The organism is Bacillus sp. NP157 (assembly GCA_018889975.1).
Classification (GTDB): Bacteria; Pseudomonadota; Gammaproteobacteria; order Xanthomonadales; family Rhodanobacteraceae; genus Luteibacter.
On the sequence record CP076546.1, the window covers coordinates 1722114 to 2183486 of the forward strand.

Annotated in this window: 430 protein-coding genes, 2 tRNA genes and 1 other RNA gene (2 of these 433 running past the window's edge); 174 read left to right on the plus strand and 259 right to left on the minus strand. The window is 64.8% G+C overall.

The genetic code is table 11. The features are described from left to right. On the minus strand, window positions 1-425 hold the start of the coding sequence (locus KPL74_07750) for a DUF4105 domain-containing protein (protein QWT21889.1). Its footprint begins 637 nt before the window's first position; 425 of the gene's 1062 nt are visible here — the first part of the coding sequence; it begins with the start codon at window positions 423-425; the stop codon falls past the left edge of the window. 157 nt (window positions 426-582) lie between these two features. Between KPL74_07750 and KPL74_07755 the strand changes: the two genes are divergently transcribed. Beyond that, the gene (locus KPL74_07755; protein ID QWT21890.1) at window positions 583-1269 is read left to right on the plus strand and encodes an HAD family phosphatase; all 687 of its coding nucleotides are present in this window, start codon (window positions 583-585) and stop codon (window positions 1267-1269) included. 12 nt (window positions 1270-1281) lie between these two features. Here KPL74_07755 and KPL74_07760 read toward each other — a convergent pair whose 3' ends face one another. From KPL74_07760 to KPL74_07775, 4 genes are all read right to left on the minus strand, one after another. After that, window positions 1282-1656, minus strand: a complete 375-nt coding sequence (locus KPL74_07760) for a response regulator (GenBank protein QWT21891.1) — start codon at window positions 1654-1656, stop codon at window positions 1282-1284. Between the two features lie 172 nt (window positions 1657-1828). Then, window positions 1829-2254: a tetratricopeptide repeat protein gene (locus KPL74_07765; protein QWT21892.1), complete on the minus strand. Its 426-nt coding sequence runs from the start codon at window positions 2252-2254 to the stop codon at window positions 1829-1831. Window positions 2255-2419: 165 nt separating this feature from the next. Then, window positions 2420-4129: a patatin-like phospholipase family protein gene (locus KPL74_07770; protein ID QWT21893.1), complete on the minus strand. Its 1710-nt coding sequence runs from the start codon at window positions 4127-4129 to the stop codon at window positions 2420-2422. A gap of 71 nt (window positions 4130-4200) precedes the next feature. Continuing rightward, entirely contained in the window at window positions 4201-4560 is a 360-nt protein-coding gene (locus KPL74_07775; GenBank protein ID QWT21894.1) for a DUF1304 domain-containing protein, read from the minus strand. 124 nt (window positions 4561-4684) lie between these two features. On the opposite strand from KPL74_07775, the gene KPL74_07780 reads away from it, so the two are divergent. From KPL74_07780 to KPL74_07790, 3 genes are read left to right on the plus strand one after another with little or no spacing between them, the layout of a single operon-like run. Then, a complete protein-coding gene (locus KPL74_07780; GenBank protein ID QWT21895.1) occupies window positions 4685-4960 on the plus strand; it encodes a hypothetical protein in 276 nt (91 codons plus the stop codon). A gap of 47 nt (window positions 4961-5007) precedes the next feature. Further along, window positions 5008-5358: a UBP-type zinc finger domain-containing protein gene (locus KPL74_07785; protein ID QWT21896.1), complete on the plus strand. Its 351-nt coding sequence runs from the start codon at window positions 5008-5010 to the stop codon at window positions 5356-5358. A gap of 2 nt (window positions 5359-5360) precedes the next feature. Then, the gene (locus KPL74_07790; protein QWT21897.1) at window positions 5361-5696 is read left to right on the plus strand and encodes a tRNA-binding protein; all 336 of its coding nucleotides are present in this window, start codon (window positions 5361-5363) and stop codon (window positions 5694-5696) included. A gap of 38 nt (window positions 5697-5734) precedes the next feature. On the opposite strand, the gene KPL74_07795 is transcribed toward KPL74_07790, so the two are convergent. Beyond that, the gene (locus KPL74_07795) at window positions 5735-7801 is read right to left on the minus strand and encodes an EAL domain-containing protein (GenBank protein QWT21898.1); all 2067 of its coding nucleotides are present in this window, start codon (window positions 7799-7801) and stop codon (window positions 5735-5737) included. Window positions 7802-7976: 175 nt separating this feature from the next. On the opposite strand from KPL74_07795, the gene KPL74_07800 reads away from it, so the two are divergent. Continuing rightward, complete coding sequence (locus KPL74_07800; protein ID QWT21899.1) at window positions 7977-8726, plus strand: SDR family oxidoreductase; 750 nt, start codon at window positions 7977-7979, stop codon at window positions 8724-8726. Between the two features lie 40 nt (window positions 8727-8766). On the opposite strand, the gene KPL74_07805 is transcribed toward KPL74_07800, so the two are convergent. From KPL74_07805 to KPL74_07815, 3 genes are all read right to left on the minus strand, one after another. Next, window positions 8767-9573, minus strand: coding sequence for an SPFH domain-containing protein (locus KPL74_07805; protein ID QWT21900.1), 807 nt, complete (start codon window positions 9571-9573; stop codon window positions 8767-8769). 170 nt (window positions 9574-9743) lie between these two features. After that, complete coding sequence (locus tag KPL74_07810) at window positions 9744-10205, minus strand: hypothetical protein (protein ID QWT21901.1); 462 nt, start codon at window positions 10203-10205, stop codon at window positions 9744-9746. A gap of 152 nt (window positions 10206-10357) precedes the next feature. After that, on the minus strand, window positions 10358-11431 hold the full coding sequence (locus tag KPL74_07815) for a ParA family protein (protein QWT21902.1): 1074 nt from the start codon (window positions 11429-11431) through the stop codon (window positions 10358-10360). Window positions 11432-12181: 750 nt separating this feature from the next. Here KPL74_07815 and KPL74_07820 point away from each other — a divergent pair. Further along, entirely contained in the window at window positions 12182-12985 is an 804-nt protein-coding gene (locus KPL74_07820) for a DUF4145 domain-containing protein (GenBank protein QWT21903.1), read from the plus strand. Here the strand turns inward: KPL74_07820 and KPL74_07825 are convergent. Further along, window positions 12982-13119 (minus strand): hypothetical protein, encoded by a 138-nt coding sequence (locus KPL74_07825; protein QWT21904.1) that lies wholly within the window; start codon window positions 13117-13119, stop codon window positions 12982-12984. The genes KPL74_07820 and KPL74_07825 overlap by 4 nt on opposite strands. A gap of 255 nt (window positions 13120-13374) precedes the next feature. Here KPL74_07825 and KPL74_07830 point away from each other — a divergent pair, with 255 nt between their 5' ends. Then, window positions 13375-13743 carry a hypothetical protein gene (locus KPL74_07830; protein ID QWT21905.1) on the plus strand — a complete coding sequence of 123 codons (369 nt, stop codon included), beginning with the start codon at window positions 13375-13377 and terminating at the stop codon, window positions 13741-13743. A 738-nt stretch (window positions 13744-14481) separates the two neighbouring features. Beyond that, a complete protein-coding gene (locus KPL74_07835) occupies window positions 14482-15411 on the plus strand; it encodes a RelA/SpoT domain-containing protein (protein QWT21906.1) in 930 nt (309 codons plus the stop codon). 798 nt (window positions 15412-16209) lie between these two features. On the opposite strand, the gene KPL74_07840 is transcribed toward KPL74_07835, so the two are convergent. From KPL74_07840 to tpiA, 4 genes are all read right to left on the minus strand, one after another. Further along, window positions 16210-16371 (minus strand): hypothetical protein, encoded by a 162-nt coding sequence (locus KPL74_07840; GenBank protein ID QWT21907.1) that lies wholly within the window; start codon window positions 16369-16371, stop codon window positions 16210-16212. Window positions 16372-16895: 524 nt separating this feature from the next. After that, window positions 16896-16980: transfer RNA gene (locus KPL74_07845), tRNA-Leu, on the minus strand. Window positions 16981-17005: 25 nt separating this feature from the next. After that, window positions 17006-17449, minus strand: a complete 444-nt coding sequence (gene secG / locus KPL74_07850; protein QWT21908.1) for a preprotein translocase subunit SecG — start codon at window positions 17447-17449, stop codon at window positions 17006-17008. Window positions 17450-17474: 25 nt separating this feature from the next. Beyond that, a complete protein-coding gene (tpiA, locus tag KPL74_07855; protein ID QWT21909.1) occupies window positions 17475-18227 on the minus strand; it encodes a triose-phosphate isomerase in 753 nt (250 codons plus the stop codon). Between the two features lie 160 nt (window positions 18228-18387). Here tpiA and KPL74_07860 point away from each other — a divergent pair, with 160 nt between their 5' ends. Beyond that, complete coding sequence (locus KPL74_07860) at window positions 18388-20802, plus strand: DUF3772 domain-containing protein (GenBank protein QWT21910.1); 2415 nt, start codon at window positions 18388-18390, stop codon at window positions 20800-20802. Between the two features lie 75 nt (window positions 20803-20877). Here KPL74_07860 and KPL74_07865 read toward each other — a convergent pair whose 3' ends face one another. Continuing rightward, window positions 20878-22506: a serine hydrolase gene (locus tag KPL74_07865; protein QWT21911.1), complete on the minus strand. Its 1629-nt coding sequence runs from the start codon at window positions 22504-22506 to the stop codon at window positions 20878-20880. A 148-nt stretch (window positions 22507-22654) separates the two neighbouring features. Between KPL74_07865 and KPL74_07870 the strand changes: the two genes are divergently transcribed. Then, window positions 22655-22867: a ParD-like family protein gene (locus KPL74_07870; protein ID QWT21912.1), complete on the plus strand. Its 213-nt coding sequence runs from the start codon at window positions 22655-22657 to the stop codon at window positions 22865-22867. After that, complete coding sequence (gene map / locus KPL74_07875) at window positions 22864-23646, plus strand: type I methionyl aminopeptidase (protein QWT21913.1); 783 nt, start codon at window positions 22864-22866, stop codon at window positions 23644-23646. The genes KPL74_07870 and map overlap by 4 nt, the downstream gene beginning before the upstream one ends. 3 nt (window positions 23647-23649) lie before the next feature. On the opposite strand, the gene KPL74_07880 is transcribed toward map, so the two are convergent. The 4 genes from KPL74_07880 to KPL74_07895 form a co-directional block, all read right to left on the minus strand. After that, window positions 23650-24552, minus strand: a complete 903-nt coding sequence (locus KPL74_07880; protein ID QWT21914.1) for a DMT family transporter — start codon at window positions 24550-24552, stop codon at window positions 23650-23652. A gap of 100 nt (window positions 24553-24652) precedes the next feature. Next, window positions 24653-26482, minus strand: coding sequence for an ABC transporter ATP-binding protein/permease (locus KPL74_07885; GenBank protein QWT22591.1), 1830 nt, complete (start codon window positions 26480-26482; stop codon window positions 24653-24655). 88 nt (window positions 26483-26570) lie between these two features. Then, on the minus strand, window positions 26571-27194 hold the full coding sequence (locus tag KPL74_07890; GenBank protein ID QWT21915.1) for a Pr6Pr family membrane protein: 624 nt from the start codon (window positions 27192-27194) through the stop codon (window positions 26571-26573). Between the two features lie 11 nt (window positions 27195-27205). Beyond that, a complete protein-coding gene (locus tag KPL74_07895; protein ID QWT21916.1) occupies window positions 27206-29137 on the minus strand; it encodes a M1 family metallopeptidase in 1932 nt (643 codons plus the stop codon). Between the two features lie 148 nt (window positions 29138-29285). Between KPL74_07895 and KPL74_07900 the strand changes: the two genes are divergently transcribed. After that, window positions 29286-30248, plus strand: a complete 963-nt coding sequence (locus tag KPL74_07900; GenBank protein ID QWT22592.1) for a glutathione S-transferase family protein — start codon at window positions 29286-29288, stop codon at window positions 30246-30248. Window positions 30249-30331: 83 nt separating this feature from the next. Continuing rightward, window positions 30332-31336, plus strand: a complete 1005-nt coding sequence (gnd, locus tag KPL74_07905; GenBank protein QWT21917.1) for a decarboxylating 6-phosphogluconate dehydrogenase — start codon at window positions 30332-30334, stop codon at window positions 31334-31336. A 296-nt stretch (window positions 31337-31632) separates the two neighbouring features. Here the strand turns inward: gnd and KPL74_07910 are convergent, their stop codons facing one another. The 5 genes from KPL74_07910 to KPL74_07930 form a co-directional block, all read right to left on the minus strand. Beyond that, window positions 31633-32595 (minus strand): cation diffusion facilitator family transporter, encoded by a 963-nt coding sequence (locus tag KPL74_07910; GenBank protein QWT21918.1) that lies wholly within the window; start codon window positions 32593-32595, stop codon window positions 31633-31635. A gap of 275 nt (window positions 32596-32870) precedes the next feature. Next, complete coding sequence (locus KPL74_07915; GenBank protein QWT21919.1) at window positions 32871-33854, minus strand: malate dehydrogenase; 984 nt, start codon at window positions 33852-33854, stop codon at window positions 32871-32873. A 37-nt stretch (window positions 33855-33891) separates the two neighbouring features. Then, window positions 33892-35091: an aminotransferase class I/II-fold pyridoxal phosphate-dependent enzyme gene (locus KPL74_07920; GenBank protein QWT21920.1), complete on the minus strand. Its 1200-nt coding sequence runs from the start codon at window positions 35089-35091 to the stop codon at window positions 33892-33894. 222 nt (window positions 35092-35313) lie between these two features. Beyond that, complete coding sequence (locus KPL74_07925) at window positions 35314-35820, minus strand: peptidylprolyl isomerase (GenBank protein QWT21921.1); 507 nt, start codon at window positions 35818-35820, stop codon at window positions 35314-35316. Between the two features lie 126 nt (window positions 35821-35946). Continuing rightward, entirely contained in the window at window positions 35947-37701 is a 1755-nt protein-coding gene (locus KPL74_07930; GenBank protein ID QWT21922.1) for a D-(-)-3-hydroxybutyrate oligomer hydrolase, read from the minus strand. An 83-nt stretch (window positions 37702-37784) separates the two neighbouring features. Between KPL74_07930 and KPL74_07935 the strand changes: the two genes are divergently transcribed. Then, window positions 37785-38540 (plus strand): response regulator transcription factor, encoded by a 756-nt coding sequence (locus tag KPL74_07935; protein QWT21923.1) that lies wholly within the window; start codon window positions 37785-37787, stop codon window positions 38538-38540. Between the two features lie 69 nt (window positions 38541-38609). Here KPL74_07935 and KPL74_07940 read toward each other — a convergent pair whose 3' ends face one another. The 3 genes from KPL74_07940 to KPL74_07950 are packed head-to-tail and all read right to left on the minus strand — an operon-like array spanning window position 38610 to window position 45233. Then, complete coding sequence (locus KPL74_07940; protein ID QWT21924.1) at window positions 38610-41891, minus strand: PAS domain-containing hybrid sensor histidine kinase/response regulator; 3282 nt, start codon at window positions 41889-41891, stop codon at window positions 38610-38612. Window positions 41892-41910: 19 nt separating this feature from the next. Beyond that, window positions 41911-42921 (minus strand): hypothetical protein, encoded by a 1011-nt coding sequence (locus KPL74_07945; protein ID QWT21925.1) that lies wholly within the window; start codon window positions 42919-42921, stop codon window positions 41911-41913. 14 nt (window positions 42922-42935) lie between these two features. Beyond that, window positions 42936-45233, minus strand: a complete 2298-nt coding sequence (locus KPL74_07950; protein ID QWT21926.1) for a TonB-dependent receptor — start codon at window positions 45231-45233, stop codon at window positions 42936-42938. A gap of 178 nt (window positions 45234-45411) precedes the next feature. Between KPL74_07950 and KPL74_07955 the strand changes: the two genes are divergently transcribed. The 8 genes from KPL74_07955 (at window position 45412) to KPL74_07990 (ending at window position 59633) form a co-directional block, all read left to right on the plus strand. Beyond that, window positions 45412-46809, plus strand: a complete 1398-nt coding sequence (locus tag KPL74_07955) for a GntP family permease (protein QWT21927.1) — start codon at window positions 45412-45414, stop codon at window positions 46807-46809. A gap of 26 nt (window positions 46810-46835) precedes the next feature. After that, a complete protein-coding gene (locus KPL74_07960; protein QWT21928.1) occupies window positions 46836-47519 on the plus strand; it encodes an alpha/beta fold hydrolase in 684 nt (227 codons plus the stop codon). Window positions 47520-47904: 385 nt separating this feature from the next. After that, the gene (locus KPL74_07965; protein ID QWT21929.1) at window positions 47905-50064 is read left to right on the plus strand and encodes a type I secretion system permease/ATPase; all 2160 of its coding nucleotides are present in this window, start codon (window positions 47905-47907) and stop codon (window positions 50062-50064) included. Then, window positions 50061-51398: an HlyD family type I secretion periplasmic adaptor subunit gene (locus KPL74_07970; GenBank protein ID QWT21930.1), complete on the plus strand. Its 1338-nt coding sequence runs from the start codon at window positions 50061-50063 to the stop codon at window positions 51396-51398. Before KPL74_07965 ends, KPL74_07970 begins: the two co-directional genes overlap by 4 nt. Window positions 51399-51987: 589 nt before the next feature. Beyond that, window positions 51988-52500: a hypothetical protein gene (locus KPL74_07975; GenBank protein ID QWT21931.1), complete on the plus strand. Its 513-nt coding sequence runs from the start codon at window positions 51988-51990 to the stop codon at window positions 52498-52500. A gap of 214 nt (window positions 52501-52714) precedes the next feature. After that, on the plus strand, window positions 52715-53245 hold the full coding sequence (locus tag KPL74_07980; protein ID QWT21932.1) for a hypothetical protein: 531 nt from the start codon (window positions 52715-52717) through the stop codon (window positions 53243-53245). Between the two features lie 23 nt (window positions 53246-53268). Beyond that, window positions 53269-58026 carry a hypothetical protein gene (locus KPL74_07985; protein ID QWT21933.1) on the plus strand — a complete coding sequence of 1586 codons (4758 nt, stop codon included), beginning with the start codon at window positions 53269-53271 and terminating at the stop codon, window positions 58024-58026. Between the two features lie 302 nt (window positions 58027-58328). After that, the gene (locus tag KPL74_07990) at window positions 58329-59633 is read left to right on the plus strand and encodes a hypothetical protein (GenBank protein ID QWT21934.1); all 1305 of its coding nucleotides are present in this window, start codon (window positions 58329-58331) and stop codon (window positions 59631-59633) included. A gap of 3 nt (window positions 59634-59636) precedes the next feature. Here the strand turns inward: KPL74_07990 and KPL74_07995 are convergent, their stop codons facing one another. Both KPL74_07995 and KPL74_08000 read right to left on the minus strand, forming a co-directional pair. After that, window positions 59637-60623 carry a hypothetical protein gene (locus tag KPL74_07995; protein ID QWT21935.1) on the minus strand — a complete coding sequence of 329 codons (987 nt, stop codon included), beginning with the start codon at window positions 60621-60623 and terminating at the stop codon, window positions 59637-59639. Between the two features lie 33 nt (window positions 60624-60656). Further along, entirely contained in the window at window positions 60657-61421 is a 765-nt protein-coding gene (locus KPL74_08000) for a hypothetical protein (protein ID QWT21936.1), read from the minus strand. Between the two features lie 131 nt (window positions 61422-61552). On the opposite strand from KPL74_08000, the gene KPL74_08005 reads away from it, so the two are divergent. Together KPL74_08005 and typA are read left to right on the plus strand one after the other, a co-directional pair. Then, a complete protein-coding gene (locus KPL74_08005) occupies window positions 61553-63766 on the plus strand; it encodes a pilin (GenBank protein QWT21937.1) in 2214 nt (737 codons plus the stop codon). A 173-nt stretch (window positions 63767-63939) separates the two neighbouring features. Further along, complete coding sequence (gene typA, locus KPL74_08010) at window positions 63940-65784, plus strand: translational GTPase TypA (protein QWT21938.1); 1845 nt, start codon at window positions 63940-63942, stop codon at window positions 65782-65784. A 1010-nt stretch (window positions 65785-66794) separates the two neighbouring features. Here typA and KPL74_08015 read toward each other — a convergent pair. Then, window positions 66795-67349 (minus strand): DUF1003 domain-containing protein, encoded by a 555-nt coding sequence (locus tag KPL74_08015; protein QWT21939.1) that lies wholly within the window; start codon window positions 67347-67349, stop codon window positions 66795-66797. Between the two features lie 205 nt (window positions 67350-67554). On the opposite strand from KPL74_08015, the gene KPL74_08020 reads away from it, so the two are divergent. Beyond that, the gene (locus KPL74_08020; protein QWT21940.1) at window positions 67555-67824 is read left to right on the plus strand and encodes a transposase; all 270 of its coding nucleotides are present in this window, start codon (window positions 67555-67557) and stop codon (window positions 67822-67824) included. Between the two features lie 50 nt (window positions 67825-67874). Then, window positions 67875-68651 (plus strand): IS3 family transposase, encoded by a 777-nt coding sequence (locus KPL74_08025; GenBank protein QWT22654.1) that lies wholly within the window; start codon window positions 67875-67877, stop codon window positions 68649-68651. A 97-nt stretch (window positions 68652-68748) separates the two neighbouring features. On the opposite strand, the gene KPL74_08030 is transcribed toward KPL74_08025, so the two are convergent. Further along, complete coding sequence (locus KPL74_08030) at window positions 68749-69828, minus strand: mechanosensitive ion channel family protein (GenBank protein ID QWT21941.1); 1080 nt, start codon at window positions 69826-69828, stop codon at window positions 68749-68751. 72 nt (window positions 69829-69900) lie between these two features. Here KPL74_08030 and KPL74_08035 point away from each other — a divergent pair, with 72 nt between their 5' ends. After that, window positions 69901-70434 (plus strand): mismatch-specific DNA-glycosylase, encoded by a 534-nt coding sequence (locus KPL74_08035; GenBank protein ID QWT21942.1) that lies wholly within the window; start codon window positions 69901-69903, stop codon window positions 70432-70434. Here KPL74_08035 and KPL74_08040 read toward each other — a convergent pair. Then, on the minus strand, window positions 70407-71630 hold the full coding sequence (locus KPL74_08040; protein QWT21943.1) for a cytochrome c: 1224 nt from the start codon (window positions 71628-71630) through the stop codon (window positions 70407-70409). The genes KPL74_08035 and KPL74_08040 overlap by 28 nt on opposite strands. Before the next feature lie 3 nt (window positions 71631-71633). Beyond that, the gene (locus KPL74_08045) at window positions 71634-72329 is read right to left on the minus strand and encodes a c-type cytochrome (GenBank protein ID QWT21944.1); all 696 of its coding nucleotides are present in this window, start codon (window positions 72327-72329) and stop codon (window positions 71634-71636) included. Window positions 72330-72429: 100 nt separating this feature from the next. Here KPL74_08045 and KPL74_08050 point away from each other — a divergent pair, with 100 nt between their 5' ends. Beyond that, window positions 72430-74004: an amidase gene (locus KPL74_08050; protein ID QWT21945.1), complete on the plus strand. Its 1575-nt coding sequence runs from the start codon at window positions 72430-72432 to the stop codon at window positions 74002-74004. Window positions 74005-74119: 115 nt separating this feature from the next. Here the strand turns inward: KPL74_08050 and galU are convergent, their stop codons facing one another. From galU to KPL74_08140, 18 genes are all read right to left on the minus strand, one after another. After that, window positions 74120-74995, minus strand: a complete 876-nt coding sequence (gene galU / locus KPL74_08055; GenBank protein ID QWT21946.1) for a UTP--glucose-1-phosphate uridylyltransferase GalU — start codon at window positions 74993-74995, stop codon at window positions 74120-74122. Beyond that, entirely contained in the window at window positions 74992-76890 is a 1899-nt protein-coding gene (locus KPL74_08060; protein QWT21947.1) for a polysaccharide biosynthesis protein, read from the minus strand. The genes galU and KPL74_08060 overlap by 4 nt, the downstream gene beginning before the upstream one ends. Next, on the minus strand, window positions 76877-77641 hold the full coding sequence (locus KPL74_08065) for a hypothetical protein (protein ID QWT22593.1): 765 nt from the start codon (window positions 77639-77641) through the stop codon (window positions 76877-76879). The genes KPL74_08060 and KPL74_08065 overlap by 14 nt, the downstream gene beginning before the upstream one ends. Before the next feature lie 23 nt (window positions 77642-77664). Continuing rightward, complete coding sequence (locus KPL74_08070) at window positions 77665-77916, minus strand: hypothetical protein (GenBank protein QWT21948.1); 252 nt, start codon at window positions 77914-77916, stop codon at window positions 77665-77667. Continuing rightward, window positions 77913-79085: a lipopolysaccharide assembly protein LapB gene (gene lapB / locus KPL74_08075; GenBank protein ID QWT21949.1), complete on the minus strand. Its 1173-nt coding sequence runs from the start codon at window positions 79083-79085 to the stop codon at window positions 77913-77915. The genes KPL74_08070 and lapB overlap by 4 nt, the downstream gene beginning before the upstream one ends. Then, complete coding sequence (locus tag KPL74_08080; GenBank protein QWT21950.1) at window positions 79082-79342, minus strand: LapA family protein; 261 nt, start codon at window positions 79340-79342, stop codon at window positions 79082-79084. The genes lapB and KPL74_08080 overlap by 4 nt, the downstream gene beginning before the upstream one ends. Window positions 79343-79998: 656 nt before the next feature. Further along, window positions 79999-80889: a tetraacyldisaccharide 4'-kinase gene (gene lpxK / locus KPL74_08085; protein QWT21951.1), complete on the minus strand. Its 891-nt coding sequence runs from the start codon at window positions 80887-80889 to the stop codon at window positions 79999-80001. Window positions 80890-80981: 92 nt separating this feature from the next. Continuing rightward, complete coding sequence (gene msbA, locus KPL74_08090; protein QWT21952.1) at window positions 80982-82763, minus strand: lipid A export permease/ATP-binding protein MsbA; 1782 nt, start codon at window positions 82761-82763, stop codon at window positions 80982-80984. Next, window positions 82760-83188, minus strand: coding sequence for a biopolymer transporter ExbD (locus KPL74_08095; protein ID QWT21953.1), 429 nt, complete (start codon window positions 83186-83188; stop codon window positions 82760-82762). Before KPL74_08095 ends, msbA begins: the two co-directional genes overlap by 4 nt. A 3-nt stretch (window positions 83189-83191) precedes the next feature. Beyond that, complete coding sequence (locus KPL74_08100; protein QWT21954.1) at window positions 83192-83851, minus strand: MotA/TolQ/ExbB proton channel family protein; 660 nt, start codon at window positions 83849-83851, stop codon at window positions 83192-83194. Between the two features lie 162 nt (window positions 83852-84013). Next, entirely contained in the window at window positions 84014-86863 is a 2850-nt protein-coding gene (locus KPL74_08105; protein QWT21955.1) for a TonB-dependent receptor, read from the minus strand. Between the two features lie 143 nt (window positions 86864-87006). After that, window positions 87007-90360: a GH92 family glycosyl hydrolase gene (locus tag KPL74_08110; GenBank protein ID QWT21956.1), complete on the minus strand. Its 3354-nt coding sequence runs from the start codon at window positions 90358-90360 to the stop codon at window positions 87007-87009. Window positions 90361-90462: 102 nt separating this feature from the next. Beyond that, window positions 90463-90942, minus strand: a complete 480-nt coding sequence (locus tag KPL74_08115; protein ID QWT21957.1) for an RES domain-containing protein — start codon at window positions 90940-90942, stop codon at window positions 90463-90465. Further along, a complete protein-coding gene (locus KPL74_08120) occupies window positions 90939-91394 on the minus strand; it encodes an MbcA/ParS/Xre antitoxin family protein (protein ID QWT21958.1) in 456 nt (151 codons plus the stop codon). Before KPL74_08120 ends, KPL74_08115 begins: the two co-directional genes overlap by 4 nt. A gap of 132 nt (window positions 91395-91526) precedes the next feature. Further along, entirely contained in the window at window positions 91527-93836 is a 2310-nt protein-coding gene (locus KPL74_08125) for a DNA internalization-related competence protein ComEC/Rec2 (GenBank protein ID QWT21959.1), read from the minus strand. A gap of 148 nt (window positions 93837-93984) precedes the next feature. Further along, complete coding sequence (locus KPL74_08130) at window positions 93985-94626, minus strand: hypothetical protein (protein ID QWT21960.1); 642 nt, start codon at window positions 94624-94626, stop codon at window positions 93985-93987. A gap of 107 nt (window positions 94627-94733) precedes the next feature. Beyond that, the gene (locus KPL74_08135; protein QWT21961.1) at window positions 94734-95663 is read right to left on the minus strand and encodes a histone H1-like repetitive region-containing protein; all 930 of its coding nucleotides are present in this window, start codon (window positions 95661-95663) and stop codon (window positions 94734-94736) included. A gap of 163 nt (window positions 95664-95826) precedes the next feature. Then, the gene (locus KPL74_08140; protein QWT21962.1) at window positions 95827-96435 is read right to left on the minus strand and encodes a rhomboid family intramembrane serine protease; all 609 of its coding nucleotides are present in this window, start codon (window positions 96433-96435) and stop codon (window positions 95827-95829) included. A 128-nt stretch (window positions 96436-96563) separates the two neighbouring features. Here KPL74_08140 and KPL74_08145 point away from each other — a divergent pair, with 128 nt between their 5' ends. Then, window positions 96564-97439: a PhzF family phenazine biosynthesis protein gene (locus KPL74_08145; protein ID QWT21963.1), complete on the plus strand. Its 876-nt coding sequence runs from the start codon at window positions 96564-96566 to the stop codon at window positions 97437-97439. Window positions 97440-97454: 15 nt separating this feature from the next. On the opposite strand, the gene KPL74_08150 is transcribed toward KPL74_08145, so the two are convergent. From KPL74_08150 to KPL74_08170, 5 genes are all read right to left on the minus strand, one after another. Beyond that, window positions 97455-98309: a hypothetical protein gene (locus KPL74_08150; protein QWT21964.1), complete on the minus strand. Its 855-nt coding sequence runs from the start codon at window positions 98307-98309 to the stop codon at window positions 97455-97457. Between the two features lie 62 nt (window positions 98310-98371). Further along, window positions 98372-98653 carry a hypothetical protein gene (locus KPL74_08155; protein QWT21965.1) on the minus strand — a complete coding sequence of 94 codons (282 nt, stop codon included), beginning with the start codon at window positions 98651-98653 and terminating at the stop codon, window positions 98372-98374. Window positions 98654-99221: 568 nt separating this feature from the next. Continuing rightward, window positions 99222-100091 carry a transposase gene (locus tag KPL74_08160; GenBank protein ID QWT21966.1) on the minus strand — a complete coding sequence of 290 codons (870 nt, stop codon included), beginning with the start codon at window positions 100089-100091 and terminating at the stop codon, window positions 99222-99224. 610 nt (window positions 100092-100701) lie between these two features. Then, window positions 100702-101580: an NAD(P)-dependent oxidoreductase gene (locus KPL74_08165; GenBank protein QWT21967.1), complete on the minus strand. Its 879-nt coding sequence runs from the start codon at window positions 101578-101580 to the stop codon at window positions 100702-100704. Window positions 101581-101593: 13 nt separating this feature from the next. Further along, window positions 101594-102769, minus strand: a complete 1176-nt coding sequence (locus KPL74_08170; GenBank protein ID QWT21968.1) for an NAD(P)/FAD-dependent oxidoreductase — start codon at window positions 102767-102769, stop codon at window positions 101594-101596. 84 nt (window positions 102770-102853) lie between these two features. On the opposite strand from KPL74_08170, the gene KPL74_08175 reads away from it, so the two are divergent. Further along, entirely contained in the window at window positions 102854-103336 is a 483-nt protein-coding gene (locus tag KPL74_08175; protein ID QWT21969.1) for a YajQ family cyclic di-GMP-binding protein, read from the plus strand. 407 nt (window positions 103337-103743) lie between these two features. Here KPL74_08175 and KPL74_08180 read toward each other — a convergent pair whose 3' ends face one another. The 4 genes from KPL74_08180 to KPL74_08195 form a co-directional block, all read right to left on the minus strand. Next, window positions 103744-106869, minus strand: coding sequence for a diguanylate cyclase (locus tag KPL74_08180; protein QWT21970.1), 3126 nt, complete (start codon window positions 106867-106869; stop codon window positions 103744-103746). Continuing rightward, the gene (locus tag KPL74_08185; GenBank protein ID QWT21971.1) at window positions 106823-108367 is read right to left on the minus strand and encodes an EAL domain-containing protein; all 1545 of its coding nucleotides are present in this window, start codon (window positions 108365-108367) and stop codon (window positions 106823-106825) included. The genes KPL74_08180 and KPL74_08185 overlap by 47 nt, the downstream gene beginning before the upstream one ends. Window positions 108368-108649: 282 nt before the next feature. Then, entirely contained in the window at window positions 108650-110707 is a 2058-nt protein-coding gene (locus KPL74_08190) for a S9 family peptidase (GenBank protein ID QWT21972.1), read from the minus strand. Between the two features lie 58 nt (window positions 110708-110765). Beyond that, entirely contained in the window at window positions 110766-111056 is a 291-nt protein-coding gene (locus KPL74_08195) for an N-acetyltransferase (GenBank protein ID QWT21973.1), read from the minus strand. Window positions 111057-111136: 80 nt separating this feature from the next. On the opposite strand from KPL74_08195, the gene KPL74_08200 reads away from it, so the two are divergent. The 4 genes from KPL74_08200 to KPL74_08215 all read left to right on the plus strand — a co-directional run bounded on the left by KPL74_08200 (window position 111137) and on the right by KPL74_08215 (window position 114870). Next, window positions 111137-111607, plus strand: coding sequence for an OsmC family protein (locus KPL74_08200; protein ID QWT21974.1), 471 nt, complete (start codon window positions 111137-111139; stop codon window positions 111605-111607). A gap of 60 nt (window positions 111608-111667) precedes the next feature. Continuing rightward, complete coding sequence (locus KPL74_08205; GenBank protein QWT21975.1) at window positions 111668-112627, plus strand: hypothetical protein; 960 nt, start codon at window positions 111668-111670, stop codon at window positions 112625-112627. A 3-nt stretch (window positions 112628-112630) separates the two neighbouring features. Further along, window positions 112631-113578: a DUF2236 domain-containing protein gene (locus KPL74_08210; GenBank protein QWT21976.1), complete on the plus strand. Its 948-nt coding sequence runs from the start codon at window positions 112631-112633 to the stop codon at window positions 113576-113578. A 224-nt stretch (window positions 113579-113802) separates the two neighbouring features. Continuing rightward, window positions 113803-114870, plus strand: coding sequence for a GGDEF domain-containing protein (locus KPL74_08215; GenBank protein QWT21977.1), 1068 nt, complete (start codon window positions 113803-113805; stop codon window positions 114868-114870). A gap of 103 nt (window positions 114871-114973) precedes the next feature. On the opposite strand, the gene KPL74_08220 is transcribed toward KPL74_08215, so the two are convergent. From KPL74_08220 to KPL74_08230, 3 genes are all read right to left on the minus strand, one after another. Further along, window positions 114974-115504: a superoxide dismutase family protein gene (locus tag KPL74_08220; GenBank protein ID QWT21978.1), complete on the minus strand. Its 531-nt coding sequence runs from the start codon at window positions 115502-115504 to the stop codon at window positions 114974-114976. Between the two features lie 199 nt (window positions 115505-115703). Beyond that, the gene (locus KPL74_08225) at window positions 115704-116402 is read right to left on the minus strand and encodes a pseudouridine synthase (protein ID QWT21979.1); all 699 of its coding nucleotides are present in this window, start codon (window positions 116400-116402) and stop codon (window positions 115704-115706) included. Beyond that, the gene (locus tag KPL74_08230) at window positions 116402-117550 is read right to left on the minus strand and encodes a methyltransferase (protein ID QWT21980.1); all 1149 of its coding nucleotides are present in this window, start codon (window positions 117548-117550) and stop codon (window positions 116402-116404) included. Before KPL74_08230 ends, KPL74_08225 begins: the two co-directional genes overlap by 1 nt. A gap of 130 nt (window positions 117551-117680) precedes the next feature. Here KPL74_08230 and KPL74_08235 point away from each other — a divergent pair, with 130 nt between their 5' ends. Beyond that, a complete protein-coding gene (locus KPL74_08235; protein QWT21981.1) occupies window positions 117681-118502 on the plus strand; it encodes an alpha/beta hydrolase in 822 nt (273 codons plus the stop codon). Between the two features lie 194 nt (window positions 118503-118696). Here KPL74_08235 and KPL74_08240 read toward each other — a convergent pair whose 3' ends face one another. Then, complete coding sequence (locus tag KPL74_08240) at window positions 118697-120250, minus strand: YdiU family protein (GenBank protein ID QWT21982.1); 1554 nt, start codon at window positions 120248-120250, stop codon at window positions 118697-118699. A 105-nt stretch (window positions 120251-120355) separates the two neighbouring features. Between KPL74_08240 and KPL74_08245 the strand changes: the two genes are divergently transcribed. Then, entirely contained in the window at window positions 120356-120991 is a 636-nt protein-coding gene (locus tag KPL74_08245) for a hypothetical protein (GenBank protein ID QWT21983.1), read from the plus strand. On the opposite strand, the gene KPL74_08250 is transcribed toward KPL74_08245, so the two are convergent. From KPL74_08250 to gndA, 3 genes are all read right to left on the minus strand, one after another. Beyond that, window positions 120976-122649, minus strand: coding sequence for an EAL domain-containing protein (locus KPL74_08250; GenBank protein QWT21984.1), 1674 nt, complete (start codon window positions 122647-122649; stop codon window positions 120976-120978). The two genes, KPL74_08245 and KPL74_08250, sit on opposite strands and share 16 nt — an antisense overlap. 118 nt (window positions 122650-122767) lie before the next feature. Continuing rightward, window positions 122768-125104: a type II secretion system secretin GspD gene (gspD, locus tag KPL74_08255; protein ID QWT21985.1), complete on the minus strand. Its 2337-nt coding sequence runs from the start codon at window positions 125102-125104 to the stop codon at window positions 122768-122770. A gap of 157 nt (window positions 125105-125261) precedes the next feature. Next, window positions 125262-126683: an NADP-dependent phosphogluconate dehydrogenase gene (gene gndA, locus KPL74_08260; protein ID QWT21986.1), complete on the minus strand. Its 1422-nt coding sequence runs from the start codon at window positions 126681-126683 to the stop codon at window positions 125262-125264. Window positions 126684-126922: 239 nt separating this feature from the next. Here gndA and KPL74_08265 point away from each other — a divergent pair, with 239 nt between their 5' ends. The 4 genes from KPL74_08265 (at window position 126923) to ykgO (ending at window position 129761) form a co-directional block, all read left to right on the plus strand. Then, entirely contained in the window at window positions 126923-127621 is a 699-nt protein-coding gene (locus KPL74_08265; GenBank protein ID QWT21987.1) for a CoA transferase subunit A, read from the plus strand. Window positions 127622-127631: 10 nt separating this feature from the next. After that, the gene (locus tag KPL74_08270) at window positions 127632-128267 is read left to right on the plus strand and encodes a 3-oxoacid CoA-transferase subunit B (protein QWT21988.1); all 636 of its coding nucleotides are present in this window, start codon (window positions 127632-127634) and stop codon (window positions 128265-128267) included. Window positions 128268-128631: 364 nt separating this feature from the next. After that, window positions 128632-129546 carry a LysR family transcriptional regulator gene (locus tag KPL74_08275; protein QWT21989.1) on the plus strand — a complete coding sequence of 305 codons (915 nt, stop codon included), beginning with the start codon at window positions 128632-128634 and terminating at the stop codon, window positions 129544-129546. 89 nt (window positions 129547-129635) lie between these two features. Beyond that, window positions 129636-129761 carry a type B 50S ribosomal protein L36 gene (gene ykgO / locus KPL74_08280; GenBank protein ID QWT21990.1) on the plus strand — a complete coding sequence of 42 codons (126 nt, stop codon included), beginning with the start codon at window positions 129636-129638 and terminating at the stop codon, window positions 129759-129761. A gap of 68 nt (window positions 129762-129829) precedes the next feature. On the opposite strand, the gene KPL74_08285 is transcribed toward ykgO, so the two are convergent. The 5 genes from KPL74_08285 to carA form a co-directional block, all read right to left on the minus strand. Then, entirely contained in the window at window positions 129830-131647 is a 1818-nt protein-coding gene (locus KPL74_08285; GenBank protein ID QWT21991.1) for a GGDEF domain-containing protein, read from the minus strand. A gap of 5 nt (window positions 131648-131652) precedes the next feature. Beyond that, window positions 131653-131970 carry a hypothetical protein gene (locus tag KPL74_08290; GenBank protein ID QWT21992.1) on the minus strand — a complete coding sequence of 106 codons (318 nt, stop codon included), beginning with the start codon at window positions 131968-131970 and terminating at the stop codon, window positions 131653-131655. 417 nt (window positions 131971-132387) lie between these two features. After that, window positions 132388-132870: a transcription elongation factor GreA gene (gene greA / locus KPL74_08295; protein ID QWT21993.1), complete on the minus strand. Its 483-nt coding sequence runs from the start codon at window positions 132868-132870 to the stop codon at window positions 132388-132390. Next, window positions 132867-136094: a carbamoyl-phosphate synthase large subunit gene (carB, locus tag KPL74_08300; protein QWT21994.1), complete on the minus strand. Its 3228-nt coding sequence runs from the start codon at window positions 136092-136094 to the stop codon at window positions 132867-132869. Before carB ends, greA begins: the two co-directional genes overlap by 4 nt. Window positions 136095-136143: 49 nt before the next feature. Continuing rightward, window positions 136144-137286: a glutamine-hydrolyzing carbamoyl-phosphate synthase small subunit gene (carA, locus tag KPL74_08305; GenBank protein ID QWT21995.1), complete on the minus strand. Its 1143-nt coding sequence runs from the start codon at window positions 137284-137286 to the stop codon at window positions 136144-136146. Window positions 137287-137505: 219 nt separating this feature from the next. Here carA and KPL74_08310 point away from each other — a divergent pair, with 219 nt between their 5' ends. Then, window positions 137506-138189 (plus strand): 2OG-Fe(II) oxygenase, encoded by a 684-nt coding sequence (locus KPL74_08310; GenBank protein QWT21996.1) that lies wholly within the window; start codon window positions 137506-137508, stop codon window positions 138187-138189. A 103-nt stretch (window positions 138190-138292) separates the two neighbouring features. Here KPL74_08310 and KPL74_08315 read toward each other — a convergent pair whose 3' ends face one another. The 6 genes from KPL74_08315 to hrcA all read right to left on the minus strand — a co-directional run bounded on the left by KPL74_08315 (window position 138293) and on the right by hrcA (window position 145913). Next, window positions 138293-139300, minus strand: a complete 1008-nt coding sequence (locus tag KPL74_08315) for a hypothetical protein (GenBank protein QWT21997.1) — start codon at window positions 139298-139300, stop codon at window positions 138293-138295. Window positions 139301-139628: 328 nt separating this feature from the next. Next, the gene (gene dapB, locus KPL74_08320; GenBank protein ID QWT21998.1) at window positions 139629-140423 is read right to left on the minus strand and encodes a 4-hydroxy-tetrahydrodipicolinate reductase; all 795 of its coding nucleotides are present in this window, start codon (window positions 140421-140423) and stop codon (window positions 139629-139631) included. A 116-nt stretch (window positions 140424-140539) separates the two neighbouring features. After that, window positions 140540-141670 (minus strand): molecular chaperone DnaJ, encoded by a 1131-nt coding sequence (gene dnaJ, locus KPL74_08325; GenBank protein ID QWT21999.1) that lies wholly within the window; start codon window positions 141668-141670, stop codon window positions 140540-140542. A gap of 445 nt (window positions 141671-142115) precedes the next feature. Continuing rightward, window positions 142116-144041, minus strand: coding sequence for a molecular chaperone DnaK (gene dnaK, locus KPL74_08330; GenBank protein QWT22000.1), 1926 nt, complete (start codon window positions 144039-144041; stop codon window positions 142116-142118). A gap of 131 nt (window positions 144042-144172) precedes the next feature. Beyond that, window positions 144173-144706, minus strand: coding sequence for a nucleotide exchange factor GrpE (grpE, locus tag KPL74_08335; protein QWT22001.1), 534 nt, complete (start codon window positions 144704-144706; stop codon window positions 144173-144175). An 82-nt stretch (window positions 144707-144788) separates the two neighbouring features. Next, window positions 144789-145913 (minus strand): heat-inducible transcriptional repressor HrcA, encoded by a 1125-nt coding sequence (hrcA, locus tag KPL74_08340; GenBank protein ID QWT22002.1) that lies wholly within the window; start codon window positions 145911-145913, stop codon window positions 144789-144791. A gap of 64 nt (window positions 145914-145977) precedes the next feature. Here hrcA and recN point away from each other — a divergent pair, with 64 nt between their 5' ends. After that, window positions 145978-147648 (plus strand): DNA repair protein RecN, encoded by a 1671-nt coding sequence (recN, locus tag KPL74_08345; GenBank protein ID QWT22003.1) that lies wholly within the window; start codon window positions 145978-145980, stop codon window positions 147646-147648. Between the two features lie 73 nt (window positions 147649-147721). On the opposite strand, the gene KPL74_08350 is transcribed toward recN, so the two are convergent. Further along, a complete protein-coding gene (locus tag KPL74_08350) occupies window positions 147722-148351 on the minus strand; it encodes a response regulator transcription factor (protein ID QWT22004.1) in 630 nt (209 codons plus the stop codon). A gap of 87 nt (window positions 148352-148438) precedes the next feature. Here KPL74_08350 and KPL74_08355 point away from each other — a divergent pair, with 87 nt between their 5' ends. Next, window positions 148439-150025: an MASE1 domain-containing protein gene (locus KPL74_08355; GenBank protein ID QWT22005.1), complete on the plus strand. Its 1587-nt coding sequence runs from the start codon at window positions 148439-148441 to the stop codon at window positions 150023-150025. Between the two features lie 355 nt (window positions 150026-150380). Here the strand turns inward: KPL74_08355 and fur are convergent, their stop codons facing one another. Then, window positions 150381-150797: a ferric iron uptake transcriptional regulator gene (gene fur, locus KPL74_08360; protein ID QWT22006.1), complete on the minus strand. Its 417-nt coding sequence runs from the start codon at window positions 150795-150797 to the stop codon at window positions 150381-150383. A gap of 75 nt (window positions 150798-150872) precedes the next feature. Between fur and bamE the strand changes: the two genes are divergently transcribed. Further along, window positions 150873-151343 carry an outer membrane protein assembly factor BamE gene (bamE, locus tag KPL74_08365; protein ID QWT22007.1) on the plus strand — a complete coding sequence of 157 codons (471 nt, stop codon included), beginning with the start codon at window positions 150873-150875 and terminating at the stop codon, window positions 151341-151343. 104 nt (window positions 151344-151447) lie between these two features. Here bamE and KPL74_08370 read toward each other — a convergent pair whose 3' ends face one another. Together KPL74_08370 and KPL74_08375 are read right to left on the minus strand one after the other, a co-directional pair. Then, complete coding sequence (locus tag KPL74_08370) at window positions 151448-151720, minus strand: RnfH family protein (GenBank protein ID QWT22008.1); 273 nt, start codon at window positions 151718-151720, stop codon at window positions 151448-151450. Next, a complete protein-coding gene (locus tag KPL74_08375) occupies window positions 151713-152114 on the minus strand; it encodes a type II toxin-antitoxin system RatA family toxin (GenBank protein QWT22009.1) in 402 nt (133 codons plus the stop codon). The genes KPL74_08370 and KPL74_08375 overlap by 8 nt, the downstream gene beginning before the upstream one ends. Window positions 152115-152221: 107 nt before the next feature. Here KPL74_08375 and smpB point away from each other — a divergent pair, with 107 nt between their 5' ends. From smpB to KPL74_08400, 5 genes are all read left to right on the plus strand, one after another. Further along, window positions 152222-152722, plus strand: coding sequence for an SsrA-binding protein SmpB (gene smpB, locus KPL74_08380; protein ID QWT22010.1), 501 nt, complete (start codon window positions 152222-152224; stop codon window positions 152720-152722). Between the two features lie 139 nt (window positions 152723-152861). Beyond that, window positions 152862-153254: a transfer-messenger RNA gene (ssrA, locus tag KPL74_08385) on the plus strand. Window positions 153255-153332: 78 nt separating this feature from the next. Further along, window positions 153333-154871: a site-specific integrase gene (locus KPL74_08390; GenBank protein ID QWT22011.1), complete on the plus strand. Its 1539-nt coding sequence runs from the start codon at window positions 153333-153335 to the stop codon at window positions 154869-154871. A gap of 642 nt (window positions 154872-155513) precedes the next feature. Continuing rightward, on the plus strand, window positions 155514-155834 hold the full coding sequence (locus tag KPL74_08395) for a hypothetical protein (protein ID QWT22012.1): 321 nt from the start codon (window positions 155514-155516) through the stop codon (window positions 155832-155834). A 104-nt stretch (window positions 155835-155938) separates the two neighbouring features. Next, complete coding sequence (locus KPL74_08400; protein ID QWT22013.1) at window positions 155939-157222, plus strand: divalent metal cation transporter; 1284 nt, start codon at window positions 155939-155941, stop codon at window positions 157220-157222. 243 nt (window positions 157223-157465) lie between these two features. Here KPL74_08400 and KPL74_08405 read toward each other — a convergent pair whose 3' ends face one another. Then, window positions 157466-157963, minus strand: a complete 498-nt coding sequence (locus KPL74_08405) for a ferritin-like domain-containing protein (GenBank protein QWT22014.1) — start codon at window positions 157961-157963, stop codon at window positions 157466-157468. 1053 nt (window positions 157964-159016) lie between these two features. On the opposite strand from KPL74_08405, the gene KPL74_08410 reads away from it, so the two are divergent. The 6 genes from KPL74_08410 to KPL74_08435 all read left to right on the plus strand — a co-directional run bounded on the left by KPL74_08410 (window position 159017) and on the right by KPL74_08435 (window position 164200). Beyond that, window positions 159017-159532 carry a hypothetical protein gene (locus KPL74_08410; GenBank protein ID QWT22015.1) on the plus strand — a complete coding sequence of 172 codons (516 nt, stop codon included), beginning with the start codon at window positions 159017-159019 and terminating at the stop codon, window positions 159530-159532. A gap of 781 nt (window positions 159533-160313) precedes the next feature. Beyond that, complete coding sequence (locus tag KPL74_08415; GenBank protein ID QWT22016.1) at window positions 160314-160562, plus strand: hypothetical protein; 249 nt, start codon at window positions 160314-160316, stop codon at window positions 160560-160562. After that, a complete protein-coding gene (locus KPL74_08420; protein QWT22017.1) occupies window positions 160559-161740 on the plus strand; it encodes a glycosyltransferase in 1182 nt (393 codons plus the stop codon). Before KPL74_08415 ends, KPL74_08420 begins: the two co-directional genes overlap by 4 nt. Then, window positions 161737-162882, plus strand: coding sequence for an acyl-CoA dehydrogenase family protein (locus KPL74_08425; GenBank protein ID QWT22018.1), 1146 nt, complete (start codon window positions 161737-161739; stop codon window positions 162880-162882). The genes KPL74_08420 and KPL74_08425 overlap by 4 nt, the downstream gene beginning before the upstream one ends. After that, window positions 162882-163631: a PIG-L family deacetylase gene (locus tag KPL74_08430; GenBank protein QWT22019.1), complete on the plus strand. Its 750-nt coding sequence runs from the start codon at window positions 162882-162884 to the stop codon at window positions 163629-163631. Before KPL74_08425 ends, KPL74_08430 begins: the two co-directional genes overlap by 1 nt. Beyond that, window positions 163619-164200, plus strand: coding sequence for a nodulation S family protein (locus KPL74_08435; GenBank protein QWT22020.1), 582 nt, complete (start codon window positions 163619-163621; stop codon window positions 164198-164200). Before KPL74_08430 ends, KPL74_08435 begins: the two co-directional genes overlap by 13 nt. Window positions 164201-164418: 218 nt before the next feature. Here the strand turns inward: KPL74_08435 and KPL74_08440 are convergent, their stop codons facing one another. Continuing rightward, window positions 164419-164631: a hypothetical protein gene (locus tag KPL74_08440; GenBank protein ID QWT22021.1), complete on the minus strand. Its 213-nt coding sequence runs from the start codon at window positions 164629-164631 to the stop codon at window positions 164419-164421. Between the two features lie 178 nt (window positions 164632-164809). Beyond that, window positions 164810-165484 (minus strand): DUF1275 domain-containing protein, encoded by a 675-nt coding sequence (locus KPL74_08445; GenBank protein ID QWT22022.1) that lies wholly within the window; start codon window positions 165482-165484, stop codon window positions 164810-164812. A 408-nt stretch (window positions 165485-165892) separates the two neighbouring features. Here KPL74_08445 and KPL74_08450 point away from each other — a divergent pair, with 408 nt between their 5' ends. Further along, window positions 165893-166069, plus strand: coding sequence for a CsbD family protein (locus tag KPL74_08450; protein ID QWT22023.1), 177 nt, complete (start codon window positions 165893-165895; stop codon window positions 166067-166069). A 686-nt stretch (window positions 166070-166755) separates the two neighbouring features. On the opposite strand, the gene KPL74_08455 is transcribed toward KPL74_08450, so the two are convergent. Both KPL74_08455 and KPL74_08460 read right to left on the minus strand, forming a co-directional pair. Next, window positions 166756-166959 (minus strand): hypothetical protein, encoded by a 204-nt coding sequence (locus KPL74_08455; protein QWT22024.1) that lies wholly within the window; start codon window positions 166957-166959, stop codon window positions 166756-166758. Window positions 166960-167299: 340 nt separating this feature from the next. Then, window positions 167300-168046, minus strand: a complete 747-nt coding sequence (locus tag KPL74_08460) for an EAL domain-containing protein (protein ID QWT22025.1) — start codon at window positions 168044-168046, stop codon at window positions 167300-167302. Window positions 168047-168259: 213 nt separating this feature from the next. Here KPL74_08460 and KPL74_08465 point away from each other — a divergent pair, with 213 nt between their 5' ends. After that, window positions 168260-168637 carry a hypothetical protein gene (locus tag KPL74_08465; GenBank protein ID QWT22026.1) on the plus strand — a complete coding sequence of 126 codons (378 nt, stop codon included), beginning with the start codon at window positions 168260-168262 and terminating at the stop codon, window positions 168635-168637. A gap of 103 nt (window positions 168638-168740) precedes the next feature. Next, the gene (locus tag KPL74_08470) at window positions 168741-169172 is read left to right on the plus strand and encodes a response regulator (protein QWT22027.1); all 432 of its coding nucleotides are present in this window, start codon (window positions 168741-168743) and stop codon (window positions 169170-169172) included. A gap of 435 nt (window positions 169173-169607) precedes the next feature. Here KPL74_08470 and KPL74_08475 read toward each other — a convergent pair whose 3' ends face one another. Both KPL74_08475 and KPL74_08480 read right to left on the minus strand, forming a co-directional pair. Further along, window positions 169608-170561 (minus strand): hypothetical protein, encoded by a 954-nt coding sequence (locus tag KPL74_08475; protein ID QWT22028.1) that lies wholly within the window; start codon window positions 170559-170561, stop codon window positions 169608-169610. 53 nt (window positions 170562-170614) lie between these two features. Beyond that, window positions 170615-171574: a GlxA family transcriptional regulator gene (locus tag KPL74_08480; GenBank protein ID QWT22029.1), complete on the minus strand. Its 960-nt coding sequence runs from the start codon at window positions 171572-171574 to the stop codon at window positions 170615-170617. Between the two features lie 252 nt (window positions 171575-171826). On the opposite strand from KPL74_08480, the gene KPL74_08485 reads away from it, so the two are divergent. From KPL74_08485 to KPL74_08495, 3 genes are read left to right on the plus strand one after another with little or no spacing between them, the layout of a single operon-like run. Next, window positions 171827-172843 carry an alpha/beta hydrolase gene (locus KPL74_08485; protein ID QWT22030.1) on the plus strand — a complete coding sequence of 339 codons (1017 nt, stop codon included), beginning with the start codon at window positions 171827-171829 and terminating at the stop codon, window positions 172841-172843. Further along, window positions 172843-173754 (plus strand): aldo/keto reductase, encoded by a 912-nt coding sequence (locus KPL74_08490; protein ID QWT22031.1) that lies wholly within the window; start codon window positions 172843-172845, stop codon window positions 173752-173754. The genes KPL74_08485 and KPL74_08490 overlap by 1 nt, the downstream gene beginning before the upstream one ends. A gap of 12 nt (window positions 173755-173766) precedes the next feature. Continuing rightward, complete coding sequence (locus tag KPL74_08495) at window positions 173767-174882, plus strand: alpha/beta hydrolase (GenBank protein QWT22032.1); 1116 nt, start codon at window positions 173767-173769, stop codon at window positions 174880-174882. A 226-nt stretch (window positions 174883-175108) separates the two neighbouring features. Here the strand turns inward: KPL74_08495 and KPL74_08500 are convergent, their stop codons facing one another. Beyond that, window positions 175109-175243 carry a DUF3606 domain-containing protein gene (locus KPL74_08500; protein ID QWT22594.1) on the minus strand — a complete coding sequence of 45 codons (135 nt, stop codon included), beginning with the start codon at window positions 175241-175243 and terminating at the stop codon, window positions 175109-175111. Between the two features lie 344 nt (window positions 175244-175587). On the opposite strand from KPL74_08500, the gene KPL74_08505 reads away from it, so the two are divergent. Together KPL74_08505 and KPL74_08510 are read left to right on the plus strand one after the other, a co-directional pair. Then, window positions 175588-176091, plus strand: a complete 504-nt coding sequence (locus KPL74_08505; protein ID QWT22033.1) for a hypothetical protein — start codon at window positions 175588-175590, stop codon at window positions 176089-176091. A gap of 488 nt (window positions 176092-176579) precedes the next feature. Continuing rightward, the gene (locus tag KPL74_08510; protein QWT22034.1) at window positions 176580-177179 is read left to right on the plus strand and encodes a beta-ketoacyl synthase chain length factor; all 600 of its coding nucleotides are present in this window, start codon (window positions 176580-176582) and stop codon (window positions 177177-177179) included. 117 nt (window positions 177180-177296) lie between these two features. On the opposite strand, the gene KPL74_08515 is transcribed toward KPL74_08510, so the two are convergent. Further along, window positions 177297-178127, minus strand: a complete 831-nt coding sequence (locus tag KPL74_08515; GenBank protein ID QWT22035.1) for a DUF72 domain-containing protein — start codon at window positions 178125-178127, stop codon at window positions 177297-177299. 200 nt (window positions 178128-178327) lie between these two features. Here KPL74_08515 and KPL74_08520 point away from each other — a divergent pair, with 200 nt between their 5' ends. Together KPL74_08520 and KPL74_08525 are read left to right on the plus strand one after the other, a co-directional pair. Continuing rightward, a complete protein-coding gene (locus KPL74_08520) occupies window positions 178328-178579 on the plus strand; it encodes a hypothetical protein (GenBank protein QWT22036.1) in 252 nt (83 codons plus the stop codon). 64 nt (window positions 178580-178643) lie between these two features. Beyond that, window positions 178644-178856, plus strand: a complete 213-nt coding sequence (locus tag KPL74_08525; protein ID QWT22037.1) for a KTSC domain-containing protein — start codon at window positions 178644-178646, stop codon at window positions 178854-178856. Between the two features lie 473 nt (window positions 178857-179329). Here the strand turns inward: KPL74_08525 and KPL74_08530 are convergent, their stop codons facing one another. Both KPL74_08530 and KPL74_08535 read right to left on the minus strand, forming a co-directional pair. Further along, window positions 179330-180139: an AraC family transcriptional regulator gene (locus KPL74_08530; GenBank protein QWT22038.1), complete on the minus strand. Its 810-nt coding sequence runs from the start codon at window positions 180137-180139 to the stop codon at window positions 179330-179332. A 72-nt stretch (window positions 180140-180211) separates the two neighbouring features. Next, window positions 180212-181357, minus strand: coding sequence for a DJ-1/PfpI family protein (locus tag KPL74_08535; GenBank protein QWT22039.1), 1146 nt, complete (start codon window positions 181355-181357; stop codon window positions 180212-180214). A gap of 548 nt (window positions 181358-181905) precedes the next feature. Between KPL74_08535 and KPL74_08540 the strand changes: the two genes are divergently transcribed. After that, window positions 181906-182142 (plus strand): hypothetical protein, encoded by a 237-nt coding sequence (locus KPL74_08540; GenBank protein QWT22040.1) that lies wholly within the window; start codon window positions 181906-181908, stop codon window positions 182140-182142. A 107-nt stretch (window positions 182143-182249) separates the two neighbouring features. Here KPL74_08540 and KPL74_08545 read toward each other — a convergent pair whose 3' ends face one another. Continuing rightward, window positions 182250-182507, minus strand: a complete 258-nt coding sequence (locus tag KPL74_08545; protein ID QWT22041.1) for a hypothetical protein — start codon at window positions 182505-182507, stop codon at window positions 182250-182252. A 523-nt stretch (window positions 182508-183030) separates the two neighbouring features. Here KPL74_08545 and KPL74_08550 point away from each other — a divergent pair. Next, window positions 183031-183288, plus strand: coding sequence for a hypothetical protein (locus KPL74_08550; GenBank protein ID QWT22042.1), 258 nt, complete (start codon window positions 183031-183033; stop codon window positions 183286-183288). A 546-nt stretch (window positions 183289-183834) separates the two neighbouring features. Here KPL74_08550 and KPL74_08555 read toward each other — a convergent pair. Then, complete coding sequence (locus KPL74_08555) at window positions 183835-184134, minus strand: hypothetical protein (GenBank protein ID QWT22043.1); 300 nt, start codon at window positions 184132-184134, stop codon at window positions 183835-183837. 815 nt (window positions 184135-184949) lie between these two features. Here KPL74_08555 and KPL74_08560 point away from each other — a divergent pair. Further along, complete coding sequence (locus KPL74_08560) at window positions 184950-185231, plus strand: hypothetical protein (protein ID QWT22044.1); 282 nt, start codon at window positions 184950-184952, stop codon at window positions 185229-185231. A 416-nt stretch (window positions 185232-185647) separates the two neighbouring features. On the opposite strand, the gene KPL74_08565 is transcribed toward KPL74_08560, so the two are convergent. Next, window positions 185648-186118: a hypothetical protein gene (locus KPL74_08565; GenBank protein ID QWT22045.1), complete on the minus strand. Its 471-nt coding sequence runs from the start codon at window positions 186116-186118 to the stop codon at window positions 185648-185650. A 192-nt stretch (window positions 186119-186310) separates the two neighbouring features. On the opposite strand from KPL74_08565, the gene KPL74_08570 reads away from it, so the two are divergent. Together KPL74_08570 and KPL74_08575 are read left to right on the plus strand one after the other, a co-directional pair. After that, window positions 186311-187849, plus strand: a complete 1539-nt coding sequence (locus KPL74_08570) for a cryptochrome/photolyase family protein (protein QWT22046.1) — start codon at window positions 186311-186313, stop codon at window positions 187847-187849. A 1934-nt stretch (window positions 187850-189783) separates the two neighbouring features. Further along, entirely contained in the window at window positions 189784-190161 is a 378-nt protein-coding gene (locus KPL74_08575; GenBank protein QWT22047.1) for a hypothetical protein, read from the plus strand. Window positions 190162-190292: 131 nt separating this feature from the next. Here KPL74_08575 and KPL74_08580 read toward each other — a convergent pair whose 3' ends face one another. Then, window positions 190293-191018 carry a hypothetical protein gene (locus tag KPL74_08580; GenBank protein QWT22048.1) on the minus strand — a complete coding sequence of 242 codons (726 nt, stop codon included), beginning with the start codon at window positions 191016-191018 and terminating at the stop codon, window positions 190293-190295. A 555-nt stretch (window positions 191019-191573) separates the two neighbouring features. After that, window positions 191574-191798: a hypothetical protein gene (locus KPL74_08585; GenBank protein ID QWT22049.1), complete on the minus strand. Its 225-nt coding sequence runs from the start codon at window positions 191796-191798 to the stop codon at window positions 191574-191576. Here KPL74_08585 and KPL74_08590 point away from each other — a divergent pair. Together KPL74_08590 and KPL74_08595 are read left to right on the plus strand one after the other, a co-directional pair. Beyond that, window positions 191797-192204, plus strand: coding sequence for a DUF2188 domain-containing protein (locus tag KPL74_08590; protein ID QWT22050.1), 408 nt, complete (start codon window positions 191797-191799; stop codon window positions 192202-192204). The two genes, KPL74_08585 and KPL74_08590, sit on opposite strands and share 2 nt — an antisense overlap. Window positions 192205-193471: 1267 nt before the next feature. Continuing rightward, on the plus strand, window positions 193472-194236 hold the full coding sequence (locus tag KPL74_08595; protein ID QWT22051.1) for an alpha/beta hydrolase: 765 nt from the start codon (window positions 193472-193474) through the stop codon (window positions 194234-194236). A gap of 1346 nt (window positions 194237-195582) precedes the next feature. Here KPL74_08595 and KPL74_08600 read toward each other — a convergent pair. After that, entirely contained in the window at window positions 195583-195879 is a 297-nt protein-coding gene (locus KPL74_08600; protein ID QWT22052.1) for a helix-turn-helix transcriptional regulator, read from the minus strand. A gap of 215 nt (window positions 195880-196094) precedes the next feature. Between KPL74_08600 and KPL74_08605 the strand changes: the two genes are divergently transcribed. Next, the gene (locus KPL74_08605) at window positions 196095-197087 is read left to right on the plus strand and encodes a zinc-dependent alcohol dehydrogenase family protein (GenBank protein QWT22053.1); all 993 of its coding nucleotides are present in this window, start codon (window positions 196095-196097) and stop codon (window positions 197085-197087) included. Between the two features lie 163 nt (window positions 197088-197250). Here the strand turns inward: KPL74_08605 and KPL74_08610 are convergent, their stop codons facing one another. After that, the gene (locus KPL74_08610) at window positions 197251-199119 is read right to left on the minus strand and encodes a cytochrome c/FTR1 family iron permease (GenBank protein QWT22054.1); all 1869 of its coding nucleotides are present in this window, start codon (window positions 199117-199119) and stop codon (window positions 197251-197253) included. Window positions 199120-199427: 308 nt separating this feature from the next. Between KPL74_08610 and KPL74_08615 the strand changes: the two genes are divergently transcribed. After that, complete coding sequence (locus tag KPL74_08615; protein ID QWT22055.1) at window positions 199428-199943, plus strand: nuclear transport factor 2 family protein; 516 nt, start codon at window positions 199428-199430, stop codon at window positions 199941-199943. Between the two features lie 342 nt (window positions 199944-200285). On the opposite strand, the gene KPL74_08620 is transcribed toward KPL74_08615, so the two are convergent. Genes KPL74_08620 through KPL74_08630 form a run of 3 tightly spaced genes read right to left on the minus strand, consistent with a single transcriptional unit; the run spans window position 200286 to window position 206210 of the window. Then, window positions 200286-201740, minus strand: coding sequence for a TolC family protein (locus tag KPL74_08620; GenBank protein QWT22056.1), 1455 nt, complete (start codon window positions 201738-201740; stop codon window positions 200286-200288). Between the two features lie 26 nt (window positions 201741-201766). Continuing rightward, window positions 201767-204937: an efflux RND transporter permease subunit gene (locus KPL74_08625; GenBank protein QWT22057.1), complete on the minus strand. Its 3171-nt coding sequence runs from the start codon at window positions 204935-204937 to the stop codon at window positions 201767-201769. Window positions 204938-204974: 37 nt separating this feature from the next. Continuing rightward, entirely contained in the window at window positions 204975-206210 is a 1236-nt protein-coding gene (locus KPL74_08630) for an efflux RND transporter periplasmic adaptor subunit (protein QWT22058.1), read from the minus strand. 371 nt (window positions 206211-206581) lie between these two features. On the opposite strand from KPL74_08630, the gene KPL74_08635 reads away from it, so the two are divergent. The 3 genes from KPL74_08635 to KPL74_08645 are packed head-to-tail and all read left to right on the plus strand — an operon-like array spanning window position 206582 to window position 210094. After that, complete coding sequence (locus tag KPL74_08635; protein ID QWT22059.1) at window positions 206582-206992, plus strand: DUF2946 domain-containing protein; 411 nt, start codon at window positions 206582-206584, stop codon at window positions 206990-206992. Between the two features lie 51 nt (window positions 206993-207043). Continuing rightward, window positions 207044-209206 (plus strand): TonB-dependent siderophore receptor, encoded by a 2163-nt coding sequence (locus KPL74_08640; protein QWT22060.1) that lies wholly within the window; start codon window positions 207044-207046, stop codon window positions 209204-209206. A 15-nt stretch (window positions 209207-209221) separates the two neighbouring features. Next, complete coding sequence (locus KPL74_08645) at window positions 209222-210094, plus strand: DJ-1/PfpI family protein (protein ID QWT22061.1); 873 nt, start codon at window positions 209222-209224, stop codon at window positions 210092-210094. Window positions 210095-210146: 52 nt separating this feature from the next. Here the strand turns inward: KPL74_08645 and KPL74_08650 are convergent, their stop codons facing one another. From KPL74_08650 to KPL74_08675, 6 genes are all read right to left on the minus strand, one after another. After that, on the minus strand, window positions 210147-210569 hold the full coding sequence (locus tag KPL74_08650) for a CopD family protein (GenBank protein QWT22062.1): 423 nt from the start codon (window positions 210567-210569) through the stop codon (window positions 210147-210149). Between the two features lies 1 nt (window position 210570). After that, on the minus strand, window positions 210571-210915 hold the full coding sequence (locus KPL74_08655) for a DUF3817 domain-containing protein (GenBank protein ID QWT22063.1): 345 nt from the start codon (window positions 210913-210915) through the stop codon (window positions 210571-210573). Window positions 210916-210924: 9 nt separating this feature from the next. After that, window positions 210925-211677: an SDR family oxidoreductase gene (locus tag KPL74_08660; protein QWT22064.1), complete on the minus strand. Its 753-nt coding sequence runs from the start codon at window positions 211675-211677 to the stop codon at window positions 210925-210927. An 81-nt stretch (window positions 211678-211758) separates the two neighbouring features. Continuing rightward, on the minus strand, window positions 211759-212430 hold the full coding sequence (locus KPL74_08665; GenBank protein QWT22595.1) for a UbiA family prenyltransferase: 672 nt from the start codon (window positions 212428-212430) through the stop codon (window positions 211759-211761). Window positions 212431-212436: 6 nt separating this feature from the next. After that, window positions 212437-212715: a UbiA family prenyltransferase gene (locus KPL74_08670; GenBank protein QWT22065.1), complete on the minus strand. Its 279-nt coding sequence runs from the start codon at window positions 212713-212715 to the stop codon at window positions 212437-212439. A gap of 92 nt (window positions 212716-212807) precedes the next feature. Continuing rightward, window positions 212808-213764, minus strand: coding sequence for a GlxA family transcriptional regulator (locus KPL74_08675; GenBank protein ID QWT22066.1), 957 nt, complete (start codon window positions 213762-213764; stop codon window positions 212808-212810). Between the two features lie 240 nt (window positions 213765-214004). Between KPL74_08675 and KPL74_08680 the strand changes: the two genes are divergently transcribed. Continuing rightward, window positions 214005-214190, plus strand: a complete 186-nt coding sequence (locus KPL74_08680; protein ID QWT22067.1) for a hypothetical protein — start codon at window positions 214005-214007, stop codon at window positions 214188-214190. 85 nt (window positions 214191-214275) lie between these two features. Here the strand turns inward: KPL74_08680 and KPL74_08685 are convergent, their stop codons facing one another. Next, window positions 214276-215430: an alkene reductase gene (locus tag KPL74_08685; GenBank protein QWT22068.1), complete on the minus strand. Its 1155-nt coding sequence runs from the start codon at window positions 215428-215430 to the stop codon at window positions 214276-214278. 372 nt (window positions 215431-215802) lie between these two features. Here KPL74_08685 and cyoC point away from each other — a divergent pair, with 372 nt between their 5' ends. From cyoC to KPL74_08700, 3 genes are all read left to right on the plus strand, one after another. After that, window positions 215803-216435 (plus strand): cytochrome o ubiquinol oxidase subunit III, encoded by a 633-nt coding sequence (gene cyoC / locus KPL74_08690; protein ID QWT22069.1) that lies wholly within the window; start codon window positions 215803-215805, stop codon window positions 216433-216435. Beyond that, entirely contained in the window at window positions 216432-216830 is a 399-nt protein-coding gene (cyoD, locus tag KPL74_08695) for a cytochrome o ubiquinol oxidase subunit IV (GenBank protein ID QWT22070.1), read from the plus strand. The genes cyoC and cyoD overlap by 4 nt, the downstream gene beginning before the upstream one ends. A 123-nt stretch (window positions 216831-216953) precedes the next feature. Continuing rightward, window positions 216954-217562 carry a hypothetical protein gene (locus KPL74_08700; protein QWT22071.1) on the plus strand — a complete coding sequence of 203 codons (609 nt, stop codon included), beginning with the start codon at window positions 216954-216956 and terminating at the stop codon, window positions 217560-217562. A 78-nt stretch (window positions 217563-217640) separates the two neighbouring features. Here the strand turns inward: KPL74_08700 and KPL74_08705 are convergent, their stop codons facing one another. Then, window positions 217641-218612 (minus strand): GlxA family transcriptional regulator, encoded by a 972-nt coding sequence (locus KPL74_08705; protein ID QWT22072.1) that lies wholly within the window; start codon window positions 218610-218612, stop codon window positions 217641-217643. A 383-nt stretch (window positions 218613-218995) separates the two neighbouring features. On the opposite strand from KPL74_08705, the gene KPL74_08710 reads away from it, so the two are divergent. Further along, window positions 218996-220153 carry a thiolase family protein gene (locus KPL74_08710; GenBank protein ID QWT22073.1) on the plus strand — a complete coding sequence of 386 codons (1158 nt, stop codon included), beginning with the start codon at window positions 218996-218998 and terminating at the stop codon, window positions 220151-220153. A gap of 311 nt (window positions 220154-220464) precedes the next feature. Here the strand turns inward: KPL74_08710 and KPL74_08715 are convergent, their stop codons facing one another. The 3 genes from KPL74_08715 to KPL74_08725 form a co-directional block, all read right to left on the minus strand. Beyond that, window positions 220465-221091: a FecR domain-containing protein gene (locus KPL74_08715; protein ID QWT22074.1), complete on the minus strand. Its 627-nt coding sequence runs from the start codon at window positions 221089-221091 to the stop codon at window positions 220465-220467. Between the two features lie 380 nt (window positions 221092-221471). Then, the gene (locus KPL74_08720; protein ID QWT22075.1) at window positions 221472-222068 is read right to left on the minus strand and encodes a sigma-70 family RNA polymerase sigma factor; all 597 of its coding nucleotides are present in this window, start codon (window positions 222066-222068) and stop codon (window positions 221472-221474) included. Window positions 222069-222298: 230 nt separating this feature from the next. After that, entirely contained in the window at window positions 222299-223426 is a 1128-nt protein-coding gene (locus KPL74_08725) for an MFS transporter (protein ID QWT22076.1), read from the minus strand. A 344-nt stretch (window positions 223427-223770) separates the two neighbouring features. Here KPL74_08725 and KPL74_08730 point away from each other — a divergent pair, with 344 nt between their 5' ends. The 3 genes from KPL74_08730 to KPL74_08740 are packed head-to-tail and all read left to right on the plus strand — an operon-like array spanning window position 223771 to window position 225333. Then, window positions 223771-224184: a DUF2946 domain-containing protein gene (locus tag KPL74_08730; protein ID QWT22077.1), complete on the plus strand. Its 414-nt coding sequence runs from the start codon at window positions 223771-223773 to the stop codon at window positions 224182-224184. A 52-nt stretch (window positions 224185-224236) separates the two neighbouring features. Further along, window positions 224237-224893 carry an SCO family protein gene (locus KPL74_08735; protein ID QWT22078.1) on the plus strand — a complete coding sequence of 219 codons (657 nt, stop codon included), beginning with the start codon at window positions 224237-224239 and terminating at the stop codon, window positions 224891-224893. Between the two features lie 8 nt (window positions 224894-224901). After that, the gene (locus KPL74_08740; protein ID QWT22079.1) at window positions 224902-225333 is read left to right on the plus strand and encodes a copper chaperone PCu(A)C; all 432 of its coding nucleotides are present in this window, start codon (window positions 224902-224904) and stop codon (window positions 225331-225333) included. 114 nt (window positions 225334-225447) lie between these two features. Here the strand turns inward: KPL74_08740 and KPL74_08745 are convergent, their stop codons facing one another. Further along, on the minus strand, window positions 225448-226425 hold the full coding sequence (locus KPL74_08745; GenBank protein QWT22080.1) for a DUF2971 domain-containing protein: 978 nt from the start codon (window positions 226423-226425) through the stop codon (window positions 225448-225450). 124 nt (window positions 226426-226549) lie between these two features. On the opposite strand from KPL74_08745, the gene KPL74_08750 reads away from it, so the two are divergent. Then, the gene (locus KPL74_08750) at window positions 226550-227176 is read left to right on the plus strand and encodes a hypothetical protein (GenBank protein QWT22081.1); all 627 of its coding nucleotides are present in this window, start codon (window positions 226550-226552) and stop codon (window positions 227174-227176) included. Between the two features lie 58 nt (window positions 227177-227234). Here KPL74_08750 and KPL74_08755 read toward each other — a convergent pair whose 3' ends face one another. The 7 genes from KPL74_08755 to KPL74_08785 all read right to left on the minus strand — a co-directional run bounded on the left by KPL74_08755 (window position 227235) and on the right by KPL74_08785 (window position 234621). Further along, a complete protein-coding gene (locus KPL74_08755) occupies window positions 227235-228095 on the minus strand; it encodes a hypothetical protein (protein ID QWT22082.1) in 861 nt (286 codons plus the stop codon). Between the two features lie 136 nt (window positions 228096-228231). After that, a complete protein-coding gene (locus tag KPL74_08760; protein QWT22083.1) occupies window positions 228232-229020 on the minus strand; it encodes a hypothetical protein in 789 nt (262 codons plus the stop codon). A 186-nt stretch (window positions 229021-229206) separates the two neighbouring features. Then, complete coding sequence (locus tag KPL74_08765; GenBank protein ID QWT22084.1) at window positions 229207-230073, minus strand: hypothetical protein; 867 nt, start codon at window positions 230071-230073, stop codon at window positions 229207-229209. A gap of 23 nt (window positions 230074-230096) precedes the next feature. After that, entirely contained in the window at window positions 230097-231500 is a 1404-nt protein-coding gene (locus KPL74_08770; protein QWT22085.1) for an SAVED domain-containing protein, read from the minus strand. Then, on the minus strand, window positions 231493-231957 hold the full coding sequence (locus KPL74_08775) for a Mov34/MPN/PAD-1 family protein (protein QWT22086.1): 465 nt from the start codon (window positions 231955-231957) through the stop codon (window positions 231493-231495). The genes KPL74_08770 and KPL74_08775 overlap by 8 nt, the downstream gene beginning before the upstream one ends. After that, the gene (locus KPL74_08780; GenBank protein ID QWT22087.1) at window positions 231941-233620 is read right to left on the minus strand and encodes a ThiF family adenylyltransferase; all 1680 of its coding nucleotides are present in this window, start codon (window positions 233618-233620) and stop codon (window positions 231941-231943) included. Before KPL74_08780 ends, KPL74_08775 begins: the two co-directional genes overlap by 17 nt. Further along, complete coding sequence (locus KPL74_08785) at window positions 233617-234621, minus strand: hypothetical protein (protein QWT22088.1); 1005 nt, start codon at window positions 234619-234621, stop codon at window positions 233617-233619. Before KPL74_08785 ends, KPL74_08780 begins: the two co-directional genes overlap by 4 nt. Window positions 234622-234762: 141 nt before the next feature. Here KPL74_08785 and KPL74_08790 point away from each other — a divergent pair, with 141 nt between their 5' ends. From KPL74_08790 to KPL74_08800, 3 genes are all read left to right on the plus strand, one after another. After that, entirely contained in the window at window positions 234763-235647 is an 885-nt protein-coding gene (locus tag KPL74_08790) for a WYL domain-containing protein (GenBank protein QWT22089.1), read from the plus strand. After that, window positions 235644-236435 (plus strand): abortive infection family protein, encoded by a 792-nt coding sequence (locus tag KPL74_08795; GenBank protein ID QWT22090.1) that lies wholly within the window; start codon window positions 235644-235646, stop codon window positions 236433-236435. Before KPL74_08790 ends, KPL74_08795 begins: the two co-directional genes overlap by 4 nt. Window positions 236436-236930: 495 nt before the next feature. Next, the gene (locus KPL74_08800; GenBank protein ID QWT22091.1) at window positions 236931-237779 is read left to right on the plus strand and encodes a DUF4263 domain-containing protein; all 849 of its coding nucleotides are present in this window, start codon (window positions 236931-236933) and stop codon (window positions 237777-237779) included. 58 nt (window positions 237780-237837) lie between these two features. On the opposite strand, the gene KPL74_08805 is transcribed toward KPL74_08800, so the two are convergent. From KPL74_08805 to KPL74_08825, 5 genes are all read right to left on the minus strand, one after another. Beyond that, window positions 237838-239103: a hypothetical protein gene (locus tag KPL74_08805; protein ID QWT22092.1), complete on the minus strand. Its 1266-nt coding sequence runs from the start codon at window positions 239101-239103 to the stop codon at window positions 237838-237840. A gap of 99 nt (window positions 239104-239202) precedes the next feature. Then, complete coding sequence (locus KPL74_08810; protein ID QWT22093.1) at window positions 239203-240000, minus strand: hypothetical protein; 798 nt, start codon at window positions 239998-240000, stop codon at window positions 239203-239205. A 65-nt stretch (window positions 240001-240065) separates the two neighbouring features. Continuing rightward, window positions 240066-241397 carry a hypothetical protein gene (locus tag KPL74_08815; protein QWT22094.1) on the minus strand — a complete coding sequence of 444 codons (1332 nt, stop codon included), beginning with the start codon at window positions 241395-241397 and terminating at the stop codon, window positions 240066-240068. A gap of 173 nt (window positions 241398-241570) precedes the next feature. Beyond that, a complete protein-coding gene (locus KPL74_08820) occupies window positions 241571-242566 on the minus strand; it encodes a hypothetical protein (GenBank protein QWT22095.1) in 996 nt (331 codons plus the stop codon). 11 nt (window positions 242567-242577) lie between these two features. After that, entirely contained in the window at window positions 242578-242934 is a 357-nt protein-coding gene (locus KPL74_08825; protein ID QWT22096.1) for an ankyrin repeat domain-containing protein, read from the minus strand. 1183 nt (window positions 242935-244117) lie between these two features. On the opposite strand from KPL74_08825, the gene KPL74_08830 reads away from it, so the two are divergent. Then, window positions 244118-244813: a hypothetical protein gene (locus tag KPL74_08830; GenBank protein QWT22097.1), complete on the plus strand. Its 696-nt coding sequence runs from the start codon at window positions 244118-244120 to the stop codon at window positions 244811-244813. A 73-nt stretch (window positions 244814-244886) separates the two neighbouring features. Next, window positions 244887-246023, plus strand: coding sequence for a hypothetical protein (locus KPL74_08835; protein ID QWT22098.1), 1137 nt, complete (start codon window positions 244887-244889; stop codon window positions 246021-246023). Window positions 246024-246034: 11 nt separating this feature from the next. Here KPL74_08835 and KPL74_08840 read toward each other — a convergent pair whose 3' ends face one another. Both KPL74_08840 and KPL74_08845 read right to left on the minus strand, forming a co-directional pair. Then, the gene (locus KPL74_08840) at window positions 246035-246805 is read right to left on the minus strand and encodes a hypothetical protein (GenBank protein ID QWT22099.1); all 771 of its coding nucleotides are present in this window, start codon (window positions 246803-246805) and stop codon (window positions 246035-246037) included. 122 nt (window positions 246806-246927) lie between these two features. Further along, window positions 246928-247731 (minus strand): hypothetical protein, encoded by an 804-nt coding sequence (locus tag KPL74_08845; GenBank protein ID QWT22100.1) that lies wholly within the window; start codon window positions 247729-247731, stop codon window positions 246928-246930. A gap of 11 nt (window positions 247732-247742) precedes the next feature. Here KPL74_08845 and KPL74_08850 point away from each other — a divergent pair, with 11 nt between their 5' ends. Further along, window positions 247743-248780: a hypothetical protein gene (locus tag KPL74_08850; GenBank protein ID QWT22101.1), complete on the plus strand. Its 1038-nt coding sequence runs from the start codon at window positions 247743-247745 to the stop codon at window positions 248778-248780. A gap of 248 nt (window positions 248781-249028) precedes the next feature. Here the strand turns inward: KPL74_08850 and KPL74_08855 are convergent, their stop codons facing one another. From KPL74_08855 to KPL74_08900, 10 genes are all read right to left on the minus strand, one after another. Further along, on the minus strand, window positions 249029-249619 hold the full coding sequence (locus KPL74_08855; GenBank protein QWT22102.1) for a phage N-6-adenine-methyltransferase: 591 nt from the start codon (window positions 249617-249619) through the stop codon (window positions 249029-249031). A 130-nt stretch (window positions 249620-249749) separates the two neighbouring features. Continuing rightward, the gene (locus KPL74_08860; protein ID QWT22103.1) at window positions 249750-250943 is read right to left on the minus strand and encodes a hypothetical protein; all 1194 of its coding nucleotides are present in this window, start codon (window positions 250941-250943) and stop codon (window positions 249750-249752) included. A 135-nt stretch (window positions 250944-251078) separates the two neighbouring features. Then, window positions 251079-251627 carry a hypothetical protein gene (locus KPL74_08865; protein QWT22104.1) on the minus strand — a complete coding sequence of 183 codons (549 nt, stop codon included), beginning with the start codon at window positions 251625-251627 and terminating at the stop codon, window positions 251079-251081. Then, entirely contained in the window at window positions 251624-252094 is a 471-nt protein-coding gene (locus KPL74_08870) for a hypothetical protein (protein QWT22105.1), read from the minus strand. Before KPL74_08870 ends, KPL74_08865 begins: the two co-directional genes overlap by 4 nt. 147 nt (window positions 252095-252241) lie before the next feature. Next, window positions 252242-252907, minus strand: coding sequence for a hypothetical protein (locus KPL74_08875; GenBank protein QWT22106.1), 666 nt, complete (start codon window positions 252905-252907; stop codon window positions 252242-252244). A gap of 186 nt (window positions 252908-253093) precedes the next feature. Next, entirely contained in the window at window positions 253094-253861 is a 768-nt protein-coding gene (locus tag KPL74_08880) for a hypothetical protein (GenBank protein ID QWT22107.1), read from the minus strand. A 718-nt stretch (window positions 253862-254579) separates the two neighbouring features. Further along, complete coding sequence (locus tag KPL74_08885; GenBank protein ID QWT22108.1) at window positions 254580-255770, minus strand: hypothetical protein; 1191 nt, start codon at window positions 255768-255770, stop codon at window positions 254580-254582. 257 nt (window positions 255771-256027) lie between these two features. Beyond that, complete coding sequence (locus KPL74_08890) at window positions 256028-256678, minus strand: hypothetical protein (GenBank protein ID QWT22109.1); 651 nt, start codon at window positions 256676-256678, stop codon at window positions 256028-256030. 103 nt (window positions 256679-256781) lie between these two features. Further along, complete coding sequence (locus KPL74_08895) at window positions 256782-257534, minus strand: hypothetical protein (protein ID QWT22110.1); 753 nt, start codon at window positions 257532-257534, stop codon at window positions 256782-256784. Window positions 257535-258061: 527 nt separating this feature from the next. Then, on the minus strand, window positions 258062-258430 hold the full coding sequence (locus tag KPL74_08900) for a DUF2513 domain-containing protein (GenBank protein QWT22111.1): 369 nt from the start codon (window positions 258428-258430) through the stop codon (window positions 258062-258064). A 167-nt stretch (window positions 258431-258597) separates the two neighbouring features. Between KPL74_08900 and KPL74_08905 the strand changes: the two genes are divergently transcribed. After that, window positions 258598-258990 (plus strand): hypothetical protein, encoded by a 393-nt coding sequence (locus KPL74_08905; GenBank protein ID QWT22112.1) that lies wholly within the window; start codon window positions 258598-258600, stop codon window positions 258988-258990. Window positions 258991-258994: 4 nt separating this feature from the next. On the opposite strand, the gene KPL74_08910 is transcribed toward KPL74_08905, so the two are convergent. After that, complete coding sequence (locus tag KPL74_08910) at window positions 258995-259549, minus strand: hypothetical protein (GenBank protein QWT22113.1); 555 nt, start codon at window positions 259547-259549, stop codon at window positions 258995-258997. Between the two features lie 296 nt (window positions 259550-259845). Next, complete coding sequence (locus KPL74_08915) at window positions 259846-260277, minus strand: hypothetical protein (GenBank protein QWT22114.1); 432 nt, start codon at window positions 260275-260277, stop codon at window positions 259846-259848. 97 nt (window positions 260278-260374) lie between these two features. Here KPL74_08915 and KPL74_08920 point away from each other — a divergent pair, with 97 nt between their 5' ends. From KPL74_08920 to KPL74_08930, 3 genes are all read left to right on the plus strand, one after another. Then, the gene (locus tag KPL74_08920) at window positions 260375-260569 is read left to right on the plus strand and encodes an SAM-dependent methyltransferase (GenBank protein ID QWT22115.1); all 195 of its coding nucleotides are present in this window, start codon (window positions 260375-260377) and stop codon (window positions 260567-260569) included. A gap of 291 nt (window positions 260570-260860) precedes the next feature. Continuing rightward, entirely contained in the window at window positions 260861-265243 is a 4383-nt protein-coding gene (locus KPL74_08925; protein QWT22116.1) for an ATP-binding protein, read from the plus strand. Window positions 265244-265501: 258 nt separating this feature from the next. Next, window positions 265502-266305 (plus strand): hypothetical protein, encoded by an 804-nt coding sequence (locus KPL74_08930; protein QWT22117.1) that lies wholly within the window; start codon window positions 265502-265504, stop codon window positions 266303-266305. Between the two features lie 37 nt (window positions 266306-266342). Here KPL74_08930 and KPL74_08935 read toward each other — a convergent pair whose 3' ends face one another. Together KPL74_08935 and KPL74_08940 are read right to left on the minus strand one after the other, a co-directional pair. Continuing rightward, a complete protein-coding gene (locus KPL74_08935) occupies window positions 266343-266573 on the minus strand; it encodes a hypothetical protein (protein QWT22118.1) in 231 nt (76 codons plus the stop codon). Beyond that, window positions 266570-267133 (minus strand): hypothetical protein, encoded by a 564-nt coding sequence (locus KPL74_08940; GenBank protein QWT22119.1) that lies wholly within the window; start codon window positions 267131-267133, stop codon window positions 266570-266572. The genes KPL74_08935 and KPL74_08940 overlap by 4 nt, the downstream gene beginning before the upstream one ends. Window positions 267134-267346: 213 nt before the next feature. Between KPL74_08940 and KPL74_08945 the strand changes: the two genes are divergently transcribed. Continuing rightward, window positions 267347-267946 (plus strand): hypothetical protein, encoded by a 600-nt coding sequence (locus KPL74_08945; protein ID QWT22120.1) that lies wholly within the window; start codon window positions 267347-267349, stop codon window positions 267944-267946. A gap of 241 nt (window positions 267947-268187) precedes the next feature. Further along, the gene (locus KPL74_08950; GenBank protein ID QWT22121.1) at window positions 268188-269846 is read left to right on the plus strand and encodes a site-specific integrase; all 1659 of its coding nucleotides are present in this window, start codon (window positions 268188-268190) and stop codon (window positions 269844-269846) included. A 49-nt stretch (window positions 269847-269895) separates the two neighbouring features. On the opposite strand, the gene KPL74_08955 is transcribed toward KPL74_08950, so the two are convergent. Then, window positions 269896-271155, minus strand: a complete 1260-nt coding sequence (locus tag KPL74_08955) for a glycosyltransferase (GenBank protein ID QWT22122.1) — start codon at window positions 271153-271155, stop codon at window positions 269896-269898. Between the two features lie 581 nt (window positions 271156-271736). On the opposite strand from KPL74_08955, the gene KPL74_08960 reads away from it, so the two are divergent. The 4 genes from KPL74_08960 to KPL74_08975 all read left to right on the plus strand — a co-directional run bounded on the left by KPL74_08960 (window position 271737) and on the right by KPL74_08975 (window position 275517). Continuing rightward, window positions 271737-272336 (plus strand): hypothetical protein, encoded by a 600-nt coding sequence (locus tag KPL74_08960; GenBank protein QWT22123.1) that lies wholly within the window; start codon window positions 271737-271739, stop codon window positions 272334-272336. Between the two features lie 69 nt (window positions 272337-272405). Continuing rightward, window positions 272406-273311, plus strand: coding sequence for a hypothetical protein (locus KPL74_08965; GenBank protein QWT22124.1), 906 nt, complete (start codon window positions 272406-272408; stop codon window positions 273309-273311). 41 nt (window positions 273312-273352) lie between these two features. After that, window positions 273353-273766: a toxin-activating lysine-acyltransferase gene (locus KPL74_08970; GenBank protein QWT22125.1), complete on the plus strand. Its 414-nt coding sequence runs from the start codon at window positions 273353-273355 to the stop codon at window positions 273764-273766. A 2-nt stretch (window positions 273767-273768) separates the two neighbouring features. Continuing rightward, window positions 273769-275517, plus strand: coding sequence for a hypothetical protein (locus KPL74_08975; protein QWT22126.1), 1749 nt, complete (start codon window positions 273769-273771; stop codon window positions 275515-275517). A gap of 64 nt (window positions 275518-275581) precedes the next feature. On the opposite strand, the gene KPL74_08980 is transcribed toward KPL74_08975, so the two are convergent. Then, window positions 275582-275836: a helix-turn-helix domain-containing protein gene (locus tag KPL74_08980; protein QWT22127.1), complete on the minus strand. Its 255-nt coding sequence runs from the start codon at window positions 275834-275836 to the stop codon at window positions 275582-275584. 149 nt (window positions 275837-275985) lie between these two features. Next, window positions 275986-276252, minus strand: coding sequence for a helix-turn-helix domain-containing protein (locus tag KPL74_08985; protein ID QWT22128.1), 267 nt, complete (start codon window positions 276250-276252; stop codon window positions 275986-275988). Window positions 276253-276417: 165 nt separating this feature from the next. Between KPL74_08985 and KPL74_08990 the strand changes: the two genes are divergently transcribed. The 3 genes from KPL74_08990 (at window position 276418) to KPL74_09000 (ending at window position 278324) form a co-directional block, all read left to right on the plus strand. Next, on the plus strand, window positions 276418-277119 hold the full coding sequence (locus tag KPL74_08990) for a hypothetical protein (protein ID QWT22129.1): 702 nt from the start codon (window positions 276418-276420) through the stop codon (window positions 277117-277119). Window positions 277120-277218: 99 nt separating this feature from the next. Beyond that, entirely contained in the window at window positions 277219-277992 is a 774-nt protein-coding gene (locus KPL74_08995) for a hypothetical protein (protein ID QWT22130.1), read from the plus strand. A gap of 59 nt (window positions 277993-278051) precedes the next feature. Beyond that, window positions 278052-278324, plus strand: coding sequence for a hypothetical protein (locus tag KPL74_09000; GenBank protein ID QWT22131.1), 273 nt, complete (start codon window positions 278052-278054; stop codon window positions 278322-278324). A gap of 306 nt (window positions 278325-278630) precedes the next feature. On the opposite strand, the gene KPL74_09005 is transcribed toward KPL74_09000, so the two are convergent. Continuing rightward, window positions 278631-278849 carry a hypothetical protein gene (locus KPL74_09005; GenBank protein QWT22132.1) on the minus strand — a complete coding sequence of 73 codons (219 nt, stop codon included), beginning with the start codon at window positions 278847-278849 and terminating at the stop codon, window positions 278631-278633. Window positions 278850-279024: 175 nt separating this feature from the next. Here KPL74_09005 and KPL74_09010 point away from each other — a divergent pair, with 175 nt between their 5' ends. Continuing rightward, window positions 279025-279429, plus strand: coding sequence for a hypothetical protein (locus KPL74_09010; protein QWT22133.1), 405 nt, complete (start codon window positions 279025-279027; stop codon window positions 279427-279429). 3 nt (window positions 279430-279432) lie between these two features. On the opposite strand, the gene KPL74_09015 is transcribed toward KPL74_09010, so the two are convergent. The 5 genes from KPL74_09015 to KPL74_09035 form a co-directional block, all read right to left on the minus strand. Beyond that, window positions 279433-280848, minus strand: coding sequence for a hypothetical protein (locus tag KPL74_09015; protein QWT22134.1), 1416 nt, complete (start codon window positions 280846-280848; stop codon window positions 279433-279435). Between the two features lie 26 nt (window positions 280849-280874). Then, on the minus strand, window positions 280875-282464 hold the full coding sequence (locus KPL74_09020) for a MobA/MobL family protein (GenBank protein QWT22135.1): 1590 nt from the start codon (window positions 282462-282464) through the stop codon (window positions 280875-280877). A 417-nt stretch (window positions 282465-282881) separates the two neighbouring features. After that, entirely contained in the window at window positions 282882-284177 is a 1296-nt protein-coding gene (locus KPL74_09025) for a hypothetical protein (protein QWT22136.1), read from the minus strand. 57 nt (window positions 284178-284234) lie between these two features. Continuing rightward, on the minus strand, window positions 284235-284600 hold the full coding sequence (locus tag KPL74_09030) for a hypothetical protein (GenBank protein QWT22137.1): 366 nt from the start codon (window positions 284598-284600) through the stop codon (window positions 284235-284237). Then, the gene (locus tag KPL74_09035) at window positions 284591-286129 is read right to left on the minus strand and encodes a recombinase family protein (protein QWT22138.1); all 1539 of its coding nucleotides are present in this window, start codon (window positions 286127-286129) and stop codon (window positions 284591-284593) included. Before KPL74_09035 ends, KPL74_09030 begins: the two co-directional genes overlap by 10 nt. Window positions 286130-286576: 447 nt before the next feature. Between KPL74_09035 and KPL74_09040 the strand changes: the two genes are divergently transcribed. After that, window positions 286577-286753 (plus strand): CsbD family protein, encoded by a 177-nt coding sequence (locus KPL74_09040; GenBank protein ID QWT22139.1) that lies wholly within the window; start codon window positions 286577-286579, stop codon window positions 286751-286753. A 53-nt stretch (window positions 286754-286806) separates the two neighbouring features. Here the strand turns inward: KPL74_09040 and KPL74_09045 are convergent, their stop codons facing one another. Together KPL74_09045 and KPL74_09050 are read right to left on the minus strand one after the other, a co-directional pair. Next, a complete protein-coding gene (locus tag KPL74_09045) occupies window positions 286807-287094 on the minus strand; it encodes a hypothetical protein (protein ID QWT22140.1) in 288 nt (95 codons plus the stop codon). Window positions 287095-287785: 691 nt separating this feature from the next. Then, window positions 287786-288115 carry a hypothetical protein gene (locus tag KPL74_09050; protein QWT22141.1) on the minus strand — a complete coding sequence of 110 codons (330 nt, stop codon included), beginning with the start codon at window positions 288113-288115 and terminating at the stop codon, window positions 287786-287788. A gap of 375 nt (window positions 288116-288490) precedes the next feature. Here KPL74_09050 and KPL74_09055 point away from each other — a divergent pair, with 375 nt between their 5' ends. After that, the gene (locus KPL74_09055) at window positions 288491-288679 is read left to right on the plus strand and encodes a DUF3606 domain-containing protein (GenBank protein ID QWT22142.1); all 189 of its coding nucleotides are present in this window, start codon (window positions 288491-288493) and stop codon (window positions 288677-288679) included. Window positions 288680-288751: 72 nt separating this feature from the next. On the opposite strand, the gene KPL74_09060 is transcribed toward KPL74_09055, so the two are convergent. From KPL74_09060 to KPL74_09090, 7 genes are all read right to left on the minus strand, one after another. Next, entirely contained in the window at window positions 288752-288928 is a 177-nt protein-coding gene (locus tag KPL74_09060; GenBank protein ID QWT22143.1) for a hypothetical protein, read from the minus strand. 416 nt (window positions 288929-289344) lie between these two features. Then, a complete protein-coding gene (locus tag KPL74_09065; protein QWT22144.1) occupies window positions 289345-289926 on the minus strand; it encodes an ankyrin repeat domain-containing protein in 582 nt (193 codons plus the stop codon). Window positions 289927-290898: 972 nt separating this feature from the next. Further along, window positions 290899-291597: a hypothetical protein gene (locus KPL74_09070; GenBank protein ID QWT22145.1), complete on the minus strand. Its 699-nt coding sequence runs from the start codon at window positions 291595-291597 to the stop codon at window positions 290899-290901. An 844-nt stretch (window positions 291598-292441) separates the two neighbouring features. Beyond that, window positions 292442-292618 carry a hypothetical protein gene (locus KPL74_09075; protein QWT22146.1) on the minus strand — a complete coding sequence of 59 codons (177 nt, stop codon included), beginning with the start codon at window positions 292616-292618 and terminating at the stop codon, window positions 292442-292444. 253 nt (window positions 292619-292871) lie between these two features. Beyond that, window positions 292872-293201, minus strand: a complete 330-nt coding sequence (locus KPL74_09080) for a hypothetical protein (GenBank protein QWT22147.1) — start codon at window positions 293199-293201, stop codon at window positions 292872-292874. A gap of 8 nt (window positions 293202-293209) precedes the next feature. Continuing rightward, entirely contained in the window at window positions 293210-295336 is a 2127-nt protein-coding gene (locus tag KPL74_09085; GenBank protein QWT22148.1) for a hypothetical protein, read from the minus strand. A 377-nt stretch (window positions 295337-295713) separates the two neighbouring features. Further along, window positions 295714-295989 (minus strand): hypothetical protein, encoded by a 276-nt coding sequence (locus KPL74_09090; protein QWT22149.1) that lies wholly within the window; start codon window positions 295987-295989, stop codon window positions 295714-295716. A 768-nt stretch (window positions 295990-296757) separates the two neighbouring features. On the opposite strand from KPL74_09090, the gene KPL74_09095 reads away from it, so the two are divergent. Then, window positions 296758-297297 (plus strand): hypothetical protein, encoded by a 540-nt coding sequence (locus KPL74_09095; protein ID QWT22150.1) that lies wholly within the window; start codon window positions 296758-296760, stop codon window positions 297295-297297. A 42-nt stretch (window positions 297298-297339) separates the two neighbouring features. Then, on the plus strand, window positions 297340-298164 hold the full coding sequence (locus KPL74_09100; GenBank protein ID QWT22151.1) for an isocitrate lyase/phosphoenolpyruvate mutase family protein: 825 nt from the start codon (window positions 297340-297342) through the stop codon (window positions 298162-298164). Between the two features lie 8 nt (window positions 298165-298172). Here KPL74_09100 and KPL74_09105 read toward each other — a convergent pair whose 3' ends face one another. The 4 genes from KPL74_09105 to KPL74_09120 all read right to left on the minus strand — a co-directional run bounded on the left by KPL74_09105 (window position 298173) and on the right by KPL74_09120 (window position 300328). Then, window positions 298173-298523: a hypothetical protein gene (locus KPL74_09105; GenBank protein ID QWT22152.1), complete on the minus strand. Its 351-nt coding sequence runs from the start codon at window positions 298521-298523 to the stop codon at window positions 298173-298175. Between the two features lie 512 nt (window positions 298524-299035). Then, entirely contained in the window at window positions 299036-299200 is a 165-nt protein-coding gene (locus KPL74_09110; protein ID QWT22153.1) for a hypothetical protein, read from the minus strand. Window positions 299201-299278: 78 nt separating this feature from the next. Next, the gene (locus tag KPL74_09115) at window positions 299279-299848 is read right to left on the minus strand and encodes a hypothetical protein (GenBank protein QWT22154.1); all 570 of its coding nucleotides are present in this window, start codon (window positions 299846-299848) and stop codon (window positions 299279-299281) included. Window positions 299849-299884: 36 nt separating this feature from the next. Then, complete coding sequence (locus KPL74_09120; protein ID QWT22155.1) at window positions 299885-300328, minus strand: hypothetical protein; 444 nt, start codon at window positions 300326-300328, stop codon at window positions 299885-299887. Window positions 300329-300695: 367 nt separating this feature from the next. On the opposite strand from KPL74_09120, the gene KPL74_09125 reads away from it, so the two are divergent. Next, the gene (locus KPL74_09125) at window positions 300696-301442 is read left to right on the plus strand and encodes a glucose 1-dehydrogenase (protein QWT22156.1); all 747 of its coding nucleotides are present in this window, start codon (window positions 300696-300698) and stop codon (window positions 301440-301442) included. Between the two features lie 2 nt (window positions 301443-301444). Here the strand turns inward: KPL74_09125 and KPL74_09130 are convergent, their stop codons facing one another. Together KPL74_09130 and KPL74_09135 are read right to left on the minus strand one after the other, a co-directional pair. Next, window positions 301445-302341 carry a LysR family transcriptional regulator gene (locus tag KPL74_09130; GenBank protein ID QWT22157.1) on the minus strand — a complete coding sequence of 299 codons (897 nt, stop codon included), beginning with the start codon at window positions 302339-302341 and terminating at the stop codon, window positions 301445-301447. Window positions 302342-302442: 101 nt separating this feature from the next. Next, complete coding sequence (locus KPL74_09135; protein QWT22158.1) at window positions 302443-305565, minus strand: hypothetical protein; 3123 nt, start codon at window positions 305563-305565, stop codon at window positions 302443-302445. 196 nt (window positions 305566-305761) lie between these two features. On the opposite strand from KPL74_09135, the gene KPL74_09140 reads away from it, so the two are divergent. Further along, window positions 305762-306667 carry an AraC family transcriptional regulator gene (locus KPL74_09140; GenBank protein ID QWT22159.1) on the plus strand — a complete coding sequence of 302 codons (906 nt, stop codon included), beginning with the start codon at window positions 305762-305764 and terminating at the stop codon, window positions 306665-306667. Here the strand turns inward: KPL74_09140 and KPL74_09145 are convergent. The 3 genes from KPL74_09145 to KPL74_09155 form a co-directional block, all read right to left on the minus strand. Beyond that, entirely contained in the window at window positions 306664-307278 is a 615-nt protein-coding gene (locus KPL74_09145) for a response regulator transcription factor (protein ID QWT22160.1), read from the minus strand. The genes KPL74_09140 and KPL74_09145 overlap by 4 nt on opposite strands. A gap of 91 nt (window positions 307279-307369) precedes the next feature. Beyond that, complete coding sequence (locus KPL74_09150) at window positions 307370-307759, minus strand: tautomerase family protein (protein ID QWT22161.1); 390 nt, start codon at window positions 307757-307759, stop codon at window positions 307370-307372. A 15-nt stretch (window positions 307760-307774) separates the two neighbouring features. Beyond that, window positions 307775-308893 (minus strand): alkene reductase, encoded by a 1119-nt coding sequence (locus KPL74_09155; protein ID QWT22162.1) that lies wholly within the window; start codon window positions 308891-308893, stop codon window positions 307775-307777. Between the two features lie 239 nt (window positions 308894-309132). Between KPL74_09155 and KPL74_09160 the strand changes: the two genes are divergently transcribed. Then, window positions 309133-309537, plus strand: coding sequence for an ester cyclase (locus tag KPL74_09160; GenBank protein ID QWT22163.1), 405 nt, complete (start codon window positions 309133-309135; stop codon window positions 309535-309537). Here the strand turns inward: KPL74_09160 and KPL74_09165 are convergent. The 3 genes from KPL74_09165 to KPL74_09175 all read right to left on the minus strand — a co-directional run bounded on the left by KPL74_09165 (window position 309534) and on the right by KPL74_09175 (window position 312211). Next, a complete protein-coding gene (locus tag KPL74_09165; GenBank protein QWT22164.1) occupies window positions 309534-310280 on the minus strand; it encodes an SDR family oxidoreductase in 747 nt (248 codons plus the stop codon). The two genes, KPL74_09160 and KPL74_09165, sit on opposite strands and share 4 nt — an antisense overlap. A gap of 60 nt (window positions 310281-310340) precedes the next feature. Next, on the minus strand, window positions 310341-311192 hold the full coding sequence (locus KPL74_09170; protein QWT22165.1) for an alpha/beta hydrolase: 852 nt from the start codon (window positions 311190-311192) through the stop codon (window positions 310341-310343). Window positions 311193-311275: 83 nt separating this feature from the next. After that, a complete protein-coding gene (locus tag KPL74_09175; protein QWT22166.1) occupies window positions 311276-312211 on the minus strand; it encodes a LysR family transcriptional regulator in 936 nt (311 codons plus the stop codon). Window positions 312212-312439: 228 nt separating this feature from the next. Here KPL74_09175 and KPL74_09180 point away from each other — a divergent pair, with 228 nt between their 5' ends. After that, window positions 312440-313081 carry a glutathione S-transferase gene (locus KPL74_09180; protein ID QWT22167.1) on the plus strand — a complete coding sequence of 214 codons (642 nt, stop codon included), beginning with the start codon at window positions 312440-312442 and terminating at the stop codon, window positions 313079-313081. Between the two features lie 17 nt (window positions 313082-313098). Beyond that, window positions 313099-313524, plus strand: coding sequence for a hypothetical protein (locus KPL74_09185; GenBank protein QWT22168.1), 426 nt, complete (start codon window positions 313099-313101; stop codon window positions 313522-313524). 13 nt (window positions 313525-313537) lie between these two features. Here the strand turns inward: KPL74_09185 and KPL74_09190 are convergent, their stop codons facing one another. Together KPL74_09190 and KPL74_09195 are read right to left on the minus strand one after the other, a co-directional pair. Beyond that, window positions 313538-314419 (minus strand): LysR family transcriptional regulator, encoded by an 882-nt coding sequence (locus tag KPL74_09190; protein QWT22169.1) that lies wholly within the window; start codon window positions 314417-314419, stop codon window positions 313538-313540. A gap of 75 nt (window positions 314420-314494) precedes the next feature. Next, complete coding sequence (locus KPL74_09195) at window positions 314495-315607, minus strand: alkene reductase (GenBank protein QWT22170.1); 1113 nt, start codon at window positions 315605-315607, stop codon at window positions 314495-314497. Window positions 315608-315623: 16 nt separating this feature from the next. Here KPL74_09195 and KPL74_09200 point away from each other — a divergent pair, with 16 nt between their 5' ends. After that, window positions 315624-316076: an isocitrate lyase/phosphoenolpyruvate mutase family protein gene (locus tag KPL74_09200; GenBank protein ID QWT22171.1), complete on the plus strand. Its 453-nt coding sequence runs from the start codon at window positions 315624-315626 to the stop codon at window positions 316074-316076. A gap of 42 nt (window positions 316077-316118) precedes the next feature. Here KPL74_09200 and KPL74_09205 read toward each other — a convergent pair whose 3' ends face one another. The 5 genes from KPL74_09205 to KPL74_09225 all read right to left on the minus strand — a co-directional run bounded on the left by KPL74_09205 (window position 316119) and on the right by KPL74_09225 (window position 319245). Continuing rightward, on the minus strand, window positions 316119-316487 hold the full coding sequence (locus tag KPL74_09205) for a hypothetical protein (protein QWT22172.1): 369 nt from the start codon (window positions 316485-316487) through the stop codon (window positions 316119-316121). A 187-nt stretch (window positions 316488-316674) separates the two neighbouring features. Further along, a complete protein-coding gene (locus KPL74_09210) occupies window positions 316675-317094 on the minus strand; it encodes a hypothetical protein (GenBank protein QWT22173.1) in 420 nt (139 codons plus the stop codon). Between the two features lie 205 nt (window positions 317095-317299). Further along, window positions 317300-317674: a hypothetical protein gene (locus tag KPL74_09215; protein QWT22174.1), complete on the minus strand. Its 375-nt coding sequence runs from the start codon at window positions 317672-317674 to the stop codon at window positions 317300-317302. A gap of 163 nt (window positions 317675-317837) precedes the next feature. After that, window positions 317838-318572: an RES family NAD+ phosphorylase gene (locus KPL74_09220; GenBank protein QWT22175.1), complete on the minus strand. Its 735-nt coding sequence runs from the start codon at window positions 318570-318572 to the stop codon at window positions 317838-317840. Beyond that, complete coding sequence (locus KPL74_09225) at window positions 318565-319245, minus strand: hypothetical protein (protein QWT22176.1); 681 nt, start codon at window positions 319243-319245, stop codon at window positions 318565-318567. Before KPL74_09225 ends, KPL74_09220 begins: the two co-directional genes overlap by 8 nt. A 268-nt stretch (window positions 319246-319513) precedes the next feature. Here KPL74_09225 and KPL74_09230 point away from each other — a divergent pair, with 268 nt between their 5' ends. Next, on the plus strand, window positions 319514-319738 hold the full coding sequence (locus KPL74_09230; GenBank protein ID QWT22177.1) for a hypothetical protein: 225 nt from the start codon (window positions 319514-319516) through the stop codon (window positions 319736-319738). A gap of 45 nt (window positions 319739-319783) precedes the next feature. On the opposite strand, the gene KPL74_09235 is transcribed toward KPL74_09230, so the two are convergent. From KPL74_09235 to KPL74_09250, 4 genes are all read right to left on the minus strand, one after another. Continuing rightward, window positions 319784-320710: an ADP-ribosylglycohydrolase family protein gene (locus KPL74_09235; protein ID QWT22178.1), complete on the minus strand. Its 927-nt coding sequence runs from the start codon at window positions 320708-320710 to the stop codon at window positions 319784-319786. Continuing rightward, window positions 320707-321171: a hypothetical protein gene (locus KPL74_09240; GenBank protein ID QWT22179.1), complete on the minus strand. Its 465-nt coding sequence runs from the start codon at window positions 321169-321171 to the stop codon at window positions 320707-320709. Before KPL74_09240 ends, KPL74_09235 begins: the two co-directional genes overlap by 4 nt. A gap of 160 nt (window positions 321172-321331) precedes the next feature. Continuing rightward, window positions 321332-322105 carry a hypothetical protein gene (locus KPL74_09245; protein ID QWT22180.1) on the minus strand — a complete coding sequence of 258 codons (774 nt, stop codon included), beginning with the start codon at window positions 322103-322105 and terminating at the stop codon, window positions 321332-321334. Between the two features lie 491 nt (window positions 322106-322596). Beyond that, window positions 322597-323061: a nuclear transport factor 2 family protein gene (locus KPL74_09250; GenBank protein ID QWT22181.1), complete on the minus strand. Its 465-nt coding sequence runs from the start codon at window positions 323059-323061 to the stop codon at window positions 322597-322599. Window positions 323062-323281: 220 nt separating this feature from the next. Between KPL74_09250 and KPL74_09255 the strand changes: the two genes are divergently transcribed. Continuing rightward, window positions 323282-324448 (plus strand): hypothetical protein, encoded by a 1167-nt coding sequence (locus KPL74_09255; GenBank protein QWT22182.1) that lies wholly within the window; start codon window positions 323282-323284, stop codon window positions 324446-324448. Between the two features lie 57 nt (window positions 324449-324505). Here KPL74_09255 and KPL74_09260 read toward each other — a convergent pair whose 3' ends face one another. Further along, the gene (locus KPL74_09260) at window positions 324506-325636 is read right to left on the minus strand and encodes an FAD-dependent monooxygenase (GenBank protein QWT22183.1); all 1131 of its coding nucleotides are present in this window, start codon (window positions 325634-325636) and stop codon (window positions 324506-324508) included. A gap of 514 nt (window positions 325637-326150) precedes the next feature. On the opposite strand from KPL74_09260, the gene KPL74_09265 reads away from it, so the two are divergent. The 3 genes from KPL74_09265 to KPL74_09275 all read left to right on the plus strand — a co-directional run bounded on the left by KPL74_09265 (window position 326151) and on the right by KPL74_09275 (window position 329102). Beyond that, a complete protein-coding gene (locus KPL74_09265) occupies window positions 326151-327212 on the plus strand; it encodes a hypothetical protein (GenBank protein ID QWT22184.1) in 1062 nt (353 codons plus the stop codon). A 167-nt stretch (window positions 327213-327379) separates the two neighbouring features. Next, on the plus strand, window positions 327380-328057 hold the full coding sequence (locus tag KPL74_09270) for an HD domain-containing protein (protein QWT22185.1): 678 nt from the start codon (window positions 327380-327382) through the stop codon (window positions 328055-328057). Between the two features lie 31 nt (window positions 328058-328088). Continuing rightward, the gene (locus tag KPL74_09275) at window positions 328089-329102 is read left to right on the plus strand and encodes a helix-turn-helix domain-containing protein (protein ID QWT22186.1); all 1014 of its coding nucleotides are present in this window, start codon (window positions 328089-328091) and stop codon (window positions 329100-329102) included. 57 nt (window positions 329103-329159) lie between these two features. On the opposite strand, the gene KPL74_09280 is transcribed toward KPL74_09275, so the two are convergent. Then, on the minus strand, window positions 329160-329510 hold the full coding sequence (locus tag KPL74_09280; GenBank protein ID QWT22187.1) for a hypothetical protein: 351 nt from the start codon (window positions 329508-329510) through the stop codon (window positions 329160-329162). A gap of 159 nt (window positions 329511-329669) precedes the next feature. Between KPL74_09280 and kdsA the strand changes: the two genes are divergently transcribed. Then, the gene (gene kdsA / locus KPL74_09285; protein ID QWT22188.1) at window positions 329670-330515 is read left to right on the plus strand and encodes a 3-deoxy-8-phosphooctulonate synthase; all 846 of its coding nucleotides are present in this window, start codon (window positions 329670-329672) and stop codon (window positions 330513-330515) included. A gap of 86 nt (window positions 330516-330601) precedes the next feature. Here kdsA and KPL74_09290 read toward each other — a convergent pair whose 3' ends face one another. Further along, window positions 330602-331378: a MipA/OmpV family protein gene (locus KPL74_09290; GenBank protein QWT22189.1), complete on the minus strand. Its 777-nt coding sequence runs from the start codon at window positions 331376-331378 to the stop codon at window positions 330602-330604. Between the two features lie 183 nt (window positions 331379-331561). Here KPL74_09290 and KPL74_09295 point away from each other — a divergent pair, with 183 nt between their 5' ends. Then, entirely contained in the window at window positions 331562-332299 is a 738-nt protein-coding gene (locus KPL74_09295) for an SDR family oxidoreductase (protein QWT22190.1), read from the plus strand. Window position 332300: 1 nt separating this feature from the next. On the opposite strand, the gene KPL74_09300 is transcribed toward KPL74_09295, so the two are convergent. Next, window positions 332301-333203 (minus strand): LysR family transcriptional regulator, encoded by a 903-nt coding sequence (locus tag KPL74_09300; protein QWT22191.1) that lies wholly within the window; start codon window positions 333201-333203, stop codon window positions 332301-332303. Window positions 333204-333354: 151 nt separating this feature from the next. Here KPL74_09300 and KPL74_09305 point away from each other — a divergent pair, with 151 nt between their 5' ends. Next, a complete protein-coding gene (locus KPL74_09305; GenBank protein ID QWT22192.1) occupies window positions 333355-333684 on the plus strand; it encodes a YciI family protein in 330 nt (109 codons plus the stop codon). Window positions 333685-333706: 22 nt separating this feature from the next. On the opposite strand, the gene KPL74_09310 is transcribed toward KPL74_09305, so the two are convergent. Next, entirely contained in the window at window positions 333707-334663 is a 957-nt protein-coding gene (locus KPL74_09310) for a quinone oxidoreductase (GenBank protein ID QWT22193.1), read from the minus strand. Between the two features lie 48 nt (window positions 334664-334711). Beyond that, on the minus strand, window positions 334712-335602 hold the full coding sequence (locus KPL74_09315) for a LysR family transcriptional regulator (GenBank protein QWT22194.1): 891 nt from the start codon (window positions 335600-335602) through the stop codon (window positions 334712-334714). Between the two features lie 105 nt (window positions 335603-335707). On the opposite strand from KPL74_09315, the gene KPL74_09320 reads away from it, so the two are divergent. Further along, entirely contained in the window at window positions 335708-336679 is a 972-nt protein-coding gene (locus tag KPL74_09320) for an NAD-dependent epimerase/dehydratase family protein (GenBank protein QWT22195.1), read from the plus strand. Here the strand turns inward: KPL74_09320 and KPL74_09325 are convergent. Then, window positions 336662-337609 (minus strand): LysR family transcriptional regulator, encoded by a 948-nt coding sequence (locus KPL74_09325; GenBank protein ID QWT22196.1) that lies wholly within the window; start codon window positions 337607-337609, stop codon window positions 336662-336664. The genes KPL74_09320 and KPL74_09325 overlap by 18 nt on opposite strands. 117 nt (window positions 337610-337726) lie before the next feature. On the opposite strand from KPL74_09325, the gene KPL74_09330 reads away from it, so the two are divergent. Continuing rightward, complete coding sequence (locus KPL74_09330; protein ID QWT22197.1) at window positions 337727-338425, plus strand: SDR family NAD(P)-dependent oxidoreductase; 699 nt, start codon at window positions 337727-337729, stop codon at window positions 338423-338425. Between the two features lie 106 nt (window positions 338426-338531). Next, window positions 338532-339140 (plus strand): hypothetical protein, encoded by a 609-nt coding sequence (locus KPL74_09335; protein QWT22198.1) that lies wholly within the window; start codon window positions 338532-338534, stop codon window positions 339138-339140. Between the two features lie 3 nt (window positions 339141-339143). Here the strand turns inward: KPL74_09335 and KPL74_09340 are convergent, their stop codons facing one another. Continuing rightward, window positions 339144-340049 (minus strand): AraC family transcriptional regulator, encoded by a 906-nt coding sequence (locus tag KPL74_09340; protein ID QWT22199.1) that lies wholly within the window; start codon window positions 340047-340049, stop codon window positions 339144-339146. A 164-nt stretch (window positions 340050-340213) separates the two neighbouring features. On the opposite strand from KPL74_09340, the gene KPL74_09345 reads away from it, so the two are divergent. The 4 genes from KPL74_09345 to KPL74_09360 all read left to right on the plus strand — a co-directional run bounded on the left by KPL74_09345 (window position 340214) and on the right by KPL74_09360 (window position 342390). Further along, entirely contained in the window at window positions 340214-340987 is a 774-nt protein-coding gene (locus KPL74_09345; GenBank protein ID QWT22200.1) for an SDR family oxidoreductase, read from the plus strand. Between the two features lie 161 nt (window positions 340988-341148). After that, the gene (locus KPL74_09350; GenBank protein QWT22201.1) at window positions 341149-341478 is read left to right on the plus strand and encodes a hypothetical protein; all 330 of its coding nucleotides are present in this window, start codon (window positions 341149-341151) and stop codon (window positions 341476-341478) included. Window positions 341479-341502: 24 nt separating this feature from the next. Then, window positions 341503-341865 carry a hypothetical protein gene (locus KPL74_09355; protein ID QWT22202.1) on the plus strand — a complete coding sequence of 121 codons (363 nt, stop codon included), beginning with the start codon at window positions 341503-341505 and terminating at the stop codon, window positions 341863-341865. A gap of 120 nt (window positions 341866-341985) precedes the next feature. Then, window positions 341986-342390 carry a hypothetical protein gene (locus KPL74_09360; GenBank protein ID QWT22203.1) on the plus strand — a complete coding sequence of 135 codons (405 nt, stop codon included), beginning with the start codon at window positions 341986-341988 and terminating at the stop codon, window positions 342388-342390. A 10-nt stretch (window positions 342391-342400) separates the two neighbouring features. Here the strand turns inward: KPL74_09360 and yjjJ are convergent, their stop codons facing one another. Next, the gene (gene yjjJ, locus KPL74_09365; GenBank protein ID QWT22204.1) at window positions 342401-343771 is read right to left on the minus strand and encodes a type II toxin-antitoxin system HipA family toxin YjjJ; all 1371 of its coding nucleotides are present in this window, start codon (window positions 343769-343771) and stop codon (window positions 342401-342403) included. Between the two features lie 275 nt (window positions 343772-344046). Here yjjJ and KPL74_09370 point away from each other — a divergent pair, with 275 nt between their 5' ends. Next, a complete protein-coding gene (locus tag KPL74_09370; protein ID QWT22205.1) occupies window positions 344047-346932 on the plus strand; it encodes a beta-galactosidase in 2886 nt (961 codons plus the stop codon). A gap of 23 nt (window positions 346933-346955) precedes the next feature. Here the strand turns inward: KPL74_09370 and KPL74_09375 are convergent, their stop codons facing one another. Then, entirely contained in the window at window positions 346956-347993 is a 1038-nt protein-coding gene (locus KPL74_09375) for an alpha/beta hydrolase (GenBank protein ID QWT22206.1), read from the minus strand. 134 nt (window positions 347994-348127) lie between these two features. Between KPL74_09375 and KPL74_09380 the strand changes: the two genes are divergently transcribed. From KPL74_09380 to KPL74_09390, 3 genes are all read left to right on the plus strand, one after another. Then, complete coding sequence (locus tag KPL74_09380) at window positions 348128-348310, plus strand: hypothetical protein (GenBank protein QWT22207.1); 183 nt, start codon at window positions 348128-348130, stop codon at window positions 348308-348310. A gap of 90 nt (window positions 348311-348400) precedes the next feature. Then, window positions 348401-349522, plus strand: a complete 1122-nt coding sequence (locus KPL74_09385; protein ID QWT22208.1) for a Fic family protein — start codon at window positions 348401-348403, stop codon at window positions 349520-349522. A 106-nt stretch (window positions 349523-349628) separates the two neighbouring features. Further along, window positions 349629-349985 (plus strand): hypothetical protein, encoded by a 357-nt coding sequence (locus KPL74_09390; GenBank protein ID QWT22209.1) that lies wholly within the window; start codon window positions 349629-349631, stop codon window positions 349983-349985. A gap of 13 nt (window positions 349986-349998) precedes the next feature. Here the strand turns inward: KPL74_09390 and KPL74_09395 are convergent, their stop codons facing one another. Further along, window positions 349999-351564: a Na+/H+ antiporter gene (locus KPL74_09395; GenBank protein QWT22210.1), complete on the minus strand. Its 1566-nt coding sequence runs from the start codon at window positions 351562-351564 to the stop codon at window positions 349999-350001. Between the two features lie 88 nt (window positions 351565-351652). Between KPL74_09395 and KPL74_09400 the strand changes: the two genes are divergently transcribed. Continuing rightward, on the plus strand, window positions 351653-352123 hold the full coding sequence (locus tag KPL74_09400) for a heme-degrading domain-containing protein (GenBank protein ID QWT22211.1): 471 nt from the start codon (window positions 351653-351655) through the stop codon (window positions 352121-352123). Here KPL74_09400 and KPL74_09405 read toward each other — a convergent pair. Next, a complete protein-coding gene (locus KPL74_09405) occupies window positions 352083-352838 on the minus strand; it encodes a VOC family protein (protein QWT22212.1) in 756 nt (251 codons plus the stop codon). The two genes, KPL74_09400 and KPL74_09405, sit on opposite strands and share 41 nt — an antisense overlap. A 536-nt stretch (window positions 352839-353374) precedes the next feature. On the opposite strand from KPL74_09405, the gene KPL74_09410 reads away from it, so the two are divergent. Next, window positions 353375-353593: a hypothetical protein gene (locus KPL74_09410; protein ID QWT22213.1), complete on the plus strand. Its 219-nt coding sequence runs from the start codon at window positions 353375-353377 to the stop codon at window positions 353591-353593. 79 nt (window positions 353594-353672) lie between these two features. Continuing rightward, the gene (locus KPL74_09415) at window positions 353673-355655 is read left to right on the plus strand and encodes a CocE/NonD family hydrolase (protein QWT22214.1); all 1983 of its coding nucleotides are present in this window, start codon (window positions 353673-353675) and stop codon (window positions 355653-355655) included. Here the strand turns inward: KPL74_09415 and KPL74_09420 are convergent. From KPL74_09420 to KPL74_09430, 3 genes are read right to left on the minus strand one after another with little or no spacing between them, the layout of a single operon-like run. Next, on the minus strand, window positions 355562-355849 hold the full coding sequence (locus KPL74_09420; GenBank protein ID QWT22215.1) for a hypothetical protein: 288 nt from the start codon (window positions 355847-355849) through the stop codon (window positions 355562-355564). The two genes, KPL74_09415 and KPL74_09420, sit on opposite strands and share 94 nt — an antisense overlap. A gap of 14 nt (window positions 355850-355863) precedes the next feature. Next, window positions 355864-356631, minus strand: coding sequence for a LytTR family DNA-binding domain-containing protein (locus tag KPL74_09425; protein QWT22216.1), 768 nt, complete (start codon window positions 356629-356631; stop codon window positions 355864-355866). Next, window positions 356624-357868 carry a histidine kinase gene (locus KPL74_09430; protein QWT22217.1) on the minus strand — a complete coding sequence of 415 codons (1245 nt, stop codon included), beginning with the start codon at window positions 357866-357868 and terminating at the stop codon, window positions 356624-356626. Before KPL74_09430 ends, KPL74_09425 begins: the two co-directional genes overlap by 8 nt. Before the next feature lie 214 nt (window positions 357869-358082). Between KPL74_09430 and KPL74_09435 the strand changes: the two genes are divergently transcribed. Continuing rightward, window positions 358083-358418, plus strand: coding sequence for a hypothetical protein (locus KPL74_09435; protein ID QWT22218.1), 336 nt, complete (start codon window positions 358083-358085; stop codon window positions 358416-358418). A 70-nt stretch (window positions 358419-358488) separates the two neighbouring features. On the opposite strand, the gene KPL74_09440 is transcribed toward KPL74_09435, so the two are convergent. The 3 genes from KPL74_09440 to KPL74_09450 form a co-directional block, all read right to left on the minus strand. Beyond that, window positions 358489-359418: an LD-carboxypeptidase gene (locus tag KPL74_09440; protein QWT22219.1), complete on the minus strand. Its 930-nt coding sequence runs from the start codon at window positions 359416-359418 to the stop codon at window positions 358489-358491. Window positions 359419-359561: 143 nt separating this feature from the next. Beyond that, window positions 359562-360536 (minus strand): helix-turn-helix domain-containing protein, encoded by a 975-nt coding sequence (locus tag KPL74_09445; GenBank protein QWT22220.1) that lies wholly within the window; start codon window positions 360534-360536, stop codon window positions 359562-359564. A gap of 234 nt (window positions 360537-360770) precedes the next feature. Beyond that, the gene (locus tag KPL74_09450; protein ID QWT22221.1) at window positions 360771-362162 is read right to left on the minus strand and encodes an Hsp70 family protein; all 1392 of its coding nucleotides are present in this window, start codon (window positions 362160-362162) and stop codon (window positions 360771-360773) included. A gap of 120 nt (window positions 362163-362282) precedes the next feature. On the opposite strand from KPL74_09450, the gene KPL74_09455 reads away from it, so the two are divergent. Continuing rightward, window positions 362283-364019 (plus strand): M28 family peptidase, encoded by a 1737-nt coding sequence (locus KPL74_09455; protein ID QWT22222.1) that lies wholly within the window; start codon window positions 362283-362285, stop codon window positions 364017-364019. A 95-nt stretch (window positions 364020-364114) separates the two neighbouring features. Here KPL74_09455 and KPL74_09460 read toward each other — a convergent pair whose 3' ends face one another. Next, complete coding sequence (locus KPL74_09460; protein ID QWT22223.1) at window positions 364115-365569, minus strand: OprO/OprP family phosphate-selective porin; 1455 nt, start codon at window positions 365567-365569, stop codon at window positions 364115-364117. Window positions 365570-365891: 322 nt separating this feature from the next. On the opposite strand from KPL74_09460, the gene KPL74_09465 reads away from it, so the two are divergent. The 8 genes from KPL74_09465 to KPL74_09500 all read left to right on the plus strand — a co-directional run bounded on the left by KPL74_09465 (window position 365892) and on the right by KPL74_09500 (window position 376254). Continuing rightward, window positions 365892-368159 carry a TonB-dependent receptor gene (locus KPL74_09465; GenBank protein ID QWT22224.1) on the plus strand — a complete coding sequence of 756 codons (2268 nt, stop codon included), beginning with the start codon at window positions 365892-365894 and terminating at the stop codon, window positions 368157-368159. Window positions 368160-368614: 455 nt separating this feature from the next. Continuing rightward, complete coding sequence (locus KPL74_09470) at window positions 368615-368806, plus strand: hypothetical protein (GenBank protein QWT22225.1); 192 nt, start codon at window positions 368615-368617, stop codon at window positions 368804-368806. 39 nt (window positions 368807-368845) lie between these two features. Continuing rightward, window positions 368846-369181 (plus strand): hypothetical protein, encoded by a 336-nt coding sequence (locus KPL74_09475; protein ID QWT22226.1) that lies wholly within the window; start codon window positions 368846-368848, stop codon window positions 369179-369181. A 5-nt stretch (window positions 369182-369186) separates the two neighbouring features. After that, window positions 369187-369561, plus strand: a complete 375-nt coding sequence (locus tag KPL74_09480; GenBank protein ID QWT22227.1) for a GntR family transcriptional regulator — start codon at window positions 369187-369189, stop codon at window positions 369559-369561. Continuing rightward, window positions 369558-370415: an ABC transporter ATP-binding protein gene (locus KPL74_09485; protein ID QWT22228.1), complete on the plus strand. Its 858-nt coding sequence runs from the start codon at window positions 369558-369560 to the stop codon at window positions 370413-370415. The genes KPL74_09480 and KPL74_09485 overlap by 4 nt, the downstream gene beginning before the upstream one ends. Further along, window positions 370412-371377: a hypothetical protein gene (locus KPL74_09490; protein QWT22229.1), complete on the plus strand. Its 966-nt coding sequence runs from the start codon at window positions 370412-370414 to the stop codon at window positions 371375-371377. Before KPL74_09485 ends, KPL74_09490 begins: the two co-directional genes overlap by 4 nt. Before the next feature lie 57 nt (window positions 371378-371434). Next, the gene (locus KPL74_09495; protein ID QWT22230.1) at window positions 371435-372616 is read left to right on the plus strand and encodes a beta-lactamase family protein; all 1182 of its coding nucleotides are present in this window, start codon (window positions 371435-371437) and stop codon (window positions 372614-372616) included. 83 nt (window positions 372617-372699) lie between these two features. Beyond that, complete coding sequence (locus KPL74_09500) at window positions 372700-376254, plus strand: patatin-like phospholipase family protein (GenBank protein QWT22231.1); 3555 nt, start codon at window positions 372700-372702, stop codon at window positions 376252-376254. Here KPL74_09500 and KPL74_09505 read toward each other — a convergent pair. Then, window positions 376251-377648, minus strand: coding sequence for a class II fumarate hydratase (locus KPL74_09505; GenBank protein QWT22232.1), 1398 nt, complete (start codon window positions 377646-377648; stop codon window positions 376251-376253). The two genes, KPL74_09500 and KPL74_09505, sit on opposite strands and share 4 nt — an antisense overlap. A gap of 191 nt (window positions 377649-377839) precedes the next feature. Between KPL74_09505 and purB the strand changes: the two genes are divergently transcribed. From purB to pilH, 10 genes are all read left to right on the plus strand, one after another. Further along, window positions 377840-379207, plus strand: coding sequence for an adenylosuccinate lyase (purB, locus tag KPL74_09510; protein ID QWT22233.1), 1368 nt, complete (start codon window positions 377840-377842; stop codon window positions 379205-379207). A 152-nt stretch (window positions 379208-379359) separates the two neighbouring features. Further along, on the plus strand, window positions 379360-379800 hold the full coding sequence (locus KPL74_09515; GenBank protein QWT22234.1) for a DUF1311 domain-containing protein: 441 nt from the start codon (window positions 379360-379362) through the stop codon (window positions 379798-379800). 346 nt (window positions 379801-380146) lie between these two features. After that, a complete protein-coding gene (locus KPL74_09520) occupies window positions 380147-381349 on the plus strand; it encodes a cupin domain-containing protein (protein QWT22235.1) in 1203 nt (400 codons plus the stop codon). Between the two features lie 14 nt (window positions 381350-381363). Continuing rightward, complete coding sequence (locus KPL74_09525; GenBank protein ID QWT22236.1) at window positions 381364-381840, plus strand: hypothetical protein; 477 nt, start codon at window positions 381364-381366, stop codon at window positions 381838-381840. A gap of 132 nt (window positions 381841-381972) precedes the next feature. Then, window positions 381973-384825, plus strand: a complete 2853-nt coding sequence (locus KPL74_09530) for a 2-oxoglutarate dehydrogenase E1 component (GenBank protein ID QWT22237.1) — start codon at window positions 381973-381975, stop codon at window positions 384823-384825. Window positions 384826-384832: 7 nt separating this feature from the next. Further along, complete coding sequence (gene odhB / locus KPL74_09535) at window positions 384833-386044, plus strand: 2-oxoglutarate dehydrogenase complex dihydrolipoyllysine-residue succinyltransferase (GenBank protein QWT22238.1); 1212 nt, start codon at window positions 384833-384835, stop codon at window positions 386042-386044. Between the two features lie 113 nt (window positions 386045-386157). After that, on the plus strand, window positions 386158-387585 hold the full coding sequence (lpdA, locus tag KPL74_09540) for a dihydrolipoyl dehydrogenase (protein QWT22239.1): 1428 nt from the start codon (window positions 386158-386160) through the stop codon (window positions 387583-387585). Between the two features lie 274 nt (window positions 387586-387859). After that, window positions 387860-388441, plus strand: a complete 582-nt coding sequence (locus KPL74_09545; protein ID QWT22596.1) for a TIGR00730 family Rossman fold protein — start codon at window positions 387860-387862, stop codon at window positions 388439-388441. A gap of 11 nt (window positions 388442-388452) precedes the next feature. Then, the gene (locus KPL74_09550; protein ID QWT22240.1) at window positions 388453-389445 is read left to right on the plus strand and encodes an acryloyl-CoA reductase; all 993 of its coding nucleotides are present in this window, start codon (window positions 388453-388455) and stop codon (window positions 389443-389445) included. A 179-nt stretch (window positions 389446-389624) separates the two neighbouring features. Further along, entirely contained in the window at window positions 389625-389990 is a 366-nt protein-coding gene (gene pilH, locus KPL74_09555; protein ID QWT22241.1) for a twitching motility response regulator PilH, read from the plus strand. 259 nt (window positions 389991-390249) lie between these two features. Here the strand turns inward: pilH and KPL74_09560 are convergent, their stop codons facing one another. Both KPL74_09560 and KPL74_09565 read right to left on the minus strand, forming a co-directional pair. Then, window positions 390250-391173 (minus strand): DnaJ domain-containing protein, encoded by a 924-nt coding sequence (locus tag KPL74_09560; GenBank protein QWT22242.1) that lies wholly within the window; start codon window positions 391171-391173, stop codon window positions 390250-390252. 91 nt (window positions 391174-391264) lie between these two features. Then, complete coding sequence (locus tag KPL74_09565; GenBank protein ID QWT22243.1) at window positions 391265-391717, minus strand: Hsp20/alpha crystallin family protein; 453 nt, start codon at window positions 391715-391717, stop codon at window positions 391265-391267. A gap of 206 nt (window positions 391718-391923) precedes the next feature. On the opposite strand from KPL74_09565, the gene KPL74_09570 reads away from it, so the two are divergent. Next, window positions 391924-392406, plus strand: a complete 483-nt coding sequence (locus tag KPL74_09570) for a peroxiredoxin (protein ID QWT22244.1) — start codon at window positions 391924-391926, stop codon at window positions 392404-392406. A gap of 16 nt (window positions 392407-392422) precedes the next feature. Here KPL74_09570 and KPL74_09575 read toward each other — a convergent pair whose 3' ends face one another. Continuing rightward, window positions 392423-393277 (minus strand): LysR family transcriptional regulator, encoded by an 855-nt coding sequence (locus KPL74_09575; protein QWT22245.1) that lies wholly within the window; start codon window positions 393275-393277, stop codon window positions 392423-392425. Window positions 393278-393375: 98 nt separating this feature from the next. On the opposite strand from KPL74_09575, the gene KPL74_09580 reads away from it, so the two are divergent. Together KPL74_09580 and KPL74_09585 are read left to right on the plus strand one after the other, a co-directional pair. Continuing rightward, the gene (locus tag KPL74_09580) at window positions 393376-393981 is read left to right on the plus strand and encodes a DUF4865 family protein (protein QWT22246.1); all 606 of its coding nucleotides are present in this window, start codon (window positions 393376-393378) and stop codon (window positions 393979-393981) included. Window positions 393982-394272: 291 nt separating this feature from the next. Next, window positions 394273-395142, plus strand: a complete 870-nt coding sequence (locus tag KPL74_09585) for a transposase (GenBank protein QWT22247.1) — start codon at window positions 394273-394275, stop codon at window positions 395140-395142. A gap of 94 nt (window positions 395143-395236) precedes the next feature. Here KPL74_09585 and gyrA read toward each other — a convergent pair whose 3' ends face one another. From gyrA to KPL74_09615, 6 genes are all read right to left on the minus strand, one after another. Next, on the minus strand, window positions 395237-397885 hold the full coding sequence (gene gyrA, locus KPL74_09590; GenBank protein ID QWT22248.1) for a DNA gyrase subunit A: 2649 nt from the start codon (window positions 397883-397885) through the stop codon (window positions 395237-395239). Window positions 397886-398045: 160 nt separating this feature from the next. Next, window positions 398046-399032 carry an S-methyl-5-thioribose-1-phosphate isomerase gene (mtnA, locus tag KPL74_09595; protein ID QWT22597.1) on the minus strand — a complete coding sequence of 329 codons (987 nt, stop codon included), beginning with the start codon at window positions 399030-399032 and terminating at the stop codon, window positions 398046-398048. Window positions 399033-399176: 144 nt separating this feature from the next. Next, the gene (gene phaC / locus KPL74_09600; protein QWT22249.1) at window positions 399177-400250 is read right to left on the minus strand and encodes a class III poly(R)-hydroxyalkanoic acid synthase subunit PhaC; all 1074 of its coding nucleotides are present in this window, start codon (window positions 400248-400250) and stop codon (window positions 399177-399179) included. Then, window positions 400247-401143: a hypothetical protein gene (locus tag KPL74_09605; protein ID QWT22250.1), complete on the minus strand. Its 897-nt coding sequence runs from the start codon at window positions 401141-401143 to the stop codon at window positions 400247-400249. The genes phaC and KPL74_09605 overlap by 4 nt, the downstream gene beginning before the upstream one ends. A gap of 42 nt (window positions 401144-401185) precedes the next feature. Beyond that, window positions 401186-403525, minus strand: coding sequence for a beta-glucosidase BglX (gene bglX, locus KPL74_09610; protein QWT22251.1), 2340 nt, complete (start codon window positions 403523-403525; stop codon window positions 401186-401188). Between the two features lie 96 nt (window positions 403526-403621). After that, window positions 403622-404227 (minus strand): TetR/AcrR family transcriptional regulator, encoded by a 606-nt coding sequence (locus KPL74_09615; GenBank protein ID QWT22252.1) that lies wholly within the window; start codon window positions 404225-404227, stop codon window positions 403622-403624. 78 nt (window positions 404228-404305) lie between these two features. Between KPL74_09615 and KPL74_09620 the strand changes: the two genes are divergently transcribed. Beyond that, window positions 404306-405055, plus strand: coding sequence for a glucose 1-dehydrogenase (locus KPL74_09620; GenBank protein QWT22253.1), 750 nt, complete (start codon window positions 404306-404308; stop codon window positions 405053-405055). Window positions 405056-405122: 67 nt separating this feature from the next. Here KPL74_09620 and pnp read toward each other — a convergent pair whose 3' ends face one another. The 7 genes from pnp to KPL74_09655 form a co-directional block, all read right to left on the minus strand. Further along, window positions 405123-407228: a polyribonucleotide nucleotidyltransferase gene (gene pnp, locus KPL74_09625; GenBank protein QWT22254.1), complete on the minus strand. Its 2106-nt coding sequence runs from the start codon at window positions 407226-407228 to the stop codon at window positions 405123-405125. A 30-nt stretch (window positions 407229-407258) separates the two neighbouring features. After that, on the minus strand, window positions 407259-407528 hold the full coding sequence (rpsO, locus tag KPL74_09630; GenBank protein ID QWT22255.1) for a 30S ribosomal protein S15: 270 nt from the start codon (window positions 407526-407528) through the stop codon (window positions 407259-407261). 143 nt (window positions 407529-407671) lie between these two features. Continuing rightward, window positions 407672-408589, minus strand: a complete 918-nt coding sequence (truB, locus tag KPL74_09635; GenBank protein ID QWT22256.1) for a tRNA pseudouridine(55) synthase TruB — start codon at window positions 408587-408589, stop codon at window positions 407672-407674. Window positions 408590-408597: 8 nt separating this feature from the next. Next, the gene (rbfA, locus tag KPL74_09640) at window positions 408598-408969 is read right to left on the minus strand and encodes a 30S ribosome-binding factor RbfA (GenBank protein QWT22257.1); all 372 of its coding nucleotides are present in this window, start codon (window positions 408967-408969) and stop codon (window positions 408598-408600) included. Between the two features lie 60 nt (window positions 408970-409029). Next, the gene (infB, locus tag KPL74_09645) at window positions 409030-411966 is read right to left on the minus strand and encodes a translation initiation factor IF-2 (GenBank protein ID QWT22258.1); all 2937 of its coding nucleotides are present in this window, start codon (window positions 411964-411966) and stop codon (window positions 409030-409032) included. A gap of 130 nt (window positions 411967-412096) precedes the next feature. Then, window positions 412097-413596: a transcription termination factor NusA gene (gene nusA / locus KPL74_09650; GenBank protein ID QWT22259.1), complete on the minus strand. Its 1500-nt coding sequence runs from the start codon at window positions 413594-413596 to the stop codon at window positions 412097-412099. A gap of 45 nt (window positions 413597-413641) precedes the next feature. After that, window positions 413642-414181: a ribosome maturation factor RimP gene (locus KPL74_09655; protein QWT22260.1), complete on the minus strand. Its 540-nt coding sequence runs from the start codon at window positions 414179-414181 to the stop codon at window positions 413642-413644. 382 nt (window positions 414182-414563) lie between these two features. On the opposite strand from KPL74_09655, the gene KPL74_09660 reads away from it, so the two are divergent. Continuing rightward, on the plus strand, window positions 414564-415775 hold the full coding sequence (locus KPL74_09660; GenBank protein QWT22261.1) for a GGDEF domain-containing protein: 1212 nt from the start codon (window positions 414564-414566) through the stop codon (window positions 415773-415775). Window positions 415776-415781: 6 nt separating this feature from the next. Here the strand turns inward: KPL74_09660 and KPL74_09665 are convergent, their stop codons facing one another. From KPL74_09665 to KPL74_09685, 5 genes are all read right to left on the minus strand, one after another. Then, window positions 415782-416078: a HigA family addiction module antidote protein gene (locus tag KPL74_09665; GenBank protein ID QWT22262.1), complete on the minus strand. Its 297-nt coding sequence runs from the start codon at window positions 416076-416078 to the stop codon at window positions 415782-415784. 9 nt (window positions 416079-416087) lie between these two features. Then, a complete protein-coding gene (locus KPL74_09670) occupies window positions 416088-416366 on the minus strand; it encodes a type II toxin-antitoxin system RelE/ParE family toxin (GenBank protein QWT22263.1) in 279 nt (92 codons plus the stop codon). 137 nt (window positions 416367-416503) lie between these two features. Beyond that, entirely contained in the window at window positions 416504-417283 is a 780-nt protein-coding gene (locus KPL74_09675) for a prolyl oligopeptidase family serine peptidase (GenBank protein QWT22264.1), read from the minus strand. Between the two features lie 134 nt (window positions 417284-417417). After that, window positions 417418-417834, minus strand: coding sequence for a hypothetical protein (locus KPL74_09680; protein QWT22265.1), 417 nt, complete (start codon window positions 417832-417834; stop codon window positions 417418-417420). 41 nt (window positions 417835-417875) lie between these two features. Then, window positions 417876-419039, minus strand: a complete 1164-nt coding sequence (locus KPL74_09685) for an AAA family ATPase (GenBank protein QWT22266.1) — start codon at window positions 419037-419039, stop codon at window positions 417876-417878. Window positions 419040-419195: 156 nt separating this feature from the next. On the opposite strand from KPL74_09685, the gene KPL74_09690 reads away from it, so the two are divergent. After that, a complete protein-coding gene (locus tag KPL74_09690; GenBank protein ID QWT22267.1) occupies window positions 419196-419516 on the plus strand; it encodes a metalloregulator ArsR/SmtB family transcription factor in 321 nt (106 codons plus the stop codon). Between the two features lie 29 nt (window positions 419517-419545). Continuing rightward, entirely contained in the window at window positions 419546-420982 is a 1437-nt protein-coding gene (locus tag KPL74_09695; protein ID QWT22268.1) for a DUF2867 domain-containing protein, read from the plus strand. Between the two features lie 9 nt (window positions 420983-420991). Here KPL74_09695 and KPL74_09700 read toward each other — a convergent pair whose 3' ends face one another. Both KPL74_09700 and KPL74_09705 read right to left on the minus strand, forming a co-directional pair. Then, window positions 420992-421984 carry a helix-turn-helix domain-containing protein gene (locus KPL74_09700; GenBank protein QWT22269.1) on the minus strand — a complete coding sequence of 331 codons (993 nt, stop codon included), beginning with the start codon at window positions 421982-421984 and terminating at the stop codon, window positions 420992-420994. Further along, window positions 421984-422544 (minus strand): isochorismatase family protein, encoded by a 561-nt coding sequence (locus KPL74_09705; protein QWT22270.1) that lies wholly within the window; start codon window positions 422542-422544, stop codon window positions 421984-421986. The genes KPL74_09700 and KPL74_09705 overlap by 1 nt, the downstream gene beginning before the upstream one ends. Before the next feature lie 148 nt (window positions 422545-422692). On the opposite strand from KPL74_09705, the gene KPL74_09710 reads away from it, so the two are divergent. Next, entirely contained in the window at window positions 422693-423058 is a 366-nt protein-coding gene (locus KPL74_09710) for a hypothetical protein (protein ID QWT22271.1), read from the plus strand. Window positions 423059-423117: 59 nt separating this feature from the next. On the opposite strand, the gene KPL74_09715 is transcribed toward KPL74_09710, so the two are convergent. Continuing rightward, window positions 423118-425619, minus strand: coding sequence for a pre-peptidase C-terminal domain-containing protein (locus KPL74_09715; protein ID QWT22272.1), 2502 nt, complete (start codon window positions 425617-425619; stop codon window positions 423118-423120). Between the two features lie 295 nt (window positions 425620-425914). Continuing rightward, window positions 425915-426775, minus strand: coding sequence for an AraC family transcriptional regulator (locus KPL74_09720; GenBank protein ID QWT22273.1), 861 nt, complete (start codon window positions 426773-426775; stop codon window positions 425915-425917). Window positions 426776-426913: 138 nt separating this feature from the next. On the opposite strand from KPL74_09720, the gene KPL74_09725 reads away from it, so the two are divergent. The 3 genes from KPL74_09725 to KPL74_09735 are packed head-to-tail and all read left to right on the plus strand — an operon-like array spanning window position 426914 to window position 428837. Further along, complete coding sequence (locus tag KPL74_09725) at window positions 426914-428194, plus strand: M56 family metallopeptidase (protein ID QWT22274.1); 1281 nt, start codon at window positions 426914-426916, stop codon at window positions 428192-428194. Continuing rightward, entirely contained in the window at window positions 428191-428556 is a 366-nt protein-coding gene (locus tag KPL74_09730) for a BlaI/MecI/CopY family transcriptional regulator (GenBank protein ID QWT22275.1), read from the plus strand. The genes KPL74_09725 and KPL74_09730 overlap by 4 nt, the downstream gene beginning before the upstream one ends. Before the next feature lie 32 nt (window positions 428557-428588). Then, window positions 428589-428837, plus strand: coding sequence for a hypothetical protein (locus KPL74_09735; GenBank protein QWT22276.1), 249 nt, complete (start codon window positions 428589-428591; stop codon window positions 428835-428837). Window positions 428838-429145: 308 nt separating this feature from the next. Here the strand turns inward: KPL74_09735 and KPL74_09740 are convergent. From KPL74_09740 to KPL74_09880, 29 genes are all read right to left on the minus strand, one after another. After that, window positions 429146-429222 (minus strand) — tRNA-Met (locus KPL74_09740). A 125-nt stretch (window positions 429223-429347) separates the two neighbouring features. Then, entirely contained in the window at window positions 429348-430808 is a 1461-nt protein-coding gene (gene nuoN, locus KPL74_09745) for an NADH-quinone oxidoreductase subunit NuoN (GenBank protein ID QWT22277.1), read from the minus strand. Between the two features lie 14 nt (window positions 430809-430822). Further along, window positions 430823-432334: an NADH-quinone oxidoreductase subunit M gene (locus KPL74_09750; GenBank protein QWT22278.1), complete on the minus strand. Its 1512-nt coding sequence runs from the start codon at window positions 432332-432334 to the stop codon at window positions 430823-430825. Window positions 432335-432348: 14 nt separating this feature from the next. Then, window positions 432349-434394 (minus strand): NADH-quinone oxidoreductase subunit L, encoded by a 2046-nt coding sequence (gene nuoL / locus KPL74_09755; GenBank protein QWT22598.1) that lies wholly within the window; start codon window positions 434392-434394, stop codon window positions 432349-432351. Window positions 434395-434416: 22 nt separating this feature from the next. Next, the gene (gene nuoK / locus KPL74_09760) at window positions 434417-434722 is read right to left on the minus strand and encodes an NADH-quinone oxidoreductase subunit NuoK (GenBank protein ID QWT22279.1); all 306 of its coding nucleotides are present in this window, start codon (window positions 434720-434722) and stop codon (window positions 434417-434419) included. Continuing rightward, window positions 434719-435381 carry an NADH-quinone oxidoreductase subunit J gene (locus KPL74_09765; GenBank protein ID QWT22280.1) on the minus strand — a complete coding sequence of 221 codons (663 nt, stop codon included), beginning with the start codon at window positions 435379-435381 and terminating at the stop codon, window positions 434719-434721. Before KPL74_09765 ends, nuoK begins: the two co-directional genes overlap by 4 nt. 17 nt (window positions 435382-435398) lie before the next feature. Next, window positions 435399-435890, minus strand: a complete 492-nt coding sequence (gene nuoI / locus KPL74_09770; protein QWT22281.1) for an NADH-quinone oxidoreductase subunit NuoI — start codon at window positions 435888-435890, stop codon at window positions 435399-435401. A 6-nt stretch (window positions 435891-435896) separates the two neighbouring features. After that, window positions 435897-436919 carry an NADH-quinone oxidoreductase subunit NuoH gene (nuoH, locus tag KPL74_09775; protein ID QWT22282.1) on the minus strand — a complete coding sequence of 341 codons (1023 nt, stop codon included), beginning with the start codon at window positions 436917-436919 and terminating at the stop codon, window positions 435897-435899. A gap of 3 nt (window positions 436920-436922) precedes the next feature. Then, window positions 436923-439238, minus strand: a complete 2316-nt coding sequence (gene nuoG, locus KPL74_09780; GenBank protein ID QWT22283.1) for an NADH-quinone oxidoreductase subunit NuoG — start codon at window positions 439236-439238, stop codon at window positions 436923-436925. Beyond that, the gene (gene nuoF / locus KPL74_09785) at window positions 439235-440578 is read right to left on the minus strand and encodes an NADH-quinone oxidoreductase subunit NuoF (GenBank protein QWT22284.1); all 1344 of its coding nucleotides are present in this window, start codon (window positions 440576-440578) and stop codon (window positions 439235-439237) included. Before nuoF ends, nuoG begins: the two co-directional genes overlap by 4 nt. A 10-nt stretch (window positions 440579-440588) precedes the next feature. Further along, complete coding sequence (gene nuoE / locus KPL74_09790) at window positions 440589-441116, minus strand: NADH-quinone oxidoreductase subunit NuoE (protein QWT22285.1); 528 nt, start codon at window positions 441114-441116, stop codon at window positions 440589-440591. A gap of 21 nt (window positions 441117-441137) precedes the next feature. Then, a complete protein-coding gene (locus tag KPL74_09795) occupies window positions 441138-442391 on the minus strand; it encodes an NADH-quinone oxidoreductase subunit D (protein QWT22286.1) in 1254 nt (417 codons plus the stop codon). A gap of 3 nt (window positions 442392-442394) precedes the next feature. Next, window positions 442395-443123, minus strand: a complete 729-nt coding sequence (locus KPL74_09800; protein QWT22287.1) for an NADH-quinone oxidoreductase subunit C — start codon at window positions 443121-443123, stop codon at window positions 442395-442397. A gap of 12 nt (window positions 443124-443135) precedes the next feature. After that, window positions 443136-443660, minus strand: a complete 525-nt coding sequence (locus KPL74_09805) for an NADH-quinone oxidoreductase subunit B (GenBank protein ID QWT22599.1) — start codon at window positions 443658-443660, stop codon at window positions 443136-443138. 20 nt (window positions 443661-443680) lie between these two features. Further along, entirely contained in the window at window positions 443681-443971 is a 291-nt protein-coding gene (gene ndhC / locus KPL74_09810; GenBank protein QWT22600.1) for an NADH-quinone oxidoreductase subunit A, read from the minus strand. Between the two features lie 377 nt (window positions 443972-444348). Then, window positions 444349-444708: a PilZ domain-containing protein gene (locus tag KPL74_09815; protein QWT22288.1), complete on the minus strand. Its 360-nt coding sequence runs from the start codon at window positions 444706-444708 to the stop codon at window positions 444349-444351. 37 nt (window positions 444709-444745) lie between these two features. Beyond that, a complete protein-coding gene (locus KPL74_09820) occupies window positions 444746-445708 on the minus strand; it encodes a PIG-L family deacetylase (protein QWT22289.1) in 963 nt (320 codons plus the stop codon). A 58-nt stretch (window positions 445709-445766) separates the two neighbouring features. Next, window positions 445767-446702 (minus strand): DNA polymerase III subunit delta', encoded by a 936-nt coding sequence (gene holB / locus KPL74_09825; protein QWT22290.1) that lies wholly within the window; start codon window positions 446700-446702, stop codon window positions 445767-445769. After that, entirely contained in the window at window positions 446699-447343 is a 645-nt protein-coding gene (gene tmk, locus KPL74_09830) for a dTMP kinase (protein ID QWT22291.1), read from the minus strand. Before tmk ends, holB begins: the two co-directional genes overlap by 4 nt. Next, window positions 447334-448362: an endolytic transglycosylase MltG gene (mltG, locus tag KPL74_09835; GenBank protein ID QWT22292.1), complete on the minus strand. Its 1029-nt coding sequence runs from the start codon at window positions 448360-448362 to the stop codon at window positions 447334-447336. The genes tmk and mltG overlap by 10 nt, the downstream gene beginning before the upstream one ends. Next, window positions 448359-449195 (minus strand): aminodeoxychorismate lyase, encoded by an 837-nt coding sequence (gene pabC / locus KPL74_09840; protein QWT22293.1) that lies wholly within the window; start codon window positions 449193-449195, stop codon window positions 448359-448361. The genes mltG and pabC overlap by 4 nt, the downstream gene beginning before the upstream one ends. Continuing rightward, entirely contained in the window at window positions 449192-450538 is a 1347-nt protein-coding gene (locus tag KPL74_09845; GenBank protein ID QWT22294.1) for an aminodeoxychorismate synthase component I, read from the minus strand. Before KPL74_09845 ends, pabC begins: the two co-directional genes overlap by 4 nt. Before the next feature lie 8 nt (window positions 450539-450546). Further along, window positions 450547-451836 (minus strand): beta-ketoacyl-ACP synthase II, encoded by a 1290-nt coding sequence (fabF, locus tag KPL74_09850; GenBank protein ID QWT22295.1) that lies wholly within the window; start codon window positions 451834-451836, stop codon window positions 450547-450549. Window positions 451837-451982: 146 nt separating this feature from the next. Continuing rightward, window positions 451983-452222, minus strand: coding sequence for an acyl carrier protein (acpP, locus tag KPL74_09855; GenBank protein QWT22296.1), 240 nt, complete (start codon window positions 452220-452222; stop codon window positions 451983-451985). A gap of 165 nt (window positions 452223-452387) precedes the next feature. After that, complete coding sequence (gene fabG / locus KPL74_09860) at window positions 452388-453131, minus strand: 3-oxoacyl-ACP reductase FabG (GenBank protein QWT22297.1); 744 nt, start codon at window positions 453129-453131, stop codon at window positions 452388-452390. A gap of 26 nt (window positions 453132-453157) precedes the next feature. Beyond that, entirely contained in the window at window positions 453158-454099 is a 942-nt protein-coding gene (gene fabD / locus KPL74_09865) for an ACP S-malonyltransferase (GenBank protein QWT22298.1), read from the minus strand. A gap of 90 nt (window positions 454100-454189) precedes the next feature. Continuing rightward, complete coding sequence (locus tag KPL74_09870; GenBank protein QWT22601.1) at window positions 454190-455158, minus strand: ketoacyl-ACP synthase III; 969 nt, start codon at window positions 455156-455158, stop codon at window positions 454190-454192. A gap of 85 nt (window positions 455159-455243) precedes the next feature. Then, window positions 455244-455438 (minus strand): 50S ribosomal protein L32, encoded by a 195-nt coding sequence (gene rpmF / locus KPL74_09875; GenBank protein QWT22299.1) that lies wholly within the window; start codon window positions 455436-455438, stop codon window positions 455244-455246. A 16-nt stretch (window positions 455439-455454) separates the two neighbouring features. Continuing rightward, window positions 455455-455970 (minus strand): DUF177 domain-containing protein, encoded by a 516-nt coding sequence (locus tag KPL74_09880; GenBank protein ID QWT22300.1) that lies wholly within the window; start codon window positions 455968-455970, stop codon window positions 455455-455457. A 162-nt stretch (window positions 455971-456132) separates the two neighbouring features. Here KPL74_09880 and KPL74_09885 point away from each other — a divergent pair, with 162 nt between their 5' ends. Together KPL74_09885 and maf are read left to right on the plus strand one after the other, a co-directional pair. Continuing rightward, window positions 456133-456579, plus strand: a complete 447-nt coding sequence (locus KPL74_09885) for a hypothetical protein (GenBank protein ID QWT22301.1) — start codon at window positions 456133-456135, stop codon at window positions 456577-456579. A gap of 3 nt (window positions 456580-456582) precedes the next feature. Beyond that, on the plus strand, window positions 456583-457164 hold the full coding sequence (gene maf / locus KPL74_09890) for a septum formation protein Maf (protein QWT22302.1): 582 nt from the start codon (window positions 456583-456585) through the stop codon (window positions 457162-457164). Window positions 457165-457194: 30 nt separating this feature from the next. On the opposite strand, the gene KPL74_09895 is transcribed toward maf, so the two are convergent. Beyond that, complete coding sequence (locus tag KPL74_09895; protein QWT22303.1) at window positions 457195-458790, minus strand: glycosyltransferase family 39 protein; 1596 nt, start codon at window positions 458788-458790, stop codon at window positions 457195-457197. 29 nt (window positions 458791-458819) lie between these two features. Here KPL74_09895 and KPL74_09900 point away from each other — a divergent pair, with 29 nt between their 5' ends. The 3 genes in view from KPL74_09900 to KPL74_09910 are tightly spaced (at most 11 nt apart) and all read left to right on the plus strand, a layout consistent with a single transcriptional unit that may run on beyond the window. Next, on the plus strand, window positions 458820-459761 hold the full coding sequence (locus tag KPL74_09900; protein ID QWT22304.1) for a MoxR family ATPase: 942 nt from the start codon (window positions 458820-458822) through the stop codon (window positions 459759-459761). Window positions 459762-459772: 11 nt separating this feature from the next. Continuing rightward, the gene (locus KPL74_09905) at window positions 459773-460717 is read left to right on the plus strand and encodes a DUF58 domain-containing protein (protein QWT22305.1); all 945 of its coding nucleotides are present in this window, start codon (window positions 459773-459775) and stop codon (window positions 460715-460717) included. Then, window positions 460714-461373, plus strand: the beginning of a protein-coding gene (locus KPL74_09910; GenBank protein QWT22306.1) for a DUF3488 and transglutaminase-like domain-containing protein. The gene runs 1338 nt beyond the window's last position; 660 of the gene's 1998 nt are visible here — the first part of the coding sequence; its start codon is at window positions 460714-460716; its stop codon lies beyond the right edge, outside the window. Before KPL74_09905 ends, KPL74_09910 begins: the two co-directional genes overlap by 4 nt.

The following is a 461373-nucleotide window of genomic DNA, read 5'->3' on the forward strand; positions in this document are numbered from 1 at the left end:
ATGGCGTCGGCGGAGACCAGGTGGGCGAGATCGTAGCGGCGGGTTTCCCAGCGCACGTCGTAATCGTCGTCGGCGCGCCAGTTGAAGTCGCGCACGTTATGCAAGGTGACGATGTCGCCGTCGGCCTCGCCCGAAAGCAGGTGGGCGACGTCGTCGGACCAGACGCGGTCGTTGCGTGGCTGGATCGTGGTCCACCACGCCACCAGCAGGCCCAGCATGGCCACCAGGCAAAGGGGCGCCCACGCCACGCGCCAGCCGAACATCGCGACCAGCAGGCCGAGGTAGACCACCGACCAGGCGATCGCCCCGGCCAGCCGCAGTGGAGGCGGCCCCGGCAACTGGTAGCGCAGCGCCAGGGTGCCCCAGGCCCCGGAGACGAACAGCAGCACGCCGGCGAGGGCGCCGACGAGACTGCGGGCGAGCATGCGGCGTTTTCTCATGATCCACGAAGCGTGGCCTGCGCCGTCGTCCAGCGCAACCCGCCGCTTCATACCCAACAGGAATATGGCGTTACGGCAGCAGGCGCGGTATGTTCGCGAAAAACCGGGCATTCGGCCGCCGTGGCGGCCATCGGGGGCAGGCATGGTGCGTTTTCCCGCGACACCCCAGGCCATCGTTTTTGACCTGGACGGCGTACTGTTCGACACCGAAGCGCTCTACCGGGACGCCTTGCTACAGGCGGCGACGGAGTTCGGCATCGAACTCCCCCTGGCCCTGTGCCAGCGCATGGTCGGTCTGCACGGACATGCCGCGCGCGTGCTCCTTCGCGAATACGTGGGCGACGAAGTCGACCTGGATGCGGTCTGGGCCAGCGCCTCGGAGCGTTACCACGCCATGTTCGAGACCGACCTGCGGCTGAAGCCGGGGGTCATGTCGCTGCTGGACACGCTGGATGAATTCGCCATGCCACGGGCGATCGCGACCTCGTCGCCGCACAACATCGCCATCCATCACCTCGAGGCGTTCGGGCTGCGCGATCGCTTCGACGCGCTGGTCGCCGCCGGCGACTGCGAGCGGTGCAAGCCCTGGCCGGACCCTTACCTGCGTGCCGCACGCATCCTCAACAAGCCGGCGAACTGCTGCCTGGCCCTGGAGGATTCGCATGCCGGCGTCCGCTCGGCCGTATCCGCCGGCCTGCCCACGATCATGGTGCCGGACCTGCAACAGCCATCGGCCGAGCTGCGGCGCATCTGCGCCAGCGTGGTGACCGGCCTCGACGAGGTCAACGGCTGGCTGCGCAAGGCACGCGGTGCCGTCGAATCGTCCTGACGCCCGGCGCGCTCAGCAGGCCCGGGCGGCACTCGCTTCGCGGATGGCCTGCTCCAGTTGCTGGGCGCTGTAAGGCTTGCGCACCATCGGCGCGCGATAACGGATCGGAATGTCGACCGGCATCGTCCCGGTGGCCAGCACGTAGGGAATGCCGCGTCGCTTGAGTTCGTCCAGGGCGGGATACGCCATGATTCCCTGCAGGTCGAGGTCGACCACGGCCACGTCGCAACGCTCGACATGCGCGACGCGGATCGCCTCCTCGATGCAGCCGGCACACGCGGCCACGTCGTAACCCAGCCGCGCCTGCAGCAGGTCCGTCAATGCGGATGCCAGGCCGGTGTGGTCTTCGAAAACAATGGCGCGTGGCGCAGCGGAGATTGTGGTCATAGCGACCCTCTCGTCGAGGCTGATGGACTCCCCGAGGCCCACGCTACTACCGAATTTGCATGCCCGCCATAGCCCAACAGGCCGATGACAGGCTCTTGCGACAACGTACTTTCACGTATGCCAACGGACTGTCCGCTTCGCACGATCCAGTCGCCGGGCTGTCATCGAAAACTCAGTGACTGTCTGCCGGTTCGACAATGAACGGCGGTGCCCCACCCTCGCCCTCGCCCTTGCCGCGCGTGCCGACATCGTCCGCCACCCGCGCCAGCCGCTGGGCGATGCGCGAGCTGTCGCGGCGCAAGGTGTCGCCGGGCTTGCCGGCCTGGGCGCTGGCGATCATCGCGGCCTGGGCCTGTTTCAGGCGGACCACGCCAAGGTTGTACTGCGCCTCGGCGAACTCCGGACGCAGGTGGATCGCGCGGTCGTAAGCCTGTACCGCATCATCCTGCTGCTGCAGGCGGAAGCGAGCGTTGCCGAGGCGGAACCATGCATCGGCATCGCCGGGCTGGGCGTCGACCACCGCCTGGTAGAGGTCCGCGGCATGGCGGATGTCACCCGCCGCGTAGGCCTGGCCGGCGTCGTGTGCTTGCGTTGCCACGTCCTCGCCCGACGGTTGGGGAGCCCGCGTGCCGTGGCCTGCACAACCTGCCAGCAACACCGCCGCAACACCGACGGACCAACCAGAACGAACACGTAGCATCGAAGCACTCCTGTGGCGCATGTCCTGCTGACAGTGCCCGCCCAGGCAAGGGTTCGTCAAATATCACAAAAGGCCGAAGGCACGCAGCGCAGCGTCCAGGCGGCGGCGAACGATGCCGAGCAGCAGGCGCCGGACGTACAGATGCCAGGCCAGCCAGGTGGCGATCCGCGCGCCGATGCCCGCGGTCGCGACGCCATACAGGGCCTGCATCCGGCCTTCGACCAGCGGCATCAGCGTGTCGGGCTGGAAGGCACCACGTGGCCACGGCGGCAACGGCTCGCGCTGGGCCATGCACTTGCCCACCAGGGGAATGACCGGTGCATGCACTTCCCCGTCGACGTCGCGCAGGAACCCGGCAAGCGCCGGGTCATCCACCCAGCCAGCGAAGATCGGGTTGCGCGCCGGCACCAGCAGTCGTTCGGAAAGGAACTGCTGGCAGTTGCGGCGGCCCAACAGGAAGTCGTGGTGCCGGTAGGCCTGGCTGAGGAAGCCGGAGAAGCCGCCCAGTGCGCCTGCGGCGAGGGCGCGCCCACCGATCCAGCGGGGGCCCTCCGGCGTCGCGGGACGGCTGGGCGCGATCATGAAGCGGCTGAAGACTGTCGTGTCGAGGGCCAGCGCCACCTCTTCGGGTTTGAAGCGCGCCTGCTGCTTCCAGGCGCCGAACAGCGCAGCCATCGATTCGACGATGTTGATCGACGCCGCATCGACCGGACCGGGATCCTCCGCCTCGGGAAACGGGTCCAGCATGATGACGATGCGATTGACCCGGTCGCCTTCGCGCGGGTTGCGGCCGAGCGTGCCGGCGAGCTCCGTGCGGGCCAGCTCGAAGGGTTCGTTGTCCATTGCACCGCCGTCGACCGCGACGAAGCGGTACTCGCCCGTGGCCGTGTCGGTATCCGCCCACGCGGGGGGAATCGGCACCGCTTTCGCCTTGCCGTCGTTGCCGGGCACGATGACGACCCGCCCGTCGTAGTCGGTCCAGGGGCGGATGACCTCGCGGTAGCGCAAACCGGCGGGGAACGCCGCCGAGGCCAGTGCCCCGTTCATGAAGGCCTGCCATTCGCGTGCGTAGGGATGGTTGGGGCCACTGACCACCGCCTCGTCGGCGTATTTCCAGGCACGCTCGTACGTGGCGGCGCCGGTGTTCACCGCGTAGCCGAGGTAATCCGCGTGGGCGAGCATGCCGTGGCCGGGGATCTCGGGGTTGCCGCGGAAGCGCACCATGTAGGGCACGCCGCGCAGGTTGGTCACGGTGAAGACGCACTTCAGCGGATTGGCGATGTACGGGCGCGCGAGCGCCTCGCCGGTGAAGGCCAGCACCTGGGCCGCGATGGCATCCAGGCAGGTCGAGTCGAGCAACGACGCCAGCGGCTTCGCGGGGTCGGCAAGATCGGCCTTGCCAAGCAGGGCACGCGCATCGATCCGCGTCACCCATGCGTCGTAGAACGGATTACCCGCGGCGGCTGCGGGCGGGGTGTCGGCGCGGACGTGGGCGAAGCGGTACGGCAGGGCCACGGCGGAAATCACGCCATTGAGGCTGCCCGCCGAGGCTCCGGAAATGATCCGCAGCAGGACATCGTGGCGCGGTACCGCCAGGCCCTGCGCCTTCGCCTCGTACCAGTGCTCCAGCGCTTCGTAGAGGAAGTCGAGCACGCCAGCGGCATACGCGCCGCCGGACACGGCACCGGCCAGGGCCAGGCCCAGCTCGAACGTCGCCGGGCGGCAGTCGGGGGTCTTGCCCGGGCGGGCAAGCGGCAATTCGGTCTCTGCCATGGATCACTCCGTGGGGGAAACGGGGACGCCCCGCCCCCTCGGCGGCGTCCATGCATGTCGAGGCTATCGTCCTAGCGCGCGATCCACTGGGCGGCCAGCGCCAGGATGGCGGGCAGCGCCTGCACGTAGAGGATGCGGCGGCTGGCGGTGATCGCGCCCCAGAGGCCGGCCACCACCACGCAGCCCAGCCCGTAGAACACGAAGGCGGTGGCGAACGGCTCGCGCAAGGCCAGCCCAAGCACCAGCGCCACGACGAGGAAGCCGTTGTACAGGCCCTGGTTCGAGGCCAGCGCGGCACTGTCGTTGGCGAATGCCGGGGTGATCCCGAACACCTTCGGGCCACGCGAGCGCCACAACGCCATTTCGAGGATCACGATGTAGACGTGGATCAGGATCACCAGCACGGTGAGCACGGTTGCAACAAGCGACATGACGTTCCTTCGATCGGTCGGTTCTCCGCCGAGAGCATACCGCCCGGACCGTGACTTTACGTAGACCCTTCGGCGGATTGCGCCACCGCGCCCGCACGGGTTTCATGTCGGGATGCGCAACGTCATGGCAGCACAGGAGATCTCGCTGGAGGCCCTCGGGCTACTCCAGGCGTTGCTGCATCGTGACTACGACGAGGCGCATTTCCGTGCGGGCCACGTGGCCCGGCACGCGCTGATCCACGAACACCTGCCGGTCGCCGACGCGGCCTGCCGGATCGAGGGCCTGCTCCAGGAAGGCTCGCCCGACACCAACGAGCTCGGCCGCGCCTTGCAGCGGCTTGCCGCCTCGGTCAAGCGGATGCAAATCGTTGCTTTGCATCGCGCCGGACGGCTGTTCTGAACGATCGGCTCGGGTAGGATCGAGGGAACCGTTCCCGGAGTTCCCCCATGAGCCACGAGCGTTCCGGCATCGATACCCAGGTTCCCCCCAGCGGCACGGGCTGCGTCGAGTGCCTCGCTACGGAAAGCTGGTGGCTGCACCTGCGGCGATGCGCGCAATGCGGCCACGTCGGCTGCTGCGACGATTCGTTGAACAAGCACGCGACCCAGCATGCGCATGCCAGCGGCCATCCGGTGATCCAGAGTTTCGAACCGGGCGAAGACTGGTTCTACGATTACCGCAACGACGAGATGTTCGACGGCCCTGCCCTGGCGGCGCCTACCTCCCACCCCGACGACCAGCCCGTGCCCGGCCCCGAAGGCGCCGTGCCGCGTCGCTGGCAACGCCTGCTTGGCTGACCATGACTGACCTGATCGATTGGAACGACTTTACGAAAGTGTTGATGGTGGCCGGTACGGTCACCCGTGCCGAAGCCTTTCCCGAGGCACGCCGCCCGGCCTACCTGATCTGGGTCGACTTCGGCGAGCATGGCGAGCGCAAGACCAGCGCGCAGGTAACCGGCGTCTATGCGGCCGACGAGCTGGTCGGCAAGCAAATCATCGGCGTCATCAACTTCCCGGAAAAACAGATCGGCCCGGTGCGTTCGCAGTTCCTGCTCACCGGCTTCCACACCGACGACGGCGTGGTGATCGCCACGACGGAGCGCCGCGTGCCGAACGGAACCCGTCTGGCCTGAGGCCGTCGCGGGCTCTAGGCCTGCCGCCCTACGCCACCCTACGCCACCGTAGGCCGCGGCGGCAACGTGGCCGGCAGGTCGGCTGCCGCCACCGGCACGCCGAGCAGGTAACCCTGGAGGGCGTTACAGCCCAGCCGCGTGAGCAGCTCCTGCTGTTCGACGGTCTCCACGCCCTCGGCCACGATCTTCAGGCCGAGCGTCTTGCCCAGCGCGATGATCGCCGAGACGATGGCTTCGTCGTCGTTGCCGCGCGCCAGTTCGGTGACGAAGCCGCGGTCGATCTTCAGTTCGTTCGCCGGCAGCTGCTTCAGGTACAGCAGGCTGGAATAGCCGGTGCCGAAGTCGTCGATCGAAATGCCGATGCCGAGCGTGGCCACCTGGTTGAGGATCGCGAGGCTGGTCTCCGCGTCGCGCATCGCCGTGGATTCGGTCACCTCGATGGTCAGGTGCCGGGGTTCGATGGCGTGGCGCACCAGCGCGTTGCGCAGCGTTTCAACGAGGCCGACGTGGTTGAGCTGCGCCGTCGACACGTTCACGGCGACGGTCCAGTTCGCGTGGCCCGCGTCCAGCCAGAGGCGCATCTGCCGACATGCTTCGTCGATCACCCAGTTGCCGATCGGCACGATCAGGCCTGTGCGTTCGGCCACGGGCAGGAAGCGATCGGGCGGCACCAGGCCTTCGCCGGGCTTGTTCCAGCGCAGCAGGGCCTCGACGCCGACCACCGGCCCGCTGGGCGAGACCAGTTTCGGCTGGTAATGGAGGGTGAACTCGTCACGGTCCAGTGCGCGGCGCAGGTCCTGCTGCAGCTTCAGCTGTTGGTGCACGTTGGCGTTCATCGCCACTTCGAAGAAGCGGAAGCCGCGCCGGCCGTGCTCCTTGGCGTGATACATGGCCGCGTCCGCGTTGATCATCAGCTCGTGGCGGTTGCGGCCGTTTTCCGGATACAGCGCGATGCCGACGCTCGCCGACACGTGCGCGGTCACGCCGTGCACCTGGTAGGGCTCGCTGATCAGGTCGACCAGTTCTTCGGCAAGCACCGCGGCTTCTTCCGGCCCGCCGATGTCGACGACCACCACGAATTCGTCGCCGCCAAGGCGTGCGACGGTTTCTTCGTCGCGCTTGCAGGCCAGGATGCGGCGCGAGACTTCCCTGAGCAGGGCGTCGCCGACATGGTGGCCATAAACATCGTTGACGGCCTTGAAGCCGTCCAGGTCGAGGAACAGCACGGCGAAGCGCCGGCCGCTGCGCGAGGCGTTATGGATCGCCTGGTCAAGGCGGTCTTCCAGCAACACGCGGTTCGGCAAGCGGGTCAGGTTGTCGTGCATGGCCAGCTGCAGCAGTTCGCTGTTGGCGCGATCCAGCGAGGTGGCGAGCAGGTTGGCCCGCACGTCCAGCATCGATACGACCAGTGCGATGGCAAACACCGACAGCGTGACGACGATGACGACCACGGCGAGCCACTTCACGTCGATGCCACCGGCCACGGCCGCGCCGCACCAGCTGTCGGCCGGGAAGTTGGCGGCCGCCATGCCGGTGTAGTGCATGCCGACGATGGCGCAACCCATCACGAGCGAGGCACCGAGGCGGGCCCACAGCACGCGCTCGGTATCCCTGCGCAGGCGGAACGCGATCCACAGCGCGGCGCCGGATGCCAGCACGGCGAACACGACCGAGAGGGTGAACAGCAGCGGGTCGTAGACGACGCCGGGCATCATCCGCATCGCGGCCATGCCGGTGTAGTGCATCGCCGCGATGCCGAAGCCCATCAGCAGCGCGCCCACCGCCAGCCTGCGTCGCGGCAGTTCGTTCTGGCAGACCAGCCACAGCGCGAAGGCCGACGAGCACACCGCGATGACCAGCGAGAACACGGTCAGCTCGACGTCGTAGCCCAGCGTGATCGGCAGGCTGAAGGCCAGCATGCCCACGAAGTGCATGGCCCAGATGCCCAGGCCCATGGCGAACGAGCCGCCGGCCAGCCAGAGCATCGACGCACGCCCGCTCGAGTTCGCCACGCGCGCGGCCATGTTCAGCGCCGTGTACGAGGCCAGGATGGCCACCACGAACGAGAACAGGACCAGTACGCCGCTGTAGCTGCTGTCGAGCATCAAACTTCCCGGTAGAAACAAGTTGCCACGACAGCTATTAATGGCTGCGCCGAATCGGCAAAGCCCATTGTCGGGTGCATGTTATCAATTTCGGTAGTTTTCACGTTTTCTTGAGCGAATCGCCGAAAACGGGCCGATAAAAAGCCGAATGGCTCCTCTCCCCAAAGGAATTTCCATGGAATTGCTCAACCACGTCCTGATCGTCACCGGCGGCGCCAGTGGCATCGGACGCGAAGCCTGCCTCGCCCTTGCGCTCAAGGGCGCCGACCTGGTGGTCGCTGATTTCAACCTGGCCGGCGCAGAAGCCGTCGCCGCGGAAGTGCGTGGCCTGGGCCGCCGTGCCGTGGCGTTCAAGGTCGACGTGTCGAAGGCCGAAGACGTCGAGGCGATGGTCGAGTTCGCCGTCGACCAGCTCGGCACCTTGAACGGCATCTTCAATAACGCGGGCATCTCGAAGGTGCAGAGCCTGCTGGACATGACGCCGGCGGATTACCACCGGGTGATCGACGTGGACCAGCACGGCGTCTACTACGGCCTGCATTACGGCGCGCGGAAGATGGTGGCGATCGGTGCCAGGGGTACCTTCGTCAATACGGCCTCGATCTTCGGCTACGTCGCCGCGCGCGGCAGCTTCAACTACAACGCGGCGAAGTCGGCCGTCGTGGCCATGACCCGCACGGCCGCGCTGGAGCTGGCGGAGCACGGCATCCGTGTCGTCGCCGTCGCGCCGGGTTTCATCGACACGCCAATGATGGGCGACGATCCGCGCGTCAAGCCGCCGCTGGCGGCGCAACACATGCACAACGCGCTGATCCAGCCCGAGCAGGTCGCGAGCGTCGTCGCGTTCCTGTTCACCGACGCCGCGCAGGCGGTGAATGGCTCGACGGTGCCGGTCGACGACGGCTTCCTGGCCTTCAAGGTCTGACGGGAACGGGCGCGGCCACCCGCTGGCCGCGCCCTGCCCTTTAGCGTCCGCCCACCAGCACGTTGGCGCCGGCCGGAGTGATGTAGCACTCCTTCGCCGCCTTGCAGGCGTCGGCGTTGATCGTCGCGATGGTCACGGCCGAATACTGCTCGATGCTCATGCCGAGCTTGTTGCGGTAGGCGTTGTCGGCCACGGCGCGGGCTTCCTGCTCCTTCGCACGCTGTTCTTCCGCCGCGGTCGCCGCCACCAGGGTTTTCTGGCGCTGCTGCTGCGCCGCCGTTTCGTTCATCTGCTGCAGCACGTTCTCGTTCGGCCGCGCACGGCCGAGGGTGACGTCGAGGATCTCGATCGGCAAGCCGCGATCCTTCACCAGGCCGCGGATGGCCGTGGTCACTTCCTTGTCCACCTCGGCCGCCGTGGTCGGGCTCGACATCATGTCGCTCATCGTCTGGCCCTTCACCGCCTCGCGCACGATGCTGGCGTACTGGCTCTGGATGTTGTTCTTGAACCAGCCCATCGCACCGTACTGCTCGACGAGTTTCACCGAGTCGGTCACCCGGAACTGCAGCGCGGTGTCGAAGTCGAGCAGGATGTTGTCCTTCGAGCTGAAGTCGTCGAACACGACGTGCACGGTCTGCGGGGTCATGACGACGTTGATGTCCGACGTGCTTGCCCAGGTGATGATGCGCCCCTCTTTCACCGGCTCGGGGCGAACGCCGCCGTGGCCGAAGAGGTAGGGCTTGTCGACCAGCACGGACTCGGTGCCCGGGTCGACGGAAACGGAATGGCACGCCGTGAGCGAGCCGAGGATCAGGAGGGAGAACGGGATGAGCTTGCGCGGATGCACGGCATGTTCCTTATGGGTTGACGGCCCGCCCTTCCGGCGGACCAGGTTAGGGTAACGTGCCAATCGGCGCGTTGGACGTAGTCCATTTCCCTAAAGTCGTGATGTTTTGTAGGACTTGAGACCGCCACCAACAACTAAGCGGCCGAGGGCCAGATGGCCGTTCTGCCGCGCTATTCAATGACGTCGCCATCAAGCCCATACTGCTCGCCCTCATCCCCGACGACCTGCGCACCCAAGGCTTGCGCTACGGCAAACATCTTCTGAAGAATCTGCACATCGGGATTCTTGACCACTATCCCGCCAGCTGCAGGGGAAAACCAAGCCATATTGCCGTTTACCCCGTGCCCGGCAAACCCTGTCCAAACGGCAAGCCCGTCTTGCTCCACACGTAGTACGTGTCCGCCGCCTACCGTCGCCTCGGCGACTCCATCCAGGCGCATCTCCGGATCCGACGCCACGTAATCCTTCCACTCATCCAACGAAATCTCTGGCCCCTGCTCGTCGAACCAGTCTTTCTTGCGCGTGATGTGGACGTCATAACCCATGGTAAGTCCCCTAAGGCTGTCGAACGGACGCAAAAAAAGCGCTCCAGCGGCCTCTCTTGCGATCCGATTGAGGGTGTCCGTATTCATGAAAGCCAAACCTCCCAAAGCATGCCGACTCATTATGCGTAACGTCGGCCGAATCTTTGTGAGTCTCCAAGGGGGCATCCAAAATCACCTAAATATAACGCCTCTTTCCGACTAGACGAACGGATGCCCCCGGGACCACTTTCAAAGCAAAGCTAGGGCAAGACGCGCAGGATCCCATCCACAGCGGCCCTGCACTCTGCGATCCGATGCTGGTTTAGTTGGACCTGCTGGCCGTGGACGGCGTGATGGCCGCCGTTGAGGCGTGATAGGGGCACACCAAGGTGCGCGGCGACGATGCCAGCAGTGTTGAAATCGCGAAGAGACAGAGCATATTGATTTTCAAAGGCCCCCACACTCTGCGCCATATGCAGCCTGGGTGTGAAGTAACCCGGGTGCTGTTGGAACGCCGCGAATAAGGTAGCCGCGCTCGCCGCAGAGAGGGCTCCAAAAGCCGCAGCGTCCCCGCGGTTCTGCGTAAGACGGTTTCCAATGATCGCGTGAATCTTTGGCACCGGCATGCCATGCAGCTGAGCCTGTGCCGCGAATGTCCAAGATCCGTAAATCGGGTGCGGAGGCACTTGCCCGTGAAGCAGGATGAACATCGCGTTGACTGCTACCCTCGAAGAGTCGTCGGCGTTAACCGGCGTCAGCAGCATATCGGCGGCTGAAATCGCTAGTTCGGTGTAGATTGAAAAGCTTGGATTGGTGTCGATCAAAACGACCACGTCGTCGTCACCTTGGGCCTCGAGGCTCACAACAAGACGTCTGAAAATTGTATGGACCCACAACCAAGGGACGATCTGAGGAGTGAGTGATGGGGCCGACGCGGCCCCGGTAATGGCTGGCGCCATGGGCTCTAGGTTGCCATCGCCGCACAAGATCCAAAGGTTGTTCGGCATGTTCGGATTGACCGAGTGAACATGCGTGAGAAAGTCGTTAGGGTCCGGGAGGGGTGCCGCGGCGCCTCGAGCGATTACGGTACTCAGATACCCTACTACTGTGCGCGGCGTAGCCTGCGTACATAAATTCAGGACGGCGTTCTCACCGGCAAGGCCACCGCCCAGCAACATCATGCTGACGTTCGCTTGGGGGCAAAGGTCGATCACTAGCACCTTTTTCTCCGGATGGAGCTCGGCGTACCTAGAGGCCAAATGGTAGGTGATCGTGCTTTTTCCAACGCCGCCCTTATTATTCCAAATCGCAAAGCTTTTCAATTCCTTCCCCATCTAGCGCAGCCTCATGCTGCCCGCCAATCGTCGCATGCCAGCAGCTCACCCGTCACACGGGAAGACAAATTTCTCGTTGACTGAAAATCATTAAAAGCGCTTGTTCCCCGAAGGCGTCAGATTGACGGTTCGCGTAATTGCGAAGTCAAGGAGATGAACTTTTCCGTGCACTAGAGGACAACCGGCTTCGGTTCACGTCACAGCCTGCACATTTAGGACTACCATCCCTGAGGAATGATCCCGATGACGCCCCGTCGTGGTCCGGGGTTGCTAAGGTCACGAGGCGAATCTTCACGAAGGTGCTTCGCGGGCTAGCTGCAACGGTTATTGCATGACGCGGGCAGATGTGGCTTGTCCGATGCGTGAATCCGTAAGCATGACGGGAAGCATTCGTCAAATACTCTGTCTGGCGGTCAGGGCTGGATGAAATGGCGGGCACACTGCGATGCCGGGCTGCGGCGTGGCCGCCCCGCCTCTATGATTTAGGCGTTCCTCCTATGCTGGCGGCTTTACGGCTGTCCCGGGGCCCTTCGGGAAGTAAGCGTCTGAACTTTCGCCTTACTTATGTGCTTCCGTGCTCAAGGGTCGTGACGTAGTGGCGCATCATTTTCTCAGAGCAGTCGTGCGGGCCATGAGGGGCTTCTAGGTGACGTACGGGGATAAAAAGTTGCCATGCGGGCGGTTGGTGAGAGATCACTGGTCGAGACAGGCGTCTGCTACTAGACTCAGTCCGGAATTGGAGGGGAACAAATGAGCGGAAAAGCGGCCTCGGTCTACGAGGAGGCATTCAACTGCCCGTATTGCGGAGCGTTCACTGCGCAAACCTGGCACGGGGTGTACTTGCGTCCACCGAGTACAGGCCGGTTGCCAACTCTAATCACGCCACAGGAAGCCTTTAGCTACCGAATTGTGATCGACTCAGAAACCAATCAGTCAGAAGATCAGCGTCAGAAAAGGCATGCGATTCTCGATCGGCTCGCCCAGGGACTGTTGACGTCCGAGCGAGTCAACGAGAATGTCTCTCGGAAATTATCCAACCTCTTTATCAGCGAATGCTACATCTGCCATGAGTTCGCAATTTGGCGATACGACCGCCTGATTTACCCGGCTGAGCAAGTGGGCGAAGTGGCAAATTCGGACATGCCATCTGACGTGCGTGCAGATTTCGATGAGGCTGGTGCGATCTTGAATTTGTCGCCTCGCGGCGCCGCCGCGCTGTTGAGATTGGCGTTGCAAAAACTCTGCGTCCACTTGGGTGAGGCGGGCCGGAACATCAACGACGATATTGCCGCGCTCGTGCGGAAAGGTCTCCCGGTTGAGCTTCAACAAGCGCTAGACGCCGTACGCGTAATTGGCAATGAGGCGGTACATCCCGGTGTTATTGATCTTCGGGACGACGCCGCTACCGTTGCCGGCCTAATGCGCGTACTGAATGTCGTCGTGGAAAATCGGATATCGCAGCCGCGTCAAATTCGGGAGCTGTACTCAATGCTTCCTGCCGACAAAATCGCAGGTATTGAGGCTAGAGATAGTAGGACGCGTAGCGAGAATTAGCGTAAAAACTCGTAGAAGGTACCGTCGAACTCGACCAGTGGTACGTTGCCGCCCAGCTTCATGTCGCGCAAGTGCGCTTCGCTGTCGAGGTGGCACCGTATGTTCTCCGGGACTTCGAAGAGGGCAACTGTCACCTTTTCATCAGACTCGGCACCCGACAGTTGGGTGTTGAAGCTTCCCTTCTATGCTTGTGGTTTTATCCAGCTTGTCAGTATGGCGCCGTCCGCCTGCTTTTTTTGAGCTTGCGCCTGCATATCGTTGCGGGTCGCCCATTGGTACCGCACAGTCCATCCCTGCAGAAGCCTTTCAGGTGTTTGACACAGGCACGGTCCGATCCCACGCACGATTTTGAGGTCTAGAATCGGGCTATCCCTCCACGGCCCACATGCATGCCAGCATCGAAATCAGCCCCCGAGACGCTCCCACCGAGTGAGGAAATCACTGTTGAATGGCTTCGCCGCCATATTCCGATCATCTGGTGGTATTGGGTTGCGGGGGGCACCGTAGCCGCGCTCGCGGCGGTCACTGGTTCTGCCTTCTACCTTGGAAAGACGGTGGCCGTTGCCGATGGGGCTTACCAGTTGCGTCAGATAAACGATGACAAGGCACGGGTGGCGAGCGAGGTGCAGGGCCTCGAAATCAGAAAGGCCGAGCTTGAGGGCGCGGTGGCACGCCTGGAAGCCGAGAAGTATGTGAGCGGTTTGAGTAGAGAGCAGGTGCTTGATGAAATGCGCAAACGGGGAGCGCTGAGAGACTAAGAGCCGTCCGGAGAACAACTTTCAGGGGCGAGACGTTCGCACCGGTGAAGGACTGCAGCCGCGATGTAAGCTAGGGGTGCTTAGTCTGAAATTTCATTGGGGAGATAGCACATGGGCAAGCGTGTAGAGCCAGCGGAGCATCCGTGCGGCCTACTCAGGATGAAAATCGCCGCGCTCTGGACCGAGGCGCTCGCTGTCGAAGCAATTCATGGCCCTACTCGGGAACTAAGCCTCGCAGGCACAATTCCTGACGACATCGGCGGGGGGGGGATGCCAGTTGAATACCTCACCTCTCTTGCTTACGTCATGATCGCTGGCTTCACATCCGTTCCCCCTACTTGCCGGAATGCTGCTGGGCGCCAGGGCTACTTCCGGTATTGCCGTCATCTGGCTCACGATGTCCGTCGTGACCGTAATTGTCGGCTTTTTGGTGCCCCTTAATGGCCGTAGTAAGCCAGACGTTGACGACGGGAGCATGGACAACTTCGACGACTGAGGCCGCCTGATGCGCGTCGGCCAAAACTACAGATAAGCGGGGACCGGCGCAGACACAGCGGCTACAATCCGTAACAGGGCTGAGACAGGGGGAAAGGAATGCAATACGCCATACCGGGATATTCGAGAAAGGAAGTGTCGCGAGCGGGCGACCGGCTCCGAGAGGGATATCGAACCATCGCCGAGACCCCCGGTCCAGGCCCCATCTCCCTGCCCGCAGACTTCTTCAGAGCAGTGGACGTGATGAGCAACTGGCGATCATCGCATGCCTTCCCGTTGAACACTCTCACTGTCAGCCTTCGTACCCACGGGCGACTGGTCGCAGGTGACGTTCTGGTAGCACAGCGTCTGAAGCGCGCATCTTCGATCATTGACAAGCTTCGTCGTGAAACCGGGATGTCGTTGGACAGGATGCAGGACATCGGCGGCTGCCGTGCGGTTATGCCCACGCTTCAAGATGTATATCTTCTTCAGGATCGCCTACTCCGCTCGTCGATGCGCCACGAACTCCGCAGACAGACCGACTACATCAAGGCTCCTAAAGCGTCTGGCTATCGTGGCATTCATCTTATTTACCTTTACAAGAGCGACCGTAGCAAGGTCTACGACAAGCTCAGCATCGAGGTTCAGATACGTTCGCGTTTGCAGCACGCATGGGCGACTGCCGTAGAGACGGTTGGAACCTTCCTCGATCAATCATTGAAGGCCAGTCAAGGTTCGGCGGATTGGCTGGAGTTCTTTCAGGTCGTATCGCGCGCGCTGGCGTTCACTGAGGACGCCGCGCCTAGTGAAGATGTGCCCCAAATTCACGCCATTCTTGACCGTGCGCGCGAGTTGAGCCGCAAGTTAAACGTCCAACAAGTTCTCGGTCAGTATGGCACCGCACTTCACAGCACGACGGAGAACGCTCCGCAGGACGCCGCGTACTACCTGATGACGCTTCTGCCCGAGAAACATACTCTTACTATCGCCAGCTTTACGCGCGCGCAGCTCGCAGAAGCCAACGAAAGATATACCGCGTCAGAGCAGGCCTTGTCTGGAATCCCCGGCGCGCAGGTGGTTCTCGTGAGTGCCGAATCGCTGGTTGCGCTGAGGAAAGCGTACCCGAACTACTTTCTCGACACTGATTTGTTCATTGAGGCCCTTCGAAATTTGGACGCGAACGAATTCTAAAGACGTAGTGATACGAGCGAGAGAATCCCTTTCCGTCGCGTGCTGTGAGTAACGCCCGTCACGTCCTTAGGCAACCTTGCCTTAAAGGCAACCACGCTGGCTCCGTTCCGCAGCCCCTCAAGGTAGTCGACCCACGCCTGCATCATCCGTGTACGCTCATCAAGGTACTTAGCGGTGTGCGTGTAGGCTTCGCGGACCTTGTTGGTCTCCGCGTGGCCAGTTGGCGCTCGAAAGCATCGGAGTGCCAGCCCATCTCATTGAGCCGCGTTGCCGCCATACTTAGGTACCCATGGCCGGTCATCTCGGCGCCTGAATATCCTAGACGCCTCAGAACGGCGTTAACGGTGTTCTCGCTCGTCTGCTGGCTCGTACCGACTAGGCCAAGGGAAACGAACCGTCTGACGCCCGTAAGTTCGCGTAGCTTAGCCACCAATGTAAGCGCTTGGATCGACAGGGGTACTGGGTGAGCAGCCTTCATCTCCATACGCACTGCCGGAATTCGCCAAAGAGCAGCGTCAAAGTCGAATTAAGCCAACTCAACGCACCGAAGCTCCCCGGGACGAACGAAGACTACCGGGGCCAACTGAAGTTAAGGGTCACGAACTGTCCCGAGAACCCGTCGATGGTCCGCTGCAGCTCGCCGATTCGCTGGGGATCGGTCGCAGCGGCACGATAAAACACCCTAGCGGGTGTCTAGAAAGACTTGACCACGACACTCCTCCTTGGGCGCCTTCAGCGCGCCTCGGAGTGCAGGCGTCGGATCGCTCCTTCCAGTACCGAGTACCGGAATACCTGTCCCTATCTCACTTTAGCCCGCTTGGCGGTTTCGAGCTTCCTCGTTGCCTCGACCTTGCGGAGTGCATCAAGCAGCACCCGAGAAGTGATCGAAGCGACCGGCAGGGAGCCGATCTCCGGAAGGACGAACGTTTCCAGGATCCATCGGTTCTTGCTCGCGGTCACCTCGGTGACCTCCTGGCAAACATCCAGTCTCGCGCGACGAACGCGATCGTTGACGCGGGAGCACGGTTGGCAGCGGCCACTGCCCGCTTTGCCTCTTTACGGTCGGCGCCGGGGTAGAAGCCGTTGTTTATCCGCCTCTTGGCTACGTCACGCCCTCGGCCATCGTGATTCGTGGGCTAGACCCCGAGAGCCAGCGTCTTGTGCTTATCTGCGAACCGGTAGCCATACCTGCCAATAGCGACTGCCGTCCGGCTTGAGCAACAGGTCCATGCCACCGCCGTCCGTGAGCTTCGGTGGCTTCGCGGCGGGCTTGGCTTTGCGACTGGCGGTCGGTGAGCATGACGGTGTCTCGAAGGCGCGCGGGCGGCATCCTAATCACATACCGTCAAAAATGCCGCCAGAGACCGCCAGCCTCCATGCGACACGATGAGACCGCTTGGAACCTTACAGGCACAAAAAAACCCGCTAAGTAGCGGGTTCCTCTGCGGTTTCGATACGGAGTGATCCCCGCTGAAACCTTCCTATGGTGCCCAAGGGGGGACTCGAACCCCCACGACCTAAGCCGCTACCACCTCAAGGTAGTGCGTCTACCAATTCCGCCACCTGGGCATAACTTTAAAAACGGGTGTTGCTATTACTTCTTGGCCGTCGAAGCGGACGCCGGGTTGGCTGCCTGCTGCGGGGCCGGAACATCGTTGTTCGCCGCCGGGGCCGTGGCCGCCGGGACGTCGCCGGCGGCAGGCGCCTTCGGCACGTCGGACGCCGGAGCGACCGCGTTGTTGGCGGGAGCCGCAGGCACCGAAGCGCCGGACATCACACCAAGATCCGCAGCCGGCTGGGGGTTACCCGTGCGGCTCAGGTAGATACCCATGCCGAGGCTGAGGATGAAAAACAGCGTGGCCAGCACACCGGTCGCACGAGTCATGAAGCTCGACGAACCACGCGCACCGAACACGGTAGCGGACGCGCCGCCACCAAAACCGGAACCTGCATCCGCACCGGCACCGCGCTGCATGAGAATCAGCACGATCATCGCCGCGGCGATCAGGATATAGAAAACGCTGAAGAGGATGAACATATCTTCTTGTTTGCCGTGTCGCGAGTTATCGACGCGCCGCGGCGCATATATCCAGGAAATCGGAGGCTACCAAAGCGGCACCGCCGATCAGTCCCCCGTCTACGTCCGGCTGGGCGAAAAGTTCGGCCGCGTTGGCCGGCTTGACGCTTCCGCCGTAAAGCACCCGGGTCAGGAGCGAGATATTAACATCCTTTTTTGCCAGTTGGCTACGGATGAACGCATGAATTTTTTGCGCCTTCTCCGGGGTCGCCGTCAGGCCGGTGCCGATGGCCCAGACCGGCTCATAGGCGATGACCGCCTCGCGGAAGGCCTCGATCCCGTTGTGCTCGAGCACCGCGGATAGCTGGCGTGCGATGACCGCTTCGGCCTGCCCGGCTTCGTGCTCCTCCTTCGTCTCGCCCACGCAGAGGATCGGGGTCAGCCCGGCCTGGCGCGCGGCTTCGAACTTCTTCGCCAGAAGCGCGTCGGACTCGTGCTGGTACTGGCGGCGTTCGGAATGCCCCACCAGCACCCAGCTGGCGCCCACGTCGCCGAGCATCGCCCCGGAGACCTCGCCGGTGAAGGCGCCCTGGACGTGGTGCTCGGAGAGATCCTGCGCGCCGAAGCCCAGGCCGCGGTCGCCGTAGCGGTCGGCCAGCTCCCACAGATAGACGTCGGGCGGGAAGACCAGCACGTCGGTGCCGTCGGGCAGGTTTTCGACGATCTCGCGGACGAGCTTGTCGGCCATGGCGCGGGAGCCATGCATCTTCCAGTTTCCGGCGACCAGCTTCTTGCGCATGGCGTGGCTTCCAGACGGTGACAAAGGGGCGGCAGGATAGCTGCCAGTCCGTGACGGGCAAAGCTGCAACGCCGCATCGGCGACGTGGCATGCACCGTTCACCGAGGGTACCGCATGCTTGGGGCCTTTGAGATTGTCGGTTCCGGCCTATCATTCCCCCATGCGCATCCTGAGAATTATCTTCCTCGCCCTCCTCCTGGCCGGCCCGGCCCTGGCCTTTGCCCAGGCCGACGACGCCAGCCCGGCCCAGCAGCTGTCCAACCTGCGCGACCAGCTGGACGACGTCGAGAAATCGATGAAGGCGACCGACCTGGTCGACAGCAAGCTCGACGAGCTGCGGGCCAGCGCCAACGACATCAATGGCAATGCCCAGAAGCTGTCCAGCTCCCTGCAGGCCGGGCGCCAGGCGGCGAAGGACCGACTCGACCAGCTTGGCCCGGTCCCGACCGGCGGGGCCAAGGAGGCACCCGAGCTCGTCCAGACCCGCAAGGACGCGCAGAAAGCTTTCGATGCCGTGGACGGCCAGATCAAGCAGGCCGACGCCATGGCGCTGGAGGCGACCCAGACCGCCACCGCGCTGTCCGACCTGCGCCGTACCCGCTTCCAGGAGCGCATCTCGCGCCAGAGCTACTCGCCGCTGTCGCGCCCGTTCTGGTCGGAGCCGGCCAAGGCCTTCCCGCGTGACTCGGCCAACCTGCGCGACTTCGCCAGCCAGGCCAAGGCCGACATCGTCACCAGCTGGACCGACGGCAATCGCACGGCGCTGATCAGCTGCGTCGTGGTCGGCCTGCTGCTGATGACCGCGGTTCGCTGGTACATCGAAAAGCGCGTCCGCCACCTCACCGCCAACCGGATGCCGCCGGGCCGCCTGCGCCGCTCCGCCCTGATCGTCGGCATCACGCTGACCTCGGCGTTGACCACCGGCATCGGTACCCAGCTCCTGTATGTCGGCCTGAACTGGCGCGACACCTTCAGCGACGACACCAATACGGTCGCGAAGGGCATCGTCAACCTCGTGTTCTTCGGCGCTTTCGTCGCCGGCCTCGGTCGCGCACTGATCTCGGCCAAGCGGCCGTCGTGGCGCCTGCCGACCATCTCCGACGAAACCGCGTTGAGCCTGCGTCGCTTCCCGATGCTGTTCTCGCTGGCGGTGGTGCTGTTCTACTTCCTGCGCATCCTCAACCGCACGATCGGCACCAGCCTCGCCGCGGAAGTGCTCACCAGCAGCCTGCAGGCGGTGGTGCTGACCGTGCTCACCGGGCTTGCACTGTTGCGCCTGAGCCGCACCCACCATGTCGACGACGAAGAAACGCCGACCGCGCCGCGTGCGATCTGGGCTAGCCTGTTCATCGCCGCCGCGTGGGTCGCCATCGTCGCGTCCTGGATCGGCCTGTTGCTCGGCTTCATCGCGTTCGCTTCGTGGATGGCCGGCCAGGTGGTGTGGACGCTGATCGTCATCTCGGCGATCTACCTCGCGATGCGCCTGGTCGACGACCTGTTCGAAACCCTGCTCTCCGAGAAGGGTCCGATGAGCGCGCGCGCCCAGGCCATCTTCGGCACGCATCCCAAGCTGCTCGACCAGGCCGGCGTGCTGCTTTCGGGCGTCACCCGGCTGGCCCTGTTCCTGTTCGGCCTGACCGCGGTGATGTCCGGCTTCGGCGCTGGCACGTCGGACATCCTCGCCCTGGGCAGCAAGCTGCAGCAGTTGAAGGTCGCCAACGTCACCGTCCAGCCGGCGCAGATCCTGGCCGGCATCGGCGTGTTCTTCACCGGCCTGCTCGCCGTCCGCGTCGTGAAGAAGTGGATGACCGACAGCTACCTGCCGCGCACCAACCTCGACCCCGGCATGCGCACGTCGCTGACCACCCTGCTGGGCTATGTCGGCGTCGTGCTGGTGGTGTCGTTCGCCCTGCTCCAGCTCGGCCTGTCCTTGCAGAGCATCGCCTGGGTGGCGTCCGCACTGTCGGTGGGCATCGGCTTCGGCCTGCAGGCGATCGTGCAGAACTTCATCTCGGGCCTGATCCTGCTGGCCGAGCGTCCGGTGAAGGTGGGCGACTGGGTGGTGCTCGACGATGCCGAAGGCGATATCCGCCGGATCAACGTGCGCGCCACGGAAATCCAGGTCGCCGACCGCTCGACCATCATCGTGCCGAACTCGTCGTTCATCACCAAGCCGGTGCGCAACATGACGATGGCCAACCCGCAGGGCCGCGTCCTGATCAAGCTGCCGATGCCGCTGGATTCGGACCCCGTGGCGGTGCGCGACCACGTGCTCGAAGCGATGAGCGGCAACCAGGCCGTTTCCGACGCGCCGGCACCGTCGGTCACGCTGGACAGCATCGACCGCGCCGCCATGACATTCTCGATCACCTGCTACGTCGGCAGCCCGCGCGACGTGGGCGGGGTGAAGAGCGACCTGCTGTTCGACATCATCGCGCGCCTGCGCGGCGCCGACATCCCGCTGCTGCGTCCGCAGGACCTGGTGCTGCGCTCCGGCGGCAACATGGGCGACCTGATCGGGCCGACGGCCGATAGTGCCCCGAAGGCCTCCACCGATCCCGACGCCGGAACATAACGGCTACCTGTAGGAGCGCGCCTGCGCGCGATGGGTGTTTCGATACGCCCCATCGCGCGCAGGCGCGCTCCTACGTCAGTTCTTGACCGGCGCCAGGCGCAGGTCCTGGAAGTCGAAGCTGAAGTCGGTGAGCGGCGAGACGGGTTCCATGCGGACTTCGCGGACCTTGCCGTCGGGATCGAGCTCGAAGTTGACGAAGGCGTCGCCGTTGAGCGAACGGTCCTTCCAGTGGGCGATGAACGTGTCGTGCTGCCACGGCTCGAGCGTGCCGCTGAGCTGGGCCGTCTTGCTGAAGCTCATCACCAGCTTGCCGCCGTCCTTCGCCACCCTGACGTCGCCGTACCAGGGATCGCGATACGTGCCGACGTAGCCGTCCAGCGGCAGCGAGGGCTTCGCGCCCTTCATCCGCGAGGCCTCGTGCTTCTTCATGCTGTCGTCGGCGTTGCCTTCCATCTTCTTCACCGACGCCGCGTAGGCACCGATCCAATCCGTCTTCGGCGCATCCATGAAGGCATCCAGCGCGCGCATCGTCACCGCCTGGAACGCGGCGCCGCTTTCCTGGTTGGTCAGCACCACGATGCCGAGGTTCAGGTCGGGCACCATGGTCAGGCGCGAGACCATGCCGGGCCAGCCACCGGTGTGCCACACCAGCTTGTGCCCGCGGTAATCGGAAACGAACCAGCCCTCGCCATAGCCGGAGAAGTTCGGCACGGCCGCCTTCAGTTCCGGCACGCTCGGTTCGGGGATGCGGATCGGCGTGATCAGCGACCACATCTCCTTCTGTCGCGCCGCGGAGAACAGGCGCTGCTGCTTGCCGCTCGCATCGGTGTACACGCCGCCGGCCAGCTGCATGTTCATCCACTTGGACAGGTCATGCACGCTGGAATAGATGCCGCCGGCGGACGGATTGTTGTTCCACGACATCGGCTCGACCGGCTTCAGGTCCTTGAAGTCGAACTTCGCGTGTCCGATCGCGGTGTCGTCGCCCGGGTTGATGTGCTCGGGCGCACTGGTGATCGATTCGCTCATGCCCAGCGGCTGGAAGATGCGATCACGGACGAAGTCGGCCCACGGCTTGCCCGAGACCTGCTCGATGACGAGGCCGGCCACGGCGAAGAGGATGTTGTCGTAGGCGTATTCGGCGCGGAAGCTGTTGGTCAGCGGTACGTAGCGCAGGCGCTCGACCACTTCCTTCGTGGTGTACGACGTCGCCGGCCAGTACAGCAGGTCGCCCGCGCCAAGACTCAGGCCGCTGCGGTGCGCAAGCAGGTCGCGCACGCGCATTTCGCGCGTGACGTACGGATCGGACATCTGGAACCACGGCAGGCGATCGACCACGCGATCGTTCAAGTCGAGCTTCTTCTCGTCGGCGAGGATCGCCAGCGATGCCGCGGTGAAGGCCTTGGTGTTCGACGCGATGGCGAAGCGCGTGTGCGCATCGACCTTGGCCGGATCGCCCAGCTTGCGTACGCCCGAACCCATCTCGAGCACGATCTTGCCGTCCTTCACGATCGCCACGGCGATGCCGGGCACGTCGAACTGCTTGCGGGTGGCGTCGACGTAGGCGTCGAAGTCGGCCAGCGCGGCCGGGCGCGCATCGGCGGACATCGCGCCGGTGGCGGGCGGCGCGTCCTGGGCCTGGGCGGCCAGGCCGAAGACGAACGAAGTGACCCCGAAGGCGAGGACGTGGCGGAGACGCGACATGGGACAACCCCTGTTGGACAAAAAGCGATAGCGCGACTATGCCGCGCCCGGGGCCGCAAGGGGAAGCGACGCATTGGCACATGCGCTGGCATCGGATATACGATTCATATATGCTTCGTATATACCACGACACCGCAGCGAGAACGCCATGGGCATCGTCAACATCGATGAAGACACACACGACCAGCTCCGCCGGGCCTGCACGGTCACCGGCCGCTCGATCAATGCCCAGGCCAATTTCTGGATCCGCATCGGCATGCTTTGCGAGCTCAACCCTTCCATGAGTTTCCAGGAACTGGTGGCACGCGAGCTACGCGATGCGGGGCTGGAGGCATTGCCCTTGCGGGCCTCACGGGGATGATCAAGGACGCCGCCGAACTCGCCGTGATGGCCGAGGCCGGGCGCCTGCTCGCCGAGGTGTTCCATCGGCTCGACCAATTGCCCCTGGAAGGCCGCAGCACGCTCGAACTCAACGACCTGGTCGAGCGAATGATCGTCGACGACCTGCACTCGCGGCCCGCCAGCAAGGGCCAGTACGGTTTCCCCTTCGTGTTGAACGCGTCGATCGACAACGTCGTCTGCCATGGCGTGCCCGCCGCCGGCGACGTGTTGCGCAACGGGCAAATCGTCAACCTCGACATCACCCTGGAAAAGAACGGCTACATCGCCGACTCGAGCACGACCTACATGGTCGGCGACGTGTCCTATGCGGCACGCCGGCTGGTCCGCACGACCTACGAGGCCATGTGGAAAGGCATCGCCGCGGTACGCCCGGGTGCGCGGATGGGCGACATCGGCCATGCCATCGCACGGCACGCGCGAGCGAACGGCTACAGCGTCGTGAAGGAGTATTGCGGCCATGGCATCGGACGCGAGATGCACGAGGATCCGCAGGTCCTGCACTACGGCCACCGCGGCACGGGCATCGAACTGCGCGAAGGCATGGTCTTCACCATCGAACCCATGCTCAACGAGGGCCGTGCGGCGATCGTCGCCGAGGATGGCGAGTGGCCGGTGTATACCCGCGACGGCAGCCTGTCGGCGCAGTTCGAACACACCATCGCGGTCACCCGGCACGGCGTTCGCGTGCTGACATTACGCCCGGATGAAGCGCCGCTGTGCGTGCTCGACGACGCCTAGGCGTCAGCCTTTGCTCTTCTGGCTGAAGAGCACACTGCCGAGGATGATGGCCCCCGCCAGCGCCATGGTCGGGGTCAGCGCTTCGCCGAGGAACATCCACGCCCATGCCACGCCGAACAGCGGCACGAGGTAGGTCGACGTGGCCGCGCGCGGCGCACCGATCTTCTGGATCAGCCGGAAATAGAACGCATAGGCCAGGCCGGTCGACAGCACGCCCAGGGCCACCACGCATGCCCACGACTTCGCCGGGATCGGCGCATCCGGCCAGGTCAGCCACGCCAACGGTGCCGTCAACAGCGTCGCACCGAGCAGGCAGCCCGCGGCAACGGCGGTGGGCGCGATGTCCGAGAGGAATTTCCTGATCAGGTTCGCGGCCAGGCCGTAGCAGAACGAGGCCGCTGCGCCGGCGAGCGCCGCCGGTGCCACGTTCTCCCCGGCGGTCTTGCCGCTGGCGAGGATCACCACGCCGACGAAGCCCGCGACCAGCGCGATCGCCTTGCGCGTGCCGATCTTTTCGCCGAAGCCGACGAACGCCACCAGCGCGGCGAACAGCACGGTCATGCTGTTGGCGATGGCGCCGATGCCGGCCGGCGCGCGCTCGGCACCCCAGGCGAACAGGGTGAACGGGATCGCGGCGCTGAGGCCGCCAAGCAGCAACATCTTCCACAGATGCGCCGGCCGGATCGTGGCGCGGGCCCGCCACAGCAGCGGCAGCAGGATCACCGAGCCGAACGCGAGCCGCGTCGCCACCATCGGGAACGGCCCGAAATCCTTCGCGGCGATGCGCATGAACAGGAACGAGCCGCCCCAGATGGCACCGAGGGCGACCAGTTCGGCACCCGTACGCCAGTCACGCGTCTCGACGGGGGCAAGCGGTTCGGCAGGAGTCTGGGCAGCGGCGGACATGCGAACCTCACGGGAATCTGAAGCCCTATTGTGGCGGCTCCATCGCGGCGGGCAAGCGGAATGTTTGCACGGCAGGGTTTAAAACGGCTCAACCCGCGCGTTATTCCACGCCGACGAAACCGCCCGTCTGGTGTGCCCACAGCCGCGCATACAGGCCGCCGTGGGCAATCAGCTCGGCATGAGTGCCGGTCTCGACGATTGCGCCTTTCTCCATCACCACCAACCGGTCCATCCGCGCGATGGTCGACAACCGATGCGCGATCGCGATCACCGTCTTGCCCTGCATCAGCGTCTCCAGGCTTTCCTGGATCGCGGCTTCGGCCTCGGAATCCAGCGCCGAGGTCGCCTCGTCCATGACCAGGATCGGCGCATCCTTGAGCAGGACGCGGGCGATCGCGATGCGCTGGCGCTGGCCACCGGAGAGCTTCACGCCGCGCTCGCCCGCATGGGCGTCGTAGCCCGTGCGTCCTTCGCCGTCGGAAAGCAGCGGGACGAATTCGTCCGCCCTCGCCTTGCGCACCGCCTCGTCGAGTTCGGCGTCGGTGGCGTCGGGGCGGCCGTAGAGCAGGTTGTCGCGGATCGAACGATGCAGCAGCGAGGTGTCCTGGGTGACCACGCCGATCTGTGAGCGCAGCGATTCCTGGTTCACCCGGGAGATGTCCTGGCCATCGATGAAGATGTGGCCTTCCTCCAGGTCGTACAGGCGCAGCAGCACGTTGACCAGCGTGGACTTGCCCGCACCGGACGGACCGACGAGGCCGATCTTTTCGCCCGGACGCACGATCAGGTCGAGTCCACTGATGACGCCGCCGGCCTTGCCGTAATGGAAGTGGATGTCGTCGAAGCGCACTTCGCCCTTGCTCACGCGCAGCGGCAACGCGTCCGGGCGATCGACCACGGTGCGCTCCTGCGAGATGGTGGTGATGCCATCCTGCACGGTGCCGATGTTGTCGAAGATGCCGTTCACCACCCACATGATCCAGCCGGACATGTTGTTGATGCGGATGACCAGGCCCACCGCGAGGGCGACCTGGCCCGTGGACACCGTGCCCCGCACCCACAGCCACAGGGCCAGCGCACTGGTGCCGGCGATCAGCAGGCCATTGAGCGAGGTGATGGAGAAATCCATCGCCGTGATGATGCGGTTCTGCGCGCGCAGCCGGTCCGTCTGCTCGCTGATCGCTTCCTTCGCATAGCCCTCTTCGCGGTTGGTATGCGCGAAGAGCTTCAGCGTCATGATGTTGCTGTAACCATCGACGATGCGGCCCATCAGCTTCGAGCGGGCCTCGGAGGCATGCCACGAACGCTCCTTCACCCGCGGCACGAAGAACACCAGCATGCCGACGTAGCCACCGATCCAGAGCACCAGCGGCAAGGCCAGCCAGACGTCGGCCTTGGCGAACAGGTAGATCGACGTGCCTGCATACACCGAGACGTACCACATGGCGTCGACGACCTGCACCGCGGACTCACGCAGCGACGGGCCCGTCTGCATGATGCGGTTGGCCAGGCGGCCGGCGAAATCGTTCTGGAAAAACGCCAGGCTCTGCTTCAGCACGTAACGATGCTGCTGCCAGCGGATCATCGCCGTGAGGCCGGGGTTGATCGCCTGGTTCACTAGCAGGTCGTGCACGCCGATCGCCACCGGCCGCAGGATCACCACGACGAACGCCATCCACAGCAGCGTGTGCAGGTGGGTCTGGAAGAACACGGCGGCGGGGGTCTTCTGCGCCATGTCGACCACGCGGCCGAGGAAGTCGAACAGCGCGACCTCGATCAGCGCCACGCCGAGGCCGAAGACCAGCGCGACGACGAAGAGCCTCCAGACCTGGCGCAGGTAGTAAGCGTAGAAACGCACGACGGTCTTGGGCGGCGCCTTGTCGGGGGCATCGCGGAAGATGTCGATCAGGGATTCGAACCAACGGAAGATCATTCGCCTATTGTAGGCCGGCGGGGTGTCGGCTGCATGTCGGCGACTGTTTTTCGTCCGGGCCATCCGGTCGCGCGCAGGCGCGCTCCTACAGGGGGAGTTTGCGGTCGGCCGCGACGAGGGTGAGACCGAGCAGCAGGAAAAGCAGGCCCACGCCGGCGGCATTCAGCATTACCTGCAGGTAGCCAAGCTGGCCCACGTCCATGAACGGATAGGGATATTGGCCGGTGACGGCGCCGCGGGCGAAGGTCCAGGCAGCGAACAAGGCCGGGAACAGGAGCCAGCGCAGCGCATCGCCCCAGCGCAAGGCGCGATGGCCGGGCGACAGCGCCCACCACGCGACGTACAGCACCGGCACCACGTAGTGCAGCGCCCGGTCAGCCCACAGCTGCGGCCCTTGCGGCTGCCACAGGTGCTGCAGCAGCGTGGCGTAGACCAGGCAGGTGACCGTGATCGACAGCGCCGCCAGCCCGCGCATGCGCGGGCCACGCCACCAGCGCAGTACCGCCCAGCCACCCCCGGTCGCCGCGCTACCGGCGACGAAGGCCACCAGCAGGTTCGACAGGATGGTGAAGAAGCTGAGGAAGGCGACCGTGGTGGCGAGCGTCGGCGACGGCCAGGCCATCAGCCAGTACTGCAGGAGCAGCGCCGACCAGGCCATGGCCGCGACGACCACGGCGAACAGGTTGGAGAAAGCGGCACGTCGAGACATGCCGCCAAGTATCAGCGAGGCCAGCCGTTATTGGAACGGTCGCGATCGGGCACCTTGTGGTCCGGATCGATCACCGCCGCCACGATCTTGCGATCGCCGGGCACGCTCACGTCGAAGCTCTTGTGCTGCTGCCAGGTTTCGACCGGGATGCGGATGTCGCGGGTGGTCTTGTCGTCGAAGGTCACCCGCAGCGTCGCCGGCATCACCAGCTGGTCGCGATTCTCGATCGTCACGACCGCGCCCTGCACCTTGGTCACGGCAAGGTCGAGCTGCCAGTTGTTGGCATACCAGCCGCGCCAGAACCAGCCGAGGTCCTCGCCCGCCTCGCTCTCCATCAGGCGGAAGAAGTCCGACGGCGTGGGGTGCCTGTACGCCCAGGTGGCGATGTACTTGCGGAACGCCGGGTCGAAACGCTCCGGACCGATGATCTCTTCGCGCAGCAACACCAACCCGAGCGCCGCCTTGTAATAGGTCGCCGGGTGGCGGTACTTCTCCTTGACCATGTCCGCACCCATCAGCAGGCTCGGCGCATCCTGGTCGGCCAGCAGCGGCAGGATGCCGTCCACCGGGTTGCCACCCTTGGGCGCGTACTCGCCGTCGCGCTTGGGGCCGAACTCGCCGTGGTTGAAGGCGTCCATCTCGTAGACGTCGATGAAGGTGTTGAAGCCTTCGTCCATCCACGCGTTACGCCGCTCGTCGCTGCCGACGATCATCGGGAACCACGTATGGCCGATCTCGTGCGCGGTCACCATGTGCAGGGGCTTGGCCGGCGCCTTGCTGGGATCGAATACGATGCCCGGGTATTCCATGCCGCTGGCCGCCGAGCCGCCTTCGTTGATCGCGACCGGATAGGGATACGGGTACCACTTCTGCGAGAAGTGCTCGACCGACGCCTTCATGAATTCGGTCGAACGACCCCACAGCGCGGGCGTCGCGCTCTCCACCGGATACACCGACATCGCCAGCGCTTTCTTGCCCTCGGGCAGGTTGATCCGCGCGGCGTCCCACACGTAGGCCGTGGACGCGCCGAAGGCGACGTCACGGGTGTCGTGCATGCGGAACTTCCACGTCAGCGTGCCGCCCTGCTTCGGCCGGCTCACCGGCTTCGCCACCTCGTCGGGGGCCAGGATCATGACGGTCGCATCGCTGTCGCGCGCCTTGGCCAGACGCTGCTGCTGCGTCTTCGTCAGCACGTCTTCGGGGTTCACCAGTTCGCCCGAACCGGCGACGATCATGTCCGACGGCACGGTGATGGCGTAATTGAAGTCGCCGTATTCGAGGTAAAACTCGCTGTTGAGATAGGGCGCGGTATCCCAGCCGCGCTGGTCGTCATAGACGCACAGCCGCGGGTACCACTGGGCCATCTCATAGATGTTGCCGTTCTTCGACGGATCGAAGCCGGTGCGGCCGCCGAAGTTGCCCGGCAGGTCGTAAGAATATTCGATCGTGACGTCGACCCTGCCGCCCTTCGCCTTCAGCGTTTCCGGCAAGCGCACCTGCATGCGCGTGTCGGAGACCACGTAGGTGGCCTTGAGCGCCTTGCTGCCCTCGCCCACCGTGACCGACGCGATGCGATAGCCATCGGTGTGGCGCGTTTCGCCACGGTCGCCGGTGAAGTTTCCGCGCGCATCCGCGGTGAAGCGGTTCTCGTCCAGCTGCAGCCAGAGCACGTCCAGCGCGTCCGGGCTGTTGTTCGTGTAATGGATCGTGGCCTTGCCGACGAGGGTGTTCTTCACCGGATCCAGCGTCGCCGCCAGGTCGTAATCCGCGCGGTTCTGCCAGAACAGCGGCCCGGGCATGCCGCTGCCGGAACGGTAGGCGTTGACCGTCTGCGGGTAGGTGAACGGGGCGAAGGTCTCGCGCGGATCAAACGTTCCGGCGGTGGCGGCGACCGACGTCGCGAGGGCCAGGCCAGCCAGGGTGAAGCGGACGGTGCGATTCATGGGGACGCTCGTGGGACGACTTCGGCAGACTACCTGCGCCACGGCCGACACCCCAACCGTGCCGGAAGTAACGGACCCCGCCCTGGCGTGACGAAATCTTGCCAACCGGGGCGGCATCATCGGCGGATCGCCACGAGAGGACATGCCGATGGGATTGCTGGTCGATGGCCGCTGGACCGACGCGGGCTACGACACCGCCGGGTCCGGTGGGCGCTTCGAGCGTGAGCCCACGCGCTTCCGCCACTGGATCACGCCCGACGGCGCCCCCGGCCCCACGGGGGCAGGCGGCTTTCGCGCCGAGCCAGGGCGCTACCATCTCTACGTCGCCCGCGCCTGCCCATGGGCGCATCGCACGACGATCTTCCGCGCGCTCAAGGGCCTGGACGAAATGATCGGCCTGTCGGTGACGCACTGGCTGATGGGCGACGAGGGCTGGACTTTCGAACCCGCCGAAGGCGTGGTGCCTGACGAGGTCAACGGCGCGGCGACCGTCCACGCGCTTTACCAGCTCGCCGATCCGGCGGTTTCGGGACGCGCCTCGGTGCCCGTGCTGTGGGACACGCAGCGCAGGACCATCGTGAGCAACGAATCGGCGGACATCATCCGCATGTTCAACAGCGCTTTCGACGAGGTCGGCGCACGACGCGGCGACTTCTATCCCGAGGCGCTGCGCAACGAGATCGACGGCTACAACGAACGCATTTACGACACGCTCAACAATGGCGTGTACAAGGCCGGGTTCGCCAGCACGCAGGAAGCCCACGACGAAGCGATCGCACCGCTGTTCGCCACGCTGGACTGGCTGGAGATGCACCTGGCCAGCCGACGCTACCTGTGTGGCGACCACCCGACCGAAGCGGACTGGCGCCTGTTCACCACCCTGCTCCGTTTCGATGTCGTGTACCACGGCCACTTCAAGTGCAACGTGCGCCGGATCATCGACTATCCCGCCCTCTGGGCATACACACGGGCGCTCTACCAGGAGCCCGGCGTGCGCGAAACGGTCGACTTCGGGCACATCAAGAAGCACTATTACCTGAGCCATCCGTGGCTGGACCCCACGCGGATCGTTCCCGTGGGGCCGGATATCGACTTCGAGGCCCCGCCCTAGGTCGATCTCATCCGTTGGTATGACTTGCATCCGGCGCGGACAGCCGCATATTCCCCAAGATGATTCCCACGAGGACCCCACGCATGAAAATCGGTTTGATTGGTCTGGGCCGCATGGGCGGTAACATCGCCCGCCGGCTCATGAGGGATGGTCACCAGACCGTCGTCTATGACACCAGCGCCGATGCGCGCGCCGCCCTGGCGAAGGACGGCGGCGAAGCCGTCGATTCGATCGAAGCCATGGTCCAGGCCCTGCCCTCGCCGAAGGCGATCTGGGTGATGCTGCCGGCCGGTGAAATCACCGAGGCGACGATCCAGAAGCTGTCCGGCCTGCTCGGCAAGGACGACATCATCATTGACGGCGGCAACACCTTCTACAAGGACGACGCCCGCCGCGGCAAGGAGCTCGCGCAGAAGGGCATCCACTACGTCGACGTCGGCACGTCCGGCGGCGTGTGGGGCCTGGATCGCGGCTACTGCATGATGATCGGCGGCGACAAGCCGACCGTCGACCACCTCGACCCGATCTTCAAGACGCTTGCCCCGGGCGCCGGTGACATCCCGCGCACCGAGAGCCGCGACGGCCGCGACCCGCGCGTCGAGAATGGCTATATGCACGCTGGCCCTGCCGGCGCCGGCCACTTCGTCAAGATGATCCACAACGGCATCGAGTACGGCATGATGCAGTCGTTCGCGGAAGGCTTCGATATCCTGAAGAACCGCAACGCCGACTTCCTCCCGGAGCACGAGCGTTACGACCTGGACATGGCCGACATCGCCGAAGTCTGGCGCCGTGGCAGCGTCGTCTCGTCGTGGCTGCTCGACCTCACCGCCAGCGCGCTGGCGAAGGGTTCGGAGCTGGATAACTACTCCGGCTACGTCAACGACTCGGGCGAAGGCCGCTGGACGGTCAACGCCGCCATCGAAGAAGCCGTGCCGGCCGAGGTGCTCACCAGCGCCCTGTTCGCCCGCTTCCGCTCGCGCCAGGACCACACCTACGCCGAGCGCCTGCTCTCGGCCATGCGCATGGGCTTCGGCGGCCACGTCGAAGGCCGCGGCAAGCCGCCGGCCGAAGGCGAACACTCGTAAAGCAACACCTGTAGGAGCGCGCCTGCGCGCGAATGGGGCTAGGGAAAAGCTCCCATTCGTGCGCAGGCGTGCTCCTAAATTGTTTTTTTGGGGTGTTTCGCTTACCCCATTCGCGCGCAGGCGCGCTCCTACATTGTTCTTATGGGGCGTTTCGTATTTGCCCCATTCGCGCGCAGGCGCGCTCCTACATTGTTCTTATGGGGCGTTTCGTATTTGCCCCATTCGCGCGCAGGCGCGCTCCTACATTGTTCTTATGGGGCGTTTCGTATTTGCCCCATTCGCGCGCAGGCGCGCTCCTACAGGGTGTGCCAGTCGCCGTCGCCGTCGTCGAGGCGTTGCAGGCGGCGTTTCCATTGCTCGGGCGTCTGTGGCTTGACGAATAGCGCGACGATCGGCAGTTTCGCATCGCGCGTCACGATCTCCATCCGCCGCACGCATTCCTCGATGGCCGGCGTCGTCAGGCTGTCGTCGAACTCGGTGGACAGCGCCACCATCACCTGGTCCGGTCCCATCTGCACGGTGAGCATGCCGTTGACCCGGCGCACGCCCGGCACCGTCGAGGTGATCGCGCAGACCTTCGCCAGCAGGTTCGGCGTTGCCGACTCACCGATCAGCAAGGCCTTGCTTTCCCGTGCCAGCAACGCCGAGGCGAGCGTAAGCACGAGCGCGATACCGATCGATGCCCAGCCGTCGAGGCGTGGCTCGTTGAGCGCATGCGAGAGATACACGCCGAGCGCCGCGATGCCCAGGCCCAGCAGGGCCGCGGTGTCCTCGAACAACACGGTGAACGTGGTCGGATCCTTCGTGCCGCGGAACGCTTCGAAGTAGCCGAGCTTGCCCTTGCGCCGCTGCACGCTGCGCAGCGACAGCCACCACGAGCTGCCTTCGAACAACGCGGCGACGCCGAGCACGATGTAGTTGGTGGTGGGATCGCGCAGCGGCTCGGGGGCGAGGACGTGGTTGACGCCTTCATACAACGAGAAACCCGCGCCGAGCGATAACACCAGCAGCGCGACGATGAAGCTCCAGAAATACAGTTCGCGGCCATGCCCAAGCGGGTGTTCGCGGTCCGGTGGCTTGCGCGAGCGATGCAGGCCGTAGAGCAGCAGGATTTCGTTGACGCTGTCGACGAGGGAGTGGACGCCTTCGGACAGCATCGCCGCGCTGCCGGTGAGCGTGGCCGCGACGAACTTCGCCACGGCGATGCCGACGTTGGCGGCAAGCGCCGCGTAGATGATGAGCTTGCTCTCGGATGCCATGCCGCCACCATACCTTACGCGCCGCGCCGCCGCGCCCCACCCTCGCGGAAACGTCGAAAACGCCGGCAATACTCCTGTAGGAGCGCGCCTGCGCGCGAACGCCATCCCACCCCACCCCGGCATGAATCTAAAAGGCCATGACAAACAAAAGGTCATGACAAACAAAAGGCCACACCCCGAGGGGCATGGCCTTTGTTTTCTGCCTGCGGTTATCAGCTGGCCTTGAGCGGGCTGGTTTCGCGCGCAGGCGCGCTCCTACATATGCAGGGGGCGTGTTACCTGGCGAAGAGGTGCTCGACGCCGGCGCGCTCTTCGCGCAGTTCCTTCTCGGTGGCGTCGATGCGTGCCTGCGAGAACGCGTTGATCGCCAGGCCCTGGACGATGGCGTACTTGCCGTCCTTCACCGTGACCGGGTAGCCGAAGATCACGCCCGGCTCGACGCCGTAGGAACCGTCGGACGGGATCGCCATCGAGACCCAGTCGCCTTCGGCGGTGCCGAGGGTCCAGTCACGCATGTGGTCGATCGCCGCCGAGGCCGCCGAGGCGGCCGACGAGGCACCGCGTGCCTTGATGATAGCCGCGCCGCGCTGCTGCACGGTCGGGATGAAGTCGGACTCGTACCAGGCCTGGTCGACCTGCTCCAGCGCCGGCTTGCCCTTGACCGTGGTCGTGTGCAGGTCCGGGTACTGGGTGGAGCTGTGGTTGCCCCAGATGGTCAGCTTCTTGATGTCGGTCGAGTGCGAGCCGGTCTTCTCGGCCAGCTGCGACAGCGCGCGGTTGTGGTCGAGGCGGACCATCGCGGTGAAGCACTTCGGATCGAGGTCCGGTGCGTTCTGCTGGGCGATCAGCGCGTTGGTGTTGGCCGGGTTGCCGACGACCAGCACGCGCACGTCGCGCTTGGCGTGGTCGTTCAGCGCCTTGCCCTGCGGGCCGAAGATGGCGCCATTGGCCTCGAGGAGGTCCTTGCGCTCCATGCCCGGGCCGCGCGGACGCGCGCCGACGAGCAGGGCGTAGTCGACGTCCTTGAAGGCGACGTTGAGGTCATCGGTGGCGACCACGCCAGCCAGGGTCGGGAACGCGCAGTCATTGAGCTCCATGACCACGCCCTGCAGCGCGGGAAGCGCCGGGGTGATCTCGAGCAGGTGCAGGATCACCGGCTGGTCCGGGCCGAGCATGTCGCCGGCAGCGATACGGAACAGGAGGGCATAGCCGATCTGGCCGGCAGCGCCGGTGACGGCAACGCGAACGGGTGCTTTCATCTTTCGACTCCTCAGGGATATCGCGTGGGACAAACGATCAGTTGAGCTCGGCGAAGAACTCGACGATGCGGGCCATGCCCTTGTCGAGTGCGTCGTCCGGGCAGGAATAGGAAATGCGCAGCGCGCGCGGCTCGCCGAACGCCGAACCCGGCACGCAGGCCACGCCCTTGGCTTCGAGCAGCACGGCGCAGAAGCTCACGTCGTCGGTGATCGCGACGCCGTTGTGCGACTTGCCGAAGGCCACCGAGATGTCCGGGAAGGCATAGAACGCACCCTGCGGACGCGGGCAAACCACGCCGGGGATCGAGACCAGCGCGTCGTACACGCGGTCGCGCTTGGCGGCGAACTCGACGCACTTCTGCGCGGGCACGTCCTGCGGACCGGCCAGCGCGGCCACGGCGGCGGCGGTGACAACTTCCGGCAGGCTGGTGATGTGGTTCGAGTTGAGCGTGGTGACGGCCTTGGCGACGATCGCCGGCGCGGCGATGAAGCCGACGCGCCAGCCCGGCATGCCGTAGGTCTTCGACAGCGAGTCGACGAAGATGGTGCGGTCCTTCAGCTCCGGGCGGATGTGCACGAAGTTGTGGTAACCGACGCCGTCGAACACCATCGTGTTGTAGATGTCGTCGGTGATGACCCAGGTGTCCGGGTACTTCACCAGGACGTCGGCCAGCGCGGCGATTTCATCGCGCGTGTAGACCATGCCGGTGGGGTTGGACGGGTTGTTGAAGAGGAACACCCGGGGCTTGCGCTTGAGTGCCTCTTCCAGCTGTGCCGGGGTGAGCTTGTAGTGCTGCTCGGGCGGGCACGGCAGGATGTTGATCTTCGCCCCGACGATCTCGGCGATGTCGAGGTAGCTGGTCCAGTACGGTGCCGGGAACGCGATCTCGTCGCCTTCGTCCAGCAGGGCTTCGGCCAGGTTGTACAGGATCTGCTTGGCACCGACGCCCGTGCTGACGTTCTCCGCCGCATAGCCGGTGAGGCCGAGGGCTTCGATGTGCTTGAGGAAGGCGTTGACCAGCGCGTCGGCGCCACGGTTGCTGCCGTACTGGCCGGAATCCTTCGCCAGTGCCTCGCGGGCCGCGGCGTAAACGTGCTCGCCGGGGAGGAAATTGGGGACGCCGATCGAGAAGCTGACGATGTCACGCCCCTCGGACTTCAGGCGCTTGGCCTTCTCGGCAATGACCATGATCGCACTGGGCTTGGCGCGACCCATACGCGTGGCGAGCTGCGGCATCGTTTCCTCGTCGGGGGACGGAACAAAGGCCGCTACTTTACCACGCCCCGCCGGCCCGGGCGCCCTCCCGCCCCTGTAGGAGCGCGCCTGCGCGCGATGGGGATAAACGCAGGCCCCATCGCAGCCGTTTTCATCACCGGGCCCCATCGCGCGCAGGCGCGCCCCCACAAAAGGAAACGGCCGCCCCGGGGGCGGCCGTTCATGGGCAAGCCCTCGCGGCGATCAGCGCGCGTCGAGCACCGTGTTCCACTCGGCGACCTTGGCGGCCTGCTTTTCCAGCAGGGCGTCCACGTCACCGCTGACTTCCACCTTCTCGATGGTGTCTTCCTGGCGGATGGCGTCAACCACCTTCTGGTCTTCCGCGCCGACGATTTCGCCGAACACGCTGTGCTTGCCGTCCAGCCACGGGGTCGGGCCGTGGGTGATGAAGAACTGCGAGCCGTTGGTGCCCGGGCCGGCATTGGCCATGGACAGGATGCCCGGCTTGTCGTGCTTGAGGCTGCTGTCGAATTCGTCGCCAAAACGGTAGCCCGGGCCACCGCGGCCGGAACCCTCGGGGCAACCGCCCTGGACCATGAAGTCGGCGATCACGCGGTGGAAGGACAGACCGTCGTAGTAACCACGCTTGGCCAGGTTCACGAAGTTGGCGACCGTCATCGGGGTCTTGTCGTCGTGCAGGCGCAGGTGGATGTCGCCCTTGTTGGTCTTCATGGTGACGTTGATGGTCATTTCGATTCCTGTAACTCGTTGATATTCAGGCCAGCGGCAACACGCGCACCGGCCAGGGGGCCGCAAAGGCTACCGAAGATGGCGGCCCGGGACCAAGAGTTCAAGCTGCAGTGCGTGACGGCTAAGTCAGTTCGGCGGCAAGGACAGCGTGGCCGGGGTCAGGGCGCCCGCGCCCCGGGGCCGGGTCTCGCGGACGGCGGCATCCTCGGGGAGCGCACGCCCACCGGCGAGGTAGGCCCAGGCCCGGTCCAGCGCCGCGTAGGCGAACGGCAGCAGCGGCGCATGGCGGTCGCCGAAGTCGGGAAAGGCCAGGAAGGCATCGAAATGCTGGGCATACGGGACCTTCCAGTACACCGGCGTGCGCCCCGAGGCCCGCAGCCAGGCCACGTAGGCGTCGGAACTGAACGCCACCGGGATCAGCCCGTCCTGGGCACCGTGGACGACGAAGACCGGCAGGCCCTCCCGCGGCAGCGTCGCGGCGGTGGCCGCCACGCCTTCCTTCAGCTTCGCCGCATCGGCACCATGCCCGGTCCACAGCTCGCGCAGGCAAAGGCTGCCGGGAAGCGTCGGGTCGAGCGACACGTCGGTGCCGCCTGCCAGCACGATGGCGGCACCCGGCGGCACGCCCGATCCGTCGGCCCACCATGCCGCGCGCAGCACGCCGTCGACGGGGCTGGCGACACCGGCGGCGTGCTGCAAGCGATACGAAAAGCCGCAAGGCATGTCCCCCGCCTCGCGGCGCAGGTAAGCGGACGCGTACGCCGCGGTGACCGCGCGCCACAGGTCCAGCGAGGTGGACGACGCCCCCACGCGCAGGGCGTCGTCCTGCCAGCCCGAGGCGCGCAGCATCGCCAGCGCCTCGGCGGCCTGTGCTGCAGGCGTGTTCGCCTGCAGCACGCCATGCGCGCGCAAGGAGGCACAACGCAGCGCCCACGCCGGTGGCGACGCCTGGCCGACGCGGGCGAACGGCACGCCGTTGAATTCGGGCGCGGCCATCGCGCAGGGCAACAGCACCGCCGCCTCGGTGGCGTAGTCGTAGAACGCGCGCCCGTGGCCGGCCACATGGATGTTCGGCTCCATCGCGACCACCGCGGCGAGGATGCCGTCGGTGTCGTCACCGGCCGCGCGCAACACCGCGCCACCGCCGTTGGAAAGGCCGGTGGCGATGATCCGCGTGTTCTTCGCGGTGAACGGCGCCTCGTCCGGATACGCGCGATCGAGCATGGCCAGGCCGAAGCGTGCGGCCTGCAACACGTGCCGACCCCAGTCGGCTTCGGGGTTATCGCCCGAGTGCGCATGCTTCACCGCGATGCCGGCATCCACGCGGATGCCTTTGGGTTCGAACTCCAGCGTCGCTTCGCCGGCTTTCGCGCGGGTGCCATCCAGGGCCACGCCACTGTGATCGGCGGCGTCGAAATAGCCCGCGCCCGTGCCCTTGTCGGTGTAAGCGACCGCACAACCATGCGCGAGGCCCCAGCCACCGGCGAGTGCAATGGCGCCATAGACGCCGCGCGAGCCCGACGAGGCGGTGACGACCAGGCAGCGCTTCGCCTTGTCGAAGTCATCCGGCACCTGGACCAGCACCCGATGCGGTACCCGCGCGCCGGGCAGGAAGGCGAACGTCGTGAACTCACGTCCGGGCACGTCCGGCACGCCGCCGTACACGCTGCCGAAACCACCCAGCGGGCCAAGGTCGGCGATGCCCTTCCAGCTCGACTGGATGGCGCGGCGACGCAATTCGGCCGGCGTGGGAGCCGCAGGGTTCACGAACGCCGCCGGCGCGCCAGCCAGGCCACGCAAGCCCAGGCCGGCGCTGAGCAGGTCATCGCCGTCGCGGTGGGTGGTGACGCGAACGTCGCCGAAGGTGTCGGGGTTGGGCATGGAACCTTTCCTCGTGGCGGGCGCCGTCGTGCAGGAGAGGATGCCGAACGATGCGGCAGCGATGACGACCAGGGGAAAGATGCGTGACATCCCTGCACGATAGCAAGCACGCCGGCCGTCGCCATCGTACGAAAGTGCAACACGACACTCGACGCCGCCGCGTTACGCCGCTACCGTCGCTGGCGATGAACCGCATCCTCGTCGCCGACGACCACCCCCTGTTCCGCGCCGCGCTCCGCCAGGCGGCGGCGACCGCCGTGCCGGATGCCGAGGTAGGTGTTGCCGCGGATCTCGAAGCCCTGCTCGATGCGTTGGGCGCGGCACCCGAGACGGATCTCGTCCTGCTCGACCTGCGCATGCCCGGCAGCCGCGGGCTTTCCGGGCTGGCCGCGTTACGCGGGCAATTCCCCGGTGTCGCCGTGCTGGTGGTCTCCGCGCATGACGAAGCCCGCGTGGTGAAGCGCGTGCTCGACCACGGTGCCGCGGGCTTCGTGCCGAAAAGCGCGGACCCCGACACCATCGCACTGGCCGTGCGCAGCGTGCTCGACGAAGGCCACTGGCTACCACCGGCGCTCGCCCGCGAGGTTGCCGCCTTGCCCGCGCGCCATGACGACACCGCGCTGGCATCGAAGTTGTCGCGACTTACCGAGCAACAGTTCCGCGTGCTCGCGATGCTGTCCGAAGGCCTGCTCAACAAACAGATCGCCGACCGGCTCAGCGTGCAGGAACGCACGGTGAAAGCCCACGTCACCGCCATCTTCGAAAAGCTCGAAGTGCGCAACCGCACCCAGGCCGGCGTCCTGCTGCGCACCCTGGACCTCTCCGACACCCCCCTGTAGGAGCGCGCCCGCGCGCGACCCCAGCAAGCCCAACCCAACCCGATCCAATCCGATCCAATCCCCCCAGCCTCAAACCCGAACCAGCCGCGCCACCACCTGCCGCAGCGCCACCGGCTTCAGCGGCTTGTACAACACGCTCCCCCCCGCCTCCTGCAGGCGCAGCCGCAGGTCCGCATCCCGGTCCGCGGTCACGAACACTGCCGGCACCTCGCCAAACCGCCCTTGCAACACCCGCAGCGCGTCCAGTCCGGTACGCCCGTCGTCCAGGTGGTAATCCAGCACGAGCAGGTCCGGCTCCGCCGTCACCGCGGCGGAAGGCTCGCGCAACGCATCGACGCCCCAGCCCCAGCCACGCAGCAAGGTCGCCGTCGCCGCCAGGGCCGCCGGGTCGTTGTCGACGACCAGCGCGTGGCCGCACGCCGACGGGGCCAGCGGCGCGAGCGGTGCCACGGGTAGTTCGACCTCGCCACGCACGGCCACCGGCACGCTCACCGCGAACACACTGCCACGACCCGGCCAGCTGCGAAGCGCCAGCGGATGGCCGAGCAGCGAGGCCGTGCGCTCGGCGATCGCCAGGCCGAGGCCCAGGCCTTGCCCCGCGGCGGCTTCGCCACGGCGGAAGGCATCGAAGATCAGCGTGCGATCGGCCTCCGCGATGCCCGGCCCGGTATCCCAGACCTCGACGCGCAGCTGGTCGCCCGCGCGGCGACAGCCCAACACCACGCGACCGCCCTCCGCGTAACGCAGGGCGTTGGAGAGGAAGTTCTGCACGACGCGGCGCAATAGCGACGGATCGGTGCGCACGCATGCCATCGTCGGCACGACGTGGAAGCGAATATCGCGCTCGGCGGCTATCGCCCGGCACTCGGCGGCAAGCGGGCCCAGCACCTCGGCCAGCGCCACGTCGGCCATGCGCGGCGAGAGCCTGCCACCCTCCAGCCGGGCGATGTCGAGCAAGCCACCGAGCAGGTTTTCGGTGGCGCCCAGCGCGCCTTCGAGATGGCGCGAGGTGTCGGCATCGCCATGCCCCGCACGCAACGCATGCGCGAACAGCTGCGCCGCATGCAGGGGCTGCATCAGGTCGTGGCTCACGGCGGTGAGGAAGTGGCTCTTCGCTTCGTTGGCCTGCTCCAGCGCCGCCGTGCGCTCGGCCACGCGAAGCTCGAGCGTTTCGTTGGTCCGCTTCAATTCGTCCTCGGTCTCGCGGAACGACGTGACGTCGGTGAACGTGGCGACATAGCCGCCACCGGGCATCGGGTTGCCGCGGATTTCCACCACCGTGCCATCCGGGAACCGACGCTCGGCCAGGTGCGGCGAACCCGCGCGCATGAAGGCCATGCGCCGTTCGACCCGCGAGGCCAAGTTGCCTTCGCCAACGAGCCCCGCGGCAACGTTGTGGGCGATCAGTTCGGCCACCGGCAAGCCGACCCGGAGCAGCGCGGGCGGATAGCCGAACAGGTCCGCATAGGGCTGGTTCCACGCCACCAGGCGCAGTTCGGCGTCGACCACACAGATACCCTGGCTCATCGTTTCCAGCGCCGCCTCGAGCACGCGCTGGTTGAAACGCAGGTCTTCGGTGGCCTCGTCGACGATCGCCGCGACGGTGTCGAGCTCTTCCTGGCGCTGGCGATGCACGACCTGCACCAGCAATCGCGCGGAGCCCGCACCGATCACCGCGGCCAGCTCATGCTCGACGACGCCGGCCAACGCGCCACCCGCCGCGCCATGCACGGGCGCACTGGCGAACAGGCTGTCGACGCGCTCCACGGGCAGGAAGCGCGTGGCCAGCGCGCGCAGGTCGCCGACATCGACGCCGCCCAGTTCGGCCGACGGCAAGGTGCGCCGCCCGTAACGCGACGGCGCCACGAGCAGCATCGTCGCCAGGTTGGCACCGAGGCCGAGCACGACGGCACGCCCCAACCGGCTCCAGTCGTCGAGTCCGAACAGCTTGTCGGGCGACAGCCACTCCACGCCGAACGGGCCCGCGAGCACCCACGACGGCTCGGGCGAGACCAGCGCGGGCGCGACGACGTACAGCCACACCAGCGTACCGACGACGAGGCCCGCCGCGACCGCGCGCGCTCCCGTGCGTGGCCGGTAGACCGCCACGAGCAAGGCGGGCGCCAGTCCCGCCAGCGCGGAGAACGAGATGCCGCCGATATCGGCCAGGACGTCGTTGCCGGCCAGCATGCGGCTATACGCCCACGCGAGCAGGATCACCGCGACGATCACGCCACGGCGCTGGTTGATGACTTCGCCACGCAGGTCGGCGCGCTCGTCGCTACCCCAGCCGGCCAGCACGCGCACGGGCGCGATGAAGTGGTTCACCACCATCAGGCTGAGCGCGAGCGTGGCGACCACGACCATGCTCGTTGCCGCGGACAGGCCGCCGAGGAAGGCGAACAAGGCCAGGCCACCCTGCTGCCGGGACAGCGGCAGCGCCAGCACGTACAGGTCCGAGGGCACGCCCAGCGGTGCGAGCGTCGCGTCGCCGAGCTTCGCCAGCGGCAGGATCGGCAACGAGACCAGCAACATGTAAACCGGGAAAAGCCAGCGTGCCGTACGCACGTGGCCCACGTCCCGGCATTCGACCATCCCCGCGTGGAACTGGTGCGGCAGGGTGAACATCGCCAGCGCGCCGAGCAGGATCAGCGCGGGGAAGCCGCCGGTGTCGTGCGGCATCGCCGCGGCGCGTGCAACGGCGGCGGGATCGGGCGTCGCACCGATCAGCAGCGTGCCCAGCGCAAGCATCGCGCCGAGCTTGAACAACGACTCGAAGGCCATCGCGAGGACCAGGCCCCGGTTGTGCGCCATGGCCGATGCCCGCCGGGTGCCGAACAGCATCGCGAAGGCGGCCATCAACAGGGCGATGTACAGCGCGCTGTCCTGCCATGCCGGCGCCTCGGCGTTGCGGCCCTGCGCCAGCAGGCTGTAACTCATCGCCACGGCCTTCAGCTGCAGGGCGATGTAGGGAATGATGCCGATCAGCATCACGACCGTGACCAGGGCGGCCAGGCCGCGATGGCGACCCAGCCGTGCCGAGACCAGGTCGGCGACCGAACCCGCGTTGTAGTCGCGGGCCAGCACCACCATCCGGCGCAGCACGCCCACCGCGAACGCATACATCAGGATCGCGCCGATGAAGGTCGGCGGCAGCCACCAACCCGAACGCGAGGCCTGGGTCACCGTGCCGTAGAACGTCCACGACGTGCAATGGATCGCGAGCGACAGCGCGTAGACGATCGCCCAGCGCCGCTCGAACAGGCGTGGCCGGCGTTCGCCGAACAGCGCCACGCCGAACAGCACGAACAGCCACAGCGCCGCGGCAAGCGTGACGGTCCAGGTGGTCATGGCGCCGCCGCGTTAGCGCCTAGCGCAGGCCGAGCGCGTGCACGGCATCGACGACCCAGCGCATCTGCACGCCGGCACGGGTGTCGTAATTGTCCCCGGAGTAGCCCCACCAGTCCCAGCATGCCTGCGGATTCAGAGGCGCGAAAACCGCGCGGGTCTGAGGATACAGGACGGCCACGTCGTACACGTCGGCCCAGCGATTGAAGCCGGCGTCGTCGACGAAGTCCTTGCCGATCATGTCGGCGGTCTGCTTGCATCCATGCAGGGCGACCATCACGCCACACGGTTTGCCGGCAAGGCAGTCCGGCGGCAGGTAGACGTAGCCGGTGCCCGAGAGGAACGCGTCCTTGCCGTCCACCTTGTAGGCATCCTGGTCGAAGGCGCGCAACTCGCCCTTCGCCACCGTGGCCGCATGCGCGGGCTTGCCGTACATCTGCGTAAAGATCTCGCCCGCCGCGTCGAAGCCGCAATGGCCGAGGAACGGCGACATCGACTTGTCGCAGTCGTCGCCCTTCGCGAGCACCGGCAGGTTATGCGCGAACGCCCGCCCGCCGTCGTCGACCACGGTCAGCCCGCCCAGGGCCGGGTCGAGCTTCTTCAGGGCATCGTAGAAGCCCGCCGACGCATGGCCCACCACCGGCGACACCAGCGCGTCCTGCGCCCCGTGCAATGCATAGACCTTCGCCTTCGCCAGCCCGGCGAGCGGGGCGATCGCGCCCTTGCCCGCCTTGTCCCTGGCCGCAGCGGCCAGCGCGGCGACGTCCGGTGCAGGCGTGCCCTTCATGCAGCTACCCAGGGCGACGTCGAGCTTGCCCGCGGCGCATCCATAAGGCCCACCCGCGACCAGCGCCGAGGCGTGGAACACGTCCGAGTACGCCACCTGCAGCTGGGTCGCCATGTACGCGCCCGACGACAGCCCGGCCACGGTGACCCGCGCGGCATCGATCTTCAGCGAGGGGAGTTTCGCCGGGGCGTCCGCGGCGGATGCACCGCCGGCGACCAGGGCCAGGCCAAGCAACAGGCGTTTCATCACGATGTCCCCCGTCAGAAGTTGTAGCGCACCGACGCATAGTAGTTGCGCGGCATGCCGTAGTACGCAGTGCGGATGTTGGCCACGGAGGAGAACTCCTGGCCGTCGGTCTTATAGGTCTTGTTGGTCGCGTTACGCACGCCCGTGCGCAGCTGCCAGTGGCCGTCACCCGAATCGAACACCCCGAACGCGCCGACCAGCGTATACGCTTTCTGGCTGAGCGCGGCGTAGTTGTCGACGCTGAGCCAGGTCTCGGTGCGGTAGGAGGCGTCGGCGCCGACGGTGAGTGCACCACCGGCCAGGTTGAAGGTCTGCGAGGCGGCGATGCGCGCGGTCCACTTCGGCGAGAACGGCACGTGGTCGTGCAGGGTCGGGTTGTACTGCGGGTTGGACGGATCCGACCGCGCATCGTCGAAGCGGTCGTACTTCGCCTTAAGGTAGCCCACCTGGCTGCTCAGCCGCGTGCCTTCACCCAGCAACGCCACGCCTTCGGCCTCGAAGCCATCCATCTTCAGCTTCGCGGCGTTGATCACCGGGAAGGCGAAGGTCGGGGTGATCGAACCCGGGTTCTGGATCTCCGACACGCGTGCCTGGAAGTCCTTGTAGTCGCTGTGGAACGCGGCGAGGTTGGCCTGCAGGCGGTTATCCACGCTGCGCAGCTTCAACCCGGTTTCGTAGGTCCACACGTATTCCGGGTCGAACTTCGCCGTGGCCGCTTCCGCGGTGGAGTTCGCGCGGCCGTTGAAGCCGCCGGACTTGAAGCCACGGCTCGCCGACACGTACCACATGGCCTGCGGGCTGAACTGCTTCTGCAGGCTTACCGTCGGCGTCCACGCCGCCCAGTCCTTGTTCCCGTGGAAGGCGACCGTTTCGTCCAGCGCGGCGAACGGCACGCCCCAGAAGGTGCTGGTGGTGCGGTCGTAGTCCTTGCTTTCCTTGCTGTAGCGGATGCCGGCGGCAAGCGTCCAGCTCGGCACGAATTCCCAGTTCACGTGGGCGAAGCCGGCGTAGCTCTTGGTGGTGAGGTCATCGCCGATGCTGCGCAGGAAATCGATCGGGCGTCCGGCCAGCGCGAACAGGTCGTCGGCGTACGCGTACTGCGTGGACGGCACGTTCTCGCGCAGGAAGTACGCACCGAAGGTACCCTGCACGTTGCTGCCGTTGTCGAAGCCCAGTTGCAGCTCCTGGCTGAACTGCTTCTGGCGGAAGCCGACGAACACGTCGCCGAGCTGGTACTGCGAGGCATCGATGTCGATGTACGAATCGCTGTCCAGCTTGCGGTAGGCCGTGATGCTCTTCAGGTTCCACTGGTCGGACAGCTTCCAGTTCATGTTCAGCGCCACGCCCTTGTGCGTGAGCTCCTGGCCCTTGCCTGGCGGGAACGAGGTCTGGCTGTGGAAGTTGTACTTCTCGTCCAGGTTCGGCTGCAGCAGGGTCACCGTGCCGAAGGCGAGGTCCGTGCGGGTCAGCGCCGAGACCGGCTGGCCCAGGGTCAGGGCCGTATCCATCTTCGTGTAGTCGAGGGTCAGCACGCCGTCGAACGCGTCCGACGGATGGAAGCGCAGCTTGCCGCGCACCGATTTGGTGTCGTCGTCGTTGAAGTCTCGACCCGCGTAATCGTGTACGTAGCCGTCGTTGCGGGTGACCGCGCCCGCCAGCGAGGCCGACCACACGCCATCCTTGTCCAGCGGGGTGGAACCATAGAAGCGGCCTTCGCGCCGGCCGTAATTGCCGAACGTCGCCTCGACCGAGCCTTCCGGCGTGCTCGACGGGTTCTTCGTCACCACCTTGACCGCGCCACCCGTGGAATTCTTTCCGTACAGGGTGCCCTGCGGGCCACGCAACACTTCCACCTGCTCGACGTCGAACAGGCTGATCAGCGCCCCCTGGATGCGCGAGTAGTACACGTCGTCGACGTACATGCCGACGCCCGGATCGAACGTCTGCAGGGCGTCGGGCTGGCCGATGCCGCGGATGAAGATGTTCACCGAGGACGACGAACCACGGCCCTGGACGATGTTCATGTTGGGCACCGCACCCTGCAGGCCGTCGATGCTGGTCGCCTGCAGGTCCTTCATGTCGTCCTCGCTGAAGGCGCTGACGGCGACCGGCACTTTCTCCAGCGACTCGTCTCGGCGACGCGCGCTCACGGTCACTTCCTGCAACTGCGTCGCGTCCTGCTTCTTCTTGCCAGCCTCGGTCTGCTGCGTGGCCGCCGTGGCGGAAGACCCGGCATCCTGTGCCATCGCGGGCAGCGTGGCGGCGAAACCGAGTGCAAGGCCGATCGCCAGCGTCAGCGGTGCGTGCTTCATGGACATCCCCCGTGTGAACCCCAGTACGGCACCGCCTCGGCGCCGAATGACACGAAGCATAGGAAGGGTGCGCAGGGACAGGCACTTGTACCTTGGTACAGTGCCCCGCGCCAGCAAGCCTGCGGATACTCGCCCCCCACGACGGCGGCATGCGCCGTATCCGGGGACGACCGCTCCAATGGCATTGCTTATCGTGCTGGCCGCGCTGGCCTTCCTCATGTTCGTGGCCTATCGCGGCTACAGCGTGATCCTGTTCGCCCCGGTGGCCGCGCTGGGCGCGGTGCTGCTGACCGACCCGGGCCTGGTCGCGCCGATGTTCACCGGCCTGTTCATGGACAAGATGGTCGGCTTCCTCAAGCTGTACTTTCCGGTCTTCATGCTGGGCGCGGTGTTCGGCAAGCTGATCGAACTGTCCGGGTTCTCCCGCGCCATCGTCGCCGGGACCATCGGCCTGCTCGGCGAGAAGCGGGCGATCCTGTCGATCGTGCTGGTCTGCGCCCTGCTCACCTACGGCGGCGTCTCGCTGTTCGTCGTGGTCTTCGCCGTCTACCCGTTCGCCGCCGAGCTGTTCCGCCAGGCGCGCATCCCGAAGCGGCTGATCCCGGGCACCATCGCGCTGGGTGCGTTTACCTTCACCATGGACTCGCTGCCGGGTACGCCGCAGATCCAGAACATCATCCCGACGGCCTTTTTCGGCACCGACACCTGGGCGGCGCCCTGGCTCGGCACGCTGGGATCGGTATTCATCCTCGTCGTCGGCCTGCTCTACCTGGAGCGCCGTCGTCGCGCGGCGCAGGTCGCCGGCGAGGGCTACGGCGACGACCTGGCCAACGAACCGGCGCCGTTCACCGGCGAACGACTCGCCCATCCGCTGGTGGCGCTGCTGCCGCTGGTGCTCGTCGGCGTGGCCAACAAGCTGCTGACCGTGCTGATCCCGCGCGTCTACGGCACCACGCAGGCCTTTGCCCCCACCGTGGTGGGCGATGCACCGCCCGTGGTCCAGGAGGTGGCGAAGGTGGCGGCGATCTGGGCGGTCGAAGGCGCGCTGCTGGTCGGCATCCTCTGCGTGCTGGCCTTCGCCTGGCGCCCGGTACGCCAGCGCTTCGCCGAGGGCAGCAAGGCGGCCGTGGGCGGTGCGTTGCTGGCGTCGATGAACACGGCGTCGGAGTACGGCTTCGGCGCGGTGATCGCCGCCCTGCCCGGCTTCCGCAGCGTGGCCGACGCGCTGCACGCCATTCCCAACACGCTGGTGAACGAGGCGGTGTCGGTCACGGCGCTGGCCGGCATCACCGGCTCGGCGTCGGGCGGGCTGAGCATCGCGCTGGCGGCGATGGGGCACGACTTCATCCAGAACGCGCAGGCGGTCGGCATCCCGATGGAGGTGCTGCACCGGATCGCCGCGATGGCGTCCGGCGGCATGGACACCCTGCCGCACAACGGCGCGGTGATCACCCTGCTCGCGGTCACCGGCCTGACCCACCGCCAGTCGTACCGCGACATTTTCGCGATCACCGTCATCAAGACCCTCGCGGTCTTCGTGGCGATCGTCGCTTACTACGCGCTCGGGGTGGTCTGACCGGGCGTACACCACGGAGGCAAGCCATGCGTTTCGTCACGTCGCTGTTCGCCCTGCTGTTGCTCCTGTGCGGTACCGCCCACGCCGCCTGCGTGGATTCCGTCGTGCTGGTGCACGGCAATACGGGAAGTCCGTCCGACTTCCAGGCCACCCACGACCTGCTCATCCAGCGTGGTTACACCGAGGGGCAGATCTTCGCGCCCAGCTGGGGTAACGGTCTGTGCGCCGCGTGCAACGACCACCAGGGCAGCGAGGAGACGCCGGTGCAGAACGCCATCGTCGATGCGCTGGCCTCGTCGTGCACCGGCAAGATCGACGTCATCGGCCATTCGATGGGCGCCACGCTCGCCGCGCGCGTGATCGACCGGATCGGCGCGTCGACCTCGGTGAACACCTTCATCGGCATCGCCGGTGCCTTCCACGGCCTGTACGCCTGCGGCCTCTACCCGGCCAACGTGGCGACCACCACCTGCGGCGCCTGGGGCCTGTCGATCGGCAGCCCGTTCCTCAACGGCATCCAGGGACATCGCTTCGGCGCGAAGATGTATTCGTTCAAATCCTACTCGGACGAGATCAACTGCTACTACTCGTGCTACGTCTACGGCGTGCACACCTCGCAGATCCAGGGCGAAACGGCCAGCTACACCTTCCCCTACGCGCACTACGGCCTGCTCTGGTACACCGCGACCCAACAGGTCAACCTGCTCTAAGCCCCCGCCCCCCTGTAGGAGCGCGCCCGCGCGCGACCGATGATGCGGTCCCACTGAAAACCACCGCACCCAGGTCGCAAACGCACCGCACATCGCCCGTTGAATGCACGATCGATCCCGGATAGCGGATTTGCCAACCCGGACCAGGTGCATCGCGCGCAGGCGCGCTCCTACACAAGCTGTCGCGCGACGCCTAACACGCACACACACTGCGAACAATAGAAGTAACGCTCATCGCGAAAAAATTGATCACACCATCACAAACCAATCGAATTGAGATTTCTTCTATATACGGCGCCACATCTGCCTGACACCATTTCCAGCTCTCCGATCACGGGGAGCGCTAGCCACGAGCTGGCGGTACGGGCAGATCGGGAGCATCACATTGCAGGAAGCAGCCAAGGCATCAAAGCCGGAACAGGCGCGCGTTGACGCGCTCAGCGTCGACTACCTACTCGCAGGACTCGTCCTCCTCGCCCGCTACCATGGTGTAGCAGCCAACCCCGCTGAACTCGCGCACACCTACGGCCACGGCGAGCGCCTCGACGAGACCGCCACCCTGCTCGCCGCCAGGAAACTGGGGTTGAAAGCTCGATTCGTCGACCAGCCGGCCGGGCGACTGGAAAAAGCGCCGCTGCCCGCAATTGCACTCATGGCGAACGGTGCGCACGTGATCCTGTCAAAGCTGGAAGGCGACACGGTTGTCGCTTATGACCTGGCCGAGCAGCGCGCACGCACCCTGCCGCGCGACGTGTTCCTCGACCAGTACGTTGGCCGAATCCTGTTGGTTGCCTCCCGGCAGCGCGTGACTGGCAAGGGTGCCCGATTCGACCTGCGCTGGTTCGTTCCAGCCGTGATGAAATATCGCCGCCTGTTCGCGGAGGTGATCGTGGCGTCGCTGTTCGTGCAGGCATTTGCCCTGATGACGCCCTTGCTTTTCCAGGTCGTGATGGACAAGGTGCTGGTCCATCGCACGGTCAGCACGCTCGACGTCGTGGCTCTGGGTATCGGCGCGATCGCGTTGTTCGAAGTGATGTTATCGGGCCTGCGCGCCTACATCCTCGCCCATACGACCAGCAAGATCGATGTTGAGCTCGGCGCCCGGCTGTTCAGGCACGTGCTCGCCCTACCCCTCGCCTATTTCGAATCGCGCCGTGTCGGTGAGACGGTCGCTCGCGTCCGTGAGCTGGAGAACATCCGCAACTTTCTGACGGGACAGGCACTGACGGCTCTGCTCGACCTGTTCTTCACCGTGGTCTTTCTCGCGGTCATGGTCACCTACAGCGGCTGGCTGACGCTGATCGTGGTCATTTCGATGATGCTCTACGGCGGGTGGTCGGCCGTGATCACACCAGGCCTGCGTCGCGGCCTTGACGAAAAGTTCGCCAGGGGAGCCGAGAATCAGTCGTTCCTGGTCGAAGCCATGACCGGCATTGGCACAATCAAGGCTACGGCGACCGCACCTCGCATGACCCGTACGTGGGACATGCAACTGGCGGCTTACGTCAGCGCCTCCCTGACCGTTGTCCGTCGCGCCAATCTCGGGCAACAGGGTATTCAGCTGATCCAGAAGACCGTGGCCGTCACCCTGCTCTACGTGGGCGCACGGTTGGTTATCGAGGGCGACCTGACGGTTGGCCAGTTGATCGCCTTCAACATGCTGTCCGGCCAGGTCGCCGCGCCTGTCGTCAGGCTCGCCCAGCTGTGGCAAGACTTCCAACAGGTGGGTATTTCGGTCAAACGTCTCGGCGACGTGCTCAACATGCCAACCGAACAGGCAGGCAGCAGCGTTGTCCCGGCCGCCATCAAGGGCAAGATCACCTTCGAACGGACGAGCTTTCGCTATCGACCCGACGGACCCGAAATCCTGGCTGGCGTCGACCTGAGGGTCGCCCCGGGCGAGGTCATCGGCATCGTGGGCCGCTCGGGCTCCGGGAAGAGCACCCTGACCAAGCTCGTCCAGCGCCTCTATGTACCCGAGCGCGGGCGGGTGCTCATTGACGGACAGGACATCGCGATGGTCGATCCGACCTGGCTGCGCCGCCAGATCGGTGTCGTGCTCCAGGAGAACTTTCTCTTCGGCCGTAGCGTTCGCGAGAACATCGCCCTAGGCGACCCGGGCGCGTCGCTCGAGCGTGTGATGGCCGCCGCGCGCCTGGCGGGTGCGCACGACTTTATCCTTGAACTACCCGAAGGTTATGACACCCATGTGGGCGAACGCGGGGGGTCTCTATCGGGCGGCCAGCGGCAGCGCGTAGCCATCGCGCGCGCCCTGATGGCCGACCCACGCATCCTTATCTTCGACGAAGCCACGAGCGCGCTCGACTACGAGTCGGAGCACGCCGTCATGGCCAACATGCGCTCCATCTGCCGTGGCCGAACTGTGTTGATCATCGCCCACAGGCTATCTACTGTCCGGCGGGCCGACAGGATCGTGGTCATGGAACGTGGGCAGATCGTCGAGGATGGAACCCACGACATTTTGCTTAAGCACGCTGGCGGTGTATATGCACGATTGCACGCGCTCCAGGGGGGTGCCGCGTGACCGTACCCGTGCGAATCTCCCGCCCCTCGGCCCGCAGGGCTGCCGAGATCGAATTCCTTCCTGCCCACCTCGAGTTGATCGAGCGGCCGGTATCCGTTACCGCACGCACTCTCGCCGCTACTTTGGCTGCGATTTTCTGTGTCGCCCTCGGCTGGAGCTATCTCGGAAAGATGGACATCGTCGCGAGCGCCCCTGGCCGCATCGTCGCCACGACGCGCAGCAAAACCATCCAGCCCATGGAAACGGCGTCAGTCCGCCATGTCTACGTAGCCGACGGTGACACCGTGCGCATGGGTCAGCCACTCATCGACCTCGATGACACAAGCGCGACTACGGAACGAACAAAGGCTTCAGAGGCCCTCGTGGCCGCGGGGCACATGGCCGAACGAAAGGCGCTTCTTCTTTCAGGGCTGGATGGGACCACGATCCAGCCTGGCCCCTATCGGGACGAAGTCGCCGCCGACCTGGCCCAGCTGGACTACGCGCAGTACGTCGCCAACAAGCAGGTACTGGAAGCTGTCCTGAAGCAGCGACGCAGGGAAGCAGCGAGTGCCAAGGGCCAGATCCACGCACTCGCGACCAGTGCGGACATCAGCCGCCAGCGGTCGGAGGACACTGGCAAGCTGGTCACGAAGGGCCACGTGTCACGGCATGAATTCCTGCAACGGGAACAGGAACGCGTGGACGCCGCGCGCATTGCGGAGGCTCAGATGAGCCGCCACAAGGAACTGAAGGCGGCAGAGGATGCCGCTTACCGCGATCTGCAGGCCCACATCAGCACGACCCGTCAGGAGGCTGCGGACCAGCTCCGCCAGGCGCAGGAAAGCGCCGCGCAGTACGCGCAAGACCTGGCAAACGCGGAGCAGCGCATTCGCCAGCTTCACCTGACTTCGCCCGTCGACGGAACGGTGCAACAGCTCGCCGTACACACGGTGGGTGGCGTCGTTACCCCTGGCCAGGCCCTGATGACCGTGGTTCCCCAGGATGACCCCTTGGAGGTCGAAGCCACTGTGCTCAATCAGGACATCGGTTTCCTGAGGCCCGGGCAACCGGTGACGGTGAAAATCGAGACCTTTCCTTACACGCGCTACGGATTTGTGCTCGGAAGCGTCGCGTCTGTCTCGCACGACGCCGTACAGGACGAGAAGCTAGGACTCGTTTTTCCGGCGCGTATCCGGATCGACTCCGCACTCCTGGACATTGATGGCGTTGCCGTTTCGCTTACGCCAGGGATGACAGTTACAGCCGAAGTGAAAACCGGGCGACGACGTGTGCTCGACTACCTGCTGAGTCCGCTGCAGGAACATATCCACGATTCTGCACGAGAGCGATGAGCGATCACACGCGACCGCATCTCGGCGGGACTCCAAGGACGCCGCAAACGGGACACCGAGTGCAATCAATAGATCAACCCACTCCTTGGTCTCGGCGGATCGGACCTGCGAGTGCCGTCCTCCTCGGGCCACTGCTACTAGCCAGGGCCTATGTAGCGACTCTAACTATCGGAACGCCCATCGCCTATCTCAAATCTCATTTGGTTCATACGCAAGCTCTTCCCACGGGTGATTACATCACGCCATCTGCCATCGCCGTTGCTTACGCAATAGCGGCGCCCCTGCAGCTCGCCTGGACGATCAACATTTTTCAGACTAGGCCTCAGAAGCACCGAGTCGGATTTCTCCCGTGGCTCATCGTCGCGATGTACTCGGCGGCGATGGTGCACGCCGCCTACATTCCATCCTCCAAACCAGAAAAGCCGATCGATAGCTACTCCACAAACTCTCGAATCGTGATGAGTAGTGACGTCATCTTCTCCCTCCTATTTTGTTCCGCGAACATAGGATCATCAGCAATTCTCATCGTTGTTGTGCGCCAATTATCGGCACCGTTCCGTAGGACCAAAATGCCAAGGAAGAATGAGTTATGACTAAGCACGAAACTAATTGCATTCCTGACACAAATCGGCTGACTTGGGCGAGACTGTTGATCCTGCCTCTTGCGGCGTTCGCTATCGTTGAGTTCTGCATAAGCTGCGGCGTTACTTTCGATTTCCTTTCCGGCCTACAACCCTACGGACTAATCAACGCATTCGAAGCGAAGCCCCTACGGCGCGCGGAGCTCGCAGCACATTTCGCGACTCAGCTTGCGCTCCTTCCTTTTGCACTACTGCAGTTGGTTAAGGCGATCGGCTCAAGCAACAAGCCTCTGACCATAAAAAACGCAGCGCAGGGAGCGTTTCTAGCATCACTCATGTCCGCATTTCTCTTCATTCCACGCTACGGGCAGCCGAATGCGCCAGCGAAGAGACGACTCTTCATCACACCGCTGATTGAACAATTCAACCTCGCATATGTACTACTCGCTGGTTCTTTCATGTTCATTCTCGCACTCGGAATCGCCGTGGTCGCGGCATGGATACTCAAGTCCATCGATTAAGCGCCGCGTCAAGGCCCCAAGCAACGGCCAACATTGCGTGCGTCAAAAGCGAGTCACCCAACTAGCTACCGAAGCGCCCCACCGCCACGCTCGCATGCATTCTGCACGGTACACGGTGCACGACAGCATAAACGACTAGTCGGCAACCAACATCGTAGGAACTGAGCAAGATGTGAGCACGACTAGTGACTTCATAATCACGAGGCAAAGGCTTATGCCAAATCAACCAGCACCGGAAAAGATTCGAAGCAATGCACTTCTATTGTTTTTGTTCGCCGCGCCAAGCATTGCTGCCCGAGTCTACTCTTTCTTCGGCGACCCGCTCGGACTGATCGACATTTTCGGAAGCTGTTTCTCGGTACGCATCCGATCTGACCTCACGCGCGCTTCTTTGAGGCCTTCAGCATCACTGGCCTTTTATACGCTGGCGATACCCATCTACATCCGATATGCAATCGGTTTACGCAAGTTGAAGGACAAAGAAGATCCACCATTCTCCTGGCTCATTGTCGCCGGCACTACGCCGCTACTGGTGCTAGCACTCTACATACGAACCGGTGCATCGGACGACCCCGGACAAACTCAACTCCGTTTCCGGGGACTAATGGAGCTCGCGGAGCAATATCAAGCGGCTCATGACGCATTCGTGTTCTCGCTCGTTCTGTCACTGAGCCTATGCATCACACTCGTCGTCTCTAAGCCTGTAGAGATCCTAAAAGAACGGCGAAGAAAAACGGCCAAATAAGGCCAAAACTAGGAAGGAAAGATATGGACGATACAATCAAGATGGACGACGATCTCTGGACCGCGATCAAGGATTCCGGCACAGCATACGTAACTGGGTACAGTGAATACATCAAGGAGTTTGAGAAACAAACGTCGTTAGGCGTCGACACGCAGTCTGCGCGCGTAGAGGCCCTGAAAGCCATGCATGCGTACGAGATAAAGAGGTTGGAATGGCTGGCCGAACAGTATAGAGCCGCCGGAGACCTCAAGTCGGCAACATACTTCGCGGCCGAGGCAGGCGCCAGCAAAGAGCTGATAGGAACCTTGTCAGCGTCGCATGCTAGCGCAGCATCAACGCTTAAGACCTATGCGAGCGAACGTACGCGCATGCTTGCTGCGCAAGTCGGCGATAGCGGTGCCGTTCGATTTCTCGCAAAGAACGCTGGCTCATTGTTTGACGCAGCTGAACTTGGTGCGGCGCTCGCATATGGCGAGGACAAGGACGTCGCAAAGGCCTTAGGCAGCATAGTCGTCGGACGCGTCGCTACGTCCGTCGGAGGGATCGTGGCGATGATGGCCCAAGCCTCTCCTCCTGGGAGAGCTTTGACGATCATCGGATTCGCGCTAGCAGGATCCAAGGGCCTCGATGCCCTTGTCGACGAGAAGCAATGGGAAGCTCTGGGGAAACTCGGGCGGGATGCAATCGACTCAGTAACGTCCGAACTGAGCGGGGTATGGGCCGAGTTCCTGAAAGCATTTGGCGCAAACATTGAGTTTAATGCTGTTTCGAACGACCGCTTCCTGGCGGCACTCAATCTCATCCGCCGCATCGACCCCCTGACTCTCGACCTCGACGGCGACGGCATCGAGACCCTCGGCGTGGACGAAGGCGTCCTCTTCGACTTCGACGGCGACGGCGTCAAGACCGGCACTGGCTGGATCAAACGTGACGACGGCTTCCTTGTGCTAGACCGCAATGGCAATGGCCAGATCGACAACGGCTCAGAACTGTTTGGCGTCGATACGGTCAAGCGCGACGGCAGCAAGGCGCGCAATGGCTTCGACGCACTGGCAGACCTCGATAGCAACGGCGATGGCATGTTTGACGAGAAGGATGACATGTTCTCGAGCGTGCGCGTGTGGCAAGACTTGAATCACGATGGCATTGCCCAGGCGAATGAGCTGAAGACGCTATCGGAACATCACATCGCCGCCATCGTCCTGAAATCCAAGGAAGCCAACCAGGACAGCAACGGAAACCTCATCAGTGCCACCGGCTCATTCATCCGGGACGACGGCAGCGAGGGCGAGGTGAATGGCAACCAGAGCACCGCCGCGGACGTGGATCTTGAAAGCAATCCGTTCTATAGCGAGCACAACAACAAGATCGAGCTCGACGACGGTGCGCGGGGCCTCCCCACGCTCCAGGGATCGGGGCTTGTTCGTGAGCTGCGGGAGGCCGCCATGCTCAGTCAAGAGCTGCGAACGCTCCTTCAATCGTACGTAGCGACGAAGAGCCCCCGGGAGCAGCATGAACTCGTGGGGCGGATCATCGCAGCGTGGGCGGCCACGGGTGAGGGCTTCAAGCCATTCGAGCAGCGAATTGATGAGCTGGATCGCGATGGCATAAATTTCCACTTTGCCTTCAGCTGGGAGACCGCAAGCAAGGCGCCAACGCCTGCCCAGGCGTTGCTACGCGACCGACTGGCAAAGCTGAACCTGCTGGAATCGTTCAACGGGCAAGCCTTCCTGGAATTCACGGTGCAATCGATGACGTCGAGCACCGCGAAAGTTCTGGTGCGCATTGGCGCGAATACCGTCCTGTGCACTGTGGCGGTACGCAATGGCGAGGCAGTGATCAGCGAGGCTGATCTTCCCATTCCCGCAGATCCCCTCGCCTTGCTTGACGCATCCTACGCAGAGCTAGCGAAATCCATCGAGTCGAGCCTGCTCCTGCAGACGCGGCTGAAGGCCTACGCGGATGTCGTGGACATTTCGCTTTCGGGAGACGTTGTCGCTGCAGACTACCGCCGGGTGATCGCGCGCCTCGCGGATGTCGCGGCCGTCGACCCATCCACGGCGATTTTGGACGCTGTGGAGTTCACGCGGTCGTTGAAGACCTTCGATGTCGGCAATCTGGTTCCGCTCCTTGAGGACTGGATCAAGAGACTCACTCCGGCGCAAGCATCGCTCCTGAACTCGGAGCTGACCGGGCTCGGGCGTCTCGTCGTGGATGGCAGCTCCGCCTCCAACCTCAGCACCGGCTCCGGTCACGACCTCATTCTTGGCATGGGCGGCAACGACAAACTCTACGGCGAGGACGGTGATGACTTCATCTGGGGCCAGGACGGCAACGACTCGCTTTATGGAGGAAACGGAAACGACGTCCTGATTGGCGGCGCAGGCAACGACCATCTGGAAGGTGGCGATGGTGCTGATACCTACATCTTCGGTCGCGGTGACGGCGAGGACACTATCGTCAATAGCGACGCCAGTGGAAATTTACACGATACCCTGCAGTTTCGCGACGATATCCAGCCTTCAGACATTTTTGTTCGTCGCGGCCCGAGCTGGACCGAGAATCTGTATCTTTACGTCCGCGATACGAAAGACTCTATTGAGATCACGAACTATTTCTCGCGAGAAGGTAATCGCATCGCCATTCGCTTCGCGGACGGATCCGTTTGGACCTACGACGACGTAAAGTCCATGGTGCTTGCCCCCACCGACGGCAACGACACGCTCCTCGGCTACGACTCGGATGACCATCTGATGGGTGGCGAAGGCGACGATAAGCTTTACGGCAATGCCGGCAATGATTACCTCGAAGGCGGCACCGGCATCGACGAGCTACATGGCGGCGACGGTGACGACGTGCTCTATGGCGGCCCGGGAGGCGCAATCCTCTATGGCGATGCAGGCTCGGACACCTACATCTTCGGACTGGGCGATGGAAACACCACTATCAACAACGACGATTCCAATGTCGGTCGCCGCGATATTATCCGGTTCCGCGACAGTGTTAATCCTGGAGAGGTCACTGTGAAGCGCGTGGGCACGGATCTGGAGATCTACATGCCAGGTGGGAAAGAGCGTCTGCGCGTCCTCGATTACTTTTACGGCTCACGTTATCGCGTGGACGAGATCCACTTTGCAGACGGTTCCGTTTGGACCTATGACGACGTCAAGCCCATGGTCCTCAAGTCAACCGACGGCAACGACACGCTCCTCGGCTACGACTCGGATGACCATCTGATGGGTGGCGCAGGCGACGATAAGCTTTACGGCAATGCCGGCAACGATTACCTCGAAGGCGGCACCGGCATCGACGAACTACATGGCGGCGACGGTGACGACGTGCTCTATGGTGGCCCGGAAGGCGCAATCCTCTATGGCGATGCGGGCTCGGACACCTACATCTTCGGACTGGGCGATGGAAACACCACTATCAACAACGACGATTCCAGTGTCGGTCGCCACGATATCATCCAATTCCGCGAAGGTGTTGCTCCCGGAGAGGTCACTGTGAAGCGCGTGGGCACGGACCTGGAGATCTACATGCCAGGTGGGAAAGAGCGTCTACGCGTCCTCGATTACTTTTACAGCTCACGTTATCGCGTGGACGAGATCCACTTTGCAGACGGCTCTGTTTGGACCTATGACGACGTAAAGTCCATGGTGCTTGCCCCCACCGACGGCAACGACACGCTCCTCGGCTACGACTCGGATGACCATCTGATGGGTGGCGAAGGCGACGATAAGCTTTACGGCAATGCCGGCAATGATTACCTCGAAGGCGGCACCGGCATCGACGAGCTACATGGCGGCGACGGTGACGACGTGCTCTATGGTGGCCCGGGAGGCGCAATCCTCTATGGCGATGCGGGCTCGGACACTTACATCTTCGGACTGGGCGATGGAAACACCACTATCAACAACGACGATTCCAGTGTCGGTCGCCACGATATTATTCGGTTCCGCGAAGGTGTTAATCCCGGAGAGGTCACTGCGAAGCGCGTGGGCACGGACCTGGAGATCTACATGCCAGGTGGGAAAGAGCGTCTACGCGTCCTCGATTACTTTTACAGCTCACGTTATCGCGTGGACGAGATCCACTTTGCAGACGGTTCCGTTTGGACCTATGACGACATCAAGCCCATGGTCCTCAAGTCAACCGACGGCAACGACACGCTCCTCGGCTACGACTCGGATGACCATCTGATGGGTGGCGCAGGCGACGATAAGCTTTACGGCAATGCCGGCAACGATTACCTCGAAGGCGGCACCGGCATCGACGAACTACATGGCGGCGACGGTGACGACGTGCTCTATGGTGGCCCGGAAGGCGCAATCCTCTATGGCGATGCGGGCTCGGACACCTACATCTTCGGACTGGGCGATGGAAACACCACTATCAACAACGACGATTCCAGTGTCGGTCGCCACGATGTCATCCAATTCCGCGAAGGTGTTGCTCCCGGAGAGGTCACTGTGAAGCGCGTGGGCACGGACCTGGAGATCTACATGCCAGATGGGAAAGAGCGTCTACGCGTCCTCGATTACTTTTACGGTTCCCGATATCGTGTGGACGAGATCCGCTTTGCTGACGGCACAGCGTGGTCCGCGGATGACGTCAACGCCATGATGGAGTCGCCGAAAGCGTTCGGCAGCCTGTCGACTGATCTCGACCGCCTCGTAGCGAGCATGGCGTTTTCGAGCGCGGCGAATGATGGGTTCATTTCCAGCCCAATTCCGCCCAGCCTACAAGGTGATGTGCACTGGGCCTCCATGGCAACCTGACGCCATCGTTGATCAAAGGCGCTTGCGATAGCTGGACCTCGCTTTGTCCGTCTATCGCACGTCGATTATGACACTTGGGGCGTCGGACGGCGTGTTGCTACACGCCGTCCTTTTCGACGCTGGAACCGGTTGCGATGCAAGCTGGAGTGGGTCCCGGGCTAGCCGTCGTGCATCGCGCGCAGGCGCGCTCCTACACAAGCTGTCGGTTTTGGCTGACGGCGCTTTTCGCGATGCCTTCGTAGACTGTCCGCCGGACATCACGCCACGCCATGCCGGCCGTGGCGGTAACACGGAGGTTTCCCTTGAAAGTCATCCTTACTTCGGTCCCCTTGCTGGGCCATCTCAACGCCGTGCTTGCGATCGGGCGCATGCTGGTCGACGAGGGCCACGAAGTCGTCGCCCTGTCGGCGAGTCACTTTCGCGATCGCATCGAGCGCATCGGTGCCCGCTTTGTCCCCTTCCCGTCCGAGATCGACATCGACGCCAGCGACATGGCGCGTGCCTATCCGGAGTTCGACCGGCTCGAGCCCGGCCCGGCGATGACACTGTTCTACTTCCAGCGGGTCTTCGCCGATCCGCTCGCCCCGCAGCACCGTGCGCTTACCGCGCTGCTGAAGCATTTCGACGCGGACCTGATCGTCGCCGACAACCTGTGCATGGGCATCCTGCCGATGCTGCTGAACGACCATCCGCGACGGCCGGCGGTCGTCGCCTGCGGGACGACCTACCTGATGTGGCGCCGCGACGATCGCGGCCCCTGCAACCTGGGTTTCCCGCCCGCGCGCAACGACGCCGACCGCTGCGCCTACGGCGTGGTGGCGGATGAGCTGGACGAGGTGTTTACGCGCCCGTTCGCCGCGCACCTCGACGCCTGCCTGCATGCCGCCGGTGCGCCGTCACTGCCGATGGACGTGCTGGATGCCGTGACCTGCCTGCCCGACGCCCACCTGCAGCTGAGCGTGCCCGCTTTCGAATACCCACGCAGCGACCTGCCGCCGCAGCTCCACTTCATCGGTGCCCTGCCGATCACCCCGGGCCAGGCACCCCTGCCCGTGTGGGCCGATGACCTCCATGGCGCGCGCAAGGTCGTGCTGGTCACGCAGGGCACGCTGTCCAATGCCGACTTCGGCGCGCTCGTCCAGCCGACGCTCGCGGCACTGGCCAACGCGCCCGACCTGCTCGTCGTAGTGACCACGGGTGGCCGGCGCGTGGAGTCGCTGGGCTCGCACCTGCCGGCGAATGCCCGCGTCGCCAGTTACCTGCCCTTCGAATGGCTGCTGCCGAAAGTCGACGTGCTGGTGACCAACGGCGGCTACAACAGCGTGAACCAGGCCCTGTCGTTCGGCATCCCGATCGTCGTCGCCGGCCTTACCGAGGACAAGGCGGACGTGGCCGCGCGGATTGCCTGGTCGGGCGCGGGGATCGACCTGCGCACCAACCGCCCGGGCGTGGCCAACCTGCTCGGTGCCGTGCGCCGCGTACTGGACGACCCCGCCTACCGCGAACGCGCAGCCATGCTGGCCGCGGACTTCGCTCGCATCGATACCCGCGCCGAGGCGCTGCGCATCATCGGGGACGTGGTGGCGCGGCGACATGCCACGTGCTGAGCGCTATGTTCCAGATCCCGGCGTCGACGCATGGGCGCGCCGCTTGCTGATGCGCCCCACGTGCGCGGCGTTCCATCGCGCCTCCCACGCCTGGTACGTCTCACGCTTCGCATTCGCCGCTGCCACCATGCGTCGCGAAGGCCGCGGTATGTCCCGGCGTCGGCCCGCATGGCTGTTGGCGTAGTCAGCCCGCTGCGCGAGCAAGCGTTGGTGCAACGCTTCGATCACGGCCATCTCGTCGGGCGTGTACCGGCGCCAAAGGATGTCGGCCATCGAGATGCCCATGCGGCACGCGTGCTCGCGACGACAGGTTTCGAACGCGAGCACCCCGTTGATGCCGCAGCCGCCGACCAGGTCGCATTCGAGCAACTGCAGGGCTGCGCGCTGGTAGTCCCCCAGCCTGGCATGCCTAGCCGGGCCCACGGCGAGGTCGCGGCCGAACGACCACGGCGCACGATGTTTCAGGTCGTTGGCCAGAACCATCTGGGCCAGGCGGATATCGGGCGGCGGCGCATCCCGCGGCAATGCGTCGTAGAAATCGGGCGGCACGTTCCCGGCGCCGACCACCACCGACCAGCGGGGGTGGCGGACCTTGAGGTCGATCCACTCGCCGGTCTCATACATTCTGGCCCACCCGTCCTGTGGGCGGCTGTTGCAATACGACGCCTGCCAGCGACGAAAGGCCTTTTCGCTCGGCGAGAAGCTGCGCCGGCGCATCCAGTCCAACCACACGTTGCCTGTACAGGCAGCCGCCGCGTGGCGCACCGCGTGCAGGGCGGCCGGATCCTTGTCGACGCGCTGGCCGAGCCGGTGGTAGACGCTGCCGAACGTGTCGCTCGACCACAGGTAAGGTCCGTCGCCCGGCGCGTCGTGCGTCGCTGGCGCGAGCGGTACGCGTGCTATGAGGAGGCACGCTGCGCTGGCGGCGGCGATGAGGCTTCCTGCGATGAGGACGGCCCAGCGGCCGGTCGGGCGAGCACGTGCGTTCATTCGGCGAAGTCCCTGTGCCAAAGTTCCGTGATGTCAGTGACCGTACGTGCAAAACCCCGTACAGGTAGAGTCACCGAATGCCTGCGCGATCCTGGCGAAGGTTACGCGCTCTTCCGGCGGCCCGCGGCGCGCCGCGTCGTCGGCGACTGCGAACACGTCCTTTCGCTCGGCCAGCGTAAGCCCCGCCGACACGGTCGGCGCTTCGTCAACGACCGCTTCGAGGATGATGGCCCGGTTGGCCGGGGATACCCCGGTGCGCGCCGACGGGGTATGGACGAGCCGGGCGAACAGGTGGGCAATGCCGAGGCGGATCCGCCCCAACGTCGCCATGTCGGCCGCACGTCCGGATGCGCTTTCCGAGGCCACCCGCATCGTCATCGCCTTGATCCCACGTCCGCCATCGTGGGCGGCAAGGGCCAGTAACGCAGCCAGCAGGTCCTGGTATTTTTCGTTGGTCGCTATCACCTCGTCCACGGAAGGAGGTTGGCTGCGGCCATCTTGCATATAGAGGTCCATCACCTCGGAGCCCTTCGCGGTGACATTCAGGACCTTCTGGAGATCGGCGCCGGTGACTGGCGCATCGCCGTAGACGGCCTGGTCCGTCGTGGCAGCAAGCAAGGCCACCACCCTGGCATCCGATGTGGGTAACGGCGCGCCCGCCGCCTTGCTCGCGGCCAGCACGACATCGGCGCGCTGGATGAACCCATCCGCACCCGGTGCGGCGGACGCATGGGACAGGCAAGGCAAGCAACCAAGCACGAACAGGCCCAGGGCCTGCCCGATGTTCGACATTCGCATCTAAACCCCCCTCTTCCGCGGAACGACCATGCCAGCCCGGTGCGGTGGCTCGCAGTATCCTGAATTCCCCATGCCACTGCTATCCTCCGGCTTCCCGGCAGGAGCCGGATGAACCCAGGGGATACCGAGCAATGATTGCCCGTCGTACCGTGCTGCTTTCCGCAGCCATTTCCGCCGCGTTGGGCCTGGTGGCCTGCCACAAGAAAGACGAGGCGCCCGCCGCCGACCCGAAGGCCATCGCCGCGGCCCAGGCCACGCTGTCGACGCCCGCATGGCTCCGCCAGCACCTCCCGGCGCAAACGGTCGCCTACCTGCGCATTCCTTCGCCGTGGGGCATGCTGCACGGCGTACCGAATGGCCGGCCGCTCGATGCCGCGCTGTCGACCAAGGCGCACCTGGATGCGATCGACAACGTGCGCCATGCCCTGGCCAGCGACAAGCTGCTCGCCGACCTCAAGCTGGCACCGGCGCTCAACCTGCTGTTCGGCGACCTGCGCTCGCCCGTTGAAATCGCGCTGATCGATCCGCTGGGCATCCCGTCGCCTTCGTCGCGAGCGGTGGCCACGGCGGTGCTGGATTTCCCGAACGTCGCCGCCCTGAATGCGCGCCTCGCCGGCCTCGGCGGCGAGCAGCCGTTGCTGCAGGCGCCGCTGGATGCACAGGGTAACGGCATGCTCGCCAGCGGTGCCGCCGCGGTCCACTACGATGCCACCCAGCATCGGCTGTGGGTCGCGAGCGCGGTGCCGATGCCGAACGGCAAGCCGATGGATAACGCCGCACTCACCGCCCTCAGCGCGGACATCGGCAAGGCCGACGCGTCGACCGCACCGCCGCTGCTGGGCGCGCTGGAAGCCCGCATCGACACCTCGGGTGAAGGCTTCTTCGGCTGGGTGACCGTGCGCGGGATCGGTGCCGTCGCGGCCGCGCAGGCCGGCGACTCGCCGCTGGGCAAGCTCCCGTCCGATTTCGCCGCCAAGGCCGATGCGATCGCCTTCGGTGCCGGCACGGTCAACGGGCGCGGCCAGCTGCAGTTCCTCGTGCACTCGCCGCAGGCCCGCCTGCTGCAGTACTTCGCCCCGACCTCGTTCTCGCCGACGTTCAAGAGCGTGGGCGAGGCCCGCTGGGCCTTCACCGTGGCCGCGCCGACCGCGGAGGCCTGGAAGACCATGGCGGGTAACGTGAACCTCGACTTCGGGCCGGACGGCGCGAAGAAGATCCACGACTTCGGCGACACCCTGCAAAAGCGCCTGCACATGGCGCCGACCGACTACTTCAGCTGGTTCGGCCCGGAGTACGTGTTCTTCGCCGACGATGTCGGCACCTACACGGCCGTCCGCGTGCGCGACTGGAAGGCCTGGCACGATCGCCTGGCCCAGAACGCCCAGTTCGGCTGGAAGACCGGCACGGTCAAGGTCGACGGTGCCGAGGTGCACTGGCTGGCTGCGCCCAACGCCGCCGACGACGTGGCCCAGCCGAACCTGCCACCCGAGTTCCGCAACATGATGCGCGTGCTGGGCCGTTCGAACGGCCGCGCGTGGTGGACCGAGGAAGGCGACTGGGCGATCTTCGCCAAAGTCCCGCAAGCCTTGTCCGATCGCGTGGCGGCGGGCCCGGACAGCTCGATGGAAGACTGGTTCAAGGCGCATGCCTTCCAGGGCCAGCGCACCGTGGCCGGCTTCGCGGCGACCAGCCACGGCGCCCAGCGCGATGCCTACTACACCTACCTGGCGATCCTCCAGGTGGTGACCGGCATGTTCGGCGCCGACGGCGACATCTCGGCCCTGCCCTCGGCCCATACGCTTGGCCTGCCCGACAAGGGCGTGGTCGGCGGCGGGCTCGAGGTCGACAAGGAAACCGTGGCCCTGTCGCTCACCTACGAGCAGTCGCCGGTCGAGCTCGCCGGCGCCGGCGGTGGTGCCAGCGGCATGGCGGCGATCGGCACGGTGGCGATCATCGCGGCCATCGCCGTCCCGCAATACCAGGTCTACACCATCCGCTCGGAAATCGACCATGGCGTGCTCGCCCTGGAGCCGGTGAAGAAGGCCGTGGCCGAGCGCCGCCTGGCGACCGGCAAGTTCCCGGCCAGCAACGCCGCCGCTGGCCTGGGCAAGCCGGAAACCCTCGCCGACGACTACCTGGGCAGCGTGGAAGTGGGCCCGGGCGGGGAAATCGTCGCGACCTTCGACGCCACCCCGCCGCACAAGGCCAACGCCAAGCTGGCAAGCGGCCAGCTGGTGCTGACCCCCGTGGTCGAGGGCAAGGCGATTTCCTGGCGCTGCGCCGCCGAGGGGATCGAGGCGAAATACCTGCCGGCGACCTGCCAGGCCGAGGCGATCGAGCCTTGAGGGGCGTTCGCGGAGGGGGCGTGGGGGCCTCCTCCGCGGGCGGCCTGGCGTGGGTCGCGGGCGGTGTCCGGAGGGGGTCCGGGCGACGTCATGCGAAAGTTTGAAAAACTCTTTATAATCGGCGGCTTCCCATCCCAAAGAGGCCGCCCGGCTGTGAAGCCGGTGCACGACGCATGTCCATCGAATTCCTGCGCAACATCGCCATCGTCGCCCACGTCGACCATGGCAAGACCACCCTCGTCGATCAGCTGCTGAAGCAGTCGGGCACGCTCAACGAGCGTACCGTCCTCGCCGAGCGAGTGATGGATTCGAACGACCAGGAAAAGGAGCGTGGCATCACGATCCTGGCCAAGAACACGGCCATCACCTGGGAAGACAAGAAGACCGGCGCGAAGAACCGCATCAACATCGTCGACACCCCGGGACATGCTGACTTCGGCGGCGAAGTCGAGCGCGTGCTCTCGATGGTCGACACCGTGCTGATCCTGGTCGACGCGATGGACGGCCCGATGCCGCAGACCCGCTTCGTGACCCAGAAGGCGTTCGCGATGGGCTTCAAGCCGGTCGTCGTCGTCAACAAGGTCGACCGTCCGGGCGCGCGTCCTGAGTGGGTCGTCGAGCAGGTGTGGGACCTCTTTGCAAAGCTCGGCGCCACCGACGAGCAGATGGATTTCCCGATCGTCTACGCCTCGGCCCTGAACGGCTACGCCTCGCTTGACGAGAACGTGCGCGAAGGCGACATGACCCCGCTTTACGAAGCGATCATGAAGCACGCGCCGAAGCCGGACGTGGATCCGGAAGGTGCCTTCCAGATGCGCATCAGCCAGCTGGACTACAACAACTTCGTCGGCGTCATCGGCATCGGCCGCATCCAGCGCGGCACCCTGAAGAAGGGCATGCCGGTCGCCGTGATCGACCGCCACGGCAAGAAGCGCCAGGGCAAGATCGTCCAGGTGCTGGGCTTCCTCGGCCTCGAGCGCATCGAGCAGGACACCGCCGAAGCGGGCGACATCGTCGCCATCTCGGGCATCCCCGACCTGACCATCTCGGACACCGTCACCGCTCTGGACAACCCGGAAGCGCTGCCGCCGCTGAGCGTCGACGAGCCGATGATCAGCATGACCTTCCAGGTCAACAACTCGCCGTTCGTCGGCAACAAGGATCTCTCGGGTGGCAAGTTCCTGACCAGCCGCCAGCTGCGCGAGCGCCTTGACCGCGAGAAGGTCCACAACGTGGCCCTGCGCGTGGAAGACGGTTCGGACGCCGACAAGTTCCTGGTCTCGGGCCGCGGCGAACTGCATCTTTCGGTGCTGATCGAAAACATGCGTCGCGAAGGCTACGAGCTGGCCGTGTCGCGTCCGGAAGTCATCCTTAAGGAAATCGACGGCCAGAAGATGGAGCCGATCGAAGAGCTGGTGATCGACATCGAAGAGATCCACCAGGGTGGCGTGATGGAGCGCCTGGGCATCCGCAAGGGTGACCTGAAGAACATGGTCTCGGATGGCCAGGGTCGCGTGCGCCTTGAGTATGAAATCCCGGCGCGTGGCCTGATCGGCTTCCAGAACCAGTTCAAGACCCTGACCCAGGGTTCGGGCCTGCTGTTCCACGTGTTCAAGCACTACGGTCCGTACACCCCGGCGCCGATCGCGAAGCGCCAGAACGGCGTGATGATCGCCAACGCCCCGGGTAACACGCCGGCTTACTCGCTTGGACCGCTGCAGGAGCGTGGCAAGCTGTTCGCCGCTGAAGGCGATTCGGTGTACGAAGGCCAGCTGATCGGTATCCACGCGAAGGACAACGACCTGACCGTGAATGCGATCAAGCCGAAGCCGCTGACGAACATGCGTGCCTCGGGTAAGGACGATGCGATCCAGCTGACGCCGGCGACGAAGTTCACGCTTGAGCAGGCGCTGGACTTCATCGACGACGACGAGCTGGTCGAAGTCACCCCGAAGGAAATCCGCATGCGCAAGAAGCACCTGACGGAGCAGGACCGCAAGAAGGCGTCGCGCGGCTAAGCCACGCGATCCACGCGGTACGAAAAAAGCCCGGCACTGCCGGGCTTTTTTTATGCAGCGGTTCGCCACTTCGCGGCGCATGCCCTCACGGCCTCCGGCCGAACCACCGCCCTGTAGGAGCGCGCCTGCGCGCGATGTCGTCCGCGCGGCGCTCTGGCGTGGCCGCAGGACAGCCCTCGGTGCCTACCCTCGCTGCTCAGACAGGTCCTCCGCGCTCGATAAGGTTGGCCGCGGCCGCGGCCCATGTATTTGATTGCCCTACGGGCGCTCGCTTGTGCGGAACTCGCCTCGAGGGTAGGCACCGAGGGCTCTCTTCATCCTTGCCGCGAGCTGGATGGGACAGCCACGGCAACGGCCGGCGCCTTATGTAGGAGCGCGTCTGCGCGCGAACAGCCAACAGCGCGATGATGCAGGGACATGGCTCACCGACCCGCGCGAGGGTCCTCGAATCGCGTCGTAGACGTGCCCTGGCTTGTTCGCCAGATGGTCGAGTGGTTTCGATTAGTGCCGAGGGTGCTGGCCGTTGGCCCATGAACAACGATGTCGTCGGGTGAACCGCTGGGCTGCATCAATGCATCGACTCATTCGCCTGATGCCATGCTGAGGGTTCGCGCGCGGGCGCGCTCCTACAAGAGCCGGCGTGGCGCCAGGGGTGCCATTACCGTGCCGTCCACCCCAGTTCGCGACACGGATGAAGACAGCCCTCGGTGCCTACCCTCGAGGCGAGTTCGTGGCGGCGAGGGGGGCGGGCGGGAAAAGCCCGCAGGGGGCCGGCCACGATGGCCGGCCGTTTCTGCCGAGACAGGAGTCGAGTCAGAAACCTCCGCCCGGCGCCCGGTGCGCGGCCGTAGGCCGATAAGGAAACGGGCTGCGGAGCAGCCCCTCCTTTTCGCACGCCAGAACGCTGTCTGAGCAGCGAGGGTAGGCACCGAGGGCTGTCCTGCGACCACGCCCGAGCGCTGCGGTGAGGTTGGAGATAGAGGACACCCCAATCGCGCGCAGGCGCGCTCCTACTCTCCTCGCTCGCGGACCAGCTTCAGCAGCAGGTCGATCTGCTCCTGCTGCTTCATCAGCATCTGCTGTAGCTGGTCGTTGCGCATCTGGTCCAGCTTCTCGTGCAAGCCCATGATCTCGATCTCCGCCTTCAGGTTCACCTTGTAATCGTTGGTCGCATCGAGCCGGTCCTTCGCCGCCTGGCGGTTCTGGCTCATCATGATCACCGGGGCCTGGATCGCCGCGAGCATCGACAGCAGCAGGTTGAGGAAGATGTAGGGATACGGATCGAACGGCTTGTGCAACACGTAGGAATTCAGGCCCGTCCACGCGGCGAGGATGAACGCGAACACCAGGATGAAGGTCCAGGAACCGCCGAAGCGCGAGACCTTGTCGGCGAGGCGTTCGCCGAAGCTCATGTCGTCGACGAATGACTCATTGATGTTTTCCGTGACCAGCTTGCGTTGCACCAGGTGGCCGAGCAGGTGGCGTTCGGCGTGGCCGAGGTCGTCGAGGCTTTTGGCGAACCAGCGGCGCGCTGCCTGTTCGGGGGTGTGGTCGGTGAAGGACATGGCGGGCTCCGGTTGCCTGGTGGCGTTGGCCGGACGCTAGCATGGGTGGGTTTTTGGAATCTTTCGTGGGGGTGCTGTTGGGATGGATTGGGGCATGGAAGAGCTTTCGCGCGCAGGCTGTAGTGGCCTAATTCCCATGGACCACGAGGTAGGAGCACACTTTCTACCGAGGTGATCCATGGGATATCGAGTTGTAGACCCTTCTGTGCAGAAGGAAGCCGTACGCCTGGTGGTGGACCAGGGGCAGCCGGTGTTGGCTGTGTGCAAGATGTTTGGGCTGGGTCCCACTGCGCTCAGGCGCTGGGTCGCTGCCGAGCGCGAGCGTCGGAGCCATCCCCCTGGCAAGGCCGAGCAGGACAAGGAAATGGCCGCGCTTCGCAAACGCGTTGCCCAGTTGGAGGGCGAGGTCGAATTCCTAAAAAAATTCGATGCCCTTCTCCAAAATCCGCCGTCTGGCTGGTCACGCAAGCGGTAGATGCGGCGAGGGGCACGATCCCGGTAAGACGGGCTTGCGCGGTGGCGGGCGTGTCCCGCAGCAGCTACTACGCCGGGCGGCGCGAGCAACGCGAGCGGACGATCGAGCCGGTGCTAGCCAAGGCTGCGCGGACGTTACACGAGCAGGGGCGATGCAGTCTGGGGTCGCGCCGGCTGTCGGCGAGCTTGCGTAATCAGGGCCATGACGTTGGTCGCTACAGGGCCCGGACCCTGATCAAACAGCTGGGCCTGAAGCGTCGGCGCCGCCCGTACGCCCACTATCGACGAGCGACCAAGCCAGCCATCGTGGCCGACAACGACCTCAATCGCGAGTTTGATCCTGCCGCGCCGGATGTGGCCTGGGCCGGTGACATCACGCAGGTTCGGGTTAGGCGGCGATGGCTGTATATCGCCATCGTGATGGACCTGTTTTCCCGGCGCATCGTGGGCTGGGCAACCGGCTCGATGGCCGATGCCTACCTGGCCGAGCAGGCTCTGGAGCTGGCACTGGCGCACCGGCAACCGCAGGAGCCACTGCTGTTCCACTCCGACCAGGGCTGCCAGTACAGCGCGCAACGATTCGTCGACTTCCTCGCCCGGCGATCCATCCGGCAGAGCATGAGTCGCCGCGGAAACTGCTGGGATAACGCTGTCGTCGAACGCTTCTTCCACACCCTGAAACACGAATGGATGCCGACCAGTGGCTACGCGACGTTCGACGAGGCCACGAAGGACTTCTCTAGCTTCCTGATCTATTACGACCAGCAGCGGCCGCACTCGCGGCTAAACGACGTGCCGCCAGCCACCTTCGAGTGGCTGGCGGCATAAAACGCCTACGGCGTGGTCCATGGGGACTTGACCACTACAGGCGCGCTCCTACACGGGGAGCGGCAACGTGCAGGCGGGGGGAGCGTCGGCTTGGGGGTCAGGCGTTGGCGGGTTCGCGGATGTCGTTTTCGATGTCGCCGCGGAAGCGTGGGAGGTAGGCGGGAAACTCGCGCCGGACGAAGGCGATGAGGCCTTCGCGGACCTTGCAGCGCAGGTCGAACGACTTGCCGGAGTTGGCTGAGCTCATCAGGGCGCGGACCTGCATGGACTTGTCGTTGCTGTCGACCACTTGCATCACCATGACCCGGCCGTCCCACTCGGGGGCGGACTTGCACAGGCGTTCCATCTCGGCGCGCAGCGGTTCCAGCGGCAGGCCGTAGTCGAACCAGAGCAGCACCGAGCCGAGGATCTGCGACGAGGTCCGCGTCCAGTTCTGGAACGGGGTTTCGATGAAGTATTGCAGGGGCACGATCATCCGGCGTTCGTCCCAGATCTTCACCACGACGTAGGTGCTGGTGATTTCCTCGACCTTGCCCCATTCGCCTTCGACGATCACTACGTCGTCGATGCGGATCGGCTGGGTCAGGGCGATCTGGATGCCGGCGATGAGGTTGCCCAGCACCGGCTTCGCCGCCAAGCCCACCGCAAGCCCGGCGATGCCGGCCGATGCAAGCAGGCTTGCGCCGAACTGGCGAACGCTGGGGAACGTCATCAGCGCGACGCCGATGCCGAGCACGACCAGCACCACCATCGCCGTGCGGCTTAGCACGCGGACCTGGGTCTGCAGGCGCCGGGCACGCAGGTTGTCCTCCAGGTCGATCGGGTTGAAGCGCGATACCGTGGCTTCCAGCGCGCCCACGCAGCGGACCAGGAACCATGTGCAGGCACCGACCAGGGCGATCGCGACGACATGCTCGAGCCCGTCGATGACCCGCGCCGGTTCGTCGGGTGATGCGCGGAACGCGACCAGCACCATGGCCAGCGGCACGATCGCCTCCAGCGGTGCGTTCGCCCGGGCGACGATGCTCGCGCCCATGGGATGGCGTCTCGCGAGCCGACGCAACAATACGTCGACCACGCGGTGGACAAGGCCCGCGACGGCAAGCGCGATGGCGACCACCAGCGCAAAACGCGTCCACGGATGCGTTATATCGGGCATCCAGTCGGAAGGGTTCATGGGCACCTACCCTAAGACCCCGGATGTCGAGAATTTGTTGTGGTGCATCAAACGCAGGTTAAAGTAGCCCGCATGAGTGACGTCGATTCCTCACGGCACGTGCTTCCCGATGTCCTGCAGCCCGGCCTGCGCCTCGTGTTCTGCGGGACGGCGGCCGGTACGCGCTCAGCCCGTGACGGCGCGTATTACGCCCATCCCGGCAACATGTTCTGGCGTGCCGTGCATGCGGTGGGACTGACGCCGCGGCTTCTCGCCCCTGCCGAATATCCACTGATGATCGGTTTCGGCATCGGCTTCACCGACCTGGCCAAGTTCCATCACGGCAACGACAACCAGTTGCCGTCCGACGCGTTCGACGTCGACGCGCTACGCCGGAAGATCGAACGGTTCGCGCCGCGGGCCATCGCGTTCACCAGCAAGCATGCGGGCATCGCCGCGCTGGGCAAACGCACCGCGATCGGCGCGCAGCCCGCGACGTTCGGTGGCGCCCGCGCATGGGTCTTGCCGTCACCGTCAGGCCAGGCGCGAGGGTCGTGGAACCTCGCGACATGGCAGGCGATGGCCGACGAGGTCACGCGTCAGGGTGCACCCGGCGTCGAGCGATAGGCGCGCACGTCACCCGGCGACACGGACGGTGCACGGTTCGACCAGGCCTGGCGGATATACGTCACCACCGCGGCCGCATCGTCATCGCCCAGCACCTGAGAGAACGGCGGCATGGAATACGGTCGTTGTTGAGCTGCCGTCGCGGGCGCGAAGCCGCCGGATAGCACCACGCGTATCGCATTGATGCCGGTCGGCTCGACCACCGAGACGTTCCCGTCCAACGGCGGATACGCATCGCCCTTCCCTCGGCCGTCCGCACCGTGGCAATCCGCGCAACGCTGCGCGTAGATTTTCTGGCCCGACTTCGCGAGGACGTCGGCATCCGCGGCCGATTCGCGTTGCGCTTGCGGATCGCGTGCCGGCAGTGACTTCATGTAGGTCGCCATCGCCGCCAGGTCGGCGTCGGTCAGGTACTGCGTGCTCTTCAGCACGACTTCGGCCATCGGCCCCAGTGCCGTACCCTTCGGCGAACGGCCGGTCTTCAGCAAGGCCACCACGTCGGCTTCGCTCCATCCGGCTAGCCCTCCGCCCTTGCCCATGGAGAGGTCCGGCGCGTACCAGTTCTGCACGGGGACGACGCCACCGGCGAGGAAGGGGTCGGTCACCATCGCGCCGAAGCTGTTGCGCTTCGCGTGGCACTCGTTGCAATGGCCGAGGCCCTGGACGAGGTAGGCGCCACGATTCCACGCGGCGGATTGCTTCGGGTCCGGCTGGTACTCGCCTTCGTCGAAATACATCAGTCGCCACGTCGCCATCAGCGTGCGCACGCGGTATGGCCAGCGCAGCGTGTTGTCGGTTGCCGGGTTCTTCACCGCGGGCAGCGAGTGCAGGTAGGCGAACATGGCGTCGCTGTCGGCGCGCGTCACCTTCGTGTACGAGGTGAACGGGAATGCCGGGTACAACGACGTGCCGTCGTGGGCCTTGCCGCTGTGCAGGGCCTGGTAGAAATCGTCGGCGCTCCACGCGCCCAGGCCGGTCTCGCGATCGGGGGTGAGGTTGGGCGATGGGATCGCACCGAATGGGGTCGGCACCACGCGGCCGCCGGCCATCGGCGTGCCGTTGCGGGCGGTGTGGCAGGAGGCGCAGTCGCCGGCGGTTATCAGGTAGCGGCCTTCAGTGATGGGGTCGCGCGCGGGCGCGCTCCTACAGACGAGCGACGCGATGAGGAAGATAGCGAGGGAGAGGCTCGTTTTCATGGGTCAGCCTCCCAGCACGCCGCAGTGCAGTGGCGGCTTCACGCTGCCGGGTGGTTCCGCGTGCGCGTCGGGTGGGACCGGGCGCGAGGCCAGCCATGCGGAAACGGCGCTGATGTCGGCATCGGTGAGGTGGCTGACCACGGTTGCCATGCAGTCCGGCGCGGTGGTGCTTCGGGTGTCGGTACGCCATGCGCCCAGTTGCGCGCTGATGTAGTCGTACGGCAGGCCGACCAGCCCCGGGATGTCCGGTTGCACGCCGGTGAGGTTCGGGCCGTGGCAGGCCATGCAGGCAGGCACGCCCTTCGCGGCATCGCCCCGGGTCACCAGCTGTTCGCCCCGGGCCACGGCGGCGGCGGTCATCCGCGGCGTCGGGTGCGTCGCGTAGGGAACATCCTGGGCCGCGAAGTACGCGGCGATCTCGTGGATGTAGGCCTCGTCCAGCGGGGCGACCATGTATTCCATGATCTCGTAGTGGCGCAGGCCCTTCTGGAAATCCTGCATCTGTCGCGCGAGATACCCAGCGGGCTTGCCGGCCAAGCGCGGATTGAAACCGTTGTCGCCACCCTCGCCATGCGCGCCGTGGCAGCTGGTACACGCGGCGATGCGCTGCTGGAGCGTGTCCGGCACCGGCGCCGCATCCTGCGCGCGTGCCGCGAACGACAGCGCGGCCAGCACGATCCATCCCCAACAACGTCGCATCGCCAGCTCCCTGGGTCTCACCTTGGGTGACGACCGGAGTATAGCCACACGCTGCCGGTTGGCTTGGATATTATCGGAGCGTCCACCGGGGAGAGACGTTATGCCGCATCGCCACCACCGCACGCTTGCCATCGCCCTGGCACTCGCCCTGCCCTTCGCCGCGCATGCGCGCGATGCCGGCAAGGACGATGCCTATGCGTCCATCGCCACGCTGAAGCAGGCCTACGCACGCGGCGAGCTCACCCCCACGGGCGTCACCTCGCTGTTCCTCGATCGGATCGCGCGCCTCGACAAGGCCGGCCCGCGCATCAACGCCGTGCTCGAGACCAATCCCGATGCGCTGGCCATCGCCGGCAAGGCACGTGGCAAGGGTGCCCTCGCGGGTATCCCGATCCTGCTCAAGGACAACATCGACACCGGCGACAGGATGCAGACCACGGCGGGCTCACTTGCCCTCGCCGGCTCGACGGCGCCGAAGGATTCGGCGGTCGCCGCACGGCTGCGCAAGGCCGGGGCGATCATCCTGGGCAAGACCAACCTCAGCGAGTGGGCGAACATGCGCTCCAGCCACGCCACCAGCGGCTGGACGGGACGCGGCGGGCTCACCGTCAATCCTTACGTGCTCGATCGCAACGCCTGCGGTTCCAGCGCCGGTTCCGGCAGCGCGGTGGCCGCTGGCCTGGCCACGGTCGCGATCGGCAGCGAAACCGACGGCTCGATCATCTGCCCCGCGTCGATGACCGGCCTGGTCGGGATCAAACCCACCGTCGGCCTGGTCAGCCGCACCGGCATCATCCCCATCTCGCACAGCCAGGACACGGCGGGGCCGATGGCACGCAGCGTGGCCGATGCCGCCGCGGTGCTTGGCGCCATCGCCGGCAGCGACCCATCCGATCCGGCGACGAAGGACGCCGACAAGCATGCCACCGACTACACGAAGTTCCTCGACCCGAACGCGCTGCGCGGCAAGCGCATCGGCGTGGTCCGCCAGCTGGCCGGCATCGAGCCCAATGCCGACGCCGCGCTGGAAAAGACGATCGCCTTGCTCAAGGCGCAGGGCGCGGTGGTCGTCGATAACGTCGAGATCCCGCACCTGAAGGAGCTGAGCGAGCACGAGCTCGACGTGTTGCTCTACGAGTTCAGGCACGACATCGCGGCCTACCTCGCCACGCGCCCCAACCAGCCGATGAAGACGCTGGCGGACCTGATCGCCTTCAACGAGGCGCACAAGGACCAGGAGATGCCGTGGTTCGGCCAGGAGCTGTTCCTGCAGGCGCAGGCGAAGAAGGACCTGGACGATCCGGAATACAAGACGATCGTCGAGAAGAACAAGCGCCTCGCCGGCCCGGAAGGTATCGATGCGGCGTTGGCGAAGGACCACCTGGACGCACTGCTCGCGCCGAGCTGGGGCCCGGCCTTCGTCAACGACCTGGTGCTGGGCGACCACGTGGTCAGCGGCGACCCGACGGTCGGCGGCGTGTCCGCACCGGCGGCGATCGCGGGCTATCCGTCGATCACCCTGCCCGTGGCGTTCGCGCATGAGCTGCCGGTGGGCGTGGTGTTTTTCGGTTCGAAGTGGAGCGAGCCGACGTTGATCGGGATCGCTTATGGGGTGGAGCAGAAGGTCGAGGCGTTCCAGCGGCCTAAGTTTCTGGCGACGCTGCCGATTCGCTGAGGAAGCCTGATGCATGTAGGAGCGCGCCTGCGCGCGATGGGGGGCCACGCCGGGGTCGACGATCGGGTCGACGATGGCCCCTTTCGCGCGCAGGCGCGCTCCTACAGGACAGTCTTTATTTGGCGGCGTATTCGCGGACGATCGGGGCGAGCTTGGGATCTTCCAGCGCCATCGCGAGGGTGGCGCGGACGAGGCCGGCCTTGTTGCCGCAGTCGAAGCGGGTGCCTTCGAACTTGTACGACAGCACCTTGCCGTTGTCCTTGAGCAGGTTTTCGATCGCGTCGGTGAGCTGGATTTCGCCACCGGCGCCCGGCGTCGTCTTCTCCAGGTACTCGAAGATCTCGCACGGCAGCACGTAACGGCCCACCACGGCGAGGTTCGACGGTGCGTCGGCCGGCTTCGGCTTCTCCACCATGTGCTCGATCCGGCCGGTGCGCTCGTTGATCTGCTCGCTGACCTTCACCACGCCGTACTTGTCGGTGTCCTTCTCCGGCACCTCTTCCACCGCGATGACACCGGCCTCTTCCTTGCGGGCGAGGTCGGCCATCTGACCCAGGGCGCCGCGGCCGTTTTTCGTCCAGATCAGGTCGTCGGGCAGCATGACGCCGAACCGTTCTTCGTTCACAACGGCCTTGGCACGCAGTACCGCATCGCCCAGGCCCAGGGCCTCGGGCTGGGTCACGAACACGCAGCGCACGTGGCGCGGGAGGATGCCGCGCAGGATGGCGAGCAGCTCATCCTTGTTCTTTTCCGCCAGCTTCTCTTCCAGCTCGTACGCCTTGTCGAAGTAATCGGCGATGGCGTGCTTGTAGCGGTTGGTCACGAAGACCAGCGTGTCCGCACCGGCGTCGACGGCTTCGTCCACGGCGTACTGGATCAACGGTCGGTCGAGCACCGGGAGCATTTCCTTGGCCACGACCTTGGTCGCGGGAAGGAAGCGAGTACCAAGGCCAGCCACGGGAAAGACTACCGTGCGCAGGGGTTGGGTCATGCGATGTCTCCACTTTCGTTGCGGCGGAGCGGCAGTACGTTGCCCGACTGCGACTCGCTCCAGCGGAACGAGGGCAACAGTTGCGACACGCACCGGCGCAGGGTTTCTTCGTCGAACGCCAGCACCGCCTCCTCGGCGCGTGCCAGCTGCGTCTGTAGCAGGTCCCACGACACCTGGCGGTGCTGGGCCTGGAAAATCTTCGCGTGAGTCGTACTGGTGTAGTTCTCAAGCGGGTGGAACAATTCTTCGAACAACTTCTCGCCCGAACGCAGGCCGGTGTAGACGATCTGCACGTCCGAGCCCGGGCGCTTGCCGGCCAGGCGGATCATCTGCTCGGCGAGGTCGCGGATCTTCACCGGGTCGCCCATGTCCAGCGCGAAGATCTCGCCACCCTTGCCCAGCGTCGCCGCCTGCAGGATCAGCTGGCAGGCTTCCGGGATGGTCATGAAGTAACGCGAGATTTCCGGATGGGTGATGGTCACCGGACCGCCCTGTCGGATCTGCCGACGGAACAACGGCACCACCGACCCGGCCGAATCCAGCACGTTACCGAAGCGAACGGTGATGAAACGTGTAGACGTGTGCGCGGCGAGGTTCTGGCACCAGATCTCGGCCATGCGCTTGCAGGCACCCATCACCGAGGTCGGGTTGACCGCCTTGTCGGTGGAGATCAGCACGAAGGTCTCGGCACCGCAGCGGACGGCGGCGTCGGCCACCACACGGGTGCCCTGGACGTTGTTGCGGAACGCTTCGCGGAGCTGGCCCTGCAGCATGGGGACATGCTTGTAGGCAGCGGCATGGAACACGATCTGCGGCTGGGTCTCTTCGAACAGGCGCTGGATCGCGACGGTCTCACGCGCGTCGGTGAGCACGCCGTTGAAGATCAGCTCGGGGTACGCGGAGGTCAGCTCCTGGCCAATCCGGTACAGGTTGTACTCGGACATCTCCACCACGGTGAGCGACGCGGCGCCGAGGCGCGCGACCTGTCGGCACAGTTCCGAACCGATCGAGCCACCGCCACCGGTGACCAGCACGCGGCGGCCGCTGATGTTCTCGCGGATCGCCGTCCAGTCCAGCTCCACCGCATCGCGGCCGAGCAGGTCCTCGATGGCGACCTCCTTGATCTCGTTGAACTGCGCGCGGCCCGCGACCACGTCTTCCAGGCGCGGCACGGTACGGAACGGCAGGCCGGTGCTTTCGCAGAACGCCACGATGCGGCGCATCTGCGCCGTGGTGGCACCCGGCACGGCGATCAGCAGCATCTGCACGGCGACGGCCTTGGACAACTCGGCCAGCTGGTCGATCGTGCCCAGCACCGGGGTGCCGCCGATCTGTGCACCGCGCAGGGCCATGTTGTCGTCGACGAAGCCGATTACGCTGTAGCGGCTGTCACGGCGCAGGTCGCGGGCCAGCGCGTCGCCGGCCCGGTCAGCGCCGACGATCAGCACGCGCTTGGTCGGCGCGGACTGGAACAGGTCGATCCGGCTGTCTTTCCAGAAGCGATAGCTCAGTCGCGGCAGGCCGAGCAGCACCACCAGCACCACCGGGTAGACCAGCAGCACCGAGCGCGGCACGCCGTCCAGGCGCGCGTACATGACCATGGCCAGGCCGATGATCAGCGAGCCGATCACGGTGGCCTTGATGATGTTCCAGAGGTCGGGGAGGCTGGCGAAGCGCCAGACGCCCTTGTACAGGCCGGTCCAGTTGAACACCGCGCCCTGCACCAGCAGGACCAGCGGGAATTCCATCGGCAGGTAGGTCACCGCGGCCGTGTCAGGCATCAGTGCATAGCGCAACGACTTGGCGATCCACCACGCGAGGGCCGCCATCGCAAGGTCGTGCGCGACGACCGCGGTGCGGGGGTGGATGATGCCTATGAACTTACGCAGAAACATGTCGCTCCCTTCGGCGCAAGCATCGACGCTTGCCAGTACACCAGGCCGCTGCCCCCAGCACGTAAACCGCTACACAGCATACGGGCGCGGCCGCCGGGTGGCGGAGCGCGATCCATGCGCCGGGCGAACAGACGAGGAGGTTCCACACCAGGTACCAGCCGGATACCGTCGTGTGGGTCTCTCCCCGCCTTACAAGCCATTGATACAGGTGCTCGCGATGCGGAGTGTACCAGCGTGCACCGCGCAGCATTCGCACGAGCAGCGTCAATGTTGCGTCGATGACGAATGCCGACGACAGGATGAGTTCAGGCCAGAGCAGGTCCGTCCGCCAGGCCCAGAGCACGGCGGTCAGGGCGAAGACGATGAAGCCCAGCGTGGCGCTGCCCACGTCGCCCATGAAAATGCGGGCCGGCGAGCGGTTGAACCACCAGAAGCCGAGCGCCGCCATGGCCATGGCGGAGGCGGCCACCGCGATGCCCAGGGGGGCCCCGGCGCTGTCGGCGACCCGGCTGGTGGCCAGCCCGAAGAAGACCGCCTGCAGGGCGGCGATGCCGTCGATGCCGTCCATGAAGTTGTGCAGGTTGATGCACCAGACCCCGGCCAGCAGCAGCGGCAGGGCCCACCACAGGCTGGCGGTCTGCCAGGCCACCGCCACGCAGAACAGCAGGGTCGCGGCGAGCTGGATGAACAGGCGGGGCTTGATCGGCAAGGATCCGTGGTCGTCCAGCCAGCCGATCGCCGCGACGGCTATGACCCCGACGGTGAAGGCGGCAACTACCCCGGCCCCGGGAACGGGGAAAACAGCAGGAACGCCGCCGGCATGCTGACCAGCACGGCCAGTACGATGCCGATGCCACCGCCGCGCGGGGTGGGCAGGGAATGCGAGCGTCGGCGCCCGGGTTCGTCAAGCAGACCCCTGCGCTGGGCGTAGGCGATGGCCGCCCGGACCGTCCCGAGCGACACCAGCAACGCGATGACGAGGCAGCCGGCGGCAAACGATCCGGCGCTGGCGGGCGTGGGGATCATTCGTTGGCGACGCCATGGATCGGCCGGACCGTGCCCCAGCTCTTGCAACTCGGACACTGCCAGTGATGTGCCTTTGCACCGAAGCCACAGCGGCTGCAGCGGTACATCGCCTGCCCTTCCAGCAACTTGCGGGTCAGGTCACGCAGGATCAGGTAGTTTTCGCGCGCTTCGCCAGAGACCTTGTCCATGGTCGCGTCGATCAGCGCCATCAGGCCACGCACCGACGGCCGCTTGCGCAGCTGGCCGGTAAGGAAATCGATCGCCGTGCGCTCGCCGTCGCGACCTTCGTACAAACGGGTCAGCGCGAGCACCGGCGAGATGCCGTGATAGCGGGTCATGATCTCGCGCAGGAAGTTTTCCGCGCGATCCATCTGTTGCGAACGCGCGTAGCAGTTCAGCAGCGGCGGCAGGATCTCGGGCACGAAAGCGATGTCGGCGGAAATGGCCGCTTCGTACGAGCGGATCGCCGCGTGCATGTCGTCGTCTTCGGACGACAGCCGGCCCGCGATCATGTGCGCGCGCACGCAATCCTTCTGGCAGGCGAACGCTTCGCCGATGTAGTCGCGCGCTTCGTTGCGCGCCCCATGCTGGCGGGACTGTTCGGCGAGCTCGCAGTAGAACTGCGCGATCATCGCCGACTCGTCTTCGCTGGTCATGGCCTCGAGACGGCGGGCGTGGTCGATCGCCTTGTGCCACTCGCGCTCGTGCTGGTAGATCGCGATGAGATGACGCAGCGCCGAAGGTGCCAGGGCATCCATGGCCACCAGGTCGGAGAACAACGTCTCCGCACGGTCCAGCAGCCCGGCGCGCATGTAGTCCTCGCCCAGCTCGAGCAAGGCCACCGTCTTCATTTCGTCGGACAGGCCCTGGCGGGAGACCAGGTGCTGGTGCAGGCGAATGGCCCGGTCGACCTCACCGCGCTTGCGGAACAGGTTGCCCAGCGCGAGGTGGGTCTCGACCGTGTCGCGGTTGTATTCGGCCAGGCGCAGGAATACCTCGAGGGCCTTGTCCTGTTCTTCGTTGAGCAGGTAGTTCAGGCCACGGAAGTAGTCCGAGGAGAGTTCGTTGACCCGCGCACCCGAGCGACTGGCGTCGGTGCGGCGGGCAAGCCACCAACCGCAGGCGAAGGCCAGCGGGGGGACGAGCGCCAGCAACCAGATCGGGTTCATGCGGTCTTCGCGCTGGCTACCTTGCGCTCACCGAGGGCTCGGCGGCGCTTGCGCTGGTGGGCGAACGAGGTGCCGACCCAGGCGGTGATCCCGCCGAGCACCCAGCCGACCAGAAGGAAGCCGAGCATGGCGCCGCCCTTGGGTAGTGCCCCCCGGGCGAAGCCGAAGTCGAACGGGACGAGGTCGGCGTTCAGTGCGCCGAATACGATGCCGGCGGCGGCGAACAGGAGCAGGAATAGTATGGCGATCAGACGCATCCGGCGACTGTACCCGAATCGTGATTGGCTTGGGATGGCAAGGTTCGGATTTCGTACAGGTTGATGGCCGTTAGTGCCCTGCCCGGCGTCTCGCGTTGCCCTGGCCTTAGCGCTCGGGCGTTCTGGCAGGACCAGCCCTTGGCGCCGCACAGCTCGTGTAGGAGCGCGCCTGCGCGCGAAAATCCTACGTAGCGGGGATGATGGGACCTAGTACACCGATTCATGCGGACGCCGTCGAATCAGATTGGAATGATGATCCTGGGCGCTGGGACCTGCCGTGTTCAGGCAATCCCCCATCGCGCGCAGGCGCGCTCCTACACAACCTTGCCGCCATGGTGAGGAAGAGCCCTCGGCGCCTACCCTCGAGGCGAGTTCGTGGCGGCGAGGGGGCCGGGCGGAAGAAGCCCGAAGGGGGCCGGCCACGATGGCCGGCCGTTCTTGTTGAGGCAGGATGCCGAATCAAGAACCTCCGCCCGGCACCCGGTGCGCGGCCGCAGGCCAATAGATAAACGGGCTGCGGAGCAGCCCCTCCCTGTCGCACGCCAGAACGCTGTCTGAGCAGCGAGGGTAGGCGCCGAGGGATCTTCGTGCGACCAAGTTCGAGCGCTGCGGGGAAATTGGGGATAGAGGGGACCCAATCGCGCGCAGGCGCGCTCCTACGGGGGGTGGGGGAGTCTGGTGGCGATGGCGTCCCAGAAGGCCTCGGGGAGCACGGCGCGGACGGGTACGCGCCACCAGTTCGGGCGGGCGAACGGCAGGCATTTCACGGCGTCCTTGTCGGTCATCAGCACCGGACAGCCATCCGCAAACGTCAGGTCGTCGCGGGTAAACGCATGATGGTCCGCAAACGGGTGCCCATCGACGGCGATGCCGTGCGCGCCAAGGCTGGCGAAGAAACGCGAGGGATTGCCGATGCCCGCCACCGCATGGGCTGGCCGGCCGGCGAAGTCAGCCAGCGGCGCACTCAGCGTCGGATCCTTCAGATTCACCGCCACGCCGCCTTCGAGCCGCATCGGCACCTCATCGCCGCGCGGCGTGCCGCCGTTGACCACGATGAAGTCGACCGTGCCAAGCCGTGCCGCCGGCTCACGCAACGGCCCCGCCGGCAGCAGATGACCGTTGCCGAGGCGGCGGTCGCCGTCGATGACGCAGATTTCCACGTCGCGGCCGAGCCGGTGATGCTGCAGGCCGTCGTCGGCCAGGATCAGGTCGCATCCCGCGTCGATCAGCAGCTGCGCCGCTTCGGGACGTTCGCGACCGATGGCGACGGGAATCTCGTAGGCACAGATGAGCGACGGCTCGTCGCCGACCTTCACCGGATCATCGTTCTCTTCGAGCAGGTACGGGCCACGTTCGGTGCCGCCGTAGCCACGGCTGACCACGCCGGGCCGGAAGCCGCGCTCGGTCATGGCCTGCGCCAGGGCGACGATCAGGGGCGTCTTGCCGGTGCCACCGATGGTGATGTTGCCGACCACCACCACGGGTACCGACAGGCGCACCACGCTCGAGGGATCGGCGCGGAACCGGTCCGCACGGCGACGTACCACGCTCGCATAGAGCGCCTCCAGCGGACGCGCCCAAAGCGGTGGCTGCCCAGGGGCATACCACCGTCGCTGCAACGACGCGCCGAGGGCCACGCTTAGCCCGCCGTGGCCTGCTCGTGGAACTGCATGCGATGCAGGGCCGCGTACTGGCCACCCTTGTCGAGCAGTTCACGATGGGTGCCGAGCTCGACCACCCTGCCCTGGTCCATCACCGCGATCTGGTCGGCGTGTTCGATGGTCGACAGGCGGTGCGCGATGACCAGGGTAGTGCGGTCACGCATCAGCCGGGTCAGCGCATCCTGGATAAGCCGTTCCGACTCGGTGTCGAGCGCACTGGTCGCTTCGTCGAGGACCAGGATCGGCGCGTTCTTCAGGATGGCACGGGCGATCGCGATGCGCTGGCGCTGGCCACCCGAGAGGGAATTGCCGCCCTGCCCGATCCGCGTCTGCAAGCCTTCGGGCAGGCGCTCGATGAATTCCATGGCATTGGCCGCCTGCGCCGCCGCCGTGATGTCGGCCTCGCTGGCACCCGCCATCTCGCCATAGGCGATGTTCGCGGCGACGGTGTCGTCGAACAGCACCACGTGCTGGCCCACCCACGCGATCTGCTTGCGCAGCGACGGCAGGGTGTACTGGGTGTAGTCGCGGCCGTCGACCAGGATGCTGCCCTGGGTCGGTTCGTAGAACCGCGGCAGCAGGCTGACCAGGCTCGACTTGCCGCTACCCGAACGGCCAACCAGCGCCGTGACCGTGCCCGGTGCGCAGGCCAGGGTTACCCCACGCAGCGCGACGTGGTCGTTCCGCTCATATACGAGGTGGATGTCCTCGAAGCGGATGTCACCCTTCGTGCGTTCCAGCACGACGGTGCCACGATCCACTTCCGGCGGCTGGTCCATGATCTCGAACAGGTCTTCGGCCGCGGTCACGCCCTTCTGCAGGCTGGCCTGGATGCCGGCCAGGCGCTTGAGCGAAGGCAACATACCGCCCATGGCGGTCAGGACCGAGGTGAAGATACCCGGGCTGATCGTGTAGAGGATGCTCGGGCGCGTGGCCAGGAACACCAGGGTCGCCAGCGCGATCGCGCCGGTGGTCTGGATGGTGGCGCTGGAGGCGGCACTGGTCGCGGAGACCTTCAGGTTGAGGCGCCGCTGGCGCTCGGCGATCTCGCCGAAACGCAGCGCTTCGCGATCCTGCCCGCCGTAGATGCGCACTTCGCGGTTCGCGGCGACGGCTTCTTCCACCGCGCTGGTCACCGTACCCATGTTGCCCTGGATGCGCTTGCTGATCTTGCGGTAGCGACGGCTGATCACGGTGACGATCGCGACCACGCAAGGCACCAGCACCAGCAGCGCCATCGCGAGGTAAGCACTCTGGTAAAGCATCACGCAGAGCATGCCGACGACGGTCAGGCCCTCGGTGAGCGCGACCTTCAGCGAATCCGCCGACGCGGCCGCCACCTGCTCACTGGTGTAGGTGATGCGCGAGATCTGCTGCCCGGATGGTTCGCGGGCGAAGAAGGTCGCCGGCAAGCGCAGGTACGCCGCGAACACATCGATGCGCATCGCCTGCACGACGTTGCGACCGACATAGGCGATGCCGTAGTCGGTGGCGTATGAAGCCACGCCGCGCACGGCGAAGATCGCGATGATCCAGATCGGCATCCAGAAAATCGTTTCCGGATTCTTCTCGACGAACAGGCCGTCGATCATCGGCTTGAGCGAACCGGTGAACACCGACAGGCAGATGGGATCGACGATCATGCCGATGATCGCGATGTAGCCCATGCTGCGGAAACGCCGGGTATAGCCGAGCAGGCGCTTGTAGGTGCCCCAGGTCTGGGCATTCCAGACCGACACCTTCTTTTGCCGGTCGCTCACTTCGCTGCCGCCGTCTCGGTGGGCGTGGTGGCGATCGACAGGCGGGTGAAGCCTTCCTGGCCCAGCGCGTCCATCGCGCGGACCACGTTCTGGTGCGGGGTCATGGCATCGGCGCGGATCACCACCAGGCGCTCGCGATCGGTGCCGGCGACGCGCTCGATCGCGGCCTTCAGCGGCTCGATGCCCTCGCCCATCACTTCGTCGCTGCCGACCGAGTAATGGCCCTCGCGGTCGACCACCAGGGTCAGCGCGTTGTCGGTGGAATCGCGCGCTTCGCTGTCAGCCTTGGGCAGGTTGACCTTGAGGCGCGAGTGCTCGACGAACGTCGTGCTGAGCACGAAGAACATCAGCAGGGTAAGCAGGACGTCGATCAGCGAGATCACGTTGATCTCGAAGTCGTCCTCGCGGCGGGCACCGATGCGCATGGTTCAGCCGGCCTGCTGCTGCGCGGCGGCTTCCGCCGCCGGACGGCGACGCGGGACCGGTGCGCGGGCCGAGAGATCGTCCAGCAACGCGGTGGCTTCCTTTTCCATCTGGACGACGTAACCGCCGACCTTCGAGCGGAAATAGCGGTGCAGCACATAGGCCGGGATCGAAACGACCAGGCCGAAGGCGGTGCAGATCAGCGCCTCGCCGATGCCGCCGGCCATCTTGGTCGGATCGCCGATGCCGCCGGCCATGACGCTCATGAACATGCGGATCAGGCCGATGACCGTGCCGAGCAGGCCGAGCAGCGGGCCGATCAGGGCGATGGTGCCCAGGGTGTTGAGGTAACGCTCCATCCGGTGCACCACGTGGCGGCCGGTGTCCTCGATGCGTTCCTTGATGATCTCGCGCGGGCGGTCGCGCACGGCCAGCGCGCCGGCGAACAGCTCACCCAGCGGCGAACCCTTTTCCAGGGCGGCCAGGTGCGAGGCGTCCAGCTGGGACGCGCGCGCCCATTCACGCACTTCCGCGCCCAGGCCCGGCGGCAACACGGCCGCACGGCGCAAGGCCCAGAAGCGTTCCAGCACGATCGCCAGGGCGACCAGCGAGCAGATCAGGATGGGCAGCAACGCCCAGCCGCCGGCAAGAAGGATCTCGAGCACGTCAACCCCAGGGGTACCTAAGTCAGGGCCGCATGATAGCAGGGCCCGGCCGACGGACTGAGGCGGCCTTCACATTGCCTGTAGGAGCGCGCCTGCGCGCGACAGGGGACCAGCCATGGGTCCCGGTCGCGCGCAGGTGCGCCCCGACAGTTTGGGGTGGGGTTAATTGCCGAAGTCGAGGTTCATCTGGACCCAGAGCTCGCGGCCGAGTGCGTTGTAGTCACCCACGTCGTAGTACGGCCAGTTGCCATTGGTGATGTCCTTCGGCGGGCGCTTGTTGAACATGTTGTTGACCGTGAAGGTCAGCGACGCCATCGGGTTGAAGCGGTAGGTCGCCGAACCGTTCCAGCGGATCCACGGGCCGAGGTTCTTCGCCGTGCCGGCGTTGTTCCACGTATGGCCGTCGCGCTGCCCGTACAGGGTGGCGCTCCAGTCGTTCTTCGTCCACGTGATATTGCCGTTGACCCGGCTCTTGAACTCGTCGGAGTTGGCGCAGCACAGGTAGTCGTAGGTCGGATCGCCCGCCTTCTCCTTGAAGGTGTGGGTCAGCGCGTCGTAGTAGCTCAGCCCGGCGACGAAATCGCCGAACCGCCCTGCCCGCCAGCGGTAATCGAGCTGGGACTGGATGCCGGTCTGGCGCTCCTTCGCGATGTTGATCGGGTAGGTGTCGACGCTGAGCACGGCGTTCGGATTCACCGCGTCGGTGGCCGAGCGACGCTGCACCTCGCCAAGCACTTCCTGGCAGGTCGGCGAGTTGACGTCGTAGTTGGTCTCGCCGTTCTCCGACACGCCCAGGCGGCAGTTGGCTTCCGTCTCCAGGATCTCGTCGTTGCCGAGGGTCTGCACTTCGTTCTTGATCAACACCGCGTTGTAATCGACCGACCAGCTCAGCGCGTTGTCCGAGGTGGACCAGACAAAGCCGTAGGTGAACGACTTGGCCGTGATGTCCTTCAGCTTGGTGTTGCCGTTGGACGAGGCCAGCACGCTCAGGCCCGACTGCGGGCATTCGTCGTAGTTGCTCGAGTTGAAGCCACCCAGGCGGCACAGGTAGTAGTCGGTCGCCTGCGAGTAGCCACTGGAGTGGGTCGAGAACAGGTTGAACATGTTCGGCGCGCGGAACGCCGTGGCGTAGCTGCCACGGAACAGCAGCGTGTCCAGCGGACGGTATTCCAGGCCCAGCTTGTAGGTGAGCTTGCCGTCGCCCTCGCCCGCGTAGCTGTAGCTGTCGTAGCGGCCGGAGATGTTGGCGGTGAGGCTCTGCAGCAGCGGGATGCGGAACTCCATGCCCGCCGCCTTCGAGTCGCGGCTACCCTTGGCCACCGTCGAACCGGCCTGGCCGCGGAAGTAGCCTTCGTCGGACAGCTCGCTGGACGAGCGATTCTGGAAATGCTCGTGGCCGCGCTGGGCGATGAAGGCCATGCCCACGTCACCGGCCGGCAGCGTGAACAGCGTCGGGTTGGTCAGGGTCAGGCTGAGGTTCTGGTTCCACGAGCGCGACGCCGCGCGGTTGGTATCGGTGAACTGGTTGAACAGCGTGCGGTCGATCGGCTGGTACAGGCGATCCAGGTTGGGCGCGTAGATCGGATAACCGTCCGGGTCCGTGCCCAGCTGCGAGCCGAGGTAGTAGTCGTCGACGCCATTCTGGGCCAGGAAGTCGGTGGACTTGCGGACCAGGGTCGTGTCGGAGCGGTTGAAGTAGAGGTCGTAGTCGAAACCGGTATCGAACAGCGGGCCCTTGCCACCCAGGGTGAAGTTATAGCTGTGGGTGAACACGTGCTGGTCCTGCGAATCCAGGCCCACTTCTTCCGGTCCGAAGATGCGCTGCCAGGTCTCGTACTGGTTGGTGTTCTGGTTGAGGAAGGTCTGGTTCCAGAACGGGCTGCCACCGGAATACGTCGGGTTGCTGTAGCTGTAGAGGATGTCCGAATACAGCTCGGTTTCCGGGGTGAGGTGGTAACGCGTGAACAGGCCGCCGTTGACGTCGGTTTCCTTGTTGCTCAGCGTCGTGTAGCTCACGTTGTTCGGCGTGCCGCAGTAATGGCCCAGCGTGCTGCCCGCGCGGTAGGCGTACTGGGTGCTGCCACCGTAGAGGTACGACAGCGGTGCGCAGGTGTCCGCGCCCGGATCGATGTAATGCGCATTGGCACCCACGACCGAACGCAGGAAGGTACGCGACGGCACCGCGCCCTTGCCGGTCGGATCGTCGTAATACGAATCGATGTAGTGGCGTTGGTAGGCCCACACCGGGGTCTGCTTCTCGACCTGGATGGCGCCGGAGACGTCGAGGTCACCCCAACGGTGGCCACTGCTCAGCTGCAGGCGCTGGTTCTCGCCGCCACCGTCGGAATAGCCACCCATGCGGAAGTTGAGGTGGGTGCCTTCGATATGGTCCTTCAGGACGATGTTGACCACGCCGGCGATCGCGGAGGAACCATACACCGACGACTGGCCGCCGGTGAGTACGTCGATGCGGTCGATCAGGCCGACCGGGATGTTGGCGATGTCGGTGATGTTGGTGCCGCCGTTATAGGCGAGCGGATAGCTGTTCATCGGCCGGCCGTTGAGCAGCGTCAACGTGTATTCCGGCGACAGGCCGAGCAGGCTGACCGTCTTCGCACCGGGCGTGAAACCGCCGGTGAACTGCCCGTCCTGCACCGAGCCATTGGCGACGGGTAGCGCGCGCAGCGCTTCGAACGTGCTGCCGAAGCCCTTCTGCTCGATGTCCTTCGCCGTGATGGTAATCGTCGGCGAGGGGCCTTCGATCTCGGCGCGCGGGATCAGCGAACCGGTGACGGTCACCGCCTGCATGCGCGTAGCCTTGTCCGGATCGGACGATGCCGCCTTGCCCTTCACCTTCACCGTCGCGCTGTCCTGGGCAGCCTGCGGGTCCGTGGACTTGCCGGTGGCGTCAGCCTGTTGCTGTCCCTCCTGCGTCGCGGCGGCCTGCCAGGCCTGTGCCGCGGGCGCCGCCAACAGCGACGCGAATACCAGGCTCAACGTCTTCAACTTCATCCTGCCTTCCTCCCAAAAAGTGGATACATCCGGTGTTTTTGAAGACAAACGCACCCTGCCGGCGCATCGCTGCGCCGGCGGTGGTTTCGCCTGTTGAGTGGCGCGCCTACTCCCCAGTAGCGCGCCGCCCCTTGTTGCCGCGATTACTTCGCGAGCAATTCCAGCTCAGCGACGGCGGCAGGGCCGTTGCTGTCGAGCGTGATGCGGTAGTGCGCGTAGGCGCCCGGCTTCGCGATGGCGAAGGCACGGGTCTGGCGGTGCCAGAGGAAGGCCTCGCCCTGGCGCTGGTCGAGGACCTGCCAGTGCTTGCCGTCAGCGGAGCCTTCCACGGTCCAGCCGGTGGGCGCCGTCGCGGTGGCGCCGGAGCTCAGCGTGTACATCGATACGGTGGCGGACTTCGCGAGGCGGTCGACGATCACCGACTTACCGGCCGGCAGCGCCAGTTCGGTACCGGAATCGTTGTCCACGGCGGCCGCCAGTGTGTCGCTCTTCTTGCCGGCGAGGGTGAGGTCGGCGGCCTGCATCACGTCATGCAACGGTGCCGGCTTGCTGCCTTCGGGCGTGATCGATGCCGGCAGCGCGTCGGCGCCCGCACCCCAGTTGGACGGCGCCGGGCCCATGGTGAATTCCAGCGTCGCGCCCTTGGCCAGCAGCTCGTGCGGCAGGGTCAGCTTCGTCCACGGCTGGCCGTTGACCTTCAGCGACTGCACGTAGCGATTGGTATCGCTGACGCCCGGCGCCTTGATGTCCAGCGTGGCGCCGTTCTCCAGCTTGATGGTCATGTGCGGGAAGTACGGCGCGCCGATCACGTATTCCGGCGTGCCCATGCGCAGCGGGTAGAAGCCCGTCGCACCGAACAGCCACCACGCCGACATCTCGCCGTTGTCTTCATCGCCCGGGTAACCCTGGCCGATTTCGCTGCCGACGTAGAGGCGCGACATCGCATCGCGCAGCTTGTCCTGGGTCTTCCACGGCTGGCCGGCTTCGTCATACATCCAGATGATGTGGTGCGAAGGCTGGTTCGAATGGCCGTACTGGCCCATCCGCACATCGCGTGCCTCGAGCATTTCGTGGATCACGTCGCCGTAGTCACCCACGTCGAAGTTGCCCGGCGCGTTGAAGAACGCATCGAGCTTCGCACCGAGCTGCTCGCGGCCGCCGTACAGGCCGGCCAGGCCGGCGCCGTCCTGCGGTGCGTCGAAGGCCATGTTCCACGCATTGGTTTCGGTGTAATCGCCGCCCCAGCGGATCGGGCTGAAATCCTTCGCCGTCCAGCGCCACTTGCCCGCGGCGTCGCGGGCGACGAAGAAGCCCGTGTCGGTGCTGAACAGGTTGGCGTAGCCGACCGCGCGGGCGCGGTACCACTGGGCGTCGTCGGCGTAGTTCTTGTAGCTGCCCGCGTTCGCGCTGTCGGTGGAGAGCGCCTGGGCAAGGTTGGCGATGCCGAAGTCGTTGATGTAGCCGGCGGTCGACCAGGACAGGCCCTCGTGCACCTTGTCGTCGGTGTAGCCGTTGAACAGCGAGCGCTCGATGCCCTTGCGGCCAGCGCCCTTGATGTCGCTGACGGCCGACGCGTTGCGAATCGCCGACAGGTAGAAGTTCGCCACGTCGAAGTTACGCACGCCCTTCAGCCAGGCATCGGCGAAGGCGACATCCGAGCTGGTGCCGACCATCAGGTCGGCGTAGCCCGGCGAGGTCCAGCGGGCGATGTAGCCGCCGTCGCGGTACTGCTGCACGAAGCCGTCGATCATCTGGCCCGCTTCGGTCGGCGTGAACAGCGTGTACGCCGGCCATGCGGTGCGATAGGTGTCCCACAGGCCGTTGTTGACGTAGGGCTTGCCGTCGACGATGCGCGCACCGGTGTGGGTATCCGTGTTCTCGCCGGTCGCGGCCGAGAACGGGCTGGCGTACTGCCACTTCGGCGCGTCCTTCGTGCCGGTGTTCTCGTAGGCCTGGTTCGGGTAGAGGAACAGGCGGTACAGGTTCGAGTAGAGGATGGTGCGCTCGTCGCGGCTCGCGCCTTCCACCTCGAAACGACCCAGGCGATCGTCCCAGGCCTTGCGGGCACGCTCGCGCACGCTGTCGAAGGTATCGGTGGCGGCGATTTCCTGGCCGAGGTTGGCCTTGGCCTGGTCGATACCGATCAGCGACGTCGCGATCCGCATCGTCACCTGCTTGCCACCCTTCTTCGCCGTGTCGAAGCCGAACCACGCCGAAGCCGCGTCACGCTTCTCGCCGGTGAGACGGCCGCTCTCGGACACCGGATGGTCGAACTCGGCGTAGAAGAACAGGCGCGTTGCGCCGGTGGACAGGCCACTCTTCACGTCGGACCAGCCGTGGATCGAACGACCCGACGGATCGATCTCCACCGACGCCTTGTCGTTGAGGTTGTCGAACACCAGCTGGGCGCGCTTGCCGGTGAAGGTGAAGCGAAACATCGCCGCGTGGTCGGTCGGGGTAATTTCGGTGCGAATGCCATTGTCGAAGCGCACGCCGTAGTAATCCGGGTGTGCGGTCTCGTTGTCGTGGCCAAAGGCCAGCGCGCGGGTCTCACGCTTGAGCGCAGGCGCGCCGCTCTCCGCCTGTGCCGGCATCACCTGGAAGGTCTGCCGTTCACCCATCCACGGGCTGGGCTCGTGCGACAGGCTGAAGGCTTCGATGCGCGGACGGTTATCCGCACCGTTGCGTTCCTGGTACTGGTACAGCCAGTTCGAACCGGAGTTGGTGACCGGCGTCCAGAAGTTGAAACCGTGCGGCATCGCCACGGCCGGGAAATTGTTGCCGCGTGAGAAATTCGGGTTAGCGTTGGAACCGCGCCGGGTGTCAACGAAGTCGGTGGGATGGTTGCCGGGCAGCGGCGCGGCCGCGCCGATGCGAACGTCGTCGATCCAGCCTTCGAAGGCCTTGCCTGACGGTGCATCGGCGGACAGTTCGATCGCCTTGACCTTGCGGCCCTTCGCGACGGCGCCCAGATCGACGCTCACGTAGTTCCACTGGTCCGGATAAAGCACGCGGCCGAGGCCCTGGCCCTTGGCCGTGGCTGGCACGCGATGCTGGTCGACCGCACCGAGGGTCGACAGCTTCGAGCCGTCGTCGAAGACGACATCGACGCTCACGTAGTTGGACGGGTTGGCCAGGTCGTTGCCGTTCGATCGCGGGAACACCAGCCACGACAGCACGGTGTCCTGGGCGACCGGCACCGCGGCATCAAACAGGCGCGCGGTGAGCGGCGTGCCAGTGGATGTGCCGGCGTAGTGCAACGAATGGGTGCCGGTGAAGCCGACGTCGGCCTTCGCGGTGAGGATCGCCTCAGCGGGCGGGCCGCCTGCGATTCGGACGTCCAGGCCGCCAAACGGCGCCGCGGCAAGGGCGGGATCCCCCGCTTCGAACGAGCTGTGGAAGCCCTGCGTCGCTGCCAGCGCGCCCGTCGGCGCAACGATTGATGCCACCGCGAGGGCAAGCGCCGCCCTGCTCCATGCCAGCTTCGGTTCGCCCACGCGCTGTTCCCCTACGTTAATGGATTCCCGATTTAAATCGTTCTAAATCCAGATTGTCAAATCGCAGTGCAACAAGTCGGGGCCGTATGGGCCGACGCCGGGTCAGGGTCGGATACGCGCGTCGAAGGTGAACTTGCCGAGGTTTTCGGCCTTCAACGCGTGGCTTTGCGGATGCGCGGGGTTGAGCAGGACGTTCTGCTCGAGCGGCACGACGATGGAAGGAACGGCGTGCAGGCAGCTGTCGCTGCGCTTGACCCAGTCTTCGCCGAACTGCCGCGAGCTGAGGCCAGCAGGCTCGGCATCCCAACCCGGGGGCGCCGAGGCTTGGTCGATCGAATGCCGCCCCTCCCACATCGCGTCCGGCACGGCGATACGGATGATGTAGCGATTGAGCGGCGCGGGGGCGCGCGGCAAGTGCACGACGACTTCCAGCGCGGCCAGGGCGAGCGACGTGGAGGCATAGATCATCGGCGTGCCTTTCTGGTTCCAGCGCCCGCCCGTGGTCTCGGCGCCCTTGCCGGTCATGTCATCCGCCCTGTACTGCGCCGCCTCCGTAGCGATGCGCCACAGGAACACCGTCATGCGAACGCGCCGGACTGCATCTGCCCAACCAGCTGCAGGACGGTTTCCTGCCCGTAGGGATTGTCCATGTAGGCCAAGGGCGGCAGGCCGCCCAGCGCCGCCACCGGTTCGCGCAACCAGGCGCCGACCCATTCGGTGAGGTCGAAGGTCTTCAACTGCTCCGGATCGCCACTCTCGGTCAGGATCCGCTCGATCTCACCGACGATCCTTGCCAGGCCGAGCACCACGGCGCTCTCTCCACTGGAAAGCACTTCCTGTTTCCGCGCCTTGCGCGTGAAGGTGCTGCGGGCAATGCCCATCGAGTCGGTGAGCACGGATTGGTCGATCATGAGGTCGGTAGCCATCTGCTTCACGAATGCGGTCGAAAGGCCGTCCCGGACGATGTTGGATTTTTCGCTGGGTGAACTGGCGGCTATCGAGAGGTAAGGAATGGTGGAATCGCGGGCGACCATGGTCCTGGGCGCCGAACCCGGCAGCGCGCCTCGCCCCGTCTGTCGTGTCATGCCTGAAACCTCCTGAACCATATGAGCCTCGACCATAGCTCATATGAGCTTAACGGCGTCCATCCGGGGGCCACAGCTGGGCTACTCACGCCAGTAACGGGTCCGTGGGCGCCGCCATTCGCGCGTTACGCGGGGAATGTCGTCGGCCGGGAAATCGATGCGGAGCGCACCGCTGCGCGGCGTGGCGTACACGGCCGCGCCGATCGCCGCATGCCGATCGACGACATCGGGATGAGGGTGCCCGAAGCGGTTGCGCCACCCGGCCGACACGACGGCGATCGTTGGCCGGACCCGGCGCAGCCACGGTGTCGACGAAGCGTGGCGGCTGCCGTGATGGGCGACGGTCGTGACGGTCGGCAGGCCCGACTCGAGTTGTGCAGGATCGATTCGCTGGTCCAGCGTGCTGCCGATGTCGCCGGTGAGCAGGAGCCGCCCCGATGCGCCTTCCACCGCGAGCACGCAGGAACGGTCATTGGCCTTCACCTTGCCACCGGCAGGCAGCGGAACTTCGATGAATCTGAAGCGGATCCCATCCCACTGCCATGCTTGCGTTGCCATGCAAGCGGCCGCCGGGAAGCGCAGGCGCTCCGGCTCGCCCGACAACGCCGCGGCGTCTGGGTAGCGTCTTAATACGGATGCCGCGCCACCGGCATGGTCGGCGTCGCCATGGCTCACCACGAGCCGGTCAACGGGGCCGATGCCCAGCGCGGAGATCGCCGGCAGCACGACGCCGGCGCCTGCATCGCCACCGTGGGCGTAGTCAGGCCCTGCGTCGTAGACAAGCGTGTGCGTGCGCGTCCGCAACACGACGGAAAGCCCCTGCCCCACGTCGAGCACCCATGCCTGGAACCCGCCGTGTTCCGGGGAATCGCGCGCGGGCAGCGCGATGGGCAGGAAACACAGTAGTGCGAAGCCACGCAACGGCACGCCGCGCGGGGCGAACAACCACGCGGCCGCGATCGTCGCCAGGAGCACCGGCAGCGGGCCACCCTCCGGAACCGACCAGCGCGCATCCGGAAGGCTCGAGAGCGGGACCAGCCCCTGCCACAGCAGATCCATGAGCGCTGCGGCGACCGAAAGCAGTGGCGTGGACATGGCCGGCCACGCAAGCAGCAAACTACCGAGCAACGTCAACGGGATGATCGCAAAGCTGACCAAAGGGGCCGCGACAAGATTGGCCGGCAGCGACGACAGCGACGCACTTCCGAAGAGCCACAACGACAGCGGCAGCAGGGCGACGCTCATCACCAGCTGGGTGCGCAGGAGTGCCAGCAGCGCACCTCGCCAGCCCGGGCGTCCCGGCGCCACGCAGGTCATCAGGAAGGCGACGCCACCGAATGATAGCCAGAATCCCGCCGACAACACGGCCAGGGGATCCACCACCAGCACGGCCAGCAACGCGACGGCCAGGAGCGGGATACCGCCCGCGCGCTTGCGGCGCAGGGCAGCCACGACCAGCACCGCCACCATGAGCAGCGTGCGCACCGTCGGCAGGCCCATGCCAGCGAGCAACCCATAGGCAAACGCCACGCCCAGCCCCAGCGCGGCCTGGGCCATGCGTTGCGGAAGCCAGGTCGCGAGCCATGGCAGCAGGAAATAGAGTCCACGCCCTGCAAGGACACCGCCACCCGCAGCCACACCGACGTGGAATCCGGAAATAGCGATGAGGTGGGACACACCCGTCGAACGGGCGACGTCCCAGTCGGCCGCATCCAGTCCGCGCGTATCGCCCACGGCCAGCGCCTTCAGCAGGCGGGATGGCCCCGCACCGAGCATGCCGTCCATGCCCCGGCCGATTGCATCGCGCCATCCATCCACGCATGGCCCGCTGCCGAGCCTTGCGTTCACCGTCGAGGTACGCACGTAGCCAACGGCCGCCACGTTCCGTAACAGGGCCCCGCGTTCCGCGTCATTGCCTCCGGGATTCACAAGCCCACGGGGACGGCGCAAGCGCACGGCAAGCCGCCATGTTTCGCACGCACCGGGAAGTTGTGGCGCGCGATACCAGGTGACGCGTGCCACGCCGTCTATCGTGGGTTCGCCTTCGCGGGGGATGGGCTCGAAGAGGAAACCGACATCGGCGCCGACACGCCGCGGCAGGTCGGCGATGCGTCCGGTGATGACGATGTCCCGCCCTTCCAGCGCGGGCGTGAGGCGCGCACGTAGCCGATGCGTGGCATCCATGCATGCCCACGCGGCGAACAGCATGGCGACGGCCGGCAGGCGCAGCGCAGGCCAGCGGCGCACGGCCAGCAGCCCCGTCGCCAGAAGCGCCATCGCGACGAGCACCGGAAACGACGGGAGACTGGGCAACGCCTGCACGATGGCACAGCCGGTCAGCGCGGCGAGCGCGGTGGAGCAAAGCGTCATCGATGGGGCACGGAGAGCCACGGCAACCAGCGTCGGAGGGGCGGGCGGCCAGCGTAGTGGGGCCTCGATGGTGCATGGCCCACGTCCCGCCGTCAGCCTTCTGCGCGGTTGCGTGTAGGAATAAACCTAGTCGTTCGTTCGACTCGTTGCGCTGCGCGTAACGACAGCCTCAGTCTGTGTTGCTACGGAAACGGCTGCGATCGCGCCCGGACCCATTGTTGTTGCCGCCATTGCCCGAGGAAGGGCGCGAGGGCGCGCCTGAATTCGACGGCGGCGCCGGCCGGTTGCCGTGCCAGCCACCGGACGGCGGCGAAGGGCGATCACCGCCGTGCCAGCCACCCTGGGATGGCGACGGCCGATCGCCGCCATGCCAGCCGCCCGGAGGCGGATTGCCCGGCCGGCCTGGACCGTGATCGTGGTCGCGGTCGTCGCCGCGCGACCAGCCGCCCGGCGGCCGCCCGTTGCCATCGTGCGGAGGCCCACCGTGCCATCCGCCCGGCGGTGGACGGACATGGCCATCGCGGTCGCGGTAATAACCATCCCGGCCGCGGTAGTACCCATCGCGGTAGCGAATCGTCGTCACCGGGCCGCCGTAATAGCAGCAGCCGGGGCCATAGTCGTAGTAGCGATAGCCCGGATCGTCGTAGTAACCGACGCCGCCACCCACCACGGTGGTCGTCGTCTGCTCCGTGCCGTAATAGGCGTCGGCGCCCGAGCCGTTGCGCACGTATCCGTAGTCCGGATCGTAGTAACACCCGGCAAGGGCCAGACACGCGGGCAAGGCTAGAACAGACAGCGACAGACGGCGCATGACGACCTCACGAGTTGACGATTCCTACACTGCGCTGGGTTCGTTGAACGCGCGCTAAAAAAGAAAGGGCCGCGAAAGCGGCCCTTTCCCTTCGTTCAGGCGAGATCTCAGCCCTTGTTCTTCTGCTGGTCACCACGCTCATGCGCGCTGTTGGCGTAGCTGGCTTCCGGCGACGGGACCTTGGGTGCCTCCGTCTCGTTCGCCTGCGTACCGGGGTTGCCATTGCGATCACCGGTCGGCCAGGACGGCGGCTGGCGATCGCGCTCCTTCTTGGCATCGAGCAGCGCCTGGATGTGTGCTACCGCCTCTTCCTGGGTGATGTGCTGTACCGGCTCATCGGCCGCCGGCTTGGGTGCGGGACGCGGACGCGCGGCCTTGCGGGGCGCAGCAGGCGTGGAAGCAGCGGACGTCGGCGCGGCGGCCTTGCGTGCAGGCGCCTTGGAAACCACGGTCTTCTTCGCTACGGCCGGCTTTGCCGACGGCTTCGGCGCGACCGGTTTCTGCGCTACCGGCTTCCTGGTCGCCGCGGTCTTCGCGGGTGACTTGGTTGCGACCGGTTTCGCAGCGACCTTCCGGGCCGGCGCTTTCTTCGCGGGAGCCCTGCTCGCGGCGACCTTGCGGGACGGAGCCTTCTTCGCCGTGACCTTCTTCGCCGTGACCTTCTTCGTCGCGACCTTTTTTGCCGCCGACTTCTTCACGGTCGATTTCTTCGCGGACACCTTTTTCGCAACCGACTTGCGGGCCGGCGAGGTCTTCGCGACGGCCTTGCGTGGTGCGGCAGCCTTCCGCGCCGAGGTCTTCTTCGCGGCCTTCTTGACGGCGACCTTGCGAGCCGGCGCCTTCTTGACGGCGGCCTTGCGTGCGGTCTTCTTAGCCGCCGCCTTGCGGGCCGGGGACTTCTTCACCGCCTTCTTCGTGGCGGGGCGCGCGACCTTGCTTGCCACCTTCTTGGTGGCAGCCTTTTTCACAGCGGACTTTTTGGTGGCCGTCTTCTTCGCCGTGGACTTCTTCGCGGCAGACTTACGGGTCGTTGCCATGCGCTCATTCCTCCTGCGGTAGTTGCCGACGCGAACCACCCCTACGGGGGAAACCCGCGTGCATGCCGGATGATCGGGATCGATCCACACTTCCGGTCGCTTGCATGATCTAACAGCTGTCGTCCGAAGTCACATCTATTTGTAGGGAAAGTTCAGCTACGCATCACAAACCCCGGGGCTGGGAGATGGCATTGAGGAAGTGAGGGATGACATCCGGGCGCAGCACGATGGTGAAGATCACGCCGTAAAGTGCGCCCCACAGGTGGGCGCCATGGTTCACGTTATCGCCGCCGCGACGGTCCATGTAGATCGAATAGGCGACGAACAGGATCGCGTAGACGATCGCAGGCATGGGGATCACGATGACGTAGATCTGCTGCCAGGGCGCGAGCAGGATGAAGGCGAAGAGCACCGCCGACACCGCACCGGACGCGCCGAGGCTCGTGTAACCGGCGTTTTTCCGATTCTTGATGTAGGTCGGCAGGATCGAGCACAGCAGGCCACCGATGTAGAAGGTGACGAAGCCCAGCGGCCCCATCGACGAGGTGTACAGCCCCTCGATCGAGCGCCCGAAGAAGTACAGGGTGAACATGTTGAAGAACAGGTGGCCGAAATCCGCGTGGACCAGGCCGTAGCTGACCAGGCGGTAGTACTCGCGGCTGCGGTTGATCGCGGGAGGCCACAGCACCAGGTCATCCATGAGGCGACGGTTCTGCAGGGCGATGAACGAGACCACACAGGTCACGAGGATGATGAGGATCGTGGTGATCATGCGCGGGGCAACGTTCCAGGTAACAACAGGCCAACGCGCATCTTGGCCGTATCCCCGGGCCTTGTGAACCCCGCTGCCGGCTCGGGATCGCTATCATTCATGACTCCCCCCTGCCCCAAGCCAAGCCCATGCCTGCCATTCGCTACAAGCAACTCGACGTCTTCGCCGCCCGCCACGGCGGTGGCAACCCACTCGGCGTGGTGATCGATGCCGAGGGCTGGTCGGACGAACGCATGCAGCGCTTCGCCCACTGGACCAACCTTGTCGAGACCACGTTCCTGCTGCCCGCGCGCGCCGAAGGCGCGAACTATCGGGCGCGTATCTTCACGCCCAGCAAGGAAATTCCGTTCGCCGGCCATCCCACCATCGGCAGTGCCCACGCGGCGTTGGACGCCGGCCTCATCACCCCCGATGCCGCTGGCGTGGTCTGGCAGGAATGCGGCGCCGGCGTGCTGCCGATCCTGGTCGAAGGCCAGGGCGTGGAGCGCGAGCTGTTCGTGCAATCGCCCAAGGCGCGGGTCGTCGGTGACGCCTCGAAGGGCGGCGAGCGCCTGTCCGGCGTGCTTTACGGTGTGCAGCTGGGTGCCCTTGCGCCGGCCTGCGTGGAAGGCGGCCGCCGCTGGTGGGTCGCCGAGTTCGCGCATGAAGCCGACCTGCGCGCCTGGCGCCCCGACCATGCCGCGATCCGCGCCCTGGCCGTCGGCACCGACACGCTCGGCCTGTGCATCTTCGCCCGGTCGGCGGAGGGCCTGGCCGTCCGCGCATTCCCGGCCGGCGTCGGCATCGTCGAAGACCCCGCCTCCGGCGCCGCAAACGGCCTGATCGCCGCCTACGTGGCCACGCACGACGCGGCCGGCCCGCTGGCCGGTGGCTACGTGGTGAGCCAGGGCCGCGAGGTCGGGCACGATGCGCGGATCATCATCCGCATCGATGGCGAACACGTCTGGGTCGGTGGCCGCACCAACACCATCATCGACGGCAGCGTGGACTGGCGCGACGCCTGACGCATCCGCCAGCACTCAGGCGCCGGTCGCTTCGTCCAGCCGCAGGGTGAGGCACTTCGCGGCGCCGCCGGACTTCATGTATTCGTCCAGCGCGACCTCGATGACCATGAAACCCGCACCCTCAAGGCGCGAGCGCAAACCGGCGCTCGCGCGGTTGAGGATCACCACTCGCCCCAGGTTCACCGCGTTGCAGGCGAACTCGATCGCATCATGCTCGTCCACGGCGATACGCTCGGCGGGTGCCACGTGGCGTTCGATCACGGCCAGCGACGCCGCATCGAACGCGGCCGGGAAATACAGGGTGTAACCGTTCGCCAACGGGCAGAAGCACGTGTCGAGATGGTAGAACCGCGGGTCGGCGAGCTTCAGCGACAACACCTCGACGTCCAGCTGGCGCGCCAGCGCCGGCGCGGCTTCCGCGTCGGAGCGATGGCCATGGCCCATCCACAGGCGCCGGCTGGTGCCGCGATCGAACAAGGCATCGCCGGCGCCCTCGAAATAGATGCCTTCGGGCAATTCGACGATGTCGAAGCCGTGCCGGGTGAACCACGCATGGTTATGCGGCTCTTCTCCCTTGCGCTCGTCATAGCGGAAGCGGCTGGGGACGAAGGAGTTGCCGAAAACGAGGCCGGCATTGGCGGCGAAGGTCATGTCCGGCTGGCCTTCGGCCGGCGGCTGGATCACGACGTCGGCATGGCGGGCGACCGTTTCGCGCAGCGCGTCCCACTGCCGGTGGGAACGCTCGCTGCTGGTGTCGTGGACGTGGCCGGTCATCCATGGATTGATGACGTAGCTGACCTCGAAGTAGGTCGGGGCGCACATCAGGACGCGGGGCACCGTGCGCTCGAAGGTCGGGGTCGTCTCTGCCATGGGCGCCTTTTGCCGGGATGGGGGAACGAGCCCCCATCATGGCAGAAACGGCGCGGGACCCGTCAATGCAGGCCGTTGCAGATCGTGCTGACCGATTCCGACGAGAAGTGCAGTTCTTTGAGTGCTTCGCGAAGGGCGTCGCGGGAATTGGCTTCGCTTTCGACCTGTTCGCCGACGCTGGCGGGCGAGACGTGGACGAAGGTGTGGCCGTCCTGGTAGGCGATGCCTTCGTCGTGAACGGTCTGCTTGGTGAGCACCTTGTAGGTCCCATCGTTGGATTCGCGTACGGTGACGGCACGGCCTTCGTGTTGGCCTTCGTACACAGTTTTCCAGCTTGCGGTCATGGTGTAGCCCTGGGATGCCGCACGTTATCGTGCTCTCCGATTGTGGCCTACCTCCGGGCTAACCGATTGTGAAGGCGTGCTTCGCGCGGGGCACTGCGCCTGCGCGCAGCGCAGCGCTCGGGCGTGGTCGCAGGACCAGCCCTGGGCGCCCACCCTCGCTGCTCAGACAGGTCCTCCGCGCTCGACAGGGTTGGCCGCAGCCGCGGCCCATGTATTTAATCGGCCTACGGCCGCTCGCTTGTGCGGAACTCGCCTCGAGGGTGGGCGCCCAGGGCTGTTCTTGCAGCCCGCGCGCGACATGCGGGAAATCGGCCTGGGGCCTGGCCCGACTTCTACGTGTTGTTGTAGGAGCGCGCCTGCGCGCGAATGGCCAACAGTGCGTAGATGATGGAACTCGATCCGCAGACCCGTACAAACGCCTTTGACTCATATCGACGTGGTGATTCTGGGCGCTGGTACCTGCTGTGTTTAGGCAATCCCATTCGCGCGCACGCGCGCTCCTACAAGTGCGGGAAAGCCTGCCCGCGGCCTAGCCTGACGAAGCGGCTTTCGTAGCAACTGTGTCCCGTCAGCCCATCGCAGCCAGCTCGTCCCGCATCCGGGCGTTGAGGATGACGATCAGCTTGTGCATGACGGCGATCAGGGCGACGCGCTTTAGCTTTCCGCGGGTCACCAGGCCCTCGTAATACGGCTTCAGGATCGGATCATGGCGACTCGCCGACAGGGCCGACATGTAGAGCATCGCCCGGGGCCTGGAGCGTCCGCCCCAGGTCGATTGCTTGCCACGGAAGACGCCACTGTCGCAGTTGATCGGCGCTACGCCGACGAGACTGGCGATTTGTTTACGACCGAGATGGCCCAGTTCGGGCAGGTCACAGATCATCGACGCGACCATGCCCGGCCCGACGCCTTTCATCGTGGCGGCAACCCTTGCTTGCGGCGTGTCCTTGATCAGCCGGCCGATCACCGCATCGATCCGGCGTAGCGCGTTTTCCAGGTAGTCGATGTGCGCCTCGAGATCCTCGCGCAGGGTCTTGTCGACGACCTGGCGGCGGCGCTGTTTTTCCGCCGTGAGATTCTGGACCAGATGATCGCGCCGGGCCTTGTACTGCTGCAGCGTGGCCATTTCTTCGCTCGGCGGCTGGAACGGCACCAGCTCCATCACGCTGGCCATGTGGGCCAGAACGCGGGCGTCGATCCGGTCCGTCTTGGCCAGTTGGCTCTTGGAGCGGGCGAAATAGCGGACCAGGCGCGGGTTGATCCGGCGCACTGGCAGGCCGGCGGCGTGCAGCGCCGCGAGGGCGCTTTTCTCGTATCCACCCGTCGCTTCCAATACGACCTGGGCCGGATGGTGGGGCGCCAACCACGCCGCCAGGGCTTCCCAGCCGGCAGCCCCGTTGGCGAATCGTTGGGTCTCGCGGTGGTTGAACACCGCCACGTCCAGATGGGCCTTGCTGACGTCCACACCTGCACCGATGCCGATCATGCCAATCATGGCGATCTCCGCTAGCCTAGGAGTGTCGAGAGCCCTTCTCGCGTAGCCCAGCCTTATTTCCGAGCGCTTACTCGGGCAACTGTTCGGGCGTCTAGCGAAAAGATCCGGCGTGGCGACCCTGCTACGACACGATCGTGCAGATCCGGGAGCGTAACGGTCGACCACGCCGGCTCTCGGCACCTACTTTGGACCGATCGGGACAAATAAGGAGCGCGCCTGCGCGCGAATCGAAAGCATGGCGGCGTAGCCGCAACTTGTCGTGGCGGCGAGGGTGGCAGGCGGAAGAAGCCCGCAGGGGGCCGGCCACGATGGCCGGCCGTTTCTGCCGAGACAGGAGTCGAGTCAGAAACCGCCGCCCGGCACCCGGTGCGCGGCCGCAGGCCAATAAGGAAACGGGCTGCGGAGCAGCCCCTCCCTGTCGCACGCCAGAACGCTGTCTGAGCAGCGAGGGTAGGCGCCGAGGGCTCTTCCCGCCGCAACGCCCGAGCGCCCAGGGCTGGCCCTGCGACCACGCTCGAGCGCCGCGAAGAAGCCGGATCCCACCAACAGGCGTTCAGTCGGTGAGGTGGGCTCGGGCGGCGGCGACGCGGGCCAGGCCGGCCCAGTCGATGTCGCCGTCACCGCGGCCGAGGGACTCCAGGAGCGAATCGTGCAGGACGCTGGCGACCGGCATCGGGACACGCTTGCCCTCGGCCGCCGAGCGCGCCAGGCCCACGTCCTTGAAACCCAGGCTGAGCTTGAAACCGGCAGGCTCGTAACGGTCTTCGGCGATCATGCCGCCATAGATCTTGTACACCGGTGCGGAAAACAGCGTGCCCTGCATCACCTCGAGGAAATCCTTCGCGGAGACCCCGTGGGCGCGCGTCAGCGCCGATGCCTCGGCCATGCTTTCGATCGCGGCACCGATCAGGAAATTGCCGCCGATCTTCACGATGGTCGCGCGGATCGGGTCGTCGCCCATCGGCCAGACCTTCGCCGCAAGCAGTTCCAGCAGCGGCTGCACCTTCGCCACCGATTCGGGCTTGCCCGACACCAGCATGTTCAGATTGCCGGCGGCGGCGACTTCCGGTCGACCAAAAACCGGCGCCGCCACGAAGCCGATGCCACGCGCCTCATGTGCACGGGCCAGGTCCTCGGCCAGGGCGACGGAGATCGTCGCGTGGTTCACGTGGATCGCGCCCTTCGGCAACGCCTCGAGCACCTCGCCCAGGATCACCTCGCGTACCGCGGCGTCGTTCGCCAGCATGTTGTGGACGACTTCCGCGTTCGCCACCGCCTCGGCGGCCGTCGCCGCGACACGCGCGCCCTGCCCCTCCAGCGGCTTCGCCACCGACGCGGTGCGATTCCACACCGTGACCTCGTGGCCACCCTTCAGCAGATTCGCGGCCATGCCGCTGCCCATGCTGCCCAGACCGATGAAAGCGATACGCATCGCGATGCTCCTGTCAGACGGCCTGGCCGGCGGCATGTCCCGACGCCCAGGCCCATTGGAAGTTGTAGCCACCGAGGTGGCCGGTCACGTCGAGCACTTCGCCGACGAAGTACAGCCCGGGCTGGCGTTTGGACATCATCGTGGCCGACGACACCTCGTCGGTATCCACGCCACCCAGGGTCACCTCAGCCGTGCGATAGCCCTCGGTACCGCTCGCCACCACCGGCCAATCGGCCAACTGTGCCGCGATGTCCTTCAATTCCGCGTCACGGTACTGGCGCATCGGCTTGCTCGGGAACCACACCTCGCAGAACCGCTCGGCCAGCCGCCGCGGCAACAGCGTGGACAGCACGGTCCGGAACTCCGCGGCCGGCCGCTCCTCGCGTGCGGCGCGCAACGCCTCCGCGCCGTCGATCCCGGGCAGCAGGTCCAGGCGCAGGTCCACGCCCGGCTCCCAGTACGACGAAACCTGCAGGATCGACGGACCGCTGAGGCCACGATGGGTCACCAGCATCGCGTCACGGAAAGTCGCTCCGTTCGCCCGCGCCTCCACCGGCAACGCCACCCCGGCCAGGCCGTCGTAACGCTCCTGGTGCTTACCGCTCAGGGTCAGCGGCACCAGCCCCGCCCGCACGGGCAACACAGCATGGCCAAACTGCTTCGCCACCTCGTAACCAAAGCCCGAGGCGCCCAGGCTGGGGATCGACAGGCCACCGGTCGCAACCACCAGCGAGGGCGCACGCACGTGGCCCAGCGGCGTATCGCAGCCAAACCCCGCCTCCCCTGCCCTGATCCGGGTCACCGGCGTATCCAGCGCCACCCGCACGCCCGCTGCGGCACACTCATCCAACAGCATCCGCACGACCAGCTTGGACGACTCGTCGCAAAACAGCTGGCCGGGACTCTTCTCGTGGTACTTGATCCGGTGCTTCTCGACCATGTCGATGAAGTGCCACGGCGTGTAACGCGCCAGCGCGGACTTACAGAAATGCGGGTTCCGCGACAGGAAATTGGCCGGGGTGGTGTTCGTATTGGTGAAATTGCACCGCCCACCGCCAGACATAAGGATCTTCTTGCCGGCCTTGTTGGCATGGTCCACCACCAGCACCCGCCGCCCACGCTGGCCGGCGACGATCGCCGTCATCAGGCCCGCAGCACCTGCGCCGATGACGATGGCATCGTATTCCATGGGGGTCGTCCAGCCTTGCAAACGCACATGGTACCGCCGTCGCGTAAACTTGTCGGCCATAGCCCCCCACCCGAGGACGAACCCATGCCTTCCTTCGACATCATTTCGGAAGTCGACAAGCACGAACTGAGCAACGCCGTCGACCAGGCCAACCGCGAAGTCTCGAACCGCTTCGACCTCAAGGGCACGGGCGCCAAATTCGAACTGGAAGAAAACGTCATCACGCAAAAAGCCGAGAACGAATTCCAGGTCAAGCAGATGCACGACATCCTCCGGGCACGCCTCGCCGCCCGCCAGATCGACCTGCGCGCCCTCGACATCGGCAAGGTCGAAACCAACCTCGCCGAAGCCCGCCAGAAAGTCACCGTCAAGCAAGGCATCGAACAGCCGATCGCGAAGAAAATCATCGCGAAAATCAAGGAAGCCAAGCTCAAGGTCGAAGCCCAGATCAACGGCGAAAAAATCCGCGTCACCGGCAAAAAGCGCGACGACCTCCAGGACGCCATCGCCCTGCTCCGCAAAGCCGACTTCGAACTACCGCTCCAGTTCGAAAACTTCCGCGACTGAAATAGTCGGGCTGCTGCAGCGCGAAACGTCTACCCAGGGCTGGCCTGGCATGTTGCGACCGCGCCGCAGGTTTCGTTCGCGCGCAGGCGCGCTCCTACAGGAGCCTACGTAGCGGCGTTGTAGGAGCGCGCCTGCGCGCGAATGGAAAGCATGGCGGCGAAGCCGCGGCATCTCCCGCACAAGCGAGCGGCCGTAGGCCAATAAGTACATGGGCCGCGGCTGCGGCCAACCTTGTCGAGCGCGGAGGACCTGTCTGAGCAGCGAGGGTAGGCACCGAGGGCTGTCCTGCGGCCACGCATGAGCGCCGCGCGGACGGCCATCGCGCGCAGGCGCGCTCCTACAACAGCCATGCCAGCGCCGAGGTTCGGCCGGAGGCCGTCAGGCATGGCCGCGAAGCGGCAACCGCTTCACAAGCTCGCGATGCGGCTGCGGTTGCGGCCGTCGTTCTTCGCCTCGTACAACGCCTCGTCCGCACGACCCAGCAACGAATTCAACGACTCCGGCGCACGCCACATCGCCACGCCCGCACTCACCGTAATCCGGATACGGTAATCCCCGTGCACGATCACCAGCGACGCCAGCGCATGCCGCACCCGCTCGGTGATATCCAGCGCATGCTCAGCCAGCGAGCCCGGCAGGCACAGGATGAACTCCTCGCCACCGAAACGCCCGGCCAGGTCATCAGCACGACACATCGACGAAATCACCCGCATCGTCTCGCGAATCACCGTGTCACCCGCCAGGTGGCCAAACGTATCGTTGACCGTCTTGAAGTCATCGATATCCAGCAACACCATGCTGAACGGAATGCCGTCCTTCGCCGCCCCCTGGCGCACGCGCTCCGCCTGCTCCAGGAAACGCCGGCGATTGAGCGAACCGGTCAACTCATCCGTACCCGCCAGGTGATCCAGCCGCTCGTTCGCCGCCTTCAGGTCACGCGTACGCGCCTCCACCTGGGCCTGCAACAGCTCCGCGCGACGGCGCAGGTAAAGCGTGCGCAGGTAAACCAGCGCAAAGAACATCGCCACCGCCGCCGCCACGCCCGCCAGCAGCGTCCATGGGCTCTCATACCAGCGCGGCACGACCTCGACGCGTACCGAGGTCTCGACCGTGCGCGCATCCAGGCCACGCATCGACGCACGCAGGCGCAGCGTGTACGTACCGCTGGCAAGGTTCGTATAGATCGCGCTCGGCGGGATGCCGCGCGCTACTTCGTTCCAACCGTTGTCCGCGCCATCCATGCGATACCCATAGTGGGTTTCCTGCGGCGCACGGAAATCCAGCAGCGCGAACTCGACACGCAGGTTGCGACCGTCACCGTCCAGCTTGATCCGGCCCGCTTCGCCCGGTAGCTCGGCCAGCGGCAGCGAGCGATCGTTCAGGGCGACGTGGGTCACCGCCAGCCGTGCCGACGCGGTCTGCGGCGCCACCCAGTAGGGCCGTACCACGGTCAGGCCACCGAGGCCGCCGAACATCAGCTCGCCGCCCGGCGCCTCCGCCGCGGCACGATGGATGTAGCTGGGGATGCGCAGGCCATCGCGAATGCCCAGGTCGAACACGCGGTGGCTTGCCGCGTCGACCATGGCCACGCCGTTGGCCATCGAGGCCCAGACGCGATCGTCGTGGTCGACCAGCAACGCGTTGATCTTCGTGTTGACCATGCCTTCGCGCGCGCCGATCAGGCCGAAATGGAACGGCCCGCGCTCGTTGAAATCGTCCAGGTAGGCAATGCCGCCGAACGTACCCAGCCACAGCCGGTGATGCGAATCGAACGCCATCGAACCGGTGTAGTCCTGCGGCAGGCTGGCCGGATCCGCCGGGTCATGGCGGATGTTGGTAAAGCCCGGTTCGCCGTCGTACGAAATGCTGATGCCGCTGATCGTCGCGAACCACCACGAATGCGCCATCCGCACGATGTGCCGCACCTGGTCGCCGACCAGGCTGTGCGGATCCTTCTCGTCGTGGCGCATCTGCTGCAAGGCATGCGTCGCGCCGTCGTAGCGGAACAGGCCGTCATAGGTGCCGATCAACAGGTCGTTGCCGTCGCGCTGCATCGACAGGATCAGCCGGCCGTCCAGGCTCGGGATGACCGAGCTTTCCAGCGCGAAGGTGTCCGGGTTGATCCGCGACACGCCCTGTGCGCCGGCCCAGATCGACCCGTCCGGCGCGACCACGAAGGCCTGCACGTCGCGCTCGGCCTGCTCGCCGCCGAGCTGGAGATGGCGCATGCCGCCACTGCCGAGGTCGAGCACGTCGATACGTCCCATGCCCAGGCCCAGCCAGACGCGTCCGCGTGGGTCGACGAACACGGAGTGCACGTTGGCGTTGGACAACGTGTGCGCTTCCAACGGCGAAGGCAGTACGGAAAACACCTTGCGCCCGTTCGGATCGTAGTGCGCGGCGCCGAGTTCGGTGGCGACCCAGATGTTGCCGGCGTGGTCCTGGAAGATGTCGCGGGTGATGTCGCCAGGCAGCGACGACGGCATCGCCGCATCGTGGGCGAGCGCGCGCAGCTGGCCCGTCGTGAAGTCGTACGTGACCACGCCGGCGCCATCGGTGGCGGCCCAGAGCACGTGGGTGGGTGTTTCGCGGAACGCGCGGATGGTCCGTCGCCGGGCCATGCCGGTCTTGCCGGAGAACCCGGCGACGACGTGGCCATGGCCCTCGGCACCGATGTAGATCGCGCCCGACTGGCCGGTGCCGATCCACAGGCGATCCTGGCTGTCTTCGTAAATCGCCCAGACCTGGTCGCGCAGGATCGCTTCGATCTCCGGATCGTTCGATACCACCCGCTCGAAGTGCTTGCCCGGGTGGCGCACGAACAGGCCTTTGTCCAGGCCGACCCACAGGTTGCCCTTGCGATCCTCGCTGACGGTGAACGTGCGCGACACCATCTCCGGGTCGTCGCCCGGCAGCCGCGACACGCGGGTGATCTGGCCGGTGGAAAGCTGCAGGCGGTCCAGCCCACCCTCGGTGGCGATCCAGAACACATCCGGATCGCGCGAGCGCGCGATGGCGAAGATCTTGTTGTTCGAGGTGCCGCCCTTGCCCACCGGATACGCGTGGAATCGGGTGGTCTTCGGATCGAAGCGCAGCAGCCCGCCCGCATTGGTGCCGACCAGCAAGCCGCCATCGTCCAGCGGCATCAGCGTGCGCACGTAGGCATCAGGAAGCACCGCGCCGCCGTAGGAATCCGGCTCCTGGCCGAACACCTGCATGCGGTAACCGTCGTAGCGGGCCAGGCCACCGAACGTGCCGATCCAGACCAGGCCCGCCTTGTCCTGCACGATCGAGGTCGTGGTGGAATGCGGCAGGCCGTCGGCTACGCCCACCGTGTCGAACCATGCCGTTTCGTACGGCGCCCATGGATCCACGCCGACCTTCGGCGCCACCTGCCCCACGGCCGTGCCCGCGGCGAACAGGCCGAGGACGAAGACGCAGAGGACGGCACGCAGCAGCAGGAAGCAGGACGGCCGGTGGAAGCGCTCAGCCCGCATAGGCCAACGACGGATCGAGGTAGCGACTGAACGCATCCGCCGTCATGGGGCGGGCGAAGAAATAGCCCTGGCCGATGTCGCAGCCCAGGCCGCGCAACCAGTCGGCCTGGGCCTCGGTCTCCACGCCCTCGGCGATCGTGCGCATGTTGAGCTTCTTGGCCAGGCCGACGATCGCCTCGGTGATCTCGCGGTCGGCCAGGTTGGTATCGCTGCCGCGGACGAAGCTCTGGTCGATCTTGATCGTGCCGACCGGCAGTTCGCGCAGGTGGCTGAGGTTCCAGTAGCCCGCGCCGAAATCGTCGATCAGCAGGTCGAACCCGTGCGAACGCAGCTTCACCAGCTGGCGCAGGGTTTCCTCCGGCTCGCGCATCGCCGTGGACTCGGTGAGCTCGAAGCGGATCCGGGTCGGGTCGACGCCGAACGAGCGGACCACCCGATGCAGCGTTTCGACGAAGGCGGGGCGGCTCAGTTCATGCATCGAGAGGTTGATCGCCACGTAGTCGACGTGGCATTTCGCCTTGTCCCACGCCAGCACCTGGGTGAGCACCACGCGCAGCACGTACTCGCCCAGCGCATGGATCAGGCCGGAGCGTTCCGCGATGGCGACGAACACGCCCGGCGGCACGTCACCGCGCTGCGGATGGTGCCAGCGCGCCAGCGCTTCCACGCCGGCCAGCGTGCCGTCGCGCAGGTTGCGCTTGGGCTGGTATTCCACGTCGAGCTCGCCACGCTGCAGCGCCTCGCGCAGTTCGACGGTGAGTGCGAGGCGTTCGCGCGCCTGCTCCAGCATGCCTTCTTCATAGAAACGGAAGTCGGCCTTGCCGGTCTCCTTCACCGCATACATGGCCGCATCGGCATTGCGGATCAGCGCGACGGCTTCGCGACCATCCTGCGGGGCGATGGCCACGCCGATGCTCGGGCTCACCGCGACCAGCTGGCCGCTGACGTTCACCGGCTGCGACACCAGGTCAAGCACCTTGCGGCACACCCGGACCAGGTTCTCCATGCCGCCATAGCCCTTGACCACGACGACGAACTCGTCGCCGCCGAAACGCGACACCGTGTCGCGCTCGCGCACGCTGCTACGCAGCGAGGTGGCCACGGCACGCAGAAAGGTATCGCCGGCTTCGTGGCCGAGCGTGTCGTTGATCGACTTGAAGCCGTCGAGGTCGATGAACATCACCGCCAGCGTCGCATCACCCGGCGCGGCGAGCGCGGCTTCCAGCTCGTGCATCAGGAAGGCGCGGTTGGGCAGGCCGGTGAGGGTGTCGTGGTAGGCGTGGAAGGCCAGTGCGCGACGGGCTTCCTCGCGCGGATCCTTCAGGCGGGCGCTGAGCTTGCGGCGCTGCGTGACCAGCAGCCCGATCACCACCGAGGCCACCAGGCAGACCACCACCAGCGAGACCAGCCAGCCAAATCCGGCACCATGCGTGCTGAATCCCGAGCAGCTGACATCGGCCGGCCCCATGAGGGACCAGCGCGCGCACTTCGACACGGCGACATGCATGCCGTTTTCGATGCTAATTGTCAGCACGCCTCGCTCCGGCCCGGCACCCGGGACACGTCGCTACCCTGCTAGGGCAGCCAACGGAAACATCAAAATTCATCAACGGCCATGCCCGGAACCCAGGATGGCCCCATGGCGTGACTCGACTCGTCCGTAGTCTATCGGCCATGGACCCGAACAACTTTAACGCCCCCCGTGAAGGCTGCACGCCCCGTCTTCCCCTACCGTGAGACGGACCCGACAGGCAAGCATGATGCGGCCTCGGAAAAAAAACGCAATCCGTGCCGCTGGTCACGCCCCCAGCCGCCCTCAGCGCCCGCTCGCCGGGGCGCCCAGGTAACGGTCGAACCAGGCCAGCGCCCGGGCCAGCACGTCGCGCCGGCTGGCGTCGCGGGCGAAGCCGTGGCCCTCGCCCGGGTAGACCACCAGCGAGGTGGGCACGCCCTGCGCGCGCAACGCGTGCCAGAACTCGAACGACTGCGGCGCCGGCGTCTCGGCGTCGCGCTCGCCGACCACGACCAGGGTCGGCGTCTTCACCTGCTTGATGAAGTTGATCGCCGAGCTGCGCGCATAGACGCCCGGGTCGTCATACACCGACGCACCGAAGTACGGCTTCATCCACTGGTCGATCAGGTTCTGGCCGTAATAGCTCTGCCAGTTGGAGATGCCCGCGCCGGCGACGGCCGCCTGGAAGCGCGACGTCTGGGTCACGGCGAACATGGTCATGAAGCCGCCGTAGCTCCAGCCGGTGAGGCCAAGCCGCTTGTCGTCCACGGGATGGGTCTTCTCGATCGCATCGACGCCGGCCAGCGCATCGCGCAGGTCGCCGTAGCCGAAGTCCTTGCGGTTGGCCTGGACGAAGGCTTCGCCCTGGCCGTAGCTGCCGCGCGGGTTGGGCATGAACACGAAGTAGCCCAATGCGGACAGCGGCGCCGCGCCATAGCCCGGCCCCGGCCAGCGCGGCAAGACGGCGGCGGCGGGGCCACCGTGGATCGATACGATCATGCCGTAGCGCTTCGCCGGATCGTAGTTGGCCGGGTACAGCAGCCAGCCCTGCACGTCCTGGCCTTCGTTGGTCCAGCGGATCGATTCGGCCTTGCCCCACGATGGCTTCAACGCGGCGTTGAACGTCGTCACGGCGCGCGGCGCGGCATTGCCGGCGAGGTCGGCGACGTGCACCTCGTAGGGCTTGTCGAACGAGCTGGCGATGAACGCGGCGTGCTGCTGGTCGGCGCTGAGCGAGACCGACATGGACAGGCGACCGTCGCCCAGGGTCATCGGCAGGTCGAACAGCGGGGTGGCAACGGCGGCGCCGCTTGCCGGAATTTCATAGCGGGACATCCGGCTGGCACCGGCCACCTGTTCGGTCACCAGCAGGCGGTCGTTCGCCGCCCAGGCCAGCCACACCGGCGTCGTGGTGACTCCCGGGGTGAGGTCGACCGGCGTGCCACCCGTGCTCGACACCGCCCAGATGTCGCCACCGGTGGAGCCCTGGTCGCTCATCAGGCCGCCGATGAAGGCGATCCGCGAACCGTCCGGGGAGAAACGCGGCACGGCCACCTGCAGGTTCTTCAGCGGACCCTTCAGCGCCGTGGTGTCGACCAGCACGTCGGTCTTCGCGCCGGCGTTCGCCGGCTGCACGTAAAGCTTCGCCACCCACCAGTTGTTGTCGCCGGGCGGCGGTGCCGCGACGAAGGCGATCCGGCTGCCGTCGGGCGAACGGGTGAACTCGTAGACATGCAGGCCCGCCGGGGTGAGCGTGTGCACGGCACCGCCGGCCACGTCGACGCTGGCCACCTGCTGCACTTCCATCCCTTCCACGCCGACCTCGCCCAGCTGCGGCTTCGCGGCCGCGGTGGCACTGGCACGCCGGGTGGCGTTCGGCACGTAGAGGAAGTCCAGCTGCTTGCCGTTGGCCGACCATTCCAGCCCGCTGACGTAACCGGTCAGGTGGGTCAGGCGCTTCGGCGCCCCACCCTTGGCGGCGATGTCCACGAGGTTGATGTCGTTCTGCTTGCCTTCTTCCACGCCCGGGCCTTTGCCCGCGCAATCGGAGAGGAAGGCCAGGTGGCGCGAATCCGGGGACCAGGCCACGCTGGTTTCGCTGCAGCCCTTCGTCGCGGTGACGCGGTGGGCACTGCGGCCATCGGCATCGGCCACTTCCAGCACCGGCTTGCCGTCGGTCTTCACCGCCCAGGCCAGGTGCTTGCCGTCGGGCGACAGCGCCACCGACTCGATGGTGCGGACTTTCGCGAGGCCGTCGAGGATGGCCGCGATGCGCGGATCGTCGGCCCTGGCGGCGGGTTCGGCGTAGGCGCTGGTGGCGCAGGCAAGCGCCACGGCGGTGGCGATCCACTTCGTTCGCATCGAGTTCGGCTCGGGGGTGTATAGGAGACGTGAAACCTAGCACACCCCCAACCGCGCTTCACGCCAGCAGGTTGCCGTATTCCGGGTTGCGTCGGAACCACGTCGCCGCGTAGGAACATGCGGGGCGGATTTTCCAGCCCTGGTTCTCCGCCACCTTCACCGCCTGGCGGGTCAGGAGGTTGGCGATGCCGCGGCCACCGACGGGCTCGGGCACGCCGGTGTGGGTGATCACCATGGTCTTGCCTTCCAGCCGGTAATCCAGCTCGCACTCGTGCCCGTCCACATGCGCCAGGAACACCTGGTTGGCCCGGTCGTGGGTGATTTCCAGAGGTTTCGGGGTCTCGCTCATCGTCGTTCTCTCCAAGCCTTCCTCGGCGCCCTTTCGCATTCTGTCCATGGACGGGGCGCTAGCGTCGTCGATGACGAAGCATGCGCGCCTTCACGAGCACAATCCATAACCAACAGGAGAAGACCATGCAGAAGTGGGGAAAGGCAGTCTGGACCGGCAACATTAAAGAGGGCAAAGGGCTCATTTCCACGCAGACCGGGGTGCTGAAGGACGCACCGTACGGTTTCGCATCGCGCTTCGAAGATGGCCCCGGCAGCAACCCGGAGGAACTGCTGGGCGCCGCGCACGCGTCGTGCTTCACCATGGCGCTGTCGCTGATGCTCGGTAACAACGGCCTGACCGCCGACCGCATCGAAACCCGCGCTGACGTCACCCTGGCCAAGGACGGGGAAGGCTTCTCGATCACCAAGATCCACCTCACCACCAAGGCGAAGATCCCCGGTGCCGACCAGGCGAAGTTCACCGAGATCGCCACGCAGGCGAAGGAAGGCTGCCCGGTGTCGAAGGTGTTGAAGGCGGAGATCACGCTGGACGCGTCGCTGGAGGCGTAACATGCCCGCGCCGCCGGCCCGACCGGCGGCGCAACCCAGGCAGACAGGACTCCCCGCCACGTGCTGATCATCCACGAACACGGCCATCACGAACGCCCCATCGTCTGGAACCCCGGCATGGGCCGGCCCAAGGCACCGATCTGGATCGACCTGGTCGAGCCCAGTGAGGAAGAGCGCCACTGCGCCGCCGAGATCACTGGCCTGCGCGTGCCCGAGCGCTCCGACGTCGTGAACCTTGCGCTGTCCAGCCGCATCCGCACCGACGACGACGCGCAATACCTTTCGATCCCCTATTTCGCCGATACCAGCGCGCATGCGGCGCAGCCGGTCGGCATCGTGGTGACCAACCACGTATTGATGACGCTGCGCTTCGCCGAGTCGCCCGCGTTCGACCTGGCCAACGAGAGCTGCGACCGCCAGCACTGGGAGTCCAGCGGCGACGTGCTGGCGACGTTGATCGAGGCGATCGTTAACCTCGGTGCGCAGCGCATGGAGGATGTGTCGGCCGAGCTGAAGAAGCTTTCCGACCGCGTGTTCACGCCCGAGCGCCTCGGCACCCCGGTGCTGCGCGACTGCATGCTCGAAGTTGGCCGCCTCGAAGGGCTACAGGCGCGCAATCGCTCCTCGATGCTGGGCGTGCAGCGGATCGTGTCGTTCGTCCGCGCGAAGAAGCCCGACTGGATGTCGGACAACGTGGAAGTGCGCCTGCGCGTGATCGACCATGACCTGCGCACGCTCGACGAATTCGACGACCAGCTGACCAACAAGCTGCAGTTCCTGCTCGATGCCACGCTGGGCTTCATCAGCACCGACCAGAACCACGTGATGAAGGTGCTGACCGTGACCTCGGTGGCGACCATCCCGCCGGTGATCCTCGCGGGCATCTGGGGCATGAACTTCAAGTACATGCCCGAGCTCGACTGGCACTGGGGTTATCCGATGGCGATCGTCGTGATCATCGTCAGCATGATCCTGCCGGTGTGGTTCTTTAAGTGGCGCGGCTGGTGGTCGGGGGACTGAGCCATGTTGCGCCACCTGCTCCGCCCCGCCACCGCGCCGATCCGGCGCTGGGTGATGACCGCCTTCCCGAAACCGCCCACGGGCGGCATCGACTACGAACACCCGGCCGGTGATCCCGGCCTGTTCGGCCCGGAGTCGGTAACCTGGCGAGTCCACAACGACTTCTGCGGCATGCTCGCCGGCGGCCTGTGCGCCCTTTACCTGCAGACCTTGCATCCGCGTGCGCTGGCGGGCGTGTGGGACCACTCCAACTTCCGTACCGACCTGGTCGGCCGGCTGCGTCGCACGACGGCCTTCGTCGGCGGGACGACTTATGCGCCGACCGCGGCGGCGCACGCGATGATCGAACGGGTGCGCAGCATCCATGGCCAGGTCCGCGGCGTCGACGAAGCGGGCCAGCCGTATGCCGCGGATGACCCCGACCTGCTGACCTGGGTGCACGTGAGCGAGATGGCCAGCTTCCTCGCCGGCTTCCGCGTGTATGGGCCGATGGATGTACCGGACGCTGCAGCCGATGCGTACTTCAACGAGACCCGGCGCATCGCCGAAGCGCTCGGCGCACGCGACGTGCCTGGCTCGGTCGCCGCGCTGGACGACTACGTGCGCGACGTGATTCCCACGCTGGCCTACACCGAGCGCACGCGGGTGGTGCTGGAGGTGTTGGCCGACCTCGACCTGCCGGTGCCGCTGGCCGGCCTCTCGCGCGACATCTTCCTGCATGCGGGCGCCGGCCTCTTGCCAGGCTGGGCCAGCGACCTGCTCCGCCGCACCCCGGCCGACCAGCTCAAGGCCCGGGTGGCGACGGCCACCCTGCGCGGCATGGCGCCGCTGTTCCGCGCGGCGCTGACCGATGGCGTGGCGACCCGCTCCTGCCGCCGGGTCGGGGTCGACCGCGGCTTGCTCATGCGCTGGCCCGCGCTGGAAGGCACTTACCCCAGAAAGGCCGGTTGACGATACCCCCGCTTTTGGGATGGTCTTCACAGTTCTCGCACATCCGCGAGATTTTGCTCTAAAGTTATCGGCTTCGTGGTCGCTAACTTTGGCAAGGGAACCCGCCAGGGTGACCTGTGGCGCGATCATCACCAGGCTCGGGACAGGGGCCTTTCTCGGGGGAGGATGGGTTCGGTGCGATTTCAACGCTTTCAGCGCGGCCACATGGCCGGAACGGTACTCGCATGAGGGCACCGTGGCATTCCCTTGCCGGCGGCATGCCGGAATCGCGCCTGCTCGCCTCGGTGGCCGAGTTCACCCATCATCGTGACATCGATGCCCTCGATCATAGCCTGGTGCTGTCGATGGCCGAGCTGGTGGCGGTAAAGAGCGTCACCCTGTGCAAGCGCGGCGAGAGCCTGCAGCAGCCGGTGGAATCACTGGTGGTCTGCACGCGCAACGCCGAAGGACGCTGCGTGGTGGAAGCGCTCGAGCCGACCCGCGACGGCGACCCGGTCGACACGATCATCGTGGCGATGGAGACGCTTGAAGTGGTCAGCGACGTCACCGATGACGGCCACTGCCGCCTGGTGGTGCCGGTGATCCGCGACCACGCGGCCATCGGTGCGCTGATGCTCGAAGCCGAAGACAGCATGGAAAGCGTGCGCACCATGGTGGAAGGCTTCGCGCGGATCTACGCGAACTACATCGCCCTGCTCAACGAAAGCGAGCGCGACAAGCTCACCGGCCTGTACAACCGCCGCAGCTTCGAACAACGCCTGCAGCGCCTGCTGAAGCTGCAGCGCCAGCGTGCGCGTGCCGTTCGCAAGGACGAGGAACGCCGCCATCCGAGCGAGGACGTGGCGCAGATCTACCTCGCCATCCTCGACATCGATCATTTCAAGCGGATCAACGACACCTGGGGCCATGTCTACGGCGACGAGGTGATCCTGATGCTCGCGCAGCAGATGCGCGCGTGCTTCCGCCAGTCCGACGTGCTGTTCCGCTTCGGTGGCGAAGAATTCGTCATGCTCATCGCGGCCCAGGACGAAGACATCGCCGCCGCCGCACTGGAGCGCTTCCGCGAACACGTCGCCACCTGGAACTTCCCCCAGGTCGGCCACGTCACCGTCAGCATCGGCTACGCCCGCATCAGCGAAAACGACTACCCCGAAATCGTGCTCGACCGCGCCGACAAGGCCCTGTACTTCGCCAAGCAGAATGGCCGCAACAGCGTGCAAGGCTTCGAGTCGCTCACAGCACGCGGCGAACTGGCCACGCCCGTCGCCATGGGCAGCATTGACCTGTTCTAGCAGCGTGAGTCGTCAGGCGTGAAGCGTGAGCTGGACAGGCCGCGGCAACCACTCATTCCGCGCGCCGTCCCAGCTCACGCTTTACGACTTACGCTTAACTCGCTTACTTCACCACACCACAGGCAATCCGATCCCCACCGCCGCCCAGCGGCTTGGGCTCATCCGAATAGTTGTCGCCACCGGCGTGGATCATCAGCGCGTGGCCCTTCAACGTGGCCAGGCTCTTCAGGTGCGGTGCGGTCACGGCCGTGGTGTCGGTGCCATCGGCGCCTACCGTGATCTTCGGCAGGTCGCCCTCGTGGCCGCCCATGGCATCGGGGCCTTCGTGCTTGCCGGTTTTCGCCGGGTCGTAATGGCCACCCGCGGCCAGCGCTGCGCCCGGCTTGCCGTCCTTCTCGCCCGGCGCGCAGCTGGGCTTCTCGTGCAGGTGGAAGCCATGCTCGCCGGCCGGCAGGCCCTTGAGGTTCGGGGTGAAGACGAGGCCACCCGCGCTCTCGGTCACGGTCACGCTGCCGACCGAGCTGCCCACGCCATCGGTCGAGACCATGGTCATCGGCACGGTGACGCTCTTGTCGGCGGCCTGGGCCGCGCCACAGATCAGCAGGCCTGCTGCCACGATTGCGATCTTCTTCATCGTCCACTCCCCGTTTTGGGTCAAAGGTGACCCGGGATACTGCACCTTGCGTGGAGGTGGCGTCCATTGGGGGGATGGGGGCGTGGCGGGGATCGGGGGTCGCGCGCAGGCGCGCTCCTACAGGGGGGCGGCGACGGCTGGTGTAGGAGCGCGCCTGCGCGCGATCCCCGACTACCCGTACCCGACTACCCGTACCCGACTAACCAAAAATCCTGCGAATATCCTCATCCCCCAGCAACCGCCACTCCCCCGCCGCCAACCCATCCAGCGTCAGCCCGCCCACGGACACCCGCGCCAGCGTCTCCACGTGGTTGCCGACGGCAGCGAACATCCGGCGCACCTGGTGGTAGCGCCCCTCGGTCAGCGACAGCCGCACGTGGCGTGGCCCGAGCACTTCGAGCCCGGCGGGCTCCAGCGGTTCCTTCTCGTTGTCGAGCATCAGCGTGCCGGCGGCGAACAGGGCGCCTTCGTCGCCACGCAGGTCTTCGGCCAGGGTCGCCTCGTACACCTTCGCCAGCGCCGACTTCGGCGAGATGATCCGGTGCAGCAGTCCGCCGTCGTCGGTAAACAGCAGGATGCCCGAGGTATCGCGATCCAGCCGGCCGACCGTGGACAGCACCGGATTGCGCACGCCGAAACGTGGCGGCAGCAGGTCGTAGACCAGTCGGCCGACGTCCTTGCGCGAGCAGGTGTAACCCTCGGGCTTGTTGAGCATCAGGATCATGCCTTGCGGCGGATCCAGCGGTTCGCCTTCGAAGCGGACGTCGGCGTGTTCGACCTTGTCGTCGGCATACAGCACGTCGCCCGAGGCGTCGGTGACCGCGCCTTCGCGGAACAGTTGGGCGACCTGTTTGCGGCTGCCGTAGCCGAGGTTGGCGAGGAGTCGTACGAGTTTCATCAGCGGGGTTCCCTGGCTTCGATCACCTTGAAGCCATCGCGTTCGAGCACGGTCCGCACGCTGCCGAAGCAGGCGTCGAGCGTGGACTCATAGGCGAGGTGGCGGTTGGCGACCATCCAGAAGCGGCCGCCCGGCGCCAGCGCGCGGGCAGCGGTAACGATGAAGGCGCGGCCGAGTTCAGGCTGGTCGGCGCGGCCCTGGTGGAAAGGCGGGTTGGAGACGATGGCGTCGTAACGGCCGTCGATGCCGAGGGTGACGTCGTGCCATTCGACGCGTGCGGCGACGTCGCGACCCGAGCGGGCAATGGCCGCGGCGATGTTTTCCCGCGCCGGCCCGATCGCCCTGCCTTCGGCCTCGAACAGGTCGACGGCATTGACCTTTGCATTGCGCGCGACGACTTCGCAGGCGAGATAGCCAAACCCCGCACCGAGGTCGGCGACGCGCCCGGCGAGGTCATCCGGCAGCACGCTGGCCATCAGCGCGGAGGCGACGTCGACCCGATCCCAGGCGAACAGGCCGCGGCGGCTGCTGAAGCGGCCGCCGGCGATGGGTTCGGCGGCGTCGAGCGCAAGCCAGGCATCGAGCAAGGCGGCATCCGGCGTCGAGCCGGGGAGCGTCCAGAACACGCGGCATTTGTGCTTGGAAAGCTGCGCGACGCCACCGGCCAGCAGGGCCAGGTCGGCTTCGGCGGTTTTCGCACCTTCGGCGTTGGGAACGCTCGCGACGACGACGCCGGTGGATCCGGCGAGCGTGACGGCCTGGGCGAACAGGGCGCGGGTTTCTTCGCGTTGTCGGGTGGGGAGGACGAGGACGTAGGGGAAGGTTTGGGTGGGGGTGGAGGTTTGGGTGGGGGTGGAGGTTTGGGCTGGAGGGACGGTTTCGGTGGGAGCTGTCGCGCGCGGGCGCGCTCCTACAGGGGCGAGGGGAGGATCGGGGATGACGGTGTAGCGGTGGCGGGCCAGGGCGTTGGCTGCCGGGGCAAAGCTTTGCTGTAGCACCCAGCCGGGACGGATGTGTTCGCGCAAGGCCACGCCTTCGCGTGCGCGCAGCAGCAGCACGCCACCCTGCGCGGGCAAGGTGAGCTCGCCCGTGTCGAACGGGACGAACAGGGCTTCGAGGGCGGCGTCGGAAGCGGTACCGGCGGACACGTCGGGCATCTCGGGAAAGGCTTGGACCTGCCATTCTATCTTTTGTACGTAGCGTGCAGGTTTGTCCAATATCGGCTTCCAGGCAGCGGCCAGACTCGGGACCTCCCCAATCCCCCTTGAGGCCCCGCCCATGCCCTACGTACGCGTCAAAGACGGCACCGAGATCTTCTACAAGGATTTGGGCAACGGCCAGCCGGTCGTGTTTTCCCATGGATGGCCGCTCAGTGCGGACGCCTGGGACACGCCGATGATGTTCATGTCGAACCACGGGTTTCGCACCATCGCGCACGACCGGCGCAGCCATGGCCGCTCGACCCAGACCTTCGACGGCAACGACATGGATACCTACGCCGACGACCTGCATGCGCTGGTCGAGGCGCTGGACCTCAAGGACATCATCCTCGTCGGCCACTCCACCGGCGGTGGCGAGGTCGCGCACTACATGGGCCGGCATGGCACCGGCCGCGTGGCCCGCGCGGTGCTGGTCGGCGCCGTGCCGCCGCAGATGATCAGGACCGAAGCCAATCCGAACGGCCTGCCCAAAGCGGTGTTCGACGGCATCCGCGACAACGTCTGGAACGACCGCTCACAGTTCTACTGGGACCTCACCCTGCCCTTCTACGGCTACAACCGCGACGGCGCCAGTGTGTCCGAGGGCGTACGCAGGCAATTCTGGCTACAGGGCATGCTCGGCGGACTGAAAGGCCAGTACGACTGCATCCGCGAGTTCTCCGAAGTCGATTACGGCCCGGACCTCGACAGGATCGACGTACCGGTGCTGCTGATCCACGGCAGCGACGACCAGATCGTGCCGATCGACGCGGCGGCACGCAGCGCGGTACGCCGCTTGAAGAACAGCACGCTGAAGGAATATCCCGGTGCACCGCATGGACTGGTGACAACGCACCAGGACCAGTTCAACGCCGATCTGCTGACATTCGCCAACGGCTGACGCAGCCCCCCCCGTCTGCTGGCATTCGCCAACGGCTGGCGCCGCCATATCCCCTGTAGGAGCGCGCCTGCGCGCGACATCTTTTCACGATGCACGGAAGGTATCCCCAAAAAAAAATGCCTGGCATAGATCCGAAAAACGTCCGCGCACAGGTTCAAAAAAAACATTCGCGCGCAGGCGCGCTCCTACAGAAGCTAACTCGAGCAGCTCAGCATCGAACATCCGACCCGATCACGTGCCCACTCCGGCCGGCGCCCGGCCAGGTGATCGCGACCGACCTGCTCGTCGTAAGGATGTCGCAGCGTCTCCAGCAGCTCCTGCACCCCGCCGTTATCGCCCTGCTCCGCGCGATCGATCGCCTGCTGCGCGAGGTAGTTGCGCAGCACGTAGCGTGGGTTGCTCGCATGCATCAGGGCCAGCCATTCCGCCGCGGTCGCCTCGTCGTTGCGCACGCGCACGGCGTAGCGAACGAGCCACGCGTCCAGCGCCTCGCCGACCTCGACGCGTTTCGCCTCTTCATAGAACGCCGCGCCCACCACGCCGGCGTGCGGTGCGTCGACGTCGAGCAGGGCCAGGTCACGATGGAAGATCGTCATGTCCATCCCACCCGCGGCAAGGATGCCGCGGAGGTCGCCGACCAGCGCGTCATCACCGTCGCGCGCATGCATCAGGCCGAGCTTCGCCGCCGCGTACGCCGCATCCGTGGCTTCGAACACGCTGACGTAGTGATCGAGCCCGGCCTGCAGCGCCACCGTGCCATCGAACAGCGGGGCGAGCGCCTGCGCCAGCCGTTGCAGGTTCCAGTAGGCGACCCGTGGCTGGTGGCCGAAACGGTAGCGGCGATGCGCGCGATCGGTGGTGTTCGGCGTCCAGTCCGGATCGAAATCATCGACCCAGCCGTACGGGCCGTAGTCGATCGTGAGCCCGAGGATCGACAGGTTGTCGGTGTTCATCACCCCATGCACGAAGCCCACGCGCATCCACTCGGCCATCAGACGCGCCGTTCGCGCGCAGACCTCGTGGAAGAACGCCGGATACCGCTCAGCTTCGGCCAGCGCGGCCACGGCGGGAAAGTGCGTGGCGATGGTGAAGTCGACCAGCTGCCGAAGTAGCGCGACATCGCCACGCGACGAGGGCAATTCATAGCTACCGAAGCGCAGGAAACTGGGCGCGACCCGGCAGACGATCGCACCCGGCTCGGGTGCCGGGTGGCCGTCGTACATCACGTCGCGGACCACGGCGTCGCCGGTGGCCACCACCGACAGGGCGCGCGTGGTGGGCACGCCCAGGTGATGCATGGCTTCGCTGCACAGGAACTCACGAATGGACGAACGCAACACGGCACGCCCGTCGGCGCCGCGCGAGTAAGGGGTGCGCCCGGCGCCCTTCAGCTGGATCTCCTGGCGCCCATCGTGCGCCGTAAGCACCTCGCCCAGCCCGATCGCCCGGCCATCGCCGAGCTGCCCGGCCCAGTGGCCGAACTGGTGGCCGCCATAGGCCATGGCGTACCCGGTCATCCCCGGCAGCGATGCGTTACCCGCGAAGATTTCGGCGAAATCCGGACGTGCCGGGTCGACCCCAAGCATCGCGGCGACCTCGGTCGACACGGCGACCGTGCGCGGCGCGGCGACGGGTGTCGGGTCAACCCACGAGAACGCCGCGCCGGCAACCTGGCGAGGCGCGACGTGGGTATCCGGGTCGGCCGGCAACTCACGGACGAAGGCATTGTCGAAGCGGGGATCGGTCATGGTGGGATAGCCCGGGGCGTTGCGTTGTATATCCGGGCGAACGCATCGCCGAACAACCCCGGAAGCCTTTAAAGTCGGGCACACTAGCGCCCCCGAACCCTCTCCATGGCCCCGATGCGATTGCTGCCCGCCACCACCGCCCTGCTCGTCGCGCTTCTCGCCGCGCCTGCCATGGCTGCGGTGCCGCCGCGTAGCGACCGCACGCTGGTGGAGCTGATCGACGGCACCATGGCCACGTTGCCCAACGCCGTGGACCAGCTTGCGGCGAAGATCCCCGGCGGCCTGCACGCCACCCCGGACGCGCCGCCACAGATCGTGCGCAGCGTGCCGTTCGTGACGAAGGACGGCTACCGCGTCTCGGCGCTCGAGGTGCGCGGTTTCAGCGAGGGCGGCGACGTGCCGATGGCGCGCTTCACGTCGATCCAGCTGGAGCAGCGCCCGTGTTTTACCCGTGCCGACGTGGCCGGGCACTTCCACATGCCGAGTTCGGAGACCGCGCTGCCCAGCGCACCGTCCATGCTGCCCAACCGCTACACGGTGATGCAGATGGGCTGGGGCCGGCTGTCGTTCGGTACGTCGAAGGAAAGCGGTGACTGCGTGATCGCGATCGTCGGCGACGCGACCGGTGGCCTGGCCGGCACCCAATTGCCCCTGCCCCTGCCGCAGCCCACCTCGATGCCGGGCATGCCCGACCTGCGCCGGACCTGGCCGATGCCCGCGGACGCCTACCCCGCGGAGTGAAGCGCCACGGTCGGGAAGATGCCGCAGACGCGCTCGATCCGGTCTTCCGGCACCGCGGCGGAGAACAAATAACCCTGTAGCTCATCGCAGCCCGCTTCGCGCAGGAACTGCCGCTGCGCTTCGGTTTCCACGCCTTCGGCCACCACCGACAACCCCAGCGCCGCCCCCAGGTTGGAGACCGCACGCACGATCGCCGCGGAATCCTCGGCCAGCGGCGCCATCTGCACGAACGAGCGATCGATCTTGACCTTGTCGACGTCGAGATCCTTCAGCAGGGTGAGGCTGGAATAGCCGGTGCCGAAGTCGTCGAGCGAGATCCGCACCCCCGCCTTGCGCAGCCGCTTGAGCAGGCGCACGGCCGCGCCGTCGGCATTGACGATCGCCGTCTCGGTGATCTCCAGTTCCAGCCGCCGCGGCGGCAAGCCGGTTTCGGCGAGGATCGCGAGCACTGTGTCGGCGAAGCGGTCGTCGCGCAGCTGCACCGCGCTGACGTTCACCGCGATGAACAGGTCATCCACGCCCTGCATCCGGGCACAGGCCGTACGCAGCACCCAGTCGCCCAGCCGGCCGATCAGACCCGTTTCCTCGGCCACCGCGACGAACTGCACGGGCGAGACCACGCCGAGCTTCGGATGTCGCCAGCGGGCCAGCGCTTCCATGCCGATGACCTTGCCATCGCGCGCCTGCACCAGCGGCTGGTAATGACAGCTGAGGCCCTCGCCGGAATCGAGCGCTTCGGCCAGCGCCATCTCGACCTCGCGGCGATGCGCAAGCGAGGCATCCAGCGCGTCGGTGTAGAGGACATAGCGGTTGCGCCGCTTCTTCGCTTCGTAGAGGGCGCTGTCGGCCTTGCGGGCCATCTCGCCGGACGCGACCGCATCCTTGCCCAGCGGCACCACGCCGATGGAGGTGCCGACGAAGGCACGCGCGGTCATGGCATCGAAGGGCGTCGCCGCCAGCGAGAGGATCTGCTCGGCCAGGCCATGGACGTCGAGGTCGCCACTGTCTTCGACCAGCACCGCGAACTCGTCGCCACCGATCCGGGCGACGACGTCGTTCGGTCCGATCGCCTGGCGCAGGCGCTGGCCGAACTGCACCAGCAGCTCGTCGCCGACCAGGTGGCCGAAGGTGTCGTTGACCTTTTTGAAGCCGTCCAGGTCCAGATAAAACAGGGCTGCGCGCGACGTGCCCTCGGCGGCGCGCGCCACAGCGGTATCCAGCCGGCTGAATAGGGCCGTGCGATTGGACAGGCCGGTCAGCGCATCGTGGCAAGCCAGCCAGCGGACGTGGGCCTCGGTCTCGCGCAGCTCGCTGATGTCGGTGACCGAAGCCAGCACATGCGGCTGGCCCTCCAGCTCGATGCAGGTCTTGCGGGTCAGCAGGGTGCGCGCCCGACCGACGAGGTCGTAAACCGATTCCTCGGTTTCGACCACCTCGTGTCCACGCAGGGCCGCGTCGTCGCCGTGGGCGAAGCGTTCGGCCTGCTCGGCCGGGAACAGCTCGGCGTCGGTCTTGCCGATCACGTCGTCCGGCTGGATGCCGAAGTACTCGCAGCCGATCCGGTTGACGAACACCCAGCGGTGTTCCGCATCGCGCACGAACATCGCCGTGGGCATCAGCTCCAGCACTTTCGACCAGCCAGCAAGGTCCTGGATCACGCGCACTCCCTACGACGGATGTGACGTCCAATCTGCGACCCGCGTCGTGACGCGGGTGTGTGTATGGACGTTTATCCTCGGGACGGCATGAGGGAGATGCACAAAGTCGGCAAGGGCGTTACTTGAGCGGCACGGTCACCGTGGGTTCGCCTACCCGTACCTTGGCCGAGCCCGGCGGGTTGTTGAGCACCGGACGCAGTGATTCGAATTTTTGCTGGTATTCGTCGGTGACCTGCTTGGCTTCTTCGCCGTTCGTGATGACCTTCGGCGTGATCAGCACGAGCAGCTCGGTGCGGTCCTTGCCACGGGTTGTCTGGCCAAACAGACGGCCGAAGATCGGAATGCGGTTGAGCCCCGGGATGCCCGTGTCGGTGACGTTGTCGGTCTGGCGGATCAGGCCGCCGAGCAGCACGGTCTGCCCACTCTGCACGGCCACCTGGGTTGCCACGTTGCGCTGGGCGATCGGGAAGTTTCCGCTAGTGTCTTTTGCACCCGGCGTGCTCACCGTCTGGTCGATATTCATGTAGACCAGGCCACCCGGATTGACGCGCGGCCGCACGTTGAGGATCACGCCGGTATCGAGGTACTGGACCTGACCGTAGGTGTTGTCGGTATTGGCGTTGGTGTTGATGTAGGTCTGCGTGACGGGCACCTGGTCGCCGACCTGGATGTGCGCCTTCTGGTTGTTCAACACCACCAGCGACGGCGCCGACAAGGTCTTGGTATTCCCGTTGGTTTCCATCGCACGGATGGCGACCGCGAGGTTGTTGTTCACGAACGAGTAGAAGAAGGTGTCGGTGGTGGGGTTGTAGGTATTGCCGCCGTAACCGAGTGCCCACTGCTGCTTGTTGCCCGGCTGGCCCACCGAACCGTTGGTGCCGCCGACCAGGCCTTCCAGGTACCACTGCACGCCGAACTGGAAGTCACCGGTGAGGCGAACTTCGAGGATGCGGGTCTCGATCTGCACCTGCAGGGGCACGGCGTCGAGGCGCTTGATCGCCGACTGAATCTCCGCCCACTGCGACGGACGTGCACGGACCATCAACTGGTTATTGGTGTCCACCGAGGTGATGCGCACGCCGTCGTCGGTGGTGACGCCACCGCTGTGCTGGCGGCGCGACGACGAATCGTCGCCGAGGGAATTGCCGCCGCCCGACATGCCATTGCTGCCGAAACTGGAGCCACTGCCGCCAAGCGAGCCCGTGCTGCCATTCGACAGCGAACTGCCACTGTTGAAGTAGCCACTGTTGGTGGTCGAACCGCTGTTACCAAACCCGCCGGTCGTACTGCCCAGCCCTGAACCGCCGCGGTTGCCGAGGTCGCTATCGCCGCCACCGAGGGTGCCGGAGCTGAGGCCGGGGCCGACGCGACCACCGCGGTCGCTGGAGCTGCCGCCACCAGAGCCGCCGCCGTAGATGTCGGAAAGGTAGTCGGCAAGGTCGGACGCCTGGACGTTGACCACGTCGTAGACGTACAGCTGCGGCTCGTTGCCGCCGCCGTGGTCGATGCGGTCGATCCAGCCCTTCACTTCCTCCAGGTACTGCGCCTGTGGGCTGATCACCACCAGCGAATTGGTCCGTTCGATCGGGATGAAACGCAGCATGCCGGCCATGGGCGTGTTGCCCTTGTCGCCGAAGATGCCGTCGAGCTTGGTGGTGAGGTCCTTGACGTCGGCACGCTGCAGGCTGAATACGCCGACGGACATGCCGCGCAGCCAGTCGACGTCGAAAGTCTTTACCGTGCGTGCGTAGTTGTCGAGCTCGCTGCTGGTGCCGGCCATGACCAGCACGTTGCGCGTCGGGTCGGCTAGCAGGGTCGCGTCAGCGCGGGCGAACGGCTTGATCAGCTTCTGCATCTCGGTGGCCGAGATGAAATGCAGCGGGAACAGGCGAGCCTGCAGGCCGCCCGGGGGGGCGACGGCGCCGATGCTGGGCACCACGTTGCCGGCGACGGCGTCCTTGGCCGGCATCACCACGTAACGGCCATTGCTGCGGACCAGGGCATTGCCCGTCCAGGACAGCAGGGTCTCGAGGATCGGCAGGGCCTGCTCGGCCGTGACCGGCTGGGAGGTGGAGAACGACACGTTGCCCTGGACGCCCGGGACGATCGAGTAGTTCTCATGCAGCAGGTCGCCCAGGATGGCTTTCACCACGGACTCGACCGGCTGGTTCTCGAAATTGAAGGTGACGCTGCCCTGGCCTTCGGCCACCGGCTTGGGCTTGGCGAGGCCGACGGCCTTGACGAACTCGCCCGTCCCCGTGGTGATCTGGGCGGGGCCCACGGCCGTGTTCTGCGGCCCGCTCGGGCCCACGATGGCGGGGCGCGGGGCTGGCTTCTCGGTACCCGCCAGGGCTTCGCGCTGCAGCACGCCGTCGTCGTCGGGCTTGGGCAGCGTCGAGCATCCGGCAAGCGCTACCGCCAGCGCCGTGGCGCCGATCAGGGAACTTCTAAGCATGGAACAACGTACTCCCTCGTTGGACTTTTCGGCTTCTGACGCCCAGGAGGCCGGCCGATTCGCCCAACTCTATAGGGAGGTTCCCATCAAACGCTAGCGTGCGGCTGTCACAATGCGACAGCCGCCCACTATTCCCTTCGTAAGAAATCGCCTCTGTTCAGCTTCCCCCGTCCACCCAGCCGGCATGGAAGCTGCCCTTCTCGTCTACGCGCTCGAAGGTGTGCGCCCCGAAGAAGTCGCGCTGGGCCTGGATGAGATTGGCGGGCAGGACGTCGGCGCGGTAGCTGTCGTAATACGCGATGGCGGCCGAGAAGCCCGGCACCGGGACGCCCACCCGCACGGCCTCGCCGACCACCTCGCGGAGCGCGGCCTGGTAGTCCTGGGCGATGTCACGGAAATACGGGTCGAGCAGGAGGTTCTTCAGGCCACCGTCGTGCTCGTAGGCATCCATGATCTTCTGCAGGAAGCGCGCGCGGATGATGCAGCCGGCACGGAAGATCTTCGCGATGGCGTCGTAGTCGAGGTCCCACTTGTTCTCGTCCGACGCGGCGCGCAGCTGGGCGAAACCCTGCGCGTAGGAAATGATCTTGCTCATGTAGAGCGCGCGGCGCACCGACTCGATGAAGGCCTTGCGGTCGCCGCTGAACTTCGCCTCCTTCGGCCCCTTCAACACCTTGCTCGCCGCGACGCGCTCGTCCTTCATCGACGACAGCACGCGGGCGAACACCGACTCGGTGATCAGCGTCAGCGGTACGCCCAGGTCCAGCGCACTCTGGCTGGTCCACTTGCCGGTGCCCTTCTGCGCGGCGCGGTCGAGGATCACATCGACCAGCATCTTGTCGCTTTTGTCATCCTTGCGGCGGAAGATCTTCGCGGTGATCTCGATCAGGAAGCTATCCAGCTCGCCCTGGTTCCATTCGTCGTAGACATCCGCCAGTTCGTCGTTGGACAGGCCAACCACGTGCTTGAGCACGGCGTAGCTTTCCGCGATCAGCTGCATGTCGCCGTATTCGATGCCGTTGTGCACCATCTTCACGTAATGGCCGGCGCCATCCGGGCCGATGTACGTGACGCAGGGTTCGCCATCCGGTGCCTTCGCGGCAATCTCGGTCAGGATCGGCGCCACCAGGTCATAGGCGTCGCGCGGGCCGCCCGGCATGATCGACGGCCCCTTCAGGGCGCCCTCTTCACCACCGGAGACGCCGGTGCCGATGAAATGCAGCCCGGCCTTCGCCAGCTCTTCGCCACGGCGAACCGTGTCCTTGTAGTAGGTGTTACCGCCATCGATGAGGATGTCGCCCTTGTCGAGCAAGGGACGCAGCTCGTCGATCACCGCATCGGTGCCCTTGCCGGCCTGCACCATCAGCAGGATCCGCCGCGGTTTCTCCAGCGAATCGACGAACTCCTGCAAACTATACGTCGGCACGAGCTTCTTGCCCTTGCTCTCGTCCATCACTTCGTCGGTCTTCGCCTTGGTGCGGTTGTAGATCGAAACCGCATGACCGCGGCTCTCGATATTCCAGGCCAGGTTACGGCCCATCACGGCCATGCCAATCACGCCGATTTTCTGCTGGGACACGGGTGCGCTCCGGTGGGGGGAATGAGGGGGATGGTAGGGCGAGGCCGGTTTGGGGGGCTTGGGGAAAAGCGTTGAGAGTCCTTCCTGCCTTTCCGCATTGCAGCAACTTCACCCTCCATCAACCGCCTTGCTACTCCGACCGCCACCCTGCCCTTTCGTACAGCGACGTTACGTGATGGCGGTCGGCTATGATGTTTGGCGAACCGGCGGCCGGTCCGCCTTGATAGAAGTGGGTACGCATGAAAGACAAGCGCGTGGCCTCCGCCCGGGAGGCGCTGGCAGGGCTCGTGGCGGACGGGCAGATCGTCGCCGTGGGTGGCTTCGGCCTCTGTGGCATTCCGGAGCTGCTGATCGAAGCGCTGCGGGATTCGGGCGTGAAGAATCTCACCGCCGTTTCCAACAATGCCGGCATCGACGGCGTGGGCCTGGGCCTGCTGCTGGCCACCCGGCAGATCCGCAAGATGGTCTCGTCCTACGTGGGTGAGAACAAGGAGTTCGAACGGCAGTACCTGGCCGGTGAACTCGAGGTGGAATTCACCCCGCAGGGCACGCTGGCGGAGAAGCTGCGCGCGGGTGGCGCGGGCATCCCGGCGTTCTACACGCGCACCGGCTATGGCACGCAGGTGGCCGAAGGCAAGGAAACGCGTGAGTTCGACGGGCAGATGTACGTGATGGAGCGCTCCATCGTCGCCGACGTGGCGCTGGTCAAGGCGTGGAAGGCCGACCCGTCGGGCAACCTGGTGTTCCGCAAGACGGCACGCAACTTCAACCCGATGGCCGCGACGGCCGGCAAGGTCTGCGTGGCCGAAGTGGAGATCATGGTCGAGGTCGGCGAGCTCGATCCGGACCAGGTCCATACGCCGGGCATCTACGTCGACCGCATCGTGCACAATCCCGCGCCGTCCAAGCGCATCGAACAGCGCACCGTGCGCGCCTGAGGAGAACACCATGGCCTGGACTCGTGAACAGATGGCGCAGCGCGCCGCCAGGGAGCTCTCCGACGGCGACTACGTCAACCTCGGCATCGGCCTGCCCACGCTGGTGGCCAACCACCTGCCGGACGGCGTCGACGTGTGGCTGCAGTCGGAAAACGGCTTGCTCGGGATCGGCCCCTTCCCCACCGAGGATGAAGTGGACGCCGACCTGATCAACGCCGGCAAGCAGACCGTCACCGCACGCCAGGGCGCGTCGTATTTCTCCAGCGCGGATTCGTTCGCGATGATCCGCGGCGGCCACATCGACATCTCCATCCTCGGCGCCATGCAGGTCACCTGCGAGGGCGACATCGCCAACTGGATGGTGCCCGGCAAGATGGTCAAGGGCATGGGCGGTGCGATGGACCTCGTCGCGGGCGTGAAGCGCGTCGTCGTGGTCATGGAACACACCGCGAAAGACGGCGGCCACAAGATCCTCGGCGAATGCACCCTGCCGCTCACCGGCAAGGGCGTGGTCGACCGGATCATCACCGAGCTGGGCGTGTTCGACGTGACCCCGGGTGGGCTGGAGCTGATCGAGCTGGCGCCGGACGTGGACGTTGCGACGGTGACCGCGGCGACGGGGTGTGGGTTTACCGCGAAGGTTTGAGTTTGGGCATGGGGTGGCCTGAGGCAGGCTGGGATCGCGCGCGGGCGCGCTCCTACAAGGGTGCCGCACCCCTGTAGGAGCGCGCCCGCGCGCGATGCTCTCCCCCAATATCCCCAACGACTCCCAACAAAAAAGCCCCGACCAACCGGCCGGGGCTTCGAAAAGAAAGTCGCTCCGCAGAGGACGCCTCGGTATGGGCCTCGGGGGGGAGGTAGGCCAAAATACCGGGATATAGCGTCGATACGGAGCGAGGGGCACTACCGACCCAGGGGGAGGGGTTGGTGGTAGGCCGAGACGAATCATAGATTTCCTAGGAAATGTTCGCCAATATATCTTTCAGCGTAAACTTATACGAAAAACGACTATGTTTGACTTGCGCCAGCTGCGCTACTTCGTGGAAGTCGCCGAGACCCTGAGCTTCACCCAGGCGGCGCAGCGACTGCATATTTCGCAGCCGCCTCTTTCCCAGCAAATCCAGGCACTTGAGGCCGATCTAGGGGTGCGCCTGCTGGACCGGAACCGGCGCCGCGTGGCGCTGACCGAACCCGGCCGGATCTTCCTCATCGAGGCCAAGGCGATCCTCGCCCGGGCCGAGAAGGCGCGCACGGTGGTCACCGAGGCCGCGGCGGGTTTCACCGGCCAGCTGCGCCTGGCCTACGCCACGTCCGTATCGTTCCACCGCGCCCTTCCCGAAACGCTGCTGCGCTTCTCCCACGCCGCCCCCGGCGTCAGCCTGCACCTGGTCGAGATGCCCACCGGCGCCCAGTACGACGCCATGCTGAGCGGCCAGATCGACGTCGGCCTGCTGCGCGCCCCGCCCGCCGGCGTGGCCAATGCGCGCCAGCTCAACATGGAAGTGATCGACCAGGAGCCGCTGGTGCTCGCCCTGCCCTCGGACCATCGGCTGGCCAAACGCGAGTCGGTCACCATGGCCGAACTGGCCCACGAGCGCTTCGTCGCCCCGCCGCGGACCCAGGCCGCGACCCTGATCGACCGGCTGAACATGCTGGCGAACAAGGCCGGCTTCCGGATGAACATCCGCCAGGAAGCCCAGCAGATCCCCTCGCTGCTCCCCTTGGTGGCGGCCGGCCTGGGCGTCGCCCTCGTGCCCGGCTCCCTGCGCGCCGTGAGCCTGGAAAAGGTCGCGTTCGTGCGCCTGGACGACCCGGAGGCCACGCTGTTGCTTGCGGTGGGCTGGCGCGTCGATAATACGAGCCCCGTGCTGGAAAGCTTCCTGCGCACGGTCCGCGAAGCCCGCGCCCGCCTGGGCCTGGGCTGAAACATCAGTCGATTCCGGCGCTTGCGTAATGCGGGCGGGATCGCTACAATTCCGTTTTTCCCGTCTGTCATTTGTATCAGGAGCTGGCCGTGAAGGTGCTTTCTTCTTTGAAGTCCGCGAAGTCGCGTCACCGTGACTGCAAAGTCGTCCGCCGTCGCGGCAAGGTGTTCGTGATCTGCAAGTCGAACCCGCGTTTCAAGGCCCGTCAGCGCTAATTGCAGCCGCGATGGGTTAAGAAAAAGGCCGCGAAAGCGGCCTTTTTATTGCCCCGGTTTTTAGTGCATCAGCCGCTTGCGGCAACGGGATACGGTGAATCGGGAATATCCCCGCTGTCGCCCATGAACACGCAATTGCGCCCCGAGCGCTTGGCCCGGTAGAGCGCGCCGTCGGCGACCACCAGCAGCCGGTGTAGCTCGAAGCCGCACTGCAGGGTCGAGGCCACGCCGAAGCTCGCCGTGATCACCAGCTCGGGACGGGTCGGCGTGGCCGACGTCGCCGAGATCGACAGGCGTAGCTGCTCTGCGCGGGCGCGGGCCTGGGCCGGGCTGCAATCGGGCAGCAACACGGCGAATTCCTCGCCGCCGAGGCGTCCGAACACGTCGCAGGCGTGCAGTGCGCGACGACATACATCGCAGGCTCGCTTCAGCACTTCGTCGCCGGCAGCATGGCCCCACGTATCGTTGACGGTCTTGAAGTGGTCCAGGTCGAACAGGATCAGGCAGGCGCCACGATCCGAGCGCGCTCCGTAGGCGAGCACGCGCTCGGACTGTTCGACGAAATGCTCGCGATTGCAGATGCCGGTAAGGCCATCGCGCCGCGCAAGCTTCATGAAGCGCAGCTGCGAGCGACGCAGGCGCAGCACAAGCCACACGATGCCGATCAGGGTCAGCGCCAACACGAAGATGTAGAGGCGGCCGGTTTCCACTTCCTTGCGATCAAGCGCGTTGGACAGGCGCAGGATCTCATTCTGTTTGTTCAGCGCCTCGACCTCGGCCTTCTTCGCCAGCACCTGCTGGTCCACCACCTGGAAGGCGAGGCTGCGGGCACTGATGTCGTCGAGGTAAGCCTTGTCGGCGGCCATGTACTGCTCGTGGTAGTCGAGCGCGGCCTGGGCATTGCCGGCGCGCTGCTCCACTTCGTACAACACCTTGAAGCCCATGCGCCGCGGGTCGGCGAACTCGTCGCGCACGGCACCGGCGACGGCCGACAGGCCGAAGCGACGTGCGTTGACCAGGTCAGCCTGCGCAAGGTACGCCGTGGCCAGCAGCGCGTCGAATTCCGCGATCAGCGCCGGGTATTCGGTCGCACGCAGCGCGTCGCGCTGGGGCAGCAACATATCGATCACCGCATGCGGCTGGCCTTGCTGCAGGTAGAGCATGGCGATGTCGGCGCGCATGGCTTCGGCGAACACCGTGTCGCCCGTGGACTCGCACGTGGTGATCGCGCGCAGGTAAGCCGGATCCACCACGGTGAGCCGGTTCGCCTCGCGGCGGGCGCGCAGCAGGTGCTGCATGCCCTTGCATTCGGTATCGCCCGGCGGCGGCGACTCGACCATTTCCCGGGCGTAGGCTTCGGCGGTATCGAACTGACCCGCCGAACTGAGCAACTGCGACGCCTCGCCCAGCGCGGCGAAGCGCGCCCGGCGATCGCGCACGGAGGGCATCAGTTCCTGCAACTGGTTGAGGCGGCGGAAGGCGTCCTCGTAGCGACGGCCCACGCCCAGCAGGTTGACCAGGGTGGCCAGCGCCCGGAAGCGGACGACCACGTCGGGCGCGGTATCCGCGACGTTATCCAGCAGCTTGCGTGCCACGTCGTGGTCGCCCAGCCACGTCGCGCGCCATCCCTGCAGGAACTGCAGGCGCGAACGCTCGACATCGTTGAGCTGTGCGGACATCGGCGCGACGTCGTCGATGATGCGGGTGAAACGCTTGAAGTCGGTGCCCTTGACCCGATCGGCTTCGTCAAGCTGCTCGGAGGCCTTCGCCGATACGGCGGCCGAGGCCGCTGGCGTGGCACCGGCCGGCGCATCCGCCGCGCAGGCGACGCCCTGACCCATCCAGGCGATGGCCAACAGGAGGATGCCGTGGCGGAGGCCGCGCATGGGGGTCAGCCGCCCTTCTTGCCGGGCGCGGGTGAAGGTGACTTGCGCCGCAGCGGGCCACCCTCCTCCTCGTCTTCGTTGTCATCCTCGTCGTCTTCCGGTGCCTCTTCCTCGCGGTCGGGGCCGGGCATCAACGTGGCGAAATAGATCTTGCCGCCGAGGAGGTCACGCACGGACGCGACATCGCCGCTGGCCAGTGCAGCACGCGTTTCCTCGTCGTCGATCCCCAGCGTGGCCAACAGCGCATCACGCTCGGCCGGCGACGCATGTCGCATCGCCGCGTCTTCTCCGACGCGGACGAGAAATTCCATGACGTTGCCCATCGCACCTCGTCCTTGGGCACGGGCGCCTTGCCCGGGGCCCCTATGGCACGCCTCCCCTCGAGGCCGCTCATGGCAGGGATCATACCCCCAACATCGCGTTGCGCAGTAGTAGGCCACCCGGCCGGGCCCAAAGGAACGAGCCCCCGGAATTCCTAGGAATTGGAGTGTAGGAGCGCGCCTGCGCGCGATGGGGGGCTGCGGGGGCGTGGAAGAGCGTTGAGAGTATTGGGTTGAGAGTACCGGGTGAGAGCGGGGATACGGCTTTTTCTCGGTACCCGATACCCGATACGCCTTTTTTCGCCCTTCGGGCGATCGCGCGCAGGCGCGCTCCTACAGGGGGTAACCCAGCGCGCGACGAGCCGGGAGGGCGCCTGCGCGCGTACCGACGCAAAAAAAGGGCCCCGAAGGGCCCTCTTTTCACTTGTAACGGACGCCTTTTATCTCGTACGTCTTCGTGCCGTTCGGGGCGACGAAATCGAACTCGTCGCCTTCGTTCTTGCCGATCAGCGCACGGGCGATCGGGGAGCTTACCGCGATCAGGTTCTTCTTGATGTCCGCTTCCAGGTCACCCACGATCTGGTAGGTCACTTCCGCCTCGGAATCCAGGTCGATCAGGTCGACGAAGGCGCCGAACACGATGCGCGGTGCAACGGTGAGGCGTTCCGTATCGATGATCTCGGAGTTCGACAGCGCGGCCTCGAGCTCGTTGATGCGGCCTTCGTTGAAGCCATGCATCTCGCGTGCGGCGTGGTACTCGGCGTTTTCCTTCAGGTCGCCATGCGCACGGGCCTCGGCCACGGCCGCGACGATCTCCGGGCGCTTGACGCGCTTCAGGTATTCCAGTTCGTCACGCAGGCGATCGGCGCCAACGGCGGTCATGGGGGGACGGGTTGCGCTCATGCTTGCAGCTCCTTGTGCAGGTCCTGCAGGCTGTTCACTTCCGGGTCGGTGTGGAAGTCGAGCGAGTGCACCAGGGCACGCGCGCCTGCGACGGTCGTGGAATACGTGACGCGCTGCTGCAGCGCTTCGCGGCGGATCGAGAACGAATCGGAGATGGCCTGCTTGCCTTCCGTCGTGTTGACGATATAGACGACTTCGCCGTTCTTGATCAGGTCGACGATGTGCGGACGGCCTTCGAGCACCTTGTTGATGCGCTCGCATGCCACGCCGTTGTCCTGAAGGAACTTCGCCGTGCCGGACGTGGCGACGACCACGTAACCACGCGCAGCGACGTCGCGGGCGATCGGCAGCAGGCGATCCTTGTCGGCATCGCGCACCGACATGAACACCTTGCCCTTCGGCGGCGCCTTGATGCCGGCGGCTTCGTGGCCACGTGCGAACGCGGCGCCGAAGGTACGGCCTACGCCCATCACTTCACCGGTGGAACGCATCTCGGGGCCGAGGATCGGATCCACGTTCTGGAACTTCAGGAACGGGAAGATCGCTTCCTTCACCGAGTAGTACGACGGGATGACTTCCTTCGTCGCGCCCTGCTCCACCAGCGAACGGCCGGCCATCGCACGCGCGGCGATCTTGGCCAGCGACACGCCCGTGGCCTTGCACACGAACGGCACGGTGCGCGACGCACGCGGGTTCACTTCGAGGATGAACACGTCGTCGCCCTGGATGGCGAACTGGGTGTTCATCAGGCCGATGACCTTCAGTTCCTGCGCCATCAGCTTCACCTGGCGACGCATTTCATCCTGCACTTCGGCCGACAGCGAATACGGCGGCAGCGAGCAGGACGAATCGCCCGAATGCACGCCGGCTTCCTCGATGTGCTCCATGATGCCGCCGACCAGCACGTTGCCTTCGGCGTCGGCCACGATGTCCACGTCCACTTCCACGGCGTGGTCGAGGAAGCGGTCGAGCAGCACCGGCGAATCGTTCGACACCTGCACGGCTTCGCGCATGTAGCGCGACAGGTCCGAGTCGGCGTGGACGATTTCCATCGCGCGGCCGCCGAGCACGTAGCTCGGGCGAACGACCAGCGGGTAGCCGATCTCGCGGGCCAGGGCCAGCGCTTCGTCGGCGTTGCGCGCGGTGCGGTTCGGCGGCTGCTTCAGCTCGAGCTTCTGGATCATCTTCTGGAAGCGCTCACGATCTTCCGCGAGGTCGATCGAGTCGGCACTGGTACCGATCACCGGCACGCCGGCGGCTTCCAGCGCACGCGCAAGCTTCAGCGGGGTCTGGCCGCCGTACTGCACGATCACGCCCTTCGGCTTCTCCAGGTCGACGATCTCGAGCACGTCTTCCAGCGTCAGCGGCTCGAAGTACAGGCGGTCGGAGGTGTCGTAGTCCGTGGAGACGGTTTCCGGGTTGCAGTTGACCATGATGGTTTCGAAACCATCCTCGCGCAGGGCGAGCGCGGCATGCACGCAGCAATAGTCGAACTCGATGCCCTGGCCGATGCGGTTCGGACCACCGCCCAGGACGATGATCTTGTCGCGGTTGGTCGGCTCGGCTTCGCACTCTTCCTCGTACGTGGAGTACATGTACGCGGTGGTGGTGGCGAACTCGGCGGCGCAGGAGTCGACGCGCTTGTAGACCGGGCGCACGCCCAGCGTCTTGCGCAGGTGGCGCAGCGCGTTTTCATCGGTGCCGACCAGTTCGGCCAGGCGTGCATCGGCGAAGCCCATGCGCTTGAGTTCGCGCATGCGCGGCTCGTCCAGCGCGGTGAGGCCCTGGCGCTGCACTTCGCCCTCGGTCATCACGATGTCTTCGAACGCGGCGAGGAACCACGGATCGATCCGGGTCAGCTCGTGCACTTCTTCCAGCGACAGGCCCGCGCGGAACGCGTCGGCCACGTGGAAGACGCGGTCCGGGCGCGGCTCGCGCAGTTCGCGCTTGAGCGTCAGGAAGCCTTCTTCGCTGCCGATGTCCAGACCGGTCGGGTTGAGGCCGGTCTTGCCGATCTCCAGGCCACGCAGCGCCTTCTGCATCGATTCGTGGAAGGTGCGGCCCATGGCCATCACTTCGCCCACCGACTTCATCTGGGTGGTGAGGCGCGCATCGGCGGCCGGGAACTTCTCGAAGGCAAAGCGCGGGATCTTGGTGACCACGTAATCGATCGACGGCTCGAACGACGCCGGGGTGAGGCCACCGGTGATGTCGTTGCGCAGTTCGTCGAGGGTGTAACCCACGGCGAGCTTGGCGGCGATCTTGGCGATCGGGAAGCCGGTGGCCTTGGAGGCCAGCGCCGAGGAACGCGACACGCGCGGGTTCATTTCGATGACCACCACGCGACCATCTTCGGCATTGATGCCGAACTGCACGTTGGAGCCACCGGTATCCACGCCGATCTTGCGCAGCACGGCGATGGAGGCGTTGCGCAGGCGCTGGTATTCCTTGTCGGTGAGCGTCTGTGCCGGCGCCACGGTGATCGAGTCACCGGTGTGCACGCCCATCGGGTCGAAGTTCTCGATCGAGCACACGATGATGCAGTTGTCCGCCTTGTCGCGGACCACTTCCATCTCGAATTCCTTCCAGCCCAGCACCGACTCTTCCACCAGCACTTCGTGCACCGGCGAGAGCTCGAGGCCGCGGCCGACGATCTCGACGAATTCTTCCTTGTTGTAGGCGATGCCGCCGCCCGAACCGCCCAGCGTGAAGCTCGGGCGGATGATGGTCGGGAATCCCACCGTCTGCTGGATTTCCAGCGCCTGCTCCATCGAGCGGGCCACTTCGGCCTTCGGGCATTCCAGGCCGATGTCGGCCATGGCGATGCGGAACAGGTTGCGGTCTTCGGCCATGCGGATGGCTTCGCGCGACGCGCCGATGAGCTCGACGTTGTAGCGCTCGAGCACGCCGTTGTCGGCGAGGTCGAGCGCGCAGTTCAGGCCGGTCTGGCCGCCCATCGTCGGCAGGATCGCGTCGGGGCGCTCCTTGGCGATGATGCGTTCCACGGTCTGCCAGTTGATCGGCTCGATGTAGACGGCGTGGGCCGTCTCCGGGTCGGTCATGATCGTCGCCGGGTTCGAATTGACCAGGACGACGCGGTAGCCCTCTTCCTTCAGGGCCTTGCAGGCCTGGGCACCGGAATAGTCGAACTCACAGGCCTGGCCGATGACAATCGGGCCGGCACCGATGACGAGGATGGTCTTGATGTCTGTGCGCTTGGGCATGGTTTCTCTCGCGAATCGAAGGCGGATGGAAGGTGGCGTGCGGCAGGCGTCAGGACGCCTGCTTCGCCTTGTGCGCTTCCATCGCGGCAATGAACGTGTCGAACAGGTAGCCGACGTCTTCCGGGCCCGGGCTCGCTTCCGGGTGGCCCTGGAAGCAGAACGCGGGGCGGTCGGTCAGGGCGAAGCCCTGCAGCGAGCCGTCGAACAGCGAGGTATGCGTGATCCGCACGTTGGCCGGCAGCGTCGCCGGATCCACCGCGAAGCCGTGGTTCTGCGAGCTGATCAGCACGCGGCCGGTGTCGTGGTCCTTCACCGGGTGGTTCGCGCCGTGGTGGCCGAACTTCATCTTCAGCGTCTTCGCACCGATGGCCAGCGCCATGATCTGGTGACCCAGGCAGATGCCGAACACCGGGATCTTCGTGTCGAGGATCTGCTTCGTCGACTCGATGGCGTAGTCGCACGCGGCCGGGTCGCCCGGGCCGTTGGCGAGGAAGATGCCGTCGGGGTTCATCGCCAGCACGTCCGCCGCCGGGGTCTGCGCGGGCACGACGGTGATGTCGACGCCGCGGCCGGCCAGCAGGCGCAGGATGTTCTGCTTCACGCCGTAGTCGTAGGCCACCACGCGGAATTTCTTCGGCGCGTTGTAGAAGCCCTGCTTGTCCAGGTCGTAGACGCCCTCGGACCACTGGTAGGCCTTCGTCGTGCTGACGACCTTGGCCAGGTCCATGCCGTTGAGGCCGGGGAAGGCCTTCGCCTTGGCCACGGCGGCGTCGGCGTCGATCGCGTCACCGGCGACGATGCAGCCGCTGAGCGCACCCTTCTCGCGCAGGATGCGCGTGAGGCGGCGGGTATCGATGCCGGCGATGGCGACCACGTTGTGGCGCTCGAGGTACTGCGGCAGCGGTTCCTGGCTACGCCAGTTACTGGCGAGGCGAGGCACGTCGCGGACGATCAGGCCGGCCGCATGGACGCGGCTGGCTTCGACGTCGACGTCGTTGGTACCGGTGTTGCCGATGTGCGGGTACGTCAGGGTGACGATCTGCTGGTTGTACGACGGGTCGGTCAGGATTTCCTGATAACCGGTCATGGCGGTGTTGAACACCACCTCACCAACGGTCTCGCCGCGGGCACCGACCGCGTGGCCGTGAAAAACGCTGCCGTCTTCGAGAGCAAGCAGAGCAGGAGTACGCATGGGATGGGCCGCCTTCAGGTGCAGCAAAGCCCGCAAGCCTGCATAAGAGCGGCTCGTGGGCCTTGGGGATGGGAACGTTTGGGCGGGTAAGAATTGTAGGCGCGAAGAGGCCTTCTGTCCACCGGCTGTGACTGAACGATTACGTAGGATTACGCCCCTGATGATACCTCCAGCGCGATACAATCGTCCCCAGTGGTACCTGACCGAGAATTGCCCGCCATGTTGCTCGACCCCGCCCGCCTGGATCGTCCCGACACCGACATCCGGCACGAGCCTTTCTCGTTCATGATTGCCCACGGCCAGTTGCCCGATGAAGCCCGCGGCGACCTGGACCGCGATTTCCCGCAGTACACCAGTGCCGGGTTCTTCCCCTACGACGCCTCCGATTGCGGCCCCTCGGTCAACGAGCTGGTCGGCCAGATGACCGCGCGCGCCTTCTCGGCCGCCGTAGGCCGCCACCTGGGCATTGACGGGCTGGAGGACTACCCCACCCTGGTCACCCTGTGCCGGCACCTCAACCGCCGCCACGGGACGATCCACACCGACAGCAAGTCCAAGGTCGCCACGGCGTTGATCTACCTCAACCCCATGTGGCCGGACACCAGCGATGGCTGCCTGCGCTTCCTCGGCTCGATCGACAACATCGACGACACCGTCGCCCCCGAGCTGAAGCCGCTGTATGGCGAGTTCGCCGTCTTCCGCCGTGCCGAGAACTCCTTCCACGGCCACCTGCCCTACGAGGGCGAACGCCGGGTGATCCAGGTCGCCTGGCTGACCTCGGAAGAGGAAAAGGCCCGCAAGACCAAGCGCGGCAAGTTCTCCCGGGCGTTCAAGAAGATCTTCGGCAAGCTCGACCGCAAGGTCGGCGCCGACCGCGACCGCAACGCCTCGCACCCGGACTAACCCCCGCACGCCCCGCTGTAGGAGCGCGCCTGCGCGCGATGGGGGCATCATCGTGCCCCAATCGCGCGCAGGCGCGCTCCTACACAGGGCGGGGCGGGGCGCGTTACCCGCGCCCGAAATACCACGCGACGAACAGCGCAAACACGCCATACAGCGCACCGATCGGCATCAGCCAGCGCGCTTCCACCGCCCCGCGGCGGAACATGGCCCACAGCGCGATCACCGCGACCATCGTGATGACGCCAGCGACGATCAGCGGCGTATCGAACAGCCACGGCGTGGCGAACAGGGCCAGCGAGCTCGGGATGGTCGCCTGGATCATCATCGCACCGGAGATATTGGCCAGCGCCAGCCGTTCCTTGCCCTGGCGGACCCAGATCAGCGCGTTGACGGTTTCCGGCAGCTCGGTCGCCACCGGGCTGAGCACGAGGGCGACGAGGTGCGGCGAGAGGTGGAAGAACTCACCGAAGGCCTCCAGCTGCCACACGAACACGCGCGAGGCGATGGCGATCACCACCAGGGCGAGGCCGGTCTGCAACAGCACCCACTTCAGCGCCGGGTCCGCGTCACGCGGACGGAACGACAAAGGCTCAAGCTCTTCCTCTTCCGGCGCGGAACTGTCGTCGCGCATCTCGCGCCACACGTACATGCCATAGGCGAGCAGGAACAGGACGCCCAGCCACGGCTTCCACGCGAAGGCGATCAGGCCAAGCCCGACCTTCACGACGAAGATGGCGAGGAACCAGGACTGGTCGCGGGCCAGCCGCTGATGGTCGACGCGAACCCGACTATCGCCGCGATTCAGGCGTTTACGGCCCGCATATAAGGCAAATCCTACGACCGCGTAGGCGATCGTCGCGAGGACCAGGGGTCCGCCGAGGGCAGCACCGACACCGATGTCCTTCGCCTCCGGCGTCTTGCCGAACATCACGGCCACGAAGGTCACCGCACTTTCCGGCAGCGCCGTGCCGAAGGCCGCCAGCACCGTACCGGTCGCCGTGGAGCCAAGGTTGAGCTTTCGCCCAAACCACTCGACGCCGTTGACGAAGTATTCGCACGTGAAATAGATAGCCCCGGCGGAAACCAGGAACAGGAAAAGAGTCAGCAGCATGTAGGTACGCAAAGGCCGGGCGAGCGAACGAAAACCATTGGCACAACGACACCGCTCGCCCGGCCGGGTGAGCATGTCGATGGCCAAAGGTCTCGCCGGGCCGGCACCGCGCTCTCCACGCGGTACAACCGTTCGCGCCATGGGGTCCGGAGACCACCAAGTCTGTTGACGCGAACTCCTCAGGGGGAACGAGGATGGCTACTCCCCAATGACATCGGCGCGGATGTTAGCACAGGGCCTGATCGGGCGCAGGGCCTGATCGGGTGCAGGCAGTAATCGCGCGCAGGGCCTGATCGCGCGCAGGGGCCAATCGCGCGCAGGCGCGCTCCTACACTTTGGCGGCGATGACGTCTTCGATGGTCCAGGCGCCCGGCGCACGCCCGGCCATCCACGCCGCCGCTTCCAGCGCGCCGCGCGCGAAGATCGAGCGGTCGGTCGCCCGGTGGCCGAGTTCGATCCGCTCGCCCTGCCCCATGATCAGCGCCTGGTGTTCGCCGACGATGTCGCCGCCGCGGACGACGGCGAAGCCGATCGTGCCGGCCTCGCGCGCGCCGGGCCGACCTTCGCGGGCATATACGGCGAGGTCTTCGAGCGCGGCGCCGCGACCGGCGGCGGCGGCATGGCCGAGCGCCAGCGCGGTACCGGAGGGCGCATCTTCCTTGCGGTTGTGATGCGCCTCGACGATGTCGATGTCCCAGCCCGGTAGCGCCGCCGCGGCCTCGCGCAGCAGGCGGGTCAGCACCGCGACACCGAGGCTGAAGTTGGCCGCACGCAGTACGGCAATCCGCTCCGCAGCGTGTGCCAGCCGCTCTTCCATGGCCGCATCCAGGCCCGTGGTGCCCGTCACCAGCGACGCGCCCGTGGCTTCGCAGGCATCCAGCGCGGCCGCCAGACCTTCCGGACCGCTGAAGTCGATCACCACGTCGATACCCGCCGGGTCATCCCAGCCGGTGAAGTGCAGTGCGGAGACATCGCCGTAGGCGGCTTTGCCGAGGCGCGTGGATTGCGCGGAAACCACGGCCCGGACCAGCTCGAAACGTTCGTCGTCGCGCACGAGGTTGAGCAACGCGAGGCCCATGCGGCCAGAGGCGCCACTGATGGCGAGGCGAACGGGGCGGGTCATGCGGCAGGCCTTCGTCGAGCGTAAAGAAGCCCATCGTAATGTAGGAGCGCGCCTGCGCGCGACGGGAAATGACGGCAATCCCCATCACACGCAGTCGTTGTCCCACACGTCCCGCCCTACGAAGTAACCTTCGACCAGAAGTCCTTGACCCCGTCCATGAAGGTATTCGACCGCGGCGTGTGCTTCGACGGCTCGTCGCCGGCAAAGGTGGCTTCGAGCTGCTGTAGCAGGTCGCGCTGTTCCTTCGTAAGGCGGACCGGGGTCTCGACCACCACGGTGCAGATCAAATCACCGGTGCGGCCACCGCGGACGGACTTGACGCCACGACCGCGCAAACGGAACTGATGGCCGGTCTGCGTCTCGGCCGGCACACTCACGGCGACTTCGCCTTCCAGCGTCGGCACCATCAGGTCCGTACCCAGCGCCGCCTGCGCGAAGCGGATCGGCATTTCGCAGTACAGGTCGGAACCGTCGCGCTGGAAGATCGCATGCTCGCGCACGCGGGTTTCTACATAGAGATCGCCCGCGGGCGAACCGGCCGGGCCTGCCTCGCCCTGCCCGGTCAAACGAATCCGATCGCCATTGTCGACACCAGCGGGAATGCGAACGGACAGCGTGCGCTCTTCTTCCAGGCGGCCCTCGCCGTGGCACTTCTTGCAGGGCTTGTCGATCTTCTGGCCCGAACCGTGGCACGTCGGGCACGCCTGCTGGATCGAGAAGATGCCGTTCTGCATGCGCACGCGGCCGTGGCCGGCGCAGGTCTGGCAGGTCGACACCTTGCCGTCTTCCGAACCCGAGCCATTGCAATGGTGGCAATTGACCTGGGTGGGAATCTCGATCTTCTTCTCGACGCCGAACACGGCCTCTTCGAGATCGAGTTCCATGATGTAACGCAGGTCGGCACCCCGGCGAGCGCGCTGGCGTCCACCGCCACCGCCGCCGAAGATGTCGCCAAAAATATCGCCGAAGATGTCGCCGACGTCGCCAAAACCGGCGCCACCGCCACGACCGAAACCACCGCCTTCGAACGCGGCATGGCCATACTGATCGTACGCCGAGCGCTTCTGCGCATCGGACAGCACCTCGTAGGCTTCCTTGGCTTCCTTGAATTTGTCGATCGCCTCCGGATCATCCGGATTGCGGTCAGGGTGGTACTTCATCGCGACGCGACGAAAAGTCTTCTTGAGATCGCCTTCGGTGACGGTACGTTCGACGCCGAGGATTTCGTAGTAGTCGCGTTTGCTCATTTTTTGCTGCGTAGGCTCGCCGCTGTGCGGCTTGTGGTGAGACGGCCGCTCTGCGGCCTCAAGTCAGACGACCGCTATCGCGGCCTCGAGTAAGGCAGCTGCTTCGCAGCTTCAAGTAACGAGTTATGGCCCATGACGCCCCGTAGCAACCCCAGCGGCCCCTTTCCTCTGCAGGTGAGCCATGAGGCCGTTCAGTAAGCCAAACAGCGATTCTACCCGGGATACCAGAGGATCGGCATTGCCGTAGCCCATGCGGTCCGCAAGACGGAGCTGGGTATCGACCTGCGTATCGGTAGACCATCTCGGCCAACTCCATCGCGCCTTGCCAAACCCGCAAATCATGGTGCGCACGAGACATCCTTGCCTCCAGTTCAAAGGGCGGCGGCCCGATTGGACCGCCGCCCCGCTGTCACTCGTTACTCTGAACTCTCAACCCGACACGCTCTTACTTTTTGTCGTCCTTGACCTCAGTGAACTCCGCATCGACCACGTCGTCCGGCTGGGCCGAGCCGCCGCCCGGGGCGGACTGCTGGGCCGTGTCGGCGGAACCGCCCGACTGGGCTGCGGCGTAGAGCGACTGCGCGACCTGCTCGAGGTTGGCGATCTTCGACTCGATGGCGGACTGGTCGTCGCCGTCCTTCGCCTTCTCGAGCTCGGACACCGCGCCGTCGATGCTGGCGAGCTGCTCGGCCGGGATCTTGCCGCCGTGCTCCTTCAGCTGCGAGCGGGTCTGGTGGACCAGCTGGTCGGCCTTGTTGCGGACCTGGACGAGGTCGTGGAACTTCTTGTCTTCCTCGCGGTTGGCTTCCGCGTCGGCGACCATCCGCTGGATCTCTTCGTCCGAGAGGCCCGAGCCGGCCTTGATCTCGATCTTCTGTTCCTTGCCGGTGTCCTTGTCCTTCGCGGACACGTGCAGGATGCCGTTGGCGTCGATGTCGAAGGTGACTTCGATCTGCGGCGTGCCGCGCGGTGCCGAGCGGATGCCGGAGAGGTCGAACTTGCCCAGCGACTTGTTCGCGTTGGCGCGCTCGCGCTCACCCTGCAGGACGTGCACGGTCACGGCGGTCTGGTTGTCGTCGGCGGTGGAGAAGACCTGCGACGCCTTGGTCGGCACCGTGGTGTTCTTCTCGATCAGCTTGGTCATCACGCCACCCATCGTCTCGATACCCAGCGACAGCGGGGTGACGTCGAGCAGCAGCACGTCCTTGACGGTACCGCCCAGCACGCCGCCCTGGATCGCGGCGCCGACGGCGACGGCTTCATCCGGGTTGACGTCCTTGCGTGCTTCCTTGCCGAAGAAGTCCTTCACGGCTTCCTGCACCTTGGGCATGCGGGTCTGGCCACCGACGAGGATCACCTCGTTGATGTCCGACACGCGCAGGCCGGCGTCGTTCAGCGCGGTGCGGCACGGCTCGATGGTGCCCTTGACCAGGTCTTCCACCAGCGACTCCAGCTTGGCGCGGGTCAGCTTGATGTTGAGGTGCTTCGGGCCCGAGGCGTCGGCCGTGACGTACGGCAGGTTCACGTCGGTCTGGTGCGCGGACGACAGTTCGATCTTCGCGCGCTCGGCGGCGTCCTTCAGGCGCTGCAGGGCGAGCTGGTCCTGGCGCAGGTCGATGCCCTGCTCCTTCTTGAACTCTTCCACGAGGTAGTCGATGACGCGGTTGTCGAAATCTTCGCCGCCGAGGAAGGTGTTGCCGTTGGTGGCGAGCACTTCGAACTGCTTCTCGCCGTCGACGTTGGCGATTTCGATGATCGACACGTCGAACGTACCGCCGCCGAGGTCATACACGGCGATCTTGCGGTCGGCGGTGCCGGCCTTGTCCAGGCCGTAGGCCAGGGCAGCGGCGGTCGGCTCGTTGATGATGCGCTTGACGTCGAGGCCCGCGATCTTGCCGGCGTCCTTGGTGGCCTGGCGCTGGCTGTCGTTGAAGTACGCCGGCACGGTGATGACCGCTTCGGTGACCGACTCGCCGAGGAAGTCTTCGGCGGTCTTCTTCATCTTCATCAGCACCTTCGAGGAGATCTCCTGCGGTGCCATCTTCTTGCCGTCAGCGGTCTGCACCCATGCGTCGCCGTTGTCATGCGCAACGATGCCGTAGGGGACCAGCTTGATGTCCTTCTGCACTTCGGCGTCGGTGAACTTGCGGCCGATGAGGCGCTTCACCGCGTAGAAGGTGTTCTTGGCGTTGGTGACGGCCTGGCGCTTGGCCGGCGCACCGACGAGGACTTCGTTGTCCTTGGTGAAGGCGATGATGGACGGCGTGGTCCGGTCGCCTTCGGAATTCTCGATAACGCGCGCCGTGGTGCCCTCCATCACAGCAACGCAGCTGTTGGTGGTACCGAGGTCGATGCCGATGATCTTGGCCATAAAAATTGCTCCGAATTTCAATGCGGCCCCCGCGGCCGCGACTGTGTCTGGAAATGGGGCCGGGCCCCATCGATTCAATGCCTGGTGAGACGCCCTTGCGGCCTGTAACCCGCACCGCTTAAGGGTTTTGTTCAGTTGTCCCTGACGACCGCGACCAGCGCCGGGCGCAGCAGTCGGTCATTGAGGACGAAGCCCTTCTGGACCACGGCGACCACGGTATTGGGCGCATGCTCGGTCGAATCGACCGCGCTGATGGCCTGGTGGTGTTCCGGGTTGAACGGCTGGTGCAGCGGGTCGACGACGGTGAGGCCGTTGGACTGGGTCACCTTCTCGAGCTGCTTGAGCGTGAGCGAAAGGCCTTCGCGCAGCGCCTTTGCGTCGGCGTTCTCGTTGGCCAGGCCCAGGGCCAGGCCGTCGTACACCGGCAGCAGGTCGCCCAGCAGCTTCTCATTGGCGAAGCGGCGGGCCTGCTCCAGGTCGCGCTGGAGGCGACGACGCTGGTTTTCGATCTCCGCCCGCTCGCGCAGCACGGTCTCGCGCGCCTGGGACAGCTCGGACTCAAGGGCCGCCAGACGGGCGGTCAGCGCGTCGAGGTCGGCATTGACGCCATCGGCGGCATTGCCTTCCTGCGCGGGATCCGTCGCGTGGGGATCGTTGTTCTGCATGATTACTCCAAATGTCAGCCATCGGCCCCCGCGAGGGGACCGAACATTCGCGGGAAATAGTAAACCCGCCTCCCGTGGCGGTTTATGAGGTCGCCACGGCGCGATTCAAGGAGTCGCTCAGCAATCCGGCGGTGGCTTGTACCACCGGGATGACCCGCTCATATGCCATACGCGTCGGTCCAATAACTCCGATCGCGCCCAGCATGCGGCCGCTGGTGCCGTAGGTGGCGGTGACGATGCTGCAGCCATCCAGGGCGGAAAACCCGGATTCTTCGCCGATGAACAGGCGTACGCCCGGCGCCTTGACGCAGTTTTCCATCAGCTGCAGCAGCTCACGCTTTTGCTGGAAGGCGTCGAACAGGTCGCGCAGGCGCTCGATGTCGGCCAGTTCCGAATACCCCATGAGGTTGGTCTGGCCGCTCACCAGCATGTCGTTGGTGTCTTCGTCGCCGAACGAGGCCGTGGCCAGCTCGACCACGCTGGCCAGCATGCGGTTCAGCTCCCCGCCCGCCTCGCGCAGCTCGGCGGCGAGGTGCGCGCGGATGTCGGCCAGGCGAAACCCGGCGAACTGCGCGTTGAGATAGTTGGCGGCCCGCTCCAGCTCGCCGCTATCCAGCGGCTTGGCCAGCTGCACCACCCGGTTCTGCACCTGGTTGTCCGAGAACACCAGGATCACCAGCACGCGGGCGTCGGGCAGGCTCACGAAGTCGATGTGGCGCAAGGGGAAATCGCCCTGGCGCGGCACCGTGACCACGCCGGCGAAGTGGGTCATCGCCGAAAGCAGGTTGGATACGTTGCCGAGCAGGTCGCGCGTGGTGGTCTGGTGCGGCGGCAGCCCGCCCTGCAGGCGCGCCATCTCGTCGCGCGGCAGCGGCTTGAGCTCGAGCAGGCTATCCACGAAAAGACGCAAGCCACGCGGAGTCGGGATCCGCCCGGCCGAGGTGTGCGGCGACGCGACCAGGCCGGCCTCTTCGAGGTCGGCCATGATGTTGCGGATGGTCGCCGGGCTGACTTCCAGGCCAGAGGACTTCGCCAGCGTGCGTGAGCCCACGGGCTCGCCGTCTGACAGGTACTGGGATATCAGGGTCCGCAGCAGCCGGCGCGCGCGTGCATCGATGTCGTGTCCAGAGAACGGGTTCATGCGCGTGGTTGGCTGCAGGGTCGGGTGGCAGGCGATATCAATAAGGTCTGCGCGGCTGGCTTGCAAGTCTCGGCCTTTGCGACGCGCCTCCCGCTACAATCGGCGTGATTCCATCCGCCGCCCGGTACCCATGCTTACTTCGCTCTACGTCCGCCAGTTCGCCGTCGTTGAAGAAGCCGAGGTCGCCTTCGGCCCCGGCCTTACCGTGGTCAGCGGTGAAACCGGCGCGGGCAAGTCCCTGCTGGTGGACGCGCTGATGCTGCTCGCCGGCGCCCGCGCCGACAGCGGCATGGTCCGTTCGGGCAGCGATCGCGCCGAGCTGGCCGCCGAATTCGACCTGGCCGGCCTGCCCGAAGCGCTGGACTGGCTGCGCGAAGAAGCCCTGGACGACGGCGAGACCTGCCAGCTGCGCCGGGTGATCCGCGCCGAGGGCAGCTCGCGTGGCTGGATCAACGGCCGTCCGGCCAGCCTCGCGCAGATGTCCGCGCTGGCGGCGCTGATCGTCGAGATCCACGGCCAGCACGAACACCAGGCCCTGCTCTCGCGCCAGCACCAGATGGGCCTGCTCGATGCCTTCGCCGGCAATGAGGAACGGCTGGGCCGCGTGCGCGAGCTGGCGAAGGCCTGGCGCGATGCCGTGGCGCATATCCGCAAACTGTCCGGTGGCGACGACCGCGGCCAGCAGATCGACCTGCTCTCGCACGAGCTGGCCGAGCTGGATCGCTGGGCGCTCGCGCCGGCCGCGCTGGACGACCTCGAAGCCCAGCACCGCCGCCTCGCCAACGCCGGCCGGCTCGCCGAAGGGGCGAACGGCGTGGTCGAACTGCTCGACGGCGAAAGTGAATTCTCGATCGGCCGCGCCCTGCTCCGTGCCCATGCCGAGCTGTCGCGCCTGGCCGAACTCGACGCCACGCTGGCTCCGACGCTGGAGCTGCTCGACAGCGCCCAGATCCAGGTGGGCGAAGCGGTGGATGGCCTCGGCCGCTACGCGCAGGATGTCGAGCTGGACCCGGAGCGCCTGGCCGAGGTCGACACCCACCTTACCCACCTGCACGACCTGTCGCGCCGCTATCGCCTGCCGATCGGCGAGCTCACCGGCAAGGCCGAGGAGCTGCGCGAGCGGCTGGCCGAACTGGAAGGTGCCGGCGACGCGCTGGAGCGGCTGGCCCGCGAGCGCGACACCCTGCGCAAGGATTACGACACCGCCGCCACCGCGCTGTCCAAGGCCCGCACCGACGCCGCCGCACGCCTGGGCTCGTCGGTCGCTGCGCTGATGTCCGAACTGGGCATGTCCGGCGGCCGCCTCGAAGTGGCGCTGGAACCCGCCGAAGGCGACGATCCGGATCCGCAGGGCCGCGAACGCTGCGAACTGCTGGTCAGCGCCAACCCCGGCCAGCCGCCGCGGCCGCTGCGCAAGGTGGCCTCGGGCGGCGAACTGGCCCGCATCAGCCTCGCCATCGAAGTGGCGACGCTGGGCAACGACAACATCGGCTGCATGATCTTCGACGAAGTCGACACCGGCATCGGCGGCGCCGTGGCCGAAGTGGTCGGCCAGAAACTCCGCGCGCTCGGTGAACGCGTGCAGGTGCTCTGCGTCACCCACCTGCCCCAGGTCGCCGCGCAGGGCCATAACCACCTGCAGGTCGCCAAGGAAAGCGACGGCGAATCCACCCGCACCCGGATCAGCAGCCTCGACGGCAACGGCCGCCGCGAAGAGATCTCGCGAATGCTAGGTGGCGTGGAGATCACCAAGGAAACCCGGGCGCACGCAAAGAAGATGCTCGACCGCGCCCAAATGTAGGAGCGCGCCTGCGCGCGATTGGGGGTATCACCCCCATCGCCAACGCAACCCCCATCGCCGCCGCCCATCCCCCTCAGGTACGAATAAGCCCGCGCTCCTGCGCCATCCGGTACAGATCCAGTTCCGACCCCGCATTGAGCTTGTTCATCACCGCGGCGCGGTGGATGTAGATCGTCTTCTGCCCGATGCCCAGCTCGGCGGCCACCTGCTTCGGTGCACGGCCCGCGGCCAGCAGCAGGAACACTTCGCGTTCGCGGGCGGTGAGGCGGCTGAAGGGATCCAGGTCCGCGGAATTGCGCGTCGAGCGGCGTTCGCGCAGGTCGGAGCTGAGGTACTGGTCGCCGGCGAGCACGGCGCGAACCGCGGCGACCAGCTCTTCCGGTGCGACACCCTTGGTCACGTAGCCGCGTGCGCCGCGGCGCATGGCTTCGGAAACGTAGGGTTCGCCGTCGTGCATGCTCAGCACGATGATCCGCATGGATGGCTCGATGCTGCCCAGGTGCTCGATCAGCGGCAGGCCGCTGCCGTCGGGCAGTGACAGGTCCACCGCCACCAGGTCGGGACGGTGCTGGGTAACGGCATCGACGGCCTCGTCGGCATTGCGCGCTTCGGCAACGACGTCCAGGTCCGGTTCCAGTTCGATGAGGCGTTTGAAACCCTCACGGACAATGGCATGGTCATCTACAAGGACGATTCTTGGCATGGGCTGAATGTAACAGCACCGGCACAACTGTGCGCGCATGCCGGATCGCCGCGTCGGAACGCCACGGCCGACGTGTAACATTCGGGTATGCGACTCCGCGCCCTATTCCGCTTTGCCGGCCCTCTCATCGCCATTGCCTACGCGCTGGCCTGGGTGATGCTCTGGCCGACCGAGCAACCGTACTGGGTGTTGCCCTTCGGCCTGCGCTTCGGCGCGCTGTTGCTGACCCGCACCCGCGACTGGTTCTGGATCCTCGGTGGTGAAATCGCTGCCAGCGCCTTCTGCGAGTGGCGTAGCGGCCTGCCGATCGGCGGCGCCGGCTTCGTCCTGGGCGATACGCCGGAACCGCTGATGGTCGCCGCGTCGCTGTGGCTGCTGCGCCGTGCGCACCTGCACGCGAGCCTGAGCACCCCCGAAGACGTCGCCCGACTGCTGCTGTCGGCGATGGTCACCGCGACGGTGGCGACCGCGGGCAACGCCGCGATGATGGCCTCGCTGCACCCGGCCGCCCCGGTGGAAATGCTCGGCACCACCTTCGGCAGCGACCTGCTCGGCAACTACCTGGGCGTGCTGCTGGTGGTGCCGGTGATGGTGCTGGCCTTCCGCGAGCGACCTACCCAGACCGCCCTGGCCGAGCTCTTGCTGGACGGCCTGCTGGTGATGCTGCCCTCGCTGGCGATCCTGATCACCCTGGCCGAGTACTCGCCGCAGCCGCAGTTCGCCCGCGTGCTGTCGCTCGCCCCGGTGCTGTTCTTCGCGTTCCGCCACGGCTGGCGTGGCGCCGGCCTGGCCATGCTGATCACCAGCGTGGGCCTGAATGTCACCGAGGACATGATCGGTCGTGGCGCGCCCACGGCGGCCGCCCACCTGTTCCTGGCCGTGGCCGGCACCGGCACCCTGATGCTCGGCGCCGCCACCGATGCCCTCCGCCGCAGCAGCGAGCGGGTCGCCCAGCAGAACACCCACCTGGCCGCCGCCAACCAGCGGCTGGACCAGCTGGCCCGCCAGCTACGCGACGCGGCCCGCGGCAACCTGCAGGCCGAAGAAAACCTGCGCCGGCACATGGCCTCGGAGCTGCACGACGAGCTGGGCCAGAACCTCACCGCCATCCAGACCCACCTGAAACTGGCCCAGGCCCGCCTCGGCGACGCCGGGATGAACGACATCGGCAGCGCGATCAACGGCATCCTCGGCCACATGCGCCGGGCCCTGCACAAGATGCTGGACAGCCTGCGCCCCTCCGTCCTGGACGAATTCGGCCTGCTCCGCGCCCTGGACGAGGGCCCGATCCGCGACATGCTCACCGCCGCCGGCATCCATTACGTGACCGACCTGCGCGGCGAGCCCCGCCTGCTCGACGACGACACCCTGACCGCGATTTATCGCGTGGTGCAGGAAAGTGCGACCAATGTGGTCCGCCATTCGGGTGCCCGCGAGATGCGCCTGCGCCTGCGGATCGGCATCCGCGACGTCGGCCCGGTGGCGGTCCTCGACATTCGTGACGACGGCACCGGCCTGCCCGCTACCCCCCGCCCCGTCCGCAGCGATGGGGGTGGGCGGGGCCTGCAGGGCATGAGCGACCGGATCACCGCCCTGGGTGGGGTGTTCCGCATCGTCCCGGAGGCCGTCGGACTGCACCTGCGCGTGCTGCTTCGCAGCACAAGTATCGGATAGGACATAGGAAATTTTCCGATACCGGGTTCGTGAACGGTTCGTTACGATTCTTCCATCGATGTGGGGGAGCCGCCGTCGAGAGACGGCGAGCCCAGTTCGATCGTGGGGACGATCGGACTGAAGAGGCGACAGGATGTCAGCCTCGCCGATGCCAGGTGGCGACACGGGATTTAGCGAGCAACTCGCGATCCACGAACCGCCAGGCAATTCGGATCAGCCGCCGGTGGACAGGAGTCCACCGGCGGCGTTTTTATTTGTGCCGCCCGCCAAACCGCCCCGCCCGCCGTGGCCACCGGGGCATGAAAAAGGCCCCGCTTGGGGGCCTTTTCGTAGAACCGTCAGCGCCTTACGCCGACTACCGATGCTTTTTCTTCGGTCGCACGTACAGCACCAGGCTATGGTCTTCGATCACATACCCATGCCGCTCGGCGATCTCGTGCTGGAGGCGCTCGATCTCTTCGCTGATGAACTCGATGACCTTCCCGCTGTCAACGTCGATCATGTGGTCATGATGCTTGCCGCGGTCCAGCTCGTAGACGGCCTGGCCGCCTTCGAAGTTATGCTTCATCACGATGCCGGCCGCCTCGAACTGGGTCAGCACGCGATAAACCGTGGCAAGCCCGATGTCCTCCTGGTGCGCAAGCAGCCGCTTGTAGATGTCTTCGGCCGTAAGGTGGCGCTCATCCGCCTCCTCGAAGACCTGCAGGATCCGCATGCGCGGATGGGTGACTTTAAGGCCCGCCTTGCGGAGCTCTTGGGTTTCCTGGTCCATCTCAGACCTCTTCTCGCGGTGCCGTCAGGCGCTTAGTGTATCATCGCTCGCTTCACGATCTGGACGTTATTACGCATGCAAAAGCTGCTCATCCGCACGCTGGGTATGGCCCTCCTGGCAACCGCTACCGCGGGCTGTGGCCTCGTCTATACCCCCGACGTGCAGCAGGGCAACCTGCTCGACAAGAAAAACGTCGACCAGCTGCAGCCCGGCATGACGAAGCGCCAGGTCCTCGTGCTCCTCGGCACCCCGTCGGTCATCTCGCCGTTCGACAACGATCGCTGGGACTACGTCTCCACGTTCTCGCATCGCGGCAAGCCGATGGTGACCCGCACGCTGACGCTCACCTTCAACAACGACACGCTGGTCCGCACCGACGGCGACTTCTTCAAGCAGGACGCCCAGCAGCTGCTGGAAGACTCGAAGAAGTACAAGTCGAACCCGATCGACGACGCCAAGGGTGACAAGAACACCAGCGCCAACGACAAGAAGGACGACACGCCCATCTTCGGCGGCGGCGCCTCCACCGACGACACCAAAAAGTAGGAGCGCGCCTGCGCGCGATGCTCTAGATAACAGGGGCCCCCAAACAATGGGGGCCCTTTGATAATGGGGGCCCTCTAACAACGGGTCCCTTCTCAACGACCCCGTTACCTGGCAGCCCTCCTCCTCCGAGCCTCCATCGGATCCAGCAAAAGCCCCCGATAGACCTCAACCCGGTCGCCATCGGCGAGCACATGCGACGCCCCGACCTTCCTGCCAAACACCCCCAGACGCTCCGGATCGGGCTGGGTGCCCACGGGAAGCGAGGGCAAGGCCAGGATGGCGGCCTCCCAGGCCGTCGTCCCCGCCGGGACCTGCAGCGCCACGACCGCCTGTCCCTCGGGGCCGGCGTAGGCGACCTCGACGCGCAGCTCAGCCATACCAGCGGCGAGCCTCGTCGCAGAAGTCGTCCACCATCTTGTTAGCGAGCTGCTGGAAACCCATCTTCAGTACCGTGCCACCGATGCCGGCGTAGTCGAAGTCCAGGGCAAGGGCGATCTTGCAGCCGACGTCACCCAGGGCCTGGAAGGTGAAGACGCCATCCAGCGAGCGGAACGGGCCTTCCACGAAGTTCATGGTCAGGCTGTCCGGGCGATGCATGGTGTTGCGGGTGGTGAAGTGTTGCTTCATCCCGGCGAACTTCAGGTCGAGCCGGGCGACCAGCACATCGCCGTCGCGCTCCACGACGGTGGCGGTGTCACACCAGTTGAAGCGCTTTGGGTATGCTTCAACGTCGTTGACCAGGTCGAACATCTGCGCGGGCGTGAAAGGCACGATCGCACTGCGGCGGATTTCAATCACTGGATAAGACCTCGTCGTATTTGCCGGCTCACGGACCCGCCGGCCTCGTATCAGGGACCGATAGACCGATTTTAGCGGACATGGCAAAAGCGAAAGCAAAGGACACGGAAAAAGAGGGCCGCGGCACGATCGCGCTGAACAAGCGTGCGCGCCACGAATACCACATCGACCAGCGGTTCGAATGCGGCATGGCGCTGCAGGGCTGGGAACTGAAGTCGCTGCGTGCCGGCCGGATCAGCTTCGGCGAAGGCTGCTACGCCATCATCGAGCACGGCGAGGTCTTCCTTGTCGGCGCCCAGATCCCGCCGCTGATCAGCGCGTCCACCCACGTGGTCGCCAACGACCGGCGCAGCCGCAAGCTGCTCCTGCACCGCGAAGAAATCGACCGCCTGGTCGGCGCCGTCGAGCGCAAGGGTTACACCCTCGTCCCCACCGCGATGTACTGGAAGAACAACAAGGTGAAGTGCGAGATCGGCCTGGCCAAGGGCAAGCAGGACCACGACAAGCGCGCCGCCGACAAGGAACGCGAATGGGCCGTGGACAAGCAGCGCGTCATGCGGTCACACAACCGCCTGGGCTAACCAGCCTCGTGTAGGAGCGCGCCCGCGCGCGACCACCCCAACCCCAGCAAAACCCCACACCCCAAATCCCCCACCGCCCATTGTGACCACCCCACCCCGCCCCTATACTGCGGGTTGTAGATTCACCACAGCTTTCCCCGGGGGTGTTCTGGTTTCGACGGGGGTAGTGCGATCTACTGGTGCATGCCGAGGGGGTAGCTTTCCTCGTTAAACCAGCTGCAAAAAACATAGTTGCCAATGACAACTACTACGGTGACAACTCGGTGGCTCTCGCCGCCTAAGCTGTCCGGCCCCTAAAAAAGGCCAAACCCCCGAACCGGTCTTGTGCTCATGCTCGCCGGTGTAGGGTCACTATCATGAGACCGCCGAAGGACCCTCCGCCTGTGGGTCCGACGCTAGAACAATCAGGTATGTCCGCCGGTGCGCTTAGCACGCCGTGCTGTCGGTGGACGAGATCTAACGGTGAGCTAAGCATGTAGATCTGGAGATTAAACGCCTTCGGACGCGGGTTCGACTCCCGCCACCTCCACCAATATGGCTCATGCCCCCGGTCCATCGGGGAACATGACCTGCCTCGGCTGATTCCTTCGGGTATCACGCGGGGTATCACGTGCCAAAGCCTTTGCTGCTGCACCGACCAAGCGGACTCCATGTCCGCTTTTTCGTGCCTGCCTTCCTGCAACCCTCCCTCGGGCGCCGGTATATCGTTTTGAGCCTGCGCGGTCAGCGGGCCGATGCGGCCCGCCTCCGGGTCGCCCAAATCGGCTATGTTCTGGGCCACCTCTTCGAGCGGCTCAGGAGCACCCCCGTGACGGACCACAAGGACCTCCTGGCCAAGGCGCTCGCCGCTGTCCGTGGTCCGCATGTCGACCTGACCATCGAGCTTCCGGGCGGGGTGCGCATCGTCACCGATGGTTCCGAGCGCGAGAACCTCGAAGCCCGGGGCCTTGCCCTGGAGCTCGAAGCGCTCCGGCTTGGCGCACCCCCATCGGCAGCTGCACCTGGCCCGGTCCCGGCTAGCAGCCCCGACGACCTCCTGTCTGTTCGCATCGGCAAGTTCGTCGCGCACATGGAAGGACAGAACCGCAGTGGCAAGAACCTCCTCGACACCGAGCACACGTTGCGGCTGTTCCTCGCCCTGGGCGGTGACAAGCCCGTCCAGCATGTCACGGCCGACGACATCGACGCGTTCATGGAGGCCATGCGCTTGTGGCCTGCCAACGCGTCAAAAAAGCCCGCCTACAAGGGGCTGACCCCGTCCGAGATTGTGGCCAAGGCCAAACGGGAAGGCTCGCCAGGCCTTGCACCCCGCACGCGGGAAAAGCACCTTGACCGCTTGCGCCTGTTCTTCGGTATCTGGGCCAAGCGTCGGCTGATTGCCTTCAATCCGTGCGACGGTTTCCAGATCACAAACAAGGCCCAGGATGAGGCACGCTCGCGGGAGCCCTTCTCACCAGACGACCTCAAAGTCATCTTCGCGCCGGACCGAATCATCAACCCACAACCGCACAAGTACTGGCCGCCCATCCTTGCGCTCTACTCCGGCGCGCGGGTCAACGAAATCGCACAACTCTTCATTGAGGACATCGAGGAGATCGCGGGCATCTGGGGTATGCACATCCGGCGGCAAACCAAGAACAAGGCTTCCCGCCGTTTCGTGCCTCTCCATCCCGAACTCATCCGGCTCGGCTTCCTCGACTACGTCAGTGACGTCCGACTGGCCCGGTTTGAGCATGTGTTTCCGGGTTTGACCTGGGGTGAGAACGGACCTGGGGATGTCATCGGGGATTGGTTCAACAGGACGTATCTTCGAAAAACCTGTGGTATCGATGACCCTTCAAAGGTGTTCCATAGCTTCCGACATGGATTTGCCACGGCAGCAGAACGCGCGGGCGTGCCCGACGGCCGCATTGCCCAGTTGACCGGTCACAGTGCGGGCGGCACGGTGCTCAGAAAGCACTACATCCAGGTCGCTGACCTTCCCCGCCGGCTCGACGACATCAGCAAGGTGGCGTTTCCGGAAGTCGACCTTTCCCCCAAGAAGCCAGGTTTTTTCGAGCCGTTTTTGCGACGTCAGCGAGCCCTCGACAGCCGTGCACGCCGGGCAGAGGAAGCGAAGATCAAACAAGCCAAAAAAACGGCCGTTTGAATCGACAGCCACGTCTGCAATGCGCCGTTTGCATCTGGCACCGACCTCACGCAGGAACTGCTCCGGGCGAGGTACCGTCTGTGCATCCTCCGGGAAGTAAAAAACGAGATGAACCGAGGGCTGGAACAAGAGCACATCCCCGAGGTTGTTGCCTGCATCAATAAGGCCAGTGGGCACCTGGCAGGGTGGAGTCAACCACCGACGTCTCGATGCCGTCGGCACGACCGCGCAGACCCCTGGCCCGCGACCCGCAATAAGCCGAAGGCAAGCAATGCGCCGATGCGTCCATCCGTTTGCGTCATTTGCAACGGCTGAGTGATGCCTCACACATGTCGAAACTGTTTTGACATCCGCCACTGTCGAACCCGGCATAGTCGGCCAGTCCTTCTTACCAAATTCCGCATGCTCATTATTGATGTTCCCTACTCAGCGCAGAGCGACGGGACGTGGAAAGTCGACCAGACCTCTGGTGCCCTCCGCGGCTTTGCCAGCCGGATGAACGCGGCGCTCCCTTCTGCGAAGAAAGCGGAAGGTGTGTCCCCTGAACAAGGGAAACCCGTGGCGCTCAAAATCGAGGGTGGAGACGATGATTGGCGGCTAATTGGACCGCACCTCAAAGAGCCCATGCAGAGGTCCCGCTAGATGATGGGCCTGGCCGCGCACCTGTCCAGTCCCGAGCCTCTTGGCTGGCTCGCCTCCCTCATCTTGCTCTCGACCATCAGCCGGCAAATCTGGCGGCAGGCGCGTGCGCCGACAGTTGAAGCTGTATCGAAATGGCTTTTCATTGGCCAGATGTCGGCGTCCCTCCTCTACCTGGTCTACAGCATTCTCGTCAAAAACCCCGTCTTCATTGCCAGCAATGCCGCCCTGCTCATCACCGGCATCGTTGGACAGGTCATCTATATCCGTCACCGGAACAGGGATGAAAAAATGACAAAATCGGTGGCCGCCGGGCGCGTTTGATTCTTCGTCGTCCGTCCGTGTTTTCCGCCGTAAAATGCTGACGGACACCATCACATCTTCATCAAAATCGACGGCCTATGTTGCGGGAAAAAGGGGATCCCGTAATGTCAGCAAAAGCGAAGGATGAAGCGAATAAACCCACCGGCATCCGGCGGTTTTTCAATGCATTGGGGCCCGGCCTGACGGCCGGTGCCGCCGATGATGACCCGTCGGGGGTGGCGACCTTTTCCATCGTCGGCGCCAAGTTCGGCACCCAGTTTTTGTGGACCGCGTTGTTGACCTGGCCGTTGATGGCCGTGGTGCAGATGATGTGCGCCCGCGTCGGCATGGTCACGGGCATGGGCCTTGGCGGTGCGCTTCGCGAACGCTTTCCCCGCTGGCTGGTCGGCATCGGCGCCGTGGCGTTACTCGGTGCCAACCTCTTGAACATTGCAGCCGACCTTGGTGGCATGGGCGACGCCATGGAGATGCTCCATGCAGGCCCCGCCCTGCTCTGGGTATGGGTGTTCGGCATCGGCATCTGCCTCTTGGCCATCCGCCTGCGCTACTACCAGCTCGCCAGCGTGTTGAAGTGGTTGGCCATGGTGTTGCTCGCCTACGTCGTCACCGCCTTTCTCGTGAAACCCCATTGGACCCAAGTTGCCCACGACACGTTCATTCCAACGCTGCCGAAGGGCAACGACGGGTGGAGTTCGGTCGTCGCCCTCTTCGGCACCACCATCAGTCCATTTTTGTTTTTCTGGCAAGCAAGCCAGGAAGTCGAAGAAGACAAGGCCAAGGGCCGGCGGCTATTGTCGTCCCGGCGAAATGCGACAAAACGGGAACTCGGGGACCGGAAGCTCGATGTGTGGACGGGGACATTCTTCTCCAACCTCGTCATGTTTTTCATCATCCTCACAGCGGCCTTTACCCTGCACACGCATGGGAAGACCGTGGAGACAGTCAAGGATGCAGCCAGCGCCCTCCAGCCACTGGCAGGTCGTCACGCGTTTCTATTATTTACCGGAGGGCTCGTCGGGGCCGGCCTTCTCGCCATCCCAACCCTCGCTGGCTCGGCCGCCTACGCCTTTGCCGAGACGTTCGATTGGGTGTGTGGCCTCGACAAGAAATTCCACAAAGCGGTGTCTTTCTATGCCGTTTTCATCATCGCGACAATCGGAGGTGCGCTCTTTGATGTCTTTGATGTCGACCCGGTCAAAACCTTGTTCTGGTCGGCGGTCGTCAACGGCATCCTCGCACCCTTCCTGCTTGTCGGGCTTCTCCTCATTACCGGTGACCGCACACTCATGCAGGGCCAACCGAGCCCGACCAGTAACCGCATCGTTGTCGGTCTTACCGCCGCCCTCATGTTTGCCGGGCTCGGGGCCATGGTCTTTCTTGGCGGATAAAAAAAGGCCCGGGAGAACCGTGCCTGCGGCGGACCGCACATCAGCCGGCACCCGGTGCATCATCAAGACGGATATCGCCTGGCCATGGAAGACGACGACTTCCATGGGCGAAATCGGTCACCGCAGGCTTTGCCGTAAAGCACGGAGCCCAAACGGGTCGTCGTTGGATGACGGGCAACCGCCCGATAGAAAACGGGCGCCCGGAGGCGCCCGCAGAAGCTTCTGGATATGCAGTTGTCAGGGTCAGGCCTTCTCGGCGGCCCTCTGCTTGCCCATCTGCTCGGCAAGCAACGTGAGCTTTTCGTCGGCGGCTTTCTCTTCTTTCAGGGTCGCTTGCAAGAGAGGAACCGCTTTCGTGTACCCGAGTTGATTGGCCAGGGCAATGAGGACGCCGTAGCCTGCAATCTCGTAGTGCTCGACCCGGTTGCCGCCACCGATGAGCGCAACGTCCCGCAACGGGCCCTTTTCGATTTCGTCGATGACTTCCTTGCCCTCTTCGACCAGACCTTCCATCGCGGCGCACTTCATGCGTTTGAGCCGGATACCAAGCAGTTCAACGATTTCGTCAATTCGCTCGACCTGACCTTGCGTCTCTTCCAGATGCGACTCGAAGGCGCTTTCAAGGTCAGGACTCGACGAAGCCCGGGCCAAACGCGGCAGGGCCCGGGTCAGCTGCTTTTCTGCACTGTAGATGTCAGACAGCTCGTGGATGAAGAGGTCTTCGAGGGTTTTGACAGCCATGGGAGCGCTCCGCAGGGTAAGAGTCCGCAGCGTACGCGCATGAGTGTTCAAGGCGACGGTCGCGGGTGTGAACGCCTCGGCGACGTGTGTGAGCAGAGCTTTCCTCTTCGACCCCGCTGGAAACAGCTTGTTGCCCGTGCGCCTGTCCAAGTTCCAGACTCGTTCGTCCGCACAAAGGCCTCTCCATCGTCGTTCCTCAATAATGTGCTTGCCGCCTGGGCCGCCCGATGAGCTTCGGCCGTCCGCTCAACGGTAAGAACGGCATCCCCACCGTACGCCTTTCGTGACGCGTCTCCCCGCCTCGTCAGCATCGATTTATGTCCCGCTTCGCTGGAGAACTGGAAGGTTGAATACCTCCGCGCGGGAGTCTGAGAACAGCTAACGGTCCGGGTATGACAAAGAAGCTCAGCCGACTCGAGGCTTAAGCTCGAGGAGCCCGATGCTGCACGCAAACGGCTTGTCTGGAAGCTTTGCTGGGCCTTTCAGTCCTCATCCTCAGCCCTGGTCCTCGTCGTCGGCTTCCTGCTGCGGTGATTCTTTCGGAGCGGGTGACTTTTCCACCCTGGTCGCTGTCGCTTCGTCACGCTTGAGGGGGGTGGTGTCGGCTTTTGTCTTGTCGTCTGACATGGTCGTGTCCTTGGGTGAGGAAAAATGAGCGTGCGCCGGTCCCTGCATACGACAAGTACAAGCCGGTGCGTTGAGGCCCTCACGCGGTCTTGAACGTCGCACCGAAAACACCCGTATCGATTCTTGCGTCTGCTCCACTTTCACCCTTGGCAACACGCTGCTGTCGGGGAAGTCCGTTCAAGTGCGGGGAAAACACCGTGCACTGTAAAAACCACTCTCAAGACGGAATTAACACCGGTCGTTCAGAAATCCGCCACGCCCAGCGCGGTGGTGTCTTCACAATTGAAATGGGAACGATGTGTGAAATACGCTTGAAACGCTGGCAGTTTGGTGCGAGGGTCGAACCAGGAAAACGGTCCTGCGCCGCACCGGTGCCGTGCCCACGGGGAATTCGCCTCGGCTTCTGAGCCCCACGAGGAATGCCCGATGAATGCATACACCCGTTGCGCCCGCCTTGCGTTCGACTGCGTGGACATCCATGGCCGCACCGCACACGCGAGCGTAGCCACGAGTTTTGAAGACGGATGTTCTGGCTGGATTTGGCACGCGCACCTCAAGCGCGGTCGCGGTCGGCCGGCTGAGATACTGGGTTTCTCGCGAGACCTGAATGCGGTGCGCCGCGATGTTTGCGAGAAAGCGCCCGGCTTTATGGGAACTTCAGACGACATGCCGCCAAGGCATGTTGAGCCCGCTCGTCCGGTCCGGAGCTGCGTGATTGAAGGCATGTTCGTCCGTTCCGATGGCGCCCCTGGTCAGTACCGGGCAGAGCGCAAGGACGATGGCGTGATATGGACGGTCGAGATCGTATCCGCGGACGGCGACTGCTTTGACAGTATTGAAATCCCGAGCGACGCCGTCCCGAGCACTACAACCGATGCGGGTGCACGGACGGTCATTGCTGACCTTTTGTTGCGACGCTTTCGCGGGGCGCGCTCCGCATGACGCGTTGGCCGGAAGCTCACCCTTCGGCGTACGGTCCGCGCCGACAAAACCTCGTGCGTGTCGTACACGAACTATATTCCGAGGGGATGCGTGTGTTTGCCGATGTCGCCATGGCACTCGACATGACGACACGGGAGCTTCGCCATGCGCTTGTCACCGGCGCGCTATGTGACTCCCTGGCGCGGCAAATCGAATGGTCCGTTCACAAGCCGCGTGGATGGCTTGACGCAGACCACAACGGTGATCCGCTCGCCTAGCCTGACACGTTTGACGGCGTTTCGCAGTTTTGCGATTGCCACGGGAGCGTCGGGTCAGATGGCCGGTTTGCTTGTCCATACAACTCACAAATGTCGGGTCTGCCGAAGAACCGTGACCTGACTGGAGACCGCCAGGAAAGTGGGGCATGCGACGCGGCTGCATCAAAGCGGCGTCGGTGAAGACACAAGGCGGTGGGAGCACGCCTGCACCTGCGGTGCCTCAGAGCAGCGAGTGCGGACCGGCCTATCGGCTTTGTGCACGAGGGGTCAATCCGCCTGAGGCCGAACGCTGGCACTCTTTGCTCGGTGACCGCGGGTTGGCAGGTTCATGGGCTGCACGCGCGGTCGCCGCCAGACGGTCCGGCCGCACCCCCGTTGGTCATCAAGGTCCGGGGCCGCCTCAGCGTGAGCGTTGCCTTGAGGTATCGACGTCGCCACACCGCAAGGAATTGACGCCGTCATATGCGCCTCTCGGTTCCTTGACGTCGCCCTGTGCAACAAGAGAATCCCGGGAGGGCAAAATCATGGGCTGGAACGATCATATAAGCGCGAATATCACCCAAGTGCTGATTGACATGCTCGCGGCTGGTTTCCTGACCCCGGAGGACGTCGGATACGACATTGCGATAAAAGTTCGCGACCGTGGGGCGGGTGCGCTCACCGGCGCCGAGCGCGAGATTTATGAAATGGACCTGCGCCCGTTGATTGAATCATTTGACCAAGGACGCAACGAGCCTGCTGCGCGACATTGGTCTGACGAAGGCGACCGATGAGACCCGGCAATCCAACCGACGCCACGCGTTTCGTCACACCGTGTCGAAGCAACCTGGGCTCGCTCACTCGCCTCAGGCTCACCGGCTCGAAGTGGCCGTCAACGGACCTCCCCCGTAGCGTTATTGCCATCCCGGTGCGCAACGAATCGGCGCGGCTTGACGCCTGCCTCGACGCCTTGGCCGCCGCGCAGCATGAGGTGCTCCGACCGCACGGGATCATCCTTTTGTTCAACGGATGCAACGATGAGAGCTGGCCTACGGCAGCACGGTGGGCACTCCGTGCACCGTTGCCCGTTCTCATGGCCGAAACCCGCCTGCCGGTTACTTGCAACCACGCCGGCGGCGCTCGCGCCGCGGTGCTGACCCTCGCGCTTCGGACGTGGGCAAGCGAGTGCGACGCCCGCATATTTACTTCCGACGCAGACACCCGGGTGGCAACGGACTGGCTCATACGTGGGCATGCTGCGCTGGATTCGGGCGCCGATGCCGTGGCGGGTGCGATCATGGTCGACACACCTGAAGAGTGGCCGAGAGCGCTCCGCCAGCGGCACATGTTGGAGTCGGCCTACGCACAGATGCTCGACGAGATTGACGTCCTTTGCGACCCACTTCCGCACAATCCCTGGCCGACACACGGCCAGTGTCCCGGAGCGAGCCTGGCCTTCCAGTCCTCCGCACTTCGGCGCTTGAGAGTCATTCCGGCCCCGGCCTCTGGTGAGGATCGCGCACTCATTGCTGCATGCACGGCGCTCGATTTACGCATCCGGCATGATCCTGATTTCAGAGTTGTCACCTCTGCCCGGATGAAGGGCCGGGCAGTGGGCGGCATGGCCGACGCGCTGTATCGCAAGGCGTATTTTCGCGACGAACCTTGTGATTCAACCCTTGAGGCGCTCCAGCAGCACATCTTGCGCGCGACGACGCGGGCGGATGCCCGCCGGCGGTTTCTCTCAGGTATGTCGGCACAGCGCATGGCGCGGCAGATTTGTCTTCCCCTCAACTCGACATCCGGCAAGCGCTTCCGGTATTTCGGTGCGCTGTGGCAGCATCTCGAAGCCGGCGCTCCTGCCCTTGCCCGCGTACCCATGAATCCTGGCCAGTTGCCTTCCCAAATGACCCAGGCTCGCCTCTGGTTACGCCGTCGCGCCTCAGCAGAGTGCGGCAGGGTGACTGTGTGACCGTGCACGCATTCCAGCCAGATGGTCAGGCCGCCCGCGAGGGGGCGTTGGCCAGCCTCGGCCGGGAGCTGCCGGGCATTGCCGCCCTGGCGTTGCATGACGATATCAACGGCCAGTTTGCTTCCCACGCCGTGGCGCGCATGCGCGACGTCGGGATACTGTCGTCGGTGTTGCCTTTGGAGGAAGGCGGTGCCGGCCTCGGCACTGACAGGCATGCCACCGTCACCTTGTTCCACGTCCTTTCCCGCCTGGGCGCGGCCCACCTGTCGGCCGCGCGCCTCTTCGAGGGCCACGTCAACGCCTTTGGTTTACTGTGGCAATACGGTACTGCAACGCAGCGCTCCCGACTGTTGCGCTACGTGCGCGAGGGTGGCCTTCTCGGCGTGTGGAACGCGCCCGAGCCCGGTGCCCCGCTTCGACTGTTGGCCGACGGCTCTCATTTCCGGCTCTCGGGGTCAAAAATACATGCCTCCGGAGCCGGCGCAATCCGGCGGCCATTGCTGACAGCCCAGACGGCAGACGACCGTCTGCTGATGGTCTGGTGCGATGTCGGTGCGGCTCAAGTGGACACCTCGGGATGGCGCATGCAAGGCATGCGCGCCACCGCTACTGGAACGGTGCACCTCGACGGCGTTGTCGTCGACGCCATCGAATTGTTCGGAGCTGATGGGGATTACCATCGCCAACCGGCGTTCTCTGGCGGCGCCTGGCGGTTCCTGGCAGCGCAACTCGGGGCTGCCGGAGCACTGGTCGACGCGGTTCGGCAATCGCTCAACATCAGCGGGCGAGGTGAAAACCAGCATCAGAGCGCACGTCTGGCCGAGGCCAGCACGCGCCTGGAAACGGGACGGTTGTGGACGCAGGCGGCGGCACGGATGGCGGACGACCCAGGCCAGGACCCCCATGACGTCGTGATCTATACCGCCATGGCTCGTCTGGTCGTCGAAGAGGCAGCGATGGCCATCGTCGCCCTCGCCCAGCGCTCCATTGGCTTGCGTAGCCTGCACGAGGACCACGCTGCTGAACGCATTGCCCGCGACCTTGCGACCTATCTGCGCCAACCGGCGCCCGATGCGCTTCGCGACGCTGTCGCTGCGGACGCCCTCAAGTCCCACGGGCCGATGCTCGACCGGTGGCACTGATGAATCGACTCCCCTCCCTGCGCCCGCCACTTGGTTACCTGCATCGCATGGAGAAGCTGCCGCTATTCTCTCCAGAAGCGGTCCTGCAAGGCCGGTCACTCCTTGTCATCGCGCCGCACCCGGACGACGAAAGCCTGGGCGTCGGAGGGCTCCTGGCCGCGGCGGCGCGGCAGGGGACCAGCATCACGGTCTGTTTCCTCACCGACGGTGAGGCGTCGCACGTCGGGTCATTGACTTACCCCGCCGTTCGCCTGGCCCAGGTGCGCCGTCAGGAGGCTCTGGCGGCACTGGCGGCTTTGGGCGTGGCGGAAGGAAATGCGCACTTCCTCGGTCTGGGCGACACGCACCTGGGCGAACTTGCCGCTTGTCAGCGTGATGAGATTTGCCTGCGTCTCGCCGAACTGACACCGTCGCCCGCCCTGGTTTGTGTCACGGCAGACACCGACCCACACGCCGACCATCAGGCGGCGAGCAGGCTGGCGCGGTCCTTTGCGTGGCCAAGCGGGTACACGGTGATGCAATACCCTGTCTGGACCTGGTGCGCCAGCCCGCCGCAGTTGCCGTCCGGGGCACCGCATGGCGTCCGGATTGACATCCGGCCTCTCATGGCGCGAAAGCACGCCGCAATTGCCGCGCATCGCTCCCAGCTCGGAGCGGTTGTCGACGACGCGCAGCAGGCGTTCGAAATCGAGCCAAATCTTCTGCGCCATTTTCTCGGTCCCACGGAGACACTGCTGTGGCCGCCCTGACCTTCGATGAAGCCCATTTCGACGCGCTTTACCGCCGTGATCCTGACCCTTGGAAGTTCCGGGGCAGTTCGTACGAGCACGAAAAATATGCCGCAACGGTGGCGGCATTGCCCGGTGCCCGGTATCGGCATGTGCTGGAACTCGGCTCCTCCATAGGCGAGCTGACAGCCCGCCTTGCTGAACGCGCGGAGCGCGTGACGGGCATTGAAACCTCATCCGTTGCAATCGCTGCGGCGCGTCACCGCTGCAGCGCCCTCCCAGGAGTGTCCTTCATCCACGCGCACCTGCCGGCCGGCGACTGGGCGCTCGAGTCGGATGCCGTCGTGCTCTCGGAGGTCCTTTACTACCTTGCTGAGGCCGGTGTGAAGTCGGTTGCCGAACGACTGCGACGCTGCGCGCCACTATCGGACCTCGTGCTCGTGCATTGGACCGGAACCACCGACTATCCGCTGGCCGGTGACCACGCGTCGGACCTCTTCATCGAAGAATACGGTGCCGACGGTTGGAGGCATACGCGCACGCCGGATTATCGGCTCGACGTGTTGAGCCGACAGCAGAACTCACGCTGACCGACTGCACGCGTTCCGGCGACCGTGAAGCGGTGATTCACACCTATTGCCGCATGTCCACAACGTCCGTTCGCGCAAGGAAGACGGCGGCATATCGTCCCACTGCGGCACCGGAAGACAGTCTGAAAATGGACGGCCGCACCGCGTTCGCGGTGCTATGGCGCAGGGCAGCCGGTTCCAGCAAGAGCTAGACCTGGCTTCTCCCGACCGCCACACCCTCACTCGCGGACGACGTGCCACGTGCCGCCCGCGTCTTCTTGCAACACCGTGACCTCGTCACCGATGGTCTCGATGACCCTCGCCCGATCGCATGCTGCATGTAGAGCGGAGAGCCCGTCGGTATACGACTCGCCGTCCTTTCCGTTTTCCGACACATGCCATGTACGGGTCCCCTGCGCGGGATACATGATGTAAATGCGCACATGCGCCATTGCGGACTCCGATAACATCGACCACCCCTCTTGCTACACCTGTCCGGCATCAAAAAGCCCCTGCTGATGGGCAGGGGCTCGGGCGACACAGGGGGGTGGGAAGGGCTGTGCCACCGAAACTGATGGTCGCCGGATTCAGGTCTTTTTTACGTGAGCGCGAATGGAAGGCCTGCAGCTTTCAGGCAGCGCGCCGTCTCCGCGCGCGCCGCAGCGCGAGACCGAGGGTTACCGCGGCCGTGGAGGCCGCAATCGCGGCCGGCATCCACAGTACGGCGAGTCCGGCGGAGCGGAACCCGGCGCCGGCCAGCACACCGCCCATCACGAACGATGATATGACAGCCATGCAAAGGACGACACGGCGGCGGTCCCAGGATGCGCCCCCGGCCGCCTGGCCAAGTGCGACAGCGGCATCGGTAAACATCCCCGTCAAATGCGAAGTGCGAACGACGGCACCGGACAATACCGTGCTCAGCCCGTTTTGCACGCCCATCGCGAGGCCAAGGCACGCCAGGCAAGACAAAGGCGGCAGCGTGCTGTCAGCTGCAACAGCAATGAGCGTGGCCTCTCCAGCCAGAAGCACGGAGGCACGAACCGTCGGCGCCCAGCGCGGCAACCGGTAGACGTATCCGCTTACTGCGCAGCCGAGGCAATACAAGAAAATGACAAGGCCGGCGCGTGCCACCAGACGGACGTCCAGAATCCCGACAGCGGCGGCCGCCTCCGAGGTTAACCCGGTCAGATGGGTAATGCCGCCGTGCTGCAGGAACAAAAGCGCCGTGACGTTGACCGCGCCTGCGACAACGGGAAGCAAGACGACCCAGAGCCAAATCCACCGCGGAAACACCGGCACCATCGAGTTCCCCTACGTCCTCGTCTTCATGGCTTCGAGCATCGTGCAACCGCAGCCGGGGTGTAAAGGCCGGCAGTGCGATGCGCAAAGCCGATGCCCCGATACGTGCTGTCCCGCGCCGCCTTGGCTCCTGACGGCCAAGCGAATTCGGGCCAGTGGAGACGGACGAGGGAGCGACGCCGACGAGCCATCACGAGCCTTCGGCCTGGCGCCCTTGAAAAACCAATATCTCTTGCGCGTTTTGCAGGCGTTTGCGTTGTCGGGGCCGGGCGGGGACAGGAAATCCGCGTCTGCCGGTCGCGTGACAATGGTCACTGGGACCTTCGGTGAACAAGCCGTCCACGTGGGCTGCACGTCCTCCCCCACCTGTCTCCGCGCACAGTCCGCGCACCAACCACCGAGGGCTGCAAGATGGACAAGAACCGTACCGAGGGCGCCAAGCACGAAGTCAAGGGAGCCGTAAAGGAAGCGGCCGGCAAGGTCACGGGTAATACCGCCAAGGAAGCCGCCGGCAACGTCGAAAAGAACGCCGGCAAGGTCCAGAAAGAAGTCGGCAAGGCCGCCGACAACGCCCGCAAAGGCAAATGACAACTTGAACCCATCACGGACGATGCGGGCGCCTCCGGGCGCCCTTTTTTGGTCAATCAGGCACTAGAATGGCGGCAATCATCAAGGCAAAGCTGCCCATGGCCACGAGCGTGTCGCGCGTCGAGGGCACCGGGTAGGTACCCCGGCGGTAGCCTTAAATCGTTTTCCGGAGGGGCTGATACACGGGCGCCCTGGGCACGCATGCTTCAGGCCATGCGATGGGCAGGAAAGCCCCCATAGCAAGGGCATGGCGGCGGCTCGGCGCCACGCACATCATGCCGGTTCCCCACATGGCCAAGCCCGCGGCCCCATGCCCTCTTCTGCCAGCTCAAACCGATCAGCAATCCCCCGGACGGGCATCCTAGTACGGACAGCCCTTCGCAATCGTATAGGCGACCTGGCCCCCGGCCATGGCTGATAATTCCGTGGTACAGCCCCGGGCCTCTCCCACACCCGGGAACCGGCAAATCGTGCTCTGCTCGGTATTGCAGTCACGGTGGGGCCATTGGCCCGCTTAGCCCAGACTTGGCTGAATGCCAGCCGGCCCCAAATGCTGCCTGCCGTGCGACGGAGGCGCTGGTGGCCCCACCCGGTCGGCAAAAGGAAGCCGAGCTAAGGACCTGCCAAGGATCAGGGCCCCTGTTTGGCCCGCCGAAAAAAGCGCCCGCATGTGCGGGCGCTCCGGTTTACCTGTTTCCCTGTCCGGGCTCTTTGCCCTTCTGTCCGCCGCCGGACTGGTCATCCCTGCCCGGTTGCGTCTGGTCGTCGTCCTTCCCGGGTTGCCCGCCCTGGCCTGGCTGCTGCGTCTTGTCGGGCTGGTTGCCCTGCCCGGACTGATTGCCTTGCTGTCCGGACTGGCCCTGCTGTTTGTCGCGCCCTTGCTCGTTCATGGCACACCTCTTCCACCGCTGTCGGGAAGGTATTTGGGCGCCGATTGCCGTGATGGCGCCGGGTGGCAAACGTTACTTGGGGGTGAGGGTCTTCACGGCTGTGAAGGTATGGCTTTGGACGCCCTGCCTCCCCTCGATGCAGTCGTCAAACGCTTGAACCAGAAGTTGTCCAACGTTCCAGATTGGACGCCATCGCCGCGTAGGCAAAAGGCAGGGCAGCACTGCGAAGGTCCGTATGCCGCCGATGCCATGGAAGCTCTTGGCGCCCCACTCATGGGCAACCGGGACCCGGTACCAGTGGACGATGTCTGCCAGCCAACAACGTGACGACCGACCAGCGTCAGCGATGGAAATCAGGAACGACGGCGGGGCCGGTCGACGGGCGGGCAAAGTAATAGCCCTGTTGGAGCACCACACCCATGTCCGACAGGGCAGATGACTCACCTGCAGTTTCTACCCCTTCGCCGATGACCCGCACGTCGAGGTCCGCGCAGAGCCGAACCATGTGGGCAACGATGCGCTGGCGAACCCGATCACCATCGATGCCCCTGATGAGTCCGATGTCGAGTTTGAGCAAGTCGGGCTGGAAATCTGCAAGGAGGTTAAGGCCCGCATACCCCGCGCCAAAATCATCGATGGCGGTCTGGAATCCACGGGCACGGTATGTGCGAAGGATGTTGAGCAGATGGGCGGGTTCAGCAACGGCCTCGTGTTCGGTCACTTCGAAGATGATGTTGGCCAAGGGCCAACCGACCCGTTCCGCAGCGGCAAGGGTCGCCCGCAGGCAATGCTCGGGGTTGTAGACCGCATTGGGCAAGAAGTTGATGGACACCAATGCCGGAAGACCGGACTCGACCGCGCATTCGAGCGCTCGCACGCGACAGGCCTGGTCGAAGGCGTACTGGTTATCAGTGCTCACAGCGCCCAGCACCTCTTGCGCCGATGCACCATCTGACCCCCGAACAAGTGCCTCATGGGCGAATACCGTCCCGGCTGTCACATCGACAATCGGCTGGAAGGCCATGGTGATTGACTTACCGAACCCCTCCCCGTCGCGGCAAGCGCCACAAGCAAACGGCTTTCCCATCGTCCCTTCCCCCTTCATCCGACCTGTAACGGCCGATGCTTCCTAGACTAAACAGAAGCGCGATTGCATCTGTGAAGACGGGTTGCTGACGAGCCAACAGGGGGACATGGCCTGCAGGAACGTTTGGAACGCCATTTCCTCCGGGCCGGAGCCTTGCGTGGCCCGGCTGCCAGAAGCATCGCCAAACGTGTTGGGCAATTGGCTTGAAGTTGCATGCGCTGCTCAATCAACATCCTCCCCAGGCAAATGTGGGGGATGGCAATGGGGCGAGTTCTGGTGGTGGCGTATCAACCCGCCGACGGCAAGCGTGAGGAAGTCCTCGAGCTTCTGGCGAGACAACACACCCATGCCCGGAAGCTTGGCGTTCTCGATGAGCGGCGGCCCATCGTCTGTGAAGCCACAAACGGGGAAATCATGGTCGTCGCGGTCCTGGCCCGAGGGGCCGGGGTCGAGGCGTTGTTCCAGGACGAGGTCTTCCAGGACATCAATGCGAAGATGGCAAGCGTTGCCGTGGTGACGCCTGTCCGTACACTCACAGAGGCAAGTGCCACCTTCATCGACATCGCCCTGCTGCCCAACCGGGGCGGTTGACGGACGGGGTTCTCTCACATTCGCGCAAACGCCCTCCGCATCGGTCACACGGCATTTTGACGGGGCGATGGCGAGTGTGGGCCAACCCCGCGAGAGACCTCCCATGACCAACCTGCCTGACGATGCACCACGCTGCCTTCTCGTTGAAGATGACCCTGCAGTTTCCGGGGTCTTTGAACTCGTCCTGGAGGGCGGCGGATTCCGGGTGTGCAGTATCGCCGCTTCCGAGCAACAAGCGGTCGAAGCCATCGTTAACAAGCGGCCAGACATTGCGCTCGTCGATATCGATATTGAGGGCGGCGATTCGCTTGGCGTGGCAACGGCCCTTCTTGCAAAGGATATTCCCGTCGCGTTCGTGTCGGGCCACCCGCGTACTGTCCTGCCCTCCCCGTTCTCGACATTCCCATTTGTGCATAAGCCGGTGACGCGGGAGTGCTGCTTGGGCTTGCCCATGTCCTCGCCAGGACCCGGGTATGACTACTCCCGGATGATCTGCCAACGGCCGTCCGCACCTTCCTGCCTGACCTGCACGTAAAACCCCCATTTCCTCGAGTGCGCAAGCCCGGTCACATGCCGCGTGCATGGCAACCAGGCCGTCCCTGCAGGAGCTCCCTTCTTTCCCGTCTTCGGAAACATGGCAGTCCGGGCCTGGCTGGAAAGGATGCATGATGCAGATGCGAATGAAAGACATCGACGCTCGGACGGCGTTCGCTGGAGGTGGCTGAGAATAACCATCCGTCGGGCATGGCCTCCACGCGGTCCGAGGAGAACCCCAGCCAGTTCTTGGCTGCCAGACACTTGCCGGAGAAGGATGTAAAGGCCCCCGATCCACTCATACCACTGGCCCCTAGCGGCAGCGACGCACAGCAGCGTGGCGCTTCCCATTGCGTGCGACCAAAAGCAGTCCCAGTCGAACTGTGCTGCCATGCCCGTTGGCCGGGCGCCGACCCACGGCGCAGTAAGACCTGGCTCATTTGGGATGACCAACCGGCAGGACGAAAGCCAGCACGGGATTTAGCGCGGTCCAGGGAACGGTGTTGTGCGTCTGTCCGTCGAAGACCCAAGTCTCCAAGACCATTCCGTGCTGGTCAAAAAATGGTTTGACCAGGGCGGTAAAGTCCCGGACATTCCCAACCATGCGGGCGTACTTCACCTCGGCAGCGAAAGCGTGCTGGTCGACCGGCCACTTTTTCATGCCTTCGGTCAGCTCCTCCTCACGGCTGCCCACACCCATAAAGAGACTGACGTGAGGGCTCCCGGCTGAGACAGTCTTTTCAAATGTTGGGACCTCCCGAAAGACGGCGCGGTCGCTCCGCCACAGGGCGGGACTGATGGCGACGTAGCACGTGAAGTAATCCGGGTGCTTCAACATCGTGTGGACTACTGCCTGACCGCCGAGCGACCAGCCCAGCAGCGTCTGGTGCTTTGCGTCTACCGGGACCATGTGCCGGACACGGGGCTTGATTTCCCGCTGGATGGTGTCGATGAATTTCTCGTAGCCACCGAACTTTGCGTCCGGCCCAAGGTCCACCACCACCTTCTTCTCATAGGCGGTCAGGTCTTCAGGGGTAAAGTCGAGTGTCCTGTCCGCGCTGTTTGGCCCAGGACCACTCTCGATGCCGACCACGACAGCCTGCTCAAGCTCCAGCGCCTTCGCCTCGTTCCACACCGCACTCGCGAACGTACCAAAGAAGACATTGCCGTCGAGCACATAAAGTGTCGGATAGCCGGAGGCCGGCGGCGTTCCCTGGGGCACATACACCTTGACCCGGTACGACTCGCCATTGAATTTCGATACAAAGTCGAAATGCCTTGTGTAATCGATTGTCGCCTCGCCCACCCGGTCGGGCGCATGACTGGCGATGACAGAAAACAGGGGGAGGACTCCAAGGAAAGCTGCGGTGATACAGAGAATGGGGTTCATGAATTGCCGAGTCGATGGTGGGAGTGTGAGTGTCCACGGAGAGGCGATGGCCGTTACCCGGATTGCGACGTTATACGGGCGTTGCGTCGGATTGCCTGTGGAGATGCGCCGAACGTGCGCACAAAGGCCCGACGCATCCGGTCGACGTCGGCAAATCCGGTCTCCCGTGCAATGACTTCGAGCGACAGACGGCCCTGTTCGACCATCAGACGCGCCTGTTCCAGACGCAGGTTCTCAATGGCCTTTGCCGGCGACTGGCCGGTCTCCTCCCGAAACGCACGCCGGAACTGCCTGACGCTCAGGTTGGCTACTTCTGCCAACCGCTCAACCGTGAGGGGAGCCTTCAGATTGCTCCGCGCAAAGACCAATGCGGTCTGGATGCGGTCGGTCTTTGTCCCGATATCGAGAAGGGTCGAGTGCTGCAACTGCCCTCCGGCCCGTCGATGGAACATCACCATGCGTTTGGCAACCGTGCGAGCCGTCTCCACGCCGAGGTCGCGCTCGACCATCGAAACGGCCAGGTCGATGCCTGCCGTCATTCCGGCGGACGTCCAGATGGGACCGTCGACGATGAAAATGCGGTCTTCCTCAACGCGGACTCCCGGATGGGCCTCTTGCAGTTTGCGCGCGTGCGCCCAATGCGTGGTCACGCGACGACCTTCGAGAACACCAGCCTTGGCGAGGTAAAAGGCACCGGTACACATCGAAGCCACACGTCGTGTGGTCTTCACCGCACTTCTGAGAAATTCAAGCAGTGCGGGCGTCGCCGTATACACGCCATCGAGCACCCCGCCGATGATGACTGTGTCGAAGCCCGCGTCAGCCGTTTGGGCGAAGCTGTCCGTCATCACGGAGTATCCAAGCGAACTACGGACCAAACCGCCTTTTTCCGAAATCAGATGAATCTCGTAGTGCGGGTTCTTGACTATCTTGTTGGTCAGCTCAAAGACAGCGAGTCCGCCAAACACGATGACGCCAAAGTTGGGCACGACGATGTAGGCGATGCGCTGCATGAGGCCTCCTCTATGGCGTTGGTCTGCGTCACCCGATGCTCCCATGGTGCGCCGCTGTACATGACGATGGGAAGGGTAAAGCGCCGCCGAAGGGGCTGGGCCGGAGAACGGCCCACCATGGCCGAAAATGTCGGATTTGCGACCTGCTGAAGCCCTTTTGCCCGCCTAGCATTGAGCGGGGAAGGCCGGCTCTTCGTCCATCCCTGCCTCACGACGCCCCCGACGTGGTGCCACGTGCTGCATGCAGGTGGCGTGTCACACCCCGATACCTCCCCCCCACGGGCTTTCGCACCCAAGGAGCGCCTCATCAAAACCTACGATATCCAGACCAACGGCATCACCTTGCACGTCACCGAGGAAGGTGAGGGCCCGACCGTGCTTTTTTGCCACGGTTTCCCGGACACGTCGCGCACCTGGCGACGCCAGATGGAAGCCGTGGCCTCTGCCGGCTACCGCGCCATCGCTCCAGACATGCGCGGCTACGGACGGAGTACCGCCCCGAGCGATGCGGCGCTTTACACGCCCCTGCATACGACCGGGGACCTGGTGGGACTGCTTGACGCCCTCGGAGTCAATGACGCGGTACTGGTCGGCCACGACTGGGGCGCGACGCACGCGTGGCAGGCGGCGCTGATGCGTCCGGACCGTTTCAGGGCGGTGTTCTCTCTGAGCGTGCCATACGTTCCGAGGTCCGATACCAGCGTCTTTGACCGCATGCGCCAGGCGGGACACGAAGAGGACTTTTACATGTTCGAGCAGGCCCAGCCCGAGGCGAATGACACCTGGGCCAACGCTGCCGTGACGATTCCGGGAATCCTCTACTGGGCTTCGGGCCGTCCTACAACCGGCACGGGGTGGAGCCCCATGAATCGAGCGCGCGCACTGTATCGCCCGTCACCAACTCCGCTCCCGGCGTGGGTGGACCCTGCCTATGTCGCCCACAACATCGCCGAGTTCGAAAGAACGGGCTTCCACGGGGGCCTCAATTATTACCGGGCGGCCGAGCCCTACTTCGCCCTGTCGGCACCGTGGAAGGGAGCACGCGTTATCCAGCCTTCCTACTTTATCTGGGGACTGGCGGACGGGTTGCGGGAACTTTATCCGATAGGGCCGGAACAGCTGCGTGTCGGCGTACCTGACCTCGTCGGCATGGTCGAACTCGAAGATGTAGGCCATTGGGTACAGCATGAGGCGTCAGACGTCGTCAATCAGCACCTCCTGGCATTCCTGCACACCGTAAGACAGCTCCCGACAAGGAAGGACTGCTGATGCCACACGCAATTGATGCAAACCACGGCTTTACTCTGAACAATGACGTTTCGATGCCGGCGCTCGGCTTTGGCGTTTTCCGCGCCGAGCCTGCGGAAACCGTTGGCGCCGTGCGAAGCGCCATCGAGCACGGCTATCGACTGATTGACACCGCCTCGGTCTACAACAACGAGCGGGAAGTGGGCGAGGCGGTGCGCTACTCCGGGATAGCCCGTCCCGATGTCTTCCTGACGACAAAGGTGTGGATCACCGACTTTGGCCGCGACGCAACCCGCCGCGCCTTCGACCGAAGCGTACAGGCGCTCGGGACGGACTACGTCGACCTGTACCTTGTCCACTGGCCGGTTCCCGATAACTTCGGGGCGACCATTGAAGCCTATCAGGCAGCACAGGCCATCATGGCAGAAGGCCGCATTCGAGCCATCGGCGTTTGCAATTTCCGCCCCCTGGACCTCGACTTGCTTGTCCGTGAAACCGGTCATGTCCCAGCTGTAAACCAGGTCGAGCTCCATCCGCTCTTCAATCAGCCGGATGTCCGTGCGGCCAATGAGCGGCTCGGCATCGTTACGCAGGCGTGGTCCCCCATTGGTGGGATCAATCGCTACGGGCAGAAGCAAACGGGCGGCGAAGCAACCGCCGACCCGCTTTCAAATCGCTCCGTTGTCGCGCTCGCCGAGAAGTACCGTAAGACCCCAGCCCAGATTGTCTTGCGATGGCAGCTGGAAATCGGGACGTCTCCAATTCCGAAGTCGGTTAGGGCGTCGCGGATTGCCGAAAACATCGATGTCTTCGACTTCAGTCTTCTGTTTGACGAGGTCGAAGTCATCAGTGCGCTTGATTCCGGCGAGCGCGGAGGACCGGACCCGGCTGTCGTCAGCCCAGAAACATTTCCGCTCACCATTGCACGCTGAAGGGATAGCCCCATGCACAATCCTCCGTGTCGCCGCTTCCTCACCACCAGCGCGACCCTTGCCGCAAGCATCATGGCCGCCCGTGTCGTTGGAGCGCGTGATAATGCGCCAGCCGCCCCTCGCCTTGTCCCGCAGCGGCTCAAAACTGCGCGTCACAGCACTTTTTACTGGGAGACCGGCCCGGCCGATGGACCGTTGATGGTCTTTATCCATGGTTGGCCCCAGATTGGTTTGATGTGGCGGGCGCAGATGGAGGCCTTCGCCTCTTCAGGATGGCGATGCATTGCACCCGACATGCGGGGATATGGCCGGTCGTCCGCGCCACGTGCGAGCAGTGCCTACGCATACCGGGAAATTGTGGCGGATATGGTTGAGCTCCACGACCACTTGGGCGGTAAAACTGCCGTATGGGTCGGGCACGACCTTGGCAGTCCCGTGGCAGGCGCGCTTGCAGCGATGCATGCGGAGCGATGCCGTGGTGTGGTGTTGCTGTCGGTCCCCTATTTTCCGGACACCTTCGCCCTCGACACGCTCCGTCCTCTTGTTGACCGAAAGCTCTACCCTGAGGATGAGTATCCGGACGGACAGTTCGACTACTACCGCTTTTACCTCACGCACTTTGACGTCGCCACCCGCGATTTCGATGCGGACATCCCATCGACACTTTCAGCCATCTACCAGCCAGGTGACCCTTCGTCTGCCGGCAAGATTTATCGGTCGGCGTCCATCAGCCGGAATGGGGGATGGTTCGGTCCCGCCCATCGTGCTCCGGCGCTTCCGCACACACCTCTATGGCCAGAGCGTGACTTTGATGTCCTCGTCGATTCCTTCCGCTCCACCGGCTTCCGGCCGGGGAACGCCTGGTACCTCAACGATGAAGCCAATCTCTCATATGTCCACATGGCCCCCAACGGAGGACACGTCGCCCAGCCCGTCCTCTTCGTCAATGGCGTCTGGGACCCTATTTGCGATGTCACCAGAAACCCGCACCTTGGCAGACCGATGGGGGAGGCTTGCAGCAAGCTGTCGGTCCGCCACGTCAACGCTGGACACTGGCTTCCGCTTGAGCGCAAAGACGAGGTCGTCCGTGTGATGAACGAATGGCTGCAGTCAAGCGGCCTGGCATAGCCGAACGTATTGCGCTGGTTCGTTGGCTACCGTACCACTCGGCTTGTCGCCGGCCCATAACCCTTGCGGTCGGGTCTTGTAGTTTGCCGGCACGTAAATCGCGCTGGCAAAAAAGAAGGCACCGCCAGCCAACGGTGTCAGGCCGTTCAACGGCAAATGCATCATCCCCTCTTCCACGCGGGGCCGGGACCCGTGCCCGGCGTCCCCGCATGACCCGGCCGACCCTTCATGAATCGTGGAAGGCAGCGCGGACATCCCTGACCATCACACCCGCGCGTTTGACCAGCGCCCGGGGCATGTCTTCGGACACGCCAGACTCCATGGTCCAGTGCTTCACTTCGTAGTCTTCGTGCTCGTTGATATGCTCGGCATCAGCGGGGAGCGGTTGCTCTTGTCATCACCCATGGCAACGTGTCTCGGTTGAGACCCAAGCATGGGTGAAATCACAACATTTGCAGTCGTCCGCATATTCGCGCGGGCAGACGGTAGCGGCACGATAATTGTGCCCATCAAATGCACCGTTTTTTCCTCAAAGATTGCAGGTGCGACGCGACGTATCCGGCTTTTCCAGCCCTTGCCTCGAAAAAGCGCTTGCAATGGCGCTTCCATGGTGGGAGGTTGGGTTCGAAAACCGCAGGCGTTATCCCTGACGCCCTGTCTCGAGGAATTCGTCCTGGGGTTCGGATTCCCAGTCCGGAAAAGCCAATGACACGACCCATGCATCCGGCGCGACTCCTTTTTCACTGCATTGACGGCGGCGGCAACGCCGTCGAGGCAAAGGTCAACGCAGCATTCGATGGGCGCGTTGCGCGTTGGGTGTGGCATGCGTCCATCCAATGCGACCAGTCCCCAACGGCTTACATGCTCGGCACTTCACCAACCCTTGATGACGTGACGATGGACGTCTGTGCCCAGGCTCGAATGGTCATTCTTGGCGAGGACCTTGCCGAGCCAATCATGCGACCAGGCCGCAGCCGGGTCCTGGAAGGGCCGTTTGTCCATGCAAACGGCAGGCCCGGGCGGTTCCGGGCCGAGCGAAAGACGGACGGCACCATCTTGACGGTTGAAATCGTCAACGAAGCGGGCGAGTGTTTTGAAAGCCTTGAATTGCCTTCTTTGACAGCCATCGACCGTGCGTCGACTGAGGCGGGTGCGATGGAAGTTATTTACGAACTTCTACACCGGCGGTATGGAGCAACAGTCGGATGACGATTTAGCCACTTGCCGCCCCCAAGGATCGTCACCGCAGAGAGAACCTCGTCCGTGTTCTCCGTGAGTCTGGCACGGAGGCAATGACGGGCTGACATCACATGCCGAAGCCCTCGGCGCGAATGGATGCGTTATCGCCCTGCCCTCGTTGATGACCGGTTTCCACCGGTTCGCACGCTTTATCGAGTAAGGTCAGCGGGCCCCGCCGATGGCTGCTCGGTAACCAAGCCGGGGATCCGTCGGGACTCGGGCTCGGTGGAGGACGGCGGCTTCTTCGCCATGCCTTGACGCACAAACCGGTTCACTATGGGCCTCATCGGGAGCCACGTTTGCGCACGTTCACAGACCTGACATCGCCAGTTTGGGTGCCTGGGCGTCTACCGGACCCGCTTCACCTTCGCGGTCTCCAGGTGTTTCTGAATGCGCTGTCCGCGCCAGTCCCGCCAGCCGGTTCATACGGACGCCGCGCGTCGGGCTTCGAACGCACGGTGCTCGAAGCTGCTGACGATGCCTGCCGGCGATGGGCTGGGCAGCCGCCAGAGCTGCTCTCTGTCTTTTCGACTCATTCTCGCGACGCCGACGCCGTCGACAGAATGATGGACACGCTGAGCACAGCCCCGCGAAACCTTTCTCCGTTGACCTTTATCCGGACACTCACCGTCAGCGTCGCCGGCTCTTGGACGCAGCGGGCAGGCAACCACAGGGCCACCACGACAGTGACCGCAGGCGAAGCCAGTTTCGGCGTAGGTCTGCTCGAAGCTGCGGTCCTGACAGTTGCCGAAGCCCGTCCGGTGCTCTACGTTTTCTGTGATATCCCGCTTCCAGCGTCACTGAGAGCGCTTCGACCGGAAAGTACGCCGCTAGCCGCCGCGATGGTCATCTCGCCGGAGAGGAAAGGTCCATGCCGACGCCTGAACCTCGAGTTCGGGCGCGGACGGGACGGGCCGGACGCGACCGCGGAAGAGGTCTTGCACGCCCTTCGTGCGCCGACGGGAACGCGGGGCCGCGGGCTGTCTGTTCCAACTGCACCTCACACCCAGTTCCTGCTGCATATTGACGCTCCCCTCCCCCAAGTGTCCCGACCATAGGCGATATCGTCCAGGGCGCACGCGCCCGACCTTTCGGGCGTTACCTAGCTGTCATGGGTAACCGGCGACCAGGACGTCCATGTTGTCAGCGAAAAGTCCGGGTGCTTGATGCGGGCATCAGGGTTCAAGCCGTCGAATCAGGTTTTGCGCATCCGGAACGGCATGTCCGGCGGCGGTGTTGTCAAAAATGCACCATGCAGGCTCGCCAAGCGTAACCGCTTTTTGCAGTTTCGCGGCCATCGCATCTAGGACCCCGTCGCCATAGGATGAGTAGTATGTTCGCGGCGATCCATGGAGGCGGCAGTACAACATGCCTGTTGGCTGAAATGGCTCTGCGTCCGCGACCGGGATGGGGTCGGCCCATACCGGCGATACTCCGGCGCCGTCCAGGACATCGCGCCCCTGTGCCGTGAACCACGACCGGTGCCGGGGTTCGCACACGATGTGTGCAGGCGTGCGATTGCGGAGTTGGGAGAAGAACCGGAGCACTGTTGGCACGGCGAGCTCAAGTCCCGGCGGCAGCTGGACGAGGATGCATCCGAGACGGTCGCCGAGACCGTCCGCTTCGTCGAGGAAGGTACCCAAGGCCCTTTCACATCCCTCAAGCCCGTGGGTGTGGGTAATCAACCTTGGCATTTTGATGCTGAAGCGGAACGATTCGGGCACGCTTTGTGCCCATCTGACATAGGTTTTCCGAAGGTGCTGACGATAGAACGACGAGTTGATTTCCACGCAGGAAAAGACTTGCGCGTAGCGTTCGAGGTGGCTCCCTTCCACCGGAAAGAGGTGAGCTGCCCGGCGCGGCAGGGACCACCCGGCGCACCCCACCCGTGGTTTGGTTTCTTGCACCGGCCATCCAACCTGTGCGGGTAAAGACCCGCGATGGGAATTGTAGGCGCCTTCGACCCGGAACACCTCCGAAAAAGTCGCGCCGCGAGAGCCGACCATGGGCGGGGCCGCCGTCCAGCAGGAGGTGGCCATCACGGCCATACAGCCGTTTGCCACCCGTCGCGCGGCAGCGGCTGCCCGGCACCGTTGGCGCCCCTTGGCGGAGGCGTCTGGTGGATTCGCTGCTCCCCTGCTCCGCACTGGTCGGATAGTCCGTTGGACGGTACGATCGGCCTGTCAGCCGCCAGGGAATGACAGTCATGAAGTCACGAATACGCGCTGCCGAATACTTTGTCGTGGTCCGGGATGACGACCAGACCATCGTTGCTTCCACGATGACGCTTGCCGGTGCGATGGCCGTCCGCGACAAGACGGTGCGTGAGTCAGGTGACGGGCACAGTTGCCTTCCCGCAAGTCAGGAACTCGCCGAGGAATTCACCAGTTGGCGATGGCGCACGGAGATTGTCGAGCGGGACGGCATTCCCACGCCCGTCGCTGTGGTGGCCCGGTAGCATGGGCCGAGGCGACGCATTGCAGCGACGACGCTGCACCAGCCGCGCATCAGAAGTCTGAGCCGTGCGCCGAGAACCGGTCGACTCGTCAGTGCTCGCCTCCGTCGGCTACGACCCGGATTGCCACATCCTTGAAATCGAGTTCCGATCGGGTTCGGTCTACGCTTACGACGATGTCACGCCGGGGCTGCATTTACGGCTGATGACGGCGCCCTCAATCGGCAGCTTCTTCGACGCCGAGATTCGGGACATCAAACCGTTCCGGCGCGTCCGCTAGACGGCACCACCCAAGGACACTGCGCAACCCAGGGACACAGGCGGGTGGAGGTGATGCCCCGGAGGCAGCCGTCCATCGACCCGGTGTTCCTGCGCAGCTGCGCGATTCACGCGAGACACCCGACCCAGCCAAACGAGGGAGCTTGTCGACTTTTGACAATGGACATTGACCCAACGGCGGAGGCGGTCTTCCCAGGGACGCGACAGCTCCGCTCCATGCAGGCAATGGCCGGCAGGAAAGCGTCCCCGACGCGCTTTGTGCGTTGTCGAGCAACCCGAAGCCCCATGCATGCCAGAGGTTGAGGCCTTGGGCTCAGCCGGACCGGCGATTGCAGCTTGTCCAAGCGAGTTCTCATCGGACCCTGCCGCTCGACGGACGCTCACGGTATTCGCCCGGCTGGAGAGCCATGTGTCGCACAAAGGCGCGGCGCAGGGCCTGCTCATCACCGAAGCCAGTCAGTGCGGCAATACGCTTTACCGGCTCCGTTGTCTCGTCCAGCATCGTCGGGCCGCATCGACCCGGAGTCCTTCCACTGCTTTGGCCGGAGTCCGGCCCATGCGTTTTTGATAGACCCGCGCAAAAGTTCGCGGCGCCATGAAGGCGCGTGCCGCGAGTTGTTCCACACGCAGGTCTTCTGTCAGGTTCGCCGCCATCCAGGCATGCAGATCGTTGAAAGTGTCGCCGCCGGTGGCCTGGGCTGCGAGCGGGGTGCTGAACTGCGACTGGCCACCCGATCGCTTGAGGAACACCACGAGTTGCCGCGCAACGTCGATCGCCACGCGGTGCCCATGGTCTTCCTCGATAAGGGCAAGGGTAAGGTCGATGCCCGCCGTGACACCGGCCGAAGTCCAGACGTTGCCATCCTTGACGAAGATGCTGTCGGCGTCGACGCGGAGCGCCGGATACGAGCTTGCCAGACGGCTGGCCCATTGCCAGTGTGTGGCGGCGCGACGGCCGTCGAGTTGCCCGGCCGCCGCGAGAAGAAACGCACCCGTGCACACCGAGCAGACCCGGCGGCATCGCGATGCATTCGCGGCGACCCACGCTGCGACAGCGTCGGAGACCTGGTACGTTTCGTCCCGGCAGCCACCGGGGGCGATGAGGGTGTCAATGTCGCGCCCCTCGAGCGATGCGAGCCCCTCGGTCATGACCTGGAGGCCTGCGCTCGTCGTCACCAGACCGCCAGATTCGGAGGCCACGACAAGCTGATAGCGTGGCGCCTGCCCGACATCCAGCCGATTGACCGTATGCAGGGCCTGCATGGGGCCGGTCAGGTCAAGCACATTCATCTCCTCGTGGGCCAGGAGGACGATGCAGCGGGGCGGAGAGGTGGACGGCACAGGCTGCCTGCTTGGTCAGGGTCGGGCGGGTTGAGGATATTCGAAGACCAGTGCAACGCCCCTGGCTGTTGCCCGGCCGTACCGCTGCATGATGCCATCCAAAGCGGTATCGAGCGCGGAGGCGGGCTTTTCGTCCGGGGCCACCACAGGAGCGGCGACCTGCTTCGCAGGGGTGGTGCCAGAAAGCAACGCGAGCCCGTGGCTCGTCGTCACGGAGGCCGCGCCGCCTGTGTCGACGAAGACCTGGCTCCGGCCGGTGGAGGCGTAGGCATCGATGGTCAGCGCGAGGCTCACCTCATCGGCGCCTGGCTTGGCGAGTACGCGGATCGTCTCGGGGCGGTGCCACCACCGGTTGCCATATGCGACCGTCGCAAGCGGCCACGCGGTGCTCAAGCGTCGCGGCTTGAATGCCTGGGTATCATGATGGGGCGACCAGTCATTGACGCCGAGTGAATGCGCGACGCGCCCGGCTTCGGCGCGACCGTGAAACGCCTCAATGAGCGCGATGGATGCCGGGACGGCCGCGCTGACGCCGGTCGTGGAAATCCAGGGGCCATCTGCCATGAACCGGCGATTGCGCGTCCAGTGAATCGCGGGGTAGGTCCTGTTGCGTTCGTCCTCGGTAGACCAGTGCGCGGTCGCGGACCGCCCGTCAAACAGGCCGGTTTGCGCAACAATCAGGCCGCCGTTGCAGATGCTGACGAGGGTGGCGCCCTTGCCTGCTTGCTCCCTGAGCCACGCCATGAGCGCTGCTCCCGACGCCTGCGCTGGCACGACAACAACATCAGCACCTTCGGGAAATGCGCCGTCGAACGCCTTGACCGTCGCTTGCAGGCGCAGACCCGGTCCCGGGGCACCCATGTCGGTGAAGGTGGACACCTCGGCGTCGTCCATGGCGATAGCCCGGACATCGAGACCGGGGTCACGCGAGAGAATCCCGAAGGGCACAAGCAAATCGCTCAGTTCCACACCTGGGTTGTTGGCGACAACCGCGATAAGGGGCCGCTGATGGCCGGGGCGTGCTTGCAATGGCGGGATGCCTGGAGCGCTGTATCCCGAAGGAGACTGCGGCCGCGGAGCCCCGGCGCTGCACGCGGTGAGGGTGAGCCAGACGAGGCCGGAAAGCCGGGGCCAGGAGCGGTCGAACCAGGAGCGTTGCATGTCATGCACACCGTGGGAGGGCAGCCGATTCTCCCGTCCGGACCTCTTGGGCGGCCATGCCTTTGTACATTCAAATCCTGCCAGGTCATGACGATCCCGGAACGCGCCAGACAAGACACCCGACGACCGCCGTCCGTGGCAGCGGGGGTTGTCTGGAAGACCGCGTTTGCGCTGGAGCCTTCGTGCGGACGGTTGCCATAGCCATCCGACCTGACGTCGTGTGACAGGGATGCAGCCGCGCTCCTCCATGCCTGACGGCCTTGGCGGCACCGACTGACCCTCCCCGGGGCACGTGGGTTGGCAGCGGTGAAACGGTCGACTACCCTAAACAGGCCATGCGTGAGCATCGCAGGCCATCCCGCCTCCTCGGCTTGGCCCCCTACTGGTCATGGATGACTCCGGCCCGCGGCGTCTGACATCGTCGCGGGCCGGTTTTCCGGCGGCTGTCGCGGACCGCAATGTCTCCCGTCACACCATGTGATTTGCCGGAAATGACCCTATCCGCCACGGGCATGCCGTGATGGGATGGGGGAAATCAGGACAAAGCCATGCGCCAGCGATACCTATTGCCTCCTGCCGATCTCATGACACTTCGTCAGCTCGATGACACCTCGTTTCTTGCCACCCGATCACTCGATCGCGGGTGCTGCCTGCATCTGTACGCACTGGCCCTGGTGTCTGAGGATCCGGATGGATGGTGGCGCATCACGGCGCTGGGACGACATGCGCTTCAGTACGCCGCCGATGATGGAGCGACCCCAGCCAAGGATGCCTTCGCGCCGTAGGCCAACCGGGCCCGACACCGCTTTGGTTTCAGAGAGCGCAGGGATTGAGATGCGCCGACATGTGCTGCGTCGCGACCTTCAACAGTCAGTGAGATGGCGCAACCGCTTTAATTGTCCAGTGCACAGCTCGGGATTCGATCCAGCCATCCACTGGGCCGCTGCATCGCCCACTCGATTTCTCTCGCTTGCCTGTCGTTGATGAGCCCGTTGGCGAGCAGGCCGACCAATTGGCTACCCGAAACGATGCCAAGGATGCGACCGAGCGTCGCCCACGCCACAATACCATCGTGGCCCAACTCGGCCATGAGGTACCGCAAGTTCGCCCTTCTCAGCGGCTGCAAGTCTGGTTCGGAATCAAACGTCACGGGTGGAGGCCCTGGTCTGCCGGTGACACCTCACGCTACGTCAGCGACAGGTGCCGTGCAACTGTCGTGCGGCTGACGCAAAAGGGCCCGCGTCGCATTTTCCAGCGATGAGACGACGGACAAATGAGGACGGAACAGCTACATCCCGCCGTTGCGGCCGGCCTCACATCCCAACGTCTTGTGGACTGTGCGACCCGGATGCGACGCGGCGGACTCGGCGTCGGTGGATTCCAAGCGAAAACCGTCCAGCACCGCTGTCGGCAAGAGGGAACAGGGGTCCGTGGACCTTGGCCGCTCGTTGTCTGTGTGGGACCTCACTTCCCCCGTCGATATTCAGGCCACCCGGCAACCATCGTCGAGCGGCAACCATCCCACCGAAAGATGAGACCGGCAGGGGTGAGTTCCGAGTGCCGGTCGGAGACGCGGCATGTCGCGCGCCGCGTCAAATCGTCGGCACCTTCACACCTGCATGTCCGAGCGCGCCTAGACTGCACCTTGGGGCCACGTCACCGGGAGAGGACCCATGGGAACACAGCGTCTCTTAGACGATGTCGGCATCCTCCATCGCTGCATCGACTCGGGCGATCTTGAAGAAGCGCTGTACCGGGTCCAGCAAATTGAGCATACGGCCGATGCAATGGGCTGTGGCGAAGTCAGCTCTGCTGCCCGAAATGCCCTGCGATGTCTTTGCACCACCAAGGCAGGAACGGTCGGACGGCTGCATGCGGCACTGATTACCCTCGTTGCCGCCATCGAGCAGCTTTCGACGCCCATTGTCTGAACCGGCAGATGGAGGCCAATGCCTAGGCAGCCAAGGCCGGTTCCGTAGCCGCCGCCAGCGTATTCTTGCCCGAAGTGCGACTCGTTGGCGGTGCGCTTCACGCCCCGTCGCCCACCGCCGGCGCATGGTGTGGGCTTCACTCGTTGTCGAGGCGCCGATGCCCGCCGTCCCCGGACACACTTGCCCTGCCGTCGCCGTGTCAGCGCGGGAACTCCCTGCGCTTCGACGCAGCAACCTGTCGACCCTGCTGGGCGCGCTGGAACGCGAGGGCTGCCAGACATTGCGCGGACAAGCCGAGCGACTGGCTCTTCCGGCGGGCGCGCTCCGAAACTTGATCGGCGGTTTCCCGATGCCTGATGACGTGGCGAGGGAACTCGAATGGACGCTGCAACTCGATGCCGGTTGGCTGGACGTCTCACACGGAAAGTCGGTGCGCCTTGGAAGCACGGAGGAGTGAGAATGTGGACGTCCTTCGCGGCGGGTCGCCCGTGTCCTGCAAGCGTGTGCGACGCTTCATGACCGCTGGCCATCCGTTGCCAGGACAACTTAGTCAGCGAGGTTTTTGCCGTGCTCCGCTTCGGCGGCCCCCGACGAGGCGTCTCGGACAAAGCCAAGGAGCTCATTTGCCTCCTCTTCCGACAGGGCCTCGGCTTCGACAAGGAAGGCGACCTCCGCTCCGTCCGGGTCGACGCGTAGCAGGGTCTTCCCCGGCTCCCGCAAATTGCCATGGACCAATGCGCCCAGCCCGAGGTTACCGCGCTCGACTGTTCCTACGGTAAAACCACCACTTCTCTCAATCAGCGCCACACACAGTTCCGGGTGAAACCAAATCACTTTGCCGAGCATTTTTCGCCTCGCTACCGCGCTTGCCATTTCCTCAACCCATGAATACTAACGGCGGCAACCGGTCACACTTGAAGCTGGTGCGTGGCGGCGGTTCAGGAAATCCGCTGTTGGGTTCACGAGCTGGCGTTTTATCCACCATCCCGCGTCCAAAACCGGAATCGCGCTTGCGCCGGCGAGCCGAGCCGGAGGTCCGGCCGGCATCCCGGCATCCCTTCCGGACCGACCGCAACAGGCGCCTGTCCGGATTGCCGCGCGTCGCCTGTGGTCTCAAGCCCTGTCTGCTGCGGCCGATAATGGAAGACTGTCGACGAGGATGCGGGCATGGGGTGTTTACAGAAGATGGCGCTGGCGATCGGACTCATGTCGCTGGGTGCGTGCTCCCGCGAGCGCCCCCTCCATCTCGTCAGCCAGCCTCCTGCATCACCGGCCGACCTCAAAATCGAAGGCCAGACCGGCGTCATCTCCTGGTCCTGGGGCTCAGGAGAGGCGAAGCGTCAGGTCCGCACTGCCGACCAGGACCATCCTGGGCATCGAAGCGCGAATGCTGACGCGGTAATCCGCCTCGAGCTTGACGATGGGACCGCGGTCCGTTTCGTAGCGAGGCATGGGTTTTACATCTGCCAGACAGGCTGTGAGCAGCAACACATGCCGATCACCTGGGTCATTGCATCGAGCGACTGAGCTGCGGCGCATGCCGTGCCGAACAGCCCGCGGACCTGGGCCCGGCCGGCCTATGGTGTGACCGGCGCCACAGAACCGTCGTCCCCGAAGTCAGCAGTTGCCTGCCCAGAAGATGGCTGGCGTATGCTCGGGTCATGGCGCAACCCACGAATAATGGTCTGCTGCGGCTCAAATGCCTGACCGTCGATGCCGTCGCGGTCGGTCACTCAGTGCTGGAGGACGATCTGGACGAAGCCCGCTTTCGCGCCCACCTCGTTTCGGTCAACGCCGGCATGTGGGGCCTGGTCTCGGTGGCTGCCGCGGCCCACGATGTGCTCATGGCCCTTGGTGAGCCGGGCGAAGTGCCAAAGCCGGGATATGGGGTGGCCGTTCTCGCGCTGGCGAAAGCGCTCAGCCCCCGCTCTGTCTTGCGGTAATCGTCCAACCGCCGACGCCAGTTTTCGCGTCTGTGAATGGAGCAATTGCAAGCAGGTCGGCGTGATGCCTTTCACGGTCGGCCGCGTTGGCGGGGCGCGGTGTTCCGCTGAGCCGGTATTCTCTGTTGATATCCATCACGGACCGGCGGAGCAGGACACATGCCTCGGCGGCCTACTCGGCGATCGGTGGGACAACAATTCCCCTGCCCTGGAACGTCGGAGCGGCGTGTTTAATCGTGGGTCGGCGCTTTGAGCATCTCCTGGAAAGCATCCCTCCAGCTCGCGCCTGGCGCGGGGTCGAGGAATGCCACCTTCGGTTCGACGCGTCGAAGGTCTGCCGCAGCGTCCAGTGGCGGAACGTTAAAATTGTTGATTCGCACATCATTGCTGCCACTCCGCTCCATTTTCGTTTGCGGTCAGACATCGCGCTCCCGCTCGTCTTCGTCCATCCACCCCGCCCGCCGGTGCATGACCCATTCGACGTCCCGGGCGAACGCATCCGGGATGTCGTCTCCTTTGAGCATGCCGTCGAGATCCCTCGGGTCGACTTGCAGAACCTGCGCAGCTGCCCTCGTCGTGACCACGCCCTCCGCAAGCAATTCACCGAGTATTGCCCGGAGGTTTGCCCGCCGGTTGAGCTGCACCAGATCGGGTATCGCGCCGACGACACCCGGTTTGGCCTTCCCCGACTCGTGCCGTTTCACCAAGACCATCACCTCCTCACAAAGGCCGGGACAATGGTCGCACGCGCCATGCCGTTGCGGGTTGTCGGTGGTCGCACTTTGCTCCTTGCGCGCTTTGAATCCTACGCTTTCTTCGGGTACCCGCACGGGCGGCAAAACGCAGTTCGTCTTGACTCCGCCCTTTCCGCTCACGCGGTCGGGCATCGCGCATGGGAGCCATTTCGGCGGCGATCTGCCCAGACACTCTTGACCCCATGCGGACACGGTTGGGTTGAGCGCGCGCATCGAACTCTCACGCCAAAAATAAGGCAGATCTTCCGACCGGGACGGACCAGGCCTTCGCCCGCGCTTGACGCGCCCCTTGCTCAACTGCCGGTCGTTTTCCGAGGGCCGCCCATGCGCCACCTCGTTGTAATCCTTGGTGACCAGCTCAATCCTGACTCTCACGCTCTCGATGATTTCGACCCATCGACGGACATGGTCTGGATGGCCGAGCGACGGGGCGAGTCCAAGCATGTCTGGTCGTCCAAGCAACGCAGCGTGCTGTTTTTGGCAGGAATGCGCCATTTCGCGGCCTCCCTACCACCGACCCATCCGCTTCGCTACACGAGGCTGACCGACGAGGGGCCCGATGACCTCGCGGCCCTTCTCGGATTGGAATTGGCGCTGAGCCGCCCAAAGCGGGTTATCATCGTCCGACCCGGGGATCATCGCCTCCGGGAAGCGTTCAAGGCCGTCGCGCTCTGCCACGGTGTCGAATACGTCGAGCGTCCCGATCGCCACTTCCTGTGTGCGGTCGAAGACTTTCGGGCGTGGGCGCGAGGCAAGTCGTACCTGCGCCTGGAATCGTTCTACCGGTGGATGCGCCAACGCCATTACGTGCTGATGGATGGCCGTACACCCGTCGGCGGGCGGTGGAACTTCGACAGTGAAAACCGGCGGTCCTTCGGCCGGGAGGGTCCGGGGTGGGTCCCGGCGGCCAGGTCGTTCCCGCCTGACGCCGTGACCCGAAGCGTCATGTGCGATGTCAATAACGCCCTGGCTGACCACCCGGGTGACCTTGCCCGATTCAATCGGCCAGTGACGCGCGCCGATGCTCTGGTCGCGTTGGCGGACTTCCTGGACCATCGGCTTGCGGGTTTTGGTCGCTGGCAAGATGCGATGTGGACGGGAGAGCCTCTGCTTTACCACGCGCACCTGTCGTCCAGCCTGAACCTTCGGCTCATTTCGCCGAGAGAAGTCATCCTCGCGGTGCTTGCCCGGTACAAGGGCGGCGAGGTGGCGCTGTCGTCGGCCGAAGGCTTCATCCGCCAGATTCTGGGGTGGCGCGAGTACGTGCGAGGCGTGTACTGGCTGGACCCGGAACGGCTGCTTCGGTCCAATGCACTCGGCGCGCATGAGCCATTGCCCGCCTTTTACTGGACGGGCGAAACGGAGATGGCATGCATGAGGGAGGTCATCGGGCAGACGCTGCGCACGGGTTATGCGCACCACATCCAGCGGCTGATGGTCACTGGCAACTTTGCGCTGCTCCTCGGCGTGTCCCCATACGAGGTGCACGAGTGGTATCTGGCGGTCTATGCTGACGCTGTGGAATGGGTCGAGGCCCCCAACACCATGGCGATGAGCCAGTTCTCGGATGGTGGGCGAATGGTATCGAAACCCTACGCGGCTTCAGGGCGGTACATCGAGCGGATGAGCGATTATTGCCGCGGGTGTCGTCTCGACCCCGGGGATGCGACGGGCGAGCGCGCGTGCCCGTTTACCACTTTGTACTGGGACTTTCTGGACCGGCATCGCGGCCGTTTCCAGAACCACCCCCGCGCCGCCATGCAATGGCGATCGCTCGAGCGTTTGCCCGAGGGGCGGCTGGAAATGATTCGGAAACGGGCCCGTCTCATCAAATCGCAAATGGCGGCCCGCTCCAGTTCCTGATTGGCGGGCGCCGACGGTAAGGGACAAATCGACACCTGGCACTCCCGGAGCCAAGCCCTGACCGTGCGCCAGTTGGCCATCACCTGTAGTCGTCGGGATTCGCGTCAATCTCCGCCTGCACAGCTCTTGCCTCAATGCCTACCTTCGACACAGCGCGGCGCACCGCCGACACGGGGGCGCCAAGAACCAGACCCCAGAGTTCGAGACCCGGGCAGTCGCCGATGCCGATGTCCCGGGATGGCCCTCTTTCCCATCAATCCCGGCGTTCATGTGCCCGCCTCCTTCCCCGTTTTGACGCTGAATCTGGCGCGGATACTGTATGGACCAAGTCAGCCCGGTGTCTGTGCCGCATCGACTACCACCGGCGCAGGAGACGGGGTCACGTAGACCCGTTGAGATGCCCGCAAGTTCCCAATTACAAGGGAAGCTGCAACCAGTGGCCGCTCCAACCAGGGTGGCATAGCGGTGCACGACACACCCGGGCGCCCGCATCAGGCGTCGCGACCAGCTGTTGGACGGGTGCAACGCGGAGGGCCGTGCGTGAGCCGGCGAGTCGCTGTGGCGCCTGGTTGCCCCGGCATGAAGCCACATTTTTGCCGGCCGATTGCTCCAATGCCAGCGCAACCGCCTTGCGCCTCCCTGCAATGCTGGCGCGAAGGCGATTGACCGTCCCACTCATCGTCATCCGCTCCGCGCTCAAGGAGGCAGGACGGACCGGTAGGTCCCGCTCAGGACAGTCTCCGTACGCGCAGCATCTTCAAGCGCCTGGGCGCGCGCATCGTCTTCAGACGAAAACGCCCGCGTCCCCCCCGACACCAGAGACAAGCTGCGCTCCGGCACGCCGACCCTGACGGCGGTGTCGCGTTCCCGATAAAGCGCCCACGCTCCTATCCACAGTCCTCCCGCGCCCACAGAGGTACTGCATGCGACGAGCGCCCAGTGCGAACCGAGCTGCAGGGGCTCTTGCATACCATGATCGTCCGAGATGCCTTGTCCGGCGTGATGTTGCGTGCAATTGCGGTTCGCCGCAAGACGTCCATACCAGCTGACCTGGTACGGTGAGCGGCCGTCCGGCGAGCCGACGCGCATCGGGTTATCTTACCGCCGGGCTGGCTGGCGCTGCCCGGCGGACCGGAAGCAAGGTCAGGCTGTCGTCGGACGGCCCGCCCCGGGGAACAGCAAGCAGACCTCGATGCCTTTCGCGACGGTCGACCCAAGCTCCACCGCTCTTCCGGCCTGACGCATGAGCCCTGTTGCCTGCGCCATCCCGACACGGCTGCTTCTTCCTTCGGCCTTGGTCTTTGAAAAAGCTCGAACAGCCTTGCCTGGGCCTCTTCGGCCATTCCCGTCTCGTGGTCGCACACCTCAACGACGATGGAGTCCGCGCAGCAACGGCCGCTGTACCCTGGGCTGGCAAGACGCGCCCCGGGAGAGCCAATGCAAACAGACCTCGGCAAGCATCCTGGGCACGCGTGCGAACGTTCATCATGCCCCTTTGGATGTAATGCCCGTCGGCCGACATGGGCATTTTGTGGGACCAACACCACCTGTCAGCCTTCATCAGAGGACGGGCGAACGAGGTTGGCCTGTTGCTCTGCCCGTGCGGTCGAAGGCGCGCCCGCAATGGTGTGCGGGCGCCTCCGGCCACGTCCTTCCATCGACGCCCCAGCAATCCGGCCCCGGCGTCACATCAAAGCAAGGCGACGCCCGCTTCGTCGATGCCGATACCGCAACGGCCAAGTTCGGGCTGGGCAGCGCGGTCCGGGAAAGGTCGAACAATCCCCGATAGCAGGCCGCTTCGTAGGTCCGGTGCTCCACCGACGGGTGGCAGACCTTCACATGGCATTTAGGCCATCGTCACTATTGTGTCCTGGATGTCTATGCGCGCGACGCAAGTACGCTCATTTGCCACTTCCAACGCCTGCAGGCACCCTATGCTCACTGGTTGTCGTGTCCTCGTCGTTGAGGACGACCCCGAAACCGCCATCCTGTGGACCTTCGTGCTCGAGAACATGCGCGCGACGGTCATCGGGCCGTTTGCCACCGCGGACACGGCGCTCACAGCGCTGGCAGGCGACGCCCCGGATCTCGCCCTGCTTGACGTGCCCCAGAACAGCGCAGACGCCTACCCCGTCGGGCACGCCCTTGTGCGACATGGAATCCCCTTTGTCCTTGTCTCCGACGGAAACCCCGACAATATCCCGGATGCCCTCCGTCGAGCGCCGTTTCTGGCAAAACCGGCGAGTGTGCGCCAGCTCATTGAGGCACTCGAATCCCTGAGCCCCACGCGGAACAATCCGCGCCAGAGCTGACCGACAACGCCGCGGGAATACCATCTTTCTTGTGCGCTGTCTGACTGTGCGCGGGCCTCGCCGTCTCCCGCCCAACCTAGGCGACGGGCTGGCGACACTTTGGCGGCGCTTTCGCAGCGGGACGGACGGCCTCAGACCGCTCTGGACATCATCAGTTCTCCCGCTGCTCGCTCGACCGCGGCAAGTACATCGGGAAGGGGCGCGTCGGCGTCGATTTCCACGACTTTAGCGAGGCCAAAGGCCAAACCGGGAAGAATCGCAATCTTTCTGGCGAGCGCTTCGCGACGGTGGTCAGGTTTTCGTGCCACGGCAACATCGAGACTGACATGCAGTCGCACGACGAGGTCGGGTGTGTGACGCACCATTCGCTGGAATGCCGCGTGCTCGAATCGGGCGAGCTGAGTGACGACCCATGACCCTTGAGCATCGAACGGAAATCCCGGTCCGTCGAACGCGTTGGGAGTGCCAATCTGCGGGAAGCGGTCAGTCACGATGGCCGTGCCACGGCGCCGCATCGACAGCATGCGGCGAAATCGGCGTAGGCGACGGAGCGAAAACGCCGTGATTATCAACGCTGGCACAAGCGTCGGCTGCCGGTGCGCCTTGATCCGCCCTTTGACCCCATCGGACTTCTTGCGCAAGAAGCGTCCCACCAATCCGCCAATGACCGGAGCCCCTGCAAGCGCGCGCCCCATATTCCCCGCCTGCTTGCCAAGATGCACTTGCTCTGCGGGGCCAAACTGGCCGAGCCAGCGGACGAGGTGCTTGGCCACGGTGGACTTTCCGGCCCCATCGGCGCCGACGAGCGCGATGAGAAGTGGAGCGCTTGGGTATCCGTAAGCCGCGTTGCTTTTCATCGCATTTTGCCCTGGCGTGGATGACCTTTCATTCGATGGGCAGTCGCGCAAACCTGCCTCGACCGCCCCCTGCGGACCATGATGGACGTTGGGAGCACGCAGGCGGTCGTGCCAATTGCGTACCACCGGCGGAGACTGCGCTGGCAAGCAGCAGCGCAATCACGCCACCGAAGCGGCGTCCTTCGCCCCCCGGCCCGGTAACTGGTCCTGCCGGATACGTTCCATGTCCTCAAACGCCTCCACGGCGGACTGCCCTGCCTCAAGCGCGCTCGCAAGTGCTTCGCTGTAGACGGCGAACCGACGGGTGAGAACCCGCCTGTGGAGAAGCCCACCGTCGTGCCCGGAAATCGAGTATGAGGCGGAATAACCACGCCCGGGAACCAGCTGAACGTCGACATCAACGGAGTACGGGGAAGAGTGCACGCGCGGGCCTTGGACGGCAAACGGAAATCATGAACAGCGCCGCGTGATCCCGAAGTGGAAAGATGCGAACCGGACCTTTCCGGTCGGCTGTCGCCTTGCGACCCGCCACTGCTGCCCGACGCCAGTGTGCGGTCATGCGTCCGGGACGACGATGGCCGCCACCATCAGGCCGAGGCTCCCCATGGCAACGAGCGTGTCCCGGGCGTTCGGGGACGGGTAGGTGCCGTCCCGAAAGCCCTGGACGGTCTTTCGCAGCGGCTGGAACAGCGGCGGCCTAGGTACGAAGGCCTCAAGCCAGGCGCTGAGGAGGAACGCTCCCATGGCCAATGCATGGCGACGGCCAGGTTCAAGCATCATGATTCCGACACCCCAGGCGGCCAAGGCGCTGGCCCAAATCCTTTTCTTCCACGTCACCCGCACGGCGCGCTCCAAAAGTTCTGGTCACCTGGCGAATGCCATTCTTCACAATGGTGTGGGCCTTCTTGACGCACCTGCCCCGCCAGACGGGCATAGTCGGCCAACCTTACCGCACCCACATGCCATGCTCGTCTTCGACATCCCGCTCAGCCCGCCAAGCGAGACCTGGCATGTGTCCCATCCGGACGGCCAGTGCCACACATTTTCCGCACGCCACGCAGCCGTCTGCTTTGCCGCGAAGCTCGCGGCGCGACTCGACCATGTCAACGGAGGAGCGTATCTGAGCATCGAAGGGGCCGACGGGAAGTGGCGGCTGTTTACGCCCGAGCTCAAAGCACCCGTTTGACCGGCGCGCCCAGGTCTGCCAGCGCGGCACCGGCCAGGAACAACACCCGTGACCAGGCAAGTTGCTGGGTCCGGTGGACACCATCGTCCTCGCCAGCGGCAACGACCCTTCCCCTTTGGTCAAACACCTCGAATCGTCCGTGGTATCCGCCAGTCGGGAGAACGGTGATGGCATATGCGCAGCTGTAGGGCCTTGTCATCGTACGATTGTACAGCAGTGGAGCGACTCTAGCCCGTCGGCCACCGCTTTGGGATGGTCACGGTGCGTTGCCCAGCCTCTTACAGATCCGTCAGCGGGGTCTTCGGCCTGCCCGCATAGGCCTTCCCAGACGTGGCTGGGGCGGAGCGCTCCGCGAGCGGTTTCCCGCAATCGTGTCCAGCAGTGCGCGCGGTCCTTACGGAAAGGCGCCCCGTACAATCGACGGGTTTGACCTCATGCGTTGGCCCAGGTCGGCATCCCGGCTGGGATGCCGCCTCCATTGTCCGTCCTCATCATCCTCGAGCCGTTTGACGCACGACAGGTTCAATTCGACGCATATGAAGAACCACAGCCCGACGCGACCAGGGCGGATCGGGTAGAGGCATGGATGATGGCCTCCCCAGCGTGGATCCCGGCAAGCGCTGAGTATCATAAGGGTGATGTCTGGGGGCATAGCCTGGCGGCCTTGCTTTTGATGTGTCCAGACCATGGGCCATCCCCGTCATTGTCCGGAATGGGGCGGCCGAGCCGCTCCACGCCAGATTGCTGCAAGACAGGGTCGCGTTGCCATCACGTTCCGGGCGCTACGGTTTTTCCCGGACGCTGAGGACATGACATGACCAGCAAGCGAGACACACCCGACGGCCCCATCGGCGACCCTACCGCCCCGCACAATGTGCCGCCGTCCCCGGACGCGCCGGAGCAACGCCCCTCGCGTCATCGTCCGGGCGAAGACCGCCCGGGGGGACGCACCGGATCCGACCAGCCAGGCCCGGGACCTCTGCCAGAGCGGAAGTGACCGCAGCCAGTCACTCCTGCAGTAGCTCGTCGGCACCCGGCGGATGTCTCCGGTCGCGACATCAAGGGCACCCAGGAAAAGTGCCCGGGGAAAGGCCGAACGGTCACTGTCCTGCCGAAAGCCGCTGTTCCACCGACGGTCGTCTTTGACAACCCCGATTGCCCGGAGCCGGAGACGAGGACGATTACGGCTGGGCAAGAATGGACAGCCGCGCCTTCCCGCCTCAAGTCCGCTACGGCGGTGCCGCTAAGGTCTTCAGGAGGAATGTCCATGCCACCTGTCGTCTATGTGCACGGTTTCATCGGGCACCTGCGATTTCCCGAGCTCCGGGAGGGCATCGCCGGCCCTGTCCTTGCGCCTGATCTCATCGGCTATGGGGCGTCGACGGAGCACCGTTCCCCGGCGTTGACTGTCTCTCGGCAGGCAAGTCACCTCCAAGGAACACTCTCGCGAGACATTGGCGACCAGCCGGTCGTCCTCGTCGGACACTCCGGCGGCGCGGCCATATGTGTTCGCCTTGCCCACACGCACCCTGAGCGGGTCGCGGCCATCATCAGCGCAGAAGGGAATCTCTCGCCCGCTGACGCCTCACTGTCTTCCCGCATTGCGCCGATGACACCCGAGCAAGTGGCGTTGTGGCTCGAAAATGCCCGGGCACATCCTGAGGCGTTTTTTGCAAGCGACCGGGTCGTTCCAACGCGACACCAGATGGACCGGATGCGCGAATGGCTATTGCACCAGCCGGCGTCCGTCATTCATGCGATGGCCCGGGCGGTACTCGTCGAAACCGTCCACCCGGCCTACGAGCGCATCGTGCGCGACGTGATGACAAACATCCCAACCTATCTCATCCGGGGCGCTAATTCGCCACGCGGACTTGGCACGTCGCGTCAAATTGAAACGTTGAGCCGGGGCGTCTTTGACATCGAGGGCGCCGGTCACATGATGGTCCTCGAAGAACCCTCACGGTTTGCAGCGTGTGTGGCAGGGATTTGCAACAGGCTTCCGACCATCAACCACCTGATGGACCCGTAGCGTCCGCATCCCTCCGTGCCGCCGCTGCTTCGAAAGCCATCGAACCATCGTCGCCGGCCGACATCGCGGCGCTTGTGTGTCCACGTCAGGAGGACCATCTGACGAGCATCAACGCTCCCGCCAAGAGCCAAGACGGCGTACCGTTTGAGTGTCGAGCTGATTTCCTTAAACCCGTTGAGTATCAACGGCGCTATCGTCAGGGGAGCAGTCCCGCTGCAGGAGACTTCGGCCGGCGTCGGCCTGGGCGGCATTGGCCCCGATCGGATGCAGGTTCGGGTTGCGGTGATGCCAACTTCGTCTGCCCGGGTGACCGTGTCCATGAGGTCGACGAGGAAATCGCCCGGCTTGACGACGGCGCCTTCAAGGTTTGGCTTGAGTGAGCAGCGGAAAGGTCAGGGCTGACCCAAGCCCGGCATGTCAGACCTTCCGTCAAGTGGCAAGACATTGCCCTCCAATCAAACACACAACACGCACCCTGTCCCGTCCGGCTAAAGGCGCGCGACCTTGCCGCTGGCGCGACCCGGCGGGAGCGAACGCTCGAGGACGGCGCGGTCGAGTTCTTCGACGGTTTTTGGAGCGGGAACGGGATGACATGGAACCTCCAATCGATGAAATGTGCTTGGACCATGCCATCGGTTGGTCCGGCAAAAAGTTGAACCAACTTTTGTAAGGACCGAAGGTTGCCCTTGATCGACGCGGCGTGTTGGCACAACACATAAGACGCGCACCTTGCTCTGATCAACCTGCCGCAAAGATTTCGAAGGTCGTCCCGTGTCGCCCTATGCGCTGCCCTATTCCAGGCTAGACTGAAGGCTCTGCTACGATCGCCCAAGGAAGACCGGTGCGTAGCCAACCGCGCAGAAAGTCCATGCCGTGATGCGCGCGGTCCGAGCCCACAACTGAGCCGAACGCATGGCGAAGCAGGTGATGCGGGAGATACATGGTTGGAGTTGACCAACCGGATTGACCAAGCGCTTTCTATCGGGGCACGTGTAAGTGACTGATGAATCGGAGAGATATTTGGCTTGGCGGAGGGAGTGGGATCCGCCTGATGCACTCTCCGCCAACGCCTACGGGCATTTCGGGGTGTACCGGGATGTGTCCCGCGATCCTATCTTTTGGGTTATATCTGTCAAGCCAGCAAAATCATTTCACCCAGCCCCCTTGACGTTCTCGCCATCCAGGGTAGGGTCAAACCAGACGCGGCATGTAAGGCCACGCTTCCAGCCCCCGTGGCAGAGCATGGTGACGTTGACGGCCATCCTTCCGGACAACGTCTGTCGCGTCGAACAAGCCGCCCTTCGGGGCGGCTTTTTTGTGCGGCGGAGCCCAACCGCCAGCCCACGCTATCCGCCGCTGTTCGTGTCTTGTTTGTTACGGTTCGCCTCGATGGCATCGAGAACCTCGGCGTTGCGCTCGGCCCATTCATAAAACTGCAGGAGCGGCTCCGCAAACCGCAGACCCAGCCCGGTAAGCGAGTATTCGACCACGGGCGGAACAACCTGGTGCACGTTGCGGACAATCACTCCATCGCGTTCGAGCTCCCTGAGTGTCTGGGTAAGCATCTTCTTGGACACGCCAGGCATTGCACGCTGGAGCTGCCCGGTACGCATCGGACCGAAGGACAACACGTAGATGGCCATCGACGTCCATTTCGGCCCGAGGAGCGCGTGGATGCGACGCGGCGGACAGTCTTCAGAGACGACGAGAGGCTGAGGCGGATGCCTGACCGAGGAAGGGGTTGTGGTCACCAAAATGTGCCTACTCCACAAAAAAGTGCCTACTGGTGCACTGGAATCCGCGGTTCACATAATGGGCAGTGCCCCCGAGGGGGTCAACCATAATCGTGAGTACCCTGATGACGACCATGCGCGCGCTCCTGTTGAACAGTTACGAAGACGGCACACTCACCGATACACAGATTACCCGCCCCGTTCCCGGTGTCGGCGAGGTGCTCGTCCGAGTGGTCGCCAGCGGTGTCAATCCCGTCGACCTGAGCATCCGGAAAGGTACTGCGCCCTACGCCATGCCGGAACTGCCGGCGGTGCTCGGATGTGACATGGCTGGCGTCGTCGCGGACGTTGGCGAGGGTGTGTCCGCATTCAAGGTCGGTGACGAAGTGTACGGCATGACCGGCGGGGTGCGCGGGCTGCAAGGTTCCTTAGCCGAGTATCAGGTCGTTGACGCCGATTTTCTGGCCATCAAGCCCTCAAAACTGAGCATGCGGCAAGCTGCCGCAATCCCGCTGGTATTTCTGACGGCCTGGGAAGGACTGGTGGATGCAGCCGCCGTGCAGCCTGGTCAGACTGTGCTGGTTCAAGGCGGAGCTGGCGGCGTTGGGCATATGGCCGTCCAGATAGCCCGCGCCAGGGGCGCAAGGGTGTTCGCAACAGCCTCCGAAGGCAAGCGCGACCTGGTCGAGACGCTCGGCGCCACCTTCATCAACTACAACACCGAGAAGGTGGCCGACTTCGTCGCCAGGCATACGGGCGGCGTGGGCTTTGACGTTGTCTACGACACCGTCGGCGGCAGCGTCCTCGATCAGTCGATGCTCGCCATAAAGCCCCATGGTCATATCGTGAGCTGCTGCGCATTCGGGCAGTACACGCTCGCGCCCGGATCGTTCCGATGCATGACCCTCTCTGGTGTCTTTGTGATCTTGCCCATGCTGAGCGGAAAGCAACGCTCGCATCAGGGCGCCATTCTTGCAGAGGCCACGCGCATGGTCGACGCGGACGCGTTGATGCCAATCCTGGATCCGCGCACATTCGACCTGTCCCAAGCCATGGCTGCGCACGCCGTCCAAGCATCCGGAAAGCTGGTTGGCAAGCTGGTCATCGACGTTCGATAACAGACGATGTCCGGCCGCCGGAAGGCATGCATCCGGTGATGCGGCTTCCGCGGCGGGCCGCGAGCAGCGGGCAAACGCACGATCCTGTCTCGGTCGTGCAAGCGGGCTCGTCGGCTCTCGCATTGGCGAAGGCTCCGGCGACGCGGACGTCCGGGATGCCATTTCAGGCGGCCGGCCGACGATCGGTCTTCCTGCGGTTCCACCAAAAGCCTGCCACGAGTGCGAGCAGAACCAGTGCTTGCGAAAGCAGGGTTTCGGCGGTCGGGAACACGCCAAGGATCACGATGCGGGGGCCGGATACGGGCAGGATACCGATGACGCCAGCCTCCTGGAGCGCCGAAACGCCCTTGCCAGCCAGGACCAGCGTAAGCAGCGCCATGAGCCACGAGCTGTAACGGAAGAAGCTTCCGATGGGCAGGGCTCGGCTGTACCGGAGCATCAGCCACGCGACAACAGCCAGAACGCCGGAAGCGCTGGCTGCGCCACCGAGCATTGCACCGCCATGTCCCTGCGTCCAAAGTGCGGTGTAAAAGAGGATGGTTTCGAACACCTCGCGATAGACAACCACGAACGCAAGCGTGAAGAGAAACCAGGCGGAACGCCCGGAGAGTGCCTGTGACATCTTTTCGCGGATATAGCGTTGCCATTGTCCTGCCTGCGCTTTTCCGTGCATCCAGATGCCGACCGACAGCAAGACAAGTGACGCGAACAGCGAACCATATCCCTCGGTCAGCTCCCGGCTTGCGCCGCTGATACCGATGACCCAAGTCGCCACGGCCCACGTCGCGACGCCGGCAACGAGCGCGCAGCCCCAGCCGGCATGCACGTAAGGCAGCACCCTGGCATGACCGGCCTTGCGCAGGAATGCGATCATGGCCACGACGATGAGGAGAGCCTCGAGTCCCTCGCGGAGCAGGATGGTCGCGGCGCCAAGGAACGTCGACAACCCGGATGACTCCTCTGACGCCAGGGCCGTCTCCGACTCGTCGAGCAACGCGTCGAGGGCTCTGGCGCGCTCCGCGACGCGTTCGACCGGCTCCCTGCGCTGGATGGAGCCGCGGAACTCACCCATCCCTCGCTCAACGCGCTCGAGCAAGCGCGGACTCCGTGCGCCCAATGTCGGCTCGACGGGCTCGAAGCCGTCGAGATAGGCAGACAGGGCAAGGTGCGCACTTCCTTCAAAATCCCCCGCCCGGTATGCCGTGACACTGTCCACCAGGCGCTTCCGCGACAATGCCAGAGCCGTGTCACCCGACGCCGTCCGCGTCAAAACCTCGGGATGCCGGCGAAGATAGGCGAGTACCGCGTCCGCCTGTTCGCGTCCCAGCTTTGCTTCGAGCGTTGCAGGCGTCACGGCGGTCAATGCCCTGAGGTCGGGGACCTCAGACGCCAATGACGGCTTACCCGTCCACAACACCTTCCCACTCGCGGCGGTGGCATCATTGAACGCAAAGTGGCCGACATAAAACGCCAACGCCCAGCGGTCGTCGTCGGGCAGCGAGGCGAAGCTCGGCATCGGCGTGCCTTCAACACCCCGGGTGATGATCTGGTGCAGCGAAAAGAGACTTCGTTGACGGGCCCTGATGATGTCGGTGAACGCGATGGGGGGCGTCGACAGCGACGCGGCCGCCACGCCATGCCCGTCGCCCGAAGGGCCATGACACACGGCGCAGGTCTGCCCGTAAAGGGCCTTTCCCCGTTCGAAACTGGGCGCGGCATTCGGTGCCAGCGCAATCGGGTAGCTCACCAAAAGGGAGTCGGCCAGAGCCCGCGCCTTGATGGTGACGACCGCGCTATCGGCTTTCGTCGCGACCGCGCGCTGGAGGTCGACTGCGGCGCTCGACAACGCGGGCTTCGCCGCACCTGGAGGGAGCTTTGCAATTCGTTCCGCGACCGTTGCGGCGAACTCGCGCTGCTCAGCGTATTCACTCTGGCTGATGACCTGCCCGTGACCAACCGCGCCGCGGTAGTCGACGGCAATGTAATCGAGAAGCCGCCACGCCGTCTCCGCATCCTTGTTTGATTCCGTCATTGCCGCTCCCGGGCCGGCGAGCACGGGCGTTGCGAGGACCATGAGTGCGACAAGGGACCATGTCAGACCAGACCGACGCGCCATAACTGCGACTCATTTGCATCAAAATCGCAGTATAGCGTCGACGTTTCCGTCCGGCTGAGCTCACGGACAAAATGTCGCGCACCCGGGCGAGCTTGACGCCCCATGCCTCCCGAAACAAAGGCCTTGTCCTGAATCGAGGTATTTGCGACCGCTCTTTCAGGAAAAACGGCGTTACCTTGCAAGCACTACGCGAACTTGAGAGGTGCGCCGTGAACGCAGAGGACATGCAGCGCTTGGTCAACGTCGAAGAACTCAAGAAATTGAAGGCCGCATATTGTCGTCTGATCGATTGCAAACAGTGGGACGAACTCACGCTCCTATTCACCCCAAACGCCCGATTCGAGGGATTCAAGATTGTTGAGGACCCCACGTCTGCATCCGACTTTGTTGATCAACTGTCTGCTCGTCTGTCGGGCAGTCTGACCGTGCATCACTGCCACACGCCCGAGATTGTCATTCGCCCAGACGGAACCGCCAAGGGCATCTGGGCCATGACGCATTGGGTCGAGTTCACGAAGCCGACTGATCTTTTTCAGCACCCCGAGGCGACCGGATTTCGCGGCTACGGATTTTACGAAGAGCAGTACCAACGCCTGGACGGGACCTGGCGCATCTCGTTGATGCGGCTTGCTAGGACTCGGGTCGACCCACTCGTTGAAGTGCGTCGTGCGTCCGGTTTCGATCCGTTTTCCTTGGCCGGCACATTTGCCCGTCCTGATGTTCGTTGGTTGGCGGATTGACGTATTCCCCCTGGCGCTGCCTATGCCTGCGCAAAGCCAGACCTTGGTATGCGCACGTCTCACTGCCCCTCAGGAAAGGCGACAGACAGACGCACTCCTTGCGGGGGTAACCGCGTAGACGAGCTTCCCCGGGACGACCGATTGATCGTCAAACGCCCTGAGTGAACGACCCAGTGTGCGTAACAAACGCGGTTGATGACCAAATCGCAGCAAGACGGTGTCAGGCCAGCACAGCTGATCGGTGGAAGTACGCTCGCTTAGCTGCGTACTTGCCCGACCTAGGCACTACATCGATAAGGGAGGGCCTAACGCGACGGACCGAGCACCTCAGTACAATGGCGATTATCTCGCCTGTCCCCGGAGCGAGAGGTCAACCCCAGCCCTCCCGTGGCCCGGTTCCCTACCTTCCGATGGCGACGTCCATCCACCACCGAGTGCCCTGAAAAGGTCAACCTGGGCATCGGCTACGCTCCCGGCAGAGGTGGCCAGGTCCGACTGTGCATCGGCGAACGTCCGCTCAGCATCGAGCAATGAGAGACTGTCCACCTGCCCCTCCCGCTGGCGGGCCCGCACGATGTTGACGGCACGCTCGGCCGCGTCACGCGCGGTAGTCAAAGCCGTCCGGCGTTCGAGCGCTCGGGAGTAACTTGACAGCGCGGTCTCGGTCTCGCCGAGCGCCTGAAGGACTGTGCCGTCGAAGCTGGCGAGAGCCTCACGCGTGCCGGCATTTGCTCGGTCGATTTGCGCGCGGACATGCTCCTGGTTGGGAAACGACCATGACAACATGGGTCCGAGCATCCAGCGCAGTGGACCCTGCCCAAAATAATCGCCAAAGCCGTATGCCGTCGAACCGACTGAAGCCCCGATGGACACTTTGGGATAGAGCTCTGCCGTGGCCACGCCGATTCGTGCGGTCGCGGCAGCCAGACGCCGTTCGGCGGCACGAACGTCAGGGCGGCGCTTGAGAAGTGCGAGCCCGTCGCCCGTCGGGATGGGCTCAGCGATGGTTGGCGCTTTCACCCTCGCCCCTGCCTCAGCTGGCAGCTCGGTTGGCGCACGGCCCGTCAGGACCGCGAGCCGGAAGAGCGCCGCCTGGCGTTCTGCGGCAATCGTCGGAATATCCGCGCTGCGCTGGTCCCTCAATGAAGCGATTCGCACCACATCAAGCGCTCCCGTCAGGCCGGCTTCCCGGCGCGCGCGCGTGACACCGAGGGTGCGATCGAGCAGAGCAACGATATGCTCCGCCACGCCGAGGCGCTCGGCAGCACTCGCAGCATCGACATAAGCCCTCGTTGTATCGGCCACAACCGTCACCCGCACCGCATCCAAATCAGCCTCCGCCGCGCCGTAGTCCCCCTTTGCCGCCTCCACGTCACGGCGTACCCTGCCAAAAAGGTCGACCTCATAAGCAACGCTAAGCCCGGCGTCCACGTACGTGTTGTCGCGCGGATAGCCGGGCATCGCCTGCACTGCAGACAGTCGCTGGCGGTTCGTGCTTACGCCAAGGTCGGTGGTCGGGAGACGGGCACCCTGCGCTTCGCGGAGACCGGCGCGCGCCCGGTCAAGCCGCGCGATCGCCACGCGAATGTCCGTGTTGGCGAGAAGCGCATCCTCGATCAGCCTGTCGAGCACGGGATCGTCATACATCATCCACCAACGGTCATTGGTCGGCACATTTCCAGTCGTTGCCCCGGCAGCCACGGTAGAAAAAGGCCGGCCAGCCGCCGCGGGAAGGGGTGGCGCCTTGTAATCCGGGCCGCTCGCACAAGCAGCGAGTGCGAGGGTGAGCAGTGACACAGTGAGCGTGCAAATCCGCATGGGTCTCAATCCGAAGTCAAAAGCGTGGACGATGATGTCCGGGCGACGCGGCGGCGTTCGAGGCGCAGGTCGAGAGCACGGCACACGACGTAGAACGTGGGCGTATACAGAAGACCGAAGCCGGTCACGCCCGCCATGCCGAAGAAAACCGCGGTACCGAGAGCTTGGCGGAGCTCGGCGCCCGCTCCGGTTGCGACCAACAACGGGACGGCGCCCAGGATGAACGCAAAGCTTGTCATCAGAATCGGGCGCAGGCGCATCTGGGCCGCGCGGGCCGCCGCCGCCGCAGGGCTGAGGCCGTCCTGTTGCTCTGCCTGGCGGGCGAACTCGATGACAAGGATGGCGTTCTTTGCAGCGAGGGCAATGAGCACGACGAGACCAATCTGGGTCAGGACGTTGTTATCCATGCCGCGGAGGTTGACGCCGATCATCGCCGCGAAGAGACACATCGGTACGATGAGGATGATGGACAACGGAAGCGTCAGGCTTTCGTACTGGGCAGCAAGAACGAGAAACACGAAGACGACGGCCAGCAGGAAGACGAGGCCTGCGGTGTTACCAGCCATCTTTTGCTGATACGCGATGCCCGTCCATTCAAAGCCGTACCCCGTTCCAAGGTTTTCTGCCGCGAGCTTTTCCATTGTGGCCATTGAATATCCACTTGAGTAGCCTGGTGCCGTATCACCATCAACCTCGACTGCGGGGAAGAGGTTGTAGCGGACGACACGAAACGGGCCCGTCTCGTCCTTGAGGGTGGCCACCGCACCAATTGGAACCATGGCGCCACCGTCTGATCGCGTCTTGAGATTTGCGATATCGTCGCGGGAGCTCCGATATGCTTGGTCAGCCTGAGCCGTGACGTGGAATGTGCGACCCAGGAGATTGAAGTCATTGACGTACGCGGAGCCGAGGTACACCTGAAGTGTCTCGAAGATGCGTCCGGGGGGAACGCCAAGCATGTCTGCCTTTCGACGATCGATGTCAGCAAAGACACGCGGAGTCATCGTATTGAAGAAGGTAAAAACCTGAGCCAACCCTGTCGTCGCATTGGCCTTCCCGATAAGCGCGTCAGCCTTTTTTCCGAGTGCGCGGTAGTCGCCCCCCGCCCTGTCCTGCACCATCATGCGGTACCCGCCCGCCGATCCGATACCGTCAATGAGTGGCGGCGGAATCACCAGCACGCGCGCGTCTGTTATGCCAGCTGTCTTTTGACGCGCCTCGGCAAGAATGTCGCTTGCATGGCGGGAGCGTTCGGCAAACGGCTTGAGCGGAATGAATGCTGTTGCCGAATTTGGTGCATTGGTATTGGAGGCGGCGTCCCATCCCGGAAGCATGATGGTGCCACGGACACCCTCGATGCCAAGAATGCGCTTTGAAACTTCCTGAACGACCGCATCGGTTCGCGCCAGCGAAGCGCCGGGTGGGAGCTGGATGATTGTAATGAGGTAACTCTGGTCCTGCGCTGGAATGAAGCCCGATGGCGTGATGTAAAACAGACCTACGGTAGCGACGATGAGCGCGATATATGAACACATCATCGCTTTCGGCCGCGCGACGAGGCGCGTTGTCATCCTTCCATAGCCCGCCGCAAAAGCGTCGAAGCGGAGATTGAATGCGTCGCCGGCACTGTGAAGTCTGGCGATGACCGGATTGCTCGTCGCCTTTGGACCGTGTGGCCGGAGCAGAAAGGCCGCAAGAGCCGGCGACAGGGTCAGCGACAGGACGAGCGAGATGACGGTCGCCCCAGAGATGGTAAGGGCGAACTGACGGTAGAACGCGCCAGAAAGGCCTTCGAGGAAGAACGTTGGAACGAAGACCGCGCAGAGGACAAGCACGATGGCCACAAGTGCGGCCGAGACCTCATCCATCGACTTGCGCGCTGCGTCAGCTGGCGAGAAGCCAAGGGCGAGATTTCTCTCGACGTTCTCGACTACGACGATCGCGTCGTCGACCACAATCCCGATCGCCAGAACCAAGCCGAAAAGTGACAGGCTGTTGAGGCTGTATCCGCTGACCGCCAGCAGGACGAACGTACCGACCAGGGAAACAGGAATCGCAACAATGGGAATGACTGCCGCGCGCCAGTTCTGCAGAAAGACGAAGATAACGAGCACGACGAGGGCGGCAGCCTCGAACAAGGTATGCATGACCGCATCAGTCGACTGCTCGATGAACTTGGTCGAGTTCCACATGATCCTGTATTCGAGGCCGTGCGGGAACGTCTTCAGCGCATCGTTCATCTCGCGCTCGACCGCCTGGCCGGTTTCAAGCGCATTGGAACCTGGGCGCTGGAAAATGCCAATCATCACGGACGGTTTTCCCGACAGATAGGCGTTGGTGCTGTAATCAGATGCCCCAAGCTCCACCCTGGCCACATCGCGAACTCGGACCTGGCGTCCGTCCGCATCTGTGCGGATGACAATGTCCGCAAACTGATCCGGCTCCTTGAGGCGACCAAGCGTGCGCACACTCAGCTGAAACGCGTTGCTCCCCGACATCGGTGGCTCGCCAACTGCACCGGACGCGACCTGCACGTTCTGTGCCCGAAGCGCTGCAACGATTTCGCCCGCCGTAAGATTGAGGGACGCAGCGCGGCCGGGGTCTATCCAGATCCGCATGGCGAATTCGCGACTGCCAAAAATGATGGCGTCGCCGACGCCCGCGATACGGCTCAAGCGGTCGCGTACCTGTGTGAGCGCGTAGTTCGAGATGTAGCTCTGGTCGAACGTGCCATCGGGTGAGACGAGATTCACCGCCATCAGGGCGCTCGGCGCTGTCTTGCGGGTCGTCACCCCGAGCCGTTGGACTTCCTCGGGGAGGCGGGGTGTGGCGGTCGCAACCCGATTTTGGACAAGCATCTGGGCGGCATCCAGGTTCGTACCGACCTTGAACGTGACTGTGATGGCAACCTTGCCGTCACCAGTCGATTGGCTGGCCATGTAGAGCATGTTGTCCACACCGTTGATTTCCTGCTCGATGGGAGCAGCAACGGTCTCTGCGACCGTCTCAGCGGTCGCTCCGGGAAACTGGGCCGAAACGACGACCTGCGGCGGAATGATGTCCGGATATTGCGAAACGGGAAGCCGGAAATATGAGATTGCGCCAACGATAGTAATGACGACGGCAAGCACGCCTGCAAAAATTGGGCGTGTGATGAAAAAGCGCGAGAGGCGCATGGAGAGGATCCTCGAAGACGGGGGCGCCGGTGGGCTGTCAGGGGACGGAATTCGCCACGCCGCTGGCGAGCGACGCTGATGCCTGGCTTGTCGATACGACAGGAACAATAGGGACAGACTTGCCCACGACTTTGGAGCCGGGTATCGCGTACTGCACACCGCTAACCACCACTTGCTCTTCGCCAGACAGGCCTGATTCGACCACCCGCAGGCCATCGACGACGGGGCCAAGGCGCACACGCTGCGCCTTGACCGTACCGTCGCTGGCGACGACCAGGACAAGCTTGTCGGCCTGGTCGGTCTGAACGGCTGTGTCAGGGATCATCAGCGAGGACGTCGCGCCGCGGTCAGCGAGGCGCATATTCCCGAACATTCCAGGCGTCAGAAAAAACTTTGGATTGGCGACGACAGCACGCATGCGCACTGTCCCAGCGCGCGGGTCAAGTCCGTTGTCGGTAAAGTCAACCTGCCCATGCCAATGGAAGTCCGTCTCATCCTGCAAGCGGATGTCAGCCACCCCGCTTTCCTTGCCAGCATCCTCGGCACGTTTGGCCTTGAGATACATGGACTCTGAAGCATCAAACACAAAATAGATGGGATCGAGCGCGTTGACGGTGGTCAGGAGCGTCCCGTTCCGGCCATCCCCTGTCGCCACGAGGTTACCGGGGTCGACACGCCGGTCCGAGACGCGGCCATCAATTGGAGATCGCACACTGGCAAATTCGAGATCGAGTGAACGGGACTGGACGCGTGCGGCAGCACTCGCCACGGCGGCCGTCGCCGCGCCGAGGTGCGAACGCAGACGGTCGATCTCGCCTTGCGACAGCGCGTCATCACCGACCAGATGCTCAGCGCGGAGAATGTCCGCCTTTGACAGTGCCAGGTCACTCTGCGCTGATGCGAGACCGCCCTTGGCTTCAGCCAGGGCCGCCTCGAACGGTCGCTTGTCGAGCGTGAAGAGCAGATCGCCTTTTTTCACCAACGCGCCATCGACAAAGTTCACTTGCGAAATCTGACCGGAGACGCGTGGCCGAATCTCTACCGAGCGGCTTGGCTCGAAGCGACCGACGTAGTCGTCCCATTGCGTGACCTCGCGGCGAAGCGGCTTTGCCACCGACACGGTTTGCAGTTGCGGAGCAGTTGCGGCCGATGTCGTTGTCGTTGGAAGTACGGCGACACCAATGGCGACGAAGACGCCCAGGGACAGCAGCGAAGCGATGGGCCGCCACCGTGGGTTTCGCGATACGTTGCGGAAGATGGATCCGGCGCTCATGCGGTCACGCTCCGCGAAGCAGGCGAGGTCATGCGGCTCATGGGAAGGTGTTCTCGTCAGGTAAGGGGCAAAAATGCGGATCGGTCCCAGGCAGGGTTCCGCCCGCAAAGGACGCGGGTGCCAAAATCGAACCCGTGGCAGGAATGACTCGTCAGATGAACGAACCGGAGCGCGCGGTTTCAATACGCCAACTTCAGCGCGACGTTGCGACCCATTGGGCAATTTTGGTCAACCATCCTGAATGACGAAAGGACGAACTTCCCTCATTTTCGCCCACGGCAGCTGGCGAAACCGCTGCCGCTGGCGACATCGCTTAACGAAACGCTTGTGCGCGGCAACTTGCCGCGCCGTTCGAGGGATGCGACAACGGCATGATTGACATTGGCATCCAGACACCAGGGAAGATGAAGCGCCCATTCCGGAGAACTCACCGCTGGTTCAAGTGGCCCGCGTTCCTTGCGATGGCGCTGGCTACGCTCGTCCCTGTCGTGATGCGCAGCGTCCCGTCTCAGCTGGGCGTCGGTCTCCCCTGGTGTGGAAGCCATGCAAGCGTCGCCGATCATGACCGCACTGGTGCTCCGGAAGGCAGCGGTCATGCGCACGACGTCTGTGGGTATTGCAGTCTCCTGTCACACGCACCGCTCGCTCCTGGCATGAGCCATGGGGTCGATACGTGGGAGCGACAGCACCGCCCCAACCCCGTATCGGGGCAGACGACCTATGCCCATTCCGTTCCACGCGATGAATCCAGGAGTCCACGGGGCCCGCCCGGGCCCGGTTGAACAGCGCTGGCTGCCGAGCTGCGCCCCGTCCTCCCACTTCAGGAACAGAACATGGCTTTCATATCCCCCCCGGCAATGGTCGGGACGGCGGGGCTGCGGGCGTGCGCGAAGAGCGCCCTTGCTTGTCCGATATTCGCCCTCTCACTGACCACTGCACTTTTGCCCGTCCCCGCCGTCGGCCAGGACGCGCCCATTGTCCACGTCACCCTTGCCCCGATCTCGGTGACCGAATCGCGGTTGCCGGAGGCGACGGTATCGAGCGCTACAAAAGCGGCGGGCTCATTCGTTGATTCCCCCCAGTCGGTGTCGGTCATCGACGGCGCGTTTATCCGCGCTTTGAATGTGCGCACCCTAGCCGAGGCACTTAACTACACACCGGGGGTACGGAGCCAGACCTTCGGGAGCGACACGCGAATCGATTACTACCAGATTCGCGGGTTTCTGACGGACAGCCTCTTCAAGGACGGCCTCAGGCTCCTCAACAGCGGCTTCTCCCAGTGGACCACGCCCGCCGATGGCATCGAACGAATCGAGGTCCTCCGTGGACCGGCTTCCGTTCTCTATGGAGGAAGTGGGCCCGGTGGGTTGGTGAACATCACGACCAAACAACCAGACGGGCGCATGGTGCAATCCGTAGGCATTGGCTACGACCAGTTCCATTCCCGCTATACCCGTGCTGACTTTGGACGGCGGCTCGACGAGCACTGGGCGTTTCGGGTGGTCGGGTCGGTGCGAAAAGGCCAGACCCAGAACACGGCGAGAGACAATCGCGCTTACGCCGCGCTTTCCGTTGGGTGGACCCCGACCAGCGATGTCTCCGTGGTTGGACGCGTCTCCCACCAACGTGATCGTGCCGAGCGCCCCACCGGCTTTCTGCCTTATGCCGGCACCGTTACCCCGTTGGGCTATGGACGAATCCCTGCCACACTTTTCGTCAGTGACCACACAGTTGACGCTTACAACCGGACCCAGCGCGAGGCGGGCTACGAGCTGACGTGGCATCTGGACGGCAACCTGGAATTTCGCCAAAACGCGCGATACGCAGACATGGACCTGTATTATGCGGGCCTCTACGGCCTTTTTTCCGGGAACCCGCTGCCGTCAAACCCGCGAATGCTTGCCAGGGGTGATGCCTCTCTCGCGAGCCACCAGCAAAACGTCACCGTCGACAATCAGCTGCGCACGTTGTTCGAGGGGCAGTCTCTGACGCATCAGGTCACCATTGGAGCAGACTTCAGCCGAAATGCGCTGAGAAGCGCCAACCGATCGGGAAGCGCGCCGCCGCTCGATGTCCTTGCCCCTGACAACCACCAGGACATCCCGCCACTGGGCAAACCTGTAGCCTCCGGCCAGACGCTCGAAGCGTTCGGTGTTTATGCGCAAGATGAAGTCCGCTTTGGGCATGGACTGATTGCGAGTCTAGCCACGCGTCGGGACTGGTTCGAAAACCGGACGGCCACGAGCGGCACGCGTACAAATGCCAGGGTTGCCAAGAGCACCAATCGCATCGGTCTGGTCCACGTCAACGACATTGGTCTTTCACCATACGTTAGCTACAGCACGTCGTTTACGCCGGTCGTAGGCACGGCGCAGGCCACGGGCGAGCCGTTCAGGCCGGAGACCGGCAACCAGACCGAGGCCGGCGTGAGGTATGCGCCGACGACGCACCCCTTTCTGGCAACCGCGGCCGTGTTCACCCTCACGCGTGACGGCATCCTGATCGCAAGTCCCGTGCAAGGATTCCCGCAGAACCAGACTCAGGGTGGGCGTGTGCGCTCACGTGGCTACGAACTTGAGCTCAAGGGCCGGGTCACCAGCGATCTTACCCTCACCGGCGCATTCACCCGCTTCCGCATCCGCACGCTCAGTGGCATCCCCGTTAGCGTCGGACATCAGCCAACAGCTACCCCGGAGAAGTTCGGGTCGCTGTTTGCCGACTACGCCGTCCCGCACGGGCCGTTTCACGGCCTCAGCTTCGGAGCGGGTCTGCGGTACACCGGCTCGAGCTTTGCCGACGCCGCCAACGCCCTACCCGTACCGTCGGCGACCGTTTGGGACACCGCCCTTCGCTACCGATGGGGCCCATGGCAAACCGCCATAAACGTCAGCAACGTGTTCAACAAACAGTACGTCGCCGCCTGTGCCGCCGCCGGCATCTGTTACTACGCCAACGTCAGACGCGCGACTTTCAGTGTCGACTACCGTTTCATGTAACCACGGAGCCCTTCCATGACCCGAAGCTACGCACCCTATCCGCACGCTGACCAAGACACTGACGATGGCCGCCGCAGGGCTCTCGTCGCCCTCGGCGCAGCCGGCCTTGGCTTGTTTGTCAGCCCCCCGCTCCTTGCGCAGGGGCGCGTACCCGCCGCACCGGGATACGATCACCCCATGCCGCCGCTCCCGGATGACGGACCGCGACCGCGCGTGGTGATGCTGGTCTACCCGAAGATGATCATGCTCGACCTCGCCGCCCCGATGACCATGCTCCAGGTCGCCGGATTCGACATCGACATCGTTGGAAAAAGCCTCACGCCGATGCCTACCGATATCGGTCTCCCTGTCACACCTGCGTTCGCCTTCGCGGACTACAAGGGCCAGCCTGACGTATTGTTTGTGCCTGGCGGCCTCATGGGCACGCTTGCCGCCATGGACGATGAGGAGACAATCGCGTTTCTGGTCAGTCAGGGCAGGCAGGTAAAGTGGGTCACAAGCGTCTGTACGGGCGGCCTTCTGCTAGGCGCCGCCGGACTGCTTCGGGGCTATCGGGCGACGGCACACTGGGGTGTGCGCGATCTTCTGCCCCGCCTTGGGGCAATCGCCACCAACGAGCGGGTGGTCGTTGACCGCAACCGGATTACTGGCGGTGGCGCGACCGCCGGGCTCGACTTCGCCCTCGTCCTCGCAGAAAAACTAAAAGGGCGCAAGGTCGCCGAGCGTGCGGAGCTCATCCTCGAGTACGCTCCTGCACCGCCCTTCAATGTGGGGAACCCTGACCTTGCGGGACCGGCCCGAATGAAAGAGGCACGCGCACGACGTGTGTACATGGATGCGATGGCAGCCAAATCGGTCGACGCTGCCCGCAAACGTCTGGCCATCTAGCGCAGCTTATCGGGGGCCTCGTCCACAGAGGCCCCAACCTGGGCGGAGGTGTTCAGAAAGGTTTGACTACAACGAGCAGCAAGATAACCAGCGTTGTCACGCCCAACGAAATGAGGACACCCCGCTGCCTGGGGAGCAGCAGGGTGGAGTCCCGCACCAGGCGACGCAACTTCCCCGAGAGCATGCCGTGTAGCGCGGACAATCCGACAACGAGCACGATTTTGACCACTATCCAGTGCTGGGCGAACCACCCTCCCTTGACTGCCATGAACAAGCCAAGGGCCCAGGCAAGAAGCATGGCGGGTGAGGTCACGTGCCTGTCCCACCACGCAATCTGCGACAAAGCCGAAGAAAAGCTCGTGTGGGACCGCTCGGTCTTTGCCAGAGCGGCGAACGTGACACTGACCAGGACCATTCCGGAAAGCCAGAGCAAGACGGCGAAGATGTGCAGGGCCTTGCAATAGAGATAATACATATCAGGCGCTATTCCGAATCAGAAGTTCAAGTGCCCGCTGGCGCCGTGCCAGCAGACGATCGTTGACGAAAGCACCGAACGGAACAATCGCCGCGATGACCATGCGCAGAACATCTGACCTTGGCCACCCGCCTGCGGAAACAGTACGAATCAGGGTCCACAGGTAAAGCACAAAGCAGAGACCGTGGATGGGGCCCATCACACGCACCGCAATGGCCAACCCTGCGATATGCTTCAACGGCACGGCGATGCAGAGCAGCGCAAGAAGCGTGCATCCCTCCAGGATTGATGCAACGCGCATCAGACGAATCTGGACAATATCTTCGTGGTACTGCACAGGTTTCACGGGCTGCTCCTAGACGTGCTGACCGCCGTTGACGTGAATCTCCGCGCCGTTGACGTAACTGGCGTCCCCGGAGCAGAGAAACAGGACAACTTGCGCCACCTCCGCTGGATCGCCCAGGCGATGCATCGGAATCTGCTGGCTCACGATATGTTCCGTGCCGGCAGAAAGGATTGAGGTGTCTATTTCACCAGGAGCGATGGCGTTGACGCGAATGCCGAATCGCCCGAAGTCGAACGCCTGTTCCCGGGTCAGAGCCGCCAGCGCAGCTTTCGAACAGGCATATGCCGTACCCGCGAACGGATGGACGCGCGAGCCTGCGATGGACGTTACATTGACGACGGCGCCTCGCGTGGCTTTGAGCTCGGGGAGGAACAACCGCGAAAGTGCCGCTGCAGCAAACAGGTTGACGTTGAAGACAGTGAGCCAATCCTCGAACACCGTGTCGGCCACTCCCATTCGCTGCCCGCCAGCGAGCTTGGGCGAAATCGCCGCGTTGTTGACAATCGCCGACAGGCCCGAGCCGCCCAACCTTTCGCGCACATTATCGGCGAGGGTCTGGTGAGACGCGGGGTCGGACAGGTCGGCCTGCACATGGCTTTCGCGCCCACCAGGCCACGGGCAGTCATCCGTAAACGGCGCGCGAGAGACCGTGAGTACCCGCCAGCCATGCTGGTAGAAAAGTTTGACGGTGGCGTGGCCAATGCCCCGGCTTGCGCCCGTGAGCAGCATGGTCCGCTGGAAGCCATTGGAATCGTGTGGCATCAGGTTCGTCCTGGGTGAGGGCGCGAGTCGACGGTGCCGCCGACACGATGTTTTCGTCCTGGTGGGGAACCGCGGGTGCCCTCAGCTTCGGGGCTGGCCGTCAATTCGGCTGGCGTCCGTCGCTTGCCCGGTGGGATGGCGTCCGTCGACGGACATTGCTGCGTAAAGGGCCGTTACGATGACGACGGACGAGAAGAACATTGCCCGCGCCCAGGCCACATCACTCCGAGCGCGAAAACCGCGCAGGGCGAGTGAAAGCCAGAATGTGCCGGCAGAAAGAACGGTCACTTCGTAGACCGCACCAGCATAGCCAAAGTAACCAAGAGAGGCGGCAGACAGGACGAACGCACCGACACTGATGACCATTTGGCGCTTGGTGGCTCGCATACCTTTGACAAGCGGAAGCACGGGAATGCCGGCGGAGCGGTAGTCTGCCTCACGACGGATGGCAATGGCATAGGCGTGGGGAAGCTGCCACAGTGCAAACGTGATGAAGAGGACCGCTGCCCCCGCATCGAACACGCCGGTCGATGCACAGTAGCCGACCACCGGAGGCATGGCGCCCGCCACGCTCCCAGCGATAGTTCCATGCACCGATTTGCGCTTGAGGTAGAGGCTGTAGGGCCCGACGTAGACAACGAACCCGACGAGCAAGAGCACGGCCGGCAACGGGCTCTGCGTCGCAACGCAAACCGCTCCAAACCCGGCAAGGGCGGATATACTGGCAAACGACAGCGCAGCTGATGCGGAAATCGTTCCTTACACCGTCGGTCGATCGCGGGTACGCACCATCAAGGCGTCGATGTCCCGGTCAACGACGTTGTTGACGGCACACGCCGACGCAATGACAAAGCACACGCCAATGGCGACAAGTGCTCCTTTCATCCACTCAACATTCGTCCACGAGCCCAGCAGGAATCCGCCGGTCACAGCAATGAGATTACCGAGCACGATGCCGGGCTTGGTGAGTTCGATATACGCCCTGATCATGGCCAAACTATCTGCTTTCCAGGATATGCCGCCGGACGGCAGGCACATGCCGGGATATTGCGTTGCTGGCAGGCCGGCGTAAACGACGTAATTGCCTCGTTTCGGGTCGCGCAGACAGCTTCCTCAAAGACGAACCCGATTCAGACGCGCACGTCGTCGATTGCCCCCTTGGCAACGCGCCGCATCGCTTGCGGTGACATCCCATGAATTTTCACGAATGCGCGCCGCATCCGTTCTGGGTCGTGGAAGCCGACCGCCGCAGCAATGCGTTCGACCGGCTCCGCTCCTTCCCTCAGCCGAGAACGCGCCGCCTCAACCCGCAGCCGTTCGACCGCCCGGGCTGGCGTCTCGCCGGTTTCATGGCGGAAGGCGCGGCCAAATTGCCGCACACTCAAATTGGCAGCTTCGGCGAGCCGTTCGATGGGCAGAGGCTGGTTCAGATGTTCACGGGCGAAGGTAAGTGCACGGCGTATCCGATCGGACGCCGGCTCCATCTGCGACATCTCCGAGAACTGCGACTGCCCTCCGGAACGCCTGTGATAGACGACGAGATTCCGGGATATGAGCCGCGCAATCTCGGGACCGTGGTCCGCCTCGATTAGCGCTAAGGCGAGGTCGATTCCAGCTGTGACACCCGCCGATGTCCATACGTGTCCATCATTGACATAAATGGCATCGGGCTCCGCGCGGACGAGCGGATAACGTTGCTGGAACTGGGTCGCCAGGCCCCAATGCGTCGTCGCGCGCCTTCCGTCGAGCAAGCCAGTCTCGGCAAGAAGGAACGCACCGGTACATACGCTTGCGACCCGTGTGGCATTCGACGCGTGTGCGCGTGCCGCCTCGATGACCACCGTCTCGAACATCGGGGCCGTATCTCCGCCGATGAAAACCACGGTATCTGCGTCGAACGCATCATGAGCAACCGTGGCAAGGGCATGACCACCGCTGCTGACGATGTCCCCTCCCGTCGCTGAGGTCAGGCGCAGGTCGTAGAGGGGGCGCCCAGGGACAAGGCAAGCAGCTTCGAACGCGCCCATCGGGCCTGCTAGGTCGAGCATCCAGAAGCCGGGGCAAATGAAAAAGGCGATGCGAGTCATGTGTCCCTTTATAAGGGATCACGGTCCTTTACGCCACCCCGCCTGCACGGCACGCTGTCTGCCAAGCCCCTGAGAAGCACCCGACAATGTCGGTCCACAGCTTTCCCTCTCCCCAACAAGGCCCTGCACGGCATGTCTCCCCGAGTCGCCCCGCCCTCCCCGGCTGCCGGTTGGCCGCCCGAACCAAGCGCGACCGGCACCGGGCCCCTCCCGGCGCCACGTGGAACCAATATTGACGCCATGCCGGCCGTTCTCTTTCGCCTTGCATCCGCCATCGAGCGCGACAGTTCACGGGTCGAATCCTGGTACACCGACGATCCGATTGATGCGCTGGGGTGCAGAACGGCACAGGCGGTCGTTGCGGGCGGGCAGCTCGTGCTTGTTCTCGACTTTCTCAAAGCGGTGCAGCAACGCGACGGCCTTTAGGGCCGGGTTGGCCTGTCGGCTGGATCATCGTCCGTGCGTTCCGCATAGGCCGCGCGACGGCACATGACCGTCGCACGGCGTCCGCTCATCGGTTGGGCGCTGGGAGGGCCTCGGGTGTATACGGGGCGTAGTCCACGTACCCCTCGGCCCCGCCCCCGTAGAACGTGTCGCGATGGGGCGTGGCCAGAGGCCAACCGTTTCGCATTCGCTCGACGAGATCCGGATTGCTGACGAAGTTCGCACCGAACGCAGCGAGGTCAACGTCGCCGCCGTCGATGAGCTCCTCTGCGGACGTTTTGGTCAGGCCGCCCGCAACAATGACCGCCGTATCCGTCAGCGATGGCCGCATCACGGACACGAGCTCGAAGAACGATTTCCCCGTGTCAGCGGTTCCACTGTCGAAGCCTTCAACCTTGAACTGCGACTGGTCGATGAGGTGAACGTAGGCCAGGCCGCGAGCGCCAATCTCTTTGGCGAGGGCGGAATACGTCTCGTCGATCGCGGGATAAAGCGGCATGTCCTGGAAAACGCTGTAGGGCGAAAGCCGGATCCCGACGCGGTGGCGCCCCACCGCACCGACGACAGCGTCAATGACTGCCAACGTGAACCTGAGGCGATCGTCTATGTTACCAGCCCCGAAGCGGTCGTCGCGGTCGTTGACCAACGGATTGAGGAACTGCTCAATCAGATAGCCGTTTGCCCCATGGATCTCGACCCCGTCAAAGCCAGCTTCCATTGCATTGCGTGCGGCCTGCGCGAAGTCACGGACGGCGTTATCGACATCGGCCTCGGTCATGCGCCGCGGAGCCGGCGTCCCGACCAGCGCGGGCTCGCCTTGTTCGTTGAACCCATAAGCCATCCCGCCCCGGGCCCGACGCGTCGATGAGCTCAACGGCTGCGTTCCCTCACCCTGGATGGACGGGTGTGAAATGCGGCCGACATGCCAAATTTGCGCAAACATCCTGCCTCCCACTGCATGAACGGAATCGGTAACCAACTTCCACCCGGCAATCTGCGCTGCTGTGTAGATACCTGGATTGAAGATGTATCCCTGTCCCTCAAGCGAAATGGGCGTGCCTTCACTGATGATGAGTCCCGCGGTCGCCCGCTGCGCGTAATAGAGCGCGACGTTGACGTTGGGAACATCTCCCGGCGCGCGGGCACGGGTCATGGGCGCCATCACGACGCGGTTTCGGAGCACCATGTCTCCAAGGCGAAATTCTTTGAATAGGTTTGACATCAATTCCGTACCAGGGGTGGGGATTAGCACGTTTTCTGCGGGGCGAACACGCTGCCATCAAAACAACCATACGGCGGCTGCAACGCGCCGATCGAAAGAGCGTACACAGCCGCCACTGCGCGGCGTGGGACGTAGTTCCCTCATAACGCGCCAGCCAAGAATGTGAAACCGCGCGCATGCGGCTTTGATGCGGAAAAGGAGGCTGCGACAGCGTGTCGCACGGCCGAAATGAAGGGAAACGCGACGTTTGTAGGCGCGAGAACGGGGATTAGATTAGCGCGCCGACCCAGCGCCCTCGCTGCGGTGCCCCTCCCCACCACCATGGCCGAGACATGCCCAAGCGCCATTCGAACCCTGTGCCCAGGTTGAACCATGACTAGCCCTGAGACGATACCCACCACAACCGTGAAACCGGATGTCCAGTTCTGGATGACGGAAGAACATCACGCAGAAAGTCCGACGCTGTTGGGTTTCTGGATTTACCTGATGAGCGACTGCCTCATCTTCGCCGTCCTCTTCGCGTGCTACTGCGTTCTCGGGCGCGGTTTCGCCGGCGGCCCGTCGGGCGCGGACCTCTTCGAACTGCCGCTGGTTGCCACCAACACCGCGATGCTGCTGCTGTCCTCGATAACATACGGCTTTGGCTTGTTGCACATGCAACAAGAGCGCAAGGCAAAAATGATGCTATGGCTCGCGATCACGGCGTTGTTTGGCATTGCCTTCGTTGCCCTCGAATGCCATGAATTCATCCAGCTCGTCGCCGAAGACGCAACGCCCCAGCGCAGTGCGTTCCTGTCATCGTTTTTCACACTGGTCGGAACCCACGGCCTTCACGTGTGCTTCGGCCTGTTGTGGCTCGTCATCCTCCTTGCCCAGGTCGCCAAGCATGGTCTGACCGCGGCGAACAAGCGTCGCATCATGTGCCTGTCGATGTTCTGGCACTTCCTCGACGTCATCTGGATCGGGGTCTTCTCCGTCGTATATCTCATGGGAGTCCTTCCTTGAACCATCCCCAAAACCCTCACCACGTTCACGACGAATCAGACGGAGCGGGCCCGCATGTCACGCTCGGCGGCTACCTCAAGGGCTTCGTACTGGCGGTGATCCTGACCGCCATACCGTTCTGGCTTGTGATGGCCAAGGTAATTCCCGATTCCCGGGTGCTGACCCTGGTCATCACCGCCTTCGCCGCCACGCAGATCGTCGTGCACATGAAGTACTTCCTTCATATGGACATGAAATCAGAAGGCGGCTGGAACATGCTCGCGCTTATTTTCACCCTCGTCCTGGTCATGATCACACTGGCCGGGTCAATCTGGGTGATGTACCACCTCAACACGAACATGATGCCCGGGATGATGCACGAAATGACCCCCGCGGAGGCCAGGAGTCTTCCGTGAGGTCGGCTTGAGGGCGACACACCTGGCGCGAACCGAGGGAACTGCGTCGTTCCCCGTTCCGGTGACGACAACTAGATTGATCGCAAGGCGTGGCGGGAGCCGTCGACGGCAGGACCGCAACGCGTGAACATCCCAACCATGGAGAATGCTATGTCCGAGAATGTGCAGGAACGCCGTACCTTTCTGAGCCAGGCCGCAGGAATCACCGCCGTCGCCGCCGCCGCGGGGCTGTCTGGCATTGCGACTGTGGAAGCAGCGGGGGTCGACAAGGTGCCCACGACGCGCAGAGCACCGGTACAAGCCGGCCACGCCAGCAAGAGCATTGTCGAAATCCCGGCTGGCAATCCGGTGTACGGCAAGAGCGTCAGCGGATTTGACGAATGGGCCTACGCCGCCGCGGTTCGCGCCAATGGATTTTTGTTCATCGCGGGTGCCGTAGGCTTCCGTGCTGATGGCACCATTCCTGAGTCGGTCGGTGAACAGTGCGAGCTTGCTTTCAAGCGCCTCGAGGAGATTCTCCGTCTGGAGGGACTGACGATGGCCGATCTCGTCGAAGTCGTCAGCTATCACGTCGAGCTCAAGGCAAATCTCGACGCCTTCATGCCCGTAAAGGCGCGCCATTTCGTCCGGCCCTTCCCCGCCTGGACGCTGATCGGCGTTGAGGCACTCGGTCTGCCCGAACTCAAAGTCGAGATTCGCGCAACAGCTGCCTACCCGGCCCCTGCCGGCTGACCCAACAAGAAATGGGTGCCCCGCCAGGGGTTCCCATTTCCTGGCTCTGGTGCAGCAAACACATGGGTCGTCGCCAGGTCAGACCGCTGAACGCAAAGGCGTCCCCGCATTGAGCGCCATCCTTCTGATGCTCTGCGGGGGATGCCCGGTGACACGGATGAAGGCGCGGCGCATGCGCTCGGGATCGACGAATCCAACGCCCGCCGCGATGCGTTCGATTGGTTCGTGCCCGGCTTCCACGAGCGGGGTTGCCGCTTCCACCCGCAGCCGCTCGACCGCCTTGGCAGGGGTGTTGCCTGTCTCGGCAAGGAAGGCGCGGCCAAACTGGCGCGCACTCAGCCCTGCGATCTTTGCAAGGCGCTCCGTCGACAGATCCTCGGAGAGGTGAGTGCCAACGTAGGCCATCACGTCACGCATCCGGACGGTCGCCGGCTCGATCTCGGCGCATGAGGAAAACTGCGACTGCCCGCCGGGACGGTGATTCCAGAAGACAAGTTGGCATGCCGTTTCGCGGGCAACCTCAGGACCGAGATCGTGGCCGATCAACGCCAGCGAAAGGTCGATGCCGGCGGAAACGCCTGCAGACGTCCAGATGCCGCGGTCGTTGACGTACATCTCATCGCTCCTGACGCGAAGCGAAGGAAAGCGCCGCTGGAGAAGCAATGCATAGCGCCAGTGCGTCGTCGCAATATGGCCGTCAAGCAGACCTGACTCGGCAAGGATGAACGCGCCAGTGCATACGCTCGCGATTCGCGTCATGCCATGAGCCGCAAGGCGTCTCAGATGCCCAGCAAGCGCGGGATGGGCACATGGCTCGTTCGCTACATCACCACCGGTGACTATGACGGTGTCGAAGGTCCTGATGTCAAACGCGGAGGTCAGCACGACAAGCCCGGAACTACTCCTGACCGGACCCCCACTCTCCGAAACAACGTGGCAACAATATCGCTCGCCGTCCGACAGGTTGCTCGCGTTCTCAAACGCTGACAGCGGACCGCCCAGGTCCTGGATCTGGAATCCCGGGAACACAACGAAGGCAACATGGTGCATGTCAGCCCCTGGCCTGGTTTGGATCAACGGGACCTCTGACCTGCCGCTCCGGCAAGTCGTTGCGTGGTCGTGACCAACAAAGGGATAAGGAAGTCATGGGACATATTGTCGCGTAGTCGCTTCCCGGGACGTCGGACGTATACCCCTCAAAGGGCGTCGCAGGGCCGTGTCTTCCCGCGGCATGTCCGGGGTCCGTTCCGCACACGTTTCACACAGGTCCCAAAGGCGAAACATGGCCGGATGCGAGGGTGAAACGTCGCTTTTGGGACGATCGTCTCCCGCATGCATCCCGTAGAGTCGTGTATCCCGTGCCCGATGGCCGACAGTCGCACCCGAAGGCGGCAGCGGCCAGGAGCCGGTTCATGCCTTGCCTCGGAGCACCCATGTCCACAGCTGTCATCGCCGGCTATGTCCGGACACCCTTCACCTTTGCCCGAAAAGGTGCGCTCGCGTCGGTCCGGCCGGACGATCTCGCAGCAACATCCATCCGCGGACTCATGCAACGCTCTGGCCTCGACCCTGCGCTCATTGAAGATGTCCTGTTTGGATGCGCGTATCCCGAAGGACCGCAGGGCGACAACATTGCACGCGTTGCCGCACTGCTTGCGGGAATGCCTGTCAGCGTCCCGGGGGTGACCATGAACCGTTTCTGCGGGTCGTCAATGTATGCTGTCCATTGTGCGGCCGGGCAGATCGCAATCGGCGCCGGCGAAGCGTTCATCGCCGGCGGCGTCGAGAGCATGTCGCTCGTCCCGCAAGGCGGACTCAACCCTTCTCCGAATCCGCTCTTTTCGGTCGCCGAGGGCGACCATCGCCCAATCCCTATCCGGGCGCACATCACCATGGGAGAGACTGCCGAGAACGTCGCGAAACGATACGGGATTTCACGACGAGAGCAGGAGCGGTTCGCGTTCGAATCGCAAGCGAAGGCCGCGATGGCGCGGGAAAGTCACCGTCTTGATGACGAATTGGTACCGGTTCGCTTGGAGGACGGGACATTCGTCATCCAGGATGGATGCTTGCGTCCCACCACATCGCTCGAGGGGCTCGCGTCCCTCAAGCCCGCATTTGGTGCCGACGGAACGGTAACCGCTGGGACAGCATCGCCACTGACGGACGGCGCCGCCGCACTTCTCGTGACCTCGGAGGCATTCGCCAACCGTCACGGGCTGACGGTCCTGGCACGCATCGTGGCAACGGCGGTGACGGGATGTGAACCCGAATACATGGGCATGGGCCCAGTGGATGCAACGCGCAAGGCTCTTGCCCGGGCGGGGCTGTTGATTCACCACATGGACGTCGTTGAGCTCAATGAGGCGTTCGGGTCCCAGGCGATTGCATGCATGCGCTTACTCGAGCTCGATCCCGGGCGTGTCAACCTCGACGGAGGGGCAATCGCGCTCGGTCATCCACTGGGGGCCACCGGCGCACGCATCACCGGCAAAGCGGCACAACTTCTGGCACGGGAAGGCGGCAACTACGCTCTGGCAACACAATGCGTGGGTGGTGGGCAAGGCATCGCAACGATTCTCGCCCGCTAGTGCCCGCCATCGGCGCTCCTGGCAACTTGCCAGCCCCACTCCGATCGCGAAAAAAGTGGACTGCAGACATGGCCGACTGCAGTCCACCCAACACCATGGCACCAGGGTCGAACCCGGAAAGAAGCGTATCGACCCGGGCCACATGGCCTCTTTGCGCGCGCATTCAGACTGCAGAGACTTGGGCGCACCTTGATACTGGCACGGGGGGGGCTTCCCGGATACCTGTCTGGCCTGGCGTTCGTACTGCGCCCCGCTTGTATAAACGTCAAACGTGGCCCTCACCCTACACCGGCCGATTGAACGCGGTGGTCTCAATGGACGCGCGTCCCCTGACGTGAGGTGGATTTGGTTGAATAGAGCGTGACCACACCTCCGGCCTCGCGCACCTCGCGTAGCCCCCAGCCAGTTACCAGCGCCCGGACAAGCGTCTCCTGATCGCCCGCGCGGAAGCTGCCGCTCACCTCGAGCTCGGCCAACGCCGAATCCCCCAGCTTCACCGACACGGGGGAGTAGCGATTCATTTTTGACAGGAGATCTGAGAGCCTCTTACGCCGGAACACCAGTTTCCCCCGTGTCCAGGCAGCCGCTTCGGTCAAATCGAAGGCGCGCGTGTCGCCCATCTGGCCGTCGCTCGAAACGTTGACCTGTTCACCGGGCCTGAGTGTCCGAGTTTCAGGTTGCGTCGGGCTCGTGATGCTTACCGAACCATCGAGCAGGCTCACCCGAACACCCGCATCGTCACGTTCGACCTGGAACGTTGTACCGATGTCATGGATGAGAGTTCCGGACGACCGCACCTCAAACGGGGCGGCTCCCTTGGCTACCGTCAATTCGATGCGACCTGATGCAAGGACCACTTCACGCTTTGTGCGACTGATACGCGCAGACGCCCTTGTCCCAGCGTCCATGAGCATTCCAGTGCCGTCTGCGAGGATCACGCGATGTATCGATGGCCCACCCGAGTACTGGCGGTCAAGGACATCTACTGCGTCGGAAAACCTCGACACGCTCATTGGCACGGCGAGCAGGAGCACAATCGCCGCGGCAGGCAGCGCACGAACGCTTTGCCTGCGGCGCCGTGCCGCCCTGGAGGTTCGCGTCCGGGCCCGGTGGCCGGCGGCCTGCAGAATCGCGCTTGCACCCAACGACCGAACGCCGAGGTGAAGGTCAAGCGCCGACCTGAACTCCCCAAAACGGTCTGTCCCTCCCGCACACCAGGCCGTGAAGGCGCGTCGGTCGCCGTCCGTCAACGAACCACGTCCGAGCAAGGCAACCCAGGCTTCCGCCGTGTCTGGATAGCGCGTGGGGCCGTTTCCCATCATGGCCGGAAGGAGAAGAAAGCGGAGCGGGTGTCGACGTAACGTCGCAGGAGGGCCAGGGCGCGGCTGATGTGCTTTTCGACCGCTTTCACAGAAATTCCGCAGTGTGCGGCGACCTCCGCGTAGCTCATGCCTTCGATGCGATTGAGGAGATAGACGTCGCGGCACCGTTCGGGCAGGCGCAACAGCGCTTTTTGAACATCCTCGAGCGCGCGCACCGTGTCAAGGAAGTGACCTTGCTCAGGGTCCGCTGACGCGAGGAAATCGGCAAAATCATCAACGCGTACGTGGTCATTGGCCCGATGCGAACGGGCGTGACGTGCCCTGTCGGTCACGGCGTTGCTGGCTATCCGGTACAAAAGGGCGCTCCATGTCTCAGGTGGCTCGCTCCGGTATTTCATGAGCCGCGTGAAGCTCTCCTGCGCAATGTCCTGGGTGTCTTCCTCCGGAACCAGCCGTTGCCGCAGGAATGCAACCAGATGGCCACGCCGCTCACGCGCGAATGCCTCGAAAGCACGGTCATCGCCGCAAGGCGAATCAATCTTCGTCGGTACAGTTCCGCTCACGGCAACCAGCCGCGGAGCGACGCCAGTCAAAACCGCGATCCTTGTTCCATGCCGTGCCCACCATTGTCGACGAATTACCCCGCCGTTGCGAAACGGTCCGGCCCTTCCCATGAAACGTGACACGGACCAAAAACCCTACCCTTCGATGGCACGGCCAGCTGGCTTGTCCGGGGAGCACAGGGTCTCCTCAACCGTCGTACTTGCACGGCGCACGAGTGACGTAGGTCGCCGTTGATCGGAAACATGACGCGGTGAGCGCTTCAGATCACCTGGGATGAAGCTCCCGGCCGGCTCCAGGCGAGCGTCAGGACAGCTGCGACGCCGAGGACGGGAATCATGGAAACGTTAAGCGTCGTCCAGCCCCAACGTTGCAAGACGGGTCCAGCCGCGAGCGTTGCCAGCGCCGTCGTCGCGTAACGGGCGAATTCAGCCGCGCCCTGCACCTTTGTCCGCTCTGCCGGGCGGTACGAAAGGGCGAGAAGCGCCGTCCCGCCGACGAACATGAAATTCCAGCCGACACCGAGACACAGCAGTGCCGCGTGAAAGGCGAAAAGGCTGTGGGAACCCGCTGCGATGGCCGGACACAACGCACTCATCGCGATGCCAGCGAACAGTACAATCGGCAAGCCGAACCGATCGATGAGGCGACCTGCGAACAATGACGGCCCATACATACCGACGAGGTGCCACTGGATCACGGACGCGCCATCGTCGACGGAATAGTGCGCACCCATGGTGGCGAGCGGAGCCGCGGTCATTATGAACATCATGACCACTCCACCGATGACATTGTTGGCGAGCGCCGCAAGCGAGATGGGCGTCAAAAGAATCCTGCCCAGCGGCAGTGTCCCGGCGTCTTCGCCGGTCTGCGCAGGGATACTCTCGGGCCGGTCGCGGTAGCTGGTGAGGAAAAGGACAGCGGAGACTGCACCAAGAATGGCTACTGCGAGGTACGAACCGGCAAAAGCAATCGAAAGCCAGTTCCTGCTCCACGCGGCCAGCAGCGGGCCGAGGACTGCGGCGATGACACCGCCGGCAAGCACTGTTGAGATGGCTCGTGCCTTCGCTCCCGTTGCGACTGAGTCAGCGGCGGCGAGCCGGTAGTACTGCGCGAAGGCCTGGAAGACGCCGACGGCCGCCGTACCGAGGCAAAAGGACCAGAAATCGGAATGGACAACCGACCACACGCTCAGGCACCCACCTCCAGTACAGACGGCCGCACCAATGACGAAGGCGCGTCTTCTCCCGACGCGACGAATCACGAGCGCAGCGAACCATGTGGCTATCGCGCCTGCAACGGTGATCATCGCAAAAGGCAGGGTTGCCAGTGCCTTGTACGGTGCAAGCTGGTATCCGGTGATCCCCGTCAGTGTCAGATCGATGGCCAATGCGGCCGTAAAAAGCGCCTGCCCCACTGCGAGGACGACAACGTCCCGCCTTGAGCCAGGGCAAATGGCGACCCACGCACCTGCCGGAGGGGACCGCGCGACCTCGTCTTTCCGTTTGTAAGCCATTCGTATCGCGACCTGACGACCGGAATTCGGTGGCCGAAATTGTCAGCGTGCGACTGCCGGGACTAAAGGACGTCCTTCCCTCGTTTCGCGCCGCGACCAGTCCTTTCATCAACGCGTCCCATGGATGCAGACCGCCTGCGCGCGGCACCGTGTCACGCGCGCGCTTTGGAAAACAAGGGCATCATGCTCCAGACCATTACCCGCACTGCAAAGGACCCATGCCGCTTCGCCGTCGGCCATCCCAACGCATCTTTACCGTGCTCGCGTTTTTGGCGATGGGGCTTTTGGTATGCGTGCCTGTCATCTCCCGCGCGGTCAGGACCAGTGCCAACGCAATGGGCGCGCCGTCCGCGGAGAATGTTGATGGCATCCCCGCGCTCAGCTTCTGGTGCCACGGCCAGGCCAACCACTCTCCTCAAGCGCGGGACACCGATGAAGTCGTGGCCCATCCGGGGGACCCTTGTGGCTATTGCAACTTCCTTGCGAACCACCCGGGACTTGCGAGCGTTCCGGCCGTCGTCATGCGACCGCCATCCGAACAACCCGTCCTGATTCCAACTCCCGTCCCTCACCGTTCCAATCGGCCCGCATGGCAGCTCGCCGTTGCCCCCCGCGGACCACCGCCAGCCTGAAGAACCGCTGCCTCGCCGCTTTGCGGCTTCCTTTTTCTGCCGAGGAACTCTGATGATTCCGCATTCCCGCGCGACCCGCGCGCGCGCGTCCATCCGCTCTTTTGCCGTGACGCGTTTCGTGCTCCTGATACTGCTCTGCGCATCAACCTGCCTGGTGTCGGCTTGCCAGAAAGAGCTCGCGCCGCAGTGGAAGATGGCCGATGTCTCGGGCCACCTGCCCGATCTCGCGTTTTCGCTGACCGATGACAATAGCAAGGCGGTGACGGCCGCCGATTACCAAGGACACATCACGCTCCTCTATTTCGGATATACCCACTGCCCCGACGTCTGTCCACTGACCTTGACGCATCTGCACGTGATTCTCGACCGGATGGGTGCTGCCGCAGATTCGATCCGCATCCTGTTCGTGTCGGTCGACCCCGCACGTGACACCCCGCAGGTCATGCACGAGTACGTGCACGCGTTCGACAAGCGTGCGGTCGGCCTGTCTGGCCCAGACAGCGAACTCGAGGCCCTCGTCAAACGCTACCGTGCGTCGTACACCCGCGACCCGCCCAAAGCGGATGGTAGCTACGAAGTCGACCACAGCCCGACGGTCTACGTGTTCGACGCGAAGGGCCGGGCCCGCCTCATCGCGACCCCGAAGTCGACCCCGGATGATGTCGTTCATGACCTGACCCTGATGACCACCCTGGAGAATGCCCGATGAAGCGACGCATGATTGCTCTCGCCTTGCTCTTGTTCACCCTCGTCGCCCATGGCGCCGAACCTGCCGTCCATGCGGAAAACGGGTGGCTGCGATTGCTGCCCGGTTCGCTTCCGGCAGGTGGGTACCTCACCCTGATCAATGCGACTCCGAAGGAGGTCAGCATCACGGGCGTCCGTAGCCCTGACTACAAGGAGGCGATGCTGCACCGTAGTTCGGAGAACAATGGAATGGCGCATATGGCAATGGTTGATTCCGTTCCCGTGCCTGCGCGAGGCAGTGTCGTGTTTTCCCCAGGCGGGTACCATGTGATGCTAAGCAAGCCTACGCGTTCGCTCAAAGTGGCTGACACGGTAGTGCTCGAACTCATGCTCTCGGACGGAGCGAGCCTTCGTGTCCCGCTTCGCGTCGTGCCTGCAAACGCCAGCGGCCCGAACGGCTGAAGTGGCTGGCCGGGAGCCTAAATCGGTGCTCCCGGCCCTCGCTCATTGGATCAACGGCACGCTGACCCCAATGGAGCTTTCGCGGTGGTGCATAGCCAACCGTAGTCGGTACTGTCATCGCGTCTTTCGGAATGGAGTCGTCGAGCCCCTCACCCGGTCCACCAGGTGTTCTTGGTTGAGCACATGCAACATGCGTTGAAAGGACGCGACCGCCAGCGGGCTCGATACCGTCGGCCCGCACAGGATGGCTTCTATGCTGGCGTCCATGTTGAACCCCTCATCGATGACGCCGCTCAAGGGTTCCAACCGAAGCTTGAGCTTGGGCTCAATGCCGAAGGCGCCGTGATGGTATCCGAACATGGCTTTGAGTCGTCCATCCGGGTCGTTCTCAGGCAAATACGCCAATCGCCATTCGTTTTCTTCCGCGAAGCCTCGATGCTTGGTAAATACCGAAAATGCCTTCAGCCGCCAAATGTAGTGATAAGCCGCCGTCGACAAGTCGGCCAAGCTGGTGGCATGCGCGGCGATGAGCGATGCCAGCTGTGTGACCTTGCCCCGCACCCATTGCTCGCGCTGTTCGTCGGTGATGTATTCCACCCGGCTAATTACCAGAGGAGAGCTGCCCGGCTCGACATCGGGAAATTGGGTCGTGTCGAAGATGAGCGCCGCACCGCTGCCTTCGGCCGAATAGGCGCGCCACATCGAAAGGCGTCCATCAGGCACCGTGTCATCGTGCAACGAAAAGCAGGCGATATAGGTATCCATCGCGTAGCTGTTGCTGAACTTCTCAAACAGTTCGGTGAACGCGCTGATGAGGAACAGATGATCTTCGGCAACTTTACAGGCCGCCTTCAACTCCGGGCTTTCGTAGAACAGCCGCGCGCCCAGGTTGAGGCCGGCGCGCATCTCTTGGTGGTCGTTCATGTAAAGCGGGTTGGACAGCCACAGTTGACGCCCCACCAGAATCGATTCCAGCGTTTGCAGGGTGGTGTAGTGAGCCAGTTTCGGCCGCATCGTGGGGTAATTGCTGGTCCGGTCAAAATCCTCCCACAACGCATCCATTGCAGTCTCGAAAGCGGTATTGTCTTCCATGGAATCACCCCGGTGTATGGATGGCGGCATCGTAGCAGCGAGTGCGGCTCGTGGCGCTTGGTCTCCCGGCGGATGCTCAGTCCAAGCAGGATCCTGGGACCCCAACCCTCAGGTCGACCGGTTCGTGGCCGTCTTGCTGGACCTCGCCGATCACCTGTCAGCGCTTACCGGGGCCGCCGGTGAAACCGTCGATGCAAAAGACATCAGCAACCTTTCCCGCGCACGGGTCCGGGCAGATGGCTGGGGGGATGACCGGATGCTCAGGCGCCTCGCCCGGGTGGCCCCCGTTGACCTGGATGAGCAGGCCTTTCTCGCTCGCTGCAAGGTCCTCCACGAGCGTGTGCAGGCCATCCCGAAAGGAGTCCTCAAACGCATCCTTCGCGCGATGGGTGTGCCGCCCGAGGCCATGAGGGACCTTGGCAGCCTGAAACTCCTCCAGGCGCTGACCAACGTCGTCAGGCAAAAGAACCGCGACCTCGAATCGGTTGCCGACGCCCTCCCCACCGAGGTCATCCCCGACGGGTGGAACGAACAAAACGACATGCTCGCTCCATTGTTCGTCCTCAATGACCTGAGGATCGCCGATGCGCACGTCACCCCCGGTGACGCCCTGGTCCATCTCCGGCGACTCGGTTTCGACCTTGCAGGCGTCAACGACGGCCATGGCGTGGCATTCGACCTCGTCCTCGACAAGACCGTGGAGTCGCTCGGTTCCATTGAAGGCGAACTCCGGCGCTTCACCCGGCGCTGAGGGTGCATTGCCCCCACCCGTCCCGGCCGCGGTGGAAGACCGCCTCCGCGCAGGACGGTCAATCGCCAGGAGGGTTCGCGTCAGGCCATTCGAGCGAGCTCTCTTCCCGAAGGAAACGCCATGCCCGGAACGGCGGGACGATCGGACCGCTCCGGACATGGTTCATCAAGTCATGGAACCACATGTGCGGTGCGCTGCCGCGGGTGAGTCCCGGCGGAAGGGCAAACGTGTAGTCCCCCTCAAAACGCGACTCCTTCCTGTATACCGTCCGGTACACAGGCTCGAGGTACCGATGGATGGCCCAACGGACGTTGTTGAGAAGCTCTGCTATCCACGTGGCGTAATAGATGAACAGGTTGCCTTCGAGGTGATCGCGAAGGTCACCCAGTGCAAAGGGCACCTTGTCAATGGCGACCTGGTGCCCTGCTGCCCCGAGGATGGCCTGGAGCTTGCCGGAGACCGCCGAGAGCCGGGAAGGATTGTGCTTGGCCTGGTTGCCCGAGATTTCCAGCAGCTGGTGACGCGTGACCGACAGGCGCGCATTGGTGCCGATGGAGGGAAGCCAGACGGTGGGCGTTATGGGGGCGTCCATCCAGGACTTCAGGGCAACGACGGCGGCAGCAAGCCCCTCCCCTCCGCACTGGTCGCCCAGGACGGGCTGGTCCGCGACCTGCTCGAGTACATCGAGACAGGAGGATTTGACACCGAGTAGTCCAGCGGACCCCTTTTCGCTGACAAAGTCGAGAAGGCGGATGAGGAAGAGGCTCCGATGGGCGCGGGCATGGAAGCGCACCTCCATCTCCCCGTCCCCGTTGATGGTCAGCTGCATGAGGTCGTGGTTGACGAGGTCATCGAGTGCAGCGGTACACACGCAGAGCCCGATTGCCTCACGCTCCGCAGGACCGATGGCGTTGCCCATGGATTGCTCCTGCATGGTTGAGTCCGTGCTGTGCATGGTACCGCGCGAACCGTCGCCCCGTGCCGCCACCGGGTGCCGCGTGCCGGTCCGTCACGCCCACGCCCCCGGAGGACGGCCGCGCCGGATTTTCCCGGCCTCAGTGCGACCAGACGCCGCGTTCGTGTATGACGCGCGTCGGGTCGTCCGGTGCAGCCGGTATTACTGCGTGGGCAAGCACCACGCCGCGCTCGACCTGAACCCAGCGGTGCGGACGTTTGGCCGCCCAGTAGACAAGCGCCTTCCAGAGCGGAAACGGTCGCTCGACCCAAGTGACCACATGCCAGTCCGGGAGACGCGCACGCAAAAAAGCGTCGACCCGGCGCACGCTGAGGGTGCCCGCACCGATTTCGGGCGACACGAGCTCGACCCTCTTCCAGCCCGCCTCCACGAGGGCCGTACCGTGTTCGACCAAAACGCCCAGGGCCACGCGCGCGCTCCGCAAGGGCTCAGGGTCCACCTGCCGGTAGGCCGACAGGCGTCCCCCTGCACGGCGCACGTGGAGGCCCGCAGTCGAGGCGTCAACACGCTCGAGCGCAATGACCCTCTTGCCGCGCAAAAGCTTTGGCATCAGGCACGTGTAAGCGATGAGGCAGGCCGGGCCGACAATGACGCATGCGGTCGCCGCGCACCACTGCGCAGGGGTCGCGTAGGCAAACCGCGGACGGGGATTGAGCAGGACGTCCGCCATCACCGACAGCACAAAGGGCGCGGGCACAAGAAGCGGATGAACACGTGCCCAGCGGGCTGCTGTGCGCACGCGCTTTTGAAATACCCGGTCGCGCATGACCTGCCTGCCGCCTTCGCGCAAGACAACACCAACCAGGAAGCACAGTAGGAGTAGTGGAATCGCTTCAAAAACCATCATGCGTCCATTGAACGGCATCATGCGGCTGCACCGCGGCGACCGAAGCGCAGCGCCGGGCGTGCCGTCCGGGCACCGACGAGCGGCTGTGCCTCGCCCACGCGCGATCGACCCGTGGTGCCACGCGTGGTCCAGCACCCCCGGCAACAGGCCCTGTTCCAACGGGAATGCTGCTGCGATTTGCTGCCCATGCACTGAATCCCGTCCATGTCAGGCGGTGACGCCCGCCGCCGTGACGAGTGCCATTCGCAGCCCCCCACCATCACCGTCACTGGGCACGGCCTCGTCACCATCGCCCTCGTCGGTGCGTCCGAGCTCGCGTTTGAGCGCGAATGCTGCCCGGAGCGACGCCCCGTAACGCCAAGCCGGCACACCGATGAGCAGGGCATAGAAGAATGCAAGGCCGCCGACGACGCGCTGTGCCCGGACAACGTCCCTGACGTGTTGTTCAAGCCGGCTGCTGCCGAGGATGTCGCATGCCACCGCCCGGTCATCGCCGAGATGGCCGAAATCGTCGGTGCCTGCGCAGCCGGCCTTGTCGAGTCCGGTCCAGCGCGCCTCGCCAAACACCCGCACGGTCGTGCCGTCGACCGACAGAAGCCGGCCGTTTGCGTTCACGGAAAAAACCGCATCGGTTGTCGATACCGCGACGAGGCCAAATCCGGTCAGCGTGGCCACGACAAGGAAGAGGGGGATGATGCGGGCGACGACACCGCCTTTGGACGGGAGTGGCCTGAGGCGCAACTTGCGACGGTCAAAGAACTCGCCGCAATCGCAGACGCTGCCGAGGTCGGTGCCTTGCGTGCGTGCCCACCGCTCCATGCGCCGGGCTTGGGCGAGCGTGTCGGCCCATCCGAAAAGAACCCTGAACTTCAAGAGTGCCCGGCGCTCGTCCATCGCCCCGGCGAGCCAGTCGACGTCGGCCGGCTCCTTGCGGTGGAACAAGGTCCAGAGGCGCAGCCAGAACGGATACATCGACTTGCCGCGCAGCATCACCCACAGCAGCGCCGCGGCCACTGCAAGCGGGGTGAGACAGGAGATCCAGGGTAGAAAGGTCTGAAGGGTGTTGATGTCCATGGGGAAGTCCGTACCGGCAGGCGTCAGAGGGTCTTGACCGTCGGCACGTAACCATCCGTGCGGTCGTGTTCGAAAAAGCAGGTGGGCGGCAGCGCGTTCCAGCGGTGACCGAGGGCAGTGGCCAGCACCGCGGGCCCGAGATAGAAGAGGTCGATTCCATCGGGCGCAAGGCGTGCGGTAGCGGCGCTGACTGCGTCCTTGATCGCACGTACACTCGACTGGACGTCTTCTGCCGAGATCACCGCACGCGGCAGGTGCAGATGCAAGACGGGCGCCGCCTGACCGAGGAAGCGTCGCACGTCCTCAACGGGGTCCCGGATGAGACCGATAACCACGGCAAGGCGCCCTCCCGTTCGTGCATCCGGCGCCGTTATCGTCCACTCGGCCACGTTACTCCCCGCCGGATGGGCGTCCGTCGACCAGACACCGCCGGGCGTCATGACGTCCAGGTCGAAGACGGTGGCCGGACGGAACGCGAGGCCAAGGCCGAAGGCAGCCGACAGGCGCATCGGTGCATCGACGGCCACGCGCCGATAACCCTGCCCGGTCGCCCAGCCCGCCGTGTTTACCAAAGCCTTCTGCAACCCGTCCGTATAGGGCACGGCGGGTGCACCGACCCTGTGTCCGCCATCCTCGGCGTCGAGCCCGAGATGCCCGGAAGGTGGCTGCGCCTGGCCACGCACGAACGCCAGACGCAGGGTTGTTGACGCGGCAAACCCGGGGTTTCCGTCACTGATGGCGTCCACCAGTGCCATGCGTCCGACCTTGCTGCCCCGCCTGTCGCGAAGCAGTGTGCACACGTTGGCGAACGCGCGGGCAACGGCGGAGGTCGGCCAGTCGAGGCCGAGCGATTCGTGGAGGTCGCGAGCGAACGCGGCGCGCGCAAACCCTTCGTCGTGAGGCACAAGCTCGATTGCAATGTCGCGAACGAGGTGGGGCCCGAGCCCTGTGCCGAACTCCCCAGACAGGTGCGCGACATAGGCCGTGTCACTGTCGGCCATGACCTCGGGATAGTGGTGGTAGAACGGACGCGCATTGGCCACGCGGAACCCGTCGCGAACGACCCATTTGAGCTCCGCTGGCAAGTCGGGCGTGATGAGGGCCTGCATGCGCACGGTGTCCGAATAGCCCTCGGCAAACGCCTTGAACCCGGCCAGCACGGACACGAGCTCGGCCCTCTTGAGCGTTGCCGACTTGGCCTGGAAGCGTTCGAGCCTGTGCAGGTTTGCCGATGGCGCATCCGGCTCGAAGAACGTGGCCTCGAAGTCCTCGAGCATCTCGAGGCCGATGGCCTCGAACGCAGGATTGGCGAGCCAGTGCGGCACCCTGGCGGCAGCGGCCCACTCCTGGTAGCCGAAGCCGGCATAGGCGATGACACCGCCCATGCCTTTGCGGTCCGTCAGCGTCTGAACGCGACTCTCAGGCATTGCACATCTCCAGTTGAACGTTGCCCATGGCACCCGTGCGATCAAACACACTGGCGCTGGCGGTGATTGTGTCTTGGTCGAGTCGGACGATGAGCAGGACGGAAAAACTGCCCCTGAACGACCCGTCGGTGACAAGCGCGCGCATGGTTTGCAGGTCCGTCCCGCTCGGCGTGACGGCGAACGACGGGTGGCTGTGCCATTCACCGATGTAGTTGTAGGTGCGGTATTGGCTACGGCGCTTGTAGAAGAAGCGGTCGGACATGCGCAGCGCCTCGGCGAGGTCCACGAGAAAGCGCGCAACGCTTCCGAGGCGGTTTTGCGTGGTGACATCCGTGACCGAGAACTTACCCGGTGCATGCATACGCCCGAAGAGCTGGCCGCCGGTCTCGCGAAGACCGCCACGGATGAGCGCGGACCGGAGCGACGAAATCGCGGAAGCGTCAAGCTGCAGCTGCATCATCGGGGTCCGCGAACAGGGAGAGGACAAAATTGGCCGTGACCGGGTCGGCAGCCGCCATGGCATCGATGTCGGGCGCTTCGGTCGCCGGGCCGACATCGAGGAGGACCGAAGAACCGAGGCCGGAAAAAACCCACCCCTGGCGAAATCCAACCAGCAACCAGGCAGGCTGCCCCCCACCCATGGCACCATCGAGGATGTCGAGCGCAACCCGCGCGCAGAGCCCCGCTGCAATCGTGACGGCAGCATCGTCGGCAACGACCGGCTCACCCTCCGCGTTGATGCCCTCATAGGCCCGGTGGCCGGGTGGCGGCGGGGGCGTCGCCTGTTGGCCACACCAGGCGTTGAACGACGCGCGGCCGTCGGCAAAGGTGGCGTCCTTTCCGGGTACGCTGCGTGCGACAAGGCAGCCGAGGCCACCTTCGAAGACCTGCACACTGACGAAGGGACGTCCAGCCGAGCTGGCGACGGCGCCGAGCAGCAACGAGGCACCCATGTCGCCCGTGGCATCGACCACGACATCCGCGCTTGCCACGAGGTCGATGGTCGCTGCGTGGTTTTTTGCGGACTGCTGCCAGTCGAGGTTGAGCACGCGACGGATGACCTTGACCGAGGGCGCGATGACACCAAGCCGGCGAGCGAGCGCATCGACCTTGCGGTAGCCGATGTCGCGCCAGTCGAGGGCGTGGCGCTCGATGTTGGGCGGCAGCATCACGTCGCCATCGACGAGGCCAACAATCCGCACCCCGGCACGGACCACAGATTCGGCCACCTTCGACCCGACCGACCCGGCGCCGACGATGACGACCGTTTTGCCGGTCACACCTGCTGCGCGGCCAGACCGCATGCCGGCATCATCGGACAGGACAACGGGACTGCATTCGAAGACCGTCTCCGAGGCAGCGAAGGCAAGATGGAACACCCGGACGCCACCGGGAATGCGCGCAACGGCAAAGAGCCCCAGTGCTTCGTCCGCGACGGCGGCGATGTCGACATGCGCGGCAAGATCCGCACGGGTGTCGACGCCCGCCGAAGGGTCGTCGAGGTCGAAGACCACAACCGGGATGCCATCGGCCACCCCTGGCGGGGGCTCGCGCCCGGCCAGCCTGTCCGCATCGTCGCAGAGATACAGGGGAACGCAGTTGTCCTGGTGGGCATAGCGGTAGCCCGTGAGCGCCACGGAGACACCCGCACCAATCCTTGCCAGACATCCCTGCCCGAGCAGCACCCGGAGGTTGCCGTTGGTGAAGGCCTGGACGGCCCCCTCGTGGTGACCATCGGGCACGTCCCCTTCCACGCCTGCAGCCTCGCCTTCAAGAAGACGGTGCGCGCTGCGGAGCATGTCGGCGCCCGTGGCCGCCGGGGACCAGTTGTCGGGACCCACCTCGAGGCAAAGCGATCCGCCACCGCCGAACTGATGACGACTCAGGCGCGTCTTGCCATCCCGCGGCTCGACCCAGCACGGCACCAGGGGATAGAGCTCGGGGTAGACGAGACGGACCTCCACGGCACGCCCGCCGGCGAAGATGGTGCCCTCTGCGGTGAGCCGCCCGTGTGCACCCGTCCAGCCGTCCGTGGCCCACCATCCCTCCCCCTCGATGCACGCGAGGGCCGCGCGCTCGTCAGCCACGCGCTTCAGGTTGCGGGTAAACCACGGCTTCATGCGAAGCCGCGCGGCGAGGTCGGCGTCGCATTGACGTCGGGAAACACGAACGCCGAGGCGGCGACCGGTGCCACGGCAACGGTGCTGCCCGCCGTCGCCTTCGCCGCGACGGCCGCCACGCCCTTCGGGAAGCGTTCGCCGAGAACGATACGCCAGAGCCGGGTCGCCTCCGCCTCGTCGGTCTCGTTCTGCGCCCTGCGGGCGAGCGCCGCGTGCGACTTGACGCGGGCCATGAACGCCTTCCAGTCGGTCATCGACACCTTCGAGAGGATGTCGTTGCCCCACAGACCCGGGTCGTTGATGAACGGCTTGATGTCCATCTCCGCTTGCGCGGCGTGGGCATCGCGGAGACCCTCGAGCATGCGTGCAAACGCTTCGCCATAGTGGGTCTCGTTGACCGGGGCGTACATCGACACGAGCACCTCGAGCACGAAGCCCTTGGGGCGCTTGCCGGTCTTGTTCTCCCGGCGCCACCACTTGAAGAGCTTGACCAGCGGCTTGAAGCGGCCGGAAAAGGCCTTGTTCCGGTCCGAGCTCCACGTGTTGTGGCCCGGCGGGTTGGTCGTCTTCCAGCGGCCGAGGTCGCGGTCGGGCAACTCAAAGACGCTGCCCGTGGGCACGACCGGGACGACGTCGATCTCGGAGTTGGCCGTCAGCACCCGGACCGAGCGCTTGTTGATGCGCTCGACATGGAACGTCTGGCGCAGGGCATCGGCGAGCTCATTGAGGACATCATCCGGCGCATCCGAGGTCGAAAACGAGGTCTCGATGATGATGTCGACGTCCGGACGATCGTGGCCGTCGGCCGTATGGCGGGGACGGATGGCGGTGTCACGTGAGTAGCTGCCGGCGAGGAAGTCCCCCTCCCAGCGGTCCTTGAACTGCGCATGCGAGCGAAGGTGGCTGCGGACCGCCGTATGGGCCGCCGAAGCGTGCCCCTTGGTGGTGGAGCTCGGCTCGATGTCGGCCAAAAGAGAAGTGAAACGGCTGTTCGGGAGCATGAAGCGATTCCTTGTGTCGGTTGGACACAGCCTGATCCCGTTCAGGCTTCCAGTCAAGTAACGTAACTCATTTTACTTTAGTGTTTTCAATTTAGTTATTTTAGTAGACTCTTCAGGCTAACCAGCCCGTCCGGAGTTGCCATGAACGACGATACCCCCTCGACCCGAAGCCGCTGGGGCCAGGATCGCCGCCTCGAATTCATCGAGTCGCGGCTGCAGTACGCCCGCCAGCTCAACCGGGCCGACCTGATGGACTTCTTCAACATCTCGGCTCCGAAGGCCTCAAAGGATCTTGCCGACTACGACGACCTCGCCCCGGGCAACATGGCCTATGACGCCCGCCTCAAGCGCTACCACCCGACGCCCGCGTTCCGGCCCCGCCTGATTGCCGGTACAGCCGAGGCGTACCTCAATGAGCTCTACGCCGTGCAGATGCACATCATCCCGGCCGATACCAGCTTCTTCGGAAAGCTTCCTCCAGCCGGTCTCGTCGACACCCCTGCCCGGCCGCTTGATGCGGAGGGGGTCGCCACCTTCGTCGACGCAATAAACCGGCGCCAGGCCCTGACCATCACGTACTACTCGATGCGTGCGCCCCAACCGACCACCCGCATCGTCTCTCCGCATGCGCTGGGCTTCGATGGCCTCAGATGGCACGTCCGCGCCTTTTGCCATCTGCGGCGGAGCTACCGCGATTTCGCCATCGGCCGGTCAAAGGACATCCAGCCTGCAGACGAGGCTTATGTTGACGCAGGCAACGACCGCCAATGGAACCTTCGGGTGCCCCTCGTCCTTGCCGCCAATCCGGGGCTAGCCGACTGGCAGCGACTCATCGTTGAGGAGGACTACAAGATTGACGACACGGGCACGCTCGAGCTCGATTGCCGCCGGGCCATGCTCTTTTACACGGTCCGCCATCTCAACCTCATGACCGACGACTGGAGGGAACATCCAGAGCGCCATCATGTGGTTTTGCTCAACAAGGACGCCGTCGAGAAGTGGATTGCCGAGGACGCACTGGCATGATGCCCGGACTGCAATCGTCACCCGACGGGTACGCTTACCTGCTCCAGGACCAGAGTGTGCGTGGTCCCCTCATCCTCGCTCTGAAGCGTGCCATCGCTGGAGCGTTCACCAAGTCGGATTGGGTCGAGTTCGGTTATTCCACGCAGACCAGTGACCTCATCTCCAGTCATCCCCGACTGCTTCGGAGCCTCGATTTCGGCGACGATGACTACGAAGCGTGCGTGTTCGGCATCCTCGAGTACGTCTTCGACCGCACGCCACAAGCACTCCCTGCGCTCCTGACCCACACGAAACTGAAGGCGGCCCTCGAGGCGACGCAACCCGACCTCCTCGAGCGCTTCGGCGTGGTCACCTCACGCATCAGTGCGCCGCCGGTTGACCAGCGTGCCAGCGAATCCGTCTGGCGCGCCTTGCGTGATGTCGACACCCTCCTGTCGACGGGAGGTCCCGTGCACGTGGTCGACCGCCTGCACACCGCCCTGCACGGCTATCTTCGACAGCTTTGCGCCGACCACCGCATTCCGTTGTCCCCGGACGCCTCACTCACGACGGCGTTCAAGGCGTATCGCCAGGCCCACGCAGGCAACCCGCCATCGCCCCACGCTGCGCCCGTGGCCGCCGTCTTGCAGTCGTTGGCATCGGCGGTTGACGCGGTCAACGCCATGCGAAACAGCGCGAGCATCGCTCATCCCAACGCACAGCTCCTCACACAGGCCGAAGCAGAGCTGGTCGTCAACACGGTCCGGACCCTGATGCACTACCTGAAGTCGACCGAACCGCCCCACTGACGAGGCGAGCGAAAGCACCCTGCCACCTCGAACGCATGGCCCACGTCTCCGCACAGGCACGGGCCGTGCGCTCGAGCCCGTGTTCCTCGTGCTCCCCGCCCGCCCCGTCGATCGCTGTGCCATGGCAGTCCCCGATGAGTATGCCTCGGTCGGACTGTGCCAAACCGTCGCAAGCCTGGTACCGGCGCCCCCTATCGTCGTCGACCACCTGCCCACACTCCCGCATCGGAACAAGGTGCCAAGCTCGAGTCGAACGAGCGCACGCGTGCAATCACCTTCTCGCTGTAGCACGGCTTGCTCAACTTCCAAGACCGATACACCGAAGCGGCGTCACTGATGCATCCTTCCCCCGGCGGCTTGGCACGCTTCATCGCTCGGCGTATCGTGACTGTCTTCACAGAGGGCGCGGCCTCGGGCCTTCGGGCTCATATATTCACCCGGCACGTGGCGGCATCCGTGGATAGCCGGCGCTCCCCGTTATCCCGGATACAATCAATGTCTGAAGAAAAGCCGCTGAATGAACGTTTTCTTGCCCTCCTCGCCAGCAAAGCACCAGACGGTCGACAGAAGGAACAGTGGGTACAGGACTTTCTCGAAGAGAACTCCGAGCTCCTCCCTACCACAACACTCCTCAACCATGGCCTTCAGTTCCAGGCTGTCGTTTCGAAGTATGCCCTTGCGAGCGAACATGTCTGCGATTATGCGTTCGTGACCAAGAGCTCCGACCGCTGGCGCGTCACCTTCGTCGAGCTCGAAAGCCCTGACAAAAAAATCTTCACCATGGACGAGCAAAACCCGCATTTCACGAAGGCCTTCAACGATGCAAAGGCGCAGGTCCAGCGTTGGCGAACGTTTGTCAAGAGGAACGAGGCCGAGGCCCTGCGGCACCTTGAACCGCTCTTCAAGCCTGACAACATGCGTCGCATGCCGTTCGAGTTTCGCTACCAGCTCATCATCGGCAGGTCGGACAACAAGAACCTTTCACCCGAGCGAATGGGTTTCATCGTGCAAGAGGAGGAGGACACGGGTATCCAGATTCTCAGTTACGACAGCCTCATCCGCTACTGGGAAAACGGGCCACGGAGAAAGAAAAATGTCCTTGCCGTCGCGGGGAACCGATTGAAGTTCAAACTGATTCATACGAGCCCGGGCCACATGTTTTCCTATGTTGGCCCTGACCAGCTCGCCCTCAGCGCTACCGATAAGACGTACTTTCGGAACCTCGGTTACGAGATTGACACTTGGACGACGGGCGAGCTTCTCACTGTCGGAATGGGGAAATACGGCGCTTCGACATCCTTTGAAGACGAAATGGAAAAACGCCGACTTCCGAAAGGCAATTGAGCAATGTCCCGTTGACCGTTCCCGACGAGCGGTCGGCAAGCCTGAATCCCACGACCCTTCAATGCTCCCCTTTCCGTTTGATGGGCGCAGGGACGTCAAAGAGCATGGCCGTTACCGTCATCAGGACGTCGCGATCCGCCGGATGGCGCATGCGATAGCGGAAAGCACCTTTGCGCGCCCATGCCTCTTTCGAGACGAAGGAGGGATGCGCCTGTATGGTTGCATCCATCTTCCCGAGTACCGAGGTGCTGTCTTTTCGCCGGTTGAACACGAGGAGGGCCGTCTTGGTGTCCCGCCATGAGACGTACCCCGACAACTGGTCAATGGCCTCGCTGAACTCTTTCTCCCCGCGCCAAATCTTGCATTCGGCAACGAAGATGTTGTCATCCCCCCTGCGGACGAGGATGTCCGTCTTTCCGTTCTGGTTGAACGCCTCGCCCAGTGCCTCACCCGCAAAGGTGCCGTTGAGCTGGACAAGGAAATGGTCGCGAATGACGTTCTCCCTCGCCTTGTGGAAGGTCGACGGGTTGCGTTCCATGACTCGCGACATCCTCGCGACGATCTTGAGGACGTCCTCATAGCTCTGGTCGGCAAGAACGGGGCCCGCGTGCCTCTTGGAGGTTTCCGCTCCAGGAATACCCGCCCGTGACACGATGGGTTTGGGGACCAGCGGCACGACGGGGGCGTCTGTGTGCCTCTTCAAGCGATAACCGACCGATTGGGCCCGGGCCTGGTTGCTTTGGTAAAGCTCAAGGCGCTCGTCTATGGCCGCCCGGAACTCCCGTTCGATGCGCGCCCTGAGCGGCAACGCCTCCCCGTCCAGGCGCTCTAGCACTCCCTCGATGGCGTCGAGTCGTTTATCGATTTCCACCCGAGCTGCGCGCCCTTCGTTGTCGTGACCCAAGGGGACGACAACGTTGATGAGCAGGACTGAGCGTGCCCTCGACACGCCCCCCTGGAGTGGACAAGAAAGCCCACCCTCGGGTGTTGCGTCGAAGTAGACCGCCGCCCCCTCGAAGGGCACCTCGAAATCGTAATGGTGTGCAGAAGACGTACGCCTGTCTCCCCGCGCGTCCTCCAAGATGAGAGGCACCGGTCTGTCCCTCATTTCATACGATACGGCGTCGCGGCGAAGGACGGGAATGTCGATGGCATAGCGACGCTTTGCGTCGGTCACACAGGCCTCGATGTCGGCAAGATGAGTGGGGACCTGCGCGTCAGCAAGGCCTTCGATCTGCCTGGTGAGATGAGCCAGGTGGATGCGGACCATGGCCTCGAGCGTCTGGCGGTCGAACAGATGTTGAAGCGGATTTTCGTTCTGCATCCGGATGTGTCTCATCAGTCGGGGAGCGGGAGTCTTCGCTGCACGCGGTGTACGGGGTCGGTGATGCCAATGGGGCGGGGTCGGATTGCCTGTCGGGCTTCAGGCGCTCCCGCCATCAGCTGCGCGTTCGAGTACCTCACGGTCCGGCTTGACCCCGATGTCCATGAGGTCCTCCAGGGCGGGGGCATGCGGGAAGCGGGCGATGCGCAGGCTGATTTCGCGGCACATGGCCATCTCGATGTCGCCGATGTGCCGGGCCATGTGCCGGAGGTTTCCGAGCACCTCATCGAGGCATGCTGAGAGGTCTGTGCGCGAGGCAGCCGCGGTGCGAATGTTCAACGCGGGTGTGCCGGCATGCGCCGCCTCGGTGTTGCGCTTGAGGTTGGCCAGAACGAGGTGGTCGATGAGACATGCATCGAGCACCCTGCACTGGTTGTAATGGCAAGCGAGCCCACCCAGGAACGAGTCGCTGTGCGGCGGCCGCCCCGCCTTCCGGCAATCGCGGCAGTCGGATTCGATGAGTTCGCCGAGGCTCGAGCGCTTCCAGAGCTTTTGTGGGATGCCTGTGCAATAGAGCATCTGCTTTATGACCGCCTCGCAAAACCGCGCGGAGGCGAGGACCAGTTCGCTCTGTAGCCGCACGCGTTGGGACTCCGCGTCGAAGGCGTCCATGTCGTCGGTCGACCCGGCAAAGTCGACCGCTGTGGAGATGGCCGAGGCAATGAGGCAGGCATGGGTGGACGCATCCACACTGTATGGGTTTGTCAGCGCGCCCGGCGTGCCCTGGTCGTCTGCGGGCACAAGCGCAATGACATGGCGTTCGCGCGCCAGCCACAGCGCCATCTCCGCTGCATGCGGAACGAGGTTGGGGCACACGGGCACGTCGCCGATGAACACCGCAGACTCCCGCCGCAAGCCCCACTCCGGATGGGCGGCGCCCTTCTGCCCCATGTGACCGGCACTCACCACTTGACGCGCCAGACGCCGCCACCCTCGCACTTGGCACAATGATGGAGTTGCTGCCAGTTCTCGATGCCTTCGAGTCGGGCGATGCCTTTTTTTGCCTTGTCGGCCTTGAACGCAGACTCCCACGTGTTGTGACCGCAATCCCCGATGGGCACCATGACATCGAAGCCCGGGGTGGCGTACTTCTTCTTGTAGAAGCGGATATCGCCTGAGGCTGGTGACGGGGTGTCTCCGGTGCTGACTTCACCGGCGTCCGCGTCTTCGGGCGCGGCATCGACCGGAGCCTCGTAACCGCCCTTCATCTGGGCGATGACCTGATGGAGCGCGCGAATCTCCTCACGGAGGGATTCGTTCTCGTTGAAGAACTCCTGGGCGAGAGCCAACTCGTCCGCAGCCTCCTGGCCTCGCGCCTCGAGCTCGCGCAGGCGGACGCGGGCGCGGTAGCTGCGGATTTCCCGAATCTCGAAGGGCGGCTCGACACCGAGTGCGGCCGCACTCATGACGGTCATGCGCAACTGGCTGCGCAGCCGCTCCATCCCCTCGCCGTTCCAATCCATACTGTCGAGCTGGTCGGGCGTCCAGACCCGTCCTGAAACGCGCCCGTCGCCCGTGCCCTTGAGCGCCGGCCAGTACAGGCGCACGGCGCCTCCGTAACAGGAGAACTTGCGACCGAGCTCCTCGGTCAACGTCCAACCGGCCTCCTCCGATACACGGACCACGGTGGCCAACGCCGACAGGTCGCGCGCGAGCAGCTTGGAGAGGCCCGCCCACTGCTCGTTGCCGTCAATGAGGGACACGGCGACGAGGGGAATGCTGCGGCGCTGGGAGATGATGCGTTCGGCCAGCGCGATGCCGTCGGCCTCCTCATCGACCTCGACGACGCCTGCCGGCCCGAGCTTTGTATCGCCAAGGCGCCAGTCGTCCCGGAGGTCGCGGATCTTGTGGATGATTTCCGGACAGCGCGGAACCACAAAGCCAGGCCGGATGATGCTGTCGACGTTGCGGGCCGCCAGGGTCAGGTAGACCACCACACGGAGTGCGGAACGCACCACACGCAGCGCGGTGCGAAAAACATGCCCGTCATGGGTCGGTTCCTCAAGCATGATTTCCCGCAGTTCCCCCTGTTCGTTGGCGAAGAACGACTGGCGCACCGTGCCCTCGCGCCCCTGGTTTTTCGAGACGAACATCGATTCCCCGGCCGTCAGGTCACCCACGCCCTTGCGCGTCAGCCACTCGTCAACAGCTTCGATGACGCGGCTGTGCAGTGCACGGGCTTCCAGGTCGGGCAAGTCGGGAATTTCGAGCAGGTAGGCGGATAGATGTTGCATGGGCGTGTCCTTGCGGTCGGGCTGGCCGTGTTGGCCGGTGGTGGATGGATGGTTTGAATACGAGCGATGGAGAGCCAGAGGAAATGGAGCGGATCTGGCCGGAAAGGTCTTTGCTGGCTTGCGCCAGAAGTCACGCGACATGCCTTGCCGGCCGTTTCCATCACGGCGCGCGGTCAGCCGTCCGGTTCAGGGTCGAGGACGGACAGGCGCTGCGACACATAGGCCAGAAGCGAGACAGCCCGGAGGGCATTGGCATGCGTTCCGTACCCGGTCGATTCGCCGTGCAGGACCTGATGGCGATTGAGGCCCGAAAATCCCTCCGCACGTTTTTTCTCGTTGAGGGAGACAGGGGATTCGAGCCCGAATGGCATCAGCAACACTTCCTCGAGCCGTGACAGGGCGTGATCCTTGAGCGCATTCGACAGGGCCTCCTTGGCCTTCTGGAGAAAAAAGGCAAAGGCCTTCCCGCGGTCATGGCACACGCCATCGACCTGGGCGAAAAGCACGGGGATGGCGAGCACGTCCTCGCCCCGGCGGTGCGCATTGAACGCGGGCTGGAGGAGATGGGCACGGTGCGGATGGCGCTCGCAGAGTTCGAGCTCGACGTCATCGAGGCGCCGTTCGAAATGGCCCACCATCATCGTCTCGGCCCGTGTAACGTCGCCCTTTCCGACGGCCTCGGCAAAGCGGGTTGGAAGCGCGGCCGGCATGTTCGCATCGAGGTACCACCCCTCCTCCGCCATCACCGGCAACGCGACCTCCATCCGGTCGGGATAGCGACCCAGCCACTCGCCCAAGGGGCCGAGCAGACCAAGGCCACCGAGCAAGGGGGTCCGCCGGAGAATGTCGAGCGCCGGGAGCGCCGGCCGGGTGCCCCGGGGGATACGCAGCGATGCCATCGTGGCGCCCGTTGCGTTGAAGGTCGCTCCGTGTGCGCGAGCGCTTTCCCAGATGCGATTTCCGTCCAGGGCCCTGCCCAGACGGACCGCAGGATGGTGGCTCACTGCGGCCAGGAGCGGTGGCAGGCGTCCGCCCGGGCGGTTTGTCGGTCCGGACACTGCCTGCACAGGCGTGTCGGTCCCATCATCGTCTGTGGTCATGCTTCGGTTCCCCCTGTCATCGTTCTGCTGCTGGCGGCTTGTCTTTTCACCGCTGTTGTCCTTGCCCATGCCCTTCCCGCTCACGTCCGGCCCGTGGGCGAGTGGCGCCGGACCAACGCCTGCATGGCCTCTGGCAACTCGGCCCACTGCCAGGACTCCCATCCCGTTGTGTCGGACACCGGCGCGAGGAGTCGCACACACGACGCCCGCCGGTAGCGCGCGGCTCGCCAGAGCGGCTCGGCGTTGCGTGCATTGGGATTGCTCACCGGCAAAAGCAAGTGCACGCAATGTCGTTTCCCACGATGGGCGCCATGCATCAATGCGGTCGAGTGATGGGCGGCGGGGTCGACGTCCGGATGGTGGATGAGGGCCTCGACAGTGCAGGCATCCCCCATCCACGCCGCGTCACACAGCGCTCGTTGCAACACAAGATTCATGGGGCCTCCTTGCCCGTGGTCAGACTCCATCGATAGCACCGATTCGGACGGTGTCAAGGAGGCAATGATGATCCCGGCCATGGCTGGGTCCACTGACACGTTGGAGCCGAGCCTGGGAGCGAATCGCATCAGCGCTTGTCACGAGGAAAATGACGCGTTGGACGCAACGACCGTTGGTCCGCACGGACGCTGGGGCAGCCTGGAAACCGCCGCGGAGTCGGGCTGCATACGTGCATGTTGGCATCGTGTCCGAAGGGGGCGACTGACTCTGCGGTTCTACAGCACCTACCGTCCGGCGCCTGCCTTCCAACGGCTCGGTGATGACGCCACCGCCCTCGGACCCCGTGTCGACTTCCCTCCCGCGTCCTCAATCGCCCCCGACGCCACCGAGCCCTCCGCGACGCCAGCCGAGCCTCTCGCGGGCAAGGGCCGCTGGTGGGAGGCCGTGCGCCCGACGAATCCTGGCGTGATGGTCCCGATCGGCTACATGGCCCCCAAGAACTGGGCCACAGGAGTCGATGCCGGGACACGTGACGGGCAACGTCTGCTGTTTATGGTCGTCTTGTCCGGACTGGCGGCCATGCGGCCCCAAGGTCCTTCGGGCCCCCTTGGCATTGCCACAGGTGACAACCTTGCCCGGCCTTGCGGCCGACGCTACTCCCATCGCACCGCCGTGTGCTTTGGCTCCTCGCCGATGTGTCCATTGTCGCTTGGGACCTTGCCTGCCCCGCCTTGTCCGGTTTGCCGCTTCCTCCGTCGACAGACGTTGCTCTCTCTCCTCGGCCCGGTCGGCGCCACGATGTTGTTCATGCAACTCCTGGCGACCGTCCGCATGGACGCTACCACCGGCTGATTCGGGTGAGGCGCCATCGCCAATTGCCACAAGGCCCAGGAGACGAACCCCTTGCGTGTGTTCAGCTCGATAAACCGTACGCCGTGGCTGCTCGATCGCCTGAAGTATTATCGATGATGCCGGCAGTAGGCCCGGCATGCCGGGCCTACTGCCCACCAACGGTGTGCTTGGAAAGAACAGCTGACGGATGCGCCAAGCACGCTGGTCAGCGACAAAGCGGACCGGACGACCACGCTATTTACCAGGGAGGCTCGTGTGTACAGGGGATTCAGTCTGGGAGCTACGGATGTCACCTTCTTTTCCAGCTACGAGGACGCGGGCCGGGATTTCATGACCAACACCTGGCCCAAGGTCGATGGGGACCTCCGGACGCTCGTGGAGCGTGACGTCATCGACGGCGACGAGGTGATGAAAAACTGGTTCGCTGACATCGACGCGGATGTCTTTTTGTCCCATTCACATGCCGACGAAGCGATGGCCGTGGGTGTCGCCGGTTTTCTCCGCCAGACGTTCGGTCTGAGGCCATTTGTCGACTCCCTTGTCTGGAAGAACTCTGCTGAACTCCTCCGTCAATTTGACGACAAGCACTGCCGCAGTAATGCTGGCAACACGTATGACTACGATCGCCGGAACTATTCAACCAGCCATGTGCACATGATGCTTGCCGCATCCCTCACGGCGGCCATCGATAGCTGCGAGTGCATCATTTTCCTGAACACCCCCTCCTCCATCCAGGTCGCAGATGCCAGCAGTGCCGTCGACACCACGGCATCCCCATGGATTTACCATGAGCTCAACACTTCGCGGGTTATCCGGCAACGTCCCACCGGGCGGCTTGAAACGTTGAACCAGGCAATCGAATCGCGCGTCGTGGCGTCGGGCAGACCGTCCCTGCCCCGCGTCACTTACGGTGCACCACTCGCCCATCTTGCGCCACTCGGGCTCGCCGATCTCACCCGCTGGGGACGCGAATGGAGCACGGGCCATGCGCTGGACGCGTTGTATCGTCAGCACGCGGAGCCTTAAATGCTTGTGGGCGATGGTGGCGCCATAGCCTCCGTTGTCCATATGTCCTCCACTCAATCCCAAGGGATATGGCGTGACTTCAGCGACGGTGCTTTTTGCAAGGACATTTCCTGTTGTCCTCACGGACATCCTCGTGAGCACAGACGAACCAGCCCATCATCCGGCCCAGGGTCCAGTTGACGGAGAGCCTGCCAGGCCTGATGCAGGCCAGCTCCACCCCATGGGATTCGCACGGAAAATCTGGGGTCTGCGGGAGGGTCTCAGCATTGTCTACGCTGGCACGGTGCGGGATGCCACATGGTTGCGGGCGAAAATCGAAGAGCAAACGAAAGACACTCCGTATTCCAGGCGCCTCCACGAAGGCATCGAGACGTTGTGCAACGAGCAGCGCCTGGACGTCAGTTTCATTGTTCTCCAGGCGCTTCCCGACTCCGAAATCGCCCACTTCAGCTACGGGGACGTGGCTGAACATGAATCAGCCGTGTTCGGCCACGTCCTGACCATTGGCAGTGCCCAGCAGGCCGTCGTAGGCATACTCGACGCCCGGGGGGCCGCCATCGAGCGCGCAGGCATCCGGGACGGGGTCGACTACCTCGCGCAATCGGAGGATGTCGGACGTCACATGGAACTCGCCGTGCTCAGCAGCCTGTACGTCACAGGCGCCATGACCCTCGATTGCCTCAAGCCCGATTCAAAAATCCGCCACGCCGCAGCGGGCGGCCTTTTTGAAGTCACATGGCCCTTGAACCTCCTCCCTGCCTCCAGCCTCCCGCAGACCCTGACCGGTTACCTCAGGGGCGTCGGCCAGTTTTTCTTCGACTACAAGGACAATGCGCTCTGGCTGACGAAGGCTGTCATCAATTGGACTGCCGACGGCACATCCAAAGTCCTCTTTACGACAGACACGGGTCAATATCCGGCCGGTGGCGACATCTTCATACCCTTGTCGGACATCGGTTGCATCGAGGTTGCTGACGAACACACTGATACGCTTCTCAGAGGTCGACCAACCGTGGGCCTCGCGATACCGCTGTCGAGCCTCATCCTCTACATCGACCTTGGAGGTGTTCGCTATCACGACCCCGTGACGACAAACGGTGCAGCCCTGTTGACCGTGACCACCACCGTCGACGGCGTCGTCCTCCCCGGTGACCTCCACGCTGCGACCATCGACTCGATTGCACGAAGCACCATACGAGGGAGCGTGTGAGCCATACACGGTCACAGCCGGCGCAGGAGCCGGGGGTATGCCGCGGCAGGCAAGGATGCTTCGAGCACCTGCGCCTCTATTTTGTCGATGGCGTCACCCAGCGTGCGAGCAAAAATCCGGGAGCGCTGGAGGTCGAATCTGGCAAGGCGCGCCGCCTCTGCTTTCCACTCGTGTGCGAGAACGGCCGAGTCGGCGACAGCTTCGTCGTCAAGCGGGCCAACGGGTGCCACCGAATTCCACGGCCAGCCGCGCGTTTTCATGCTGCAACTGGGGCTCAATGAGCAAGCATCCGTCCACGGCCATCGGGCGCGGTCAGGTCCCAGCCGCAGAGCGGGCACCAACTGCCGATGTTCGCCCACGTGGTCGCTGACCCATTCGCGCATGGCGGCCCGCTGCGCCGCCGTCCAGTCGAGTGAGGACGCTGCAAGCATTTCAACGCACCGGCGGCTCCGGTGCAGCTCAGGCTGCGTGCGGTACCAGCAGCGCCAAAGATCGCGGAGCGTGGGGAAGACAAAGTGACCCGCCATCCGGAACCCACACCCGATGTCGTCCGTCAACCGCCACACGTGCACAGCGCCGCCCGCACAATCGCCCGGGCCCGGCTCCGCCTTGAGATGGCGGCCGAATGAAGCAAAGTAGGCGCGTGTCTCGTCGACGCCGGGATACCGGACGTCGCTACAGGTCGCGGCCAATCCGGTGGCACGGGCCGCTGTCCCCTCCGACGCGCGCGCGTCGTCGTCGAATCGCAGGGCTGCAGGGTTGAACAATCTCGTCGGGACCATGGCATTACCACAAGGGAGAACCCTCTGAGCCTGGCGTGCCGCGGGAGTGCGTCAATGCGGGTGCGACAGATTGCCCACGTGCGTGTCGAAGGTGCCAGGGCGGCCTGAACGACCGCCGGATGTCAGGGCGTGCTCCCCGGGGCGGGTGCGCTGGCGACCTGGACGGTTGCATTGCCGCCAAACATGGACTGTTCATTGAACAAATCACCGACCACACGGCGCGCGTTGGCCACTGCCCAGGTCCACTCCCCTTGCTTGGGCGGGGTGCCCTGCCACCACTCCGCGTAGTGGGTCGCGTTGCGCATGCGGTTAAGCTCGGCGACCAACAAAGGTGGGAGGTTCCTGTCGACGGCGACCTTGGCGATCATTTGTTCCAGGCCCGTGGAGGCGGAGGTTGACCCATCCGCACCGCCGAGCGCGAGCAGGCCCTTGCGGAGCAGCATCCGCGCAAGAACGACGGTCGCCCATTCGTTGCTCTTGATGGTGTCAAAGACGGCATCCAGGTCATTTGCCCCCATGAAACCCGTGCGGACCACCCTGGAAAATCCTTCGTTGGCCTTGTCGGCCGCAAAGGACGCTTTGAGGTCACCAAAGCCGACATCAGAGACCCGCCCCAGCAAGCCCTTGATTGCCGGATGGAGCAGCGAGATGATCGCAATTGCAGCGATCGGCCAGGAAAGGTCGTGGATGAGCTCATTCCATGAAAACGGCTTGTCATCCCCTTTCTTGTCGGCGACCTGTGGTGTCTGGGTGATGGTCACCCGTGCCGATGCAGCCGTCGCATCGACATCCATGCGCGCCCCACTGGCGCCGTCCAGGGCCGAGTGTGCGGCCGACGCGGGCGCCGTCGTTGCCGCGGCCGGCGGATGGACAACAACTGGGGAAGAAAGACCCAGCCACAGCATCACGCCCAATCCAATGTTCATGGTCATCCCTTATGGTGGTTGTCCTGCAGCACGTTCGGCGCTGGCGGCATCCGAAGACATGCGCCCCTGATATCGGCCACTTTCCCACGCCCTTTAGCCTCGGCACCAGGCTATGGCCGGGGCGTTTTTTGATCGCTACACTTCGCGCACCCACACAGGACACCGCCGCCTCCGCCAAGCGGCTCATCACCGACAGGGACGACACGATGTTCAACGGCTTCAGGCTCACCATGGGCAACAGTGATCCGTTTGCGCGGTGGGCGAAGCGCGGCCGGGATGTCCTCGAATCGACATGGCCAGCGCCACACCGGCGGCTCGACAAGTTCATCAGTACCGGCGTGCTTGACGGCGACGCCATCAGGGAAAAGTGGTTCGGCAAGACAGACGCTCACGTGTTCATCTCCCACTCGCACGACGATGAGGCAAAGGCCATCGGGCTTGCGGGATTTCTCCACCAGGAGCTGGGCTTGCTGCCGTTCGTCGACTCCCTCATCTGGGGTGACAGCCGCAAGCTCCTGCGCCGCATTGACGAGGAACATTGCCGGAACAAGGCAGGGACAGGGTTTGATTACCAGCAGCGCAACTATTCTACGAGCCATGTCCACATGATGCTGGCAACGTCCCTGACCGCTGCAATGGACAGCTGTGAGGCGCTCATGTTCATGGACACGCCGAAGTCCATCAGCATTGCCGATGCAAATTCGCCGGAGCTGGGCAAGGTGGCCACCGCCTCCCCGTGGATATATCACGAGCTGATGACCTCCACGATGCTTCGACGCAAACCAGACCCTCGTCGATTCCCTGAAACGGCTTCGGTGGAGATGCATACCGGTGTGGTTGAGGCACGTGATCCTTACATTGCGAACCGAGCCCCGGTCGCCCACCTCATCCCCCTAACAGCGAGCCTCCTTTTACACTGCCGACGAGCTCGGCACACCGGTTTTGACGCGCTCGACTGGCTGTACGCCCTGCCGGCACCCGAGCCTGTCGAAGGCCGGGAGACGTTTTCGGACTACCTCGGACGCCATGGAAGCAGGCTCGTCCGTTGAGTTGACGCTGGCGTGGTCAAGCGGGACGCTCCTTCGCGCGGCAAGATGCCCAGCCCGGGTGGCTTGACGATGGGTCCATTCGTGCCAGGTTGAAGGGGCATCCACTGTCCTGAGATCCCTTTCTTTCACCCACGCCGTCTGTGTCGTCTGCGGCATGATCACGATGCGCGACCCCGCCCCGCTGGCGACGTGTCGCATCGCATCGCATCGCGCCGAGCCTCTGGAAGGCGGGCGTGCGTGAACACACCTCAGCGGGTCAGCTCGAGCAGGTGGCCATCCATATGGCCCTCCCGCACGGCCCGCCGGACGACACTCAGCGCCTTTGCGCCGTAGGCAATGAGTGCCGACGGTGCACCGGCCGTGCCGACCTCCTCCCCCTCCCCATTGGCGAACTTCAACCGGCCGCGAAAGAAAAACACCGCACTGGTATTGGGATGCGAGAAGACGGTGTCGTGAAACGCCTTCGTGTCAGTGCGCGCAAAGATGAGCAACAAGCCATTGCCGTGGCTTGCGAGCTTTTCCATCCATTTGGCGCACTCGGCGCCATAGGGCGGATTGACCCAGTAGAAGTCGTCAGGGCTCCACGGACGGTTGAAGCCATCCTGCTGCTTGTTGAAATGCCTCCGCGCCGTCTTCCAGTACCGCACGGGCGGTGCGCAGGGGTCGACGTCGGCATTGGTTGGCAGGTCCAGGGCGTCGACGAGCCAGCGGGGCGTCAGCCACGTCTCCTCGCCCTCAGTCCGGTCATGTCGGAAACCGCGCCGGACGGGCGGCTTCTTACGGGTGGACGCTCCTGCCGGGGCGGTCGTGGGGGTGGTGGGCCTGGGAATACGGGTCATGGCGTTGCTCCTTTGCTTGGGAGCAACGGACATTTGAGGGGATCAGGCCCAACGCGAACGTGATCCCCGGTCTTCGCAGAGCGTCGGGTGGCAGGGACAGGCATCCGGCAGGGCAACCTGTCTCAGGGCGCTAGTTGCTGCCGCGAGCCGTTGTCGCCTCGGTGGAATAGAACGTCATTTCGAAGGCTTTCTCGCCTGTGTCTGTTCTGACGCAGGTGACGGTCTTGAGAGCCTCGACGGGGTGCTGATGCTCGAAGGCATGAAGGAATTCCTGGCCAACACCTTGCACCAAGGCCGCCGACAGCTTTGTTCCAGGACAGCTGAAGTTGAAGTGGGCTTCGTTGGTGAGCCCGGTGTCCGGGTCAATGAAAACGGCTTTGACGTTCAACACGATGATCGCTCCTGAATCCTTTGCAGTCTGGAAGTGTTGCCGATTGAAGTGTTCATCGAACAAGGGGCCAGCCGCGCGTTGACCCACCTTGCTTGCCAGCTCAATGGCTTTGAACGCGAGCAACCTGGCTTCGGCCTGCTGCTCGGGTTTCCACGTGTCTTTGCGTTTGATGTTGCCGTGAAAGTAAAAGCCGCGCTGGTCGACGAGATGGTCGATGACGTCACCGACGGACGGTCCAGCAGCAAGCAGCGTGGCCGTGGGCGAGGGTCCGGCATCGGGGTAAGGGATGGGCGTGGTGATGATCTCCTGGATGAGCCCCGTAAGCACATGGCTTTTCCGGAAGACGGCCTTCAGGGCTTCTCCCTTGAACTTGCCTTCCCCGAAAAGGAATTCGACAAGCAGGAACGAATAACGGAACGAATCGATAAACCGTTGCTTCGCCATTGCATCCCGGGCGGAGGTGAGGAGCGCGGCTTCAAAGACAGGCGCAGGCCCGGCCGCCGCCGCCATGACCGCCCTTGTGAGCATTGAGAAATTGAGGTGATGGACGGGCTCATGTAATCCCATCTTTATCGACTGCACCTGGATTTCCCCCGCTTCGTCGGGATGCTCCGGCTCGAACTCGGCCGTTATCTCACTGGTGGCAAGGCCGACACCGAAAAAGCACTGCAGAAATCCCATGGCCTGGTCAAGAAGAAAGCGCAGGTGCCCTACCTGGTGGTCACGGCCGTGGATCTCCAACATTGCCACGCCGTCACCCGCCGGACGAATGGCTGGTGCAAGGGTCATGGGCTGGTTGTTGAAGACCACTTCGAGATCCTGTGCCAACCCGTCTTTTTCAATGACGCGGCAGATGCCGCCCGCAACGGGAAACGGCCAGTGGTCGGGGATCCTCGTTTTTGTGGTGAAAGGAACGGTATATCGAATACGCATGGGTTCTCCGCATTTCCGATTGCAACGTCCGGTGGCACTCGACCGTTCGGGCCATCTTGCGTGAAGGGTACTCGGACTTTTGAGCCCAACCGACAGTCGACCGAACGTCGACGAGCCAACTGCGCGACGTTGTCGTCACAGCGGCGTCCGGAACGTCTCGCCAGAGGCCTCCGGAAGGTCCCTGAGGAGCACGCGGCGCAGCGTCAGCGCGTCACCCGCACGGACGGACTCGACCATGACCTCCAGTACGCTCTCGACGAGGTCCACCCATGGCTCGCGCGCACTGGTGTCCTCCCATGCCAAGGTCACTGCCTCGAACGCCGACATCACCCGCACGGCCATGCCCTGCCCTCGCATGGCCTCGACGAGCACCTCCGGGGGAAGACCGGGGACAAGCGGCGACCCGACGACGGCCTCAATCGTGCCGTCGGCGGCGAGGCGTACGACGAATTCGATGCCAAGCTCCAGCACCTTGGCCGGGTCGAGGGTCTCGTCGCCCTCAACAGGCGCAGCCACCGCCCCGACCTTCGCCACGGCGGGATGCTGACCCACGGCCGCAAAGTGCCGTGTCCCACCGAGAATCGCATTCAGATCGTTGCGCACCCACTGCCAGCGCACCTCGAACTCCACCGACTGCGGCAGCGGCACCCTCCCGACTGCCGGGGCATCCTTTCCTGTCGTCATCGGCGTTTGTGCTCCTTGCGGCGGGCATGCCCCTGGTCGATGAGCTGCGCACGCCAGTCCAATGGTGGCAGCACACCGCGCTTTTTTTCTTCCTCGGTGAGCTCGGGCTCAAAGTGCGCTTTGAGGGCACGCTCCAGGGAGAGTTTGCTCATCCCGTGGGCAAAGGCGGCGACTTCCACGCCAACCCAATCGGCGTCCTGCATCATCGACAGCGCCCGCCGGATGCCCCGATGGTTGAGGGCATCGACGGCGACTGCACGCTTGCTCCCCAACGCATGCGGATTGAGCGGGCCTCCCGCTTCCCTCTCGACGCGTGCCTTGCACTTTCGTGCAAAGCGGATGGCCACATCACGGGCCCGTTTTTGTTCTTTGTCGTCGTGCGGCACCTTGTCATCCCCTTTGCCCGCAGCGCGGTACAGGTCATAGAGGGCTTTCGGCACAGCGTCAATGACGGATTCCTTGGGCACAGCACCCTCCGTGTAAGCCTCGATCGGCCCGGGCATGATGCAGGGGATATGATGCCTGCTCAAGCGCTCCGGACAATGCGCCCTCAGCAGCCGTTCCGCGCCCTGCAAACGGACGTCCTGCGGAACGCTTGTGCGCAGGGCCACAAGTCAGAGACGGGGCACGGCATCCCGTGTGCGTCCCGCCGGCAGGGCCCGTTCGAGAACCATTGTTTCGATGACGCGGGCAATGCGAGGCCCCAGGTATTCGGTGACCGGGACGTCGTCCTCGTCGATGACGTCGAGGCGGACGCCGGCCTCAAGAAGAAAGCCGATGACCAGAGGATGGTGGGCGTATGCAATCAGCGTCCGACCGTGGGTGTCGACCTGATGGATGTCACCGAATTGGGCAAGCAACGGCAGCAACCGGAGCTCACGGTGTTCAGAATCGAGCAGTGTGGCGTACACCATCGCGGTGATGTCTTCAATCTGGGGAGGCTCCTCGCCAGTGGGATCGTATCCGTAGTTCATGGCTTCGAGATCCGTGCGGAGGCCTGTCTCAAGCACCGCACGCACAGTGGCCATCTCCCGCTCTTGCATGGCGCGTTCAAGCGTCTGATGCAGGGTTGGCATCAGGTCAATGTCAGTTGGCGCGAACGGCCCACCATTCGCCCATCGCGCCTCGTCGAGCCACTTGTATCCCAGGGCCTCGAGTTCCGCGGCGGTGAACCGTTCCCGCAATGTCTTCCGGCTCATCTGGACCAGGCCATAGGCCGCGTCGAAGCCAGGGGTGTCTGGCCCCAGCGTGGTCGGTGGAAGGCGGACAAGGTCGTTCACGGAAGTGTCCAGGTGAGGTACTCCTTCCACGTTAACGAGGAACTGGCGATCGTCAAGGGGTGCACCGGATTTTGACCACCAGACGCATGCAAAGGCGTGACATGTCGTTCCCATAAACGTTACGTGTGACGTTTGGTGGGGACTGCCGTGCCCGCGCCGACCGGATTGGACCTGCCCACACCGGCCTCAATGCAAGGTGGGGCTGCCACTGGTGCCTCCCTCCGTCCCGGCCACTGATGCCGAGGGCCCATCAATGACATCTCCAGCCCCGGGTTCGTCGCCCTCACCACCATCCTCATCGCACGCCGCGCCACTGCCGCTCACGAGTTCCTGCAAGGTCCCGTCCATGACTGCCCGGACGGCGGTGAAATAGGAGACCGCATAGCGCATGTCAAACCAGTGCAGCCTGACTGCATCGTCCGCCCAGCCCTCGCGCCGCTGGATCTCGAGCCCGTCAGCCGGGCTCTCGGGAATGGTCGACCACGGCCAACCGACTCCTTCAATGTGCCAAGCACGCCGCTGTCGGATGGCACACCAGGGCCAACGGGTCTCGTCGATGTCCACGATCTTCTTGCCATACCACTCGCGCGGCTCGCCATTTAGGTCGATCCAGCGGTCGACTTCCGCCCGCTCCTCTGGCGAGGCATTGACCAAATGCTCCCTGATGAGCTCAATACAACGAGCCTCCCGGGCAAAGCGCTGCTGGGTTGCAGCCCACGCGCGCCACAGACGGGCCAGGGTCGGGAACTCGGCGACTTCGTCGGTCGATTCGCCGGCTTGCAGCGAGCGGGGCCGCCAGTGCGCGGGCATCGGATAGGGTGTTTCATCGACGTCGGCCAGCCACCAGGCTTCCGGTTTACCGTTGGCTCCAACACGGTGCTCCAGGACAAAACCGGTCTGTTCGAAATAGCGGCGCATCTGGGGTGCCGATGGCGTGCCTCTTGAGGTCTTCATGGGGAACTCCTGTTGGTTGATGTCCATTGATCCTGGCAACAGTTCCGAACCTGTCAAGGGGTTCAAAAGCACTGCAAAAAAGCTGCTTTTCGACGCGAAAGAGAGCGAGTGAACAACGCGACTTTGAACGTCGCGTTACCAACTCGGGCGTTCTAGGCGAGGCATATTGCGCGACGAGAAAGCGAGCGCGGAGTGCCTGATAACTGAAGCGAATGCGCGACGAGAAACTGGCTCGCACTGAACGCGTCCTCCAAGGCACCGCCGCCGCAACACACACGGGTTGGAATGGGTACCTACTCCAACCCATGTGCCGATTCGGCAAGCACAGCGTCCGGTTGCGCGTCACCCTGACATGGCCAGCGGTTCATGGCATCGTGTTTGCGAGCCCCGCCTGACCGAGGATGAGGCTCTGCAAGCGCGCGCGTCGCGCACATTTCCACTGTCCAGGGGATTTTTGATGATGTACAACATCAAGCCGGGCCCGAAGCCCAAAAAGCCGGACGGCACGGACGACCGCCGCCGCCACGTCGACCCGCCCAACAAGGGCAAGCATCCGACGCTGCCCGTTCACAAGCCTCAAAAATAGACTGCCGGATTCGGATGGGACGGATCATCCGTTTGAACGCCGGACGGATTGCCGGGTGGCCCACTCCCCCCGGCAATCCCGAACCATCGGCAAGTCCAGCGTTGCCAAACTCCGCGTGCACCCGCTGGGGCGCTAGAGGCGCTTCCTGGACGCCGTCGCGGCTGCACTGGCACCCTGCAAGCGCGTCGCGAGCATGTGCGCGTTGACGATGGCTGCAACCTCCGGCGGCAGGACATCGCCGGGCAAGCGGCCCATGTCATCGGGACCGTTGCAGGGCGCACCGTGGCTGATGAGCCATTCGGCCACCGTTTTCTCGCGGGCCAAATGCATCAGCGTGCGCCCACCCGGCCCGTGGATGCCGGACAAATCCACGTGTCCGGGAAACCCCGGAAGATACAGGTCGCGGTTCTTGACCTTCCGGTGGACGCCATTGATTCGCCGCTCGTCCTCAATGAAGTCGCAGTCGGAGAGGACGGCGCGGGCCGTCGCACTGAATCCGTCGACAGACCGGAAGCCCTGCCCGAAGTCGACTTCATGACTGCACCGCGGCCGCTTGCCGTCGGCGCCCAACGCCAGCAGGGCACGGACGCGCGCGGGCTCGCATTCGCGGAGCGCAACATCGAGTTCAGCGTCGACGGCAAGCGCCGCGCGCAGCGTCGGTCGCCGGGCCTGCGGGTTGTGACCGGACCGCCCGCCGGCAATCTGGTCGAACCCGAGGTCCTCCATGCCGTCGAAGACATATCGCGGCAGGGTCGCTTTCCAGCGCTCCGGCGGGATGACGGGCGAATCAGGTGTCGCGTATCGTGCCGCCGTGTGGTGCCGGACACAGGCGAGGATGGCGGGTGAGCGTCCGCGGTGGTCCCTGACGCCAAGCCGGACGTTTCTGGCAAAGGTCCCCTGCCCTGCGGGCTTGTTGAACGCCTCGAGCAACACGTCCCGCGTACCGGGTGCGACGGGGACGCCCTGCTCGATGAGGTAGCGGGCCACGCGGCGGCTGCGGGCAAAATGCAGCAGGGTCCGCCCGTGTGAGTCGACTTGCCCGATGTCACCACCCAGGTGGAGGACAGCCGGCAGCATGAGCAGGCCGTCGTGGTCATCATCAACGAGGACGGCCAGCGATGTCGGGGTCAGGTCGCGGGCCATTGGCGCCTTGCGCGGTTTGTACACGATGCCTTCCATCGCAAGGTGGATGGGCGTTGTGACGGCATCACGAAGGGCGACGAGGTTCCGGCAGGTGATGTGGCCGTCGCAGTCGGGCACACACTTTTCGCGGGTGTAGGGAACGGTGGTGCGGGGCAAGGGGGCGGCTTTGGAGGCTGGCATGCGGTGCTCGGTTGGGGATTTCACCCACGCTACCTGGCACCCGCGTCCGGTCAAGGGGAATGACGGTGGGCAATCGGTCGCACCGGCAGGCATGGCAGGGACCGAGAGACCGTGCAGACACGAAACGCCTTCCCTGCACGAGGCGTGGCCTGACCCACCGGGATGACGGACGTTGTGGTCACGACCGGACGTCGAGTGCGCCACCAGCCGTCCGTCGCTGGGAATACCGGTCGATGAACGCAGCAAGGCGCTTCGCGTCAGAGACGCGTCCGGACTGGGGACGCGTCGTTGGTGCTTTGCGCGAGGCTTCCATCGAGGATGACTTGCTCGACATTGTCCAGAAGATGGAGGAGTGCCGGGAAGAACAGCGCTGGGATCTGGGTGTCGAACCGGGCCGTTTTCAAGGCCCGCTGTTGCCATGCGGGTTCGTCGAGATCAGCTTCGGTCACCGACGTCGGCGGGAGGGGCGGCGGCGGCGCGTCTTGCCAGTACACGCCGAGCAGACGGACGCGATGATTCATGCCGGTGCAGCGGAAGTAAGGCCGTGCCCACGGCTCACCGGGCCGAGGGTCCTCGTGTCCCAGGAAAAGAGGACGAACGGCCGATGCGCCGCTTATGACCCAGGCGCGCACGCCGTCGCGCTCATGGTCGTGCCAGTGCATGGACGCCTCGGCAAACGCCATGAATTGCCGGTAGCGATGCTCGAAGACCGGCTGCATGCAGTAAAAGGCAAGCATGAGGGCATCCAGGGAGGCAAAGTTGCCCTTCCCGTTGATGCGGTACACGCGCCGGCCCTTCTCCAGCCGCCAGACGTCGATACCGCGGCCGGCGCGACGGATGGAATGGGTGGTGAGTCTCAGGCCAAGTTTGCTGAAATACGCCATGGTGCGCGGTTGGTAAAAAATCATCGTCGTTCTCCTGTCATGCCCCACACTCGCAAATCCGTGGCTGGCGGCAACCGGGACGCGGCGAAGTGTCCACCGGCCCGATGGTTGCCCAGGTCTCCGTCGGTCACAGCCGGGGGATGCCCTTCTCCGACCCGTCGTGTGCGTCGGGGAGCGCGGCGTCGAGCACGAATGCGTCCAGCCTTGTGTGCCGGGCCTGCACGAGGGTTTGCCACGCATCGAAGAGTTCCGGGGCTTCACGCTGGAAAAGCTCGACCGCGGTTTGCCCGTAGATGTCCGGGACGTCCCCGGTGGCGCAGACTTCAACAAGCACGGTCATCATCGCGTCCATCGTGTCGTCCGGGGTCTCGTGGTCAGGGCGTCTTGCGTCGACCAGTGCGTGGAGGGCGGTCATGTTGTCTTCGTCCGTCGCGTCGGGGTCGAGGTCCAGCGGAGACTGCAGGAGTGACGCGAGGAGGTTTGGTGCCCGGTTTCGCACCACACGTGTGATGAGTTCACCGTCATCGATGTCGTCATCCCAGTCCATGCCTTCTGCAATGAGCGCATCGAGCAAGACGGCCTCGCGGTCGATGCACAAGAGACGACCGATGGTGTGCCCTGCCCACTCGCCGGTCCCGGGCCGCGACAGGTCCGCGCCATGTCGACTGAGCAGTTCGACAAAGGGTGTCGGGTCGGGAGGCAGGTCCGATTTTTGCCAGGCCTGGATGAAGGCGCCGAGCGGATGGTCATCGTTGCCATCGACGCCATGGACGTCGGCGCCGGATTCAAGCGCCTGGGCCATCGCGGCGTGGTCGAGTGCTGCACAGGCATGGAAGAGTGTTTCGGTTGCACCAAGGGGTGCTTGTTGTCGTCCTGACATGGTGGAGCTCCTTTTTTGGTTTGTTTCACCATCCTGGCGCGGGTCTGGGATCTGTCAAGGGGGGCTATCAGGCACGACAGCCCGCAGCGACCGGCAGGACATGGTGTGCGGATTCGGCAGGACTGCGGTACGACGCATTGCCAGGGCAGACAGCCCGTTGCGTCCGTGGCATCAATGCGAGGCGGTCGTGCCCGTCGAAAACCTTCCGTCTGGCGATGACCAAAACGAGCGACCTGGCCGCAAGGAGAACCTGCATGACGTACAACATCAAACCCGGCCCCAAACCGAAGACGCCTGATGGCACGGATGACCGCCGCCGCCATGTCGACCCGCCGAACAAGCCCAAACATCCCACACTGCCGGTCCACAAGCCGAAGAAGTAGAGCGGGTTTCCCGCAGCCGACCGCCATATGACGGCCGGCGGCCAGAACCGTGCCATGCGCCCCGCGTCGCTGCATGGCGCTGGCCGGTGCGGCCCATCCGGACTCCGGCCGGTGCAACCGGACGTGGGCACACAACCCCGCCTCTCAACCGGGCGGGAGACCGACCATATGGCGGACCGCAGCCTGCCCCAGTGCCTTGACGATTTCGAGCGTCGCGGTCGAGCCGACCTTCAGCGTTTTTTCCCTGACCGTCTTCCAGATCGTGTCATCCCGGAGCGTATCGATGAAATCATGCCCTTCCGGGCTGAGTCGGGTTGCAAGAACGAAGTCGGGCACCTGCGTGCTGTTGCCGAGATACGACGTCGGTTGCGGTCCTTCCGCGAGACCACCTTTCACAAGCAATGCGAGGTGATAGGCGACTTCCGCTTGCGAATGGCCAACAACGACGTGTGTTGCGTCGAGTGCCCCTGGTGCCGCCTCCAGATCGAGGAGGAGCCGGCGGATGAGATCCATGTCGCGCTTCATTCGGGGCACACTCCAATGTGTTCAATGACGTCCGGCCCAAGCTTGCCACAAGCCAACTGCGCCAGGCATCGTCATTGTGTAGGCATCGGCCTACAGACGGAGGAACGTTCCTGCCGGACAATGCGGGCCATTACGCCCAAACTCACGGCAATGACATGCTGGCACCCGGTATCTGGCTTTACGTCGAAGAACGTCCCGCTGCAAAGGTGGGGAACGTCGGCATTCTTGCCGTGAGCGAATGGATTGTGGCGCCGGGCCCCGGTGGCCAGTCAACGCGGACGCTTGTCGGCACACGATTCTGGCTGTATGACGGAAAGCAATCCGTTCGCGCAAAGCCGCTGTTTACCGTGGAGGACGCTGAGCTTGAGGCAAAGCGCATCGACGATGACGGTGGTGTGGGAAAACACAGTGCCCAGTTCAACAAATCGAAGTCAGACGCGTGGTCCCCGAGCATCGGTACCCTTCTCGTGAGTGACGACGAGATCGAATTCTGGGACTTGCCGGGCCCGAAGCGTGAGCGGATACCCGGAACAGACCACGGCGGGTAACCGTCTAGAGCCTTGACCTGCGAGAGAGCCCGGTTGTTGCCTCCGGGAGCATGTGCAGGCGCCGGTGGATTTCCCTGTCGATTTCGTCGACCAAGAATTGCCTCACGTTGCGCCACGGCCCCGTCCTGTCATGGTCGGCCCCCATCCCGCCTGCCTCGAAACCGATTATTTGCGCGACCGAGAGAATCGCCGCAGCCTGCCAGCCCTCGTCGCTGAGACGAATCCGGGCGCAGAGGATGCACCCTCTGGGGTCGTCGAAGATGGCAGGATGACACTGGCCAAGGAATTGCGGGACGGCAGGATGAGGCGTACCCCGGGCCCGGAGAAAGGCCCGGGTCTCGTCAATCGCCTGCAGGGGAAGTCCGGGCAGGGCTTGCCTCAATCGCAACCAGGTTTCAAACGTCCAGAGCCGGGCAGCGAACCGCGATTCAAAGTGGTCGCAAAGCGCTTCCATGTCCAAAAAATCGTCCGGCGAGCCTGGCCAGGACTCGCGGTGCACACGGATGCAGTGCCCACCGTCCACTGCTGCTCCATCGTCCCCGATAATCGTGACGACCATGTCGGCCATCCGGAAGAGCGCCCGTGCGCGCTCGAACGTAAGGGAGACCCGTCTGTGGTCCGGCTGCCACCATAGGGACTGTCCGTTTTTCCCCGGGACCTCCCAGTGTCGGGGGCCGGCACCGAGCAGGCGCATCATTCCGTCTGCGGTATGGACACACCGGAACGGGATTGGCGCCGTCCGGCAGAAGATGAACCTGCGGCGACCTTCGCCATCCATCCATGACGACAGGTTCCGGGCGCTCCACGGAAGCATGCCGAACAGGCTTTTGCCCCTCATCGCGTCTCTTCTTTCCATCATTCGATTCCTTTTTGCGCGTCGGACTCCTCGTACCCCAAAAGCAGCAGCACGCGTTCGACGTGATCCCGCTCCCACCCGGGGTTTGCCCAGCAGGTGCCGAGCGCCTTGCGCAGACCGGTGACAAGGCTTCTGGCCCCGGTGACATCGAGGAGGAGTCGGGTGTCATCGTCGAATGCACCGACCGGAAAGCCCCGCGCCCACATCGCGTGGAGGGCGTTGAGTGCGAAGCCGATGAGGTCGTTGCCAGGATTGGCCATGACGAGTTTGACGAGTACGCGCAAGCGGTCGCGCTCAACCCCCCGGGCAAGCGATGGGTCGATGTGGAAGAGCACCAGGACTGTCCGGGTGACGGACTGCATGTTGGCAAGCGCCATGACGACGTCGGGGTCGGTTGAATCGAAGGCGCTGGAATATGCTTTGGCTGCCATGTCACCGGCCTCCGTCGTGGGATGGAAGCGGACGGTCCGGAGGGCGTGTGAAGGCGGTCGCCGTCTTCACAAACTCCCGGAGCGGGACGCACGTGGCGTGAAAAACGGGCGTCGCCGGATGCACCGGAAACGACGACTTAGTGTTGGTCAGGAGGGGGTGGAAAGGGATCAGTTTCACAGGTTGGGTTCCGGTATTACTACGGACCCGAACCGGGACCAAGTCACTGATCGGACAGCCCCTTCACAGCGGGGGATCAATGTGGCTTGGACCCTGAAATACGCCCCCCTTTGACCTAATTTTTGTAGTGGCATTCAGGGCGGTACAGGATGCCGGGCGAGCCGAGCGATATCTCCGTCCCGCGTCCCGGACGGCTGTTACCGGCCACGCTGTCTTGCAATGCCCACTGCCGAACCGTCTTGGCACGATGGTGCGGTGTCCCGCCATGAGACGCTGGCGTGCTCCACTTTGTTGTGGGCGCGCGTTGCTCACAACAATCGTTCCTGCAGACGGCGCGGCGCCTGCACGTTGGCATAATGGCCGTCTGGCAAATCCACCCAGGACCACTTCCGGGAGCAATGTGCGTTGATGGCGAGCAAACAGAACATCTCGAGCGTGGTCCGGCGCTTCGTGGACATTCCGGCAACGTCCGTCCCGACACTCGATTCGACCTGGGAGTCGTCATCCGTGTACTTCGGTGCGACGTCCACATGGGCCGAGATCCTCGAGACCCCACGCGTGCTGCTCATCGCTGAGGCTGGCACGGGAAAGACTCACGAATGCAAGCGAATGCAGCAGCAATTGTGGGACGAGGGCCTGCCTTCGTTCTATGTGGAACTCTCGAGCCTCGCTGGATCCGAACTCGGCACGTCCCTCGGCGGTGCCCCAGCGGTCGAGAGATTCGAGGAATGGAAGCGCGATCCGACCAGTGTGGCGACGTTCTTCCTCGATTCGGTCGACGAGCTCAAACTCACCCATGCCTCGTTCCGCTCGGCCCTGGAAGCCGTGAGCAGGGGAATCGGGCCGCGGGCCGACCGCGTACGCCTCGTGGTCACCTCTCGTCCAACGGAATTCGACCACGACGAGCTTCTACGGCAGTTCCCGGTTCGCCCCCCAGCACCCACAGCGCCGTCCGTCGACGCAGAACATGAGTTCGTCCGGGTCGCAACCGGTGAGTGGCACCACCAGCCCGAATCACCCCCGGTGGAAATGGAGCCTGTCCGCCATGTCAAACTGACTCCGCTCTCCCCGGAAGACATCCGCGTTTTTGCGGCAGATCTTGGGGTGACGGACCCAGATGCGTTTGTCGCCGCGCTGCTGCAACGCGACGAGCTGGAATTTGCGGGCCGGCCGATGGATCTCATTGAGCTTCTGGCAACCTGGTCGCAGTTTGGTGAGTTGCGTTCCCACCGCGAACAGGTCGAAGCCAACATCACCGTGAGACTCAAGCCCCGCCCCGACCGGGAGCGTGACCTCTCGCATCAGGACGCCCTCGAAGGCGCACAGACCCTCGCACTGTCCGCGCTCCTGATGCGGAAACTTCTCATCCGCTATGGCGCCGGCACCGACGAAACCGATGCCGCCCATGTCATCGACCCGGTCGAGGTGCTGCCCACCTGGACCCAGACCGCACACCAGGCACTCCTCGAACGGGGCCTGTTCGGCCACGCAGGCTACGGGAGGGTCCGCTTCCACCATCGTTCCGTCATCGAGTATCTCGCTGCGGAAAAACTGCACGCCCTCCTTACTTCCGGCACCCCGGTCCGGGACGTGTTCGATCTCCTGTTTGTCGACACGACAGAAGGCCTGCGCGCCATCCGGCCCGCCATGCGGCCGACCGCAGCGTGGCTTGCGGCGAGGTCGATCCCGGTGTTCCGTGAGCTCCTCGCACGTCAGCCCGAGGCGTTGCTTCTCCACGGTGACCCGGCAAGCCTCAGTGTGAACGAGCGCCTGGCGGCATTTCGTGCCTACGCGGACAGGGCCGGAGCCCTGCATTGGGAGGGAACGTCGTTCCCGATGGAGCAGATCCGACGCTTTGCCTCCCTGGAAATGACCCACGAAGCCATCGAGCGACTGAAAGCCGGTGTGACAAATCCCGACCTGCGCCGGCTCTGCATCCGGACCATGGCCGCCCACCCGACCGCCGACGCGTGCCTCCTCGCCGACACCGTGCTACGCGCCGCCGCGAGCGATACGCTTGAACGGTGCTACGCCGCCGAGGTCCTGGTCGCAGCCTCGAGTTCCCTGGTCGCCAAACTTGCACACGACCTTGCGCACACTTCCGCCTGGACTGACGACGATGCCCTCGCGATTGCAGCCCGACTCGTTCCTGCACACATGTCGGTGCAACAGACGGTCGCCCTGCTTGCCCGGGTCAATCCGGAAGGGTCGGATGCGACGCACAATGTTTCATGGACATTGGTCAACCACTTCAGTTCAGGCTCGGCGTCCGATGAGGACATCGCCGAGTTCCAGAGCCTGTTGACCGACGTCGTCCTGGACGGCATGCGTTGGCACAAGGAATGGCCACACCTGCGGGCCACGCGAGGTGACCTCCTTGTCTTGCTCGGCGCGACGTGTTTCCAACGGTTCCAATCCGGTCATGGTGATGTCCGCGCCCTCGCTGCAGCGGTGATCATCCCCGCGGTTGCCGCTTCAGCGGACCGCCACGAGAGTCCCGTCAGCACGATTCGCAACATGGCAATGACTTGGCCGCCTTCGCTTCGCGCAGCGGCCTTTTTTGCCACCGATGCGCTGCATCAGGGATTCCATCCGGAAAGCGAACCCTTCCGCCGCCTGTGGGCGACACAGGACGGCCTTTTCGATTTTGACGACACACGCGACGCGCAATGGCTTTCTGACGCGGCCGGCAACCGCGGGCTCCCGACCGATTTGCGTGCCGTCGCACTGGAAGCGAGCGTGCGTGGTGTCAAACAACCGGACGTTACGATAAGCGCCCATTTCCGATATCTGGCACGCCTTGTTGCGGACGACCCCGCCCTGACGGCCCGGGTCGAATTTGCACGACAGGCAGCGAAGCCAAAAGCTGAGGATCGGAAATGGCTGCAGGCTGACCGGCTCCGGCGGGATGCGAGCGCACGCGAGAAGCAAAAGAACGAAAATGACTGGCGCCGCTTCCGGGAGCGGGTGAAGGCAGACCCTGCCAAGGCGTTCGATGCGGGCAACGCAAGGTCAACGACCCTGAATCTTTGGCGGGCGATGCGCCGGGCCAAGGGATCGGAACTGAATTCCAACTGGAACCGTACCTTCATTGAGACGACTTTCGACAAGGACGTCGCAGACCGCCTGCGAGGGGCCTTGATGCGCCACTGGAGGGAGGTCAGACCCTCCCTTCCCTCGGAGCGCCAGGAGGAAGAGAAGGGTATACGGTACGAGTCCTGGTTCATGGGATTGAGCGGCCTTGCCGCCGAAGCCGAGGATTCTTCGTGGGCGCGGCGCCTGACCACGGACGAGGCATTGCTCGCGGCCCGCTACGTGCTCGCTGAGTCGAACCGCTTTCCGGCATGGATTGATTGTTTCGCGAGAGTCCATCCCGAGGGTCTCCTGGCCGCCCTCTCCGCCGACGTCGACGAGGAGCTGGGGGCCATGCTCGCTGCCAACCCGCCCACTCTCCTCCTCCAGAATCTCCGTGACGCACCCGAGCAGACACGCACATTGTTCATGCCAAACATCGAGCGGTGGCTGGAAAGCAGTGCATCTGCCCTCGTGGGCAAGACGCCGGGCGGCGCACCCAACCACAGCATGCGGCTTGCTTGCGAACTAATCTGTGATTGGGGTTCCAGCCGAGCGCAGGTGGTTCTCGAGACTGTTGCTGAGCAGTCGCTTCGCAATGGATCCACCAAGGCATGGGCACTCCAGTGGCTCTCGACACTGTTCAGGCTCAACCGGGAAAAGGCCATCGACATGCTCGAACTCCGGCTGGGCGACGGCGGCGATGGCTCCGACACGGAGGCGCCATGGCTTCTCGCCGGGCTCTTCGGTGATCTGAGCATGCACGACGAGATTCCCCTGAACTCGCCCAATCTCGGGCCGGGTCCGCTCGCGCGCCTCACAAGGCTTGCCTTCCGGCACATACGCACAGAAGACGACGTTGTCAGGGGCGGTAGTTTCTCGCCTGATACGCGAGATGATGCGCAGCTCGCGCGCAGCCGACTCCTGGGTGCGCTCTTTGACACGGAGGGCCCTGGCTCGTGGGAGGCCAAACTGTCCATCGCCGCCGAGCCCGCGGTGGCCGCCTACAAGGACCGGGTGCTTGCGATTGCACGGGAAGGGGCCGCACGCCTGGCGGACGGTGTCGCACTCGACCCGACGCAAGTGCGGTCACTTCTGCAGAGCACCGCGGTCCCACCAAAGACCCGCGACCAGATGTTTGCCCTGATGCGCAACCGTCTGGATGACATCGAGGAGGGATTGCGGGACGAGGCGTCATCGCGTGAGGCCATGGCCGCGCTGCCCAACGAAAAGCTGATGCGTCGCCAAATTTCGGCGTTACTGAAGTCCGTCGCTCGCGGCGCGTACACCGTCGTGCAGGAATCGGTGACCGCCGAAGAAAAAGAGATGGACGTCCGACTTGTCTCCACGGCGTCAACGGAAGCCGGTGTCATCGAACTCAAGGTTGGTAACGAACGGGCTGGCCGGGACCTCCGTGACACGATCGAAAAGCAGCTCGTGACGCTCTACCTTGGTTCTCCGACCCAAAAGGCCGGCTGCCTGCTCGTCACCGTTTCCAACGACGCCAGCTGGCAGGATCCTGATTCTGGTGAACAACTCGACATTGACGGTCTCAGGCACATGCTTTCCCTCGAAGCAAAACGCGTCGAACACCTGCACGACGACCGGATACGCCTATCCGTGAAGGTGCTCGACTTGCGCCTTCCACCTGGTACGGAACCGCGCGCGCGGCGGAAATCCGCCAAGGGCAAGCCGCCCCGGGCAACACCGAAATGATTCGTCAACAGGGGCTGATACGGGATAACAGGACCTCACCGCCGCATGTTGCCCACGGAAGCGGTGGGGCGAACTGCTGGAGCCTCAGGGGCATGGACGGATCTGTGCAGCAGCAAACCGTCGGTCAGGCATTCGGCGTGCATGGCCTCTCCCCGGAATGCATGGCCCGCCTTGTCGCATGGCGCTCAGACTGCTGCCACCGTATCTTTCCAAGCGCTGTAGCCACGCAACGTTGAAAACCAGCCAGGAATCTCCCTAATGGAAAGCGCCCGCGCGATCGCCATCCTCCAGTCAAAGGTCGACGAGATTGACGGCCTGGTGCGGCTGCGCATGGGAGGTGCAGCGTTTATCAAATGGAAACGGGATACCGAAGTTGCACTCGAACGTATCTTCGGGACCGAAGGACGTCACCGAACCGACTTCGCCAACATCCGTTACAGCCTCGGCGTCGTTTTTTCGGGAATGCCGGACAGCGCGTACCATGAAGCCTACGTCGGCGGTCTTGAGACCGCACGGGCGGTGCTTTTGTCCATCATCGACGAGATACGGGAATTCGGTTCGGCAGCTTCCGACGAAACGGACGGCGATCTCCCAAGACCTGATCCATTCTCCCTCGTGGAACTCATCTGCCTGCGCTTCCACTACGTTGCCCGCCAGCTCCGTGTTCGCCACGCCGACCGCCCGACCTTGGAGGTCGACGATGAGTATGACGCGCAGGACCTCTTCCATGCGCTGCTCAAACTCCATTTCGACGACGTGCGCCCCGAGGAATGGACACCCAGCTATGCGGGAGGATCGTCGCGAGTGGACTTCTTGTTGAAGGAAGAGGGAATCATTGTTGAGCTCAAGAAGACGCGAAAGTCGATGAGCGAGCGAGACATCGGCGAACAGCTCATCACCGACGCCGCACGGTATCAGGCCCACCCCGATTGCCGGGCGCTCATCTGCTTTGTCTATGACCCCGAAGGAAGGGTCGGCAATCCGGTCGGGCTCGAACGCGACCTCGAGGCGCTTGCGTCGAACATCAAGATCAGGGTCATCATTGCGCCGAAAGGCAGCTGACGGCAATCCGGCCTGACCGACGGCCCCTGCGTCGTCCTCAATGGCCTTCGCGGCTATAGAGCCGGCGTGCCACACCGGTCAGAAGCGCATCCTCGCCGGTCTCCTGGGCGGTTTTCTCGTTTTCCCTCACCGTGACGAGCCACGCGTCCGTGACGCCGGACGACAAGACATGGCCCGCCTGGAGTGCCTTGCCCGACGCCCGGTAATCGTCCGCGCTGCCGCCCGCAATCCTGCCGTAGGTGTAGACAGCAATGACCGGCGCGGTCACGGAACGCTGGAGGTCTTCGGTGCTCGCCGGCGCACGCGACCCGGTGAGCCCGACACTCGTCTTGACGGTGACGCCATCGCGGAACTCCTCATACTTCGGAATATTGTCCCCCCCTTGTGCATCTCCGCCCCCGTCTCGATGACCTGGCCTGCGACGGGGAACTGTCCGCCGTTCTGTCCAATGATGTGCTTTGCAAGCCGTTCACCGCAGCCGGGGCTTCCTGCGAGCCCGACCGCTTCGCATGCATGACCCACGCGGTCGGCGAGGTTGTCGGCGGACGGATTGAGCAGGTAGATGACCGCGGGCAACCCCAGCCTCGAGTCGTCACAACGGAGCACACCGCGGTTCTCGTAGCCAGGGTTGGGCGGCTGCACCCCGACGCAGTTCCTGAACTGACCTTGCGCCGTGGGAAGGTGCTGGTGAAAGTATGCGGCGGCGGCCGCGCGCGCCGTCTGCGCCATTGATGTCTCCCCGGCGTCGGCCGGCGATGCCGGGGTTGTCATCATCAAGGCGCACGCAACCGACACGGTGGCGCGGACAAACGCGGGTGTGCCCTTCATGGTCGTCCCTCCAGATGCATGCACACCAGCATCGCGCCCGGAGAGAAGCAAAACCATCCAGCCAACCGGATAGGCCGGTCTGCCGGGACAAAAGCGGCAAGAAAGGACCTCCGGCCTTCCAGCGCGCATGAGGAACGGGCCCATTTTTTCCTGCCTCAACCTGCCTTGACAGAAACGCGATCCATGCCAGGTTGGAGGTCCCGGAACACGACCATGGACTGGACCTACCGCGAAGCGGAAACCGCCGACTACTTTGCCAACCTCGACCTGCAGCTCGAAGGCATCCTGACCCACACGGCGTCGGGTCCCACGGCCGCGTACCGGCTGACGTTCGACGGGCGCCCCTACGCCCTTCCCGGCGGCAAGACCTTTCCGACGATTGCCGCACTCGAAGAGGCCTACAGGGCGTTGCTGCCGACCTTCCGTCTCCATGCGGCCTGCTGCCATCGCCTCATGCTCGACTGCTTCGGCTCGGAAGGGTCCCGCGCCGCCGTCGAACAGTGGGTGGATGTCGAGGCGTTGCCCGCACGAAAACCCATTGGCGCGACCTTTCCCTGGACGAGTGCCGAGCAACGCATCCACAAAAACGGCGGCGGGCGGCTTTGCACGTTTGGCCATCCATGGACAGGCGTCAACGTCGATGACGCATTGCCGGAGTGGGCGCAGGACGACGAGGTCTGCGCGCGGTTCGACCCCGCGCGCCCCCGCATCTACCTCGATGCCCTGAGGCGTCTCCTGGAAAAAGGCGAAGCACTGTGGCTCGAGAACCGAATGGCGAGCGGATCAGTCCCTGCAGCCCGCCCGCGGCTGTAAGGGATCAAAAAAAGTTTGATCCCGCATCGAAGATCTCCAAAAACTGACCTAACCCGTTGATCGCATGGAGTCGTTTTTTTCACCGTGCGCCGCCTTCTGCATTCCAGCCCCGCGTTACTTTTTGTCGTCAAACGCCGGATGCGAAAACACCCCCTTGACGGCCGCCAAATCCCCGTTTTGATGAAAGGGTGACACCCCCCATGCCTGCCCCGCAGGTTCCCTTCCCAGTCGGAGATTCACCATGACCCAGCAACGCCGCGGCTCACCCCACGTTCGAGGTGGACAGCAAATCATCGGGGAGACGCCCCGCGCCACCCCCACCTCCCCGCTCCATCCCATCGCCCAACAGGCCCAAGACGACATCCTGCACAGCACGGACTCGAGTGCCGGCACGCCGCGCCGCGTCCCCATCGTCAAAGACGGCATCAAGCGTTTTGTCCGCACCTCACTCAGCAACGACGACATCCTCGCCATTGCCGCGTCGATTCCCAAGGCGCCTTCGGATGCACCGGACGCGCCCCACCCCCCTGGCGTTTCCCCTCCGGGCCATGCCGACCTTGGTGAAGACCCGTTTGAGACCCGGGTCAGGGAAGCCGTTGACGCATGCCTTGACCGGCTCGGCATCCGGATGTCCAGACAGGACGTCGTTTCGGCACCCCAGACCCTCCACGCGCTCCACGGTTATCCGGCGGCGCGGCGCACCAACCGGCACTTCAAGCTTGCCACCGACTTTGCGTGGGACGAGCCGTCCGACGGACACGCACTCCTGTCTTCGCGGACGGAGCGCTACTTGCAGTTCATCGAAGCCAAGGAGCTCACGTACGGATACGTCAAGGAGCACGAGGCGGCCTTCCGCGTGCTTCTTGAGGTCGTCGGCGACAAGCCGACGGGGAAGATTTCGGTCAACGACATGGACAACGTCCTTGACGCGATTGCCAGCATGCCCAAGAACTTTGCAACGAAGGCGGAATACCGGGACCTGAGCATTCCGGACATGGTCCGGAAGGCCGGGCAGCTCGGTGCCGAAGTCCGGCAGCTCAACAGCCAGCAGCGGCTGGTGACCGTGCTCCGCACGTTCTTCATCTGGCTCGAGTCAAGAAACGAGGTGCGACCGGGTTTGCTGCTCGGCGTCCAGCTGTTCCATCCGGGCAAGGACTTCGGTGGCCAGCGAGACTGGTTTGACCCTGCCGACATCGCGGTGATGTTCGACCCGAAGCGGGAAGCGAAGTTCGGCGCGCCGTGGCAGACGTGGGCGCTTCGCCTTGCGCTTTTTGCGGGCATGCGCCAGCTGGAAATCGCCCAGCTCCTGACCGACGACGTCCGGAAAATCGACGGCATCTGGTGCATCGACATCGCCCCGGACAAGAAAACCGGCAAACGGGTCAAGAACAAGGCCTCCCGGCGCAGGACGCCTGTCCACAATGCGCTCATCAAGGCGGGTTTCCTCGAGTATGTCGCCCAGGCCCGCAACGCCGGGGTTCTCCGGCTGTTTCCGGATCTCAAACCGAGCAAGGGCGGGGTCGGCCGGCGGCTGGCCTCGTGGTTTACGACCTACATCCGCAAGCACTGCGGGATTGCATCGAAGAAGAAAACCTTCCACAGTCTGCGACACACGTTCGCGACGCTGGCCGACCGGTCCGAGCTGCGCGACGAGCACATCATGGCGCTGCTCGGGCACGACTGGGGGAACTCCCTGCTGCGGAGGACCTACACGCAGGAACTCGACCTGCGGGAAAAGCATCAGCATCTGCACCGGATCCGGTTTCCGGATGTGAAAATGACGCCCCATGACCCGGCCCGGTACGAGCGGTATTTCCGGATCGCGTATGCCGAACAGACAAGGAAGGCAAGACTCGATGCGGTGTTCCCCACGACCAGAAAGCCGAAGAAAGCCGCATGAGCCCCGCCAACGTGACCGCACCCTCCGGGGTGCGGTTTTTTTTTGCAGGTCACCCAGGAATGTCCCGGAACCCCTCCGAATCCTCCGCGCAAACCGGGTCTTCCCCCTGCAACCCTGCGCACAGCGCTCGAAAGAATCTCGCCATGTGCGTCCCTTGCAAATACGAGTGCTTCACGCGCTCCCTTGCTTGACGGCCGAGCCGGTGTGCCACCTGGGGTGACCACAAGACTTCGGAGACGGCCCCAGCGATTGCGCCGGGTTGACACGCGTCGACCACCCGCCCGTTGACCCCGTCCTCGACCTGGTGGGCGAGGCCACCGACGTTGCGCACTACGACTGGCCGTGATTTCCACATCGCTTCGGTGATGGTCAGCCCAAACCCCTCGGCACTGCTGTTTTGGACCACCACGCGTGCGTTCGCCTGCAGGACATTGACCATGCGGGCGTTGGCCTCAGAATCTGCCATGGACAGGTCCATCGCGCGGATGCGCGTGCGGAACCGGTCCGGGAGCGCGTTGAGCGTTGCCTTTACCCGGTCGAGCACTCCGCGTCCTTCGATGTCATCCGCCACCGCGTCGGGCGACGGACCGGCGAGGACCAAGGTCAGGTCGTCACACCCGGCCGTCTGACAAAGTGCCAGGTACTCGTCGACGAGCTGCATTGGCTGCTTTGCCTCGTCCCAACGGCCCACCTGCAGGATGTAGGGCCTGCACGATGTGTTCCGGTGCGACGACCGGGTCAGTTCGCCGCGTGCGCTGCCCGGCGCAAGCCCGAGCGATCCGAGCAATTTTTGCGCGGTTTCCGCACCGAGTGGGCGGTTCTTCGGACTCCATGGATCAATGGAGGGTGCGACGGCTGACGCAGGGCAATGCAGGCCCCAGGCCCCGACATAGTCCCTGTGCAGGAAAATCGCGGCATCGAGTGCGCCCGTCCAGTGTTCCAAAAAAAACCGCGCCTCATTGGTAAATTCGTTGGTCGCAGCCGTTCCCAGGTGCATCCGCCAGACGACATGCACCCCCAGCCGGCGAAGCAGGGGCGCGAACCCGAGCGATTGGGGGTCGTGGAGTATCACGACATCCCCGCGGCGAACCCTTGCACCCAGCTCTGGCATTCCAGCAATCGCCGTTTCACCAAACAGCATGAGTTGCGCTTCACCGAGCGGCGAACCGTCCCCGGGCAAACCATAGGCTGCGTGGTAAAGACGTTTGACCACCCGGAAGAACGCGTCGGATCCGGCAAAGACGATCCAGCGCGCGTCCACGCCCAGTCCTCTGAGCAACGGGATGTTCGATCTGAGCAATTCAGCCACTCCACCTCCCGACTCGGTCGTATGGACGTTCCAAATCCGCGCTTCTCCAAACCGCGAACGGAAGGCGCCAAGCGCAGCGTGGAGGTCTGCGCAATCACCCGAAATACGCCTCAAGACGTCTGCACGCGACAGCGGGGCCAGGACGACTTCGCGAATCATTTTCTGTCTCACCGAATCAGTCGCCTGCCGTGGCTATGCGCGAATTGTTGCGGGCGAATCCTGCGCAGGCAAGACGTGGGCGTCGGAAAAATGATGCGACCAATGAGTGCATCTGTGACCGGCGACACGTATGAAACAAGGCTGCCACGCGTGGAGAATCCAGTAATCCATGCGTAACAGTCGGTAGGCATTTTCCTACGGTCGATGTAAGAAAAACCCTACAAGAAAACTTACGGTGTGCCGATAGCCTGCACGCGCCGTTGCCACCTCCATTTACAGGTCGCGCGGCAAAGCGGGCGCCGGCATCGCTGGTAAAGCGGTGACACAGGGGGCGACGCCAAATCTGCACAGTTCGCTTGCTGGGAGAAAAAGCGATGCGACGGATAAAGGCAGCTGAGGTTGCCGTTTTGGTGGGTACCCTCATGGTCGGCTCCGCCCATGCCGACGATGGATGTGAGATGACGGGGCAAATTTGCAACTACCCGTTGGAGACTGTGTTCGTGGAAGGGTTCTACAGCCCGACGTCCGTGTCGGGCGCGGTCCCGGAGTACTACATCCTTCCGAACGGGAACATGCTCTCGTCGATTGGATGGGACGGGGTCGTCCGGTACGCGACGACGCCACTGCCTTCCGTGGAAGTGCAGGCGCGCATCCAGTCTTGCGTCTCGCTTTACGGGAAGTACGGCGTCAATCCGGCCTACCCCATCACGTACAAGCAGTTCTATACCTGGATGCTACCAGGTTCGAACATCCACCTGAGTGGCCCCCAGACAACCGGACCGAACTCAGGTGACCACTGGGTGGGTGTCGCTGGTGTCACCCATGGCACTACCATTACGATTTACGAGCAAGGCTGGGGAACGTCCAATTACGGGACTTTCCAGGCCATCTTCGATACCGTCGCCCACGAAGAGAGCCACGCCTTCGGTGTTGCGGATGAAGGTCAGGCGGAGGCCGATGCGCAGGCCGCTTGGGCCGCGTTTGCCGCCGACAACGGTGCACGATGCGGAGGGCCGCTCTGAGATGTTTACCAACCCTTTTTTCACCCGTCGCCAGTTCCAGGCCGCCCTTCATCACACGGGACCTCGCACATGAGCGCCATGCAACGAAAATCGAAGGTATTGCTCGGGTCGCTGGGCGCCTGTGCCCTCGCCACCGCGGTGATTCTTGTCTATGCCGGGTCTGCCCCGATACAGGCAGAAGAATCCGGCCAGTCGGCGCCCGTGGCAGCGACGCCCTCCGCCGGCGTCAACCCGCTGAAGCCGACCCGTGGCGAGTCGCAGTCATCTGGTTCGTCGACACCCGCCGAGGCCAAGGCACAATTGCTGGCTCGCTTCCAATCGGACAAGCTGTGCGCCTCGACCCTGCGTGACGTGGCGCAGCAGCGTCAGCAGATTGAGGCGTGTGACAAGCTCGACGCATATCCTGAGGCACAGGCCAAATGCCGTGCCCGTGTCGAGAGCTTTCCTGCGCGCATCGCAGCTTCCCAGCAATCTCTAGGTAGCTGCGCCGGCATGACCCAGCAGGAAGCAGAGGCCGCGTTTTATGAGCAGACGGTTGCTGCAGCGCGGGCGGGCGACGTCGATGCGCAGCTGTGTTACGTGCAATCGAATTTCCATCTCGGCCGGCCTTTCAGCAAAGCCGAGGAGGTCGCCTACAGGGACGAGGCAGCAGCCTATGCGGATGCGGCTCTCAAGCGAGGTGACTGGCGAATCGTCGCTGTGCTGATGACGTCCCAGTCGGTGCTGGCCCACAGTGAGGGACTGCTTGCCACCCTGACCAATGCGGACCCCGTGCAAATCTACCGCATGAACCGCCTTGCCCGCCTCGGTGCGACCGGCGACTACGCAAAGGTGCTCGATGCGGTCGCCGTCGACCCACAACGCCCGCTTCCACTGAAGGTTGAAGCGGACGCAAATGCCTGGGCACAGTCGACGTTCAACGCCTACTTCCAGGACTCCCCGGTGATGTCCGAGCGCCCCCAACCCTGCAACTGACCTAACGGGTGCGCAGGCATCCTGCGCACCCCACTCCCCCTATGCAAGAGCACTTCGAAGCACTCGGCAAATTCGTCTACGCCATGATGCGCAATGACACGTATTGCCGGTATCCGGTGGCGAGCATCACGTTGTGGCTCGAGCCCGCCGCTTACCTTGGCCAGGTCCATTTCTTCACCGACCTCAACGGCCAGATGATTGGCTACATGACCTGGGCATGGCTGACAGCGGAGGCTGAGCAACGCCTGATTGAGGACCCAGAGGTCCTCCTGCACCTGAGCGAATGGAACGAAGGCGAGCGCCTTTGGGTCCTGGACTTCGTTGTGCTCAACGGTGATGTGGGCGCCTGCCTCAGGACTGCCAGGACGCTCTTCCCCCATGTTTCCAGTGCACGCTCCCTTCGCCGCGATGACGAGGGGCGCGTGAAGCGTGTTTCGACCTGGAAAGTGCGCTGACCATGAATGAACACCTTGTGTCGTTTGATGCCCATTTCGGTGAGCGCATCCCCGACATCAGCGTCGATGCTCCCCACCTGATGGTCCCCTTCAAAGCCAGACATCTCCCTCAAGCGCGGGTGGTCTGGACCAACCGGCGATGGCTCGCACAGCAAGGACTCAATCCTTGGGACGCGGCCGTGCTGGCCGCGTTCGAACGGTGGGTGCTCGACTCATTTGCGGTGGCCAGCGTCGTTGAAGGCGAGCAGCCCGAGGGCCGCGACGTACGATGGGTTGATGCAGACCGTTATGGGAGCTCGACCGGCATGAACCCCCACGGCGGCAGTGGGCGGGTCGCGACCATCGGGCGGTTCCAGGTCAAAGGCATCGGCATCACCCCCCTGACCAGCGCGGCGGCCCCTGACGACTACGCATCGGGTGCCATGCCGCTGGAAGAAGGCATTCGGGAGGCCCTCTACTCCGAAGTGGCGGCGCAGGAGTTTCCGGGCGGCGTCGTGCCAGTAGTTGCGGTCCTTGATACCGGGATGACCGCCCCGGACTTTGAGCGGCGCACGGGTCATGTACGCCGTGGCCTGCTCGTCCGGCCCGCAGTACACCGTGCCGCCCACGTCGAGCGCGCGCCGATGTTCACCCGCGCGATCGTCCCTGGTGCAGTCAACCATCCCGACGACGCCTTGCGCTGCCGGGAAATGGTGCGCGCGTGGCTCAAGCCACATGGAGGCGACGCAAACGCTGCCCTGATGGATCATCTCAGCCTGGTCGCACGTCAGCTTGCCTTCGCCCAGGTCAACCGTTTGAGTGTCGGTGGCTACTTCACGTCGAATGTCACCCTGGGAGGCCAGTGCCTGGACTTTGGCAACATGCACGCATTTGCCTCATGGAGCGAGTCACGCGTCCTTGTCAACATCCCGGGCCTCGGCCGCGAGCAGGTCATGGTCAAGCGTGCGCTCGGATCATTGGCCCACTTCCTTCACCGGCTGTCGGACACGCGAAGGCCCGTGGATCCGCACAAGCTGGCCTCAACGTTTGAGCAAATGCACGAAGAGGCGATCTCGGCCGAATTCCGGCGCATGGCGGGGGTCAATGTGCCGGGAATCAGCTCCCGTGCTGCAGAATTGGTCGAACAGGTCTTGCGACAGACATTCCGGCAACACCAGCGTTCGCGAGCCGTCTACAAGTTCGGACGGGTGGCACATCGCGCAGGACCTTTTCCCGGAGAATCCGGGGCCGGTTCCGAGCATGAGTCCCTCTGCCGGACCATCGAGTCCACATGGGCCAGCGAGGGCATCGAGGACAACGCATCGCTCGCGCATATCGAACGCGTCTTGCGTCAGCGACTGCGGCCACGGCGCGACATCGACCGGCGCGACCTGATGGACACCCTGCGCGAGCTGCTGGACGATGAAGGTGGTGAAATCAGTCGCTCCCGCGTCGAAACCGAAATGCAACGGCGAACCAGTTGTGCACGACGCGTCTGGCCGTCCCTGCCGCCTGCCCTTTCTGTCCTCAACCATGTATCACTGGAAGGCTCATCACTGCTTCGGTGTTCATCGGCGGACAGCCAAGTCGAGGTGCTCTGGGCCGAGGGCCCGATGGTCGGTGAGACCCCCTTCTTCTTCGGGTCGCCCTTGTCCGGGCTGCTCTCGGGTCGAATCGTGGTGTGCGGTCCGATGTGGCACATCGACACAGCCGTCGACGACCACAGTCTCGCGGCTGCACCGCTAAAGATCGCGGAAGGGATGATGCCTTGAGCATCCTGGGCGCCCGGCATCGCGTCGCCGTCGCATTGCCCATGCGGCCAACCACGAGCGGACATCAACGCGGCGCCAACCGCTTTTCCAGCGCTCTCCCGAATCGCCCCAGATTCGACCCGCAGGCATGCAGCCAGTTGCGGAGATGGAGCGTGTCGAGCCGGATTTTCCCTGCCTCGACCTGACTGACGTACGGTTGCGAGACGCCGGCGAGCCTTGCCAAAGCGGTCTGGGTCAGTTTCGCTATGGTGCGGGTTTCTTTGAGCAGGTCGAGGAATACTTCTTGGTCGGCTGCGTGGTGCGATTGCCCCTTGGGCATGACGAGTCCTGGATGAGCGCCGTGGCGCGGGGACCCATCCTCAGACGCACCGAGGTACGGTCAAGGTGACAGTTGGCCGCGCAAGACCGGTGACGGCGCCACGGACTGGAGGGCAATGTGTCGCACGACCGTCCTCCGGCCCTCACGCCCTACGGCCGGCGCGAGCCCTTGTCTTTCCGGACCAGCCGCGATGCCGGGGTGACCCGGCCCTTTCGTGCGGCTGCGTCGTACTCACCCACGAAATCGAGGAAGTCGACACCGTAGATGCGGCATAGGTCCCGCACAACGACGAGCTCAATCTTCCGCTCACCCACCTCAATTTTCGAGATCAGGGTCTGGGCGACACCGAGGCCAGCTGAGGCTTCCAGTTGGGTCAGCCCAGCGGCGAGCCGCGCGTCGAGCAGCATCCTTGCCAAGAGGACGTTCTCGGGACGATGGGGCGAACGCGGGCTGGACGGACGGTCTGGCATCCCGTCAGTGTTCAACCCAAAACGGTTTAGCCCATTTTCACTTTAGTACGCCGATTTGATCGTAGGATCACGGCCGACCGGGGCATGACGCCCCAAACAGGGGTCCACCTCATGAAAGCGCTGCTTCTCGCCCTCTTCCTCCTGCCCGCCATGGGTGTCGCCCAGGACGCCCCCACCCCGGCGAGCACCACCGCGAAGCCGTCGTTTTGGCAGAAGGTCGGGGGTGCGGTCAAAGACACCGGACACCGGATTGGCCAAGAGATCAGCAATCCCGGGTCGGGCCGTGGCGACGCGTTCCGCCCGCTGACGCCTGGCGCGTCGCAACTCGTCGGACTCTTCCCGCAAGCCCAGTCGGGAGAGGCCTCGATGGGGCACCTTGCGTGGCCCCGCGTTGCGATCACCTTTGAAGAGTACGGCGTGCACCAGGATTGCTGGACCGCACGCGCCCGGGTCTGGTCCGACGCGACCTCCCACCATGATGAGCGGTTCCAGATCTGTCGCTCGGCACCGGTGAAAGTGACGAACTCGCTGGGCGAGACGGGTTACGCAAACCCGAACTTTCAGGAGTCGCGCCTGGCCGAGGGCGCGCAGGCACTCCCGCCGGTCAAGACCACCGGTGCGATGCCGACTGAAGGGCCGAACCCGCCCACGATGCTCTTCATGCGCGATATCCCGACCGCGCTTGATGTCGCGCAAAAGGAAGTCGTCGTCCGCCTCATCATGATCACCGGGTTCCGCTACGGCATCAGCGGGGGCGGGATGGACTACCGGATGTGGATTGCCGGCTATGACACCGCGGGCAACAAAGGTTGAGCCCGATGCCCTGCCCGCTTTCCCGCGCTGACGTGCAGACTGCATTGCATGAGCGGCGTGTGCGGCGGGGGCGAATACGACCCTGATTCGGAGCTATCCATGTCGTCTTTCTCTTACATCATCCTTGCCGTTGGCATCGCTGCTGGCTTCATTGTCTTCCTCTACCTCGCACGCGCCATTTACCGCGCGTCGACGGTCCGGAAGGCGCGATATTCTGACGGGCGCAACCAGTTGTTCATTGACGAGGCCGCTGGCGAACTCGTCATCACCCAAGGTGACAGGACGGGTGTGCGCCGCATGCCGCTCGGCACGCTGACCTGGCGGGGCACGGGCACCGATGTGCGCATTGCGTCTTTCAAGCTGCCCTTGGCGTATGCCCGCACGGAGTTCAACGACTACGACCAAATCTCGGTCCGGGACAGCGTTGACGTCTGGGTTGGTGCGAACAATGCAGGCCCCCTTCTCCGCTGGCTGAACCACCGTACCAAGCACCTCGCGCCGGACATCGAAGGCCACTACCGTGCGCTCAATGCGCAAAAAAAGGCCATTGCCGCCGCCGCCCGGCGCCACTTGCCGGAGACGCCTGTGGTCGAATGCGACACGGGCCGCACCCTTGAGCAGTACGCGTACGTTGCGTTTTTGCCTTCGGGTTTCGTGTACGGCATGGACAGCAGTGAGGGCATTCCCCAGCCCGTCCTCCGCGTCTTTGCCGGCAATGTTCACCAAGGCAAGGGCCGTACCATCGATGTTGACTACCCCATGCCGAACCCGCCTGTGACCTTTTCGCTGTCAGCCAGCGAGATGTCGGCCATCCAGAAACTCCAGGAGAAGGGTGTGTTGCGGCTCGAACCCGCACGGCGGTCGACGTACTGACTCCGGCCTACGCCGCTTGGCTGATGGTTTCGTCACGCGCCACGGCCTAGCCTCACCCCATGGCCCACGTTGACGAAACCAGCATCCTCAAGCGAGCACACCTTGCGCTTGAAGCGTCAGCGATTGGCCAGGCGATGCTCGACAGCGACTATGAAGAGGCCCGGTTCCGCGCGCACGTTCTTTGCTCGGACGCAGCCGAGCTTGGTCTCGATGACGTTGCTCGCGCGGCGCTCGATGTCCTCGGTTTCCTGCCCGCGGACCACAGCTCTCCCAAACCCGGCGTCGGCCGGGCGATGCTCCGGCTCTGCCTTGCGGTCGAGTCTGACGGCTGACCAGCGGGATGGGCATGGAGCGCGATAGACCCGGTGCCCGGATAACCCTGCCCCTGCGCTTTGTCCGCATGCTGTGCGAAGCGGTCGCGCTTGGGCGAGCTGCTCTGGAGCATGATTTTGACGAAGCCCGTTTCAGGATTCACTGTATCCGCGTCCTCGCAGCAGATGCGTCGTGCCTTGGCGTCTGGCGGGCGGCGCGCGAGGTTTCCCGTTGCCTCGGTCCGTCGGGCGTCCTGCCTGCTGCCGGATACGCGCGGGCGTTCGCGATGCTGACGGCCCGCCTTAAATCAGGCCACCCGTAGCGTCCTACTCCCGGGCGATGTGCCACGCGCCAGCGGCGTCTTCCTGCAGCACCGTCACCTCATCACCCATTTCTTCCATGACGCGGGCCCGGTCGCAGGCGGCCTGCAGCGCGAGCAGACCATCCGTGAACGATTCACCGTCTTTTCCGTCGACCGAGACGTGCCACGTCCGCGTGCCGGCCGTGGTTGCGGGATACATGACGTAGATACGGACAGCAGACAAGACGCGGCTCCGGATGGTGGGCAAAAAAAGCCGCCATGGCCTCGCGGCGGATGGCGGCGGGCCCGGTGATCGGGGGGAGCGAATCGACCGGGTTGCCCGCAGTCTCTTCAAGGCCATGTGCGGCTGGCGTGAGGGCCCGTCACGGCACGTCATGCAATGGCGCTAGACTCCGAAGATGCCCGACCCTGCAGAGACCCCGCGCCCTGTCATCCTTGTTGTCGCGCTGCCCGAGCGGACCGGAGCCGCGCTCGACATGGTGTTGTCCGGCCTCGGGTTTGGCGTCCTCAACGCGCCAACGCCCAGGGTTGCCCGCCGGGTGCTTGCTGCCAGCGTCGCGGTCCGGATTCTCGTTTGCCGGTGCGGGGAGCTGGCGGACGAGGATGGATTGCCATTTGCAGCGTGGGTGGGCGCGCTGTACCCGACGATCGGCCTGCTTTGTCTTTGCGATCGCGCCGACCACGGGCACGACGGCCTGCCTGAGCGCTGCCGGGTTCTGTCATCTCCGTTTGACGCGATGGACGTTGCAAGAGCGGTCGCAGGCGCCAGGCTCGATGCATTCGCCAACGCCGGCGGTGCTTGAGCGCTACCTCGGTTTCGCCGCGCGCGACACCTTCACCGGCGGGCCGGTGTGTCCACCCTCGTCAGTCGCCTCCCCGCCCTCCGGTACCGCAGGCGTAGGCACGACGCTGGCCACGGCCGCCCGCATGCAGTCACGCTCGGGCCCGGAGCAGATGGCCACCATGTGCGTCAGCAGTCTCGGGTCGGCCCCATGCAATCCCCTGACGGCACCCTGGAGCTCGAGCCTTGCCGTCTTGAGCACGCCGGATGAAACGGCACAGTCCGCCTTCAAGCGCCGCTCCTGTGAGCGCAGGCGGCCAATGGCGGCTTTGAGTTCCTCGACGTGTTCGCGGGCGCGGCGGAGCTCGACGGCCTTCCGCTCCCGGGCGAGGGAGGCGAGCTCCATGCGGCCCCGAAGGAGCGTCATCAGGCTGCCCTTCCGTGCCTGCAGTTCCTCGAGCTCGCGTTTGGTTTGGGACCGGTAGTCGCGGGCACGATCGAGGTGGTGCATGTGGTCGAGCATGGCCGTTGTCGTCCGGGCCAGCTTGTCACGCAGACTCTTGTCGACCTTTTCATGACTGATGACATCACCGAGGATTTCTTCGACGGTCCGGGCGAAGCCCATGGCGATTTCAAAGTCACGCAAATCGGGAAGGGTCATGCCACGAGGGGCTTCCCGTCTGAGGCGCGCAAGCAAGGGATGCGTTTCGGGATTCTCGGTTGGCGCGGTCCTCGGAACCGAGAGGTCAATAAGGTCCGCAAACAGGTCGTGCCCGTCGGCTGCCAGTGACGCACTCCGCGCTGACCCGCGCGTGGCCGGCGGTTGTGTGGACCCGTTCGTGGGAAGGCCACGCCGGAGCCGGCCGACTTCCTCGGTGACGCGTTGCGTGAACATCTTTGCGAGATGCGGGTTGCCAACCATGGACAGGCGCGAGGCAAAGCCCGATGGCTCGCCGGAACGGTCCAGGATGGCATTGGACTGGTCGTTGAGTGCGAGCATGCGGGTGGGAAAGCACAAGCGCACCTGGTGGCCTGCGGAATCCCGCATCGGCCAGGGGGCATTGCCATCGATGAGGGCCAGGGTGACCGGGACGCCGAGGTCACGGGCGACGAAGCCGGCGAGACTCCGGGCGAAATCGTGAACCTCCACCTTGCTGAGGGCGTGTGGCACCGGCGTTCGCAGTTCGAACAGGATGGGTGCAGCACCGTGGCGCTCGGCCCACTCGAATTTGTTCCAGACCTGTTCCGCGTGGGACGCCCACGCCAGGGAACCCGGTGGCGCGACAGTGAGAGACGAGTCGGGCTGATAGCCGAGCGCATGGTCGTGGACGCGGCCCGTTCGCACTTCGAACAAGCAGATTTGCAGGCGGCGCGCGACGAGGGCCACAGCCGTGCCGTCATTGGGGCGGTTGTGCAGTTCAAGTTCAACGTCGTGTGTCATTGGTTGGCCCTCCATGGCCAGTGGTCTCAAAGTCGCTTTCCCTTGGAAAACGGTGCTTCGCTGCGGTTGAGCGACACCGTTTCCGCGTCGGTGACACCGAGCTTGTGCGCAGCGTCACTGATATCGGCGTTCTGCTCGGTGGTCAGGTGCAGGCGGAGTGCTTCGGCGACGGTCCGGAATTCCGGCTTGTAGCCGGACATCGTCTCGATGATGCGGGCTGCGACCCGGTTGTCGCTGGTGTGCTTCTTGCCTTTCTCGCCTGCGATGTCTGACATCTCCTCAATCAACGTGATGACGGCGCTGTGCATGCGCTCGACGTGTTTGGCCGCACGGTTCCTGGCGTCAACGAGGATGCGGTGCTCGTCTGTTGCCATCCTGTATCGGGCGCGGAGCGGATGGTTGACCAGCCATCGCTCGAGCGCCGCTTCGGCGCGCCGGAGCTCGCGGTCGACTGCGCCTTGACGGACTTTCGCGTCTTCAAGGGCGAGGCGCTTCCGGTGCATCTGCATCGCGAAGTCGCTCTGCTGCTGGCGGGCCCGCTCCATGGAGAGCAACAGGCTCTCAAGAAGGTCCGCGAGAAACATGCTGCGCTCCAGCGCCGCCTGCTCGGCATCATTGGTCGGGACGGGCCCGGCGTTTCGCATGAGTTCCGCAAGGCGCAAGTGCGAGTCGATGCGGAGCGTCCGTCCGCCGACCATGCGGGCATGGTTGAGCAACGGTGCCTTCCCGTGCACCGGCTGACCCGCCCGGCGTTTGGCACGGGCAAGCCGGTTCGTCGCTGACTTGACACCCTGCGCCGCCCGCCGATGCTGCAGACGGCTCAGCACGTCGTCGGCCGTGACCAAGGGCTGGGAAGCGTTGGCCATCGCCTCCCGGGTCGCGCGGGACGGCTTGTACCACTGGTTCTTCTCACCGAATTTCCGCGCTCGGGCAGGCTTGGGAACTTTGTCGAGGCCAAGACGTTTGTAGCTCTTTGACTCACAGGTTTCTGGCAGCCCGGCTTCAGCCAGATGCTTGTTCGCAAGCCTCGACCATTTCTCATTCATCGCGTCGACAATGGGAGACGACATGCGACTGTTCGCGAGCTCATTGAGCTTTCGACCGAACGCCCACGTCTCCCCCGCCCCGCCGTCTTCCCTCACAAGTTCCCGAGTCGGAAAAAGGAGATGCGCATGGAACCCGATTTTGTCCCCAGGCTTGGCTTTGCCATCGAGGTCGACGGTGTTGTCGCGGTGGACGGCGATGCAGACCGGAACATTGAAACGCTCCACAAGATACCCGGCCATCGAGCGGCTCATGGCAATCGCCGCTTTCTCGTCGAGCCCGAGGGGGATGGGAATCCGGTAGTCCCGACAAATCTGCGCATCGACCCGCCTTTCAGCCCGTTCGACGGCGTTCCACAGGGTTGCGGGGTCGAGCAGCCAGGGGGGCACGCCATGCGGACCAATCGTCTCGCCGAAGACAACCTGAGTGCCTGCGCGTTTGGAGTAGTCGTGCCAGGTGTCTGTCTGCTCGTCGAACAACCGGATGCCAAGCCGGTATGCAGCAGCGGCGACCGCAGAATGTTTGCGGTCACGGTTATGAGTATGGAGATGCGGGCGTGCGTGCTCTGCCATTGGAAACTTCCTTGTTGTTGTTGATGGCCGTCCTGGCCGGTTGGCAGTTGGGTGCGACACACACCCGCCCGCATCTCATATATGCATACTTCGAATATTGGTGGCGTCAAGGGGGTGCTGGAGAATTATTTTTCGGAACGGTCCTGGGTGTAACGCGACCAATCGCGGACGACCTCGAAACGAATGACGGCTGTTCGGCGAAAAGGAAAAAAGACCCCTCAACATGAGCTTTTTTTGATGTTTATCCCAGAATTGCAGATTGGCAACTGTTCAACGGCGTGTCGTTTCAGGTGCACTGGACCTCATGCACCGACCCGGCGGGCGCAGCCCGGCGCTTGCGTACGCAGTACGCTAAGACGTGCTCTGGATTTTTTGGGGGCCCGACCGACGGCCGTCCATCCCGGCCTGCCCCCAGTGTCAGCTTCCGGGACCCGTCGGAAACCGCTCTAGCGCAAGATTGCCCCGCAGCCAATAGCGTCGCCTGGCAACATCAATGACCTCGTCCGTCCCCAGACCCAGGCGATGGAGCATCTCCAGTGTCGCGAGCGTCTCAAGGTAATAGCCATGGCGAAGCAGCACCCAGTCCTTCGCCGCTTTCTCCCGCAGGTCGCCTGCGCCGTGCGCATGGTAGTGGCGGGTGTCCTTCATCTGTCGCAGCACGTCGTCCGGCGGTGCCTGACCCGTCAACGGCGCCCAGCGGCCTGCGGTCTCGGTGAGTCGGCCAAGGAAGTCCGGTCGCTTGCGGTCCCCGGTTCGCACCTTGTGGAGCTCCTCCACGGCGACCGCGTTCCACAGGAAATGCAGCTCGGCATCCTGCCCATCGCGGTCGAACGCCGCAAAGTACCGTGCGGGCACGTCGGGTGCTTCGTCAAACAAGGCCCCCCACGCCATCAGCAATAATGGAAGGTCTGCAGGAAGCTCAGGGTAGACGGGCAACTGGTCGTCGAAGGACGCCACCTTGCGGGCCGTGCCGCCAAAGCGCACGAAGACCCGCACATGGCGTTGCCCGGTGCCACCCCCATCCGGACGGATGGCAATGTGGGTGGGCGGCATGTGGTTGCGGGAGGCGAACTCGAAGAAGCGCTGGACGCGTCGCATCTGCTCCCACAGCACATCGAACGGCACGGCTGCATCCCCGGGCGCGGCAAGGAAAAATGACATGGGCCGGTCAATCACCAGCCGCTCCGACCCCCAGTTGCCCTCGGGTACGACGGCGTTGTAACGACGGGTGAGCGAAAAGCCGCCCTGGAGCCCATAGGTCCATTCGCGAACGTCGTCAAAGCGCACCACCGTAGACGCGTCCCCGCTCCATTCGACGACGAAGGTGTCCTCACGGAACCACTGGGCGCAGTACGGCAGGCGGAACGCCACGGCACGGGCAACGAGATCCACTGCGTGCAGGCCATATACGGCCATGGTCGATTCGATGACCGACGACGACGCGCCCTCAGCCGAGAGGCGGCTTGATGTCGTGAACGCGTTGTACAGAGTCAGGCGCTCTCCCGTCGGCGTACGGCCAAACACGACCGCGTCCTGGATTCCATACCGGCCCCCCAGACTGCCTTCGAGTTGTACGGTCGCCCCTCCTTCGTCGACGTGGATGTGGCCAGCAAGCGCACCGGCCGGGTCGTCGCCTGCCAGCCAGAAGCGTCCGAGTGTGTCGTCAGGGTATGGCGTCGGCTCGTGGCTCGGCTGGTTCACGGCATCAATCACTGCGGGTCGCCTGCATGCGACGGTCACAAAGGGCAACCGGGATGACGGCGCACTGCTTCAATCCCCCGAACCTGCACACGATGCCACGGCATGCAACGCCTGCAGGGCATCGGCCCGGGCCTGCGACATCCAGCGCACCAGCGGGGCATCATCGAGAAGACTGCTGCAGACACCCGCCAGGACAATACCCTCGAGGACAGAAAGGCCGTCCGCGCCCGTCTTGCCCATTCGCGTCGAGCGGGCGCACCAGCGTGACGTGATGCCAAGGCGGGCCAGTTGCCGCCTGCCCTCGGGGTCATCAAGAAGAAGGCACACGGCGCGGTCAAAGGCCGCGAAGCGTGCCTCGGCCGCGCGGGCCGCCGCCAGGAGCCCTGTGGCTTCCGCACGCCGGCGCCAGACCCGTTCGCTCCGGCTTACCCACATCGCATCGATTCCAGGCGAGACAGTCGTGCGAGGTCACCGAGGACGGCAAGCGAAGGGAAAGTGCACCCGTCGATGAGAGGCCCGTTCCGCGCAAAAAAGGCTCGGGGCCAGACGGGAAAAAGGACACGGGGCAACACGAGGTAATCGTGCGGCGCAGGGTCTTCGAACCGCGTCCGGGCAAAGGCGACGATGTCGGTGTCTTCCACCGGCCTGTGGTTGAAATACTGCGTGCGCCCTCGTCCCACGGCGCGGACCACGTTGAACGACAAGGTCCATGCATCATCGATGCGAAGCACCCACCCGGTGCGGTCAACCGTTGAGCCCTCCTCCTGCAGCCAGTCAACAACGAATCCCGTCAACGATTGGCGCCAGGAGGTGATGAGCGCGCGGGCGGCTGCAACATCAGGATTTCGTGGCTGGACAAATCCGAGCATCCGATAGAGCGGGGTCAGGCCACCGAAGCGACGTGCGACCGAGTGGCTGTCGGGAAGACACGGGTCGGCGTTGATGAGGTCAATCGACAGTTTCCCCTCGCGCTCCAGGATTCGTCGTGTCCGCTGGACAATGCTCTCAGTCGATATCCGCTGGTTTTGCGCCTTGTGGGCCAGCTGTGCCGCGTCAAAAACCTCCCTGGAGACGATGGGGTCGATGGCGCCGTCGGCACGGACCCATGTGCCTTCGGGCTGATGTGCGAGGGGCCCTCCCAGGCGCTTGGCGTCGCGACCGTACACCAGCGTACCCGTGTAGCGCTCGGACGTGATCACGTCACGCACCCGGCCGTACGTCCAGGGCTTGCCGAGGTGAGTGACACTGCCCCATGCGTTGAGCTCGCGGGCAATGCAGGTGAAGGTCTTCCCGGCGATGACTTGTTCGAACATCCATTGAACCGTTCGCCGTTCCTTCATGGGCCCCGGCACGAGGATGATACGGTCAGTCTGCGTGCCCTTCCGCTCGCCGCGCTCGAGTATCTGACGTCTTTTTCCGGATTGGTCGACAAGAAGCCGGCGCAATCCATAGCCGGCACTCGCGCCCTGATGGAAACCACGGGACGCCAGTTGGCGGTGTGCGACGACCGTCTTGCCCGACAGTTCCCGGCTGTACTCCGCTGCCATGGCTCTCTTGAGGCCCTTCACTATCATCGCAAAGGGACTGCCGTCATTCTCGAAAAGCTCGGCGACGTAACAGACTTTTACACCCGCCCGCCAACACAAGAATTCGTAATACGCCGCTTCGTCCGCATTCTGGAAGCGCCCCCACCGCGAGACATCAAGCACAAGCACCGTGTTGAAATCCGGAGTCCCCTGCGCGATGTCTTGCATCAAGGCCAGCAAGCCGGGCCGGTTCTCAATCGTCAGCCCGCTCCTCCCGTCATCACGGTACGCGCGAATGACGCGCATGCCGTGGGCTTCCGCGTAGGCGGCAATGGCCATGGACTGGTTGAGGATGGAGTAGACCTGCATGTCGGTTGACATGCGCAAGTACGCCGCGACAGGCAAAGGAGCCATCGGAGCGCCGGCAGTATCGGACATGGTCTTCTCCCGCCCCGGTACCCTAGCCTGGAGGATGCGAACACCGACAGCCATCCGCCATGCGGCCTAAGTAGTTTTCCGTCAATCAATCTCTGCTCGACCCTCAACCGAGCGCCACAGCTGACCCCATGCTGCCGAGAGGTTGGGAAGTTCGGGGTTCATTTGCGGAGTGCGCTGCTCAGACACCCCTGTGCGACAACGTTCAAAGGCGCGTTCAACACGACGAGCCATAAGAGAAACCAGCCTATGGGTTGCCAGTTGCGGCTGGGAGTCACAAGACGTCCTGGAGACGGGCTGGAGAATGATGATGATTGATGACCCACCTCCGCTGAGCGCCTGCCGATGGTCAATCGAAGCTTTGGGTGAACAAGCCCTCCACGCCGGCTGCACGACCTCCCCCACGCGCCGCCGCGCACAGTCCGCGCACCAACCACCGAGGGCTGAACCATGGACAAGAACCGCACCGAAGGCACTAAGCACGAAGTCAAGGGCGCCGTGAAGGAAGCCGCCGGCAAGGTCACGGGTAATGCCGCCAAGGAAGCCGCAGGCAACGTCGAAAAGAACGCCGGCAAGGTCCAGAAAGAGGTCGGTAAGGCCGCCGACAACGCCCGCAAGGGCAAATGACAACTTGAACCCATCACGGACGATGCGGGCGCCTCCGGGCGCCCTTTTTTTGGTCAATCCGGAACGAGAATGGCGGCAATCATCAAGGCAAAGCTGCCCATGGCCACGAGCGTGTCACGCGTCGAGCGCACCGGGTAGGTGCCCCGCCGGTAGCCTTCGACCGTTTTCCGGACGGGCTGGAACAGCAGCGCCCGGGGCACACACGCTTCGAGCCAGGCGATGAGGAGGAACGCCCCCATTGCGAGCGCGTGCCGACGGCTGGGCGCCACGCACATGACCCCGATGCCCCACAAGGCCAGGACCACCGCCCATGCCCGCTTCTGCCAACTCACGCCCATCATCGCCCTTCCCTGGAGAGGCATCCTAAGACGGACAGCCCCTCACAATGGTGTGGACTGCCCTGACCTGCCAGTCGGCGCAGACAGGTACGGTGAGGCTCTCCGGTCACCCTGTCTCCCGATGCTTGTCTTTGACATTCCCCTACGCACGCCGGGTGAGACCTGGCTGTCACCCAGCCCTATGGCCGGTGCTACCACCTCGATGCCCGCCACGCAGCCGTGCGTTTCGCAGCGAAGCTCGCCGCCCGGTTCGACGGGACGGACGGAGGGGCATCCCTGAGCATCGAGGGCGAAGACGGCAAATGGCGGCTGTTTACCCCTAACCTCAAAGCGCAGCTGAAGACCTGGCCAAACCCGGCGACCGTTTGGTGGGCCGTGCGGCGAATTCTGACCCACGCCTGCTGCTGCGTGTCGTGACCTCGGGGTCGTCACCGATGGCGACCTCCCGGCCAGTCCGATCGAAAACTTCGAACCTGCCACGAAAACGGCCGTCGGCGGCTGACTCGACAGTAAAACTGCAGGTGTGCCCAGTCATCGTACGATTGTACAAGGTCAATCGACGGTCCGCGTGAATAGGGGTCATGGGCCTACGTGGTGGCCGCGCCGTATTTGGGGGCAGAATCACGCTCCTACGGGCCGAAGGCGGCAGCGGCAATCCCACCGGTATCGGATGGAATAATCCCCGTCCCTGCCATCACGGCGACGCCTTCCGCCAGACCAGCGATGGGTCCATTTCGCCGGTTTCAAAAAAATGGCTGGCAGCGCGGCGCATCGCCGCCCGGCTGTTGAGCAGGTCCGACGGATAGTCCCCGTCCTGACCGCCTATGACGAGCGTGACGAATTCCTCGGCGCTGCCATCGCTGTGAAGGTCCCACCACCCCGCGTCAGCCCCGCTGCGCGCATACATCACAACGTAGGCGCCCTCCCGCCCGCCAATGGTCAGCTTGGGCCAGTGGTCGCCTGCGCCTTCGAGCACGGCCAGCGTGTGCACCTTTCCATCGAGCAGCGCGAGTGCCTCATCCATCGCACCGCGACTGGGGACCTGAACGTCAAAGGCCGGGGTGTAGGCCCCCTTGTCGCACCGGTCCAACGTCATCCGCCGGACGAAAGGCGCCACACGAGATGGCCCCAGGTCTCGTACGGTCACAGGCCCCTTCATGGTTGCTCCCAATCACGTCCGGCTGGACGGTCGGCACCAGCCTACAGCTCACGGTGGAGGCGCCCAAATCACCCTTCGCCCAGAATCAGAGTGGGCAAACCTCGCCCCGGTGCCGGGCTTATCCGTGGTGTGACGCCGCCGGTCGATTCACATCCATCACAATACGCTTGAACGGATTTCGATGATGTCTTGACGGGAGGGCCGGCAGATTTTGCTCATCCAGAAGACCGGACGAGCGCCGTGACAGATCACCTCAACCGCGTGATAAGCATCAACCCCGATGACCCCCATGACCTTGCCCTCTGGGCCCTGGTCCTCCACGTCTCTCCGGCCACCGTCCTGGCAGCCGTCCACCAGGTCGGTAGCGATGCGGTCGCAGTCCAGCGATTGCTCACCGGCAGGTCACCGGGCCGAGAAGGCTGGGAATAAGCGTCCACCCGCCCACATTTCCGCCTTCTCTGGATGGACGGCGCCAGCTTCCTGAGAGCGCCTGCCTTCGGGTCAGCGGTCGAGACCCTTGTCCGGGTCCTGCTGACCCACCTGGTCCGGGTCACCCTCTTCCGGGCCTCCGCCCGAGCCCGGGGGGACCTGGGCCGGGTCACGGTCGGGCTGGTTCGGCTGGCCGCCACCGCGCTGGCCGGGCTCCTTGCCCGGGTCCACGACACCTGTCTCGCTCATTCTGGCTTCGTCGCTCATGGTCGCTCTCCTTCAGTTGGGCCTCCATAGAGCGCCGACCGTTGTGACGGGCTCGACAGGGTCGGGTCAGCAGCGGGTGAGCACATGCAAGTGGATTTGCGGACGGTGGGCCGGTCGCCGAAGCTCTCCCCGTTGACCATCCTGCGCTCGAGTTCGAAACGCCCCCCTGTTGAGGCGTTTCAGTGACTGCTCGCTCGCATCCCGTGTCCATCGAAAGAATGTCGCGCAAGACACGGGGGCAAAGCTCTTATTTGCCCGGGATAAGGTCCGCCTGACTTCTGGGCGGAAAAGTGCATCTGCAACGGTGCTTTGGCAAGGCATCAAGCCAACACCTCCCGCCCGGCTGCTGCTGGTTGTGCATCGGTGCATATCCAAGAAGGCGGAATGTCAAATCGGCACTACAGCCGTCGACGCGTGCCGTCCGGCACGGCGCGATGATCCACGTGCGGGACAGCACCCTCAAGCATCCACTGTTCGAAGACAGACCTGACCGCGGGTGGAGCAACATCGAGTGGCGTCTCGCCCTCGTCGTTGGTCGCATCGAGGGGCAGACCACGGCGCAGGAGCCATTCGGCGATGCGTGGCGCCTTGGCGATGTGAAGCAATGTGTTGCCGGCGGCATCGTGCGGACCCAGAAAATCGACTGCTTGGAAAAAAGGCGGCAATGCACATGGTTCTCCCTCGTGCCCACCCCATGCATCAACCTCTCCCGCCTCTCCGTCAGCGAGGACCGCAAGGCCGACCGTCGTCACGTCCATGAAGATATAGCTGCGCACACCGCGTGCGACATCGTGGGCGTGCCGGTAGTCAACATCTTGCGCGCCGAGCGCAAGGAGGCGGGTGATGCGCACGGGGTCGCGCATGAGGACGGCGTTGGCAAGGAGACGGGCGGCAGAGAATTGCGCAATGAGCGGATGGCCGTCATCGTGTTTGGGCCAGCTCCTTGCCACATCCGGATTGTAGTAGCCGAGTTCGTCCATCTCTTCCCTGAGCCATGAGGGCACCAAAGCTGCCCACTCGCTCTCGGGAATGAGCGGCTCGTCGGCACTGACGTCGTAAAGGGCCGCAACATCTTCCCCCTCGCGGCGGCCTCGTTGTACCACTGCTCCTGCGGCGCGCCCTCGCCCTTGAGATAGGCGTGGACCGGTCCTTCGTTGGCGAAGGCGAGGAGCGTGCGGCCCCTGGAATCGACCTGGCGAATGTCGCCCCCGAAGGCAAGCAACAATGGGGTCAGCAACACCTGGTGCTGGTCGGAATCGATAAGCACGGCCAGCGACATGGCTGTGAGACCCTCGAACCAGTCACCGTCACCGTATTCGTAATCACCGCATTCGTTGTGCAAATCGGCGCCGGCAATGATCTGACCTACCATGTCCCGCAGACTCACATCCGGGTCCGCCATGAGCCGTATGAGACGGTCTGTAGTGTCATCAGGCTCACCCGTTCCGGTGGTTTGCTGGAGGGCGTGCGGCATGGTCGTCATGACAATCGTTCCTGGGGGAAATCTCCAGCCTGGCGTGGTTTGCGGTTTCGTCAAGGGGGGAGCGGACATGGTCGCCTCCAATCGGTCGACGGGCCAGACACGCTGTCCGTTTGGCTTTCTGGTTATAGCTGCCATCCGAGGACACGGACGCACTACCGGCGTCGCCCGCCGCGGCGATGCCCTTCGCAGTACCTTGAGCGGTCGATAGCCTGGTGCATCTGGAAGGTCGGAAATGCCGAACGTCCCCGTTCACGGTGTGTCCGCAATGATCAGGGTGGCCCGGTCATGGTTGGCGGGCGCGCATCCCCTGTCTCAGGGCCGTGCGGGCTGCGAGATGGGCCTCCGCTGCGAAAACCGCGGCAGTCATTGCCTTGGCCCCCCGTCGACAGAGTGGCACAAGGGTCACGATAGGGCGGAATTCTCGATCCTGGCAACGACGGCGGATTGTCAATTGGAGCGAATGCACCGGCTACAACCGCGCGCGTGCAGCCATCGCCCGCCCCAGCCCGAGCCGACCGAGTCGCCGCATCTCTTCTTCATGCACCAACCGGAGCGCAATCGTGCGAAGCGAACTCTCCGTTTCCCCCTCCCCATTTGCCGCCTCAGACGCCAAGCGCGCCCCCAATCGCCAGGCGCGTGGCGTAAGCAGCCCAGGCCGGCCCGGGGGGTGGTCCCATACGTCGGCGAGCATGGACGTCGTGCATTCCATCAGGACACCGGGGATGAGGTGATCGTCGACTGCGGCGGAATCGGTGAGCCAGCGCCGGATGGCATCGAGCTGGTCGGTCGGGCCAGAGGCAAGCGCCACGGCAAGATCGTTGGCGAAGGCATCGACCAGGAGCGCCGCTTCGACCAGGGGCCGGTAGTGCGTTTCAAACTCGTGGAGCTCGGTGACGAGTTCAAAACGGGGCAGCCAGGTATCGCGCTCGCGCGTTTCGTCCGTCCAGGCCATCCAGCGCGCCTCGGGACACCATGCGAGGACCTCTTTGGTGACGGGGGCAAGGCAATGGCCGAATGCCGCCAACCAGTCGGCCACTTCGCCTGCCGTCTGGCAGCGCTCGTATGGGATGCCGTCATCCCGCGCCGAAAAGCGCCTCGGCGCAACGATGACGGGTGAACCCTTGTGGTGCGGAAGGACAGCGGGTATCGCGCGAAAGACGTGGTGCATATCACAGTCCGGGACCCTCATCCTGGCAGCAACGGGCGGTCTGTCAAGGCATCGGTCGAGAGGGCCCGGTCGCTGCGAACGGCCGGGTCCGATGCTGCGGATATTGCCGAGGGTCATCCGGACCCGTTTTGAACGCTCGGAATGACTTCCCTCCTCCGCCTACCGGGACGTGCCGCCCCGGCCCGCCCATCAGCAAACCATGCAGCCCTCCGCTATCCTGTCGGCCCTGACGCCCTCATAGGCCGGTTGATTTCCCAGCCAAGGCGATCAAAACTGGGGTCACAGCCGAGGAATCACAGCGTGGCACCGGGCGGGGCCTGGAGTGAACCTTCAGCCATGGAAATCAATCGCTTGCTCTGGTTTCCCATGCGTGTCCCGCCACCTCCACCAATATGGCCCCCTAAGTGATTGATTCGCTTAGGGGGCTTTTTCGTTTATGGGTCCGGATTGCCTGCGCACCCATAGGACAACGGCATACTCAAGAGAATGGAGGGTCCAGGAAGGGCCGCGTTGTGTAGCAGCGACTGGGCGTATCCCGTCAGGAGCGTGCATGCAATTTACAAAGAAAACGCCCCGCTGTTAGGCGAGGCGCATGAAACATGGCGTGATGCACGGGAATCGAAACCTTCGTGCATGGTGTGGATGGCCTGCCGACGCCGTAGCGCTACGCCGGACACCGAAATGTTGAGGTAACTTTCTTAACCCTCGGCACATGGCGTCAATTCGGCTTCTCCGACCCCAGCAATCTGCTTCATTTCTCAGAACACTGCCCTTGCGCTACGTTGATTCAGAACGCAGCAACTTGACGATGAAGGTTTCGCGCAGTGGAAACGTTTCGAACGGGTCACACGTCTTTCCATGCGTCGAGCGACTTGGCGTTCACGGCATCGTAGATGGTGTTGAAAACTGTCGCGATATTCTTCGCGACAGCTTCCGGAATGCCATTGCACAGGCTGCTGTTCGGATTGGAGACCATCGCTACGACGATGTCGCGCGCAATCTCGATAGTGTTGTCGCTCATACTCGCTCCGTGGTTGGTTGGTCCTCACCCAGGATGGATGCTAACTCAAGGACGACCGGCTTCGGGTTGGCTGCACGACTTCTCCTGGCGGACCTCGCCCAAGAGCTTGCCCCGGCACAGGTAGAGGATCTCGCGGGCGCTATAGCTCTCGGCGTCGTCGGTGGCATAGCTCATCAACTTCTCCGGTGCGACATCGGTAGCGGATCATCGCGCTACCGATGTCACGTGCTCGTTGTGAGTCATCGATGGTTATCTACAGCCCATCTTCCAGATATCGAGTGTCAGCCCTGAGCTTAGCTAGAAGCTCCTCCCAGGCCACAGTGAACTTGTGGTAAGACCCATCGCTCGCCGCCAAAGAATACGCGCGCCTCACCGCACGAACAAAAGCATTGAATTTTTCCTGACTCAAGTCAGCTAAAGAGATGTATGTCATCCCTCCTTGATCGAGCGGATCATAAATTTCTGAGATCACGTCACCATCGGAGGCATCAAACGACTGCCTAATCCGCTCTACTAGGTAGTCGAAATTGATGGTACTGGTAGCAACGCCATGGCCAGGCGAAAAAATGATCGTTCCAGACATATCAGACCTTATTTAAACAGGATGATTTTACTTTGCTGTTCTTGAGGCAGCCTGTTGATGATGCCATCGAGAATCTGCTGGTTAGGCTGGGTTAGAAAACGCGTATCCATGGGAACAAAGTCCGCCTTATTCAGATGCATATCCAAGGTATTGGAAAAGCCCGAAGCGTTCTTCTCGAAGAATTGATTGATCTTGGCAGCTTGACCGAAGTTGTCAGGCGTAAGCATGAAGTCAACCGTCTTTCCGGTGTTTGCACCGGAGGTGAAGAAAAAGTCCCCTTGCATGCCGGCATCCGCCCTTTCCAAAGTGCCGCCGAGATAATTTTGAAGTTCGACAGCTGCGCCCGCCTCACCGGGTCGCTCTCTTCCAGCGTCAACATCTTCGACGTTCAATCTCTCAAACTCGCTTAGATCGACGGCATCGCGCGCGACAATGATCGTAGGTCCGCTGTTTGGAACATCTTCAAAACCAGCAACGTGTCTAGCAGCCTGTCCATCCGCAGCTGATCTTGGGGTCACACTGTCGGCGAGTATACTCCCTTCCTTCAATTCCCCAGCGACAGGCAGGAGGAGTTGTGCGCCATCGCCGACCTTCGCGGACAAGTCGTACCAGCCATAAAAGTGCTCTCCGATATCGCTGCTTCCTGCCCGATTCCAAGCCGCCTTTATATCTGACAGATAGCTCGTGCCCAACTGATGCAAGGCTGCACCTGGATCCCTGACGATGCTTGCACCCGCCTTTATCATTGCCCAGTAAGCTTGTGATCCTTCCTTGTAGTCCGGATTGCCTGTGGTCGCATATGCAAGAAACGACGCCTGGTTTTCGAGCAGCCTGCCTGTGTTTTTGAATAGACCCACTACGTTACTAATCACAGAGCCTGGCAACCCCGTCACTACGCCCGCGGTGGACGCCAGGCCGCGCACGATGGAATCTCGCCCGCGCTCGAGCAGCGTCGGCGCGCCGGAGTCCCAGCTCTCATCCGTATCGACGGGCGTCACGATACTAGCCGGATATGTTGGCACACCATCCTTCAAGAGACCCGCACTTTGCACGCCATGATCGTCGATGACCACACTCTGAGGAAGCGTGTTATTAACCCCATCAAAAAAGGTATCAAGCACCGTCTTGTTGCTATCGGACAACGGCGATAGAGCATTGGTCCGCCCATCGTAGACGCGGACTTCCGACGTTAGGCCATAACCGGGATCCACATACCCAAGGAAAGGACGGCCGTAAGGATCAATTATCGATTGCGGTAGAGCCAGACCAGCGGGTGTCGTCGATCGGCCAATGACACTGTACGCGCCAGGGTTAGTGAAAGGTGTATTTCTGGCGTAGCCGGCAATACTAGCCAATGAATAGTCGGCGCTGGTTCCCAGCCCGAAATTCGTAACACCCGGCCGGTGCGAGGAACCACTCCGAAAGTTCAACGTACTGCTAGCGGCGCGCGATATGACAGTGAGCGATCGCCAATCAAAGATCGATGATGCCGTAGACGCCTCAACGGTAATTCCCGCCAAGCTGACGGCCCCGTTCATAGACGATGGATCGCGACTTACCTGATCGTTGTACCCTGTCGCTGACAAACCGGCCTGAGCGGTAGATGCGAGCGAATAGGCACCCGGCCTTCCTACCGCAGCCTCGAGATCCGAGTTCGGGATCTGCATGATCGAGGAATTCTGCGCGGCAGCGTTCCTTTCCTGGAGCTCACGTTCGGACGCGATGTCGTAAGCGTACGATTTCGGGAACGCCATGCCCGCATACGAACCGGCCGCCGTACCCACCGCGTTCTCTGCAATGCTTTCCCAGCTGCTTACATGGTGGTCGCCCAGGGCTTCGCTCACTTCGCGACGGACGGACCCCTCCACGAGCGACGAGAAGCCGATCGACGCCGCCGATCCAAACTGCTGGCCGCCTGCCACCTGCGCCTGTGTCGGCCCGAATTCGCCCGCAACGCCTCCAGCCACGCTGGAGGCTACCAACGAGGCCCAGCTGAAGTGCTCCTTCTGGCCCAGGGCCTTGCCGACGACATCCTGGGCGACATAGCCCGAGGCGGACTGCAAAGCACGTTCACCGAAGGTCAGGGAATTCGCCGCCGTGCCCGCAGTGCCACCGCTCAGCGAGGACGCGCTCACGGCCGTGTCGATGGAGTCACTCTGGATGTAGTTGGATACGCCACCTATAACGACGGCCGTCGCCGCGGCCGTGAACACTTCGCCGAACGAGTAGCCCTGTAGGCGTTGTCGTATACCCAGTAGGAATTTTGTAGCCGGTAGATATTGACGAATCTCGCACTATGATTACTCGCGCAGACTTCATATTCACTGCACCCCAGGATTCGGGGTGCCAGTGTTCGTCGAGGCATTCATCGCGAAGCCTTCCGAGATATCACGTAAACACGATCACCACCCACTCACGCCGGAATTGCCGTCCCCTCGGTGCTTGACCACATCGATTCGAGCGGACCGATGAAATCGGGGTCTCCCGGTACGGGTACCCTGCTTGGAACTTATCAGCCTACAAGCATATCGCGGCCCTGGATCAACTCGATTCCAAAGCCGTCCAAGTACAGATCACCACTCATACCACTTGGCAGTTCCGTGACCTCACGACGGTAAGTAACTATTTTTGTCACAACCAACTCTACCTTCTGCTCCGATGCGTCCCGCGTTCTTAGAAGGCTAAAAGTCACCCCATTTACAATCGAGCCTTTGTTGACAATTCCACTCACCAGAACACCATCGGCGCCAGAAGACACTCCACGCACCAAAAATTCAGCTTCAGACATACGAGATCTCCATCATTAACGAACCCCAGTGCGTTGTAGGAATTCTTGAATCTGAGCAGGACTAAGCGGCTTCAAGGACCGAAGCGCATTTTCCAGATCCGAGTTGCTGTATATCGCCGATGGAAGTCTGGCGACGCCCTTAAGTTTGATAAACCGACATACGATCTGCTACGAGCGGCAACGAACTGCCTCACGAAGCCGAAGTATCGACGGCTGTCGTGTTTGGAACAACGAAATAGCCCGCTCAAAGCGAGCGTCTCGTCATCGATCTATAGAGCCGTTGCTCTATCGGCCAGATCTCGCAACTCAGGGTCACTAAATTCGAACTCCGGGCCCATGCTCATCGCTCCCAACTGCAGCAACCACTTATCAACGTCTGGGTCTATGTCGCTGAGGTTCTCGAGGCGAATCCTGTACGCCCAGTCAGCAATTTTTGCGCGATCAGCCTTCCCCGAGGGCTCGTGAAGAAATCCATCGAGCTCGTCTGCGAATTCATTCCGCGAGTAACTCATAGTCCCAATTCCTTTGCGGTAGGCGGATCGTGAGGTGAGCCCACAACCTGCCCATTAATCACATGGATCGATAGGCCTAGGCGGGTGCTGTGGTGGGTGTTCACGGGCCGGGACGCTACGGGTTGGCCGGATGCGGGTCAAGCCGCGTAGTTCGGCACCTGTCGATGCTTGAACCGCCGATTCTCTAGGCGCATTCTCCCGCAGACGCGGCGCAGATCCGCAAGACCACCAGGCCGGCGGCAATCGGGATTAACGAATGATGCGTTCACTGTGCGCCCTTCTCCTCTTGCTCGCCCTGCTCGTCTCCAGCGCCGCATGGTGCGCACCCAACCCGGCACGAACCAAGGGCCCGCCAGCAAGCGCCACATCCCTCGTGGCGCGCCTCTACCAGGCCTATGCATGGGAAGCCCTCTCCCCGGCCGACGCGCTGACGTCCAATCTCTTCGGCCCTGGTCTGGCGGACCAGCCGGTAACCGAGCTCGGGAAGTACTTCGACCCCAGCCTGGCCTCGGCCATCGCGGCAGACGCGGATTGCGTGAAGAAGCACGAGGGAGAAATCTGCAACCTGGATTTCGATATCCTCTTCGCCAGCCAGGATCCTGCCGCCTCAGACATGACGATCGCCGATGGCGGCCAGGGAAAGGTTCTGGTCACCTATACGTATCCGTCCAATGGCCAGAAAGTGCACCTCGTCTATCACACGGGCAATACGTCGCTCGGCGTCCGGATCACGGACATCGTCTACCGCGACATGGATAACCAATCACTGCGGTCGCTGCTCGGCAAGAAACCATAACAAGCGGCCTGCCATTCACGCCTTCCCCTGAGGTCTGTGTCGATGTCTCCTTCCGATCGTTACCAAGCCTTCCTCGCCCTGCACGCACGCCCGGGCGCCTTCGCCATGCCCAACGCATGGGACGCCACCTCGGCACTGATCTTCAAGGACGCCGGTTTCGAAGCCATCGGCACCTCGTCGGCGGCACTGGCCGCCAGCCTGGGACGGCCGGATGGACGCCATGCGGTCAGCCTCCAGGAGCATCTCGACCACGCACAGCTGTTGGGCCGGGTCACGGGGCTACCCATCAACGGGGACTTTGAAGACGGGTACGGTGACACCCCCGACGATGTAGCCGCCTCCGTCCGCGCGGCGATCGACGCCGGGTTGGCCGGCATCGGCATCGAAGACACCTCCGGCGATCCGAACGAGCCTATCCGTCCGTTCGACGAGGCGGTGGCGCGCATGGCCGCGGCAGCAAAGGTCGCCAAGGGTCGCATCGTCCTCACCGGACGCACGGATAACTACCTGCAAGGCCGCCCCGACCTGGACGACACCATCCGTCGCCTGACCGCGTTCGCCGAGGTCGGCGCCGACGTCCTCTACGCCCCCTACCCGTCCGACCTGGACCACGTCATCGCCATCGTGCGCGCCGTCGCGCCCAAGCCGGTCAACCTGGTCGTCGGCACCATGCAGGGTCCGCTGTCGATGGAAGCCCTGGCCGCTGCGGGCGTCAAGCGGGTGAGTATCGGCGCGGGCTTCTATGCCCGTGTCATGGGCGACCTGCGCGAAGCGGCAAGGCAGCTACGCGATGGCGATGTTCCGGCCGCCACGGAGGGTGCCAGCTGGCGGGATATTGCTGCGTTGATTGCTACCGTGCCTGGTTGATGTGATTTCTAAACCTTCGGCTCTTGTCGCCGTCGCAGAGTCGCCACCACGACAAATGGTGAAGCTATCAATGCGCCCAATGGAATGATCCACATGCCTGGCGACAGATGGAAGGTAATGGTGGTCAGCGTCGGCACAACGAGAGCGGCCCATGCCGTTGCCCACATCAGCCACCAAGGCGCCCGGAGAAAAAATTCTGCAAGCACGATGGCGACGAAGCAACCGTATATGACATGCAGATTCCGATAGTCGGCGCCCGTCAGAAACCAGACGTATGAGAAAGCGTAGAAAACATAGTGGACGACCACCGCGCCGAGCAACGCGGTCGCCGGCAGCACATGCGTCGATTTAATGTGCACCGTCGACTATCTCCTTCACGTTTTTCCGCCACGCGGCGAACATCAGCGGATCCGGGCAGCTCAACAAAGACTGCGGAATCGCGTTGCCCTCATCCTGATTCTGTATGATGATTTGGCCGCTTTTCGGCGAACCGCATGACCAACCCTTCCACAAGACCATGTGTGCCTGCCAAGGCGTAGTTCACCAGATTGCTCAAGTCTGTACGGCCGAAGCGATCAACATACTCCGGAGTCAGGAGCCCTACATAACGCCGCCTGTCACGGGCGTCTTGGCTTACGGCTCTTTACCTTCCGGGTGGTTCTGGATTGCCCCTACTCCAATTCCATCCCGTAAGGTCAACAATGACCTCCTCAAAATCGCAGGAGGCCGACACGAAACGGCCACCCTTTCGTAGTGCTCTAATGAGCGCTGCCGTGCCTGACTGAAAAGCATCCGCGCCATCAAGTGGCACACTCCGAGCCGAGACTTCCGCGTAGTAGCGCGCGCACTCGATAGCCGAGTACGGTGAGCGTTACCTGGCGGCTGGCTTGAAATCCTCGTTTCGGTACGTGACCACATCAACGTCCAGGTCGCCAAAAGCCTCACGAACTGCTTGGCTCACTGCATCCTCAAGCTCCTCGACGCTTTCATCGGCATCGACGTACAGCTCACAAAACAATTGGGGCGAAATATTCATTCCTGAAATCCAAATGAGAGCGGTGTCTGCGAATTGTTGTCGAACAGTCCGCCTCCGTTAATGACCGGAATCTGCACCTTACTCTCCGACATACTCGACGCTTGAGCCGCCCCTCTTCCGCCGCTTCAAGCATGCGACCAAATTCATCCCTTTGACATAGAAGCTATAAAGCGAGCCCCCTCCCGTCCCGCGGTAACAGTCAACGACAACGGCGACGTCGCTGCCCTCGGGGAAAAAAACCACAGCGTCCTCGATGAGCGAAGCACCGCGCACCAGACCATCGAGTGCTACCGAAGACGCCCGATGGAGCCCCAGATACGCATTTCCCTCAACGCCTATCAGGCCCGCGCGTATCGGCATGCAGTGCCCGACAGCTGCCATGGTATTCAGCGCCTCAGCCTCACTGACGTGCAACAAGGTCCAGTCACTGGCTTGCTCAAGCGTCGCCCCGACAAACTCAACCGGCAACGTCAGCAATGGATCGAAATCGACGAGCCCCACCTCGTAGCCTGTCGCGTGACGGAAGTGCGGGACGATCGCTGGTCCATATACGGCACGCTCATCCGCTGCGCGGCGTGCGTTGGCAATGTCGGAACGGCGCTTACGCAGGCTGGTTACGCGCTCGATGGGCATCTCATTCTCTTCCATCAGTCATTACCGCCATTGTCGTCGTCAATGCGGGCGTTAACTGCGTTCTGGATTCTCGGCCGACTGACTAGCCGACACGTCTGTTCCTGCGAGGATTGCCGTAATGTCTCGCCACTTCACCGATGAAGGCAATTCGCTCGACCCCAAGAATGCAACAAATACGCCTTCGACTTCTTGAGCCGTAAACCACTCATCGGCGGACAATCGGACTTCCCCGCCCCCGAATACTAGGACCGTTCCGTCGGGGAAAACCTTGCTTTTCTGGTCTTTGTAACCACGAAAGTGGCGCCCAGTCGCAGCATCCCTGCGCTCCAACATGCACGTCACACCGCCACCTGCCACTTGCACGTAGTTCCCTGCCCCGTCGGTCAACGATGCGAAGGACGATGGGCCATAACTGCGCAAGGCCATGATTGCACAGTGCAGTTGCGCGGCAGTCGCATCGTCAATCGTTGGCTTCTTTTCTATCTCAAGGCGCATGAATAAACGTCCATGAAGCAAAATACCGGGACCAGACCCGTTCGAAGTCAACTTGATCAATCTCAGCAGGCGCGAACTAAGAATCCATCGCAATTTCGGCAATGGATGGCAATGGCTCCTTAGCTTACTCCTGAACCGCCTTTCGATTCGGATGAACTAGCAGGGGTTGGCTGATTGCGGGTCAAGCACGGGCTCCTCGGCCCGTCGGACGATGCGGTTGCAGCCCCGCTTGATCTTGTCGTGGCCCGGCCATGCTTTTCGTGTATGTCCCCGTGCTTACAAAGTCTTTTTCAGCCGGGATTTTCAGGCCTAGAGTTTCTCCAGTAGCGGGGCACCTGCCCCCTCTTTTCCCCACTGGAGCATGACCATGAGCAAGCCTGTCGTTCTTATCACTGGCGCACTGACCGGTATCGGCCGCGCCACCGCTGTTGCCTTTGCCCGCCAGGGCGCAAGCCTCGTCGTTGCCGGCCGCCGTGAGGCCGAGGGCAAGACCCTCGAAGCCGAGCTGCGTGGTCTCGGCTCCGATGCGGTGTTCGTCAAGGCGGACGTCCGCCATGAGGCCGACGTCGAAAACCTCGTCAACGAGGCGGTCGCACGCTTCGGCCGGATTGACATCGCCGTCAACAACGCCGGCACCGAAGGCCAGCCTGGCGCCATCACCGACCAGACTGCCGAGAGCTATGCCGCAACCTTCGACACCAACGTCCTCGGCACGATCCTGAGCGTCAAGCACGAAGTTCGAGCGATGCAGAAAACCGGTTCTGGAAGCATCGTGAACATCTCCTCGACCTATGGCCACGAGGGTGCTGCGTACGCGTCGATGTATTCGGCAAGCAAGCACGCGCTGGAAGGCCTGACCAAGTCCGTTGCACTCGAACTCGCCGGCTCCGGTATCCGTGTCAACGCCGTCGCCCCGGGTCCAACCGACACCGGCATGCTGGATCGCTTCACCGGCAGCGAGGACGTCAAGAAGGCGCTCGCCTCGCAGGTCCCCATGGGCCGCGTTGGCCGACCGGAAGAGCTTGCCGAGGCCATCGTCTTCATCGGCTCGCAGACGGGTTCTTTCATCACCGGCCAGGTCCTGACGGTTGACGGTGGTAAGACGGCGGGCTGAGCTCAGGATGCCGGTAGCGCTGAAGGGTCTGGGAACACCTCACGGGCCATGTGGTCAATGAACACCCGCAGGCGCGGTGCTATCTGGCGACTCGACGGCCACACGGCGCGGAGTGCCGTGTGGCGGTTGAGATAGCCGCCGAGCAGGCGCTCGAGCCGTCCGTCGGCGAGCCCCTGGGCCACCGTGAAATCCGGCAGGCAGGCAATGCCACAACCCGACTCGGCCATCTCCCGCAATGGGCCAAGCGTGGTGGTCGATGCGATCACCGGCAGGGCCAGGTTGCCCGTCGCGAGCGGCCACTTTTCAAGCATGCCGGTGACCGGGTGGCGCCGGTGCAGACAAATGTGGTCGGCTAGCTCGCAGGGAGTGCGGGGAATGCCCGCGCGGTGCAGGTAGGCCGGCGACGCAACGAGCACCATCCGGAAAGCGCCAAGGCGCCGTGACATCAGGCTTGAGTCGACGCCCTCGCCGGTGCGGATGGCCACGTCGTACCCCTCGTCGACGATGTCAACGAGCCTGTCGGTGAAATCCAGGTCCAGCTCGATGTCCGGATAGGCATCGATGAACCGACAGAGCGCTGGCGCAAACAAAGGACCTAGCACCGGCAGAGTAACCCGGAGTTTCCCCCGTGCCAACGCTCGCCTGTCCGTGAGCTCGCGTTCGACGTCACCCATCTCTCGCAGGATGCACCGCGAGCGCTCGAGGAGCATCCCGCCCTCGGCAGTCAGCGTGATGCAACGGGTATTGCGATGGAAGAGCCGCACACCGAGGTTCGACTCCAGCCGAGCGATGGACTTTCCGATGGCCGACGGCGACATACCCAAAAGGCGACCGGCCTCGGACAAGTTGCGTGCGTCGGCAGCTTGCACGAACACACTGAGCGCACTCAGGCTTTCCACGATTCCCCCTGTGGCCCGCGCCATCACGTGTCATGCGCGTCTACGTAACGCGAGGCTTAATCGTTACAACGCCGACCAGGGAGCGCATCACTCGACAGGGTCTAAATATCCTCGTGCTCGCTCACACCGCTTGCCCAGGGCCACCAGCGACGCAGCCATGCGTGCCGCAGCTGCGGAGGGTCACGGGCGATGAGCGACACGGACGTGCCGATGGCATCCGAGCTGATACTCAGCACTGCACCGATACGCGAAGCACGCTCCCGCATCGTCACAAGCCCCCAGTGCCCCGCTCGCTTGCCCTGGTCGACCACGTCGGGCGGCAAACCCAGCCCATCGTCGTCGACGATCGCCACGAGTCCCTCGTTGGTGTAATCGAGCGTGACTGCAACGCTTTTCGGCTCAGCGTGCACGAACGCATTGTGGACAGCCTCGCGAAGTATGTCGATGACGGCGATATGCACCTGCTCGTCGAGCCGTCGCTCGATACCCGAAACGGTGAGGACAAACCGAGCAGGCCAGCTCGATGCGTGATCGTCGCCAATGAGGCGCAGTGCCTCCGACAAGGGCATCTGCATCTCGCCGACGGAACGGAGGGCAATCACGCGTGCGCGGCCCTCGAGCAGCAAGGCCAGCAGTCGCGCAGTGCCTTGGGTGAGGCTCGGCCGTATCCACTCCGGCAACCTGGCGTCGTCTCGCCAGGCCTCAAGCCGCATGGCCACGCCCATCATGCCTTGCAACATGGAATCGTGGAGCTCCCGGGCGATCCGGTCACGTTCGGCCAGACGCGCGGTCGCCCGCTCGGCCGCCCGCCGGTGCAGGGCGCGAATGCGCAAGGCGTAAAGCCCAACCAATCCGGCGACGAACAACAGAGCGACAAGCGCGCGGAACCATGCCGTCTCGAATAGCGCGGGCCGGCGCACGACGTCGCCCGACGAAACCAGCGCCGACCAGTCACCGTCGGTTCCCCTTGCCTGGATTTCGAAGCGATACCGCCCGGGCGGAAGGCCTGCGTACTGTACGTTCCCGGGGCCGTCGAAGACGCGCCACTCCTGGTCGGTCCCCCCGAGGCGCACTCGGAACTGCATATGGGCAGGGTCGGTCAAGGACAATCCGGTCCAGGCGACCGACAGCGCTGTCTCGTCCGGGTCGAGGTCGCCGGCAAACGACTCGAGCGACCGCCTGGCCGTAGACATCGACAGGATGACCGGCCGCACGTCTTGGGTGGGAGACGCCACGTCGGCCGCTACCGTGACCAGGCCCGACGTAGCCGCCACCCAGAGCATGTTGCGTGCATCGAGCGTCAGCGTGGGGAGTGGTCGCGTCTGCTGGGCACCGCCGGGCAAGCCCGTCGCGTCATTGAAGAGGTCGAAGGCCGCATCGCCATCCCGGCCTTCCGTGACTGCCGCGAATTGCGCCGCACGGATTCGCGACAGACCACTGCGCGCGTTGATCCACAGATCGCCGGCGCTCGTCCTGACAAGCCCCGTGACCCCGCGCAGCAATGCTCCCATGCGCAGCCGGAGGGGCCGGAAGTTGCTGCCGTCATACCATGCAGCACCGCGCTCACCGCCTGCGACAAGCGGCGAGCCGGGGAGGATCGCCGTTACCGTGCCAAGCCCGGTTTGCAAGGCTGCTTCCACCTGCTTTCCATGCACATGCGCGACCGTGCCGTCTGGATAACCGAACCACATGCCACCTCGTCCGTCGGTCGCGCCAGAGAGTGGCCAGCCGTCCGGCAATCCGGGCAATCCCCCGTTCTTTTGCCAGGCACCATGCGACAGTCGAAACAGGCCATGGCCACGCACGGACACCCACATAGCCCCGTCGCCTTCGCCGTCGGGCACGACCACCTGCACCAGTTCTCCGCCTAGAAATGCCGGAAACGGGAGTGCTTCAAGGCGGTCGCCGTGCAACGCCGACAGTGTCCCGTGGCCGCCGAGCAGCGCACCGTCGCCATCCGCGGCCATGGCCGTCGTTGCCATGACGCCAGGCGTCACGACGGCCTGGCCCGGGCCGGCCATCAGCCACAGACGATCCGTCCCGCCGTGTGCGTCAGTGCCGACAAGCATGCGGCCGTCACGAAGGCGACTGACTGCGAAATACACGCTCGCCCCGTCGAAGACGACCGGCGTCGCCGATGCGGGACGAATACGGGCAAGGCCTTCCTTTCCACCGACCCAGAGACTGCCGCTTGAGTCGAGCATCGTGCTCATGACGAGTAGTCCATCCGGCGCGAGGGGAAAGTGGATGACCTCGTCGCCCGCCATGATCGATTCGCCGTCGGACAGTCCCTCGGGGCGATAACACAGGTTCGCGCATCCACTGCCTTGCGCCCAAAGGCCTCCGGACCCATCCTCGAATTCGATGGCATCGCTGGATCGAGCCCTTTCCCTGGGCAACCCGCGCTCCCGGGGAATCCGCATGTGCCGCTTTCCCTCGGATCGCCATACGCCCCCGTCCACGGCGACAACGAGGTCCTCATCGTCGCGAGAATGGGACGACAGCCGTTCGAATACACGCCCATACCGGGCAAGCCAGAACACACCGGTTCCCGTCAGGGCGAGCGTGCCGCCCGACACCGTTGCCACCGTTTGCTGGATGTCGCCTTCCGGTGGACGCCACTGCGGTGGCGGGCAGGCTACCCAATGATCACCCGACAGTACAAACAGCTGTCCGGCGGCCGAAACGAACGTACGCCCATCCCCCGCCTCGGCTACGTGGCCGATGCGATCGGCAGGAAGGCCCCTGGGGATGGTGACGGTCCGCCCGTCACCGGAGAGATGGATAGCCGTCCGATTGCCATAAACAACCCAGAGACCGCCGTCCCGCCCGGCCGACAAATCGGTAACCAGCCGCGAGCCCTGCGTTTCGTCGCTGACGAGGTCGTGCGAAAAAAAGTTCCGGCCGTCGAACCGGTAGAGCCCCGCCGACGTGCCAAGCCAGATCCACCCATCCTCGGTCTGCGCCAGCGCATTGATGTCGCCGGGCGCACCATCACGGGTATGCCAAAGCGTCGATACATGGCCTGGGATGGCGACTTCAGCATGCGTGGCCGGCACCAGGATGCCACACGCCCCGAGCGCAGCCACGCAGGCCAGGAGCACCCTGCGCACGCGCGACCTCGCTCCGCCGTCCATCGCCACTGCCGCCCACATTCGATCCAGACCTTTTCGGAAAATGTCGTCGCTACCCCGGAAGACCCGGTTGAGGGATTGCACGTGCAAGGACAAGTTCCGATAGTGCGTTTGCGCGTGCAACCAATCCGCGGAACCTCAGTATGCAGGCCCGGGATGGACGAATGGTTGCATGGAACGCCCCGGTATTGCCGCAAAAAGCTTGCCCGGATGCCTGGATTGTTCACGCAAGGACGATTCCGCGCCTTGCCTGTTTCCTCAGGCACCCACGCCCTGGATAGTCGCCATGAATTTCTGCAATGAACTCGCGCGCTCCTTGCGCCAGGCGTCACCGCCCGCCATGTGGCACACAAGCGGCCACGGTATGACGGCGGCCATCGAGGGTCGCCTGCACTGCGCCGACGAAACCGCCAGGATGCGCTTTTACGCTGCCGACGGCTGTCTCGTCCTGGTCCATCTACGCGGACAGCTCCGTACGAGCGTCTTCGTCGATGATTTCGAACACCGCAGCGAACCGTTCCAGGCCGGCACGGTCTTCGCCCTCGACCTTCGTCGAACCGTTGAGTTAAGCATCAACGAGTCCGCACATGTCCTCGCCATCCACATACCGCGCGCGGCCCTCGCTGCAGCAGCGGTGGAAACCGGAACGGCCGAGAACCTACGCGCGCTACACACGGGCTTCCATGATGCCGTGCTGCTGCACATGGCGATGTCGATCATACAGACCGTGCGCGACCCGCTCCTCGGCGACAACGTACTACACGGACAACTATTCCGGAGTTTCCTCCTGCGCCTGACCACGCTCATGGGCACGCCAGCCCAGCGCCCTCACCTGCCGCGCCGGACCCTGACGGCACGCGAAATCGACTCGCTCATCGAGGTCGTGCGCCACCGGCTGACGCGGGGCCTCACCGTCACCGAGGCAGCGGCGGCCTGCGGTTTGACACACGCCACGTTCGAACGGGCCTTTCGTCAAGGTGTCGGGATCGCACCGAACCAGTGGCTCATCCTTCGGCGCCTGGACGTGGCCATGGGCCTCATCATCACGGGAGAGCAGTCGCTAGCAGAGATCGCCGTCGAGGCAGGTTTTGCCGACCAGTCACATTTCACCCATGCCTTTTCGCGCCGCCTGGCCGTCGCTCCGGCAGCATGGCGCAGGCTGAACGCGAGCCGCCAGGGCGCGCCAGCCTAGAGGTATCCGCGCTCGATGGCGGCTGCAATGGCCTGGATCCGGTCATGGGTTCCCAGCTTTCCGAACGCACTCTTCAGGCGCGTCTTGACCGTATCGGTAGGTACACCCAGACGCTCTGCGATTTCCCGATTGCCAAGGCCTTCGGAAGCCAGGGCAAGACACGCTACCTCACGGGCATGGAGCGCCGTTGACGGCGCGGCATCGGCCATGCGCTCCCAAACGTCCGGCGAGAAGACAGGACTTCCGTGCGCACCCTTGCGCACCGCGTTCACGATGAATTCCTTCTGGGCCGTCTTGTGCACGTAACCGATCGCACCTAGCGACACGGCGCGAGACACTCGCGCATCACCCAGGTAGGAGGTGAGCATGACGATGCGACAAGCGGGATCGATGCGACGAAGCGCCTGCAAGGCATCGAGACCGTCCATGCCGGGCATCTCGATGTCGAGAAGGACGACGTCAGGACGAAGCAGGCCATACGCGTCCAACGCACCTGCCCCGTCAGATGCCTCGCCAACGACCTCCATGCCATCGCTACGCGCGATGGTCGCGCGCAGGCCGTCACGCAGGAGGTCGTGGTCGTCGACGATGAGAACGCGGATGGGGGGCATCACCAGGGTCCCTGCGCAAAGGTGGCGCGCATGCGTCCACCCTCCTCCAACAGAACGGCGTTGGCAAGACCGAACCATGTGTACCGCGCGGTCATAGCTCGCCTGTCAGGAACTGCGCACGACCAAACCCGAAGCTCCAGTCGTCATCCGCGTTGCTCGAAATGCTTACCACCAGGTCCTCGGGCGCGAGCCCGCATCGCTCCAGAAGCATCGCCGAAAGACCGCGATAGAACGTTTCCTTTTGCACACGTGTCCTCGGCCTGGAGAAGACATGCACGAGTACGCGCCCCGCCGACCGTTCGAAGCCCAGGCCGGTGTCTTCAAGAATGAGTTGACCCGGTGGATGAGTCTGGATGACCTGGTAGCGGTCCCGGGCGGGGACGCTGAACGCAGCGACCATCGCCTCGTGGACTGCATCGGCGAGCGTACGCAGTTGCGCAGGCGTACGACCTTCGGCGACGTCGATACGAATCAGTGGCATAGCATGCGTCGCGGATTACGCCGCGACCCCCTCGTCGGAAAAACGATGGAAGTCGGTGTAGTACAACTCGGTGCCACCCCAGAAGGCTTCCCGCACATACGGCGTAAGCGGGTGGTTGTGCAGGAATCGATCGGGAAGGTCTGGGTTCGACGTAAAGTATCGCCCGAAGGCGACCAGATCCGCGTCACCTTTGCGCAAGATGGCTTCCGCCGTCTCCCGGTTGAAGCCTCCGGCGGCAATGATCGGGCCGCGGAAGATGCGACGCAGGTACTCGGAAGCAACCGGCGCCCTGTGCTCATCGATGGTCTCCACGCCGCTGACGCGCGGCTCGATGATGTGCAGGTAAGCAAGGCCATAGTCGTTCAGACGCTCGGCAAAGTGACCAAACAAGGCCTCCGGGTCCGAGTCCGAGATCGCTCCCCAGGTTCCCGACGGAGAAACACGGATTCCGACACGGTCGGGACCGAACACACTGATGAACGCCTCGGTGAGCTCGAGGGGGAATCGCATGCGCTTTTCAATCGTCCCACCGTAGGCATCCGTACGGCGGTTCGTACCGTCCTGGAGGAAGGTATCGGCGAGGTATCCATTGGCGGCGTGGAGCTCGACACCATCGACACCCGCGTCCTTCGCCCGAACCGCGGCCATCCGGAACGACTCGACAAGAGCAGGTATCTCGTCAAGGGCGATTTCGCGGTGCGGAGATACCGGCACCCAGCCATCGGCCGTGAAGGCCAGGCCCTCGTATGGCACGACCGACGGAGCTATCGGGAGCTCCCCGGCCGACAGGTCCGCATGTGACTGCCTACCGTCGTGGGCGATTTGCATGATGAGCTTGCCGCCGCTGGCATGTACCGCGTCGCTGATGCGACGCCATGCCCTGGTATGGGCATCGGTATAGATGCCGGGCGCACCGATGTAGCCGCGGCTGTCGAATGTCGGGTGGCTCGATTCGGAGATGATGAGTCCGCCCTTCGAGGCGCGCTGGCCGTAGTAGGTGACCATCATGTCGCTCGGGGAAAGATCCCCATCCGCACGGAGACGCGTTGTCGGCGCATGGACTACGCGGTGGCCAAGGTCGATGGCACCAAGCCTGAAGGGGGAAAACAGCATTTCGACGTCTGTGGAGCTCATTTTTATTTCCTCTAGGGGCAGCCGGCGGATGTCCCGCACGATCAACAACGTGGGGCGAATTGCCCGTATCGGTATGGGCGCCAGCTTCCCATCACTTGCGACGCGGCCGACAAGATCACACCGAACCAGGGACGCTTACGGAAAGCGCGGCGCGCATCGAACAAGACTTCGCCGCCAGATGCCGCCAGTCTCGAAAGAGCGGCCCATGCGGGGCTGCGTCCCGAACCTGGAGTTAGCCCATGTCCGCACGCGCCGAAGCCAACAAGACGCTCGTCCTCGAAGCATTCGACACACTCTTCAACCGGCGCGATTACGTCGCCGCCGAGAGGTTCTGGTCACCGGATTACGTCCAGCACAGCGCCCACATCGGGCCGGGTCGCGAGGGGCTGTTCGAGCTCATTCGAGCCGTGCCGGAGACATTGGTCTACGAACACGGCCTTATCCTTGCCGACGACGAGTACGTCATGGTCCACAGCCGGTTTTCAGGCAATGGTCGCCCGCGCGCCTGGATCGGCGTCGACATCGTCAGGATCGTGGACGGACGGCTCGCCGAGCACTGGGACGTCTTGCAGGACGAAGCGACCATGGCCGAATCGCAGAGCAAGCACCCGATGTTCGGCGAGGCGTTCTCGCCAGGCGACTAGAGCTTCGAGCCGCCGTCGACAGCAATGGTCGTGCCGTTGACCCAGCCCGAATCGCTTGAAGCAAGGAACAGCACGGCACCGGAGATGTCATCCGGCTGCGCCACGCGCTGGAGCGCCTGCATGCCGAGGGTAAAGTTGCGCCCCTCGTCGGTCTTCGCGAATTTCGACATGTCCGTTTCCACAACGCCCGGCGCGACCGCATTGACGCGGATATCGCGAGGGCCCAGGGCTGCAGCGAAATGCTTCACAAGCGTCTCGGTTGCACCCTTCGTCGAGGCGTAAGCGGAGAGGTTGCCAACGGCGGAGCGCGCCGCGAGCGACGTCGTGAAGATGACCGAGCTTCCCTTGCCCAGGATCGGCAGCAACTGCTGGACGAGGAAGTACGGGCCACGGACATTGACCGCAAACTGACGGTCGAAGTCCTCGATGGTCTGCTCTTCAATCGTCGCCGCGACCGACGTGCCGGCGTTGTTGACCAGGATATCGAGACGGTCGCCGATGATGGAGCGGACGACCGCGGCGAGCTTGTGCGGACCGTCCGGTGAGCCGAGGTCGGCACCCACGGAGGTTGCGCGGCCACCGGCCTTGGTGATGGCGGCGACGACGTCGTCGGCATCCTTCGGCGAAGCGCTGTAATGAACGAGGACCTGCGCGCCCGCCTTGGCGAGCGAGAGGGCGATGGCGCGGCCGATGCCGCGCGACCCGCCCGTGACAAGGGCGGTCTTACCGGTAAGCGAAGTCATGGGGATACTCTCGTGGAATGGGGGCCCGGGAATCGGGTCCCCTTGGGGTCAAGACGGCCTTCAGTGCGCACCCAGGAAGGATGAGACGTGGCCGACGAACACGTCCGGATACTGGTACTGCGAGCCGTGGTTCGAATCGGGGTAGAGAATCAGCGATGCATCCGGCAGGTTCTGCTGGAGGTGCCAGGAGTTGATGGAGTAGATGATGACGTCGGTGCCGCCGTTGATGACCAGCGTCGGCTGACGGATGGCCTTCAGGTACTCGTACGGCTTGTCCCTGGGCGCGCCCCACTTGCCAAGCGCAGCAATCTGCGCCGGGGCTACCTTTTCGCTCACCTCAGGGTCGCGCCCCTCGGTACGAAGGCGGAACCGCTCGAGAAAGCGGTGACCTGCGGCCTGGCTCTCGGCACTCGGCGTGAAGAAGACGCGCAGCCATAGGTGGTCGGGATTGGCGTAGCTCGCACCAAAAATCTCCTGTGCCTCGGGCGTCAGCGACTGCATGCCCTCGCCACTGCGCGGGCCGGTGCCGACCAGGACGAGCTTGCGGACAAGGCCCGGCGCCTGCAGGGCGATTTCCTGGGCGACGAGGCCACCGAGTGAAAACCCGAGGACGTCGACGGTCGTCAGGCCGAGGGCCTTGATGAACGCGACCGCGTTCGCTCCCATCTCCTCGACGGACTCCGGGACGTCGCCCGAGGTCGACGAGATGCCGGCGTTGTTGAACAAGATCACCTCACGGTCACGCGCCAGGCCGTCGGTGACCTGCGGATCCCAGTGGTCCATCGTGCCGGTGAAATGCATGTTGAGAACGACCGGCACGGTGCCGGGCTTACCGAAACGGCGGTAGGCGTAGCGGATGCCGTTGGCTTCGACGTACTGGTTGGGCGCGGTGTGGTGGTTGTGCGATGACATGGCGTGGGCCTTTGTCCAGGGAGAGGATGGACAAAGGTTAGGCCGCGAGGCATCACTGCAGGAAAGACTTTATTAGCAGCCCCTCATGCCTTCGGAGCATGACCGGGAACGGACAAGTCATCGACCGTCTCGCCGGCGGGGACCTCCGCTATTTCGGCAAGATGACTGAGGAAGTAGCGCAGGATGGGCGACTGGTTTGATCGGCGGTAACCCACGCAAAGCTGCAGTGACGGGCTATCGCCTACCAGCTGGCGACTCGTCACCGACCAGGGCAGGAACGGCTCGGCGTAAGACGGCAAGAGCGCCACACCGCGCGTCGAGGACACCAGTGACATCGCCTGGGTGAGATTGTCGACGCGATGCATGGGCTGCAGGTCGAGGCCATGTTCGGCGAGGTATCGCTCGACCGTGCGACGAAGCGGTGTTGCAACATCCGACAGGCCAATGAATATCTCCCCGGCGATGGCGCGGACGTCGACCTTGTCGTTCTCGGCCAGTGGATGGTCACTCGGCAGGATGACCCGGAGTGGCTCGCGAGAGACCGGGATGTATTCGAGGTCGGGCATGTTTTCCTCGGCCCGCAGGAATGCGGCGTCGAGCTTGCCGTGGACGAGGGCATCCGCAAGATAGGGCGAGTGCTGGCTCGACACGGTAACCTCGATGCGCGGCAGTTCCGTGCGCAACAGACCCATCGCCTTGCCCATCCACGCGACCTCCTCGCCGGTGAGGAAGCCGAGCGCGAACGTCGTCGTTGACGGCCCAGCTCGACGCGCGGCCTCACGCGCGGCATCGACCTGCGCCAGCGCGAGCCTGGCGTGGTCGAGGAACGCCCGCCCTGCCGCAGTGAGCTCGATGCCCTTGGGACTACGTACCATCAGCTGGGTACCGATATCGTCCTCGAGATCCTTGAGCTGGCGGCTGAGCGACGGCTGGGAGGTAAACAAGCGTCGCTCCGCGGCAAGCGTCACGCTCCCCTCCTCGGCTACGGCAATGAAGTAACGCAGGTGACGCAGTTCCACGGGCGCGTCCGTTCGTACAAGAGGACGTCAGCCTAGCGCGCTGCCCGGGGCCCGTCGAGGAAGAATCCACCCTGCGCCGTTGTCGCCGTACGGCCACGCGGGAACGCTCCGGTGACTCGGCATCGCCAACAGTGCAGTCACCTGGCGGCCGTGAATGATCAAGACAAAAGCCCGGGCCACCCCCAGCCTGAAGGGCATCGATCGTTGGCCTTCGACCAGGGACCTCCCATGACCATCTTGCAACTCCACCAGTCCAACAACTCGCCCAACTCCCGCCGCGTGCGCATCTTCCTTGCCGAAAAAGGCATCATCGCGGCCCTTGTTCCCGTCGACCTCGGCGCCGGCGAACAGCACGGCGACGCTTACCGCGCCGTCAACCCACGCCGGGTTGTCCCGACCCTGGTGACGACTGACGGCGTGGCCATTGGCGAAGTGCCGGCCATCTTTCGCTATATCGAGGATGCGTTCCCTGCCCCGACGCTCTATGGCGACACACCGGCGCAGAAGGCCGTGACCACGATGTGGGAGCGCCGCGCCGAACTCGAGGGTTTTGCCGCCGTCATGGAAGGCATTCGCAACAAGGTCGCCGGACTCAAGGGCCGGGCGATCGCCGGCCCCCACGACTACGACCAGATTCCCGAACTCGTCACACGTGCGGAGAAACGCGTTGCCAACTTCTTCGCGGACCTCGACGCCCGGCTTTCCGAGGCGACGTTCGTGGCGGGTGACACCTTTACGGCCGCCGACATTACCGCCCTGGTCACCGTGGATTTCGCCAAGGGAGCGCTCTCCCTCGTTCCCAGCGCAGACCAGCAGCATCTCCTTCGCTGGCACGCGCTCGTGTCTTCGCGTCCGAGCGCCAGTGCGTAACTACAGAGTGCCTTCCCATGATGACCCCAAGCCAGTATCCGGATGCCATGCGCATCGTCGGCCACTACTACCAGTCAGGTGTCAGGGGCCGACTTACCGACTTTGCGCCGTACGTCCATGACCGGTTTGCCGTAACGGCCCCGGACTACCTGCCGTGGGGCGGCCTGCATGAGGGGGGTGCGTTTTTCCGCGACGAAGTTCTCCCGAACCTGCCCGCCACGCTCGATTTCTCCCGATTCCGCTACGACCGGTTCTTCTCCATGGGAAGCGACGTCGTGGCACTCATCGACATTGGCGTCGCAGGCACCGAACACTCGGTGAAGATCTCCGAGCACTGGACGGTCAAGGACGGCATGGCGATGTCCATCTGGGTCGCGTACTTCGAGCCCCAGGTTCTTCTAGATAGGCTAGGCATCGTCCATGGGCTCGGTCACGGCGGTTGATACCGTTCGGTGTTCACGCCTGCGCGGGGAACAGATGCGCTGCAACGTGGTCGATGAATGCCCGCAGTCGCGGAGCCATGTTGCGGCTCGATGGCCAGACGGCACGAAAGACATTCTCGTGCAGCACGTACTCGTCGAGGACGCGCTCGAGGCGTCCCTCCCGGACCGCCGATGCAATCAGGAAATCCGGAAGGCAAGCAATCCCCGCGCCGGACTCAGCCATCTCGAGCAACGGTGCGAGCGTGCTGACGGCGGCAGTTACCGGCAGATCGTCCACCGGCACACGCATCGGCCAGGGCTCCAGCTTGCCGGTGGTCGGATACCTGTGGTGCAGGCAACGGTGGTCCTTGAGCGCACCCGGCGACGTGGGCCGACCGAATCGTTCCAGGTAAGTCGGCGCGGCCACCAGCACCAGGTGGTAGGCACCAAGCCGACGGGTCATCAGGCGCGAATCACCCCCGTCCCCGGTGCGGATGGCAAGGTCAAATCCCTCATCGATGATGTCGACCAAGCGGTCACTGTAGTCGAGGTCGAGCTCGACCCCGGGATAGCGGATCATGAAACTCGCGAGCATCGGCGCGAACAGGCCACCGAGCAGCGGCAGCGTCACGCGCAGCTTCCCACGCGGCGCGCTCGCGTCTCCAGAGAACGAGTGTTCGATATCGCTGACCTCCTGGAGGATACGCCGCGCGCGCTCGAGCAGGTACTCCCCTTCCGGCGTGAGTGAGATGCTCCGCGTACTCCGGTGGAAGAGCCGCACGCCGAGCTCGGTCTCCAGGCGAACGACAATCTTGGCTACCGTCGACGCCGTCACGCCACTCCGGCGTGCGGCCTGGGTGAAGTTGCGCGTCTCTGCGGCGTGCACGAACGTTGCCAGCGCGTTGAGGCTATCCATGGAATCTCCCGGAAGACGACAGTTTGTCGGGCTCGGCCGGCACATCCGCCGATTCCGCAACGGATGCCCCGTCGCTCAGGCGCTTACCGTTTCGGCAAACGTAGGATAGTCGGTATAGCCGGCGGCCGTGCCGCCGTAAAACGTGTCGCGGTCGTACCCGGACAAGGCGTGGCCATGCGCAATCCGGTATGGCAGGTCGGGGTTGGAGATGAAAAAGCGACCGAATGCAACGATGTCCGCGGCTCCTTCCTCGACGATGGCCTCGGCCGATTCGGGAGTGAACCCGCCTGCGGCGACAATAGCCCGCGAGAAATGCTGGCGGACAAGACGCGAAGCAACCGGCGCCTGGTCGCGGGTCTCGTCGACATGGTTGCCCTTCACGCGTGGCTCGATGACATGGATGTAAGCGATGCCGAGCTTGTTGAGTTCTTCGGCAACATAAGAAAAGAGAGCCGCCGGGTTCGAATCGGACATGTCGCCGAACGTTCCGCTTGGACCAATTCGAACACCGACCCGGTCGGCGCCGAAAACCGAAATGGCGCCCCTGGTAACCTCGAGCAAAAACCGCGCACGATTTTCGATGGAACCGCCGAAACGGTCCGTGCGCTGGTTCGACCCGTCCTGAAGAAACTGGTCGACGAGATAGCCGTTTGCTCCGTGGATCTCAATGCCGTCGAAGCCTGCCCGCTTTGCACCCTCAGCCGCAAGCCGGAACTGCTCGACCATCCCGTCGACCTCATGTTCCGTCAGGGCACGCGCAGGAGACGCCTTGACCCAGCCGTCGCGGGTGAACGCCACACCGCCGTGGTCCATGGCTGATGGAGCCACTGGATTCGAGCCACCCGGCTGGAGGTCCGCGTGCGACTGGCGCCCGACGTGAAAGACCTGCACGAACATCACGGCACCCCTGGCATGGACCGACTCGACGATTTTCTTCCAGCCGTTGACTTGGTCGTCGGTAAAGATGCCCGGCGACCCGAGGTAACCGCTCCCATTCGGCGAGACAACGGTTGCCTCGGATAGGATGAATCCGCCCTTCGTCGCGCGCTGGGTATAGTAATCAACCATCAGGTCATTCGGGACGTCGCCCGGCTGGGTTGAGCGCATGCGAGTGAGCGGCGCCATCGCGATTCGATGACTGAGGGCAAACGGACCGAGCTTGAAGGACGAGAATAGCTGGGCACTCATGAGTGTGGCCTACAGAATGAATTGGATCCAAGCTGGGTGCCTGGCATGGCCAACCGAAGAGGCGATACCTTCCAAACTGTTTGTCGTTAGCGTCCATAATGCTGAAGCTCGGCTCCCGCCCGCCGACCTGGACGACACCATCCGTCGCCTGACCGCGTTCGCCGAGGTCGGCGCCGACGTCCTGTATGCCCCCTACCCGTCCGACCTGGACCACGTCATCGCCATCGTGTGCGCCGTCGCGCCCAAGCCGGTCAACCTGGTCGTCGGCACCATGCAGGGCCCCCTGTCGATGGAAGCCCTGGCCGCCGCAGGCATCAAGCGGGTGAGTATCGGCGCGGGCTTCTATGCCCGTGTCATGGGCGACCTGCGCAAAGCGGCAAGGCAGCTACGCGATGGCGATGTTCCGGCAGCCACGGAAGGTGCCAACTGGCGGGAAATCGCTGCGTTGATTGCTGCGGTGCCCGTTTGATATAGCGGCGTCTGGGTCGCGTGTAGAGGCTTCCGTGATGCGCTATCTTGGATGGGAGGAGATCGTAATCCCGCCGAAATAGTCGGCTCGAAAATCCAGACTGGCATCGTTCGGATACGTCACATCAAGGTGTTGATCATCCCGCCAGACCATATCGACTTGAAGCCTTCGGTGGTCTGCGGCCGACGGATTTTCAACCACGAGCACACTGGTCGCCTGATCGCTTCCCTTGGCATACCCTAACGTTACAGTCGTGATGACCGAAGCGTTGCCTGGGCCGCTGGTCTGAATGGTTCGCGCAGATGCGACCATGGACCCGGAGGGCGATTTCACACTACCCGACCAGACAACCGCCGAGTCACTTGCGCAACCCGCACAGACGAGCATCATGCCGAGGGCAATGACCTTCATCGCTACAGATCGCCCGCCGGTTGCAAGTGAAGTCCAGTGATTCGTCATTTTACGGTGCATAGATCCAGCTCGCCGTCAGTGCACAGAGAGTTGTTCGGCACGTCGCGACGAAACGCCTCAACGCCACCCGGTTATCGCTCAGTGACAACGTCACGGCGCACTACTACTGAGATGCCTTCGATTAGGACTACCAAGCACTCACCCTCCCTTTGCAACTGTTTGGTCGACCGATCCGCAGATAGCGTTCGGCATGCTTAGCAGCTGTGTAATCCGCCCGACGCCCCCGCCCCCCCCAGTAGTCGACCCTCTCCTCGCCAACCTGTCCGAACTTATCGATTCGCGCAAGGCTTAAGCCCGCTGGGAGAAGCTTCTCTCTGACCCATTTTTCGATGAGAGCATCGCTCAAATCAACGCAATTCCGACGGCCGGTGATTCGGATCCAGAACGGTCGATCCGAGTGATCTCGGTCATCGGAAACCATGACCTTGACCTCGATCTGATCGGTTCCTCCGATGAAATAGCGCTCCTCCACATAGTGGCTACCGGAGCGCTCTTCATAAGACGTCACACCAAGCAACGGAAATACCTTCGCTGCCAGCGTAGCCATCGTTTCTTCCGGCACCGAAGCCATCAATAAGTTTACGTGCCTCATTGGGCGTCGACCAGAATTTCTTGACTTGGCGAGAGCGCTACAGGTTTCAAGGTTGTGAGGATACTTGCATACCAATGGATCCATTCCATTCTTGACTCCACGTCGCAAGACTTGGATAGAGTTGATGATGCGATCAGGGTGGCGAGCTCGGATATATGCTTCAGGGATCGCTCTTCATGACCACATCTCTCTCATGCTCATAAATTGAATAAGCATTCGGATCGCGATCGTAAAACTGCTCAAAGAAACCAGGTACCAACCACGAGCCAGGCATAGTTTGCACTGAGTTCCCTGACACCGATCTCTCCCAGTTCGGTGGGATGATGTCACTTACGACTTCAAAGCTTTCGGATGGGTGATACCCCATCGCAGCGAAGCCGGGATCGACGTCGTTGGTAACAATCAAGTAATCCAGCCTCGTATCCTTTTCCGCCTGAAGGCCCATAACGTGATAGACCTTCCCGAGAGTTAACCAGGCGGAGTCATTTGCAGGCCTGCGGCGCGAGTCAAAGTAGCGAACACATTTTACTTTCACGAGCAGTGCACTCCGGACAGGTTGCTGCAAACGGCTATGGAACCTCGACGCTCTGGCAGCGACGGCAAGAAACCGCCCTGAAGGTCGGACTCGTTGTCGCCGAGATCGTTGCGATATCGCTGGACATCGGCTGCCTTTCTCGATCCACAAGCGGCACGATCCCCTAAAGAATCTCAACCCCCACCTCTTCAGCGACCAGCACAAGCTCAAGCATAGCCTCAGGATCGCTCCCCACCGATCGCGAGCTACCGACGGGATCCAGGTCCGAAACCGCTACCCGATCCCCAAAAAGAACCAGGGCCGGCCGATCCGACTGCCGGGACGGCCAGAGCAGCCCGTCGATATCCGAACGTTGCGCATGGAAAGCAGCTGCCCATTGCCGCGTTGCGGCGTAGACGTCTTTATCCGTATCGATCAGTTGCCGCCGCTCGACACCCAGTTTCTTCAGCGGCATCGTACCCAGGTCAGCCAGTTTCAGATCGCGCAACGGCATAACAACCGAGTGGACCTGGTTATCCAGCCGGGTCCGGTCGAATGTCTTCATGCCGGCGCCGCGCGGCAGGTCATGGAACACGGACTCCATCACCGCACAGGTGAAATCCCCTCCTCCGTAGAGCGTCGGAATGGGCTTACCTGAAGCGTCGTTGACGGGACTAAACCGCGCGTTGCCAATACCCGGGTTGAATTGGTTGGCCGCGAATCGCGCGTGATGGACACGATGTATCTTCCGGCCCTTCCGCCACGTCGTTGCCTTCGAATTGACGGCAAGACTCGAGGGCGGCGGAGGCACCTGCACCGATGGCGGCAAGGGCGTCATCGGACCCGCGGTGGCCTCATCTGCAGGAGGATTCTTCTTGCCACCCGAGACGCCTGACTTTCGCCGGGTCGTATCAGGCATGGACCACATCCTCGACTTCGTCCTTCGCCGCGGCCAGCACCTGGTCAGGCGCCGTGGCAAGCAGGTCCTGCGGTCGCCTGCTGCCAAGGAAACCGTTAGCCGAGGCAAACCAGGCTGCGATCTTCCACGCATCCTTCCTGTCGTCGAACAGCGCAAGGATCTTCCCCATCACCTCGTACGGCCTGAAGCCTTGCGATGCGTCGAGCGCATAAATCGGGAAGTAGTCCACGTTGTTGCGATGGATGGCAAAGATGCGTCGGGATGCCTTCCACTTGTTCGGCTGGGCACCGGGATTACGGGTGCTCAGGCCAGCCAGTTCCGCCAGCTCCACGGCCGTGATGAAGTCACCGCTCTCAAGCAGCGTCTTCTGGACGCTGGCCTGCATCTTCATGAGGTGGACGGCGTACTCGGGCTGTGCGAACCCATTCGGGGTCAAGGCCTCGACCAGACGCTTCCAATCCGCGGCCTGCCTGGCATTGACGAGCTCATCGACGAACGGCAGCAAGCGCTTCAGCGTTTCCTGGATGGCCGCCGCATTGGGTGCGGTCCGCGGGATGGCGAACCCGATGACTTCCGCATCGCGGGCCGACGCAATGCTGGCCCCGACATCCTGGGGCGTTCCAAGGAAAGCCTGGACCCCTTCATGCGATGACTGTCGCTTGATTGCGCTCATACGACCCTCCAGCTTTTCACAAAGGTTATATAGGATATAAGTAATTGTCAATAACCCTTATAACCTAAGTCTCGCTCCAAGCCGCCCCCCGCCCCGGCGCCCTCTCACCCCGCCGTGCATCAGTTCCCCCAATGGGACAATTTGCCTCAATCCCGGGAAATGGCGCTTAGCTATGATGAGCGACATCAAAATGCAGCTGCGAAAGCAGCAACTAGAGGGAATATCCCTCACGTTGGAAAGCGGCTTGCCATAGCCTGGAAACGCAAAGATGGATTGGGTACCGGTAGTCTTCATTACCTTCAAGGTCATCGTCTTCGGCACAGGCATGTTCTTCGCCATCAAGTGGCATTACGAACAGGGCAAAAAGGGACGACAGGCGGACCGGCGCGCACTGCTGCGCACCGTGGCCAAGGTCGCCGCGGTCTTCGTGCCGGCACTCCTGATCCTGCTGTACATCACCTTCGCCGTTAGCAAGAAGCTTGGCTTGACCTGACGCCACACCACGCCAGCGCGTCGTCCGCCTTCCCAAACGTGCCCGCTACCCCTGCTGCACCACCCGCTCGTCGTGCAGCCGCGTCGCCAGGGTCGTGATCATCCCGCCTTCGGCGAGGGTCTCCCGCCACGATGGCGGGATCGCGTTGATCCCATGGACAGCCCCCGCGATCTGCCCGGCGATCGCCGCCGTCGTGTCCGCATCGTCACCCAGGTTCGCCGCCGCCAGTGCCGCATCGCGGTAGCTCCCCGTCGTCATCACGCACCAGAGCGCCGCCTCCAGCGAGTCGACCGCATAGCCACTCCCCCGGATCGAGGCCACGTCGAGCGCGGCGATATCCCGGTTCGCCAGCGCCTTGAGCTTCGGCTCTTCGGCAACGCCGGCTGCGCCCTCAAGCAGATCGGCCGGTGCAGCGCCCTGCAGCGCATTGACCAGCACGACAGCCAGCACCCGGCAGGCATCGACCGCTTCGGCAGCGGCATGCGTCGTCAAGGACGTTCCAACCGCGATACGCAGCACTTCCTGCAAACCAGGGAAGGCCCACAGGACGGCCGGCGCAAGACGCATGATCGATCCGTTCCCAGCCATCTTCGGGTCGGAGGTCACGGCAACCAGGTTCCCGTGTTGCTCATGGAAATGCAGCGCCGTAGCGACGGTCGAACCGATGTCGAAGCACACGCCATTCGAACTCATGTACCCGTGGTGCCACCAATTGAGATAGCGCCTCAGCTGGTCCGCCGGATCATGCGCACGCTGGCTCAGGAAACTCTGCGCGAGACACAGCGCCATCGACGTATCGTCGGTCCATTCCCCGGCACGGAGGTCGAAGACACCGCCACCTACCATGTCGGTGACTGGGGTAAACGAACCTCGTGGCGAGAACTCGACGGTGGTGCCGACGGCATCACCGCAGGCCAAGCCCACGAGGCAACCCTGGTAGCGGTCGAGGAGGGAAATCGACTCCAACCTCATGGCGACCCCGGCCACGCCAGCGCTTCGCCCTTCTTTGCATCCGGCGCGACGTCGAATACACCGTTAGGCCCATCGACGGCACGGATCAGGCCTGGCTCACCTGACGCCTGGCCAATCACCAGATAGGTGTGCCCGATAACGCAGCAATTCGGGCTCATCTCGACCACGGTATCGGCCGTTCCCAAGCGAACGCTGCGTCCTACCTGCCCTTTCAGCACGGTTTTGACGTCGAGGGTCGCGACTTCGAGGAAGCCTCTCCGATCGGGATTGGGATCCACCCGCGTCACCGTACCCGTGAAGACGACTTCGGCGTCACGAATCCTCTCGTCGAGCGGACGGTCAGGTGCGGCGTAGGCGAGGCACGCACCAGCGACGATGCCCGTTGCGAGCAAGGCGGGGATAATCAATGCGCGAGGGAATTTTCGAAGCATGCCTACTTCTCCAAATGGGACGTCGGGCACGGCAGGACACGAGTCAGATTTAGCCTGCCTGGCGGCGTCACCGATCACGGTTCTTAACTGGCATCGGCCTCAAGAGTCGTCGCTGCGCATTTCTTGTTTCACCATACGTAGGCGACGGTTGCCCCGCGCTGTTCGCGGTACTCCGAACTTAGCGCTTAGACTATGCGATCAAGTGGCCATAGAAATACTTCGATCCCGGATTCCAAGGCATGGCCGCAAGCATCTCTACGTAAGCAAACACGCGCGCCATAGCGGCGTCGTCAACTATGTCGCCATACCAAACGGGACATTCGATGCCAGACCAGACTGCCAAGGTCATTGGCCCCGCGACACCAGCGAAAGGTATTCCTTCGACGCGCGCCTCGGCCGCATCGCTGATCAATTCCCTGCAAAGGGCACCGGGATGGGCGGGCTCTCCTGCGAAATAGAAGGCGCCTGGTAACAGATCGCTAGCAAAGTTATCGAGGCGCGCAGCAAGAGAGTCCATGTCTACACTCTCTCCATCGTATCCAAATGGAAAAAGTTGATCTATCGAAGATAGGCACGAAAAAGTTATTTCCTCATCGTGCTTCCACTGCTCAACGACTTTAAACAAGTAAGGGATGATCAGCGGCGAAAGAACGTCAACGGAGACTTTCGCCGACATCGCCAGGTCAACTTCATCGTCCGTGACAAACAGGGTGCCGAACTCGGCAACGTTGTCATGGCCACACGTATAGGCATAGAGCCGCGTTGCCTGGCGTCGAATCATGTCGGTTTCACCGACAGATGCGATCAGCAAGAGATCCGATCTAGCCGAAAAATTACCATTCTTGAATTCTTCGCAGATCTCACAGAGTCGAGCAGTCGCGGGGTCGGACGTTAGTGCCTCGAGCAGGGTCGCGTCACGAGGGCCGAACCACATTCCCGGTCTCAGGATATCGAAGTGATTCATGGAAGGCGTAGGCCAAAGATGCGACACCGCGTATGCGCCGAGAACGCTGCCGCGCACACTCCGCCAGCTGAGATTGGCTTAACCCGGACGACGAGCCGTTCGGTCCGTTCCGCTGCATCTCTCAGTTCATATTGCTTGGCCACTCCTTTAGCTCCCAGCGTCCTTGGGCTCAAGCCAATCACCTGGTCCGAACAAGTTGCGCCGGATTCTCACACGCCTTACGCCCACCCACAACATCCGCTGCTCATCAACCAGATCGCCAGGCATCAAGTAAGATTTCGACTACCCACGGCAAAATGCTACATCCATCAATAATAAGATTCTGGACCGCATACGACAGCCGCTGCGCACCCGCCAAGCCTTCGACTGACGGCTCGATCAGCGTCTCGATCCCGTCCCTGGACCACGGCTAACGACTACGCTGAGTGGCGTCTCGCCACTGACCAGTTGGCTGGTGGCGACACGTCACCAGCGCCCACACCAGCTAACCGCTACGGCTTAGCGTTACCGGGCTCCGGCGCAATAAGATCTTCAGCAGCGGCGATTTCCCACTTGCCGTCGCGCAGCAGCCACGTATCCGTCCAGACAAAGCGCCCCTTGGCGCCGGACTTCTTGACCCACGACTCACTGCCCTGGGCGATCGCCGTCGTCCCATAGAAGCGGAGCTTGATGTCATTGAGATGGTTGGAGGCGAACGTCTTCGGTCCTAGTGCGGTGTCATGGACCATCTGCGCCTTGTCGTACTGACTCCCCTCCGGATCGACACCCACGAAGTCCTCGGCGAGGAGTCGTTTGACGGCTGTCGTATCGCCCGATGCAACGGACTCCGCCCACGCCTTCTCGCCAGCGCGGATATAGGCTTCCGCGGCGGCCTGGTCATACGGCGGATCCTTCGCGAGGACCTGACCGGAGATCAACCCGAAAACAACGCAGCAAACGGCAACGGTACGTTTCACGCAGACCTCCAGCCCTTGGGTGTCGATCGTCGTTAATTACTCGATCGGACCAGGATTAGCCATTGGCCAGTTGGCCTAACAGCACCCCGATTTTGCGCACCCTCACCCCGCCATGCGACCATGCCCCCAGGGCCACCGGACCGGCCCACAGGGGAATTCAATCATGTACACCAGGCCACCAGCGGGCAGGCTCGCGGCTGCGTTCGTTGTTTCAGCGCTCATGCTCCTATCCGCCTGCAACAGGCAGCGCACGCCGGCGTTCGACAGCACCGCGCCGATCGATCCCAATGACAGCACGGCCCTGTACATGGCGACGGCCCAGGCGCACACCGATGGTCGCGAAGCCGACGTCGAGGCCTTCGAGCACTTCAAGCGGCGCGTGATAGCGCTTCGCTACCTCGGCGAATCCACGCCACGCGTGCAAACGGTCGGCGACGTCCTCGCTTACGAGCGCACCGCCACCGAACCGGTGTCGGCCGTGGAAGCGCGCCTGACCAACGGCATCAGCACCTTCGATTTTCAATGGAAGAACCGCGCCAACGATCCGGCCATCGTGGAGAATCCCACGCGCGCCAGCGCCACGCTTTCCAACCCGCTGGGCGACCCCGCCATCGACGGCACCCGCGAGATCCGGCCGGGCATCTGGCTCGTGCCATGGACGACGCGCGGACGAAAAACCGATGCCTACATGATCCGCGCGATCGCCCTCACCCACCGTGACGGCGAATGGACGCTCTACCGCCACTACGTCCTGCGTGACGGCGCAGGCCCGGACGTCCCGCTCGGCTGCACGACGACAGCCGCCGCGACCGGCCAGTCCATGTGGGTGTACTGCTCGACCACCGACAGCATAAATGGCCCGGAGCGTGACGCCGCACTACTCGACCGTCTCGAAAAACTCCAGTTGGATGGGCCGCCGCCCGAGCTGGTCGGCAGCACGCTGGTCTATGCGAAGTACCACGGCAGCATCACCGCCGAGATCAAATCCGGCGACTACGCTGCGGAAGCGGAACAGGTCCACCAGGCCCAGAAGGTGACCGGCGCTGCCTACGACCATGACCTGAAGATCAAGAGGCTGTGGATGGTCGTTGGGTTCTGGGGCACCCGGCTCGGCCTGTTCGGCATACCCATGGTCGGCGCCTGGCTGCTGTTCCGCCAGCGCGGTGGCAGTCGTGCCGGGGCGTTCGGCCGCAGCGCGTGGGCCGCCGTCGCCGTGGTCTTGCTGGTCGTCGCATGGAACGCGGCCATCCTCGCCCACCCCGGACGCTCCTATCCAGACGCGTGGGGCCCGGCAGGTTTGGTCGACTATTTCCTGATCGCAATTGCAGGGGTGGCTGGGGTGGTCGGGCTGCTTGCGGCAAGGGGCGCCTTGCGACGGCCCGCGTAACGCGGCAGCCAGCGAACGAGGCCGCCCGGGGCTTGCTGCCAGCATTCCGACCGGGCCTCACGCACCAAGGTGCTCGCGAAACATCGCGACCACACCATGCGGCGCGTCGTCACCAAAGAACCGCGCCAGGTTCTGCGCGGACCGCCTGGCGTACTGCATGCTTCGAGGGAACAACGCCTCTTCGTACATCATCAGCGCAGCCTCCACGTCACCCGGATGGGCAACGATGGCCCTGGCCAGCTCCGCCCCGTCGTACAACGCCAGGTTTGCCCCCTCACCCGCGAACGGCGACATGAGGTGCGCGGCGTCGCCCAGAAGCGTCACGCCCGGGATTCGTTCCCATCGGTGCCCGGTCGGCAGTGCATGGATGGGGCGCACGACAGGCGGCGCCGTACCTCCGGTAATGAACGTCATCAGCTCCGGTGCCCATCCATCGAACTCATCGGCCACGCGTGCGAGTGCCGTGCCTGCGTCCGAGAAATCGATCGCGGCGATCCATGCTTCCGTCCGGTTCAGCGCGACATACCCATGCACGCTGCCGTCGGCATGGCGATGGGCCATCACGCCCCTGCCGGGTGCCACCGCCATCAGCGTGCCGGTACCGATCGCTTGCACGAGCGCGTGATAGCGGGGATCACCGGCGGGAAGAAATCGCTCGATGAAACACGTGCCGGCATACGCGGGCATGGCCGACGAGACCAGCGGCCTCACCCGGGACCACGCACCATCCGCACCGACCAGCAGATCCGACGTTACGCGCTGGCCGTTGGCGAACCCGACCTCATGACGCCCGCCGTGCAACGAACGAACCGTCATGACCTTATGCCCCCAGCGGATCGCATCCGGCGGCAGCGAATCGATCAACAGCTTGCGAAGCTCGCCACGATCGACTTCCGGGCGCTTCGCGTCACCCGCACCCGGGCTGTCGAACAGCACCACGCCGTGTTGGTCGACGATGCGCTTGGCATCTTCGCCGGGCCGGGCGAGGCGCAGGAACGCGTCGAACAGGCCAGCCTCGCGCAGCGCTATCTGCCCGTTGTAATCATGGATGTCGAGCAGGCCGCCCTGTGTCCGCGCCGCGAACGAGGGTTCTGCTTCGTAGACGACGGCGTGGATACCGTGGACGTGGAGGACACGGGCGAGGGCCAGGCCACCAAGGCCGGCCCCGACGATGACGATGTTCTGCATGGGAGCGCTCCAGGATAAACACCGGCCCAAAAGGAACCGGCGGGTGCCAGGCATGGCACCGGAGACGCTGGCCGAACCACGGGGACGTGGCTGGCGTGTGCGCGACCTCTTCTGGAGGGACAGGCCCTCGGCGGAGGTCGTTTTTCGCGACAGGGCAAGCCTAGACCGGCCTGCACAGGCCCTGCAAGCCCCGCGTGAAATGGGGCTGTGGGCGCGCCGGACCTCTTAACCACCCATTCATGTACCGACAAGTATAGTTATCCCAAGGTTGCCGAGAGGCACCAGTCCCACGCATCTCCGGCGGTTCCCCTGCTGCCTTTGCATCGATGGACGTACACCCAGCCCGCGGCCCCCTCCGCGGGCTTTTTATTGCCTGCGATTCTGCCCTGCGCCCTGCCCGCACGCGTGCCCTAACTGTGACACCTGTCGTGGAACCTACTGCCGAGGGGGTGTTTCATGAAACCAGGGACGGGGGAATCGTTCGCTACATCCATCATCTTGTGAGGGCAGTCACATGGATTCGATCAGGAAGTTCGGTACGAAAGGATTGGCACTTGCCTGCGCGCTCGCGGGCGCAGGGCTCATCACACCGGCACTCGCCGCGGAGCAAACGTTCAATGTCGCGGCCGCCGCGCAGGCGCAGGCGGTGGCGTCATGGCAGCAGACACTGAAGCAACAGGCACCGGCCGTCGAAGGCTGTTTCCACGCCTCCTTCCCCAATGCCGCATGGGAAGCCGAACAATGCGAAGCGCCGCCGCTGTTCGTCTCCGTCCCGCCCGAAACCAACGGCAATGGCCTCACTACCAGTGCACGTAGCGAAAGCGTCTTCACCGTGGGCAACGGCAACGACTTTGCTGCAAAGACCCGCAACCTCACCCGCTCGGCCGTGGGCACGTTCCCGACGGTGACCGGCGTGACCACCGGCACCGCTGACTACTCGCTGCAGATCAACACCAACATCAGCAGCAACCCGACCACGTGCACCCAGTTCGGCTACTCCAGCTGCCAGACCTGGGAGCAATTCATCTACTCCACCGACAGCGACGGCACCGCCAGCAACGGCCGCACGCCGGTCGCCTTCATCCAGGACTGGTTCTTCGCCGGTAGCCAGTCGCAGTACAACTCCGTCGGTTGCCCGTCGGGCTGGTTCTCGTATCCCGACCAGCTGGCGTGCTATCGCAACAGCAACGCCGTGAGCGTGCCGCTGGTCGCCGTGTCCAACATCGGCAGCATCCAGCTCACCGGCTCAGCCACCGCCGGCGGCGTGGACACCGTGACCTTCTCGGTGAACGGCACCGCGCACAGCGTGAGCCAGACGGCCACCACGCTGAACATCAACAAGATCTGGAACCAGTCGGAGTTCAACATTTTCGGCAATGGCAGCGACAACCCGGTCGTTTCGTTCAATCGCGGGTCGCGCGTCACCGTGAACCTCGCGGTGAACGATGGCAGCACCACGGCCCCCACCTGCCTTGGCAACTCGGGCACGACGTACGAGCAGAACAACCTGACGCTCGGCACGTGCACGGCAACGGGCGGCACCTCGCCGCATATCAGCTTCGTCGAGAGCAACTGACGCAACGTCCCACGGGCGAAGGCGACTTCGTCCGTGGGACTTCGGGCACAGGCGTCCTCGTCGGCCTGTTCGCGCAGAGGCGCCCTGTCACTTTTCGACCGAAAACAGTCATTTCGGCCAACCCGTGGCGGCCTACGATTTGCCCATCGCCTCGCCTGGAGCAAATCATGTCCTCCCCCATCACGCTTGCCGGCATCACCGCCCCCGACTCTGCCTACACCCGCAAGGCAGCCGCACTGGTCGCGCAGGTGCACGATAAAGCCATGCTCAACCACGTCCAGCGCTCGTGGTGGTTCGCCGATGCCATCGGCCGTAAGCGTGGGATGGCGTTCGACCGGGAAGTGGTCTACCTCGCCGCCATCCTGCATGACCTCGGCCTCACCGAGGCGTACATGACCGACCAGCGCTTCGAAGTCGACGGTGCCAACGCCGCCCGTGCCCTGTTGCTCGGCGACGCCTATCCGGAAGGGAAGGCCCAGCAGGTGTGGGATGCGATCGCCCTGCATTCCGCGATCGGCGTGGCCGAGTACATGGGCCCGGAGATCGCACTGGTGCACATGGGTTCGCACCTCGACGTGCTGGGCATGTTCGTCGACGACGTGTCGCCCGCGATTATCGACGACACCTTGCAGCTTTATCCGCGGCTCGGCTTCTCCGCCGCGTTCCAGGCCGCGCTAGCCGAATCGGTACGCCGCAATCCGATCCGCGCGGCGGGCACGGGGCTGGTCGACATTGGCCACCGCCACGTCCACGGCTTCGCACTGCCGAACGGCTGCGACCTGCTGGACCATTCGCTGCTCGAGACCTGGCCCGGCTCGCGCGCCGAGGGCATCGTCGCGGCGTAGCATGGCGCCATCCTCCGGCGGCCGATGACCGATGAGCGTGCGCACAGGCAAACCCCGCCCCGCCGGCCCGGTGGAACGCAAACGCGTGCTGATCCTCGCGCTGCCGCCGGTCGATGCGCTCGACGTCATCGGCCCCGCCGAAGTGTTCGCCTACGCCAATCAACTCGCCGATGGCCGCACCCCGTACCTGCTCGAGCTGGTCAGTCCCGGCGACGACGTGCATGTCGCCAGCGAAACCGGGATTGGGCTCACGGCGCACCACACGCTGGCGAGGGAAATGCGCGGCGGACGCCCCGTCGACACCCTGATCGTCGCGACCGGTTTCAGCACGCTGGACCAGCTGGATGCGGGCGCGGTCGACTGGATCCGTCGCCGCGCACCGCTTATCCGCCGTGTCTGCTCGATCTGCGTAGGCGCCTTCGCACTGGCACAAGCCGGTGTGCTCGCGGGTCGGCGCGCGACGACGCACTGGCGACTCGCCCAGATGCTCGCCGAACGCTTTCCCGACGTCACCGTCGATCCCAGCCCGATCTGGGTGAAGGACGGCAACGTATACACATCCGCCGGCATCTCCTCCGGCATCGACCTCGCGCTGGCCCTGGTCGCCGAGGACCTCGGTGACGATGTCGCGCTGGAGATCGCACGCAACCTCGTCCTCTACCTGCGCCGGCCCGGCGGGCAAGCACAGTTCAGTGTGTCGCTACGCAATCAGGCGATGAGCTCCGAGCTGGATGCCCTGCGCCACTGGATCGGCGAGCACCTCGCCGACGACCTCGGCGTGGAACGCCTTGCCGACCGCCAGGCCACGAGCGTGCGCACACTTATTCGCATCTTCCAGCGCGACTTGAAAACCACGCCAGCGAAATACGTCGAAGAGGTGCGCCTCGAAGCCGTCGGCCGCGCCCTCGAGCGCGGCGGCCTGTCATTGGAGGCGATTGCAAAGCGCTGTGGTTACCGAAGCACCGATGTCATGCGTAAGGCTTTCCTGAGGCGCTATGGGGTGACGCCAGGGGACTATGCGCGGCGCTTCGCAAGCGAGGGGTAAGGCATCAAGCGACGAAGCCCCGGTCCGATAAGACCGGGGCTTCCGTACATGCCAGGCTTAATGCTTCTGCTTGTAGATCTTGCCGCTGTTACGGTTTTCCGAACGGTTGAGGTTGTTCTGCTCCCTCTTCGTCAGGTGGCCGTTGTGCCTGGCTTCGTCCACGCTTTCACGCCGGGCGATGTTGGCGTCATGCGTTTCGTCGCGGGCCGCCTGCTTCTGCGTCATCGTGCCGTTGGCCACGCCCTTGTCGATGCGGTTCTGCTGGTTGTCGAGCCGGTTGTTGACTTCGTTGACCCGCGGATGGCCTTGCACGTCGGTCTGCGGTGCGGTCTGCGCCATCACCGGGGCGGCGGCGAGCGACGCGCCAAGGACCAGTCCGAACAGGGCAATCTTCGACTTCGCATTCATGGGCATGATTTCCTCTGGTTGACGCCGTAGCTGGCGTAGCCCGGGTAACGGGCATAGGAAAAGCCGTGTTGACAGCCCAAGTTGTGAAGATTGTGTTCCGTTCAGCTTCGCGGTGGCGGTAACATCGAGGGTCTGCCCCACCCCTCTCCCGGAGCCCCCATGAACGTTTCCATCGCCCCCGGCGTCGACGTCGGTAACCGCCTGCCTTTCGTACTGTTCGGCGGCATCAACGTGCTCGAAGACCTAGATTCGACCCTGCACGCGGCGGCGCATTACGTGGACGTGACCCGGAAGCTGGGCATCCCGTACGTGTTCAAGGGCAGTTTCGACAAGGCGAACCGCTCCTCGATCCACTCCTACCGCGGCGTGGGCCTGGAAGAAGGCCTGCGCATCTTCGAGCGGGTCAAGGCTGAGTTCGGCATCCCGGTGATCACCGACGTGCACGAAGTGGCGCAGGCGCCGGTCGTCGCGGAAGTGGTCGACGTGCTGCAGATTCCGGCCTTCCTTGCGCGCCAGACCGACCTGGTGGTCGCGATCGCCCGTACCGGCCGCGCGGTGAACATCAAGAAGCCGCAGTTCATGAGCCCGACGCAGATGAAGCACGTGACCAGCAAGATCAAGGAAGCGGGCAACGAACGCATCATCCTCTGCGAACGCGGTGCGCAGTTCGGCTACGACAACCTGGTAGTCGACATGCTCGGTTTCCGCGAGATGGTGGAGTCGACCGGCGGTTACCCGGCCATCTTCGACGTGACGCATAGCCTGCAGCGCCGCGATGCCGGCAGCGAAGCCAGCGGCGGCCGTCGTCGCCAGGTGGTCGAGCTTGCCCGTGCAGGCATGGCGGTCGGCATCGGCGGCCTGTTCCTGGAAGCCCACGCGGATCCCGACCACGCCCGCTGCGATGGCCCCAGCGCCCTGCCGCTCACGGCGCTGGAACCGTTCCTCACCCAGATCAAGGCCATCGACGACCTGGTGAAGGGCTTCGCCCCGTTGGACATTCGCTAAGCCCGACACGCAAAAAAAAAGCACCCTGGCAAGCCAGGGTGCTCCGCCCCGCCGTCGGGGAGGGGGTGGTTCCGACGACGAAGGCTTTAAAACCGGTACATCACCGAGCCGAAGATCGTGCTCGTGCTGTCCTTGTCGACCATCGGGCTATCCGCGACGGTGTCCGGCAGCGCGGCATAGCGAAAGCCCGCCGCGACGGTCCAGTGGCGGCCGAGCATCTGCACCAGGCTCAGGTCGACGTAGGGGCTGTTGCCACCCTTTGCGCGATAGCCAGGCAGGCCGCTTTTCAGCGCATCGCCACGATCGACACCGAAGTAATAGTTGTTCATCTCGGCGCTGTTGCGCGTCACGCCCACGCGGGGCGTGAGGATCATGCCGCCCTTGCGGATCGGGAAGGCGTAGCTTGCGTCGGCCACCGTGCCGCCGCCGTGGCCGGTCAGTTCCTTCTGGAAACTCGCCTGCACCACGCCCCACTCCGCATCGCCATAACGCCATGCGACGCCGGCAAGGCCGGAAATATCGCGATCGGAAAGGCGCCGCAACCGGGCGTCGTCGCTGTCCTTGCCACGAAAACGAAACCCGAGCGGGCTGGCGATCAACGACAGCTCGGATGCCTGCGTGTTGTACAGACGGAAACCGACGGTGGCCCCGCGCAGGTAGATGCGCTTGCCTTCATAGCTCAGCGCCGGAAGCGCGATGGCATCGGTCTTGTAGTCGCGATACGGCGATTCATTGGCCACGACCATCGCGCCGACGCCCCACGATGAGGTGCGGGGTGCCTCCTGGGCGGGCGCCGCGACAGGCAGGGCAACGGCGGCAACGGCGGCGGCAAGGCGAGCGTGGCGGGAGTAAACGTGGACCATCGGCGAACTCACGGGGGGATATGGCACCCGATGATCGCCTGCCGAACATTGTGGGAACCTTGCGCCCTCCTGTCCTCGCGCCACGACGAATAAATCCTATGCGCCGCCACGCCATGGTGCGCACCGGGCCAGACCACACGTTGGGCTGTGGCCGATCGGCCTAACACCCAACAGGAAACCTCCATGTCCAGGCTCAATGGAAAAATCGCCGTCGTCACCGGCGGCAATAGCGGCATCGGCTTCGCGAGCGCAAAGCAATTCGCCGACGAAGGCGCGCGGGTGTACATCACCGGCCGCCGCCAGGCCGAGCTCGATGAATCGGTGAAGAAGATCGGTGCCGCAGCGTCGGCCGTGCAGACCGACGTGACCCGCCTCGATGACCTCGATCGCCTGTATGACACCATCAAGGCCGACGCGGGTCGCATCGACGTGCTCATGCTGAACGCCGCATTCGGTGAATTCCTCCCCCTGGGCGAGATCACCGAAGAGCACTACGAGTCGACGTTCAACACCAACGTCCGTGCCGTGATCTTCGGCCTGCAAAAGGCGCTCCCACTGCTGGCGGACGGTGCGTCGGTGATCATCACCGGCTCGATCGCAGGGTTCTCCGGCATCCCGAATTTCTCGGTCTACGGCGCGACCAAGGGGGCACTACGCGCCTTTGTTCGTTCCGCCATCGTTGACCTGAAAGACCGGGGAATCCGCGTCAACGTGCTTTCGCCCGGCCACACGTCAACACCCGCCCTGGATCGACTCGTCCCCGTGGAATACCAGGAAGCCGCGCTTACCAGCATGGTGCCTGCGGGTCGCCTCGGCACACCCCAGGACATGGCGAATGCGGCCCTGTTCCTGGCCAGCGCGGACAGCAGCTACGTCAATGGCGCTGAGTTGGTGGTGGACGGCGGCGTGAAGCAGATCTGATCTAGTGGCTCAGGGCCGGGATGGTGCGGAATTTTTCCTGCAGGAACTCGGTGAAGACCAGCGCCTTGCGTGGCTGGCGGCGACCGAGGGGCGTGATCGCGCTGATCGGCACGGCCGCCGGCGCGTAGTCCTGCAGGACATGCACCAGCCGGCCCTGGGCGATATCCGCAGCGTAAAGCCAGCCTGGGTTATGGCCCATGCCCAGGCTGTTTAGCACGGCGCTACGCAGGTATTCCGCGTCGTTGCTACGCACTCGGGCCTGCGGATCGCAGGCGAGCACGTTGCCACCGTCGAGGAACTGCCAGGGTCGTGCCGCATCCTGGAAAAGAAACACGGCACAAGGCTTGTGCTCCACCTCCCGCGGATGCGTGGGCAGGCCGTGTCGCTGGAAATACGCAGGGGTCCCCACCGTCGCATGGCGCACTCCGCCGATTCGACGTGCCACCAATGATGAATCCAGAAGCGGCCCAATGCGGATCGCGAGGTCGACGCCATCGCCGACCAGGTTCGCGTGGCGATGCGAGATGTCGAAATCGATGCTCACATCGGGATACAGCGCGAAGAATTCAGCGAGGAACGGCATGACGTAGAAACGGCCGAATGCGGGGGAAAGTGCGACCCGCAGCAAACCCGATGGCGCGACCTGACCGCGTCCGATACGCGCTTCTGCATCGTCGATGCCGTCGATCACGCGCGCTGCTGCGTCGTAGTAGTCCTGCCCTGCCTCGGTCAGGCTCAGGCGCCGGGTCGTGCGCCGAAGCAGCTGGGCGCCCAGTCGCGCCTCCAGCGCGGCGACCTGCTTGCTGACCGTGGATTGCGACACCCCCAGAGCGGCTGCGGCACGGGAGAAGCTACCCGTATCGGCTACCCGGATGAAGAGTTCCATGACGCCGAGTTTGTCCACGCCAGCCTATCCGTCCGGGCCCGGTGGCCGTCGCCGCCACCTTAGCAAAACCACCGCGCATAGGACTTATTCGATCCCGGTGCGCCCCTCGGCAAGGCGCGGCGTATCGTCCTTCACCAGAGCAGGAACCCCTTACCCGAGGCTACACACCATGATCGACGAACACGGCCCGCACTATTTTGTCGCCTTCCAGACGCCCGGCCCGAACTGGGTCCCCGGCGTGAAGTACAACGAACAACCCGAATTCATGAGCCATGTGGGCTACATGAACCAGATGCAGGAGGCCGGCCAGACCATCCTGAGCGGCCCCTTCATGACCAGGGCGGGTGGCCTGGCAGGTGAGCTGGAAGACGGTGGCATGACCATCTTCAAGGCTGCCGACCTGGACGAGGCCATCCGCATCGGCAATGACGATCCCTCGGTGAAATCCGGAATGCTGAACGTCGACGTGAAGATGTTCTGGGTACCGTTCCACGCCTGATCGCCCGTTTGGCACCGCGGCCTCAGCCGACGGTCAGCACGACCTTGCCGATGGCGCCACGGCTTTCCAGGAACGCATGGGCTGCCGCGCCATCGCGCAACGCATACGTCGCCGCGATGGTGGGATGGATCACGCCGTCGGTGATCTGCGCGAACAGCGCCGCGGCACGCTCACGACGGATCGATGCGCTGGTCAGCACGTTCCACAGGTCGCCGCCGGTCAGCGTCAACGAACGATCCATCAGCAGGCGGGGATCGACGAAATCCGGATCGCCGGCCGCCATGCCGTAGAACACCACGGTGCCACCGATGCGCGTCGCCGCCAGGCTGTCGCCCAGGGTGCGGCCCACCGAGTCATACGTGACATGCACGCCCTTCCCTTCCGTGGCGTCCTGGACGTGCACGACGAGGTCATCGTAACCGAGCACCAGGTCGGCACCGGCTGCACGCGCGGCTTCGCGCTTGGCTTCCGACGAGGCGACGCCGATCACCAGCACGCCTTTCGCGCGCAGCATCTGCACCAGCAACAGGCCAACGCCGCCGGCCGCGGCGTGCACGAGGGCCGACTGCCCCGCGCTGGGATGCGAGCTATCGGTTACGAGGTATTGCGCCGTGAGGCCCTGCAACAGCACCGCGGCCGCCGTCTCGTAGCTGATCGCATCCGGCAGCGGGATGAGCTTGTCGGCATCCACCGCGACCAGCTCGGCATTGGCAAACGGCATGTCGGCAAATCCGATGCGCGTCCCCTTTGGGAACGGGCCACCGTCGCTGACGATCTCACCCGCGCCCTCGTATCCGAGGATCCAGGGAGCGGCGCCAGCAAGGTGATACGTGCCGTTACGACGGTATACATCGGCGAAGTTCAGGCCGACGGCGCGTGTCCGTACAAGGACCTGCCCGGGCGCGGGCACCGGATCGGCGAGCGTGTCCCAGCGCAGGACGTCGGCACTGCCGAAACAGTCGAAAAGAAGGGCGTGCATGGGGAGGCCTGGATAACGGAATCGAGGCGCCCATGGTATCGCGCGCGGCTAGTCCGATGCCTGGAGCGAAAGCGCCTCGACCAGCGCATCGAACGTGACCCGGCAGCGCGGGCTATCGCGCAGGTCCTCGTGCATGGTTACCCAGGTCTCGAACGGGAACGTAAAACCATCCGCGACCACCCTGGTCAGTGCCGGCTGGCGCCGTGCCGCGGCGACCAGGCAGATACCGATGCCCGCGCCCGCACGGATCAGCGCCAGCTGGGCGACGTCGCTATCGGTGCGCAAGGCGAGATGGCGGCGAGCAAGCTGGGGCCACGCCTTCAGTGCGCTGCGCACCAGCGGCGTCATCCGGTCGGGGCCGATCAACGTGTGGCCGGCGAGGTCGTCGAGCGAGGCCGGCATGCCATGGCGTGCGATGTAGTCGTCGCTTGCATGCAGGCCGCACTCGAACACGCCAACCCGGCGTGCCACGAGCTGGCCCTGCGCGGGCCGCACCATGCGCACGGCGATGTCGGCTTCGCGCTGGAGCAGGTCCTGCACATCGTAGGATAGGGAGAGTTCGATGGTGAGGGCCGGATGCCGACGCTGCAGCTCGGCGAGGATCGGCGGCAAGACTTCCACGCCGAGCCCTTCGCCGGCGGTGAGCCGGACCACGCCGCGCACGCCGTCGCCATAACTCGCCGCCGTCCGTTCCAGGGCGGCGGCAGTGCTCTCCATCGCCTGCGCATGCGGCTGCAATGCGAGTGCGGCCTCCGTCGCCATCAGGCCAGCCTGCGAACGGGTAAACAGCGATAAACCCAGCGCCGCCTCGAGCGCATCGATGTGCCGCCCGACCGTCGGCTGGGCCACGCCCAATGCCCGGGCCGCGCCGGAGAGCGAGCCCTCGCGGAGGACGCCGAGGAACGATCGGTACAACTCCCACTCAACGGAAGAAGGCATCAGGGTAACCTATACGTTTATGCATATCCGATGCACGGCGCTATGCGTTTTCATAGGCAAAAGCCTGCGCCATCATCGCCCCACGGTCAACCACGAGGAAAGGCGATGACGACGCAGCAAACGGCACTGGTTCTGGGCGCGAATGGCGGCGTGGGCAGCGAAGTCGCGCGCCAGCTGATGGCCGCAGGCTGGGCGGTCCGCGCCCTGTCGCGCCGCCCCGGCGGCGCCAACCGCGGCGACGGAATCACGTGGATCCAGGGCGACGCCATGCAGACAGCGGACGTGCGCGACGCCGCGGCGGGTTGCCCGGTGATCGTCCATGCGGTGAACCCGCCGGGCTACCGCAACTGGGCCGGCCAGGTGATGCCGATGCTGGAAAACACCATCGCCGCGGCCGGATCGACCGGCGCGCTGGTCGTGCTGCCGGGCACGGTCTACAACTACGGGCCGGACGCCTTCCCGCTGGCGGCTGCCGATGCGCCGCAACACCCCACGACGCGCAAAGGCGCGATTCGCGTCCGGATGGAACAGGCCCTGGCAGCCTATGCCCGCGCCGGAGGACGCGCCGTGGTCGTGCGTGCCGGCGACTTCTTCGGCCCACGGGCGGGAAACAGCTGGTTCGCGCAAGGCCTGGTAAAGCCCGGAAAGGCTCCCAGGCGCATCGCGCAACCCGGCCGGCGTGGGATCGGCCACCAGTGGGCCTACCTGCCCGACGTGGCCGCGACGATGGTGGCGCTGATCCAGCGTCGCGACACCCTGCCCGCGTTCGCCAGCTACAACATGGCGGGCCACTGGGACGCCAGCGGCGACGACATGGTCCGCTCGATCCAGCGCGTCGCGGCGAAGCGTGGCATCACGGCGAAGATCACCGCGTTTCCATGGTGGATGATGCGGCTGGCGACGCCGTTCAACGAAACGCTGCGCGAGCTGATGGAAGTGCGATACCTCTGGCAGCGCCCCGTGCAACTCGACAACGCCACCCTCGTCGCCGCCCTGGGCAGCGAGCCGCATACCGCGTGGGACGACGCCGTCGAACGCACGCTGGAAGGGATGGGCTGCCTAACGCCGACGCGTTGACGTCGTGGCGGGATAAGCCGCACGGCACAGATCGACGATCAGACCGCGGAACCAACGCTGCGCAGGGTCGGCATCGATGCGCGGATGCCATATCGCACGGATCTCGATCGCTGGCGTCGGCACGGGAAGCTCGAAGCGTTGCAGGCCCGCGACGGCCGCCTCCTCCGGGGCAAGCGCATGACCCAGTGACGACACGGGCACGGTCGCCACGAGGTCGGTGGAACGAGCGATCCGCAGGGCGTCCGGGAATCCAGGCACGGTCACGACGATGTCCCGCGCCAGGCCTTCCACGTGTAACGCGTCATCCACGGGTCCTTTCGCCATGCCATGCGGCGATGCCGTGACGTGCTGGCACGCCGCGTAGCGGGCCGTGGTAACGCGACCACGTGCGAGCAACGCGTGGCCGTTACGCACCACCCCGACGTAACGATCGGCGAACAGCGCTTCCGAGAGCATTTCCGGGGCGGACGACGCGAGCACGCCAATTTCCACGTCGACCTGCCCTTCCCTGTGCACGCTGGCGTCGCTGTCGTTGCGCGGCACGAAGCGCAGGCGGACATGCCGCGCCTGGCTCGTCGCGGCGGTGAACAGCTGCGCGGCAAAGAACGCGATGAACGCTTCATTGGCTCGTACGACGAAGGTCTTTTCCAGCGACGCGAGATCGAGCGTCGTCGCGGGTGGCCGGAGCACGGCATGCACCTCGCGCGACAGGTCGTGCACGCGTTCGCGCAGCGACGTTGCGTAGGGCGTGGCGACGAGGCCGCGACCGGCACGCACCAGCAAGGGGTCACCGGTGGCCGTGCGCAGGCGCGCGAAGGTGCGGCTCATGGCGGACGGGCTGAGCCCGAGTCGCTCCGCGGCTCGGGTAACGCTTCCCTCGGCGAGCAGCACGTCGAGCGCCAGCAACAGGTTCAGGTCCGGCTTTTCCACGCATAGCTCCCACGAAGACATAGCGTCAGGTGCAACTATATCTTGACTTTATTGCGTCTTGTGCATGCATTGCAAGGGGCGCAGCATTCGAGGCCCTTACTCTCTGGAGACCTGTCGATGACCTCCACCCCATCCATCCTCATCATCGGCGCCTCGCGTGGCCTGGGCCTGGCGATGGCCGGCGAATTCCTCAAGAAACACTGGAACGTCCTCGGCACGGTACGTGGTACGACACGGACGCCGATGCACGATCTCGCCGACCAGCATCCGGATCGCCTCGGCATCGAATCCGTCGATATCAACGAGCCGGCCCAGGTCGAAGCCCTCGGCGCGCGACTCGGCGCCCGAACGTTCGACATCGTGTTCGTCAACGCAGGAACGACCAATCGCGACCCCACCCAGACCATCGCCGAAGTCACCACGGACGACTTCGTGCAGCTGATGATCACCAACGCGCTCAGCCCGATGCGCACGGTGGAAGCGCTCCAGCCGCATGTCGCGCCCGGCGGCATGATCGGCGTGATGTCCTCAGGCCAGGGCAGCATTGCCAACAACGAAAAAGGCCTGCGCGAGCTGTATCGCGGCAGCAAGGCCGCACTGAACATGTTCATGCGCAGCTTCGCCGCACGAACCGCAGAAGCACGGCGGCCGCTGGTGGTCATGGCACCCGGCTGGGTACGTACCGACCTGGGCGGTCCCGAGGGAACGCTGAGCGTGGACGAAAGCATCCCCCGAGTGGTGGACGTGCTCCTGGCGAAGCGGGCAAGGCCGGGCCTTGAATACCTGGACTACCTCGGCCAGACCGTGCCCTGGTGAGCTTCGCGATTACCTCGCGTGTAATTGCCGGGATGCCGCGTGCGGCGGAGCATTCGCATCACCAGCACGCATTCGTGGCTGGCCATCGAAAGCCGTGGAGGCACCCATGAATCGCAAGACCGCTCGTTTCAGTGAGTTTGTTTTCAGTGCACAGGATGGTTTCGACGAGGTGGCGATGCGCGAGGCATTCGCGCACGCCGTACCGCTGAAAAGCATGGTGATCTACTGCCTTGACCCGCGCGTCACCGAGATCCCCAGCGCGGTCGCGGCATGGCTCGGCGACCAGGTGTATCCGGGCGAAGTGATCGTCAACGAGCACGGCAACCGCGTTGGCTCGACCACCACGATGGCGACCGTCTCGGTCGCCGCCGGCCGCGCGACCGACGCACTGCGTTCGGTGTCGGTGCTCGAATACCTGTTCGGCGTCGAGACCGTCGTGGTCGTGCACCACTCCAACTGCGGCGCCACGTCGTATTCCGCGAACGGCATGATCGATGCGTTCCGGCACGAACACGGCGCCGACATCGCCCAGGCCTACGACGGCGGCAGCGTCTGCATCGACGATTTCGAAGCCTCGCTGCGCTACGACACCGAGCTGCTGCGCAAGAGCCCGGGCGTGCCCAGGCACGCCGACATCCTCGGCCTGTTCTACAACACCGATACCGGCGAGCTGACCGAAGTGGTGCGCAACCCGGGTGTCGCCCAGGCAGCGTGACCGCTAGGCGCCTTCGTCCTCGAAGGACGCGCCGCGCAGGTTCGCCACGTCGCGCCGTGGTGGCGAGCCAAACATGCGAGCGTACTCGCGACTGAACTGCGATGCGCTTTCATAACCGACGCGATAGGCGGCCGTCTCCGCGTTCACCGCGCCCGCCACCAGCAAGTGGCGGGCTTCGAGCAAGCGCAGTTGCTTCTGGAACTGCAGTGGCGTCATCGAGGTCAGCGCCTTGAACTGGCGATGGAACGCCGACGGGCTGAGCTGCGCGATGGACGCCAGTTCGTCCACGCTCATGGCCTCGGCAAACCTGGCGCGCAACGCATGCACCGCGCCAAGCACCCGATGGGTCCGGCTATCGGCCAGCGCCACCTTGGCCACGTCGGCCGCGTGTGGGCCGGTCAGCAGCCAATAGGCGATCTCGCGCATGACCAGCGGCGCCACGAACGGAATCGCCTCGGGTGTATCGAGCAGCCGCAACAGGCGCAGGACGCAGTCCGCCAGCGGCCCGTCGTAGTCCGTGACGAACACGCCGCGCGCGACGCTCGGCGACGCCTTGACCGGATCGGGCAAGGTTTCCATCACCTCGCTCATCACGCGAGGGTCCAGGCCGATCACCACGCCAAGGAACGGCTCCTCGGGGCTGGCCGCCGCCACGCGGCTGAACGCGGGCATTTCCACGCTGACCACCAGCGCCTGCCCCGCCGCGTACTCATAGCGACGATTTCCGAACGTGCTCCACTTCGCCCCCTGCGCCACCACGCAAAGCGATGGCCGGAACAGCAGGGGCGACGGACGCCGCGGCAGGTCGGAGCGGAGGATGCCCACGCCTTCGATGGCTGTCATGTATGGGTTTCCGCCGGCGTGGGTCTCCGTATACCGGCGAACGAGCTCGACGAGGGGCTGGGACATGCGGTGCGCCTGCGACGGAAGGGCTGCCGGCATCGTAGCGGCCGGTTAGTCGATGGATGGGGTCGCCGGCAGGATCAGGCAAGAAGGCAGCGGCATCCGGCATTCGGCCCGGCAGGTGGCGCACCTACCTTTCCCTGTGCCTCCCTCACCGCCTGGAAACGATCATGACCGATACCACCCTCGCCCCCCGTCGCATCGCCGTCGTCACCGGCGGCAGCCGCGGCCTCGGACGCAACACCGTCGTCGAGCTGGCACGCCGCGGCGTGGACAGCGTCTTTACCTACCATTCGAACGAGACCGAAGCCCGCCACGTGGTCGAGCTCGTGGCCCAGGCAGGCGCTCGCGCGGTCGCACTTCCCCTCGATACCGGCCATACCGCCAGCTTCGACGCCTTCGTCGAGGCGCTGCGCCCGGCCCTCGCGCGTTGGGGCGCCGAACGCTTCGATTACCTCGTGAACAACGCCGGCACCTCGCACCACACGGCCATCGCCGAGACCACCGAGGAACAGGTCGACGCGCTCTACAACGTGCATTTCAAAGGCGTGTTCTTCCTCACCCAGAAGCTGCTGCCGCTGCTCAACGATGGCGGCCGGATCGTAAACGTTTCCAGCGGGCTCACCCGCTTCGCCATGCCGGGCAGCGCGCCGTATGCCGCCATGAAGGGCGCCATCGAAGTGCTCACCCGCTATTTCGCCAAGGAGTTCGGCCCACGCGGCATCACTGCGAACTGCGTCGCCCCCGGCGCGGTCGCCACCGATTTCAGCGGCGGCATGGTCCGCGACAACCCCGAGGTCAACCGACGCGTCGCCGAATTCACGGCCCTCGGCCGCGCCGGCGTGCCCGACGACATCGGCCCGATGATCGCCGCGCTCCTGTCCGAAGAAAACCGCTGGGTCAACGGCCAGCGCATCGAAGTCTCCGGCGGCATGCTCCTGTAGGAGCGCGCCCGCGCGCGACCCAACCCACCCGAAAGACAACAAAAGAGAACCCCCAAAAACACCCCCCGAAATAGTTCACCCGGCCACCCCGGAAAACTGCATACTGCGCCATGACCACGCCTACCATCCTTGTCGTCGACCCGCATCGGGAGCTAGCCGACATGACTGGCGAGGTCCTGGCGTCGCGGGGGTATTCGGTCCTCGTCGCCGAGCGCTTCGAGGCCGCGATGGCCTTGCTGGGCGGGACGCCGGCGGTCAAGGTCGCGGTCTGCCACGCCACCCTGCCGGAAGCCGGCGGTGAACACGCCTCCATGTTGAGCGAGCTGAACGAACGCCCGGAAATCGCCCTGGTGGTGATTTCCTCGCGGCCGTTCGAAGACGTGCCAGGCATCCCGGCCCACGCCATCCAGCTGCAGAAGCCGTTCGGCGCCAACGAACTGCTCGATGCGGTGAACCGTGCCATGCAGGCGGGCCACGCAAGCGTACGCTAAGCTTGGTCCATGTCCGGCAACTCCATGAAACCAGGCGATACCCAGCGGCCGGCCGTGGTCGGCTTCGACGTGCCGCGGCTGACGCCCGACGTCGACCCGTTGAAGGATCCGCCGCTGATCGCGCTGCTCAGTTGCGCGCCAACCGCGCAGTGGGTCGACGTCTTCCAGCGCGAAGTCGCCCTGCTCAAGGGCCCGATGAACATCGCCGACATCCGCATTGCCGACCAGCGCATCGAGTTCTTTGGCTCGATCAGCGATGCACGCGGACTCAGCGAAGCCGTGCGCGCCCTGGTGGGTCGCATTTCCGACCAGGCGAGCGACGAGCGCGCCAAACCATCGGGCTATGCGGCGTCGCGCACGCCCACCTCGTTCGACCGTAACCGCTAGCAACCCGTCGCCTCGACCGCAGCCCCCTGGCACGAGGGTTGCGAGCCGGCGGACCATGGGCCTTCCCTTATCGCGCAAGCGGCCTAGAATCGAACTCCCGGCTCGCCTTCGGAGTACGCCATGGCCACCCTTGCCCGTTGTCTCGCTGCCCTGGCCATCGCCGTGACCGCCCTGCCGGCATGGGCCCACAAGGACGACCCCGCCGCCGCCCTCGCAAAGATCACGGCCGGTCGCGTCGCCGGGAAACCGCAGCACTGCATCGACCTGCCGCAGGTCACCAACACCCAGGTCATCGACAAGACCACGATCGCCTACCGCATCGGCAGCACCTATTACATCAACACGCTGCGCTCCGGTGCCGAAGCGCTCAACGACGACGCACTGATGGTGACCAAGACCTTCGGCGCGCAACTTTGCGAGCTGGATTCGGTGCAACTGGTCGACCGATTCGCCGGCGGCCTGCGCGGCTTCGTCGTGCTGGGCGAGTTCGTGCCGTACCGCGTGGCGCCCGCACAGGGCCACTGATGCCGGCGGCTCAGCTCCTCGCGAATCGCTGCCGTGCACGCGCGACCGTTTCACCGTTGGCCGCGGCGATGGCGCGGAAGTCGTCGCTGACATCGTCGGCTGCCGCCACCCGCTGCCAGTAATCCTCGGCCCACGCCGCAGCGCGTTCCCAGTACGCATAGTCCGCAGGCACCGGCGTCGCCGGCACGAACTCCCGCGGGACGATCGCGCCGCTCGCACCCGGCCGATACAGCATCGGCAGCATGTCGTAGCCAGGCGCAACGGCGAGCGGCAGTGCGTCATCGAGGAAGAAGCCAAGGTTGCCGAAGTGCATGTCGGTATTGCCGATCATCCGGCCGAACCACCAGCGCTGGCGGACCTCCGCCTCGGTGGCTGCGTCGACCCAGCCCGACTGGTGCATGCGCAGCGTGGCACTGGCCCAGTCGTCCCGCTCGCCGTCGTGGGCATCGCTCCACGCCGCAAGCGTGACGAAGCCGCGCCGCCCGTGCGTGCCGATCCGATCGAAGCGCGTCACTTCCAGGCACATGCGTCCACCGGACCAGACCAGCGCCGTTTCCGCGCTCGCGTGGCCATGCTCGCGCAACACCTGGCCAGCGAGACGCTCGCCGATCAGCAGGTCGGCCCAGCGACGGCCGGCAGGCGTCGAGACGGGCTCGCTGAACTTCACGATGACGTGGCGGACACTGCCGTCGGCGTCTTCGATGCGCGTCGTGAACTTGGGTTGTTCGCCCGCTGCGGACGATCCCACGGGCTCGCCAGCAAGGGCCGCTTCCGCCAGGCCCGCATAGGCCTCGCTGCGGCGGGACGCGGGCATCGCCCGGGGCGGATCGCGCAGGGCACGGGCCAGGGCATCGTTTCCCAGGACGAAATCGCCCGGGCCATCGTCGCCCCGCAAGAGCATGGCGGCCAGCACGGCATCGTCGTTCCAGCGCAGGATGTCGACGGGCAAGCCGAGTTCGTGGGCCCAGGCTTGCGCGAACTGCCGTCCAAGGAAGCCCTGCGGCCGCTGGTCGTCCACGAACCAGGGAATGCCGGGAAACAGGCCGTCCACGAATTCGTCCCGCATCCAGCCTGGCCGTACCCCGGCGGCCACGAAACTCCCGCCGCCGTGCAAAGCCGTGAATTCACCGAAGGCCTGGGGACGCCCCGCCGCATCGATGCGGAACAGCGGCCAATGCGTGCCGAGGCCGCGTACGTCGCGGACGACGGCATACCGCGTACGGCGGCCGCGCCCGATACGCACGATGCGATCACCCGCCTCGCCCACGGCACGCGATACCGTGGGCTGGCTGACAGCCATGGCATCGGCCAGCGCCGCAGCCTCCGAAGGGCCGAGGCGACGCAACTGGCTAACGAGGGCCGTAGCACGTTCCGAAGTCATTAGTGAATAGATACGTGAATAGATTTATTTTGTCAATATCCAGTAAAAGCAATATGTTATAGATTCGACTTATAGAATGGTGAATAGATAAATGCATACATCCGGGCGATTGGCTCATGCCGCCGGACAACCCACGGCGCGCGTACGTGGGCGCTGCCACGGCATAACGGTCATATTTGCATAAATCCCCAGATTGCCTCACGCTCCGACACCTGTCCGGGGCTTGGCGTGGGGTGGCTATGGGGATTGGGAAGCAGGAGCTGCGCGTTCGCCGCGTGCGTGGGATCGCTGGTCTCGTCGCCTGCGTACTGGCGAGCGCCACGGCGAACGCCGTTGCCGCACCCACCGCGCCCGTCAACGCGCCCTCGCCCGCGCACAGCATCACCTTCGACCGCCACTCGATGATCATCGATGGCAAGCCCATCTACCTGTGGTCGGGCTCGTTCCACTACTGGCGCCTGCCCTCCCCCGGCATGTGGCGCGACGTCCTGCAGAAGATGAAGTCCGCCGGCTTCAACGCCGTGGAAATCTATTTCGACTGGGGCTACCACTCGCCGCGCCCGGGCGTGTACGACTTCAAGGGCATCCGCGACGTCGACCGCCTGCTCGACATGGCGAACGAGGCCGGCATTTACGTCATCGCAAGGCCCGGCCCTTACATCAATGCGGAAACCGATGCCGGTGGTTTCCCCGGCTGGCTGGTAGCCACAGGCGACAAGCCGCGTTCGACCGCGCCGGGTTACACCGCCGCCTATCGCGAGTGGCTTACGGCGATCGACCGCATCCTCGCCCGGCACCAGCTGACCGACGGTCGCGGCAGCGTGTTGCTTTACCAGGTCGAGAACGAGTTCTACAACGACTCACCGGACGGCCGCCGGTACATGCAGGACATCGAGGACAAGGCTCGCGCCGACGGCATCACCGTACCGCTCGTGGGTAACCACAACGAGAACTTCTTCGACGGTGTCGGCGCCACCGACATCCCCGGCTTCGACTCCTATCCCATGGACTTCGACTGCACCCGGCCCGAGCGCTGGAATGCCGTCTACGATTTCAGCGCCGAACGCCAGGGCCTCACCCGCTGGCCGCTGTTCTTCCCCGAATACCAGGGCGGCGCCTTCGATGTGTGGGGCGGCCCCGGGTACGAAGCCTGCCGCAAGCTCACCGGGCCTGAATTCGAGCGCGTGTTCTACGAAGCGACCATGGCGTCGGGCTCGACGATGCAGAACTTCTACATGACCTACGGCGGCACCAACTGGGGCTGGCTGTCGTCACCGGGCGTGTATACCTCCTACGATTACGGTGCGGCGATCACGGCAAGCCGCCAGCTCACGGCCAAGTACGACCAGCAAAAGCTGATCGGCTACCTGACCCAGGCCGTCGCGCCGCTCGCCCGCACCGACGCCATGCAGACCGCTGTCCCGGACAACCCGCGCCTGCGCCTGGTCGGCCGCCGGAATCCGGACGACGGCACCCTCGTCTACATCCTCCGCCACGCGGACGCATCCGACACGACCGACGACGCCACGCACCTGGTCATCGCGCAAGGCACGCACGGCACGCTGCGCATACCGCAGGCACCGGGCACGGCCATCCATATCGACGGCCGCGACTCGAAGGTGTTCCTCGCTAACTACGCTTTCGGGCAACAGCACCTGGCGTACGCCACCTCGGAGCTGATGACCCAGGCCACGCTCGGTGATCGCGACGTGGCCGTTTTCTATGGACGCCACGGCGAAGACGGCGAGACGGTGCTGCGTTACGCCGCGGAACCCGCCGTGCATGTCCTCGACGGTGCCGTCGCCACGACATGGGACGCCGCCACGCACACGCTGCGGCTCAACTACCGGCACGACGGACTCGCCCGCGTGGCCATCCAACAGGGCAATGCATCGCTCCTGCTGCTGATCGGCGACAACGCGGCGGCCACGCGCTTCTGGAAACTCGATACCGGCCACGGCGCCGTGCTGGTGCGCGGGCCGTACCTTGCCCGCACGGCAAAAGTAGACGGCGATGCTCTCGCCCTCACCGGCGACAGCGAACGCGCGGGCGACATCGAAGTATTCGCACCGGCCGCCGTCAAGGGGGTGACCTGGAATGGGGCGGCGCTGGCAACCACGTCCACCGCATCGCAAAGCCTCACCGGCCACCTCGACGGTCCGGTCGCCGTGACCTTGCCCGTGCTTGCGCACTGGCGCGTGGCCGACGGCGCACCGGAAATCGCCCAGGGCTTCGATGACCGCGCATGGCAGGCGACCACGCGAGCGAGCACGCCGAACCCTTACTGGGACCACGCGCTTCCGATCCTGGATGCCGACGACTACGGCTTCCACCACGGCAACGTGTGGTATCGCGGGCACTTCACCGCCACGGGCAAGGAAACGGCGATCCGCCTGTCCGCCAACACCGGTGTGCACCTTGGCAACCACGGCATCTACACCGCGTGGCTCAACGGCCATTTCCTCGGCAACAACCCCAGCGGTGCGCAGCAGTTCCCGATCGATCCCTCGTGGCTGGAGAAAGGCGCGGATAACGTCGTGTCCGTGCTGGTCGACAACACCGGCCACCTGCAGGAAGAAAAGAACGGGGCGTTCCGCGAGCCGCGTGGCCTTATCAACGCCAGCTTCGCCGGCGAGGCGACGTCGATCCGGTGGCGCATCCAGGGCAACCTCGGTGGCGAGAACCTGCCCGACGAGGTACGCGGTCCGTTCAACGCGGGCGGCCTGTATGGCGAGCGCAAGGGCTGGCACCTGCCCGGCTTCGACGATCGCCGGTGGGCCCATGCAACGCTTCCCGCCAGCACCGGCGAGCCCGGCGTGGCGTGGTATCGCACGACCTTCGCGCTCGATCTTCCGCGCGACCAGGACGTGCCCATCGCCCTGCGCATCCACGACGACGCGCCGCATCGTTATCGCGCGGTGATCTTCGTCAACGGCTGGCAGGTCGGTCGCTACATCAGCGACGTCGGCCCGCAGACAGACTTCGAGATCCCGGCGAACCTGCTCAACCCGAAAGGCGAAAACACGATCGCCATCGCCGCCTGGAGCACCGCCCATGACGGCGGCCTCGGCAAGGTCAGCCTCGTGATGCAAGGCAACTACCGCACGGCGCTAGCGCCGGAAACGGTCGCCGCACCCGATTACAAGGACCTGCACAAGTAACGGGTGCGCCACCCACCCATGGCTCACTTCACCTCGCGCAGCCCTTTCAACAGGGCGGCGTGGAAGGCTTCTGGGTCCTGCATTTGCGGCGCGTGGCCGGCGTCCGGGAATCGCACCAGGGTCGCGTGCGGCATCGCCGCGACCGCCGCCTTCGCCAGTGCCGGGTACTGCCCAAGCGTCGGACGAATATCCGCCGGAGCGAAGTCCTTGCCGATGGCCGTCGTGTCCTTGTCGCCGATGATCAGTAGCGTGGGCACGCTCAACCGCGGCAACTCGTAGACCACCGGCTGGGTCAGGATCATGTCGTAGAGCAACGCCGAGTTCCACGCGACGAGTTCACGTTGCGGACCGCGATAAAGGCCGGCCAGCATCTGCACCGACGGCTCGTAGGCGTCGCGCCACTGCCCGGCAAAATACGTGGCTTTCTCGTAGGCGCGGATGCTGTCGGCAGTCGTCTTCAGTTCGCGCTGGTACCACTGGTCCACCGACACCGGCGGCACGCCTTTGGCACGCCAGTCTTCCAGCCCGATCGGATCGACCAGGACCAGCTGTTGCACCTGGTCCGGATAGCTCAACGCGTAACGGATGCCGAGCATCCCGCCGGTGGAATGACCCATCATGGTCGCCCTGGCGATATGCAGCGAGGCAAGCAGGTCGTTCGTATTCCGCGCCAGTTGCTGGAAGCTGTACTGATAGGCCGCCGGCTTGCTCGACTTGCAGAACCCGATCTGGTCGACCGCGATCACCCGATACCCTGCCTTCGACAACACGGCGATCGTCGGGCCCCAGGTCGCCGAACAGTAGTTCTTGCCGTGCATCAACACCACGGTGCGGCCGTTGGCGGTCGCAGCATCCGCGGCGACGTCCATGTACGCCATCTGCAGCTCCTGCCGCTGCGACTGGAAACGGAAATGGGCAACGGGATACGGGTAGTCGAAGCCTTCGAGCTCACCGCCGTAGGCGGGGCCGTCGGTCGTGGCCGCCTGGGCATGGGCCAGCGCAGCGGCCGTGAGCGATGCGGCGACGGCGAGCACGCGAATGGCGCTGCTGATCCTGTTCATGCGGACGTATTTCCTTGGAAATCCCATCGCCGATTATGCCGGTCACGCATGTGCCACGCCTTGTGACGTCAGCGCGACCCGCCGTTCACGGCCGCGGGCCAACATTGGCCACTCACAGCCGAGGGAGGCCCACCATGAACCACGATCGCCACGACGTTAACCACCCCGACCACGGCAAGCCCGGCAAGCCGGAAACCGCGTCCGACAAAAAGGACCGCAAGGACCACGAGAGCGAAAACCAGGACCAGGCCCTGGAAGAAACCTTCCCGGCCAGCGACCCGGTGTCGCCGTTCGTTCCGGCAAAGGCGCCCGAGTAAGGCAGGTCGGCCTACGCCCCCTTACCCTATTCGCCGCATATTTTGCGGCGAATAATTGACCATGCGGTGAATAGAGGGCATATTCACCGCATGAGAAGCGGCGAATACACCTATATCTGGGAATCTGCCGCGTGGCCGGTCTGGCGATACGACCTTGCCAGGCTCGCTGCCCCGCTCTCCGACGTGAGTCGAGCGCAGGGATTATTACTCGGTCGGCTGGCCGATGTCGGCGTAACCCTGCGCAGCGAAGCCAGCCTGTCAGCCCTCACCGAGGATGTGGTGAAAACCAGCGCCATCGAAGGCGAACGCCTCGATGTCGAGACCGTACGCTCGTCCATTGCCCGCCGCCTGGGCGTCGACGTCGGCGCCCTGGCGCCAGTGGATCGCCATGTGGAGGGCGTCGTCGACATGGTCATGGACGCGACCCTCCGTGCCGATGAACCGCTAACGGCCGATCGTCTGAAGCGCTGGCATGCCGTGTTGTTTCCCACGGGTTTCAGCCATCTCAGCCGGGTGAAGGTGGGTGCCTGGCGCGACGACGCCACGGGTCCGATGCAAGTGGTGTCCGGCCCCATCCACCGGAACACCGTCCACTTCGAGGCGCCGCCCGCGGCAACGCTCGAAGATGAGATGGCGCGCTTCCTCGACTGGGCAAATGCGAACACGGGCGAGCCGATGCTTGTGAAAGCCGCGCTGGCGCATCTGTGGTTCGTCACCCTGCATCCTTTCGACGACGGCAATGGCCGGATCGCCCGCGCCGTAGGTGACCTGTTCCTTGCCCGCGCGGACGGCAGCCCGCAGCGTTTTTACAGTCTTTCCGCGGAAATCCAGCGGCGGCGATCCGCCTATTACGATGTCCTCGAACGCACGCAGAAAGGCTCGCTCGACGTCGACGAATGGCTGACGTGGTTCCTCGCGACGCTGCGCGATGCGATCGCTGCTGCGCAGGATTCCCTGGATAGCGTGATGGCCAAGGCACGCTTCTGGCGGCGCTGGGCCGATGCGCCCATGAACCCGCGCCAGGTGAAGCTGATCAACCGCCTGCTCGACGGCTTCGAAGGCAAGATGACCACCGGCAAATGGTCGAACATCGCCCGCTCGTCGACGGACACCGCGCTGCGCGATATCAACGACCTGATCGAACGCGGAATGCTTCGTCGCGCCGAAGGCGGCGGCCGGAGCACGGGGTATGAGCTCGCCCCGGTGGACTGACCCGGCCTCGATTCGTCGACCCGCGCACAGTTGCCGCGCCCCGGCACAAAGTCCGATAGACCGCCCGGATGCGCCCGCGTATGCTCGCCGCCACTAGGGGGGAGCCATGGACGAGAAGACCAAGAGCGTGCTGCACGTGCGGCCGCCTCATTTCACCTCAGGGGTCGCCACCGGCATCGCCGTGACCGGGCCCACCGACGACGGCTTCGTGCACCTGCACTTCTTCCGGGAAATGCAACGGATCACGCACGACGACGTGCCCACGCGTACCCATGGCCCCAACGAAATGGAATTCGCCTGGAGCCATGCCACGCCCCAGGTCCATCCCCAGCGCGAGGAGCTCGCCGTGATCTCCGTGCCCATGGAGCGCGTGCAGTTGATGGCCCAGGCCCTGGGCCGCGCCGCCCAGTTCGTCGAGTCGATCAACGGTGCAGCGGCGCGCGGACCGAACAAGGTCGCCTAGCGGCGCGCGAGCGTCACTCGTCCGCGCCCTGCCGATCGTTCTCTGCGGAAATCTGCTGCAGGTCGAGGTCACGCTCGAGGTAGTGCAGCAGTTCGTCGTGGATGTGCCCGGAGCGATGCAGGCGCAGCAGTTCCGTGCGCCCCGCGGCGATCGCCGCCAGCACCACGTCGTAGTGCGATTCACGGCCGCCCGCCAGTGAGCTTGGTTCTTCGAGTACCCGCTTGGCGATGCTCACCCGATAGCTGTACTGCTCGAGCAGGCGCGGATGCAACAGATTGCCCGCCGTATCGTACGCACGCGCCTTGACCGCCTCCATCTGCGCCGTATCGATGCGCAGGTAGGCTTCCATCTCGTTGAGGTGATTGCCTTCGTTGTGGATGTCGCGGTCCAGGCCCAGCCAGCGAATCACCGGACCCATGGTGCCGCCCTGCACGACGACGGTGACCAGGATCACGGCAAACGCAGCGGCAAGGGTCAGGTCGCGGCCCGGCATGTTGTCCGGAAGCGACAGCGCGATGGCCAGGGTCACCACACCGCGCATGCCCGCCCAGCCCAGCAGGAAGGTCGACTTCGGCGACGGCGGCGATGGCTTGCGCCCAAACGCCCGCAACACCGGGATGCGCAGGTAGTCCGTGGCATAGACCCAAACGAAGCGCGACAGGATGACCGCGCCCAGCACCGCGAGGATCGGCACGCCAAGCGCATCGATCGTGTTGCCGATGCCACCCAGGCGTTCGATCACGCCGCGCAGCGAGAAGCCGATGAGGATGAACACGAGGGCTTCGAGCAGGAAGATCATCACCGCCCAGAACGAGGTGCCGCGCACGCGGACATTGGCGGAAAACACTTCGTGCTGGAACCAGCCAAAGATGATGCCGGTCGTCACCACGGCCATCACACCGGAGACGTGCACCGCTTCGCCGCCGATGTAGGCCGCCCACGGCGCGAGGCACGACGCGGTGATCGCCAGGAAGATATCGTCGATACGGCGCAGGGCCAGCACGATCAAGGCGCCCACGACCAGGCCCACCGCGATGCCGCCAAGCGCCAGCCCGGCGAAACTCATCAAGGCACCGTGCGCGCTGAAAGCACCGGTCAACGCAGCGGCCACTGCGAAGCGGAACAGCACCAGGCCGGTCGCATCGTTGAGCAGGCTCTCGCCCTCCAGCAACACCATCAACCGGCGCGGCAGACGCACCTTGCCCAGCACCGCCTTCGCCGCCACGGCGTCCGGCGGCGACACCACCGCACCCAGCGCAAAGCACGCCGCCCACGGCAACGACGGCAGGATCCAGTGCACGGTTGCGCCCACGGCGAGCGTGGTGAATACCACCGCACCCACCGCGAGCCAGAGGATGCCGCCAAGGTAACGGCGGAAATCCGACCACACCGTGTAGAAGGCCCCGTCCATCAGCAGCGGGGGCAGGAACACGATCAGCACCAGCTCCGGATCGAAGGTCACCGCCGGCATACCCGGGATGAACGCGATACCCGCACCGCCGGCAAGCAAGGCCGCGGCGGTCGGGAGGCGAAGTTTTCGTGCGATCAGCTCGAGCGCCAGGATGGCGACGAGCAACATGAGGATGAATTCGAAAGTCGCAGTCGAGGACATAAACATACAAGTCGGCTGGGCGATGGCAACCAGCATACCGTCTTACAATCGGCACATGACCGAACCGACCCTCGAATCCCTCGCCGCCGAAGAACTCGCCCTGCAATTCGACGTGTTCACGCTCGAAACCGCCTGGGCCCTCGGCGAAGCCCTGCGCCGCGCGGCACTGGAACGCGGCGCAGCCGTGGCCATCGACATCAGCCTGCGCGACCGCCCCCTCTTCCACACCGCCCTGCCCGGCACCGACATCTCCCACGCAAGCTGGATCCGCCGCAAACGCAACACCGTTCTCGCCCTCGGCACCAGCACGCTCGCCGTCGGCATGAAACTCAGCAAAGCCGGCCAGACCCTCGAAGCCCGCTACGGCCTCGCCCCCGCCGACCACGCCTCCGACGGCGGCGGCTACCCCCTACGCCTGCGCGGCCTAGGCGTCATCGGCGCGATCACCGTCTCCGGCATGCCATCCATCGAAGACCACCGCCTCGTCACGACCGCCCTGGAAACCCACCTACATCACCCCGTGTAGGAGCGCGCCCGCGCGCGACCCCAGAAACCACCCACCCCTCCACCCCACCCAACGTCTCCCCCGCAACCACGCCCGACATCGCCACCCGTACACCCCTGGCCCACGGCAAGCGCCTCGACTCCGGAAACCACGGCCGCTCCCGGTCCACGACGATCAACAGCCCCTCGTCCCCGCCCATCGCGGCAAACGTATCCGACACCGCACCGAACGGCGCGATGCCATGCCGGACGACAAGGTCGCGAACCAGCCCAGGCACATCGTCGGTCGGCAAACCGACCTCGCTCACGCAAGCGATCTCGCTGCCATGGAAATCACCCCACCCACGTACCGGTGCAACCAGCGAACGCCGCGCGATCAGCTCCAGCACCGCACCGTGCGGCCCGGCGAAATACAACGACTGCGAATCCCAGGGCGCATCCAGGTGGAACCGCTCCTCCCCAAGCGGATCACGCAACACCAACGCCCGCGAAGCAATCCACTCACACGCCCTGTCGAAGCGATCGTGAGGCACGTTGAAAGCCAGGTGCACCGCACCCACGCCCAACGCCGAAGCAGGTTCGACCACGATATCCGTCCAACCCGCATGGACCACACGGCCCGACACCTCCAGCTGCAACACCTCACGGAAAAACGCGACACACGCCTCGACATCCGTCGACGGCAAAACGATTCGGGAAAGACGCACGCAAAGCTCCAGCAAGGGCGGCGCAGGCATTGAACAACCTCAACCACGATTGAGGTCAAGCAGCACGATTTCCCCAATGCGCAGGCGTGATTCAAGGCTGCGGCCACGCCCCGCGGCTTCCGAAGGTTGCGCCACGCCGCCATGATTTCCGTTCGCGCGCAGGCGCGCTCCTACACGAGCCGGCGGTGCGTGGGGAATGCCGTGCCACGGCTGTCCCACCCAGCTTGCCCCAGTGATGAAGAGAGCCCTCGGTGCCTACCCTCGAGGCGAGTTCCGCACAAGCGAGCGGCCGAAGGCCGATTAAGTACACGGGCCGCGGCTGCGGCCACCCTTGTCGAGCGCGGAGGACCTGTCTGAGCAGCGAGGGTAGGCACCGAGGGCTGTCCTGCGACCGAGCCCGAGCGCCGCGCGGACGACCATCGCGCGCAGGCGCGCTCCTACAAGGCGGCGGTTCGCTCGGTACAGCCCGGGGGTTCGGCCGATACAGGGCGGCGGTTCGAGGTTCGGCCGGAGGCCGTTGGACATGGCCGCTGAAGGCGGCACCCGCTTGCGGTAGGCTTAGGGCCATGGCAAACCGCGACCAGCTCCAGACGATGCTCGCCCGCCTCGACACCGAGGTGGCCACCGGCCTGCGCGACAACCGCGACCCCGACGCCTTCTGGCCCACCTTCGCCGAACAATCCGACAGCGTCCTCCAGGCCGCCGGACCCGACGACTTCGACTGGGTCAGCGCCGAAATCTCCGCCATCCTCACCCGCCACGGCATCTCCATCCCCGAAGCCTGACCCTGCCACAAGTCACGATTTACCCGCCATGGCGGGTTTGCCAGACTCAGGCGATCGTCCCGAGCCAAAGGCCAAGCCCATGCGCCACACGCGTCCTGCCCACCACACCGCAAGGACCGCGCTGTCGGTCGCCCTCGGCGCCACCGCCCTCGCCCTGCTCGCCGGGCCCGTCGCCGCCCAGGCCGTGCTCACCCCCGAACAGAAACAGACGATCGCCAAGCGCAACGACATCGAGCAGAAACTCCAGGACATCGCCGTCGTGGACCGCAAGGTCATGGTCCGGATGCGCGACGGCAAACGCATGGTTGCCGACGTCTACCGTCCGAAGAACGCCACCGGCAAGGTCCCGACGATCTTCGTCCGCACCCCGTACAACTTCAATTTCTGGGACGTGAAGCTCGGCGCGCCGCGCGACATGACCCGCCAGCTCGAAGCGGTGAAACGCGGCTACGCGTACATCGACATGAACGAGCGCGGCCACTACTTCTCCGAAGGCAACTACGACATCCTCGGCGCGCCGCTCTCCGACGGCGTGGACGAAGTGAAGTGGATCACCTCGCAGCCGTGGTCGAACGGCAAGGTCGGCACCACCGGCTGCTCGTCCACCGCCGAATGGCAGATGGCCGTGGTCGCCCAGGACACGCCGGGGCTGGCCACGTTCAACGTGCAGGGCTTCGGCGCCGGCGTCGGCCGCGTAGGGCCTTACTACGAGCAGGGCAACTGGTACCGCGGTGGCGCCGTGCAGATGCTCTTCATCGACTGGCTCTACAAGGAACAGAACCAAGTGCGGCCGATGTTCCCGGCCAACACCTCGCAGGCCGACCTGATCCGCGCGTCGAAGATGTTCGACCTCGATTCGCAGCCGCCCGAGGCCGACTGGGACAAGGTGTTCTGGACCCTCCCCGAGAAAGACATCATGAAGGCGGCCGGTGGCCCGAATGGCATCTTCGCCGACGCCGAGGACGTGCCGACCGGCGGCAACATGGTCGCCCGCACGCCGAACAGCGCCGCCTGGTACAAGGGCGGCCTGTGGCACGACAACATGAAGGTCAACAAGCCGGGCCTGTGGTTCATGAGCTGGTTCGACGTCTCGGTGTCGCCCAACCTCGCCGCATACAACCACGTGCGCGCCACGGCGTCGAAGGACGTGGCCGACCAGCAGTACGCCGTCATCGCACCGGTCCTGCATTGCGCATACACCCGCGCCACCGAGCACACCATGATCGGCGACCTCGACGTGGGCGATGCACGCTTCGACTACGACAGCCTGGTCTACGGCTGGTTCGACAAATGGTTGAAGGGTGTCGACAGCCCGGTCGTCGATAAGCAGGCCAAGGTCATGTACTACGTGATGGGCGAGAACAAGTGGCACAACACGCAGACCTGGCCGCCGGTAGGCGCTGTGACGCGCGACCTCTACTTCACCAGCGGCGGCAAGGCCAACACGCTTTACGGTGACGGCAAGCTGGTGGCGGAGGCTGGCGGCACGGACCAGCCCGACCGCTTCATCTACGACCCGATGAACCCGGTCACCACGTTTGGTGGTGGTGGCTGCTGCCAGGGTTCCGCGGTGAAGTTCGGCTCGTTCGACCAGAACACCCAGCTGGCCCGCAACGACATCCTCGTGTACGACTCCGAACCGTTCAAGGAAGGTACCGAAGTCAGCGGCCCGATCACGGTGACGCTGTACGTGTCGTCGGATGCGAAGGACACCGACTTCACCTTCAAGGTGATGGACGTCTATCCGGATGGCCGCGCGTTCAACCTCACCGAGAACATCCAGCGCATGCGCTATCGCGAGGGATACGACAAGCCGCCGGTGTGGATGAAGGACGGCGAGGTATACAAGGTGACCTTCCAGCCGATCGACACCAGCAACTTCTTCTTCCCGGGGCACAAGCTGCGCGTGGCGGTTTCCAGCAGCAACTTCCCGCGCTTCGACCGCAACCTCAATACCGGCGGCAACAATTACGACGAAGCCAAAGGCGTCGTCGCGCACAACGCCGTGCACCACGATGCGGGGCATCCGTCGAAGATCACCTTCACGGTGGTCCCGCGCTGACGGTAGCGGGCCTGTAGCCAGCAACGTGCGTCGCCGCGGTCGGGGCGGCGCACGTTGTGCAGGATGATATCCGTGCTGCTACCCGAGGCCATGACGGCCTCCGGCTGCGACATGACCACGACGTGGCGGTCGTTCCCGCCGGTGAAGTCGACCAGGTTCATGAAGCAATAAACGATCGCGATGACGAACCACATGTCGCTCTCCTTCGTCACATGGCGCGGAAGATGGCCATGAACGGCTGGCTCACGGTGAGGGTTTCCGGTCGGCCGCGCAGGCGCAGGCAACCGCGGCCGCCGTCGTCGCGCTCGACGGAAGCGACCTGGCGCAGGTTCACGATGGTGGATCGGTGGATCTGCCGGAACGTGCGCGGATCCAGTTGCACCAGCAACTCGCGGATCGGCCGGCTGAGCAACGCGTCGCCGTCGGCCGTGGCCACCAGCGTGTATTTGTTGTCCGCGCGGAAATAGATCACGTCCTCGACGAGGATCAGGCGCGTGGCCTTGCCCGTGCTCGCGGTGATCCACGTGAGCGGCTCGTCGGGCGTGCTCTCGAACTGGTCGCGCATGTCCTGGGCCAGCCGGCCGGTGCGACTGGCATGCTTTTCCGCGTCGAGCAGGCGGCTGCGCAGGCGCTCCACGGTTTGCGTCATGCGTTCGGCCGATACCGGCTTGAGCAGGTAATCCACGGCGCCGCGTTCGAAGGCGTCCACGGCGTATTGGTCGTAGGCAGTGATGAACACGACGAGCGTGCGTGGGCTGGCATCGGCCGCCGCGGCGGCCACTTCCATGCCGGTGAGGCCGGGCATGCGGATATCGAGGAAGGCGACGTCGGGCCGGTGTTCGACGATGGCGTCGAGCGCCTCGCCACCGTCTTCGGCGACCGCGACGACCTGTAACTCGGGCCATGCGCGGGCCAGCTCGCGCTGGAGCGCGGCGGACAGCAGCTTCTCGTCCTCGGCGATGATGCACTTAGGCATGGGTGGCCTCCGCCGTCGCGGGCAGGCTGATCGTCGCGGCGACGCCGTTGGGGAAGTTGTTGCCGATGGTGAAATGCGCCGCGCTGCCGTAGGTGAGGCGCAGTCGCTCACGCAGGTTACGCAGGCCGATACCGGTGCCGGCACCATCGGTGCGCAGGCCCATGCCATCGTCGGCCACGGTGAGCGACAGGCCACTGGCATCCCTGCCTGCACGGATCCAGATGCCACCACCGCCGGGCTTCGGTTCCAGGCCGTGCTTGATCGCGTTCTCGACCAGCGTCTGCAGCATCATCGTCGGCATCGGCAGCGGCAGGCATCCCTCGGGCACGTCGACGTGCACGGTCAGGCGATCGCCCATGCGCAGTTGCATGATCTCCAGCCACGCGGTCGAACGCTCGAGCTCCTGGCCGACCGTCGACAGCGAGCCATCGGTTTTCGGCAGCGAGCGACGTAGGTAGTCGATCAGGTGGCCGAGCATCCGGTCGGCGCGTGCGGGGTCCGTGCGAACCAGTTCCTGTGCGCTGGCCAGCGTGTTGTAGAGGAAGTGCGGCTCGACCTGTGCCTGTAACAGCGTGAGCTGCGCGGCGGTGAGCTCCTTTTCCATCGCCGTCTGCCGGGCGTCGGCGCGCTCGCGGCTGTGCCGTTCGGTGATGCGCTGGGTCAGGGCACGCACCAGCGTCTCGACCATTTCAAGTGCAACGCCGCCATCGGGATTGAACCAGTCCGTCCACGCGCCGCTATCCGGCTCGCAGGCGAACAGCACCGTGCAGCCGCCGTCGGCAGGGACCACCGTCGCACTCACCCGCGTGTTGCGCTGGAACGGATCGTGCGGGCGACGCTGCCGCCACGGCACCGACTGCGGCTCGACCATGGCCTGGCGAATCAAGCCACGCACCTGCAAGCCACCACGCACCGCCGCCACGTCCTGGATATCGGGCAGGCCGCGCACGACGCCCTCGACCAGGTCCAGCGTTTCATTCGCGCCATACGGCACTTCCACCCGGCGACGCTGGCGATTGGCCACTGTTTCCGGATCGACCCGGCCAGCAATCGTCTTTACCCGGTAGAGATGCGTCACGCCGCGTGCCAGCGCGAGAAGCAGGCCGACCAGCCACGCCAGCGTGAAGAACCAGGGGAAATCACGCGTCCAGTCGAACGATTCCCACACCACCATGAGGACGCACAACGCGGCCACCCACGCGGCGATGAGGCGTACAAGGAAACGAATGCTGGCCATGCGAGGCACTCCCTTCAGGATGGCGGCGAGCATACGACGGCATGCACGCCACCCGGCGCGCCAGCCGACGAAACGGCACATACGCCGACGAAATCCCGCCATCCGCGCCTGCACCGCGTACCGCGGCGCAGCATGACCTCGGCGGCTTTAGGGTCCATTCTCGGGAAACGGCTTACGCGGTGGGGACCGCAGGCCACGACAAAGGGGCTAATGCATGGCTTTGCTGCTCATCGTTTTCGCTGTCGTCGTACTCGCGATCTACCTCGGCATCCAGCTGTTGCCGAAGAACCATCCGTCCAACTGGCTACTCGGCATCGTCGGCGGTGCCTGCCTCATCCTGGCGTGGTACGCCATCTTCCGTCCGATGCTCATCGCCTCTGGCAGCAGCGACCCGTCGCTGGCCACGCTTGGCCTCACCGCCGCCGGCATCGTCTCGTGCACGCTCGGCATCATCTGCCTCGGCGTCTGCGTCTGGCGCGACCCCGCTCGCTTCTGGATGCTCTCGATCGTCTTCATTGGCGTCATCGGCGCCACGCAAGTCACCGCGTAATCAAGCCGCGCGCCCTACAGCCCACCCCTGTAGGAGCGCGCCCGCGCGCGACCGTCCACCACGCGACCCATCACCCCGCCACGGCCCGGTAACCCCGCGCCGACAGATACGCGTTCCCGTCGCGCACCTCGAGCACGCCCTTCGCACCAAAGGGTAGCGTCCACTTGTCCGGCCCATGGCCAAACGCCAACCCGCGCACCATCGGCAACCCACACGCGACGCTGAAACGCTCCAGCGCATGGTCGATGTCGTAGCCATTGTCGTATTCGCTGACACGCTGGCCGCCCAGGCCGCCGAGCAGGATCGCGCGCTGTCCCGACAACACACCGGCCAGCAAGAGTTCGTAGAGCATCCGCTCGATACGGTAGGCCTGCTCGCCGGTCTCTTCGATGTAGAGAATGCCGTCGTCGACCGTCGGCAGGTACGGCGTACCGACCAGGCTGCATAGCGCCGACAGGTTACCGCCCCACAACGTGCCTTCCACCTGCATCGGCGGCGTGCCCTCGCAGGCCCAGGCGACGTCGGCAACGGGACCCTGCAGGGTTTGCCAGAAATGCCGCCAGGTGGTTTCGCGCAGGTAACCGGCACCGAAATCCTGGACCAGCATCGGGCCATGCAGGCTGCCGATATTGCACTTGGCCAGCAAAGCGCACTGGATGGCGGTGAAGTCGCCATGTCCGACGAACACGCAGGGATCTTGCGCGAAACGTGCTTTCAGGCCGGCGTAGTCGAGCTTGTCCAGCAATGCGATGGCGCCATAGCCGCCACAGATCGCCATGGCGACATCGGGCATGGGTTCATCCGGATCGGCCAGCCGGTTGATGTCGGCGGCGCGTTCGGCATCGCTGCCGGCGAAACGCAGGGCAACGCGGTCGAGGACACTGCCGCCGAGCACGCGGTGCCCGGCGGCTTCCAGACGTTCGACGGCGCGGTGGCAGGCGGCGCGATCTTCTGCGTAACCGGACGGGGCAAGAAGCCGTATATCGAGTCGTTTCGGCATGTGATGCAAGCTAGGACTTGCATTACCAATACCTCTACGCTCGCCGAAAGGCAACCCGAAGTTGCTTCCGTCCCTGCCGACCACCTGCACCACCGCACCACTCCCTGCCGGTCGTCCCTGTCAATCAACAGGCCTGCGTCACATCACAGGTCGTCGATTTCCTCCATGGCGAGGTCATCCGGCACGCTGCGGGTAAGGGTTTCGCGCGGCTGTTCGCCGAACACGCTGCGGTACTTTTCCGCGAAACGCGACAGGTCCCACATGCCACAGCTGAGCGCCACGGACTTGACCGACCGACGCCCCGCTTCCGCGGTAACCAGGCTGCGATGCGCGGTGCACAGGCGCAACATGGCCAGGTAGCGGTTCGGCGGGATGCCGAGCAGGTCGTCGAAGGCGTAACGCAGCCCGCGTTCGCTGGCACCCGCCGCCTGGCAGAGCTCTTGCGAGTAGATATCGCGACGAAGGTTGGCGCGCATGAAGCGCTCCGCCCGTCGCATCACCTGGTAGTGCGCGCGACGGCCACGCGACGCAACCGGGCGATCCTCTGAGGAAGAACTCAACGCAACACGAATGTGTTCGTCGAGCAGGTCTTCCACCGGGTTGAAGCTGGGCTCCTCGCTATCGCGGACGCGATCGCGGATCTGTCGCCATGCACGGCGCAGCGGTTCGGAGGTCACCCCGAACAAACGCAGGCGTTGCGCGGCCATGTCGACATCGGCGTGGTCGGAGGCCATGAAACGGGCCCGGAAGCGGGCATACGGCGCGACCACCAGGGTGAAGCGGGTACCTCGCTCGAACATGAAGTCGGTGGGCGTGCCGCGCAGCAACGTCACCGCCATTTCCGATTCGATGCCTACGCCCTGGCACCAGCTGCGCTCACCGGCTTCATGCAGGTAAACGAGGATGCAGGAGTCGTCGGGCACGGTGAGCGAGCCGCGCACGTCGAAATCCAGGTGGGCCGTGAAGTAGGTGACGCCATCGTGCGTTCGCGAGGCAACGGCGGCCCGAGGTCGCGCGGGGCTGAGCGTGAGCAGGTCGACGTCGCATACGCCGAGCGCTGCGCCCAGGGTAACGAGGTCGAAATCCTCGAGGTCTCGGGCATCGAGAGGCCGCGTCATGCGAGCGCCCTCCATGTCCTGGTGGCGACGCCAACGGCTGCTGTCCTGCCATCGGTCCGGAAACGATCTGTCCACAGTCCCATACGCACCCCCGCGTTATCCAGGTGAGCCCCACGCCCACCCACGCTTGAAACTCCATAGGCGTGATACCGCCCGGAATCGGACGGCCCCCGCCGCTATAACTAACCGTGTAAGGGACGAAATGCCAGCGATTTGTGAAAGTGCCGAATTAGCTTAGGAACGCTCGGAAACATTTGACAGAACTGGCAAAATAGCTGCTTGTGCGAGTCCGGAAACGACACCTAGCGAGGGGTCGCCGTGCACGACCGGGATGCCCGGGAAGCTGGCTGCGACGCGCGCACGAACTTGCGGCGAGCGGGAGGTGCCGCCGGTGAGGAAAATGCTGGTCGGGGCGTCCGCCGCGATGTCGGTTCCGGCGGTGGCGAGCAGGCGCGCCATGCGGTCGAGGAAGTCTTCCGAGGCCGCGTCGAAATCGGCCGACACGGCCGCACTGGCCAGGCCGGGCTCGATGAAGTCCAGCGCGGCCGAGGCCTCGCCTGCGCCGGAAAGCTCGATTTTCATGCGCTCCGCGGACTGGTTCAGCCGCGTAGTCGCACCCGTGCCCTGCAACGCACGCAGGCGCGACGCGAAAGGCTCATCGACCATCTTGTAGTCCTGCCTGCGGAATTCGCGCTGTTTCGGAAGGTTGTGCACGCTCGCCGCTTCCACGAAATGGTGCACGGGCACCCCCGACACATCCTTGCCGAACAGCGGCATGAAGCTGTGCAGGCTCATCCCCACGTCCAGGTCGGTGCCGCCGCGCGGCAAGCCCCAGCTGCGATGCATCACCGGCGCCTCGCCGGCGCCGAGCTCGGCATAGGCCACGTCGGTCGTACCGCCGCCGATGTCGACGATGAGGGCGCGCTGCCGCTCCGCCAGGGACAGGTGGTAGTGCATGGCCGCCGCCGCCGGCTCTTCCAGGAACGAGACCGCGTCGAACCCGGCCACGCCCGCGGCTTCGCGCAGGATGCCCAGGGCCTGGTCGCCACCGGCCGGGCCCATCGAACTGCGGAACTCCACGGGGCGGCCAATGACCGCCTCGCGCACCGGGGTGCCGAACTGGCGGGTCGCGACCAGCCGGACGTGCTCGAGGATGTGTGCCGCGATGCTGACGATGGTCTTGCGCACGCGGCTGTCCAGCTTGAAGCCGAACATGGACTTGGGCGATTCGATCAGGTTGCCGGTGCCCTCTTCGAGGTAGGCCTCGACGGCTTCCTCGCCGAACAGGGCGTCCTGGAAGCTGGCCACCGACGAGGAAGCCTCGCGGATCCGCTCCTCCATCCACTGGCGGCGGACGATCCGGATCGCGTCCCGGCGCACGTCGCGCTCGGCGCGCGGGCTGCGTCCCGTGCGGCGCTCGTCGGCGCGGGTGCTGCGCACGATCGCGTCCACCTCGGCCTCGAGCACGGGGGTCAGGACGAAGTCGTCGAAGTCCGGGACCACCTCTGGGAAGAACACGGCGGTGCGGAACTGGCGTTCGTCGCCGAAGCGGACCAGCTGCAACTGGCCGTCCACGATGGCCGCTGCCGCGGAATAGCTGGTGCCGAAGTCGATGCCGATGCGCATGGAATGGGTCTTCTGGGCGGCGAAAAGCCGACCATTATGACCTGCCTGCGTATCAGGCGACAGCGGGACGGATGCGGCTACACTCAGGATCCGAGCCACTGACGCCGGGGATCCCCACCGATGCGCCGTATTGCCCTCGCCTGCCTGTCCGCCCTTGCGCTGGCGGCCTGCCACTCCCACGACGACGACAAGGCCGCGCCGGCCGCCGCCTCCACGGCGCCCGCGAAGCCAGCCACCTCGCCGCCCCCGCCCCTGCCGGCGGTGGCCAACGAGAAGCACGATTTCACCCCGGAGATCACCGCCGGCGACTTCGCGGCGCACCTGCGGGTCATTTCCTCGGACGAGTACGACGGCCGCAAACCCGGCACGCTCGGCGAGCGGCTGACCACCAACTACATCATCGAGCAGTTCAAGCGCATGGGCCTGGAGCCCGGCAACAAGGGTGAGTGGGTGCAGACCGTCCCGGCGGTGTCCACCGAGCTCACCGGCCAGGACAGCCTGAAACTCAACGTCGCCGAAGGCGGCGGGACCGAGGCGTTCGCGTTTGGCACCGACATGGTGGTGGGTACCCTGCAGGCGAAGTCCGACGTGGAGTTGAAGGACTCCGACATCGTCTTCGCCGGTTACGGCGTGGACGCGCCCGAAGCGCAGTGGAACGACTTCGACGGCGTGGACGTCAAGGGCAAGACCCTGGTTGTACTGGTCAACGACCCGGGCTGGGACGGCAACGATCCGAAGCTGTTCAAGGGTCGCGAGATGACCTACTACGGTCGCTGGACCTACAAGTTCGAAGAAGCGGCCCGCCAGGGCGCGGCGGCTGTGTTCATCGTCCACCAGACCGAGCCCGCCGCGTACGGCTGGAACGTCGTGCAGAGCGGCTGGACCACGCCGCGCCTCGACCTGCCCGCCAGCGAAGATCCGGCACCGCGCGTGCCGGTCGCGGGGTGGCTCACCCACGAGGCCGCCCAGCGCCTGTTCGCAAAGGCGGGCAAGAACTTCGACGACCTGGCGAAACAGGCCGGCGTGCGCGGCTTCAAGGCCGTGCCCCTCGATGCGAAGGCCAACATCGAACTGCACAGCAACATCAGCCATTCGCTGAGCAACAACGTGATCGGCATGGTCAAAGGCAGCGACAAGCCCGACGAGGCCGTGGTGTACACCGCGCACTGGGACCACCTGGGGCACGATGCGAACCTCAAGGGCCACCAGATCTACAACGGCGCGGTCGACAACGGCACGGGCATCGCCGCCCTGCTGGAGATCGCGGGCAAGTTCGCCCAGGACAAGCCGAAGCGGACCGTGGTGTTCGCCGCGGTGACGATGGAAGAATCCGGCCTGCTCGGCTCGCAGTATTACGTCGCGCACCCGCCCTTCCCGCTCAACAAGACCGTCGCCGACATCAACATGGATGCGCTGCCGATCACCGGGCCGACGAAGGACATGAAGGTCACCGGGCTTGGCCAGGGCACGCTGGAAGACACGCTGACCGAGGTGCTCAAGGCCGATGGCCGCGTCGTCAGCGGCGACGATACCCCGGAAAAAGGCCACTATTTCCGCTCGGACCACTTCAACTTCGCCAAGGCCGGCGTGCCCGCCCTTGCGGCCGGTAGCGGCATCGACATGGTCACCGGCGGCAAGGCGGCCGGCCGCGCCGCCGACGAGGACTACACGAAGAACCGCTACCACCAGCCCACCGACGTCTACGACATGCGCTGGGATTTCACCGGCGTGATGCAGAACGTCATGGCCTATTACAAGGTCGGCGAAAAGCTGGCCGACAGCGACGAATGGCCCACGTGGAAAGATGGCAGCGAGTTCAAGGCCATCCGCGAAAAGTCATTGGCGAAAAAGAAGTAACTGTAGGAGCGCGCCTGCGCGCGACAGGGTTTCGCGATGAAAAGCAGTGTTTGCATGTCATCGCGAGACGCTGTCGCGCGCAGGCGCGCTCCTACTCAGTAGTTCACCTGCAGCTGCACGCGCACCAGCTTGCCGTCGATCCGCTTGTACGGGGCCGCGCTGACATCGGTCCTGCGCATGTTGGCGAAGGCCACGGCCAGCTCCACCGCGCTGGACGGCTGCCATTCCACGCCGGCTTCCAGCTCGTCGACCTCCATCTTCGGTGCATTGGTGTCGAACTTCGCCGCACCGCGATAGGTCTGCCACTTCGCGTACGGGATCAGCGCACCGAGGCCACCGTCGATCTTGTACATCAGCTGCGCATAGCCGCCGCGCAGTGACTTCGTGCGGATGACGCGGCGGGCGACGTCGAGCTCCGGGCCCTTGCCCACGGTCCACTCCGCCTGGAAGCCGAACGGCTGCGGGTAATACACCACGTGCGCGGCGACGCGGCGATCGGTGGATCCTTCCTCCGGGGCATCGACCGTCGGCGTGAACGTGCTGCCGTTGATCGCCGCCGAGCCGGTGGTCACGACATAGCGGCCGGTGTACGCGTCGGCACCCACTTCGAGGTACTGCCCGTTGGCGAACTTGAACGGGTAGGAGAAGTGCACGACGGTGTGCAGCTGGTCATTGCGATCCGGTCGGTTGGCGCCCTGCCCGTTGTAGACGCCCAGGCCGAACATGCCGTAGTCGCCCGAGCCCTTCAGGCCGGACTTCTGCAGGTAGGCGAAACGCTCTTTCACCGTGGCCGGGGTCCAGTACGCAAAGACACCGAGGTCGCGCTCGTCGCGCACGCCGGAATTCAGCGCGTCGGCACGATCCAGCGCGATGCGGTTCTGGCTCGACTGCAGGTCTTCCCAGCCGTACGGCACCTTCGACTGGCCGGCGCGGATACGCCAGGTCTTTTCCTTGTCCAGCCAGAGATCGGCGTAGGCATCGCGCAGCTGGGCGAAGTTGGTCGTGCTCGAGCCCGACGGCGTGCTGGCGAGGTCGGGCTGGATGTAGATCGACATCTTGTCGGTCACGTCGCCGCTGATCACCACGCGTGCGCGGCGGATACCGAAGCCCTGGTCACGGCCGATGAAGCGATCGCCTGGCGATTTCAGGTCCTTCGCGCCGTCATCCAGGCCCTGGTTGTAGCGCATCTGCACGTAGCCGCGGATCGCAAGCTTCTCGTACCAGGCCTTGGACGACGACGATGCCGACGGCTTCGCGACCGCGACGGCCGGGGCACCCACGGCCGATGTCCCGCCCGCTGTCGGCGCCCCCGCGTGCGGGGTCGCAGCGGGCGCAGTGGGCACGGCCGTGGCCGCCGTCGCGGTGGCCGGCGCGGCCTCGTCCGACGCCTGCACGAACTTGCCGAGCCGCTGACGGCCCGGGCCGGGCTCCGCAAAGATCTGCCGGGTCGTCGTATCCACGTAAAGCTCGATCGCCGCCTGCGGGGCGCCCTCGGCGGCCGCGGTACCGCACATCGTCCAGAAGGCGGCGGCCAGGGGAAGTCGTTTCATGGCAGGACTGCTCCGAAATATCTGAGGAAGTGGTTGAGAAAATACTCAAACGTCGGCGATAGCGATGCTATCGGCGCGCAACGTGTCGAATTGGTCGACAGGCCGGCACGTTAGCCAGCGCCCATGTCACTTCCGTGACACCTACGAATCGCAAGGAAAAGGCGCTGTTACATGCGGGCAACACTTCCGTCATGAGCCCGTCACGGGGATAATTTGCGAAGCTCGGGCCTCGCCAGGGGATTTGGCACCGTACGAACGGTTCGTACGTTGGCGAGGCTCGTTTTCCTTCCCAAGTACCCCCACCCAGGCGGAAACCATCACCATGTCCCATGCCAGCACGCGCCGCATGCCGCGTCGCCTCGCCATTGCCCTGAGCATCGCCACCGTCCTTGCGGCCGGTTCGGCATTCGCCCAGGACGCCACGCAGGCCACTGCCCCGGCGAACAAGGCCAAGTCGGCCACCCTCGAGACCGTCACCGTTACCGCTGAAAAGCGCACGGAAGACCTGCAGAAGGTGCCCATCTCCATGACCGTGCTGACCAGCGAAAAGCTGGAAGCCTTCGGCCAGGCCGGCGACGGCGTGCTCCAGCTCGCCTCGCGCGCACCCAGCGTCTACGCCGAAACGTCCTACGGCCGTGAGTTCCCGCGCTTCTACATCCGCGGCCTCGGCAACAGCGACTTCGACCTCAACGCATCGCAGCCGGTATCGATGGTCTACGACGACATCGTGCAGGAGAACCCGATCCTGAAGGGCTTCCCGCTGTTCGACCTCGAGCAGGTCGAAGTGCTGCGTGGTCCGCAGGGCACCCTGTTCGGCCGTAACTCGCCCGCGGGCGTCATCAAGTTTGAGTCGCGCAAGCCGACCCAGGAGACCGAGGGCTACGCCCGCGTGTCCTACGGCTCGTACGGCACGGCCAACGCCGAAGCCGCGATCGGCGGCAAGCTGGCCAGCAACTGGGCCGGCCGCGTGTCGGCCCTCGCCCAGCACCGGGACGGCTGGATCGACAACGACTACAGCGGCAAGAAGGACGACCTCGGCGGCTACAACGATCGCGCCGTGCGCCTGCAGGCCCTGTACAAGGCTACCGACGACTTCGACGCGCTGATCAACGTGCACGCGCGCTGGCTCGACGGTAGCGCCATGGTCAACCGCGCCGACGCGATCACCCCGGGCAGCAACCAGTTCGTCCAGGGCTTCGACCGCGACTCGGTCTCGCAGGACGGTAACAACAAGCAGCACCTGTTCACCTGGGGCAGCAACCTGCACCTGAACTGGCACTTCGGCGACCTTAACTTCGCGTCGATCACCGGCCTCGAGCGTGCGACCACCTACAGCCTGGGCGACGTGGACGGCGGCTACGACGCCTCCGAAACGCCGGCCAAGGCGAGCTACACCAACCGCACCACCCCGTTCTACTCTGAGACGGCCGACGCGCTGCCGAAGGACCGCCAGATCACCCAGGAATTCCGCCTGTCGAACGACAACGCGGAGCGCCTGAAGTGGCAGGTCGGTACCTACTACTTCGACGAAGACATCGCGATCACCAACTTCTCGTACGACACGCTCAACAACCACGTGCTGAACGGCTGGGTCGACCAGAGCCAGCGCACGAAGGCGTATGCGTTGTTCGGTTCGGCCGACTTCAACTTCACCGACACGTTCGACGTCCGCGCCGGCGCGCGCTGGTCGCACGACAAGCGTGACTTCAAGGCGACCCGCTTCCTCGGCTTCACCGGCCCGGTGGGCCCGCTCACGTCCGACCCGACCGACTCGCGCTGGAGCGGCGACCTGACCGGCACGTGGCAGCTGAGCAAGAACTCCAACGTCTATGCCCGCGTCGCCAACGGCTTCCGCGCGCCCAGCGTGCAGGGCCGCATCAACTTCGCCAACAGCATCTCGACGGCCAAGCCCGAGACGATCACCTCGTATGAAGTGGGCTACAAGTCCACCTCGGACGACAACAAGATCCGTTTCAACGCCGACGTCTACAAGTACAACATGCACAACCAGCAGCTGACCGCCGTGGGCGGCAGCAGCAACGTCACCGAGCTGATCAACGCGAAGAAGACCGAAGGCTACGGCGCCGAGTTCGACCTCGAGGCTTACCTGACCCCGCAGTTCTACATGACCGCTGGCGGCAGCTATAACCACACCGAGCTGAAGGACCACGACCTGGCCGTCGCTCCCTGCGGCGGTGGCTGCACCGTGATCGATCCGCTGAACGCCTCGGGCAATGCGCTGATCAACGGCAACACGCTGCCCAATGCACCGAAGTGGATCGGCACCTGGACGGCCCGCTACGGCATCCCGTACGGCGAAAGCGGCGAGTTCTTCGTCTACACCGACTGGAACTACCGCAGCGAAGTGAATTTCTTCCTGTACGACTCGGAAGAGTTCAAGAGCAAGCCGTTCCTGGAAGGCGGCGTGCGCGTCGGCTACAACTGGGACTTCGGTAAGCGCGAAGTCGCTCTCTACGGCCGCAACATCACCAACAAGAAGGTGATCACGGGCGGCATCGACTTCAACAATCGCACCGCCTTCGTCAACGACCCGCGCATCATCGGCGTCGAGTTCCGCGCGGAGCTTTAAAGCCAGGCGTTGAGGCAAGGAAAAAGGCCGCGAGCGATCGCGGCCTTTTTTTGCGCCTGTAGGTTGAGGGAGGCGCGGGTGGGAAGGCCCTTGGGGCCGACATTGAGCAGAGGGCCGCTCAGTCCACGGTTTTCGCCCCAGTGAGGCTACGGCCCGGTCCGCAGGACTGCGATTGGCGGCCCCAAGGGCCTGCCCGCCTCCGCCTCCGCTCGCGCCACCCCGCCCGGCAATGTTGCGGCAACGCTGGGGCACGCCAATGGGCGGCGCCTTGCAACCCTTTGGCGGGGTGCCGCATCCGAAGGGGTGCCCGGACCGCTACCGCACCACCACACCCCCGGACCCGGCATAGGCCATAAGTCATATGGAAATCCAAGAGATTTTTCTTGACGACTCAAAATCTGGTGTTATAGTTCACTACAACACCGGTCACCCAGACCACTACTGGAGAGAGCACCATGAAAACCCTGAACAGCCTCAACTACGTCGCCCTGGCCGCCTCCCTCGCCATCGCCTTCGCCGCCCTCGGCATGTTCCACGCCAGCACGTTCGCCGTCGCACCGCTGAGTGAGATCAACGGCACCCACGTCACCGACCTCGCCCCCGTCGTCGTCTACGCCGACGAAGGCACCAGCGTCGCCTCCCTGTAACCCAACGCCACACGCAGCAAACGTCATCGGAGTCGCCCCATGAAAGCGCCGAACCTGATCGCCCTGACCGCTTCCTTCCTGATTGCCGGCACGAGCGTGTTCGCCCTGCGCTCCTTCGATGACCGCGCCACCGCGATGGTCGCCGCGCCGCACTTCGTCAACGGCATCCGTGTCGTCGACCTGCCTTCACTCGAAGTGCGGCCCACCGCCGCCGACGTGCGCGAAGCCGCCCAGCTGGGCGAAGCCACCCTGGATTCAGCCGCTGATGCCCTGCGGCGTAGCGCGGAAGATCGCGCCGCCGCACTGATCAGCGCACAGCTCGCCATGCCCTACTATTCGTTTGGCAACGCACTGCGCCATTCGGCGAAGGATTGAACTACATGTCCATCACCTGGAACGACAGCGTCCCGATCTACCGCCAGCTCCGCGAACGCGTGGTGGCGATGATCCTGGACGGCGCCTTGAACGAAGGCGACCCGCTGCCGTCGGTACGCCAGGTCGCGGGGGATTTCCAAATCAACCCGTTGACCGTTTCGAAGGCGTACCAGGAGCTGGTCGACGAACAACTGGTTGAGAAACGGAGGGGTCTTGGCATGTTCGTGATCGATGGAGCGCGCGACGCGCTGCTCAAGAGTGAAAGGGAGCGCTTCCTGCGCGAAGAATGGCCGGCGCTGTTTGCCCGCCTGCAGCGCATGGGCCTCGACCTCAAAACCCTGATGCGCGAGGCCAATGGCTCCGCGGAGGACGCGTCATGACTGCGGTCGTCACTGCCAACGGCCTGACCAAGCGCTACAAGAGCGGCGCTGCCCTGGATGGCGCCAGCTTCCAGATCGAAGCAGGCCGCATCGTGGGCCTGATCGGCCCGAACGGCGCCGGCAAGACCACCGCCCTGAAGGCGATCCTCGGCCTGACGCAGTTCGATGGCGAGCTGAGCGTGCTCGGCCTGGATCCGCGCAAGGATCGCGGCAAGCTGATGGAACAGGTCTGCTTCATCGCCGACGTCGCCGTGCTGCCGCGCTGGCTGAAAGTGCGCGACGCCGTCGACTTCGTCGCCAACACCCACCCGCGTTTCGACCGCGCCAAGTGCGACGCCTTCCTGGCCCGCACGAAGCTGCAGCCGCAACAGAAGGTGAAGCAGCTGTCCAAGGGCATGATCGTCCAGCTCCACCTGGCGCTGGTGATGTCCATCGACGCCAGGCTGCTGGTGCTGGACGAACCCACGCTGGGCCTGGACATCCTCTATCGCAAGCAGTTCTACCAGTCGCTGCTCGAAGACTACTTCGACGAGGAGAAGACCATCATCGTCACCACGCACCAGGTCGAGGAGATCGAACACATCCTCACCGACCTGATGTTCATCCGCGACGGCAAGATCGTGCTCGACACCGACATGGAAAGCCTGGGCGAGCGCTTCGCGGAAGTGCTGGTCAACGCCGAACTGGCCGCCGCCGCCCGCCAGCTCAATCCGCTGGACGAGCGACAGGTGTTCGGCAAGAGCATCTTCCTCTTCGACAACGTCAGCCGCCCGCAGCTGGAAAGCCTCGGTGAGGTGCGGCGCCCGTCGATCGGCGACCTGTTCGTCGCCACCATGAAGGGTACCTACGCATGAAAAGCTTCTACTGGCTGGTGAAGCGCGAATTCTGGGAACACAAGGGCGGCTTCTTCACCGCGCCCATCGTGGCCGGCATCGTCGCGCTGGTGCTCAATGTCATGCTGTTGATCACCGCCGAGGTGCTGGGCCGTCGCTGGGCCGGCGTCGGGACGGGCGACAGCTTCCACACCAACTTCGAAGGTGCGTTCAACGGTGGCAACCTGGCCCAGGCCGGCGCCGTGCTCGACATGACGCTGTACGGGGTGACCTTCCTGCTGCTGGGGATCATGGCCATCGTGGTGTTCTTCTACTGCCTTGGCGCCCTGTACGACGACCGTCGCGACCGCAGCATCCTGTTCTGGAAGTCGCTGCCGCTGTCGGATACGTCCACCGTGTTGTCGAAGGCTGTCAGCGCCGTGTTCCTCGCCCCGGCCATCGCCGTGGTCACGGGTGTCATCGCTGGCCTGCTGCTGATGATCGTGGTCGCCATCTTCGCTACGTTCCACGGCGTGCCGGCCTGGCGCCTGCTGGTCGAGGCCCATCCGTTCCGCGTCGTGTTCACCCTGCTCCTGCTGCTGCCGCTGTACGCCATCTGGGCGCTGCCGACCCTCGGCTGGCTGCTGCTCTGCTCGGCCTGGGCACGTAGCAAGCCGATCCTCTGGGCCCTGGCCCTGCCCACCGCCGCGGGCATCGTGGTCAGCTGGTTCGGCGTGATGGGTATCTTCAACCGCAACAGCAGCTGGTTCTGGACGAACGTCGTGGGTCGCCTGCTGGGTAGTCTCATCCCCGGCGGCTGGGTCGGCCAGACCTCGCCGATCATGATCCCGGGACATGACGACCCGGCCGCGGTGCTCAACGCCCTGGACCTGTCCTACCACTACAGCGCGCTGGCCAATCCCTCGACCTGGATCGGCGCACTGGCAGGCATCGCGATGATCGCCGGTGCCATCTGGTTCCGCCGCTGGCGCGACGATTCCTGATCGACCACACGCGACGACGGCCTCTTCGGAGGCCGTCTTTTCATGGAGGGGTTGGACATGCTTCGTTCGATGCTCTTCGCGGCCTGCGCGGCCGCCACGCTCCCGGCCTTCGCCGCGGGGGATCCCGTTCCCGGCCTGATGAAGGCCGCCGATGTTCCCGGCCTGGCCGTGGCGATCATCCGCGACGGCAAGGTGGTTTCGGTCAAGGCCTATGGCTTCCGCGACCTGGAAAAGAAGCTGCCGCTCACCACCGACACGGTGATGTACGCCGCATCGCTGACCAAGGCCGCGTTCGCTTATGCGGTGATGGGGCTGGTCGATGCGAAACGGCTCGACCTCGATGCGAGCATCGCGGGCGACCTGCCCAGGCCGCTCCCCACGTACGAGAAGTACGCCGACCTGGCCGGCGACGATCGCTGGAAGAAGCTTACCCCTGCCCTGCTGCTCAGCCATCGCTCGGGCTTCCCCAACTTCCGCTTTTTCCCGCCCGGCAAGGACTACGACGCCGACGCGAAACTCGCCTTCTACCAGGAGCCCGGCACGAAGTACGGCTACTCCGGCGAGGGCATCAACCTGCTGCAGTTCGTGCTCGAGAACGGCAAGGGCATCGACGTCGCCACGCTGATGCAGGACCGGCTGTTCAAACCCTTCGGCATGACCCGCACGAGCATGACGTGGCGGCCCGACTTCGCCGACAACCTCGCCATCGGCTACGGGCTCGATGACAAGGCGCTGGGCCACAAGCAGCGCGAATCCACGCGCGCGGCGGGCTCGATGGACACCACGATCCATGACTACGCAAACCTGCTGGCGGCCATGGTCCGCGGCGACGGCCTGTCGAAGGCGGCTTACGCGACGTGGCTGAAACCCGTGGTGCGGATCCGCTCCGTGCGGCAGTTCCCGACCATGAACCTGCCTGACACCGACGACAATGATGCGATTTCGCTGGGCTACGCCATGGGCGTGGGGACGTTCGATTCACCGCGCGGCCCGGCGTTTTTCAAGGGAGGGCACGACGACGGCACCAACAACGTCTTCGTCTGCCTGTCGCGTTCGCGCGACTGCGTGCTGTTGATGAGCAACTCGAGCCGCGCCGAATCGATCTTCCCGGCGTTGCTCGACGCGACACTGGGGAAGACCTGTTTCCCGTGGTATTGGGAAGGTTACGTGCCCTACGACAAACGCGGACCGGAAACCGAGGACACCGTCGCAAATCGCCATCCGGCCTGTCCGCACTGATGGCGTAAGCCCTATGGCCGATTGTGGCCACCCTGCCCGGGGTCTAAAAACGAACGTTGGCACGTCGCCCCGGGGAGAGGCGCATGGCGACCACGCTCGAAGACGAAGCCCTGGCCACGCGCCGCGCGCAGGCAGGGCTGGCTTCCGACGCTCCACGCACCGGCCTGGCGTTCTCCGGTGGTGGCATCCGCAGCGCGACCTTCTGCCTCGGCGTCCTGCGCGCCCTGGCCCGGCACCGGCTCGTGCACCGCTTCGACTACCTGTCGACCGTTTCGGGCGGTGGCTATGCGGGCTCGGCGTTTGGACGTCTGTTCCATCCTGGCCAGGGTGGCGGCGCCGCCGCGGTGGAAGAGGGACTCGGGCGCGACGACACCTCGTTCCTGTGGTGGCTACGCAATAACGGACGCTTCCTCGCGCCGGCCGGTGCGGGTGACCTGTTCCAGACCTGGGCGACCCAGCTGCGTGGCTTCATCGCCACCCAGGTCGAAGTCGCCGTGCTGGCGATCGTCCTTGCCTGCCTGATTACCCTGCCCCACCTCGCATACACCGCCATGCCCGACGACAGGTGGTCGCTGCCGGTGATCGTCAGCCTGTGGTGGTGGCTGCTGCCGATCCCATCGATCATGGCGGCCATCGCGTGTTATGGGTACTGGTTCCTCGGCCGCGTGACCCTGGCCGGCGTGGTCACGGCGGTCGCCGCGGGCTTCGCCAGCTATAGCCTGGGCATGCGTGCATGGGCGAGCCACGATCCGGTCGAACAGGTGCTATGGACCGCCTGCGCCCTGTTCTTCGGCCCCGGCCCGCTGGCCTGGGTCGCCGCACGGATCAGTTCGGCTTTGCGCACGGAGGAAGCCAACCGGGTGCGCTATGCGCATGCCTTCACCGCCTTCAACGGACTGTTCGTCCTGATCGCGTTGATCGGCGGCGTCGACATGCTGAGCTGGTACGTGCGCTCGCGCCTGGGCAACCTGCATCCGGGCCTCGGCCTGTTCACCAGCGCCGGCATCGCTACCGTCCTGCTTGCGCTGGTGCGCGCCGTGATGCCGTTGCTGCAGCCGTCGGGCAAGGCCGGTCCCAAGGTGTCGTTGAACGTGGTTGCGCAGGTGCTTGGCCTGTCGACCCTCGCACTGATCGTGCTGTTCTGGACCACGATCTTCCAGTTCCTGGTCTTCCCGCCCGACCAGGGTGGCAGCGGCATCTTCCAGCACGCGTGGGTGCGCTGGGCCGCCGCTGCCCTGGTGGTCGTGGTCTACCTCCTGATCAACGGCCGCGACATGCGCCAGCTCAACCAGTCGTCGCTGCACCTGTTCTATCGTTCACGCCTGGCGCGCACGTATGTCGCCGTCGGCAATGCGCCGGACGCCAGCACCGCCGCGCGCACCCGCTTCCCCGCGCCCCTGCTCGCACCGAACACGCGAGCCACGACCGAGACCATCGTGAAGGTCACCGAGCTATTGCCGGGCGACGACGTGGCCCTCACCGACTACACCCCGTACCGCTTCGGCGGGCCGATCCATCTGGTGAACTGCTGCATCAACCAGACGGTGGACGACCGCACCGGCACCTATAACGCCGACCGCAAGGGCGTGAACCTGTCGGTCAGCGCGCTGGGCGTCGAGACCGGTACGCACGGACCCGACCCGGCCGTGTTGCCCACGCTGCAACGGACGACGCTCGCCGAATGGGTCGCCATCTCCGGCGCCGCCCTCGGCTCGGGCATGGGCTCGCTGACCCAGTCGGGTACGGCGGCGCTGTTGTTCCTCAGCGGCTTGCGGTTGGGCTACTGGCAGCGCAACCTCGCCAGCGAGCCACCCCCGAAACGTAGCCTCGTCGCGAAGTACCAGGCGTTGCTACGCGAGATGCTCGCGCGCTTCCCGGGCGTGCGCGACGCGGATTGGTACCTCAGCGACGGCGGCCACTTCGACAACACCGGCGTCTACGCACTGCTCAAGCGCGAGCTCAACCTGATCGTCCTGGTCGACTGCGGTGCCGACCCGGACTACCGTTTCGCCGATGTCGAAAACCTTGTGCGCAAGGCACGCATCGACTACGACGCGTCGATCGCCTTCATCGATCCGCTGTCGCTGGCGCCGCTCGCCGGCACGTCGGCCGTGCTGTTCGCCACGCCGGACACGATGACCTCGGATCCCGCGCCAGCGCATCTGCTGCTCGCGCGCATCGTCTATCCGAGCGGTGCGCAGGGCACGTTGCTGATCGTGAAGCCGCGCCTGCCCCAGGGTTTGCCACTGGACGTCGCCGGCTACGCCGATCGCGAACCGACCTTCCCGCAGCAGAGCACGTCGCAGCAGTTCTTCAGCGAGTCGCAATGGGAGAGCTATTGCCAGCTGGGCGTGTGCCTGGGCAGCTCGATCACGGCCGACATGCTGGATCAACTGTCGACCTGGGCGTGGCAGGGCACGGTGGTCGGCACGCAGTCGTCAACGCTGACGCCGACGGCGATCCCACCCAGCCGGTTCCGGCAGATGGCGACCACGGTCGGCACGTCGATCGGCCTCGGCGCGGTGTTCACCGCCGCCATCGCGGGCTGGCAGGCGATCGACTCGGCGCGCCAGCAGGAAGCCGCCTTGCAGGCGGCCACGCAGCAGAAAACCCAGGACATTACCGGCAAGGCGCTGGCGATCAGCGGAAGCTTCCAGCCTGGCACGCAGTTCGACGATGGCATGCGCAGCAAGATCGCCGACCTGCTGCGCGACCTGGCCTCGGTGCAGATGCCGGACCGCTTGCGTGAGCGCCTCGCCGGGCTGGTTGCCCCGCTGTCCACCGTCTGCGACGCGACCACCGACGCGCAGCAACAGGGCACTTGCGAGTACTACGCCAACATCCTCGCGTGGCGGACCAGCGTGCCACCGACGTCATGGCAACTGGCCATGCGCGATTACGATCGCTGGCGCGACCCCGGGCACGCCACTGACGAAGGCGTGGCCAACACGAGTGCCGAAACGCCGCCGGCGGCACCGCCGCCACAACCCGATACGACCGCCGTCGCCCCGCCGCCACCCATGGCCGACGTCGCGCCACCGCCACCACCACCACCGCCGCCGGTGGCCATGCCAGCACCGGCACCCCCGCCGCCGGAGGGAATGGCCGGCAACCGGCCCGGTGCGATGCCGCGCGAGACGCAAGGCGGTTCCGCCAGGCCGCCTGAGCCGACGACCGCCGCCGCGGTGGTCGCCTCGGTGGTCGCCTCATCGCTCAAGTCACCGCCCGCGGCGGAGGCAGCGCGGCCGGCGCCATCCGCCAGCGAACTCGAGGAACAGGTGCGTAACGCCTGCGGCCAGCCGACCCAGCCCTACACGCTTTATACGCAGGTGTATGACGAGGCGAGCCGCACGGCAGCGGTCGACGTGCTCGCCCGCGTGCATGCGCTGGGCCTGGTCGTGCCGGGCGTGGAAAACGTCAGCACGAGTGCGTCGCACAACGGCACGCGCACGCCGTTCGAATGGCGCGCGCCGACGGTGCTGTACGCATCGAACGGGGCGTCGTGCGCGAATGCGCTGGTGGATTGGGCGAACACCACGCTGCCGCAACTGGCGCACGTGAAGGCACGCGCCGTGGCCTTGCCGCCGGGTACGGGCAAGGCCACCGTGCTGGAACTCTGGCTGCCGCGGCGGCGTTAACCGCCGCCGCCACCGCCGCCGTGGATGCCGCCCCTGGTCAGGGCGGCCGGATCGAGCAGCTTGGCCAGCTCGGCCTTCGACAGGCCGGTCGTCTCCAGCGCCACGTCCATGATCGGGCGTTTTTCCTTGTAAGCCTGCTTCGCCGTGGCCGCGCCCTTCTCATAGCCGATCACCGGGTTGAGCGCGGTGACCAGGATCGGGTTCTTGTCCAGCGCCTCGCGGATGTGTTCCTCGTTGACCTTGAAGCCAGCGATCGCCTTGTCGGCGAGCAACCGGGTGACGTTGGCGAGGATGTCGATCGATTGCAGCAGGTTGTACGCGATCACCGGCAGCATGACGTTGAGCTGGAAGTTGCCCGACTGCCCGGCGATCGCGATGGTGGCGTCGTTGCCGATCACCTGTGCGGCGACCATGGCCGCTGCTTCGGGGATCACCGGATTGACCTTGCCCGGCATGATCGACGAGCCCGGCTGCAGCGCCGGCAACTCGATTTCACCGAGGCCGGCCAGCGGACCGGAGTTCATCCAGCGCAGGTCGTTGGCGATCTTCATCACCGCCACGGCCAGCGTGCGCAGCTGGCCGGACAGTTCGACCGGCGCATCCTGCGCGGCCATGCCCGAGAAATAGTTGTCGGACGATTCGAACTTCACGCCGGTGAGCTTGCCCAGCTCCACGGCGACCGCGGGGCCAAACTTCGGATCGGCATTGATGCCGGTGCCGACCGCGCTGCCACCCTGCGGCAAGCGGCGGGTACGCTTGAGCGTGTCGTTGATGCGCTCTTCGGCATCGCGAACCTGCGCGGACCAGCCGCTGAGCTCCTGGCCGAAGGTGATCGGCATCGCGTCCATCAGGTGGGTGCGGCCGGTCTTGACGACCTTCTTCAATTCCTTCGCGCGGGTGTCGATGGTCTTGCGCAGGTGCTTCAGCGCGGGCAACAGCTTTTCGCTGGTGGCCAGCGTGGCGCTGACCAGGATCGCCGTGGGGATCACGTCGTTCGAGCTTTGGCCCGCATTGACGTGGTCGTTGGGGTGGACCTTGCTGCCGGCGGCCTCGGCGAGGTGCGCGATCACCTCGTTGGCATTCATGTTCGAGCTGGTGCCCGAGCCGGTCTGGAATACGTCGATCGGGAAATGCTCGTCGACGTCGCCGGCCGCGACCTTGTCGGCAGCGGCACGGATCGCCCTGGCGGCAGCCTTGTCGAGGTGGCCGAGCTTGACGTTGGCCTCGGCGGCGGCGGCCTTGACCAGGCCCAGGGCGCGGATGAATTCGCGCGGCATCGCCAGGCCCGACACGGGAAAATTGTCCACGGCCCGCTGGGTCTGGGCGCCATAGAGCGCCTTCGCGGGTACCTTCAATTCGCCCATGCTGTCGCGTTCGGTACGGAATCTGGTCATCGGTGGGGATCCGGTTGGTGGGAGCCCGATAACGATAGACCCATCGGGGGATAACGTCATCGGGCGCGGTCCCACACAGCCGCCGCCCCCCCCTGTAGGAGCGCGCCTGCGCGCGATCACCCCCCGCCAGCCCCGCCCCCACCCGGGTATAATCACCGGCTGCCCCGCTTCTCGCTTCCCAGGACCCCACCATGTCCCACGCCACGCTGACCGCCCTCTCGCCGCTGGACGGCCGCTATGCCTCCAAGTCGGGTTCGCTGCGCCCCATCTTCAGCGAGTTCGGCCTGATGCACCGCCGCGTGCACGTCGAGATCCACTGGCTGCTCGCCCTCGCCCGCCATCCGGGCATCGTCGAACTGCCCGAGTTCCCGGCCGACTCGGTGGCCCGCCTCGAAGCCATCGCCAACGACTTCTCCGTCGACGACGGCGAGCGGATCAAGGCGATCGAAGCCACGACCAACCACGACGTCAAGGCGGTCGAATACTTCATCAAGGAAAAGATCGGCAACGAAGCCGCGCTTGCCCAGGCGAAGGAATTCGTCCACTTCGCCTGCACCAGCGAAGACATCAACAACCTCGCCTACTCGCTGATGCTGCGCGACGCACGCGAAACGGTGCTGCTGCCCTCGCTCGACCAGGTGATCGGCAAGCTGCGCGGCATGGCGCACGACCTCGCCGGCCTGTCGCTGCTCGCGCGCACCCACGGCCAGACCGCCTCGCCGACCACCATGGGCAAGGAACTGGCCAACGTCGTCGCGCGCCTGGAGCGCCAGCGCAAGCAGCTCGTCGCCATCGAGATCCCGGGCAAGATCAACGGCGCCGTCGGCAACTACAACGCGCACGTGATCTCCTACCCGGCCGTCGACTGGCCGGTGCTCGCCGCAGGCTTCGTCGAAGGCCTCGGCCTCACCTTCAACCCGTACACCACGCAGATCGAACCGCACGACGGCATCGCCGAGTTCGCCGACGTGCTGCGCCGGATCAACATCATCCTCATCGACCTCGCCCGCGACATCTGGGGTTATATCTCGCTGGGCTATTTCCGCCAGGCGCTGAAGGCCGGCGAAGTCGGTTCATCGACGATGCCACACAAGGTCAACCCGATCGACTTCGAAAACGCCGAAGGCAACTTCGGCCTGGCCAACGCCCTGCTCGGCCACTTCGCCGAAAAGCTGCCGATCAGCCGCTGGCAGCGCGACCTCACCGACTCCACCGTGCTCCGTGCACTGGGTACCGCGTTCGGCCACTCGCTGGTCGCACTGGAATCGCTGATGAAGGGCCTGGGCAAGCTCAACGTCAACGCCGAGCGCATCGCCGCCGACCTCGACAACAGCTGGGAAGTCCTCGCCGAAGCCGTGCAGACGGTGATGCGCCGCTACGGCCTGCCGGAACCCTACGAACAGCTCAAGGCCCTCACCCGCGGCCAGGGCATCACGAAGGAATCGATGCGCACCTTCATCGACAGCCTCGACATGCCCGCCGACGCGAAGAAGGCGCTCGCGGAGCTCACCCCCGCCACCTACATCGGCCTCGCCGACAAGCTGGCCAAAGCCATCTGACCGATCCACGGATGCGAACGATCAAAAGCCCGGCCATGCCGGGCTTTTGTTTGGCCAGTCATCCGTGCATTGGACGTGCGCTGCCTCAGCCATTACGTTCTCCCAGGCTGTCGCCCTGACGGACGCAGACCTCACCTGAAAGGATATCCGGGATGAAAACCTTCGCTACCGTCGTTGCGCTCTGCCTTGTCGCAATGCCTACCATCGTCTCGGCATTCGATGACTCGACGGAGCAAGCCTTGAGGCACTCGGCACCGAAAGGCATCACGGAAGCGTTTTTCGCCTGCACGAAGAAAACCGGCTTCGACAAGGCAGAGCTTTCCAACTGCATCTCGACGGAACTCAAGGTGCAAGACCGCCGCCTCAACAAAGCTTACAGCGCACTGATGACGCATCTGGACGACAAGTCCAAGGCTAGCCTGCGAGCAGCCGAGCGGGCATGGCTCGATTTCAACGTGAAGTCGATCACGGCAGAGACCGACATCGGCGGAACGAACCAGACGACGGATCTCGATGTGGCACAGGCCGAGCTGTATCGATACTGCGACCGCGCGAACGTCCTCGAGCGCTATCTATTCGGACTCGGTTTGTAGGCGAAGAGCAACGCCACCTGGTCATCGGCAGTCGAGCCGCACGCAGGCGCTCCAGCCAGCTTGCCCCAGTGATGAAGAGAGCCCTCGGTGCCTACCCTCGAGGCGAGTTCCGCACAAGCGAGCGGCCGAAGGCCATATAAATACATGGGCCGCGGCTGCGGCCATCCTTATCGAGCGCGGAGGACCTGTCTGAGCAGCGAGGGTAGGCACCGAGGGCTGTCCTGCGGCCAGGTTCGAGCGCCGCGCGGACGGCCATCGCGCGCAGGCGCGCTCCTACAGGGCGGCGGTTCGGCCGAAGGCCGTGGGGGCATGCGCCGCGAAGCGGCGAACCGATACAATCCCGCCCATGGCTATCAAGACCCCCACCCGCAAGCCCCTCCCCATCGAAGTCCGTGGCAACGCCACGCAGCCGCTGGGCATGAGCGCCACGCAATTCCTACGCGACTACTGGCAGAAGCGACCGCTACTTATCCGCAATGCCTTCCCCGGATTCGAGGCACCGATCCAGCCCAACGACCTGGCCGGCCTGGCCTGCGAGGAAGGAGTTCTGGCCCGCCTGATCATCCACGACGAAAAGCGCGACAGGTGGACGGTAAAGAACGGCCCGTTCGACGAGGCCGAATTCGGCAAGACCCCCAAGCGTGACTGGACCCTGCTCGTCCAGGACGTCGACAAATGGGACGCCGACGTGGCCGCCCTGCTCGAAACCTTCGCCTTCCTGCCCAGCTGGCGGGTCGACGACGTGATGATCTCCTATGCCGAGGACGGCGGTGGCGTCGGCGCCCACGTCGACCAGTACGACGTCTTCCTGCTGCAGGGCATCGGCGAGCGCCACTGGGCGATCAGCGACGACCCGGACGCGCCGCTGGACTTCCGCAACGACGTGGAGCTCAAGCAGCTGCAAACGTTCGAACCGACCCACGAATGGCTGTTGGAGCCGGGCGACATGCTGTACCTGCCGCCGGGCGTCCCGCACGATGGCGTGGCCATCGGCAACTGCATGACCCTGTCGATCGGCATGCGCGCACCCTCGCAGGCCGAGCTCACGGGCGACCTCGCCGACTTCCTCGCCGAGCGGATGCCCGAGGAACTGCGCTACACCGACGCCGACCTCACGCCCGCAAAGCGTGCCGGCGAGATCGATGCCGCCGCATTGAACCGCCTGCGCCAGGCCCTGCCCTTCGCCGCCGCGCTCGACCGCGACCTGCTGGCGGAATGGTTCGGCCGCTTCATCACCCGCTACCGCAACGCCCAGGAAGCCGCGCCCCCGCCGAAGGCGACCACTGCCGCCGCGCTGGACAAGGCCCTCGACGGCGGCTCGACCTTCGTCCGCCACCCGTTCGCCCGCCTGGCCTGGGTCCGCGGCAAGAAAGACGCCACGCTCTACGTCAGCGGCAGCGCGTACGAGTGCCCGGCCGACCTCGCCGAAACGCTGTCGGGTCAGCGCGAAGCCACCTTCGACAAGGCCCCCGGCGCGGCCGGCAAGGCCGTCCTGCTGGCCCTCGTCAACGACGGCCACCTCGGCATCCGCAAGGGCCGCCGTCGGTGACCGGGGCGGCGGACATGAAGCTGGAGGCCGTCGACCGGGCTGGCCTCGAAGCCGCCCATGTCCGCCTCCTCAGCGGCGCCCGCTACCGGGCGTCGATCTACCTGCCGGTGATGGACGCCGGCGTGCTGGAGAGTGATGAGGCCATGGCCGAGCTGCGCCGGCTGGCCACCAGTGGCCGGCATGCCCGCATCCGGATCCTGACCCACGATGCCAACCGCGCCCATCGCGACGGACATCGCCTGGTCGCCCTCGCCCAACGCCTGCCGACGGCGGTCGCCATCCGCGTGCCCACCGACGAAACCCACCTGCATTACGGCTCCGCCTTCACCGTGGACGAGCTCAGTGCGTTTCTGTTCAGGCCCGTGGCCAGCCGCTTCGATGCAGAGGGCTCGCTCGATGCGGCGGGTGAGACCTCTCGATTAATGGCCTATTTCGACGAAGTCTGGGAGCGGGCCGAGCCGGCTTGGCAGATAAGACCACTGGGTATTTGATATCTCAGACATACGGCAAAAGCGTTGGCGCGGTGCAATGACGCAGGGCTATACTTAACGGATTCTTTGCCGCGGGCGCGTCTTCCCCTCCACCCGCGACAGCCCGCCCTTTCCGTGTGTGCCGGTGGTGACGTGAGCGCAAACCTGATCCGCGAATTTTCCGAATCTTCCCAGCTCGCTGGCGGCAACGCCGATTACGTAGAGCAGATCTACGAAGCCTGGCTGGCCGATCCCGGCTCTGTCCCGGCCGAATGGGATTCCTATTTCAAGTCGTTCAAGGGCCGCGAAGCCGGCGATATCGCCCATTCCGGCGCCATTGCCCGCATCGAAGCCGCGCAGAAACAGCGCCGCGCGGGTGGGACGACCACCGTCGCCGCTCCGGCTGACAATGCCTATGCGCAGAAACAGGCCGGTGTCCTCCGCCTGCTCACGGCCTACCGCTCGCGTGGCCACCTGGCCGCCCAGCTGGATCCGCTCGGCCTGACCGCGCCCGACGTGGATGCGCCGGACCTCGGCCTCGCCTTCCACGGCCTGACCGACGCCGACCTCAACACCGAATTCGATTGCGGCACCTTCGCCGGCGGTGGCCAGCGCATGACGCTGCGCGACCTCTGGTCGAAGCTGAAGGCGATCTACACCGGCACCGTCGGTGCCGAGTTCATGTACATCTCCGACTACGACCAGCGCTCCTGGATCTATTCGCGCCTTGAAAAGGCCGCCGGCAAGCCGGGGCTGGAAAAGAGCGAGAAGGTGCGCGTGCTCGAAGCACTGACCGCGGCCGAAGGCCTCGAGCGCTACCTGCACACCAAGTACGTCGGCCAGAAGCGCTTCTCGCTGGAAGGTGGCGACAGCCTCATCCCGATGATGGATGACGTGGTCCGTGCCGCCGGCGACAACGGCGTCAAGGAAGTCATCATCGGCATGGCCCACCGCGGCCGCCTGAACGTGCTGGTCAACATCCTCGGCAAGGCCCCGTCGCAGCTGTTCAACGAGTTCGAAGGCAAGTTCGAGCACGACGACAGCCCGATGCACACGGGCGACGTGAAATACCACCTCGGCTTCTCGGCCGACGTAAAGACCCCGAACGGCGGCGTGCATGTCGCGCTGGCGTTCAACCCGTCGCACCTGGAAATCGTCAACCCGGTGGTCGCCGGCTCCGTGCATGCCCGCCAGGGCCGTCGCCGCGACACCGCGCGCGAGAAGTCGCTGGCCGTGCTCATCCACGGCGACGCCGCGTTCGCCGGCCAGGGCGTCGGCATGGAACTGATGCAGATGTCGCAGGCCCGTGGCTTCGCCATCGGCGGCACGCTGCACCTGGTGATCAACAACCAGGTCGGTTTCACCACCTCCAAGCGCGAAGATTCCCGTTCCACGCTGTACTGCACCGACCTGGCCAAGATGGTCAACGCGCCGGTGTTCCACGTGAACGGCGACGATCCGGAAGCCGTGATCCAGGTCACCCGCCTGGCCTACGAGTTCCGCAAGCAGTTCAAGAAGGACGTGGTGATCGACCTCGTCTGCTACCGCCGCCACGGCCACAACGAGGCCGACGAACCGGCAGCGACGCAGCCGCTGATGTACCAGGTGATCCGCAAGCGCCCGACCACCCGCGACCTGTATGCACAGTCGCTGGTGAAGTCGAGCACGATCGGTGCGGACGACGGCCAGAAGATGCTCGACGATTACCGCGGCCGCCTCGAAAAGGGCGCCTCGCTGATCTCGATCGAGCCGAACCCCACCCGCGACATCCCGGTGGACTGGACCCGCTTCGTCGGCAACGCGCTGTCGATGGACGTCAAGACCGGCGTCTCGCGCGAGGTGATGTCGAAGGTGCTGGACACCATCCTCACCATCCCGCCGAACGTCACCCTGCACGCCCGCGTCGCCAAGATCTACGACGACCGTCGCAAGATGGCCTCGGGCGAGCTCCCGGGTGACTGGGGCTTCGCGGAAAACCTCGCCTACGGCACGCTCATCGCCGAAGGCAACGACCTGCGCATCGTCGGCCAGGACGCCGGCCGCGGCACGTTCTTCCACCGTCACGCGGTGCTGCACGACCAGAACAGCGACGACACCTACATGCCGCTGGCGAAGGTGCGCGAAGACGCCCGCGTCGACGTCATCGACTCGCTGCTCTCCGAAGAAGCCGTCATGGCGTTCGAGTACGGTGAAGCCACCACCTCGCCCGACCAGCTCACCATCTGGGAAGGCCAGTTCGGCGACTTCGCCAACGGCGCCCAGGTCGTGATCGACCAGTTCATCAGCTCGGGCGAAGCCAAGTGGGACCGTCTCTGCGGCCTCACCCTGCTGCTGCCGCACGGCCAGGAAGGCGCAGGCCCGGAGCATTCCTCCGCCCGCCTCGAACGCTTCCTGCAGCTGTGCGCGCTGGACAACATGCAGGTCTGCGTGCCGACCACCCCGGCCCAGGCGTTCCACATGATCCGCCGCCAGCAGGTGCGCCCGGTGCGCAAGCCGCTGATCGTGATGACGCCGAAGTCGCTGCTGCGCCACAAGCTGGCCGTGTCCACGCTGGACGAGCTGGCCAACGGCAAGTTCCAGCTGGTGATCGGCGAGCACCGCGACCTGCAGGCGAAGAAGGTCAAGCGCGTGGTGCTGTGCTCGGGCAAGGTCTACTACGACATGCTCGAGGAAGCCGACAAGAAGGGCATCACCGACGTGGCGATCGTGCGCGTCGAGCAGCTGTATCCGTTCCCGCGTCCGGAAGTCTCGGCCGAACTGGAAAAGTACCCTTCCGCGAAGGAAGTGGTGTGGTGCCAGGAAGAGCCGATGAACCAGGGTGCATGGTTCCAGATCCGTCACCACCTGCAGGCCTGCATCGGTCCGAAGCAGAGCCTGTCCTATGCGGGACGCTCGCGCTCGCCGTCGCCGGCACCGGGCCATCTCAACACCTACCTCGCCGAACAGGCAGCGCTTGTCGAGCAAGCGCTCGTCGCGCCTGTCGGCACCGATCACGCAGCGGAGTAAGGCAAGCATGTCCATCGAAGTCAAAGTCCCGGTCCTGCCCGAGTCGGTCTCCGACGCGCTCATCGCCACCTGGCACAAGAAGGCCGGCGACGCGGTCAAGCGCGACGAAAACCTGCTGGATCTCGAAACCGACAAGGTCGTGCTCGAAGTGCCCTCGCCGGTCGACGGCGTGCTGAAGGAGATCAAGTTCGAGGAAGGCTCGACGGTCACCAGCAGCCAGGTTATTGCCGTGATCGAGGAAGGCGCCGCCGCTGCCGCGCCCGCCCCGGCCGCCGCTGCCCCGGCTCCGGCCGCCGCCGAAGCCCCTAAGGCTGAGAAGACCGACGCGCCGAAGGGCGTGGACGAGCTCTCGCCGGCCGGCCGCCGCGTCGCCGTGGAAGACAACATCGACCCGTCCAAGGTCGCTGGCACGGGCCGCGATGGCCGCGTGACCAAGGAAGACCTGGTCAACGCCGGCAAGGGCGGCAGCGCCCCGGCCGCCGCCGCGGCGGCCCCGGCAGCGAAGCCGACCCCGGGTTCGCGTCCGGAAGAGCGCGTGCCGATGACCCGCATCCGCACCCGCATCGCCGAGCGCCTGATGCAGTCGAAGAACTCGATCGCGATGCTCACCTCGTTCAACGAAGTGAACCTCGCCGAGGTGGTCAAGCTGCGCAAGTCGCTGGGCGAGCAGTTCGAGAAGGCCAACGGCGTGAAGCTGGGCTTCATGAGCTTCTTCGTGAAGGCCGCCACCGAAGCGCTCAAGCGCTACCCGGTGATCAACGCCTCGGTCGACGGTTCGGACATCATCTACCACGGCTACCAGGACATCTCGATCGCCGTGTCGACCGAGAAGGGCCTCGTGACCCCGGTGCTGCGCGACGTGCAGGACATGTCGTTCGCCGACGTCGAGAAGGGCATCATCGGCTACGCCAAGAAGGCGCGTGACGGCAAGCTGGGCCTGGACGACCTCCAGGGCGGCACCTTCACCATCACCAACGGCGGCACCTTCGGCTCGCTGCTCTCCACCCCGATCGTGAACCCGCCGCAGAGCGCCATCCTCGGCATGCACACGATCAAGGAGCGCCCGATCGTCGAGAACGGCCAGGTCATCGCCGCGCCGATGATGTACATCGCCCTCTCGTACGACCATCGCATCATCGATGGCAAGGACGCGGTGCTCTTCCTGGTCGACATCAAGAACCAGCTGGAAAACCCGCAGCGGATGCTGCTCGGCCTCTGATGGTCGGTTAAACGCCAGATGTGAAGGCGGGAGTCGAGAGGCTCCCGTTTTCATGTTCCGACCCCATATCGGGCGGTAGCCAACTACCGCCAGCATCACCCGGAGCAAGAGCTATGAGCGACAAGTTCGACGTCATCGTCATCGGTGCGGGCCCCGCCGGCTATGTGGCCGCGATCCGCGCCGCGCAGCTGGGCCTGAAGACCGCCGTGGTCGACGCCTTCGTCGGCAAGGACGGCAAGGCGGCCCTCGGCGGCACCTGCCTCAACGTCGGTTGCATCCCGTCCAAGGCGCTGCTGGATTCGTCCAAGCAGTTCCACAACCTGACGCACAACTTCAAGGATCACGGCATCACCGCCGAGAACCCGAAGATCGACATCGGCACGTTCATCGGCCGCAAGGACAAGATCGTCAAGCAGTTCACCGGCGGCGTGACCATGCTGTTCAAGGCGAACAAGGTCACCTCGTTCTTCGGCAAGGGCAAGCTGCTCAAGGGCAACGAAGTCGAAGTCACCGGCAACGACGGCACCGTGTCGAAGATCTCCGCGACCAACGTCATCCTCGCCTCGGGCTCGGTGCCCATCGAGCTGCCGTTCGCGAAGTTCGACGGCAAGCACATCATCGACAACGCCGGCGCGCTGGACCTGACCGACGTACCCAAGCGCATGGGCGTGATCGGCGCCGGCGTCATCGGCCTGGAGCTGGGCAGCGTGTGGAAGCGCCTCGGCGCCGAAGTCACCGTGCTCGAAGCACTGCCGAAGTTCCTCGCCGTGGCTGACCAGGACATCGCCAAGATGGCCGCGCGTGAGTTCGCCAAGCAGGGCCTCGACATCAAGGTCAACGCCAAGGTCACCGCCGCCGAAGTGAAGGGCGACGAAGTCCATGTCAGCTACACCGACAAGGACGGTGCCGCGCAGTCGCTGGTCGTCGACAAGCTGCTGGTCGCCGTGGGCCGCCGCGCCTACACCGCCGGCCTGCTGGCCGACGACACCGGCGTGAAGCTGGACGAGCGTGGCCGCATCGTGGTCGACGAGCATAACCACACCGGCGTGGACGGCGTGTGGGCCATCGGCGACGCCGTGCGCGGCCCGATGCTTGCGCACAAGGGTTCCGAGGAAGGCGTCATGGTGGCCGAGCTGATCGCCGGCAAGCCGGGCCACGTCAACCTCGACACCGTGCCGTGGGTCATCTACACCGAGCCGGAAATCGCCTGGGTCGGCAAGACCGAAGAGCAGCTGAAGGAAGAAGGCATCCCCTACAAGACGGGCGCCTTCCCGTTCGCCGCCAACGGCCGTGCCGTGGCGATGAACGAAGGCATCGGCCAGGTGAAGATGATCGCCCACGCCGAAACCGACCGGATCCTCGGCGTGCACATGGTCGGCCCGGTCGTCTCCGAGCTGATCCACGAGTGCGTCGTGGCGATGGAGTTCAAGGGCTCGTCGGAAGACCTCGCCCGCATCGTCCACGCCCACCCGGCCCTGTCGGAAGTCGTGCACGAAGCCGCCCTGTCGGTCGACAAGCGCGCCATCCACAAGGGCAACTAAGCCTGCGTGAAAGAGCCCGCCCGTGCGAGTAGCATGGGCGGGCTTTTTCGTTTCCAGCAACCGGTGTTTTTGTAGGAGCGCGCCTGCGCGCGACATCTTTTCGCGCATACGCCCAGGTCCCGGCCCAGGTCCCGGCCCAGGCCCCGCTACACAGAGCCTTTTCCATCGGACCAGATCCGTGCAATGGAATCGGATCCGTAGCATCGGACCAGATCCGATCGCGCGCAGGCGCGCTCCTACAAACACATCGAGAAGGATTGGCATCATGCGCGACATCAAGGCCCTCTGCGTCTACTGCGGCTCCAGCAGCGGTTCGCGGCCCGAGTACACCGAAGCCGCCACGGCGTTCGGCACCCGCCTGGCGAAGGAAAACATCGCCCTCGTCTACGGCGGCGGCAAGGTCGGCCTCATGGGCACCGTTGCCGACGCGGTGATCGCCGCGGGTGGTCGCGTCATCGGCGTCATCCCACGCCAGCTTGTCGAGAAGGAAGTCGCCCACACCGGCCTCTCCGAGCTGCACGTCGTCGAAACCATGCACCAGCGCAAGACGCGCATGTACGAACTGTCCGACGCCTTCGTCGCCCTGCCCGGTGGCTTCGGCACCATGGACGAAATGTTCGAGATGCTGACCTGGGCGCAGCTTGGCCTGCACACCTATCCGTGTGGTTTCCTCAACGTGCTCGGCTTCTACAGCGGCCTGTCGGCAAGCATGGACCACATGGTGGCCGAAGGCTTCGTCAAGCAGGTCCAGCGCGAACAGGTCTGGTTCGGCGAAAGCATCGATGCACTGTTCGACTGGATGAAGACCTACGAGTCCACCTACACCCCGAAGTGGATCACGAAGGAATCCGTGTAAAGGAGAGATCCATGACGCAGCTGAAAGCTTTCCGCATCAACAACGACGCCAGCGGCTATCGCGGCGCCGTCGAAACGATGGACATTGACGCCCTGTCCCCGGGCGAGATCCTGGTCAAGGCCGAATGGTCGTCGGTCAACTACAAGGACGCCCTGGCCGGCACCGGCAAGGGCAAGATCCTCCGCCAGTACCCGCTCAACGGCGGGATCGACGTCGCCGGCACCGTGGTGGCATCGACGGATCCCTCGTTCCGCGAGGGCGACAAGGTGCTGGCCACCGGAAGTGGCCTGTCGGAGACCCGCGATGGCGGCTATGCCGAATACGTCCGCCTGCCCGGCAGCGTCACCATTCCGCTGCCCGCCGCCTTGACCACGCGCGAAGCGATGGTGCTCGGGACCGCCGGCTTCACCGCCGCCCTGGCCCTGCTGCGCATGCTCGACAATCGCCAGCGCCCGGATATGGGCCCGATCGCGATTACCGGTGCCACCGGCGGCGTCGGCATGCTCGGCGTGGACATCTTCTCGAAGGCGGGTTTCGAAGTGCACGCCGTCAGCGGCAAACCCGAGCATTTTGACTTCCTGCGCACGATCGGCGCCAGCCAGTGCATCGACCGTCACCAGCTCGCCTTCAGTGGCAAGCCGATGGATTCGGCGAAATACGGCGGCATGCTCGACAACGTCGGCGGCACCATGCTCGCCGGTTTCCTGCCCCTGATCGCACCCTACGGCAATGCCGCGATCTGCGGTCTCGCCGGCAGCCCGGAGCTCCCGACCACGGTGATGCCCTTCATCATCCGTGGCGTGAGCGTGCTGGGCGTGGCCTCGGCTGGCACGGCGCGGGACATCCGCGACGAGGTCTGGCATCGGCTGGGCGGCGCGTGGAAGCCGCGCCACCTCGAGGAGGTCTGCACCCGGGAAGTGGCCCTCGGCGACGTCGCCAGCGTGTTCGAGACGATGCTTTCCGGTGGTTCCTTCGGCCGCACCGTGGTGCGAATCGGCGGCTAAGTGCCTGCAACGGCAGGTTTCGTGCCTTCTACCATTGATACAACGCGTTAGGCCGGTAGAATGGGCCATCGCCAAAGGCGCAACGCGCGACGGTTTGCCGTCGCTGCCGAATTTAGGCGACCGCCCGGACGGTGGTCGCATCAAAGGAACACAATCGGGCATGGCCCGGGGGAAAGTTAATGGCTCGTATCCTGATCGTCGACGACTCGCCGTCGCAGCTCCTGGGCATCAAGCGTATCGTCGAGAAGCTGGGCCATGAGGCCATCACGGCGGAAGACGGCGCCGCCGGCGTGGAAGCCGCCAAGCGCGAACTTCCCGACCTCATCCTCATGGACGTGGTGATGCCGAACCTCAACGGGTTCCAGGCCACCCGCACCATCAGCAAGGAAGAAACCACCAAGCACATCCCGATCATCCTGGTGACCACGAAAGACCAGGACACCGACAAGGTGTGGGGCCTGCGCCAGGGCGCGAAGGACTACGTGGTCAAGCCGATCAAGGAAGAAGAACTGGTCAAGGCCTTAAAGACCCACCTCCCCGCCTGAACACCCCCTGGCTCCGTGTTGTAGGAGCGCGCCTGCGCGCGATGGGGTTTGCGATAAATCCCCAAATATAAACACGCGCCTGCTCTTAAAAACGCGCCTGTTCACAAAAAAGCGCCTGCTCACAAAAGCGCGCCTGCTCAAAAACGCGCCTGCTCAAAAAAGCGCCTGCCCAAAAAAACGCGCCTGCCCACGATGGAGTTTTCCTCAACCCCATCGCGCGCAGGCGCGCTCCTACATGGCATGGCGTGGCGTTCGGCCTTCAGCGGCGCGGGTCGAAATCCTTGAAGGCATCCTTGAACTCCGCATAGGCGGCCTGCTCCTCGTGCGTCTCCGGCACCGGCACGCGGATTTCCAGCACGACGATCTGATCGCCCGGCTCACTGCCCGGCAGGCCACGGCCCTTCAGGCGCAGCTTACGCCCCGACTGCGAGCCCGCGGGGATGCGCAGGTCGACGTGCCCACCCAGCGTCGGCACGGCTACCGTGGCGCCCAGCGCGGCTTCCCACGGCGAAATCGCCAGGGTGTGCGTCACCGTGCGGCCTTCCAGGCGGAAACGCGAGTCGTCGCGCAGGGTGATTTCCAGCAGCAGGTCACCCGAGGGCCCACCGCCCGATCCCGGATGGCCCTGGCCACCGAGGCGAATGGTCTGCCCACTGGCGATCCCGGCCGGGATCTTGACCTCGAGGACGCGTTCTCCGCCGGAGGCATCGTTCAGCACGACCCGGGTCTTTCCACCGTTGAAAGCGGTCTGCAGGTCGGTCTCGATCCTGGCGTTGATGTCGCGGCCGCGCCGCGCCTGCGTCTGCTGCGAACGACGGCCACCAGCGCCGCCGCCGAACAGGCTCTCGAAGAAATCGGAGAAGTCGCCCGTGCCGCGGCCACCCATGTCGCCGAAGTCGAACCCACCGCCGCCTCCGCCGCCCTGCCCCCAGCCCGGCGGCGGCCGGAACTGCTCGCCCTGGCGGTACCCGCCGGCACGGAACTGGTCGTACTGGCGGCGCTTCTCCGGATCCTTCAGGGCCTCATTGGCCTCGTTGACGGCCTTGAACTTGTCCTCGGCCCCTGCGTCCTTGTTCTTGTCCGGGTGGTACTTGCGCGCAAGCTTGCGATACGCCGCCTTGATCTCGGCGTCGGTGGCTTCGGGCTTGACCCCGAGAATCTCGTAGTAATCCTTGAACTCCACAGGCTCTCCCGGGCTTGTGTCGACAACCAAAAACGAAATGCCCGCGGTGGACCATGTCCACCGCGGGCCAGGCTTACAAGCTTAGAGCGAATTAGCCCGCGGCGTTAACCACAATACGCCGCGGCGCGCTCTGCGCCTTCTTCGGGATGGCGATTTCGAGCACGCCGTTGGCACCCGAGGCCGTGATGCCCTCGGCGTCGGCGCTTTCCGGCAGCGTGAAACTGCGCTTGAACCCGCCCGCCACGCGCTCGACGCGTGAGAACGTGCCTTCGGTCTCGCTGGCAAATGCCTTGCGCTCACCCTTGAGGCTGAGCACGTTCTTTTCCATCTGGATCTCGATGGCGGCCAGGTCGACGCCCGGCAGGTCGGCCAGGATCAGGAAGCGGCCGGCCTCTTCACGGATGTCCACGCGCGGCGCCCAGCCAGACTCGGCGGGGGCGGTCGGCGCGGCGATCTCGCTGCCGAAGAAGTGATCGAACACATTACGCAGTTCATGGCCGGACACCGGCGCACGGCGAAACGCCACATGACGAAGCTGGTTCATCTGTTTGACTCCAATAAGGTTTTCCGGCCCGGTGGCCGTCTGGGATCAAACATATGAGCGGCTGGGCGCGATTCAAGGGGCCTATGGGCAACGGCCTATGGGGACGGGGTCAATTGAGACGGGCTGCCTTGTCGTTTCATTGGCTTTTCGCGCGCGGGCGCGCTCCTACATTTACACTTGGGGAATCTTTCAACGAGGCGCGCTTCATGACCATTGCTGTCGGCGACCGTATCCCTGAATCCACCGTCACTTACTTCGAGGACGGTATCCAGACCGCCTCCACCCTGGACCTGATGGGTTCCGGCAAGGTGGTGCTGTTTGCCGTGCCGGGTGCCTTCACCCCGACCTGCTCCAACAAGCACCTGCCGGGCTATATCCAGCACATGGATGAGTTCGAGCAGCGCGGCGTGAAGGTGTTCTGCGTCTCGGTCAACGATGCCTTCGTCATGGACGCCTGGGGCAAGGAGCGCGGTATCCCCGCCCACCTGCACCTGCTGGCCGACGGCAATGCCGCCTTCACCAAGGCGCTCGGTCTCGAACTGGATGGCACCAAGAACGGCATGGGCATCCGCGCCAAGCGCTTTGCGATGTACCTGGAAGACGGCGTCGTCAAGGTCCTGAACATCGAGGCCCCGGGCGAGTTCCGCGTGTCGTCCGCCGAGGCGATGCTGGAAGCGATCGACGCCTGACGGGCCGCGTGGCGGGCTAGCCCGCCGTCGCCGCCACGCCGTTACCCAGCAACCCGGCCAGCACGTCGGCGGCCGGGTTGGCCCGCTCGCCACGGACCAGGAACACCGACGCATCACCCAGCGCGGGCAGGCCATCGCCCGCGTCGATGCGGCGCAGGCCGGCCGGCGCATAGATCGCCGGCCGCGCCACCCAGCCCAGCCCCGCGCGTGCCGCGGTCCACAGGGCGGATACGCTGCGTGCGGTCACGGCGATCCGCCAGGGGATGTGCGCGGCGTCGAGCGCGGCGATCATGCGGCGCCGGAACACGCAGGGCGCTTCCAGCGTCAGCAAGGGTAGCGGGCCATCGGCGACCCCGGGCACGCCGTCGGCCGCGAACCAGTACACGGGGAACGCGCCCAGCAAGCTTCCCGCCATGCCGCCATCGCTATCGAAGGCCAGCGCGAGGTCGACGCCACCGTCGCGCACGCCCTGCAGCAGCGCCGCACTCTGGTCCACCGTGAGCTCGAGACTCGTCGCCGGATGCGCCGCCGCGAACGCGGCAAGCGTCCCAGGCAGCCACGCTTCGGCGAAGTCGTGCGGCACCCCCACGTGCACCCTGCCCTCGACCTGCACGCCACGCACCGCATCCACGGCACCGGCATTCAGTTCGAGCATGTGGCGCGCGTAGCCGAGCAAGCGCTCGCCCGCGTCGGTGAGTTCCTGTTTCCGACCGACGCGCTGGAAGATCGCCGTGCCGAGCCGGTCTTCCAGGGCACGCAGCTGCAGGCTCACCGCGGACGGCGACAGGTGCAGTTTCTCCGCCGCACGGCCGAATCCGCCGAGGTCCACGGCGGTGACCAGGGTACGCAGCGTGGCAAGGTCGAGGATCATGCTTAAGCGTGGCTCACGCGTGGGTTTGGAAAACGTCGCTTTTAACGCGGCGGCGGCGCTACCAGCATGCATGCATCCCCTGATGCAGGTCCAGAGCCATGATCGCCATGCAGTACAGCTTCGATCTCGAACCCACCGTCGATCCCGACGCCGTGAGGGCGCGGGCGCGCCGTATCGCCCCGTCGTTCGAGGGAATGCCGGGGTTGCGGATGAAGGCGTTCCTCGTCGCCTCCGTGCCGGCGCGCTACGCGCCGATCTACCTGTGGGACGACGACGCATCGATGCGCGCGTTCCTGCAGTCGCCCGCGTTCGAACGCGTCGTCGCGACTTACGGCAAGCCGACCTTCCGGCTCATGTCGCCGATCCACGTTGCACGCTCGGCGTCGACGGGACCGATCCGTTTCGCGACCCAGGAGCGTTCCGCCCTGCCGGTCCCGGCCGTGTTCGACGGCAACGGCGGCACGGTGCGCGGCGATGCGAACGTGCTCGTGGGTGCCGACCTCAGTCGCTGGGAGTCGGTGCGGACGATGTTCTGGCGGGAGCCGCCGCCGGTGCGCGAGGGAGAGGTGGTTTATGACGTGGCGTATTTGATCGGGGGGTTGGGTGGTGACGTGAGCGGCGACTTGGGTGGGGATTTGGTTGGGGAGCTGGGTGGGGATGTGGGTGGGAATGTGGGCGGGGAACTGGTGGGGGGTGTGTCGTGAGCTGGCTATCGCGCGCGGGCGCGCTCCTTATTTGTCCCGATCGGTCCAAAGTAGGTGCCGAGAGCCGGCGTGGTCGACCGTTACGCTCCCGGATCTGCACGATCGTGTCGTAGCAGGGTCGCCACGCCGGATCTTTTCGCTAGACGCCCGAACAGTTGCCCGAGTAAGCGCTCGGAAATAAGGCTGGGCTACGCGAGAAGGGCTCTCGACACTCCTAGGCTAGCGGAGATCGCCATGATTGGCATGATCGGCATCGGTGCAGGTGTGGACGTCAGCAAGGCCCATCTGGACGTGGCGGTGTTCAACCACCGCGAGACCCAACGATTCGCCAACGGGGCTGCCGGCTGGGAAGCCCTGGCGGCGTGGTTGGCGCCCCACCATCCGGCCCAGGTCGTATTGGAAGCGACGGGTGGATACGAGAAAAGCGCCCTCGCGGCGCTGCACGCCGCCGGCCTGCCAGTGCGCCGGATCAACCCGCGCCTGGTCCGCTATTTCGCCCGCTCCAAGAGCCAACTGGCCAAGACGGACCGGATCGACGCCCGCGTTCTGGCCCACATGGCCAGCGTGATGGAGCTGGTGCCGTTCCAGCCGCCGAGCGAAGAAATGGCCACGCTGCAGCAGTACAAGGCCCGGCGCGATCATCTGGTCCAGAATCTCACGGCGGAAAAACAGCGCCGCCGCCAGGTCGTCGACAAGACCCTGCGCGAGGATCTCGAGGCGCACATCGACTACCTGGAAAACGCGCTACGCCGGATCGATGCGGTGATCGGCCGGCTGATCAAGGACACGCCGCAAGCAAGGGTTGCCGCCACGATGAAAGGCGTCGGGCCGGGCATGGTCGCGTCGATGATCTGTGACCTGCCCGAACTGGGCCATCTCGGTCGTAAACAAATCGCCAGTCTCGTCGGCGTAGCGCCGATCAACTGCGACAGTGGCGTCTTCCGTGGCAAGCAATCGACCTGGGGCGGACGCTCCAGGCCCCGGGCGATGCTCTACATGTCGGCCCTGTCGGCGAGTCGCCATGATCCGATCCTGAAGCCGTATTACGAGGGCCTGGTGACCCGCGGAAAGCTAAAGCGCGTCGCCCTGATCGCCGTCATGCACAAGCTGATCGTCATCCTCAACGCCCGGATGCGGGACGAGCTGGCTGCGATGGGCTGACGGGACACAGTTGCTACGGCAGCTTTGGGTGGCTTGTTTGCATGTGCCGAGGTGGTGAAAAAAAACCCGCCGTGAGGCGGGTTTTTCGTGGAGCTTATTCGCCGTCTACCGGACCGGATTCGATCGGCGGGAGGTCGGCGGCGGCTTCACCGCCTGGGACTTCGCCGCTGGCGACGTCGCCATTGGGCAGTTCGCCCTCGATGTCGCCTTCGATCTCTTCCTCGGCTTCGAGGCGGACGATGCCAATGAGGACTTCGTCCTTGGGCAGCTTGATCAGCGTGACGCCCTGCGTGTTACGACCCACCTGCGCGACTTCCGACACGCGGGTGCGTACCAGCGTGCCCTGGTCGGAGATCAGCATCAGCTGCTGGGTCTCGGTGACCTGGGTCGCCGCGACGAGGTTGCCGTTGCGCTCGGAGCACTGGATGCCGATGACGCCCTGCGTGCCACGGCCCTTCTTCGGGAACTCGGACAGCTCGGTGCGCTTGCCGAAGCCGCGTGCGGTGGCGGTGAGGATGTCACCGTCGCCGCGGGCCACGATCAGCGAAACCACCGTGGTGTCGTCGGCCAGCAGCATGCCGCGCACGCCCGTTGCCGAACGGCCCATGGAGCGGACCTTGTTCTCGTCGAAGCGCACGACCTTGCCGTTGGATGCGAACAGCAATACATCGCTGTTGCCGTCGGTCATCGCCACGTCGACCAGCGCATCGCCCTCGTCGAGGTTGATGGCGGCCTTGCCCTTCTGCAGCTGGAAGGCGAACTCGGTCAGCGGGGTCTTCTTCACCGTGCCCTTGCGGGTGGCGAAGAACACGAAGCAGTCCGGGTCGTAATCGCGGATCGGCAGCACGGCCTGGACCTTTTCGCCCTCGCCCAGCGGCAGCAGGTTCACGATCGGCTTGCCGCGGGCACCCGGGCCCGCTTCCGGCATCTGGTACACCTTCAGCCAGTAAACGCGACCGGTGCTGGTGAACGTCAGCAGCGTGTCGTGGGTGTTGACCACCCACAGCTGCTGCACGACGTCTTCGTCCTTCAGCGCCGATGCGGAACGACCCTTGCCGCCACGCTTCTGCGCGCGATACAGGCTCGCGGCCTGGCGCTTGACGTAGCCGGTGTGCGACAGCGTCAACACCACGTCTTCGGGCGTGATCAGGTCGAGGACGTTGAGGTCTTCCTGCGAATGCTGGATTTCCGTGCGACGCGCGTCGCCGTAATCCGCACGGATCTGCTCGAGTTCGCCACGGATGATTTCCAGCAGGCGGACCGGGTTTTCCAGGATCTCGATGAGGCCACGGATGGTCTCGAGGATCTCGCGGTATTCGTCGCTGAGCTTGTCCTGTTCCAGGCCGGTCAGGCGATGCAGGCGCATCTGCAGGATCTCGTTGGCCTGCACTTCCGACAGCTGGTAACCGTCGTCACGCAGGCCGTCGCGCGGATCCATGTCTTCCGGACGCGATGCGTCGGCGCCGGTGGCCGACAACAGGGCCTTGACCAGGCCCGGCTCCCAGCGACGGGCGACCATGCGCTCGCGCGCTTCCTGCGACGACGACGAGGTGCGGATCAGCTCGATCATCTCGTCGATGTTGGCCAGCGCGACCGTGAGGCCTTCGAGGATGTGCGCGCGCGAACGCGCCTTGCGCAGTTCGAAGATGGTGCGGCGGGTGACGACTTCGCGACGGTGGCGGATGAACGCTTCAAGGATCTCCTTGAGGTTCAGCAGCTTCGGCTGGCCGTCGAGCAGGGCCACCATGTTGATGCCGAAGGTGACCTGCAACTGGGTCTGCTGGAACAGGTTGTTCAGCACCACGTCGGCCATGGCATCGCGGCGAATCTCGATGACCACGCGCATGCCGTCCTTGTCGGACTCATCGCGCAGCTCGCTGATGCCCTCGATCTTCTTTTCCTTGACCAGCTCGGCGATCTTTTCGATCAGGCGAGCCTTGTTCACCTGGTACGGCAGCTCGTGCACCAGGATCGTCTCGCGGCCGTTAGCCTCGGTTTCGATCTCGGTGCGCGCGCGGACCAGGATGCGGCCACGGCCCGTGCGATAGGCCTCGACGATGCCCGAGGAGCCGTTGATGATGCCGGCGGTCGGGAAATCGGGGCCCGGGATGTGCGTCATCAGTTCATCGACGCCGAGCGACGGCTCTTCGATGAGTGCCAGCGTGGCGTTGATGACCTCGGTCATGTTGTGCGGCGGGATGTTGGTGGCCATGCCGACCGCGATGCCCGCCGAACCGTTGACGAGCAGGTTCGGTACGCGGGTCGGCAGGACCAGCGGCTCGCTTTCGCTTTCGTCGTAGTTCGGCCCGAAATCGACGGTTTCCTTGTCGATGTCGGCAAGCAGCTCATGGGTGAGCTTGGCCATGCGCACTTCGGTGTATCGCATGGCCGCGGCGTTGTCGCCGTCCACCGAACCGAAGTTGCCCTGGCCGTCGACCAGCATGTAGCGCAGCGAGAACGGCTGCGCCAGGCGGACGATCGCGTCGTAGACGGATGCATCGCCGTGCGGGTGGTATTTACCGATCACGTCACCGACCACGCGCGCCGACTTCTTGTAAGCCTTGTTCCACGAGTTGCCGAGCTCGTTCATGGCGAACAGCACGCGTCGATGGACCGGCTTGAGGCCGTCGCGCACATCGGGCAAGGCACGCCCGACAATGACGCTCATCGCGTAGTCGAGATAGCTCTGGCGCATCTCGTCTTCGATATTGACGCGGATGACTTCTTTGGCGAGTTCTGCCATCAATCGGCTTCCTGGGTGTCCGTATGAGTGCCCCCGCCGACCGTGGCCTTCGCCCAAAGGGCGCCACGCTCGGCTCAACCCGTCGATGGTAACACAACGGGTGTCGAAATGACAGCTAAAAAAGCCGCAAATTCAATGGTTTAGCAAGGGGATTTGGCGGTCATGGAAACATGATCCGCATCTGCTCTTCGTCGGGCTTCAGGATCACGCCGCGCTCGGTCACGATGGCGTCGATCAGGTCGGCCGGGGTGACGTCGAAAACGGGGTTCCAGGCCTCCGCACCCTCGATCACGGTGCGGGTCCCGCTCATGGAAAGCAGCTCGGTGGCGTCGCGCAATTCGATCTCGATGTCGTCGCCGCTGGCGGTCGCCATGTCCACCGTGGTGGACGGCGCGACGACCATGAACTTCACCCCATGGTGGCGTGCCGCGATGGCCAGCTGGTAGGTACCGATCTTGTTGGCGGTGTCGCCATTGGCCGCGATGCGGTCGGCGCCGACGATCACCCACTTCACCTTGCCGTCCTTCATCAGGTGCGACGCGGCGGAATCGGCGATCAGCTTCGCGGGGATGCCGTCGCGCACGAGTTCCCACATGGTGAGGCGCGCGCCCTGCTGCCAGGGGCGGGTTTCACCGGCGAAGACCTGCTCGATGCGGCCGGCTTCCACGCCGGCGCGGATCACGCCCAGCGCCGTGCCGTAACCGGCGGTCGCAAGGGAGCCGGTGTTGCAGTGGGTCATCACGTGCGACCCGGCTTCGATGAGCGCCGCGCCAAGCTCGCCCATGTGGCGGTTGGCGGCGAGGTCCTCGTCCTGGATCGCCTGGGCTTCGCGCTCCAGCGCCGCGGCATCGGCACCCGCGTCGACCCGCGATTTCATGCGATCCAGCGCCCACATCAGGTTCACCGCCGTGGGCCGCGCCGCACGTAGCGTGGCCATGGCGGCGGGCAGGTTTTCACCCTTCTGCGCCGCCAAAACCACGCCCCACGCCGCGGCGATGCCGATGGCCGGCGCACCGCGCACGGCCAGGTCGCGGATCGCCTGCGTCACGTCCGCCGAGTCCACGCAATCGAACCAGATTTCTTCCGCCGGCAGGCGGCGCTGGTCGAGCAGGTGGAGGCGGTCGCCGAGCCACTGGACGGCACGGATGGAGTCGTGGGAAGTGGGCGTATTCATCGCGCAATTATCGCACGGCCCGCCACCCCTGTAGGAGCGCGCCTGCGCGCGATCGGGGCATCGGGTACCCCTCGCGATCCGGGCATCGGGTAATCCCAATCGCGCGCGGGCGCGCTCCTACAGGGATCGTTTGGCTAGCCACTCGTGGATGGCGGGCGGGACCAGCTTCTGCGCCCTGCCCGACACGTAGATGCCGATGTGGCCACCCGGGAACGGCAACGCCGTGTAGTCCTTGCTGCCGATCGCATCCTTCAGCGGGATGGATGCGGCGGGCGGGACGAGATGATCCTGCTCAGCGTAGATGTTGAGCACCGGCTGGCGGATCGTGCCCAGGTCGATGGTGTGTTCGCCGATCGTCGCCTTGCCCTGGATCAGCAGGTTCTTCTGGAAGAAATCGCGGGTGAACTGGCGGAGGGTTTCACCGGCCTGGTCGGGGGAATCGAAGATCCACTTTTCCATGCGCAGGAAGTTTTCGACTTCCTTCGGGTTGTCGAGGATGTCGACCATCGCGACGTACTTCTGCTGGTTGAGCCGCAGCGGTTTCAGCGTGAGGTAGGCGAAGTTCATCAGGTCCGCGGGCACGTTGCCGATCGTGTCGACGAACAGGTCGATGTCCACGTTGCGCGCCCAGTGCGAGAGCATGTTGTCGGCCGTGTGGAAATCCACCGGCGTGACCATGGTCACCAGGTTCCTGACCTTGTCGCCGTGCAGCGCCGTATAGCAGAGCGAAAACACGCCGCCCTGGCAGATGCCGAGCAGGTTGATCGCATCCAGCGCATGGCGCTTGCGGACGACATCGACGCAGCGGTCGAGGTAACCGTCGATGTAGTCCTCCAGCGTGAGCCAGCGGTCGGCACCGTCGGGATAGCCCCAGTCGATGAGATACACGTCTTCGCCCTGCGCGAGCAGGTTGCGCACCATCGAGCGGTCTTCCTGCAGGTCGACCATCCACGGCGTGTTGACCAGCGCGTAGCAGATCAGCAGCGGCACCTTCGCGGTGGGCTTCGTTTCGCCCTTGAAGTGCCAGAGGGTGAGCTTGTCTTCCGTGTAGACGGTCTCGCGCGGCGTCGTGCCCAGTTCGATCGGGCCGACGTTCTTCAGCGTTTCCATGCCGGCTTCGACCTTGCGGCGGAAGGCGTCGACCTCTTCGCGTGCGCGTTCGGGGTCGATGTGGAAGGGATTGGCGGTCATCGCCTGGATTTCCTGGCCGCCGGCTTCGCCTTGCGCAGCGTGGCGACCTCGGCACGGAGGGCTTCGACTTCGGCGGCCAGGCCCTGCATGTGGCGGAGTTCGCGGCGGACAGCCTGGAGGCGTTCACCGAGGCTGTCGACGTCACGGCGGGTCGGCAAGCCGGCCTGCACGGCGAGGCGCTCGACCTGGCGCTGCTGCAACACCTTCAGGTGCATCTGCGCATTCACCAGCGCGGCATACACCTCGCGGAATTCGTCCGACATCGCCGCGTCGGCGTAGCTCTCTTCGGACAGGTTCACCCAGCGATCGTAGACGGCACGCAGGCTGTCAGCGTCGGCGGGCATGCCCTGCGCACGCAGCGTATCGCCGGCGCGCTCCTGCACGCGTTGCATAAGCGCGTGGTAGCGGCCGAAGTGCTGCGCGTAGTCGATCCACGCACGCAGCAACGCCTGCTGTTCTTCCTGCTGTTCACGGTTGAGGCCCAGGCCGGGCATCGACAGGGCTTCGCGGGCGACCTTCGCCCACTCGTCGAAACCTTCGCTGCCGGGCGTCGCGCCGGGCGGCGGACCATAGCCGAAAGGCGGCATGCCCGGCTGCGCACCGGGCGGCGGGCCATAACCAAACGGCGGCATCCCTGGCTGTGCGCCGGACGGCGGGCCGTAGCCAAACGGTGGCGTGCCGTGGGCGAACGGTGACGCCGGCGGCTCGCCGCTGGTGAAGGCACGCATCCAGTCGCCGAAACCACCCAGGCCGGCGAACAGCCGACCGACGATGTCGGCCGACGGCGCCTCGGCGTGTGCCGCGCCGGGATCGAACTGCCGGGCCCAGGTCTCGACGCCCTGGCGGACGAAGGCCTGGTACTGGTCGATGAAATCGTTCGGTTTATCTGCCATGCGCGTATGGTACGGCACCGGGCCACCCACCGCGCCCCGCGCTCAGGGCGTGATGCTGAACGACGCCGCCTGGTCGGCCGTGGAACTACCACCCACCCACACCGTGTACCGGGTCGGCTCGACCACCTCGTCGCTCTTCGCGTTCCAGAACGACAGTTCGGGGAAGCCCAGCTGGAACGTCACCTGGCGGGATTCGCCGGGCTTGAGCGCCACCCGCTGGAAGCCCTGCAGGCTACGCACGGGCTGGGTGAGGCTGGCACCGAGGTTGCGCACGTAGAGCTGGACCACCTCGGTGGCCGCGCGCGTGCCGGTGTTGGTCACCGTTGCCGTCACGCCGACGAGGTCGCGGGCGTCGGCGCGGTTGGCTTCCGCCAGTGGCACCTGCTTGCGCGATACCTGTACGCCCGAATAGGCGAAGGTGGTGTAGGTGAGGCCGTGCCCGAACGGATAGAGCGCCTGGTTCGGCGTATCGATGTAGCGCGACACGTACGAGGTGCCCTTCCCCGGCGCCTGCGTCGTATCGATGTCGCCGGCCGGGCGCCCGGTGGGGAACTGGTTGTAGTACAGCGGCAGCTGGCCTTCGGTGTAGGGGAAGCTCATGGTCAGCTTGCCGCTGGGTGCGACATCGCCGAATAGCACGTCGGCGATCGCGTTGCCCGCCTCGGCGCCGGGGAACCAGACCGCCATGATCGACGCGACATGCTCGTCGGCCCAGCGGAGCACCAGTGGACGACCCGAGAACACGAGGAGAACGATCGGCTTCCCGGTCGCCGCCACCTGTTGCAGCAGCACCTGCTGGTTGCCGGGCAGGCGCAGGTGCGCGCGGGCACCGGCCTCGCCGCTCATGTGCGCGGCCTCACCCAGTGCCATGACCACGACATCCGCCTGCGCCGCGGCTTTCAGGGCATCGGCGAAACCGTCTTCCGCGTCGGATTCGATCTCGGTGCCTTTCGCGTAAACCAGGTCGCCGCCCTGCTTCGCCAGGCGCGCGGCAAGGCCTGCGCGCACGGTGGTGAAATCGTCGAACTGGCGTGCCCCGCCCCACGGGCCCTGCATCTCGCTCGCGGCATCGGCCAGCGGACCGATGAGCGCCACGTGGCGGACCTGCTTGCCCAACGGCAATGCGGCCGGCATGCCCTGCCCACCGTTCTTCAGCAAGACGAACGATTCCTCGGCCGCCTTGCGGGCCAGCGCGTGGTGGGCCGCGTCGGGCGCCATCGATTCCTTCCCGCGCGCATACGGGTGTTCGAACAGGCCCAGTGCGAATTTCACTCGCAACACGCGACGCACCGCTTCATCCACGGTCGCCATCGACAGCTTGCCCTCGTCGAGCAGCTTCGGGATCTGCGTATCGTAGAAGTGGCTCATCATGTCCATTTCCACGCCGGCCTGCAGCGCCCTCTGCGTCGCCGTGGCCGCGTCCAGCGCGATGCCGTGGTGGGTCAGTTCCATGATCGCCGTGTAGTCGCTGACGACGAAGCCGTTGAAGCCCCATTCCTTGCGCAGGATGTCGGTCATCAGGTACGGATCGGCGGTGGCGGGCACGCCATTCAGCGCGTTGAACGCGCTCATCATCGTTGCCGCGCCAGCTTGCACGGCGGCGCGATACGGTGGCAGGTAAACCTGGCGCAGGCGCACGTCGGACATGTCGGTGGTGTTGTACTCGCGGCCTGCTTCGGCCGCGCCATAGGCCGCAAAGTGCTTCACCGATGCCGCGACGTTTTCCGGGTTGGCCAGGTCGTTGCCCTGGTAGCCGCGGATATACGCGCGCGCGATCGCCGCGCCAAGGTAAGCGTCTTCGCCCGCGCCTTCCGCCGAGCGGCCCCAGCGCGCGTCGCGCGACACGTCGACCATGGGCGAGAACACCCACTTCACCCCGCCACTGGTCGCCTCCAGCGCGGCCATGTGCGACAGGTCCTGGACAAGCTGCGGATCCCACGTGGCGGCCAGCGCGAGCGGGATCGGATAGATCGTGTGGTAGCCGTGGATGATGTCGGCACCGAACAGCAACGGAATGCCGAGGCGGCTCTTCATCGCCGCTTCCTGGAACGCACGCGTACGTGCCGCGCCGACGAGATTGAGCACGGAGCCGAGTTCACCCTTGCGGGCGAGCGCCATCGTGTCGACCTGCGTGCGCGTTTCCGGGTTGGGTGCGAAGGCGTCGGCATCCGTCGGCGCAGACCCACCCCTTGCCGCGTATTGCGATAGCTGGCCGACCTTTTCCTGCAAGGTCATGCGCGCAAGCAGCGCATCGACTTTTTTCTCGATGTCGGGCGATGCAAGCTGCGCATTGGAAGGCGCACTGGCGGTCACGGGTGTCGCGGCGGAAAGCGTGGTCGACAGGGCCAGCGAGATGCCGACGATCAGGGCGTGGAAGCGCATGCCATCTCCGAAGCGGTGCGCGGGGGGCACCGCGATACGCTGGAGCGTGCCAGCGAAACGTTTACATCGCCAGCAACCGCCGTCACGGAGCAGCGATCAACGCGGGCAGATGCCGTCGAGGAACAGGCCGACACGATGGTCGATGCGCGGCGTGGCGGAAGCGTCTTGCTCGACCGCCAGCGAGATCGCCATGACCATGCAGACGAGGTCGTCCATCGATACGTCGGCGCGCACGGCATGCGCCTGCTGTGCCGCCGCCAGCAATCGCTCGCCTTCGGCGCGGCTGGCGTGGCAACCGGCCGTGCCACTCTGCAGCACGGCGCCGAGCGACGCGGCGAGGCCACGGTAATGCGTGGTGTGCGCGACCAGTGCGGACACGAACCCGCGCACGGCGTCACCCGGCGATAGCGTGCCGCCCCGCCCTTCGCTGTCGCGCACGAGGGCGAGCAGGCGGTCGTCGCTGTTTGCCGCGAGAAGCGCCTCACGCGTGGGGAAGCGCCGGTAAAGCGTGCCGATGCCCACCTTGGCACGCTTGGCGATTTCCTCCAGCGACGCGTCCGCGCCGCGCTCGCGGAACACCTGCTCGGCGGCCTCGAGGATGCGCTCGCGATTGCGTGCGGCGTCCGCCCGCAGCGGCGCATCGTCCGGCGAGATCGCCGGCGCGGCCACGGGGGGACTGGCGGGGGTTGTCGAACGGCTCACGGCCAACCTCGGTTGAAAAGTGGATGGTGCCTCCATATAGTAAATGGAGCAACCCTCCACTTTTAACAAGGACCATCCATGAGCAACCGATTCGAGAACAAGATCGTCGCCATCACCGGCGGCAGCGAAGGCATCGGCCTGGCCACGGCGAAGGCCTTCGCGGCGGAAGGCGCGCGGGTCTACATCACGGGCCGGCGGCAGGAGAAGCTGGACGAGGCGGTCGCCGACATCGGCCATGGCACCGTGGGTGTGCAGGGCGATGCCGCGAGCCTGTCCGACCTCGATCGCCTCTACGCTCGCATCCGGGCCGACCACGGCCGGCTCGATGTCGTTTTCGCCAACGCGGGGGTGACGGAGTCCGAGTCCCGTCCACTGGGCGAGATCGATGAGGCCGGCTTCGACCACGTCTTCGGCGTCAATGTGCGCGGCCTGCTCTTCACCGCGCAAAAGGCCCTGCCCCTGCTTTCGGCCGGCGGCTCTGTGATCCTCAATGGCTCGGTGGCCGGCAGCAAGGGCTTTGCCGGGCAGTCGCTCTACAACGCGAGCAAGGCGGCGGTGCGCTCGTTCGCGCGCAGCTGGACGTCGGACCTGAAGGACCGCGGCATCCGGGTGAACGTGGTGGCGCCCAGCGGCACCGAGACGAAGCTGATGCGCACGTGGCTCGACGAGCGGCCGGGCGTGGAAGACGCGCTGACGCAGATGGTGCCGATGGGTCGGCTGGCGTTGCCGGAGGAGATCGCCGACGCGGTGTTGTTCCTGGCGTCGGACCAGGGGCGGTACATCGCTGGCGTGGAGCTGGTCCTGGATGGCGGTTTCACCGCCGTCTGACCGGATCCCGCAAATGAAAAGGCCCGGCACTTTCGTGCCGGGCCTTTCATTCAACCGGGGGCGATGATCAGCCCGCGGCGTTTTCTTCTTCGGTGACGGCCTTCATCGACAGGCGGATACGGCCCTGCTTGTCGACTTCGAGGACCTTGACCTTGACGATGTCGCCTTCCTTCAGCTTGTCGGAGACCTTCTCGACGCGCTCGCTGGAGATCTGCGAGACGTGCACGAGGCCGTCCTTGCCCGGCATGATGGTGACGAACGCGCCGAAGTCCATCAGCTTCGCGACCTTGCCTTCGTAGATGCGGCCCGGCTCGACGTCCGAAACGATCTGTTCGATGCGCTTGCGCGCGGCTTCGGCGGCTTCACGGTTGACCGAGGCGATCACGACGTTGCCGTCGTCCGTGATGTCGATGGTGGTGCCGGTCTCTTCGGTGATCGAGCGGATGGTGGCGCCGCCCTTGCCGATGACTTCGCGGATCTTGTCCGGGTGGATCTTGATGGTGAGCAGGCGCGGGGCGTACTCGCTCATCTCCGAACGCGGCTGGTCCATTACCTTGGCCATTTCGCCGAGGATGTGCAGGCGGCCACGCTTGGCCTGGGCCAGCGCCGTACGCATGATCTCTTCGGTGATGCCGTCGACCTTGATGTCCATCTGCAGCGCGGAGACGCCATCGGCGGTACCGGCTACCTTGAAGTCCATGTCGCCGAGGTGGTCTTCGTCACCCAGGATGTCGGAGAGCACGACGAAGTCGTTGCCTTCCTTCACCAGGCCCATGGCGATGCCGGCGACCGGCGACTTCAGCGGAACGCCCGCGTCCATCATGGCCAGCGACGAGCCGCAGACCGAAGCCATCGACGACGAACCGTTCGACTCGGTGATTTCCGAGACGACGCGGACGACGTACGGGAACTCTTCGATCGTCGGCTTGACGGCCTGCACGCCGCGCTTGGCGAGGCGGCCGTGGCCGACTTCGCGACGCTTCGGGCTACCGACGCGACCGGTTTCGCCGACCGAGAACGGGGGGAAGTTGTAGTGGAACAGGAACGTGTCCTTCCACTCGCCTTCCGGCGCGTCGATGATCTGCGAGTCGCGGGTGGTGCCGAGCGTGGCAACGACCAGCGCCTGGGTTTCGCCGCGGGTGAACAGCGCCGAGCCGTGGGTACGCGGCAGGACGCCGACGCGCACGGTGATCGGGCGGACGTCGTCCAGCTGGCGACCGTCGATGCGGACCTTCGTGCTGAGCACGCCGTCGCGCAGGGTGCGGTACTCGACTTCGCCGAAGGCGTTGCCGATGTCGCCATCGGTCCAGCCATTGGCTTCGGCGTCGGCGGCGATGGCGGCCTTCACGTCGCTCTTGAGCGCGCTGATGACGTCGCGGCGGGCCAGCTTGTCGCGGATCTGGAAGGCTTCGCTGAAGCGGTTGCCGACGGCAGCCTTGACGGCGTCGTAAAGCGCGGTCTTGGCAGCCGGGGCTTCCCACTTGAACGTCTTCGCGCCGGCTTCGGCGACGAAAGCGTTGATCGTGTCGATCGCGACCTGCATCTGCTGGTGGCCGAAGACCACCGAACCGAGCATGACGTCTTCGCTGAGCAGCTTCGCTTCCGACTCAACCATCATCACGGCGCTGGAGGTGCCGGCCACGACGAGGTCGAGGTCCGAGGTCTTCAGCTGCGACGCGGTCGGGTTGAGGATGTACTGGCCGTTGGCATAGCCGACGCGTGCCGCACCGATCGGGCCCTTGAAGGGCACGCCGGCGAGCGACATGGCAGCCGAAGCGCCGATCAGCGCCGGGATGTCACCGTCGACTTCCGGGTTCAGCGAGACGACCTGGGCAATGACCTGGATCTCGTTGCGGAACTCTTCCGGGAACAGCGGACGCAGCGGACGATCGATGAGGCGCGAAGTCAGCGTCTCCTTCTCGGTCGGACGGCCTTCGCGCTTGAAGAAGCCACCCGGGATGCGACCAGCGGAGTAGAACTTCTCCATGTAGTCGACCGTGAGGGGGAAGAAGTCCTGGCCTTCGCGTGCCTTGGGGGCCGCGACGACCGTCACCAGGACGACCGTGCCGCCCATGCTGACCATGACCGCACCGGAGGCCTGCCGGGCGATTTCGCCCGTCTCCAGTGTGACTTCGTGAGAACCGTACTGGAATGACTTGGTTACTTTCGCCACTTCGATCTCTCCTCGTCCTGTTCCGGTGATTTAGCGGCGCAGGCCGAGGCGTTCGATCAGGGTCTGGTAGCGAGCGAAGTCGCTCTTCTTCAGGTAGGCCAGAAGCGTCTTGCGCTTGTTGACCATCTTGAGCAGACCGCGACGCGAGTGGTGGTCCTGCTTGTGCGCCTGGAAGTGATCCTGCAGCGCGGTGATGTTGGCGGACAGCAGCGCGACCTGGACTTCGGTCGAGCCGGTGTCGTTTTCCTTGCGACCGAAGTCCTTGATGATCTGGCTGGTCTGTTCGACGGTAAGCGACATGTGTATCGATTCCTTAAAAAAGCGGATGCGAGACTTGCGCAACCTCAACGGCCACCGGTGAAGTTGCGCAAGCCTCGCTTTAATGAAAGCTGGTAAACGAGCACGTAATTGTAACGTCCTGCGCGTAGCGGCAACAAGCCCGGTCAGGGTGGCGGCAGGTTGAAACCACGCAAAACCTTCAGAACACCATCTTCGCCGACCTCGGCCAGGGCCATCAGCCGGCCATCGGCCCCCCACGCGCCGCAGCGGCCAGGCGCAGCCCCGGCACCGAGCGGCACGGGTTGGCCGAAGCCGAGCACCCGGGTCTGCTCGCCGTCGAGTTCCACCCGGGGAATATGCGAGAGTCCGGCATCCACCGGCAGCAGGCACGCTTCGAGCTGGTCGGGGCCCGCCTCGGCGGCGCTGCGCAGTTCGTCCAGGGTGACCATCGCCGGCGCCAGGAACGGGTCGACCCACAGCCGGCGCAGGCCGATCAGGTGGGCGCCGCAGCCAAGGTTCGCACCCAGGTCGACGGCCAGGCTGCGCACATAGGTGCCCGAGCCGCACTCGACGTGCAGGCGCAGGGTGTCCCCTGCCCGCTCGATCACGTCGAGCCGGTAGACGTCGACCTCGCGCGACGGCACATCGACGGCCTCGCCGCGACGGGCACGCACGTAGAGCGGCACGCCATCCTGCTTGATCGCGGAATACGCCGGGGGCACCTGGGTGATGCGGCCGCGCAGCGGCGCGAGCGCCACTTCGATGAGCGCATCGTCCAGCGCCGGCACGGGCCGGGCCTCGACGATCTCGCCTTCGAGGTCGGCCGTGGTCGTGGTCGCGCCGAGTTTCACCTCGGCCTCGTAGGCCTTGCGCGAGCCGAGCAACCAGCCGGCGATCTTGGTGGCTTCGCCGAAACACAGCGGCAGCAGGCCGGTTGCCAGCGGATCGAGGCTGCCGGTGTGGCCGCCCTTGGCCGCGCCCACGAGGCGGCGCGCCGTCTGCAGCGCCTGGTTGGAGCTCAGGCCGAGCGGCTTGTCGAGGAGGAGGATGCCGTGGAGGTCACGGAACGATCGGCGGTTCATTAAAAACGTTATTCGTTGGGCTCTTCGGCCGGCGGCACCGGGTTTTCGCGCAGCAGCGTCTCGATGCGCTCGCCACGGTCGACCGATTCGTCGTACTTGAAGCGCAGTTCGGGGACGCGGCGCAGGCGCATGGAGCGGGACAGCTCCCGGCGGAATTCCTTGGCCAGTTCCTTCAGGCCCTTCACGGCTTCGGCGGACTTTTCCGGCATCAATGCCGTCACCCACACCGTGGCCACGTCGAGATCCTTGGTCGTTTCCACGTCGGACACGCTGACCGAAGGCAGTGCGTGGTCGCGCACGGCGGCGTGCACCAGCAGGCCGATCTCGCGGCGCAGCTCGGCGGAAACGCGATCGGTGCGTTTGAAATCACGGGACGGCATATCCGCCTCCTATAAACAAGAAAAGCCTCCCCGGCGAACCGGGGAGGCGGGGTCTTCCAATTACAGCGTGCGAGCCACTTCGATGCGCTCGAAGCACTCGATCTGGTCGCCGACCTTGACGTCGTTGTACTGCTTGACCGCGATGCCGCACTCGGTGCCGTTGCGGACTTCGTCCACCAGCTCCTTGAAGCGGCGCAGCGATTCCAGTTCGCCCTGGAACACGACCACGTTGTCACGCAGCACGCGGATCGGCTTGGAACGCTTGACGATGCCTTCGATGACCATGCAGCCAGCGACCGCGCCGAACTTCGACGAACGGAACACGTCGCGGACCTGGGCCACGCCGATGATCTCTTCGCGCACTTCCATGCCGAGGAGGCCCGAGGCCGCCTGCTTCACCTGGTCGATCACGTCGTAGATGATCGAGAAGTAACGGACGTCGAGGCCCGCCGTGTCGATCACCTTGCGTGCCGATGCATCGGCACGGACGTTGAAGCCGATGACCAGCGCCTTCGAGGCCGCGGCCAGCTGGGCTTCCGACTCGGTGATGCCGCCCACGCCGGAGGCGATGACGTTCACCTTCACGCGCTCGTTGCCGATCTGGGTCAGCGAGTCGCGCAGTGCTTCCACCGAACCCTGCACATCGGCCTTGACCAGGATGTTGAGGGTCTGCTGACCCTCGCCCTGGCTCATCTGGGCCATGATGTCTTCCAGGCGGTTCGACTTGGTCACCAGGCGCGTTTCGCGACGCTTCTGCTGACGCTCGGCGGCCACCTGGCGGGCGAGGCGCTCATCCGCCACGCAGACGAAGTCGTCACCCGACTCCGGCACGCCGGAAAGACCCAGCACCTGCACGGGGATGGACGGACCGGCTTCGTTGACCTGCTTGCCGGTTTCGTCGATCAGCGCGCGCATGCGGCCGTATTCGATGCCGCAGACCACGAAGTCGCCCTTCTTCAGGGTGCCCTGCTGGACCAGTACCGTCGCCACCGGGCCGCGACCGCGATCCAGGCTGGATTCGATCACGACGCCCGAGGCGAGGCCATCGGCCACGGCCTTGAGCTCCATGACTTCGGCCTGGATCGAAATCGCGTCGAGCAGGTCGTCGATGCCCATGCCCGTCTTCGCGGACACCGGCACGAACGGCGTGTCGCCGCCCCACTCTTCCGGGATGACTTCGAGGTTGCCGAGGCCCTGCTTGACGTGATCGACGTTGGTGTCGGTCTTGTCCATCTTGGTCAGCGCGACGATCAGCGGCACCTTGGCGGCGCGCGCATGCTTCACGGCTTCCACCGTCTGCGGCATGACGCCGTCGTCACCGGCCACGACCAGCACCACGATATCGGTGGACTGCGCACCGCGCGCACGCATGGCGGTGAACGCCGCGTGGCCCGGGGTGTCCAGGAACGTGATGACGCCGCGGCTGGTTTCGACGTGGTACGCGCCGATGTGCTGCGTGATGCCGCCGGCTTCGCCCGACGCCACCTTGGTGCGACGGATGTAGTCCAGCAGCGAGGTCTTGCCGTGGTCGACGTGGCCCATGATGGTCACGACCGGCGGACGGGTCACCTTGTCGCCTTCCAGTTCCACCGCGCTGGTGTGCGAGGCGAGCGCCGCTTCGGCACCGTTCTCGGCGACGCGGACCGGGTTGTGGCCCAGCTCTTCGACCACGAGCGATGCGGTATCGAAGTCGATCGTCTGGTTGATGGTCGCCATGACGCCCATCTTGAACAGCGCCTTGACCACTTCGGCGCCCTTCACGGCCATCTTCTGCGCGAGGTCGGCGACGATGTTGTTGTCGCCGATCACCACGTCGCGGACGACGGCGGCGGTCGGGCGGGTGAAGCCGTGCGGACCGGACGAACCGGCGGAACCGCGCGACGGCTCGCTGCGACCACCACCACGGCCCGGCTTGCCACGACCACCCTTGCCGCTCGAGCGACGGGCGCGATCGGCATCGGACAGGTGCATTTCGCCACCGGCGAACCGCTTGCCTTCGCGCTCGTTGCCACGACCGCCACCACCGCCGCTGTTGTTACCGCCAGCGCCGTGCTTGGGACGGGCATTGCCACGCGTGTCGTTGGCAGCCGCGACCGAACCCGGAGCCGGACGGGCAGCGGGTGCCGGACGTGCGCCCGCAGCGGCGGGTGCCGGTGCCGGACGTGCCGCGACGGGAGCCGGTGCCGGCGCCGGGGGCGGCGGCGGCGGGGTCGGCTTGGAAACGATGCGCTCGCGCTTACGCGGCTCATGGATGCGCGGCAGGATCATGCCGAGCGAGCGCGTATCGAGCTTGGAGGTCTGGTGACCCAGTTCGTCCGTGGCAGCGGCAGCGGCGGGAGCGGCAGGCGCCGCTTCCGGCGTCGCCGATGCAGGCGTGGCAGCCACCGGTTCGGCGCTGGATTCGCTGGCGCGCGAGGCTTCCTCGGCGCGCGCACGCTCCGCGGCAGCCTGGGCAGCCTCGGCCTGGCGGCGCGCTTCCGCAGCCGCTTCCTCCTGGCGACGCGACTCGGCTTCGGCCTCGATGCGGGCCGCTTCGGCCTGCTCGCGGCGCTCGGCTTCTTCGCGGCGCTGGTTTTCTTCGTGCTCGCGCTCGGCGTGCGATTCGGCCAGCTTGCGCGCAGCCTCTTCGCGCTCGGCGTCGGCACCGGCGTCGTCGCCGATCGTGCCGCGCTTCACGTAGGTACGCTTCGCGCGCACTTCGACGTTGACCGTCTTCGCCGGGCCCGCACCGCGGCCGGAGCCGGAGCTGACCTTCAGCTCGCCGACCGTGCGTCGCTTGAGCGTGATCTGGCGCGGCGCCGTGTCGTCCACTTCGGGAGCGGGCTCGTTCTTGCCGTGCGTACGGCGCAGGAAGCCAAGCAGCTTCACCTTTTCAGTGCTGCTGATGACTTGCTCCGCGTTGTTGAAACTCATTCCGGCTTCGCCAAGCTGCGTAAGCAGCCTGTCGACCGGCATGCCCAGTACCTGGGCCAGTTGTTTGATCGTGACGTCCGACATCGTTCTTTAATCTCCGCCGTTCCCGCGCGTTACCCGTGCCTTTGATGCAATCTCAAGCTGCCTCCATCCCTGGCGGGAAGCCGCGTGGCCTCCCTCGGGGCGCCCCTCCGGGGCGCTTCCGGTCCCGCGCTTAGCCGCCCTTCTCCAGTCGGGCGATCATCGGTGCGCGCGCGGCCATGATCAGCTGCGAAGCGCGCTCCTCGGTCATGCCTTCGATATCGATCAGTTCGTCAACGGCCAGGTCGCCCAGGTCGTCAAGCGTGCGCACGTTGCGCTCGGCCAGGGCGTATGCCGTGGCCTCGTCCATGCCGTCCAGGTCCAACAGCTCCTGTTCCGGCCCTTCCACGTTCTCTTCCACGGCCAGCGCTTCGGTGAGCAGGGCATCGCGTGCGCGGGCGCGCAGCTCTTCGACGATGTCTTCGTCGAAGCCGTCGATGGCCAGCAGCTCGGCGCTGGGCACGTATGCAATTTCTTCCACCGACGAGAAGCCTTCCTGCACGAGGATGCCGGCGATTTCCTGGTCGACTTCGAGGCGGTCCATGAACAGCGCCAGCGCGGCCTGCTGCTCGGCTTCCGTCTTGGCGGTGACCTGGTCCTGGGTCATCACGTTGAGCTGCCAGCCGGTGAGCTTGCTGGCGAGGCGGACGTTCTGGCCGCCACGGCCGATGGCCTGGGACAGCTTGTCCTCGGCCACCGCGATGTCCATCGAGTGCTTTTCTTCGTCCATGATGATGGACTGCACTTCGGCCGGCGCCATCGCATTGATGACGTACTGCGCCTGGTTTTCGTGCCACAGGATGATGTCGACGCGCTCACCGTTGAGCTCGTTGGACACGGCCTGGACGCGCGAACCGCGCATGCCGATGCAGGCGCCGATGGGATCGGTGCGGGTGTCGTGGGCAACCACGGCGATCTTCGCGCGGTCGCCCGGATCGCGGGCGCAGCCCTTGATCTCGACGAGGCCCTGGCCGACTTCCGGCACTTCGAGCTTGAACAGCTCCATCATGAATTCCGGGGCGCTGCGCGAGACGAACAGCTGCGGGCCACGGATTTCCGACTTCACTTCGTACAGGTAACCGCGGACGCGGTCGCCCACGCGGTGCGATTCACGCGGAATCGTCTTGTCGCGCGGGATGAAGGCTTCGGCGTTGCTGCCGAGGTCGAGGTAGACGTTGCCGCGCTCGACGCGCTTGACGATGCCGGTGACCAGCTCGCCCACGCGATCGACGAAGGCATCGACCACCTGCTGGCGCTCGGCCTCGCGGACGCGCTGGACGATCACCTGCTTGGCAGCCTGCGCCGCGATGCGACCGAACTCGGCGTTTTCGATCTGCTCTTCGAGCAGGTCGCCCACCACCGAGTTCTCGTCGTCGTCCAGCGCGTCCATCAGGCGCACCTGGAAGAACGGCGACTCCATCTCGGCGTCGTCGGCGATGACTTCGTAACGGCGGAAGGTTTCGTAATCGCCCGTGTTGCGGTCGATTTCGACGCGGATATCCGGGTCCTCATCGGGGTAGCGCTTCTTGGCGGCCGAGGCAAGCGCCGCTTCCATGGCATCAAAAATAACTTCGCGCGGCACGCCCTTTTCATTGGCGACCGCGTCGACTACCAGCAAAAGTTCTTTGCTCATTGCCGCTACTCCCATGAGGATGCCCCGAGGCATCCCGTCGTGTCGTTATTTGGATTTCTTGCTGGCGCCCGGCGTGGGCTTCGGCTGCGGCGCATAGCCGAGGGCCACCCAGTCGGGAACCACGCGGGCGCTTTCAACGTCCGCGTGCTCGAATTCGAACTTGCCGGCCTCGCCTTCCAGGACAATATGCTCGCCGTTGACTTCAACGACGTTGCCCTTGAGTCGGCGACGGCCTTCGATGGGAGCCTTCAGCAACACCTTCACTTCCTGGCCGGTCACGCGCGCGAATTGCGCGGCAGTGAACAACGGCCGGTCGATGCCGGGCGAGGAGACTTCCAGTACATAGTTGCCGGGGATCGGATCTTCAACGTCCAGCCAGGCCGAGAACTCGCGGCTGGCGGCTTCGCAATCGTCCACGTTGACCTCGGGGGACTCGCGCCCTTCGCGCTGGTCCTCCTGGACATCCAGGAAGACGCGCAGGGTGCTCTGCCCGCCACCGGCCGGGGAAAATTCGATGCCAAGGACTTCGAGGCCAAGGTCGGCCACGATCTCCGAGAAGCGCTGTGATAGTGCGTTTGTGTCCACGTTACCTGCGGTTTTCTGGTCGCCAGAAACAAAAAAAGGGCGCGAACGGCCCATTCCTTTCGTCGCCGATGTATCCCGACACTCTCCTACAGCGCCTGTCGTAAAGCCTTGATGGCGCTCACGAGTGTCGCGGGACGCGCTCCCTGCGCCCAACAAAAAAGCCTCACGAGGAGGCTTTCTTGTAATAAGAAAGTTCCTTGAAGCCGACGCGGTCATCAATGTGTCATCGATGGCCAACGGCGCTTAAGATTCAGCAATTCTATCGCAAATACCTTGCTTCGCGCAAGTTGGCCCATGTCGGCGCCCCCCGTGTAACCGCGCGGCACGGCGTGCGTTATGGCCCTAGAATGAGGCCGACGAGCCGCACGGGGGAGCGGGACGGATGGATGGGACGACCGGGCTGGACATCCACACGCTGGGCATCATCGGCCTGGCGGTCGGCATTGCCATCGCACTGAGTTTCTCGCTCCTGAGCCTCGTACTGCGTGGCATGGCCGCGCTGCACGTGTGGGCCGCCGCGTTCTGGCTGCTGACCCTGGCCGGCCTGGCCGAGGGCTACGACGAAAACGGCAAATTTCTTTCCGCCATCGTCGGCAGCGCCCTGATCGCCCTGGCCAACGCTGCCATGCTGGTCGGCATCGCCATGCACCTGGGCCGCCCGCTGCGCTGGCGCTGGCCGGGCCTGGTCATCGCCCTCTTCCTGCTGATCCAGGCCGGCTTCATGCTCTGGCCGCCCTCGGGCGCCGTCGAAAGCATCGTCTTCGGGCTGAAGAGCGTGACATGGGACGCGTGGATGGTGTTTTTCCTGCTGTTCCGCGCACCGCGCGAGCTGAGGGTCGGCGCGGCGTTCACCGCGGCGGTTTTCGTCGTCGACACCCTTTTTTATATTTCTCGCGGCTTCATCTCACTGCATCCTGAGATCGATTCGCCCGAGCTCACCTCGCTGCTGACCACCTCGAACTACCTGTTCGGGATCCTGTGCACCTTCCTGCTCAGCACCGGGTTCACCCTGATGCTGTCCCAGCGGCTGGTCCACGACCTGCGCGAAGCCGCCGAATTCGACGGCTTGACCGGGCTGCTGAACCGCTCCGCCCTGCTCAAGGCCGCGGCGCCCATCCTCCAGGGCAACCGCGGACACACCCACGCCGCCCTGCTGTTCGACCTGGACCACTTCAAGGCGATCAACGATCGCTGGGGCCATGCCGGCGGGGATGCGGTGCTCAAACACTTCGCCCAGGTGTTGCGCGACGGCGGCGGTGCATCGAAAGGCATCCTGCTGTCGCGCTACGGTGGCGAAGAGTTCCTGCTGCTGGCCCCGTGCACCAGCCCGAACGTCGCCGCCACGCTGGCCGAGTCGTTGCGTGCGCTGGTCGAACGCTCCCCGGCCAGCCATGGCGGCCAGGCCATCGCGTTCACCACCAGCGTCGGCGTTGCCACCGGCACCGGCGACAACATCCAGCGACTGATCGACACCGCCGACGCAGCGCTCTACCAGGCCAAGCGGACGGGACGCGACCGGGTGGAAGTCATGGCCACCGGCATGGACGAGACGCCGGGCGACATGCGCCAGGCATCCCTGGACGCAGCCGTCTGATCCGGATCAGGCTGCTACGCGCGGTGTGATCCGCTCGAGTGCGTCGCCGATGCGGCGCTCCGCCACTTCCAGTTCGTAGTTCAGTTGCAGGTTCATCCAGCTACGTGGGTCGGTGCCGAAATACCGTGCGAGGCGCAGTGCGGTATCGGCGGTAAGGCCACGCTTGCCCGTCACCAGCTCGTTGACGCGCGCTGCCGTGACGCCGATGGCGAGGGCAAGGGCATTCGAAGAAAGACCCATCGGGCGCATGTAATCCTCGCGGAGCACTTCGCCGGGATGGACTGGGGGCAGCCTCTCGGTCATGGGACACCTCTAGTGGTAATCGACGATTTCGACGGCGTGCACATCGCCGTCCACCCAACGAAAACAAAGACGAAACTGGTCGTTGATGCGGATGCTGTATTGCCCGGCGCGATCACCTTTCAACAACTCAAGCCGGTTACCCGGCGGACACGCCAGGAAGGCGAGCGTGGCGGCTGCGTTGAGCTGTGCGAGCTTTCGGCGCGCGACCGTCGCAAAGGCGATCCAGCGCCGCGGGCAATGACCGTGAAAGAGCGCTTCCGTGTCTTTGTCGGTGAATGAGAGGATCATGGCATATCATTTATCGATTGTCGATATATGATCATGTCATTCCAGACGATCCCTTTTTAGAGGCGCTGGTCGCTACGGCGGCCTGTACCAAATCGCTTCGTAGCGTCGGTTTGGGATGGTCGCGCGCAGGCGCGCTCCTACAACTGGGGTGGGTGGTAGAAGGGCCAGAGGTTGGGGGTGGCGTAGGCTTTCTGCCAGGAGCCGTGGCCGACGCCGGGGTACTCGGTGTAGCGGACCGGGGAGCCGATGCGTTCGAGCGCGGCGTGCATCTGGCGCGACTGTTCGGGCGGGACGGTGCCGTCGTCGGCGCCGTGGAACAGCCAGACCGGCGTGCCCTTCACCTTCCCCGCCACCCAGTCGAACAGCGCCTGCGGCCCGTCGTGTGCGGGCGCACCCCAGATGGCGGTGTAGGCCTGGCCGTCCCATGTGGAGAACACGCCGCCGCAGATGATCACCAGCCCGGCGAATTCCCCGGGGTGCTCGGCGCCGAGCTTCCACGCGCCGAAACCACCGTCGGACAAACCCGTGACGTAGACCTGCTTCGGATCGGCATGGAACTCGGCCATCGAGGTACGGAGGATCGCCAGCGCGGCAGACGCCACCGTGTTATGTCGCCAGCTTTGTTGCGGATGCGCCTGCGGCATGACCACCACCGCGGGGAAATCGAGGTGTTCCTTCAGCCACGGCGGCAAGCCCTGGCTCATCTGCGCCTTGTTGTCTTCGCCCTTCTCGCCGCTACCGTGCAGGAACAGGACGATCGGCGGATGGCTCGATGGCGAGAGACCACCCGGAACGAACACCTGGTAGCGATAGTCGACGCCTTCGATCTTCGCGGCGCGTTCTTCGAAATGCCCCGGCGGCGTGGCCATGGCGGCCGTTGCCACCAGTGCGAACAACAACCCGATCAATCGCTTCATCGATCGCTTCCCTTGCGTGAGTGTGCGATGTACCGAGCAAAAGCCGTGCCGCGCGCCAGACCGCATGGCCCCGTGATGCCCGGTGTCCGCGGACAAGCAGCGGACACCGGACGTATCCGCGCATGGCGTCCGGCTCAGGATGCCAACGTCACCCGGGCGATCCAATGGCGGGCGCGGCGGCCGAGGCGGTCCGACGCTTGCTCGCCTTCGAAGTCGACGACGACCGGATCCGGCAAGGGGCCGATGCCTTCGAATGTCCGCGTGTTCACCACGGCATGCAGCCTGCCATCCATCTCGCCGGTGCACAGCGGAACCACGCCGCACGTCGCGCACACATGGAAGTCGGCTGTCCTGGTGCCGAAGCGATAGCGCGCGGCACGCGCCGCGTCGACGATACGCACCGACAGCACCGCATCGGGATGCGCCGTCCACGTCGCGCCGTGCTTCTGGCAAAACGTGCAGCTGCATGCGCGTGGCTGGACGACGACGCCGTCGGGCCATTCGAGATCAAACGTGATGTTGCCGCAATGGCACGCACCGTGGACCAGCATGCTTGTTTCCCTTCCGCGTAGCTGCGCCGATGGTAACGCCCTCAGCGCTCCGCCAGCCAATGCCACGGTGGCTCGTCGAGCATGCCCTGGCCCTGGATCGCCGTCTGGCTGAGGACCTTTTCCAGGCGCACGGAATGGCATGCGTCCGATGCCTCGAGCGTGGCGATCAGCCGCGACGCGTGTGATACGACCCAGACCTGGCTTCGCGTCGATGTCGCGAGGATCAGTCGCCCCAACGCCGGCAAGAGGTCCGGATGCAGGCTCGTCTCCGGCTCGTTGAGGACCATCAACGGCGGCGGCCGCGGCGTGTGCAGTGCGGCGATCCAAAGCAGGTAGCGCAGCGTGCCGTCGGACAGTTCGCCCGCCGACAGCGGACGCAGCAGGCCGGGCTGGTGGAACCACAGCACCAGCCGGCTGCCTTCGGAGGCAATGCTGACATGCGCACCGGGGAAGGCGTCGTCGACCGCCGCATCGAGGGCGGCAACGTCGCCGATCTCGCGGATCGTCTGCCAGGCCGCGGCAAGGTCGCGACCATCGTGGCTGAGCACCGGCGTGCGCGTCGCCAGCTGCGGCGAGCGCGCGGGCGCATCCACGTCGGAACGAAAATGATCGTAGAAGCGCCAGCCACGGATCGTCTCGCGCAGGAGCATGACTTCGGGCGCGCGTTCGGGGTCGGCGACCTGGGTGAAGATCGATTCGAACGGCGCGAGGTATCCGCCGATGTCGCGCCAGCTCCTGCCCTCGCGCGAACGTGCCGACGGCCCCTTGCGTTCGATCAGCTTGTTCGCGTCGCGCAGGAAGGCACCCTTGAAGATCACCTCGGACTTGATCACCGGATCGAAATCGAAGGCCGACATCGACGGCACCGGGAAGCCGAGGTCGATCGCGTAGCCGAAATCATCGCTGGCGAAACCGAGGCGCAGCGATATCGAGTGTTCGCGGCGAAGGCCCTCCACCGGCTGGGTGCCGGCGAGCATGCCCTTGGAGAACTTTTCGGGGCCCGCCCACAACGTGGAGCCAAGGCCACCCTCGCGCGAGAGCGCACCAACGATGCCGCCCTGCGCGGTTTCGGCGAGCAGCCGGAGCGCACGGTAGAGGTTGGACTTGCCACTGCCGTTCGCGCCCGTGACGAGGTTGACCGACGACATCGGCATGACCAGTGAGCGCAGCGAGCGGTAGTTGGCGACGGCGAGCGTGGTGAGCATGTTGATCCTTCAACCCTGGGCTGGTGGCAAGCATAAGCGCCGCGGGTCTCCGGGGATGAGACCCGCCGCCCCCATGGGGCCCCGGCGTCCCATGCTTGACCTGGTGGATGATCTGCGCTTAGATACTTAGCAACTTTGCTAATTAGCGAAACATCCATGGCCATCGACAAGGTGTTCGAAGCCCTCGCCTCGCGGCCCCGTCGCGAGATCCTCGCCTACCTGTCGGCCACCGAGCTGACCGCCGGCGAGATCGCCAGCCGCTTCGACATGAGCGCCCCATCGATTTCCAGGCACCTCTCCGTCCTCGAGGGCGCCGGCCTGGTATCGAGCGAGAAGCGTGGCCAGTTCGTGGTTTACCAGCTCAACCGGGACAGCCTGGTCAACACGCTCACCGGCTTCGCCTTCGAAATCTGCCCGGTGGGCAAGCCGCTGAAGCGCGAGTCGAAGAAGCTTTCCACGAAGAAACAGCCAGGCTGACAGCAGCCGCCATCGGTAGAGGGATCGCCATGTCATCGCACGCCGAGTCCGTCGCATCGTTTCCCAGCATCAGCATCCCCTCTGCCGCGGACGGCCCGCCCGTTGAGGTGTCGCTTATCGCCCAGCTCGGGCATGGCGCGGGTAGCCAGCTGGTAGCCGCCTCCTCGTTGCGCCAGCGGGCGCACGCGGCCTTCGTGGACGAGCTCGACGAGCCGTCGGCGAAGCTGGCCGGCACGCACTTCGAGCACGACGACCCAAGCTCGCTCTACACCTTCGCGGTGGGCGCCAAGGGGCACCCGTTCCACCGCCACGCCGGCCATCGGATCTTTACCGCGGTGTCGGGCAGCAGCGGTGCCCTGCTGCGCTTCTGCACGGCAACGGCCGCCCAACTCGCCGACGACCCCACGCATTTCCTGCGCGCGCTGCGCCATGTCGAGATCCCGCCCGACTCGCTGTTCACCGTCCGCTTCGGCGGCGGCACCTGGCATCAGTTCCAGCCCTTGCGCGCTGGGTCGGGCCATCCCGCGTTCTTCGCCCTGTCGTGCCACACCAACGAGCTGGGCGGCGACCTTCCCGATGCGGTGCGCCAGCAGGTGCTCGACGATGGCGCCAGCATCCCCTCGCTGACCGAGCTGCTGCCGGACGCCGTGCAGGCGCTCCTGGATGGCATGACGCCCGGGCATGTGCATGTGCCGACGGCGAGCCTGTCGCTTGAGGCCGCACCGGGTTCGCTGCAGGTGACCCTATGCGGCTTCGCCCGGCGAACGCTGGGCAAGGTCCGCGCACTGCTCGCGGGCTGGGGCCGTGGCGGAGGCTTCCTGTCGCGCACGCAAGGCTGGCAAACCGTGGTGGAGCTGGATGCGCCCGACACAGACTCCCTGCTGCGCGAGCAGTTCGCCGGCGCGGTCGACCACGAAGACGGCTTCCGGCTCGTGCTCGCCGAGCGCCAGCCGCGCCATGCGCGGGCGTCGGTCCTCCTCGCCGACCTGCTCGATGCCTTCATGAAGCATCCGCCGGGGAGCGTGTCCCGGCTGATGGCGTTGCGCAACCTGCTGGTCATGCCCCTGGGGCTTCGCCGCTCGCCACTCGCCTGCCCGGTCTCGTCGCTCCTCGCACCGCTGGACAAGCGCGTGTTCGCCGGTCGCTTCCCCGTGCTCGACCAGCGCATCGACGGCGACGACAGCTTCGCGCAAGTGATCCTGGGCGCGGACGACAAGCACCTGTCGTTCCGCTCCTGCGTCGCGCTGCGCGTCGTCGACGGTCGCGTCGACGTCACCCTGGGGACCCGCGTGCGTTGCCGGAACGCGTTCGGTCGCGTCTACCTGGGACTGATCGATCGCGTGCATCGCCGTTACGTCAGCCCGCTGGTCCTGCGTGGCGCGGTAGCCCATGCCTTTCCCGTGCAGGACGACGCCGTCCTTCGCCGCCGCCCGACGACCACATCGCTGCCGACGCCGCTTGCCTGACCCGACGGCTCACCCGGCCCCGGGGGCCGCACGAAAGTGACTGGGCGGCAGCGCGTGGTTGCGTGCCCATGCACGGCGAAGCTGGCGCGACGAGCCGAAGCCGGATCGCTCGGCCACGGCTTCCATGTCGAGACGCGATTCGGCCAGCAGCTCGCGGGCCAGGGCCAGGCGCATGCGCGCCACGTACTCGCTCACGCTCATGCCGGCATGCTCGTTGAACAGGCGTGACAGGTGGCGGGGGCTGGCGGCCGCGACGCGTGCCAATGCATCGACCGACCAGGGCCCTGCCGGATCCGACGCCACCGCGTCCTGCGCGCGATGGATCGCGGGGTGCATGTGGTTGCGGCCCTCGAGCCACGGCGACAGTTGCGGATCGCCGCCGGCACGGCGCAGGTACACCACGAGGTAGCGCGCGATGGCCACGGCGATGGATGGCCCGACGAAGTCGGCGACGACGTGCAGCATGAGATCGATGCCCGAGGTGATGCCGGCGCTGCTGAGTCGCTCGCCGTCTTCCACGTAAAGGCGATTCTCGCGGACCGTCGCCTGCGGGACGGCTTCGGCCAGCTTCGCCGTGTCCGCGTGATGGGTGGTGCATTCGAAGCCGTCCAGCAAGCCGGCACGTCCCACCAGCATGGCGCCGGAGCAGATCGACATCACGCGAATGCCGGGCTTCACCACCGTCGCCAGCCAGTCGACGATCGCTTGCTCGGCTTCGAGATCCTCGGCGGGCGTGGTGCGCGGCGCGCCCATCGGCACGTCGGCGTGGCCCGGGACGACCACCATCGATCCGGCGGGCAGCCGCGACGGCATGCTGGCGATGCCGTCGATGCCCAGGCCGATCGAGCTTCCGACCCGGCGTCGCGGCCCGACGAAAGCCACCTCGAAACACACCTCGGATTGCAGCAGGTTGGCCTTGCGCAACACTTCGATCGGACCTGCAAGGTCAAGCAGCAGGACGCGAGGTGGCACGACAACGAAAACGGGCAGCAACGTGGCCATCACGCCGCCCGGGTCAGGCCGTGCGAGAGCGCCTCGTCCACCGTCGCGATGCGCGCGAAGCGACCGGCGAGGACGAGTTCGGTGCGGGCGCGGATCTCGGCAGCGCTCCACTCGCGCCCCGTGGCGTCGGTCATCGGGAAGGTCAGCGTTGCTTCGCCGACGTAGTCGACGTCGTAACCGAGGTCCGAAGCATGCCGCGTGGTCGTCTCGCAGCACTGCTCGGTGCGGATGCCTGAAATGATCACCCGGCGGATACCGTGCTCGACGAGCCACACGTCGAGCCCCGAACCCATCAGGGCGCTGTGCCGGCGCTTGCGGAACGTCACCGCCGGCTCGATGCGCAACGGCGCCATCGTCGCCACGTAGCCCGAGGCCTCCGAGAACACGCCTTCGTCTTCGACGTGGAAGATGCGTACCACGGCGATCCCCTGCGCCCTTGCGCCGTCGATCAACGCCTGCTGCCGCTCCAGGTAGGCCGCGACGCCGTCGTCCCGCCAGTAAGGCCGGTGCCGGAACGACTCCTGGACGTCGATCACGATCAGTGCGGTATCGGTGCTCATGGTGGTCGGCCTCCGTGACTGTAGGGATACAGTGTGCGCCGCCGTCCATGGCCCCGACAGCCCCTGCGGGGACATCGACCGGACGATTCAAGCCATCGCCGCCTTCCTGCTATCGTGCGCCCAGTCGCGGCTCAACAGGGATGCCTACATGCCATCGGAACATGCGCGCCGCCTGGGCGTTCGCTGCGTGCAGGCCCTCGGCCTGCTGCTTGCGGTAGGGGTAACCGCCACCGTCGCCATCTCATACGGCCAGGGCCGCGCCCTGGAAGCGACCCGCGCCGGCGGGACGGAGGCGGCCGCCCGCGCATCGTTCTGGTTCTCGCCGGAAGTGGAAACGGCGGATAACGCCGGTCCGGCGGCGCGATTCATCGATTCGGCGACGCGGCGCTGCACCAGCCCGTGCGTGCGGCGGCTCTGGTGGGTCCACCCGGTGCTGCGCGACATCGAGGCATGGTCGGTCGATATCGATGGCGACGGCAAGGTCGTCGACAGCTATCACTGGACCTCGCCCTGACACGACGATGCCCGCCCCCAGGGGGACGGGCATCGGTTCAACGTTGACGCCTAAAGCGGTTAGTTAGTCCACGTCGCCTTGAGGGTCACGCCCGAGAACGCGGCGTAGCCGTTGAGCATGACGTAGTACGTGCCGGTCTTGGGCGTGGTCACCGAGCAGCTTTCCGTGTTGCCGGTAACGTACGGGCGGCAATCGTAGCTGGAAGTCGTCGGCGCGGAGCCGAACTTCAGGTACAGATCCGCGTCGCCCGAGCCGCCCGAGATCGCGACCTTCAGGTTCTTCGCGCCGGCCGGAATGGCGACGGTGTAGCTGAGCTGCCCATTCTTCGCCGCCGACAGGCCGGTCACGGCCACGCCATTCTGCAGCACGTTGCCGCCACCACCGCCGGTGGCCGTCACCGTGACCGAGGAGGTCTTGGTGTTCGTCGCACCCGCGTTGTCGGTGACCTTCTCACTGACGCTGTACGTACCGGCAGCCGCGTACGTATGGCTCGGGCTGGCAGCGGTCGACGTGCTGCCGTCGCCGAAGGTCCACGCGTGCGATGCGATGCTGCCATCGCTATCGGTGGAGCTATCGGTGAAGGTCGCGGTCAGGCCACTCGTCGCGACGCTGAAGTTCGCCACGGGCGGCGTGTTGGTGGTGCCGCCACCACCGCCGGTGACCCAGTTCGCCGCGGCGTACGTGTTGAGCTTGCCGATGTCGAAGCTGCCGAAGCCGGTGGCTTCGTCGAAGCCGGTGGCTGCGGTGTAGCCATGGTTCTGGTAACCGTTGTTGCCCGAGGTGACGTCATGCAGCAGCGAGGTCTGCGTCGGGAACGCGGCGTAGAACTTCGATGCCGGGAAGCCGATCGCATTGCCGTTGGCGGACTCGATGCGGGCAAACGCACCGACGAACAGCGGGGACGCCAGCGAGGTACCGCCGACCTGCTCGGTCGAACCGTTGACGACGATCAGGGCACCGGACGACGAGGCCGCGTCGAAGGCGACGTCGGGGCCGACGCGCTTGGTGCTGCTGGACACCGACGACTGCCAGGACGGCGCCGCTTCGTACAGGCTGGTGCCGCCGCCCGTCGCCCACAGGCGCTGGTTGTTGTCGCCCTGGCTCGGCGCGATCGCCGCAAGGCCTTCGTTCCACACGGTTTCGCCCGACCAGGTCGTGCCGCTGGTCGACAGCTGCGTGCCGCCCACCTGGATCACGTACGGCGAGCTGGCCGGTTCGCTGACCGAGTAGTGGGTCAGGTCGATCTTTACCGTGCCCGCCGAATTCGCGACATAACCGGGCGAGCCCGAGGTCGGATCGGTCGACCACTGGTACACGCCGGCATCGCCCGATGCGATGGAGAAGATCTGGCCCTGCGCGACCGCCTGCTGGAAGATCGCGTCGTCGGCCGCCTGCGTGCCGGATTCCTCGGCGGCGGTTTCGTCTTCGCCGAGCGACACGTTGATCAGCTTGGCGATGTTGTCGGTGACCGCCTTGTTGTAGGTCGCCGTGATGCCGGCATCGGTGATGCCCGACGAGCTGGAGTTACCGTTGGCCGAGGTATAGAAGATCAGCTGCTTCACGCCACCGGCGATACCGACGATGTCCTGGCTGTCCAGCGACCATTCGCCGTTGGAATCCGGATCGTTGGCGAAGGTGCCGCTACCCACCTTGGTGATGGTGCTGTTCACCGTGCCGAGGCCGGCGCTGGAGGTGAAGCTGTTGAGGTCGGTGACGGTCTGGGTGATCGAACCCCAGGTGATGATGCCGACCGCGGTATTCGTCGCTGCCGCGAGGCCGCTACCGCCGTAGATCGCGGCGAAGTCCTGCGGGTGGTGGGCCGCCACGGCCGCGGCTGCCTGCGTGCTTGCGGCAGGGCCCGGGGCGGTGACGCGTTCCGGGTGGTACACGTGGTGCAGCGTGTGCTTGACCGACACGTTCTGCAGGCCGAGCACGGCGTTGACGGATTCGCCGAGCGCGGCAGGCACGAGCGCCGGGGTGTCATTGGCGAAGAACTCGCGACCGCCCTGGCTGAAACGCTTGATCGAGGTGTGGAAGCCATTGGTTGCCGCGCCCGCGGTACCGTCGGCTTCGATCAGCAGGTTGTTCGGCGCTACCTGGATGTTGGTGAAGCCGTTCTGCTGGAGGTGCGCGACCACCGCGTTCACCTGGGCCTGGGTCGGTCCGAACTGCGCCTTGAACTGGTCGGGCGTCAGGAAGTGGCCGAAGGCCGCGTTGCCCGGCGTGGTGACGTTATGCAGGAACGCCTGCAGCTGGTCGGGATTGCGCAGCTTCATGCCGATGACCACGTGCAGCGGCTGGTCCGCGGCGGCCGCGGTCACCGCGGTGCCGGCGAGCGACGGCTGCCCGGTCATGTTGATGGTGTAGCCGGCGGACACAGGGGTCGACGCCGTCGTGCTGGCGGCCATCACCTGGCTACTGCTGCTTGCGGGCAGTAGCGCTGCCTTCGTATTCGTGGAGACCCACGCATCCTCTGCGTGCGCACCCAGGGTCGTCATCGCGAGGGTGATCGCGACCGTCAATGCCGTCTTGCGAGTGACGCGAAAAGCATCGATCTTCATTGCGTTGTGTTCCTTCGTTTGCCCGTAGGAATGCCATTCACGTTGCGTGCTGGCGTTGTCACTGCAGGTGTTCCGGCGCAGGAAATTGCGAACCCCCGACCGTCCCGCCGTGTCTCCCCCTGTCCATCGAGAAGGCGGCGTTGAAACTTTCGCCATCCTTTCTTCGGGGGTGTTTTGGTTGACGAAGGGGGTGTTCTTGTGACGGAAGTCGTGCAAATCGGGTGAAGAAGGATTTCGACCCGATGCGTCGGTGCTTACCCGTTCGCAAGTTACTGCGCACATTGCGCAGGAACGTTCAAACGATGGGCAGGTAGATGTCGGTGATCGCCGCGTGCTCGGGCACGTCGGGGAAGAAGGCGACGCGCTGGAAAAACAGCGGTGCATCGCGCGGTGTTTCATCGGTGGCGCTGAGCCATTCGCCGTAGAGGAAGCGAACGCTGTCGATCAGCTGCGCATCGGCACCGACATGCCGGAGCACCGCACAGCGACCGCCATCGATCTGCGCTGCGACGACGCCTTGCGTGTTCGGCAGGACGTTGGCGCATGTGCAGCAAATATCCATCCGATACGTTTCCGGCGGCGTGTCGTCGGGATCGTCGTAAACGAGGTTCCACGTCGCCGCCTTCGCTGGCGGCAGGTGGTTCGCGCGACGCCATGCGATGAATGTCCGGATGGTCTCACCGATGCGTCCTGGTGGCCCGACGTGCGACAGGCAGGCTACCGGTGTTTCTGGAAAGTCGACGATGCGCACATCGTCGTGGGCGTGGCGCACGGGCATATGGAATCTCCTTACCTGGTCAAGGTCGTGCCAGGCACGCGCCCAGCGCGCCCAGTCGGGTTGTTCGCGGAACGCGGAAGGCGACTGGCCCAGGCGCTGGCGGAACGCGCGGGCGAATGCTTCGGGGCTTTCGTAACCAGCATCCAGTGCCATCGCCGTCACCGGCACGTCGGCACGGAACGCCGCTTGCCATGCGGCGCGCTTGAAGCGGGAGAGCTGCACGTAGCGATGCACGCCCATGCCCGTCAGCGCGGCGAAGCGTCGGTGGAAATGGAACGGCGAATACGCGGCCTGCGTCGCCAGCACGTCGAGCGACAGCACGTCGTCGAGGTGGCTATCGATGTAAGCGAGCACGTGGCGGAAGCGATCGTCGGTCATGGGTAAAGCGTAGCGGCGATGCGCCCTCCCCGCCTGACGGATCTTGCGCGATGCGGGCTGGGTACCTCGCGGGGCTTGTCATTTTCGTTTACACGTGTAATCTCACGTTACGATTACGGATGTAAACGGAGATACACCATGCTCGAACCGCTGGCACCGGGACTAGCCGACGTCGCCATTCGCGCCGTGCTCGCCTTCACCATCACGACCGGCTGGTTGCTGGTCCTGCGCCGCCCGTGGCGGCGCGTGTTCGGCGCGGGCTCCACGTACATGCTCTGGTCGGCGTTGCCGCTTGCGCTCATCGTCGCCAGCCTGCCGTTAGCCGACAGCCGCGCTCCCTTCATGTCCATCGCGACGTCGCTACGCGAGGCAACCAGTGCCGCCGCAGCCCGGGTGACGCATACGCCGGCGGGCGTCGATGCCGGTGCGGCCCTCGCCATGGCGTGGCTGGTCGGGAGCGTGCTCGCCCTCGCCTGGCACGCCGTGGCGCAGTGGCGCTACCAACGGGCCCTGCGCGACGCCGGCCGCCTGCCGGATCACGCGGGCATCCCCGTGCTGAAGGCCTCGCGCCCGGACCTCGGCCCGGCGCAGGTCGGCATCCTCCGTCCGCGCATCGTGCTGCCTGCCGACTTCGACGAGCGCTTCGCTTCCGGCGAGCGGGCGCTGGTCCTCGACCACGAGGCGACCCATGCCCGACGACGCGATGCACTCTGGGCAGCGCTCGCGCATGGGCTTGCCTGCGCGTTCTGGTTCCATCCCTTCGCATGGTGGGCACTGCGTGCCTTCCGCACGGACCAGGAGCTCGCCTGCGACGCTGCCGTCGTGCAGCGGCAACCGTCCTCCCGGCGCGTTTACGCCGAAGCTCTGCTGAAAAACCACGCCATGGTCGCGTTGCCCGCGGGCTGCCCATGGCCTTCACGACACCCCTTGATGGAGCGCATCGCCATGTTGAAGCAGTCGCCGTCCCGCCGTCGTCGCACGCTCGCCCTCGTCGCCCTGCCCTTCGCCCTGGCCGGCGTCACCGCCACCGCATGGAGCGCGGCGCCCACCCCCGCCGCGGGCAAGCCGCAGTACCAGGTCGAAGCACGCATCGCGTCGAACGACGGGAACGATGCGCATGTCACCGTCTGCGCCTACGAGAACCAGCCCGCAACGGTGACTCCGACGGCGGTCGACGGCAAGCCTGCATGGAAGGTCGCCTTCACCGTCGTGCCTTCGACGGAGCCAGGGATGCTCGATGTCACCATCGACAGCGCATCGGACCACGACCATCACCTGCGGACGTCGCGGGAGATCCTGAGGGTCACGCCGAATGCATCCGCCGACGTGGTGTACTCGGACAAGGCCGACAGCGGCCTGCGCAGCATCGACATCATTCCCACGACGGGCTGCCCCGCCGCGGCGAAGGCCCACGCATGAGTACGCCGATTACCGAAGCGGAGGCCGTGGTTATGGTGGCCCTGTGGGAACAGGCACCACGCAGTACCGAAGACATCCTTGCGGCGGTCGGCCCCGCCCAGGGCTGGCAACTGGGCACGGTGAAATCACTGGTGAATCGGCTGCTCAACAAGCAGGCGATCAGCGCAGAACAGGATGGGCGCCGCTACCTCTATCGCCCGATGCTATCGCGCGAAGACTATATCTCGGCCGAAAGCGAAGGGTTGCTCGACCGATTGTTCGGCGGGAGGGTCGCACCGCTGGTCGCACACTTCTCCGAACACCGCCGGCTGTCGAAGAAGGACGTGGCCGAGCTGAGGAAGTTGCTGGACGAGTTGGACTGACTGGCCACGGATGGGTCCGTGGCGAAGCTCACATGGACGTAATCGGAGAAAAACTTCGCACTGGCAAGGACGATCGCCAGCACCGCAGCCCCTCCCAGCATCCGGTTTTTCCAGCTGGTGAGCTTGTCGACCTTCTTCCTGGTGGCATCGGTGACGTGCTGGATATGCTCCAGTTGCGTCTGCATGCGCGGCATGGCCCGATAAACCTCGACGAGCATGTTCAGGCCCATGTCACCACCCACGCCGAAGTCACGGCCGTGGGTGCCGAAGCCGTCTCCTGACGTGCGGCTTCGCACGCGCTGGCGACCCATGTTTTTCATGCGGCTCGTCTCCTCGGGCTCAGGTGGATGTGACTGCAGGCGCTCGATTGCGCCAATGCGCTACGCAGGAAACGTTAGGCGCATGGGCAGGTACCGACAATGGCCGCGGAGTGCGCCGGCATGTCGTCTCTCGACGATTTGCTCTGTCGGCACTCGACTACAGGAGGGCTTCGCGCGCAGGCGCGCTCCTACATTAGAGTGCGTGTCGAGCGGCAAATGCGGGCAACAAAAAAGGCGCTGACCGGGGTCAGCGCCTTTTCTTTTGAAACTGGTAGCGGGGGTAGGATTCGAACCTACGACCTTCGGGTTATGAGCCCGACGAGCTGCCAGACTGCTCCACCCCGCATCAGGAGAAAGAAAGTATAGGGAGGTGGCGGGATTCTTGCAAGCCCTTTTCTTACATGTTTGTGAAAAAGTTTGGGCGTGGAAGACGCAAGGAAAAAGGCCCGGGGTTAGCCGGGCCTTTTCGTGTCAGGCGCCGAAGGCGCGCTGGCACCATGCGAAGAGCGGTGCCCAGGTGAAGCCGAGCACGAGCAACGCGATGGCGTTGATCGACAGCAGCCAGCGCGATGCGACGTCCGGCGTCGGGCGCACGTCGGTGCCCTCGTTCGGGGCATCGAAGTACATCACCTTGACCACGCGCAGGTAGTAGTAGAGACCGATGATGGCGAACACGGCGCCGGCCAGCGACAGCCAGAGGAAGCCTGCATCCATCGCAGCCTTCAGCACCAGCAGCTTGCCGAAGAAGCCGAACAGCGGCGGCACGCCAGCCAGCGAGAACATCACCAGCAGCATCATGAAGGCGAACCACGGCGAACGCTGGTTCAGGCCCTTCAGGTCGTCGATCTCTTCGCACTCGAAGCCGGCGCGCGACAGCACCAGGATCATGCCGAACGCGGCGGCGCTGGTGAGCGCATAGCTGACGGCATAGAACATGGAGGCCGAGTAGCCTTCCGGACCCGCGTTGACGAGGCCGAGCAGCAGGTAACCCATGTGCGAGATGGTCGAATAGGCCAGCAGGCGCTTGAAGTTGGTCTGCACGATGGCGACGAGGTTACCGATAGCCAGCGAAAGCACGGCCAGCACCGCCAGCATCAGCTGCCACTGGGCCGCGAGGCCCGTGGCGCCACCGGCGATGTCGCCCATGCCGGTCGACAGCAGGCGATAGGCCATGCCGAACGCGGCCAGCTTCTGCGCCGAACCGACGAAGATCGTCACCGCCGTCGGCGAACCCTGATACACGTCCGGGATCCACATATGGAACGGCGCGGCACCCAGCTTGAAGCCGATGCCGACGATCATGAAGACCAGGCCGAACAGCAGCAGCGTGTGCCACTCCGTACCGACGATGGCCGCGTGGATCGCGTGCAGGTCAAGCGTATGCGTCGCGCCATACACCATCGACATGCCGTACAGCAGCATGCCCGAGGCCAATGCACCCAGCACGAAGTACTTGATCGCCGCTTCGGACGACAGGCGCGAATCGCGGTTCAACGCGACCAGCGCATACGACGACAGCGTCAGCAGTTCCAGGCCGAGGTACACGGTGACCAGGCTGCCGGCCGAGACCAGGAACATGATGCCGACGGTGGCGAAGATGGTCAGCGTGTAGAACTCGCCGAACGGAATCGCCCGCTCCTTAAGGTAAGGACGCGCGTAGACGAAGATCACCGCGGTGATCAGCAGCGAGAAGACCTTCAGCACTTCCGCGACGCCGTCGCGGACGAACATGCCGCCGAAGGCGGTCACGCTGTTCTCCGGCTGGCCGCTCACGACCAGCCAGGCGCCGACGAGCAGGACCACGATCGAAAGCCAGTGGACGGCGCCCTTCTGGCCCGGCTTCAGGCACGCATCCAGCAGGAGCAGGATGCAGGCCGCTACCGTGAGGTAAGCCTCGGGGAGCAGGATAATGATGTCAGTGATACCAGGCATGGACTATTTCCCGCTCAGACTTTCGTGATGGCCAGCTGCTCGACCAGGCGAGCCACCGACGCATCCATGAGGTGGACCAGCGGCTCCGGCCAGATGCCGAACAGCAGCACGCCGGCGGCGAACGCGGAAAGCATGAAGATTTCGCGGCCGTTGACGTCGGTCAGTTCCTTCACGTGCGGGTTGGTGATGTCACCCCACAGCACGCGCTTGACCATCCACAAGGTGTAGGCCGCGCCGATGATCAGGGTGAAGGCGGCGAACAGGGCAATCCACGGGTTCGCGCTGAACGCGGCCAGGATGACCATGAATTCGCCGACGAAACCGCTGGTACCCGGCAGGCCGCTATTGGCCATCGCGAACAGCACGTAGAACGGCGCGAAGATCGGCATGACATTGATGACGCCGCCGTAGTCCTTGATCTGGCGCGAGTGCAGGCGGTCGTAGAGCACGCCGATGCAGCTGAACATCGCGCCGGAGATGAAGCCGTGCGAGATCATCTGCACCATCGCGCCCTGCATGCCCAGCCGGGCCGCGTCAGGGTTGTTCTGCTCGCGCACCAGCATGAAGGCGATGAAGATGCCCAGGGTGACGAAACCCATGTGCGCGATGGACGAGTACGCCACCAGCTTCTTCATATCGCCCTGGACCAGGGCCACGTAGCCGATGTAGCAGACCGCCACCAGCGACAGCACGATGATCAGCCACGCGAAGTGTTCCGACGCATCGGGCACGATCGGCAGCGTGAAGCGCAGGAAGCCGTAGCCACCGATCTTCAGCATCACCGCCGCCAGCACCACCGAACCACCGGTGGGTGCTTCCACGTGGGCGTCCGGCAGCCAGGTGTGCACCGGCACCATCGGCACCTTGATCGCAAAGCCCAGCAGGAAGGCGAAGAACAGCCAGCTCTGCTCGGTCATGCTGAGCTGCACCTTGGCCATGTCGGCCAGGGCAAAGCTGCCGCCGGTCTTGTGGTACAGGTAGATCAGGCCGATCAACATGAAGATCGAGCCGAAGAACGTGTAGATGAAGAACTTCAGCGTGGCGTAGACGCGGCGCGGGCCGCCCCAGATACCGATCAGGACGAACATCGGGATCAGCATCGCTTCGAAGAACACGTAGAACAGCAACGCGTCCGTCGCGCAGAACACGCCGATCATGCAGCCCTCGAGGACGAGCATGGCGGCCATGTACTGGTGCGGCTTGTTCTGCACCACTTCCCACGCACCCACGATCACCAGGATCTGGACGAAGGTCGTGAGCACGATCAGGGCAACGGAGATGCCGTCGACCGCGAGCGAGTAGTTGATGCCTAGCGAGGGAATCCAGCTGAAGGATTCACCCAGCTGGAGCGTACCCGTGGCGGCGTCGTAGGCAGGCAGGAGGGCAAGGCTGGCGGCGAAGGTGGCAACCGCGACCAGCAGCGAGATCCAGCGGGCGAGGCCTGGGCGACCGGCTCCGGCGAGCAGCACCGGGATGGCGCCGACGATCGGAAGCCAGATCAGCAGGCTGAGCAAGTGATTCGACATATAGCTCGTTTCCCTTATTGCCCGATCAGCCAGTACCCGCCCAGGAGCAGGATTAGGCCGAGGATCATGGCGAACGCGTAATGGAAGAGGAATCCGGACTGCAGGCGGCGTGCACCACCCGCGATGCGCTGCACGAGGCCAGCCGAGCCGTTGACGATGGCGCCGTCGATGATGGTCTGGTCACCCACCTTCGACAGGCCTTCGCCGAGCTTCACGCCGCCCTTCGCGAACACCGCGAAGTACAGTTCGTCGATCCAGTACTTATGGTCGAGCAGGTTGAAGATGGGCTTGAACGCGCTCTTCGCCTTGTCGGCGACGGCCGGGTTGAACAGGTAGATGTACGTGGCCGAGATGAAGCCGGCCAGCGCGATCAGGAACGGCCAAGCGATGAAGCCATGCAGGCCGGCGGCCACAGCACCGTGGAACTCGTGCGCGAGCTCGCCGAGCACGTTGTTCTCTTCCTTGACCTGGATGGCCTTGCCGAACCAGCCGTCGTACAGCATCGGCTTGACCGCGAAGAAACCGATCAGGATGGACGGGATCGCCAGCAAGACCAGCGGCACCGTCACCACCCACGGCGACTCGTGCGGTGCATGCTCGAGCACGCCCGGCGTGCCATGGCCATGGTCGTCATCGTGGTGGGCGTCGTCATGGTGGTCGGCGTGGGCGTCATGGCCATGGTGGCCGTGTGCCTTGTGCTGCACCGTGAAGCGCTCCTTGCCATGGAAGGTCATGTACAGGAGGCGGAAGCTGTAGAACGAGGTGACGAACACGCCGCCAAGCACGCAGAAGTACGCGTAGCTGGCGCCCCAGCGATGCGACTCGCCGACGGCCTCGATGATCGCGTCCTTCGAGTAGAAGCCCGAGAAGAACGGCGTACCGGCCAGGGCCAGCGAACCGATCCACATCGTGATCCAGGTGACCGGCATGTACTTGCGCAGGCCACCCATGTAGCGCATGTCCTGCTCGTGGTGCATGCCCATGATGACCGAGCCGGCGCCGAGGAACAGCAGCGCCTTGAAGAACGCGTGGGTCATCAGGTGGAACACCGCGCCGCTATAGGCGGACACGCCGAGCGCGACGGTCATGTAACCCAGCTGCGACAGCGTGGAGTACGCGATGACGCGCTTGATGTCGTTCTGCACGATGCCGATCAGGCCGGTGAAGAACGCGGTGGTCGAGCCGATCACCAGGATGAACGACAGCGCGGTCTCGGATAGTTCGAACAGCGGCGACATGCGCGCCACCATGAAGATGCCCGCGGTGACCATCGTGGCCGCGTGGATCAGCGCCGAGATGGGGGTCGGGCCTTCCATCGAATCCGGCAGCCACACGTGCAGCGGCACCTGGGCGGACTTGCCCATCGCACCGATGAACAGGCAGATGCCGATCACGGTGGCCGCGTCCCACGAATGGTCCTTGGTGATGTTGAGCACCTGGCCGACCAGCTCGGGGGCGTGGTCGAAGGCGGTCTGGTAGTCCAGCGTGTGCAGGAAGAACAGCACCGCCGAGATACCGAGCAGGAAACCGAAGTCACCCACGCGGTTGACCAGGAAGGCCTTGAGGTTGGCGAAGATCGCGGTCGGCCGCTTGTACCAGAAGCCGATCAGCAGGTACGACACCAGGCCCACCGCTTCCCAGCCGAAGAACAGCTGCATGAAGTTGTTGCTCATCACGAGCATCAACATCGAGAAGGTGAACAGGGAGATGTAGCTGAAGAAGCGCTGGTAGCCCGGGTCTTCCGCCATGTAGCCGATGGTGTAGAGATGCACCAGCAGCGACACGAAGGTGACCACCACCATCATCATGGCGGTGAGGCGGTCGACCATGAAGCCGACCGAGGCGTGGAAGCGGCCAATCTCGAACCAGGTGTAAACATCCTGGTTGAAGTTGTCCGCGCCACCCCAGACCAGCTGGTAGAGCACGTAGAACGACAGGCCGCAGGCGATCGCCACGCCCAGGATGGTGGCGCTGTGCGCCCCTGCCCGGCCGATCAGCTTGCCGAAGAGGCCGGCCAGGATCGCACCGGCCAGCGGGGCCAGGGCGATCGTCAGCAGGATTGAAAGCGAGAGACTCATCGGATCAACCCTTCATGCTGTCGATTTCGGCGACATTGATCGTGCTGCGATTACGGAACAGCAGGACCAGGATCGCCAGGCCGATGGCGGATTCCGCCGCGGCCACGGTGAGGATGAAGAACACGAACACCTGGCCCGACACGTCGCCGAAGAAGCGCGAGAAGGCCACGAAGTTGGTATTCACCGCCAGGAGCATCAGCTCGATCGCCATGAGCAGCACGATCACGTTCTTGCGGTTGATGAACAGGCCGGCGACAGCGATGCAGAACAGGATCGCGCCGAGGACGATGTAATGGGAAAGCGTGATCACTTGGCGTTCTCCTGCGTCGGATCGGCAGCCGGGGGCGCCGGCGGGGGGACCACCGAAGCCATCTGGGTCGGAGCCATCTTCACCACGCGGACGCGCTCGGTCGCCTGCACGGCAACCTGCTGCGAGGCCGACTGGTGGCGCACGCCGAGGCGCTCGCGAAGGGTCAGGGCCACGGCGGCCACGACACCCACGGTGAGGATCAGGGCGGCGATTTCGAACGGCAGCAGGAAGTCGGTGTACAGGGCCTGGCCCAGCCACGCGACGTTCGAGGTGCCGGCCGGGTTCGGACCGAGGACGTGGCCGTGCATGGCCTTCACGCCGATCATCGCCAGCATTTCGACCAGCATGACCAGTGCAACGATGATGCCCACCGGCAGGTAGCGGATGAAGCCCTCGCGGACGACCTCCTGCTTGATGTCGAGCATCATGACCACGAACAGGAACAGCACCATCACCGCGCCGACGTAGACGACGACAAGGGCGATGGCCAGGAACTCCGCTTCGGCCAGCAGCCAGACGCAGGCCATGCTGAAGAAGGTCAGCACCAGCGACAGCACGGCATGCACCGAGTTGCGCACGCTGATGACCATCAGGCCGGCGATGACGGCAATGCCTCCGAAGAGGTAGAAACAGATGAGTTGGAGCAGGTCGTTATTCATCGATGTGTCCGGGGCCCTTAGCGGTACGCCGCGTCCTGCGCGCGGGCGGCGGCGATGTCCTGCTCGAAGCGGTCGCCAATGGCCAGCAGCTGGCCCTTGGTCACCACGTTCTCGCCACGGTGTTCGAAGTGGTACTCGTGCACGTGCGTTTCGACGATCGAATCCACCGGGCAGCTCTCTTCGCAGAAGCCGCAGAAGATGCACTTGAACAGGTCGATGTCGTAACGCGTGGTGCGGCGCTGGCCATCTTCGGCGCGCGGCGCCGAGTCGATGGTGATCGCCAGCGCCGGGCACACCGCCTCGCACAGCTTGCAGGCGATGCAGCGCTCTTCACCGTTGGCGTAACGGCGCAGGGCGTGCAGGCCGCGGAAGCGGTTCGACTTGGGGATGTGCTCGAACGGATAGCGCATCGTGTATTTCGGGCTGAACATGTAGCGCATGGTCAGGCCCATGCCCTTGAACAGCTCGAGGAGCAGGAGGCTCTTGAAGTAGTGGGTTACGCGGGACATGGTTCTTTAGGCTCCCGTGCCAATGTGGACCCAGCCGAAATACTTCATGCAGCCGGCGACGAGGACCCAGACGATGGTGATGGGGATGAAGACCTTCCAGCCGAGGCGCATGATCTGGTCGTAGCGATAACGCGGGAAGCTGGCGCGGAACCACAGGAACAGGAAGGCGAAGATGAAGGCCTTGATGAACAGCCAGTGGAAGCCACCGTGGCCGATGACGCCCCACGACTCGGGGAACGGCGACAGCCAGCCACCGAGGAACAGGACCGAGGTGAGGAAGCTCACCAGGATCATGTTCGCGTATTCGGCCAGGAAGAACAGCGCGAACGGCGAGCCGGAATATTCCACGTGGAAGCCGGCGACGATTTCCGATTCACCTTCCGCGACGTCGAACGGCGCGCGGTTGGTTTCGGCCACGCCAGACACGAAGTAGATGACGAACACCGGCAGCAGCGGGATCCAGAACCAGTTCAGCGCGCCGCCCGCCTGGGCATCGACGATCGCGGTGAGGTTCAGGCTACCGGTCAGCACCAGCACGCAGACGATGGACATGCCCATCGCCAGTTCGTACGAGATGACCTGCGCCGCGGCGCGCATGGCGCCGAGCATCGCGTAACGCGAGTTGGAGGCCCAGCCGGCGAGGATGATGCCGTACACGCCCATCGAGGTCATCGCCAGCAGGTAGAGCACGCCGGCATTGACGTTGGCGAGCACCACGCCCGGGCTGAAGGGCAGCACCGCCCACGCGCACAGTGCCGGTACCAGGGCCAGCATCGGCGCAAGGAAGTACAGGAACCTGTTCGCGTTGGTCGGCAGCACCACTTCCTTGAGCAGCAGCTTCACCACGTCGGCGAAGGCCTGCAACAGGCCGGCGGGGCCGACCTTGTTCGGCCCCATGCGCACGTGCATCCAGCCCAGTACCTTGCGCTCCCACCAGACGTAGAGCGCGACGCCGATCACCAGCGGCAGCACGATCGCCAGGATGTAGAGCACCGGCAGCAAGAGGTGGTCGAAAAGTTGATCGGCCATGGGTTACGCCTTGCTCAGGGTGATGGCTGCGCCGTAAGGCGGCAGCATCGCGGTTTCGGAAAGCGCGGCGTCGATCCACGCGGCGCCATTCGGCACCGAGCCATCGATCACCAGCGGAAGCACGCTGTCACCGACGCGGACCTTGCCGCCATCGGCCACGCCGAGCTTGCCGGCTTCGTCCGCGTTGATGCGCACGGCGGCCGGACGGTTCAGCGGGTGGGCATTCAACGCACCGGCGCGGCGCAGCACCGCGTCGCCGCGATAGATCGGCACCGTGGCGATGCGCGAGAAGCCGGTGCCTTCGACACGCTGGGCCAGCTGCGGACGACGCTCCGACGCACGCTCCTGCATGCCGTCGCGCAGGCCGGCGAGGTCGTCGAACTCGAAGCCCGAAGCCTTGAGCATGCCGCCCAGCGCGCGCAGCACCTTCCAGCCCTGGCGAGCGTCGCCCGGGGCCTTCGCGCCGGCGACCAGCGCCTGCTTCGTGCCTTCGGCGTTGACCAGGGTGCCGTCCAGTTCCGGTGCGAGCGCGATCGGCAGGATCACGTCGGCCGAATCCTTCAGGGCATCGGAGGCATAGGAAGCGAACGCGACCACGGTCTGCGCCGAGTGCATGGCATGCTGGGCCAGTGCACCGTCGGCGAAGTCATGCGGCGGCTCCACGTTGTAGAGCACGTAGCCCTTGCGCGGCTGCGCCAGCATGGCGCGTGCATCGAGGCCACCCGCGGTCGGCAGCACGCCGACGCTGGACAGGCCGATGGCATTGGCACCGCCCGGCAGTTCGTTGAACGCCGCACCGGCAGCCTGCGCGATGAAGCGCGCGATGGCACGCAGCCACGAAGCTTCTGGATGGTTCGCAGCGGCGTGGCCGAAGATCACCACGGCGCCTTCAACGGCGAACGCGTTGTAGGCGGCGCGATGCTCGTCGGTCGTCGTCGTGGCGTTTACCACGCTGGCGATCGACTCAGGCACGGTCGCACCGTTCTCGGCCGCCACCTTGGCGAACTGCAGCAGCTCGCCGACGAGCTCGTGCGGCGCGGCCACGGCTTCACCAGCCAGGGCGTAGTTGAAGTTGAAGTGTGCCGGGTTCACCGCGAACACCATGGCGCCCTTCTTGGCGGCCTGGCGGATGCGGTGGTTGAGCAACGGCACTTCGTTGCGCAGGTCGGAGCCGACGATCAGCGCCGACTTCACCTTGTCCAGCGAGGCCACCGGGGAGGCAAACGGCTGGGCGAACGCGTTGTCGGCGAAATCGAGCTGGCGCAGGCGATGGTCGACGTGGGCGCTACCCAGGCCGCGGGCGAGGCGGACGAGCAGCTCGCCCTCCTCGTTCGTCGTCGCCGGATGCACGAGCACGCCAAGGTCGGAACCGGCGACGCTCTTCAGCGCTTCGCTGGCGACGGCGAGCGCGTCGTCCCACGTGGTCGTGGCCCACTGGCCGTTGCGCTTGACCATCGGTGCCTTGACGCGATCCGCCGCGTACAGGCCCTGGTGGCTGTAGCGGTCACGGTCCGACAGCCAGCATTCGTTGATCGCTTCGTTGTCGCGCGGCACCGTGCGCAGCACTTCGCCGCGGCGGGTGTGCAGCCACAGGTTCGAACCCAGCGCGTCGTGGTAAGCCACCGACGGACGGGCGACCAGTTCCCAGGCGCGGGCCTGGAACTGGAACGGCTTGTTGGTCAGCGCGCCGACCGGGCAGACGTCGATGATGTTGCCCGACAGTTCGCTCTCGATCGTCTTGCCGATGTAGGTGCCGATCTCGAGGTTTTCACCGCGGCTCATGCCACCCAGTTCGTACGTACCGGCGATCTCGCTGGTGAAGCGGACGCAGCGCGTGCACTGGATGCAGCGGGTCATCTCGGTGGCGATCAGCGGGCCGAGGTTTTCGTCGGCAACCGTGCGCTTGCGCTCTTCGTAGCGGGACACCGAACGGCCGTAGCCGAGCGAGACGTCCTGCAGTTCGCATTCGCCGCCCTGGTCGCAGATCGGGCAGTCGAGCGGATGGTTGATCAGCAGGAACTCCATCACGTTGCGCTGTGACTTGAGTGCCTTGTCCGAACGCGTGAACACCTTCATGCCCTCGCCCACCGGCGTGGCGCAGGCCGGTGCCGGCTTCGGCATCTTCTCGATCTCCACCAGGCACATGCGGCAGTTGGCGGCGATCGGGAGCTTGCGGTGATAGCAGAAGCGCGGGATGGGAATCCCGACGGCATCCGCCGCCTGGATGATCATCGACCCCTTGGCTACCTGCACCGGAACGCCATCGATCTCGATATTGACGAGATCCGGCGCGGCATTGGCTACGGGCTGCGCACTCATGCAGCGACTCCAGTGGTGGCCGTGCCAGCCGGGCCGTCCACGATGGAACGGCCGTGCTGCACGTAGTATTCGAATTCGTGCCAGAAGTGGAACAGGAAGCCCTGCACCGGCCACGCCGCGGCTTCGCCGAACGCGCAGATGGTGTGGCCTTCGATCTGGCCCGCGACGGCCTTCAGGCGGTGCAGGTCATCCTGCGTGCCCTTGCCTTCCACGATGCGCGACAGCACGCGGTGCATCCAGCCGGTGCCTTCGCGGCACGGGGTGCACTGGCCGCACGACTCCGCCATGTAGAAGCGCGAGATGCGGTGGCAGGCGCGAACCATGCAGGTGGTTTCGTCCATCACGATCACGGCGCCGGAGCCCAGGCCCGAACCCGCCTTCTGCAGCGAGTCGTAGTCCATGGTGCATTCCATGATCTTCTCGGCCGGCAGAACCTTCATCGAGGAGCCGCCAGGGATGCAGGCCTTGAGCTTCTTGCCGCCGCGGATACCGCCGGCCATCTGCAGCAGTTCGGAGAACGGCGTGCCGAGGCGGATCTCGAAGTTACCCGGGTTGGCGACGTGGCCCGACACCGAGAAGATCTTCGGGCCACCGTTGTTCGGCTTGCCGATGTTGAGGAACCACTCCGCGCCGTTGCGCAGGATCGCCGGCACCGAGGCGTAGGTCTCGGTGTTGTTGATCGTGGTCGGGCGACCGTAGAGGCCAAAGCCCGCCGGGAACGGCGGCTTGAAGCGCGGCTGGCCCTTCTTGCCTTCGAGCGATTCCATCAGCGCGGTTTCTTCGCCGCAGATGTACGCGCCGGCGCCGAGGGCGTTGTAGATGTCGACGTCGATGCCGGTGCCGTCGATGTCCTTGCCGAGCAGGCCCGCGGCGTACGCTTCCTTGAGCGCTTCCTCGATGTGCTCGAACGGCTCGTGGTGGAACTCGCCGCGCAGGTAGTTATAGGCGACGGTCGAGCCCGTGCAGTAGCACGCGATGGCCAGGCCTTCGAGGACCGAATGCGGGTTGAAACGCAGGATGTCGCGGTCCTTGCAGGTGCCCGGCTCGGATTCGTCCGAGTTGCACAGGATGTACTTCTGGCCCGGCGCATTGCGCGGCATGAAGGACCACTTCAGGCCGGTGGGGAAGCCGGCGCCGCCGCGGCCACGCAGCGAGCTCTTCTTGATCTCTTCGATCAGCGCGGCCGGATCCGGCTTTTCCGCCAGGATCTTGCGCCACGCCTTCCAGCCGTCGACCTTCTCGTAACTCTCGAGGGACCACGGCTTTTCAAAATGCAGGGTCGTGTAGACGACCTGGTGTTCCTGGGGTGCGGGTCCGACCGGACCGGTGGTGCTAGCCATTGCCCTTACCTCACTTCAGACCGTCGAGGATCGCGTCGACCGATTCGGCCGTCAGCTTCTCGTGGTAATGACCATTGACCACCATCATCGGTGCGCCAGCACACGCGGCCAGGCATTCCTCTTCCTGCTTGAGGTAGATGCGCCCGTCGGCGGTGCTTTCGCCCGTCTTGATGCCCAGCTTCTTTTCGCAATGGCGCACGAGGCCTTCGGCGCCGTTGAGCCAGCACGAGATATTGGTGCAGATCGCCACGTTGTTGCGGCCGACCGGCGTGGTCTCGAACATCGAATAGAAGCTCGCCACTTCGTAGGCCCAGATGGCCGGAAGCTCGAGGTACTTGGCGACCGCGGTGATCAGTTCATCGGTGAGGTAACCGACGTTCTGCTCCTGCGCCGCCATCAGCGACTGGATCAGCGCCGAGCGCTTGCGATCCGGCGGGAACTTGGAAACCCAATGGTCGATGTGACCGCGGGTGTGATCGTTGAGCACGGCGAGCGGATCGACGTCCTTTACCTGCTCGAAATGACCGGTGGCTTTCATGGTTCAGTTCACTCCGTCGACTTAGCGGTCGACTTCGCCGAAGACGAGATCGTAGGTGCCGATCATCGCGACGACGTCGGCAAGCATGTGGCCCCGTACGAACGCGTCCATCGAAGACAGGTGCGCGAAGCCCGGCGCGCGCAGGTGCACGCGGAACGGCTTGTTGGCACCGTCGGACACGAGGTAGCAGCCGAATTCACCCTTCGGTGCTTCCACGGCGGCGTAGGTTTCGCCGGCCGGGACGCCATAGCCCTCGGTAAAGAGCTTGAAGTGGTGGATCAGCGCTTCCATGTCGTTCTTCATCTCGACACGGCTGGGCGGGGCGACCTTGTAGTTCTGCACCATCACCGGGCCCGGGTTGGCCTTCAGCCAATCCACGCACTGGCGGATGATGCGGTTGGACTGGCGCATCTCTTCGACGCGGACCAGGTAACGGTCGTAGCAATCGCCGTTGACGCCGACGGGGATGTCGAAATCCATCGCGCCGTAGGCCGCGTAGGGCTGCTTCTTGCGCAGGTCCCACTCGATGCCCGAACCACGCAGCATGGCGCCGGTCATGCCCCAGGCCTGGGCCTTCTCGGGGGAGACCACGCCGATGCCGACCGTACGCTGCTTCCAGATACGGTTGTTGGTCAGCAGCAGTTCGTATTCGTCGACGCGCTTGGGGAAGTCGTTGGTGAACTCCGTGAGGTAGTCCAGCATCGAGCCTTCGCGCCACTGGTTCAGGCGCTTAAGGTCCCCGCCCTTGTGCCACGGCGACTCGCGGTACTGCGGCATCTGCTCGGGCAGGTCGCGGTACACGCCACCCGGACGGTAATACGTGGCGTGCATGCGCGCGCCGGACACGGCCTCGTACACGTCCATGAGCTCTTCGCGCTCGCGGAAGGCGTACAGGAACACCGCCATGGCGCCGAGGTCGAGCGCGTTCGAACCCACCCACATGAGGTGGTTCAGGATGCGGGTGATCTCATCGAACATCGTGCGGATGTACTGCGCACGGATAGGTGCCTCGATGCCCATGAGGTTTTCGATGGCGCGCACGTAGGCGTGCTCGTTGCACATCATCGAAACGTAATCCAGGCGATCCATGTAGCCGATCGACTGGTTGAACGGCTTGGCTTCGGCGAGCTTCTCGGTGCCACGGTGCAGCAGGCCGATGTGCGGATCGGCACGGACGATGGTCTCGCCGTCCATTTCCAGCACCAGGCGCAGCACGCCGTGCGCAGCGGGATGCTGCGGGCCAAAGTTCATCGTGTAATTGCGGATTTCTTCCACGGCTTAATTCTCCCGCCAGCGGTCAGCGGCTTCCGCCCTGGCCTGATCGAGGTCGGCATCGTTGCGGATCGTGCGCGGGACAAGCACGCGCGGCTCGATCGAGACCGGTTCATAGACAACGCGCTTCTGCTCGGCGTCGTAGCGGACTTCGACGTTGCCGATGAGCGGGAAATCCTTGCGGAACGGATGGCCGACGAAACCGTAATCCGTGAGGATGCGGCGCAGGTCGGGGTGGCCATCGAAAATGATGCCGAAGAGGTCGAACGCTTCGCGCTCGAACCAGTCGGCGCCCGGCCAGATGCCCGTCACCGACGGCACCACCGGGAAGTTGTCGTCTTCGCAGAATGCACGCAGGCGGATGCGCTGGTTGTTTTCCAGCGACAGCAGGTGGTACACGGCGGCGAAGCGGCGCGGCATGTCGACGTTGCGCGGACGCTCGGCCCAGGTGAAGCGGCCCACGGTGTCGCCTTCCACGCCGCGCGAGAAGCTCTCGCCCTGCGCGGTGTCGGTGTCCCACTCGGCCTTGCCGTAGCTCAGGTAGTCGACGCCACAGATGTCGATGAAGACGGTGAAGCGGAATGCCGGCTCGTCGCGCAGCGCGGTGGCCACGGCGATGAGGTCGCGCGGGGCGACCTCGGCGGTGACTTCATTGCGTTCGACCTTCACCGACAGCATGTCGCCGAAGCGCGCGGCGAGGCGTTCGACCAGCGAGGTCTCGTTATTAACGCTCATGTGCAAGCCCTGTTAGCGCGCGATCGTGTGGGTGCGGCGGATCTTCTTCTGCAACTGCAGGATGCCGTGGATCAGCGCTTCGGCCGTCGGCGGGCAACCCGGCACGTAGATGTCGACCGGCACGATGCGATCGCAGCCACGCACGACCGAATAGGAATAGTGGTAATAGCCGCCGCCATTGGCGCACGAGCCCATCGAGATGACCCACTTCGGCTCCGGCATCTGGTCGTAGACCTTGCGCAGGGCCGGGGCCATCTTGTTGACCAGGGTGCCGGCCACGATCATCACGTCGGACTGGCGCGGGCTGGGACGGAACACGACGCCGAAGCGGTCGAGGTCCAGGCGCGCCGCGCCGGCGTGCATCATTTCCACCGCGCAGCAGGCCAGGCCGAAGGTCATCGGCCACATCGAGCCGGTGCGCGCCCAGTTCATCAGCGCATCGACGCTGGTGACGCCGAAGCCGCGCTGCGGCAGCGGGGCGTCGCCGTTCGGGCGCAGGATGTCGTCAACGAGGTTGAGCGGTTCCGGGTTGTGCATCACCCGGTCGATGGTGGTCATCACTCCCATTCGAGCGCTCCCTTCTTCCACACGTAAGCGAAACCGACCACCAGCAGCGCAAGGAACAGCGCCATTTCAACCAGGGCGACGATGCCGATCTTGTCGAACACCACGGCCCACGGGAAAAGGAAGGCGATTTCGAGGTCGAAAATAATGAAGAGGATGGCGATGAGGTAATACCGCACATCGAATTTCATGCGCGCGTCCTCGAATGCCTCGAAGCCGCACTCGTAAGGCGAAAGTTTTTCCGCATCGGGTCGGCGCGGGCCGGCGAGCACGCCGAGCACCATGAGGACGAGGCCTAGGCCGACGGCCACGGCAATGAACAACAGGACGGGCCAATATTGGGCAAGCACGATGCTGCGTACCTCCGCGCCTCACTGGGCGCATCAGTGACCGTCGGCGGGGACGAGCGGTCCGGCTAGGGGCGCCGGAGCTTTTTTCGAATCGATCCAAACGGACCGATCCGTGCGGACGCGCAAGGCGCGCCAACGACTCCGGAGATCCACAATCTCACGTTGGGGAACCGATCTATTGTACCAGTGCGTGCAGGTATGCCGACAAGTCTTAATAGACGAAAAACGCACTTACTCGTGCATTCGGCAGCTTTCAGGGCACCAGCGCGGAATCTCGCAATTCCAAATAGGAATAATTCGTATTAACCGAATTACATCGTCTGCGTCGGACGCTCGGAGTTGAGGGTGCCTGCGAGGAGTGCCTCGATGCGCTGGCGGGCGCCTTCGCTTTCCGGGGACTCGTTGAACTGGATGCCCACGCCCGCAGTGCGGTTGCCCTGCGCGCCGACCGGGGTGATCCAGACCACCTTGCCCGCCACCGACAACCGCTCGTTGTCGTCGATGAGGGTAACCAGCAAGGCCACCTCGTCGCCAAGGTTGTAGCGCTGGGCGGTCGGCGCAAACAGGCCGCCGGTTTTCAGGAACGGCATGTACGAGATGTACAGGGAATTCACGTCCTTGATCTTCAGCGACAGGATGCCCTGGCGCGGCGACTGGGTGGAAGCATTCATGGAGGCGGTGGATTCCCTAGGTTGACGGCCATCCTAGCTAGGCCACCGGGCGCGCCACAAGCCCGGCGGGCTCGGGATCCTGGCAAACCCAGCCGTAGCGATCGTAGATCCACGGCGTGGAGAGGTCGGCAGTGAGCTTGACGAAGCACGGACCGGGCACGGGGCGCAGGGCCAGCAGCCAGTCGTCGCCCTCCCGCTCCAGTGGCGCGTCGGCCCAGCGCCAGTGGCGAGCGCCCTGCCCGTCCGCCAACAGCACCCGCAGGCGGGTGCGGGCACAGGCACCGGGCCGCCATGGCAGCCGCAGCATGTCGCCAGCCTCGGACGACGGCGGCCGGTCGAACCGCTCCGGACGTGCCGCGACGCCAAGCATACGCTTGCGGCTGAGGAACATCTGAGTGGCATGCTCGAGGACCGCCTCTATCTTGGTGGCCTGGCGGCCCGGGTCAAGGTCGGGGACGAGCAGGTCCTCGGGCGCGCTGGCCTCGGTGCCGTGCACCATATAAGTGAGTACGTCGGCCGTGGCGCCCTCGGCGGCCAGGGCAAGGCGGGCCAGCACGTGCGCCGCGCCATGGTCCGGATGGCTGTCGCCCAGGTCGGGAATGACCACCAGGGTGGGCCGCACGCAGGCCAGCACGGCGCGGATCGCCCCGACCGCCGCCGGATGGCGATGGCGCAACTCGTCGGTGACCTGCATGTCATGCCAGCCCAGTGCGTGCAGCCGCTCGGGGCCGACGCCCAGCCGGGCCAGCGCCGCGGCCACTTCCCTGCGCCGCCGGGCACCCCAGCGCGCGCGATCGCGCGCGCCGATGACGATCCGCCGCTCCATGAAACGCTGTGGCCACGGATTGTCGTCGCCGTCGGTGAGCAGGAGCACGTCCACGCTGCCGCCGAGCGCGAGGCAGCGCTGGATCAGCATCCCGGCGGCAAGCGATTCGTCGTCCGGGTGCGGCGCGACCACGAGGAGCCGGGTGGTGCCGTCGATGACGGGGGCGTGGGGCACGGCGTTTCCGAATAAAGCTGTCAGGACCGATTAGGGCGGATGCGCCGATAAGGCAACGTCAACGCCAGGCGGCGATCAGTTCCAGCAAGACGAGGTCGGTGCGCAGCGGGCCACGCAATGCGTCGCGTGCCCGGTTGGCCTTGCCGTACCAGGCGTCCAGCGACTCGTCGTCGAGCTGGCTCTCCAGCGGCGCCGGCTTGCCCGACGCGCGGGCACGCAGTTCATCGGTGGCCGCCTGTGCGGCGAACCAGACGTAGCGCGCGGGGTCGGTCGCCTGCCAGCGCTTGACCACTTCCATCGCATCGCCGCGACCCGCCGCCAGCGCCTTCAGGTCGTGGCGCACTTCACTGCGCTGCTTCAGCGTGCCATTGGCCGCCCAGTCACGAGCCAGCCCGGGGTTACCGCCCGCTGCCTCGAGGGCGGCCGGGCCGTCGGCCACGCCCTGCTCGCGCAGCCAGGCCAGCGACACCTCGTGCGAGGGCACCAGGAAATCGATGCGCTGGCAGCGGCTGCGGATCGTGGCCGGCAAGCGCGCCGGTTCATCCGCCACCAGCACCAGCAGCGTCGACGGCGTGGGCTCTTCCAGCGTCTTCAGCAAGGCATTGGCGGCGGCCGCGTTCATCGCGTCGGCCGGGTCGATCGTTGCCACCTGCCAGCCGCCGAACTGGCTGGACATGGCCAGCCGCTGCGACAGGTCGCGAATCTGGTCGACGACGACTTCGGTGCGGGTGCCACCATCCTTGCGCAGGCCGAACGTGATGCCGACGATGTCCGGGTGAGTGCCCGCCGCCACCAGCAGGCAGCTGCGGCAGGTGCCGCACGGCATGCCATCGACGGGGCGCTGGCAGAGCAGCCCCTTGACGAAGTCGGCCAGGAATTCGCGCTTGCCGAGGCCCGCGGGCCCCGCGAGCAGCAGGGCGTGTGGCAGGGCATCGCGCTCGCGCCGGGCCTGCAGCCGGGCCCAGGCCTCGGCGTGCCAGGGCCGCGCCGTCACGACACCCGCTCCGCGAAGAGCCCGGCGAGGCCAGCGACGGCCTCTGCCAGCACGGCATCCGGCAGCGCGCTCGCATCGAGCACGCGGAAACGCGCCGGCTCCGCCGCCGCGCGCTCACGATAGGCGGCCCGGATGCGCTCGAAGAAGGCGTCGCTTTCGACCTCGATCCGGTCGGCCTCGCCACGGCCAGCGGCGCGGGCGCGGCCCTGGCTCACCGGCAGGTCGAGCAGCAGGGTGAGGTCCGGCTTGAGGCCGAGTGCCGCCCAGCGCTCGAGTTCGGCGATCCGCTCTATCGGCTGGCCACGGCCACCGCCCTGGTAGGCATAGCTGGCGTCGGTGAAGCGGTCGCACAGGACCCAGCGGCCGGCGGCCAGTGCGGGTTCGATCACCTGGCGCACCAGTTGGGCACGCGAGGCGAACATCAGCAGCAGTTCGGCTTCGGCGCACAGCGCGTTGTTGGTGGCATCCAGAACCACCCCGCGCACGGCCTCGCCCACGTCGGTGCCGCCGGGCTCACGGGTCACCACCAGATCGGCCCCGCGCTCGCGCAGGTGTGCCTCGAGCCCGCGCAGCAGCGTGCTCTTGCCGGCGCCTTCGCCGCCTTCAAGGGTGATCAACCGTCCGCGCTGGGTCACTGGCATCGCTTCAACTGGTAGCAGGCCACGGCCCGGTTATGGTCTTCGAGGGTAGCCGAGAACACGTGGCTGCCATCGCCGCGGGCGACGAAGTACAGCTCCTTGCCCTCGGCCGGATGCAGGGCCGCTTCGATCGCCGGGCGCCCCGGGAGGGCGATCGGCGTGGGCGGCAAGCCGGCACGCGTATACGTATTGTAGGGCGTGTCGGTAGTGAGGTCGCTCTTGTGGATGTTGCCGGCGTAACTGGCGCCCATGCCGTAGATCACCGTCGGATCGGTCTGCAACAGGATGTGCTGCTGCAGGCGGCGGACGAACACCCCGGCGATGCGCGGACGCTCATCCGCCCTGCCCGTTTCCTTCTCGACGATGGACGCGAGGATCAGCGCCTCATAGGGACTAGCCAGCGGCAGGTCCTGCGCACGGCCGCTCCAGGCCGCGTCCAGGGTCTTCGCCATCGCCGCGTAGGCACGCTTGAGGATGCTGCTGTCGGTGTCGCCTTTCACATAGGCGTACGTCTCCGGCAGGAAACGCCCCTCGGGCATCTCGCCATCGGCGCCGATGCGCTTCATCAGCGCTGCGTCGTCCGCGTCCGCCGAGTCGTGCCTGAGCGTGTCGACGGCGCCGAGGGCGCGACGCAGGTCGGCGAAGGTCCAGCCATCGACGATGGTGAAGTTGCGCTGCATGACCTTGCCCGTGGCCATGTCGTTGATCAGGTCGCGCGGCGTCATGCCCTGGCGCAATGCGAATTCACCCGCGTGCAGGCGGCCGGAGGCATGCATCTGCAGGGCCAGGGCGCGCCAGTACAACGACGGCGCCTGGGTCGCGCCGCGATCGTGCAGGTCGCGGACGATGTCCTTGAACGACGAACCGCGCGCCACGTCGATGCTCTGCCCGGTGGACGACACCGCCAGCGGTGAGCGCGCAAAGCGCGCCCAGTCGAACCAGAGCCATCCGCCGGCCGCGATGGCGGCCAGCAAAACCACCAACACGATCGCGCGCCAGGGGGCGACGCCACGCACTTTCATCGATCACGATCCTTCGGATGGTTCGGTAAGGGCAGGCCCAGCGCGGACCAGTGCGCCTGTAGCGCGCGGGTCACGGGACCGGGTCGCCACGTGCGGGCCGCGAAGGCCCGGACCGGGAGCATGCCGCGAACAGCCGACGTGAGGAAGACCTCGTCGGCCTCGCACAGTCGCCCCGGGTTCATCCGGGCCACCTGCACGCCGTGCGTCGCCATGATTTCGGCCCTGGCGACGCCGGCCACGCCGCAGCGCTCCAGCGGGGGCGTCACCAGCTGGCCATCGAACACGGCGAACAGGTTCGCGGCCGTCGCGCACACGAGGTCGCCGTCCATGTCGCTGAGCAAGCCTTCGGCATAGGCGTCGTCATTCCATTCCGCACGCGCCAGCACCTGTTCCAGCCGATTCAGGTGCTTGATCCCGGCAAGCGCAGGCTGCGTTGCAAGCCGAAGCTCGCACAGCCGCACGGCGATGCCATGCGTGGTGGCGTCGGCATCCAGCGCCAGCGGCGAGGCGGAAACGACGAGCGTGGGGCTCGGCGCGGTCGGCAGCGCATAGCCACGTGCGCCGACGCCACGCGTGAACGTGATCCGCACCACCGCGTCGTCGAGGCCTTCGCACAGGCGCAACACCTCGGCATGCACCGCATCGATGGGCGGCACGGGCAGGCGCAGGCGTTCGCACCCTTCGCGCAGGCGGGCCGCATGGCGATGCCACAGCGGCGCCATGCCGGAGACAACGCGCAGCGTTTCAAACAGGCCATCACCGTAGGTGAATCCGCGGTCGCCGGCTGGCACCTCGCCAGCGTCGCGGAAATCCACGGAAAAGCGCGTCGTCATGCCGCGCCGAAGATCCGCAGCAAACCGCGCGCCTTGGCCCGCGTCTCGTCCAGCTCCCGGTCCGGGACGGAGTCGGTCACGATGCCCGCACCGGCGCGCAGCGAGACATCACGCCCTTCAGCCGTCAACGTGCGGATAAGGATGTTGAGGTCCATGTCGCCACTATCGTCGAGGTAACCCAGCGCACCGGTGTAGGCGCCGCGCGGCTCCTGCTCGATGTCGCCGATGATCTGCATGCAGCGGACTTTCGGGCACCCGGTAATCGTGCCGCCCGGGAAAGTCGCCGCGATGACTTCACCCGGCGTCACGCCTTCGCGGGCCCGGCCGCGCACGTTCGAAACGATGTGGTGCACGTGCGCATAGCTCTCCACGACCATCAGCTCGTCGACGCGCACGCTGCCCGGCACGCAGACGCGGCCGAGGTCGTTGCGCTCGAGATCGATGAGCATCACGTGCTCGGCGCGTTCCTTCGGATGTGTGGCGAGTTCGCGGATACGCGCGGCATCGTCGTCACCGGCGACGCGCGGGCGGGTACCCGCGATCGGCCGGGTCTGCAGCACGCCATCGCGCGACTCGACCAGGCGCTCCGGCGAGGAACTGACGATGGCCCAGCCCGCATGCTGCAGCAGGCCGGCGAACGGTGCGGGATTCGCGCGACGCAGGGCCTGCATCAACGCAGCGGGCGCGGGCGCGTCGTCGAAACGGGCCGTCCAGCGGCGCGACAGGTTGACCTGGAAGGTGTCACCCGCGCGCAGGTGTTCGTGGATACGACGGACGCCGGCAAGGAATCGTTCCGGCGCGTCTTCGTCCACGCGGGCGGGGATCGCGAGCGGGAGGTCCGGCATGGCCACGGCGAGGTCGGCTTCGAGCGTATCCAGCCAGTGCGTGGCGCCCTCCTCGGCCACGAGGATGGTGCGTCCCTCCACGTGGTCGACGATCGCCGCCGCCGGCGCACGCAACGCGAACGCCACGGGGACCTCGCCGCGCGAGGCCGGCAGCCTCAGTGACGGTTCGACCTGCGCCGCCAGTTCATAGCCGAGGTACACCACCCAGCCACCGTGGAACGGCAGGCCGTCGTCGACGCGCTGGCGTCGCCGGCCAGCCCAGGCGCGATCCAGTGCATCGAGGAAGGTGCCGTCGACCGGCTCACCGTTCTCGTCGCGCAACGCGCCCTGCGCATCCAGCGCGAGCGACGCATCGCCACCAGCGAAGAGGATGTCGAAGCGCGATTGCGCCGTGCCGGTCACGGCCGACGCAAGCAAGGCGGGATAGCGCGCCGGAAACAGCGCGGCCGGCGCGAGGAGATCGCGCCGGCCGGCAAGGGTTCGCGTCGTAAAAGCCAACGCTATGGTCAGACGCGGCGGAAGACGAGCGTGCCGTTGGTACCGCCGAAGCCGAACGAGTTGGAGATCGCCACCGTCAGGTCGGCCTTCTCGGCCTTGTTCGGCACGAGGTCCATGCCCAGCGCAGCGACTTCGGGATCGACGTCCTGCAGGTTCATGGTCGGCGGGATGATGCCGTCGCGCAGCGCCAGGATGGTGAAGATCGCTTCCACGCCGCCCGCGGCACCCAGCAGGTGGCCGGTGACCGACTTGGTGGAGCTCACGGCAAACTTGCCCTTGTGCGTGGCGTGCTCGCCGAACACGCTGCGGATTGCCTTGGCTTCGCCCATGTCGCCCACCGGGGTGGACGTGCCGTGCGCGTTGACGTACTGCACGTCTTCCGCCTTCAGGCCGGCGTCGTGCAGCGCGTTGCGCATGGCCAGTTCGGCACCGTCGCCGCTCGGCGCGGTGATGTGGTACGCGTCGCCGCTCATGCCGAAGCCGATGATCTCGGCCAGGATGGTGGCACCGCGCGCCTTCGCGAACTCGTATTCCTCGAGCATCAGCATGCCCGCGCCGTTCGACAGCAGGAAGCCGTCACGGCCGGTGTCCCACGGACGGCTGGCGTGCGTCGGATCGTCGTTGCGCGTGGACATCGCCTTGGCCGAGCAGAAGCCCGCCATGGCGGTCGGCGTGGTGGCGAACTCGGCACCGCCGGCCAGCATCGCGTCGGCATCGCCGTATTGGATGAGGCGCATGGCCATGCCGATATTGTGCGCGGCCGTGGTGCAGGCCGAGACCAGCGCGATGTTCGGGCCCTTCAGGCCGTGGTAGATCGACAGGTTGCCGGCCACCATGTTGATGATCGAGCTGGGCACGTAGAACGGCGACACCTTGCGCGGGCCCTTCTCGGCCAGCTCGAGGGCGGTGCCCTCGATGGTGTGCAGGCCACCGATGCCCGCGCCAGCGGCGACGCCCACGCGACCGGCGTTCTCGTCGGTGATGACCAGGCCCGACTGACGGAACGCATGGGTGCCGGCGACGATGCCGTAGTGGATGAACGGATCCATCCGCTTGAAGTCTTTCGCGATGGCGCGGCGTTCGTCCTCGGGCATGTCGGTGCCGTCGAAGAACGCGTCCACGGGATCGAAACCGCGCACCTCGCCCGCGATGCGGGTGGCGTATGCGCTTGCGTCGAATTCGGTGACCGGGCCAATGCCGCTGTTACCTTCGACGACGTTCTTCCAGGCGGTGGCGAGATCGTTGCCGACCGGCGAGACGATGCCCATGCCGGTCACTACCACACGTCGTTTGCTCATGCGTCTGTTCCTTCACTGTGCCCAGCTAACCATACGCGGGCGCAGGTTACGGTATTCGGAAACGAAAACTGCGCCATGACGGCGCAGCTTCCGTGTCGCTCGGAGATCGACGGGAGGCGGCGCCTCCGATCGACAACCAATCGTCATCAGCCCTTCTGGTGGGCGTTGATGTAATCGATGGCCTGCTGAACGGTGGTGATCTTCTCGGCGTCTTCGTCCGGGATCTCGGTCTCGAACTCTTCTTCGAGAGCCATCACCAGTTCAACGGTGTCCAGCGAATCCGCGCCGAGATCGTCCACGAACGATGCGTTGTTGGTGACTTCATCTTCCTTGACGCCCAGCTGCTCGACGACGATCTTCTTGACGCGTTCTTCGATGGTGCTCATGTCGCTATAACCTCCCGAGGGAAAAAATCCGGCGCATTGTAGTGGCTAAGGTCCATACCCGCCAGCATGTGCCGTGACGTAGATAGCGGCCGGGCAAACCCGGACGCGAAAGCGTGATTGTCTCTCAAAATCGGCCCGGTGGCGACTGCCACGGGCCTTGCCCGATCAGGGCATATACATGCCGCCGTTGACGTGCAGGGTTTCGCCCGTAATGTACTTCGCGGCCGGCGAGGCCAGGAAGGCCACGGCCTCGGCGATGTCCTGGCTGTCGCCCAGGTGGCCCAGTGCAATGCCCGAGAGCAGTGCCTGGCGCTGTTCTTCCGGCAGGGCACGGGTCATGTCGGTGTCGATGAAGCCCGGAGCCACCACGTTCACGGTGATGCCGCGCGAGCCGATCTCGCGGGCCAGCGACTTGGAGAAGGCGATGATGCCGGCCTTCGCCGCCGCGTAATTGGCCTGGCCCGGGTTGCCGGTCACGCCGACCACCGAGGCGATGCTGATGATGCGGCCCTTGCGCGCCTTCATCATCCCGCGCATCACGGCCTTCGAGGTGCGGAACACCGAGGTCAGGTTGGTATCCATGATGGCGCTCCAGTCCTCTTCCTTCATGCGCATGAGGAGCTGGTCGCGGGTGATGCCCGCATTGTTCACCAGGATCGACAACGCGCCGGAGCTTTTGGCGATCTCGTCGACCAAGGCATCGATGGCTTCGGGGTTGGTCACGTCGAGGACGCGGCCTTGGCCGCCGTGGGCGGCGAGCCGCTCGCCGATGGCTTTCGCGCCGTTTTCGCTGGTCGCGGTGCCGTACACGGTCGCGCCCAGCGCGGCAAGGCGGTCGGCGATGGCGGCGCCGATGCCGCGGCTGGCGCCGGTGACCAGCGCGATTTCACCGTTCAGGGTGTGGGTCATGATGAGTCCTAGTCAGGAATTCGGGATCAGGCCTGCACGGCGGCGTCGAGCTCGGCCGGGCTGCCGATGGGCCGGGCGTCCACCGACTTGTCGATGCGCTTGACCAGGCCGGAAAGGACCTTGCCCGGGCCGCATTCGAGGATCTGGGTGACGCCATGGGCGGCAAGGGCCTGGACGCATTCGGTCCAGCGCACGGGCAGGTAAAGCTGGCGTTGCAGGGCGCCGCGGATGTCGTCCAGGGACGCATGCACGGTGGCGTCGGCGTTCTGCACGACCGGGATGGACGGCATCGACCACTCGATCGCCGCCATCCGCTCGCCCAGGCGATCGGCGGCATCGCGCATCAACATGCAGTGCGAAGGCACCGAAACGGCAAGTTTCACCGCCTTCTTCACGCCAAGCTCGGCCAGCCGCGCCAGCGCGCGGTCCACGGCCTCGGCGTGGCCGGCGATCACCAGCTGGCCGGGCGAATTGAAGTTGGCCGGGGCGACCACCTGGCCTTCGGCCACTTCCGCGCAAACCTGGGCGATCTGTGCGTCGTCACCGCCGAGGATGGCGGCCATGGCGCCCACGCCCGGCGGCACGGCGGCCTGCATCAGGCGGCCGCGCTCGGCGACGAGGCCGGCGGCGTTTTTCAGCGACAGTGCGCCGGCGGCCACGAGGGCGCTGTACTCGCCCAGGCTATGGCCCGAAAGGTAGGCCGGCAGCTTGCCGCCCTGCTTCAGGTACACGCGCCACACGGCAACGCTGGCGGCCAGCAGGGCCGGCTGGGTGTTTTCAGTGCTGTTGAGCTTTTCTTCCGGACCGTTCCGGGCGATGTCCCAGAGGTCCACGCCGGCACCGTCGGATGCTTCCGCGAAGGTGGCTTCCACTTCCGGGTGGGCGGCGGCCAGCTCGGCAAGCATGCCGACGGACTGCGAACCCTGGCCGGGGAAAACGATAGCGAGCGAGGCGCTGGTCGAGGTCATGCGGATCGATTCCGGGCGTTCAAACCGGGAATGGTGCCCCAACGCCCGCGCCATTGCACCATTCGCAGGCGTGTGGAGCGCCTCGACCGCCTAATACCGCAGCAGCGCCGATGCCCAGGTAAACCCACCCCCGAATGCCTCCAGCAGCAGGTTCTGCCCGCGCTGGACCTTGCCCGAACGCACGGCGTAATCCAGCGCCAGCGGCACCGAGCCCGACGAGGTATTGGCATGCTTGTCGACGGTGACGATCACCCGCTCCATCGACATGTTCAGCCGCTTGGCCGTGGCCTCGATGATGCGCAGGTTGGCCTGGTGCGGGATCAGCCAGTCGATGTCTTCTTCCTTCATCCCGGCATCGGCCAGCGTTTCGCCGACCAGCGCGTCGAGCGTCTTCACCGCGACCTTGAACACCTCGCGGCCGGCCATGGTGATGCGCACGCCGTGGTTCGGTGCGTCGCTGAAGCCCACCGAGACGCCCACCGGGCTGTACAGGAGATTCTTGTAGCCGCCATCGGCATGGATGCGGGTGGCGAGGATGCCGGGCTCGTCGGACGCTTCGAGCACGACCGCGCCTGCGCCGTCGCCAAACAGCACGCAGCTTTCGCGCTCGGTCCAGTCAACCATGCGGGTAAGCGTTTCGGCACCGATCACCAGCACGCGCCGGGCCTGGCCCGAGCGGATGAAGGCGTTGGCCACGCCAAGCGCATAGACGAAGCCCGAGCAGGCGGCGTTCACGTCGAACGCGGCGCAGCCGTTGGCTCCCAGCCGATGCTGGATGAGGCAGGCGGTGGAGGGAAAGACGAGGTCGGGGGTCGTCGTCCCGACAAGGATCATGTCGAGCGTCGAGGCCTGGACCCCGGCGGCTTCGAGCGCGCGCTGGGCGGCGAGGAAGCCGAGGTCACCCGTGGTTTCACCTTCCGCCGCGATGTGCCGCTGGGTGATACCCGTGCGCGTGCGGATCCATTCGTCGCTCGTGTCGACGATCTTCTCGAGGTCGGCATTGGTCACGACCTTGTCGGGAAGTGCGCTGCCAGTACCGGTGATGCGGGCGTATTTCAGGACCGTTCCCCGTTAACAAGGACGGAAACGCAAAGCGGCGCGTTTCCGCGCCGCCTGCGTAAGGATGTTCCCAGCTTGCGCGGGATCAGTCTTCGACTTCAACCGCACCGCGGGTGTCGATGACCTTCTTGCCACGGTAGAAGCCATCCTTCGTCACGTGGTGACGCAGGTGGACTTCACCGCTGGTCGGGTCGGTCGACAGCTGCACGCCCTTCAGGGCGTCGTGCGAACGGCGCATGCCGCGGGTGGACGGGGTCTTGCGGCTCTTGGCAACGGCCATGGCAAATCTCCAGCGATTACTTCTTCATGAGTTCGCGGAGTGCCGCGAACGGGTTGTCGGATGCTTCCGGCGAAGGCGTTTCATCTTCTTCGTCGGAGCCGGTTACGTCTTCGGGCAACTCATAGTCCGGATTGACCGGGACCAGGGGCAGCGCCAACAGCAGTTCGTCTTCGATCGTGGCCAGCGGGTCCAGCTTGCCGTCCTGCTCCAGCAGGAGCGGTTCGTAGCCGGGCGGAAGCGAAGCTTCCTCACGCTCTTCGACGATCAGTCCGAGTACGGCATCGACCTCCACCGGAAGCCGGAACGGCTCCAGGGAACGCTGGCAGACCAGCATGGGTGACGCCGTCGCGCGGACAGCCACGTAGGCAACACCCAGGTCGTCCCGACCGAAATCCAGTTCGTAGGCAACGTCTCCCTCGGGCGACGCAATCACCTCTCCGAGGCGCTTGAACGCCGAAAGGGGTAGCTGGCCCTGGAACGAACGCCGCGCACGAACTTCGCGCCAAGCGTCCACGGACGATGGCAGAGTCACGGACATAATCGGGAAATGGTAGGCATCAACACTCCTGAAGTCAACCGGTTAGCGGTAGCGACAGGTTCAGCGCCCACTTTTTGCGAAGCGGGGCCGGTTTCGGGCAGACTCGCGGCGAGGCTGCAGTGTGCCGCAGCAGGCCCAACCAGGGGAAGAGCGCGCGTGTTTTCTTTTGCTTTTTATGCACTTGCGGCGATGGTCATCGCGGTCGCCGGGCTCTGCGCGTGGACCCTGGCCCACCAGCGCCGTCGCCGCCGGCATGGCGCCCTGCAGGACCTGATGGATCAGGCGGACCGGCTGGAGATCGACCTGAAGGAGTGCCGGGAGCGCCTGCAGCGAGCCCATGCCGTCATGCAGTTCAGCCCCGACCAGCCCGCCGTGGGCGAAGTCGAGGCCCAGCTCGCCGTCGATTCGGGCCTGCGCGCGCTGCTACAGCAGCGCCTGTGGATCCGTGATCGCGCGCCCAGCGCTACCCAGCGCGAGCTGGACGACGCCGTGGATGCACTGGTCCGCGCCCGCCACCAGCTCGAACCGCGGCTGCAGGCCCTCGACGAGGCGCACGCCGCCCTCGACACCGCGGTGCGCGAACATTTCCAGCCGGACCGCTGAACCGTGAGCGTACCCGCCGTCATCCTCGCCTCGACCTCGGCCTACCGGGCCGCCCTGCTCCGCCGCGTGCTGGAGACCTTCACCCAGGCTGCGCCCGGCACCGACGAGGCGGCGCAGCCGGGCGAGGCGCCCGCGGCCCGGTCGGCGCGGCTGGCGGAGGCCAAGGCCCGCGCGATCGCCGCGGCCCATCCGGGCACGGTGGTCATCGGCTCGGACCAGGTCGCCAACCTGGAGGGCACGGTGCTGGACAAGCCCGGCACCGTGGCCGCCGCCCATCGCCAGCTCGAGGCCAGTTCCGGCCGCGAGGTGGTCTTCCACACGGCGGTTTGCGTCATCGATGCCGAGGGCGTCGCCCACGCCTGGGTCGATGAAACACGGGTCGTCTTCCGCACGCTGTCGCGCGAAGAGATCGAGCGTTACGTCGAGCGCGAGCGTCCGCTCGACTGCGCGGGAAGCTTCAAATGCGAGGGACTGGGCATCACCCTGTTCGAGCGCATCGCCAACGACGATCCCACGGCACTGGTTGGGCTGCCGCTGATTGCCACGTCGCGCTTGCTGCGCGACGCGGGGATCGTCCTCCCATAGCGCATCGCCGGCTCGCAGGAGCCCTCGCCGTCAACGCACGTTGGTCGCAGCCTGCGCGCGATAGGCCTGCATCCACACGACGCAGCGGTCCGGATCTTCGACCGGCCCGGGCGACCTACGCACGCGTGCTTCGTAGTACGCGAACCGCCGCCGCCCGTCGAACGCGTCGACCCGGCCAAGCGGCCGCACGAGGTCCACTCGCGAACATACCGAACCGAGCCAGGCGCGAACCTCGCGCTCGCGCAGCGCGCTCTCGTCGACCGCCAGCACCATCGCCGCCCCCGCATGTGCGGCCAGCCCCGCTTCGTCTAAACCCCACGCATGCAGTTGCGCGGCGCGCCCGTGCTTCGTGTTCAGCGGACTGTCGAGGCTATACACCGTGGCATCCGACCCCAGCTGGAAGCGCAGTTCCGCAGCGAGCATGAAATTGTCGGCGACCCACAATGCGCCTTCCGGGCGCGGCGGAAGCGCTGCCGTCGCCTCACGCCAGCCGGTGAAGTTCGAAGGAAACGCCTTGGCACGCGCGAGCACGGCGGACCCATCGACCGATGCCGCCAGCCCGAGATAACCGAAGCCGACCACCATGCCCAGGCACGCCACCCCAAGTGCCACACAGGCAAACCGGCGCATGCGCTGCGACGCCGCGACCATTAAAGCGGGCAACACCACGCATAACAGCACGTAGCCCGGCAGCGGCCAATGCGCACGGAAGCGGACGTCGTCGGCGAACAGCCCCAGGACGAAGTACGCCACGATGAACGTGCCGGCCAACATGCCGACCACGTCATACGGTGCCGTGCCACGACGTCGCCATGCCTGCCACAGCGCCCACAGCAGCAAGGCGTACATGAAGGGCGTGCAGGCGATCGCCTGCTCCAGCGGCTGGACCAGCGCGTCGGCATGGAATTGCCAGGGATTGCGCTCGACCAGTTGGAACGCGAGCCCTGCGCCCCGCGCGGCGAGGTTGTAGAGCACGAGGGGCACGAGCCCGATCGCCGCGATCGCCATTGCCAGCCACAGGCGTGGCTCGCGCCATGTCGCGCGACCCCGGGCGGTGGCCGACAGGCAAACCAGGCCCGCCAGCATGGCCATGGCCGCGCGGTAATGGGTGGCCCACGCCAGCGCCAGCCCGACGCCGAGCAGGAGCCACGCTTGCGTACGATTTGTCTCAAGCGCACGCAGCAAACCCTGCGCAGCGAGCATGATGGCGAACGTCAGTGGCACGTCGGGAAGCGCCAGCACGCCCAGGCTGCCCACGAGCGGAAGCGCCAGGGCAAACGTCGCTGCCTGCCAGCGCGCCAGCTCTCCCCCATGACGACCTGCCATGGCCGCGACCTGCCAGGGCAGCAGCGCGCCGAGCATGAGGAAAGGCAGGCGCATGGGCAGCAGGCCATGCCCGAATACGGCCTCGGATGCGGCGATCAACCACGCGGTCAGGGGAGGCAGGTCGCTGTAGCCCCACGCGGGTTGCAGGCTCTCCTGCCAGTAGAAGGCTTCGTCACCGAAGGGCGACAGCGTGGCCGCTATGACAACCCTCGCGGCACACGCCAGCACGAACAGGACGAGAAACATGCCTCGCCAGTGCCGCGTGCGCACCGCTAAACTCGACGGATCAACCATCGACATGGCTACGCCGGGGGGCACACGCATCGATCATGTCAGCCATTACTCCACTCAATGACGAAATGCTGCGCCACCGGCTGGACGCGGCGCTCGCGCAGGTCAACGGCGTTCTGTTGGGCAAGCCGCGCCAGGTGAAGCTCGCGTTCGCCTGCCTGCTCGCCGGCGGACACCTCTTGCTCGAAGACGTGCCGGGCGTGGGCAAGACCACCCTCGCCCATGCGCTTGCCGCTACGTTCGAGCTCGACTTCCAACGCATCCAGTTCACCAGCGACCTGTTGCCGTCGGACATTATCGGGGTCAGCGTGTACGAGCGCGAGACCGGCGAGTTCCGCTTCATCCCCGGCCCGATCTTCACCAGCCTGCTGCTTGCGGACGAGATCAACCGCGCGACGCCGAAGTCACAGAGCGCCCTGCTCGAGGCGATGGCCGAAGGCCAGGTCACCGCGGACGGGACGACGTACGATCTTCCGAAGCCGTTCTTCGTGGTCGCGACGCAGAACCCGCTCGACCTCGCGGGCACGTTCCCGCTGCCGGATTCCCAACTGGATCGCTTCATGCTCCGGCTATCGCTGGACTACCCGGACCCGGCCGCCGAGCGCGCGCTGCTGATCGGCGAAGACCGGCGCGACATGGTCGCGACCCTGCGGCCGCGACTGGACGTGGAAGCCATCTCGCACCTGCGCGCGGCCGCGCAGGCGGTCAAGGCCAGCAGCACGCTGCTCGATTACCTGCAGGCCCTGCTCGCGGCCAGCCGCAAGCACAACGAGGTGCGCGTCGGCCTGTCGCCGCGCGCCGGCCTCGCCATCCTTGCCGCGTCGCGCGCGTGGGCCATGCTTAGCGGCCGCGACCACGTGATCCCCGAGGACGTGCAGACCGTGTTCGTGCCAGCCGCCGCCCATCGCCTCGTGCCCGGCCGCGGCAGCCACCGCGAAGCCATCGCGCGCGCGATCCTCGCCGAGACGCCGGTGCCCTGATGGAAAGCGGCGTGTCGCGCGTGCTGGGCTGGGCCGAGCGGCGGCTCCCTGCGCTCACCCGGCTGCGGCCGCGCGAAGCGCTGCCCATCGTGCTGCATCGCCGGCGCATCTACATCGTGCCAACCGGCTTTGGCGTCGCGTTCTCCATGGTGCTCGGCGTGATGCTGGTGGGCGCGCTGAACTACGCGAACAACGCCGCCCTGATGCTGACCTGCCTGCTCGGCGCCGCCACTGCCGGCAGCATGCTGGTGGCGTTCCGCACTCTCAACGGCCTGGGCATCGGTGGCTTGCGCGCCGACACGGCACGCGCCGGCGAGCGCATCCATGTGTCGCTGGACCTGTCGGCGAGCCAGCGTGAGCGAGCTGCCGTGCGGATCGATGTCGATGGCGTGGAACATGCCGTGCGCGTGCCCGCGGCGGGCAGTGCCACGGTCGAATTCGAGCTGGAGGCCGAGCGCCGCGGCTGGCTCCCGCTGCCACGCATGCGTGTACACACGCGCTGGCCGCTCGGGCTATTCCGCGCGTGGAGCTGGATCCATCCCGACAGCACCGTGCTGGTCTACCCCATGGCCGAGGCGATGGGCCCATCGCCGTTCGAACCCGAGGGCGACGCCGATCGTGGCCGGCCGCGCCCCGGCGACGAACTGGCGGCACTGCGCGATTACCGTCCCGGCGATCCGCGACGGCAGATCGCGTGGAAGCTGAGCGCACGCCATCACGGCCTGCTGGTGAAGGATCTCGAGCAACCGGCACCGCAGGAAGACTGGCGGCTGGACTGGGATAGCGTGCACGGCCTGGACAACGAATCGCGCATCGCCAGGCTGGCCCGCTGGGTCGACGAGGCACGCGATGGTGGCAGGCGCTGGAGCCTGCGCCTGCCGGATGGCTATTTCGACATAGCGCAGGGCGACGAGCACTACCACCGCTGCATGACGGCACTGGCGCTGCGGCCATGACCCGCTTCCGCCTGTCGCTCACCCCTCGGCTGGAAACGGCGCCCCTGCTCGCCCCCAGGCCGTTTGACCTGCTTTGCCTGACAATGGCCTTCGTCGTCGCGGTGCACGCGACCCACCTGCCCTGGTGGCTCAGCGCGGGCCTCGCCGTGATCCTGGCGTGGCGCTGGTGGCAGCGCCGCGCGGGCGGGCGGCGGCCATCGACCTGGATCAAGCTGCCACTGGTGGGCCTGCTGCTCGCCGTAGTCGTCGCGTTCTACGGCACGCTGTTCGGCCGCGAACCCGGCAGCGCATTCGCGGTCGGCCTGCTCGTGCTGAAATTGCTCGAGACCGAACATCCCCGCGATGCCCGCGTCGGCATCGCCTTCGGCGGGTTCGCGTTGATGAGCGCGCTGCTTTTCGACCAGTCGATCGTGGCCACTGTCGTGGTGGCATGCGCACTGGTACCCGCCCTGGGTACCTTGCGTGCGCTCGAGGAGGTGGCACCAGGCGTCCGGGGCTGGCGCACCGAACTCGCGCCGGCACTGGTTTCCCTGCTTGCGTCCGTCCCCCTCGCCGCCTTCGCCTTCCTCTTCATTCCGCGGCTCGAGTCGCCCCTGTGGGGCGCACCGAAAGCCGACCGTGCGGTCACCGGCTTGTCCAGCAGCATGGTGCCGGGC

Excerpts from the sequence above, each read along its gene's own strand:
- KPL74_07755 (QWT21890.1), top strand. The coding sequence starts at position 583 with ATGGTGCGTTTTCCCGCGACACCCCAGGCCATCGTTTTTGACCTGGAC.
- KPL74_07760 (QWT21891.1), bottom strand. The coding sequence starts at position 1,656 with ATGACCACAATCTCCGCTGCGCCACGCGCCATTGTTTTCGAAGACCAC.
- KPL74_07770 (QWT21893.1), bottom strand. The coding sequence starts at position 4,129 with ATGGCAGAGACCGAATTGCCGCTTGCCCGCCCGGGCAAGACCCCCGAC.
- KPL74_07775 (QWT21894.1), bottom strand. The coding sequence starts at position 4,560 with ATGTCGCTTGTTGCAACCGTGCTCACCGTGCTGGTGATCCTGATCCAC.
- KPL74_07780 (QWT21895.1), top strand. The coding sequence starts at position 4,685 with ATGGCAGCACAGGAGATCTCGCTGGAGGCCCTCGGGCTACTCCAGGCG.
- KPL74_07785 (QWT21896.1), top strand. The coding sequence starts at position 5,008 with ATGAGCCACGAGCGTTCCGGCATCGATACCCAGGTTCCCCCCAGCGGC.
- KPL74_07790 (QWT21897.1), top strand. The coding sequence starts at position 5,361 with ATGACTGACCTGATCGATTGGAACGACTTTACGAAAGTGTTGATGGTG.
- KPL74_07795 (QWT21898.1), bottom strand. The coding sequence starts at position 7,801 with ATGCTCGACAGCAGCTACAGCGGCGTACTGGTCCTGTTCTCGTTCGTG.
- KPL74_07800 (QWT21899.1), top strand. The coding sequence starts at position 7,977 with ATGGAATTGCTCAACCACGTCCTGATCGTCACCGGCGGCGCCAGTGGC.
- KPL74_07810 (QWT21901.1), bottom strand. The coding sequence starts at position 10,205 with ATGAATACGGACACCCTCAATCGGATCGCAAGAGAGGCCGCTGGAGCG.
- KPL74_07815 (QWT21902.1), bottom strand. The coding sequence starts at position 11,431 with ATGGGGAAGGAATTGAAAAGCTTTGCGATTTGGAATAATAAGGGCGGC.
- KPL74_07820 (QWT21903.1), top strand. The coding sequence starts at position 12,182 with ATGAGCGGAAAAGCGGCCTCGGTCTACGAGGAGGCATTCAACTGCCCG.
- KPL74_07830 (QWT21905.1), top strand. The coding sequence starts at position 13,375 with ATGCCAGCATCGAAATCAGCCCCCGAGACGCTCCCACCGAGTGAGGAA.
- KPL74_07835 (QWT21906.1), top strand. The coding sequence starts at position 14,482 with ATGAGCAACTGGCGATCATCGCATGCCTTCCCGTTGAACACTCTCACT.
- secG (QWT21908.1), bottom strand. The coding sequence starts at position 17,449 with ATGTTCATCCTCTTCAGCGTTTTCTATATCCTGATCGCCGCGGCGATG.
- tpiA (QWT21909.1), bottom strand. The coding sequence starts at position 18,227 with ATGCGCAAGAAGCTGGTCGCCGGAAACTGGAAGATGCATGGCTCCCGC.
- KPL74_07860 (QWT21910.1), top strand. The coding sequence starts at position 18,388 with ATGCGCATCCTGAGAATTATCTTCCTCGCCCTCCTCCTGGCCGGCCCG.
- KPL74_07865 (QWT21911.1), bottom strand. The coding sequence starts at position 22,506 with ATGTCGCGTCTCCGCCACGTCCTCGCCTTCGGGGTCACTTCGTTCGTC.
- KPL74_07870 (QWT21912.1), top strand. The coding sequence starts at position 22,655 with ATGGGCATCGTCAACATCGATGAAGACACACACGACCAGCTCCGCCGG.
- map (QWT21913.1), top strand. The coding sequence starts at position 22,864 with ATGATCAAGGACGCCGCCGAACTCGCCGTGATGGCCGAGGCCGGGCGC.
- KPL74_07880 (QWT21914.1), bottom strand. The coding sequence starts at position 24,552 with ATGTCCGCCGCTGCCCAGACTCCTGCCGAACCGCTTGCCCCCGTCGAG.
- KPL74_07890 (QWT21915.1), bottom strand. The coding sequence starts at position 27,194 with ATGTCTCGACGTGCCGCTTTCTCCAACCTGTTCGCCGTGGTCGTCGCG.
- KPL74_07895 (QWT21916.1), bottom strand. The coding sequence starts at position 29,137 with ATGAATCGCACCGTCCGCTTCACCCTGGCTGGCCTGGCCCTCGCGACG.
- KPL74_07900 (QWT22592.1), top strand. The coding sequence starts at position 29,286 with ATGGGATTGCTGGTCGATGGCCGCTGGACCGACGCGGGCTACGACACC.
- gnd (QWT21917.1), top strand. The coding sequence starts at position 30,332 with ATGAAAATCGGTTTGATTGGTCTGGGCCGCATGGGCGGTAACATCGCC.
- KPL74_07910 (QWT21918.1), bottom strand. The coding sequence starts at position 32,595 with ATGGCATCCGAGAGCAAGCTCATCATCTACGCGGCGCTTGCCGCCAAC.
- KPL74_07915 (QWT21919.1), bottom strand. The coding sequence starts at position 33,854 with ATGAAAGCACCCGTTCGCGTTGCCGTCACCGGCGCTGCCGGCCAGATC.
- KPL74_07920 (QWT21920.1), bottom strand. The coding sequence starts at position 35,091 with ATGCCGCAGCTCGCCACGCGTATGGGTCGCGCCAAGCCCAGTGCGATC.
- KPL74_07925 (QWT21921.1), bottom strand. The coding sequence starts at position 35,820 with ATGACCATCAACGTCACCATGAAGACCAACAAGGGCGACATCCACCTG.
- KPL74_07930 (QWT21922.1), bottom strand. The coding sequence starts at position 37,701 with ATGCCCAACCCCGACACCTTCGGCGACGTTCGCGTCACCACCCACCGC.
- KPL74_07940 (QWT21924.1), bottom strand. The coding sequence starts at position 41,891 with ATGACCACCTGGACCGTCACGCTTGCCGCGGCGCTGTGGCTGTTCGTG.
- KPL74_07945 (QWT21925.1), bottom strand. The coding sequence starts at position 42,921 with ATGAAACGCCTGTTGCTTGGCCTGGCCCTGGTCGCCGGCGGTGCATCC.
- KPL74_07950 (QWT21926.1), bottom strand. The coding sequence starts at position 45,233 with ATGAAGCACGCACCGCTGACGCTGGCGATCGGCCTTGCACTCGGTTTC.
- KPL74_07955 (QWT21927.1), top strand. The coding sequence starts at position 45,412 with ATGGCATTGCTTATCGTGCTGGCCGCGCTGGCCTTCCTCATGTTCGTG.
- KPL74_07960 (QWT21928.1), top strand. The coding sequence starts at position 46,836 with ATGCGTTTCGTCACGTCGCTGTTCGCCCTGCTGTTGCTCCTGTGCGGT.
- KPL74_07975 (QWT21931.1), top strand. The coding sequence starts at position 51,988 with ATGACTAAGCACGAAACTAATTGCATTCCTGACACAAATCGGCTGACT.
- KPL74_07980 (QWT21932.1), top strand. The coding sequence starts at position 52,715 with ATGCCAAATCAACCAGCACCGGAAAAGATTCGAAGCAATGCACTTCTA.
- KPL74_07985 (QWT21933.1), top strand. The coding sequence starts at position 53,269 with ATGGACGATACAATCAAGATGGACGACGATCTCTGGACCGCGATCAAG.
- KPL74_07995 (QWT21935.1), bottom strand. The coding sequence starts at position 60,623 with ATGAACGCACGTGCTCGCCCGACCGGCCGCTGGGCCGTCCTCATCGCA.
- KPL74_08000 (QWT21936.1), bottom strand. The coding sequence starts at position 61,421 with ATGCGAATGTCGAACATCGGGCAGGCCCTGGGCCTGTTCGTGCTTGGT.
- KPL74_08005 (QWT21937.1), top strand. The coding sequence starts at position 61,553 with ATGATTGCCCGTCGTACCGTGCTGCTTTCCGCAGCCATTTCCGCCGCG.
- typA (QWT21938.1), top strand. The coding sequence starts at position 63,940 with ATGTCCATCGAATTCCTGCGCAACATCGCCATCGTCGCCCACGTCGAC.
- KPL74_08015 (QWT21939.1), bottom strand. The coding sequence starts at position 67,349 with ATGTCCTTCACCGACCACACCCCCGAACAGGCAGCGCGCCGCTGGTTC.
- KPL74_08030 (QWT21941.1), bottom strand. The coding sequence starts at position 69,828 with ATGAACCCTTCCGACTGGATGCCCGATATAACGCATCCGTGGACGCGT.
- KPL74_08035 (QWT21942.1), top strand. The coding sequence starts at position 69,901 with ATGAGTGACGTCGATTCCTCACGGCACGTGCTTCCCGATGTCCTGCAG.
- KPL74_08040 (QWT21943.1), bottom strand. The coding sequence starts at position 71,630 with ATGAAAACGAGCCTCTCCCTCGCTATCTTCCTCATCGCGTCGCTCGTC.
- KPL74_08045 (QWT21944.1), bottom strand. The coding sequence starts at position 72,329 with ATGCGACGTTGTTGGGGATGGATCGTGCTGGCCGCGCTGTCGTTCGCG.
- KPL74_08050 (QWT21945.1), top strand. The coding sequence starts at position 72,430 with ATGCCGCATCGCCACCACCGCACGCTTGCCATCGCCCTGGCACTCGCC.
- galU (QWT21946.1), bottom strand. The coding sequence starts at position 74,995 with ATGACCCAACCCCTGCGCACGGTAGTCTTTCCCGTGGCTGGCCTTGGT.
- KPL74_08060 (QWT21947.1), bottom strand. The coding sequence starts at position 76,890 with ATGTTTCTGCGTAAGTTCATAGGCATCATCCACCCCCGCACCGCGGTC.
- KPL74_08070 (QWT21948.1), bottom strand. The coding sequence starts at position 77,916 with ATGATCCCCACGCCCGCCAGCGCCGGATCGTTTGCCGCCGGCTGCCTC.
- lapB (QWT21949.1), bottom strand. The coding sequence starts at position 79,085 with ATGAACCCGATCTGGTTGCTGGCGCTCGTCCCCCCGCTGGCCTTCGCC.
- KPL74_08080 (QWT21950.1), bottom strand. The coding sequence starts at position 79,342 with ATGCGTCTGATCGCCATACTATTCCTGCTCCTGTTCGCCGCCGCCGGC.
- KPL74_08095 (QWT21953.1), bottom strand. The coding sequence starts at position 83,188 with ATGCGCATCGGTGCCCGCCGCGAGGACGACTTCGAGATCAACGTGATC.
- KPL74_08105 (QWT21955.1), bottom strand. The coding sequence starts at position 86,863 with ATGAAGTTGAAGACGTTGAGCCTGGTATTCGCGTCGCTGTTGGCGGCG.
- KPL74_08115 (QWT21957.1), bottom strand. The coding sequence starts at position 90,942 with ATGACGGTGTTCCTGTGGCGCATCGCTACGGAGGCGGCGCAGTACAGG.
- KPL74_08120 (QWT21958.1), bottom strand. The coding sequence starts at position 91,394 with ATGGTCGCCCGCGATTCCACCATTCCTTACCTCTCGATAGCCGCCAGT.
- KPL74_08130 (QWT21960.1), bottom strand. The coding sequence starts at position 94,626 with ATGCGCCGTCTGTCGCTGTCTGTTCTAGCCTTGCCCGCGTGTCTGGCC.
- KPL74_08135 (QWT21961.1), bottom strand. The coding sequence starts at position 95,663 with ATGGCAACGACCCGTAAGTCTGCCGCGAAGAAGTCCACGGCGAAGAAG.
- KPL74_08140 (QWT21962.1), bottom strand. The coding sequence starts at position 96,435 with ATGATCACCACGATCCTCATCATCCTCGTGACCTGTGTGGTCTCGTTC.
- KPL74_08145 (QWT21963.1), top strand. The coding sequence starts at position 96,564 with ATGCCTGCCATTCGCTACAAGCAACTCGACGTCTTCGCCGCCCGCCAC.
- KPL74_08150 (QWT21964.1), bottom strand. The coding sequence starts at position 98,309 with ATGGCAGAGACGACCCCGACCTTCGAGCGCACGGTGCCCCGCGTCCTG.
- KPL74_08155 (QWT21965.1), bottom strand. The coding sequence starts at position 98,653 with ATGACCGCAAGCTGGAAAACTGTGTACGAAGGCCAACACGAAGGCCGT.
- KPL74_08165 (QWT21967.1), bottom strand. The coding sequence starts at position 101,580 with ATGCGTATCGCTTTCATCGGTCTGGGCAGCATGGGCAGCGGCATGGCC.
- KPL74_08170 (QWT21968.1), bottom strand. The coding sequence starts at position 102,769 with ATGGAATACGATGCCATCGTCATCGGCGCAGGTGCTGCGGGCCTGATG.
- KPL74_08175 (QWT21969.1), top strand. The coding sequence starts at position 102,854 with ATGCCTTCCTTCGACATCATTTCGGAAGTCGACAAGCACGAACTGAGC.
- KPL74_08180 (QWT21970.1), bottom strand. The coding sequence starts at position 106,869 with ATGCGTTCAGTCGCTACCTCGATCCGTCGTTGGCCTATGCGGGCTGAG.
- KPL74_08190 (QWT21972.1), bottom strand. The coding sequence starts at position 110,707 with ATGCGAACGAAGTGGATCGCCACCGCCGTGGCGCTTGCCTGCGCCACC.
- KPL74_08195 (QWT21973.1), bottom strand. The coding sequence starts at position 111,056 with ATGAGCGAGACCCCGAAACCTCTGGAAATCACCCACGACCGGGCCAAC.
- KPL74_08200 (QWT21974.1), top strand. The coding sequence starts at position 111,137 with ATGCGCGCCTTCACGAGCACAATCCATAACCAACAGGAGAAGACCATG.
- KPL74_08210 (QWT21976.1), top strand. The coding sequence starts at position 112,631 with ATGTTGCGCCACCTGCTCCGCCCCGCCACCGCGCCGATCCGGCGCTGG.
- KPL74_08215 (QWT21977.1), top strand. The coding sequence starts at position 113,803 with ATGAGGGCACCGTGGCATTCCCTTGCCGGCGGCATGCCGGAATCGCGC.
- KPL74_08220 (QWT21978.1), bottom strand. The coding sequence starts at position 115,504 with ATGAAGAAGATCGCAATCGTGGCAGCAGGCCTGCTGATCTGTGGCGCG.
- KPL74_08225 (QWT21979.1), bottom strand. The coding sequence starts at position 116,402 with ATGAAACTCGTACGACTCCTCGCCAACCTCGGCTACGGCAGCCGCAAA.
- KPL74_08235 (QWT21981.1), top strand. The coding sequence starts at position 117,681 with ATGCCCTACGTACGCGTCAAAGACGGCACCGAGATCTTCTACAAGGAT.
- KPL74_08240 (QWT21982.1), bottom strand. The coding sequence starts at position 120,250 with ATGACCGATCCCCGCTTCGACAATGCCTTCGTCCGTGAGTTGCCGGCC.
- KPL74_08245 (QWT21983.1), top strand. The coding sequence starts at position 120,356 with ATGGCCCCGATGCGATTGCTGCCCGCCACCACCGCCCTGCTCGTCGCG.
- gspD (QWT21985.1), bottom strand. The coding sequence starts at position 125,104 with ATGCTTAGAAGTTCCCTGATCGGCGCCACGGCGCTGGCGGTAGCGCTT.
- KPL74_08265 (QWT21987.1), top strand. The coding sequence starts at position 126,923 with ATGAAAGACAAGCGCGTGGCCTCCGCCCGGGAGGCGCTGGCAGGGCTC.
- KPL74_08270 (QWT21988.1), top strand. The coding sequence starts at position 127,632 with ATGGCCTGGACTCGTGAACAGATGGCGCAGCGCGCCGCCAGGGAGCTC.
- KPL74_08275 (QWT21989.1), top strand. The coding sequence starts at position 128,632 with ATGTTTGACTTGCGCCAGCTGCGCTACTTCGTGGAAGTCGCCGAGACC.
- KPL74_08285 (QWT21991.1), bottom strand. The coding sequence starts at position 131,647 with ATGCGCGGCCTCCGCCACGGCATCCTCCTGTTGGCCATCGCCTGGATG.
- KPL74_08290 (QWT21992.1), bottom strand. The coding sequence starts at position 131,970 with ATGGGCAACGTCATGGAATTTCTCGTCCGCGTCGGAGAAGACGCGGCG.
- greA (QWT21993.1), bottom strand. The coding sequence starts at position 132,870 with ATGAGCGCAACCCGTCCCCCCATGACCGCCGTTGGCGCCGATCGCCTG.
- carB (QWT21994.1), bottom strand. The coding sequence starts at position 136,094 with ATGCCCAAGCGCACAGACATCAAGACCATCCTCGTCATCGGTGCCGGC.
- carA (QWT21995.1), bottom strand. The coding sequence starts at position 137,286 with ATGCGTACTCCTGCTCTGCTTGCTCTCGAAGACGGCAGCGTTTTTCAC.
- KPL74_08310 (QWT21996.1), top strand. The coding sequence starts at position 137,506 with ATGTTGCTCGACCCCGCCCGCCTGGATCGTCCCGACACCGACATCCGG.
- KPL74_08315 (QWT21997.1), bottom strand. The coding sequence starts at position 139,300 with ATGCTGCTGACTCTTTTCCTGTTCCTGGTTTCCGCCGGGGCTATCTAT.
- dapB (QWT21998.1), bottom strand. The coding sequence starts at position 140,423 with ATGACCCGCCCCGTTCGCCTCGCCATCAGTGGCGCCTCTGGCCGCATG.
- dnaJ (QWT21999.1), bottom strand. The coding sequence starts at position 141,670 with ATGAGCAAACGCGACTACTACGAAATCCTCGGCGTCGAACGTACCGTC.
- dnaK (QWT22000.1), bottom strand. The coding sequence starts at position 144,041 with ATGGCCAAGATCATCGGCATCGACCTCGGTACCACCAACAGCTGCGTT.
- grpE (QWT22001.1), bottom strand. The coding sequence starts at position 144,706 with ATGCAGAACAACGATCCCCACGCGACGGATCCCGCGCAGGAAGGCAAT.
- recN (QWT22003.1), top strand. The coding sequence starts at position 145,978 with ATGCTTACTTCGCTCTACGTCCGCCAGTTCGCCGTCGTTGAAGAAGCC.
- KPL74_08350 (QWT22004.1), bottom strand. The coding sequence starts at position 148,351 with ATGCCAAGAATCGTCCTTGTAGATGACCATGCCATTGTCCGTGAGGGT.
- KPL74_08355 (QWT22005.1), top strand. The coding sequence starts at position 148,439 with ATGCGACTCCGCGCCCTATTCCGCTTTGCCGGCCCTCTCATCGCCATT.
- fur (QWT22006.1), bottom strand. The coding sequence starts at position 150,797 with ATGGACCAGGAAACCCAAGAGCTCCGCAAGGCGGGCCTTAAAGTCACC.
- bamE (QWT22007.1), top strand. The coding sequence starts at position 150,873 with ATGCAAAAGCTGCTCATCCGCACGCTGGGTATGGCCCTCCTGGCAACC.
- KPL74_08370 (QWT22008.1), bottom strand. The coding sequence starts at position 151,720 with ATGGCTGAGCTGCGCGTCGAGGTCGCCTACGCCGGCCCCGAGGGACAG.
- smpB (QWT22010.1), top strand. The coding sequence starts at position 152,222 with ATGGCAAAAGCGAAAGCAAAGGACACGGAAAAAGAGGGCCGCGGCACG.
- KPL74_08395 (QWT22012.1), top strand. The coding sequence starts at position 155,514 with ATGATGGGCCTGGCCGCGCACCTGTCCAGTCCCGAGCCTCTTGGCTGG.
- KPL74_08400 (QWT22013.1), top strand. The coding sequence starts at position 155,939 with ATGTCAGCAAAAGCGAAGGATGAAGCGAATAAACCCACCGGCATCCGG.
- KPL74_08405 (QWT22014.1), bottom strand. The coding sequence starts at position 157,963 with ATGGCTGTCAAAACCCTCGAAGACCTCTTCATCCACGAGCTGTCTGAC.
- KPL74_08410 (QWT22015.1), top strand. The coding sequence starts at position 159,017 with ATGAATGCATACACCCGTTGCGCCCGCCTTGCGTTCGACTGCGTGGAC.
- KPL74_08415 (QWT22016.1), top strand. The coding sequence starts at position 160,314 with ATGGGCTGGAACGATCATATAAGCGCGAATATCACCCAAGTGCTGATT.
- KPL74_08420 (QWT22017.1), top strand. The coding sequence starts at position 160,559 with ATGAGACCCGGCAATCCAACCGACGCCACGCGTTTCGTCACACCGTGT.
- KPL74_08430 (QWT22019.1), top strand. The coding sequence starts at position 162,882 with ATGAATCGACTCCCCTCCCTGCGCCCGCCACTTGGTTACCTGCATCGC.
- KPL74_08440 (QWT22021.1), bottom strand. The coding sequence starts at position 164,631 with ATGGCGCATGTGCGCATTTACATCATGTATCCCGCGCAGGGGACCCGT.
- KPL74_08445 (QWT22022.1), bottom strand. The coding sequence starts at position 165,484 with ATGGTGCCGGTGTTTCCGCGGTGGATTTGGCTCTGGGTCGTCTTGCTT.
- KPL74_08450 (QWT22023.1), top strand. The coding sequence starts at position 165,893 with ATGGACAAGAACCGTACCGAGGGCGCCAAGCACGAAGTCAAGGGAGCC.
- KPL74_08455 (QWT22024.1), bottom strand. The coding sequence starts at position 166,959 with ATGAACGAGCAAGGGCGCGACAAACAGCAGGGCCAGTCCGGACAGCAA.
- KPL74_08460 (QWT22025.1), bottom strand. The coding sequence starts at position 168,046 with ATGGGAAAGCCGTTTGCTTGTGGCGCTTGCCGCGACGGGGAGGGGTTC.
- KPL74_08465 (QWT22026.1), top strand. The coding sequence starts at position 168,260 with ATGCGCTGCTCAATCAACATCCTCCCCAGGCAAATGTGGGGGATGGCA.
- KPL74_08470 (QWT22027.1), top strand. The coding sequence starts at position 168,741 with ATGACCAACCTGCCTGACGATGCACCACGCTGCCTTCTCGTTGAAGAT.
- KPL74_08475 (QWT22028.1), bottom strand. The coding sequence starts at position 170,561 with ATGAACCCCATTCTCTGTATCACCGCAGCTTTCCTTGGAGTCCTCCCC.
- KPL74_08480 (QWT22029.1), bottom strand. The coding sequence starts at position 171,574 with ATGCAGCGCATCGCCTACATCGTCGTGCCCAACTTTGGCGTCATCGTG.
- KPL74_08490 (QWT22031.1), top strand. The coding sequence starts at position 172,843 with ATGCCACACGCAATTGATGCAAACCACGGCTTTACTCTGAACAATGAC.
- KPL74_08495 (QWT22032.1), top strand. The coding sequence starts at position 173,767 with ATGCACAATCCTCCGTGTCGCCGCTTCCTCACCACCAGCGCGACCCTT.
- KPL74_08505 (QWT22033.1), top strand. The coding sequence starts at position 175,588 with ATGACACGACCCATGCATCCGGCGCGACTCCTTTTTCACTGCATTGAC.
- KPL74_08515 (QWT22035.1), bottom strand. The coding sequence starts at position 178,127 with ATGGTCGGCTCTCGCGGCGCGACTTTTTCGGAGGTGTTCCGGGTCGAA.
- KPL74_08520 (QWT22036.1), top strand. The coding sequence starts at position 178,328 with ATGAAGTCACGAATACGCGCTGCCGAATACTTTGTCGTGGTCCGGGAT.
- KPL74_08535 (QWT22039.1), bottom strand. The coding sequence starts at position 181,357 with ATGCAACGCTCCTGGTTCGACCGCTCCTGGCCCCGGCTTTCCGGCCTC.
- KPL74_08540 (QWT22040.1), top strand. The coding sequence starts at position 181,906 with ATGCGCCAGCGATACCTATTGCCTCCTGCCGATCTCATGACACTTCGT.
- KPL74_08550 (QWT22042.1), top strand. The coding sequence starts at position 183,031 with ATGGGAACACAGCGTCTCTTAGACGATGTCGGCATCCTCCATCGCTGC.
- KPL74_08555 (QWT22043.1), bottom strand. The coding sequence starts at position 184,134 with ATGCTCGGCAAAGTGATTTGGTTTCACCCGGAACTGTGTGTGGCGCTG.
- KPL74_08560 (QWT22044.1), top strand. The coding sequence starts at position 184,950 with ATGGCGCAACCCACGAATAATGGTCTGCTGCGGCTCAAATGCCTGACC.
- KPL74_08565 (QWT22045.1), bottom strand. The coding sequence starts at position 186,118 with ATGCCCGACCGCGTGAGCGGAAAGGGCGGAGTCAAGACGAACTGCGTT.
- KPL74_08570 (QWT22046.1), top strand. The coding sequence starts at position 186,311 with ATGCGCCACCTCGTTGTAATCCTTGGTGACCAGCTCAATCCTGACTCT.
- KPL74_08575 (QWT22047.1), top strand. The coding sequence starts at position 189,784 with ATGCTCACTGGTTGTCGTGTCCTCGTCGTTGAGGACGACCCCGAAACC.
- KPL74_08580 (QWT22048.1), bottom strand. The coding sequence starts at position 191,018 with ATGAAAAGCAACGCGGCTTACGGATACCCAAGCGCTCCACTTCTCATC.
- KPL74_08590 (QWT22050.1), top strand. The coding sequence starts at position 191,797 with ATGATTCCGACACCCCAGGCGGCCAAGGCGCTGGCCCAAATCCTTTTC.
- KPL74_08585 (QWT22049.1), bottom strand. The coding sequence starts at position 191,798 with ATGATGCTTGAACCTGGCCGTCGCCATGCATTGGCCATGGGAGCGTTC.
- KPL74_08595 (QWT22051.1), top strand. The coding sequence starts at position 193,472 with ATGCCACCTGTCGTCTATGTGCACGGTTTCATCGGGCACCTGCGATTT.
- KPL74_08600 (QWT22052.1), bottom strand. The coding sequence starts at position 195,879 with ATGGCCATCTACGTGTTGTCCTTCGGTCCGATGCGTACCGGGCAGCTC.
- KPL74_08605 (QWT22053.1), top strand. The coding sequence starts at position 196,095 with ATGACGACCATGCGCGCGCTCCTGTTGAACAGTTACGAAGACGGCACA.
- KPL74_08610 (QWT22054.1), bottom strand. The coding sequence starts at position 199,119 with ATGACGGAATCAAACAAGGATGCGGAGACGGCGTGGCGGCTTCTCGAT.
- KPL74_08615 (QWT22055.1), top strand. The coding sequence starts at position 199,428 with ATGCAGCGCTTGGTCAACGTCGAAGAACTCAAGAAATTGAAGGCCGCA.
- KPL74_08625 (QWT22057.1), bottom strand. The coding sequence starts at position 204,937 with ATGCGCCTCTCGCGCTTTTTCATCACACGCCCAATTTTTGCAGGCGTG.
- KPL74_08630 (QWT22058.1), bottom strand. The coding sequence starts at position 206,210 with ATGAGCGCCGGATCCATCTTCCGCAACGTATCGCGAAACCCACGGTGG.
- KPL74_08635 (QWT22059.1), top strand. The coding sequence starts at position 206,582 with ATGATTGACATTGGCATCCAGACACCAGGGAAGATGAAGCGCCCATTC.
- KPL74_08640 (QWT22060.1), top strand. The coding sequence starts at position 207,044 with ATGGCTTTCATATCCCCCCCGGCAATGGTCGGGACGGCGGGGCTGCGG.
- KPL74_08645 (QWT22061.1), top strand. The coding sequence starts at position 209,222 with ATGACCCGAAGCTACGCACCCTATCCGCACGCTGACCAAGACACTGAC.
- KPL74_08650 (QWT22062.1), bottom strand. The coding sequence starts at position 210,569 with ATGTATTATCTCTATTGCAAGGCCCTGCACATCTTCGCCGTCTTGCTC.
- KPL74_08660 (QWT22064.1), bottom strand. The coding sequence starts at position 211,677 with ATGCCACACGATTCCAATGGCTTCCAGCGGACCATGCTGCTCACGGGC.
- KPL74_08670 (QWT22065.1), bottom strand. The coding sequence starts at position 212,715 with ATGTGCCTGCCGTCCGGCGGCATATCCTGGAAAGCAGATAGTTTGGCC.
- KPL74_08675 (QWT22066.1), bottom strand. The coding sequence starts at position 213,764 with ATGACTCGCATCGCCTTTTTCATTTGCCCCGGCTTCTGGATGCTCGAC.
- KPL74_08680 (QWT22067.1), top strand. The coding sequence starts at position 214,005 with ATGCCGGCCGTTCTCTTTCGCCTTGCATCCGCCATCGAGCGCGACAGT.
- KPL74_08685 (QWT22068.1), bottom strand. The coding sequence starts at position 215,430 with ATGTCAAACCTATTCAAAGAATTTCGCCTTGGAGACATGGTGCTCCGA.
- cyoC (QWT22069.1), top strand. The coding sequence starts at position 215,803 with ATGACTAGCCCTGAGACGATACCCACCACAACCGTGAAACCGGATGTC.
- KPL74_08705 (QWT22072.1), bottom strand. The coding sequence starts at position 218,612 with ATGCACCATGTTGCCTTCGTTGTGTTCCCGGGATTCCAGATCCAGGAC.
- KPL74_08710 (QWT22073.1), top strand. The coding sequence starts at position 218,996 with ATGTCCACAGCTGTCATCGCCGGCTATGTCCGGACACCCTTCACCTTT.
- KPL74_08730 (QWT22077.1), top strand. The coding sequence starts at position 223,771 with ATGCCGCTTCGCCGTCGGCCATCCCAACGCATCTTTACCGTGCTCGCG.
- KPL74_08735 (QWT22078.1), top strand. The coding sequence starts at position 224,237 with ATGATTCCGCATTCCCGCGCGACCCGCGCGCGCGCGTCCATCCGCTCT.
- KPL74_08740 (QWT22079.1), top strand. The coding sequence starts at position 224,902 with ATGATTGCTCTCGCCTTGCTCTTGTTCACCCTCGTCGCCCATGGCGCC.
- KPL74_08745 (QWT22080.1), bottom strand. The coding sequence starts at position 226,425 with ATGGAAGACAATACCGCTTTCGAGACTGCAATGGATGCGTTGTGGGAG.
- KPL74_08755 (QWT22082.1), bottom strand. The coding sequence starts at position 228,095 with ATGGGCAACGCCATCGGTCCTGCGGAGCGTGAGGCAATCGGGCTCTGC.
- KPL74_08760 (QWT22083.1), bottom strand. The coding sequence starts at position 229,020 with ATGATGCCGTTCAATGGACGCATGATGGTTTTTGAAGCGATTCCACTA.
- KPL74_08765 (QWT22084.1), bottom strand. The coding sequence starts at position 230,073 with ATGGACATCAACACCCTTCAGACCTTTCTACCCTGGATCTCCTGTCTC.
- KPL74_08770 (QWT22085.1), bottom strand. The coding sequence starts at position 231,500 with ATGCCTGAGAGTCGCGTTCAGACGCTGACGGACCGCAAAGGCATGGGC.
- KPL74_08775 (QWT22086.1), bottom strand. The coding sequence starts at position 231,957 with ATGCAGCTGCAGCTTGACGCTTCCGCGATTTCGTCGCTCCGGTCCGCG.
- KPL74_08780 (QWT22087.1), bottom strand. The coding sequence starts at position 233,620 with ATGAAGCCGTGGTTTACCCGCAACCTGAAGCGCGTGGCTGACGAGCGC.
- KPL74_08785 (QWT22088.1), bottom strand. The coding sequence starts at position 234,621 with ATGCTCCCGAACAGCCGTTTCACTTCTCTTTTGGCCGACATCGAGCCG.
- KPL74_08790 (QWT22089.1), top strand. The coding sequence starts at position 234,763 with ATGAACGACGATACCCCCTCGACCCGAAGCCGCTGGGGCCAGGATCGC.
- KPL74_08795 (QWT22090.1), top strand. The coding sequence starts at position 235,644 with ATGATGCCCGGACTGCAATCGTCACCCGACGGGTACGCTTACCTGCTC.
- KPL74_08800 (QWT22091.1), top strand. The coding sequence starts at position 236,931 with ATGTCTGAAGAAAAGCCGCTGAATGAACGTTTTCTTGCCCTCCTCGCC.
- KPL74_08805 (QWT22092.1), bottom strand. The coding sequence starts at position 239,103 with ATGCAGAACGAAAATCCGCTTCAACATCTGTTCGACCGCCAGACGCTC.
- KPL74_08815 (QWT22094.1), bottom strand. The coding sequence starts at position 241,397 with ATGCAACATCTATCCGCCTACCTGCTCGAAATTCCCGACTTGCCCGAC.
- KPL74_08820 (QWT22095.1), bottom strand. The coding sequence starts at position 242,566 with ATGGGCAAGGACAACAGCGGTGAAAAGACAAGCCGCCAGCAGCAGAAC.
- KPL74_08825 (QWT22096.1), bottom strand. The coding sequence starts at position 242,934 with ATGAATCTTGTGTTGCAACGAGCGCTGTGTGACGCGGCGTGGATGGGG.
- KPL74_08830 (QWT22097.1), top strand. The coding sequence starts at position 244,118 with ATGACCAACACCTGGCCCAAGGTCGATGGGGACCTCCGGACGCTCGTG.
- KPL74_08840 (QWT22099.1), bottom strand. The coding sequence starts at position 246,805 with ATGGTCCCGACGAGATTGTTCAACCCTGCAGCCCTGCGATTCGACGAC.
- KPL74_08845 (QWT22100.1), bottom strand. The coding sequence starts at position 247,731 with ATGAACATTGGATTGGGCGTGATGCTGTGGCTGGGTCTTTCTTCCCCA.
- KPL74_08850 (QWT22101.1), top strand. The coding sequence starts at position 247,743 with ATGGTGGTTGTCCTGCAGCACGTTCGGCGCTGGCGGCATCCGAAGACA.
- KPL74_08855 (QWT22102.1), bottom strand. The coding sequence starts at position 249,619 with ATGACCCGTATTCCCAGGCCCACCACCCCCACGACCGCCCCGGCAGGA.
- KPL74_08860 (QWT22103.1), bottom strand. The coding sequence starts at position 250,943 with ATGCGTATTCGATATACCGTTCCTTTCACCACAAAAACGAGGATCCCC.
- KPL74_08865 (QWT22104.1), bottom strand. The coding sequence starts at position 251,627 with ATGACGACAGGAAAGGATGCCCCGGCAGTCGGGAGGGTGCCGCTGCCG.
- KPL74_08880 (QWT22107.1), bottom strand. The coding sequence starts at position 253,861 with ATGAAGACCTCAAGAGGCACGCCATCGGCACCCCAGATGCGCCGCTAT.
- KPL74_08885 (QWT22108.1), bottom strand. The coding sequence starts at position 255,770 with ATGCCAGCCTCCAAAGCCGCCCCCTTGCCCCGCACCACCGTTCCCTAC.
- KPL74_08890 (QWT22109.1), bottom strand. The coding sequence starts at position 256,678 with ATGATTTTTTACCAACCGCGCACCATGGCGTATTTCAGCAAACTTGGC.
- KPL74_08895 (QWT22110.1), bottom strand. The coding sequence starts at position 257,534 with ATGTCAGGACGACAACAAGCACCCCTTGGTGCAACCGAAACACTCTTC.
- KPL74_08900 (QWT22111.1), bottom strand. The coding sequence starts at position 258,430 with ATGGATCTCATCCGCCGGCTCCTCCTCGATCTGGAGGCGGCACCAGGG.
- KPL74_08905 (QWT22112.1), top strand. The coding sequence starts at position 258,598 with ATGCTGGCACCCGGTATCTGGCTTTACGTCGAAGAACGTCCCGCTGCA.
- KPL74_08910 (QWT22113.1), bottom strand. The coding sequence starts at position 259,549 with ATGGTCGTCACGATTATCGGGGACGATGGAGCAGCAGTGGACGGTGGG.
- KPL74_08915 (QWT22114.1), bottom strand. The coding sequence starts at position 260,277 with ATGGCAGCCAAAGCATATTCCAGCGCCTTCGATTCAACCGACCCCGAC.
- KPL74_08930 (QWT22117.1), top strand. The coding sequence starts at position 265,502 with ATGGAAAGCGCCCGCGCGATCGCCATCCTCCAGTCAAAGGTCGACGAG.
- KPL74_08940 (QWT22119.1), bottom strand. The coding sequence starts at position 267,133 with ATGAAGGGCACACCCGCGTTTGTCCGCGCCACCGTGTCGGTTGCGTGC.
- KPL74_08945 (QWT22120.1), top strand. The coding sequence starts at position 267,347 with ATGGACTGGACCTACCGCGAAGCGGAAACCGCCGACTACTTTGCCAAC.
- KPL74_08950 (QWT22121.1), top strand. The coding sequence starts at position 268,188 with ATGACCCAGCAACGCCGCGGCTCACCCCACGTTCGAGGTGGACAGCAA.
- KPL74_08960 (QWT22123.1), top strand. The coding sequence starts at position 271,737 with ATGGTCGGCTCCGCCCATGCCGACGATGGATGTGAGATGACGGGGCAA.
- KPL74_08965 (QWT22124.1), top strand. The coding sequence starts at position 272,406 with ATGAGCGCCATGCAACGAAAATCGAAGGTATTGCTCGGGTCGCTGGGC.
- KPL74_08970 (QWT22125.1), top strand. The coding sequence starts at position 273,353 with ATGCAAGAGCACTTCGAAGCACTCGGCAAATTCGTCTACGCCATGATG.
- KPL74_08975 (QWT22126.1), top strand. The coding sequence starts at position 273,769 with ATGAATGAACACCTTGTGTCGTTTGATGCCCATTTCGGTGAGCGCATC.
- KPL74_08980 (QWT22127.1), bottom strand. The coding sequence starts at position 275,836 with ATGCCCAAGGGGCAATCGCACCACGCAGCCGACCAAGAAGTATTCCTC.
- KPL74_08990 (QWT22129.1), top strand. The coding sequence starts at position 276,418 with ATGAAAGCGCTGCTTCTCGCCCTCTTCCTCCTGCCCGCCATGGGTGTC.
- KPL74_08995 (QWT22130.1), top strand. The coding sequence starts at position 277,219 with ATGTCGTCTTTCTCTTACATCATCCTTGCCGTTGGCATCGCTGCTGGC.
- KPL74_09000 (QWT22131.1), top strand. The coding sequence starts at position 278,052 with ATGGCCCACGTTGACGAAACCAGCATCCTCAAGCGAGCACACCTTGCG.
- KPL74_09010 (QWT22133.1), top strand. The coding sequence starts at position 279,025 with ATGCCCGACCCTGCAGAGACCCCGCGCCCTGTCATCCTTGTTGTCGCG.
- KPL74_09015 (QWT22134.1), bottom strand. The coding sequence starts at position 280,848 with ATGACACACGACGTTGAACTTGAACTGCACAACCGCCCCAATGACGGC.
- KPL74_09020 (QWT22135.1), bottom strand. The coding sequence starts at position 282,464 with ATGGCAGAGCACGCACGCCCGCATCTCCATACTCATAACCGTGACCGC.
- KPL74_09030 (QWT22137.1), bottom strand. The coding sequence starts at position 284,600 with ATGTGGGTAAGCCGGAGCGAACGGGTCTGGCGCCGGCGTGCGGAAGCC.
- KPL74_09035 (QWT22138.1), bottom strand. The coding sequence starts at position 286,129 with ATGTCCGATACTGCCGGCGCTCCGATGGCTCCTTTGCCTGTCGCGGCG.
- KPL74_09040 (QWT22139.1), top strand. The coding sequence starts at position 286,577 with ATGGACAAGAACCGCACCGAAGGCACTAAGCACGAAGTCAAGGGCGCC.
- KPL74_09045 (QWT22140.1), bottom strand. The coding sequence starts at position 287,094 with ATGATGGGCGTGAGTTGGCAGAAGCGGGCATGGGCGGTGGTCCTGGCC.
- KPL74_09050 (QWT22141.1), bottom strand. The coding sequence starts at position 288,115 with ATGGATGAGGCACTCGCGCTGCTCGATGGAAAGGTGCACACGCTGGCC.
- KPL74_09060 (QWT22143.1), bottom strand. The coding sequence starts at position 288,928 with ATGAGCGAGACAGGTGTCGTGGACCCGGGCAAGGAGCCCGGCCAGCGC.
- KPL74_09065 (QWT22144.1), bottom strand. The coding sequence starts at position 289,926 with ATGGACGAACTCGGCTACTACAATCCGGATGTGGCAAGGAGCTGGCCC.
- KPL74_09070 (QWT22145.1), bottom strand. The coding sequence starts at position 291,597 with ATGCACCACGTCTTTCGCGCGATACCCGCTGTCCTTCCGCACCACAAG.
- KPL74_09075 (QWT22146.1), bottom strand. The coding sequence starts at position 292,618 with ATGAGCGACAACACTATCGAGATTGCGCGCGACATCGTCGTAGCGATG.
- KPL74_09080 (QWT22147.1), bottom strand. The coding sequence starts at position 293,201 with ATGTCTGGAACGATCATTTTTTCGCCTGGCCATGGCGTTGCTACCAGT.
- KPL74_09090 (QWT22149.1), bottom strand. The coding sequence starts at position 295,989 with ATGTCTGAAGCTGAATTTTTGGTGCGTGGAGTGTCTTCTGGCGCCGAT.
- KPL74_09095 (QWT22150.1), top strand. The coding sequence starts at position 296,758 with ATGATGCGTTCACTGTGCGCCCTTCTCCTCTTGCTCGCCCTGCTCGTC.
- KPL74_09100 (QWT22151.1), top strand. The coding sequence starts at position 297,340 with ATGTCTCCTTCCGATCGTTACCAAGCCTTCCTCGCCCTGCACGCACGC.
- KPL74_09110 (QWT22153.1), bottom strand. The coding sequence starts at position 299,200 with ATGAATATTTCGCCCCAATTGTTTTGTGAGCTGTACGTCGATGCCGAT.
- KPL74_09115 (QWT22154.1), bottom strand. The coding sequence starts at position 299,848 with ATGGAAGAGAATGAGATGCCCATCGAGCGCGTAACCAGCCTGCGTAAG.
- KPL74_09120 (QWT22155.1), bottom strand. The coding sequence starts at position 300,328 with ATGCGCCTTGAGATAGAAAAGAAGCCAACGATTGACGATGCGACTGCC.
- KPL74_09125 (QWT22156.1), top strand. The coding sequence starts at position 300,696 with ATGAGCAAGCCTGTCGTTCTTATCACTGGCGCACTGACCGGTATCGGC.
- KPL74_09140 (QWT22159.1), top strand. The coding sequence starts at position 305,762 with ATGAATTTCTGCAATGAACTCGCGCGCTCCTTGCGCCAGGCGTCACCG.
- KPL74_09145 (QWT22160.1), bottom strand. The coding sequence starts at position 307,278 with ATGCCCCCCATCCGCGTTCTCATCGTCGACGACCACGACCTCCTGCGT.
- KPL74_09150 (QWT22161.1), bottom strand. The coding sequence starts at position 307,759 with ATGCCACTGATTCGTATCGACGTCGCCGAAGGTCGTACGCCTGCGCAA.
- KPL74_09155 (QWT22162.1), bottom strand. The coding sequence starts at position 308,893 with ATGAGCTCCACAGACGTCGAAATGCTGTTTTCCCCCTTCAGGCTTGGT.
- KPL74_09160 (QWT22163.1), top strand. The coding sequence starts at position 309,133 with ATGTCCGCACGCGCCGAAGCCAACAAGACGCTCGTCCTCGAAGCATTC.
- KPL74_09165 (QWT22164.1), bottom strand. The coding sequence starts at position 310,280 with ATGACTTCGCTTACCGGTAAGACCGCCCTTGTCACGGGCGGGTCGCGC.
- KPL74_09170 (QWT22165.1), bottom strand. The coding sequence starts at position 311,192 with ATGTCATCGCACAACCACCACACCGCGCCCAACCAGTACGTCGAAGCC.
- KPL74_09180 (QWT22167.1), top strand. The coding sequence starts at position 312,440 with ATGACCATCTTGCAACTCCACCAGTCCAACAACTCGCCCAACTCCCGC.
- KPL74_09185 (QWT22168.1), top strand. The coding sequence starts at position 313,099 with ATGATGACCCCAAGCCAGTATCCGGATGCCATGCGCATCGTCGGCCAC.
- KPL74_09190 (QWT22169.1), bottom strand. The coding sequence starts at position 314,419 with ATGGATAGCCTCAACGCGCTGGCAACGTTCGTGCACGCCGCAGAGACG.
- KPL74_09195 (QWT22170.1), bottom strand. The coding sequence starts at position 315,607 with ATGAGTGCCCAGCTATTCTCGTCCTTCAAGCTCGGTCCGTTTGCCCTC.
- KPL74_09200 (QWT22171.1), top strand. The coding sequence starts at position 315,624 with ATGAATTGGATCCAAGCTGGGTGCCTGGCATGGCCAACCGAAGAGGCG.
- KPL74_09205 (QWT22172.1), bottom strand. The coding sequence starts at position 316,487 with ATGAAGGTCATTGCCCTCGGCATGATGCTCGTCTGTGCGGGTTGCGCA.
- KPL74_09210 (QWT22173.1), bottom strand. The coding sequence starts at position 317,094 with ATGGCTACGCTGGCAGCGAAGGTATTTCCGTTGCTTGGTGTGACGTCT.
- KPL74_09220 (QWT22175.1), bottom strand. The coding sequence starts at position 318,572 with ATGCCTGATACGACCCGGCGAAAGTCAGGCGTCTCGGGTGGCAAGAAG.
- KPL74_09225 (QWT22176.1), bottom strand. The coding sequence starts at position 319,245 with ATGAGCGCAATCAAGCGACAGTCATCGCATGAAGGGGTCCAGGCTTTC.
- KPL74_09230 (QWT22177.1), top strand. The coding sequence starts at position 319,514 with ATGGATTGGGTACCGGTAGTCTTCATTACCTTCAAGGTCATCGTCTTC.
- KPL74_09235 (QWT22178.1), bottom strand. The coding sequence starts at position 320,710 with ATGAGGTTGGAGTCGATTTCCCTCCTCGACCGCTACCAGGGTTGCCTC.
- KPL74_09245 (QWT22180.1), bottom strand. The coding sequence starts at position 322,105 with ATGAATCACTTCGATATCCTGAGACCGGGAATGTGGTTCGGCCCTCGT.
- KPL74_09255 (QWT22182.1), top strand. The coding sequence starts at position 323,282 with ATGCTCCTATCCGCCTGCAACAGGCAGCGCACGCCGGCGTTCGACAGC.
- KPL74_09260 (QWT22183.1), bottom strand. The coding sequence starts at position 325,636 with ATGCAGAACATCGTCATCGTCGGGGCCGGCCTTGGTGGCCTGGCCCTC.
- KPL74_09265 (QWT22184.1), top strand. The coding sequence starts at position 326,151 with ATGGATTCGATCAGGAAGTTCGGTACGAAAGGATTGGCACTTGCCTGC.
- KPL74_09270 (QWT22185.1), top strand. The coding sequence starts at position 327,380 with ATGTCCTCCCCCATCACGCTTGCCGGCATCACCGCCCCCGACTCTGCC.
- KPL74_09275 (QWT22186.1), top strand. The coding sequence starts at position 328,089 with ATGAGCGTGCGCACAGGCAAACCCCGCCCCGCCGGCCCGGTGGAACGC.
- KPL74_09280 (QWT22187.1), bottom strand. The coding sequence starts at position 329,510 with ATGAATGCGAAGTCGAAGATTGCCCTGTTCGGACTGGTCCTTGGCGCG.
- kdsA (QWT22188.1), top strand. The coding sequence starts at position 329,670 with ATGAACGTTTCCATCGCCCCCGGCGTCGACGTCGGTAACCGCCTGCCT.
- KPL74_09290 (QWT22189.1), bottom strand. The coding sequence starts at position 331,378 with ATGGTCCACGTTTACTCCCGCCACGCTCGCCTTGCCGCCGCCGTTGCC.
- KPL74_09295 (QWT22190.1), top strand. The coding sequence starts at position 331,562 with ATGTCCAGGCTCAATGGAAAAATCGCCGTCGTCACCGGCGGCAATAGC.
- KPL74_09305 (QWT22192.1), top strand. The coding sequence starts at position 333,355 with ATGATCGACGAACACGGCCCGCACTATTTTGTCGCCTTCCAGACGCCC.
- KPL74_09310 (QWT22193.1), bottom strand. The coding sequence starts at position 334,663 with ATGCACGCCCTTCTTTTCGACTGTTTCGGCAGTGCCGACGTCCTGCGC.
- KPL74_09315 (QWT22194.1), bottom strand. The coding sequence starts at position 335,602 with ATGCCTTCTTCCGTTGAGTGGGAGTTGTACCGATCGTTCCTCGGCGTC.
- KPL74_09320 (QWT22195.1), top strand. The coding sequence starts at position 335,708 with ATGACGACGCAGCAAACGGCACTGGTTCTGGGCGCGAATGGCGGCGTG.
- KPL74_09330 (QWT22197.1), top strand. The coding sequence starts at position 337,727 with ATGACCTCCACCCCATCCATCCTCATCATCGGCGCCTCGCGTGGCCTG.
- KPL74_09335 (QWT22198.1), top strand. The coding sequence starts at position 338,532 with ATGAATCGCAAGACCGCTCGTTTCAGTGAGTTTGTTTTCAGTGCACAG.
- KPL74_09340 (QWT22199.1), bottom strand. The coding sequence starts at position 340,049 with ATGTCCCAGCCCCTCGTCGAGCTCGTTCGCCGGTATACGGAGACCCAC.
- KPL74_09345 (QWT22200.1), top strand. The coding sequence starts at position 340,214 with ATGACCGATACCACCCTCGCCCCCCGTCGCATCGCCGTCGTCACCGGC.
- KPL74_09350 (QWT22201.1), top strand. The coding sequence starts at position 341,149 with ATGACTGGCGAGGTCCTGGCGTCGCGGGGGTATTCGGTCCTCGTCGCC.
- KPL74_09355 (QWT22202.1), top strand. The coding sequence starts at position 341,503 with ATGAAACCAGGCGATACCCAGCGGCCGGCCGTGGTCGGCTTCGACGTG.
- KPL74_09360 (QWT22203.1), top strand. The coding sequence starts at position 341,986 with ATGGCCACCCTTGCCCGTTGTCTCGCTGCCCTGGCCATCGCCGTGACC.
- yjjJ (QWT22204.1), bottom strand. The coding sequence starts at position 343,771 with ATGACTTCGGAACGTGCTACGGCCCTCGTTAGCCAGTTGCGTCGCCTC.
- KPL74_09375 (QWT22206.1), bottom strand. The coding sequence starts at position 347,993 with ATGAACAGGATCAGCAGCGCCATTCGCGTGCTCGCCGTCGCCGCATCG.
- KPL74_09380 (QWT22207.1), top strand. The coding sequence starts at position 348,128 with ATGAACCACGATCGCCACGACGTTAACCACCCCGACCACGGCAAGCCC.
- KPL74_09385 (QWT22208.1), top strand. The coding sequence starts at position 348,401 with ATGAGAAGCGGCGAATACACCTATATCTGGGAATCTGCCGCGTGGCCG.
- KPL74_09390 (QWT22209.1), top strand. The coding sequence starts at position 349,629 with ATGGACGAGAAGACCAAGAGCGTGCTGCACGTGCGGCCGCCTCATTTC.
- KPL74_09395 (QWT22210.1), bottom strand. The coding sequence starts at position 351,564 with ATGTTGCTCGTCGCCATCCTGGCGCTCGAGCTGATCGCACGAAAACTT.
- KPL74_09400 (QWT22211.1), top strand. The coding sequence starts at position 351,653 with ATGACCGAACCGACCCTCGAATCCCTCGCCGCCGAAGAACTCGCCCTG.
- KPL74_09405 (QWT22212.1), bottom strand. The coding sequence starts at position 352,838 with ATGCCTGCGCCGCCCTTGCTGGAGCTTTGCGTGCGTCTTTCCCGAATC.
- KPL74_09410 (QWT22213.1), top strand. The coding sequence starts at position 353,375 with ATGGCAAACCGCGACCAGCTCCAGACGATGCTCGCCCGCCTCGACACC.
- KPL74_09415 (QWT22214.1), top strand. The coding sequence starts at position 353,673 with ATGCGCCACACGCGTCCTGCCCACCACACCGCAAGGACCGCGCTGTCG.
- KPL74_09420 (QWT22215.1), bottom strand. The coding sequence starts at position 355,849 with ATGTGGTTCGTCATCGCGATCGTTTATTGCTTCATGAACCTGGTCGAC.
- KPL74_09425 (QWT22216.1), bottom strand. The coding sequence starts at position 356,631 with ATGCCTAAGTGCATCATCGCCGAGGACGAGAAGCTGCTGTCCGCCGCG.
- KPL74_09430 (QWT22217.1), bottom strand. The coding sequence starts at position 357,868 with ATGGCCAGCATTCGTTTCCTTGTACGCCTCATCGCCGCGTGGGTGGCC.
- KPL74_09435 (QWT22218.1), top strand. The coding sequence starts at position 358,083 with ATGGCTTTGCTGCTCATCGTTTTCGCTGTCGTCGTACTCGCGATCTAC.
- KPL74_09440 (QWT22219.1), bottom strand. The coding sequence starts at position 359,418 with ATGCCGAAACGACTCGATATACGGCTTCTTGCCCCGTCCGGTTACGCA.
- KPL74_09445 (QWT22220.1), bottom strand. The coding sequence starts at position 360,536 with ATGACGCGGCCTCTCGATGCCCGAGACCTCGAGGATTTCGACCTCGTT.
- KPL74_09450 (QWT22221.1), bottom strand. The coding sequence starts at position 362,162 with ATGCGCATCGGCATCGACTTCGGCACCAGCTATTCCGCGGCAGCGGCC.
- KPL74_09455 (QWT22222.1), top strand. The coding sequence starts at position 362,283 with ATGCGCCGTATTGCCCTCGCCTGCCTGTCCGCCCTTGCGCTGGCGGCC.
- KPL74_09460 (QWT22223.1), bottom strand. The coding sequence starts at position 365,569 with ATGAAACGACTTCCCCTGGCCGCCGCCTTCTGGACGATGTGCGGTACC.
- KPL74_09465 (QWT22224.1), top strand. The coding sequence starts at position 365,892 with ATGTCCCATGCCAGCACGCGCCGCATGCCGCGTCGCCTCGCCATTGCC.
- KPL74_09470 (QWT22225.1), top strand. The coding sequence starts at position 368,615 with ATGAAAACCCTGAACAGCCTCAACTACGTCGCCCTGGCCGCCTCCCTC.
- KPL74_09475 (QWT22226.1), top strand. The coding sequence starts at position 368,846 with ATGAAAGCGCCGAACCTGATCGCCCTGACCGCTTCCTTCCTGATTGCC.
- KPL74_09480 (QWT22227.1), top strand. The coding sequence starts at position 369,187 with ATGTCCATCACCTGGAACGACAGCGTCCCGATCTACCGCCAGCTCCGC.
- KPL74_09485 (QWT22228.1), top strand. The coding sequence starts at position 369,558 with ATGACTGCGGTCGTCACTGCCAACGGCCTGACCAAGCGCTACAAGAGC.
- KPL74_09490 (QWT22229.1), top strand. The coding sequence starts at position 370,412 with ATGAAAAGCTTCTACTGGCTGGTGAAGCGCGAATTCTGGGAACACAAG.
- KPL74_09495 (QWT22230.1), top strand. The coding sequence starts at position 371,435 with ATGCTTCGTTCGATGCTCTTCGCGGCCTGCGCGGCCGCCACGCTCCCG.
- KPL74_09500 (QWT22231.1), top strand. The coding sequence starts at position 372,700 with ATGGCGACCACGCTCGAAGACGAAGCCCTGGCCACGCGCCGCGCGCAG.
- KPL74_09505 (QWT22232.1), bottom strand. The coding sequence starts at position 377,648 with ATGACCAGATTCCGTACCGAACGCGACAGCATGGGCGAATTGAAGGTA.
- purB (QWT22233.1), top strand. The coding sequence starts at position 377,840 with ATGTCCCACGCCACGCTGACCGCCCTCTCGCCGCTGGACGGCCGCTAT.
- KPL74_09515 (QWT22234.1), top strand. The coding sequence starts at position 379,360 with ATGAAAACCTTCGCTACCGTCGTTGCGCTCTGCCTTGTCGCAATGCCT.
- KPL74_09520 (QWT22235.1), top strand. The coding sequence starts at position 380,147 with ATGGCTATCAAGACCCCCACCCGCAAGCCCCTCCCCATCGAAGTCCGT.
- KPL74_09525 (QWT22236.1), top strand. The coding sequence starts at position 381,364 with ATGAAGCTGGAGGCCGTCGACCGGGCTGGCCTCGAAGCCGCCCATGTC.
- odhB (QWT22238.1), top strand. The coding sequence starts at position 384,833 with ATGTCCATCGAAGTCAAAGTCCCGGTCCTGCCCGAGTCGGTCTCCGAC.
- lpdA (QWT22239.1), top strand. The coding sequence starts at position 386,158 with ATGAGCGACAAGTTCGACGTCATCGTCATCGGTGCGGGCCCCGCCGGC.
- KPL74_09550 (QWT22240.1), top strand. The coding sequence starts at position 388,453 with ATGACGCAGCTGAAAGCTTTCCGCATCAACAACGACGCCAGCGGCTAT.
- pilH (QWT22241.1), top strand. The coding sequence starts at position 389,625 with ATGGCTCGTATCCTGATCGTCGACGACTCGCCGTCGCAGCTCCTGGGC.
- KPL74_09565 (QWT22243.1), bottom strand. The coding sequence starts at position 391,717 with ATGAACCAGCTTCGTCATGTGGCGTTTCGCCGTGCGCCGGTGTCCGGC.
- KPL74_09570 (QWT22244.1), top strand. The coding sequence starts at position 391,924 with ATGACCATTGCTGTCGGCGACCGTATCCCTGAATCCACCGTCACTTAC.
- KPL74_09575 (QWT22245.1), bottom strand. The coding sequence starts at position 393,277 with ATGATCCTCGACCTTGCCACGCTGCGTACCCTGGTCACCGCCGTGGAC.
- KPL74_09580 (QWT22246.1), top strand. The coding sequence starts at position 393,376 with ATGATCGCCATGCAGTACAGCTTCGATCTCGAACCCACCGTCGATCCC.
- gyrA (QWT22248.1), bottom strand. The coding sequence starts at position 397,885 with ATGGCAGAACTCGCCAAAGAAGTCATCCGCGTCAATATCGAAGACGAG.
- phaC (QWT22249.1), bottom strand. The coding sequence starts at position 400,250 with ATGACCGCCAATCCCTTCCACATCGACCCCGAACGCGCACGCGAAGAG.
- KPL74_09605 (QWT22250.1), bottom strand. The coding sequence starts at position 401,143 with ATGGCAGATAAACCGAACGATTTCATCGACCAGTACCAGGCCTTCGTC.
- bglX (QWT22251.1), bottom strand. The coding sequence starts at position 403,525 with ATGCGCTTCCACGCCCTGATCGTCGGCATCTCGCTGGCCCTGTCGACC.
- KPL74_09620 (QWT22253.1), top strand. The coding sequence starts at position 404,306 with ATGAGCAACCGATTCGAGAACAAGATCGTCGCCATCACCGGCGGCAGC.
- rpsO (QWT22255.1), bottom strand. The coding sequence starts at position 407,528 with ATGTCGCTTACCGTCGAACAGACCAGCCAGATCATCAAGGACTTCGGT.
- truB (QWT22256.1), bottom strand. The coding sequence starts at position 408,589 with ATGAACCGCCGATCGTTCCGTGACCTCCACGGCATCCTCCTCCTCGAC.
- rbfA (QWT22257.1), bottom strand. The coding sequence starts at position 408,969 with ATGCCGTCCCGTGATTTCAAACGCACCGATCGCGTTTCCGCCGAGCTG.
- infB (QWT22258.1), bottom strand. The coding sequence starts at position 411,966 with ATGTCGGACGTCACGATCAAACAACTGGCCCAGGTACTGGGCATGCCG.
- nusA (QWT22259.1), bottom strand. The coding sequence starts at position 413,596 with ATGAGCAAAGAACTTTTGCTGGTAGTCGACGCGGTCGCCAATGAAAAG.
- KPL74_09660 (QWT22261.1), top strand. The coding sequence starts at position 414,564 with ATGGATGGGACGACCGGGCTGGACATCCACACGCTGGGCATCATCGGC.
- KPL74_09665 (QWT22262.1), bottom strand. The coding sequence starts at position 416,078 with ATGACCGAGAGGCTGCCCCCAGTCCATCCCGGCGAAGTGCTCCGCGAG.
- KPL74_09670 (QWT22263.1), bottom strand. The coding sequence starts at position 416,366 with ATGATCCTCTCATTCACCGACAAAGACACGGAAGCGCTCTTTCACGGT.
- KPL74_09675 (QWT22264.1), bottom strand. The coding sequence starts at position 417,283 with ATGAAGCGATTGATCGGGTTGTTGTTCGCACTGGTGGCAACGGCCGCC.
- KPL74_09680 (QWT22265.1), bottom strand. The coding sequence starts at position 417,834 with ATGCTGGTCCACGGTGCGTGCCATTGCGGCAACATCACGTTTGATCTC.
- KPL74_09685 (QWT22266.1), bottom strand. The coding sequence starts at position 419,039 with ATGCTCACCACGCTCGCCGTCGCCAACTACCGCTCGCTGCGCTCACTG.
- KPL74_09690 (QWT22267.1), top strand. The coding sequence starts at position 419,196 with ATGGCCATCGACAAGGTGTTCGAAGCCCTCGCCTCGCGGCCCCGTCGC.
- KPL74_09695 (QWT22268.1), top strand. The coding sequence starts at position 419,546 with ATGTCATCGCACGCCGAGTCCGTCGCATCGTTTCCCAGCATCAGCATC.
- KPL74_09700 (QWT22269.1), bottom strand. The coding sequence starts at position 421,984 with ATGGCCACGTTGCTGCCCGTTTTCGTTGTCGTGCCACCTCGCGTCCTG.
- KPL74_09705 (QWT22270.1), bottom strand. The coding sequence starts at position 422,544 with ATGAGCACCGATACCGCACTGATCGTGATCGACGTCCAGGAGTCGTTC.
- KPL74_09710 (QWT22271.1), top strand. The coding sequence starts at position 422,693 with ATGCCATCGGAACATGCGCGCCGCCTGGGCGTTCGCTGCGTGCAGGCC.
- KPL74_09715 (QWT22272.1), bottom strand. The coding sequence starts at position 425,619 with ATGAAGATCGATGCTTTTCGCGTCACTCGCAAGACGGCATTGACGGTC.
- KPL74_09720 (QWT22273.1), bottom strand. The coding sequence starts at position 426,775 with ATGACCGACGATCGCTTCCGCCACGTGCTCGCTTACATCGATAGCCAC.
- KPL74_09725 (QWT22274.1), top strand. The coding sequence starts at position 426,914 with ATGCTCGAACCGCTGGCACCGGGACTAGCCGACGTCGCCATTCGCGCC.
- KPL74_09730 (QWT22275.1), top strand. The coding sequence starts at position 428,191 with ATGAGTACGCCGATTACCGAAGCGGAGGCCGTGGTTATGGTGGCCCTG.
- KPL74_09735 (QWT22276.1), top strand. The coding sequence starts at position 428,589 with ATGGACGTAATCGGAGAAAAACTTCGCACTGGCAAGGACGATCGCCAG.
- nuoN (QWT22277.1), bottom strand. The coding sequence starts at position 430,808 with ATGCCTGGTATCACTGACATCATTATCCTGCTCCCCGAGGCTTACCTC.
- KPL74_09750 (QWT22278.1), bottom strand. The coding sequence starts at position 432,334 with ATGTCGAATCACTTGCTCAGCCTGCTGATCTGGCTTCCGATCGTCGGC.
- KPL74_09765 (QWT22280.1), bottom strand. The coding sequence starts at position 435,381 with ATGAATAACGACCTGCTCCAACTCATCTGTTTCTACCTCTTCGGAGGC.
- nuoI (QWT22281.1), bottom strand. The coding sequence starts at position 435,890 with ATGTCCCGCGTAACCCACTACTTCAAGAGCCTCCTGCTCCTCGAGCTG.
- nuoH (QWT22282.1), bottom strand. The coding sequence starts at position 436,919 with ATGGCCGATCAACTTTTCGACCACCTCTTGCTGCCGGTGCTCTACATC.
- nuoG (QWT22283.1), bottom strand. The coding sequence starts at position 439,238 with ATGAGTGCGCAGCCCGTAGCCAATGCCGCGCCGGATCTCGTCAATATC.
- nuoF (QWT22284.1), bottom strand. The coding sequence starts at position 440,578 with ATGGCTAGCACCACCGGTCCGGTCGGACCCGCACCCCAGGAACACCAG.
- nuoE (QWT22285.1), bottom strand. The coding sequence starts at position 441,116 with ATGAAAGCCACCGGTCATTTCGAGCAGGTAAAGGACGTCGATCCGCTC.
- KPL74_09800 (QWT22287.1), bottom strand. The coding sequence starts at position 443,123 with ATGAGCGTTAATAACGAGACCTCGCTGGTCGAACGCCTCGCCGCGCGC.
- KPL74_09805 (QWT22599.1), bottom strand. The coding sequence starts at position 443,660 with ATGCACAACCCGGAACCGCTCAACCTCGTTGACGACATCCTGCGCCCG.
- ndhC (QWT22600.1), bottom strand. The coding sequence starts at position 443,971 with ATGGTGCTCGGCGTGCTCGCCGGCCCGCGCCGACCCGATGCGGAAAAA.
- KPL74_09815 (QWT22288.1), bottom strand. The coding sequence starts at position 444,708 with ATGAATGCTTCCACCCAGTCGCCGCGCCAGGGCATCCTGTCGCTGAAG.
- tmk (QWT22291.1), bottom strand. The coding sequence starts at position 447,343 with ATGCCAGTGACCCAGCGCGGACGGTTGATCACCCTTGAAGGCGGCGAA.
- mltG (QWT22292.1), bottom strand. The coding sequence starts at position 448,362 with ATGAAAGTGCGTGGCGTCGCCCCCTGGCGCGCGATCGTGTTGGTGGTT.
- pabC (QWT22293.1), bottom strand. The coding sequence starts at position 449,195 with ATGACGACGCGCTTTTCCGTGGATTTCCGCGACGCTGGCGAGGTGCCA.
- fabF (QWT22295.1), bottom strand. The coding sequence starts at position 451,836 with ATGAGCAAACGACGTGTGGTAGTGACCGGCATGGGCATCGTCTCGCCG.
- acpP (QWT22296.1), bottom strand. The coding sequence starts at position 452,222 with ATGAGCACCATCGAAGAACGCGTCAAGAAGATCGTCGTCGAGCAGCTG.
- fabG (QWT22297.1), bottom strand. The coding sequence starts at position 453,131 with ATGACCCACACCCTGAACGGTGAAATCGCGCTGGTCACCGGCGCCAGC.
- fabD (QWT22298.1), bottom strand. The coding sequence starts at position 454,099 with ATGACCTCGACCAGCGCCTCGCTCGCTATCGTTTTCCCCGGCCAGGGT.
- rpmF (QWT22299.1), bottom strand. The coding sequence starts at position 455,438 with ATGGCCGTTGCCAAGAGCCGCAAGACCCCGTCCACCCGCGGCATGCGC.
- KPL74_09895 (QWT22303.1), bottom strand. The coding sequence starts at position 458,790 with ATGTCGATGGTTGATCCGTCGAGTTTAGCGGTGCGCACGCGGCACTGG.
- KPL74_09900 (QWT22304.1), top strand. The coding sequence starts at position 458,820 with ATGTCAGCCATTACTCCACTCAATGACGAAATGCTGCGCCACCGGCTG.